Annotated in this window: 438 protein-coding genes, 2 tRNA genes, 1 other RNA gene and 2 riboswitches (2 of these 443 running past the window's edge); of the genes, 174 read left to right on the top strand and 267 right to left on the bottom strand. The window is 65.5% G+C overall.

Going from position 1 to position 448,731, the window contains the following annotated elements:
• The 11 genes from ybeY to ACIGJC_RS02635 form a co-directional block, all read left to right on the top strand.
• Positions 1-408: the 3' portion of an rRNA maturation RNase YbeY gene (gene ybeY / locus ACIGJC_RS02685; RefSeq protein WP_483710485.1), read on the top strand. The gene continues 348 nt to the left of window position 1, outside the view; the window shows 408 of its 756 coding nt (coding positions 349-756); its start codon lies beyond the left edge, outside the window; the stop codon is at positions 406-408.
• Positions 409-538: 130 nt separating this feature from the next.
• Positions 539-1,420: an HlyC/CorC family transporter gene (locus tag ACIGJC_RS02680; protein WP_483710484.1), complete on the top strand. Its 882-nt coding sequence runs from the start codon at positions 539-541 to the stop codon at positions 1,418-1,420.
• Positions 1,417-2,991, top strand: a complete 1,575-nt coding sequence (lnt, locus tag ACIGJC_RS02675; RefSeq protein WP_483710483.1) for an apolipoprotein N-acyltransferase — start codon at positions 1,417-1,419, stop codon at positions 2,989-2,991. The genes ACIGJC_RS02680 and lnt overlap by 4 nt, the downstream gene beginning before the upstream one ends.
• A gap of 511 nt (positions 2,992-3,502) precedes the next feature.
• Positions 3,503-4,459, top strand: coding sequence for a glycine--tRNA ligase subunit alpha (glyQ, locus tag ACIGJC_RS02670; RefSeq protein WP_483710482.1), 957 nt, complete (start codon positions 3,503-3,505; stop codon positions 4,457-4,459).
• Positions 4,456-5,088, top strand: coding sequence for a hypothetical protein (locus tag ACIGJC_RS02665; protein WP_483710481.1), 633 nt, complete (start codon positions 4,456-4,458; stop codon positions 5,086-5,088). Before glyQ ends, ACIGJC_RS02665 begins: the two co-directional genes overlap by 4 nt.
• A gap of 35 nt (positions 5,089-5,123) precedes the next feature.
• On the top strand, positions 5,124-7,256 hold the full coding sequence (glyS, locus tag ACIGJC_RS02660) for a glycine--tRNA ligase subunit beta (protein ID WP_483710480.1): 2,133 nt from the start codon (positions 5,124-5,126) through the stop codon (positions 7,254-7,256).
• Between the two features lie 31 nt (positions 7,257-7,287).
• Positions 7,288-7,866, top strand: a complete 579-nt coding sequence (gmhB, locus tag ACIGJC_RS02655; RefSeq protein WP_483710479.1) for a D-glycero-beta-D-manno-heptose 1,7-bisphosphate 7-phosphatase — start codon at positions 7,288-7,290, stop codon at positions 7,864-7,866.
• Between the two features lie 32 nt (positions 7,867-7,898).
• A complete protein-coding gene (locus ACIGJC_RS02650) occupies positions 7,899-8,651 on the top strand; it encodes a lysophospholipid acyltransferase family protein (RefSeq protein WP_483710478.1) in 753 nt (250 codons plus the stop codon).
• On the top strand, positions 8,648-9,499 hold the full coding sequence (locus ACIGJC_RS02645) for a M48 family metallopeptidase (protein WP_483710477.1): 852 nt from the start codon (positions 8,648-8,650) through the stop codon (positions 9,497-9,499). Before ACIGJC_RS02650 ends, ACIGJC_RS02645 begins: the two co-directional genes overlap by 4 nt.
• 106 nt (positions 9,500-9,605) lie before the next feature.
• On the top strand, positions 9,606-10,013 hold the full coding sequence (gene gloA, locus ACIGJC_RS02640) for a lactoylglutathione lyase (protein ID WP_483710476.1): 408 nt from the start codon (positions 9,606-9,608) through the stop codon (positions 10,011-10,013).
• A 9-nt stretch (positions 10,014-10,022) separates the two neighbouring features.
• On the top strand, positions 10,023-10,928 hold the full coding sequence (locus ACIGJC_RS02635) for a DMT family transporter (protein WP_483710475.1): 906 nt from the start codon (positions 10,023-10,025) through the stop codon (positions 10,926-10,928).
• 75 nt (positions 10,929-11,003) lie between these two features.
• Here ACIGJC_RS02635 and trpS read toward each other — a convergent pair whose 3' ends face one another.
• The 5 genes from trpS to ACIGJC_RS02610 are packed head-to-tail and all read right to left on the bottom strand — an operon-like array spanning position 11,004 to position 17,929.
• Positions 11,004-12,035: a tryptophan--tRNA ligase gene (gene trpS, locus ACIGJC_RS02630; RefSeq protein ID WP_483710474.1), complete on the bottom strand. Its 1,032-nt coding sequence runs from the start codon at positions 12,033-12,035 to the stop codon at positions 11,004-11,006.
• A gap of 43 nt (positions 12,036-12,078) precedes the next feature.
• On the bottom strand, positions 12,079-12,915 hold the full coding sequence (gene rsmA, locus ACIGJC_RS02625; protein WP_483710473.1) for a 16S rRNA (adenine(1518)-N(6)/adenine(1519)-N(6))-dimethyltransferase RsmA: 837 nt from the start codon (positions 12,913-12,915) through the stop codon (positions 12,079-12,081).
• Between the two features lie 14 nt (positions 12,916-12,929).
• Positions 12,930-13,973, bottom strand: coding sequence for a 4-hydroxythreonine-4-phosphate dehydrogenase PdxA (pdxA, locus tag ACIGJC_RS02620; protein WP_483710472.1), 1,044 nt, complete (start codon positions 13,971-13,973; stop codon positions 12,930-12,932).
• 23 nt (positions 13,974-13,996) lie between these two features.
• Positions 13,997-15,487 carry a peptidylprolyl isomerase gene (locus tag ACIGJC_RS02615; RefSeq protein WP_483710471.1) on the bottom strand — a complete coding sequence of 497 codons (1,491 nt, stop codon included), beginning with the start codon at positions 15,485-15,487 and terminating at the stop codon, positions 13,997-13,999.
• Positions 15,488-15,496: 9 nt separating this feature from the next.
• Positions 15,497-17,929, bottom strand: coding sequence for an LPS-assembly protein LptD (locus ACIGJC_RS02610; protein ID WP_483710470.1), 2,433 nt, complete (start codon positions 17,927-17,929; stop codon positions 15,497-15,499).
• A gap of 159 nt (positions 17,930-18,088) precedes the next feature.
• On the opposite strand from ACIGJC_RS02610, the gene ACIGJC_RS02605 reads away from it, so the two are divergent.
• The 17 genes from ACIGJC_RS02605 to ACIGJC_RS02525 all read left to right on the top strand — a co-directional run bounded on the left by ACIGJC_RS02605 (position 18,089) and on the right by ACIGJC_RS02525 (position 33,454).
• Positions 18,089-19,123 (top strand): aminoglycoside phosphotransferase family protein, encoded by a 1,035-nt coding sequence (locus ACIGJC_RS02605; protein WP_483710469.1) that lies wholly within the window; start codon positions 18,089-18,091, stop codon positions 19,121-19,123.
• 98 nt (positions 19,124-19,221) lie between these two features.
• Positions 19,222-19,914: an AzlC family ABC transporter permease gene (locus ACIGJC_RS02600; protein WP_483711454.1), complete on the top strand. Its 693-nt coding sequence runs from the start codon at positions 19,222-19,224 to the stop codon at positions 19,912-19,914.
• Positions 19,911-20,234, top strand: coding sequence for an AzlD domain-containing protein (locus tag ACIGJC_RS02595; RefSeq protein WP_483710468.1), 324 nt, complete (start codon positions 19,911-19,913; stop codon positions 20,232-20,234). Before ACIGJC_RS02600 ends, ACIGJC_RS02595 begins: the two co-directional genes overlap by 4 nt.
• Positions 20,231-20,974: an N-acetylmuramate alpha-1-phosphate uridylyltransferase MurU gene (murU, locus tag ACIGJC_RS02590; RefSeq protein ID WP_483710467.1), complete on the top strand. Its 744-nt coding sequence runs from the start codon at positions 20,231-20,233 to the stop codon at positions 20,972-20,974. Before ACIGJC_RS02595 ends, murU begins: the two co-directional genes overlap by 4 nt.
• A 79-nt stretch (positions 20,975-21,053) precedes the next feature.
• Entirely contained in the window at positions 21,054-22,448 is a 1,395-nt protein-coding gene (locus tag ACIGJC_RS02585) for an aminopeptidase P N-terminal domain-containing protein (RefSeq protein ID WP_483710466.1), read from the top strand.
• Complete coding sequence (locus ACIGJC_RS02580; RefSeq protein ID WP_483710465.1) at positions 22,445-22,921, top strand: hypothetical protein; 477 nt, start codon at positions 22,445-22,447, stop codon at positions 22,919-22,921. The genes ACIGJC_RS02585 and ACIGJC_RS02580 overlap by 4 nt, the downstream gene beginning before the upstream one ends.
• A complete protein-coding gene (locus ACIGJC_RS02575; protein WP_483710464.1) occupies positions 22,902-24,140 on the top strand; it encodes a UbiH/UbiF/VisC/COQ6 family ubiquinone biosynthesis hydroxylase in 1,239 nt (412 codons plus the stop codon). Before ACIGJC_RS02580 ends, ACIGJC_RS02575 begins: the two co-directional genes overlap by 20 nt.
• A 294-nt stretch (positions 24,141-24,434) precedes the next feature.
• Complete coding sequence (dusB, locus tag ACIGJC_RS02570) at positions 24,435-25,505, top strand: tRNA dihydrouridine synthase DusB (protein WP_483710463.1); 1,071 nt, start codon at positions 24,435-24,437, stop codon at positions 25,503-25,505.
• Complete coding sequence (locus tag ACIGJC_RS02565; RefSeq protein WP_211948844.1) at positions 25,502-25,735, top strand: Fis family transcriptional regulator; 234 nt, start codon at positions 25,502-25,504, stop codon at positions 25,733-25,735. Before dusB ends, ACIGJC_RS02565 begins: the two co-directional genes overlap by 4 nt.
• 22 nt (positions 25,736-25,757) lie before the next feature.
• The gene (purH, locus tag ACIGJC_RS02560; protein ID WP_483710462.1) at positions 25,758-27,329 is read left to right on the top strand and encodes a bifunctional phosphoribosylaminoimidazolecarboxamide formyltransferase/IMP cyclohydrolase; all 1,572 of its coding nucleotides are present in this window, start codon (positions 25,758-25,760) and stop codon (positions 27,327-27,329) included.
• 205 nt (positions 27,330-27,534) lie between these two features.
• Positions 27,535-28,080 (top strand): crossover junction endodeoxyribonuclease RuvC, encoded by a 546-nt coding sequence (gene ruvC / locus ACIGJC_RS02555; RefSeq protein ID WP_483710461.1) that lies wholly within the window; start codon positions 27,535-27,537, stop codon positions 28,078-28,080.
• Positions 28,081-28,161: 81 nt separating this feature from the next.
• Complete coding sequence (locus ACIGJC_RS02550) at positions 28,162-29,319, top strand: glycerophosphodiester phosphodiesterase (RefSeq protein ID WP_483710460.1); 1,158 nt, start codon at positions 28,162-28,164, stop codon at positions 29,317-29,319.
• A 117-nt stretch (positions 29,320-29,436) separates the two neighbouring features.
• Complete coding sequence (gene ruvA, locus ACIGJC_RS02545) at positions 29,437-30,018, top strand: Holliday junction branch migration protein RuvA (protein ID WP_483710459.1); 582 nt, start codon at positions 29,437-29,439, stop codon at positions 30,016-30,018.
• Between the two features lie 34 nt (positions 30,019-30,052).
• Entirely contained in the window at positions 30,053-31,105 is a 1,053-nt protein-coding gene (gene ruvB, locus ACIGJC_RS02540) for a Holliday junction branch migration DNA helicase RuvB (protein ID WP_483710458.1), read from the top strand.
• A gap of 219 nt (positions 31,106-31,324) precedes the next feature.
• Positions 31,325-31,918: a hypothetical protein gene (locus tag ACIGJC_RS02535; RefSeq protein ID WP_483710457.1), complete on the top strand. Its 594-nt coding sequence runs from the start codon at positions 31,325-31,327 to the stop codon at positions 31,916-31,918.
• Between the two features lie 44 nt (positions 31,919-31,962).
• Complete coding sequence (locus tag ACIGJC_RS02530) at positions 31,963-32,547, top strand: BPSL1445 family SYLF domain-containing lipoprotein (protein WP_483710456.1); 585 nt, start codon at positions 31,963-31,965, stop codon at positions 32,545-32,547.
• Between the two features lie 169 nt (positions 32,548-32,716).
• A complete protein-coding gene (locus tag ACIGJC_RS02525) occupies positions 32,717-33,454 on the top strand; it encodes a queuosine precursor transporter (protein ID WP_483710455.1) in 738 nt (245 codons plus the stop codon).
• A 27-nt stretch (positions 33,455-33,481) separates the two neighbouring features.
• Here the strand turns inward: ACIGJC_RS02525 and ACIGJC_RS02520 are convergent, their stop codons facing one another.
• From ACIGJC_RS02520 to tyrS, 4 genes are all read right to left on the bottom strand, one after another.
• Complete coding sequence (locus ACIGJC_RS02520) at positions 33,482-34,156, bottom strand: histidine phosphatase family protein (RefSeq protein ID WP_483710454.1); 675 nt, start codon at positions 34,154-34,156, stop codon at positions 33,482-33,484.
• A 49-nt stretch (positions 34,157-34,205) separates the two neighbouring features.
• Complete coding sequence (locus ACIGJC_RS02515; protein WP_483710453.1) at positions 34,206-34,853, bottom strand: YbhB/YbcL family Raf kinase inhibitor-like protein; 648 nt, start codon at positions 34,851-34,853, stop codon at positions 34,206-34,208.
• Positions 34,854-34,941: 88 nt separating this feature from the next.
• Entirely contained in the window at positions 34,942-35,412 is a 471-nt protein-coding gene (dtd, locus tag ACIGJC_RS02510; RefSeq protein ID WP_483710452.1) for a D-aminoacyl-tRNA deacylase, read from the bottom strand.
• Between the two features lie 8 nt (positions 35,413-35,420).
• On the bottom strand, positions 35,421-36,662 hold the full coding sequence (tyrS, locus tag ACIGJC_RS02505; RefSeq protein ID WP_483710451.1) for a tyrosine--tRNA ligase: 1,242 nt from the start codon (positions 36,660-36,662) through the stop codon (positions 35,421-35,423).
• A 242-nt stretch (positions 36,663-36,904) separates the two neighbouring features.
• On the opposite strand from tyrS, the gene ACIGJC_RS02500 reads away from it, so the two are divergent.
• Positions 36,905-38,299, top strand: coding sequence for a peptidoglycan DD-metalloendopeptidase family protein (locus ACIGJC_RS02500; protein WP_483710450.1), 1,395 nt, complete (start codon positions 36,905-36,907; stop codon positions 38,297-38,299).
• 23 nt (positions 38,300-38,322) lie between these two features.
• A complete protein-coding gene (locus tag ACIGJC_RS02495) occupies positions 38,323-39,450 on the top strand; it encodes an anhydro-N-acetylmuramic acid kinase (RefSeq protein ID WP_483710449.1) in 1,128 nt (375 codons plus the stop codon).
• A gap of 21 nt (positions 39,451-39,471) precedes the next feature.
• Here the strand turns inward: ACIGJC_RS02495 and ACIGJC_RS02490 are convergent, their stop codons facing one another.
• Positions 39,472-40,377, bottom strand: a complete 906-nt coding sequence (locus ACIGJC_RS02490; protein ID WP_483710448.1) for a LysR substrate-binding domain-containing protein — start codon at positions 40,375-40,377, stop codon at positions 39,472-39,474.
• 90 nt (positions 40,378-40,467) lie between these two features.
• Between ACIGJC_RS02490 and ACIGJC_RS02485 the strand changes: the two genes are divergently transcribed.
• On the top strand, positions 40,468-41,268 hold the full coding sequence (locus ACIGJC_RS02485; protein WP_483710447.1) for a phytanoyl-CoA dioxygenase family protein: 801 nt from the start codon (positions 40,468-40,470) through the stop codon (positions 41,266-41,268).
• 44 nt (positions 41,269-41,312) lie between these two features.
• Here ACIGJC_RS02485 and erpA read toward each other — a convergent pair whose 3' ends face one another.
• The 4 genes from erpA to rplM form a co-directional block, all read right to left on the bottom strand.
• A complete protein-coding gene (erpA, locus tag ACIGJC_RS02480) occupies positions 41,313-41,681 on the bottom strand; it encodes an iron-sulfur cluster insertion protein ErpA (RefSeq protein ID WP_211948827.1) in 369 nt (122 codons plus the stop codon).
• A 102-nt stretch (positions 41,682-41,783) separates the two neighbouring features.
• Positions 41,784-42,245 (bottom strand): bactofilin family protein, encoded by a 462-nt coding sequence (locus ACIGJC_RS02475; protein ID WP_483710446.1) that lies wholly within the window; start codon positions 42,243-42,245, stop codon positions 41,784-41,786.
• A gap of 223 nt (positions 42,246-42,468) precedes the next feature.
• A complete protein-coding gene (gene rpsI / locus ACIGJC_RS02470; RefSeq protein WP_483710445.1) occupies positions 42,469-42,861 on the bottom strand; it encodes a 30S ribosomal protein S9 in 393 nt (130 codons plus the stop codon).
• A gap of 12 nt (positions 42,862-42,873) precedes the next feature.
• Positions 42,874-43,302: a 50S ribosomal protein L13 gene (rplM, locus tag ACIGJC_RS02465; RefSeq protein ID WP_010813907.1), complete on the bottom strand. Its 429-nt coding sequence runs from the start codon at positions 43,300-43,302 to the stop codon at positions 42,874-42,876.
• A 751-nt stretch (positions 43,303-44,053) separates the two neighbouring features.
• Here rplM and ACIGJC_RS02460 point away from each other — a divergent pair.
• Positions 44,054-44,476: an OsmC family protein gene (locus ACIGJC_RS02460; protein WP_483710444.1), complete on the top strand. Its 423-nt coding sequence runs from the start codon at positions 44,054-44,056 to the stop codon at positions 44,474-44,476.
• Between the two features lie 56 nt (positions 44,477-44,532).
• On the opposite strand, the gene rnpB is transcribed toward ACIGJC_RS02460, so the two are convergent.
• The 5 genes from rnpB to ACIGJC_RS02435 all read right to left on the bottom strand — a co-directional run bounded on the left by rnpB (position 44,533) and on the right by ACIGJC_RS02435 (position 49,227).
• Positions 44,533-44,874, bottom strand: an RNA gene (gene rnpB / locus ACIGJC_RS02455) — RNase P RNA component class A.
• 35 nt (positions 44,875-44,909) lie between these two features.
• Entirely contained in the window at positions 44,910-45,752 is an 843-nt protein-coding gene (locus ACIGJC_RS02450) for a DUF3025 domain-containing protein (RefSeq protein WP_483710443.1), read from the bottom strand.
• A gap of 11 nt (positions 45,753-45,763) precedes the next feature.
• Positions 45,764-46,798: a dihydroorotase gene (gene pyrC / locus ACIGJC_RS02445; RefSeq protein ID WP_483710442.1), complete on the bottom strand. Its 1,035-nt coding sequence runs from the start codon at positions 46,796-46,798 to the stop codon at positions 45,764-45,766.
• 45 nt (positions 46,799-46,843) lie between these two features.
• Positions 46,844-48,154, bottom strand: a complete 1,311-nt coding sequence (locus tag ACIGJC_RS02440) for a glycerate kinase type-2 family protein (RefSeq protein ID WP_483710441.1) — start codon at positions 48,152-48,154, stop codon at positions 46,844-46,846.
• Positions 48,154-49,227: a tartrate dehydrogenase gene (locus ACIGJC_RS02435; RefSeq protein WP_483710440.1), complete on the bottom strand. Its 1,074-nt coding sequence runs from the start codon at positions 49,225-49,227 to the stop codon at positions 48,154-48,156. The genes ACIGJC_RS02440 and ACIGJC_RS02435 overlap by 1 nt, the downstream gene beginning before the upstream one ends.
• A gap of 131 nt (positions 49,228-49,358) precedes the next feature.
• Between ACIGJC_RS02435 and ACIGJC_RS02430 the strand changes: the two genes are divergently transcribed.
• Positions 49,359-50,189, top strand: coding sequence for a class II glutamine amidotransferase (locus ACIGJC_RS02430; protein WP_483710439.1), 831 nt, complete (start codon positions 49,359-49,361; stop codon positions 50,187-50,189).
• An 80-nt stretch (positions 50,190-50,269) separates the two neighbouring features.
• Here the strand turns inward: ACIGJC_RS02430 and ACIGJC_RS02425 are convergent, their stop codons facing one another.
• The 6 genes from ACIGJC_RS02425 to ACIGJC_RS02400 form a co-directional block, all read right to left on the bottom strand.
• Positions 50,270-51,004, bottom strand: coding sequence for an amino acid ABC transporter ATP-binding protein (locus ACIGJC_RS02425; protein ID WP_483710438.1), 735 nt, complete (start codon positions 51,002-51,004; stop codon positions 50,270-50,272).
• Positions 51,001-51,684 carry a glutamate/aspartate ABC transporter permease GltK gene (gltK, locus tag ACIGJC_RS02420; RefSeq protein WP_483710437.1) on the bottom strand — a complete coding sequence of 228 codons (684 nt, stop codon included), beginning with the start codon at positions 51,682-51,684 and terminating at the stop codon, positions 51,001-51,003. The genes ACIGJC_RS02425 and gltK overlap by 4 nt, the downstream gene beginning before the upstream one ends.
• 9 nt (positions 51,685-51,693) lie before the next feature.
• Positions 51,694-52,422: an amino acid ABC transporter permease gene (locus ACIGJC_RS02415; protein WP_483710436.1), complete on the bottom strand. Its 729-nt coding sequence runs from the start codon at positions 52,420-52,422 to the stop codon at positions 51,694-51,696.
• Between the two features lie 63 nt (positions 52,423-52,485).
• Positions 52,486-53,385, bottom strand: a complete 900-nt coding sequence (locus ACIGJC_RS02410) for a glutamate/aspartate ABC transporter substrate-binding protein (RefSeq protein WP_483710435.1) — start codon at positions 53,383-53,385, stop codon at positions 52,486-52,488.
• 252 nt (positions 53,386-53,637) lie between these two features.
• Complete coding sequence (locus ACIGJC_RS02405; RefSeq protein ID WP_483710434.1) at positions 53,638-54,945, bottom strand: Glu/Leu/Phe/Val family dehydrogenase; 1,308 nt, start codon at positions 54,943-54,945, stop codon at positions 53,638-53,640.
• Between the two features lie 190 nt (positions 54,946-55,135).
• A complete protein-coding gene (locus ACIGJC_RS02400) occupies positions 55,136-56,095 on the bottom strand; it encodes a LysR substrate-binding domain-containing protein (RefSeq protein WP_483710433.1) in 960 nt (319 codons plus the stop codon).
• Between the two features lie 209 nt (positions 56,096-56,304).
• Between ACIGJC_RS02400 and ACIGJC_RS02395 the strand changes: the two genes are divergently transcribed.
• Together ACIGJC_RS02395 and ACIGJC_RS02390 are read left to right on the top strand one after the other, a co-directional pair.
• Complete coding sequence (locus tag ACIGJC_RS02395) at positions 56,305-56,862, top strand: cysteine dioxygenase family protein (protein ID WP_483710432.1); 558 nt, start codon at positions 56,305-56,307, stop codon at positions 56,860-56,862.
• A gap of 57 nt (positions 56,863-56,919) precedes the next feature.
• Entirely contained in the window at positions 56,920-57,378 is a 459-nt protein-coding gene (locus ACIGJC_RS02390) for an Lrp/AsnC family transcriptional regulator (RefSeq protein ID WP_211948812.1), read from the top strand.
• Positions 57,379-57,387: 9 nt separating this feature from the next.
• Here the strand turns inward: ACIGJC_RS02390 and ACIGJC_RS02385 are convergent, their stop codons facing one another.
• Complete coding sequence (locus tag ACIGJC_RS02385) at positions 57,388-59,277, bottom strand: ABCB family ABC transporter ATP-binding protein/permease (RefSeq protein WP_483710431.1); 1,890 nt, start codon at positions 59,275-59,277, stop codon at positions 57,388-57,390.
• A 118-nt stretch (positions 59,278-59,395) separates the two neighbouring features.
• Here ACIGJC_RS02385 and ACIGJC_RS02380 point away from each other — a divergent pair, with 118 nt between their 5' ends.
• On the top strand, positions 59,396-59,800 hold the full coding sequence (locus tag ACIGJC_RS02380) for an acyl-CoA thioesterase (protein WP_483710430.1): 405 nt from the start codon (positions 59,396-59,398) through the stop codon (positions 59,798-59,800).
• A 100-nt stretch (positions 59,801-59,900) separates the two neighbouring features.
• Here the strand turns inward: ACIGJC_RS02380 and ACIGJC_RS02375 are convergent, their stop codons facing one another.
• From ACIGJC_RS02375 to clsB, 6 genes are all read right to left on the bottom strand, one after another.
• Positions 59,901-60,677, bottom strand: coding sequence for an enoyl-CoA hydratase (locus tag ACIGJC_RS02375; RefSeq protein ID WP_483710429.1), 777 nt, complete (start codon positions 60,675-60,677; stop codon positions 59,901-59,903).
• A gap of 79 nt (positions 60,678-60,756) precedes the next feature.
• Positions 60,757-61,956 (bottom strand): acetyl-CoA C-acyltransferase, encoded by a 1,200-nt coding sequence (locus tag ACIGJC_RS02370; protein WP_483711453.1) that lies wholly within the window; start codon positions 61,954-61,956, stop codon positions 60,757-60,759.
• A 17-nt stretch (positions 61,957-61,973) separates the two neighbouring features.
• A complete protein-coding gene (locus ACIGJC_RS02365) occupies positions 61,974-64,397 on the bottom strand; it encodes a 3-hydroxyacyl-CoA dehydrogenase/enoyl-CoA hydratase family protein (RefSeq protein WP_483710428.1) in 2,424 nt (807 codons plus the stop codon).
• Positions 64,398-64,481: 84 nt separating this feature from the next.
• Complete coding sequence (locus tag ACIGJC_RS02360) at positions 64,482-66,269, bottom strand: acyl-CoA dehydrogenase C-terminal domain-containing protein (protein WP_483710427.1); 1,788 nt, start codon at positions 66,267-66,269, stop codon at positions 64,482-64,484.
• 85 nt (positions 66,270-66,354) lie between these two features.
• A complete protein-coding gene (locus ACIGJC_RS02355; protein WP_211948946.1) occupies positions 66,355-66,945 on the bottom strand; it encodes a TetR/AcrR family transcriptional regulator in 591 nt (196 codons plus the stop codon).
• Between the two features lie 335 nt (positions 66,946-67,280).
• The gene (gene clsB / locus ACIGJC_RS02350; protein ID WP_483710426.1) at positions 67,281-68,612 is read right to left on the bottom strand and encodes a cardiolipin synthase ClsB; all 1,332 of its coding nucleotides are present in this window, start codon (positions 68,610-68,612) and stop codon (positions 67,281-67,283) included.
• 90 nt (positions 68,613-68,702) lie between these two features.
• Between clsB and mobB the strand changes: the two genes are divergently transcribed.
• Positions 68,703-69,224, top strand: a complete 522-nt coding sequence (mobB, locus tag ACIGJC_RS02345) for a molybdopterin-guanine dinucleotide biosynthesis protein B (protein ID WP_483710425.1) — start codon at positions 68,703-68,705, stop codon at positions 69,222-69,224.
• On the opposite strand, the gene ACIGJC_RS02340 is transcribed toward mobB, so the two are convergent.
• The 17 genes from ACIGJC_RS02340 to ACIGJC_RS02260 all read right to left on the bottom strand — a co-directional run bounded on the left by ACIGJC_RS02340 (position 69,221) and on the right by ACIGJC_RS02260 (position 89,049).
• A complete protein-coding gene (locus tag ACIGJC_RS02340) occupies positions 69,221-69,994 on the bottom strand; it encodes an endonuclease/exonuclease/phosphatase family protein (protein ID WP_483710424.1) in 774 nt (257 codons plus the stop codon). The two genes, mobB and ACIGJC_RS02340, sit on opposite strands and share 4 nt — an antisense overlap.
• Positions 69,994-70,464: a dihydroneopterin triphosphate diphosphatase gene (gene nudB, locus ACIGJC_RS02335; RefSeq protein ID WP_483710423.1), complete on the bottom strand. Its 471-nt coding sequence runs from the start codon at positions 70,462-70,464 to the stop codon at positions 69,994-69,996. Before nudB ends, ACIGJC_RS02340 begins: the two co-directional genes overlap by 1 nt.
• 73 nt (positions 70,465-70,537) lie before the next feature.
• Positions 70,538-71,431 carry a hypothetical protein gene (locus tag ACIGJC_RS02330; RefSeq protein ID WP_483710422.1) on the bottom strand — a complete coding sequence of 298 codons (894 nt, stop codon included), beginning with the start codon at positions 71,429-71,431 and terminating at the stop codon, positions 70,538-70,540.
• Positions 71,432-71,634: 203 nt separating this feature from the next.
• Positions 71,635-73,443: an aspartate--tRNA ligase gene (gene aspS, locus ACIGJC_RS02325; RefSeq protein WP_483710421.1), complete on the bottom strand. Its 1,809-nt coding sequence runs from the start codon at positions 73,441-73,443 to the stop codon at positions 71,635-71,637.
• 45 nt (positions 73,444-73,488) lie between these two features.
• On the bottom strand, positions 73,489-74,226 hold the full coding sequence (locus ACIGJC_RS02320; protein ID WP_483710420.1) for a DUF502 domain-containing protein: 738 nt from the start codon (positions 74,224-74,226) through the stop codon (positions 73,489-73,491).
• A 13-nt stretch (positions 74,227-74,239) separates the two neighbouring features.
• On the bottom strand, positions 74,240-74,578 hold the full coding sequence (locus tag ACIGJC_RS02315; RefSeq protein ID WP_483710419.1) for an FmdB family zinc ribbon protein: 339 nt from the start codon (positions 74,576-74,578) through the stop codon (positions 74,240-74,242).
• Between the two features lie 194 nt (positions 74,579-74,772).
• A complete protein-coding gene (locus tag ACIGJC_RS02310; RefSeq protein WP_483710418.1) occupies positions 74,773-76,209 on the bottom strand; it encodes a high affinity choline transporter 1 in 1,437 nt (478 codons plus the stop codon).
• A 296-nt stretch (positions 76,210-76,505) separates the two neighbouring features.
• Positions 76,506-77,129 carry a methyltransferase domain-containing protein gene (locus ACIGJC_RS02305; protein ID WP_483710417.1) on the bottom strand — a complete coding sequence of 208 codons (624 nt, stop codon included), beginning with the start codon at positions 77,127-77,129 and terminating at the stop codon, positions 76,506-76,508.
• Positions 77,130-77,149: 20 nt separating this feature from the next.
• Positions 77,150-78,724: a ubiquinone biosynthesis regulatory protein kinase UbiB gene (ubiB, locus tag ACIGJC_RS02300; protein ID WP_483710416.1), complete on the bottom strand. Its 1,575-nt coding sequence runs from the start codon at positions 78,722-78,724 to the stop codon at positions 77,150-77,152.
• Positions 78,725-78,799: 75 nt separating this feature from the next.
• Positions 78,800-79,468 (bottom strand): ubiquinone biosynthesis accessory factor UbiJ, encoded by a 669-nt coding sequence (locus ACIGJC_RS02295; RefSeq protein WP_483710415.1) that lies wholly within the window; start codon positions 79,466-79,468, stop codon positions 78,800-78,802.
• A 150-nt stretch (positions 79,469-79,618) separates the two neighbouring features.
• Positions 79,619-80,593 carry a Tim44 domain-containing protein gene (locus ACIGJC_RS02290; RefSeq protein ID WP_483710414.1) on the bottom strand — a complete coding sequence of 325 codons (975 nt, stop codon included), beginning with the start codon at positions 80,591-80,593 and terminating at the stop codon, positions 79,619-79,621.
• Between the two features lie 71 nt (positions 80,594-80,664).
• Complete coding sequence (gene ubiE / locus ACIGJC_RS02285; RefSeq protein WP_483710413.1) at positions 80,665-81,396, bottom strand: bifunctional demethylmenaquinone methyltransferase/2-methoxy-6-polyprenyl-1,4-benzoquinol methylase UbiE; 732 nt, start codon at positions 81,394-81,396, stop codon at positions 80,665-80,667.
• Positions 81,397-81,417: 21 nt separating this feature from the next.
• On the bottom strand, positions 81,418-81,834 hold the full coding sequence (locus ACIGJC_RS02280; RefSeq protein ID WP_483710412.1) for a gamma-butyrobetaine hydroxylase family protein: 417 nt from the start codon (positions 81,832-81,834) through the stop codon (positions 81,418-81,420).
• 72 nt (positions 81,835-81,906) lie between these two features.
• Positions 81,907-83,772, bottom strand: a complete 1,866-nt coding sequence (locus ACIGJC_RS02275) for an ABC transporter ATP-binding protein/permease (RefSeq protein ID WP_483710411.1) — start codon at positions 83,770-83,772, stop codon at positions 81,907-81,909.
• A gap of 133 nt (positions 83,773-83,905) precedes the next feature.
• Positions 83,906-84,283 (bottom strand): HIT family protein, encoded by a 378-nt coding sequence (locus ACIGJC_RS02270; RefSeq protein WP_483711452.1) that lies wholly within the window; start codon positions 84,281-84,283, stop codon positions 83,906-83,908.
• Between the two features lie 53 nt (positions 84,284-84,336).
• Positions 84,337-88,311, bottom strand: coding sequence for a DUF3683 domain-containing protein (locus ACIGJC_RS02265; protein ID WP_483710410.1), 3,975 nt, complete (start codon positions 88,309-88,311; stop codon positions 84,337-84,339).
• A gap of 159 nt (positions 88,312-88,470) precedes the next feature.
• Positions 88,471-89,049, bottom strand: coding sequence for a YqaA family protein (locus ACIGJC_RS02260; protein WP_483710409.1), 579 nt, complete (start codon positions 89,047-89,049; stop codon positions 88,471-88,473).
• 322 nt (positions 89,050-89,371) lie between these two features.
• On the opposite strand from ACIGJC_RS02260, the gene ACIGJC_RS02255 reads away from it, so the two are divergent.
• The 8 genes from ACIGJC_RS02255 to ACIGJC_RS02220 all read left to right on the top strand — a co-directional run bounded on the left by ACIGJC_RS02255 (position 89,372) and on the right by ACIGJC_RS02220 (position 97,617).
• The gene (locus tag ACIGJC_RS02255) at positions 89,372-89,878 is read left to right on the top strand and encodes a (2Fe-2S)-binding protein (RefSeq protein WP_483710408.1); all 507 of its coding nucleotides are present in this window, start codon (positions 89,372-89,374) and stop codon (positions 89,876-89,878) included.
• A 12-nt stretch (positions 89,879-89,890) separates the two neighbouring features.
• Positions 89,891-92,266 (top strand): xanthine dehydrogenase family protein molybdopterin-binding subunit, encoded by a 2,376-nt coding sequence (locus tag ACIGJC_RS02250; RefSeq protein ID WP_483710407.1) that lies wholly within the window; start codon positions 89,891-89,893, stop codon positions 92,264-92,266.
• Between the two features lie 30 nt (positions 92,267-92,296).
• The gene (locus tag ACIGJC_RS02245; protein WP_483710406.1) at positions 92,297-93,097 is read left to right on the top strand and encodes an FAD binding domain-containing protein; all 801 of its coding nucleotides are present in this window, start codon (positions 92,297-92,299) and stop codon (positions 93,095-93,097) included.
• A 190-nt stretch (positions 93,098-93,287) separates the two neighbouring features.
• Entirely contained in the window at positions 93,288-94,184 is an 897-nt protein-coding gene (locus ACIGJC_RS02240) for an AAA family ATPase (RefSeq protein ID WP_483710405.1), read from the top strand.
• A 3-nt stretch (positions 94,185-94,187) separates the two neighbouring features.
• On the top strand, positions 94,188-95,450 hold the full coding sequence (locus tag ACIGJC_RS02235) for a vWA domain-containing protein (RefSeq protein WP_483710404.1): 1,263 nt from the start codon (positions 94,188-94,190) through the stop codon (positions 95,448-95,450).
• Entirely contained in the window at positions 95,441-96,007 is a 567-nt protein-coding gene (locus ACIGJC_RS02230) for an SRPBCC family protein (protein WP_483710403.1), read from the top strand. The genes ACIGJC_RS02235 and ACIGJC_RS02230 overlap by 10 nt, the downstream gene beginning before the upstream one ends.
• Positions 95,980-97,002 carry an XdhC family protein gene (locus tag ACIGJC_RS02225; protein WP_483710402.1) on the top strand — a complete coding sequence of 341 codons (1,023 nt, stop codon included), beginning with the start codon at positions 95,980-95,982 and terminating at the stop codon, positions 97,000-97,002. The genes ACIGJC_RS02230 and ACIGJC_RS02225 overlap by 28 nt, the downstream gene beginning before the upstream one ends.
• Positions 97,003-97,011: 9 nt before the next feature.
• A complete protein-coding gene (locus tag ACIGJC_RS02220; RefSeq protein ID WP_483710401.1) occupies positions 97,012-97,617 on the top strand; it encodes a nucleotidyltransferase family protein in 606 nt (201 codons plus the stop codon).
• Positions 97,618-97,725: 108 nt separating this feature from the next.
• On the opposite strand, the gene ACIGJC_RS02215 is transcribed toward ACIGJC_RS02220, so the two are convergent.
• The 4 genes from ACIGJC_RS02215 to otsB all read right to left on the bottom strand — a co-directional run bounded on the left by ACIGJC_RS02215 (position 97,726) and on the right by otsB (position 102,206).
• Positions 97,726-98,079, bottom strand: coding sequence for a 4a-hydroxytetrahydrobiopterin dehydratase (locus ACIGJC_RS02215; RefSeq protein ID WP_483710400.1), 354 nt, complete (start codon positions 98,077-98,079; stop codon positions 97,726-97,728).
• Positions 98,080-98,110: 31 nt separating this feature from the next.
• On the bottom strand, positions 98,111-99,502 hold the full coding sequence (otsA, locus tag ACIGJC_RS02210; RefSeq protein WP_483710399.1) for an alpha,alpha-trehalose-phosphate synthase (UDP-forming): 1,392 nt from the start codon (positions 99,500-99,502) through the stop codon (positions 98,111-98,113).
• 34 nt (positions 99,503-99,536) lie between these two features.
• Positions 99,537-101,351: a glycoside hydrolase family 15 protein gene (locus ACIGJC_RS02205; RefSeq protein WP_483711451.1), complete on the bottom strand. Its 1,815-nt coding sequence runs from the start codon at positions 101,349-101,351 to the stop codon at positions 99,537-99,539.
• Between the two features lie 72 nt (positions 101,352-101,423).
• A complete protein-coding gene (gene otsB / locus ACIGJC_RS02200; protein ID WP_483711450.1) occupies positions 101,424-102,206 on the bottom strand; it encodes a trehalose-phosphatase in 783 nt (260 codons plus the stop codon).
• 285 nt (positions 102,207-102,491) lie between these two features.
• Between otsB and ilvA the strand changes: the two genes are divergently transcribed.
• Entirely contained in the window at positions 102,492-104,051 is a 1,560-nt protein-coding gene (gene ilvA / locus ACIGJC_RS02195) for a threonine ammonia-lyase, biosynthetic (protein ID WP_483710398.1), read from the top strand.
• Positions 104,048-104,881 carry an NADPH-dependent 7-cyano-7-deazaguanine reductase QueF gene (gene queF / locus ACIGJC_RS02190; RefSeq protein WP_483710397.1) on the top strand — a complete coding sequence of 278 codons (834 nt, stop codon included), beginning with the start codon at positions 104,048-104,050 and terminating at the stop codon, positions 104,879-104,881. The genes ilvA and queF overlap by 4 nt, the downstream gene beginning before the upstream one ends.
• 62 nt (positions 104,882-104,943) lie before the next feature.
• Here queF and ACIGJC_RS02185 read toward each other — a convergent pair whose 3' ends face one another.
• Positions 104,944-106,317, bottom strand: a complete 1,374-nt coding sequence (locus ACIGJC_RS02185) for a carbohydrate porin (RefSeq protein WP_483710396.1) — start codon at positions 106,315-106,317, stop codon at positions 104,944-104,946.
• 215 nt (positions 106,318-106,532) lie between these two features.
• Here ACIGJC_RS02185 and ACIGJC_RS02180 point away from each other — a divergent pair, with 215 nt between their 5' ends.
• From ACIGJC_RS02180 to ACIGJC_RS02160, 5 genes are read left to right on the top strand one after another with little or no spacing between them, the layout of a single operon-like run.
• Positions 106,533-107,231: a TetR/AcrR family transcriptional regulator gene (locus ACIGJC_RS02180; protein ID WP_483710395.1), complete on the top strand. Its 699-nt coding sequence runs from the start codon at positions 106,533-106,535 to the stop codon at positions 107,229-107,231.
• A gap of 28 nt (positions 107,232-107,259) precedes the next feature.
• Positions 107,260-108,249, top strand: coding sequence for an HlyD family secretion protein (locus ACIGJC_RS02175; protein ID WP_483710394.1), 990 nt, complete (start codon positions 107,260-107,262; stop codon positions 108,247-108,249).
• Positions 108,246-109,274, top strand: a complete 1,029-nt coding sequence (locus ACIGJC_RS02170; protein WP_483710393.1) for an ABC transporter ATP-binding protein — start codon at positions 108,246-108,248, stop codon at positions 109,272-109,274. Before ACIGJC_RS02175 ends, ACIGJC_RS02170 begins: the two co-directional genes overlap by 4 nt.
• Entirely contained in the window at positions 109,271-110,419 is a 1,149-nt protein-coding gene (locus ACIGJC_RS02165) for an ABC transporter permease (RefSeq protein ID WP_483710392.1), read from the top strand. Before ACIGJC_RS02170 ends, ACIGJC_RS02165 begins: the two co-directional genes overlap by 4 nt.
• A gap of 13 nt (positions 110,420-110,432) precedes the next feature.
• Positions 110,433-111,935, top strand: coding sequence for an efflux transporter outer membrane subunit (locus ACIGJC_RS02160; RefSeq protein ID WP_483710391.1), 1,503 nt, complete (start codon positions 110,433-110,435; stop codon positions 111,933-111,935).
• Positions 111,936-111,948: 13 nt separating this feature from the next.
• Here the strand turns inward: ACIGJC_RS02160 and ACIGJC_RS02155 are convergent, their stop codons facing one another.
• The 8 genes from ACIGJC_RS02155 to ACIGJC_RS02120 form a co-directional block, all read right to left on the bottom strand.
• Positions 111,949-113,163, bottom strand: coding sequence for a pyridoxal phosphate-dependent aminotransferase (locus tag ACIGJC_RS02155; protein ID WP_483710390.1), 1,215 nt, complete (start codon positions 113,161-113,163; stop codon positions 111,949-111,951).
• Positions 113,164-113,599: 436 nt separating this feature from the next.
• A complete protein-coding gene (locus tag ACIGJC_RS02150) occupies positions 113,600-116,872 on the bottom strand; it encodes a pilus assembly protein (protein WP_483710389.1) in 3,273 nt (1,090 codons plus the stop codon).
• Positions 116,873-116,952: 80 nt separating this feature from the next.
• Positions 116,953-117,498, bottom strand: a complete 546-nt coding sequence (locus tag ACIGJC_RS02145) for a pilus assembly PilX N-terminal domain-containing protein (protein ID WP_483710388.1) — start codon at positions 117,496-117,498, stop codon at positions 116,953-116,955.
• On the bottom strand, positions 117,499-118,542 hold the full coding sequence (locus ACIGJC_RS02140; RefSeq protein WP_483710387.1) for a PilW family protein: 1,044 nt from the start codon (positions 118,540-118,542) through the stop codon (positions 117,499-117,501). It lies immediately after the preceding gene.
• On the bottom strand, positions 118,539-119,138 hold the full coding sequence (pilV, locus tag ACIGJC_RS02135) for a type IV pilus modification protein PilV (protein ID WP_483710386.1): 600 nt from the start codon (positions 119,136-119,138) through the stop codon (positions 118,539-118,541). The genes ACIGJC_RS02140 and pilV overlap by 4 nt, the downstream gene beginning before the upstream one ends.
• Positions 119,135-119,668 (bottom strand): GspH/FimT family pseudopilin, encoded by a 534-nt coding sequence (locus ACIGJC_RS02130; protein WP_483710385.1) that lies wholly within the window; start codon positions 119,666-119,668, stop codon positions 119,135-119,137. Before ACIGJC_RS02130 ends, pilV begins: the two co-directional genes overlap by 4 nt.
• 2 nt (positions 119,669-119,670) lie before the next feature.
• Positions 119,671-120,111: a type IV pilin protein gene (locus ACIGJC_RS02125; protein WP_483710384.1), complete on the bottom strand. Its 441-nt coding sequence runs from the start codon at positions 120,109-120,111 to the stop codon at positions 119,671-119,673.
• 266 nt (positions 120,112-120,377) lie between these two features.
• Complete coding sequence (locus ACIGJC_RS02120; RefSeq protein ID WP_483710383.1) at positions 120,378-121,703, bottom strand: aspartate aminotransferase family protein; 1,326 nt, start codon at positions 121,701-121,703, stop codon at positions 120,378-120,380.
• A gap of 298 nt (positions 121,704-122,001) precedes the next feature.
• Here ACIGJC_RS02120 and ACIGJC_RS02115 point away from each other — a divergent pair, with 298 nt between their 5' ends.
• Complete coding sequence (locus ACIGJC_RS02115) at positions 122,002-122,895, top strand: MurR/RpiR family transcriptional regulator (protein ID WP_483710382.1); 894 nt, start codon at positions 122,002-122,004, stop codon at positions 122,893-122,895.
• Between the two features lie 7 nt (positions 122,896-122,902).
• On the opposite strand, the gene ACIGJC_RS02110 is transcribed toward ACIGJC_RS02115, so the two are convergent.
• The 3 genes from ACIGJC_RS02110 to ACIGJC_RS02100 all read right to left on the bottom strand — a co-directional run bounded on the left by ACIGJC_RS02110 (position 122,903) and on the right by ACIGJC_RS02100 (position 124,847).
• Entirely contained in the window at positions 122,903-123,811 is a 909-nt protein-coding gene (locus tag ACIGJC_RS02110; protein ID WP_483710381.1) for a glutamate/aspartate ABC transporter substrate-binding protein, read from the bottom strand.
• Positions 123,812-123,960: 149 nt separating this feature from the next.
• Entirely contained in the window at positions 123,961-124,305 is a 345-nt protein-coding gene (locus tag ACIGJC_RS02105; protein ID WP_483710380.1) for a hypothetical protein, read from the bottom strand.
• A 59-nt stretch (positions 124,306-124,364) separates the two neighbouring features.
• Entirely contained in the window at positions 124,365-124,847 is a 483-nt protein-coding gene (locus ACIGJC_RS02100; protein WP_483710379.1) for an ion channel, read from the bottom strand.
• Between the two features lie 154 nt (positions 124,848-125,001).
• Here ACIGJC_RS02100 and ACIGJC_RS02095 point away from each other — a divergent pair, with 154 nt between their 5' ends.
• Positions 125,002-125,250, top strand: coding sequence for a hypothetical protein (locus ACIGJC_RS02095; RefSeq protein ID WP_483710378.1), 249 nt, complete (start codon positions 125,002-125,004; stop codon positions 125,248-125,250).
• A gap of 93 nt (positions 125,251-125,343) precedes the next feature.
• On the opposite strand, the gene ACIGJC_RS02090 is transcribed toward ACIGJC_RS02095, so the two are convergent.
• The 19 genes from ACIGJC_RS02090 to ACIGJC_RS02000 form a co-directional block, all read right to left on the bottom strand.
• Complete coding sequence (locus ACIGJC_RS02090) at positions 125,344-125,676, bottom strand: RcnB family protein (RefSeq protein ID WP_483710377.1); 333 nt, start codon at positions 125,674-125,676, stop codon at positions 125,344-125,346.
• Between the two features lie 154 nt (positions 125,677-125,830).
• Positions 125,831-126,592: a DUF4410 domain-containing protein gene (locus ACIGJC_RS02085; RefSeq protein WP_483710376.1), complete on the bottom strand. Its 762-nt coding sequence runs from the start codon at positions 126,590-126,592 to the stop codon at positions 125,831-125,833.
• Between the two features lie 176 nt (positions 126,593-126,768).
• A complete protein-coding gene (locus ACIGJC_RS02080) occupies positions 126,769-128,097 on the bottom strand; it encodes an ATP-binding protein (protein WP_483711449.1) in 1,329 nt (442 codons plus the stop codon).
• Positions 128,097-128,810: a response regulator gene (locus tag ACIGJC_RS02075; protein WP_483710375.1), complete on the bottom strand. Its 714-nt coding sequence runs from the start codon at positions 128,808-128,810 to the stop codon at positions 128,097-128,099. The genes ACIGJC_RS02080 and ACIGJC_RS02075 overlap by 1 nt, the downstream gene beginning before the upstream one ends.
• A 133-nt stretch (positions 128,811-128,943) precedes the next feature.
• Entirely contained in the window at positions 128,944-129,879 is a 936-nt protein-coding gene (locus ACIGJC_RS02070) for a hypothetical protein (RefSeq protein WP_483710374.1), read from the bottom strand.
• Positions 129,880-130,019: 140 nt separating this feature from the next.
• Positions 130,020-131,237 (bottom strand): hypothetical protein, encoded by a 1,218-nt coding sequence (locus ACIGJC_RS02065; protein ID WP_483710373.1) that lies wholly within the window; start codon positions 131,235-131,237, stop codon positions 130,020-130,022.
• A gap of 115 nt (positions 131,238-131,352) precedes the next feature.
• Positions 131,353-131,814, bottom strand: coding sequence for a cupin domain-containing protein (locus ACIGJC_RS02060; RefSeq protein ID WP_483710372.1), 462 nt, complete (start codon positions 131,812-131,814; stop codon positions 131,353-131,355).
• Positions 131,815-132,341: 527 nt separating this feature from the next.
• Positions 132,342-134,003, bottom strand: coding sequence for a cation acetate symporter (locus ACIGJC_RS02055; protein ID WP_483710371.1), 1,662 nt, complete (start codon positions 134,001-134,003; stop codon positions 132,342-132,344).
• Positions 134,000-134,305 carry a DUF485 domain-containing protein gene (locus ACIGJC_RS02050; RefSeq protein ID WP_483710370.1) on the bottom strand — a complete coding sequence of 102 codons (306 nt, stop codon included), beginning with the start codon at positions 134,303-134,305 and terminating at the stop codon, positions 134,000-134,002. Before ACIGJC_RS02050 ends, ACIGJC_RS02055 begins: the two co-directional genes overlap by 4 nt.
• 289 nt (positions 134,306-134,594) lie before the next feature.
• Positions 134,595-135,773 carry a porin gene (locus tag ACIGJC_RS02045; protein ID WP_483710369.1) on the bottom strand — a complete coding sequence of 393 codons (1,179 nt, stop codon included), beginning with the start codon at positions 135,771-135,773 and terminating at the stop codon, positions 134,595-134,597.
• A 40-nt stretch (positions 135,774-135,813) separates the two neighbouring features.
• Positions 135,814-136,779 carry a Bug family tripartite tricarboxylate transporter substrate binding protein gene (locus ACIGJC_RS02040; RefSeq protein WP_483710368.1) on the bottom strand — a complete coding sequence of 322 codons (966 nt, stop codon included), beginning with the start codon at positions 136,777-136,779 and terminating at the stop codon, positions 135,814-135,816.
• Between the two features lie 359 nt (positions 136,780-137,138).
• Complete coding sequence (locus tag ACIGJC_RS02035) at positions 137,139-137,945, bottom strand: TetR/AcrR family transcriptional regulator (RefSeq protein WP_483710367.1); 807 nt, start codon at positions 137,943-137,945, stop codon at positions 137,139-137,141.
• An 85-nt stretch (positions 137,946-138,030) separates the two neighbouring features.
• Complete coding sequence (locus tag ACIGJC_RS02030; RefSeq protein WP_483710366.1) at positions 138,031-139,290, bottom strand: MFS transporter; 1,260 nt, start codon at positions 139,288-139,290, stop codon at positions 138,031-138,033.
• Between the two features lie 77 nt (positions 139,291-139,367).
• Positions 139,368-140,123 carry a maleate cis-trans isomerase family protein gene (locus tag ACIGJC_RS02025; RefSeq protein WP_483710365.1) on the bottom strand — a complete coding sequence of 252 codons (756 nt, stop codon included), beginning with the start codon at positions 140,121-140,123 and terminating at the stop codon, positions 139,368-139,370.
• Between the two features lie 43 nt (positions 140,124-140,166).
• Positions 140,167-140,616: a thioesterase family protein gene (locus tag ACIGJC_RS02020; protein ID WP_483710364.1), complete on the bottom strand. Its 450-nt coding sequence runs from the start codon at positions 140,614-140,616 to the stop codon at positions 140,167-140,169.
• Positions 140,613-141,773 (bottom strand): FAD-dependent monooxygenase, encoded by a 1,161-nt coding sequence (locus ACIGJC_RS02015; RefSeq protein WP_483710363.1) that lies wholly within the window; start codon positions 141,771-141,773, stop codon positions 140,613-140,615. Before ACIGJC_RS02015 ends, ACIGJC_RS02020 begins: the two co-directional genes overlap by 4 nt.
• A complete protein-coding gene (locus ACIGJC_RS02010; RefSeq protein WP_483710362.1) occupies positions 141,770-142,639 on the bottom strand; it encodes a VOC family protein in 870 nt (289 codons plus the stop codon). The genes ACIGJC_RS02015 and ACIGJC_RS02010 overlap by 4 nt, the downstream gene beginning before the upstream one ends.
• 13 nt (positions 142,640-142,652) lie before the next feature.
• Positions 142,653-144,371, bottom strand: a complete 1,719-nt coding sequence (locus ACIGJC_RS02005) for an AMP-binding protein (protein ID WP_483710361.1) — start codon at positions 144,369-144,371, stop codon at positions 142,653-142,655.
• Positions 144,372-144,413: 42 nt separating this feature from the next.
• Positions 144,414-145,667 carry an alpha/beta hydrolase gene (locus ACIGJC_RS02000; protein ID WP_483710360.1) on the bottom strand — a complete coding sequence of 418 codons (1,254 nt, stop codon included), beginning with the start codon at positions 145,665-145,667 and terminating at the stop codon, positions 144,414-144,416.
• A gap of 199 nt (positions 145,668-145,866) precedes the next feature.
• On the opposite strand from ACIGJC_RS02000, the gene ACIGJC_RS01995 reads away from it, so the two are divergent.
• From ACIGJC_RS01995 to arsH, 5 genes are read left to right on the top strand one after another with little or no spacing between them, the layout of a single operon-like run.
• Positions 145,867-146,196 (top strand): ArsR/SmtB family transcription factor, encoded by a 330-nt coding sequence (locus ACIGJC_RS01995; RefSeq protein ID WP_483710359.1) that lies wholly within the window; start codon positions 145,867-145,869, stop codon positions 146,194-146,196.
• A 3-nt stretch (positions 146,197-146,199) separates the two neighbouring features.
• Positions 146,200-146,355, top strand: coding sequence for a hypothetical protein (locus ACIGJC_RS01990; protein ID WP_483710358.1), 156 nt, complete (start codon positions 146,200-146,202; stop codon positions 146,353-146,355).
• Positions 146,348-147,418: an ACR3 family arsenite efflux transporter gene (gene arsB, locus ACIGJC_RS01985; protein WP_483710357.1), complete on the top strand. Its 1,071-nt coding sequence runs from the start codon at positions 146,348-146,350 to the stop codon at positions 147,416-147,418. The genes ACIGJC_RS01990 and arsB overlap by 8 nt, the downstream gene beginning before the upstream one ends.
• A gap of 9 nt (positions 147,419-147,427) precedes the next feature.
• Complete coding sequence (gene arsC, locus ACIGJC_RS01980; RefSeq protein ID WP_483710356.1) at positions 147,428-147,850, top strand: arsenate reductase (glutaredoxin); 423 nt, start codon at positions 147,428-147,430, stop codon at positions 147,848-147,850.
• The gene (arsH, locus tag ACIGJC_RS01975; RefSeq protein ID WP_483710355.1) at positions 147,847-148,611 is read left to right on the top strand and encodes an arsenical resistance protein ArsH; all 765 of its coding nucleotides are present in this window, start codon (positions 147,847-147,849) and stop codon (positions 148,609-148,611) included. The genes arsC and arsH overlap by 4 nt, the downstream gene beginning before the upstream one ends.
• Positions 148,612-148,736: 125 nt before the next feature.
• Here arsH and ACIGJC_RS01970 read toward each other — a convergent pair whose 3' ends face one another.
• Both ACIGJC_RS01970 and ACIGJC_RS01965 read right to left on the bottom strand, forming a co-directional pair.
• Positions 148,737-149,270: a single-stranded DNA-binding protein gene (locus ACIGJC_RS01970; RefSeq protein ID WP_483710354.1), complete on the bottom strand. Its 534-nt coding sequence runs from the start codon at positions 149,268-149,270 to the stop codon at positions 148,737-148,739.
• Positions 149,271-149,538: 268 nt separating this feature from the next.
• Positions 149,539-150,789, bottom strand: a complete 1,251-nt coding sequence (locus ACIGJC_RS01965) for an MFS transporter (RefSeq protein WP_483710353.1) — start codon at positions 150,787-150,789, stop codon at positions 149,539-149,541.
• 411 nt (positions 150,790-151,200) lie between these two features.
• Here ACIGJC_RS01965 and uvrA point away from each other — a divergent pair, with 411 nt between their 5' ends.
• Positions 151,201-154,062, top strand: coding sequence for an excinuclease ABC subunit UvrA (uvrA, locus tag ACIGJC_RS01960; RefSeq protein WP_483710352.1), 2,862 nt, complete (start codon positions 151,201-151,203; stop codon positions 154,060-154,062).
• Positions 154,063-154,293: 231 nt separating this feature from the next.
• Positions 154,294-154,779 (top strand): adenosine-specific kinase, encoded by a 486-nt coding sequence (locus tag ACIGJC_RS01955; protein WP_483710351.1) that lies wholly within the window; start codon positions 154,294-154,296, stop codon positions 154,777-154,779.
• Between the two features lies 1 nt (position 154,780).
• Here ACIGJC_RS01955 and ACIGJC_RS01950 read toward each other — a convergent pair whose 3' ends face one another.
• The 3 genes from ACIGJC_RS01950 to ACIGJC_RS01940 form a co-directional block, all read right to left on the bottom strand.
• Entirely contained in the window at positions 154,781-156,472 is a 1,692-nt protein-coding gene (locus ACIGJC_RS01950; RefSeq protein WP_483710350.1) for a Na/Pi cotransporter family protein, read from the bottom strand.
• Between the two features lie 165 nt (positions 156,473-156,637).
• Positions 156,638-157,249, bottom strand: coding sequence for a LysE family translocator (locus tag ACIGJC_RS01945; RefSeq protein WP_483710349.1), 612 nt, complete (start codon positions 157,247-157,249; stop codon positions 156,638-156,640).
• A gap of 52 nt (positions 157,250-157,301) precedes the next feature.
• The gene (locus ACIGJC_RS01940; protein WP_483710348.1) at positions 157,302-157,874 is read right to left on the bottom strand and encodes an adenine phosphoribosyltransferase; all 573 of its coding nucleotides are present in this window, start codon (positions 157,872-157,874) and stop codon (positions 157,302-157,304) included.
• A gap of 163 nt (positions 157,875-158,037) precedes the next feature.
• Between ACIGJC_RS01940 and ACIGJC_RS01935 the strand changes: the two genes are divergently transcribed.
• Together ACIGJC_RS01935 and ACIGJC_RS01930 are read left to right on the top strand one after the other, a co-directional pair.
• On the top strand, positions 158,038-158,616 hold the full coding sequence (locus ACIGJC_RS01935) for a DJ-1/PfpI family protein (protein ID WP_483710347.1): 579 nt from the start codon (positions 158,038-158,040) through the stop codon (positions 158,614-158,616).
• Positions 158,617-158,674: 58 nt separating this feature from the next.
• On the top strand, positions 158,675-159,058 hold the full coding sequence (locus ACIGJC_RS01930; RefSeq protein ID WP_483710346.1) for a ribbon-helix-helix domain-containing protein: 384 nt from the start codon (positions 158,675-158,677) through the stop codon (positions 159,056-159,058).
• A gap of 28 nt (positions 159,059-159,086) precedes the next feature.
• Here ACIGJC_RS01930 and ACIGJC_RS01925 read toward each other — a convergent pair whose 3' ends face one another.
• The gene (locus ACIGJC_RS01925; RefSeq protein ID WP_483710345.1) at positions 159,087-161,066 is read right to left on the bottom strand and encodes a monovalent cation:proton antiporter family protein; all 1,980 of its coding nucleotides are present in this window, start codon (positions 161,064-161,066) and stop codon (positions 159,087-159,089) included.
• 8 nt (positions 161,067-161,074) lie between these two features.
• Positions 161,075-161,203 carry a hypothetical protein gene (locus ACIGJC_RS01920; RefSeq protein ID WP_483710344.1) on the bottom strand — a complete coding sequence of 43 codons (129 nt, stop codon included), beginning with the start codon at positions 161,201-161,203 and terminating at the stop codon, positions 161,075-161,077.
• On the opposite strand from ACIGJC_RS01920, the gene ACIGJC_RS01915 reads away from it, so the two are divergent.
• The 11 genes from ACIGJC_RS01915 (at position 161,202) to ACIGJC_RS01865 (ending at position 170,579) form a co-directional block, all read left to right on the top strand.
• On the top strand, positions 161,202-162,185 hold the full coding sequence (locus ACIGJC_RS01915) for a KpsF/GutQ family sugar-phosphate isomerase (RefSeq protein WP_483710343.1): 984 nt from the start codon (positions 161,202-161,204) through the stop codon (positions 162,183-162,185). The genes ACIGJC_RS01920 and ACIGJC_RS01915 overlap by 2 nt on opposite strands.
• A 25-nt stretch (positions 162,186-162,210) precedes the next feature.
• Positions 162,211-162,837: an LPS export ABC transporter periplasmic protein LptC gene (lptC, locus tag ACIGJC_RS01910; protein WP_483710342.1), complete on the top strand. Its 627-nt coding sequence runs from the start codon at positions 162,211-162,213 to the stop codon at positions 162,835-162,837.
• Between the two features lie 87 nt (positions 162,838-162,924).
• Positions 162,925-163,566, top strand: a complete 642-nt coding sequence (gene lptA, locus ACIGJC_RS01905) for a lipopolysaccharide transport periplasmic protein LptA (RefSeq protein WP_483710341.1) — start codon at positions 162,925-162,927, stop codon at positions 163,564-163,566.
• Between the two features lie 29 nt (positions 163,567-163,595).
• Positions 163,596-164,396 (top strand): LPS export ABC transporter ATP-binding protein, encoded by an 801-nt coding sequence (gene lptB, locus ACIGJC_RS01900; protein WP_483710340.1) that lies wholly within the window; start codon positions 163,596-163,598, stop codon positions 164,394-164,396.
• 99 nt (positions 164,397-164,495) lie between these two features.
• Positions 164,496-165,974 carry an RNA polymerase factor sigma-54 gene (locus ACIGJC_RS01895; RefSeq protein WP_483711448.1) on the top strand — a complete coding sequence of 493 codons (1,479 nt, stop codon included), beginning with the start codon at positions 164,496-164,498 and terminating at the stop codon, positions 165,972-165,974.
• A 49-nt stretch (positions 165,975-166,023) separates the two neighbouring features.
• Positions 166,024-166,377, top strand: coding sequence for a ribosome hibernation-promoting factor, HPF/YfiA family (hpf, locus tag ACIGJC_RS01890; RefSeq protein ID WP_483710339.1), 354 nt, complete (start codon positions 166,024-166,026; stop codon positions 166,375-166,377).
• Between the two features lie 376 nt (positions 166,378-166,753).
• On the top strand, positions 166,754-167,209 hold the full coding sequence (locus tag ACIGJC_RS01885; protein ID WP_483710338.1) for a PTS sugar transporter subunit IIA: 456 nt from the start codon (positions 166,754-166,756) through the stop codon (positions 167,207-167,209).
• Positions 167,210-167,286: 77 nt separating this feature from the next.
• Positions 167,287-168,258, top strand: a complete 972-nt coding sequence (hprK, locus tag ACIGJC_RS01880) for an HPr(Ser) kinase/phosphatase (protein WP_483710337.1) — start codon at positions 167,287-167,289, stop codon at positions 168,256-168,258.
• Positions 168,259-168,435: 177 nt separating this feature from the next.
• Entirely contained in the window at positions 168,436-168,807 is a 372-nt protein-coding gene (locus tag ACIGJC_RS01875; protein ID WP_483710336.1) for a PsiF family protein, read from the top strand.
• Between the two features lie 105 nt (positions 168,808-168,912).
• Positions 168,913-169,800 carry an RNase adapter RapZ gene (gene rapZ, locus ACIGJC_RS01870; protein ID WP_483710335.1) on the top strand — a complete coding sequence of 296 codons (888 nt, stop codon included), beginning with the start codon at positions 168,913-168,915 and terminating at the stop codon, positions 169,798-169,800.
• Between the two features lie 116 nt (positions 169,801-169,916).
• Positions 169,917-170,579 carry an LON peptidase substrate-binding domain-containing protein gene (locus ACIGJC_RS01865; RefSeq protein ID WP_483710334.1) on the top strand — a complete coding sequence of 221 codons (663 nt, stop codon included), beginning with the start codon at positions 169,917-169,919 and terminating at the stop codon, positions 170,577-170,579.
• Between the two features lie 24 nt (positions 170,580-170,603).
• Here the strand turns inward: ACIGJC_RS01865 and mutY are convergent, their stop codons facing one another.
• The 3 genes from mutY to mutM all read right to left on the bottom strand — a co-directional run bounded on the left by mutY (position 170,604) and on the right by mutM (position 174,926).
• The gene (mutY, locus tag ACIGJC_RS01860; RefSeq protein WP_483711447.1) at positions 170,604-171,791 is read right to left on the bottom strand and encodes an A/G-specific adenine glycosylase; all 1,188 of its coding nucleotides are present in this window, start codon (positions 171,789-171,791) and stop codon (positions 170,604-170,606) included.
• A gap of 103 nt (positions 171,792-171,894) precedes the next feature.
• On the bottom strand, positions 171,895-173,850 hold the full coding sequence (locus ACIGJC_RS01855) for a dynamin family protein (RefSeq protein WP_483710333.1): 1,956 nt from the start codon (positions 173,848-173,850) through the stop codon (positions 171,895-171,897).
• Positions 173,851-174,071: 221 nt separating this feature from the next.
• Positions 174,072-174,926 (bottom strand): bifunctional DNA-formamidopyrimidine glycosylase/DNA-(apurinic or apyrimidinic site) lyase, encoded by an 855-nt coding sequence (gene mutM, locus ACIGJC_RS01850; protein ID WP_483710332.1) that lies wholly within the window; start codon positions 174,924-174,926, stop codon positions 174,072-174,074.
• A 139-nt stretch (positions 174,927-175,065) separates the two neighbouring features.
• Between mutM and ACIGJC_RS01845 the strand changes: the two genes are divergently transcribed.
• The 8 genes from ACIGJC_RS01845 to ACIGJC_RS01810 all read left to right on the top strand — a co-directional run bounded on the left by ACIGJC_RS01845 (position 175,066) and on the right by ACIGJC_RS01810 (position 183,245).
• Positions 175,066-176,931, top strand: a complete 1,866-nt coding sequence (locus ACIGJC_RS01845; protein WP_483710331.1) for a tetratricopeptide repeat protein — start codon at positions 175,066-175,068, stop codon at positions 176,929-176,931.
• An 83-nt stretch (positions 176,932-177,014) separates the two neighbouring features.
• Entirely contained in the window at positions 177,015-177,629 is a 615-nt protein-coding gene (locus ACIGJC_RS01840) for an outer membrane lipoprotein LolB (RefSeq protein ID WP_483710330.1), read from the top strand.
• Positions 177,626-178,504, top strand: coding sequence for a 4-(cytidine 5'-diphospho)-2-C-methyl-D-erythritol kinase (ispE, locus tag ACIGJC_RS01835; protein ID WP_483710329.1), 879 nt, complete (start codon positions 177,626-177,628; stop codon positions 178,502-178,504). The genes ACIGJC_RS01840 and ispE overlap by 4 nt, the downstream gene beginning before the upstream one ends.
• Positions 178,505-178,563: 59 nt before the next feature.
• Positions 178,564-178,640: transfer RNA gene (locus ACIGJC_RS01830), tRNA-Gln, on the top strand.
• Positions 178,641-178,734: 94 nt separating this feature from the next.
• Positions 178,735-179,688, top strand: coding sequence for a ribose-phosphate pyrophosphokinase (locus tag ACIGJC_RS01825; protein WP_483710328.1), 954 nt, complete (start codon positions 178,735-178,737; stop codon positions 179,686-179,688).
• 131 nt (positions 179,689-179,819) lie between these two features.
• The gene (locus ACIGJC_RS01820; RefSeq protein ID WP_483710327.1) at positions 179,820-180,434 is read left to right on the top strand and encodes a 50S ribosomal protein L25/general stress protein Ctc; all 615 of its coding nucleotides are present in this window, start codon (positions 179,820-179,822) and stop codon (positions 180,432-180,434) included.
• A gap of 132 nt (positions 180,435-180,566) precedes the next feature.
• Positions 180,567-181,163 (top strand): aminoacyl-tRNA hydrolase, encoded by a 597-nt coding sequence (gene pth, locus ACIGJC_RS01815; protein ID WP_483710326.1) that lies wholly within the window; start codon positions 180,567-180,569, stop codon positions 181,161-181,163.
• Between the two features lie 225 nt (positions 181,164-181,388).
• Positions 181,389-183,245, top strand: a complete 1,857-nt coding sequence (locus tag ACIGJC_RS01810) for a PhoX family protein (RefSeq protein ID WP_483710325.1) — start codon at positions 181,389-181,391, stop codon at positions 183,243-183,245.
• 116 nt (positions 183,246-183,361) lie between these two features.
• Here the strand turns inward: ACIGJC_RS01810 and ACIGJC_RS01805 are convergent, their stop codons facing one another.
• From ACIGJC_RS01805 to ACIGJC_RS01785, 5 genes are all read right to left on the bottom strand, one after another.
• Entirely contained in the window at positions 183,362-183,622 is a 261-nt protein-coding gene (locus ACIGJC_RS01805; RefSeq protein WP_153949000.1) for a YfhL family 4Fe-4S dicluster ferredoxin, read from the bottom strand.
• Between the two features lie 69 nt (positions 183,623-183,691).
• Complete coding sequence (gene coaD, locus ACIGJC_RS01800) at positions 183,692-184,177, bottom strand: pantetheine-phosphate adenylyltransferase (protein WP_211947085.1); 486 nt, start codon at positions 184,175-184,177, stop codon at positions 183,692-183,694.
• 179 nt (positions 184,178-184,356) lie between these two features.
• Positions 184,357-185,001 carry a 16S rRNA (guanine(966)-N(2))-methyltransferase RsmD gene (rsmD, locus tag ACIGJC_RS01795; protein WP_483710324.1) on the bottom strand — a complete coding sequence of 215 codons (645 nt, stop codon included), beginning with the start codon at positions 184,999-185,001 and terminating at the stop codon, positions 184,357-184,359.
• An 82-nt stretch (positions 185,002-185,083) separates the two neighbouring features.
• A complete protein-coding gene (locus tag ACIGJC_RS01790; protein WP_483711446.1) occupies positions 185,084-186,439 on the bottom strand; it encodes a M16 family metallopeptidase in 1,356 nt (451 codons plus the stop codon).
• Positions 186,440-186,482: 43 nt separating this feature from the next.
• Positions 186,483-188,003: a M16 family metallopeptidase gene (locus tag ACIGJC_RS01785; RefSeq protein WP_483710323.1), complete on the bottom strand. Its 1,521-nt coding sequence runs from the start codon at positions 188,001-188,003 to the stop codon at positions 186,483-186,485.
• A 194-nt stretch (positions 188,004-188,197) separates the two neighbouring features.
• Between ACIGJC_RS01785 and ftsY the strand changes: the two genes are divergently transcribed.
• On the top strand, positions 188,198-189,301 hold the full coding sequence (gene ftsY / locus ACIGJC_RS01780) for a signal recognition particle-docking protein FtsY (protein WP_483710322.1): 1,104 nt from the start codon (positions 188,198-188,200) through the stop codon (positions 189,299-189,301).
• Between the two features lie 67 nt (positions 189,302-189,368).
• Here ftsY and maiA read toward each other — a convergent pair whose 3' ends face one another.
• Together maiA and ACIGJC_RS01770 are read right to left on the bottom strand one after the other, a co-directional pair.
• Positions 189,369-190,016 (bottom strand): maleylacetoacetate isomerase, encoded by a 648-nt coding sequence (gene maiA / locus ACIGJC_RS01775; RefSeq protein WP_483710321.1) that lies wholly within the window; start codon positions 190,014-190,016, stop codon positions 189,369-189,371.
• Between the two features lie 4 nt (positions 190,017-190,020).
• On the bottom strand, positions 190,021-190,722 hold the full coding sequence (locus tag ACIGJC_RS01770) for a fumarylacetoacetate hydrolase family protein (protein ID WP_483710320.1): 702 nt from the start codon (positions 190,720-190,722) through the stop codon (positions 190,021-190,023).
• Positions 190,723-190,939: 217 nt separating this feature from the next.
• On the opposite strand from ACIGJC_RS01770, the gene ACIGJC_RS01765 reads away from it, so the two are divergent.
• The 5 genes from ACIGJC_RS01765 to ybiB all read left to right on the top strand — a co-directional run bounded on the left by ACIGJC_RS01765 (position 190,940) and on the right by ybiB (position 196,153).
• Positions 190,940-191,593, top strand: coding sequence for an ANTAR domain-containing response regulator (locus ACIGJC_RS01765; RefSeq protein WP_483710319.1), 654 nt, complete (start codon positions 190,940-190,942; stop codon positions 191,591-191,593).
• A gap of 356 nt (positions 191,594-191,949) precedes the next feature.
• Complete coding sequence (locus ACIGJC_RS01760; protein WP_483710318.1) at positions 191,950-193,263, top strand: CmpA/NrtA family ABC transporter substrate-binding protein; 1,314 nt, start codon at positions 191,950-191,952, stop codon at positions 193,261-193,263.
• 53 nt (positions 193,264-193,316) lie between these two features.
• Positions 193,317-194,219, top strand: coding sequence for a nitrate ABC transporter permease (gene ntrB / locus ACIGJC_RS01755; RefSeq protein WP_483710317.1), 903 nt, complete (start codon positions 193,317-193,319; stop codon positions 194,217-194,219).
• A 32-nt stretch (positions 194,220-194,251) separates the two neighbouring features.
• Positions 194,252-195,055, top strand: a complete 804-nt coding sequence (locus ACIGJC_RS01750) for an ABC transporter ATP-binding protein (RefSeq protein WP_483710316.1) — start codon at positions 194,252-194,254, stop codon at positions 195,053-195,055.
• A gap of 87 nt (positions 195,056-195,142) precedes the next feature.
• Positions 195,143-196,153 carry a DNA-binding protein YbiB gene (gene ybiB, locus ACIGJC_RS01745; protein ID WP_483710315.1) on the top strand — a complete coding sequence of 337 codons (1,011 nt, stop codon included), beginning with the start codon at positions 195,143-195,145 and terminating at the stop codon, positions 196,151-196,153.
• A 12-nt stretch (positions 196,154-196,165) separates the two neighbouring features.
• Here the strand turns inward: ybiB and ACIGJC_RS01740 are convergent, their stop codons facing one another.
• Positions 196,166-197,041, bottom strand: coding sequence for a pirin family protein (locus ACIGJC_RS01740; protein ID WP_483710314.1), 876 nt, complete (start codon positions 197,039-197,041; stop codon positions 196,166-196,168).
• Positions 197,042-197,387: 346 nt separating this feature from the next.
• Here ACIGJC_RS01740 and rpoH point away from each other — a divergent pair, with 346 nt between their 5' ends.
• The gene (rpoH, locus tag ACIGJC_RS01735) at positions 197,388-198,317 is read left to right on the top strand and encodes an RNA polymerase sigma factor RpoH (protein WP_483710313.1); all 930 of its coding nucleotides are present in this window, start codon (positions 197,388-197,390) and stop codon (positions 198,315-198,317) included.
• 82 nt (positions 198,318-198,399) lie between these two features.
• Here rpoH and ACIGJC_RS01730 read toward each other — a convergent pair whose 3' ends face one another.
• The 5 genes from ACIGJC_RS01730 to ACIGJC_RS01710 all read right to left on the bottom strand — a co-directional run bounded on the left by ACIGJC_RS01730 (position 198,400) and on the right by ACIGJC_RS01710 (position 202,656).
• A complete protein-coding gene (locus tag ACIGJC_RS01730; RefSeq protein WP_483710312.1) occupies positions 198,400-199,020 on the bottom strand; it encodes an SCO family protein in 621 nt (206 codons plus the stop codon).
• A 135-nt stretch (positions 199,021-199,155) separates the two neighbouring features.
• Positions 199,156-200,091: a heme o synthase gene (locus tag ACIGJC_RS01725; protein WP_483710311.1), complete on the bottom strand. Its 936-nt coding sequence runs from the start codon at positions 200,089-200,091 to the stop codon at positions 199,156-199,158.
• Positions 200,088-201,191 (bottom strand): COX15/CtaA family protein, encoded by a 1,104-nt coding sequence (locus tag ACIGJC_RS01720; protein WP_483710310.1) that lies wholly within the window; start codon positions 201,189-201,191, stop codon positions 200,088-200,090. The genes ACIGJC_RS01725 and ACIGJC_RS01720 overlap by 4 nt, the downstream gene beginning before the upstream one ends.
• Positions 201,192-201,204: 13 nt before the next feature.
• A complete protein-coding gene (locus ACIGJC_RS01715; protein ID WP_483710309.1) occupies positions 201,205-201,861 on the bottom strand; it encodes an SCO family protein in 657 nt (218 codons plus the stop codon).
• A gap of 39 nt (positions 201,862-201,900) precedes the next feature.
• The gene (locus tag ACIGJC_RS01710) at positions 201,901-202,656 is read right to left on the bottom strand and encodes an SURF1 family protein (protein ID WP_483710308.1); all 756 of its coding nucleotides are present in this window, start codon (positions 202,654-202,656) and stop codon (positions 201,901-201,903) included.
• Positions 202,657-202,773: 117 nt separating this feature from the next.
• Between ACIGJC_RS01710 and ACIGJC_RS01705 the strand changes: the two genes are divergently transcribed.
• Positions 202,774-202,983 (top strand): twin transmembrane helix small protein, encoded by a 210-nt coding sequence (locus tag ACIGJC_RS01705; RefSeq protein WP_211947067.1) that lies wholly within the window; start codon positions 202,774-202,776, stop codon positions 202,981-202,983.
• A 127-nt stretch (positions 202,984-203,110) separates the two neighbouring features.
• On the opposite strand, the gene ACIGJC_RS01700 is transcribed toward ACIGJC_RS01705, so the two are convergent.
• The 8 genes from ACIGJC_RS01700 to ACIGJC_RS01665 all read right to left on the bottom strand — a co-directional run bounded on the left by ACIGJC_RS01700 (position 203,111) and on the right by ACIGJC_RS01665 (position 209,964).
• The gene (locus tag ACIGJC_RS01700; protein ID WP_483710307.1) at positions 203,111-203,971 is read right to left on the bottom strand and encodes a cytochrome c oxidase subunit 3; all 861 of its coding nucleotides are present in this window, start codon (positions 203,969-203,971) and stop codon (positions 203,111-203,113) included.
• Positions 203,972-204,082: 111 nt separating this feature from the next.
• Positions 204,083-204,307, bottom strand: a complete 225-nt coding sequence (locus ACIGJC_RS01695) for a DUF2970 domain-containing protein (protein WP_483710306.1) — start codon at positions 204,305-204,307, stop codon at positions 204,083-204,085.
• A 16-nt stretch (positions 204,308-204,323) separates the two neighbouring features.
• Positions 204,324-204,950, bottom strand: a complete 627-nt coding sequence (locus ACIGJC_RS01690) for a cytochrome c oxidase assembly protein (protein WP_483710305.1) — start codon at positions 204,948-204,950, stop codon at positions 204,324-204,326.
• A gap of 25 nt (positions 204,951-204,975) precedes the next feature.
• On the bottom strand, positions 204,976-205,107 hold the full coding sequence (locus tag ACIGJC_RS01685; RefSeq protein WP_483711445.1) for a cytochrome oxidase small assembly protein: 132 nt from the start codon (positions 205,105-205,107) through the stop codon (positions 204,976-204,978).
• Positions 205,108-205,178: 71 nt separating this feature from the next.
• The gene (gene ctaD / locus ACIGJC_RS01680) at positions 205,179-206,786 is read right to left on the bottom strand and encodes a cytochrome c oxidase subunit I (protein ID WP_483710304.1); all 1,608 of its coding nucleotides are present in this window, start codon (positions 206,784-206,786) and stop codon (positions 205,179-205,181) included.
• A gap of 38 nt (positions 206,787-206,824) precedes the next feature.
• Positions 206,825-208,090: a cytochrome c oxidase subunit II gene (gene coxB / locus ACIGJC_RS01675; RefSeq protein WP_483710303.1), complete on the bottom strand. Its 1,266-nt coding sequence runs from the start codon at positions 208,088-208,090 to the stop codon at positions 206,825-206,827.
• Between the two features lie 58 nt (positions 208,091-208,148).
• Complete coding sequence (locus ACIGJC_RS01670) at positions 208,149-208,658, bottom strand: DUF2244 domain-containing protein (protein WP_483711444.1); 510 nt, start codon at positions 208,656-208,658, stop codon at positions 208,149-208,151.
• A gap of 304 nt (positions 208,659-208,962) precedes the next feature.
• Positions 208,963-209,964 carry a methyltransferase domain-containing protein gene (locus ACIGJC_RS01665; protein WP_483710302.1) on the bottom strand — a complete coding sequence of 334 codons (1,002 nt, stop codon included), beginning with the start codon at positions 209,962-209,964 and terminating at the stop codon, positions 208,963-208,965.
• On the opposite strand from ACIGJC_RS01665, the gene ACIGJC_RS01660 reads away from it, so the two are divergent.
• A complete protein-coding gene (locus ACIGJC_RS01660; protein WP_483710301.1) occupies positions 209,899-210,723 on the top strand; it encodes a phosphoribosyltransferase family protein in 825 nt (274 codons plus the stop codon). The two genes, ACIGJC_RS01665 and ACIGJC_RS01660, sit on opposite strands and share 66 nt — an antisense overlap.
• Before the next feature lie 87 nt (positions 210,724-210,810).
• Positions 210,811-211,281 (top strand): tRNA (uridine(34)/cytosine(34)/5-carboxymethylaminomethyluridine(34)-2'-O)-methyltransferase TrmL, encoded by a 471-nt coding sequence (gene trmL, locus ACIGJC_RS01655; protein WP_483710300.1) that lies wholly within the window; start codon positions 210,811-210,813, stop codon positions 211,279-211,281.
• A gap of 18 nt (positions 211,282-211,299) precedes the next feature.
• Here the strand turns inward: trmL and ACIGJC_RS01650 are convergent, their stop codons facing one another.
• The 5 genes from ACIGJC_RS01650 to ACIGJC_RS01630 all read right to left on the bottom strand — a co-directional run bounded on the left by ACIGJC_RS01650 (position 211,300) and on the right by ACIGJC_RS01630 (position 214,845).
• Positions 211,300-212,277: a Bug family tripartite tricarboxylate transporter substrate binding protein gene (locus tag ACIGJC_RS01650; protein WP_483710299.1), complete on the bottom strand. Its 978-nt coding sequence runs from the start codon at positions 212,275-212,277 to the stop codon at positions 211,300-211,302.
• A 34-nt stretch (positions 212,278-212,311) separates the two neighbouring features.
• On the bottom strand, positions 212,312-213,328 hold the full coding sequence (locus tag ACIGJC_RS01645) for an NAD(P)H-dependent glycerol-3-phosphate dehydrogenase (protein WP_483710298.1): 1,017 nt from the start codon (positions 213,326-213,328) through the stop codon (positions 212,312-212,314).
• Positions 213,329-213,438: 110 nt separating this feature from the next.
• A complete protein-coding gene (gene secB, locus ACIGJC_RS01640; RefSeq protein ID WP_483710297.1) occupies positions 213,439-213,963 on the bottom strand; it encodes a protein-export chaperone SecB in 525 nt (174 codons plus the stop codon).
• Between the two features lie 119 nt (positions 213,964-214,082).
• Entirely contained in the window at positions 214,083-214,340 is a 258-nt protein-coding gene (gene grxC, locus ACIGJC_RS01635) for a glutaredoxin 3 (protein ID WP_483710296.1), read from the bottom strand.
• A 91-nt stretch (positions 214,341-214,431) separates the two neighbouring features.
• On the bottom strand, positions 214,432-214,845 hold the full coding sequence (locus tag ACIGJC_RS01630; RefSeq protein ID WP_483710295.1) for a rhodanese-like domain-containing protein: 414 nt from the start codon (positions 214,843-214,845) through the stop codon (positions 214,432-214,434).
• A 175-nt stretch (positions 214,846-215,020) separates the two neighbouring features.
• On the opposite strand from ACIGJC_RS01630, the gene gpmA reads away from it, so the two are divergent.
• The 3 genes from gpmA to ACIGJC_RS01615 all read left to right on the top strand — a co-directional run bounded on the left by gpmA (position 215,021) and on the right by ACIGJC_RS01615 (position 218,385).
• The gene (gene gpmA, locus ACIGJC_RS01625) at positions 215,021-215,767 is read left to right on the top strand and encodes a 2,3-diphosphoglycerate-dependent phosphoglycerate mutase (RefSeq protein ID WP_483710294.1); all 747 of its coding nucleotides are present in this window, start codon (positions 215,021-215,023) and stop codon (positions 215,765-215,767) included.
• Between the two features lie 171 nt (positions 215,768-215,938).
• The gene (locus ACIGJC_RS01620; RefSeq protein WP_483710293.1) at positions 215,939-217,540 is read left to right on the top strand and encodes a S41 family peptidase; all 1,602 of its coding nucleotides are present in this window, start codon (positions 215,939-215,941) and stop codon (positions 217,538-217,540) included.
• 95 nt (positions 217,541-217,635) lie between these two features.
• Complete coding sequence (locus ACIGJC_RS01615; protein ID WP_483710292.1) at positions 217,636-218,385, top strand: HesA/MoeB/ThiF family protein; 750 nt, start codon at positions 217,636-217,638, stop codon at positions 218,383-218,385.
• A 17-nt stretch (positions 218,386-218,402) separates the two neighbouring features.
• Here the strand turns inward: ACIGJC_RS01615 and mnmH are convergent, their stop codons facing one another.
• The 12 genes from mnmH to ACIGJC_RS01555 form a co-directional block, all read right to left on the bottom strand.
• Complete coding sequence (gene mnmH / locus ACIGJC_RS01610) at positions 218,403-219,503, bottom strand: tRNA 2-selenouridine(34) synthase MnmH (RefSeq protein WP_483710291.1); 1,101 nt, start codon at positions 219,501-219,503, stop codon at positions 218,403-218,405.
• Positions 219,496-219,645, bottom strand: a complete 150-nt coding sequence (locus ACIGJC_RS01605; protein ID WP_483711586.1) for a hypothetical protein — start codon at positions 219,643-219,645, stop codon at positions 219,496-219,498. The genes mnmH and ACIGJC_RS01605 overlap by 8 nt, the downstream gene beginning before the upstream one ends.
• A 148-nt stretch (positions 219,646-219,793) precedes the next feature.
• Positions 219,794-220,273, bottom strand: a complete 480-nt coding sequence (bfr, locus tag ACIGJC_RS01600; protein WP_483710290.1) for a bacterioferritin — start codon at positions 220,271-220,273, stop codon at positions 219,794-219,796.
• 121 nt (positions 220,274-220,394) lie between these two features.
• Entirely contained in the window at positions 220,395-220,700 is a 306-nt protein-coding gene (locus ACIGJC_RS01595; protein ID WP_483711443.1) for a (2Fe-2S)-binding protein, read from the bottom strand.
• 210 nt (positions 220,701-220,910) lie between these two features.
• Positions 220,911-222,671, bottom strand: a complete 1,761-nt coding sequence (gene ptsP, locus ACIGJC_RS01590) for a phosphoenolpyruvate--protein phosphotransferase (protein WP_483710289.1) — start codon at positions 222,669-222,671, stop codon at positions 220,911-220,913.
• Positions 222,672-222,720: 49 nt separating this feature from the next.
• On the bottom strand, positions 222,721-222,990 hold the full coding sequence (locus tag ACIGJC_RS01585) for an HPr family phosphocarrier protein (RefSeq protein ID WP_483710288.1): 270 nt from the start codon (positions 222,988-222,990) through the stop codon (positions 222,721-222,723).
• Positions 222,959-223,414 carry a PTS sugar transporter subunit IIA gene (locus ACIGJC_RS01580; protein ID WP_483710287.1) on the bottom strand — a complete coding sequence of 152 codons (456 nt, stop codon included), beginning with the start codon at positions 223,412-223,414 and terminating at the stop codon, positions 222,959-222,961. The genes ACIGJC_RS01585 and ACIGJC_RS01580 overlap by 32 nt, the downstream gene beginning before the upstream one ends.
• Positions 223,415-223,524: 110 nt before the next feature.
• On the bottom strand, positions 223,525-224,478 hold the full coding sequence (gene gshB / locus ACIGJC_RS01575) for a glutathione synthase (protein ID WP_483710286.1): 954 nt from the start codon (positions 224,476-224,478) through the stop codon (positions 223,525-223,527).
• A 9-nt stretch (positions 224,479-224,487) separates the two neighbouring features.
• A complete protein-coding gene (gene gshA, locus ACIGJC_RS01570) occupies positions 224,488-225,783 on the bottom strand; it encodes a glutamate--cysteine ligase (protein ID WP_483710285.1) in 1,296 nt (431 codons plus the stop codon).
• A gap of 435 nt (positions 225,784-226,218) precedes the next feature.
• Positions 226,219-227,757 (bottom strand): ammonium transporter, encoded by a 1,539-nt coding sequence (locus tag ACIGJC_RS01565; RefSeq protein WP_483710284.1) that lies wholly within the window; start codon positions 227,755-227,757, stop codon positions 226,219-226,221.
• Positions 227,758-227,783: 26 nt separating this feature from the next.
• Entirely contained in the window at positions 227,784-228,122 is a 339-nt protein-coding gene (locus tag ACIGJC_RS01560; RefSeq protein WP_276099315.1) for a P-II family nitrogen regulator, read from the bottom strand.
• 50 nt (positions 228,123-228,172) lie between these two features.
• A complete protein-coding gene (locus ACIGJC_RS01555; RefSeq protein WP_483710283.1) occupies positions 228,173-228,970 on the bottom strand; it encodes a TorF family putative porin in 798 nt (265 codons plus the stop codon).
• A 377-nt stretch (positions 228,971-229,347) separates the two neighbouring features.
• Between ACIGJC_RS01555 and ACIGJC_RS01550 the strand changes: the two genes are divergently transcribed.
• A complete protein-coding gene (locus tag ACIGJC_RS01550; protein ID WP_483710282.1) occupies positions 229,348-229,626 on the top strand; it encodes an accessory factor UbiK family protein in 279 nt (92 codons plus the stop codon).
• Between the two features lie 115 nt (positions 229,627-229,741).
• Entirely contained in the window at positions 229,742-231,283 is a 1,542-nt protein-coding gene (locus ACIGJC_RS01545; protein WP_483710281.1) for a YifB family Mg chelatase-like AAA ATPase, read from the top strand.
• Positions 231,284-231,550: 267 nt separating this feature from the next.
• Here ACIGJC_RS01545 and ACIGJC_RS01540 read toward each other — a convergent pair whose 3' ends face one another.
• Entirely contained in the window at positions 231,551-232,195 is a 645-nt protein-coding gene (locus ACIGJC_RS01540; RefSeq protein WP_483710280.1) for a LysE family transporter, read from the bottom strand.
• Positions 232,196-232,241: 46 nt separating this feature from the next.
• Positions 232,242-232,838 (bottom strand): hypothetical protein, encoded by a 597-nt coding sequence (locus tag ACIGJC_RS01535; protein WP_483710279.1) that lies wholly within the window; start codon positions 232,836-232,838, stop codon positions 232,242-232,244.
• Positions 232,839-232,968: 130 nt separating this feature from the next.
• Between ACIGJC_RS01535 and ACIGJC_RS01530 the strand changes: the two genes are divergently transcribed.
• The 3 genes from ACIGJC_RS01530 to ACIGJC_RS01520 all read left to right on the top strand — a co-directional run bounded on the left by ACIGJC_RS01530 (position 232,969) and on the right by ACIGJC_RS01520 (position 236,406).
• Complete coding sequence (locus tag ACIGJC_RS01530; protein ID WP_483711442.1) at positions 232,969-233,463, top strand: thioredoxin fold domain-containing protein; 495 nt, start codon at positions 232,969-232,971, stop codon at positions 233,461-233,463.
• 116 nt (positions 233,464-233,579) lie between these two features.
• Positions 233,580-234,116 (top strand): TlpA disulfide reductase family protein, encoded by a 537-nt coding sequence (locus tag ACIGJC_RS01525; RefSeq protein WP_483710278.1) that lies wholly within the window; start codon positions 233,580-233,582, stop codon positions 234,114-234,116.
• 172 nt (positions 234,117-234,288) lie between these two features.
• Complete coding sequence (locus ACIGJC_RS01520; RefSeq protein ID WP_483710277.1) at positions 234,289-236,406, top strand: ATP-dependent helicase; 2,118 nt, start codon at positions 234,289-234,291, stop codon at positions 236,404-236,406.
• Between the two features lie 109 nt (positions 236,407-236,515).
• Here the strand turns inward: ACIGJC_RS01520 and ACIGJC_RS01515 are convergent, their stop codons facing one another.
• From ACIGJC_RS01515 to ACIGJC_RS01495, 5 genes are all read right to left on the bottom strand, one after another.
• Positions 236,516-237,712, bottom strand: coding sequence for a class I SAM-dependent rRNA methyltransferase (locus ACIGJC_RS01515; protein ID WP_483710276.1), 1,197 nt, complete (start codon positions 237,710-237,712; stop codon positions 236,516-236,518).
• 215 nt (positions 237,713-237,927) lie between these two features.
• Entirely contained in the window at positions 237,928-238,233 is a 306-nt protein-coding gene (locus ACIGJC_RS01510; RefSeq protein ID WP_483710275.1) for a YbeD family protein, read from the bottom strand.
• 55 nt (positions 238,234-238,288) lie between these two features.
• Positions 238,289-239,488, bottom strand: a complete 1,200-nt coding sequence (locus ACIGJC_RS01505; protein ID WP_483710274.1) for a D-alanyl-D-alanine carboxypeptidase family protein — start codon at positions 239,486-239,488, stop codon at positions 238,289-238,291.
• An 82-nt stretch (positions 239,489-239,570) separates the two neighbouring features.
• The gene (locus ACIGJC_RS01500) at positions 239,571-240,212 is read right to left on the bottom strand and encodes an alpha/beta hydrolase (RefSeq protein WP_483710273.1); all 642 of its coding nucleotides are present in this window, start codon (positions 240,210-240,212) and stop codon (positions 239,571-239,573) included.
• A 143-nt stretch (positions 240,213-240,355) separates the two neighbouring features.
• Positions 240,356-240,676: a (2Fe-2S) ferredoxin domain-containing protein gene (locus ACIGJC_RS01495; protein WP_483710272.1), complete on the bottom strand. Its 321-nt coding sequence runs from the start codon at positions 240,674-240,676 to the stop codon at positions 240,356-240,358.
• A 412-nt stretch (positions 240,677-241,088) separates the two neighbouring features.
• Between ACIGJC_RS01495 and ACIGJC_RS01490 the strand changes: the two genes are divergently transcribed.
• The 5 genes from ACIGJC_RS01490 (at position 241,089) to ACIGJC_RS01470 (ending at position 248,059) form a co-directional block, all read left to right on the top strand.
• Positions 241,089-242,384, top strand: coding sequence for a dicarboxylate/amino acid:cation symporter (locus ACIGJC_RS01490; protein WP_483710271.1), 1,296 nt, complete (start codon positions 241,089-241,091; stop codon positions 242,382-242,384).
• Positions 242,385-242,466: 82 nt separating this feature from the next.
• On the top strand, positions 242,467-244,446 hold the full coding sequence (locus ACIGJC_RS01485) for a sensor histidine kinase (RefSeq protein WP_483710270.1): 1,980 nt from the start codon (positions 242,467-242,469) through the stop codon (positions 244,444-244,446).
• An 8-nt stretch (positions 244,447-244,454) separates the two neighbouring features.
• Positions 244,455-245,777 (top strand): sigma-54-dependent transcriptional regulator, encoded by a 1,323-nt coding sequence (locus tag ACIGJC_RS01480; protein WP_483710269.1) that lies wholly within the window; start codon positions 244,455-244,457, stop codon positions 245,775-245,777.
• An 833-nt stretch (positions 245,778-246,610) separates the two neighbouring features.
• The gene (locus ACIGJC_RS01475) at positions 246,611-247,588 is read left to right on the top strand and encodes an NAD(P)H-dependent flavin oxidoreductase (RefSeq protein WP_483710268.1); all 978 of its coding nucleotides are present in this window, start codon (positions 246,611-246,613) and stop codon (positions 247,586-247,588) included.
• Positions 247,589-247,690: 102 nt separating this feature from the next.
• Positions 247,691-248,059, top strand: a complete 369-nt coding sequence (locus ACIGJC_RS01470) for a YbaN family protein (RefSeq protein ID WP_483711441.1) — start codon at positions 247,691-247,693, stop codon at positions 248,057-248,059.
• 135 nt (positions 248,060-248,194) lie between these two features.
• Here ACIGJC_RS01470 and ACIGJC_RS01465 read toward each other — a convergent pair whose 3' ends face one another.
• From ACIGJC_RS01465 to ACIGJC_RS01435, 7 genes are all read right to left on the bottom strand, one after another.
• Positions 248,195-249,445, bottom strand: coding sequence for a phenylacetate--CoA ligase family protein (locus ACIGJC_RS01465; RefSeq protein ID WP_483710267.1), 1,251 nt, complete (start codon positions 249,443-249,445; stop codon positions 248,195-248,197).
• Between the two features lie 88 nt (positions 249,446-249,533).
• Entirely contained in the window at positions 249,534-250,349 is an 816-nt protein-coding gene (locus tag ACIGJC_RS01460; RefSeq protein ID WP_483710266.1) for an ABC transporter ATP-binding protein, read from the bottom strand.
• A 107-nt stretch (positions 250,350-250,456) separates the two neighbouring features.
• The gene (locus tag ACIGJC_RS01455; RefSeq protein WP_483710265.1) at positions 250,457-251,794 is read right to left on the bottom strand and encodes an ABC transporter substrate-binding protein; all 1,338 of its coding nucleotides are present in this window, start codon (positions 251,792-251,794) and stop codon (positions 250,457-250,459) included.
• An 83-nt stretch (positions 251,795-251,877) separates the two neighbouring features.
• Positions 251,878-252,954 (bottom strand): branched-chain amino acid ABC transporter permease, encoded by a 1,077-nt coding sequence (locus ACIGJC_RS01450; protein ID WP_483710264.1) that lies wholly within the window; start codon positions 252,952-252,954, stop codon positions 251,878-251,880.
• A gap of 26 nt (positions 252,955-252,980) precedes the next feature.
• A complete protein-coding gene (locus ACIGJC_RS01445; protein WP_483710263.1) occupies positions 252,981-253,895 on the bottom strand; it encodes a branched-chain amino acid ABC transporter permease in 915 nt (304 codons plus the stop codon).
• 46 nt (positions 253,896-253,941) lie between these two features.
• Positions 253,942-254,934, bottom strand: coding sequence for an ABC transporter ATP-binding protein (locus ACIGJC_RS01440; protein ID WP_483710262.1), 993 nt, complete (start codon positions 254,932-254,934; stop codon positions 253,942-253,944).
• A gap of 16 nt (positions 254,935-254,950) precedes the next feature.
• Positions 254,951-256,909, bottom strand: a complete 1,959-nt coding sequence (locus tag ACIGJC_RS01435) for an AMP-dependent synthetase/ligase (RefSeq protein ID WP_483710261.1) — start codon at positions 256,907-256,909, stop codon at positions 254,951-254,953.
• Between the two features lie 237 nt (positions 256,910-257,146).
• On the opposite strand from ACIGJC_RS01435, the gene ACIGJC_RS01430 reads away from it, so the two are divergent.
• Genes ACIGJC_RS01430 through ACIGJC_RS01420 form a run of 3 tightly spaced genes read left to right on the top strand, consistent with a single transcriptional unit; the run spans position 257,147 to position 258,925 of the window.
• Positions 257,147-257,815, top strand: a complete 669-nt coding sequence (locus tag ACIGJC_RS01430; protein WP_483710260.1) for a Crp/Fnr family transcriptional regulator — start codon at positions 257,147-257,149, stop codon at positions 257,813-257,815.
• Positions 257,816-257,819: 4 nt separating this feature from the next.
• Entirely contained in the window at positions 257,820-258,251 is a 432-nt protein-coding gene (locus ACIGJC_RS01425; protein ID WP_483710259.1) for a DUF3293 domain-containing protein, read from the top strand.
• A gap of 2 nt (positions 258,252-258,253) precedes the next feature.
• Positions 258,254-258,925, top strand: a complete 672-nt coding sequence (locus ACIGJC_RS01420) for a DUF2459 domain-containing protein (protein WP_483710258.1) — start codon at positions 258,254-258,256, stop codon at positions 258,923-258,925.
• 15 nt (positions 258,926-258,940) lie between these two features.
• Here ACIGJC_RS01420 and ACIGJC_RS01415 read toward each other — a convergent pair whose 3' ends face one another.
• The 5 genes from ACIGJC_RS01415 to icmF form a co-directional block, all read right to left on the bottom strand.
• Complete coding sequence (locus ACIGJC_RS01415) at positions 258,941-259,096, bottom strand: hypothetical protein (protein WP_483710257.1); 156 nt, start codon at positions 259,094-259,096, stop codon at positions 258,941-258,943.
• 71 nt (positions 259,097-259,167) lie between these two features.
• Complete coding sequence (locus tag ACIGJC_RS01410) at positions 259,168-259,566, bottom strand: hypothetical protein (RefSeq protein WP_483710256.1); 399 nt, start codon at positions 259,564-259,566, stop codon at positions 259,168-259,170.
• Between the two features lie 217 nt (positions 259,567-259,783).
• Positions 259,784-260,638 (bottom strand): 3-hydroxybutyryl-CoA dehydrogenase, encoded by an 855-nt coding sequence (locus ACIGJC_RS01405; protein ID WP_483710255.1) that lies wholly within the window; start codon positions 260,636-260,638, stop codon positions 259,784-259,786.
• A 58-nt stretch (positions 260,639-260,696) separates the two neighbouring features.
• Entirely contained in the window at positions 260,697-261,134 is a 438-nt protein-coding gene (locus ACIGJC_RS01400; RefSeq protein ID WP_483710254.1) for an HIT family protein, read from the bottom strand.
• Between the two features lie 121 nt (positions 261,135-261,255).
• A complete protein-coding gene (gene icmF, locus ACIGJC_RS01395; protein WP_483710253.1) occupies positions 261,256-264,537 on the bottom strand; it encodes a fused isobutyryl-CoA mutase/GTPase IcmF in 3,282 nt (1,093 codons plus the stop codon).
• Between the two features lie 232 nt (positions 264,538-264,769).
• On the opposite strand from icmF, the gene ACIGJC_RS01390 reads away from it, so the two are divergent.
• Both ACIGJC_RS01390 and ACIGJC_RS01385 read left to right on the top strand, forming a co-directional pair.
• Positions 264,770-265,048 carry a type II toxin-antitoxin system RelE/ParE family toxin gene (locus ACIGJC_RS01390; RefSeq protein WP_483710252.1) on the top strand — a complete coding sequence of 93 codons (279 nt, stop codon included), beginning with the start codon at positions 264,770-264,772 and terminating at the stop codon, positions 265,046-265,048.
• Between the two features lie 19 nt (positions 265,049-265,067).
• The gene (locus tag ACIGJC_RS01385; protein WP_483710251.1) at positions 265,068-265,370 is read left to right on the top strand and encodes a HigA family addiction module antitoxin; all 303 of its coding nucleotides are present in this window, start codon (positions 265,068-265,070) and stop codon (positions 265,368-265,370) included.
• Between the two features lie 55 nt (positions 265,371-265,425).
• On the opposite strand, the gene ACIGJC_RS01380 is transcribed toward ACIGJC_RS01385, so the two are convergent.
• Positions 265,426-265,767 (bottom strand): DUF2917 domain-containing protein, encoded by a 342-nt coding sequence (locus ACIGJC_RS01380; protein WP_483710250.1) that lies wholly within the window; start codon positions 265,765-265,767, stop codon positions 265,426-265,428.
• A 151-nt stretch (positions 265,768-265,918) separates the two neighbouring features.
• Between ACIGJC_RS01380 and ACIGJC_RS01375 the strand changes: the two genes are divergently transcribed.
• Complete coding sequence (locus tag ACIGJC_RS01375; RefSeq protein WP_483710249.1) at positions 265,919-267,340, top strand: aminotransferase-like domain-containing protein; 1,422 nt, start codon at positions 265,919-265,921, stop codon at positions 267,338-267,340.
• A gap of 3 nt (positions 267,341-267,343) precedes the next feature.
• Here ACIGJC_RS01375 and bcaP read toward each other — a convergent pair whose 3' ends face one another.
• The 3 genes from bcaP to aptA all read right to left on the bottom strand — a co-directional run bounded on the left by bcaP (position 267,344) and on the right by aptA (position 271,759).
• Positions 267,344-268,741, bottom strand: a complete 1,398-nt coding sequence (gene bcaP / locus ACIGJC_RS01370) for a branched-chain amino acid transporter BcaP (RefSeq protein ID WP_483710248.1) — start codon at positions 268,739-268,741, stop codon at positions 267,344-267,346.
• Positions 268,742-268,895: 154 nt separating this feature from the next.
• Entirely contained in the window at positions 268,896-270,413 is a 1,518-nt protein-coding gene (locus tag ACIGJC_RS01365; RefSeq protein ID WP_483710247.1) for a CoA-acylating methylmalonate-semialdehyde dehydrogenase, read from the bottom strand.
• Positions 270,414-270,427: 14 nt separating this feature from the next.
• Entirely contained in the window at positions 270,428-271,759 is a 1,332-nt protein-coding gene (gene aptA, locus ACIGJC_RS01360) for an omega-aminotransferase AptA (protein WP_483710246.1), read from the bottom strand.
• A 329-nt stretch (positions 271,760-272,088) separates the two neighbouring features.
• Here aptA and ACIGJC_RS01355 point away from each other — a divergent pair, with 329 nt between their 5' ends.
• Entirely contained in the window at positions 272,089-273,537 is a 1,449-nt protein-coding gene (locus ACIGJC_RS01355; RefSeq protein ID WP_483710245.1) for an aminotransferase-like domain-containing protein, read from the top strand.
• Between the two features lie 321 nt (positions 273,538-273,858).
• Entirely contained in the window at positions 273,859-274,884 is a 1,026-nt protein-coding gene (gene dmeF / locus ACIGJC_RS01350) for a CDF family Co(II)/Ni(II) efflux transporter DmeF (RefSeq protein ID WP_483710244.1), read from the top strand.
• 87 nt (positions 274,885-274,971) lie between these two features.
• Here the strand turns inward: dmeF and ACIGJC_RS01345 are convergent, their stop codons facing one another.
• From ACIGJC_RS01345 to bfr (ACIGJC_RS01335), 3 genes are all read right to left on the bottom strand, one after another.
• Entirely contained in the window at positions 274,972-275,415 is a 444-nt protein-coding gene (locus tag ACIGJC_RS01345) for a GNAT family N-acetyltransferase (protein WP_483710243.1), read from the bottom strand.
• A gap of 284 nt (positions 275,416-275,699) precedes the next feature.
• Positions 275,700-275,774: transfer RNA gene (locus ACIGJC_RS01340), tRNA-Cys, on the bottom strand.
• Between the two features lie 89 nt (positions 275,775-275,863).
• A complete protein-coding gene (gene bfr, locus ACIGJC_RS01335) occupies positions 275,864-276,340 on the bottom strand; it encodes a bacterioferritin (RefSeq protein WP_483710242.1) in 477 nt (158 codons plus the stop codon).
• Between the two features lie 354 nt (positions 276,341-276,694).
• Between bfr (ACIGJC_RS01335) and ACIGJC_RS01330 the strand changes: the two genes are divergently transcribed.
• Positions 276,695-277,360 carry a dihydrofolate reductase family protein gene (locus ACIGJC_RS01330; RefSeq protein ID WP_483710241.1) on the top strand — a complete coding sequence of 222 codons (666 nt, stop codon included), beginning with the start codon at positions 276,695-276,697 and terminating at the stop codon, positions 277,358-277,360.
• 218 nt (positions 277,361-277,578) lie between these two features.
• Here ACIGJC_RS01330 and ACIGJC_RS01325 read toward each other — a convergent pair whose 3' ends face one another.
• The 4 genes from ACIGJC_RS01325 to ACIGJC_RS01310 form a co-directional block, all read right to left on the bottom strand.
• The gene (locus tag ACIGJC_RS01325) at positions 277,579-279,834 is read right to left on the bottom strand and encodes a hypothetical protein (protein ID WP_483710240.1); all 2,256 of its coding nucleotides are present in this window, start codon (positions 279,832-279,834) and stop codon (positions 277,579-277,581) included.
• A gap of 199 nt (positions 279,835-280,033) precedes the next feature.
• Positions 280,034-280,816 carry a TnsA endonuclease N-terminal domain-containing protein gene (locus tag ACIGJC_RS01320; protein WP_483710239.1) on the bottom strand — a complete coding sequence of 261 codons (783 nt, stop codon included), beginning with the start codon at positions 280,814-280,816 and terminating at the stop codon, positions 280,034-280,036.
• Positions 280,803-282,146 carry a hypothetical protein gene (locus tag ACIGJC_RS01315; protein WP_483710238.1) on the bottom strand — a complete coding sequence of 448 codons (1,344 nt, stop codon included), beginning with the start codon at positions 282,144-282,146 and terminating at the stop codon, positions 280,803-280,805. Before ACIGJC_RS01315 ends, ACIGJC_RS01320 begins: the two co-directional genes overlap by 14 nt.
• Before the next feature lie 2,130 nt (positions 282,147-284,276).
• Positions 284,277-285,575 (bottom strand): hypothetical protein, encoded by a 1,299-nt coding sequence (locus tag ACIGJC_RS01310; RefSeq protein ID WP_483710237.1) that lies wholly within the window; start codon positions 285,573-285,575, stop codon positions 284,277-284,279.
• 1,457 nt (positions 285,576-287,032) lie between these two features.
• On the opposite strand from ACIGJC_RS01310, the gene ACIGJC_RS01305 reads away from it, so the two are divergent.
• The 4 genes from ACIGJC_RS01305 to ACIGJC_RS01290 all read left to right on the top strand — a co-directional run bounded on the left by ACIGJC_RS01305 (position 287,033) and on the right by ACIGJC_RS01290 (position 290,426).
• Positions 287,033-287,557: a DUF6471 domain-containing protein gene (locus ACIGJC_RS01305; RefSeq protein ID WP_483710236.1), complete on the top strand. Its 525-nt coding sequence runs from the start codon at positions 287,033-287,035 to the stop codon at positions 287,555-287,557.
• Between the two features lie 728 nt (positions 287,558-288,285).
• Positions 288,286-288,657: a hypothetical protein gene (locus ACIGJC_RS01300; protein ID WP_483710235.1), complete on the top strand. Its 372-nt coding sequence runs from the start codon at positions 288,286-288,288 to the stop codon at positions 288,655-288,657.
• Between the two features lie 847 nt (positions 288,658-289,504).
• A complete protein-coding gene (locus tag ACIGJC_RS01295) occupies positions 289,505-289,894 on the top strand; it encodes a helix-turn-helix domain-containing protein (protein WP_483710234.1) in 390 nt (129 codons plus the stop codon).
• On the top strand, positions 289,860-290,426 hold the full coding sequence (locus ACIGJC_RS01290) for a hypothetical protein (protein WP_483710233.1): 567 nt from the start codon (positions 289,860-289,862) through the stop codon (positions 290,424-290,426). Before ACIGJC_RS01295 ends, ACIGJC_RS01290 begins: the two co-directional genes overlap by 35 nt.
• A gap of 2,129 nt (positions 290,427-292,555) precedes the next feature.
• Here the strand turns inward: ACIGJC_RS01290 and ACIGJC_RS01285 are convergent.
• From ACIGJC_RS01285 to ACIGJC_RS01270, 4 genes are all read right to left on the bottom strand, one after another.
• Positions 292,556-292,906: a YHYH domain-containing protein gene (locus ACIGJC_RS01285; RefSeq protein WP_483710232.1), complete on the bottom strand. Its 351-nt coding sequence runs from the start codon at positions 292,904-292,906 to the stop codon at positions 292,556-292,558.
• 267 nt (positions 292,907-293,173) lie between these two features.
• Entirely contained in the window at positions 293,174-293,674 is a 501-nt protein-coding gene (locus tag ACIGJC_RS01280) for a TPM domain-containing protein (protein ID WP_483710231.1), read from the bottom strand.
• Positions 293,674-294,525 (bottom strand): TPM domain-containing protein, encoded by an 852-nt coding sequence (locus ACIGJC_RS01275; protein ID WP_483710230.1) that lies wholly within the window; start codon positions 294,523-294,525, stop codon positions 293,674-293,676. Before ACIGJC_RS01275 ends, ACIGJC_RS01280 begins: the two co-directional genes overlap by 1 nt.
• Positions 294,522-295,142 (bottom strand): LemA family protein, encoded by a 621-nt coding sequence (locus ACIGJC_RS01270; RefSeq protein WP_483710229.1) that lies wholly within the window; start codon positions 295,140-295,142, stop codon positions 294,522-294,524. The genes ACIGJC_RS01275 and ACIGJC_RS01270 overlap by 4 nt, the downstream gene beginning before the upstream one ends.
• 195 nt (positions 295,143-295,337) lie before the next feature.
• Here ACIGJC_RS01270 and ACIGJC_RS01265 point away from each other — a divergent pair, with 195 nt between their 5' ends.
• The 11 genes from ACIGJC_RS01265 (at position 295,338) to ACIGJC_RS01215 (ending at position 308,844) form a co-directional block, all read left to right on the top strand.
• Positions 295,338-296,519, top strand: coding sequence for a methionine adenosyltransferase (locus tag ACIGJC_RS01265; RefSeq protein WP_483710228.1), 1,182 nt, complete (start codon positions 295,338-295,340; stop codon positions 296,517-296,519).
• 178 nt (positions 296,520-296,697) lie between these two features.
• The gene (locus tag ACIGJC_RS01260) at positions 296,698-299,157 is read left to right on the top strand and encodes a heavy metal translocating P-type ATPase (protein WP_483710227.1); all 2,460 of its coding nucleotides are present in this window, start codon (positions 296,698-296,700) and stop codon (positions 299,155-299,157) included.
• Complete coding sequence (locus ACIGJC_RS01255) at positions 299,154-299,375, top strand: hypothetical protein (protein ID WP_140952835.1); 222 nt, start codon at positions 299,154-299,156, stop codon at positions 299,373-299,375. Before ACIGJC_RS01260 ends, ACIGJC_RS01255 begins: the two co-directional genes overlap by 4 nt.
• A gap of 346 nt (positions 299,376-299,721) precedes the next feature.
• Positions 299,722-299,982 carry a DUF2933 domain-containing protein gene (locus ACIGJC_RS01250; protein ID WP_483710226.1) on the top strand — a complete coding sequence of 87 codons (261 nt, stop codon included), beginning with the start codon at positions 299,722-299,724 and terminating at the stop codon, positions 299,980-299,982.
• Positions 299,982-300,647, top strand: coding sequence for a methyltransferase family protein (locus ACIGJC_RS01245; protein WP_483711440.1), 666 nt, complete (start codon positions 299,982-299,984; stop codon positions 300,645-300,647). Before ACIGJC_RS01250 ends, ACIGJC_RS01245 begins: the two co-directional genes overlap by 1 nt.
• Positions 300,648-300,682: 35 nt before the next feature.
• Positions 300,683-300,949, top strand: coding sequence for a DUF5676 family membrane protein (locus tag ACIGJC_RS01240; protein ID WP_071071274.1), 267 nt, complete (start codon positions 300,683-300,685; stop codon positions 300,947-300,949).
• 148 nt (positions 300,950-301,097) lie between these two features.
• Positions 301,098-303,035, top strand: a complete 1,938-nt coding sequence (gene ftsH / locus ACIGJC_RS01235) for an ATP-dependent zinc metalloprotease FtsH (protein ID WP_483710225.1) — start codon at positions 301,098-301,100, stop codon at positions 303,033-303,035.
• Positions 303,016-303,819 carry a polyphosphate kinase 2 gene (gene ppk2, locus ACIGJC_RS01230; protein ID WP_483710224.1) on the top strand — a complete coding sequence of 268 codons (804 nt, stop codon included), beginning with the start codon at positions 303,016-303,018 and terminating at the stop codon, positions 303,817-303,819. Before ftsH ends, ppk2 begins: the two co-directional genes overlap by 20 nt.
• A gap of 43 nt (positions 303,820-303,862) precedes the next feature.
• A complete protein-coding gene (locus tag ACIGJC_RS01225; RefSeq protein ID WP_483710223.1) occupies positions 303,863-306,298 on the top strand; it encodes a heavy metal translocating P-type ATPase in 2,436 nt (811 codons plus the stop codon).
• A 10-nt stretch (positions 306,299-306,308) separates the two neighbouring features.
• On the top strand, positions 306,309-306,977 hold the full coding sequence (locus ACIGJC_RS01220) for a YqaA family protein (protein WP_483710222.1): 669 nt from the start codon (positions 306,309-306,311) through the stop codon (positions 306,975-306,977).
• A 49-nt stretch (positions 306,978-307,026) separates the two neighbouring features.
• Positions 307,027-308,844 (top strand): DUF3141 domain-containing protein, encoded by a 1,818-nt coding sequence (locus ACIGJC_RS01215; protein ID WP_483711439.1) that lies wholly within the window; start codon positions 307,027-307,029, stop codon positions 308,842-308,844.
• Here ACIGJC_RS01215 and ACIGJC_RS01210 read toward each other — a convergent pair.
• Together ACIGJC_RS01210 and ACIGJC_RS01205 are read right to left on the bottom strand one after the other, a co-directional pair.
• Positions 308,831-309,328, bottom strand: a complete 498-nt coding sequence (locus ACIGJC_RS01210; protein WP_483710221.1) for a cupredoxin domain-containing protein — start codon at positions 309,326-309,328, stop codon at positions 308,831-308,833. The genes ACIGJC_RS01215 and ACIGJC_RS01210 overlap by 14 nt on opposite strands.
• Positions 309,329-309,548: 220 nt before the next feature.
• Positions 309,549-310,085, bottom strand: coding sequence for a hypothetical protein (locus ACIGJC_RS01205; protein WP_483710220.1), 537 nt, complete (start codon positions 310,083-310,085; stop codon positions 309,549-309,551).
• Between the two features lie 527 nt (positions 310,086-310,612).
• Between ACIGJC_RS01205 and ACIGJC_RS01200 the strand changes: the two genes are divergently transcribed.
• Positions 310,613-311,257, top strand: coding sequence for a HugZ family pyridoxamine 5'-phosphate oxidase (locus ACIGJC_RS01200; RefSeq protein ID WP_483710219.1), 645 nt, complete (start codon positions 310,613-310,615; stop codon positions 311,255-311,257).
• Positions 311,258-311,351: 94 nt separating this feature from the next.
• Here the strand turns inward: ACIGJC_RS01200 and ACIGJC_RS01195 are convergent, their stop codons facing one another.
• From ACIGJC_RS01195 to glmU, 8 genes are all read right to left on the bottom strand, one after another.
• A complete protein-coding gene (locus ACIGJC_RS01195) occupies positions 311,352-311,777 on the bottom strand; it encodes an NUDIX domain-containing protein (protein ID WP_483710218.1) in 426 nt (141 codons plus the stop codon).
• A gap of 202 nt (positions 311,778-311,979) precedes the next feature.
• Positions 311,980-312,297, bottom strand: coding sequence for an H-NS histone family protein (locus ACIGJC_RS01190; RefSeq protein ID WP_483710217.1), 318 nt, complete (start codon positions 312,295-312,297; stop codon positions 311,980-311,982).
• A 67-nt stretch (positions 312,298-312,364) separates the two neighbouring features.
• Positions 312,365-313,348 carry a hypothetical protein gene (locus ACIGJC_RS01185; RefSeq protein ID WP_483710216.1) on the bottom strand — a complete coding sequence of 328 codons (984 nt, stop codon included), beginning with the start codon at positions 313,346-313,348 and terminating at the stop codon, positions 312,365-312,367.
• 1 nt (position 313,349) lies between these two features.
• A complete protein-coding gene (locus ACIGJC_RS01180; RefSeq protein ID WP_483710215.1) occupies positions 313,350-315,212 on the bottom strand; it encodes an ORC-CDC6 family AAA ATPase in 1,863 nt (620 codons plus the stop codon).
• A gap of 2 nt (positions 315,213-315,214) precedes the next feature.
• Complete coding sequence (locus tag ACIGJC_RS01175; protein WP_483710214.1) at positions 315,215-316,393, bottom strand: metallophosphoesterase family protein; 1,179 nt, start codon at positions 316,391-316,393, stop codon at positions 315,215-315,217.
• 19 nt (positions 316,394-316,412) lie between these two features.
• Complete coding sequence (locus ACIGJC_RS01170; RefSeq protein WP_483710213.1) at positions 316,413-317,222, bottom strand: DNA adenine methylase; 810 nt, start codon at positions 317,220-317,222, stop codon at positions 316,413-316,415.
• Between the two features lie 897 nt (positions 317,223-318,119).
• Positions 318,120-319,958 (bottom strand): glutamine--fructose-6-phosphate transaminase (isomerizing), encoded by a 1,839-nt coding sequence (gene glmS, locus ACIGJC_RS01165; RefSeq protein WP_483710212.1) that lies wholly within the window; start codon positions 319,956-319,958, stop codon positions 318,120-318,122.
• Positions 319,959-320,099: 141 nt separating this feature from the next.
• Positions 320,100-321,464 carry a bifunctional UDP-N-acetylglucosamine diphosphorylase/glucosamine-1-phosphate N-acetyltransferase GlmU gene (glmU, locus tag ACIGJC_RS01160; protein WP_483710211.1) on the bottom strand — a complete coding sequence of 455 codons (1,365 nt, stop codon included), beginning with the start codon at positions 321,462-321,464 and terminating at the stop codon, positions 320,100-320,102.
• A 258-nt stretch (positions 321,465-321,722) separates the two neighbouring features.
• On the opposite strand from glmU, the gene ACIGJC_RS01155 reads away from it, so the two are divergent.
• The gene (locus tag ACIGJC_RS01155; RefSeq protein ID WP_483710210.1) at positions 321,723-322,580 is read left to right on the top strand and encodes a DUF6279 family lipoprotein; all 858 of its coding nucleotides are present in this window, start codon (positions 321,723-321,725) and stop codon (positions 322,578-322,580) included.
• A gap of 78 nt (positions 322,581-322,658) precedes the next feature.
• Here the strand turns inward: ACIGJC_RS01155 and ttcA are convergent, their stop codons facing one another.
• The 3 genes from ttcA to ACIGJC_RS01140 all read right to left on the bottom strand — a co-directional run bounded on the left by ttcA (position 322,659) and on the right by ACIGJC_RS01140 (position 324,954).
• Entirely contained in the window at positions 322,659-323,597 is a 939-nt protein-coding gene (gene ttcA / locus ACIGJC_RS01150; protein WP_483710209.1) for a tRNA 2-thiocytidine(32) synthetase TtcA, read from the bottom strand.
• Positions 323,598-323,676: 79 nt separating this feature from the next.
• Entirely contained in the window at positions 323,677-324,078 is a 402-nt protein-coding gene (locus tag ACIGJC_RS01145) for a dihydroneopterin aldolase (RefSeq protein WP_483710208.1), read from the bottom strand.
• A gap of 75 nt (positions 324,079-324,153) precedes the next feature.
• Complete coding sequence (locus tag ACIGJC_RS01140; RefSeq protein WP_483711438.1) at positions 324,154-324,954, bottom strand: SDR family oxidoreductase; 801 nt, start codon at positions 324,952-324,954, stop codon at positions 324,154-324,156.
• A gap of 54 nt (positions 324,955-325,008) precedes the next feature.
• On the opposite strand from ACIGJC_RS01140, the gene ACIGJC_RS01135 reads away from it, so the two are divergent.
• Positions 325,009-326,211, top strand: coding sequence for a class I SAM-dependent methyltransferase (locus ACIGJC_RS01135; protein WP_483710207.1), 1,203 nt, complete (start codon positions 325,009-325,011; stop codon positions 326,209-326,211).
• Between the two features lie 12 nt (positions 326,212-326,223).
• Positions 326,224-326,418 carry a DUF2905 domain-containing protein gene (locus ACIGJC_RS01130; RefSeq protein WP_483710206.1) on the top strand — a complete coding sequence of 65 codons (195 nt, stop codon included), beginning with the start codon at positions 326,224-326,226 and terminating at the stop codon, positions 326,416-326,418.
• Here the strand turns inward: ACIGJC_RS01130 and ACIGJC_RS01125 are convergent.
• The 4 genes from ACIGJC_RS01125 to ACIGJC_RS01110 form a co-directional block, all read right to left on the bottom strand.
• Positions 326,395-327,642 carry a multifunctional CCA addition/repair protein gene (locus ACIGJC_RS01125; protein ID WP_483710205.1) on the bottom strand — a complete coding sequence of 416 codons (1,248 nt, stop codon included), beginning with the start codon at positions 327,640-327,642 and terminating at the stop codon, positions 326,395-326,397. The two genes, ACIGJC_RS01130 and ACIGJC_RS01125, sit on opposite strands and share 24 nt — an antisense overlap.
• A gap of 37 nt (positions 327,643-327,679) precedes the next feature.
• Complete coding sequence (locus ACIGJC_RS01120; RefSeq protein WP_483710204.1) at positions 327,680-328,369, bottom strand: glutathione S-transferase family protein; 690 nt, start codon at positions 328,367-328,369, stop codon at positions 327,680-327,682.
• A gap of 194 nt (positions 328,370-328,563) precedes the next feature.
• Positions 328,564-329,586 carry a complex I NDUFA9 subunit family protein gene (locus tag ACIGJC_RS01115; RefSeq protein WP_483710203.1) on the bottom strand — a complete coding sequence of 341 codons (1,023 nt, stop codon included), beginning with the start codon at positions 329,584-329,586 and terminating at the stop codon, positions 328,564-328,566.
• An 82-nt stretch (positions 329,587-329,668) separates the two neighbouring features.
• Complete coding sequence (locus ACIGJC_RS01110; RefSeq protein ID WP_483710202.1) at positions 329,669-331,627, bottom strand: lytic transglycosylase domain-containing protein; 1,959 nt, start codon at positions 331,625-331,627, stop codon at positions 329,669-329,671.
• Positions 331,628-331,739: 112 nt separating this feature from the next.
• Here ACIGJC_RS01110 and ACIGJC_RS01105 point away from each other — a divergent pair, with 112 nt between their 5' ends.
• Positions 331,740-332,330: a 5-formyltetrahydrofolate cyclo-ligase gene (locus tag ACIGJC_RS01105; protein WP_483710201.1), complete on the top strand. Its 591-nt coding sequence runs from the start codon at positions 331,740-331,742 to the stop codon at positions 332,328-332,330.
• A gap of 44 nt (positions 332,331-332,374) precedes the next feature.
• Here the strand turns inward: ACIGJC_RS01105 and ACIGJC_RS01100 are convergent, their stop codons facing one another.
• The 5 genes from ACIGJC_RS01100 to ahcY form a co-directional block, all read right to left on the bottom strand.
• Positions 332,375-333,118, bottom strand: a complete 744-nt coding sequence (locus tag ACIGJC_RS01100) for a Mut7-C RNAse domain-containing protein (protein WP_483710200.1) — start codon at positions 333,116-333,118, stop codon at positions 332,375-332,377.
• Positions 333,119-333,155: 37 nt separating this feature from the next.
• The gene (locus ACIGJC_RS01095) at positions 333,156-333,518 is read right to left on the bottom strand and encodes a TfoX/Sxy family protein (RefSeq protein WP_483710199.1); all 363 of its coding nucleotides are present in this window, start codon (positions 333,516-333,518) and stop codon (positions 333,156-333,158) included.
• Positions 333,519-333,520: 2 nt separating this feature from the next.
• Positions 333,521-334,351: a methylenetetrahydrofolate reductase [NAD(P)H] gene (gene metF / locus ACIGJC_RS01090; RefSeq protein WP_483710198.1), complete on the bottom strand. Its 831-nt coding sequence runs from the start codon at positions 334,349-334,351 to the stop codon at positions 333,521-333,523.
• Between the two features lie 61 nt (positions 334,352-334,412).
• Positions 334,413-334,763 (bottom strand): phage holin family protein, encoded by a 351-nt coding sequence (locus ACIGJC_RS01085; RefSeq protein WP_011296404.1) that lies wholly within the window; start codon positions 334,761-334,763, stop codon positions 334,413-334,415.
• A 63-nt stretch (positions 334,764-334,826) separates the two neighbouring features.
• Entirely contained in the window at positions 334,827-336,245 is a 1,419-nt protein-coding gene (gene ahcY, locus ACIGJC_RS01080; protein WP_483710197.1) for an adenosylhomocysteinase, read from the bottom strand.
• 141 nt (positions 336,246-336,386) lie between these two features.
• Positions 336,387-336,468, bottom strand: a riboswitch (S-adenosyl-L-homocysteine riboswitch).
• Between the two features lie 70 nt (positions 336,469-336,538).
• Here ahcY and thiD point away from each other — a divergent pair.
• Positions 336,539-337,375 carry a bifunctional hydroxymethylpyrimidine kinase/phosphomethylpyrimidine kinase gene (gene thiD, locus ACIGJC_RS01075; RefSeq protein ID WP_483710196.1) on the top strand — a complete coding sequence of 279 codons (837 nt, stop codon included), beginning with the start codon at positions 336,539-336,541 and terminating at the stop codon, positions 337,373-337,375.
• An 11-nt stretch (positions 337,376-337,386) separates the two neighbouring features.
• Complete coding sequence (locus ACIGJC_RS01070) at positions 337,387-337,821, top strand: PGDYG domain-containing protein (protein WP_483710195.1); 435 nt, start codon at positions 337,387-337,389, stop codon at positions 337,819-337,821.
• A gap of 1 nt (position 337,822) precedes the next feature.
• Here the strand turns inward: ACIGJC_RS01070 and ACIGJC_RS01065 are convergent, their stop codons facing one another.
• The 7 genes from ACIGJC_RS01065 to thiC form a co-directional block, all read right to left on the bottom strand.
• Positions 337,823-338,269, bottom strand: coding sequence for a PaaI family thioesterase (locus ACIGJC_RS01065; protein WP_483710194.1), 447 nt, complete (start codon positions 338,267-338,269; stop codon positions 337,823-337,825).
• 108 nt (positions 338,270-338,377) lie between these two features.
• The gene (relB, locus tag ACIGJC_RS01060) at positions 338,378-338,623 is read right to left on the bottom strand and encodes a type II toxin-antitoxin system RelB family antitoxin (protein ID WP_483710193.1); all 246 of its coding nucleotides are present in this window, start codon (positions 338,621-338,623) and stop codon (positions 338,378-338,380) included.
• 56 nt (positions 338,624-338,679) lie between these two features.
• Positions 338,680-339,816, bottom strand: a complete 1,137-nt coding sequence (locus ACIGJC_RS01055; protein WP_483710192.1) for a thiamine phosphate synthase — start codon at positions 339,814-339,816, stop codon at positions 338,680-338,682.
• Positions 339,813-340,649 (bottom strand): thiazole synthase, encoded by an 837-nt coding sequence (locus ACIGJC_RS01050; RefSeq protein ID WP_483710191.1) that lies wholly within the window; start codon positions 340,647-340,649, stop codon positions 339,813-339,815. The genes ACIGJC_RS01055 and ACIGJC_RS01050 overlap by 4 nt, the downstream gene beginning before the upstream one ends.
• A gap of 5 nt (positions 340,650-340,654) precedes the next feature.
• Complete coding sequence (gene thiS / locus ACIGJC_RS01045) at positions 340,655-340,852, bottom strand: sulfur carrier protein ThiS (RefSeq protein WP_483710190.1); 198 nt, start codon at positions 340,850-340,852, stop codon at positions 340,655-340,657.
• 10 nt (positions 340,853-340,862) lie between these two features.
• Positions 340,863-342,071, bottom strand: coding sequence for an FAD-dependent oxidoreductase (locus ACIGJC_RS01040; protein ID WP_483710189.1), 1,209 nt, complete (start codon positions 342,069-342,071; stop codon positions 340,863-340,865).
• A 129-nt stretch (positions 342,072-342,200) separates the two neighbouring features.
• Positions 342,201-344,081: a phosphomethylpyrimidine synthase ThiC gene (gene thiC / locus ACIGJC_RS01035; protein ID WP_483710188.1), complete on the bottom strand. Its 1,881-nt coding sequence runs from the start codon at positions 344,079-344,081 to the stop codon at positions 342,201-342,203.
• A gap of 100 nt (positions 344,082-344,181) precedes the next feature.
• Positions 344,182-344,284: riboswitch (TPP riboswitch) on the bottom strand.
• Between the two features lie 199 nt (positions 344,285-344,483).
• Here thiC and ACIGJC_RS01030 point away from each other — a divergent pair.
• On the top strand, positions 344,484-346,145 hold the full coding sequence (locus ACIGJC_RS01030) for an acyl-CoA dehydrogenase family protein (RefSeq protein ID WP_483710187.1): 1,662 nt from the start codon (positions 344,484-344,486) through the stop codon (positions 346,143-346,145).
• A 15-nt stretch (positions 346,146-346,160) separates the two neighbouring features.
• Here the strand turns inward: ACIGJC_RS01030 and ACIGJC_RS01025 are convergent, their stop codons facing one another.
• From ACIGJC_RS01025 to metK, 3 genes are all read right to left on the bottom strand, one after another.
• Positions 346,161-347,840, bottom strand: coding sequence for a GMC family oxidoreductase (locus tag ACIGJC_RS01025; RefSeq protein ID WP_483710186.1), 1,680 nt, complete (start codon positions 347,838-347,840; stop codon positions 346,161-346,163).
• A 154-nt stretch (positions 347,841-347,994) separates the two neighbouring features.
• Positions 347,995-348,903 carry a Kdo hydroxylase KdoO gene (gene kdoO / locus ACIGJC_RS01020; protein WP_483710185.1) on the bottom strand — a complete coding sequence of 303 codons (909 nt, stop codon included), beginning with the start codon at positions 348,901-348,903 and terminating at the stop codon, positions 347,995-347,997.
• Between the two features lie 148 nt (positions 348,904-349,051).
• Complete coding sequence (gene metK / locus ACIGJC_RS01015; RefSeq protein WP_483710184.1) at positions 349,052-350,215, bottom strand: methionine adenosyltransferase; 1,164 nt, start codon at positions 350,213-350,215, stop codon at positions 349,052-349,054.
• 309 nt (positions 350,216-350,524) lie between these two features.
• Between metK and ACIGJC_RS01010 the strand changes: the two genes are divergently transcribed.
• The 4 genes from ACIGJC_RS01010 (at position 350,525) to ACIGJC_RS00995 (ending at position 354,099) form a co-directional block, all read left to right on the top strand.
• Positions 350,525-351,409: a lysophospholipid acyltransferase family protein gene (locus ACIGJC_RS01010; protein ID WP_483710183.1), complete on the top strand. Its 885-nt coding sequence runs from the start codon at positions 350,525-350,527 to the stop codon at positions 351,407-351,409.
• A complete protein-coding gene (locus ACIGJC_RS01005; protein ID WP_483710182.1) occupies positions 351,406-352,299 on the top strand; it encodes a lipid A biosynthesis lauroyl acyltransferase in 894 nt (297 codons plus the stop codon). The genes ACIGJC_RS01010 and ACIGJC_RS01005 overlap by 4 nt, the downstream gene beginning before the upstream one ends.
• Before the next feature lie 43 nt (positions 352,300-352,342).
• Positions 352,343-353,209, top strand: a complete 867-nt coding sequence (gene dapF, locus ACIGJC_RS01000; protein WP_483710181.1) for a diaminopimelate epimerase — start codon at positions 352,343-352,345, stop codon at positions 353,207-353,209.
• A gap of 80 nt (positions 353,210-353,289) precedes the next feature.
• Positions 353,290-354,099, top strand: coding sequence for a polyphosphate kinase 2 family protein (locus tag ACIGJC_RS00995; RefSeq protein WP_483711584.1), 810 nt, complete (start codon positions 353,290-353,292; stop codon positions 354,097-354,099).
• Positions 354,100-354,129: 30 nt separating this feature from the next.
• Here the strand turns inward: ACIGJC_RS00995 and ACIGJC_RS00990 are convergent, their stop codons facing one another.
• Together ACIGJC_RS00990 and pyrE are read right to left on the bottom strand one after the other, a co-directional pair.
• Positions 354,130-355,311 (bottom strand): patatin-like phospholipase family protein, encoded by a 1,182-nt coding sequence (locus tag ACIGJC_RS00990; protein WP_483711583.1) that lies wholly within the window; start codon positions 355,309-355,311, stop codon positions 354,130-354,132.
• A gap of 187 nt (positions 355,312-355,498) precedes the next feature.
• Positions 355,499-356,200, bottom strand: a complete 702-nt coding sequence (gene pyrE / locus ACIGJC_RS00985; protein ID WP_211946943.1) for an orotate phosphoribosyltransferase — start codon at positions 356,198-356,200, stop codon at positions 355,499-355,501.
• Positions 356,201-356,230: 30 nt separating this feature from the next.
• On the opposite strand from pyrE, the gene ACIGJC_RS00980 reads away from it, so the two are divergent.
• On the top strand, positions 356,231-357,007 hold the full coding sequence (locus tag ACIGJC_RS00980) for an exodeoxyribonuclease III (protein WP_483710180.1): 777 nt from the start codon (positions 356,231-356,233) through the stop codon (positions 357,005-357,007).
• 9 nt (positions 357,008-357,016) lie between these two features.
• Here the strand turns inward: ACIGJC_RS00980 and ACIGJC_RS00975 are convergent, their stop codons facing one another.
• Complete coding sequence (locus ACIGJC_RS00975; protein WP_483710179.1) at positions 357,017-357,418, bottom strand: type II TA system antitoxin MqsA family protein; 402 nt, start codon at positions 357,416-357,418, stop codon at positions 357,017-357,019.
• A gap of 31 nt (positions 357,419-357,449) precedes the next feature.
• Entirely contained in the window at positions 357,450-357,746 is a 297-nt protein-coding gene (locus ACIGJC_RS00970; RefSeq protein WP_483710178.1) for a type II toxin-antitoxin system MqsR family toxin, read from the bottom strand.
• A 172-nt stretch (positions 357,747-357,918) separates the two neighbouring features.
• On the opposite strand from ACIGJC_RS00970, the gene argC reads away from it, so the two are divergent.
• Positions 357,919-358,866 (top strand): N-acetyl-gamma-glutamyl-phosphate reductase, encoded by a 948-nt coding sequence (gene argC / locus ACIGJC_RS00965; RefSeq protein ID WP_483710177.1) that lies wholly within the window; start codon positions 357,919-357,921, stop codon positions 358,864-358,866.
• A 61-nt stretch (positions 358,867-358,927) separates the two neighbouring features.
• Here the strand turns inward: argC and ACIGJC_RS00960 are convergent, their stop codons facing one another.
• Complete coding sequence (locus ACIGJC_RS00960) at positions 358,928-359,884, bottom strand: M48 family metallopeptidase (protein WP_483710176.1); 957 nt, start codon at positions 359,882-359,884, stop codon at positions 358,928-358,930.
• Between the two features lie 122 nt (positions 359,885-360,006).
• Here ACIGJC_RS00960 and ACIGJC_RS00955 point away from each other — a divergent pair, with 122 nt between their 5' ends.
• Positions 360,007-361,266, top strand: coding sequence for a muropeptide transporter (locus ACIGJC_RS00955; protein WP_483710175.1), 1,260 nt, complete (start codon positions 360,007-360,009; stop codon positions 361,264-361,266).
• A 19-nt stretch (positions 361,267-361,285) separates the two neighbouring features.
• Here the strand turns inward: ACIGJC_RS00955 and ACIGJC_RS00950 are convergent, their stop codons facing one another.
• From ACIGJC_RS00950 to argB, 6 genes are all read right to left on the bottom strand, one after another.
• The gene (locus ACIGJC_RS00950) at positions 361,286-362,137 is read right to left on the bottom strand and encodes an acyl-CoA thioesterase (RefSeq protein WP_483710174.1); all 852 of its coding nucleotides are present in this window, start codon (positions 362,135-362,137) and stop codon (positions 361,286-361,288) included.
• A gap of 87 nt (positions 362,138-362,224) precedes the next feature.
• Complete coding sequence (gene metW, locus ACIGJC_RS00945) at positions 362,225-362,836, bottom strand: methionine biosynthesis protein MetW (protein WP_483710173.1); 612 nt, start codon at positions 362,834-362,836, stop codon at positions 362,225-362,227.
• Complete coding sequence (metX, locus tag ACIGJC_RS00940) at positions 362,833-364,005, bottom strand: homoserine O-succinyltransferase MetX (RefSeq protein WP_483710172.1); 1,173 nt, start codon at positions 364,003-364,005, stop codon at positions 362,833-362,835. The genes metW and metX overlap by 4 nt, the downstream gene beginning before the upstream one ends.
• Before the next feature lie 275 nt (positions 364,006-364,280).
• A complete protein-coding gene (slmA, locus tag ACIGJC_RS00935) occupies positions 364,281-364,946 on the bottom strand; it encodes a nucleoid occlusion factor SlmA (RefSeq protein WP_483710171.1) in 666 nt (221 codons plus the stop codon).
• Entirely contained in the window at positions 364,943-365,908 is a 966-nt protein-coding gene (locus tag ACIGJC_RS00930; RefSeq protein WP_483710170.1) for a pyrimidine 5'-nucleotidase, read from the bottom strand. Before ACIGJC_RS00930 ends, slmA begins: the two co-directional genes overlap by 4 nt.
• Positions 365,909-365,986: 78 nt before the next feature.
• Complete coding sequence (gene argB / locus ACIGJC_RS00925) at positions 365,987-366,916, bottom strand: acetylglutamate kinase (RefSeq protein ID WP_483710169.1); 930 nt, start codon at positions 366,914-366,916, stop codon at positions 365,987-365,989.
• Positions 366,917-367,153: 237 nt separating this feature from the next.
• On the opposite strand from argB, the gene ACIGJC_RS00920 reads away from it, so the two are divergent.
• The 3 genes from ACIGJC_RS00920 to ACIGJC_RS00910 are packed head-to-tail and all read left to right on the top strand — an operon-like array spanning position 367,154 to position 368,222.
• On the top strand, positions 367,154-367,747 hold the full coding sequence (locus ACIGJC_RS00920; RefSeq protein ID WP_483710168.1) for a sigma-70 family RNA polymerase sigma factor: 594 nt from the start codon (positions 367,154-367,156) through the stop codon (positions 367,745-367,747).
• Positions 367,748-367,776: 29 nt separating this feature from the next.
• On the top strand, positions 367,777-368,007 hold the full coding sequence (locus tag ACIGJC_RS00915; protein ID WP_483710167.1) for a zf-HC2 domain-containing protein: 231 nt from the start codon (positions 367,777-367,779) through the stop codon (positions 368,005-368,007).
• Complete coding sequence (locus tag ACIGJC_RS00910) at positions 368,004-368,222, top strand: cysteine-rich CWC family protein (RefSeq protein ID WP_483710166.1); 219 nt, start codon at positions 368,004-368,006, stop codon at positions 368,220-368,222. The genes ACIGJC_RS00915 and ACIGJC_RS00910 overlap by 4 nt, the downstream gene beginning before the upstream one ends.
• Here ACIGJC_RS00910 and ACIGJC_RS00905 read toward each other — a convergent pair.
• Positions 368,207-368,722, bottom strand: coding sequence for a DMT family transporter (locus ACIGJC_RS00905; RefSeq protein WP_483710165.1), 516 nt, complete (start codon positions 368,720-368,722; stop codon positions 368,207-368,209). The two genes, ACIGJC_RS00910 and ACIGJC_RS00905, sit on opposite strands and share 16 nt — an antisense overlap.
• 94 nt (positions 368,723-368,816) lie before the next feature.
• On the opposite strand from ACIGJC_RS00905, the gene ACIGJC_RS00900 reads away from it, so the two are divergent.
• Positions 368,817-369,752 (top strand): LysR family transcriptional regulator, encoded by a 936-nt coding sequence (locus tag ACIGJC_RS00900; RefSeq protein ID WP_483710164.1) that lies wholly within the window; start codon positions 368,817-368,819, stop codon positions 369,750-369,752.
• Here the strand turns inward: ACIGJC_RS00900 and ACIGJC_RS00895 are convergent.
• Positions 369,716-369,895, bottom strand: coding sequence for a hypothetical protein (locus ACIGJC_RS00895; protein ID WP_483710163.1), 180 nt, complete (start codon positions 369,893-369,895; stop codon positions 369,716-369,718). The two genes, ACIGJC_RS00900 and ACIGJC_RS00895, sit on opposite strands and share 37 nt — an antisense overlap.
• 24 nt (positions 369,896-369,919) lie before the next feature.
• Positions 369,920-370,396 carry a copper chaperone PCu(A)C gene (locus ACIGJC_RS00890; RefSeq protein ID WP_483711582.1) on the bottom strand — a complete coding sequence of 159 codons (477 nt, stop codon included), beginning with the start codon at positions 370,394-370,396 and terminating at the stop codon, positions 369,920-369,922.
• A 173-nt stretch (positions 370,397-370,569) separates the two neighbouring features.
• Between ACIGJC_RS00890 and ACIGJC_RS00885 the strand changes: the two genes are divergently transcribed.
• Positions 370,570-371,925: an ATP-binding protein gene (locus tag ACIGJC_RS00885; RefSeq protein ID WP_483710162.1), complete on the top strand. Its 1,356-nt coding sequence runs from the start codon at positions 370,570-370,572 to the stop codon at positions 371,923-371,925.
• Entirely contained in the window at positions 371,922-372,533 is a 612-nt protein-coding gene (locus tag ACIGJC_RS00880) for a response regulator transcription factor (RefSeq protein ID WP_483710161.1), read from the top strand. Before ACIGJC_RS00885 ends, ACIGJC_RS00880 begins: the two co-directional genes overlap by 4 nt.
• A 35-nt stretch (positions 372,534-372,568) precedes the next feature.
• Here ACIGJC_RS00880 and ACIGJC_RS00875 read toward each other — a convergent pair whose 3' ends face one another.
• Entirely contained in the window at positions 372,569-372,862 is a 294-nt protein-coding gene (locus ACIGJC_RS00875; RefSeq protein WP_483711581.1) for a hypothetical protein, read from the bottom strand.
• A 270-nt stretch (positions 372,863-373,132) separates the two neighbouring features.
• Here ACIGJC_RS00875 and ACIGJC_RS00870 point away from each other — a divergent pair, with 270 nt between their 5' ends.
• Positions 373,133-373,690: a YcnI family copper-binding membrane protein gene (locus tag ACIGJC_RS00870; RefSeq protein ID WP_483710160.1), complete on the top strand. Its 558-nt coding sequence runs from the start codon at positions 373,133-373,135 to the stop codon at positions 373,688-373,690.
• 69 nt (positions 373,691-373,759) lie between these two features.
• Here the strand turns inward: ACIGJC_RS00870 and hslU are convergent, their stop codons facing one another.
• The 3 genes from hslU to ACIGJC_RS00855 form a co-directional block, all read right to left on the bottom strand.
• Entirely contained in the window at positions 373,760-375,091 is a 1,332-nt protein-coding gene (gene hslU / locus ACIGJC_RS00865) for an ATP-dependent protease ATPase subunit HslU (protein WP_483710159.1), read from the bottom strand.
• 50 nt (positions 375,092-375,141) lie between these two features.
• The gene (hslV, locus tag ACIGJC_RS00860; protein WP_483710158.1) at positions 375,142-375,678 is read right to left on the bottom strand and encodes an ATP-dependent protease subunit HslV; all 537 of its coding nucleotides are present in this window, start codon (positions 375,676-375,678) and stop codon (positions 375,142-375,144) included.
• Between the two features lie 243 nt (positions 375,679-375,921).
• The gene (locus ACIGJC_RS00855; RefSeq protein ID WP_483710157.1) at positions 375,922-376,908 is read right to left on the bottom strand and encodes a tripartite tricarboxylate transporter substrate-binding protein; all 987 of its coding nucleotides are present in this window, start codon (positions 376,906-376,908) and stop codon (positions 375,922-375,924) included.
• 319 nt (positions 376,909-377,227) lie between these two features.
• Here ACIGJC_RS00855 and ACIGJC_RS00850 point away from each other — a divergent pair, with 319 nt between their 5' ends.
• The 6 genes from ACIGJC_RS00850 (at position 377,228) to ACIGJC_RS00825 (ending at position 383,897) form a co-directional block, all read left to right on the top strand.
• Entirely contained in the window at positions 377,228-377,746 is a 519-nt protein-coding gene (locus ACIGJC_RS00850; protein WP_483710156.1) for a Fur family transcriptional regulator, read from the top strand.
• A gap of 30 nt (positions 377,747-377,776) precedes the next feature.
• Complete coding sequence (locus tag ACIGJC_RS00845; RefSeq protein WP_483710155.1) at positions 377,777-378,832, top strand: CobW family GTP-binding protein; 1,056 nt, start codon at positions 377,777-377,779, stop codon at positions 378,830-378,832.
• Positions 378,833-379,414: 582 nt separating this feature from the next.
• Positions 379,415-379,834: an RNA polymerase-binding protein DksA gene (gene dksA / locus ACIGJC_RS00840; RefSeq protein WP_211947140.1), complete on the top strand. Its 420-nt coding sequence runs from the start codon at positions 379,415-379,417 to the stop codon at positions 379,832-379,834.
• A 190-nt stretch (positions 379,835-380,024) separates the two neighbouring features.
• Positions 380,025-381,212 (top strand): GTP-binding protein, encoded by a 1,188-nt coding sequence (locus ACIGJC_RS00835; RefSeq protein WP_483711580.1) that lies wholly within the window; start codon positions 380,025-380,027, stop codon positions 381,210-381,212.
• The gene (locus ACIGJC_RS00830; protein WP_483710154.1) at positions 381,202-381,612 is read left to right on the top strand and encodes a hypothetical protein; all 411 of its coding nucleotides are present in this window, start codon (positions 381,202-381,204) and stop codon (positions 381,610-381,612) included. Before ACIGJC_RS00835 ends, ACIGJC_RS00830 begins: the two co-directional genes overlap by 11 nt.
• Positions 381,613-381,767: 155 nt before the next feature.
• The gene (locus ACIGJC_RS00825; protein ID WP_483710153.1) at positions 381,768-383,897 is read left to right on the top strand and encodes a TonB-dependent receptor; all 2,130 of its coding nucleotides are present in this window, start codon (positions 381,768-381,770) and stop codon (positions 383,895-383,897) included.
• A gap of 32 nt (positions 383,898-383,929) precedes the next feature.
• Here ACIGJC_RS00825 and ACIGJC_RS00820 read toward each other — a convergent pair whose 3' ends face one another.
• From ACIGJC_RS00820 to ACIGJC_RS00695, 26 genes are all read right to left on the bottom strand, one after another.
• Positions 383,930-384,859 (bottom strand): MBL fold metallo-hydrolase, encoded by a 930-nt coding sequence (locus ACIGJC_RS00820; protein WP_483710152.1) that lies wholly within the window; start codon positions 384,857-384,859, stop codon positions 383,930-383,932.
• A 12-nt stretch (positions 384,860-384,871) separates the two neighbouring features.
• On the bottom strand, positions 384,872-385,108 hold the full coding sequence (locus tag ACIGJC_RS00815) for a DUF1289 domain-containing protein (RefSeq protein WP_483710151.1): 237 nt from the start codon (positions 385,106-385,108) through the stop codon (positions 384,872-384,874).
• A 4-nt stretch (positions 385,109-385,112) separates the two neighbouring features.
• Positions 385,113-385,541 carry a thioesterase family protein gene (locus tag ACIGJC_RS00810; protein WP_483710150.1) on the bottom strand — a complete coding sequence of 143 codons (429 nt, stop codon included), beginning with the start codon at positions 385,539-385,541 and terminating at the stop codon, positions 385,113-385,115.
• Positions 385,538-386,047 carry a YbaK/EbsC family protein gene (locus tag ACIGJC_RS00805; protein WP_483710149.1) on the bottom strand — a complete coding sequence of 170 codons (510 nt, stop codon included), beginning with the start codon at positions 386,045-386,047 and terminating at the stop codon, positions 385,538-385,540. Before ACIGJC_RS00805 ends, ACIGJC_RS00810 begins: the two co-directional genes overlap by 4 nt.
• A gap of 30 nt (positions 386,048-386,077) precedes the next feature.
• On the bottom strand, positions 386,078-387,013 hold the full coding sequence (locus ACIGJC_RS00800) for a hydroxymethylglutaryl-CoA lyase (RefSeq protein WP_483710148.1): 936 nt from the start codon (positions 387,011-387,013) through the stop codon (positions 386,078-386,080).
• A 42-nt stretch (positions 387,014-387,055) separates the two neighbouring features.
• Positions 387,056-387,997 carry a 2-hydroxyacid dehydrogenase gene (locus ACIGJC_RS00795; RefSeq protein WP_483710147.1) on the bottom strand — a complete coding sequence of 314 codons (942 nt, stop codon included), beginning with the start codon at positions 387,995-387,997 and terminating at the stop codon, positions 387,056-387,058.
• A gap of 100 nt (positions 387,998-388,097) precedes the next feature.
• Positions 388,098-390,122 carry an acetyl/propionyl/methylcrotonyl-CoA carboxylase subunit alpha gene (locus ACIGJC_RS00790; protein WP_483710146.1) on the bottom strand — a complete coding sequence of 675 codons (2,025 nt, stop codon included), beginning with the start codon at positions 390,120-390,122 and terminating at the stop codon, positions 388,098-388,100.
• A gap of 74 nt (positions 390,123-390,196) precedes the next feature.
• A complete protein-coding gene (gene bioB, locus ACIGJC_RS00785) occupies positions 390,197-391,222 on the bottom strand; it encodes a biotin synthase BioB (protein ID WP_483710145.1) in 1,026 nt (341 codons plus the stop codon).
• A gap of 18 nt (positions 391,223-391,240) precedes the next feature.
• Entirely contained in the window at positions 391,241-391,978 is a 738-nt protein-coding gene (bioD, locus tag ACIGJC_RS00780) for a dethiobiotin synthase (RefSeq protein ID WP_483710144.1), read from the bottom strand.
• Positions 391,975-393,201, bottom strand: coding sequence for an 8-amino-7-oxononanoate synthase (gene bioF / locus ACIGJC_RS00775; protein ID WP_483710143.1), 1,227 nt, complete (start codon positions 393,199-393,201; stop codon positions 391,975-391,977). The genes bioD and bioF overlap by 4 nt, the downstream gene beginning before the upstream one ends.
• Positions 393,191-394,600, bottom strand: a complete 1,410-nt coding sequence (gene bioA, locus ACIGJC_RS00770) for an adenosylmethionine--8-amino-7-oxononanoate transaminase (protein WP_483710142.1) — start codon at positions 394,598-394,600, stop codon at positions 393,191-393,193. The genes bioF and bioA overlap by 11 nt, the downstream gene beginning before the upstream one ends.
• A gap of 421 nt (positions 394,601-395,021) precedes the next feature.
• Positions 395,022-395,810: an enoyl-CoA hydratase/isomerase family protein gene (locus tag ACIGJC_RS00765; protein ID WP_483710141.1), complete on the bottom strand. Its 789-nt coding sequence runs from the start codon at positions 395,808-395,810 to the stop codon at positions 395,022-395,024.
• A 57-nt stretch (positions 395,811-395,867) separates the two neighbouring features.
• Positions 395,868-396,773, bottom strand: coding sequence for a dienelactone hydrolase family protein (locus ACIGJC_RS00760; protein WP_483710140.1), 906 nt, complete (start codon positions 396,771-396,773; stop codon positions 395,868-395,870).
• A 33-nt stretch (positions 396,774-396,806) separates the two neighbouring features.
• Positions 396,807-398,414, bottom strand: coding sequence for a carboxyl transferase domain-containing protein (locus tag ACIGJC_RS00755; protein ID WP_483710139.1), 1,608 nt, complete (start codon positions 398,412-398,414; stop codon positions 396,807-396,809).
• A gap of 74 nt (positions 398,415-398,488) precedes the next feature.
• The gene (locus ACIGJC_RS00750; protein ID WP_483710138.1) at positions 398,489-399,175 is read right to left on the bottom strand and encodes a glutathione S-transferase family protein; all 687 of its coding nucleotides are present in this window, start codon (positions 399,173-399,175) and stop codon (positions 398,489-398,491) included.
• Positions 399,172-399,603, bottom strand: coding sequence for a YchJ family protein (locus ACIGJC_RS00745; RefSeq protein WP_483710137.1), 432 nt, complete (start codon positions 399,601-399,603; stop codon positions 399,172-399,174). Before ACIGJC_RS00745 ends, ACIGJC_RS00750 begins: the two co-directional genes overlap by 4 nt.
• Complete coding sequence (locus ACIGJC_RS00740; protein WP_483710136.1) at positions 399,600-400,307, bottom strand: HAD family hydrolase; 708 nt, start codon at positions 400,305-400,307, stop codon at positions 399,600-399,602. Before ACIGJC_RS00740 ends, ACIGJC_RS00745 begins: the two co-directional genes overlap by 4 nt.
• Complete coding sequence (locus ACIGJC_RS00735; protein ID WP_483710135.1) at positions 400,304-400,963, bottom strand: DsbA family protein; 660 nt, start codon at positions 400,961-400,963, stop codon at positions 400,304-400,306. The genes ACIGJC_RS00740 and ACIGJC_RS00735 overlap by 4 nt, the downstream gene beginning before the upstream one ends.
• Positions 400,964-401,069: 106 nt before the next feature.
• Positions 401,070-402,200: an acyl-CoA dehydrogenase family protein gene (locus ACIGJC_RS00730; protein ID WP_483710134.1), complete on the bottom strand. Its 1,131-nt coding sequence runs from the start codon at positions 402,198-402,200 to the stop codon at positions 401,070-401,072.
• Between the two features lie 32 nt (positions 402,201-402,232).
• Positions 402,233-402,913, bottom strand: coding sequence for an SDR family oxidoreductase (locus ACIGJC_RS00725; protein WP_483710133.1), 681 nt, complete (start codon positions 402,911-402,913; stop codon positions 402,233-402,235).
• 81 nt (positions 402,914-402,994) lie between these two features.
• On the bottom strand, positions 402,995-404,176 hold the full coding sequence (locus ACIGJC_RS00720) for an acetyl-CoA C-acetyltransferase (RefSeq protein WP_483710132.1): 1,182 nt from the start codon (positions 404,174-404,176) through the stop codon (positions 402,995-402,997).
• Positions 404,177-404,229: 53 nt separating this feature from the next.
• Positions 404,230-404,901 carry a carbonate dehydratase gene (gene can, locus ACIGJC_RS00715; RefSeq protein ID WP_211946889.1) on the bottom strand — a complete coding sequence of 224 codons (672 nt, stop codon included), beginning with the start codon at positions 404,899-404,901 and terminating at the stop codon, positions 404,230-404,232.
• Complete coding sequence (aceK, locus tag ACIGJC_RS00710; protein WP_483710131.1) at positions 404,898-406,721, bottom strand: bifunctional isocitrate dehydrogenase kinase/phosphatase; 1,824 nt, start codon at positions 406,719-406,721, stop codon at positions 404,898-404,900. Before aceK ends, can begins: the two co-directional genes overlap by 4 nt.
• A 90-nt stretch (positions 406,722-406,811) precedes the next feature.
• A complete protein-coding gene (locus ACIGJC_RS00705) occupies positions 406,812-407,993 on the bottom strand; it encodes an isovaleryl-CoA dehydrogenase (RefSeq protein WP_483710130.1) in 1,182 nt (393 codons plus the stop codon).
• A gap of 43 nt (positions 407,994-408,036) precedes the next feature.
• Positions 408,037-408,513 carry a PaaI family thioesterase gene (locus ACIGJC_RS00700; protein ID WP_483710129.1) on the bottom strand — a complete coding sequence of 159 codons (477 nt, stop codon included), beginning with the start codon at positions 408,511-408,513 and terminating at the stop codon, positions 408,037-408,039.
• Between the two features lie 92 nt (positions 408,514-408,605).
• A complete protein-coding gene (locus ACIGJC_RS00695) occupies positions 408,606-409,061 on the bottom strand; it encodes a MerR family transcriptional regulator (protein WP_483710128.1) in 456 nt (151 codons plus the stop codon).
• A 220-nt stretch (positions 409,062-409,281) separates the two neighbouring features.
• On the opposite strand from ACIGJC_RS00695, the gene ACIGJC_RS00690 reads away from it, so the two are divergent.
• The gene (locus ACIGJC_RS00690; RefSeq protein WP_483710127.1) at positions 409,282-410,358 is read left to right on the top strand and encodes an MBL fold metallo-hydrolase; all 1,077 of its coding nucleotides are present in this window, start codon (positions 409,282-409,284) and stop codon (positions 410,356-410,358) included.
• Between the two features lie 84 nt (positions 410,359-410,442).
• Here ACIGJC_RS00690 and ACIGJC_RS00685 read toward each other — a convergent pair whose 3' ends face one another.
• The 5 genes from ACIGJC_RS00685 to argS all read right to left on the bottom strand — a co-directional run bounded on the left by ACIGJC_RS00685 (position 410,443) and on the right by argS (position 415,549).
• Positions 410,443-411,270 (bottom strand): helical backbone metal receptor, encoded by an 828-nt coding sequence (locus tag ACIGJC_RS00685; protein ID WP_483710126.1) that lies wholly within the window; start codon positions 411,268-411,270, stop codon positions 410,443-410,445.
• A gap of 2 nt (positions 411,271-411,272) precedes the next feature.
• On the bottom strand, positions 411,273-412,070 hold the full coding sequence (locus ACIGJC_RS00680; RefSeq protein ID WP_483710125.1) for an SDR family oxidoreductase: 798 nt from the start codon (positions 412,068-412,070) through the stop codon (positions 411,273-411,275).
• Positions 412,071-412,136: 66 nt separating this feature from the next.
• Positions 412,137-412,772 (bottom strand): thiol:disulfide interchange protein DsbA/DsbL, encoded by a 636-nt coding sequence (locus ACIGJC_RS00675; protein WP_483710124.1) that lies wholly within the window; start codon positions 412,770-412,772, stop codon positions 412,137-412,139.
• A gap of 92 nt (positions 412,773-412,864) precedes the next feature.
• Positions 412,865-413,620 (bottom strand): SPOR domain-containing protein, encoded by a 756-nt coding sequence (locus tag ACIGJC_RS00670; RefSeq protein ID WP_483710123.1) that lies wholly within the window; start codon positions 413,618-413,620, stop codon positions 412,865-412,867.
• Between the two features lie 141 nt (positions 413,621-413,761).
• Complete coding sequence (argS, locus tag ACIGJC_RS00665; RefSeq protein WP_483710122.1) at positions 413,762-415,549, bottom strand: arginine--tRNA ligase; 1,788 nt, start codon at positions 415,547-415,549, stop codon at positions 413,762-413,764.
• 287 nt (positions 415,550-415,836) lie between these two features.
• Here argS and ACIGJC_RS00660 point away from each other — a divergent pair, with 287 nt between their 5' ends.
• Complete coding sequence (locus ACIGJC_RS00660) at positions 415,837-416,154, top strand: DUF1840 domain-containing protein (protein ID WP_483710121.1); 318 nt, start codon at positions 415,837-415,839, stop codon at positions 416,152-416,154.
• A gap of 158 nt (positions 416,155-416,312) precedes the next feature.
• Here the strand turns inward: ACIGJC_RS00660 and ACIGJC_RS00655 are convergent, their stop codons facing one another.
• Together ACIGJC_RS00655 and ACIGJC_RS00650 are read right to left on the bottom strand one after the other, a co-directional pair.
• Complete coding sequence (locus ACIGJC_RS00655) at positions 416,313-416,738, bottom strand: ElaB/YgaM/YqjD family protein (protein ID WP_483710120.1); 426 nt, start codon at positions 416,736-416,738, stop codon at positions 416,313-416,315.
• A 46-nt stretch (positions 416,739-416,784) separates the two neighbouring features.
• Positions 416,785-416,949: a DUF1328 domain-containing protein gene (locus ACIGJC_RS00650; protein WP_211946877.1), complete on the bottom strand. Its 165-nt coding sequence runs from the start codon at positions 416,947-416,949 to the stop codon at positions 416,785-416,787.
• 299 nt (positions 416,950-417,248) lie between these two features.
• Here ACIGJC_RS00650 and ACIGJC_RS00645 point away from each other — a divergent pair, with 299 nt between their 5' ends.
• Positions 417,249-418,655, top strand: coding sequence for a sensor histidine kinase (locus ACIGJC_RS00645; protein ID WP_483710119.1), 1,407 nt, complete (start codon positions 417,249-417,251; stop codon positions 418,653-418,655).
• A 57-nt stretch (positions 418,656-418,712) separates the two neighbouring features.
• Here the strand turns inward: ACIGJC_RS00645 and ACIGJC_RS00640 are convergent, their stop codons facing one another.
• The 5 genes from ACIGJC_RS00640 to ACIGJC_RS00620 all read right to left on the bottom strand — a co-directional run bounded on the left by ACIGJC_RS00640 (position 418,713) and on the right by ACIGJC_RS00620 (position 424,541).
• Positions 418,713-419,123 (bottom strand): response regulator, encoded by a 411-nt coding sequence (locus tag ACIGJC_RS00640; protein ID WP_483710118.1) that lies wholly within the window; start codon positions 419,121-419,123, stop codon positions 418,713-418,715.
• 75 nt (positions 419,124-419,198) lie between these two features.
• Complete coding sequence (locus ACIGJC_RS00635) at positions 419,199-419,831, bottom strand: response regulator (RefSeq protein ID WP_011296311.1); 633 nt, start codon at positions 419,829-419,831, stop codon at positions 419,199-419,201.
• Positions 419,832-420,048: 217 nt separating this feature from the next.
• Positions 420,049-420,459, bottom strand: coding sequence for a hypothetical protein (locus ACIGJC_RS00630; protein WP_483710117.1), 411 nt, complete (start codon positions 420,457-420,459; stop codon positions 420,049-420,051).
• Positions 420,460-420,720: 261 nt separating this feature from the next.
• A complete protein-coding gene (gene metH, locus ACIGJC_RS00625; RefSeq protein ID WP_483710116.1) occupies positions 420,721-423,468 on the bottom strand; it encodes a methionine synthase in 2,748 nt (915 codons plus the stop codon).
• Positions 423,469-423,485: 17 nt separating this feature from the next.
• On the bottom strand, positions 423,486-424,541 hold the full coding sequence (locus ACIGJC_RS00620) for a homocysteine S-methyltransferase family protein (protein WP_483710115.1): 1,056 nt from the start codon (positions 424,539-424,541) through the stop codon (positions 423,486-423,488).
• Between the two features lie 175 nt (positions 424,542-424,716).
• On the opposite strand from ACIGJC_RS00620, the gene ACIGJC_RS00615 reads away from it, so the two are divergent.
• A complete protein-coding gene (locus ACIGJC_RS00615) occupies positions 424,717-425,109 on the top strand; it encodes a rhodanese-like domain-containing protein (RefSeq protein WP_483710114.1) in 393 nt (130 codons plus the stop codon).
• Between the two features lie 87 nt (positions 425,110-425,196).
• Here the strand turns inward: ACIGJC_RS00615 and ACIGJC_RS00610 are convergent, their stop codons facing one another.
• From ACIGJC_RS00610 to ACIGJC_RS00595, 4 genes are all read right to left on the bottom strand, one after another.
• The gene (locus tag ACIGJC_RS00610; RefSeq protein WP_211946871.1) at positions 425,197-425,454 is read right to left on the bottom strand and encodes a BTH_I0359 family protein; all 258 of its coding nucleotides are present in this window, start codon (positions 425,452-425,454) and stop codon (positions 425,197-425,199) included.
• 215 nt (positions 425,455-425,669) lie between these two features.
• Positions 425,670-426,518 (bottom strand): 3-oxoadipate enol-lactonase, encoded by an 849-nt coding sequence (gene pcaD, locus ACIGJC_RS00605; protein ID WP_483710113.1) that lies wholly within the window; start codon positions 426,516-426,518, stop codon positions 425,670-425,672.
• Positions 426,519-426,569: 51 nt separating this feature from the next.
• Entirely contained in the window at positions 426,570-427,559 is a 990-nt protein-coding gene (locus tag ACIGJC_RS00600; protein ID WP_483711579.1) for a DUF3108 domain-containing protein, read from the bottom strand.
• Positions 427,560-427,644: 85 nt separating this feature from the next.
• On the bottom strand, positions 427,645-428,478 hold the full coding sequence (locus ACIGJC_RS00595; RefSeq protein ID WP_483710112.1) for an IclR family transcriptional regulator: 834 nt from the start codon (positions 428,476-428,478) through the stop codon (positions 427,645-427,647).
• A gap of 251 nt (positions 428,479-428,729) precedes the next feature.
• Between ACIGJC_RS00595 and ACIGJC_RS00590 the strand changes: the two genes are divergently transcribed.
• The 8 genes from ACIGJC_RS00590 to rfaE2 all read left to right on the top strand — a co-directional run bounded on the left by ACIGJC_RS00590 (position 428,730) and on the right by rfaE2 (position 437,090).
• Complete coding sequence (locus tag ACIGJC_RS00590) at positions 428,730-429,737, top strand: Bug family tripartite tricarboxylate transporter substrate binding protein (protein WP_483710111.1); 1,008 nt, start codon at positions 428,730-428,732, stop codon at positions 429,735-429,737.
• A gap of 40 nt (positions 429,738-429,777) precedes the next feature.
• Positions 429,778-430,758, top strand: a complete 981-nt coding sequence (locus tag ACIGJC_RS00585) for a fumarylacetoacetate hydrolase family protein (protein WP_483710110.1) — start codon at positions 429,778-429,780, stop codon at positions 430,756-430,758.
• A 118-nt stretch (positions 430,759-430,876) separates the two neighbouring features.
• Positions 430,877-431,710, top strand: a complete 834-nt coding sequence (locus ACIGJC_RS00580; protein ID WP_483710109.1) for an enoyl-CoA hydratase/isomerase family protein — start codon at positions 430,877-430,879, stop codon at positions 431,708-431,710.
• Between the two features lie 73 nt (positions 431,711-431,783).
• The gene (locus ACIGJC_RS00575; RefSeq protein ID WP_483710108.1) at positions 431,784-432,551 is read left to right on the top strand and encodes a PhaM family polyhydroxyalkanoate granule multifunctional regulatory protein; all 768 of its coding nucleotides are present in this window, start codon (positions 431,784-431,786) and stop codon (positions 432,549-432,551) included.
• A 30-nt stretch (positions 432,552-432,581) separates the two neighbouring features.
• Entirely contained in the window at positions 432,582-433,865 is a 1,284-nt protein-coding gene (locus ACIGJC_RS00570; RefSeq protein ID WP_483710107.1) for a patatin-like phospholipase family protein, read from the top strand.
• Between the two features lie 193 nt (positions 433,866-434,058).
• Positions 434,059-434,916: a ferritin family protein gene (locus tag ACIGJC_RS00565; protein ID WP_483710106.1), complete on the top strand. Its 858-nt coding sequence runs from the start codon at positions 434,059-434,061 to the stop codon at positions 434,914-434,916.
• A 660-nt stretch (positions 434,917-435,576) separates the two neighbouring features.
• A complete protein-coding gene (locus ACIGJC_RS00560; protein ID WP_483710105.1) occupies positions 435,577-436,530 on the top strand; it encodes a LysR family transcriptional regulator in 954 nt (317 codons plus the stop codon).
• Positions 436,531-436,595: 65 nt separating this feature from the next.
• A complete protein-coding gene (gene rfaE2 / locus ACIGJC_RS00555; protein ID WP_483710104.1) occupies positions 436,596-437,090 on the top strand; it encodes a D-glycero-beta-D-manno-heptose 1-phosphate adenylyltransferase in 495 nt (164 codons plus the stop codon).
• Positions 437,091-437,145: 55 nt separating this feature from the next.
• On the opposite strand, the gene ACIGJC_RS00550 is transcribed toward rfaE2, so the two are convergent.
• The 3 genes from ACIGJC_RS00550 to ACIGJC_RS00540 all read right to left on the bottom strand — a co-directional run bounded on the left by ACIGJC_RS00550 (position 437,146) and on the right by ACIGJC_RS00540 (position 439,654).
• Positions 437,146-437,895, bottom strand: coding sequence for an SPOR domain-containing protein (locus ACIGJC_RS00550; RefSeq protein ID WP_483710103.1), 750 nt, complete (start codon positions 437,893-437,895; stop codon positions 437,146-437,148).
• Between the two features lie 74 nt (positions 437,896-437,969).
• Positions 437,970-438,797: a type III pantothenate kinase gene (locus tag ACIGJC_RS00545; protein ID WP_483710102.1), complete on the bottom strand. Its 828-nt coding sequence runs from the start codon at positions 438,795-438,797 to the stop codon at positions 437,970-437,972.
• Positions 438,794-439,654: a biotin--[acetyl-CoA-carboxylase] ligase gene (locus ACIGJC_RS00540; RefSeq protein WP_483710101.1), complete on the bottom strand. Its 861-nt coding sequence runs from the start codon at positions 439,652-439,654 to the stop codon at positions 438,794-438,796. The genes ACIGJC_RS00545 and ACIGJC_RS00540 overlap by 4 nt, the downstream gene beginning before the upstream one ends.
• A 183-nt stretch (positions 439,655-439,837) precedes the next feature.
• Here ACIGJC_RS00540 and ACIGJC_RS00535 point away from each other — a divergent pair, with 183 nt between their 5' ends.
• Genes ACIGJC_RS00535 through ACIGJC_RS00515 form a run of 5 tightly spaced genes read left to right on the top strand, consistent with a single transcriptional unit; the run spans position 439,838 to position 444,726 of the window.
• Complete coding sequence (locus ACIGJC_RS00535; RefSeq protein ID WP_483711578.1) at positions 439,838-440,974, top strand: MlaE family ABC transporter permease; 1,137 nt, start codon at positions 439,838-439,840, stop codon at positions 440,972-440,974.
• Complete coding sequence (locus ACIGJC_RS00530) at positions 440,971-441,843, top strand: ABC transporter ATP-binding protein (RefSeq protein WP_483710100.1); 873 nt, start codon at positions 440,971-440,973, stop codon at positions 441,841-441,843. The genes ACIGJC_RS00535 and ACIGJC_RS00530 overlap by 4 nt, the downstream gene beginning before the upstream one ends.
• On the top strand, positions 441,840-442,781 hold the full coding sequence (locus ACIGJC_RS00525; protein WP_483710099.1) for an MlaD family protein: 942 nt from the start codon (positions 441,840-441,842) through the stop codon (positions 442,779-442,781). The genes ACIGJC_RS00530 and ACIGJC_RS00525 overlap by 4 nt, the downstream gene beginning before the upstream one ends.
• Positions 442,782-442,818: 37 nt before the next feature.
• Positions 442,819-443,454, top strand: coding sequence for an ABC-type transport auxiliary lipoprotein family protein (locus ACIGJC_RS00520; protein WP_483710098.1), 636 nt, complete (start codon positions 442,819-442,821; stop codon positions 443,452-443,454).
• 12 nt (positions 443,455-443,466) lie between these two features.
• Positions 443,467-444,726, top strand: coding sequence for a VanZ family protein (locus ACIGJC_RS00515; protein ID WP_483710097.1), 1,260 nt, complete (start codon positions 443,467-443,469; stop codon positions 444,724-444,726).
• A gap of 15 nt (positions 444,727-444,741) precedes the next feature.
• Here the strand turns inward: ACIGJC_RS00515 and ACIGJC_RS00510 are convergent, their stop codons facing one another.
• The 6 genes from ACIGJC_RS00510 to ACIGJC_RS00485 all read right to left on the bottom strand — a co-directional run.
• Positions 444,742-444,972, bottom strand: a complete 231-nt coding sequence (locus tag ACIGJC_RS00510) for a hypothetical protein (protein ID WP_483710096.1) — start codon at positions 444,970-444,972, stop codon at positions 444,742-444,744.
• 61 nt (positions 444,973-445,033) lie between these two features.
• The gene (gene pcp, locus ACIGJC_RS00505; RefSeq protein WP_483710095.1) at positions 445,034-445,684 is read right to left on the bottom strand and encodes a pyroglutamyl-peptidase I; all 651 of its coding nucleotides are present in this window, start codon (positions 445,682-445,684) and stop codon (positions 445,034-445,036) included.
• Between the two features lie 15 nt (positions 445,685-445,699).
• Complete coding sequence (locus ACIGJC_RS00500) at positions 445,700-446,650, bottom strand: DUF979 domain-containing protein (protein WP_483710094.1); 951 nt, start codon at positions 446,648-446,650, stop codon at positions 445,700-445,702.
• A 3-nt stretch (positions 446,651-446,653) separates the two neighbouring features.
• Positions 446,654-447,382, bottom strand: a complete 729-nt coding sequence (locus tag ACIGJC_RS00495) for a DUF969 domain-containing protein (RefSeq protein WP_483710093.1) — start codon at positions 447,380-447,382, stop codon at positions 446,654-446,656.
• A 91-nt stretch (positions 447,383-447,473) separates the two neighbouring features.
• Positions 447,474-448,214: a 5-oxoprolinase subunit PxpA gene (gene pxpA, locus ACIGJC_RS00490; protein WP_483710092.1), complete on the bottom strand. Its 741-nt coding sequence runs from the start codon at positions 448,212-448,214 to the stop codon at positions 447,474-447,476.
• Positions 448,215-448,226: 12 nt separating this feature from the next.
• Positions 448,227-448,731 carry the 3' portion of a 5-oxoprolinase subunit C family protein gene (locus ACIGJC_RS00485; RefSeq protein WP_483710091.1) on the bottom strand. 515 nt of this gene lie beyond the right edge of the window, so only the last 505 of its 1,020 coding nucleotides appear in the window; its start codon lies beyond the right edge, outside the window — the gene reads right to left on this strand; the stop codon is at positions 448,227-448,229.

Here is a 448,731-nt window from a genome sequence, read left to right as displayed (position 1 = left end):
GCGCGCAAGCAGATCGAGACCTGGGTCACGTCGGCGCTGTACGCCGACGCCGCGCTCACCGTCCGCTTCGTCGGCGAAGACGAGGGCCGCGCGCTCAATCGCACCTATCGCGGCAAGGACTACGCCACCAATGTGCTGACTTTTGCCTACGCCGAGAATGAGGACGACCCGGTGAGCGGCGACATCGTGCTGTGCTGCCCCGTGGTTGAAGCCGAGGCGCAGGAGCAGCGCAAGCCGCTGGAAGCGCACTATGCTCACCTGATCGTGCATGGCGTGCTGCACGCGCAAGGATACGAGCACGAGGACGACGCCGAAGCAGAGGAAATGGAAGCGATCGAGACCGAAACGCTGCAGGCCCTGGGCTATGACGATCCTTACCGCGACGACCACAGGCCGGTCGCCCACTGAACGCCGCGCCCCTTCGCACCTGAAGTGAGCCCACCCGCACACAGCCTGCCGCCTTGGCGGGCTGTGTCACGGGGATCGACGGGCTTTTAGTGTATCCTTCAGACGATCTCCACCACGCGCTTGCCGCGAAATGAACGACCCCTATCCCAGTTCGAAGCCTGCCCAATTCAGGCAGTCCGATCGTCCCCGATCGCTACTCGAACGCCTGACCGACCTGATTTCCCCTGAGCCCGAATCCCGCGCGGAGTTGCTTGCCGTGCTGCAGGATGCGCATGAGCGCAACCTGATCGACGCCGATTCGCTGTCCATGATCGAGGGCGTGTTCCAGGTCTCCGAACTGACCGCCCGCGACATCATGGTGCAGCGCTCGCAGATGGATATGGTCAATATCGCGGACGCGCCGCAGACCTTCATCCCGTTCATGCAGCATACGGCGCACTCGCGCTTCCCGGTGTATGAAGGCAGCCGCGACAACATCATCGGCATCCTGCTGGCCAAGGACCTCCTGCGCTACTACACCGACGAGCAGTTCGACCTGCGCGAGACGCTGCGCCCGGCGGTGTTCATCCCGGAATCCAAGCGCCTGAACATCCTGCTGCGCGAGTTCCGCAACAACCGCAACCACATTGCCATCGTCGTCGACGAATACGGCGGCGTGGCCGGGCTGGTCACCATCGAAGACGTGCTGGAACAGATCGTCGGCGACATCGAGGACGAGTTCGACCTCGACGAGGACCAGGACAACATCCTGCCCCTGCCCGATGGTGGCTGGCGCGTGCACGGCCTGACCGAGATCTCGCAGTTCAACGAGGTGTTCGGCACGGCGTTCTCCGACCACGACGTCGATACCGTGGGCGGCTTGCTCTCGAACCATCTCGGCCACGTGCCGCATCGCGGCGAGATCATCACGTTGCCGCCCGTCAGCTTTGAAGTGCTGCGCGCCGACGCGCGCCAGGTCCACCTGCTGCTCGTGCACCGCGAGTCGCCCGCGAACCACCTGGCCGACGCATGAAGCGCCCGGCCCCGGTGCTGGCCGGCACGTCCGGCGCGGCGCGCGAGCGCGTGTCCACCGCGATCCTCACCCGCCTGCTGCTGGCCGGCATGCTCGGCATTGCCCACACCCAGGCCTTCGCCCCGCATGACTGGTGGTGGCTGCAGATCCTGTCGCTGGCCGGCCTGGCCGCGCTGATCGCCGATGCCCCGCGCGCCCGCGTGGCCGCCGCCACCGGCTATGCCTTCGGCCTGGGCTGGTTCCTGTCCGGCATCTGGTGGCTCTACATCAGCATGCATGTCTACGGCGAGATGCCGGCCTGGATGGCAGCGCTTGCCGTGGTGCTGTTCAGCGCCTTCCTGTCGCTCTATCCGGCGCTGGCCGGCGCGGCCTGGCATCGCGTTGCCACGCGCCTGCCGCGGCTGTCGATCTGGAACCCGCTGGCCTTCGGCGCGGCATGGGGACTGTCGGAGTGGCTGCGCGGGGTGATCTTCACCGGCTTCCCGTGGCTGTCGGGCGGTTATGCGCATGCCGATGGTCCGCTGGCCGGCTTCGCCCCGCTGTTCGGCGTGTACGGCATCGGCGCGCTGGCCGCTACCGTGGCCGCGCTGCTGGTGCTGGCCGTCCGTGCATTCGGGCATCGCGACGGCGGCCGCGGCCTTGTGGCCGCCGTGCTCGTGGCGGCGCTGCCGATCGCCGGTGCAGCGCTGGCGCCGATTGCGTGGACCACGCCTGCTGGCAGCCCGATCACGGTCCGGCTGCTGCAGGGCAACGTGCCGCAGGACATCAAGTTCGAGCAGGCCGGCGTGCAGCGCTCGATCGAGCTGTACCGCGACATGATCACCGCCACGCCGGCCGACCTCATCGTGACGCCCGAAACCGCGTTCCCGGTCATCCTGCAGGATCTGCCGGTCGATGTCGCGATGGCCATGCGCGACTTCATGGAGAAGTCCGGCACCGCCGTCCTGTTCGGCGCCGCCGGCGCCGATTCACCGGTCGATTTCACCAACAGCGTATTTGGCATCGGCCCGCTGTCGCGCGGGCTCTACCGCTACAACAAGCACCACCTGGTGCCGTTCGGCGAATTCATCCCGCTCGGTTTCCACTGGTTCGTCGACATGATGAAGATGCCGCTCGGCGACTTCCGGCGCGGCGGGCTGGAACAGGCACCGATGCCGGTGCGCGGCATCCGCGTGGCGCCCAATATCTGCTATGAGGATCTGTTCGGCGAGGAAATCGCCCAGACGCTGCGGCACCAGGCCGCGCCCGCGAACATGATGGCGAACCTGACCAACCTGGCGTGGTTCGGCGACACCATCGCACTGGACCAGCATCTGCAGATTTCACGCATGCGCGCGCTGGAAATGCGTCGCCCGATGTTGCGCGCGACCAATACCGGCATGACCGCCGTGGTGACGCCGGATGGCAAGGTTCAGGCACGCTTGCCGACCTTTACCGTCGATACGCTGACGGCCCGGGTGCAAGGCATGCAGGGGCTGACGCCCTATATCCGCTGGGGAAATGTGCCGGTGCTGGCCTGGTTTGCAGCCGTGCTTGCGTTGGCCGCCTGGCGCGCGCGGGGCGCACGCTGAAACTGACTGCCGGGTCGCAGGCAGCAGGTTTGCCAGGGCGCGTCCGTCACGGGTAGTGCGGTGCGCGTCCAGGCCCGGCATCGCCGCGGTGTGGCCTGGCTATGCCGTCTCCTTCCAGTCGCCGCCGAATCAGGCGAGCAGGCTCGTCACTGCTGCCGCGGCGATCATGACCGCGATGGCGAGCAGATAAGGTTTGCGAGAAAGTAATGCCATGACCGTGTCCCCATCATTTGGTGGTTCTTAGCAACTCTGACAACTGGTTGCTTACTCATACTGTATACAAAAACGTTATCGGCAAGGGCACCCCAAGCCTGAATCCCCCGTCGGTGTTTTCCCCATGCGTTGCGAAAGCCCGACATGCCGCCGCGGCCCGCAAAGGCAGGCCGGCGCCCAAAAACCCGATAGAATTCAGGGTTTGGCACCAACCGTATGCGTCGCCCGCTGCACTTTGACTGCAGCCCGCGCCCTGAATGGCGCGGCATTGCGGCGGGACTCCCGATCTAGTCTTCCTATGCTGACCTTCCAACAAATGATTCTGACCCTGCAGGCCTATTGGGACCGGCAGGGCTGCGCACTCTTGCAACCCATCGATCTGGAGGTCGGCGCGGGGACTTCGCACGTGCACACGTTCCTGCGCGCGATCGGCCCGGAGCCGTGGCGCGCGGCCTATGTGCAGCCGTCGCGCCGCCCCAAGGACGGCCGCTACGGCGAGAATCCGAACCGCCTGCAGCACTACTACCAGTACCAGGTCGTGCTCAAGCCCGCGCCGGAGAACATCCTCGAGCTGTACCTCGGCTCGCTCGAAGCGCTGGGGCTGGACCTGAAGCAGAACGACATCCGGTTCGTCGAGGACGACTGGGAGAACCCCACGCTGGGCGCATGGGGCCTGGGCTGGGAAGTCTGGCTCAATGGCATGGAGGTCACGCAGTTCACCTACTTCCAGCAGGTCGGCGGCATCGACTGCAAGCCGATTACGGGCGAGATCACCTACGGCATCGAGCGCCTGGCCATGTACCTGCAGAAGGTCGAGAACGTCTATGACCTGGTCTGGACCGAGTGGCAGGAGAACGGCGAAACGCGCCGCCTGACCTATGGCGATGTCTACCACCAGAACGAAGTCGAGCAGTCCACGTACAACTTCGAGCACAGCAACACCGAAATCCTGTTCCGCCATTTCGCCGAACATGAGAGCGAGGCCAAGCGTCTGATGGGCAATGGCGGCGAGACAGCCGACAGCGGCACCCAAGCGCAAGCCGGCACCGGCCCTCGCCTGGCGCTGCCCGCCTACGAACAGCTGCTCAAGGCCGCCCACACGTTCAACCTGCTGGACGCGCGCGGCGCGATTTCCGTGACCGAGCGCGCCGCGTATATCGGCCGCATCCGCAATCTTTCGCGCCAGGTCGCGCAGGCCTATTACGATTCGCGCGAAGCGCTGGGCTTCCCGATGTGCGGCGGGGCCAAGGCATGACGTCGCTGACGCGCAGCGCGCTGTGCTGCGCCATGGTCATGGCAGTGCTGGGGCTGACGGGCGGTGCCGCCGCGCGTGCCAAGACCCAGCCCGCGCCGAGCCCGCAGGCGCTGCTGCTGCCGGCCGATCTGTCCAATGTATGCGAAGCCGAACCGCAGGCACTGCAGGTCGCCATGGCGCGCCACTGGCAGCCGTCGCTGAGCTCGCTCGATCAGTGGACACAGCTGGTGCGGTCGTTCGCGTGCGACCTGTCGGGCTCGCGCGATCTTGGCTGGCACCGCGTGCCGCTGCGTGCGTATGAAAGCGCGATTCGCTATCCGCTGACCTGGACCGATACGGAAATCCGCAACGGCAAGCCGCGCCGCGTCATGCGCACCTACTATTCGGCCGCGCAGTTGCCGCCGAAGATCGATTTCTGGGTGGGCGGGCGCATCGACGAGATCCGCTACGACAAGCGCCTGCGCCGTATCGAAGCGCGCTTTCCGGCCGCGGGCAGCCGCGCCGCCGGCAACGGTGCGGCAAGTGCCGTCGCCGTGCCGCAATGCGCGTTCACCACCCTGCAATTCCGGCAACAGAACGGCCTCTGGCTGCTCTCCGGTGTAGAACCTAATCTTGAGCCGCACTGCTGATTGCAGGGCGTGCCACAACTTGTTGGAAACGATTCATGTCGCAACCCATGACCGACTCGCTGCTGATCGAACTGTTCACCGAAGAGCTGCCGCCCAAGGCCCTGTCGCGCCTGGGCGAGGCCTTCGCGCAGGGCCTGTTCGCCGGCCTGCGCGAGCGTGACCTGCTTGACGACGGTGCCGCCGTCACGCCCTATGCCTCGCCGCGCCGCCTGGCCGCGCTGGTATCCGGCGTGCGCCGCAGCGCGCCCGACCGCGAGCAGCGCGAGAAGGTCCTGCCGCTGACGGTGGCGCTAGGCGCCAATGGCGAACCGACCGCGCCGCTGGCCAAGAAGCTCGCCGCGCTGGCGAAGTCCGTCGGTGTGCCGGAAATCGACTGGCAAACGCTGGAGCGCGCCTCCGACGGCAAGGCCGAGGCCTTCTTCTATCGCTACACCGCCCGGGGCGCGGAGCTGGCCGCCGGCCTTCAGGCCGCGCTGGATGACACTATCGGCAAGCTGCCGATCCCGAAGGTGATGAGCTACCAGCGCCCGAGCGGCGACACAGTCCATTTCGTGCGCCCCGCGCACCGCCTGGTGGCCCTGTTCGGCAGCGAGATCGTACCGGTCTCCTTGCTTGGCCTGCAGGCCAGCAACCTGACGCAGGGCCATCGCTTCCTGTCGCAAGGCGTGATCGAGATCCCGCACGCGACGCAGTATGCGGACGCGCTGCTGCAGCAGGGCAAGGTGATCGCGAGCTACGCGCAGCGTCGCGAGTCGATCCGTGACCAGTTGCTGAAGGCTGCCGGCGCAGACCAGGTCGTCATGCCGGATGCGCTGCTCGACGAGGTGAATTCGCTGGTGGAATGGCCGGTGGTCTACGCCTGCCATTTCGAGGAAGCTTTCCTGGCGGTTCCGCAGGAATGCCTGATCCTCACGATGCAGACCAACCAGAAGTATTTCGCGCTGACCGACGCCGACGGCCACCTGCGCAACCGCTTCCTGATCGTTTCCAATCTCGCCACGGAAACGCCGCAGTCGATCATCACGGGCAACGAGCGCGTGGTACGCCCGCGCCTGGCCGATGCCAAGTTCTTCTTCGACCAGGACCGCAAGAAGACGCTGGCTTCGCGCGTGCCGCAGCTGGCGAGCGTGGTCTACCACAACAAGATCGGCACCCAGCTTGATCGCGTGCAGCGCCTGCAGCAGATTGCCGGCCACATTGCCGATGCGCTCAACGCGGCTGGCGTCGCCGTGGACAAGGCCGCTGCCATGCGCGGCGCCGAACTGGCCAAGGCCGACCTGCTGACCGATATGGTCGGCGAGTTCCCCGAGCTGCAAGGCACCATGGGCACCTACTACGCCCGCCACGACGACGAAGCCGAGGACGTGGCGCTGGCGTGCTCCGAGCACTATCGCCCGCGCTTTGCCGGCGACGCGCTGCCCGAAGGCGCCGTCAGCACCGCCGTGGCGCTGGCCGACAAGCTGGAAACGCTGGTCGGCATCTGGGGCATCGGCCTGCAGCCGACTGGCGAGAAGGATCCGTTCGCGCTGCGCCGCCATGCGCTGGGCATCCTGCGCATGCTGATCGAGAAGCCGCTGGCGCTGTCGGTCGACGCGCTGCTCGCGCTGACCCAGCAGGCCTTTGCCGGCGTGACGGCCGTCAAGGCCGCCCCTGAGGCGATTGCCGATTTCCTCTATGACCGTGTGCGCGGGTACCTGAAGGACAAGGGCTACACCACCAATGAAGTCGAAGCCGTGGTCAGCCTGCGCCCACAGCAGCTGCACGACGTGATCGGCCGCATGGAAGCCGTGCGCACGTTCGCCGCGCTGCCGGAAGCCGAAGCGCTGGCCGCCGCCAACAAGCGCATCACCAACATCCTGAAGAAGAACGCGGACGCCGCGCAGGACATCGCCGCCGTCAACCCGGCCCTGTTCCAGGAAGATGCCGAACGCGCGCTGCATGGCGCCATCGAACAGGTGCGCCCGGCCGTGGCAGCGGCCTTCGCCCGCGGCGACTTCACCAGCGCGCTGCGCGACCTGGCCCAGCTGCGCGAGGCCGTCGATGGCTTCTTCGACAACGTGATGGTGATGGCCGAGGACGCGCAGCAGCGCGCCAACCGCCTCGCGCTGCTGGCCTCGCTGCATGCGCTGGCCAACCGCGTGGCCGACATCTCCAAGCTGGCGGCCTGACCCGGGCCGCACGCCACACCGGAAACCAGACATGCCGCAGACACCGCCCAAATTCATCGTCCTCGACCGCGACGGGGTGATCAACCTCGACAGCGACCAGTTCGTGAAATCGGCCGACGAATGGGTGCCGATCGAAGGCAGCCTAGAAGCCATCGCCATGATGAACCAGGCGGGTTACCGCGTGGTGGTCGCCAGCAACCAGTCCGGCATCGGCCGCGGGCTGTTCGAGATGAGCGCGCTCAACGCCATGCACGAGAAGATGTACAAGGCGCTGGCCAACCTTGGCGGGCGGGTCGACGCCGTGTTCTTCTGCCCGCATACCGCGGCCGACGCGTGCGACTGCCGCAAGCCGAAGTCCGGTCTGCTCGAACAGATCAGCGAACGCTTCGGCATCGAACTCAAGGGCGTGCCGATCGTCGGCGACTCGCTGCGCGATCTCGAGGCCGGCGTGGCGGTCGGCTGCACCCCGCACCTCGTACTGACCGGCAAGGGCCAGAAGACCCTGGACAAGGGCGGTCTGCCGCCCGGCACGCGCGTTCACGACGATCTGCGCGCCTTCGCCCGCTGGCTGGCCGGCGGCGACGTCGCGCCGCGCCCGGCTTCTTCCTGAATTCCCTGCTGACCCCATCAAGCGCCCCCTCGATGACCTTTTTGCGTTCCCTTCTGTTTGCGCTGTACCTGCTGGTGCTGACACCACCCTACGCAACCGTCTGCTTTATCGTCTTCCCGTTCATGAATGCCGCGCGGCGCTTCGATTTCGTGCGCGGGTGGACCCGCCTTGCGATCGGCGCGGCGCGTGTGATTTGCGGCATCCGCTACCAGATCGAAGGGCGGGAGCACATGGACACCATGCTCGACAAGCCCGTGGTGCTGCTCTCCAAGCACCAGTCCGCATGGGAAACCATCGCCTATGTGGCGTTGATGCCCAAGCCACTGTGCTTTGTCTTCAAGCGCGAGCTGCTGCTGGTGCCGTTCTTCGGCTGGACCCTCGGTTTGCTGAAGATGGTGCATATCAACCGCAAGGAAGGCATCAAGGCGTTCTCCTCCGCCGCGCGCCAGGGCCGCGAGCGTTTGGCCGAGGGCGCGTGGATCATCATGTTCCCTGAAGGCACGCGCACGCCGTCGGGCCTGGAGAACCCGCGCTACAAGAGCGGCGGCGCCCGCCTCGCCGTGGAAACCGGCGCATGGGTGATTCCGATGGCCGTCAATTCGGGCCGGGTGTGGCCGCGCAACTCGTTCTTCAAGTACCCGGGCATGATCACGATCTCCATCGGGCCGTCGATCCCGTCGGCCAACAAGACGGCCGACCAGCTCAACCAGGAAGTGCGCGACTGGATCGAGCGCGACATGCGCCGCATCGACGCGCCGAGCTACGGCAACGGACAGGCCGCATGAGCTTGCTGCGTCCCGCTCCCGATGCCCCCGGCGCACAGCTGGAACTGCCGCTGGCCGACAGCGCGCAGGACATCGTGGCCGGGATGGCGCCGACTCCACCCGCGGCCGGATGGCCTGCACCCCAACCGGATGGCCGCCGGCTCCAGTTGGGCGAGCACACGCTGCACTACAGCCTCAAGCGTTCGTCGCGCCGGACCATCGGCTTCACGGTCGATGACCGCGGCCTCTCAATCACGGCCCCGCGCTGGGTCACGCTGGCCGATGTCGAGAGCGCCATCCGCGAAAAGCAGCGCTGGATCCTGAACAAGCTCGGCGAATGGCGCCAGCGCGAAACGCGGCGCGTGCTGCCCACGGTGCAATGGCGCGATGGCGCCACGCTGCCGTTCCTTGGGCAGACCATCACGCTCACGCTGGAATCGCCGATCGGCGCGGTGCTGTTCAATGGCGAGACGCTTGTGCTCCACCTGGCCATGCCCGCGCATGCCGACGAGCAGCAGATCAAGGATCGCGTGCAGAGCTGGCTGCAGCAGCAGGCGCGGCGCTTGCTGCCGCAACGGCTCGACCTGTATGCCGAGCGCCTGGGCGTGCGTCATAGCGGCTTCGCCCTGACCTCCGCCGCCACGCGCTGGGGCAGCTGCACCGCCGACGGCAAGATCCGCCTGAACTGGCGGCTGATGCATTTTCCGATGTCGATGATCGACTATGTCGCGGCGCATGAACTGGCGCATCTCAAGGAGATGAACCACGGCCCGCGCTTCTGGGAGACCGTGGAATCGATCTTCCCGGAGTTCCGCGATGCACGGGCACAATTGCGGGCCCATCCGCCCGAACTGCTGCCGACGTTCTGAGCGAACGTCCTGAATGGCGACGGCACGCCTGGCCGCGCCGGTGCGTTTCACGCAAACGCACTAAAATGTCGCATTCCCCTCAAGAACGACCCACAGGGCATCTCAAATGCGACTCCTCCATACCATGCTGCGCGTCGGCGACCTGCAGCGCTCGATCGACTTCTACACCCGCGTGCTCGGCATGCAGCTGCTGCGCGAAAGCGACAACACCGAGTACAAGTACCGCCTGGCGTTCGTCGGCTATGGCCCGGAAAGCGAAACCGCGGTGCTGGAGCTGACCTACAACTACGGCGTCGACAAATACGACCTGGGCACCGCCTACGGCCATATCGCGCTGGAGACCGACAACGCCGCCGCGGCCTGCGACCGCATCCGCGTGGCGGGTGGCAAGGTCACGCGCGAAGCCGGCCCGGTCAAGGGCGGCACTACCGTGATCGCGTTTGTCGAAGACCCGGACGGCTACAAGATCGAACTGATCGAGCGCAATTCGACGCGCGACGCCAGCCGTCCCTGAGCGCGCGGCATGGACGCGCAGACCCTGAGCCGCCGCCCGCTCGATGGCGCCGCCGTCGGCCTGATGGTGGTGCTGTGCGCCGCCTGGGGGCTGCAGCAGGTCGTGATCAAGCTGACCGCGCCGCTGATGGGCGCGGTGCTGCAGGCGGGCGTGCGCTCGGCCATCGCGGCGCTGCTGGTGTTCGGCTTTGCCGCGTGGCGCGGCACGCCGCTCTGGCAGCGCGACGGTACGCTGCGCGCGGGCCTGCTGGCGGGATTGCTGTTCGGCGCCGAATTCTTTTGCATCTTCGTCGGACTCGGCCACACCACGGCATCGCGCATGGCGGTGTTCCTGTACACCGCGCCAATCTTTACCGCGGTCGGACTGCATTTCGCCGTCGCGGGCGAGCGTCTGCGCGCAGCCCAGTGGCTGGGCGTGGTGCTGGCCTTCTGCGGCATGGTGCTGGCCTTTGCGGACGGCATAACCGCCGCCTCCGCGCATGGCGGCACGCTGGCCGGCGATGCGCTGGGCGTGGTGGCGGGGCTGCTGTGGGCGGCGACCACCGTGGTGGTGCGTGCCACGCCGCTGGCCAGTGCTCCGGCCAGCAAGACCCTGCTCTACCAGCTCGCGGTATCGGGCGTGCTGCTGCTGGCCATGGCCCTGATGGGCGGCCAGGCGGACAGTGTCCAGCTCAACGGCGCCGTGCTCGCCAGTCTCTTCTACCAGTCGGTGCTGATCGCGTTTGCCAGCTACCTGGCGTGGTTCTGGCTGTTGCGGCGCTACTTGGCCTCGCGGCTCTCAGTGTTTTCGTTCCTGACGCCGCTGTTCGGCGTCGCCTTCGGCGTAGTGCTGATGCAGGATGCGATCGGGCCGCGCTTTGCGGTCGCGGCACTGCTGGTGCTGGCGGGGATCGTGCTGGTGAATCGCCGCGGTTGAGCGTCGCGGGACGGAAGCAAAAAACGCGCGGAAAGATCCGCGCGTTTTTTGTTGGCCGATCGGCCTGGTAGCGTCTCAGCGGCTGCCGAACGAGAACATGCCCAGCGCCTCTCGCACCTCGTCCAGCGTCTGCTGGGTGATGGCCTTGGCCCGGTTGGTGCCGTCGCGCAGCAGGTCGAACACATAGTCGGGATCCTTGGCGAGCTGCTCGCGGCGCTCGCGGATCGGGCCCAGCAGTTCGTTCAGCACGCTTTCGACGCGGCGCTTGAGCACCATGTCGCCCAGCCCGCCACGGCGGTAATGCGCCTTGAGCTCTTCCACTTCTTCCGTGTTCGGGTCGAAGGCATCGAGGTAGGTGAACACCATATTGCCCTCGACCTTGCCCGGGTCCGAGACCTTCAGGTGATCCGGGTCGGTGTACATGCTGTGCACGGCTGCCTTGATCTGCTCGGGCGCAGCGCCCAGCGCAATGGCGTTGCCCTGCGACTTGCTCATCTTGGCCTTGCCATCGACGCCCGGCAGGCGGCCGAACTTCGGGATCAGCGCCTGGCATTCCTTCAGCACGTCGCGGCCGACCTGGTGGTTGATGCGGCGCACGATCTCGTTGGTCTGCTCGATCAGCGGCGCCTGGTCCTCGCCCACGGGCACGATGTCGGCCTTGAACGCGGTGATGTCCGCGGCCTGCGCCGCCGGGTAGCACATGAAGCCAGCCGGGATATCGCGGCCGAAGCCACGGGCCTGGATCTCTTCCTTGATGGTCGGGTTGCGCTCCAGGCGCGCTACCGTGACGAAGTTCAGGTACATCAGCGTCAGCTCGGCCAGCGCCGGCAGGTACGACTGCACGGTGATGGTCGTCTTCGCCGGATCGATGCCGACGGCCAGGTAGTCCAGCGCCACTTCCAGCACGTTGCGGCGGACCTTGTCGGGATCGTGCGCGTTGTCGGTCATGGCCTGCGTGTCGGCCAGCAGCAGGTATTGCTCATGCGTGTCCTGCAGCTGCACGCGCGTCTTGAGCGAGCCAATGTAGTGGCCGAGGTGCAGCGGGCCGGTGGGACGATCGCCGGTCAGGATGACGGGTCGCTTGTTGGTTTGCGTATTGGCGGTCATGACGGAAATTCGCGGAAAATTCGGGATGGTATCGGTCTGGCAATCAGGCGGCGGGCCGATCGGAAGCGGCACCGCCCAGGCGGCGCGCCAGTTCGACGTACTCGCCGACGGGCACCTCTTCGGCGCGGCGGCTCAGGTCGAAGCCGATGGCCTCGAAATCGACCTGGTCCCGCAGGAACGATAGCGTATTGCGCAGCACCTTGCGCCGCTGCGAGAACGCTGCGGTAACCAGGTCGCCCAGCACGGTGATATCGCAATCCGCATGCGGAGAACGCAGCCGGCCGTCCACCGTGCGCGGCCACGGAATCATGCGCACCACCGCGGAATCGACCTTCGGCGGCGGGTTGAACGAACCCGGTGGCACGTCGAGCACGTGTTCCATGTGGTAGCGCACCTGGAGCATGATCGACAGCCGGCCGAAGGCCTTGCTGCCGGGCTCGGCCACCATGCGGTCGACCACTTCCTTCTGCAGCATGAAGTGCTGGTCGCGCACGTGGTCGGCGTACTCCATCAGGTGGAACAGCAGCGGGCTGGAAATGTTGTACGGCAGGTTGCCGACGATGCGCAGCGGGCGCCCCGCCACCGCCAGGCGGCTGAAGTCGAACGCCAGCGCGTCGCCCGCGTGGACCAGCAGGCGGTCGCCATAGCGGCGGCGCAGCCGTTCGACCAGGTCACGGTCCAGTTCGACCACCTGCATCTGCGGCACGCGCTCGAGCAGCGGATCGGTCAGCGCGCCCAGGCCCGGGCCGATCTCGACGAGCACATCGTCTGCGGTCGGATTGATGGCATTGACGATGCCGTGGATGATCGAATCGTCGACCAGGAAGTTCTGGCCGAATCGCTTGCGGGCCACGTGGCCCTGGTGCATGTTTGAACGCATGGAGGATTACACCACTAGTGCGATGGCCTGGCCGTTGCATGCCTGCCGTTGGCATGCCCGGCCATGGTGACCGCACTGCGGATCGCCTCGATCATGCTGCCGTGCTCGGCCTGGCCGCTGGCGGCCAGGTCGAGCGCGGTGCCGTGGTCGACCGAGGTGCGGATGAAAGGCAGGCCCAGCGTGATATTCACGCCGTGCCCGAACGTGCCGTACTTCAGGGGCGCCAGCCCCTGGTCGTGGTACATCGCCAGCACGCAGTCGGCGTCGCGCAGGTGGCGCGGCTGGAACAGCGTGTCGGCGGGATAGGGGCCGCGCGCATCGATGCCGGCATCGCGCGCCTGCGCCAGCGCCGGTTCGATGATGTCGATCTCCTCGCGGCCCATGTGGCCGCTTTCCCCGGCATGAGGATTGAGACCGGTCACAAGGATGCGCGGCCGCGCAATGCCGAACCAGCGCCGCAGGTCGGCATCGATGATCGACAGTGTCTGCAGCAGCAGCGGTATGGTCAGGGCGTCGGGCACCGCGCGCAGCGGCAGGTGCGTCGTGGCCAGCGCCACGCGCAGCATGGCGTTGGCATGCGCCGGCTGGGGACCGGCCAGCATCATCACCACGCGCGGCACGCCGGCCGCCTCGGCAAGGTATTCGGTATGGCCGGTGAATGGCACGCCGGCATCGTTGATCGTGCTCTTCTGCACGGGTGCCGTGACCATCGCCGCGAAACGCGCGGGGCTGCCATGTTGGGCGCGGCAGCCGGCAATGGCGGCGTCAAGCATCGACAGTACGTAGGGACCGTTGCGCGCATCGAGCCGGCCCGGCTCGCAGGCAACCGCCAGCGGCACGTGATGGACGACTACGTCGCCCTCGCCCAGCAGGCGTTCCCAGGCATGCGCCACGCCGAGCGCGGCGGCGCGCGATGCCAGCAGTTGCGCATCGCCGAGCACATGGTAGCGGCAGTGGCCGTTTTCGCCCGCGAGCCGCAACAGCGCCCCGATGGTGATGTCGGGGCCGATACCGGCGGGTTCGCCGGTCGAAATGGCTAGCGCAAGCGGGTCGGGCATATCGGGATCGTGCGGCGGGGGCCTCAGCGCTGTCGGTTGACGCGGTATTCGACGTACGCCGCCGAACGGAGCTGGCGCACCCAGTCATCATAGGCGGCGCGCAGCTTCTGCTCGCGGATTTCCGCACGCGCGAAGTCGCGCTGCTTCTCGGGCGCCATCTCGGTTTCGCGGCGGTTTTCCACCTGGATCAGGTGCACGCCGAATTGCGTCACCACCGGCTCGGAAATCTCGCCTGGGCGCAGCCGGTTCATGGCCTGCTCGAACTCCGGCACCAGTTCGCCCGGCGATACCCAGCCAAGCTCGCCGCCCGCCTGGGCCGAGCCGTCCTGCGAGAAGCGCTTGGCGGCATCGGCAAAGTCGCCGCCGTGCGTAATGCGGTCGCGCAGCGTGCCGAGCTGGCGGCGCGCCTCCGCTTCCGGCATGTTCGGGCCGGTGCGGATCAGGATGTGGCGGACCTGGGTCTGCGTAATGCGCGAGGCTGCAGCCGGGCTCGAGGCCGCCGCAGCCGGCGCCACGCGCTTGGCGGTCAGCTTCAGGATGTGGAAGCCATTGGCGCTTTCCACCACTTCAGGCGCCACGGCGCCGGGTTGCAGGTCGACTACCGCATTGGCGAAGATGGCCGGCAGGCGGCCGATCTCGCGGAAGCCCATGGAGCCGCCCTGCGCCGCTTCGGGCGCCTGCGAATTCGCCTGCGCCAGCTGCGCGAAATCGGCGCCGCCCTGCGCTTGCTTGAGCAGCCCTTCCGCCTTGGTCTTCAGCGCCTGCTTCTGCGCATCGGAGGCATCTTCGGGCACGCGCACGAGGATCTGCGCGACGTTGAACTCGGTCGGCCCAGTCGCCGCCGCGCCCTGGCCACCACGCGCGGCAAGGTAGTTGTCGATCTCGCCGTCATATACCTGTACCTTCGAGTCCACTTCGCGCTCGCGCAGGCGGATCACCTGCACCTGCTTGCGCAGCTCGTCCCGGTACTTGGTCCAGGTCATGCCGCTGGACTCGACGCGACTGCGCAGTTCCGTTGGGCTCAGGCGGTTCTGCTGCGCCACCGATTCGATGGCACGGTCCAGTTCCTGGTCGGTCACCTTGATGCCGGCATCCTGCGCGGCCTGGGTCTGCACGCGCTCCATCACCAGGCGCTCGAGCACTTCGCCAAGCAGGTCGGCGCGTGCGGGCGCCGGGCGGTTGGCGGCGCGAAGCTGGCTCTCGATCTCGTCGGCGCGGTCAAGCAGTTCACGCCGCGTGATCACGCTGTTATTGACCACCGCGACGACCTCGTCCACCAGCTGCGAACGCTTGCCGCTGCTGCCGGGTTGCGGCACGCCAAGCTGCGGCTGGCTCGACGGGACGGCCACGTCCGAGGACTGCGGCACGAAGATGCCGGTGGTGCGCGGCCCTTGCGAAGGCGCCTTGAGCTGGGCCAGGGCCGGCCCGGCCACGGCGGCCAGCACGGCCGACAGCAGCACGCGGCGCCAGGGCGACGACACCAGGGAAAACACGGCAAATTCTTGACGTTTCATCGTAATCCGTCATTCATAGTGATCGAACTGGGTCGTCGGCACCGGCTTGGCGGTGACGGGTTCGTACCCAGGAACATTCAGGCGCAGGATATCCAGCGGATTCGAGCCGATCTTCGACAGCCCGCGGAACTCCACCTGCAGGAAGATGCGGCCGGTGTAGCCCTGCGAGGTGTTCCGGAAGCGCTGGTAGACCACACGGCCGACCCAGCAATCGGCGGCATATTCCACGCCGGCCAGCGCATCGACCATCTGGTTGGCGTTCCGGTCGAAGGCGAACCGCCCGATGCCATAGGCGCGTTGCGTAATCGGCCACTGACCGGAAATCTCGAACTGGTCGATGGCGGTATTGTCCGTCACCGACGTGGCGCGCCGGTAGCGGTAGCCCACGTTGAGCAGCTTGCGCGCCTCCGGGCGCCAGGCAAATGCCAGGTTGGAGTAATTGACGTGCTCCGAATCCGGATTGTATTGGATCCCCGCGTCGACATAGTAGCCGCGGAACAGCTGGATCGTGGTGGCGGCCAGCAGGTCCGAGCTGCCCGCCTTCGGGTCCTGCAGCGTGCCGTTTATCTGCACGCGCTGGCCGGTGAAGTCGTAGCGCTGCGCAATCGTGCCGCGGAAACGCTCCACGCCGGTATCGGCTTCGATCAGGCGCGTGGTCACGCCGGCGGTCAGCTTGTTGTTGTCGGCGACCCGGTCATAACCGGTGAACGGGTTTTCCGAGAAGATCTGCCCGTAGCCGAAGTCCGACTGCACGGTATCGAACAGCGGGAACTGGCTCTGGTCGACGAACGGCGTGTAGACATAGAACAGCCGCGGTTCGAGCGTCTGCAGGTAGTTGACCCCGAACAGCCGGCTCATCGTCGGCGCAGTGCGCTCGAAGGTCATGCCGGAATCGAGGCTGACGGTCGGCACCGTCCGCGAGAAATTGTTCTGCGCGGTCGGCGTGTTGCTTTGCGCCTCCATCTGGTATTGCGTCGCATTGAAGATGACCTTCGGCGTCACATACCAGCCCGGGCGCACGATCGGATAGCTGATCGTCGGCTGCACGAACATGCGCTCGCCCTGCGGCTGCTGGAAGCCGTTGGACGTCAGCGGAATGCGGAAGCGTGTGTAATCCGTTTCCACCTGCACATCGAAACCGCCCAGGTCATAGCGGATGTACTTGCCGTTGAGCTGCGGCTCGCGCTCGTAGGACGGCCCGCTCGGCAGCAGCGTCTGGAACTTCTGCACGCGCGCCAACACCGTGAAGTCCTGCCAGTTGTAGGTGACGCCGCCTTCCTGGGTGTACTGCCGCAGCGTCGATTGCGACACCGTGCGCGTCAGGTCGTCCGGATACTTGTCGTCCGATACGCGGTTCAGGTTCAGGTAGGCGTTCAGCCCCTTGGCAAGGTTCTGGGTATGCTGGAACGAGTAGGACCAGCGGTTGGTGCCGGTCTGGCGGTCATCCGGCAGGATTTCCGCGCGCAGCCGGCCCGAATAGCCTTGCCCCAGGTACCGGTAATCGCCGCCGAGCATGAAGCCGCGCGACGTCATGATGCGCGGATAAAGCGTCAGGTCGCGGTTCGGCGCGATGTTGAAGTAGTACGGCAGCGTGACATCGAGCCCCGATTTCGAGCCGTAGCCGAACAGGGGCGACAGGAAGCCGCTGCGGCGCTCGTCGGTCAGCGGGAAACTGAACACCGGCGCGCCTGCGATGGGCACGTCGAAGAAATGCAGCACGCCGCCGTAGGCCACGCCGACCTGGCGATCGCTGTCCAGGTCGAGCTGGCGCGCGCTGAAATACCAGTCGGCATTGTCCGGCGAACACGTGGTGTACGTGGCCCGCTTGATCACGCTGCGGTCCTTGTCCACGAAATCGATGCGTTCGGCCTTGCCCGTGCCGCCGGTCTGCTGGAAATAATAGTCGGGCGAGAGCATGTAGCCCTCGTTCGCCTCGATCTTCATGCGCGCCTCGGGGCCCACGGCCAGCGCGCCGCCGCGCGACACGCGGGCATTGCCGTGGGCGAAGGCCTCGTCGGTATCCTGGTCGTAGGTCAGCTTGTCGCCCTTGACCACGGCACCGCCACGGCGCAGCTCGGCGTTGCCTTCGATTTCCACGCCGCGCTCGTTATAGCCGTTCAGCCGGTCGCCGGACACGAATGCCGGCGGATTGTCGCCGGGCTCGCCCGACTTGGACGGCTCGGCCAGGCGCGGCACGAGTTCGCCCGACACCGTCGGCGCGGGCGGCACCTGGGGGGCGACTTCGATAAGGGGCTCGGTCTGGTCTATGTCGGGGATGGCGGAACTCGACATCTGCGCGTGCGCGCCCACCGACAGGCCGGCCATGGCCAGCACCAGCGGCCGCAGGGCGCCGGCAGGCAGCCGGCCAGTGCGGCTGGAAGGGCCGGAAAGCGCAGGCGGCTTGTTGGCTCGGTGGTTCGTTGATCGTCGTTGTTCGGTCATGCGAGCGGGTTTTCAGTCACGTCGTCGGTGGCGGCTTGCCTGCGAGCCGCCAGCGCCGTCGAAACAGGCTGCGGGGCAACCGAAGGCCCCTCCCGGGGGCCGCCCGGCGCCCGGGTCTGGTCGGGTATTATACGGGGCAACCAATACTACCTTTCCGGCATGGCAGCACTTCCTCACGACCCGCGCCTGGACCAGCTCAAATCCTGGGTATCCGGACTCGGTCCGGACTGGTCCGTCGATCCCGATTCCTGCGTACCCGCTTCGGCCGACGCCAGCTTCCGGCGCTACTTCCGCGTCAGCACGGCCAACGCCGCGCATCCAACCGCCATTGTGATGGACGCGCCGCCCGCGCACGAGGACTGCCGGCCGTTCGTCCATGTCGCGGCGCTGTTCGGCGCCGCCGGCGTGACGGTGCCCACGGTCCTGGCACAGGATCTGGAGCAGGGCTTCCTGTTGCTGGCCGATCTGGGCAGCCAGACCTACCTGTCCCGGCTCGACGATTCCTCAGCAACCGGCATGTACGCCGACGCCGCGGTCGCGCTGGTCCGCATCCAGGCCGCTACGCGTGCCGGCGAACTGCCGGCCTACGATCGCGCCCTGCTGCAGCGCGAACTGGACCTGTTCCCCCAGTGGTACATCGCGAAACACCTGGGCGCGACGCTCACGGACGCCCAGCAGGCCGACCTGCGCGAAGTGATGGATGTGCTGCTGGCCAACATCCTGGCGCAGCCGCAGGTCTACGTGCACCGCGACTATCACTCGCGCAACCTGATGGTGCTCCCCGGCGGCGCCAACCCCGGCGTGCTCGATTTCCAGGACGCCGTGATCGGCCCGATCACCTACGACGCGGTCTCGCTGTGGCGCGACGCCTATATCGAGTGGGACGAGGAGCAGCAGCTGGACTGGCTGATCCGCTATTGGGAGCGCGCGCGCAAGGCCGGGCTGCCGGTGAACGCCGATTTCGGCGAGTTCTACCGCGATTTCGAGTGGATGGGCCTGCAACGCCACCTGAAGGTCCTCGGCATCTTCGCGCGCCTGTACCACCGCGACGGCAAGGACGGATACCTCGCCAACCTGCCCCTGGTGCTCAAGTACACGCGCCAGGTCGCGGGCCGCTACACGGAACTGCGCAAGCTGATCCGCCTGCTCGACGCGCTCGAAGGCGCCGCGAGCCCGGCCGGCTATACGTTCTGAGCGGGGCTCGCGCAGTGCCCCCGCCGGACCATCCCGACAATCCCCGCGCCATCACGCGCTCGGGCGAATGGTGGGCGGGCGTACGCGCGCTCGCGCCCATGCTGCTGGGCGTGGTGCCGTTCGGCCTGATCTATGGCGTGCTGGCGGTCGGCGCAGGCATGCCCGCCTGGCTGGCCTGCGCCATGAGCGCCATCGTGTTCGGTGGCGCTTCGCAGATGATCCTGACGCAACTGTGGTCGGCCGGCACGCCGGCCCTGGTGATCGCCGTCACCGTCGCCATGGTGAACCTGCGCCATGCGCTCTACTCCGCCACCATTGCCCCCACGCTGGCCCACCTGCCGCGCCGCTGGAAAGCGCTGATCGCCTACCTGCTGACCGACGAAGCGTTTGCCGCCATGACGCACCGGCTGGCCGACACCGGCCCGCGCGCGCGCTACCGCCACTGGTTCTACTTCGGCGGCGGTTTCGCGCTGTGGGCCAGCTGGCAAGTGTCGACGCTGGCCGGCGTGCTGGTCGGCGCACAGGTGCCGCGTGACTGGCCACTGGACTTTTTCCTGCCGCTGACCTTTATCGGCATCATCGTGCCGGGCCTCAAGCACCGCGCGCAGGTCGCCGCGGCGCTGGTGGCGACCGCCCTTGCGGTGGCGTGCTTCGGCATGCCCCACAAGCTCGGGCTGATGGTGGCCGCACTCGGCGGCATTGCCGCCGGCATGCTGCTGCTCGGCCGTGGCAACGTGTCCGGCGAACGTCCGGCCGGCAAGGACGCCGCGATCGGCAAGGAGCCGGCATGAACTCGCTGACCTTGCTGTGGGTATTCATTGGCGCGGGCCTGGCCACCTTCCTGATCCGCCTGTCGTTCATCGCGGTCGAAGGCCGCGTGCGGCTGCCGGCGTGGTTCCGCACCGCGCTCCAGTTCGTGCCGGCCGCCATGCTGTCCGCGCTGATCGCCCCAGACCTGCTGATGCGCGGCGGCGAACTCTACGTGAGCCCGCTCAACGCGAGGCTGGTTGCCGCCCTGGTCGCGATCGTGATCGCGGCGCGCACGCGCAGCATCGGCTGGACCATCGTCGGCGGCATGGCCGCCCTGCTCGCCATGGAGACCCTGATTTGAAAGCCATGATCTTCGCCGCCGGCCGCGGCGACCGCATGCGTCCGCTGACCGATAGTTGCCCCAAGCCGCTGCTGCCGGTGGGCGGCAAGCCGCTGATCGTCTGGAAGATCGAGGCACTGGTGCGCGCCGGGCTGCGCGACATCGTCGTCAACCATGCCTGGCTCGGCGAGCAGATCGAGGCCGCGCTGGGCGACGGCAGCCGCTTTGGCGCGCGCATCGCCTATTCCGCCGAAGGCAGCGCGCTGGAGACGGCCGGCGGCATCGCCAAGGCGCTGCCGCTGCTGTCGCGGGCGCCTCAGGCGGAGCACGGCGAGATCTTCCTGGCCGTTTCCGGCGATATCTTCTGCGAGTACGACTTCCGCGCCCTGTTGCCGCGTGCCCGCGAGATGGCCGGTGCGCCGGTCCCGCGCATGCATCTGGTGATGGTGCCCAATCCGCCGTTCCACCCGGCCGGCGACTTCTCGCTGTGGCCCGACGGCCGGCTGGCGCTTGACGCGGCGCCGGGAGCCGAGCGCCTGACCTTCGGCAACATCGGCCTGTATGACACGCGCCTGTTCCGCGATATCGCCCCCGGCACCAAGGTGGCGATGACGCCTTGCTATCGCGCCGCCATCGCGGCGGGCGCGGCCAGCGGCGAGCGCTTCGACGGCCGCTGGGAAAACGTCGGCACGCCGGCCCAGCTGGTCGCGCTGAACGACGCCGTCGCCGCGCGCGGCACGGCCACCGCAGGCGGCGCCTGAGTCGCCTGCCTGCGCTGACGGGCCCCGAGGTCCGTCAGCGTTAGAATCTGATGCATTCCCCCATCCAGTTGGCAATCCTATGTCCGCACCCGATACAGCCCTCCTGGCGTCTTGCCGCGATCGTCGCGCGCGCGTGCTGCAGCACTTGCGCGCCGGCGGCGGTGGCGTGGCCATCCTGCCCACGGCGCCGGAAGCCATGCGCAACCGCGACAGCGACTACCCGTACCGGCATGACAGCTATTTCTATTACCTGACCGGCTTCACCGAGCCCGATTCCGTGCTGGTGCTGGTCGCCGGCCAGGGCACCGAAGCCGACCGCAGCATCCTGTTTTGCCGCCCGAAGCATGAAGAGCGCGAGATCTGGGACGGCTTCCGTTACGGCCCCGACGGCGCACGCGCGGCCTTCGGCTTCGATGAAGCCCATTCGGTCGAAGAGATCGACGCCATCCTGCCCGGCCTGCTCGCCAACCGCGCGCAGCTCGCGTATCCGCTGGCCGCGTCGACGCGCACCGACATGCAGGTGCGCCGCTGGCTGGATGCGGTGCGCATGCAGGGCCGCGCCGGTGTCGCGGCGCCATCGGTCGCGGTGGACATCCGTACGCTGCTCGACGAGATGCGGCTGATCAAGGATGCCGGCGAACTGGCTACCATGCGCCGCGCCGGCGAGATCTCCGCGGGCGCCCACGTGCGCGCCATGCAGGCGACCCGCCCCGGCCTGCGCGAGTACCACCTGGAAGCCGAGCTGCTGTACGAATTCCGCCGCCACGGCGCGCAGAGCGTGGCCTACAACTCTATCGTCGCGGCCGGGCCCAACGCCTGCGTGCTGCACTATCGCGCCGGCCCCGCCGAACTGCGAGACGGCGACCTGTGCCTGATCGACGCCGGCTGCGAGCTGGACGGCTACGCGTCGGACATCACCCGCACCTTCCCCGTATCCGGACGCTTTTCGCCGGCCCAGCGCGAGCTGTACGACCTCGTGGTGGCCGCGCAGGAAGCCGCGATTGCCGAGACGCGCGCGGGTGTCCCCTATAACGTGCCGCACGATGCCGCGGTGCGCGTGCTCGCGCAGGGCATGCTCGATACCGGCCTGCTGGATCGCAACAAGGAAGGCACGCTCGACGACGTGCTGGCGAGCGGCAGCTACCGCCGCTTCTATATGCACCGCACCGGCCACTGGCTCGGCATGGACGTGCACGACGTGGGCGAATACCGCGCGGCCGCGCCCGCCGTTGACGGCGAACGCCCGTGGCGGCCGCTGGAGCCGGGCATGGTCGTGACCGTGGAGCCTGGCATCTACGTGCGTCCGGCCGAGGACGTGCCGGAACGCTACTGGCATGTCGGCATCCGCATCGAGGACGATGCCGTGGTCACCGGCGGCGACTGCGAGATCATCACGCGCGGCGTGCCGGTCAAGGCCGACGAGATCGAGGCCCTGATGCGCGAGCGCAATAGCATTACCGGAGGCAAAGCATGATCGGATGGCTGCGACGACTGTTCCCCGGCAGCGCCGGGACGCCGCACAACGTGCCCACGAAACGCCACGTCGATCCGAACGAACCGTTCGTACTCAACCTCTACGACGACCGCGTGGTGGTACACCGCCCCGACGGTCAGCGCGAGGAGGTCATGTGGGATTCGCTCGAACGCGTGGTAGTGCGGGTTTCCAAGGCCGCCCCCTGGGCCGGCAAGGCCTGGCTGATCCTGGTGGGCGCCGCCGACAGCGGCCAGGGCTGCGTCGCGCCGCTGGACGCGGCCAACGCCAGCGCCCTGCTGGAGCGCCTGCAGGCCCTGCCCGGCTTCAACCAGCAGAAACTCGACAACGCCCTGCGCGATGCCGAGGCCGGCAAGTCGCGCTCCGACGCGATCTGCTGGAAACGCGGCGCGCCCGAGCAGGCGCCGGATCTCACTACGGACGGGAGCGCCGGCAATGACCCAGGCCGAGCCTGAAGTCAGGGACATCGCCATCGTCGGCGGCGGGCCGGTAGGCCTGGCGCTGGCCTGCCAGTTGCTGCTGGCGACCGAATGGCGCATCACGCTCATCGATGCGGCCACGCCGGCGCGGGCGGCGCGCGACCCGCGCGCCATCGCGCTGTCGCATGGCAGCCGGCAACTGCTGGAGCAGGTAGGTGCGTGGCCGGTGGCGGGCACGGCGATCGAGCATATCCATGTTTCGCAACGCGGCCATCTCGGCCATGTGAAGCTCCACCATGAAGACTATGGCGTACCGGCGCTGGGCTATGTGGTGCGCTACGGCGAACTGTGCAACGTGCTCGAACGCGCGCTTGGCCGCGCCGTCCAGCAGGCCGGTGCATCTCGGCTGCTGCGCGTCTTCGAGACCCGCATCGACGAGCTGCGGCAGGATCCGCTGATCGGCGGGAACTTCGATGGCCTGGACGCCATGGCCGGCGCCGTGCACCTTGCCGGCACGACGGCCGACGGGCAGGCGGCGCGCTTTGCCGCGCGCATCGCCGTGCAGGCTGAAGGCGGCCTGTTCCACCAGCAGGTCGCGCATGGGGGCCAGGGCGCGCGGCATCGCGATTACGGCCAGACCGCCGTGATCGGGCACGTTGCCTGCTCGCGGTCACGGCCGGGCTGGGCGTGGGAGCGATTCACCACCGAAGGGCCGCTGGCGCTGCTGCCTTACGACGAACATGGCGTCGACGGCTACGCGCTGGTCTGGTGCTGCCCGCCCGAACAGGCGGCGCGCCGGCTGGCGCTGTCCGACGCCGATTTCGCGGCCGAGCTTGGCGAGGCATTCGGCGACCGCCTGGGCCGCTTTACGCTGGCCGGCAAGCGCCACGCTTTCCCGCTCGGGCTCAACGCTGCGCCCGTCACGGTCGACGGCCGCATCGCGGCCGTGGGCAATGCCGCCCAGACCCTGCACCCGGTGGCGGGCCAGGGGCTCAACCTCGGACTTCGCGATGCCTTCGCGCTGGCCGACTCGCTGCGCACGGGCTGCACGCCGCGCGCGCTGAAGGCCTTCGCCTCGCGCCACCGCCTGGACCGGGCGGTGACCATCGGCGTGACCGACCTGTTGCCGCGCGCATTCGGCGTCCACTACCCGATGGCCGCCCATGCGCGCGGGGCTTCGCTGGCGGCGCTGGCCTGCCTGGCGCCGCTCAAGCACGCGCTGGCACGGCACATGATGTTCGGCATGCGCCGCTGAAAAGCCCTGGGAAAGCCGCGCATGCGGCTTTCGCCACTTTTCGCCCAGCCGGGTCCAGCGTTTTCAGACGCCACCTATTGTCTTGATGCTCAATTCTTGGGCAGCGGCAGTCGTTTGGCGTTAGAATCCAGCCCTCGCTCATGCCCGTGAAGATTGCCGACAGCCGTTTCGGCGCGGGCGTGTTTTTCCGTTTCACTCCAGAACCACGCAGCCGGGCCGACCCGATTTGCATTGCGCCATGCGCATGCCGCCGGGAGCCGTGGCCGCCGTAATCACCGGAATCGCCGCCTCAACGTGCAAATCGGACCACACCAGCTTCGCAACAACCTGTTCGTCGCCCCCATGGCGGGCGTGACGGATCGCCCGTTCCGCCAGTTGTGCAAGCAGCTCGGCGCCGGCTATGCGGTGTCGGAAATGGTGGCGTCCAATGCACAGCTCTGGAAAAGCGAAAAGACCATGCGCCGGGCCAACCATGCCGGTGAAGTGGAGCCCATCTCGGTCCAGATCGCCGGCGCCGAGCCGGCCATGATGGCCGAGGCCGCCCGCTACAACGTGGACCGCGGCGCGCAGATCATCGATATCAACATGGGCTGCCCGGCCAAGAAGGTCTGCAACGTGGCCGCGGGCTCCGCGCTGCTGCAGAACGAGCCGCTGGTGGTGCGCATCGTCGAGGCCGTGGTCGGTGCCGTCGGGGATCGCGTCCCGGTCACGCTGAAGATCCGCACCGGCTGGAACCGCGAGAACCGCAACGCCCTGCGCGTCGCGCGCATGGTGGAAGACGCGGGCATCAGCATGCTGACCATCCATGGCCGCACGCGCGCCGACCTGTACCACGGCGACGCCGAGTACGAGACCATCGCCGCGGTCAAGGCCACCATCGGTATTCCGGTGGTCGCCAACGGCGATATCACGACACCGCAGAAGGCAAGGCAGGTGCTGGCGCTGACGGGCGCCGACGCCATCATGATCGGCCGCGCGGCACAGGGCCGGCCGTGGCTGTTCCGCGAGATCGAGCACTTCCTGGCCACCGGCGAATTGCTGCCCCCGCCGGAGGTGGCCGAGATCCGCGCCATCATGAATACGCACCTGGAAGACCACTACGATTTCTATGGCGAGTTCACCGGCGTGCGTACCGCGCGCAAGCATATTGCGTGGTACACGCGCGGGCTGCGTGGCGCGAACGTGTTCCGCCATCGCATGAACACGCTGGAGAGCACAGGCGAACAGCTTGCCGCGGTCAATGCCTTCTTTGACGAGCAGGCGCAGTGGTCCGACCGGCTGGTCTATGTCGATGAAGCCGGTGCGGGCGAGAGGGAAGATGAAACGGACAACAACAACAAAAAAGGGGAGTTGCTTGCCGCATGAGCCGCAACGCTATCGACCAGTGCATCCGGGACAGCCTGGACAGCTACTTTCGGGATCTGGATGGCGAAGAGCCGTCCAATATGTACAACATGGTGCTGGAGGCCGTCGAGCGCCCGTTGCTCGAAGCCGTGATGGTGCGCGCCGAGCGCAACCAGTCGCTGGCCGCCGCCTACCTGGGCATCAATCGCAATACGCTGCGCAAGAAGTTGCAGCTGCACGGTTTAATTTGAATTTGAAGCGTTTCGTACAGCCATGATCAAGCAAGCTCTCCTTTCCGTTTCCGACAAGACCGGCATCGTCGAATTCGCGCGCGAACTGAACGCGCTCGGCGTCACGCTGCTTTCCACCGGCGGTACCGCCAAGCTGCTGGCCGACAGCGGCCTGCCCGTCACGGAAGTGGCCGACTACACCGGCTTCCCCGAGATGCTCGACGGCCGCGTGAAGACGCTGCACCCGAAGGTGCACGGCGGCATCCTGGCGCGCCGCGACCTGCCCGAGCACATGGCCGCGCTGGCCGAGCACAATATCCCGACGATCGACCTGCTGGTAGTGAACCTGTACCCGTTCCAGCAGACCGTCGCCAAGGATGACTGCACGCTGCCGGACGCGATCGAGAATATCGACATCGGCGGCCCGACCATGCTGCGCTCGGCGGCCAAGAACCACCGCGACGTGACCGTGATCGTCGATCCGGTTGACTACGCCGTGGTGCTCGACGAAATGCGCGGCAATGGCAACAAGGTCGGCTACGACACCAATTTCCGCCTGGCCACCAAGGTATTCGCGCACACCGCCCAGTACGATGGCGCGATCACGAACTACCTGACCAGCCTCGGCACCGACAAGTCGCACCAGGGCCGCAGCGCATACCCGCAGACGCTGAACCTGGCCTTCGACAAGGTGCAGGAAATGCGCTACGGCGAGAACCCGCACCAGTCCGCCGCGTTCTACCGGGACCTGAAGGCGGTGGATGGCGCGCTGGCCAACTACGTGCAGCTGCAGGGCAAGGAACTGTCGTACAACAACATCGCCGACGCCGATGCGGCGTGGGAATGCGTGAAGTCCTTCGACGTTGCCACCCCGGCCTGCGTGATCATCAAGCACGCAAACCCGTGTGGTGTGGCTGTCGGCGCGAATGCGCTGGAAGCGTATGACAAGGCTTTCAAGACCGACTCGACCTCGGCCTTCGGCGGCATCATCGCCTTCAACGTGGAACTCGACGAAGCTGCGGCGCAGGCCGTTGCGAAGCAGTTTGTCGAAGTGCTGATCGCGCCGTCATTTAGCGCGGCTGCGCGTGCCGTGTTCGCGCCGAAGCAGAACGTGCGTTTGCTCGAGATCCCGCTGGGCAAGGGGGTCAACCAGTATGACTTCAAGCGCGTGGGCGGCGGTCTGCTGGTGCAGGGCCCGGATGCCAAGAACGTCAAGCCGTCGGAACTGCGCGTGGTGACGCGTCGTCATCCGACCCCCAAGGAAATGGATGACCTGATGTTTGCGTGGCGCGTGGCCAAGTACGTCAAGTCGAACGCCATCGTGTTCTGCGGCGGCGGCATGACGCTCGGCGTCGGCGCCGGGCAGATGAGCCGCGTGGATTCGGCGCGCATCGCCAGCATCAAGGCGCAGAATGCCGGACTGACCCTGGCCGGGTCGGCTGTGGCGTCGGATGCGTTCTTCCCGTTCCGCGACGGGCTGGATGTGGTGGTGGACGCCGGCGCGACTTGCGTGATTCAGCCGGGTGGTTCGATGCGCGATGACGAAGTGATCGCTGCTGCGGATGAACGTGGTATTGCGATGGTGCTGACCGGTACTCGGCATTTCCGTCACTGATTCTGCGGCTTCTTTTGCGAAGGGCTCCGGGTTCGCGGGTGATGTTGCCTGTGGCTCGGGGCTTTTTTGCTTCTGGCTGGTTTTGGGGGAATAAGGGCGGTATCGTGCTTGGCGGGCGCTGCTGCTCCGCCGGCTACGCCGGCGAAACAGCAGCGCATCCAAGTACCAAGAAAACGTCTGTCGCCCCCTCCATCCCCAAAAATAAATGCGCATCTTAGGCATCGACCCCGGCCTCCGCACAACCGGCTTCGGCGTACTGGAAAAGCACGGCAACAAGCTTTCCTACATTGCCTCGGGCACCATCAAGAGCAATGGCGACACTGACCTGCCTGCGCGCCTGAAGACCTTGTTTGACGGCATCAGCGAGGTGGCCCGCACCTACGCACCGGACTGCGCGGCGATCGAGAAGGTGTTCGTCAACGTCAACCCCCAGTCGACCTTGCTGCTGGGCCAGGCCCGCGGCGCGGCGATCTGCGGACTGGTGGGGCAAGGCCTGCCGGTATTCGAATACACCGCCCTGCAACTCAAGGTAGCGGTAGTCGGCTATGGCCGCGCCAACAAGGAACAGGTGCAGGAGATGGTGATGCGGCTGCTGAGCCTGCCGGGGCGTCCGAGCACCGACGCCGCCGATGCGCTCGGCGTGGCCATCTGCCACGCCAATGGCGGCGACACGCTTGGCACGCTGTCCGGCCTGGCCCCCGACCTCGTCCGCAAGGGCATGCGCGTGCGTCGCGGGCGGCTGATCGGCTGACAAATACCGCGGCAAGAGCCCAACACGCCCGTCTCTTACAATCGAGGGCATTTGCCGCGCGGCGGCCACGAACCCTCGACCATGCTCCGCTTCCGATTCTGTCTTCCCGCAACCCTGGCGACAATCGTGCTGGCCGGCTGCGCCACGAAGCTACCCACGCCTTCCGCACCCAAGCCTACCGCCGCAGCCAAAGAAATCCCCGCGCCCGCACCGGCCAGCAAACCGCTGGTCATCGCGCACCGCGGCGCCAGCGCGCTGCGCCCCGAGCACACGTTGGCCGCGTATGCCAAGGCCATCGAGGACGGCGCGGATGTCATTGAGCCCGATCTCGTCATCACGCGCGACGGCGTTCTCGTGGCGCGCCATGAAAACGAAATCGGCGGCACCTCCAACGTGGCCGAAATGCCGCAGTTTGCCGACCGGAAACGCACCAAAGTCATCGACGGCGAACGCCTGAGCGGATGGTTCACCGAGGACTTCACGCTGGCCGAACTCAAGACGCTGCGGGCACGCGAACGCATCCCGAAGCTGCGCCCCGACAATGCCCGCCTCAACGACCAGTTCGAGATCCCGACCTTCGACGAGATCGTGCGGCTCGCCCAACAGGCATCGCTGCGCACCGGCCGGCAGATCGGCCTGTATCCCGAACTGAAGCACCCAAGCTACTTCCGCGGCATCGGCAAGCCGCTTGAAGACAAACTCCTCGAAGCGCTGCGCCGCCAGCCATACCTGCGCGAGGCGCCCGTCTTCGTCCAGTCTTTCGAGGCCGGCAGCCTGCGCGAGGTGCGCAAGGCCCTGGGGCATGGCATGCCCAATGTCAGGCTGGTGCAACTGATCGGCAACCCGAAGCAGACCCCGCCCGACTGGCGGCTGGCCGGCGACACGCGGACCTATGGCGACATGCTGAGCCCGACCGGCCTGCGCGAAGTAGCTGCCTACGCCGACGGCATCGGCCCCGAGAAGAACAGCGTGGTGCCGCGCGATGCGCAAGGCGGCCTGGGCGCGCCTTCCGCCGTCGTGCGCAACGCGCACGCGGCTGGCCTGCTGGTGCATCCCTATACATTCCGGCCCGAGAATGCCTTCCTGCCCAAGGCCTTCCGGACTGGCGGAGATGCCGCCACGCGCAGCCCCGCCGGCATGGTGCGCGAGGTGGAGGCCTTTGTCGCTGCCGGCGTGGACGGTGTCTTCACCGATGACCCGGCGCTCGGCCGGCGTGCCATCGACGCCCGGAACCCGTGAGGCGCGGATGCGCCGCTGGGCTACACTTGCGGCCTTTCGCAGGACCGTAATACCGCAATACCGTTGAACCGACCCCGCTCCTGCCCATACCGCTAACGCTAACGCACACGCAAAACCATGATCGGACGCATCGCCGGCACCCTTATCGAGAAAAATCCTCCGCACCTGCTCGTGGACTGCCACGGCGTCGGCTACGAGATCGATGTGCCGATGAGCACGTTCTACAACCTGCCCGCGACCGGCCAGCCGGTGACGCTGCTGACCCAGCTCATCGTGCGCGAGGACGCGCACCTGCTCTACGGCTTCGGCACGGCGACCGAGCGCAACACGTTCCGCGAGCTGATCAAGATCACCGGCATCGGCGCGCGCATGGCGCTGGCGGTGCTGTCCGGCATGTCCGTGCCGGAACTGGCGCAGGCTATCACGCTGCAGGAAGCCGGGCGCCTCACGCGCGTGCCGGGCATCGGCAAGAAGACCGCCGAACGCCTGCTGCTCGAACTCAAGGGCAAGCTCGGCGCGGAACTCGGCCATGCGCCGGGCGCAACCCCCGTGCATGACAACGCGGTCGATATCCTCAACGCGCTGCTGGCGCTCGGCTACTCGGAAAAGGAAGCCGCCGCGGCCATCAAGCAGGTGCCTGCCGGCACGGGCGTTTCGGATGGCATCAAGCTGGCGCTGAAGGCCCTGTCCAAGGCGTGAAGCGTAAAATAGCGCGACACCTGACGCCGCAGCCATGATTGAAACCGACAAGTTCTCCGCCCCCGACCGCATGATCGCCGCCACGCCCGCTTCCGCGCACGAAGAGGCGTTCGAGCGCGCGTTGCGGCCCAAGCTGCTCGACGAGTACGTCGGCCAGGAGAAGGTGCGCGGACAGCTGGACATCTTCATGCACGCGGCGCGCAACCGCCGCGAGGCGCTGGACCACGTGCTGCTGTTCGGGCCGCCCGGCCTGGGCAAGACCACGCTCGCGCATATCATCGCGCGCGAAATGGGCGTCAACCTGCGCCAGACCTCCGGTCCGGTGCTCGAACGACCGGGCGACCTGGCCGCGCTGCTGACCAACCTCGAAACCAACGACGTGCTGTTCATCGACGAAATCCACCGGCTCTCGCCGGTCGTCGAGGAAATCCTGTACCCCGCGCTCGAGGACTACCAGATCGACATCATGATCGGCGAAGGCCCGGCGGCGCGTTCGGTCAAGCTCGACCTGCAGCCGTTCACGCTGGTCGGCGCCACCACCCGCGCCGGCATGCTGACCAACCCGCTGCGCGACCGCTTCGGCATTGTGGCGCGGCTGGAGTTCTATACGGCCCAGGAGCTCGCACGCATCGTCACGCGCTCGGCCCAGTTGCTGGGCGCCCGGATCGACCCGCAGGGCGCGCTGGAAATCGCCCGCCGCGCGCGCGGCACGCCCCGGATTGCCAACCGGCTGCTGCGCCGCGTGCGCGACTATGCCGAAGTCAAGGGCGATGGCACCATCAGCCGCGAGATCGCCGATGCCGCGCTGGCCATGCTGGACGTGGACGGCGTGGGCTTCGACCTGATGGACCGCAAGCTGCTGGAGGCCGTGCTGCACAAGTTCGGCGGCGGCCCCGTCGGTGTCGACAACCTGGCCGCGGCGATCGGCGAAGAACGCGACACCATCGAGGACGTGCTGGAGCCCTATCTGATCCAGCAGGGGTACCTGCAACGCACGCCGCGCGGCCGCGTCGCCACGGCGGCGGCCTACCTCCACTTCGGCCTTCCCGCGCCCGACCGCGGCGGCACCGGCGAGCTGCCCGCCTGAGGAAAACCGGCTCCCGGCGGTGAATGCTGCACCGCCACAAGCGCTCGCCCGGCGCCTCCCTGTCGTCAATTAAACTTTTTTGTCCCGCATCCCAAATTTTTTCGAAGTGGATTGCTGGCCCCTGCCCGATTGTCCACAATGGCTTCAACGGCACCCCAGCCATGGTGCCCCGGTAGCCGTGCCAATTGGCATGGCCGCTTACCATCGCCAAGGAAAACCATGATCCGTCGTCCGTCCTCCCTGCCAGTCGCAGTGTTAGCGGCTGCCATGCTTATCGCCACCAGCGCCTACGCCCAGCGTCCGCAGGCTCCGGTCGGCGTTGCCGAGGAGGCCGTCGTCAGCGGCAAGATCATCGATATCGATCCGAACACCAAGGCTGTGCTGGTACAAGGCCCGCGCGGCAACGTCGTCGAACTGGTGGGCGGCGACGAAGTGAAGAATTTCGGCCAGATCCACAAGGGCGACATCCTCACCATCGCGCGTGGCGCGGCGCTGGTGGCATCGTTGGAACCGGTGGACAGCAAGTCGTCCGCGCTGGCGGAAACGGTGGACCGTACTTCGCGCGCGGCCGAAGGCAGCAAGCCCGGCATCATGCGCGAGATCACCACGACTGTGACGGCGGAGATCACGAAGGTCGATCCGGCCAAGCATCTGGTCACGTTCCGGGGCCCGCGCGAAACCTTGCGCACAGTCAAGGTGGAAGATCCTGCCATCGATCTCAGCAAGATCCAGCGTGGCCAGATGGCAAAGATCGTCTATCGTGAAGTCGTAGCCATCACGGTCAAAGCCCCGGCTGCATCCGCAGCCAATTGACCCCGAAGCCAGACGCGGTACTTTACCCCACCAGGAGGTTACCTATGAATCGACGCCATTTTGTTACCCGGGTTGCCGGATCGGGGCTGCTCGTCGCCACCGCGTTCACGGTTGGCTGCACGACGACAGGCACCAAGGCCTCGTCCGATCCGGCAGCGAAAAGACAGGAAATCGATGCGGGTGTGGATGGCGCGCTGAACCGCCTGTATTCCTCAACCAACGGCTCTCGCGAACTCGCCAACCGTGCGCAGGGCATCCTGGTGTTCCCGCGCGTCATCTCGGCGGGCCTGGTGGTCGGCGGCGAATACGGCGAAGGAGCCCTGCGCTCGCACGGTTCGACCGTGGGCTACTACAGCACCGCGCAGGCTTCGGTTGGCCTGACCGCAGGTGGCCAGTCCAAGGCCGTCATCATCATGTTCATGACGCCCGAGGCCTACAACAAGTTTGTGGCAAGCAAGGGCTGGACCGCCGGAGCGGATGCGAACGTGGCACTGGCCAAGATCGGCGCGGACGGCCGGCTCGATACGCTGACCAGCCAGCAACCGGTGGTGGGCTTCGTGCAGACCAACGCGGGCCTGATGTTCGATGCGTCGATCAACGGCGCCAAAATCTCCAAACTGGATATCTGATCCCGGAAGCGCCGACCCGCGGCTGGATAGCCGCACGAACCGGTACACTTACCGCACGATCCCGGCTACGGCCGGGATTTTTCTTGCTGCACGGCAAGGCACGTCCCCGGCTGGCATAATCGCCCGAAAAAACGCAGGCGCGCAAAGCGCCGCCAAACCGGGAACCTCGATGTCCGCCCTGCCCACCGCCGCCACAGCCGCCTCCACCCATACCGGGCGCGTCTACCGTTACTACGATCTCGTCATGGTGGCCTTCGTCACCGTGCTGCTGTGCTCCAACCTGATCGGGGCCGCCAAGGCGGCGCAAGTGACAGTCCCACTGCTGGGGCCGGTTACCTTCGGCGCCGGCGTGCTGTTCTTCCCGATCTCGTACATCTTTGGCGACGTGCTGACCGAGGTCTACGGCTATGGCCGCGACCGCCGCGTGGTGTGGGCGGGCTTCGCGGCCCTGGCGTTTGCGACGTTCATGAGCCTGGTGGTGCTGCACATGCCCGTGGCGCCGTTCATGGCCGACTACCAGAAGAGCCTGGAAGATGTGTTCGGCAATACCTGGCGCATCGCGTTAGGTTCGCTGATTGCCTTTTGCTGCGGCAGCTTCGCCAACAGCTATGTGCTGGCCAAGATGAAGCTGTGGACGGGCGGACGCTGGCTGTGGAGCCGCACCATCGGCTCGACGCTCGCCGGCGAGCTGGTCGACTCATCCCTGTTCTACGTGATTGCGTTCTACGGGATCTGGCCGCTGGAGAAGGTGCTCCAGGTCGCGGTGGCGCAGTATGTGCTCAAGACCGGCTGGGAAGTCGTGATGACGCCGGTCACGTACAAGGTCGTGAACTTCCTCAAGCGCGCCGAGAACGAGGACTGGTACGACCGCAACACCAACTTCACGCCGTTCCGCCTGCGCGTCTGAGGCCGGCGGCCTGCCCGTGGCGTCCCGTCAGGGAACGCGCCGGTCCACTTCATCGAGCGCCAGCGCTTCCAGGTGGGTCACGTCGCCCCACTGGGCCAGCGTCAGGTGATGGCTGTCGCTGCGCAGGCGGTTGATGCTGGCGTTCAGCAGTTCATGCTGGCGCGGCGCTTCCAGCGTCATGCCGGTGGCCTCGCGGTAGAGACAATCGAGCACGCCGCCGTGGGCCACCAGCGCGATGCGCTCGCCCGGATGACGACGCGACAACGACAGCGCGATCTCGACCGCGCGATCATGAAACTGCGCCAGCGACTCGCCCTGAGGCGGCGCGTAATCTGGCACGCGCGCCTGCCAGCGGGCGAAGTCCTCGGGCAGTTGCTCGGCAACCTCGGCATAGGTCTTGCCCTGCAAGGTGCCGTAGCTGCGCTCGCGCAGGCGCGGCTCGGAGCGAACCTGCAGGCCGAGCGCGTCGGCCAGGGGCGCAGCGGTCTGCATGGCACGGCCCAGGTCGCTGGAGTAGACCGCGTCGATCGGCTCGCCTGACAGCGCCGCGGCGAGCGCCCGCGCCTGGGCTTCGCCGGTCTCGTTGAGCGGGATGTCGAGCTGGCCCTGCAGCCGGCGCTCGCGGTTCCAGGCCGTCTCGCCATGACGGATCACAATCAGGTGCGTGTAGGCCAGCGAATGCGGCCCGGAGCTTTGCAACATGCCCTTTCCTTGCATTTCCTTGCCCGGCGCGGACGCCGGGCACGCGACCTCAGCCGGCCACCTTGGGGTTGAGCGTGTAAGTGCCGGTCAGGCTTGCCTGCGCCAGCACATGGCCGCGGATGGCTTCCAGCACCTGGGCGCCCGTGAACTTGCCGTCCAGCGGCACCCGCTCCAGGTCCAGCGCGTAAACCGTGAACACGTAGTGGTGCAGCAGCGTGTCGTTCCACGGCGGGCACGGGCCGTCGTAGCCGTAGTAGTCGCCCTTCATGTCGGCGTCATTGGCGAACCAGCCGGTGTAGTCGTTGATGCCGTGGCGCAGGCCGCCGGCGGTGGCCGTGCCGCCGGCCGCTTCGGGTCCCGGCTTGCCGCGCGCGATCACGCCGTCGCTGTGCGAGCCGGCGGCGATCGTGGTCAGGCCCGGCGGAATATCGACCAGCGCCCAGTGGTAGAAGTCCACGCGCGGCAGCGATGCCGGCACTTCGCGGCCTTCCTGGTTGACGTCGTCCCCTTTGCTCGGGACATCGCGGTCATGGCAGATCAGGACGAAGGACCGCGTCTGGGCCGGCGCGTCTTCCCAATGCAGGTCTGGATTGCGGTTGCTCGACAGGGCCACGTGGGCATCGGCGTCGGGCACGCAGAAGGCGAACTCGCCGGGGATCGGCGTGTTGTCGGCGAAGGACTTGCTCCAGAGTTTCATTTGTCTCTCCTGTCTGTGGATGGCCAGCGCGGGCGCGGCCACCGTGGTTTCCTGCTGCCTGTCCGGGTTGCGGCAGCCTGCGGCGGGCTCAGGCGTTGCCGGGCGGCGACACGCGCAGCCAGAACGTCACGGGTCCGTCGTTGGTCAGGCTCACTTGCATCATCGCCCCGAATTCGCCCGTCTGCACGTCCGGGTGCGACGCGCGCGCCCGCTCGACGAAATACTCGTACAGGCGGCGCCCGTCCTCGGGCGACGCCGCCGGCGTGAAGCTGGGCCGGGTACCGCTGTTGGTATCGGCCGCCAGCGTGAACTGGGACACCACCAGCAGCCCGCCCGCCCCGCCGTTGCCGTCCATATTCTGCACCGGCAGGTTCATCTTGCCGTCCGCGTCGGAAAACACGCGATAGGACAGCATCTTGGCCAGCAGGCGGTCGGCCTGCGCCTCGGTATCGCCGCGCTCGGCGCAGACCAGCGCCAGCAGTCCGGCGCCGATCTCCCCGGTGGTGCGGCCGCCGACGGTCACCCGGGCCTGCGCGACGCGCTGGATCAGTGCGATCATCGTCCGGCTCAGGCCAGCGTCACGCGGGCAAAGCGGCGCTTGCCCACCTGGACCACATAGGTGCCCGCTGCCACCTTGACGGCCTTGTCGCTGACCGTGGCACCGTCGATCTTCACGCCGCCCTGCTCGATATTGCGGTTGGCCTCCGACGTGGACGGCACCAGGTTGGCCTGCTTGAGCAGCTGCGCGATGCCCAGCGGCGCACCCGACAGGCTGACGGCCGGGATGTCGTCCGGCACGCCGCCGCGCGCGCGGTGGTTGAAGTCCTCGAGCGCCTTCTCGGCATCGGCCTGGCTGTGGAAGCGCGCCACGATCTCCTGCGCCAGCATCACCTTGCAGTCGCGCGGGTTGCGACCGAGCGCGATTTCCTGCTTCATCAGGTCGATCTCGGCCAGCGGGCGGAACGACAGCAGCGTGTAGTACTGCCACATCAGGTCGTCCGAGATGCTCATCAGCTTGCCGAACATCTCGCTGGGCGCCTCGGTCACGCCGACGTAGTTGCCCTTGGACTTCGACATCTTCTCGACGCCGTCCAGGCCCACCAGCAGCGGCATGGTCAGGATGCACTGCGGCTCCTGGCCGTATTCCTTCTGCAGTTCGCGCCCGACCAGCAGGTTGAACTTCTGGTCGGTGCCGCCGAGCTCCAGGTCGGACTTCAGCGCGACCGAATCGTAGCCCTGCATGAGTGGATAAAGGAACTCATGGACCGAAATGGGAATCCCAGACCGGAAGCGTTTGGTGAAGTCGTCGCGCTCCATCATCCGGGCCACGGTGTACTTGGCGGCCAGCTGGATCATGCCACGGGCGCCGAGCGGGTCACACCACTCGCTGTTGTAGCGGATTTCGGTGCGCGCCGGGTCGAGCACCAGGCTGGCCTGGCGGTAGTAGGTCTGGGCGTTGGTCTCGATCTGCTCGCGCGTGAGCGGCGGCCGGGTGCTGTTGCGGCCCGACGGGTCGCCGATGGTCGAGGTGAAGTCGCCGATCAGGAAGATCACCTGGTGACCCAGGTCCTGGAGCTGGCGCAGCTTGTTCAGGACCACGGTGTGCCCGATGTGGATGTCCGGCGCAGTGGGATCGAGGCCGAGCTTGATGCGCAGGGGAACGCCGGTCGCTTCGCTACGGGCCAGCTTCTGGGCCCATTCGGCTTCAATCAGCAGTTCGTCGCAGCCACGCTTCGAGACCTCAAGCGCGTGCATGACCGACGGCGTGAGGGGATATTTGGCCGCGGGGCCGGAGGATGCTTCAGTCATGACGTAAGTCTTTGAAATACATGAAAATTTGGCGGATGCGCCACTCGGCCCCGGGCCGATTCTTGGTATAATCCGCGCTTCCTGGCGCCAAGCGGTACCAAGCCCGCGCGCCACCCGCCATTCTAGTGCCGACACCAGGTGGCAAATAAATTTGAATAGCACGCGCCGCACCTCGGGGGAGGAAGGCAGACGACAGACATCGTCGCGGCAGCGGTGCCCAGACCAAGGCTGAATTTTACGTGATGTGGTCCAGACTCCGCGAAGTTTTCGCGCGTGAGCTGGTGGTTCTCGTCGACCCGACCAACCCCCAGCACGCGCGACGGCGCAAGCAGCTCACCGCTTCGGTGGGCGCGATTTTCACGCTCGGCATGGCTGCAGCCATGGGCGTGGCGCCCCGCAGCGCCTTCAACGACCCGGATGCGCCGCGCGTCAACGAGACGCTGCGCATGCCCGATGTGCGCGAACAGCTCGCGCAGCTTGTCGATGTCGATTCCGATGCCGTCTACGTGCGCCAGGAGCGCATGCAGCGCGGCGACACCATTGCGTCGCTGCTGCGCCGCCTGGGCGTGGACGATCCCGACGCGCAGGCGTTCATCCTGAAGAACCCGACCGCGCGCGGCCTGTTCAACCTCAACCCAGGCCAGGCCGTGCAGGCGCAGATCGACGACAGCAATATGCTGGTGTCGCTGCAGGCCAACCTGGGCGGCGACGCCGCAACGTCGCGCGAACTCGTGATCGAGCGCGTCGAGCCGGCAAAGGCCAGTGGCACGACGAGCTACAAGGCGCGCGTGCAGAACGTCGATAACGACCTGCGCTACGAGATGGCGTCCGGCTCGATCTCCGCGGGCGGCTTCTTCAAGGCCATGGACGCGGCCAACGTGCCCGATGACATCGTGCAGCAAATGCTGTCGATCTTCTCCGGCGTGATCGATTTCCAGCATGACATCGCCAGTGGCGACCGCTTCCGCATCATCTACGAAGCCGGTTTCCAGGACGGCGCGTTCATCCGCAACGGCCGCGTGGTGGCGATCGAGCTGATCAACCGGAACCAGCTCCACCAGGCGCTCTGGTTCGCGCCCGAAGGCGAGCGCAACGGCGCCTACTACACCTTCGACGGCCGCAGCATGAAGCGCCCGTTCCTGCGTTCACCGGTGGAGTTCTCGCGCGTGTCGTCGGGCTTCGGCGGCCGCGATCATCCGCTGCATCATGAGTGGGTCCAGCACAAGGGCGTGGACTTCGCAGCGCCGACGGGCACCAAGGTGCTGGCCACCGGCGAAGGCACCATCGACTTTGTCGGCCGCCAGAACGGCTACGGCAACATCATCATTCTGAAGCACGCGAACGGTTATTCGACCTACTACGCGCATCTGTCCGGCTTTGCCGGCGTGCAGCAGGGGCAGAAAGTGACGCAGGGCCAGGTGATCGGCTATGTCGGGCAAACCGGCTGGGCCACGGGACCGCACCTGCACTATGAATTCCGCTTCAACGACGTGCCGCAGAACCCGCTGAGCATCGCACTGATGGAAGCGCCCGTGCTGACCGGCAAGGCGCGCCAGGAATTCCTGGGCTATACCAGCACCATGCTCAGCCGCATCAACGCGCTGCGCACCTATAACGTCCTTACCGCGGCCAACTGACGGCCGCTCCGCCCGGAGACTCCATGCGCGCCCACGGCGACCGCTATATCGGCATCATGTCTGGCACCAGCATGGACGGCGCGGACGCCGTGCTGGTGGACTTCAGCGGCGAGCGCCCCGCAGTGCTGGCCGCCGCGCATGAACCCTTCCCCGAGGCGCTGCGCACGGACTTCGGCCAGTTGCAGCAGCCAGGCGACAACGAGATCCATCGCGAGGCGCTGGCCGCCAATGCGCTCGCACGCGTCTACGCTGGCTGTGTGACCTCGCTGCTCGGACAGGCGGGACTGCAGCGGGATGATGTTGCCGCGATCGGTGCGCATGGGCAAACCATCCGTCATCGGCCGGGCCTTTACGACAAGATCGGCTATACGCGGCAAAGCCAGCATCCCGCACTGCTGGCGGAACTGGCCGGCATAGACGTGGTGGCGGATTTCCGCAGCCGCGACGTGGCGGCGGGCGGGCAGGGTGCACCGCTCGTGCCGGCACTGCACCAGGCGCTGTTCGGCGACGGGGCCGAAGCGCGCGTGATCTGCAATATCGGCGGCATCTCCAACATCAGCGTGCTGCCCGGCAACGGCGGCGCCGTGATCGGCTTCGACTGCGGACCGGGCAATGCGCTGCTCGACTACTGGATCGGCGAACAGTTCGGCATGCCGTTCGACAACGACGGCGCGTGGGCCGCAAGCGGACGCGTCGACGACGCGCTGCTGTCCGAATGCCTGGCCGACCCTTATTTCAATGCCGCACCGCCCAAGAGCACGGGCCGCGACCTGTTCCATCCCGCATGGCTGGAAGCGCGCCTCGCGACGCGCGGCAATCCCAAGCCGACGCCGGCCGACGTGCAGGCGACACTGGCCGCGTTGACCGCCGAGGCGATTGCGCGCGATGTCCGTACCCACTCGCCCCAGGCGCGACGCCTGATTGTGTGCGGCGGCGGCGCCCGCAACGGCTACATCATGCGGCGTCTGGCGCAGGCGCTGCCCGGCCTGTCCGTGCAGACCACCGAAGACTTCGGGGTGCCGGTTTCACAGGTGGAGGCCATCGCCTTCGCCTGGCTGGCGCGCCAGTGCCTGCTGCGTCTGCCGGGCAATGTCGCCACCGTCACCGGCGCCGCCGGTCCGCGCGTGCTTGGCGCGATCTACCCGCGCTGATTCACCATTCGGCGGCCGGACTCAGGCCGGCACCGCCGCCCCGCTCTCCACCACCCAGTCGATGAACGCCCGTGCCAGCGGAGACGCGCGCACCGCCTGTGCGCGCGCCAGCACGACACGCTGCGCGCTCACCGGCTCGCGCAACGGCAGGCACGCAATCGGCAGGCCGTCATAGCTGTGGTCGCCGGCCGGTCGCGTGCAGGACAGCGCAACACCGTAGCCATGCGCCACCAGGCCGCGCTGCATCTCGAAGCTCTGTGTGTACTGGTGCAGCGTCGGATGCAGGCCGTGGGACCAGAACAGCGACAGGAAGTACTCACGAGTCTGCGGGATATCCTCGAGGATCAGCCGCTCGGCGGCCAGCTCCGCGAGCCCGATGTCGCGCTGGCCCGCCCGCGCATGGTGCGCCGGCAGCAGCGCGTAAGGCGGCAGGCTTGCCAGCACCCAGCGATCGACGCGCTGGTCGAAGCCGAGGTCATAAGTCAGTGCGAGTTCGGCCTTGCCGGCCTGCAGCGTGCGATGGATGCTGGCCAGGTCCGCTTCGAACAGCGTGATGGAAATGCCCGGGTGGCGCTCGCGGAAGCCCGCCAGCAGGCGCGGTACGAAGTATGGACCCAGATCCTGGAAGCAGGTCATCGACAGCCGGCCGCTTAGCCCTTGCTGTCCCACCTCATCCACGGTGATGCCCGCTGCGAGCGCCAGGATATCGCGCGCCCGGGTAAGCAGCCGCTGGCCCGCGGGCGTGAGCTCCAGGCCGCGGCTGACCTGACGGCGGAACAGCGCCTCGCCCAGCGTGTCTTCCAGTTGCGCGATGGCCGTCGACACCGACGGCTGGGATACGTGGCGCGCCCGCGCAGCGGCGCTGATGCTGCCATGCTCGGCCGCCGCCACGAAGTATTCGAGTTGCCGGAACGAGAAGGGGATCATGATTTCCTATACTACAGCATAGGAAATATATGCTTTTCCTATTGATCAGGGTTGCCGATACTGGGGTCGTCCCCGCACCGGAGCCTTGCCATGGAGATCACCGCAGAACAGATTCGCAGCTACCAGCGTGACGGCGTGCTGGTGTTGCGCGGCGCCTTCACCGATTGGGTGGAGCGCTTGCGCGACGGTTTCGAACAGAACCTGGCGCAGCCCGGCCCGTTCGCGATCGAAAACGTGCGCCACGGCGAACGCGGGCGTTTCTTCGAGGACTACTGCAACTGGCAGCGCATCGAACCGTTCGAGGCGTTCATCCGCCATTCACCGGCCGCCGCCATTGCGGGGCAGATCATGCAATCGCTGACGGCGCAGGTGTTCCACGAGCACATCCTCGTCAAGGAACCCGGCACGGCCAAGCCAACGCCGTGGCATCAGGACCTGCCCTATTACTGCGTGGATGGCCTGCAGACCGCCAGCTATTGGATTCCGCTGGACCCGGTGACGCAAGTTAACACCCTGCGCGTCGTGGCGGGCTCGCACCGCTGGCCACGGCTGGTCCGGCCCAAGCGCTGGGCCAGCAACGAGAACTTCTATGGCGGCGATGACGCCTTCATGGAAATGCCCGATGTGGAAGACGGCAGCCATACCATCCTGCAGCCCGAGCTGGAAGCCGGCGATGCCGTGGTGTTCGATTTCCGCACCGTTCACGGCGCTGCCGGCAATACGGGCACCAGTCGGCGCCGCGCGTTTTCGGCACGCTTCCTGGGCGACGATGTGCGGTTCCTGGAGCGGCCAGGCCGGACATCACCGCCGTTCCCGGGGATTGGCCAGCAAACCGGCGAGCGGATGCGGGAAGACTGGTTTCCGGTGGTCTGGCGAGCGCCGCAGGAATAAAAAAAGCGCACCCGGAGGTGCGCCTTTTTCCGAAACGTCTTGCCTCAGACCGAGAACGAAGAGCCGCAACCACAGGTGGTGGATGCGTTCGGGTTCTTGATCACGAACTGCGCACCGTTGATGTCTTCCTTGTAGTCGATCTCGGCGCCGACCAGGTACTGATAGCTCATCGAGTCGATCAGCAGGGTGACGCCGTTCTTGACCATAGTGGTGTCGTCTTCGTTGACTTCCTCGTCGAACGTGAAGCCATACTGGAAGCCTGAGCAGCCGCCGCCCTGCACGAACACGCGCAGCTTCAGCTCGGCATTGCCCTCTTCCTCGATCAGCTGCTTGACCTTGTCGGCGGCGCTGTCGGTAAAGACGAACGGTGCCGGCACGTCCTCGGTTGCGGGTGCCTCTGCGACTGCGTTCATGGGGTTCTCCTGATTAGATACGCCTGTATTCTAAGCGCTACTGGAAAATCGTGCCGAAACCCTTGGTTTTCAAGGGCTTCTGCGAAAGATCGCACGTGGCGCTCAGGCCGCTTTCCCGGCTTCGGCAACGTCGAGCGCGGCATCGGCGCTTTCAATGTCCTCGTCGGCGCCTTCGGCGGCCAGAAGTTTCGGGACCGTCTTGAGTTCTTCCTGGCCCAGCGGCACTAGCCGCCCTTCCACCAATGCGCCCTGATGCATCTCGAGCGCGGCATAGCGCACCTCGCCCAGCACGCGTGCGTGGGGCTGGAGTTCCAGCAATTCGCCGGCATGGACAGGCCCTTTCACCGTGCCATTCAGGATCAGGTGGCCGACGGCGATCTCGCCTTCCACCATGCCCTTCTCGCTGATGACCAGCATGCTGGGCTTGTCGCCGGCGGCGCGGATATTGCCGCGCACCTTGCCGTCGAGCCTCAGGCCGCCTGCAAATACCAGATCGCCATCGATGGCGGTGCCTTCACCGATCAGCGTATCGATCGAGAGCCCCTTCTTCTTGGAAAACAACATCCCTCGCTCCTTGATGGATTCTAAAGCGCTCTGCCGTCAACATGCGGAGCGCATTGTAATCGGTGAAGCAGTCATTCTCCCCACCAAAGCAGGGGCCGAAATTGTGACTTTTTCCGCAGGCAGGACCTCTCCCGTCCGCCACGGACGAAAAAAAACCGCACGACCAGCGTGCGGTTTTTCTTGTTTCGCGCGATCCGGGCAATGCCGGACCGGCGAACACACATCAGCGCTTCGAGAACTGCTTGCGGCGACGTGCCTTGTGGAAACCGACCTTCTTACGCTCCACTTCACGCGCGTCACGCGTGACGTAGCCAGCCTTCGACAGGGCCGGCTTCAGCGTTGCGTCGTAGTCGATCAGGGCGCGGGTGATGCCGTGACGGACAGCACCGGCCTGGCCGGTTTCACCGCCGCCGGTAACGTTGACCTTGATGTCGAACGTTGCGGCGTGCTCGGTCAGTTCCAGCGGCTGGCGCACGATCATCAGGGAAGTTTCGCGAGCGAAGTATTCCTTGATGGGCTTGCCGTTGACGATGATATCGCCCTTGCCCGACTTGATGAAGACACGTGCCACGGCGCTCTTGCGGCGGCCAGTACCGTAATTCCAGTTACCGATCATGGATTGGCCTCCTTAGATTTCCAGCGCCTTGGGCTGCTGCGCTTCGTGCGGATGCTCGGCTTCGGCGTAAACCTTCAGCTTCTTGATCATCGCGTAGCCCAGCGGCCCCTTCGGCAGCATGCCCTTCACAGCCTTCTCCAGGGCACGGCCCGGGAAGCGCTGCTGCATCTTGCCAAACGTCGTTTCGTAGATACCGCCCGGGTAACCCGAATGGCGATAGTACTTCTTGTCCGTTTCCTTGGTACCCGTGACACGCAGCTTGGCTGCATTGACGATGATGATGTAATCACCCGTGTCGACGTGCGGAGTAAATTCCGGCTTGTGCTTGCCGCGCAGACGGCGTGCCACTTCGCTGGCAACACGGCCGAGGACTTTGTCCGTCGCGTCAATCACGTACCAGTCGCGCTTTACCTCATGAGGCTTGGCGGAAAAGGTCTTCATGATTTTTCCTGACTATTAGAGAACTGCCCGATTACTGACTCGCGAAGGCTTGTACTCGCCCCTGCAAATCTCGTCGGCCGATCCTGTGGACCTGGCCTTCCTGCTTGTCTTCGCAGGCTCTCCCTACTTCTCTTCCCGCGGGCATGGCGGAAAAGCCGTAGATTATACTGTCGAACGTGAGACGGACACAAGCAAAGCCAAGGGATTTCGTCAAGATCGCCATACGCCATATCGCCGCTGACAATGAATGCGACGGGCCGACGCGTTTGATGCACTTGTCCGGTACAGGCGAAAAAAAACCCAAGCCGGTTGAGGCCTGGGTTTGAATCCACCAAAGGAGGAGGGTGGAGGAGACACTGGGAGATCGACGGTGTTTCATGCGGGCGGTGCGGAGGACTTGGCCGATGGCTTCGTTTTCGCACTCTGGCGCGCTGTCTGCGCCGTCGTTCAATGAATGGAATTATACATGGGGTAATCCCTGATGCAAGCGAAATTTGCACTGCGAAATGCAATTCCACATCATGGGATGACGCCCTCCTCACCGGGAATGCGTATTTTTCCTTTAAAATCAGCGTGTTGACATGAAGTTTGCATTGTCATGGGGCTGACACATTAGAAGAAACCCTCGGTTTCAGCAGGGATATCGGCTTCGACCCGCTCGGCTTACGATGTCATAGGCCGGAAAAAGCAAGATTCAAGATCACGCGCTTGTGACCGCAAACGCACGACTCAGATAACAGGAACGAACAAAATGGAATGCAAAGTGACATGGATGGGCGCCGAGGGCATGAGCTTCGTCGCCCAGACCGGCAGCGGGCACATCGTCGCCATGGACGGCGCCCCGGAGGGCGGCGGCCATAACCTGGCGCCGCGTCCGATGGAGATGGTGTTGCTGGGTACCGGCGGCTGCACCGCCTATGACGTGGTGCTGATCCTGAAGCGCGGCCGCCAGGAAGTGAGCGGGTGCAGCGTGAAGCTCGAAGCCGAGCGCGCCAGCGAAGACCCCAAGGTCTTCACCCGCATCAATTTCCACTTCGTGGTGACCGGCAAGAACCTGAACCCGGCCACGGTCGAACGCGCGATCAAGCTCTCGCACGAGAAATACTGCTCGGCGTCGATCATGATCGCCAAGACCGCGGAAATTACGCACACGATGGAAATCGTCGAAGGCTGACGAAGCGCGGAGGCCCGGGCAGTCCGACACTGGCCTGGGCAAACATCGGAAGACAAGTGCAAAGCAGGCCGATAAGCCGGATTCTGTGCACGCCACCGCACCTTGCGGCGGGCGGCGCGTGACAACCATTCCTCTAGGCCGGCTGTTACCAGCCGGCTCCAGCTCCCTACCCGCAGGCTCAGCGGGCCGCCTCGATGCCTGCCTATTTGGGATTGCTCCAGGTGGAGGTTACCGCGTTTCACCCTTCCCGCCAGGAAGACCTGGCGGCAAGACTCGTCTCTGTGGCCCTATTCCGCACGTTGCCGTGGATGGCTGTTAGCCAACACCCTGCCCTGTGGAGTCCGGACTTTCCTCCCCTTGCACCTTGCGATGCAAGCAGCGATTGTCTGGCCTGCTTTGCGGCCCGAAGTCTAACACCATTGCGGGCCGCCGGTCAGTCCACGATCGACTGCCGCCGGCCCGGCCGGAAAACCGTCGTGTCCGCGTAGTACGCCGCATCGGCATTGGCATCGCACCAGCCGGGAATGCCCATGACGGGCAGCGGCGCGAAGCTGCTACCGCCACGGAGTGTGCCGGCGTCGGACGCCGCACGCAATGACACGGCAAGCGCGTCATCGAGCATGGGCGATCCGGCCACTGCCGCCGGCAGCGCCAGCGGCCAGGCATGGGCTGTTACGGCTTTGTACGGAGCCACCAGCTTTTCGAGCAGAGCGTGGCCGAACGGCACCACCACGCAATGGCGGCCCCAGTCTTCCCTGCGCCCGACAAACAACTCCTGCCACCCAAACCCGCGCAGCGCGGCCTCCAGGCCAGCATCCACGCTGAGGAACAGTACGGCGTTCTCGTCGAACAGCGTTGCGGCATCCCGCACGCCGCCACGGCCAGCCTGCACTCCAACGCATTCGATCACCCCGGCCTGGATCGCATTGAGTCGTGCCTTGGCCCGGGGGAAATGCAGCCAGATCAGCGCGTTGAAGAAATCGTGGAGATTATCGCGAGTGGGCACCTCGCCAGTGGCGTGAATATGCGCCTCGTAGGCGATACCGGCCGGCAACGCCTCTTGCGCGACGAACTCGAGCGGGACCCCCTGGCTATTGCATAACCCGGCCCGGGATGCCTGATCGTTCAGGCAACCGTGCAAGGATGCGCCCTGCGTCACGCGCCCGGCCACGCTTGCGCCAATGGCCTCGAACGGCCGGAACCACGGCCGCGCCCAGTCGATCCCTGAAAGAGAAGCGGCGAACGCCAGGTTCGCCGCCGATGTGACTGCCGTCAATGCCTTGTGCTTCAGCGCGCCTTCCAGCGCAGCGTTTCGCCTGCGCGCAGCGGCACCAGCGTGGCGTCCCCATACGGCAGCTCGGCCGGCAGTTCCCAATCTTCACGCTCCAGCGTCAGCGTGCCGGTATTGCGCGGCAGGCCGTAGAACGCCGGGCCGTTGAAGCTGGAGAACGCTTCGAGCTTGTCGAGCGCGCCAGCGGCATCGAACGCCTCGGCATAGAGTTCCATCGCGTGCAGCGCGGTGTAGCAGCCGGCGCAGCCGCAGGCATGCTCCTTCAGGCCGCGCGCGTGCGGGGCGCTGTCGGTGCCCAGGAAGAAGCGCTCGCTGCCGGACGTCGCCGCGGCGACCAGCGCCTCGCGGTGGATCTCGCGCTTGAGCACGGGCAGGCAGTAATAGTGCGGGCGGATGCCGCCGGTGAAGATCGCGTTGCGGTTGTAAAGCAGGTGGTGCGCCGTGATGGTCGCGCCCACCGGGCCGCTGGCATCGCGCACGTACTGGGCCGCATCCTTGGTGGTGATGTGCTCGAACACCACCTTCAGTTCCGGGAAGTCGCGGCGCAGCGGCGTCATGACGCGGTCGATGAAGACGGCTTCGCGGTCGAAGATGTCGATGTCGCCATCGGTCACTTCGCCATGCACCAGCAGCGGCAGGCCCACGCGTTGCATCGCCTCGAGCGCGGCCGAGCAGCGGCGGATGTCGGTTACGCCGGCATCGCTGTTGGTGGTGGCGCCGGCCGGGTACAGCTTGACGCCGTGCACGAAGCCGCTCGCCTTGGCCGCTACGATCTCCTCGGCCGGGGTGTTGTCGGTCAGGTACAGCGTCATCAGCGGCTCGAAGTTCATGCCGGCCGGCAGTGCCGCCAGGATGCGGGCGCGGTAGGCCTGCGCCTGTTCCACCGTGGTCACGGGCGGCTTCAGGTTCGGCATGATGATGGCGCGGCCGAACTGGCGCGCGGTGTCGGGCAGCACGGCTGCGAGCGCCGCGCCGTCGCGCAGGTGCAGGTGCCAGTCGTCCGGGCGGGTAATGGTGAGCTTCTGGGTCATGGCTTGCTGGGCCTGCCGCCGCAAGCGCGGCAGGCGGTCTGGAAGTTAGAGAATCAGGATGGCGCGGTAATCGTTCACATTGGTGCGCGTGGGACCGGTCACGACCAGGTCGCCGATGGCATCGAACAGGCCCCAGGCGTCATGCGCGTCGAGCTGGCGGCGCGCCGGCACGCCAGCCGCCTCGGCACGCGCCAGCGTGGTCGGGTCCGCGAGCGCACCCGCATTGTCCTCCGAACCGTCGATGCCGTCGGTATCGGCCGCGATGGCATGCACGCCTTCCATGCCTGCCAGTTCGATGGCCAGCGACAGCAGGAATTCCGAGCAACGCCCGCCCCTCGCCTTGCCGCTGCCGCCACCGGCGGGCAATGTGACCGTGCATTCACCGCCCGAGATCAGCGCCACGGGCGCGGCAAACGGCGCATTGTACGCGCGAATTTCGCGTACCAGCGCGGCATAGACGCGCGCGACCTCCTGCGCCTCGCCCGTCACCGTATCGCCGAGGATGACCGGGGTGATGCCCTGCTCGCGGAACAGCGCCGCGGCGGCCTGCAAGCTGTCGTGAGCAGTCGCAATCATGCGGTTGTCGACGCGCGCGAACAGCGGATCGCCAGGCTTGGGGGTCTCCGGAACCTCCCCGCGAGCGCCGCGTTCCAGGTGCGACTGCACGCTCCCCGGGACCGTGGCGCCATAGCGCCGCAGGATATCGAGCGCGTCGGCAAACGTGCTCGGGTCCGCCACGGTCGGTCCTGACGCAATCGCGCTGGGATCATCGCCGGCCACGTCGGAGACGATCAGCGTCGTTACCGGCGCCTGGCTGGCTTGCGCAAGCCGCCCGCCCTGGATGCGCGAGATGTGCTTGCGCACGATATTCATCTCGGTGATCGGAGCACCGCAGCGCAGCAGTTCCTTCGTCGTCGCCTTGAGGTCCGCCATCGGAATGCCTTCGGCCGGCAGCGACAGCAGGCTCGAGCCCCCGCCGGACACCAGCACCAGCAGGCGGTCTTGCGGCGTCAGCGCCGACACGCGGGCCAGGATCTCGGCCGCGCCCTGTTCGCCGGACTCATCCGGCACCGGGTGTCCGGCCTCGATCACGCGCACATGGTCGGTCGGGAGCCCATGCGCATAGCGCGTGATCACCAGCCCCTCGATCCGCGTCTTGCCGGCATAGGCCTGCTCCACTGCGAGCGCCATCGACGCCGCGGCCTTGCCCGCGCCCACGACCAGCGTGCGCCCGCCAGCCTGCGGCGGCGGCAGGTGCCCGGCCACGATCTTGAGCGGATCGGCGGCCGCCACCGCGGCCTGGAACGTCTCAAGCAGCAGCGCGCGCGAATCGCCCTTGTAACCGCCCGCCGCCATCACAATGCCTCCGCGATCGCGCGGCCAAGGTCCGCCGTACCGGCCTTGCCGCCGATGTCACGCGTCAGCGGCGCATGTTCGGGCCCTGCGGCCAGCACCTTCTCGATCGCGCCCAGCACCGCCGCGCCGGCCTCATCATGGCCAAGGTGCTCCAGCATCATGGCGCCACACCAGATCTGGCCGATCGGATTGGCCACGCCGCGCCCGGCGATATCCGGCGCGGAGCCGTGCACCGGCTCGAACAGGCTCGGATACGTGCGGTCCGGGTTGATATTGCCCGACGGCGCGATGCCGATGGTGCCGGTACACGCGGGGCCCAAGTCGGACAGGATGTCGCCGAACAGGTTACTCGCCACGACCACGTCGAACCAGTCGGGATGCTGGACGAAGTGCGCGGTCAGGATGTCGATGTGGTACTTGTCGACCTTCACGCCAGGGTAGTTCGCCGCCATCGCCCCCACGCGCTCGTCCCAGTACGGCATCGTGATCGAGATGCCATTGGACTTGGTCGCCGAGGTCAGGTGCCGCTTCGGACGCTTCTGCGCGAGCTCGAACGCGAATTTCAGGATGCGGTCGACGCCGACCCGGCTCATCACCGTTTCCTGCATCACGATCTCGCGCTCGGTATTCGGGAACATGCGGCCGCCGATGCTCGAATACTCGCCCTCGGTGTTCTCGCGCACCACGTAGAAATCGATATCCCCGGGCTTCCGGTCAGCCAGCGGGCTCTTGATGCCAGGCATCAGCCGCACCGGCCGCAGGTTCACGTACTGGTCGAATGAGCGGCGGAACTGCAGCAGCGAGCCCCACAGCGACACGTGGTCGGGCACGGCATCGGGCCAGCCGACGGCGCCAAAGTAGATCGCGTCGTATTTCACAAGCGTGTCGAACCAGTCGTCCGGCAGCATCTTGCCGTGGCGGGCGTAGTAGTCGCAGCTGGAGAAATCGAAGTGGTCGAACTGGAAGTCGATGCCGAACTTGCGCGCGGCGGCATCCATGACGCGAATGCCTTCGGGGATCACTTCCGTGCCGATTCCGTCTCCGGGAATCACGGCAATCTTGTATTGGCTCATAGGTCGGGAGGCGTGTTGCGGGATGGCCGGAGGCACCCTTTAGGCATGCGCTTGGCAGCGGCCCGGGGGCGTTGGATAATGTCTGCATTCTATTGCAAAGCGGCAGCCCCCTGCCGCCCCGGTGCCCCGCCATGTGCCAGCTGCTAGGCATGAATTGCGCCACGCCGACCGACGTGACGTTCTCCTTCACCGGTTTCGCCGCCCGCGGCGGCGTGACCGACCACCATTCCGACGGCTTCGGCGTGGCGTTCTTCGAAGACAAGGCCTGCCGGCTCTTCATCGACAACCAGTCGGCCGGCACATCGCCCGTAGCGGACCTGATCAAGCGCTACCCGATCAAGTCCAAGAACGTCATCTCCCACATCCGCAAGGCCACGCAAGGCACGGTGCTGCTCGAGAACTGCCACCCGTTCATGCGCGAGCTGTGGGGCCGGCACTGGATCTTCGCGCACAACGGCGACCTGCTGAACTTCGCGCCGTTCCTGTCCGGCGTTTACCAGCCCGTGGGCGACACCGACAGCGAACTCGCCTTCTGCACGCTGATGCAGGGGCTGCGCAAGCGCTTCCCGGGCTCGCAGCCGCCGCTGAACGAGCTGTGCCATGCGCTGGCGGACATCACCCGCGAAATCACCACGCACGGCGTCTTCAACTACCTGCTGTGCAACGGGCAGGCCTTGTTCGCGCACTGCTCGACGCGGCTGTACTACATCGTGCGGCAATGGCCGTTCTCGACCGCGCACCTGATCGACGCCGACCTGTCGATCGACTTCGCCCAGGTCACCACGCAGGATGACCGCGTTGCGGTGATCGCCACCCAGCCGCTGACCGACAACGAGACCTGGACGCGCTTCGAGCCGGGCGAGCTGATCATGTTCATCGACGGACGTCCGGAGATGACGCTGTCCGTGCCGATTCCACCCGAAGTGCAGGCGAAGAACGCGGCCAATACGGCCTGCACCTGACACCGGACGGTCCGGCCAACGAGAAAGGGACGCCATGGCGTCCCTTTCTCGTTGCGGCGTGCTACAGGTTCAGTGCGGGCTCAGTGCTGCAGGATCTTCGACAGGAACTGCTTCGCGCGATCCGAGCGCTGCTCGATATTGCCGAAGAACTCTTCCTTGGCGCAGTCCTCGACGATCTTGCCCGCATCCATGAAGATCACGCGGTTGGCCACCTTGCGTGCAAAGCCCATTTCGTGGGTCACGCACATCATGGTCATGCCTTCCTGCGCGAGCTGCACCATCACGTCCAGCACTTCGTTGACCATCTCCGGGTCCAGCGCCGAAGTCGGTTCATCGAACAGCATGCAGATCGGGTCCATCGACAGCGCGCGCGCGATCGCCACGCGCTGCTGCTGGCCGCCCGAGAGCTGGCCCGGATACTTGGCCGCCTGGCTCTTCAGGCCCACGCGCTCCAGGTACTTCAGGCCCTTGGCCGTGGCCTCTTCCTTCGAGCGGCCGAGCACCTTCATCTGCGCGATGGTCAGGTTCTCGGTGATCGACAGGTGCGGGAACAGCTCGAAATTCTGGAACACCATGCCCACGCGCGAACGCAGCTTGGGCAGGTTGGTCTTCGGGTCGCCGACCGAGGTGCCGTCCACCAGGATATCGCCCTTCTGGAACGGTTCCAGCGCGTTGACGGTCTTGATCAGGGTCGACTTGCCCGAGCCCGACGGTCCGCAAACCACCACGACCTCGCCCTTGGCAACCCTGGTGGTGCAGTCGGTCAGCACCTGGAAGGAGCCATACCACTTGGATACATTGTTGATTTCAATCATAGGGCCACCTTTTTCTGGTAACGCTTGACCATCAGCGAAACGGAGTAGCAGATAACAAAATAGACAAGGCCGGCGAACAGCAGCATTTCCACAATGCGGCCATCACGCTCGCCAACGCCGTAGGCCTGGCCAAAGAAGTCCGCCAGCGCGCTCACGTAGACCAGCGACGTATCCTGGAACAGGATGATGCCCTGCGTCAGCAGCAGCGGCACCATGTTGCGGAACGCCTGCGGCAGGATCACCAGCTTCATGGTCTGCCCGTAGGTCATGCCCAGCGCCTGCGCGGCGAACATCTGCCCGCGCGACACGCTCTGGATACCCGCCCGGATGATCTCGGAGTAGTACGCCGCCTCGAACAGCGAGAACGCGATCAGCGCCGACGTCATGCGCAGGTCCGATGCCGGAGACAGGTTGAAGGCGCTTTGCAGGAGTTGCGGAATAATCAGGAAGAACCACAACAGCACCATCACCAGCGGGATGGAGCGGAAGATGGTCACGTACCCCTGCGCAAACCAGTTGAACGCCTTGATGGACGACAGGCGCATCATCGCCAGGATGGTGCCCCAGACAATGCCCACCACGATGGCCGTAACCGTGATCTTGAGCGAGACCAGCATGCCCTCGGCCAGCACATCGAGCGTGGCAGGAGTGATGGAGCTGAAATCGAATTCGTATGCCATGGCGCCCCCTTACTTGCTGCCGATGAAACCGGGCACGCGGCTGCGGGCCTCGACCCAGCGCATGATCAGCATGACGACGATATTGATGACCGCGTACATCACCGTCACCGCGATGAACGACTCATACGGGCGCGCGGTGTAGTCCACCAGTTGCCGCCCCTGCGCCGCCAGTTCGAGCAGGCCGATCGTCGACGCCACGGCCGAGTTCTTGAAGATGTTCAGGAACTCGGACGTCAGCGGCGGCACGATGACGCGGAAGGCCATCGGCAGCAGCACGAAGCGATAGGTCTGCGGCAGCGTGAAACCCATGGCTAGGCCCGCGTTGCGCTGGCCGCGCGGCAGCGAATTGATGCCCGAGCGCACCTGCTCGCAGACCCGGGCCGCGGTGAAGGTGCCCAGGCACAGCATGGCGGCCAGGAACTGCTGGGTGAACGGGTTCATCTGCTTGATGGCCTCGCCGCCGGGCAGCAGCTCGGGGCCGACGAAGTACCAGATGAACAGCTGCACCAGCAGCGGAATGTTGCGGAAGAGCTCGACATAGGCCGCGGCAAGGCCCGACAGCCACTTGTTGGGCACGGTGCGCAGCACACCAAGCACGGAGCCGATGGCGAGCGCGATGACCCAGGACGATAGCCCGAGCGCAACCGTGACCTTCAGGCCGGAAATCATCCAGTCCAGGTAGGTCTCGTTCTGGGCCGCCTGCTCGAGGAATACTCCCCAATGCCAGTTGTAGTTCATGATGCGTCCTCAAAAAGAAACGGAAGGACTCGCCTTCCGTTTCGCACGCCTGATTTCAGCAGGTCAGTCGAGCGCCTTGTCGTTCGGGCTCTTGATGAGCGCCTTCATGTCTTCCGACAGCGGGAAATCGAGATTCAGCCCCTTCGGCGGCACCGGCTGCATGAACCACTTGGTATACAGCGTGTTGATGGAGCCGTCCTTCATCATGCCGGCGATGACGTTGTCGGAAACCTTCTTGAACTGCGGGTCGTCCTTGCGGATCATGCAGCCATAGGCCTCGCGCGATTGCGGCTTGCCGACCACGATCCAGTCGGCCGGGTTCTTGGCCTTGGCGCGCTCGCCATACAGCAGCGCGTCGTCCATCATGAATGCCACCGCGCGGCCCGATTCCAGCGTCAGGAACGACTGGCCATGGTCCTTGGTGCTGATGATGTTCATGCCCAGCTTCTGGTCATCGTTCATCTTGCGCAGCAGGCGCTCGGAGGTGGTGCCGGCCGTGGTCACCACGTTCTTGCCCTTCAGGTCGGCCCAGTCCTTGATGCCGCCATCCTTCTTCACCATGATGCGCGTGCCGATGATGAAGATGGAATCCGTGAAGGAAACCTGCTTCTGGCGCTCCAGGTTGTTGGTGGTCGAGCCGCACTCGATGTCGATGGTGCCGTTCTGCAACAGCGTGATGCGGTTCTGCGAGGTGATCGGGATTTCCTTCACCTGCAGGTTCGGCATCTTGAGCTGGTCCTTGATGGCTTCCACGATCTTCATGTTGATATCGTAGGAATAGCCGACCTGACGGACGCCGCCGAGGTTGTAGTTGAAGGGGATCGACGAATCTCGCACGCCAAGCGTAATCACACCGGTATCTTTGATCTTCTTCAGCGTGCCCGTCAGTTGCTCGGCTGCCTGTGCGGTACCGCACACCAGGCCAGCGGCCAGCATCAGGGAAGCCAACTTGGCAAATTTCATAACATCTCCTTGACCATGAAGAGAGAAAGGCGGGATTCTAATGACGAATGTCCCACAGATGAAACAGTATTGCGCAGCATCCCGCTCAAAACAACTGGGTTTTACTCCTAGAAGTGGAATTCAAGGCATAGGTGCGCACCCGTTGCCGGATACGACAACGCGGCCCTGAGACAAATCCTCGGGCCGCGTCAGGCGGTTATTGCCATGTTGCTGCGTCGCACCAATCAACGTCTCGGCGCAACGGCGTTTGCATCAGGGATACAGGCCGCGCATTTCGCGCGCTTGCAGGATCCGCGAACAGGCCACGATAAACGCGGCCGTGCGCAGCGTTACCTTGTTGTCCTGCGCCACCTGCCAGATCGCGCGGAATGCCTCTTGCATGATCCGTACCAGGCGCTGGTTGATTTCCTCTTCGGTCCAGAAGAAGCTTGAGAAGTCCTGCACCCACTCGAAGTAGGACACGGTCACACCGCCGGCGTTGGCAATCACGTCCGGTGCCACCAGGATATTGCGCTCGCGCAGGATGTCATCAGCCTGCGGCGTGGTGGGGCCGTTTGCACCTTCGATGACCAGCTTTGCCTGGATCTGGGGCGCGTTCTGCGCCGTGATCTGGCCTTCGAGCGCGGCCGGGATCAGGATGTCGCAGTCCAACTGCCAGAACTGTTCCGACGAGATGACTTCGGCCTTGTAGCCGTCGATGGTGCCGCTGTGCGAGGCGTATTCCATCATCGCCGGCACGTCGAGGCCGGCCGGGTTGTACAGCGTGGTGCGGTGGTCCTGCACGGCCACCACCTTGGCGCCGGCTTCCTGGAACAGCTTGGCGGCGACAGCGCCGACGTTGCCGAAGCCCTGCACCGCCACGCGGGCGCCCTTGATCTCCAGGCCGATATTGCGCGCGGCCTCGGAGCCGACCACGAACACGCCGCGGCCAGTCGCCTCATGGCGGCCGAGCGATCCGCCCAGCGAGATCGGCTTGCCGGTCACGACGCCGGTGGACGTGCTGCCGGAGTTCATCGAGTACGTATCCATCATCCACGCCATCACTTGGGCATTGGTGTTGACGTCCGGCGCCGGGATGTCCTTGCTCGGCCCGATGATGATGTTGATTTCGCTGGTGTAACGGCGCGTCAGGCGCTCCAGCTCGGCGTGCGACAGCGTGCGCGGATCCACCCGGATACCGCCCTTGGCGCCGCCGTAGGGCACGTTCACCGCGGCGTTCTTGACCGACATCCACGCCGACAGCGCCATCACTTCCGAAAGCGTCACGTCCTGGTGGAAACGCACGCCGCCCTTGCCCGGGCCGCGCGACAGGTTGTGCTGCACACGATAGCCCTCGTAGTGGGCGATGGTGCCATTGTCCAGCTCGATGGGTACGTCGACGATCAGCGCGCGCTTGGGGCGCTTGAGGGTTTCAACCCAGCGTGCCAGCGAGCCCAGGTAAGGCGTGACACGGTCGACTTGTTGCAGATAGATGCCCCAGGGGCCGAGATTGTCGGCGTTGAGGTAGGACGGCAGTGCGTGCTTTTGGCCAGCAATTTGAGTCGGTGCTGCGGAAGACATCGGGTGGGTTCCGGGGTGGAGAATGCCCGCAAGCTTAGGCGTGGGGCCAGTTCGGAATCCAATGCCGTTTGCTCATCCGCTCATGCAAAATGCGCATAACGTTTTCCAACCAATGATCAATTGAGTGCCGGCCGATGCAAGCCACGAGCGTGCTCCCTCTCCCGCTTGCGCGAGAGGGAGCAAGACAACGCTAAGCCGGCGTCTGCGCCGGCACCAGTGTCGACCACACCTGATCCACCAGCTGCCGCTTCCTCCGTGCCGCCGTGGCCCGCCGGTCATTGCCGTTCTCGCCCGGACGCTCGCGGTACAGCCGGATCTCCATATCGATCGACAGTGGCAGCCCGCGTGCGGACTCTGCCCGCACCAGCCGGCCCTGTGCCACGTCGTCGCGCACCGCGCTCTCGGGCAGGAACGCCATGCCGTGGCCAGACAGCGCCATGACCTTGAGCGCCTCGGCCATGTCCGTTTCGTAGCATTTGTCGAGCTTGAGTTCTTCCGAGGTATCGGCGAGCAGCATGTCGACCATGCGGCCGAGGAAGGCATTGGGCGTGTAGCTCAGGAACGGCACCGGTTTCTTGTCCGTGCCGGGCAGCCGGTACAGCGGCTTGCCGGTGCTGTCGGGCACGCTGTAAGGGGACAGCCGTTCCATGCCGAGCACCAGCATGTCATAGCGTGACGGATCGAGCTGGATCGCCTGCCGCGCGTGGTGGTAGACCATCACCAGGTCGCAGCCGCCCTCCACCAGCATCAGCACCGCGTCGTGCACGTTGAGCGCGCGCAGCCGGCACGGCAGCGTGCCGACCTTGCGCTCCAGCGCCTTGAGCCATTCCGGAAAGAACGTCAGCGACAACGTGTGCGGCACGGCAAATTCCAGCACCTGCGCGTTGGATGAACGCTGGCCGCGCATCAGCGCCCGCGTCTCGCTGACCTGCGCCAGCATCGCCAGTGCCTGCTCGTAGAACACCTTGCCGGCGGCGGTCAGGCTGGTCGGGTAGCTGGAGCGGTCGATCAGTTCCGTACCGACCCACGCCTCCAGCGACTGTATCCGGCGTGAAAACGCCGGCTGGGTGACATGCCGCAGTTCGGCCGAGCGCGAGAAGCTGTGCGTCTCGGCCAGGCTGACGAAGTCTTCAAGCCATTTGATTTCCATGACGCGGATTATCCACCGGCCCGGGCGCCGGTGGCACTGGCATGCAACCTATTTCGTGTAAATGATGTGGAGTGGAATGTCATTCCATCAATTGGTATATTACGAGCATTGGATTGCAAGGTATCACAGCATCCGACGACAGAATGCATGCCTTTGCTCTGCGGCCGCTCCTATGATTTCCCTATACCCAGAACACCACGGAGCCCGCCATGCCACCCAGTCCAGCCGCCGCAGGCGGCACGCCCGCCGTCCACGCCGGCCCGCTGGGCCAGCTTGCGCTCAGCATGGAGGCCACCTTCGCGCACAGCGCCCGCATGGTGGCCAACCATCTCGACAGCTGCCTGCCGGACGCCGATACGCTGCTGGCCTGCCTGCCGCCCGGCGCGCTGCTGGGCAGCCCGCACGCCTACACGCGCCACCTGGTCTATGCCGATCCGCTCGCGCGGTTTTCGGCCATGTTGCTGGTCTGGCGCCCCGGGCAGTCCAGCCCGGTGCACGGGCATCGCACCTGGTGCGCCTACCGCGTGCTGCATGGCACGCTGAGCGAGCGCCACTACCAGTGGAACCCTTCCACCCGCCGCGCCGCGCAGAGCGGCAGCGTCGAGCGCCATGCCGGCGCCACCTTCAGCGTGCCGGCAGGCTTGCAGCACATCCATGCGCTTGGCAATGCCAGCGACAGCGTTGCCGTGTCGCTGCATGTGTACGGCGTGGACCACGACCACATCTCCACCGGCGTCAACCTGCTGGTTGACACCATCGACGCCTGACACGCCGCCCGGTAGCGGCGCCAAGGGCCAAGACTTCAGGGAATACCGCATACACCGATGGACCGCTACGACAAACAGATCCTTGCCATCCTGCAGGAAGACGCCACGGTGCCGGTGGCCGAGATCGGTGAACGCGTCGGGCTGACTTCCACACCGTGCTGGCGCCGCATCCAGAAGCTCGAGGAAGCCGGCCTGATCCGCAAGCGCGTAGCGCTGCTTGATGCCGGCAAGCTGAATGCCGGCGTGACGGTGTTCGTCTCGGTCCGCACGAGCCAGCACAACGTCAAATGGCTCAAGCAGTTCCATGCGCTGGTGGCCTCGATTCCGGAAGTGACCGAGTTCTACCGCATGGCCGGCGACACCGATTACCTGCTGCGCGTGGTGGTGCCGGACATCGCCGCCTATGACCGCGTGTACAAGAAGCTGATCCAGGGATCGGAACTCGCCGACGTGAGTTCCAGCTTTGCGATGGAACAGATCAAGTACACCACGGCGTTGCCGCTTGATTATGCGTAGCGTCGGCGCTCAGGCGTCCTGCGTGGCGTCGCCGACGTCGATCGCCAGTTCGTCCCGTACCGCTTCGCCGCGTGCCGCACTGCGCGCCTGGATTTCCCACATCTCCGCATAGCGGCCGCCTGCGCGCATCAGCTCGGCGTGGGTGCCGCGCTCGACGATGCGCCCATGGTCCATCACCAGGATCTGGTCGGCATGAACCACGGTGGACAAGCGGTGCGCGATCAGGAGCGTGGTGCGGTTCTGCGCGAGCCGCATCAGTTCGGCCTGGATGGCCTGCTCGGTGCGCGAGTCCAGCGCGGAGGTCGCCTCGTCGAACACCAGGATCGGCGGATTCTTCAGCAGCGTCCGGGCGATGGCCACGCGCTGCTTTTCCCCGCCCGACAGCTTGAGGCCGCGTTCGCCGACGGGCGTGTCGTAGCCCTGCGGCAGTTCGCGGATGAACTGGTCGATCTGTGCCGCGCGCGCGGCGGCGATGACTTCGTCATGGGTGGCATCGGGCCGGCCATAGGCGATGTTGTAGAAGATGCTGTCGTTGAACAGCACCGTATCCTGCGGCACGATGCCGATCGACCGGCGCAGGCTGTCCTGCGTGATCTCGCGCATGTCCTGCCCGTCGATCAGGATGGCGCCGTCGCTGACGTCATAGAAGCGGAACAGCAGGCGCGCGAGCGTCGACTTGCCCGAGCCGCTGTGCCCCACCACTGCCGTGGTGGTGCCCGCCGCGATCGTGAAATCGACATCGTCGAGAATCACCCGATTCGATTCATAGCCGAAGCGCACATGGCGGAAGCGCACTTCCGCGCCCTGCACCCTGAGCTGCTGAGCGCCCGCGGTGTCGGCCACCTCCTGGTGCGTGCCCAGCAGCACGAACATGCGGTCCATGTCGGTGGTGGCCTGCTTGATCTCGCGGTAGATCACGCCGAGGAAGTTCAGCGGGATATAGAGCTGGATCATCAGCGTGTTGACCAGCACCAGGTCGCCGAGCGTCAGCTTGCCCGCGACCACGCCCACGGTGGCGCGCCACAGGATCAGGATCAGTCCCGCCGCGATGATGGTCTGCTGGCCGAAATTCAGGAACGACAGCGAGTTCTGCGAACGGATCGCCGCGGTGCGGTAGTGGCGCAGGTTCTCGTCATAGCGCTGCGTCTCGTACTCTTCGTTGCCGAAGTACTTGACCGTCTCGAAGTTCAGCAGCGAATCGATCGCCTTCTGGTTCGCGCGCGAATCGAGCTCGTTCATCTTGCGGCGGAAATGCGTGCGCCATTCGGTCACGACGATGGTGAAGACGATATAGCCCACCAGCGCGCAGCCCGTGATGGCGGCAAACCAGATGTCGTAGTGCAGCACGAAGAAGCCGAGCACCAGCGCCATCTCCACCAGCGTCGGCAGGATGCTGTACAGCGAGTACGAGATCAGCGACTGGATGCCGCGCGTGCCGCGCTCGATATCGCGGCTCATGCCGCCGGTCTGCCGGTCCAGGTGAAAGCGCAGCGACAGCGCGTGCAGATGGCGAAACACCTGCAGCGCGATTTCCCGCACCGCGCTCTGCGTCACCTTGGAAAAGAGGATTTCCCGCAACTCCGTGAACAGCGTGGACGACAGCCGCAACACGCCATAGGCCACGATCAGCCCGACCGGCACCACCAGCAGCGCGCGCGGGTCGCCGGCGGTGATGTTCATGCTGTCGATCAGCCGCTTCATCAGCACCGGCACGCCCAGGTTCGCGACCTTGGCCGCCACCAGGCAGACCAGCGCAAGCATCACGCGCCACTTGTAGTGCCAGACATAGGGCACCAGGTTGCGTACGGTCTGCCAGTCGCTGCGCGGCTGGCGTTGGCCGGGGAAGAGCGTGGCGGGCTTTGCGGGGGGCGGTTCCGCGGTCGTGGAATAGCGGCGCATACGATAGAATTCAGGCTAATGGCCGATTGTCGCAGAGATCGCGCCGGCCGGCAGGGCGCCTCCCGGGTGCGTCCGCTCGGCGCGATTGCCGCCTTCCCTTCCTTTCCGGTTTCCCGCCATGAACTCGCCCCATACCGTCCCAGCCCTGCCAGCCGGCAAGAGCCCCGCACTGCGCGTTGTCCCGATGCCCGCCGATGCCAATGTGCATGGCGACGTGTTCGGCGGCTGGATCATGGCGCAGGTGGACATCGCCGGATCCATTCCCGCGGTCGAACGCGCCCAGGGCCGCGTGGCCACGGTGGCCGTGAATTCCTTCCTGTTCAAGCACCCCGTGTTTGTCGGCGACCTGGTGAGCTTTTATGCCGAGATCGAGAAGACCGGCCGCACCTCGATCACGGTATCGGTCGAGGTCTATGCGCAGCGCATGCGGCACAGCAATGAGATCGTCAAGGTGACGGAAGCCACGCTGACGTATGTGGCGACGGATGAGAGCCGCCAGCCGAGAGTGTTGCCGGCGGAGTAAGGCTGAAGGTCGGCAGAATCATCTTGCCGATTGTTGTTTCCCCTCTTCCCTTGATGGGAGAGGAGAGCAAGCCCACAGTAGAAGAAACGCCCTCAGCCGTTCAGCTGAACTTCGTAAAATCCGGCTTGCGTTTCTCGAAGAACGCCGTGAACGCCTCCTTCGCTTCCGGTGCCACCAGCATGCGCCGGAACACCTCGCCCTCCTCGGCCATCTTCTTCTCGACGGCCGCCACGTCATTGCCCTTCATCAGCCGCTTGGTCTCGCGCAGCGACGAGGCCGGCAGCGCGGCCAGCTTGCGCGCCTGCTGCAGTGCAAAGGCGTGCAGTTCCGCCACCGGCAGCACGCGTGTGACAAGACCAAGCTGGTGCGCTTCCTGCGCGCCGAACGGCTCGCCCAGCATCAGCTTCTCGGCGGCGCGCTGGTAGCCGAGCAACCGCGGCAGCAGCAGGCTGGATGCCGCCTCCGGGCACAGGCCCAGCTGCGTGAACGGCAGCGACAGCTTGGCCGTTTCAGATGCATAGACGAAATCGCAATGCAGCAGCAGCGTGGTGCCGACCCCCACGGCCGCACCGCTGACTGCCGCGACGATGGGCTTGCTCGCGTGGCTGATCTGGTCCAGGAACTGGAACACCGGTGCCGGCTCGGTGCCTTCACTGCCTGTCGGCGGGCGCTGCATGAAATCTTCGAGGTCATTGCCGGCGGTGAAGATCTCGTCCTTGCCGCGAATCAGGATGACGCGCACCGTGCTGTCCGCCTCGGCCGCGCGCAGCGCATCGGCCATGGCCTGGTACATTGCCGCCGTGATGGCGTTCTTCTTCTCTGCACGATCGAATTCGATCGTCAGGATGCCCTGGTCAATGCTGGTGCTGATGCTCATGAATGCCTCTCGTGGTGATACGTGGCTGCAATGACGGGATGGGGCGCCGCCAAGGCAGCCCCCCATCTGGCACGCTGCGTCAGACGCGCTCGAAGATCCCGGCTGCGCCCATGCCCGTGCCCACGCACATGGTCACCATGCCGTACTGCAGGTTGTGGCGACGCAGCGCATGCACCACGGTGGCCGAACGGATCGCACCGGTCGCGCCGAGCGGGTGGCCCAGCGCAATGGCACCGCCCATGCGATTGACCCTGGCCGGATCAAGCTCCAGGTCGCGCATGACTGCCAGCGACTGCGCGGCAAAGGCCTCGTTCAGCTCGATCCAGCCGATCTGGTCTTGCGTCAGGCCTGCAGCCTTCAGCGCCGCGGGAATCGCTTCCTTCGGACCGATCCCCATGATCTGCGGCGGCACGCCGCGCACCGCGAACGACACGAAGCGCGCGAGCGGCACCAGGTTGAACTGCTTCAGGATCCTCTCGGACACCAGGATCAGCGCGCCGGCACCATCGGACGTCTGCGAGCTGTTGCCGGCGGTCACGCTGCCCTTGTTGGCGAACACCGGGCGCAGCTTGCCGAGGCCTTCGAGCGAGGTATCGAGGCGCGGACCTTCGTCCAGCGCGATGGTGCGCGTCTTGACGCTGACCTCGCCGCTGGCCAGGTTCGGGAACTTCTCGACAATCTCGATCGGCGTGATTTCATCGTTGAATTCCCCCGCCTGCTGCGCGGCAATGGCCTTCTGGTGCGAGGCCAGCGAGAACGCATCCTGGTCTTCGCGGCTGACCTGCCATTGCTGCGCGACCTTCTCGGCGGTCAGGCCCATGCCATAGGCAATGCCAACGTTCTCGTCGCGCGTGAAGATGTCGGGCGACATCGACGGCGAGTTGCCCATCATCGGCACCATGCTCATCGATTCCACGCCGGCGGCGATCATCACATCGGATTCACCCACGCGGATGCGGTCCGCGGCCATCGCCACCGCGCTCAGGCCCGAGGCGCAGAAGCGGTTGACGGTGATGCCGCCCACGGTGTTCGGCAGGCCCGACAGCAGCGCGCCGATGCGCGCCACGTTCAGGCCCTGCTGCGCTTCGGGAATCGCACAGCCGACGATGGCGTCTTCGATCAGCGCCGGGTCGAGCGACGGCACCTGCGCCACGGCGGCCTTGAGGATCATCGCCAGCAGGTCGTCCGGGCGCGTATTCTTGAACGCGCCCTTCGGCGCCTTGCCGATCGGCGTGCGGGTCGCGGCAACGATGTAGGCGTCTTGCAGTTGTTTCATGATGTCGGTTCCTCGCTGCCTTAGTTGCGGACGGGCTTGCCGGTCTGCAGCATGCCCATGATGCGTTCCTGCGTCTTGCTGGTGCCGAGCAGGTCGACGAAGGCCTTGCGCTCGAGCGCGAGCAGCCATTGCTCGCTGACGAGCGAGCCGGCCTCGACGTCGCCGCCGCACACCACTTCGGCGATGCGCGCGGCGATCAGGAAATCGTGCGCGGAAATAAAGCCGCCGTCGCGCATATTGACCAGCGAGGCCTTGATGGTCGCAATGCCCGAGCGGCCGGCCACCGGCACCAGTGCCGGCAGCGGCGCGCGATAGCCGGCGTCGGCCAGCGCGCGCACCTGGTTCAGCGCTACATGGAGCAGTTCGTGCACGTTGAAGACGACCTTGTCCAAGTCCCGCAGGTAGCCCATCTGGCGGGCTTCGAGCGCCGATCCGGACACCTTGGCCATCGCCGCGTTCTGGAAGCGGCTGGTCAGGAACTGCAGGTAGTTGGTGCTGCCGGCCGCCTGCGCTGCGCGCGCTGCCGCCAATGCTGCTTCCTTCAAACCGCCGCCGGCGGGCACCAGGCCCACGCCCACTTCCACCAGGCCGATATAGGTTTCCAGCGCCGCCACGCGTGCCGCCGAATGCAGCATCAGTTCGCAGCCGCCGCCCAGCGCAATGCCCGATGCGGCCGATACCACGGGCACCGCCGCATACTTCACGCGCATCATGCCGTCCTGGAATTTCTTCACGAAGGGCTCGATGCCCTTGGCGCCGCCCATCATGAAGGCCGGCATCGCGGCTTCCAGGTTGGCGCCCGCGGAGAACGGGCCGCCCGGCGCGCCAAGCTGCAGCGATGTCGGCTGCCACACGACCAGTCCCTTGTATTCGGCTTCAGCAAGATCGATTGCGCGCGTCAGGCCGTCGATCACGTCCGGCCCGATGGTGTTCATCTTGCTCTTGAACGAGACCACCAGCACATCGTCCTCGCCCTCGGCGACCCAGATGCGCACGGCGTCGTTCTCCTCGACGGTGCGGCCGGCCTTGCGTGGATCCACGGCGGCCGTGCCCGCCAGCGCGGCGCGGAATACCTGGCGCCGATAGACCGGCAGCGTGCTGCGCGCGATGAACTGCTGCGTGGCCGGCGCCCACGAACCCTGCGCCGCATGCACGCCCTGGTTCTCGGCCACGGGTCCTTCGAACACCCACGCGGGCATCGGCGCATTGGACAGCGCCTTGCCTGCGCCGATATCTTCCTTCACCCACTCGGCCACCTGCTTCCAGCCGGCGGCTTGCCAGTCCTCGAACGGACCCGAGTTCCAGCCGAAGCCCCAGCGGATTGCCAGGTCGACATCGGCCGCCGAACCGGCGATCTGTTCGAGGTACACCGCGATGTAGTGGAACACGTCACGGAACACCGACCACAGGAACTGCGCCTGCGGATTGGTCGATTCGCGCAGCAGCTTGATGCGCTCCGCCGGCGCCTTCTTGAGCATGCGCACGACGATCTCGTCGGCCTTCTTGCCCGACTCGACATACTGGCCGGTCTTGGCGTCGAGCACCTTGATCGCCTTGCCTTCCTTCTTGTAGAAGCCGGCACCCGTCTTCTGGCCCAACGCGCCTGCATCGACCAGCCCTTTCAGCACGGCCGGAGTCTTGTAGACCGGCGCGAACGGATCGTCATGCAGGTTGTCTTGCATGGTCTTGATCACGTGAGCCATGGTGTCCAGGCCCACCACGTCGGCGGTGCGGAACGTGGCCGACTTGGCGCGGCCCAGTTTCGAGCCGGTCAGGTCGTCGACGATGTCGAACGGAATGCCGAATTTCTCGGCCTCGGCGAACACTGCCAGGATCGAGAAGATGCCCACGCGGTTGGCGATGAAGTTGGGCGTGTCCTTCGCGCGCACCACGCCCTTGCCCAACGTGGTGGTCAGGAAGGCTTCGAGCTTGTCGAGGATCTCCGGCTGCGTGGTCGCGGTCGGGATCAGCTCGACCAGGTGCATGTAGCGCGGCGGGTTGAAGAAGTGCACCCCGCAGAAGCGCGCCTTCAGGTCGGCGTCGAAGCCATCGGACAGTTCCGTGATCGACAAACCAGAGGTATTGCTCGCGAAGATGGTATTTGCGCCAAGATGCGGCGCGACCTTCTTGTACAGGTCGTGCTTCCAGTCCATGCGCTCGGCGATCGCCTCGATCACCACGTCGCATTCCTCGAGCAGGGCGATATCGTCTTCGTAGTTGGCGGCCTGGATCAGGCCGGCCTCGTCCTTGATGCCCAGCGGCGCGGGCGAGAGCTTCTTCAGGTTCTCGATGGCGCGCAGCGCGATCCCGCTCTTGGGGCCTTCCTTGGCCGGCAGGTCGAACAGCACCACCGGCACGCGCGCGTTGACGAGATGGGCGGCGATCTGCGCCCCCATGACGCCGGCGCCGAGCACGGCGACTTTCTTGACGATGAAATTGGACATGAGCGCTCCTGATGGATGTGAGCGTTTTGATGAAGGGCGACCCCTCCCTCCTGTCATGAGGAGAGAGGGCAGGCAATCAGGCCGTCAGAACAGGTCGGCGTCCAGCGCCATCAGCGTGGCCGAGCCGGCCCGCGCCTTGCGGATCTCGCCGGCCGTCTCCGGCAGCAGCTTGGCAAAGTAGAAACGCGCCGTCGCCAGCTTGGCGGTGTAGAACTTGTCGCCGCCGCCTTCTTTTTCGAGCGCGATCTTGGCCATGCGGGCCCAGAAGTACGAGAACACCAGGTGGCCCACCACACGCAGGTACGGCACCGCGGCGGCGCCCACTTCGTCTGCATTGCCCATGGCCTTCATGCCGATTTCCATGGTCAGCTTCTGCACCTTGTCGCCCAGGTCGGCAAGCGGGTTGATGAACTCCTGCATCGCTTCGTTGGTGCCCTCTTCCTCGACGAACGCCTGCACGATCTTGCCGAAGGCCTTCATCCTGGCGCCCATGTCGCCGAGGATCTTGCGGCCCAGCAGGTCCAGCGCCTGGATGGTGTTGGTGCCCTCGTAGATCATGTTGATGCGGGCGTCGCGCACGTACTGCTCCATGCCCCATTCGGAGATGTAGCCGTGGCCGCCGAACACCTGCATGCCTTCGTTGGTGCTGGTGAATGCGTTGTCGGTCAGGAAGGCCTTGATCACCGGCGTCAGCAGCGCCACCAGGTCGCCGGCCTGCTTGCGCACGGCCTCGTCGGGGTGCGACAGTTCGCGGTCGATCTGCAGCGCGGTCCAGTAGCTGAACGCGCGGCCGCCTTCGGCATAGGCCTTCTGCGTCAGCAGCATGCGACGCACGTCCGGATGCACAATGATCGGGTCGGCCGGCTTGTCCGGCGCCTTCGGGCCGGTCAGCGCACGCATCTGCAGGCGATCCTTGGCGTAGGCCACCGAGTTCTGGTACGCGACTTCGGTCAGGCCCAGGCCCTGCGCGCCGACGCCCAGGCGCGCGGCATTCATCATCACGAACATCGCGTTCAGGCCCTTGTTGGCCTCGCCCACCAGCCAGCCGCGCGCGCCATCGAGGTTCATCACGCAGGTGGCATTGCCGTGGATGCCCATCTTGTGCTCGATCGAGCCGCACTGGATGCCGTTGCGCTGGCCGGGGTTGCCGCTCGCGTCCGGAATGAACTTCGGCACGACGAACAGCGAGATGCCCTTGGTGCCCTGTGGGGCGTCCGGCAGGCGCGCCAGCACCAAATGGATGATGTTCTCGGCGAGGTCGTGCTCACCGGCGGAGATAAAGATCTTGGTGCCGGTCAGCAGGTAGGAACCGTCGGCCTGTGGTTCGGCTTTCGTGCGCAGGATGCCGAGGTCGGTGCCGCAATGCGGCTCGGTCAGGCACATGGTGCCGGTCCACACGCCCGATACCAGCTTGGGCAGGTACGCCTGCTGCAACGCCGGCGTGCCGTGCGCGTGCAGCGCCTCGTAGGCGCCGTGCGACAGGCCCGGGTACATGGTCCACGCCTGGCTGGCCGAGTTCAGCATCTCGTACAGCACGTTGTTAACCACGATCGGCAGGCCCTGCCCCCCGAAGGCCGGGTCGCAAGCCAGCGCCGGCCAGCCGGCTTCCACGTACTGGTCGTAGGCTTCCTTGAAGCCGGTCGGCGCCTTCACCACGCCGTCGCCGACGTAGGTGCAGCCTTCGCGGTCGCCCACCTGGTTGAGCGGGAACACCATGTCCGAGCAGAACTTGCCGGCTTCCTCGATGACCTGGTTGATGGTGTCCGCGTCGATGTCCGCGTGCGGCGGCATCGCCTTGAGTTCGGCTTCGGCGCCGAGCAGTTCATGAAGCACAAACTGCATGTCGCGCAACGGTGCGGTGTACTGGCCCATCAAAAGCTCCTTGGAGTTTCACGATGCCGCCACGCCGCCCGTGCGCCACCCGACAGGCGGGTGACACGGTCCGTACGCGACAGCCTCAGGTACGGTAAGACTGAATCAGTTTGTTGAGCGCGACCATGGCAAGCTCGGCGCTGTCCGGCAGGCGCAGGAAACGTGCGTCGTGATGCAGGCCCAGTTCAAGGCTGTACATCTCGAACAGCATCAGGCGCGGATCGCTGTCCGCGCGCAGGTGCCCCTCTTCCTTGGCCTGGCTGATGGCACGCGTCAGCGCCGATCGCCAGATGCTGACGCTCTTGACCAGCTCGTCACGCACCAGGCTTTCCGCGCGGTCGTCGTACTCGACGGCGCCGCTGATGTAGATGCATCCCGTCGTCACTTCCTGGATGCGTTTCTCCATCCACCGGCGCACCATCGACCACAGCCGAGGCAGCCCGCGCGGCTCATGCAGAGAAGGGTAAAACACCTCCTGCTCGAACCGCCGGTGATACTCGCGCACAACTTCCACCTGCAGGTCTTCGCGCGAACCGAAATGCGCGAAGACGCCGCTCTTGCTCATCTGCATGCGTTCCGCCAACAGCCCGATGGTCAGACCTTCGAGCCCGTCGCGGGACGACAATTCCAGTGCGGCATCCAGAATCGCCACGCGCGTCATCTCCCCCTTGCGCATCGGCGCGGGGGAAGCGGTGGCGGATTCAAGACGAGCTGACTGGTGTCGCATAATTATTTCTCCGTTCTTGTGGCGCCTTCACTGGGCACCACGTATGACCCTGACGTTGCTTATTGCATGCGGCGGCCGCTGAAATGCCGGTTTTCGCCGCGAATGCACGCAGTCTAAGCCAAAAAAGAACGGTCGTTCAGATTATTCTTTCGCGCCCCGTTGCCATCAAGCTTTTAATTAGACCCACGTTTCTAAACAGGCTGCGTTGCAACATCATCGCGCCGCCTGTTGCTTCAAGCCACGCAGACTGCATCGTGCTGCGAAGCAATACGTCGTGCGCCGCCCTAGTAGCGCCCCGTCACGCCGGCGATGACGACGCCAAAGCGCAACACCATGTACGCCGCCCAGTTCGCGACGCGCCTTAGCGAAGAGCGGCGTGCATGGGCTTCGGGCATGACGCGCACGCTGCACTGCGCGATGGCCCGCTCCAGTTCCCCACGCAAGCCGGCGGCGAAGGCCGGATCATAAATGCAGACGTTGGCCTCGCGCGCGAGCAGCAGGCTGAACGGATCCATATTGCTCGACCCGACCGTGGCCCACGACTGATCGACCACGCCGACCTTGGCGTGCAGGAAGCTTTCGGCGTACTCGTAGATCTCGACACCGGCGTCCAGCAAGCTGGCATAGAGCGCATGCGTAGCGAAATGCTGGAGACGGTATTCGACCCTGCCCTGCAACAGCAATCGTACCCGCACGCCGCGGGCGCGGCACGCGAGCAGCGCGCGCCGCATCTTGTGGCCGGGCAGGAAATACGCGTTGGCCAGGATCACGTCGTCACGGGCCACGCCCAGCGCGCGCAGGTATTCGCGCTCGATGGTGCGGCGGTTGCGCAGATTGTCGCGCAGCAGCAGCGCCGCCAGCACGCCGCCCGCGGTGTCCCGCCGTGGCGGCAGGTCGGTGACGAGCGGGTAGCCCGCCGCCGCGCCCGCCAGGCCCACGTCGTGCAATTCGCCGCGCAGCGAGAGCCGCCACCACAGCCGTTCGGCCGTCAGTGCAATGCGGTCCACCAGCGGCCCGCTGACTTCGACGGCGAAGTCGTAGCGGGCCCCCAGCCCTGCCTGCTCGAATGGCCCGTGATTGTAGTCGTCGATGATGTTGATGCCACCCACGAACGCCACGCGCCGGTCAATCACCGCCAGCTTGCGGTGCAGGCGGCGCAGGTGCCGGCGCGCCAGCCGAAAGCCGCTCAGGACGCGGTAGACACGCAGTTGCACGCCGCCGTCCCGCAGGCGCTGCGCGAGCTCCCCGGACATGTCGCCGGCACCGAAACCGTCCACCGTGAGCCGTACCGATACGCCGCGCGCCACCGCACGGACCAGCGCGTCGCTGACGGCGCGGCCGACGTCGTCGTCGGCATAGATATAGGTCTCGACGATGACCTGGAAGGCCGCTGCATCGATGGCCTCGATCAGCGCCGGGAAGAAATCGCCCCCCCCGCTGAGCAGGCGTACCTGATTGCCCCCCACCGGCTTGCTATGCCTACCGGCCCAGCGCAGCAGGCGCCGCCGTCCCGCGGGCGCGGCCGTGGTGCCGGTGTCGCCGTCCCGCGCCGCAACCTGCGCCACGGCGGCGGCACGCGTGGCGGCCAGCTTGTCGGTGTCGGATATCCGTGACATGACGCGATTATGGAACACAAGGCGCCATCTGCACATCGTGCGGCGCATCTCTGCTATCGTCGATGCACTCAGGCACCCAGGGACAGCACTGTGAAGGTATTCGGCATCACCGGCTCGTCGGGCAGCGGCAAGACCACGCTGCTCGACGCGCTGATCCCGCGCTTCGTCGCCACCGGCATGCGGGTCAACGGCATCAAGCACACGCACCACGGCTTCGACCCCGATACACCGGGCAAGGACTCCTGGCGCATGCGCGAGTCCGGCTGCAGCAATGTGGTGCTGGTCGGCGCGCGACACTTGACGCTGATGCGCCATTACCCCGAGGATGTCCCGTCGCCGGAACTCGACGATGCGCTCGCCGTGCTGCCGGCGGATACCGACCTGGTCCTGGTCGAAGGCTACAAACGCAGCGATTTCCCGAAGCTCGAAGTGTTTCGCCCATCGCTGGGGCGTGCGCCCCTATGGGATGAAGTACCTGGTGTGGTCGCCGTGGCCACCGATGCGCCGCAAGCCGTGGCGCAGATGACGTCCCTGCCGGTGCTGGACCTGGGCGATCCCGACGCGATCTTTCAGTTCATCCACAGCCGGCTGGACCAGGCCCAAACCGGCTAGGCGGCCTTCCCGCCGGCCGCGCTGCCGTCATCGGCGTTCTGTGCCAGCTCCGCCACCAGCGGCACGTGGTCCGAGCGCTGCGCCCAGTCGCGCCCGGTCAGGGCATGCGCCCGCTCGATCTCGAAGCCGCGCACGTAGATGCGGTCGAGTTGCCACCACGGCATGTGGCTCGGAAACGTATGCAGGCGCGCGCCGCGTGCGTGAGACGCTTCCACCGCGCCAAGCGTGTTGCAGATCTGCGCGTCGAGCCGGTGGTTCCAGTCGTTGAAATCGCCGGCGATCACCAGCGGCGCCGAGGGCGGCACCACGTTGCGCACGCGCTCGACCAGCGCCTCGGCCTGGCGCGCGCGACTGCGCGCGAACAGGCCGAAATGCACGCAGATCAGGTGGGCTTCCCTGCCGTTCACGTCGGCCACCGCATGCAACAGCCCGCGCTGCTCGAAGCGGTGATCGGAGATATCGAGGTTCTCCGACATCAGGATCGGATGTCGCGACAGGATCGCGTTGCCGTGGTGGCCATGTTCGTAGACAGCGTTGCGCCCATACACGGAGTGCGGGTAAGCATCCGTGGCCAGGTAGTTCAGCTGCGTGTGCTCGGGATCGAACAGCGCCGCGGCGACCAGTCGGTCGTTGCGGTCCTGGACCTCCTGCAGGAACACGATATCGGCGTCCATGGCCTGCAGCCCTGCGCGCACGTTCTGGATTCGGGGGCGGCGCGAAATGCCGGTCACGCCCTTGTGGATGTTGTAGGTGACCACGCGCAGCTTCATCAACCCGCTCCACAGACGGCCGGCCTGCCCGCACCGCGCCAGGCAAGCTGGCGCACCGCCTCCGCGTTGCTGCTGGAGAAGCACTGTTGCGCGGCGGCTTCCCATGGCAGCCAGCGCGACTGCAGGTGCTCGCGTGGCGCAAGCGTCACGGGCAGCGGCCCGGATACGCACAGGCCAAACCAGTGTTCGGTGTTGCGCGTGACGCCGGCCTCATACCGGTGGCGCCACTGCGGATAGATGTCGTACTGGATGGTGTGCTGCCAGTCGGCGAGCTGGTGTTCGCCGGCGATGATGCCGGTCTCCTCGAACACTTCGCGCGCGGCGGTCAGCGCCAGCGGCTCGTCATGGGTGTCCAGGCTGCCGGTCACGGACTGCCAGAAGCCCGGCCGATCGGCGCGCTCCAGCAACAGCACTTGGAGATCTGGCGTGTAGATCACGACCAGCACGGATTCAGGGATCTTGTAGGACATGGAACATGGGTCCGATGGACACCCCCAAGGATAGCGCAGCCGCGCCCGCTTGCGACGCCAATGACCGCCGCGTTCAGGCGGCGTCGCGTTCGGTTTCGGGGTGCATCGGGTCGATGCTCAGCCAGGTGTCGAAGACGTCGGGCGCGTCGCCGTGCCCCCAGGCTTCGCGCAGTTGCTGCATCAGCGGCGCAAGCGCTTCCCGGTAGCGCAGCGCGGCGTCGCGCGCCTGGAATGCCAGGTCGTCGGCACTGCCCTGCGCCTGCTCGCGCAGGATGCCGCGCTGCTGGACGATTTCCTTTTCGCGCTGGCCCAGGGCGTTGTACTTCTGGATCAGGAAGCGCTGGTGATCGCCGGCTTCCTCACGCTGTGCCGAGCGGGCGTTCGCCTGTTCGAAGCGCATCACGATGCTGGCGGTCTCCTGCTCGACGTGGGCCGCCTCGGCCTCGAGCGCACGGAGCGCGTCCTGCCGGCGCAGGGCGTCGCGGCGGCTGTCCTGCACGCGCGCGGCTTCTTCCTCGAAGGTGCGCTGCGCGAACAGGTAGGCCTGCACCACGGGCTGCGGCGCCACCACCAGCAGCGGATCGGCACCGGCGGCACGCTGGCCGCTCAACAGGGCATCGTCGGGAATGCGCAGGTTGCCCAGCTCTTCCAGCCAGCGGCCGCGCGCCATCACGGCGGCCACGGTGTCCAGCGCCACGTGGCGCAGGGCGTCGGCACGCTTCGATTCCACCGGCTCGACCACGGTCCCCCCGCTGGTCGCCTGCGCGGCGGCGTGGGCAATGTCGGGCACACAGGCCGCCACTGTCGTTGCCACCGATTCCGACATGGCCCGCGCCGACTTGCGTACCGCGCGGCGCAGCTCGAAGCGTGCCAGCAGCATCATGACCAGGCCGGCCACCAGCCAGGTCACGAGCGTTTCGGCATGGGCCAGCAGGAACTGGCGGATCAGGTCTGTATCCAGGTTCACGTTATTTTCCTCCCGCGCCGGCCACCTTGAATGCGGGAGCTCGGTCAACGCCTAGATAAAAGAGACACTGCGAGCCCGGGCGATGTTCCGACCAGTAACAAATGGAAACTTTGGCGCGCTGTCCGGCTCCGGAATCACTTCGACCAGAAACGAAAAAACCGCGCCACAAGGCGCGGTTTTTTTGTCGGTCGCAACCGTCAGGCTCAGACCGTGGTCTTCGGCTCGGTGGCGCGCAGGCGGATATGGAGTTCGCGCAGCTGCTTTTCGTCGACCGCGCTCGGCGCCTGCGTCAGCAGGTCCTGGGCGCGCTGGGTTTTCGGGAAGGCGATCACGTCGCGGATCGAATCGGCACCGGCCATCATGGTGACGATACGGTCCAGGCCGAACGCCAGGCCGCCATGCGGAGGTGCGCCATACTGCAGCGCATCAAGCAGGTAGCCGAACTTGGCGCGGGCTTCCTCGTCGCTGATCTTCAGCGCGCGGAACACCTTGCTCTGGATGTCCGAGCGATAGATACGGACCGAACCGCCGCCCATTTCCCAGCCGTTCAGCACCATGTCGTAGGCCTTGGCGATGCACTTGCCCGGGTCGGTTTCCAGGTACTGCAGGTGCTCGTCCTTGGGGCTGGTGAACGGGTGGTGCATGGCGACCCAGCGCGCGTCTTCCTCGTCGTACTCGAACATCGGGAAGTCGATCACCCACAGCGGCTTCCACACGTCTTCGAACAGGCCGTTGGCCTTGCCGAATTCCGAGTGGCCGATCTTCAGGCGCAGCGCGCCGATGGCGTCGTTGACCACCTTGGCCTTGTCGGCGCCGAAGAAGATGATGTCGCCGTCCTGGGCGCCGGTGCGCTTCAGGATCTCGGCAATGGCCGCGTCATGCAGGTTCTTGACGATCGGCGACTGCAGGCCGTCACGGCCCTTGGCGACTTCGTTGACCTTGACCCAGGCCAGGCCCTTGGCGCCGTAGATGCCGACGAACTGGGTGTAGGCGTCGATCTCGCCGCGCGAAATCGCACTGCCACCCGGCACGCGCAGGCCGACCACGCGGCCGTTGTCGCTGTTGGCGGGGCCCGAGAACACCTTGAAGTCGACGTCCTTCATCACGTCGGTCAGATCGGTGAATTCGAGCTTCACGCGCAGGTCCGGCTTGTCCGAGCCGAAGCGGGCCATGGCTTCGCGGAACTCCATCACCGGGAACTTCGCGTCCAGGTCGACGTCGATGGCGTTCTTGAACACCACGCGCATCATGTCCTCGAACAGGTCACGGATTTCCTGTTCGGTAAGGAACGACGTCTCGCAGTCGATCTGCGTGAATTCCGGCTGGCGGTCGGCGCGCAGGTCTTCGTCGCGGAAGCACTTGGTGATCTGGTAGTAGCGGTCGAAGCCCGACACCATCAGCATCTGCTTGAAGATCTGCGGCGATTGCGGCAGCGCGAAGAAGTGGCCCGGGTTCACGCGCGACGGCACCAGGTAGTCGCGCGCGCCTTCCGGCGTGCTCTTGCCGAGCATCGGCGTTTCGATGTCGATAAAGCCTTGCGCATCGAGGAACTTGCGGACTTCCATCGCCACCTTGTAGCGCAGGCGCAGGTTGTACTGCATCTGCGGACGGCGCAGGTCCAGCACGCGGTGCGTCAGGCGGGTGGTTTCCGACAGGTTGTCGTCGTCGAGCTGGAACGGCGGCGTGACCGACGGGTTCAGCACGGTCAGTTCATGGCACAGCACCTCGATCTTGCCCGAGGTCAGGTTGGTGTTCTCGGTGCCGGCCGGGCGCGGACGCACCTTGCCGGTAATGCGGATGCAGAACTCGTTGCGGATCTCTTCCGCGGCCTTGAACATCTCCGGGCGGTCCGGGTCGCACACCACCTGCACCAGGCCTTCGCGGTCGCGCAGGTCGATGAAGATCACGCCGCCATGGTCGCGGCGGCGCTGCACCCAGCCGGTCAGGGCCACTTCCTGGCCCGAAAGTTGTTCGGTCACCAGACCGCAGTAGTGAGTACGCATGGAGGACATAGATGTTTCCCGGTAATACGCGACCGCCCGCCGGGCGGCCCGTGATCAATTGGTATGCGAAGGATCGGCCGTCTCGACCGCTGCCGCGTGGCCGGCATCAGCGCCGGTCGCCCTGGCAGGGCTGACGGGATCCGCCGGGCGGCTCGGGCCGCCGTTTTTGCGGGGCAGGTCCGCCGGTGCCACCACGCCCATCGATACGATGTACTTGAGCGCGGCGTCGACGGTCATGTCGAGTTCGATGGTGTCGGCCTTGGGCATCATCAGGAAGAAGCCCGAGGTCGGATTGGGCGTGGTCGGCACGTAGACGCTGACGTATTCGCCCTGCAGGTGGTTCTGCACATCGCCGCCCGGACGGCCGGTCAGGAAGGCGATGGTCCACGAGCCTTCACGCGGGTACTGCACGAGCAGCGCCTTGCGGAAGGCATTGCCCGACGACGACAGCAGCGTGTCGGAGACCTGCTTGACGCTGGTGTAGATCGGGCCCACCACCGGGATATGGCCCAGCAGCGCTTCCCACCAGCGCACCAGGCGCTGGCCGATGAAATTGTGCGCGAGCAGCCCGACCAGCAGGATGCACAGCAGCGTCAGGATGGCGCCAAGGCCGGTCACGCGCTTGCCGAATAGCAGCTGGTCCGGGCGCCAGGCCTCGGGCAGCAGCGCCAGGCTCTGGTCCATGGTGCCGATGACCAGGCTGAGCACCCACAGCGTGATGCCCAGCGGCACGAGCACCAGCAACCCGGTCAGGAACCAGGTCTTCAGCGCGGAGGTTTTCTTAGCGACCACGGCCGTCCTGCGTTCAGTGGCAGGCGCAGGCGCTGCCGCAACCGCCAGCGGCGGGCGCCGAGGAAGCCGTGGTGCTGGCGGACGATTCGGTCGATGCCGCAGCCGTGCTCTCGGCAGCGGCAGGCGCCGCCGCGCCGGAGGTCGCCGCGGCGCTGGTGCCGCCGCTGCCACCGCGGAAATCGGTCACGTACCAGCCCGAACCCTTGAGCTGGAAACCGGCCGCGGTCAGCTGCTTCTTGAAGCTTCCGGCGGCGCCGCAGGACGGGCAGTCGGTCAGCGGAGCGTCGCTCATCTTCTGCAGCACATCGCGCCCGTGGCCGCAGGCGTCGCAACGGTAGGCATAGATCGGCATGGTATGTCTTTGGCGAAAAATCAGGATCGGAACAACGCAGGCGTCGTCCGCGCGAGCGCGCGCGACGATGCAAAGCCTTGAATTATAAACCCTTACGGGGTTGCCTGACGGGAGGAAATACGGGCACGAAGCAGCACATTCGGCCGCCAGGACCGGCCACGTGCCACCAGGCAGCCGTCCCGCCGAGGTAGCGGTCAGGCGATATGTACTTCCTGGACCGGCGCATGATCCGCAATCCACTGCGGCAGCAGCGATCCGACCACCATGCCGCTGATCGAGAACAGCAGGCCGACCATCTGCGGCGGCATGGTTGCGTCGGCGAACGCGATCTCGCAGGTCAGCCAGGACCCGAGGCCCAGCAGGATGGCCGCCAGGCCGCCCTGGCGCGTGGCGGGCTTCCAGAACATGCCGAAGGCCAGCGGCACGAACGACGACACCAGCGTGACCTTGTAGGCATTTTCGACCATATGGAAGATCGACAGGTGCGAGTTCAGCGCGAACAGGGTCACCAGCCCCGTGAACACCAGCACGACCGTCTGCATCACGCGCAGGAACTTGCGGTCGTCGAGATGCCGGAAATACGGCCGCAGGATGTTCTCGGCGAACGTCACCGAGGGCGCCAGCAGCGTCGCCGAGGCGCAGCTCTTGATGGCCGACAGCAGCGCGCCGAAGAACATCACCTGCGCGAACATCGGCGCGTGCTGCAGGATCAGCTGCGGCAGGATCAGCTGGGAATCCGAGTTGATGTATTTCGCCACCATGCCCGGATCGATCAGCGTGGCCGAATAGGCCAGGAACATCGGGATGAAGGCGAAGAAGAAATACAGCACGCCGCCCAGCACCGACGCGCGCCCGGCAATCTTTTCGGTGCGCGACGACGTCACGCGCTGGAACACGTCCTGCTGCGGAATCGAGCCGAGCATCATGGTGAACAGCGCCGCCGCAAACCCGATGATCTGCACCAGGTCCAGCGAGGGCAGGAACTCGAACTTGCCGGCTGCCGCCGCATGCGACACCACCGCCACCACGCCGCCGGCCTGGCCGCTGACCTCGTAGCCGATGTAGAGCATGCCCACCACGATGATGATCATCTGGAGGAAGTCCGTCACCGCCACCGCCCACATGCCGCCGAACAGCGTGTACACGAGCACGCTGGCCGCGCCGATCATCATGCCGGCGTCCTGCGACAGCGCGCCGTCGGAGACCGTGTAGAACACCAGCCCGAGCGCCTTGATCTGCGCCGCCACCCAGCCCAGGTAGGACACCACGATGCACAGCGTGGTCAGCACCTCGGCCAGCCGCCCGTAGCGGTTGTGGTAGTAGTCGCCGATGGTGAGCAGGTTCATCCGGTACAGCGGCCGCGCGAAGAACAGGCCCACCAGGATCAGGCACAGCGACGAGCCGAACGGGTCCGAGACCACGCCGGACAGGCCTTCTTTCAGGAATACCGCGGGAATGCCCAGCACGGTTTCGGAACCGAACCAGGTGGCGAAGACGGTGGCGGTGACCACGTAGAACGGCAGGCTGCGCCCGGCCACGGCGAAATCGGCGGTGTTGCGCACGCGCAGCGCGGCCCACAAGCCGATGCCGACCGAGATTACCCAGTAGATGATGACGAACCAGATCAGCATGCCGCTGCCCTATGCAGAAAGTGCCCTTGTGGCGAGAAACCGAATGCCGGGGCGCAGGTGCTGGGCTGCCGTCCCGGAGTCCAATTCATCGGTCGGGGCCGCTTGAGGGGCATTGCGACGCCGGTCCCCTGAGCGGGATGGCGCACTTGGCCTGCGGTCGTAGCCGAATCAAAACGCGGATTATAGCGACGCAGAACTTGGCCGGCGAAGAAAAATCCGATGCCGGGCCCGATCGGGCCGGCCGTGCAGCGTAACGGCCACAGCGCAGGCGCCGGACTGTTGCGCCGCCGCCTGCGTCAGGCCCGGCGGCGCCAGACCTGCCAGCGCTCCTGCCCTTCGAAGACCGGCAGCGGTGCGGCGGACGGGCGGTCATCGATCCGTTCGAAGGCGGGCTCCAGCAGGGCATCCAGGTCGGACGCCAGCATCGCAAACGGCGGCCCGCCGCGCTTGTCGCCCAGAAAGAAATAACCGGCCAGCAAGCCACCGGCCGGCAGCAGCGCCGCCACGCGTTCGGCGTAGGCTTCCCGCAGCGTCGGCGGCAGCGCGCAGAGAAAGGCGCGCTCGTAGATCAGTTCGCAGCGCGGCTCCGGCGTATAGGCGAAAAAATCCGCCTCGCGCACGATCGCGGCGGCCGGGCCCAGCGCACGGCGGGCCGAGGCGACCGCCTGCGGCGAAAAGTCGATCGCCGTGACCGGCCAGCCGCGCTCGAACAGCCAGCCCGCTTCCCAGCCGTTGCCGCAGCCGGGTACCAGCGTCGGGCACGGCGTCTTGCCGGTCACGAACTGCTGGAACTCCGCCGGCACGCCTTGCAGGTCCCAGGGCGTGAAGCCTTGTTCGAAGCGCTCGTCCCAGAACGCCGGGTCCGCGGCATTGCGGGTGGTGAAGGACGGCGGGCTGGCTGCCTTGTCGGCCGGGTTCATGTGGTCTCTCCTTCGAGGCGTCAGTAGCCGGACCACGCCAGCAGATGGGTCAGCACGATGCCGGCCAGGAAGCCGCCGACCAGCAGCAGCACGGTGCCGACCAGCCGGTTGGTGCGGCGCTGCTCGGTGACGAGCATGGCCAGCAGCCGCTCCTGCTCGCCATTGGTGTTCAGCGCGCGGCGCTCCAGGAACTGGTGCGCCAGGCGCGGGAAGTCGGGCAGCATCTTGGCCCACAGCGGCGCCTCGACCTGGATCCGTTCCCACGCGCCCTTCCAGCCCACCTGCTCGTGCATCCAGCGTTCAAGGAACGGCTTTGCGGTTTTCCACAGGTCCAGGTCGGGGTCGAGCTGGCGGCCCAGGCCTTCGATATTGAGCAGCGTCTTCTGCAGCAGCACCAGCTGCGGCTGGATCTCGACGTTGAAGCGGCGCGAGGTCTGGAACAGGCGCATCAGCACCATGCCCAGCGAGATTTCCTTGAGCGGCTTGTCGAAGTACGGCTCGCAGCAGGCGCGCACCGCGCTTTCGAGTTCTTCCACGCGAGTGTCGGGCGGCACCCAGCCCGATTCCACGTGCAGCAGCGCCACGCGGTGATAGTCGCGGCGGAAGAAGGCGATGAAATTCTGCGCCAGGTAGTTCTTGTCGAATTCCGACAGCGCGCCGACGATGCCGAAGTCCAGCGCGATATAGCGGCCAAAGGTTTCCGGCTGCACCGATACCAGGATGTTGCCGGGGTGCATGTCGGCATGGAAGAAGCCGTCGCGGAACACCTGCGTGAAGAAGATCTCGACGCCCTCTTCCGCGAGCTGGTGCATGTCGACGCCGGCCGCCTTGAGCGATTCGGTGCGCGAGATCGGGATGCCGTGCATGCGCTCCATCACGAACACCGTGCTGCTGCACCAGTCCCAGAACACTTCGGGCACCAGCAGCAGGTTGGTATCGGCAAAGTTGCGGCGCAGCTGGCTGGCGTTGGCCGCCTCGATCATCAGGTCGAGTTCGTCGTGCAGGTACTTGTCGAACTCGGCCACCACCTCGCGCGGCTTCAGGCGCTTGCCGTCGGCCCAGAAACGCTCGAGCCAGGTGGCCATGTCGCGCATCAGCGCCAGGTCGCTGTCGATCACCGGCAGCATGCCGGGCCGCAGCACCTTGACGGCCACCTCGCGGCCATGGTTCGGGCCGCCCCGCAGCGTGGCGAAGTGCACCTGCGCGATGGACGCGCTGGCCACGGGCTGATGCTCGAACGTCTCGAACAGCTCGTCGAGCGAGCGCCCGAGCGAACGCTCGACGATCCGCACGGCCACCGCCGAGTCGAAAGGCGGCACCTGGTCCTGCAACATCGCCAGCTCGTCGGCGATATCCGGCGGCATCAGGTCGCGGCGCGTGGACAGGACCTGGCCGAACTTGACGAAGATCGGCCCAAGCTTGGTCAGCGCCAGCCGCAGCCGCTCGCCGCGCGGCATGTCCAGCTTGCGCCCGATGGTCATGACGCGGACCAGGAAGCGGATCTTGCGGTTCTGGAAACCGGACAGCACAAGCTCGTCCAGCCCGTAGTACAGGATGACGAAGAGGATCTTGCCGAGGCGCAGAAGGCGGGTCATGCGACGGAGTTCAGGAAACGGTGGCGCTGCGCGAGGCGGGCGGCAGCAGAAATTGGCGTCATGCCGGCGGCGCGATCAGCGATGGGCGGACGGCAGCGCCGTCGACCCGGCGGGACGGGCGCGCTCGAGCCGCTCCAGGCGTTTCTCCAGGCGGGCCAGGTCATCGCGCAGGCGGCCCACGTCGGCGCCAAAGCCGTCCAGCGCCCCATGGCGCACCAGCGTCGGCTTTTCATCCAGCAGGTACTCGGTGACGTTCTCGACCAGCGTGCGCCCGACGCGCGTAGCCTGCTCATGGGCCTGGCGCGCGCCATCGACCATGCGCTGGGCCAGGCTGTCGCTGAGCGGGCCGCCGAGGATCCCGCGAAACGCGCGCGACAAGTCCTCGGCCGCGTCCCAGCGCAGGTTGCGCGCCAGCATCGAAACCGTGTTGGCCAGCTCGGCGTCGCCTTCGATGCGCACATGGCGCATCGCCGCGGCCTGGCCGCCGTCCGCCACGTCGGCGGCAACCAGCGGCCATTGCTGCAGCGGCACCAAAATCGTGACCGCCGGCGCTTCGGCCGCGGGCGCCAGCTCGATGGCACCGTCCTCGGTCACGCGCAGCGACAGCGCGAACGCGGCCGCGTCGAGCCGGACCACGCGGCCGGCAAACGCCGCCAGTTGGCCACGGGCCCAGGGTTCCTGTTCGAGCAGGTGGTTCAGCGCGGCAACGGCGGGCGCGGCCAGGGCGGAAGGCAGAGGGTTCATGGCGATTGGCTTGCTGCGAACGGCTGGACAGGCAGGGCCGGCAAAAGCGCCGGGCGCCGCCTCCAAACGGAAAAGGCCCGCGCTTGCGCACGGGCCCTCCATTCTAAGCTACTCCCCGCTGGCGTCGCCGCCATGGGGCACTGACTGCACTCAGGATTCCTGCTGGATACCGGCCAGCAGCCAGCCGCCCGTTCCGGAAACCGGCTTGGCCAGGTTCCAGACCTCGGCGAACGGCTGCGCCGCTTCGCCGGCGCGCTCGCGGATCATGCCCGAGAAGCGCACGCTGGCCAGGTGCTGGGTCGGCGACGATTCAATGCCCAGCATCTGCGCTTCCAGCGTGACCACGTCCGTCTTGTTGACTTCGGTGCCGCGCTCGGCCAGGTCCATCTTGATCTCGGCAAACATTTCCGGCGTCGTGAATTCGCGGATGTCGTCGAGGTTGCCGGCATCCCACGCCGCCTGCAGGCGCACGAAATGCACCTTGGCATTGCGCAGGAAGGCTTCGGTGTCGAAGTCGGCCGGCACGCCCCACGGCTGCTGGGCCACGGTATCGCCGGCGAGCGGCGCGGCGCTCGCGGCGGGCATCACCGGATTCGCGGCCGGCGTCGGCGTCTGCTGGCGCAGCATCGGCTCGGCGTTGCCGCCCATGCCGCCCACATTGCCGGCACCGGCGTAGGCCGGCTGCTGGCTGCGCTGGCTGCCGCCACGGAACTTGCGGATCAGCCAGATCACCACGAACGCGACCAGGGCAATCAGGATCAGGTTGGCCAGGAAGCTGGCCGCCGCGCCGCCCAGGCCAAAGTGCGACAGCAGCGCCGCAATGCCCAGACCCGCGGCAAGGCCGCCAAGCATGCCCGCCCAGTTGCGCTTGGGCTTTGCCGCGGCTGCGGCTGCGCCGGCAGCCCCGGCGGTGGCCGGCGCAGCCTGCTGCGCAGGTTGCTGGGCCGGCTGTTGCGACGGCGTTTGCTGTGCCGGCGCCTGCTGGCGCTGCTGCGTCACGGTGGACGATTGCTTGCCGATGCTGCGCGAACCGCCCATGCGCTTGGCATTGGCGTCCAGCGCCGCGCCGAGCGCGATCGCGGCAATCAGCGACCCCACCAGGAATTTTCCGCGAATCGAAGACATGTTCAGTGATCCCTTGTCAGTTTCCACTCAAATCCGGTCTGAAATGCCGAATTCAAGCCAGAAATGGCGATTTAGTACTTGCGCCCGACGTGGAGCGCCACGACTCCGGCCGTCAGGTTGAAGTATTCGACCTTCTCCAGCCCAACTTGTTCCATCAAGCGTACAAGTGAAGTCTGGTCCGGATGCATTCTGATCGATTCTGCCAGATAACGATAGCTGGGGGCATCCCCCGCCACCTTCTCCCCGAGCCACGGGAGCACCTTGAACGAATAGATATCGTAGGCCTTCTCCAGCGGTTTCCACACCTTGGAGAACTCCAGCACCATGACTTTGCCGCCGGGCTTCACCACGCGGCGCATTTCGGCCAGCGCGGCGTCCTTGTGCGTCATGTTGCGCAGGCCGAAGGCCACCGTGACCAGGTCGAAGTAGTTGTCCGGGAACGGGATGCGTTCGGCGTCGCACAGCGCCACCGGCGTGACGATGCCCTTGTCGAGCAGGCGGTCGCGACCCACGCGCAGCATCGACTCGTTGATGTCCGTGAGCCAGACCTGGCCGGTCGGGCCGGCCTGCCTGGCGAACGCCTTGGCCAGGTCGCCGGTGCCGCCGGCGATGTCCAGCACCTTCTGGCCGGGCCGCACGTTGGCCTGGGCGATGGTGAACATCTTCCACAGCCGGTGCATGCCGCCCGACATCAGGTCGTTCATCACGTCATACTTGCTGGCGACCGAATGGAACACGCCGGCGACCTTGCCGGCCTTTTCCGATTCGTCGACCTTGTCGAACCCGAAGTGGGTTTCGCTCATATCTCAGACTCCAGGTACAGATCAGTGGTGATGGCCGCAGCCATGGCCGCCGGCGGCCGCCATGGGCGTGTCGCGGTCGGCGCCGGCGGCTTCCAGGCGCTGCAGGTAATCGGCCCACAGCACATCCTGCTGGTCGCCGAGGCGGTACAGCAGTTCCCAGGAATAGATGCCGGTATCGTGGCCGTCGGTAAAGCGGATCTGGATGGCGTAGTTGCCCACCGGCTCGACCGCGGCAATGCCGACCTCGCGCTTGCCGGTCTGCAGCACTTCCTGGCCGGGGCCATGCCCCTGCACCTCGGCCGACGGCGAATACACGCGCAGCAGCTCGAACGGCAGCCGGAAGTCGCGCCCGTTGTCGAAGCCGACTTCAAGCACGCGCGATTGCGTGTGCACCGTCAGCGCGGTGGGATGGGGAGTATCTTTTTCGAGGCCTGCCATAGTGGGTTCGCCGGCGCGGGCGCCTGGTGGGTTGGCGTGATGCGACGTGGTGCTACCTGTTGCGGTACGCGTTCACGCCTCGCATACGACCCGATAGCTTACCGCAGCGCTCTCGCCTTGCCCATCTTGGGTGCCGGCGCCCTCATCCGGCACATAACGCAGGCGGCGGCCATGGAACGCCGCGACCGTGCTGCGGTGGGCAATGCTGATGATGGCGGCGTCGGGCAGTGCGTCGACCACCATCCGGTACATGATGCCCTCAGTCTCCTCGTCGAGGGCGCTGGTCGCCTCGTCCAGGAACAGGTAGCGCGGCTTCTGCAGCAGCGCGCGGGCGAAGGCCAGGCGCTGCTGCTCGCCGGGCGACAGCCGCAGCGACCAGTTGTCGAACACATCGAGCTGGTCCACGAGCTGAGGCAGCCGCGCCTGCCTCAGCACCGCCTGCAGCGCCTCGGCCGCGTGGGCGGTGCCTGCGTCCGGATAGGCAAGCGCGTCGGCCAGCGTGCCGATCGGCAGGTAGCTGCGCTGCGGCAGGAACAGCGTGCGCGCGTCGGACGGCATGGTGATGGTGCCGCTGCCGTATGGCCAGATTCCGGCCAGCGCGCGGAACAGCACGCTCTTGCCGCAGCCCGACGGTCCATTCACGAGCCAGCGCTCGCCCGGCGCGATCGACAGCGAGAACGGCGCCACCAGCGGGCGCTGGCCGACGCTCGCGCCGCGCTGGGCGCGCACCGGCAGCGCCAGGCCCAGGCCGTCGACACGGATCCCGGCCTGCGGCTCGCCGCTATGCTCGACCTCGATATCGCGCACGCCGGTATGCGACTCGTCCTGCCGCTCGGCAACGCGGATCGCTTCCTGGAAATCGATCAACCGGTTGGCCGCGGCCTTCCAGCCCACCAGCGTGGCGTAGCTGTCCACGAACCACGACAGCGCGCCCTGCACCTGGCCGAAGGCGGAGCTGGTCTGCATCAGGCCGCCGAGGGTCATCTTGCCGGCGAAGTAGCGTGGTGCGGCCACAAGGATCGGGAAGATGATGGCGAACTGGGCATAGCCGGAACTCACGAAGGTCAGCCGCCGCGTATAGCGCATCAGCTGGTTCCAGTTCGCGCGGATGCGGTCGAAGCGCGCGCGCAGGCCGGCCTGCTCGGTCGGCTCGCCGCGGTACAGCGCGACGGGTTCGCTGTTCTCGCGCAGGCGCACCAGCGTGAAACGGAAATCGGCTTCGTATTGTTCCTGCTGGAAATTCAGGCCGATCAGCGGCCGTCCGACCACGTGCGCAATCAGCGAACCGATCACCGCGTAGCCCGCCGCAAACCACACCATATAGCCCGGGATCACGATTTCGTTGCCACCCAGCGCCAGGCTGATCGGGCCGGACACCGTCCACAGGATGCCGACGAAGGACAGCAGCGTCACCACCGAATTGAGCAGGCCCAGCGATAGCGTCAGCGCACCGTCGGTGAACTGGCGCAAGTCGTCGGAGATCCGCTGGTCGGGGTTGTCAGTGGTATGCGTCTGCTCGATGCGGTAGTACGCCTGGTGCCCCATCCAGTGGCCCATGAACTGGCTCGTCATCCAGGTACGCCAGCGCATCTGGAGCATCATCGTGTAGTACTGCCGGGAGATGGCAGCCACGATGAAAAACGCCGCGATCCACGAAAAGCGCAGCAGCAGCACCTTGAACGAGGCATAGTCGCGCTGCTCCAGCGCGTTGTAGAACACGCGGTTCCACTCGTTGAGCAGCACGTTGATATAGACGATGCCCAGGTTGAGCGCGACCACCAGCGTCAGCAGGCCAAGGCCGGCCTTGCGGTCTTCGGACTTCCAGTAGGGCCGGATCAGCGCCCAGGTCGCGGCCATGCGCAGCCGGCTCTGGATCTTGAGGGCCCGGGCGGGAACGGCCGGGCCAGGTACGGTAACGGAAGTCGGGGTCGTGGACATAGCGGCAGCGGTTCGCCCGCCGGCGCTTCGGCGGGCTTGTTCTTCTGGAACGAGCAAGGGCCGCGGCGGCCCTTGCCATGACAACACGAGTCAGACGCATCCCGCTCGGCGCGGTTCCGTGCGCCTGCCGGCCTCAGTCGTCGGTGGCGAGCGCCGAAAGTGCCGCACGCAGCGCCGGCAGCCGGCCTTGCAGCTCGGCCACTCGCGCCGCGTCAGCGGCGCGTTGCGGAGCCGCCCAGATTGCCTCGGGGAAATGCGTGTCCCAGCGGTAGCGCGCAATGATATGCCAGTGCAGGTGCGGCACCATATTGCCGAACGCGGCCAGGTTGATCTTGTCGGGCGTCATGACCTCGCGCACCACGCGCTCGACCCGCGCCACCAGCCGCATCAGCCAGGCCTGGTCGCCATCCTCCAGGTCGGTCAGCTCGGCCGCATGATCGTTCCAGACGATGCGGCAGAAGCCGGGGAAGCGATCGTGCTCGACCAGGATCACGCGTGCGCGGTCGCCCATCCAGACGAGTTCGCCGCCGTCGGCCTCACACAGCGGGCAACCCGCTGCGCGTGTCACACCAGCACCCGCTCGATGCCGCCGGCGTTGGCCTTGGCCACGTACTCCGGCATCCAGTTCTCGCCCAGCAGATGCTTCGCCATTTCCACGACGATGTAGTCGGCCTGCACCGACGCATCTTCGTTGTAGCGCGACAGCCCCTGCAGGCACGACGGGCAGCTGGTGAGGATCTTGACGTCACCGGTGAAGCCATCGGTGCGCAGCTTGTCGGCGCCCTTGGTCATCTCCTCTTCCTTGCGGAAGCGGATCTGCGTCGAGACATCCGGACGGGTCACCGCCAGCGTGCCGGATTCCCCGCAGCAGCGCTCGTTCTTCTCGATCTTGCCGGCGCCCGCGTTGCCGCCCATCAGGTCATTGACCAGCTTGGTCGGGTCCATGGTCTTGATCGGCGTGTGGCACGGGTCGTGGTACATGTAGCGCGTACCGGTCACGCCTTCGAGCTTCACGCCCTTTTCCAGCAGGTATTCGTGAATGTCGATGATGCGGCAGCCCGGGAAGATCTTCTCGAACTCATAACCGGCGAGCTGGTCGTAGCACGTGCCGCAGCTGACCACCACGGTCTTGATGTCGAGGTAGTTCAGCGTATTGGCCACGCGGTGGAACAGCACGCGGTTGTCCGTGACCATCTTCTCGGCCTTGTCATACTGGCCGTTGCCGCGCTGCGGATAACCGCAGCACAGGTAGCCCGGCGGCAGCACGGTCTGCACGCCCACGTGCCAGAGCATGGCCTGCGTGGCCAGCCCCACCTGCGAGAACAGCCGCTCCGAGCCGCAGCCCGGGAAATAGAACACCGCTTCGGTCTCGGGCGTGGTCGCCTTCGGGTCGCGGATGATCGGCACGATCTCGTTGTCCTCGATGTCGAGCAGCGCGCGCGCGGTCTTCTTGGGCAGGTTGCCCGGCATCTTCTTGTTGATGAAGTGGATCACCTGCTCGCGCACCGGCGCCTTGCCCACGGTGGCGGGCGGATGCGCGGTCTGCTTCTTCGCGAACTTCTTCAGCACCTCGTTGCCCAGGCGCTGTGCCTTGTAGCCCCAGTCGATCATGACCTTGCGGGTCAGGTTGATGGTCTCGGGGTTGGTGGCGTTCAGGAAGAACATCGACGCGGCCGTTCCGGGGTTGAACTTTTTCTGCCCCATCTTGCGCAGCAGGTTGCGCATGTTCATCGACACATCGCCGAAGTCGATCTTGACCGGGCACGGCGTCGCGCACTTGTGGCACACCGTGCAGTGGTCGGCCACGTCCGAGAACTCGTCCCAGTGCTTGATCGACACGCCGCGGCGGGTCTGCTCTTCATACAGGAAGGCCTCGACCAGCAGCGAGGTCGCCAGGATCTTGTTGCGCGGGCTGTACAGCAGGTTGGCGCGCGGCACGTGCGTGGCGCACACCGGCTTGCACTTGCCGCAGCGCAGGCAGTCCTTGACGCTGTCGGCGATGGCGCCGATGTCGCTCTGCTGCATGATGATGGACTCGTGCCCCATGAGCCCGAACGACGGCGTGTACGCATTGCGCAGGTCCGCGCCCGGCAGCAGCTTGCCCTTGTTGAAGCGGCCCTGCGGATCGACCTTCTGCTTGTAGGTGCGGAAGTCGCCGATCTCTTCCTCGGTCAGGAATTCCAGCTTGGTAATGCCGATGCCGTGCTCGCCGGAAATCACGCCGTCGAGCGAGCGCGCCAGGTCCATGATGCGAGCCACCGCGCGGTGGGCATCCTGGAGCATCTCGTAGTTGTCGGAGTTGACCGGGATGTTGGTGTGCACGTTGCCGTCGCCGGCGTGCATATGCAGCGCCACGAACACGCGCCCGCGCAGCACCTGCTTGTGGATCGCCTGCGCTTCGTCGAGGATCGGCTTGAACTCGCCGCCATTGAAGATCTTGCGCAGCTCGGCGCGCACTTCGGCCTTCCAGGACACGCGGATGGTGCGGTCCTGCAGCAGGTGGAACACCGTGGCATCGGGCTGCTGCACCAGGCGCGCGTCGAAGGCCTGGCCGAGCAGGCCCAGGCCGTGGCCGATCAGCGACGCCTTGGCGGTGGCCAGCGGCACATCGAGGTGGTCCTGCAGGTAGCGCCAGCGCGCGCGGATTTCGCGCAGCAGCGTGAGCGCGTGCTGGACGCGGTCTTCCAGCAGCTCGGCGCTTGGGATCTCGTTGGCGTCGTCGCTGCGGCCCAGCGGCAGGTTGCCGCGCGCGAAGAAGGCCTCCAGCGCGTCGACCAGCGCGAGCTTGTTCTTGATCGACAGCTCGATATTGATGCGCTCGATGCCGTCGGTGTACTCGCCCATGCGCGGCAGCGGGATCACCACGTCTTCATTGATCTTGAAGGCGTTGGTGTGCCTGGCGATGGCGGCGGTGCGCGAACGGTCGAGCCAGAATTTCTTGCGGGCCTCGGGGCTCACGGCGATAAAGCCTTCGCCGCTCTTGCCGTTGGCCATGCGGATGACTTCCGAGGTGGCGCGCGCCACGGCGTCTTCATCGTCGCCGACGATATCGCCGATCAGCACCATCTTCGGGAAGGCGTTGCGCTTGCTCTTGGTGGCATAGCCGACCGCGCGCAGGTAGCGCTCGTCCAGGTGCTCCAGGCCGGCGAGGATGGCGCCGCCCGGGGTCTTCGACTCGGCGTCGAGGAAGTCCTTGATCTCGACGATGCTCGGGATCGCATCGCGCGCCTGGCCGAAGAACTCCAGGCACACGGTGCGGATGAACTTCGGCATGCGGTGCAGGATCCAGCGCGCGCTGGTGATGATGCCGTCGCAGCCTTCCTTCTGCACGCCGGGCAGGCCCGCCAGGAACTTGTCGGTGACGTCCTTGCCCAGGCCTTCCTTGCGGAACTTGCGGCCCTCGATGGCCAGCGTCTTGGTGCGCAGCACCTTCTCGCCTGGCGCACGGTTGCCGTCGGACCACTTCAGTTCGAAAGTGGCGACCGGCACGTCGTGGATCTTGCCGAGGTTGTGGTCCAGGCGCGTGACTTCCAGCCAGTTGCCTTCCGGATCGACCATGCGCCACCAGGCCAGGTTGTCCAGCGCGGTGCCCCACAGCACGGCCTTCTTGCCACCCGCGTTCATGGCGACGTTGCCGCCGATGCAGGAGGCGTCGATCGAGGTCGGGTCCACCGCGAACACCAGGCCGGCCTTGTCGGCGGCGTCGGCCACGCGGCGCGTCACCACGCCGGCGCCGGAGAAGATGGTGGCAACCTTGTGCGGGACGTTCGGCAGCTCGGTCTGCTCGACCGGGCCGAGCTGTTCCAGCTTCTCGGTGTTGATGACCGCGCTCATCGGCGTCAGCGGCACGGCGCCGCCGGTATAGCCGGTGCCGCCCCCGCGCGGGATGATGGTCAGGCCGAGTTCGAAGCAGCCCTTCACCAGGCCGGCGATCTCTTCCTCGGTGTCCGGCGTCAGCACGACGAACGGATATTCCACGCGCCAGTCGGTCGCGTCGGTCACGTGCGAGACGCGCGACAGGCCATCGAACTTGATGTTGTCCTTCTGCGTGACGCGGCCCAGCACGCGCTGCGCGCGCTTGCGCAGGTCGTAGGCGGCGGCAAACTCGTTCTTGAAGTCCTCGATCGCCTGCTTGGCGAACGCGACCAGCTGCTCCACGCGGTGCGAGCGGTCCTCGGCAGCCGGCTCGGCGTGCTCGGCACGGTCGGCGGCGCGGCGCTTCTCGATCTCGCCCAGGCGGTGGTGCAGCGCGCTCACCAGCATCTGGCGGCGCTTGGGGTTCTCGAGCAGGTCGTCCTGCAGGTACGGGTTGCGGCGTACGACCCAGATATCGCCCAGCACTTCGTACAGCATGCGCGCTGACCGGCCGGTACGGCGCTCGCCGCGCAGCTCGTCCAGGATGCGCCAGGCCTCTTCGCCGAGCAGGCGGATGACAATCTCGCGGTCCGAAAAGGACGTGTAGTTATAGGGGATTTCACGCAGGCGCGCAGGGGCGTCCTGCGCGGCCAGCTTGGCGTCGAGCACGAGTGGGGCGTTCATGGGGGACCGCTTCCTGCTGGCGCACTGAAGGTGTGCGCCGATCGTTCATTAAAGCGCGATTGTACTGCATGGCACGGTTTCGCCGCGCCGCAACATGGCACAACCCGTGCCGGAACAAGGGTTTAGCGCCGCCTTGTGTACTGTCTGCCACATGCAGGTTCAGAACCAGGCGCGGAACATTTCAGCAATGTTGTGCCAAAAACTGTCCGGTATCCACAGCAGGCTGGCTGTCATGGCCAGGTAGCGCAGGAATTTGCCGATCGCCATATAAACCAGGCTCGGCCAGAACGGCAGCCGCAGCCAGCCCGCTAAAGTGCACAAAGGATCACCAATTGCCGGCAACCATGATGCCAGCAGCGTGGGCGGCCCCAGCCGCCTCATCCAGTGGAAGTAGCGCGCGTCGAGCTTCGGCTTGGTGGGCTTGCGCACATGTTTGCGATGCTCGAGATGTTCCTGCTCGTGTTCGCGCGCCTGGCGCCGCTTGCGATAGCGCACCAGCGCGAGCTTGGCCGCGTAGCCGAGCCACCAGTCGATGGCGCCGCCCGCCGTATTGCCGAGCGTGGCCACCACCACCGCGGGCCAGAACATATGCGGATTGAGCTTGATATAGCCGAACACCGCCGGTTCCGAGCCGAGCGGCAGCAGCGTGGCCGACACCAGGCTGACGAGGAAAATGGCGGGCAGGCCCACCTTCGGTAAGGCGACGATGTCGAACAGCCAGTCGAAGAAGGCTTCCATGTCGTGGGGCTGGTATCGGGCTAGTGCCGGAGTTGGTGCCGGGTAGTCTCGATCATTCTAGCTGTCCCCCTTTCGGGGCACGCGCAACCCGCATGGCAGTGGCCCGCGATTTGTGATTAACTGTTACAGCCCGTCGCGGCCAAACGTTCGCCGGCCGCCGGGGGGTTCCTCCCGCACGGCAATGGCCGTGGGCAGCACCGGCAGCACCAATATCACGAAATAGCCGTAGCAAACGGCAGTACCGCGTCGTGGCCAGTCCCGCGCTGTTTATTTTGGGATTTCGGGGAATTGGTCATGCGCGTCCACCCACATGGAGACAAGCATGGCGATTCCGATCCGCCTGACGGTCAATGGCAAGCCCGTTGACGCCCAGGTAGAACCCAACACCCTCCTGGTCCAGTTCCTGCGCGAACAGCTTCGCCTTACCGGCACCCATGTCGGCTGCGACACCGCGCAGTGCGGCGCCTGCACGGTCCACCTGGACGGGCGCGCGGTCAAGTCCTGCAATATCCTCGCGGTGCAGGCCGATGGGGCCGAGGTCACCACCATCGAAGGACTGTCCGGCATACGCGTCGGCAACGGGGCGCCGATGCACCCGATGCAGGAAGCCTTCCGCGAATGCCACGGCCTGCAGTGCGGCTTCTGCACGCCGGGCATGGTGATGGCCGCCACCGCGCTGGTGCAGGCCCAGCCCGACGCCGATGCCACCGCCATTCGCCAGCAGCTCGAAGGCAACCTGTGCCGCTGCACCGGCTACCACAACATCGTCAGGGCCGTGCAGCAGGGGCAGGCCGCCATGCGCGGCGCCACCGCCACGAGCGCCGAGTAAGGGAGGCCAGCCATGAACGCACCCGAATCGCAGAAGTTCGTCGGCTCGCCGGTCAAGCGCAAGGAAGACTTCCGCTTCCTGACCGGCAACGGCCAGTACACCGACGACATCGTCCTGCCGCAGCAGAGCTACGGCTATTTCGTGCGCTCGCCGCATGCGCATGCGCGCATCCGGTCGATCGACAAGAGCGCCGCGCTGGCCTCGCCCGGCGTGATCGCCGTGCTGACCGGCGAGGACATGGCCGCCGACAAGGTGGGCGGCCTGCCGTGCGGCTGGCTGATCCACAGCATCGACGGCACGCCGATGAAGGAGCCGCCCCACCCTGTCATCGCACAGGGCAAGGCACGCCATGTCGGCGACCAGGTCGCCCTGGTAGTGGCCGAAACGCTCGCGCAGGCGAAGGACGCCGCCGAGAAGGTCGAGGTCGACTACGAGGAATTGCCAGCCGTCGTCAACGCTGGCGATGCCGCGGCGGCCTCCACGCTCGTGCATGACGACGTGCCGGCCAACACCTGCTACACGTGGGGCCACGGCGACAAGGCCGCGACCGATGCCGCGTTCGCGAAAGCCGCGCACGTGACCACGCTCGATATCGTCAACAACCGGCTGATTCCCAACGCGATCGAACCGCGCGCGGTCAACGCCAGCTACGCGCGCCAGGACGACAGCTACACCGTCTACGTGGCCAACCAGAACCCGCACGTGGAACGCCTGCTGATGGGCGCCTTCGTGCTGGGCCTGCCGGAATCGCGGCTGCGCATCATTGCGCCCGACGTCGGCGGCGGCTTCGGCTCGAAGATCTTCCTGTATCCGGAAGACGTGGCGCTGACCTGGGCCTCGAAGAAGGTCGGCCGGCCGATCAAGTGGACCGCCGAGCGTTCGGAGTCGTTCCTGACCGACGCGCACGGCCGCGACCACGTGACGAAGGCCGAGCTGGCGCTCGACAGCGACGGCAAGTTCCTGGCCATGCGCGTGCACACCACCGCCAACATGGGCGCGTACCTGTCGACCTTCGCCAGTAGCGTGCCCACCATCCTCTATGCGACGCTGCTGGCCGGGCAGTACGCCACGCCGGCCATCTACGCCGAGGTCAAGGCGGTGTTCACCAACACCGCGCCGGTGGACGCCTACCGCGGCGCCGGGCGTCCCGAGGCCACCTATGTGGTCGAACGGCTGGTGGAAGCCGCCGCGCACGAACTGAAGACCGACCCGGCCGAGCTGCGCCGCAAGAACTTCATCCGCCAGTTCCCGTATGCCACGCCGGTCGGCCTGACCTATGACACCGGCGACTACGAGCCCTGCCTCGCGCGCGCGCAGGAACTCGCCGACGTGAAGGGCTTCCCGGCCCGCCGGGACGAGGCAAAGCAGCGCGGCAAGCTGCGCGGCCTTGGCTACTCCTGCTACATCGAAGCATGCGGGCTGGCACCGTCGAACATCGCCGGCGCATTGGGCGCGCGCGCGGGCCTGTTCGAGGTCGGCGAGATCCGCGTGCACCCGACCGGCAGTGTGACGGTGTTCACGGGCTCGCACAGCCACGGTCAGGGCCACGAGACCACCTTCGCGCAGATCGTGGCGGACCGGCTCGGCATTGCGCTGGAGTCGGTCGAGATCGTGCATGGCGATACCGGGCGCGTGCCGTTCGGCATGGGCACCTATGGCTCGCGCTCGCTCGCAGTGGGCGGGTCGGCGATCATGAAGGCGCTGGACAAGATCGAAGCCAAGGCCAAGAAAATCGCCGCGCACTTGCTGGAGGCGTCCGATGCCGACGTCGAGTTCAGCAACGGCGTGTTCCGCGTGGCCGGCACGGACCGCACCAAGACCTTCGGTGAAGTCGCGCTGACCGCGTACGTGCCGCACAACTATCCGCTCGACAAGCTGGAGCCGGGCCTGAACGAGAACGCGTTCTACGACCCGACCAACTTCACGTATCCGTCGGGCGCCTATGTGTGCGAGGTAGAGGTCGATCCGGACACCGGCGAGTCGCAGGTGATGAAGTTCACCGCGGTCGACGACTTCGGCAACATCATCAACCCGATGATCGTCGAAGGCCAGGTACACGGCGGCATCGGCCAGGGCCTGGGCCAGGCCATGCTGGAGCAGTGCATCTACGACAGCGACAGCGGCCAGTTGCTGACCGGTTCCTACATGGACTACGCCATGCCGCGCGCGGGCGACCTGCCAGACTTCACCGTGGAAACCGCCAAGGGCACGCCCTGCACGCACAACCCGCTCGGCGTGAAGGGCTGCGGCGAAGCTGGCGCCATCGGCTCGCCGCCCGCGTTCATCAACGCGCTGGTCGATGCGCTGTCGCCGCTTGGCGTGAAGGACCTGCAGATGCCCGCCACGCCGCACCGCGTGTGGCAGGCCATCCAGGCCGCCCGGCCCTGAGTCCGCCGACGAACCGTAAAGGAAACCGACATGTACGCATTCCAGTTTGAACGCGCGGCGGATGCCAAGGCAGCGGTCGCCAAGCTCCGGGCCGATCCGGACGCCAAGTTCCTGGCCGGAGGCCAGAGCCTGCTGGCGGCAATGAAGCTGCGCCTGTCCGCGCCGTCCACGCTTATCGACGTGGCCCGCATTCCAGGCATGAGCGATATCCGCGTCGAAGGCAACGAGATCGTGATCGGCGCCGCCGCGCGCCATGCCGACGTCGCTGCCAACGCGGAGGTACGCCAGCGCATTCCCGCGCTGGCCGCGCTGGCCGATGGCATCGGCGACCGCCAGGTGCGCGCGATGGGCACCATTGGCGGCTCGCTTGCCAATGACGATCCCGCCGCTTGCTACCCCGCCGCGGTGCTGGGCCTGGGCGCCAGTGTGGTCACCGACCGCCGCATCATTGCGGCCGATGACTTCTTCAAGGGCCTGTATGAAACCGCGCTGGAGCCCGACGAACTGATCACCGCCGTGCGCTTCCCGGTGCCAGAGAAGGCGGCCTACATCAAGTTCCGCAACCCGGCCTCTCGCTTCGCGCTGGTCGGCGTGATGGTCGCGCGCACCGGCGGCAACGTGCGCGTCGCCGTCACCGGGGCGGCCGACAGCGTGTTCCGCTGCCAGCCGCTGGAACAGGCGCTGGCGGCCAACTTCACCGCGGCAGCGGCGAAGGCGGTGAAGGTTGATCCATCGCGGCTCAATGCCGATCTGCATGCGTCGGCGGAGTACCGGGCACATTTGATTCCGGTGCTGGCGGCGCGGGCGGTGGAGGCGGCGCTGAAGGGATAGCCGGCATGCGCCAAGCCTCTGCCTTGCTCCCCTCTCTCCTTGGGGAGAGGGGTTGGGGGTGAGGGCCGGCGTCACACGAAGTGAAGGTGACCGGTACTGCAAGCGCCGGCCCTCACCCCCGGCCCCGCTCCCGCAAGCGGGAGCGGGGAGCAACCAATGCGTTCATCAGCCGCTTCAGTCGCTGCCGCCCATGCTTCCCACCTCCATCGACCAAACCCAGTCGCTCCTCGAATCCCACCAATACTTCGCCGACCGCGAAACCGCGACGGTGCTGTACCTCGCCCTGCGCATGCAGCGCCCGCTGTTCCTTGAAGGCGAACCCGGCGTAGGCAAGACCGCCCTGGCGCAGGCCATGGCCGAAGTCATGGGCACGCGCCTGCTGCGCCTGCAGTGCTACGAAGGCCTCGACGCGGCCAGCGCGCTGTACGAATGGGACTACCCGCGCCAGATCATGGCCCTGCGCGTGGCCGAGGCGCGCGGCGAGCGCCCCGAGGCGCAGTCGCTCTATCACGACGACTACCTGCTGAAACGCCCGCTGCTCGAAGCCCTGCTGCCCGATCCCGCAGCACCGGGCGCGCCGCGCGTGCTGCTGATCGACGAGATCGACCGCGCCGACGAACCGTTCGAAGCGTTCCTGCTCGAGATACTGTCCGAATACCAGGTGTCGATCCCCGAGATCGGCGTGATCCGCGCCGAGCGGCCGCCGCTGATCATCGTCACCTCCAACCGCACGCGCGAGGTCCACGACGCGCTCAAGCGCCGCTGCCTGTACCAGTGGATGGGTTACCCACAGCGCGAGCGCGAACTGCAGATCGTCGCGGCGCGCGCGCCGGAAGCCGCCGCACGGCTGCAGGCGCAGGCCGTCGATTTCATCCACCGGCTGCGCGGCATCGACCTGTTCAAGGCGCCCGGTATCGCCGAGGCCATCGACTGGTGCCGCGCGCTGTCCGCGCTCGGCGTGACCGAACTGGACCCGCAGTCCGTGCGCGACACACTCGGCGTGCTGCTCAAGTACCAGGACGACCTGGCCCGCGCCGATGGGCCGACCGTGGCCGAACTGCTCGCGGGCGCATCCGCCGCGACCTGACCGATGGCCACGCTGCACCCCGCCCGCGCCGGCAAGCCCGGCCCCGCCCTGCCGGTGCTGGCGCGCAACGTGGCGCATTTCATGCGGCTGCTGCACGACGGCGGCTTCGCGCTGTCGCCCGCACATTCGGTCGACGCGCTCGATGCGCTGCAATACGTGGACATCGGCCGGCGCGACGACGTTCGCGCGGCATTGGCCGCGCTGGTGTTGTCCGGCCCCGACCAGCGGCCGCTGTTCGACGCCGCCTTCGACCTGTTCTGGCGCGACCCCGACTGGGAAGGCAAGCTGCGCGCGATGCTGCTGCCGCGCGTCGATGCCGGCGCGCCGCCGCCGCGGCGCAGCAACCGGCTGGCCGATGCATTGGCGGCACGCCAGCCTGACCTGCCCGCCCGGCCGCAGCAGACCGAAGCGGACCGGATCACGGTGCCGCTGACGTTCTCGGACCAGGAGCGACTGGCGCAGCGCGATTTCGAGACGCTGACCGGGCAGGAATGGCGCGCGCTGCAGCACCTGGTGCGCAAGCGCCGCGCCCACCTGGCCATGGAGCGCACGCGCCGGCTGCGTCCGGCCAGCAGCGGCACGCGTGCCGACCTGCGCGCGAGCGCGCGCCTGGCCGTGCGCCAGCATGGCGAATGGCTGCGCTGGAAATACCGCCGCCATGCCGAACGCAAGCCGCCGGTGGTGCTGCTGCTCGACATCTCCGGATCGATGAGCCAGTACTCGCGCGCCGTGCTGTACTTCTGCCATGCGTTGACGCTGTCGCGCGAGCGGCTGTCCGTATTCCTGTTCGGCACGCGGCTCACCAACATCACGCGCGCCTTGCGCGAGCGCGACCCCGACGAAGCTGTAGCCGTCATCACCGGCCAGGTGCGCGACTGGGCCGGCGGCACGCGCATCGGCGAAGCGCTGGCGAGCTTCAACCGCCAGTGGGCACGCCGCACGCTATCGGGACGCGCCACGGTACTGCTCGTCACTGACGGGCTGGACCACGAACATATCGACCTGCTGGACCAGGAGATGGCGCGGCTGCGGCGCTTTGCTCACCGCATCATCTGGCTCAACCCGCTGCTGCGCTACCCCGGCTTCGCGCCGCAGGCGCGTGGCGTGCAGGCCATCCTGCCGCATGTGGATGCGCTGCGTCCGGCGCACAATCTCGACAGCCTGCTCGGCTTGCAGACCTTGCTGTCCGAGCCGGACGCCGGCACGGCTTTCGCTTCGCCTATGAAACCAATCACAAGAGACAAGGAGCGCCCCCCATGGAAATGAACCAGAGCCAGCGCCTGCCGGTGCCTCAGCAAGTGGCATGGGAAGCGCTCAACGACATCGCGCTGCTCAAGCAGTGCATCCCCGGATGTGAGAGCATCCAGCCTGACGGCGAAAATGCCTACCAGCTCGCCTTGACCGCGGCGGTCGGCCCGGTCAAGGCGCGCTTCAAGGGCCGCATGGCGCTGCAGGATATCCAGGCACCGGACAGCTACACCATCCAGTTCGACGGACAAGGCGGTGCGGCCGGTTTCGGCAAAGGGTCCGCACGCGTCACGCTGGAACCCGAGGGCGATGAAACGGTGCTCACGTATGCGGTCAACGCGCAGGTGGGCGGCAAGATCGCGCAGATCGGCTCGCGGCTGGTAGACGCCGCGGCGCGCAAGATGGCGGAGACCTTTTTCACGCGTTTCACCGAGGCACTGGCTGCGCCGGCGCCCGATGATGCCGAACCACAACAAGACGCCGCCCCCGATGGCAGCGATGCGCAACAAACAGAGCAACAATCAGAGGAACCCAAGCGGAAGCGATCATGGACAGCGTGGATCTCGAAGTCCTGAGAAGCAGTGTTCGGTGGCAGCAGGAAGGCCACCGTGTGCTGCTGGTGACGGTAGTCAGGACCTGGGGCTCGTCGCCCCGCCCGGAAGGCGCGATGCTGGCCGTGCGCGATGACGGGCTTGTCGTCGGCTCGGTGTCCGGCGGCTGCATCGAAGACGATCTGATCGACCGCGTGCGCCGGCTCGGCATCACCGCGGATCATCCCGAATCTGTCAAATACGGCATCAGCGCCGAGGAAGCCCACCGCTTCGGCCTGCCGTGCGGCGGCACGATTGAACTGGTGACCGAGCCGCTCGCCCCCGCGAGCGGCATCGCGGAACTGCTCGACGCCGTCGAGAACGGCCGGCTGGTGACGCGCACGCTCGACATGGCGACCGGCAACGCCACGCTGGGGCCGGCGGAGGCCACCGATGGCCTGGCCTTCGACGGCCAGACCTTGCGAACCATTCACGGCCCGCGCTATCGCATGCTCGTGATCGGCGCGGGGCAGTTGTCGAAGTACCTGTGCCAGATTGCCGTGGGCCTGGGCTTCCAGGTCACCGTGTGCGACCCGCGCGAGGAATACACGGAAACGTGGGACATCCCGGGTGTGATCATGGTGCGGACCATGCCCGACGACACCGTGACGGAGATGAACCTCGACGAGCGTTGCGCGGTGATTGCGCTCACGCACGATCCCAAGCTCGACGACCTGGCGCTGATGGAAGCGTTGCGCACGCGCGCGTTTTACGTCGGCGCGCTGGGCTCGCGTCGCAACAACCAGGCACGGCGCGAGCGCCTCAAGGAATTCGACCTGAACGACGTTCAGCTGTCCCGCCTGCACGGCCCGGTCGGCATCTTCATCGGCAGCCGCACGCCGCCGGAGATTGCCATTTCCATCCTGGCCGAAGTGGTGGCCGCCAAGAACCATGTCTCGCTGCCCGACATCCTGCAGGTGGAAGGCGCCAAGGCGGCACGGGAAATGGCGGCCGGCACCGGCAGCAGCTGCAGCACCTGAGGATGCGCCATGACCGCCGCCCGCAATGCTCCCCTGATCAAGACCGACCTGCCGACCGGGGTTCTCCTGGCGGCCGGGTTCGGCCGGCGCTTCGACGCCAATGGCCAGCGCAACAAGCTGCTGGAGACACTGCCTGACGGCCGCACCATCGCGTGGCGCAGTGCGCGGACATTGGCCGCTGCGCTGCCTGACTCGATTGCCGTGATCCGGCCTGGCCATCCGGCGCTCGCCGAGGAATTGCGGCGCGGGGGCTGCCGGGTGGTCGAAGCGGCCGGGGCCGAAGCCGGCATGGGCGCAGCGTTGCGCGCCGCGGTCGCGGCGACGCCCGACGCGCGTGGCTGGGTGGTGGCGCTTGCCGATATGCCGTGGTTGCCGATGGAACTGGTCAGGGCGGTGGCGTTGACCATCACCACGCCTGACACCATTGCCGCGCCGTGGCGCGACGGGCAGCGCGGGCACCCGGTTGGATTCGGGGCAGCCTGGCGGGAGGAATTGCTGAAGCTCGACGGGGACGAGGGAGCGCGGGCGCTGTTGAAGGCGCAACCGGTGACGAGGATCCTGACGGAGGACGACGGGGCGTTCAGGGACGTGGATCTGCCGGGGGATTTGAACTAGCTGCTACGAATGCCGTAGCGCCTGGTTCCTGCCCTCTCCCACGCGTTGGAGAGGGGAGCCACGGCGTCACGAGGCGTTACGCCATCCGCATTTCAAGGCAAGTGATCGCTAACTGCCCTCCCGCAACTGCTCAGCCAGCCCGGAAGTCTTGGCCGCCATGATGAAATCATTCCTGTGCAGTCCCTTGATCTTCTTGGTCCGCCACGACACCGTGGCATGCCCCCATCCAAAGCTGATCTCGGGATGATGCCCTTGCGCTTCCGCCAGTTGTCCCACGCCATTGGCGAATGCCAGCGCCTGCGCGAAGTTGCGGAAGGTGAAGCTTCGCTCGAGCCTGCCGGCGTCATCGGTCAGCGTCCATCCGGGCGTGTCGGCCAGCAGCCCTTCGGCCTCGGCACGCTCCAGCGGCGGAATGCCCCCACGGCACGGCGTGCAGGTCTGCGAATCCAGTCTCTCGGTCATGGCTAGCTCCTTCTGCAGCCGCAACAAGTCCTCAGCCGCCCTCGGTTTCCGACAAGGCACGCAGGTATTCCCGACTCCACCAATGCACATCCTGGCAGCGGACCCGTTCCAGCAGCTTCTCATGCCGCGCCTGCCGCTCGGCCAGCGGCATGTGCAAGGCCTGCTGGATCGCCTGCGCGGTGGAGTACGTGTCGTAGGGGTTCACCAGCAACGCTTCCTTTAGCTGCTCCGCCGCGCCGGCAAAGCGAGACAGCACCAGCACGCCGGGATCTGCAGGATCCTGTGCCGCGATAAATTCCTTGGCGACCAGGTTCATGCCATCGCGCAGCGGCGTCACCAGCGCGACGCGGCTGGCGCGGCACAGGCCCGGTAGCCGCTTGCGCGCCGTGGTGCGGTGGATATAGCGCACTGGCATCCAATCCAGCTCGCCGAATTCGCCATTGATCGCGCCGCTTAAACGTTCCATCTCGCTGCGCAAGTCCGCATACGCATCCACCGATTCGCGCGATGGGGCCGCGATCTGTACCAGCGTCGCGCTCTTGCGATTCTCGGGGTACTCGGCGAGCAGCCGGTAGAAGGCCTTCAGCCGCTGCGGCAGCCCCTTGGAGTAGTCGAGCCGGTCGATGCCGAGCAGCAACCGGCGCTGCGCATACTGCGCGCACATCATCTCGAACGTTTCCTGCGCCTCCGCGCCACGCCCCAGTTCGGCGAACTCGTCCACATCGATGCCGATCGGAAACGCCTCCGCACGCACGGTGCGATGGTACGCACGGTAGCGATGCTCGCCCATCGGTTCGGCGAACGCTTCGTTCTGCACGTAGCGCGAGAAATGCTCGAGGTCGGTGTGGGTCTGGAAGCCGATCAGGTCATACGCAAACAGCGCCCGCATCAGCCAGTCATGCTGCGGGATCGCCGCGAGGATCAGCGGTGGCGGCAACGGGATATGCAGGAAAAAGCCGATGCGCTGGCCACAGCCGATGGCGCGCAGTTCGGCCGCCAGCGGGATCAGGTGATAGTCGTGGATCCAGATGACATCGTCGGGCTTCAGCAGCGGCGCCAGCTTGCGCGCGAAGAGCTGGTTCACGCGGCGGTAGCCGTTGAGGTAGTTCGAGTCGAAGTCGGCCAGGTCCAGGCGGTAGTGGAACGCGGGCCACAGCACGCCGTTGCTGTAGCCGAGATAGTACGAGTCGTGGTCCTCGCGGCACAGGTCCACCGTGGCCAGCGTGACGTTGCCGGCTTGCTGCAAATGCAGCTCGCCTTCGCCCGGCGTGCCGCCCTGGTTAGTTTCCAGCGCCTTGCCGCTCCAGCCGAACCACAGGCCGCCGGTCTGGCGCAGCGCTTCGGACAACGCCACCGCGAGCCCGCCCGCGGCAACATTGCGCGGATCGGCAACGCGGTTGGATACCGCTACTAGTCTGGGCATATAGAGCTGTTCGTGTTAATCATGCCAGCCCCGGTCAGATCACGCTGTCCCACGGCGCCGACAGGCGCATGGCGCCATTGATCAGCCCGACCATCGAATAGGTCTGCGGGAAGTTGCCCCACATCTCGCCGGTGACGGGATGGGTGTCTTCGGACAGCAGGCCCAGCGGATTGCGGGCCGCCAGCATGGCCTCGAAGATCTTCCGCGCCTCGTCGCGCCGGCCGATGCGTGCCAGCGCATCGATACGCCAGAACGTGCAGATGTTGAAGGCGGTCTCGGGCTTGCCGAAATCGTCCGGCGCTTCGTAGCGGCGCATGTAAGGGCCGTCGCACAGGCTCTCTTCGAGTGCCTTGACCGTCGACATGAAGCGCGGATCGCGCGGGTCGATGAAGTTCACCTCGGCCATCAGCAGCACGCTGGCATCCAGCTCCTTGCCGCCGAAGCTTTCGGCAAATGCCTGGCGCGATTCATTCCAGGATTCGGCCAGGATGCGCTCCTTCATGCGTTGCGCATGGCCGTGCCAATACTCCGCGCGCGCCTGCAGTTCCAGCTTTTCCGCCACCTTGGCGAGCCGGTCGCAAGCCGCCCAGCTCATCAGCGCAGACGAGGTATGCACGCGCGCACGCGTGCGCAACTCCCACATGCCGGCATCGGGCGTGCCGAACACTTTCACGGCCTGCTCGCCCACTTCTTCCAGCCGGCGGAATTCGGCCGGGCCGCCACGATGCAGCAGCCGGTGGTCGTGGAAAGCCTGCGCCGCGCCCAGCACGACATTGCCGTAGACATCGTGCTGGAAGTGCTCCTGCGCCTGGTTGCCCAGACGCACCGGACCCATGCCGCGATAGCCAGGCAGGTGGTCAAGGATGCTTTCGGGCAGTTCGCGCTCCAGCCCGATGCCGTACAGCGGCTGGATATGCCCGTCCTGCGACTGCATCACCACGTTCGACAGCCAGCGCAGGTAGTCCTCCAGGGTGCCGACTTCGGACAGGCTGTTGAGCGCGCGCACCACGAAAAACGCGTCGCGCAACCAGCAGTAGCGGTAGTCCCAGTTGCGCCCGCTGCCGGGGGCCTCGGGAATGCTGGTGGTCATGGCCGCGACGATCGCGCCGGTCTCCTCGTACAAGGACATCTTGAGCGTGATCGCGGCGCGGATGACCGCGTCCTGCCATTCGCGCGGCACCGCAAGACGGCGGCTCCACATGCGCCAGTAGGAGGTGGTCTCCTGCTCGAAATCGCGCGCGGTTTCCTCGACGCCGTGATTGAGCGTTTCGTCCGGGCCGAGGATGAAGTTGTGGCTGCGCGTGAGCAGGAACGGCGTGTGCGACAGCACATAGGCCAGCGGCGCATCGGTGGTCATGCGCAGCGTCATGCTGTCGCCGATGTAGCGCACATGGCTGCTGCCGCGCGTGATCTCCGGCACCTTGCGCCCCCAGTCGAAGCGCGGCGACACCACCACGCGCACGCGCGGCGCGCCGCGCACCGGGCGGATGCGGCGCACGAGCGTGATGGGCCGGAAATAGCGGCCCAGCCGGAAGAAACGCGGCGCGAAGTCGGTGATCTCCAGGCTGTTGCCGTGGATATCGGTCAGCCGCGTGCGCAGCACGGCGGTATTCGGTTCGTACCACTGGCTCGACGCGTGGAAGTCCTCGATCTCGATCGAGAAATGCCCGGCGTTCTCGCTCGGGTCGAGCAGCGCGTTGAAGACCGGGTCGCCGTCGAAGCGCGGCATGCACGACCACACGATCCGGCCGCGGCTGTCGGCCAGCGCCGAGAACGCGCAGTTGCCGATCATGCCGAGGGACAGCGACGGCGCCGCATGGCGCTTGCCGCCATCGACGGTCTTGTACACGCCGTCGGACGGCGGCTGGCCCAGCTCCGACGGACTGCTTGGATTGCTTGCGGAAGTCACAGCGAATCCCCCTCAAAGATGTCGTTGTGGATTGGACGCCGGGGGCAGATCGGCCCGACGCGGCGTGCCGTCGAGCGCGTGCGCTGAGCGGTGCAGCCAGCAACGCAGCGCGGCCGGCCCGGTAACGCTGACCGTCGCCATGGTGTCGCGCTGGCCAACCAGCACGCCGAGGCCGCCGAGCTTGCGGATCACGGCAAAGCCTGCCTCGTCCGTCACATCGTCGCCGGCAAAGACCGGGCCGCGCCCAGCAAATGGCGGCATGTTCATGAAGGCGGCAATGGCGTCGCCCTTGTTGATGCCCGCGGGCTTGATCTCCACGACCATCTTGCCGGGCATGCCCTCAAGTCCGTTCGCGTGGCGCAGCGCGTCGGTGACGGCGGCGCGCACCAGCCCCTCGAGTTCGGGGGCTTCGCGATAGTGGATGGCAACCGCCACGGATTTGCGCTCCAGGCGCAGGCCCGGATGGCGGCGCACCAGGGCTTCCAGCGGCGGAATCAGCGGCTCCAGGCCGGGCGCCGGCTTCATCTCGACGCGCGCTCCGCCGCTGCGGAGTTCGGCCCCGTGAATGCCGGCGGCCGGCAGGCACAGCGGCTGCAGGAAGTAGTCGAGTTCGACGATCGGCCGGCCGGATACGATGGCGAGCGCGCCGTCCAGGTGCTCATGGAGTCGGCGCAGCGTTCCGACGAGTTCAGGCTCGACCTGCACCAGCTCGGGGCGGGGTGCGAGGTCGGCCAGGGTGCCGTCGAAGTCGAGAAAGAGCGCCGTATTGGGTTCGATTAGCGGTAACGGGGGCATCGCGTTAAACCGTAGCATGGGGTCCCGGCGAGCGTCCACCGGGCGCTGTCCTACACGGCACAGTTCGTCACATTGACCTGGCCCCGTCCGCCCCACAGTGCGCGCGGAGCCACCCCGGCCGGGATGCCCATTGGCGTCCAAGGCCTTGTGCGGCGTGCCGATCCTTTATCATTGGCGGTTTCCGCCGAAATTTCCGGCCTTTTTTGCGCGCCCTTCTTGCGCCCCATTTTTGCCCTTCCCTGCGCCGTTCCGTCGCGCCGCCAGGGCTCTTCGCCAACCGCAGACATGAACCGCAAGCCCGCCTCCTCCAAACCCGACTATCTCAGGAAGATCCTGACCGCCAAAGTCTATGACGTGGCCCAGGAGACCGAGCTGACCTTCGCGCACAACCTGTCGGCGCGCACCGGCAACTCGGTGTGGTTCAAGCGGGAAGACACCCAGCCCGTGTTCTCGTTCAAGCTGCGCGGCGCGTACAACAAGATGGCGTCGCTCACGCAGGAAGAGATCAAGCGCGGCGTAATCGCGGCGTCGGCCGGCAACCACGCGCAGGGAGTGGCCCTGGCTGCCGCGCGCCTGCAGTGCAAGGCCATCATCGCCATGCCGGTCACGACGCCGCAGGTCAAGATCGATGCCGTGCGCGAGCGCGGCGGCAAGTGGGTGGAGATCGTGCTGCACGGTGATTCGTACAGCGACGCGTACAACCATGCGGCGGTGCTGGAGAAGAAGCACAAGCTGACCTTCATCCATCCGTTCGACGATCCTGAAGTCATCGCCGGCCAGGGCACCATCGCCATGGAGATCCTGCGCCAGCATCCGGGCCCGATCCACGCGATCTTCGTTGCCATCGGCGGCGGCGGGCTGATCTCAGGCATCGCCTCGTACATCAAGGCCGTGCGCCCGGAGATCAAGGTGATCGGCGTGCAGACCGTGGATTCCGATGCGATGAAGCGTTCGGTCGAAGCCGGCAAGCGCATCGAACTGAAGGATGTGGGCCTGTTCTCCGACGGCACCGCGGTCAAGCTGGTCGGCAAGGAGACCTTCCGCATCACGCGCGAACTGGTCGACGAGATCGTGCTGGTGGACACCGATGCGATCTGCGCGGGCCTGAAGGATGTGTTCCAGGATACGCGCAGCATCCTGGAGCCTGCCGGCGCGCTCGCCGTGGCCGGCCTCAAGCTGTACGCCGAGCGCGAAAAGCTCAAGGGCCAGCACCTGGTCGCGATCGCTTGCGGCGCGAACATGAACTTCGACCGCCTGCGCTTCGTCGCCGAGCGCGCGGAAGTGGGCGAGGCACGCGAGGGCGTCTTCGCCGTCACCATCCCCGAAGAGCGTGGCAGCTTCAAGCGCTTCTGCGAACTGGTGGGCACGCGCAGCGTGACCGAGTTCAACTACCGCATCGCCGACAAGCGCATGGCGCACATCTTCGTCGGCGTGCAGATCGCCAGCCGCGCCGAAAACGACAAGATCGCGGCCAATTTCCGCCGCCACGGCTTCGACACGCTGGACCTGTCCAACGACGAACTGGCCAAGCAGCACATCCGCTACATGGTCGGCGGCATCTCGCCGCTGGCGCATGACGAACTGCTCTATCGCTTCGAATTCCCCGAGCGGCCGGGCGCGCTGATGAAGTTCCTGTCGAGCATGAGCCCGAACTGGAATATCAGCCTGTTCCACTATCGCAACCAGGGCGGCGACACCTCGAACATCCTGGTCGGTATCCAGGTGCCGAAGAACGAAAAGCGCGCCTTCCGCGCCTTCCTGTCGACGCTGGGTTACGTACACTGGGATGAGACCGAGAATCCGGTCTACAAGCTGTTCCTCTCCGACCGCGCAGAACAAGCATGAGCCTTCCCGAACACTCGCCGCTGGGCAAGCCCTCGGCCTACAAGACCGAATACGATCCGACGCTGCTTTTCCCGATTCCGCGCCAGCCCAAGCGCACCGAGATCGGCCTGCCCGAAGGCAAGCCCGTGCCGTTCTTCGGGGTGGATATCTGGAATGCGTACGAGGTGTCCTGGCTGAACATGAAAGGCAAGCCGCAGGTGGCGCTGGCTACGTTCATCATCCCCGCCGGCACGCCCAATATCGTCGAGTCGAAGTCGTTCAAGCTGTACCTGAATTCGTTCAACCAGAGCAAGATCGCGTCGCCCGAAGCGTTGCAGCAACTGCTGCACCATGACCTGTCGGAAGCGACGGGCGGGACGGTGCAGGTGCGGCTGGTGACCGAGGCCGACCTGGGCAAGCAGAAGATGGGCGAGCTCGATGGCTTGCTGCTGGACCGGCTCGATATTGAAGTCGACCGCTACGAGCCGGCGCCCGATTTGCTGCACGCGGACCAGGCCGAATCGCCGGTGGAAGAGACGCTGGTGTCGCACCTGCTGAAGTCCAACTGCCTGGTGACCGGGCAGCCCGACTGGGGCAGCGTGCAGATCCGCTATGTCGGCGCGCCGATCAACCAGGAAGGGCTGCTGAAGTATCTGATCTCGTTCCGCAACCACAACGAGTTCCACGAGCAATGCGTGGAGCGGATCTTTATGGACGTGATGCGGGCGTGCAAGCCGGTGAAGCTCGCGGTATATGCGCGCTATACGCGGCGGGGGGGACTGGATATCAATCCGTTCCGGACCAACTTCAACACGCCCTGGCCGGATAATCTCAGGAACGCCCGGCAGTAAGTATTGGGGTCGTGTGCTTGTGCCTGGCGGGCGCTGTCAGAGCGGCAACGCCCGCCTCGCCTTCAGAATTCCGCGTGGAACCGGACTCCGTAGAACTTGGCCGGTCCGCGATCCGCGTTATATCCCGGATTCCTGACATACTGGAAATCCGGACTGATACTCAGGTATTTGAACGGCTGAAAGCTGTAATAGATTTCAAAGACCTGCTCCGGCGCATAGTTGAGCGCCCCATCCCCCAGGAACGCCCCTTGCCCGCCAGCAGCCAGATAAGCGCGATGGTTCGCGCCCAGCATGTTGGCGGCAAAAGCCATCCCGACGGCATCGCGCGCCCGGCCCCATGAACTGCCATTGAGCACGCCGCCGAACGACACCTGCCGCCCGATCTCGGTGAAGGCATAGGTCTCGGTCTTGTCGTCCGACATGCTGGCGCGGAAGAACACCCCCAGCGAATCATTGATCTGCTGCAGCATCGTCAGGCCGACGCCGACCTTGGCGTGCTCCTGCCGCACGTTGGCCACGTCGGGGGCGACGTTGTTGGCCTGCCCGAACTGGATCGCGTCATTGAACGACCCCATGCGCGCCTTGTTGCGGAAGAACAGCAACCGCGCCGTGCCGGGCCGCCCGTGCACCGAGTAGCGCCTTTCGACTTCCAGTACATCGCCGTAATGCTCGAACATCCGCGTGTCGAGCTCCAGCCCGTTCGATTCCAGCGGTTGCAGGAAGCGGCCGATGCGCGCGGACCAGTCGTCGCCAATGTATTCGAGCGCTACGCCCCAGTTGTAGCCGCGCGCGTCGGCGGCGTAGTCGAACGCGCCATGCGTGAGGAACGACCAGTTCATGAACTGGGTGCGTGGATCGGAGCCGTAGTCGTTCTGGTCGAACACGTCCAGCACGCCAAAGTTGCCGGCGGTCAGCACCACGCGGCGCTTGTCCACCGTGCGCGCGAACTGGTTGAAGTCAGCGTCGAGCTTCTCGGTCTCCCCACCAAGCCCCCAGGTCTGCCGGATGAAGGCGCGCGCGCGGTAGACAACGGGATTGGTGCTCGCGCCCTTGGCAAGTTCCCCATTGGAGAGCCCGGCCATGCCATGCAACTGCGAAAACGGCACACCCTGCGCGACTTCGGGATTGAGGTGAAATTCCGCGCCCTGCCACAGGCGCAAACCGAGATCGAGCGTACTCGTGAACGAGTAGCTCTTGGCCCGATCCGTGGTCAGGCTGTTCGGCCCCGAGTAGGCGGCGTTGAAGGCGGGCTTGCGCTGCCAGACATAAGTGGCCTGGCCGTGGAAGGCGAACGGGCTTTCGGTCGCGGCGTCCGTGCCGGCTTCGGGCGCCGCGTCTTGCGACAGAGCCGGCGCACAAGCCCCCGCCGACAGCATGGCGGCAAGGCAGCGGGCAAAAATCTGGCTCGGCAATGCAGCCGGGAATCGAAAACGCATGGGCGGGAGTTGTTCTGATTCGGACCGTGGAACCAGACTATGGGCGGGTCGAAGAATAGCCAAGGCGCTATGACGTGTCTACCGCCCTTGCTGCGACGCAGCATTCTGCCATGAACCCAAAGGTGACTGATCATCAACGTTGTAACAAGTCTTGAATTAATTAACTCAAAAATTAATATCAAGCGGCTGCTCTCGTAATTAGCGATGCCAGCCGCATGCCACCATCAGCCGTCCGGAAGACCGCAAAGCCACGTGCCGAACGCCGAGGTCCGGGCCGCCCGACGGCCGGGAATCCCGGCCAGCGCGACCAGTTGCTCGACGCCGCCACCGAGCTGTTCGCACGCCACGGCGTCGCCGGCACGCCGATCCGCGCGATTGCCGAGCATGCGGGCGTGACACCCGCGCTGGTGCACTACTACTTCCGCGACCGCGACCAGCTGCTCGATGCCATCGTCGAGGAACGCCTGCAGCAACTCGTCGACGCGATCTTTGCGCCCGCGGCGGCCGCCGAAGACCCGGTGGCCATGCTGGTGGGCATTGCCGGCCGGATGATTCGCGTGGCCGCCGCCACGCCATGGTTTCCCGGGCTATGGATTCATGAAGTGGCCGGCGCCGACGGCCTGCTGCGCGAGCGCGTGCTGAACCGCTTCGCGCTGCAGCGCGCAGGCGCATTGAGCGCGCCGCTGGCCGCGGCGATCGCCGGTGGCAAGCTCAATCCCGGCCTGGAGCCGGCACTTGTGATGCCGTCGCTGATCGGACTGACGCTGCTGCCGCTGGCAACCTCGCATATCTGGCAGCGGCTGCCGGGCGCGGAGCATGTCGATACCGAGACGCTGGTCCGCCATGTCAGCACGCTGCTGACCCAAGGCCTCGCCCCCACTGCCAAGGCGCCGTCCGACGGCGCCAACGACTGACCGCACCCACGCCATGCCCCGAGCTGCCATGCAAGCCTCCTCCCCGACCGCCAGCCACGCCACCACACGTCGAACCTCGCGCACGCTGGCCCTGCTGCTACCGCTCGCGATCACGGCATGCAGCCAGGACAAGTCCGCCACGTGGCAGGGTTATGTCGAAGGCGAATTCGTCAGCGTCGCGTCGCCGTTCGCGGGTCGGCTGGACAGCCTTGCGGTCAAGCGCGGCCAGCAGGTGGACAAGGGCACGGCGCTGTTCGTGCTGGAATCCGACGATGAACGCGCCGCACGCCAGCAGGCAGCCGAGCAGGTGCGCGCCGCCGAGGCGCAACTGGCTGACCTGAAGACCGGCAAGCGCCCGGTCGAGGTCGAGGTCAGCCGCGCCCAGCTCGCGCAGGCGCAGGCCACGGCGCAGCGCAGCGCCGCGCAGTTCAGGCGCGACCAGCGGCAGTACGACATCGGCGGCATCTCGCAAGCGCAGCTGGAAGAATCACGCGCCACCGCGGCCAGCGACGCCGCGCGCGTGCGCGAACTGCAGCGCGATATCGACGTCGCGCGCCTGCCGGGCCGCGACGCCCAGCAAGCCGCACAGGCCGCGCAGGTCGAAGCCGCGCGCGCGGCGCTGGCCCAGGCGGAATGGAAACTCTCGCGCAAGGCGGTATCGGCCACGCAGGCCGGGCTGGTCTATGACACGCCCTATCGCCTTGGCGAATGGATCCCCGCGGGCAGCCCCGTCGTGCGCATGCTGCCGCCGGGCAACGTCAAGGTGCGCTTCTACGTGCCGGAGACCGTGGTCGGGGCGCTGCGCAACGGCCAGTCGGTGCAGGTGCATTGCGATGGCTGCCCGGCCCCGGTGGCCGCCACCATCAGCTACGTCTCGAACGAAGCCGAGTACACCCCGCCGGTGATCTACAGCAACGAGACGCGCCGCAAGCTCGTGTTCCTGATCGAAGCGCGCCCCACCGAGGCTGACGCGCCTAAGCTGCGGCCCGGCCAGCCCGTGGAGGTACACCAGCCATGAGCAGCACGCCTGGCGCAAACGGCACCCATCACACGAATGACGCGAATGGCGCGAATGGTGCAAACGGCGGCCTGGCCATCGACGTGCGCGGCCTCAACAAGCACTACGGCGACAAGCATGTCGTCAACGATCTCACCATGCAGGTCGCGCGCGGCGAGATCTTCGGCTTCCTGGGCCCGAACGGCAGTGGCAAGACCACGTCGATCCGCATGATGTGCGGGCTGCTCACGCCCGACTCGGGACAAGGCACCTGCCTCGGCTTCGACATCCTGCGCGAGACCGACGAGATCAAGCGCCGCGTCGGCTACATGACGCAGAAATTTTCCTACTGGGACGACCTGTCGATCCGCGAGAACCTGGACTTCGTCGCGCGCGTCTATGGCATGGCCAACCGGCGCGAGGCCGTTGACCACGCCCTGGAAGGCCTGGGGCTGGCCACGCGCTCCGCGCAGCTCGCCGGCTCGCTCTCGGGCGGCTGGAAGCAACGGCTTGCGCTCGCGGCCTGCCTGCTGCATGAGCCGGAGCTGCTGCTGCTCGACGAACCGACGGCCGGCGTAGACCCGAAGGCCCGCCGCGATTTCTGGGAGCAGCTTCACCTGCTGGCCGCGCGCGGCATCTCGGTGCTGGTCAGCACGCACTACATGGATGAGGCCGAGCGCTGCCACAAGCTCGCCTACATCGCCTACGGCAGGCTGCTTGCGCAAGGCACCGCCGAAGAAGTCGTCGCCAGCCAGAAGCTCGCCACCTGGAGCGTCGAGGGCGCCGACCTGGCCCAGCTCTCCGAGCAGCTGCACGGCGCGCCGGGCGTGGAACAGACCGTCGTCTTCGGCACCGCGCTGCACGTGACCGGCCGCGACGGAGCACTGCTCGGCGAGACCCTGCGGCGCATGGCGGGCCCGGGCCGGCGCGTCGAGGAAACCCAGACCAGCCTCGAAGATGTCTTCATCCACATGATGAGCCGCGCCGAAGACAACATGGGCGCGAACGCCGAGGCGGGCCGCAAGGCGCGCAAGGACCAGCCATGACACGCAACGGTCGATTCGCCTTCTCGTTCGAGCGCTGGTGGAGCATCGTGCTCAAGGAGTTCCTGCAGCTGCGGCGCGACCGCGTCACGTTCGGCATGATCGTGGGGCTGCCGATCATGCAGCTGCTGCTGTTCGGCTTTGCCATCAACACCGACCCGCGTCACCTGCCGACCGCCGTGATTTCCGCCGACCAGAGCGAATTCACGCGATCGTTCATCGCCGGCATGGCGAACTCCACCTACTTCAAGATGGTGGGCACGCTGCCCGATGAGAACGCCGGGCGCGAGGCGCTGATGAAAGGCAGCGTGCAGTTCGTGGTCAGCATCCCGCCCGATTTCACGCGCAAGCTGCTGCGCGGCGAACGGCCCGCGCTGCTGGTCGAAGCCGATGCCACCGATCCGTCCGCAACCGGCGCCGCAATAGCCGCGCTGGCGCAGTTGCCCTTCAGCGTGGCGCGCACCGACCTGAAAGGATCGCTCGCGCCGCTGGCCGGCGGCAAGGCGCCCTTCGACGTGCAGGTGCAGCGGCTCTACAACCCGGAAGGCATCACGCAGTACAACATCATCCCCGGGCTGATGGGCGTGATCCTGACCATGACCATGGTGATGATGACGGGCCTGGCCATGACGCGCGAACGCGAGCGCGGCACCATGGAGAACCTGCTGGCCACGCCCGTAAAGCCGATCGAGGTGATGACCGGCAAGATCGTGCCGTACATCTTCATCGGCCTGATCCAGTCCACCATCGTGCTGATCGCCGCGCGCTGGGTGTTCCAGGTGCCATTCATCGGCTCCGTGCTGGTGTTGTACATGGCGGCGCTGCTGTTCATCGCGGCCAACCTGACCGTGGGCATTACGCTGTCGTCGCTGGCGCAGAACCAGTTGCAGGCGATGCAGCTCACCTTCTTCTACTTCCTGCCAAATATCCTGCTGTCCGGCTTCATGTTCCCGTTCGCGGGCATGCCGGGCTGGGCGCAGGCGATCGGCAACATCCTGCCGATGACGTACTTCCATCGCATCATCCGCGGCATCCTGCTCAAGGGCAACGGCTGGACCGAGCTATGGCCCAATATCTGGCCGATGGCGCTGTTCATCGTGGTGGTGATGACGATCGCGGTGCGCTTCTACCGCCGCACGCTGGACTGACGGAGCCAACGCCATGCGTCCACCTGTTCCGCTTCTTGCCTGCCTGCTGCTCGCGGCGTGCGCGGTTGGCCCCGATTTCCGCACGCCGGCGCCGCCCGCCGACACCGGCTACGTAGCCGGGCCGCAGCCGCAGGCCACGGTTGCCGCCGACATGCCCGGCAATCTGCTACATGGCCAGCCGCAGGCGTTCGCGGCCGGCACCGATGTGCCCGCGCAATGGTGGACACTGTTCCGCAGCCCGGCGCTCGATGCCACCATCCGCGCCGCGCTCGATGACAGCCCCACGCTGGCGCAGGCGCAGGCAAAGCTGCGCGAGGCACAGGAGAACCTGGCCGCACGCACCGGCGCCACGCGCTGGCCGACGGTGGACGCGAACCTCAATACCACGCGCCAGCAGGTCAATTTCCAGTCGCTCGGCATCACGGCAATCCCGAGTCCCGGGCCGTTCACGCTATATGGCGCGACGGTGCAGGTTTCGTACATGCTGGACCTGTTCGGCGGTCAGCGGCGCGAGCTGGAAGGCCTGCAGGCCGCCGTGGATTACCAGCGCTACGAGTTCGAGGCCGCGCGCCTGGCGCTCGCCGCCAACGTCGCCACCGCCGCGATTCGCGAAGCGGGCCTGCGCGCGCAGCTGGCCGAGACCGTGGCGATTGCCGAGGCGCAGCAGCGCGAGGTAGCGATTGCCGAGGACCGGCTGCGCACCGGCGGCATCGCGCGCGTCGACGTGCAGCGCCAGCGCGCGGAATACGCGCAGACACTGGCACTGATCCCGGGGCTCGCGCAGCAGATCGAAGCCACGCGCCACCAGCTTGCGGTCTACACGGGCCAGACGCCCGCCGCGGCGCAGTTGCCCGAGTTCAGGCTGGAGGACCTGCAGCTGCCGGTTACGCTGCCGGTCAGCCTGCCCTCCACGCTTGCGCGCCGCCGCCCGGATATCCGCGCGGCCGAGGCGCTGCTGCACCAGGCCTCGGCCAATATCGGCGTGGCCACGGCCAATCTCTATCCGCAGATCACGCTCAGTGCCAGCGGCGGCTGGCAGTCCACCACGGCGCGCAACGTGTTCGACAGTTTCAATGTCTGGAGCCTGGCGGCCGGACTGGTGCAGCCCGTGTTCCACGGTGGCGAACTGCTGGCGCGCAAGCGCGCCTCCGAAGCCGCCTACGAACAGTCATTGGCGGCCTATCGCCAGGCCGTGCTGCAGGGCCTGCAGAACGTGGCTGACTCACTGCGCGCGCTGGAAGCCGACGCCGCCACGCTGCGCGCGCGCGCCGACAATGCGCGCGAGGCGCGCGCCACGCTGGCCATCGTCTCGGAGCAATACCGGCTGGGCGGTGTCAGCCAGCTCGCGCTGCTAGATGCGGAGCGCCAGTCGCGGCAGGCCTCGCTGGACCTGGCGCAGGCGACTGCAAGCCGGCTCGCGGATTCCGCCGCGTTGCTGCAGGCGCTGGGGGGCGGCTGGTGGGAGGAAGAAGCACAGGCCAGCGCCGCCGCAGCGGCGGCGCCGGCCATGCAATAAGGGCTTGGCTCGCTCAGCGCCCGAGGAACCCGCGCAGGCGCCGCACGCCCTCGTCGAGCCTGGCCGGATCACAGGCATAGCACCAGCGCACGAAGCCCTCGCCTTCGTCGCCAAACGCACTGCCCGGTGCCAGGCCCAGTCCTGCCTCGCGCACGAGCTGCTTGCACAGGGCCAGGCTGTCGGAGGCGCCTGCCAGGCGGAAGAACACATACATCGCGCCATCGGGCGCATGCGCATCCACGCCCGGCAACGCGGACAGTGCGTCCACCAGATGGTCGCGCGCGGTGCGCAGCCGCTGCACCAGGTCGCGCGTGAAGGGCTCGCCGTCGCGCACCGCCGCCACGCCGGCCTCCTGCACGAACGACGGCGCGCACGAGGTGTTGTACTCGATCAGCTTGCCGAGATCGTCGATCATCGATGACGGCAGCACCATCCAGCCAAGCCGCCAGCCGGTCATGAGCCAGGCCTTGGAGAATGAATTGACGCAGATGACGCGCTCCTCGCGCGAGGCGATATCCAGGAACGACGGCGCGGTGCGGCTGGCGCCGCCGCCAGGCTCGTCGCCGTAGTACAGGCGCTCGTAGACCTCGTCGGCGATAATCCAGATGCCATGCCGGCGGCAGTGGTCCAGCACGGTACGCTGTGCCGCGCGCGACATCACCCAGCCGGTCGGGTTGTTGGGCGAGTTGACCATCAGCGCGCGCGTGCCGGGCGTCAGCGCGGCCAGCAGCTTGCCGACGTCGAGCGTCCAGCCGTGCGCGCCATAGTCGAGCGAGACGGTCTCGACCGAGGCGCCGAGGATCTTGGGAATCTCCACCAGGTTCGGCCACAGCGGCGTCACCGCCACGACGCGGTCACCGGGGCCGGCGACCAGTTGCGCGGCCAGCATCAGGCCATTGACGCCCGCACTTGTCACGGCCACGTTGTCGATGCCCGTCGCGCCATGCAGCGCGCCGACATAGTCGGCCAGCGCACTGCGCAGCGGCGCGATGCCGAGATTGTGGGTATAGAACGTGGCGCCACCACCCAGTGCGCGCGCCGCGGCATCGCGCACGAAGTGCGGCGTGGCCTGGTCCGATTCGCCGAACCAGAACGGCAGCACGTCAGGCAGGCCGATGCCGGCATTGGCAACTTCGCGGATGCGTGAGGCGCGCAGGTCGCGGACAGTGGAGCGGGCGACGGGGGAATCGGACGGATCGGACGGGTGGCGGCTTGGGCTGGCGGGCATGGGCATTCCTGCGGTGGGCACAAGATGCCAAGCGTAGCGCAAAGCCGCCAGCGATGCCGGGTATGAAGGCGGCGGCGTTGCGGGCGTTACCTTGAGGGACTGTAAAGGCCCGGCCCGCGCCCGTTGTCTTCCGGGGCCGCTCCGGATGGCCTCAGCTTCAGGCCGAATCCGCTTTGCGCCCGGTCGTCACGGCTGGGACGCAGGGAATACTGGTCGGAACGGGACGGACGCGGCGCCTGAACGGCAGAGGCTGCCGCAGGCGCGCTCGCGCCCCCTCCTCCGGCCGAACGGGCAGGAGACGCCACAACCAGCAACGCCAGGACCGAAATCAGGGATCTGTGGAACACGAGAAACGCCAATGCCTTGCAGCGACGACGAAGCCCATATTGTGACAGGGGCCTGAAGACGTCGCCAGCGACGCCTTCGGGCCGCGACGTTATTGGTCGATCTGCGAATACCAGTAGAGCCGCTTGCGCTTGCCCACACCCGTGGGCACGACCTTCTGTCCGCCCAGCGGCGACGTATTGTTACCACCGCCAGGTCCCGTCTGGTTACCACCACCGATCAGGACGCCGACATTGCTCGTGACACCGGAGCCATCCGTGACCGAGACAATGCCGAACACCGGAGAGGGCGGCAGCCCGCCGCCGTCGAAAGTGACGTAGCGGTTGGCGTTCTGGCCTAGCCCGGTCAGGAACGACACGGAATATCCGCGGGCAATGCCAAGGTCCGGATAGCACGCGCCCGGCGTGGGCACCGACGGCGTATTGGTACCGAAGTACGTATAGCCCGACACCGTCAGCGGTGCGTTGACGATCTTCTCGCCCCGGCCCAGGGTAATGTAGAAGCCCTTGCCACTGGTCGTGTCCACATACTGCGTGGCGGTCGCATTGAACAGGCTCGCTTCCGTCAACGGTGTCCATGTCGCCGGCAAGCCACCCGTGACAACCGTGTCCTTGATTACATAGAACCGGTTGACCACGTTGTAGGCCGTGCCCGGTGTCGTCGACGCGGAATAGAGCGGATGCTCGCGGTCGCCAGTGCCCATCGTGATGGCGTCGTAGGTTCCGGTAGACACCACGTCAGGGGCGTAAAGGAACTTGCGCGCATCATTGGTATTGGTTGCGCCGCCCAGCGCCGCCAGCATGCCCATGGTCCAGTTGGACGGGGCCGAACCCTTGCTGGTCTCGAAATCTATACGCCAGACATTGCCGCCGACGTCGCCGACATAGGCTTTGTCGACATAACCATCGCCATTGCGATCGACTGCGGCCACATCGGAGGGAATCGCACGGCTCAGGCCTGAGGGGCTTGAGCAAACGCTGCTGCCCAGACCACCGCAATTCGCCAGCCATGCCTGCACGACCGTGCCCTTGATGGCATCCAGCACCACCACACCGCGTCCGACCGTGTTCGACCCCGACGACGGGTCGCTGTCTTCGGCGGTGTCGTAGCCCGCGCCCATGACCAGCACCGGATTCGTGCTCCCTTTCACCAGCACCACGCGCGGCTGCGACCAGGTCTGGCCCAGTTCCGGAATCTGTGCATTCGTCACGGACCAGAGGTACTTCGGGTTGACCGGGTCGGTCACATCCATTGCGTACAGCAACGAGCCACCGCGCCGCGCCGTGATGTACAGGATCACGCGCGGACTCTTCGGATCGCGCATGTCCTGGTAGAGCGTCGTGGTGCCGTCAAAGAAATAGTCGCGCGGCGTGCCGTAGGTGGATCCGGGAAGCTTGATGGCGGGGAAATTGGTATAGATCCGGCCGAGCTTGCCATAGAACTCGGGGGGCACGAATCCCCACAGCTCGCCACCGGGCCGCACGCCGTTGATGCCGCTCGACTGGTTGCCGTTGATGGCGCGGAATACACCATCGTTGGCGCCGTAGAACACCACGATACCGGTCGGGCTGCCGTAGTTGACCACCACCGGGCGCGAATGCAACACATCGCCGTGGATCGACGGACGGACCGTAACCAGGCCGCCAGGACCGGCTTCGGCCTCCGACCCTGCCACGATGGTCGTGCTCGAGCCGCTCGAACCCTTGCCATTGCCTGATGAACCGGATGCCGCCGAGAGGGCCGCATAAACGTCCGTTCCGCGCACCCAGTTGATCATGTTGTTGACGTCCGCGGCGGTGGACTTGAGTGCCGTCTGGCCATTGGTGCCGGTCAGCCAGCTGTTGCTGGTGTCGAACGATGCCAGCGCCGTGCCGGCGGCGCATGCCCCGCTGGCGCAGGTCAGAAGACGGCGGCCGCTCTGGTCGGTCAGGTACTGTGCGCGCTGCATTTCGCCGGCGCCACCCTTTTCGACGACTTCGCCGTCCGCCAGGTCCAGCGCTTGCGAGTTGCCGGACGGGCTGTTGACCCAGAAGCCTGTCGATGGCCAGCTTGTGACCCCGGTCTTGCCATAGCCGGCAGTGCTGAACGTAAGTGGCGGCTCGGCACTCCAGTAGCTCTTGGCGTTCGGCGAAATGAAGCCGGTGCCGGCGTTACTGATGGCGCTCTGCTGGTTCGGGCCCGCGGGGCTCGAATCCAGCATCACGAGCTGGTTGTTCGCGTCATAGCCGAGCTTGTACTGCTTCAGGTTGCCGATCCAGCGCGGTGCCGCCGTGGCATCCGGGCGGAACATGCCGATATAGACCTGGTTCAGGTAGGTGCCCTGGCTGTTCACGCTGACTGGCAGGCTGACCGAGGCGAACACATTGTTGACCGCCTGCATTTCGCTGAAGATCTCCAGCAACGCGTTGGTCATGGCATCGATGTCGCCCATCTTGACAACATAGGACTTCCCCCCGCCGTTGCTGGCCATGCTCTTGGTAAAGTCAACATAGTCGGGGTTATTGCCATCAGTCACGGCAATCGTGTACGTGATGACATTCTGGTTGTTCGCCAGGCTCCCGTTCACGTCGGTCTGGTACATGAACCGCGCCCACTCGTCGCCCCAGTTGCTCTGGTATTTGGTGTTGGTTCCAGGAATGGTGATCTGCTGCTGTTGCGCAGCGGTAGCCCCGGCTGCAGCCAGTGTCGCGGCAGACAGCTGGCCGCCGTCCTGTGGCTTGCCATTGTTCATTGCGTTCGCAATGTAGATGACAAAATTACGCTGACATGGATCGGTGATAGGCGACCGGCCCGCGTAATTCGTGCCCGATATGCCCGTCTTTCCAGCAAAGAAGGCCCACGCCTCCTGCATGCCGCCACCCACCTGAGAGCCATTTCCCTTGTCGCCATTGCGGTCAATGGTCTTGAGATAGTTCATGAAGTTGGCGGTGCCGGTTGCGTCCATCAACGGCAGGGCGGGCGCAGGCGGCGGATTGGGCGGGGTCGCCGCCTGGAATTTGAATTGCCCGCCGTAGTTGCTGCCGGTGCCGAACATCATGAGGCCCATGTTCATGTTTCCGGCCATCGCTGGATTCTGCGATAGCGTCGCCACTGCCGCATACAACGCGCACTGCTCCGCGCCGACGTTGCTGGTGTTGTTGGCGGATGCGACATAGCCGGGCGACTTGCAGTTGACGGCAACGTTTGCGTCCCAGGCCGCGGCATTGTCCAGGATGAGCAGGACATTGGGCTTGCCAGTCGTACTGGTCTGCAAGCCGGTGAACAGGTCGATATCTTCGGCCAGTGCGCTGCGGACGCTGGCAAAGCCCAGCAAGGTGAGCGCGCAGACCGCATAGCGGCGGAAACGACGAGCCTGGTTTGACATGCTGGATCCTGGAGCTTGGATGGTGGTACCGGCGACTGCGTCAACGCAGCGCCATGAGGGCAATCGGTGCGTTCCGTTCGTCAAGGGCATACCGCGGGCGCGGGCACGCGTACGCCAATGCCTTGATGAACCGTCACGGCCGCATTGGTCACGCCGGCATCGTTCACCGTGGACGCGACATCCCATTGCGTCGATTCACACAGGGAACTCCCCGCAGTGCTGGTAGAACCGGTGAGGATGCCGGTGTTCTGGCTGCCCGAACCGACGAAGCAGGAAACGTCGTTGGGGTCGTTCAGGTTCAGTTGCGTATTCTTGATCGGCAAGGCCGAGATACATGCCGGCGCGGCGACCTGGGCGGTGTAGTCCGCCTTGCCGTCGGCGTTCACATCGACGGGCACCGCAGCGGCGGCCGATGCCGGGGCGGCCGTAAAGTCCTGGCTGATGACCTGCTCGACGGCTTGCTGCGCGGCATTGCGCGCCTCCACCGTGTGCTGCTGGTTGGCGGCCACCTTGACATTGGTCAGGCCAGAATTGACGACGGCCAGCGTGATCAGCATGAACATCGCCAGGAAAATCAGCGTGACGATCAGCGTCACTCCGGACTGGCTGCGGCGAAAGAATTTCACTTATTGCTCCCGTGCGCCGGCCACATTGACCACCCGCGCAACCGCCGAGTACACGTGGCGCTTGTAGCGGTCATTGAAAGGCCCGCTTGCCGCCGCGCGGCCCAGGTCGTATGTGCGGTTGTCCACCTGACCGTTCGACGCCTGGATATTGCGCGCCAGCACGCTGGTCCGCAGCGTGGTGACATTGGACCAGTTGGTCAGGGCAACACTCCAGTCATAGCCAGGCACACTCGGGCAGGCCGCGGCATTGTTCACCCCCGGATCGTCGACGTAGCAATCCGCGGAGCCGTTGTTGTCGAGGTCCACGCCGTACTGCACGTGCATGTCCTGGATGCCCTGCGCGAGCGACTGGGTCTGGAAGGCGCCGTTGACCAGTTCGGCCATCTTCAGCGTGGGGATACCGTCGCCGCCATTGGCGCACAGGTCGCACGCCGAAAGGTAGAAGATGCGCACCATGGCCTGGCGCAACGGCGCACGCACGGTCGGATCGCAGGTCTTGGTGCGCATGGTGAAGGCCGCGGCACTGGCATCGAACACAAAGGGCGCGCCATCGTCAGGGCAGGAAGACACCTGCATGTACGGCACCCCGACGGCCGCCGCGGCAGCCACCGACGTCGAAACACGGCGCATCACCACAATCTCGGAGGTCGGCGCGAGGTCCGCAATGCAGGGCAAGGCGGTTCCGGGCGCGTACCCCATCACGGGCAGAGGAAACGTGACGGAAGGCGACGTGGAGAAGCCCAGCGCGGCGACAGAGGTTTCGCACGGTGCCGGTTGCGGTTGCGCCGGCGTGGCGCCCTTGGTAATGCCGCCCGTGCCGAAAAAGCCCGCGAGCTCGGCGTCACGACGGATCAGGTCCAGGGCATAGCGCCCGTTCTCGATCTGCTCGCTCGACTTGACCAGTTCGGACCGGTTGACGCTGTTGGCGTAGTAAAGGCCGGCCAGCGCGGTCAGCAGCAGCAGGCCCAGCGTAATGCCGATCATCAACTCGACCAGCGATACGCCTCGCTGGCGCAGCAAGAGACTGCGGCGCACCCCGGTCATGACAACACTCCGATCCTGACTTGCGTGCTGACCGCGCGGCGATTCGCGTCATTGCCATATTGTCCCTGTCCGCAAGGCAAGGACGGCGCAACCGTCTGCGTGAAGCCTTGCCACGCGACCGTGATGCGATAGATCTGGTTGGCCACATCCACGTTCTCGATGCAGCCGCGCGCGCCGATCATGGCGCCGACGGCCTGCGCGCCACTTGCGCCGACCCGCGCTTCGGCGCTGCCAAGCAATGCCGCATTCCAGGCCGCAAGGTCGCCGGTGGCCATGGCCTGTTGCGCCGCCGTGCCCTGCGTGCAAGCCGCGGGGGCGGCAGCGCCAGTGCCCAGGCTCATGCCGGTGGCGCCATTCGAATAGCAGGTGGCGATTTGCCGGTTGGCATTGATCCGCGTGGCCATATCCTGCAGCAGGGCAAGAGCCTGGACGCGCTGGTAGGACTCCATCTCGGACTTGCTGGAGCGCGCGACCAGCCCCGCCGTTCCCATCAGGGCGACGAGCAGGATGACGAGCGCAACCAGGACTTCGATCAGCAGGAAGCCCCGCTGCCGGGCCTTGCGCGCCCTCGATGCCCGCGTGGGGAAACGCCTCATGAACAAGCTCCTGCGGACGATGCGACCCGGCCGGTCTGGCTGATCTGGACGCATACAGTTGAGGCGCTGGTGGCCCCGCTCGAGGGCGCTACCTGGAAGGTCTGCGTGCCGCCGCCCGTTAGGCGGCCATCGTTGCCCACGCTCAGCGTGTTGCCCGCGCTGGCGGCAATGGTGAGCCCGTTGTACGGGCCGAAACTGCGCACGGTCTCGGCGCCGACCGCGACAATCCAGCCGCCGGTCCATGCGGCGCCGGTCGCCGCCATGCTGACGGTGGCGTTGCGCTTGACGGCCTCGCTACGCGCCAGCACCAGCGCAGACGACACATCAAGCGCCGCGCCGCGGACCCGCTGCATCGCGATCATCGACTGAAACGAAGGCGCCGCCATGAACGCGACGATGCCCAGCACGGTGACGACGGCGATCAGCTCGACGAGCGTGAAGCCGCCACGCGCCCGGCGCTGGCGAGCCGCGCGGGAAATGAACGGATTGCACGAAGTGCGCGGCGCCACAGGCGAGACTCCGGCGGACATGGTCACTTCCAGCAGGTGGTGCCACTGCCCGAGGCTGACTTGACGCCGGCATTGGTCAGCGTCAGCGTGCCGCAGGCCGTGTCAGCGCTCAACTGGGCGCCCTGAGGCGCCGCGTCGATGCGGTAACCAGGAGGGGGACCCGCGACGGGGGTGATCGTCACGGTGTACTTGGAAGCGACTTCGGGCGGCAGCGTGGTGTACCCGAGCGTAGTCATGTCAGGCGCATAGGCGCGGTTGTCCAGCAGGAACCGCTCCTGTGCGCCGGAAATTTCGAGCATCAGCGCTGCCGCTGCAGCCCGGTTCGAGCGCACGACGTACTGCGTGTAGGAAGGAATTGCGATCGACGCCAGGATCCCGATGATCGCCACCGTGATCATCAGCTCGATCAGCGTAAACCCGCGTGTCGGCCTGGCGCGGCGCGCGCGCGCGCGCCGGCATGGCATGCCGCCAGCCCCAGACCTGCTTACCCCAATGACCCGAAACGACAGCCCGAAACGCTTGACCCTGCTGTCGTGTCGCACTGCCGGGCTTCTATGTCCCATGCCGCGCTCCGATGCATATTATGTGCTGGATGACCTATTTCCAGCGCTATGGCGCGAAGTGTAAGCCACGCTTTTACACGGGTCAAAGAAATTACTATATCGGGACCGCGGCGTTGCAGCGACAAGACAGAATGCGCAGGCAACCACAACCCCACGATCGACTGGGGTTATGCCGGCAAGACAGCCGCGACCGCGCCGGTAAAGCGTTCGACGATATTGTCGATCTCCTTCGCGGTGCAGATGAATGGCGGTGCGAACAGTACGTGGTCGCCGTGCACGCCGTCGACGGTGCCGCCCATCGGATAGACCAGCAAGCCGTTCCTGACCGCCGCGGCCTTCAGCTTCGCGTGGGTCTTGAGCTGGGGGTCGAGCGTCGCCTTGCTGTCGCGATCGGCGACGAATTCCACACCGACGAACAGGCCGCGCCCGCGGATGTCGCCCACGCGCGGGTGGTTGCCGAACGCCTCGCGCAGGCGCGCGCGCAGCTGCTCGCCGCGCTCGCGCACATTGGCCAGCAGCTTGTCTTCGGCAATGGTGCGCTGGACGGCCAGCGCGGCGGCGCAGGCCGTGGCATGGCCGATATAGGTGTGCCCGTGCTGGAAGAAGCCGCTGCCGGCGACGATGGTGTCGTAGATGCGGCGCGTGGAGATCATCGCGCCGATCGGCTGGTAGCCGCCGCCGAGGCCCTTGGCAATGGTGACGATATCAGGCACCACGCCGTCCTCTTCGCAGGCGTAGAGATAGCCGGTGCGGCCCATGCCCGACATGACCTCGTCCAGGATCAGCAGCACGCCGTACTTGTCGCACACGGCCCGGATGCGCTTCAGGTAGTCCGCCACCGGCGGCACGGCGCCGGCCGTGGCGCCGACCACGGTCTCCGCGACAAAGGCCGCCACGTTCTCGGGCCCGAGCTCCAGGAGCTTGGCTTCTAGTTCGTCGGCCAGCCGTTGCGCGTACTGGACATCGGTCTCGCCGGCCGCCTGGTCGCGATAGGCGTAGCAGGGCGACACATGATGGGCCGGCACCAGCAGCGGCAGGAACGGCTCGCGACGCCAGGCGTTGCCGCCAATGGCCAGCGCGCCGAGCGTGTTGCCGTGGTAGCTCTGGCGCCGCGCAATGAAATGGCGGCGGCTGCCCTGCCCCAGCTCGACAAAGTACTGCCGGGCGAGCTTGAGCGCGGCCTCGACCGCCTCGGAACCGCCCGAGACGAAGTAGACATGATCGAGGTCGCCGGGCGCGGCCTCCGCCAGCGTCTGCGCCAGCGTCTCGGACACCTCGGTGGTGAAGAACGAGGTGTGGGCGTAGGCAATGGTGTCGAGCTGAGACTTGATTGCCGCGATCACGCGCGGATGGCCATGGCCGAGCGACGACACCGCCGCGCCGCCCGACGCGTCGAGGTAGCGCCGGCCTTCGCTGTCAACCAGCTCGATGCCGTGGCCGGCGACCGCGACCGGCAGGGCCTGGCGGGGATTGCGATGAAAGACGTGGGTCATGGCGATCGTTCCTGCAAAAGAGGAATAGGGCAACGGGGATCGGGCAGTGCGCCACCGACTTACAGCTTCCGGACCGGATGGTCGATATACAGCCAGCGGCAACGCAGTGCTCCGAAGTATAAGGAGAAGGCTGCGCGAATTGCAACATATGTTGCATAAATATCGAAATAGAAATCGAATGGATCACGGCGCCGGGACGCCCGTTGCCGCCCAATGCGCAGGCCGCATCACACATCCGGGGGATGCCTTGTCGCGCCCGGCTGTGCAACAATCGTTACAACCTCGATCCGGAGCTTCAATGTCGTCCACCAGCATCACCCCGCCAGAAGACCTGGGCGCCCTGGAAGCCCGGCTGCGGGCGAGTTATCCGACGCTGAGCGTGCAGTTCCAGAGTGGCGCGCGCTACCTGCTGGACCATCCCCAGGATGTGCCGGTGCTGTCGATGCGCAAGATCGCCGTCAGCGCGGGGGTCCAGCCGGCCACGCTGGTGCGGCTGTCGCAGCATCTGGGCTTCGAAGGCTGGCAGGGCCTGCGCGAACTGTTTGTCGACGCCCTGCGCGGCGGCGCGCAGCCCTACGCGCGCCGGGCACGCCAGGTGGTGAAGGACGGCGGCACCAGCCGCATGCTCGGCGAGATGCTCGAAGCCCAGCACAACAACCTCGACCAGATCGGCGCCGGCAACGAGAATGCCCTGCAGACCGCCGCGGAACTGCTGTCGGCCGCGGCCTGCGTGCATGTGGCCGGATTCCGGTCATGCTTCCCGATCGCGTACACCTTCCACTACGTCTACCGGCTGTTCCGCAGCACCGTGCAACTGGTGCGCGGCGATGCGGGCAGCCTGGAGATGGAGCTGCGCGCCTTCGGCCCGCGCGATGCCGTGCTGGTGGTCAGCTTTGCGCCGTATTCGCAGGAGATCATCCGCGTGGCCAGCGCGGCGCGCGAGGCCGGCTGCAAGGTCGTGGCCCTGACCGACAGCTCGGTCGCCCCGATTGCGCTGGCCGCCGATTGCACACTGCTGTTCTCGGTGGAAAGCCCGTCGTTCTTCCCTTCGATCACGGCCGGCATCGCCACGGTCGAAGCGCTGGTCGAGCAACTCCTCGCACGTAAAGGCAAGGGCGCCATCCGTGCGCTGGAACAGGCAGAAGGCGAACTGCACCGCGCCGGCGCCTACGTGCCGGCTGACCGCGGCTGACCACGGGCTACTCGAACGCGTGGTCGTTCGGGTTCGCGTAGGCCTTCTTCACCGGCTCGCTCATCGGGAACTCGAAGTTGATGTTCTTGGGCGGCACGGGCTTGAGGAACCACTTGTCGTAGAGGGTATTGATCTCGCCGCTCTTCATCAGGCCGGTCAGTACGCCGTCGACCAGCTGCTTGAAGCCGGGATCGTCCTTGCGCATCATGAAACCGTAGGCTTCGAACGATTGCGGCGTACCGACCACCACCCAGTCGCCCGGATTCGTCGCGAGCGTGCGGGCGCCGGACAGCAGCACGTCGTCCATCATGAACGCGGCCACCCGTCCCGACTGCAGGATCAGGAACGATTCGCCATAGTCCTTGGCGCTCTGGATCGTGATATTGGCGTGCTTCTCGTCGTTCAGCTTACGCAGGATGCGCTCGGAAGTCGTCCCCGCATTGGTGACCACCGCCTTGCCGGACAGGTCGGAGAAGTCATGCACCGGGCTGCCCTTCTTCACCAGCAGCCGCGTGCCGGCCACGAAGAACGTAGTCGAGAACGCCACCTGCTCCTGCCGCGACTTCAGGTTGGTGGTCACGCCGCACTCCAGGTCCACCGTGCCGTTCTGCACGAGCGAGATGCGGTTCTGCGACGTGACCGGCACCATGCGGACTTGCAGGTTGGCCACGCCGGTCTGCTTCTTCACCTCGTTCACCACGCGGTCGCAGAGATCCTGAGAAAAGCCGATCACCTTCTGGTTGCTGTCGTAGTACGAGAATGGGATCGACGACGTGCGATGGCCGATCGAGATGGTGCCGGACGCCTTGACCTTGCTTAGCGTGGGGCTGCCGGCTACGTCCACGGCCTGCGCGGCGCCGGCGACCAGGGTGCCGGCCATGGCCAGGCTCAGGCAGGCGAGTTTCATGGGGTACATGGTGGCTCCTTTGAAAGGCGATGTTCGGGGCGCCGTCGAGGTGATGGGATGCTAGGCGTTTAGCAACGTATGTTCCATCATGGATTACCATGAAACGCTTGTTCTATTCGACGGGTTTCCCTCCTTCGTCTTTCAGTCAGGGCCAGCCCTCAATCCGTGCACTTGGTCCGATAGGCCTCCTGCAGTTCCTTCTTGGGTCGTTCCCGTTCCAGTTCGGGCACTACCCTGCCCTGGGCGGTTTCAATGGACTGGCCGCCGACCTGGTACTCGCGTTTGGGCGCCCCGGCGATTTGCGCCGCCAGTTCGCGGCATTCGGCGGCGAGCGATTCGCTGCGGGATCCGGGCCGGTACGGCGACGTGCCTTCCTGTACCGCATTCCCGATCGCCTCGGCGGCGGCGTCCTTGCCGTCCTGGCGCTGGGCGTGGGCGCTGCACACGGTGCCCAGCGCCAGGATTGCGGCAAGGCGGAACATCGCTTTGAATCGACTCTGCATGACAGGCTCTCCTTTGTTATGCGTGGCTCGCGGCAGGTAGTATCGCCCAGCCCGGGACGCTATTGCTCCGAACCCGAACGCCTTTCCGCGTGTACCTTTTCATCGAACTGCCAGTCGCGCCGCATCATCACGTAGGTGAATGATGTCGACCAGCCGATCAGGATCAGGCCGACCAGCGGTTCGATACTGGCGATCAGCCGGCTCGCGCCGACCGGGTAGATATCGCCGAGGCTCTGCGTGGTGTAGGTCTCCAGGGCGAAGTAGACATAGATCACCGGCGTGATCTCGCGGCTGCCGGTCAGGCCGCCCAGGCCAAGACCGTGGTCGCATAACCAGAACCCCAGCGCAAAGACCATCGCCTCCAGGCAGTGGACCACGATGATGCCCATGATGAGCACGCCGATATTGACGCGCCCGCTCCAGCGACTGGGGTGCAGCGCCGAGAACAGCCGCAGCGCTTCATAGTGGATGGCCACCACCGTCACGGTCAGGATGGCGGCACACAGCAAGGCCAGGGAGTAGTGCTCGGCGGAGGATTCCATGCGCGATCGGGACGGTCGGGACGATGCCAGCCAGTGCTGGTACCTCGAACATAACACCGGAATGCCTGCCCCGGCACCTTCGCAACAGGATCCCGGGCGCCGCCATCGCGCATCGACTATGCTGGATTTCCCAACCTCATGAACGGGAGGGAACGTGCGCAAGACTCTTTCTGTCCTCGCGGCAATCCTGCTGGCCGGCGCCAGCACCGTTGCCCTGGCCCATAACTGTCCCAACGAGATGAAGGCGATCGACGCCAAGCTCTCGACCAAGCCGGCGCTGTCGCCGGAAGACGCCGCACGCGTGCAGAAGCTGCGCGCCGAGGGCGAGGCCTACCACAAGGCCGGCCAGCATGATGACGCGATGAAGTCGCTGCTCGAGGCGAAGAAGATCCTCGGCATCTGACGCTGCCCGTACCACAAGGAAACGCCGCCCGCGCAGGTCAGCCCGCGCGGGCGGCTTCTTTGTTGCGGGAGGATGAAGCAGACGCGATCCGCGTCAGGTTCCGGCACCCACCTGCTGGATCACGCCATTGGGCGCCACCAGGTAATAGTTCGCACCGACGCCAACCCAGTGCGTGCCCTTGCGCGGCGCCGGCAGGCTGTATTGCTTCCAGTCATCGATCACATACTGACGGTCGCGGAACTCGGTGGGCAGGCGATCGCCCTTCTTCCATTCCTGGACTTGCATATAGGGCGACGTGGCAGCGGCAGAGGCCGGCGCAGCGGGCTCGGCCATCTTCGACTTGCCCTTGTGTTGGGCAAAGCTGGCGGAAGCCGTCAGGACGCCAGCGATCAGCAACAGCGCGGGCAGCGCTCTTTTTATCTTCATGGTGATCTCCTTGCGTACGGAAAACCGAACTGCCGGTGCACCCGGACAGCCACTACCAGCTTAGTCACAAATCGGCGCATACGCTTTCAGCACGTGTCGAAGTGCCTCGCTGGACACCGGTCACGCGGGCCCCCGGCGAGGGGCCGAACCGCACTCAGTTGCCGGCAGCGGCCGAGAGCCAGCCCTCTTCCGTGCTCGCGGCCGTTACCTGCCTGGCGATCGAACCGGCCAATCGCGTGGCGTCGGCGTAGATGCTGTCGCGCTTTGCTTCGGACACGCCGTGCACACCCGTGCCGGCCGCCGCGGCCGTGGCAATGTGGCCAGCCGCCGCCCCGACGCCGCCGGTTTCTGCAACGCCGGGCATATGGCCGCTGTCGGCGGTCGCGACGAAGCTTTGCAGCGGCACCGGCGCACCGTTGGCGGGCTTGTACGAGATCCGCACGGCGACACCGACTTCGCTCTTGCCGGCGCCCAGGCCGATCAGCAGGCGACGGCGGCTGGAGCCTTCATCGATCTTGCTGAAATCGCCGTCGACGATCAGTGCGCTGGCATTGGCGGGGGCCGGGCCATCGGCACGCACGGCATGCAGTCCCTGGGACTGCAACTGGCGCACGATTTCGTCCGCCACGTGTTCGCTGGCTTCCGCGGCCGTGCCGGACTGCGTGCTGGCGGACCCGCCGCCGTTCATCGTCTTCAGCTTCTGCACGAAACCACGGTCCAGCTTCACCTGCCCCGCCTCGGCCTTGAACGCCCGCACATAGATGACGTCCGCATGCACCGGCTGCATCGGGCCGGTTTGCTGGATGCCGGTCACGCCGGCGCTGGCGCAACCAGCGGCAAGCATCGCGCCTGCAGCAACGGCGGCAACGGCCAGGCGCCTGGTGTTCAGGGCGAGGGCTTGGAAGGGGGTATGCATATCAGGTCCTTGATCGGGGGGCGGATGCCATTCAGTGGTCGGGAACGTTGTCGCCGCGAGGTGTTGCGGTGCGTCGCGTCTCGGTAACCAGAGTATGGAAATTCCCCCCGCAAAGCGCCATGCGGCAATTATTTCGCGCGATGTCACGGCGTGGCGCCATGACGTGCTCCGATGCGCTAAACGCCTGGCGTGTGCAACGGCAGCGTCACCACGGCCTCCAGGCCGCCGCCATCGCGCGCGCGGAACTGCAGCGAGCCGCCGTGCAGGCGCGCAATGCGATCGACGATCGCCAGGCCAAGGCCGGTGCCGCCCGAGAGGCTGCGCGCATTGGCGCCGCGGCTGAACGGCGCCTTGAGCTGCTCCAGCTCCGCCGCCGTGATGCCGGTGCCGCGATCGCACACGGCAATGCCGGCGTGTTCGCCGTCGCGCCACGTGCGCACGCCGAGGCCGGTCTTGCCGTAGACGACCGCGTTCTGCATCAGGTTCATCAGCAGGCGCAACAGGCTGACGGGCCGGTACGGAACTGGCGGCAGATCGCCGAGCGAGAGCTCGAACGCATGGCCGAGCCCGGCGAAGTCCGACGCGAGCTGGCCGACCAGCGCATTGAGGTCCCCGGGCTGCGGCAGCTCTTTCTCGCCGCTGCCCGCATAGTCCATGAACTGCTGCAGGATGGTCTCGATGTGATCGAGATAGCCTTCGGCCGATCCCACGAAGTCCTCACCGGCGCCACGCGGGATCGACATGGCCATCGCCAGGCGCAGCTTGGTCAGCGGCGTGCGGATATCGTGCGAGACCCCGGCGAGCATCAGCGCGCGCGTCTGCTCGGCCTGCTGCAGCGCCTGCGTCATCTGGTTGAAGGCGCTGCTGACCTGGGCGATCTCCGTGGGCCCGTCCGTCGGCAGCGGCGGCGGCGATTCCCCCGCGCAGATGTGGCGCGCGGCCTGCGCCAGGTCCCGCAGCGGACGGTTCAGGTGAAGCTGGATCAGGTAGCCGGTCAGGGCGGCCAGCAAGGCCAGCGCGGTGGACAACACCAGCGCCGTGGCGATGCCGCCCGCGCGCGCATCCTCGGTCATCGGCATGGCGACCCAGCGCGGCAGGTCGGCCACATGCAGCCGGATCCATAGCCGCTCGTCATCGCCGGTCTGCCATCGCACCGGCATGTCGGGCGGCAGGTGGCGCTGCAGGGCCGCCAGGAACACGTCGCGCTGGTAAGTGCGGAACAGCAGCAGCACGTTCGGGTCCGCCCGCGGCGGAGCCTGTTCGGGGTCCTGCAATTGCGCGCCGAGCCGCTGCGCCACCGCACCGCCCGTGCCTGCCGGCATGGCGCCGAGCACGCCGTCGAGCATCTTCACGTAGTCGGAAAAAATAATGGCCGCGCGCTCGATGCGGGGCCGCTGCACGAAATGCAGCAGCACGCTCAGCGAACAGGCCTGCGTGATCGCCACCAGCACGACCAGCAGCGCGATATTGCGCGCCAGCAACGAGCGCGGCACCCCGATGCGCATCACGGCTCGACGCCGGCCACCAGCATGTAGCCGACGCCCCACACGGTCTTGATGAAGCGCGGCTTGGACGGATCGTCCTCGACGATCTGGCGCAGCCGCAGGATCTGCACGTCGATGCTGCGATCGAGCGCATCGTGATCGCGTCCGCGCGCGCGCGCGAGCAGGTTGTCGCGGCTCACGGCGCGGTTGGGTGAAGAGCCCAGCGCGTGCAGCAACAGCATCTGCGCGGAATGCACCTCCACCGGCTCGCCGCGCCGCATCAGCGTCTGCTTGCCGACATCGAAGCTGAAATCGCCGAAGCGCAGGGTCTGAGAGGTCACGGTGGGATCGCCGGCGGCCATCTTCTGGCGCCGCAGCAGCGCGCGCACGCGCGCCACCAGTTCATCGGGCACGAAGGGCTTGGCAAGGTAATCGTCGGCGCCGGTTTCCAGGCCCGCCACGCGGTCCATCGGATCGCCCTTGGCGGTCAGCATCAGGATCGGCAGCGTCTGCCCTTCGGCGCGCAGGCGGCGGCAGATGGCGAGGCCGTCTTCGGGCTCCATCATCAGGTCCAGCACGAGCAGGTCATAGGGCTCGCGATGCAGGTGGCGGTCGAGCTGCTTGCCGTCGGCGACCGCGCGCACGCGGAATCCGTGCCCGGTCAGGAAGCGTTGCAGCATATTGCGCAGCTCGGCTTCGTCGTCGAGCACGATAATCCTGTTCACCTGCTCCATGGCGGGTTCTCCGGCCTAGGCATCGCCCCACGGCGTCCTGGAGAAACAATACACAAGACGGGCACTGCCATCATCGTTCTCCGTGGTATGGCCGGCGCGCGCCGTCGAGCAGGACGCTGCGCGGGGGTATCCGTTACACGATGTGCACGGGCACCCACATGCCGCCGGCCCAGTGGCCCGGCACCATGACCGCGGCCCGCGGCGGACGCGCCAAATAAACCGTGCGCGGCGCGACATACACGGTACGCGGGAGGGGAGCAGCACCAACGACGACCGTCGCTGTCGGCAGCGGCGGCACGGCGACCACCACCTTGGCAGGCGGGGGCGCGACATAGATGGCGGCCGGGGCGGGCGGCGGGATATAGACCGTCGCTGGCGGCGGCGGGACGACCACCGGCGGTGTTGCCACGGCCACGACCGCACTGCCGGTCGTCACCGTGCCCATGGCAACGACCGTGCCGCCGTGGACGACGGTGCTGCCGCCGCCCGTGGTCACGACGCCCGGCGCCACGCTGGTCGCGCTGCCGGCGTGCGTCACGGTGCCGCCGTCCGCGCCGGTGACCGTGCCCGAGCGTGCACAGGTCGCGCCGGCGCAGGTCGTCGAGGCCGCATGGCTCACCGTGTTGCCGTTCGCGCCGGTCACGGTGCCCGACGAGGCGTACTGGCCGGCACCTTCTCGCGTCACGGATCCCGCGGTACTGGCGGTTTGCCCGTCCGGCCCGGTCAGGCTGCCGGTGTGCGAGCACGTGCCGCCCGCGCAACTGGTATTGCCGTCGTGCCGCACCGAGCGGCCGTTCGGTCCGATCGCCGTGCCGCTGTTCGAGAATTGCCCCGGCGCGTTGCGGGTCACGGTGCCGGTGTTGGTGGCCAGGCCGCCGTAAGGGCCGGCCACGCCGCCGGCATGCGAGCAGCTGCCGCCACCGCAGGAGCCGAAGTGCGCGCCGTTGTAGGTGCCGCGCGGCGTGTAGGCCGTACCGCGGCCGGACCACCCGGCAAACGCCGGGGTGCTGGCCAGGACGATCAGCGCACCGGTGGCGGCGGCAAGCAGGCGGGGAAAGCGTGAGGTCATGTCAGGTCCTTCAGTTTCGGTTTCGGCCGGCCAGTGCGGCGGCAACGGACCGAACTATAGGAGGACATCCCGCGCCTGTCGCCGTGGAAAAGATGTCGCGGTATTTCACGGCGCGGCGCGCCTGCGCCGGCATCCAGGCGCTATGGCGCGGTCTTCCCCTCTTTTTCATCCTGCGCCGAATAATCATAAAGATGCGTGTTGTCCGGCGTCTCCCCCACCCTGGTACCCAGCGGGCGGAACAGGACGCCGCGCCGGAAATTCCGGCTGTCCGACCTGGCGTTACGCTTGGCAAGCTCGGCGGCATCGGCATAGGCCATCGGGGCTTTCTCTTTCTCGATTTCGAGCCGCAACGTCTGCTCGTCGACGCGCACGCTGTACCGGCCCATGTTATAGAGCAGATACATGGCATAGAGGTTGTCGAAGTCCTTGTAGGCGCCCTGCTCCCGGCGGAAATCCAGCGACAGGACCGACGGAAAGCGATTGGGCAAATCCTTGAAGGCGACCTGGTCTTCCTCCAGCGGGTCCACATAGGTCGATCCGCCATACTTCTTGTACAGCACGACATCCATGGCGTAGCCGCGCGCGCCCCACTCGCGGATGAGCTTCATCGCCATCTCGGTCGGAACGTTGGCGTTGGCGGCGGCGACCACCCGGCGTCCGGACAGGATCCTGGCGCTCGTCACCGCCAGGTCCTTGTAGCCGGCGCCATACCGGAATGCCGCGCCAATGGTCTTGGCGCAGTTCAGGCGCAAGTAGTCATACCGGATCTCGCCCCGGTGATACTCGGTGTTCCGGGCGCGCCCGTGGTAATCGTCATTGATGCGCCGGAAGTAGGCAACCAGCGCGGCCTTGTCGCTCGCGGGCACGCCGTGCACGCGTACGCCGATCACCGAGCGCTTGTAGATCTCGCCGAAGTCCAGGCCGAACGAGGCCGTAGGCGCCACCGAGGAGACCGTCCTGAACAGGTATTCCTGCTTCGGGATGGCGACCATCAGGTCATCGGTGTAATGGCCCGCCGCGTGCCTGGCGTCGCGGTCGGCATAGAAGTTGGCCGAATAGACGACATCATCGCCGGGAACCTGGTCGCGAATGGCCAAGGCAATGTGGCCGGCGGAGCCGCCCTTGGAAGTGCCGAAGCTGATCAACAGCTCGAGGTCATAGGGATCGGCGCGCAGGGCATCGGCGATTTCCACGAGATTGGAAGGTTCGGGGCCGCCCTTGCTGCCGAAGTCCGCGGCGCCCGCTGCCGTCGACAGCAGCACGGCGATCGTCACGGACACTGCCGCCAACCCTGCGTTGCCGGGCAGATTCCCGATCGACGACAGCAGCATCCGCTTGCATGCCAGCACAGGCCACATCGCACCACCCCCGAAGTTTGGCGATGCCGCGATTATTACCGGGGGTGGCGGAACGCGTCGAGCCGGCAAGACCCGAAGGCGGATTCAGTCCGTGCCGGTCGTCATGGCCAGGGGCTCAGGCGTGCGGTGAATCGCCGGCCGCGACCGTCACGCCGCACTCGCTTGCGACCGCGAGCAGCCTGGCGATATCGGGCGGGCCGGGCGGGATCTCTTCGTCGATCCGGGTGAACAGGCGGGAAGCCATGCCACCCTGGCTGGTGACGGAGATCATCTCGCCACCGCCGACACCGAACCTGAAGTGATGCATGGTGCCGGCAGGCACATGCACGAAGGTCCCCGGCGTGGCGGTGATGACCTGGTCGTCGTAGCCGATGTCGATGGTGCCGCGCGTGATGTAGAACGACTCGTCCCAGTCGTGGCAGTGCGGCGGCGGTCCGCTGCCCTCTTCGCCCTGTTGCAGGAAGACCTCATAGCCTTGCGTGGCGGTGTTTGGCGCCAGCACCGTGATCTTCTCTCCAACCACGTTGAGCGCGCGCGCATGCGCGTCGGGAGTCACTGCGAAGGGTTGCGGCTTCATGGTCGGTTGCCTCCGGCAACGCAGGCCCCTGGGGCCTGTGCTGTCTGCAGAAGTGACCACCGGCGTCGTCGGTTGCGCGCGGGGCCAGCGCCCGTATTGGTTGATGCAGCCGACGGCGGGACGTTGCTGATCCTCGAACCAAGATAGCAGACGCCCCGCGCCGCGCACACCTTATGTGCGTGCGGACCGAGCTAGCCCGATCTGTTCCACGGTAGGTGGCACCGTTCATCGCGATCATGCCCTTGGCCGGGCTCAAGGGATTCATTCTCGTGATGGTGCTTGGCATGCGCGCCGTTTCGCTGCGTAGCCGGCGAGTCACTTTGTGTCAGACTCCCGGTCACCCGGGAAACCCTTGTCTCTTGCTAACACTTCCCCTTGCCGGGTGTGTCAGGAACTTTCACCCCCAAGTCAGTGCGTCCTGCCGGGCGTACACCAAGAAAAAGGCCCGCGCATTGAGCCGGCGCGGGCCATGATGAAAGCGTTAGCGGGCAAAGCGCGATCGTCCTCGCCCCGTTAACCCGGCGTTGTCAGTGAGACGCTCCTTCGACTGCGCCAATCCCGGTCTCCGAACGCAGCTCCTGCGCCTCGAAGCCCGCCTTGTCCACGCGAGCGCGTGTGGAACTGTCCGTCAGCGAGAAGATCCAGATGCCGACAAAGCCGATCGTCATCGAGAACAGCGCCGGCGAGGTGTAGGGGAACGGCGCATCCTTGAAGTGGAACACGTCTACCCAGACTGCCTGCGACAGCACGGTCAGCACGACCGCAGACAGCAGCCCGAGGAAGCCGCCGATCGTCGCACCGCGCGTGGTGCAGCCCTTCCACAGCACCGACATGAACAGCACCGGGAAATTCGCCGAGGCCGCGACGGCGAACGCCAGCGACACCATGAACGCGATGTTCTGCTTCTCGAACACGATGCCCAGCACCACCGCAACAATGCCCAGCACGATCGTCGTGATCTTCGACACGCGCAGTTCCTCGGTGCTGGTTGCCTTGCCGTGCTTGAAGACGGTCTGGTACAGGTCGTGCGACACGGCCGACGCGCCGGCGAGCGTCAGCCCGGCCACGACCGCCAGGATCGTCGCAAACGCCACGGCCGAGATAAAGCCGAGGAACACGTTGCCGCCCACCGCGCTGGCCAGGTGCACCGCCGCCATGTTGACGCCGCCAAGCAGCTTGCCGCTGCCGTCCTGGAAGCTCGGGTTGGTCCCGACCAGCACGATCGCGCCGAAGCCGATGATGAACGTGAGGATGTAGAAGTAGCCGATCCACGTGGTCGCCCAGAACACCGACTTGCGCGCTTCCTTGGCGTTGGGCACGGTGAAGAAGCGCATCAGGATGTGCGGCAGGCCGGCGGTGCCGAACATCAGCGCGATGCCGAACGAGATCGCCGAGATCGGGTCCTTGATGAAGTTGCCCGGGCTCATGATCGAGTCCTTCTTGGCATGGACTTCCACCGCCTTGGCGAACAGCGCCTCGGGGCTGAAGTGATACTGGGCCAGCACCATGAAGGCCATGAACGTGGCGCCGCCAAGCAGCAGGCAGGCCTTGATGATCTGCACCCACGTGGTGGCGGTCATGCCGCCGAACAGCACGTACACCATCATCAGCGCGCCGACGATCACCACCGCGACCCAGTACTCCAGGCCGAACAGCAGCTTGATGAGCTGGCCCGCGCCGACCATCTGCGCGATCAGGTAGAACGCCACCACCACCAGCGTGCCCGATGCCGCGAAGGCGCGGATCGGTCCCTGCTTGAAGCGGTACGCGGCGACGTCGGCAAAGGTGAAGCGGCCAAGGTTGCGCAGCCGCTCGGCCATCAGGAACGTGATGACCGGCCAGCCCACCAGGAAGCCAATGGAATAGATCAGGCCATCATAGCCGTTGGCATAGACCGCCGCCGAGATGCCCAGGAACGATGCCGCGGACATGAAGTCCCCGGCAATCGCCAGCCCATTCTGGAAGCCCGTGATGCCGCCGCCGCCCGTGTAGAACGTCGCGGCCGACGTGGTCCGCTTGGCCGCCCACTTGGTGATGAACAACGTGCCGATCACGAACAGCACGAACATGCCGATGGCGGTCCAGTTGGTCGGCTGCTTGACCGCCTGCCCAAGGTCGCCCCCTGCCGCCAGCGCGGCCGTCGAAAGCAGCAGCGTGCCGCTGGCGAGGATTGCGTGGTTCGCTTTCATGCCACCTCCCGCTTGATCTGCTCGGTCAGTTCGTCATAGGCGTGGTTGGCATGGCGAACATAGAGACCGGTGATGACCACGGTGAAGATAATCACGAACAGGCCGATCGGCATGCCCCATGTCATCACGCCCGCGCCTGTCTTCGTGGCGAGCAGGTCCTTGTCGAAGGCGATCAAAAGTACATACCCGTAGTAGATCACGAGCATCACCGCGGTCAGCGCCCAGCCGAGCCGCGAGCGCTTCTGCACAAGCTCGCGATACGTCGGGTTGGCCTTCAGTCTTGCGACCAGTTCTTCGTTCATCTGTGTCTCCTGCCAATCGTGCTACGGCCTTGCCGTGGGCTGACAGTGCATGCGCCAGCAGCGCATGCGCGGTGGTCTCAGCCCCGGTCCGTGACGATAAGGTAAGGCCTGCCCCTTACCTGCTTCTTACACGGGACAGGTCTTCGTACCGGGGAAAACACGTAGATGACGCGCGCGAAGGAGACTGCGACGGCACTGGCAGCGGCGCGCATGCGCGCAAGTGCGGCAACGGACATGCGCGGCAGGCACGCCGCTGACAGCGCGCACCGCTGTCAGCAAGCCGTAAGCATCAGAACTTGTGCCGCATGCCGAGCGCAACGCCGACCATCGACGTGGCGCCGTTGCCGAGCACATAGCTGTTGCCGAGCGCCAGGCTGTTCGCGAACGCGATCGATGCCGAGTCGAGCATCAGGCCGGCGTGCTTCGCATACGCCGCCGACAGATAGACGTCGGTGCGCCTGGAGAGGCTGTAGTCCGCGATCAGGTTGAGCTGCCACGGATTGGCCACACTGGTATTGCCGAACACGTTCCTGACCTTGTCGTAGTCGTACTCGAGCGTCAGCGTAAATGCCGGCGTCACCTGGTAGACGCCACCGATCCAGAAGAAGTCGTCCCGCACGGCGGTGACCCCCGCCGCGGTCTTGTTCTGCCCCCAGCGATAGCCGCCCATGACGCGGCCCCACGGCAGGTTGTAGCTGAGCGCCGCGGTGGCCTTGCGGAAGGTGCCGCTGCTCGTGCTGGCCGGCGTGCTGATGGTCGGGTTGAACTGGTCGTAGGCCAGCGCGGCCCAGAGCGATCCGCCCGTGTACGCCAGCGACGCGCCCCACGCGCTGTCGCGCCGCGCCTGCCCCGGGACTTCGCCGGCGCCGCCGAGCGCGAACCCGGACGGGACCGCCTGCGGCAGTGCCACGCCGGTGCCGAAGGAATAGTGCGCGACACCGCTGAACGCACCGAAGTTGCCGGTGTACTTGATGGTGTTGTCCTCGCGGAAATTGGCGCCGGTGAACAGCGTGATCGGCTCGTATTCCGTGGCGAAATACGCCGGCACGAAATTGACGATGCTGTCGAACAATGACGTGTACTGGCGGCCCAGACTCAGTTGCCCGTACCGCGCGTTCTTGATGCCGACGAAGGCCTGGCGGCCGAACAGGCGGCCAGTCTGCTGCGACGTGCCGGTATCGGCGTTGAAGCCGCTTTCCAATACGAAGACCGCCTGCGTGCCGCCGCCAAGGTCCTCGACGCCGCGAATGCCCCAGCGCGACCCCGACATGCCGCCCGATGTCAGCCGCACCACGTCATGCGCGGGCCCGGGGTTGAACCCGTTGACGGCCGTCGGCACGGCGCCGGCATGGCTCACATACTCGATGCTCGCATCGACCACGCCATAGAGCGTGACGCCTGACTGGGCCCACGCGGGACAGGAACTGGCAAGCGCCACGGCGGCGGCTGCAAATCGATGGAATCTCACTCTGCTTTCTCCTCTGTTGTTGTGATGTGTCGGGCTGCACTCATTCGGGCTTCACGCCGGCGTCAGAGATCACCTTCTCCCAGCGGGCCTTCTCCGCGTCGATGAAACGAGCACCGTCCGCGCGCGACATCGGCATCGGATATGTGCCGAGGTCTTTCAGGCGATCGATGAAGGCTTGCTGAGACAGGCTCTGGTTGACTGCCGCATTGATCCGGTCGAGCACCGGCATGGGCGTGCCCTTCGGCGCGAAGATCGTGAACCAGCCTTTGGCGATCAAGCCCGGTGCGGCCTCTTTGGCCAGCGCAATGCCTTCCAGGCCGCGCAACGGCGCATCGGATGTCACGGCGAGCGCCCTGAGCCGCCCCGCGCGAACGAGCGGCAGCAGCGGCGCGATGCCATCGACGTAGACCGGGATATCGCCTTTCACCACGGCCTGGATTGCCTGTGTCGTGCCACTGAAACTGACCTGGCGGAATTTCGTGTTCTGCAGCTGGCCCATCATCTCGGCCGTCAGGTGCGGCACGGAGCCGCGCGTGGGACTGCCGATCACCACCTCGTCAGGATGCGCCTTGCCGTCGCGCAGCACGTCGGACAGGTTCCTGTACGAAGTGTCCGTGCCCGCCACGAACATCATCGGCGTGTAGGCCACCGTGGCAGCCACGGCGGTATCGCGCTGGATGTCGAACTTCGCCTCCTTGTACATCACCGGCGTCGTCACGGCAGCGGCCGCGTGGAAGAGAACGAGCGTGTAGCCGTCGGCGGGCGCCTGTTTCAATGTGCTCATGGCCACGATGCCGTTGCCGCCCGGCTTGTTCTCCACGATCACCTGCTGCTTCCATGCGCTCGCCAGGCGTTCCGCCACCTGTCGCGCAATGATGTCGGGCGCGCTGCCCGCAATGGAGGGGACGAGGATGCGGACCATCCGGTCCGGATAAGCGTGCGCGTGCGCGATCGGCGCAAGGATGGAACCGGCCAGCAAGGCCAGGGCAAGAAGGGGGCGCTTCATGTTGTCTCCGACATCTGTTGCGCCTGACCCGAATGGCCGGCGCTTTATTTGATATGAACTCAAATAAACATTGTAGTTTTATTGACTGCATCTCAAATAAGTAGATACCACTACCGCCTGGCCCGCTGCGAAAGTCAGTGGGAGGAAATCAGCAAGAGGGAGTGTGGCCGCTTAAGTGGGGCCTGTTTGCCGACAAAGCACGAAGGACCGGCCGGTTGGCTCCCCTCTTCCATTTATGGAGAGGGGTTGGGGTGAGGGCCGGCGTGTCTCGATGCGATGCGCCGTACTTCGTGGAAGCGCCCGCCCTCACCCCGGCCCCTCTCCCGCAAGCGGGAGAGGGGAGAAAACAATCTACCCATCTACGCAGCGCGCGCGCCCTTCTTCTTTGCGGGCTTCGCATTGCGCGGCCAGCCTTCGATGCCGTCGAGCGTAATGCGCAGCCCTTCTTCAAAGGCCGTGTCGGAAGACAGCTTCGAGAATGCCTTGCTGACGAAGCGTGCGCCGGGATACTGCTCCGCCGATACGCCGTCGAGCTTGCTCTGGATAAAGGCCTGGTGATAGGCCGGCAATTGCCGCGACGCCTCGGCCATGCTGGCCGAGACGAGGTATTGCGCCAGCAGGTGATACGCCAGCGCAACCTGCTCCGCCGAAAAATCGCCCTGCATGAAGGCCGACGTCATGCGGTTGAAGAACTCCAGGCCATAGTCGGTTTCACCGGGCTGCACATCCTGGAACAGGCGGTACCGGTTATGCGACGCCACATAGTTGCTCACGCCGGGGTTTTCGATCGCGACCTGGAAGCTGAGCCGCGAGATCCGTTCGACATCGGCGCGCCAGTCGCCCGTCAGCGGCTGCAGGCGCAGTGTCCGCTGGCGGTAGTAGTCATTGAGCACGCCGGTGACGAGCTGGTCGCGGCCACCGAGGTAATAGTGGATCAACCCCGGGGCCACGCCAAAATCCTTGGCGAGCTGCACCATGGAAATCTGGTCCAGCGGCGTGGTCTTGGTCAGCTCGATCGCGTGCTGCAGGATCGTCGCGCGGCTGAGCATCGGCTCGGCGCCGATCGGCGATTCCGTCTTGGGCGGACGTCCGCGCCGGCGCGGTACGGGGCTGGACGGCTGCGGTGCGGCGGCCTTGGCTGCGGGCGATTTGCGTGCGGCGGGCATGATGGAGAGGCGAAGCGGGCCGGCTAGGAATTGGTGGTGTGCCAATTCTATCCGCGTTCGCCGGTTCTGCCACGTCGCCGCCTTGCTACGCGGAGGCCGCCGCCGCGGCTGGCTCGACCCGCTGCGCGATGCGATAGCGGCCGAGCGACAGCACCAGGCCGGATGCCGCCAGCAACATGCAAGGCAACACGAGCAAGGGCACGTCGTAGCTGCCATGCCGGTCGAACCACGCCCCGAGCCCGATCGGCCCGATCACCGCGCCAAGCCCATAGCCCGAGAACGCGATGCCGAACAGAGAACCAAACGAGGTCAGCCCGAAGTAGGAACGCACAAGGTACGAGATCAGGTCGCCCTCCGCGCCAATGGTCAGGCCGATCAGCGTCGTCGCAATCAGCAACGTGCCGTAGTCGTGCGAGCCGCGCAGCAGGAATACGCCAATGGCTCCCCCAACAAAGAACACGCCGGCGACCAGCGGCGCGTGAATGCGGTCGATCAGCAGCCCGGTCATCAGGCGTCCGAACAGCAGGCCGACGCCCATCATCGACGCGCTGCGAGCCGCCATGGCCGCATCGAAGCCGCGGTCCGCGAACAGCGACGGCAGGTGGGGGCCGAGCGACAGCGTGGCGGCCGAACTGAGCACGAAGACCAGCCAGATCGCCCACAGCCGATAGCTGCGCACCGCGGCCGACAGCGGCACGCCGGCCGGCGCGGACGATGCCGGCCGCCCTGCCCGGCTGCCGGCGGGAAAGCGCTCGCGCAGCAGCCCGCACGCTGCCAGCGACAGCACCACCGAGCCCGCGCCGAGGACGAGATAAGCCGTGCGCCAATTGAACATCGTCACGAGGTACTGCGCGGTCATCGGGAGGATCACCGTGCCGGCGCCGAGGCCGCACATCGCGATGCCAAGTGCCAGCCCGAGGCGCCGGTCGAACCACTGCGGCAACACGGCCAGGTAGCCCAGCACCGACGTGGCGGCGCCCGACACCCCAACGACAATCGATAACCCGACCCAGGTCAGCATGCTGCCGTTCTGCAGCGCCATGGCGCACGTGGCAAGCCCGAATACGATGGCCGAACACGCAATCACGCGGCGGATGCCGAAGCGGTCCATCATGGCGCCGACGATCGGGCTGACGATGGCCAGGCCGAACATCGACGCCGCGTAGGACAGCGATGCCTGCGAGCGCCCCCATCCGAACTCGGCGGCAAGCGGCCGGACGAACACGCCAGCCGTGGCGTTGAACAACGGCGCATAGCCGGCCAGCATGCCGAGTGCGGCGCCAAGGATGATGCTGGCATGGATGCGGATAGACACGCGCGGCAGCGCATCGGGGGCGGTGTGCATGGTTTGTCTCCTGGTGGTTGGCGCCGCCATCTGCGGGCGGCTGCCGAATCGGAACGGCGCCGGTCAGCGCAATCCGGTCAGCGCAATCCGGTCTGGCTGCCGAGGTAGGCGCCCGCGCCGGGCGCCGTGGCGGCAAGGCCGAGCCGGCGCAGCATCTGCCGCGCCGTACACACGGCCGTGGAGGTCACGGGAATGCCGAGTGCCTGCTGGGCAAGTTCGATGGCGGACAGCGACGGCATCTGCACGCACGCCGACAGCACCACGGTATCGACGCCACGGACGTCGAGCCGCTTCACGTCCTCCAGCAGTTGCAGCGGATCGCGCTCGCCAACCTCGAGGTTGTCGAGGATCGAGAAGTTGATCGCATCCTTGACCTCGATCCCTTCGTGTTCGATGTACTCGACCACGGACCTGGTCAGCGCGTCGCTATACGGTGCCATCAGCGAGATGCGGCGTGCGCCGAAGTCTTTCAGTTCATCGACCAGCGCGCCCGCGGAAGTCATGATCTGCGGGCGGTACGGTGCCTCCGCCATCGCCTGGCCGAGATCCTCGATCACTTGCCGGTGGTAGCCCATGCCCATGCACATGGTCGCCACCAGGCAGGCCGTGCTCATGACGTCGACACGCGCATCGGCCAGCTCCAATGCGCAGCGGCCCATGTCGCGGTTCATCCTTTCAAGCTCCTCGGCCACCACGCGGTGCATGCGCACACGGCTGGAATGGAAGCTGAACTGCTCCGGCAGCACCTGCATGCGCGCGGCGAAGATGGCCGGGACCTCGCGCTCCATCGTGAGGTTGGAGCTGGGCACGATCTGTCCGATTCGATACTTCATCGTTGAAAATTCCGGGAACGTTCGAGGGGGGTTGAGACTGCGGCTAGAGGGCGGGCGCAAGAAAGCGTTTCAGCTCGTCGCGTAGCGAATCCGGGATCGGCGTGCCTTCGCGGCGGTCCAGGCGCACGCAGATCGGCGAGAACATCGCGTCGAACACCGGCGCGCCGTCGGGCCGGCGCGCCACGCATCGGATGTCGAACGAGCGCGTGCGAATGGCTTCCACCGTGCAGGTGATGTCGATCACGTCATCGGGCCACAGCGTGCCAATGAATTCGAAGCGCATCGCCTTGCATGGCGTGCCGACGCCGTGGACTTCGCCAAGCCTGCCGTCGCCGCCGGCCATATGCGCGGTATAGAGTCCGACCGCGCCCAGCAGGTAGTCCGTGAAGCGCCCGGTGTAGACCACGCCGGCGGGGTCGCAGTCGCCCCAGCGCACGCGCCGCCTGACGACGAACGGGCGCTCGCCGAGCACGTACTCCGTGGCGTTGATCATGGCTGACCCACTGCGGCGTTGCCGGTGACGCCACCGGCGGCAAGCTCCGCCATCAGCGCCGGGAACTGCGCGCGCAGGCGGCCGGCATCCACGCGGCCGGTGCGCGTCATGAAGCGGAACACGAACTCGTGCGGCGTCGGCAGTTCCATCCACTCGCGGATGTGCTCGTACCAGTTGTACGAAGCCTCCGACGCGCTGATCAGCTTGGCTTTCTCTGGCTTGCGCACGGCTTCGTACTGCAGCAGCGCGGCAGGCACATCGGCGGGATGCGCGACGATGGCATCGGCCAGCGCCATGGCGTCTTCCATGGCGATGCGCGTGCCCGAGCCGATCGAGAAATGCGCGCTCGTCAATGCATCGCCGATCAGCACCTGGCGGCCGACATGCCAGTTCGCGTTGAGGATGACCGGAAACTGCCGCCACGCCGAGTTGTTCGACACCAGCGCGTAGCCGTCCAGCTCCGGCGCGAATACGCGCTCGAACAAGGCCTGCCGCGCTTCGGCGCTCATGTCCTCCATGCCGAAGTCGAGCCACGTCTGGTGGTCGCACTCGGCGACGAACGTGCTCATCGAGTCGGAGTACGGGTAGTAGTGCGCGACGAAATAGCCGCCCTCATGCTTGCGGAACACCAGCGCCGGACTGGGGAATGGCTTCTCGACGCCGAACCATGCGAAATGGTTGGTCAGCATGCGGCGCGTGGTGCCGAAGCCGGCCTCGTTGGCCGTGCGCAGTTGCGAGTTGATGCCGTCGGCGCCCACGATCAGGTCCGCGTCGATGGCGTTGAAGTCGGCGATGCGCTTGTTGTAGGTGACATGCACGCCGAGTTCGCGGGCGCGCTGCTGCAGCACCTCCAGCAGGCTGATGCGCGGAATTGCGCCGCCGCCCGCACCGGGCTTCTTCATGACGATCGGCTGCTCGTGGCACACGATCGCATGCTGGTCGTTGAACCGCATGACCCTGGCCAGGCGGTCGACCACGGTCGGCGATGCCGAGCGCAGGTTCGCCAGGCCGGTGTCGGCCAGCACCACGCCGAAGCCGAACGTGGCGTTCTCCGGGTTCTGCTCGAAGACGTCGATCTCGACATCCGACAAGCGCTCCTTGAGCAGGATGGCGAGGAACAGCCCGGACGGCCCGCCGCCGATGATGGTCGCTTTCATTGCGAGACTCCCGGCGCGATCACCAGCGCGTCCATGTCGAACTGGCGGATCTCGCCCGCCAGGCCGCCGGTCAGGGCGCCGTACCACACGGCTGGCTTGAAGCCCAGTTCCTTGCGGCGGAACTGCAGCGTCGGGTTGCCATCGATGCGCACATAGCCATTGCCGAGCGACGTGGTGCGGTAGCCGTCGGTCTTGCGTGCCACGTCGATCAGCGGCGCGAACTCGGGGACGTCGAGCACATAGACGGAGGCCTTGTCCTGGTCGACGCCGTGGCCTTCGATATTGCCGGCCTTGCGCTGCCAGACCGGCTCGATCGACGCGAAGGCCGCGCCATCGTCGCGTGCCCGTTCCAGTTCGATCGCCGCCTCGATGGTGAGCGCCGCATCGCGCTGGTCGGCATCGCTGAACGGGCGCACCTGCCATGTGATCTCGATCGGGTAGCCGTTGGGGTCGTTGAAGTAGATCGATTCGATCACCTCGTGGCGGATCTGGTAGCGCAGCGGAATGCCCACGGCTTCGACGCGCTGGCGCCATTGCAGCAGCTCGGCTTCATCGCGCACGCGCCACGCGGTGTGTGTGGCGCGGTCCTGGTAGTGCTCGCGCACCGTCAGCCAGTCCGGCCGCTCGGTGCCGATGTAGTAGAAGAAGGCGATGGTGCTGCCGTTGCCGCTGTCGAAGAAGAAGTGCAGGAAATCGGCGTGGTTGTCCGGGCCCCAGCCCTTGGCCGAGATCGCGTGAACCAGCGGCAGGCCGAGCAGGTCGCGGTAGAAGTGCACGGTCTCGGCCAGCTTCCAGGTCGGCCGCGCGGTGTGGTGGACGCCGTGCAGCGCGACTGCGGGAATGGCGGCTTGCGTGGATTGGGTCATGTCTCTTCCTTATTCACTGGCTTTGCTGAACGGCATCTTGTTCCGCCATCTTTTCCGTCTCGGCTTGCAGGAGCTGCACGATGCGGTCGCGCAGCAGCACCTTGCTGAGTTTTCCGGAGGCGGTCAGCGGAAACTCGGGAATGATCTCCAGCCGCTCCGGCCACTTGAATTTGGCAAGGCCGGCTTGTTCGAGGAACTGCGCCAGGGCCGGCAGCGTCAGTCCCGCTGCCGCGGCGGCGGGCTCCAGCAGGACGAATGCGCACACGCGTTCGCCGTAGACCTTGTCGGGCATGCCGACCACGGCCGACGCCAGCACCGACGGGTGTTCGTTGATGACGTTCTCGAGTTCCTCGGCATTGATCTTTTCGCCGCCACGGTCGACCACGTCCTTGATTCGGCCGCGGAAGAAGTAGTAGCGCTTGCCCTCCACCATGGCCGACGACATCAGGTCGCCCGAGCGGTAGAAGCCATCGGCGGTGAAACGCGTGGCATCTTCCTTCTCGGACTTGTAGTAGCCGCGGATGGTGTACGGGCCGCGGAACAGTGCCTCGCCAGCCTCGCCTTCGGGCACGTCGTCCTCGGTGCCGGGGTGGACGATTCGCACTTCGTCGGCCGCCGAGACCGGGCGGCCGACCGATTGCTCGCGGATCTCCTGCGGGTCCTCCGGACGCGTGAACATGATCACGCCTTCGGTCATGCCGAAGATGTGGTGCGTCGGCGACCCCGTCAGGCGCGTCAGGTTGGCCGCGTTCTTGGGCACGATGAAGTTGCGCCGCAGCCGTTCAGCCGGCGTGGATCGCAGCAGCACCGGCGCGATGCGATTCAGGATCGGACCGGCGACGCCGAACCAGGTGGGCTCGTAGTCGCGCACCACGGCCTGCAGCGTGTCCTCGGAGAGATCGGGTGCCACGGTCACGGTCGCGCCGCTCAACAGGAACGGCCCGAAGAAACAGCCCATGTTGAGGTTGTGCATGTACGGCGTGGGGAAAAACAGCACGTCGTCGGCGCTGTAGCGGTTCCATTCCGCCACCGCGCGCATGTTGTACAGGTACTCGCTCTGGAAGCGCGGAATGATCTTTGGCACGCCCGTGGTGCCGCCCGACAACTGGAACACCGCGGCCTGGAACGGCTCATGCTTGACCTCGGCCAGGATGCCCTGCGCGCGCTCCAGCGGCATGTCGCGAATCAGGTCTGCCAAAAGCACAGCGCTGCCGCGGCGTGTCCCACGTGCCTGCAGGATGAAGGCAAAGCTCGGCACTTCGGCCTGCATGCCCTCGGCAAACCCCACGTCGTCGAACTTCGGGTCATCGCCCTGCACGAAGTGCAGGCGCGCGTCGCACAGCTTGCCGAGATAGCCGATCTCGAGCTTGCGGAACGCCTGCAGCGAACACAGCGGGATGATGCCGGCCTTCAGGCAGCCAAAGAAGGCCAGCAGCAGTTCATTGCAGTTGCCGCACTGGAAGATCGCGCGGTCAAGCGGCTTCAGCCCCAGTGCCAGAAGCGCGGCGCCGAGCCGGTCGGTCTGCTCGTCGAACGCCTGGTAGGTGAACTTGCCTTCCGGCCCGGCCAGCGCGAGCCGGTCCTTGTGCTCGCGGAACGACTGGCGGAAGGCACCGACCAGCGTCTCGGTGCCCAGGTAGCCGTCCGCCACATACTGGCGCAGCCGGTTTTCGTCGGGATAGCGCACGCCGTCTAGCAGCACTGACGGGCGCACGTGGGTGGGTTGCAGCATGTCTACCTCTGTCGTTTTATGGATTTTTCCGGCGGTGCCGGCTCAGGCCATCGTCTCGCGCAGCCACTCGACGATGTGCCGTCCAGCGATGCTTTGGCCGGACGGTTCCTCACGGCTGAGGGCCATGCCGTGGTGGTTGCCGCGCACGCGGAGGTGCCGCCTGCGGGCCGCGGGAATCTGCGCGTAGATCTCGCGGATATCGGCGGGGAAGGTGCACTGGTCGCCGGTGTATTCGATCAGCAGCGTGGGCTGGTGCAGCGTGCCCAGCGTCTTGTCCAGTGCGGCATTCGACGACAGCCCCGACCATGTGGACAGCCACGACTCCGGCGTGACCGTGCGGCCAAAGCCGACGCTGCCCCAGTTCGACGTGAACGGGTCCCTGCCCCACAGCGAACCGGTCTTCCGGTCCGACGGGTCCAGCGTGATATCCCACGAGCGCAGGTCGGCGTCGGTGCGCCAGACCTGGAAGATCGGCGCATGCGCGCCCATGCGCCGATCGGCCTCCGTGGCGACGCCGGCCTTGAGCGCCGTGCGCGCCTCGTGCTTGGCGCGCAGCATCGCCCTGGCGCGCGCATCGATGCGGGCCACGCGCGCGCTTTGCGCTTCCCGGTAGCGAGCGACGAAGTCGGGGGCGTAGTGGCCCTCTCCGGTTTCGGCGTCAAAACCGTTGGCCTTGGAGAACGGGTCCAGGGTTGGATCGGTCTGCATCGGGTCGTCTTCATCGATGACGGATGGATCCATGCCGCTCATCAGCAACTTGCCCTGTCCCGGATGCGGGGACACGAGGATGAATGCGTCGACCGCCGGCATGTGCAGTTCGCCCAGGTTCGTCGGACGGCCAGCCGGCGTGCGCGCGATGCGCTGCTCGCGCGGCGTCAGTGCCTGCTGGTTGTAGAACGTATAGAGGCCGGCGCCGCCGGAGTTGCCAAGCATCACGATGTTCTCGTAGCCCAGCTCGCGCAGATGGGTCATGCCCGCGGCCACATCGAACAACGCGATCTCATGCTCCAGGCGCAAGTCATTGCCGATCGAGCGCGGACCCTGCACCCAGCAAGCGCAGCCGGCATCGAGCACGAACGGCACGAGGTAGTGCGTAATGGCCATCTCGCGCGGATGCATCAGCGTGACGACTGTCTTCTCCTTCCCGGTCATGGTGAACAGGAAGCCAAGCGTGCGCTGGCCGTCGGCAGTGGTCAACGCATAAGGCACCATCTGGTATGGACGATCCATCAGGCGGGCGTCCCATGAGGCGCCTCGCATGCCGGCCGTCACTTGTGGCTTCCGCTGGTCTGTCACGCTGTCTCCTTCGATAAATGTCACCGTCTCAATAATCTAGGTGTTATTTGAGATGCTGTCAAATAAATATGCGGCGCATCGAGATGTCTGCGGTTCGCAGAAGCCGACGGCATCGAATACACCACCACGTGCACCGGCTGGTCCCGACCGTCACAGACGCACGGTTGCAACGCTTTTACGTTTCGACTATATTCGAAACATGGAAACCGATAACGCCCTTGAAGCGCTTGCTGCGCTCGCCCACGCCATCCGCCTGGCCGTGTTCCGTCTGCTCGTGCAGGCCGGCCCCGACGGCCTGCCGGCTGGCCGCATTGCCGAACTGATGGCGATGCCGGCGTCATCGCTGTCGTTCCATCTAAAGGAGTTGCATCGCGCCGGACTGCTGGCGAGCCGCCAGGAGGGCCGGTCGATCATCTACATGGCTCGCTTCGAGACCATGAATGCCCTGCTCGGCTATCTCACGGAGAACTGCTGTGGTGGCAATCCATGTTCGCCAGTGTCCTCTTGTTCCGTCGCCACGGCGTCCTAAGCCATGCAACGCTTCCACGTCCATGTCGGCGTCACGCCGAAGCCATCCGCCAACACCGCCCGCCGCACGCCCGAATCCGGCTGCTGCCGAGTTTCTCCCGACGCGCCCATGCCAGTCCTGAGGACGCACGCGCTCGCCTTGAACCTGCACCATGTCTGAACTGATCACTCCCGTCTCGGCCGAGGCGCCGCAACCCAGCGCAATTGGCTTCTTCGAGCGCTATTTGACCATCTGGGTGGCGCTCTGCATCGTCGCCGGCATCCTGCTCGGCCAATGGCTGCCGGGCGTCTTTCAGACCATCGGTGCCATGGAAGTCGCACAGGTGAACCTGCCGGTCGGCGTGCTGATCTGGGTCATGATCATCCCGATGCTGATCAAGATCGATTTCGGCGCGATGGGCCAGGTGGCGGGCCACTGGCGAGGCATCGGCGTGACGCTCTTCGTCAACTGGCTCGTCAAGCCGTTCTCGATGGCGTTCCTGGGCTGGATCTTCGTGCGCCATCTGTTCGCAGGCTGGCTGCCAGCCGACCAGCTCGACAGCTACATCGCCGGCCTGATCCTGCTGGCGGCGGCGCCCTGCACGGCGATGGTCTTTGTCTGGTCGCAGCTCTGCAAGGGCGATCCGTACTTCACGCTGTCGCAGGTGGCGCTCAACGACGCCATCATGGTCGTGGCCTTCGCGCCGGTCGTCGCGCTGCTGCTGGGGCTGTCGTCGATCACTGTCCCATGGGACACGCTCATCACGTCGGTCGCGCTCTACATTGTGGTGCCGGTGCTGATCGCGCAGGTCATCCGCAAGACGTTGCTGGCACGGGGCGAAGTCACCTACAAACGCGTGGTCGGTGCCCTCGGTCCCTACTCGATCACCGCCCTGCTGGCGACGCTTGTGCTGCTGTTCGGCTTCCAGGGCAATGCCATCGTCGAACAGCCACTGATCATCCTGCTGCTGGCCGCGCCCATTCTGATCCAGGTCTTGCTGAACTCCGGCCTGGCGTATTTGCTGAACCGCAAGCTCGGCGTGGCTCATTGCGTGGCCGGCCCATCGGCGCTGATTGGCGCGAGCAACTTCTTCGAGTTGGCGGTGGCCACGGCCATCAGCCTGTTCGGCTTCCAATCCGGCGCGGCGCTCGCCACCGTCGTCGGCGTGCTGATCGAAGTCCCCGTGATGCTGTTTGTCGTCGGCGTCGTCAACCGCTCGCAGGACTGGTACGAATCGCACTGAGGAATTCCCATGACCGTCACCATCTATCACAACCCGGCCTGTGGCACGTCGCGCAACACACTGGCCATGATCCGCAATGCGGGCATCGAGCCAACCGTCATCGAGTACCTGACCTTGCCGCCTGACCGGCAGACCTTGCAGGCAATGATCCGCGATGCCGGGCTCACCGTGCGCGAAGCCATTCGCGAGAAGGGCACGCCCTTTGCCGAGCTTGGCCTTAGCGATTCGGCGCTGACCGATGACCAGTTGCTTGATGCGATGCTGGCCCATCCGACCCTGATCAACCGGCCCTTCGTCGTCACCGAACTTGGTGTGCGGCTGTGCAGGCCGTCGGAACTCGTACTCGACATCCTGCCGGCGCCTCAGCAAGGCGCTTTCACCAAGGAAGACGGCGAGGCCGTGGTCGACACGCAAGGCCGGAGGATCCAATGACCGGGGAGCTGCCCAACATTGCTCCTGCGGTATTCGACACGCCGGATCTCCACAAGCTGGAGCCTGCACGCGTCAGCACCCACCCGCCGCGCATCCTTCTGCTTTACGGCTCGCTGCGCGAGACGTCCTATAGTCACCTGCTGGTGCAGGAAGCCGAACGGATTCTCCAGCACTTCGGGGCGGAAACCCGCGTGTTCGATCCGCGCGATCTGCCGATGGCGGACAGCGTCACTGCCGATCATCCGAAGGTGGTGGAGCTGCGCAAGCTCTCCGAGTGGTCGGAGGGCCAGGTCTGGTGCAGCCCGGAACGCCACGGCACCCTGACCGCCGTCTTCAAGAACCAGATCGACTGGCTGCCACTGGAGATTGGCGGCATTCGCCCGACACAGGGCCGCACGTTGGCGTTGATGCAGGTGTGCGGTGGCTCGCAGTCATTCAACGCCGTCAACGCGCTGCGCGTGCTGGGTCGCTGGATGCGCATGGTGACCATTCCTAACCAGTCGTCGGTTGCCAAGGCGTATCAGGAGTTCGACGCCAACGGCCGCATGAAGCCGTCGTCCTACTATGACCGCGTGGTCGACGTCATGGAGGAGCTCTACAAGTTCACGCTGCTGGTGCGTGACCGCAGCGACTACCTGACCGACCGCTACAGCGAGCGCAGGGAGGCAGCGCCTGCCAACGCGACGACGCTGGCTGCAGCCGCCATGAGCCACGAGGGCGAAGCCCGGAACGGAGACACCGATAGCGGTGAAGTGGAATAGATCCAGGTCCGCCTGTGATCCGCTTACGGTGGGACTTGCACCCACAAGAGTGCGCCCGTGCTGGCGCACAAGAAAAACCCCGCTCGAAGGCGGGGTCGATCTTTACACTTTTTGCTTACGGACCATTAGAACGGAATATCGTCGTCCATATCCTCGAAGCCGTTCGACGGTGCCTGTTGCGGACGGCGCGCACCGCCTTGCTGGCCACCGCCGCCCTGACCGCGGCCGCCGCCGTAGCCGCCGCCGCCCGACGCTTCACGGCTGTAGCCACCGCCGCCACCACCACCGCCGTAGCCGCCTTCATCGCCGCCACCACCAGCGCTCTGGCGCCCGCCCAGCATTTGCATCTGGTCGGCGACGATTTCGGTGCTGTACTTGTCCTGGCCACTCTGGTCCTGCCACTTGCGGGTGCGAATGCGGCCTTCGATATAGACCGACGAGCCCTTGCGCAGGTATTGGGCCGCGATTTCGGCCAGCTTGCCGAACATCGAGACACGGTGCCACTCGGTGGCTTCCTTCATTTCGCCGGACTGCTTGTCCTTGTAGCGGTCAGTGGTTGCCAGGCGCAGATTGGTCACGGCGTCGCCGCTGGGCATGTAACGGGTTTCCGGGTCCGCGCCCAGGTTCCCGACGAGAATGACTTTGTTGACCGATGCCATGTGATAGTTCTCCAAAAGCCACGCGCTGTGCTGAAAAGCGTGGCATACGCTCAGTATGTAGATTGAATCGGATTGCTGCAGCTGCGGCGACCACGGGGCCATCCACTGCCAGGATCCCGCAGCCATTGCGACGCTCGTGACGATGTGACGACTGCAAAAGCGACAACGTAAACGAACAACGCGCCCCCGGCCAGATAGTCGGGAGGCGCGGTCATGCTAGGCCATATTCGGCCAGAAACTGTTGCAAAGTGATGCGGCTGACACCGCTTCAGGCTGCCGCCTGTGGACTTGCCTGCCCCCTGGCCGGCGGCGGCTTCATGCTCCAGGCGATTATAAGCCAGACCAGAAGCACCACCGCGCAACCCACGAACACGGCGCTGCGCCCTTCATGCTTGAGCAGCCAGCCGCCCACCACGCCGCCCAGGAACAGGCCCAGCGCCTGCGTGGTGTTGTACACGCCGAGCGCAGCGCCGCGCGAGGCGGCGGCGTAGCGCGACACCAGCGACGGCTGCATGGCCTCCAGCACGTTGAAGGCGACAAAGAAAAACAGCAGGACGACGACAATCGCCCACAGGCCGTGCACCGCGGCGAACAGCAACTGGACCGCGGTCATCAGTCCCACCGCGCTCAGCAGCACCGGCCGCACGCGGCCATAGCGCTCCGCCGCCATCATCGGCCCAAGCATCAGCACGAAGGACACCAGCACCACCGGCAGGTAGACCTTCCAGTGCTGGTCGAGCGGCATGCCCGCGTCGGCCAGCATGGCGGGCACCACCATGAACATGGCAACCTGCGAGGCGTGCAGCGCCAGCACGCCGACGTTCAGGCGCACGAGGTCCGGATTGAGCAGCACCTGGCGGAACGGCAGCCGGACCGGATGCGGCGGCGGCGGGCTCGGCACCACGAACAGCGTCACGATAATAGCCACGGCGCCCAGCACCGACATCAGCCCGAAGATGCCCGGCATGCCGATGGCATGCAGCAGCGGCGAGGCAATCACCAGCGACAGCGCGAAGGTCAGCCCGATGCTGCCGCCCACCATGGCCATGGCCTTGGTGCGGTGGCGTTCGCGCGTCAGGTCGGCGATGCAGGCCGTGATGGCCGCGGAAATCGCGCCGGTGCCCTGCAGCGCCCGGCCCAGCGTAATGCCGAACAGCGTGTGCGAGAACGCGGCCACCAGGCCGCCCGCCACGAACAGCAGCAGGCCCGCCACCATGACCGGCTTGCGGCCTATGCGGTCCGACAGCCAGCCGAGCGGGATGTGCAGGAACGCCTGCATCAGGCCGTAGATGCCCATGGCCAGGCCGACGCGCTGGGCATCATGGCCGTCCGGCAGGCCGCGCGCGTACTCCGCGAAGACCGGCAGGATCAGGAACAGGCCCAGCATGCGCAGCGCGAAGATGCTGGCCAGCGAGAGGCTGGCGCGCAACTCGGTACGCGTCATGCGTTCGCGCTGGGGCTCGGTCTTGGAATCGCCGGCAACGGCGGCATCTGGGGAAGAAGACGGGATCGGCGACATGGCGATCGTGGGAATGGGTCAGGCTGGTTGCCGGCGCTGGCGGCAATGGCTGTTTCGATCGGCATCCGGGGCAGAAGTTGCCATCCCGGTCGACCAGGCAAGCGCGGCATTCAGCCCGGTTCCCACAGGTGCGCGCCTTGTGCAGGCAACCCGGGAAACCGAAGTTCGGTATATTAACAGGTTTGCTTCTTCGCGCTTTCCGGGTCACCTGGGATCGGCGGGCGACCGCCGGCGCGCGCATCGGCAGGCGGATCGCGGTGATCGGAACGACCCGTGGCATCGCTTGCGGATGGCGCATGAAGCACCCGCATTCCAGCAATTCAGTTTCGGATTTCCGTCAGACCGACCTGTCCATGCGCGCCGCGCTGGCCGGCGGCCTGCCCGGCGACGACTTTTCGGCCTTTTGGGCATATGGAAGAAATCAAGATCCGTGGGGCCCGTACCCACAACCTGAAGAACATCGATCTCGACCTGCCGCGCAACCGGCTGATCGTGATTACCGGCCTGTCCGGCTCGGGCAAGTCGTCGCTGGCGTTCGATACCCTGTACGCGGAAGGCCAGCGCCGGTACGTGGAATCGCTCTCGGCCTACGCGCGCCAGTTCCTGCAGCTGATGGAAAAGCCGGACGTGGACCTGATCGAGGGCCTGTCGCCGGCCATCTCGATCGAGCAGAAGGCCACCAGCCACAACCCGCGCTCGACGGTCGGCACGGTGACCGAGATCCACGACTACCTGCGCCTGCTGTACGCGCGCGCCGGCACGCCCTATTGCCCCGACCACAACCTGCCGCTGCAGGCGCAGAGCGTGGCGCAGATGGTGGACGCCGCGCTGGCACTGCCCGAAGACACCAAGCTGATGATCCTGGCGCCGGTCGTGTCCGACCGCAAGGGCGAGCACTCGGACCTGTTCGACACCATGCAGGCGCAGGGCTTCGTGCGCTTTCGCATCCGCTCGGGCGGCGGCACCACGCACGAGGCCGAGGCCAAGGTCTATGAGGTCGACGCGCTGCCCAAGCTGAAGAAGACGGAGAAGCACACCATCGAAGTCGTGGTGGACCGCGTCAAGGTGCGCCCGGACATCAAGCAACGCCTGGCCGAATCGTTCGAGACCGCGCTGCGCCTGGCCGATGGCCGGGCCCTGGCGCTGGAACTCGACACCGGCAAGGTGCACATGTTCAGCTCGCGCTTCGCGTGCCCGATCTGCTCGTACTCGCTGCAGGAACTCGAGCCGCGCCTGTTCTCGTTCAACAACCCGATGGGCGCCTGCCCGAGCTGCGACGGCCTGGGCCAGATCACGTTCTTCGACCCGAAGCGCGTGGTGGCCTTCCCGAACCTGTCGCTGGCCTCCGGCGCGATCAAGGGCTGGGACCGGCGCAACCAGTTCTACTTCCAGATGCTGCAAAGCCTGGCGGCCTTCTACGAGTTCGACACCGATACCGCGTTCGAAGAGCTGCCCGCCAGGGTGCAGCAGGTGGTGCTGCACGGCTCGGGCGAAGAGGAAATCCCGTTCACCTATATGAACGAACGCGGCCGCACCACGGTGCGCGCGCATGTGTTCGAAGGGATCATCCCGAACCTGGAGCGCCGCTACCGCGAGACCGATTCGGTAGCGGTGCGCGAGGAACTGGCCAAGTACCAGAACAACCAGCCCTGCCCGGTCTGCCACGGCACGCGCCTGCGCACCGAGGCCCGCCACGTCAAGGTCGGCGAAGGCGAGCAGGCGCGCGCCATCTTCGAGATCAACGGCTGGCCGCTGCGCGAGACGCTGACTTACTTCCTCACGCTCGACATGCATGGCGCCAAGCGCGAGATCGGTGACAAGATCATCAAGGAAATCACCGCGCGGCTGAACTTCCTGAACAACGTGGGGCTCGACTACCTGTCGCTGGAGCGCAGCGCCGACACGCTGTCCGGCGGCGAGGCTCAGCGCATCCGCCTCGCCTCGCAGATCGGTTCGGGCCTGACGGGCGTGATGTACGTGCTCGACGAGCCGTCGATCGGCCTGCACCAGCGCGACAACGACCGCCTGATCGGCACGCTCAAGCATCTGCGCGACATCGGCAATTCGGTGCTGGTGGTCGAGCATGACGAAGACATGATCCGCGCGAGCGACTACGTGGTCGACATCGGCCCGGGCGCAGGCGTGCACGGCGGCATGATCGTGGCCGAAGGCACGCCGCGCCAGATCGAGGACTCGCCCGCGTCGCTGACGGGGCAGTACCTGTCGGGCCAGCGGCGCATCGAAGTCCCGGCCCAGCGTGCAGCACCTGACGACGAACGCCTGCTGCGCATCGTCAATGCGAGCGGCAACAACCTGCGCAACGTCACGGCGGAGGTGCCGGTCGGGCTGCTGACCTGCATCACGGGCGTGTCGGGCTCGGGCAAGTCCACGCTGATCAACGACACGCTTTACCACGCGGTGGCGCGCCACTTGTACGGCTCCACGGCGGAGCCGGCGCAGCATGACCGCATCGAGGGACTGGAGCATTTCGACAAGGTCATCAACGTCGACCAGAGCCCCATCGGGCGCACGCCGCGCTCGAACCCGGCCACCTATACGGGCCTGTTCACGCCGATCCGCGAACTGTTCGCCGGCGTGCCGTCGGCCAAGGAACGCGGCTACGATCCGGGCCGCTTCTCGTTCAACGTCAAGGGCGGGCGCTGCGAGTCGTGCCAGGGCGACGGCGTGCTCAAGGTCGAGATGCACTTCCTGCCCGATGTCTACGTGCCGTGCGACGTGTGCCACGGCAAGCGCTACAACCGCGAGACGCTGGAAGTCCTGTACAAGGGCAAGAACATCTCCGAGGTGCTGGAGCTGACCGTCGAGCAGTCGGTCGAGTTCTTCAGCGCGGTGCCGGTGGTGCGCCGCAAGTTGCAGACGCTGCTCGACGTGGGCCTCGGCTATATCCGCCTGGGGCAGTCGGCCACCACGCTGTCGGGCGGTGAAGCGCAGCGCGTGAAGCTGTCGCTGGAGCTGTCCAAGCGCGACACGGGCCGCACGCTCTATATTCTCGACGAGCCCACCACGGGCCTGCACTTCCACGATATCGAGCTGCTGCTCAAGGTCATCCACAAGCTGCGCGACCAGGGCAATACCGTGGTGATCATCGAGCACAACCTCGACGTCATCAAGACCGCGGACTGGTTGATCGACATGGGTCCGGAAGGCGGCGCCGGTGGCGGCCAGGTGATTGCGCGCGGCACGCCGGAGGATGTGGCGAAGAGCAAGGCGAGCTTTACGGGGAAGTATTTGAAGCCGTTGCTGGCGCGGTAGGGTTCGTTTGAGGCGCATCAACTTGAGGTGACATTGCTGGCCTCGTGGACGTCAACCGATATCGAGCATCCATTCTTCGTCATCTCTCCCGACGTCGAGATGGAGAAGGCTCCGCCGATCGTGCCCAGGCACCGGGAGAGCGGCACCGCCTTGCATTCGAACCCGCAAGTCCTACCATGAACGGCAAGGACGGCCACGATGGCCGCCACGACCAACATCCGGAGGCCAGCCATGGAACTCCTGTCGGTACCGGTCACCAAGCCGGAAGCGACCAACTTCATCTTCGGCCAGTCGCATTTCATCAAGACGGTGGAAGACCTGCACGAGGCGCTGGTGGGCACCGTGCCCGGCATCCGCTTCGGGCTGGCGTTCTGCGAGGCCTCGGGCAAGCGGCTGGTGCGCTGGTCTGGCAATGACGAGGCACTGATCGACCTCGCCTGCGAGAATGCCCGCACCATCGGCGCGGGGCATGCCTTCTTTATCTTCCTGGGCGACGGGTTCTTCCCCGTCAATGTGCTCGGCGCCGTGCGCGCGGTGCCGGAGGTCTGCCGGATCTACTGCGCGACGGCAAACCCGGCCGAAATCATCATCGCGCAGACCGAAAACGGACGGGCCGTGCTGGGCGTGGTGGACGGCGGATCGCCGCTGGGCATCGAGACCGATGCCGATGTCCGTGAGCGCCGGGACCTGCTGCGCAAGATCGGCTACAAGCTCTAGCCTACTGGCGCGCCGCGGTGCTCAGCTGTTGCATCGGCGGTGCGCCGGGCGCATCGTCTTCCCTCATGCGGCTGCGGTTCAGCACGCCGGCCTGCTCGAGCACCGGGTAGGCCGTGGCGCAGAACAGCGAGTTCAGGCGCTTGAGTTCGCTGATCACGTCCAGGTGCAGCGAACTCGTCTCTATGCTTTCCGCGGTCTGCACAGCCACACGGTGCAAGTGGGTGCGCGCATATTTCTGCTCGAGTTCGCGGAAGTTGGCTTTCTCGGCCATCAGCGTCTGCGCGCTCTTGAGATCGCCATTGAGAAACACCGACAGGCCGATCCGCAGGTTGGCCACTAGCCGCGCATGCATCTCGGCGATTTCCTGCATGCCCGCTTCGGAAAACATCAGGTTGTGGGCGATCTTCTTTTCCTTCGCGTCGACCAGCACGCGCTCGATGATGTCGCCGGCGTGTTCCAGGTTGATGGTCAGCGAGATGATTTCCGTCCAGCGCTGGCCATCGCGTTCATCCAGCGCTTCCAGGCTGATGCGGGTCAGGTAGAGCTTGATGGCGGTATAGAGATCGTCCACCTCGTTGTCGATGCGGCAGGTGGCGGTCGCCAGCTTGGCGTCGTTGGTGCGCAGCACGCGCAGCATGTTGTCGAGCATCTGCTCGATGCGGTCGCCGATGCGCAGCACCTCGCGTGCGGCGTTGGCCAGCGCGAGCGTCGGCGTGGGCAAGGCGGCGGGGTCCAGGTGGCGCGGCGTGACCTGGCTTTCGCCGGTGTTCCGGCCGGGCAGCACCGTTTCGCACAGCCTGGCCAGCGGCGCGGTCGCGCCCAGCAGCAGGATGGCCAGCGCCACGTTGAACAACAAGTGAAAATTGACGATCAGGCGCTGCGGATCATGGTCGATCAGCGCGAGCAGGCGCTCGGCCTCGCCCAGGAATGGCAACGCAACCAGGCAGCCGAGCAGTCGCGAGAGCAGGTTGCCGAGCGTGACGCGCTTGCCGGGCTGGTTGTTGCCCGATGTGGTCAGCAGCGCCGAGATGCCCGACCCGAGGTTCGCGCCCAGCACCAGCGCGAGCGCCACATGGATCGACACCACGCCGGCGGAGGCCAGCGCGCCGCAGAACAGCACCACGGCCAGGCTCGAATAGCACAGGATGGTCAGGAACGCGCCGATCAGCATGTCCAGCGCGGCGTCGCCGGTCAGCGTGCCGAACAGCACCTTGACGCCCGCGGCCTGCACCATGGGGCGCGTGGCGATCGAAATCAGCTCCAGCGCCAGCGTGATCAGACCCAGGCCGATCAATACGCGGCCCACGTGGCCAGGCTTGCTGCCTTTCCAGGACAGGTGGAGGATCACGCCGACGAAGATCAGCAGCGGCGACAGCCACGACAGGTCCAGCGAGAAGACCTGCACCATGATCGCGGTGCCCACGTTGGCGCCGAGCATGATGGCCAGCGCCGGCGCCACGGCAATCAGGCCCTGGCCGACGAAGGAACTGACGATGACGGCGGTGGCGTTGCTGCTCTGGACGAGGCCGGTGACGCCCAGCCCGGCGGCGAAGGCGGTGAACCGGTTGGCGACGCTGGTCGAGAGCACATGCCGGAGATTGGCGCCGTAGACGCGGAGGATCCCGACCTTGACGATGTTCGTGCCCCAGACAAGCAGGGCCACGCCGGAAAGAAGATGCAGAAGTACGCCCATCGTGCGCCCCTGTGTGACCGGTGACGGCTACAGCTCGGAGGCTCCGCCCGGTCATCATGTTGTTGTCAAGGGCTCATTATGCGCGCGACAGGGGGTCGGGGCAACGCCATGGGGCGTGAAGCGCACGCATCCGGCGCGCGCCGGATGCATCGGTAAAGCGTCCGGTCAGGGCAGCGCGACCTTGATGCCCAGGCCGACGAAGATCGCGCCGGTCGCGCGATCGAGCCAGCGTCCCGTGGCCGGACGCCTGCGCAGCCACGCACCGAGCCAGCCCGCGCACAAGCCGAACAGCGAGAACACCACGGCGGTCTGCAGCATGAACACCAGGCCCAGCAGCACGAACTGCAGCGCCGGGTGCGCGGCGTCCGCGCGCACGAACTGCGGCAGGAACACGAGGAAAAATAGCGTGACCTTCGGGTTCATCATGTTGCCCAGCACGCTCTGGCGGAACACCTTGCGCAGCGGCACCGCGGCCACGTCGGCGCCCTGCGAGAGCCCGCCCTTCGCGCGCAGTGCCTGGATGCCGATCCAGATCAGGTAGGCGGCACCCGCATACTTGATCAGCTGGAACGCCAGCGGCGACGAACGCAAGACCGCCGCCAGCCCCACCGCGGCGACCATCGTGTGGAACAGGCAACCGACCGCAAACCCCAGCGCCGCCACCACGCCCGCACGCCGGCCCTGCGCCATGCCGCGCGCCAGTACCTGCAGGTTGTCTGGACCGGGGGCGAGGGTGATGGCGATCGAGGTCACCAGGAACAACAGCAAGTCGGGCATCGGGTCTCCATCGGATTCGATCGGGCGGCGGGCGCATCAGCGCTTGGCCAAATCAGTGGCCGTCGAACCGGCACACCGTGAACAGCGGCAGCCCGCCGCCCTGCAGCAGGCGCGAGCCGCCCAGCTCCGGCAGGTCGACGATCGCGGCGCCCTCCACCACCGTGGCGCCCAGCCGCTCCAGCAGCTTGCGACCGGCCATCATGGTGCCGCCGGTAGCGATCAGGTCGTCGACCAGCAGCACGCGGTCGCCAGGCTTGCAGGCATCGGCGTGGATCTCGACCGTGGCGCTGCCGTATTCGAGTTCGTATTCCTCGGCCACGGTCTGGAACGGCAACTTGCCTTTCTTGCGGATCGGCACGAAACCGAGGTTCAGCTCATACGCGACGATGGCACCCAGGATGAAGCCGCGCGCATCAATGCCCGCGACCAGGTCGAGTTGCGCATCCATGTAGCGGTGCACGAAGACGTCGATCAGCACGCGCAGGGTCTTGGGGTTCTGCAGCAGTGGCGTGATGTCGCGGAACTGCACGCCGGGCAAGGGCCAGTCCGGCACGGTACGGATGCGGTCGCGCAGGTAGCCTGTGACGTCGCCGAGCTCGGGGGACTGGATGATGGAATCTGCCATGGAAATCGAGAAATGTAGGTTGCGCCACGCGCGCCCCGGGATCGCCGGCCGTGGTAACGGGTTACCACCCCGACCGCGCGGGCCGCACGCAAAATGGCCCTGCCGGTGCCATGCCGTGCCAACAAGGCCGGCCGAAACACCCGTAACCATACAGGAGACCGCGATGGCAAAAAAGATTCTGATGCTGGTGGGCGACTTCGCCGAAGACTACGAGACGATGGTGCCGTTCCAGGCGCTGCAGATGGTGGGCCACACCGTGCATGCGGTATGCCCGGACAAGAAGGCCGGCGATCAATGTGCCACCGCCATCCACGATTTCGAAGGCGACCAGACCTACACCGAAAAGCGCGGCCACAACTTCACGCTCAACGCGAGCTTTGCCGAGATCGATCCGGCCACCTATGACGCCCTGGTCATCCCCGGCGGACGCGCTCCGGAATACCTGCGCCTGAACACGCGCGTGCTGGAGATCGTGCAGCACTTTGCCAGCGCCGGCAAACCCATCGCGGCGGTATGCCATGGCGCCCAGTTGCTGGCCGCCGCCGGCGTGCTGGAAGGCCGCACCTGCTCCGCCTACCCCGCTTGCGCGCCGGAAGTGAAGCTGGCCGGCGGCAAGTATGCGGATATCCCGGTCGACCAGGCCCACACCGACGGCAACCTCGTGACAGCGCCTGCATGGCCCGCGCACCCGGCGTGGCTGGCCCAGTTCCTTGCCGTGCTGGGGACGCGGATCGTACATTAGAGGCTTCCGAACATCGCGCGGGCCAGATCTGGCAGGCGCCGCCAGCACGGGAGTTACGATGTGTGAGATCTTCATCCGCGCCAACCCGCAGTCCTATGAATGCCAGGCGCGATCGCTGCGGCTGCATGGCGTCGCCACGAGCATCCGGCTGGAAAACCTGTTCTGGGAAGTGCTCGACGAACTGGCGCAGCGCGACGGCATGACCGTCAACCAGCTCATCACCCGGCTGCACGATGAACTGACGGCGCATCGCGGCGACGAGGCGGTGGCTGGCAATTTCTCGTCATTCCTGCGGGTGTGCTGCCTGCGCTACCTGATGCTGCAAGGCGAGGGGCGCATTCCCGCCGACAAGGGCGTTCCGATCCGCTCGCTGGACGCACGCGCCGTGCTGGACAGCTTGCCACCATCATGGGTCGATGTACCGGCAGGAGCGGCGCACTAGGCGCTTGCACGCGCCACTGTGATTCCGCTCAGTCGCTGAGAATCCGCGACTCCGCTGCCTCAAGTGCCTCGGGCGTACCGCGCAGCACGACGATATCGCCCGCTTCCAGCACGGTGTCCGGCTCCGGATCGAAGGCGCTGATGCCACGGCGGCGCACGGCCGTGACCTCGGCCCCGATCCGCTCGAGTCCCAGCGCGCCGATGCGCCGTCCGACCGACGTCGCGGCCTCCCCGAGCGACACCGAATGCAGGCGCACCGAATCGCGTTCGACCATGTCTTCCTCGTCATCGCGGCCGTGGAAGTATCCGCGCAGCAGGCTGTAGCGCGCATCGCGCGCTTCCTGCACGCCACGCAGCACATGCCGCATGGGCACGCCGAGCAGCACCAGCGCATGCGAGGCCAGCATCAGGCTGCCCTCGATGATCTCCGGCACCACTTCGGTCGCGCCAGCCTTCTGCAGCGTGTCGAGTTCCGAATCGTCGACCGTGCGCACGATCACCGGCAGCGCCGGCGCCAGTTCCTGCACGTGGTGCAGCACCTTGAGCGCGGACGGCGTGTTCGCGTACGTGACGACGATCGCCGCGGCGCGGTGGATACCTGCCGCGATCAGCGCCTCGCGCCGGCCGGCGTCGCCATAGACCACGGTATCGCCGGCCGCCGCGGCTTCGCGCACGCGGTCCGGGTCGAGGTCGAGCGCCACGTAGGTGATGCCCTCCCTCTCGAGCATATGGGCCAGGTTCTGGCCGCTGCGCCCGTAGCCGCAGATGATGGCGTGCTTCTCGGTCTGCAGGCTCTGCGCGGCGATGCGGGTCATGTTCAGCGACTGCATCAGCCATTCGTTCGCGGCAAAGCGCAGCACAATGGCGTCGCTGTACTGGATCAGGAACGGCGCGGCCAGCATCGACAGCAGCATCGACGCCAGGATCACCTGGATCAGCACCGGGTCCACGAGGTTCAGCCCGTCGATCTGGTTGAGCAGCACGAAGCCGAATTCGCCGGCCTGCGCGAGCCCCAGGCCGGTACGGATCGCCACGCCCTGGCGCGAGCCGAACAGTCTTGCCAGGACCGCAATCAGCACCAGCTTGAACAGGATCGGCACCACCAGCAGCAATAGCACCAGCCAGACGTGCTCGAGCACCACCTGGATATTGAGCAGCATGCCGATGGTGACGAAGAACAGCCCGAGCAGCACGTCGCGGAAGGGCTTGATGTCTTCTTCCACCTGATGCCGGTACGGCGTTTCCGAGATCAGCATGCCGGCCATGAACGCACCCAGTGCCATCGACAACCCGAGCCGTTCGGTCAGCGCGGCCATGCCGAGCGTGACTAGCAGCAGGTTCAGCATGAACAGTTCCTGCGACCGCCGCGCCGCCACCACGTGGAACCAGCGGCTCATCAGGCGCTGGCCGAGGAAGAAGATCGCGCCCATCGCCACGGCGATCTTGGCCGTGGCCAGGCCCAGCGCCACCACCAGGTCGCCCGGATCGCGCGACAGCGCCGGGATCACGATCAGCAGCGGCACCACGGCCAGGTCCTGGAACAGCAGCACGCTGATGATGTTGCGCCCATGCTCGCTTTCCAGCTCGACGCGCTCGGACAGCATCTTCGAGACGATGGCCGTGGACGACATCGCCAGCGCGCCGCCAAGCGCCACCGAAGCCTGCCAGGAGAGCGGGAACAACCAGTTGAACAGCCAGCTCGCCGGCACCACGGCCAGCATCGACAGCACCACCTGGGAGCCTCCCAGCCCGAACACGAGCCGTTTCATGGCGCGCAGCTTGCTGAGGCTGAATTCCAGGCCGATCGAGAACATCAGGAAGACCACGCCGAACTCGGCCAGGTACTTGGTCTGCGCCGTGTCGCTGGCCAGGCCCAGTGCGTGCGGGCCGATCAGGATGCCGACCGCCAGGTAACCGAGCATGGGCGGCAGCTGCAGCATGCGGAACGCGACCACGCCGAATACGGCGGCAGCCAGCAGCACCAGGGTCAGTTCCAGCGGAGAATGCATCAAGATGCTCAGGATGAACCGACCGGGCTGGCCGGCCGTGCCCCGGCACGGGCGCCCTGCCGGCGGAACACGGCAAGCGCGGCGCTCGCCGGGACGGCCCGGGCGTCGCCGCATTCGTTGGTATACTTCGTCGCCATGATAGCCAATTTCGATGCGGATCGAGCACTCAGGCTCGCCCGCAGTACCCTCCAGATTGAAGCCGACGCGGTCGCCGCGCTCTCCGGGCGCCTGACCGCCGACTTCGCGCACGCCGTGCAGCTCGTCCTGCAGTGCAGCGGACGTGTCGTGGTGTCGGGCATCGGCAAGTCGGGCCATATCGGCCGCAAGGTGGCGGCCACGCTGGCCTCCACGGGTACGCCCTCGTTCTTCGTGCACCCGGCCGAGGCCAGCCATGGCGACCTCGGCATGGTCACGCGCGAGGACGTGCTGATTGCCTTCTCAAATTCCGGCGAGACCGGCGAGCTGCTGTCGATCATCCCGATCGTAAAGCGCATCGGTGCTCGGCTGATCTCGGTCACCGGCAACCCGGAATCGAACCTGGCCAAGCTGGCCGACGCCCATCTGGATGCCGGCGTGGAAAAGGAAGCTTGCCCGCTGAATCTGGCGCCGACGGCCAGCACCACCGCGGCGCTGGCGCTCGGCGATGCGCTGGCGGTGGCGGTGCTGGATGCGCGCGGCTTCGGCGAAGAAGACTTTGCCCGCTCGCACCCAGGCGGCGCGCTCGGCCGAAAGCTGCTGACCCACGTGCGCGACGTCATGCGCAGCGGCAACGCCGTGCCGGAAGTCCGCGAGAACACGCCACTGGCCCAGGCGCTGATGGAAATCACGCGCAAGGGCATGGCCATGACCGCGGTGGTCGACCCGGACGGCATCGCCATCGGCGTGTTCACCGACGGCGACCTGCGCCGCCTGCTGGAAACGCCGCGCGACTGGAAGACCGTGCCGATCGGCGAAGTGATGCACCGGAATCCGCAAGTGGTCCACGAAGACCAGCTCGCCGTCGAAGCCGTGCAGGTCATGGAAGCCAACCGCATCAACCAGTTGCTGGTGGTGGACCATGACGGGCGCCTGGTGGGCGCGCTGCACATCCACGACCTGACCCGCGCCAAGGTCATCTGAAGCGCGGCGCGAACGCAACGAGACCATGCAGGCACTCCTGTCCTCCCTCACCGGGATCGTACTGCGGCTGCTGCCGCTGCTGCTGATGGCCGTGGTGGCCGGCAGCACGTTCTGGCTGGTGCAAGTCAATACGCAGCAGGAAGGCACCAAGGCGCCGACCGTGCGCAAGCACGAGCCCGACTACTACATGGAGCGTTTCTCCGCCACCGAGCTCGCGCAGGACGGCAGCACCAAGATGCGCTTCACCGGCGACAAGATGGTCCACTTCGACGACGACCAGACCTACGAGTTCACCCGTCCCGCCATGCGCGCCTACCAGCCCGAGCGTCCGCCGGTCACCGCCCGCGCCGATCGCGGCCGCATGAATGCCGAAGGCTCGGTGATCGACCTGTATGGCAACGGCTACATCGAGCGGCAAAAGGGCGCCGATGCCGCGAAGGACCCGCTCATGACGGCCGCGTCGGAGTACTTCCAGGTCCTGGTCAATGACGACATCGTCAAGACCGACAAGGCCGTGAAGCTCACGCGCGGCCCGTCGGTCATGACCGCCAACGGGCTGATCTTCAACAACGTTACCCGCGAAGTACAATTGCTGGGCAACGTACGCGGCACCATCATCACCGGTGCGCCCACCCGGACTCCGGGATCCTGACAACAACAGCCGCCCGCGCCCGACCGGGCGGCACCGCGGACCTGAGCATCGCGCCCGACCTTCCGCTTTCCTGCGACCCTTGCCAACATGATTGCTTCCCTGACGACCCTGTCCCGCCGGCGCGCCGCCCCGCTGCTGCTGGCCGTGGCCACCGCGATTGCCGCGCTGGCGCCGCTGGGCGCCCATGCCGAACGCGCGGACCGGGACAAACCGCTGGTCCTGGAAGCCGACAACGCCAGCTACGACGACGTCAAGCAGATCTACACGCTGACCGGCAACGTGGTCCTGACCAAGGGCACCATGGTGCTGAAGTCGGATGCGGCCGAGATCCGCACCGACCCCCAGGGCTACCAGTACGCGGTGGCCACGGCCAAGGGCGGCAAGCAGGCCTATATCCGCCAGAAGCGTGAAGGCGTGGACGAGTACATGGACGGCTGGGGCGACCGCATCGAATACGACGGCAAGCAGGAACTGTCCAAGCTGATCGGCCACGCGCGCATGGCGCGGCTGCAGGGCGCCAAGCTGGTCGACGAGATCCGCGGCGCGGTCCTGACCTATGACAGCCGCAACGAGTTCTACACCGCCGCCGGCGGCGGCGACAACACGTCGGCCGGCAATCCGTCGGGACGCGTGCGCGCCGTGCTCTCGCCGCGCCAGGAGGCCAGCGGTGCGGCCGCCAGCCCGCCCCTCGACTTGAAGTCGGCACCCGCGCCGTCCAGCAAGCCCTGAATCACGCGCCCGAACGCATCACCGCCACCATGACCGATACCGCAATGCTCGCCCCCACGCCCGCTTCCGCCGCTCCCGACGCCCGTGCCGACAGCAGCACGATGGTCGTGCGCCACCTGAAGAAGCGCTACGGGTCTCGCACGGTGGTGAAGGACGTGTCGCTCGAGGTGAAGAGCGGCGAGGTGGTGGGCCTGCTCGGCCCCAATGGCGCGGGCAAGACCACGTCGTTCTACATGATCGTGGGCCTCGTCGCGCTGGACGAGGGCGATATCGTGCTCGACGGCCAGCACATAAGCGGCCTGGCCATCCACGAGCGCGCGCGCATGGGCCTGTCCTACCTGCCGCAGGAAGCGTCGGTGTTCCGCAAGCTCAATGTGGAAGAGAACATCCGCGCGGTGCTGGAGCTGCAGCTGGTCAACGGCAAGCCGCTGCCGAAGGCCGAGATCGACAGCCGCCTCGATACGCTGCTGGACGACCTGCAGATCGCCCACCTGCGCAACAACCCCGCGCTGTCGCTGTCGGGCGGCGAGCGCCGCCGCGTGGAAATCGCCCGCGCGCTGGCGTCCTCGCCGCGCTTCATCCTGCTTGATGAACCGTTCGCCGGCGTGGATCCGATCGCCGTCGGCGAAATCCAGCGCATCGTCAGCTTCCTGAAGGCACGCAACATCGGCGTGCTGATCACCGACCACAACGTGCGCGAGACGCTTGGCATCTGCGACCACGCGTACATCATCAGCGAAGGCACCGTACTCGCATCGGGCCAGCCCGACGAAATCATCGCCAACGAGTCGGTGCGCCGCGTCTACCTGGGCGAGAACTTCCGCATGTGAAGCCGGGGGCGGCAGGTGGGCTTGGCAGAGACGATCAGGCAGCATCAGCGATAGCAATTTCCGTTCCAACATCGGTTGGATGCGCATAGAATAGGTCGCATGAAACCGTCGCTACAGCTCCGTCTCTCCCAACATCTGGCACTCACGCCGCAACTGCAGCAGTCGATCCGGCTGCTGCAACTTTCTACGCTTGAGCTGCAGCAGGAAGTCGAGCAGGCCTTGACGGAAAACCCGCTGCTGGAGCGCGAAAACGACTGGATCGACAGCCCGCTGCGCGTGGCGGCCGATGGCTCGGTCAACCTGCAGAGCGCACCCGCGCCCGCACCGGCCGAACCGCAGGGCAACAGCGACGCGAACCCCAGCAGCCCGGGCAGCGAGGATGAGAGCTATAGCGACAGCGGTAGCGAGGATTACGGCAGCGACTGGAGCCTGGACGATTTCGCGCGGCGCCCGCAGGGCGAGGACGACGAGAAGACGCCCATGCAGCTGCGCGACGCCGAACCCACCTTGCGCGAACACCTGATGGAGCAGCTCGCGCCGCTGAAGATCTCGACTCGCGACAAGGGCCTGGCGATCTTCCTGATCGAATCGCTCGACGACGATGGCTACCTGAGCGCGTCGCTCGACGAGATCTGCTCTGAGTTGCCCGAGGAACTCGAATTCGAGGTCGACGAACTGCAGGCGATCCTCACGCTGCTGCAAAGCTTCGACCCGCCCGGCGTGGGCGCGCGCAATGCGGCCGAATGCCTGAGCCTGCAGCTGCGCCGGCTGCAGCATCCGCAGCGCGAACTGGCGCTCTCGATCGTCAACCATCACCTCGAACTGCTTGCCGTACGCGATTACACGCGCCTGAAAAAAGCACTGCAGGTGGATGAAGCGGCGCTCAAGGCCGCGCATGAACTGATCCGCTCGCTCGCGCCCTACCCAGGCCACGCATACAGCCGCCCCGAAGCGGACTTCGTGGTGCCTGACGTATTCGTGCGCAAAAGCGGCGGCGGCTGGATCGCGCAGCTCAATCCGGATGTGATGCCGCGCCTGCGCATCAACGACATGTACGCGCAGATCCTGCGCGGCGCCAAGGGTGAATCCGGTGCCGCGGGGCTGCAGCAAAAGCTGCAGGAAGCGCGCTGGCTGATCAAGAATATCCAGCAAAGGTTCGACACGATCCTGCGAGTTTCGCAGGCGATTGTCGAGCGTCAGAAGAACTTCTTCACGCACGGGGAAATCGCGATGCGCCCCTTGGTTTTGCGGGAGATTGCCGATACACTGGGATTACACGAGTCAACCATATCCCGGGTGACGACCAATAAATACATGGCAACGCCGATGGGTACTTTCGAACTGAAGTACTTTTTTGGCAGCCACGTTTCCACCGAAACCGGTGGGGCGGCTTCTTCAACGGCGATCCGCGCCTTGATCAAGCAACTTATAGGAGCCGAAGACCCGAGGAGTCCTCTTTCCGACAGCCGAATTGCCGAATTGCTGGGTGAACAAGGCTTCGTTGTCGCGCGCCGTACCGTCGCCAAGTATCGCGAAGCCCTGAAGATCCCTGCTGTCAATCTCCGCAAGACTTTGTAGCCGAGTTGCACCGCCTGCCTGGTGCAGCTCTTTCAGAAGGAGAAGCGCTATGAACTTCAAGATCAGTGGACACCACCTGGACATCACGCCTCCGCTGCGTGAGTACGTGGAAACGAAGCTGGAGCGTATCGTCAGGCATTTCGATCAAGTCATTGGCGTCAGCGTGCTACTCTCAGTCGACAATCACAAGGAAAAGGACAGGCGTCAGTACGCGGAAATCAATTTGCACCTTCGGGGCAAGGACATTTTTGTGGAAGCCCATCACGAAGACCTGTATGCGGCCATCGACGCACTCGTCGACAAGCTGGACCGCCAGGTGATTCGCTACAAGGATCGCGTGCAAGGCCACGACCGTGAAGCGGTCAAGTACCAGATGGCCGAGGCTCAACTACAGCAGCAATAATCAAGCCTGCCAGTCGCAAGGCTGGGCACTGAAAACAGGACTGATAAAGCAAGCCGCGCCATGTAGCGCGGCTTTTTTGCATCTGTAGCCCTGGCCTTGCGCGTGTCCTGGACACAAGTGTTCGCAACTGGCGCAGCACGGTGTATGCTCTCCAAGACATAGCGCGTAGCGACTCCGGCGCGAGCACCGTACCCAGGTGTGGCGGCGCCAGCACGGACCAGGCCATACAGGGCGCTGCATTGCACAAGAACAGGGGAGACGCTGCTCTATAATGGCCGAACGCTTGGTAAGCCATGGCGTGGCCGCAACCCGGCCCCACTTCGTTTCCGGGCTGAGCAGTCCGATCTGCCTGCTAACTGAAATCCTCGCATCGCCCATGAATCGTTTGGCCAAACTGCTGCCACCCGGCAACATCAATCTCGACGTCAGCGTCACCAGCAAGAAGCGTGTATTCGAGCAAGCCGGGCTCCTATTCGAGAACAACCATGGCGTGGCGCGGGCGACCGTGACCGACAACCTGTTCGCGCGCGAGTCCCTGGGTTCGACCGGTCTGGGCGCGGGCGTGGCCATTCCGCACGGGCGCATCAAGGGGCTGAAGCAACCGCTGGCTGCCTTCATGCGGCTGGCCGAGCCGATCCCGTTCGAATCGCCGGATGGCAAGCCCGTCTCGCTGCTGATCTTCCTGCTGGTGCCGGAACAGGCTACGCAGCAGCATCTCGAGATTCTTTCCGAAATCGCCCAATTGCTGTCGGATCGCGACATGCGCGAAGGCCTGGCAACCCTGGCCACGCCGGACGCGGTCCATGAACTTCTGACGCAGTGGCATCCCTGACCCCTCCCCTGGGCTGGCAACAGACCGGACAATCGTAAAGTCCGGCACAGTCCCCCCCGCCCCGAAAGTCATCACGCATGGAACTCACCGGCGTCACCTCCCAGTCGATCTTCGACGACAACGCAGCCGACATCAAACTCTCGTGGGTGGCTGGCCTGGAGGGTGCGGATCGCGCCTTCGACGTGGAGTTTGCCCGCGAGGCCACCTCGGCCGCGGACCTGGTCGGCCACCTGAACCTGATCCACCCGAACCGGATCCAGGTGCTCGGCAAGCCCGAAATCACCTATTACCAGCGCCTCGACGACGAGACCCGCAAGCGCCAGATGGGCGAGCTGATCCTGCTCGAGCCGCCGTTCCTGGTCGTGGCCGACGGCATGGAGCCGCCGCCGGACCTGGAACTGCGCTGCACGCGCTCGTCCACGCCGCTGTTCACCACGCCGGTTTCCTCGGCGGCGGTCATCGACCACCTGCGGCTGTACCTGTCGCGAATCTCCGCGCCGCGCGTGACCATGCACGGCGTGTTCCTCGACATCCTCGGCATGGGCGTGCTGGTCATGGGCGAGTCTGGCCTGGGCAAGAGCGAACTCGGCCTGGAGCTGATCTCGCGCGGCCACGGCCTGGTGGCCGACGACGCGGTGGATTTCGTGCGCCTGGGACCGGATTTCATTGAAGGCCGCTGTCCGCCGCTGCTGCAGAACCTGCTCGAAGTACGTGGCCTGGGCCTGCTCGACATCAAGACCATCTTCGGCGAGACCGCCGTGCGGCGGAAGATGAAGATGAAGCTGGTGGTCCAGTTGGTGCGCCGCAATGATGGCGAGTTCGAACGGCTGCCGCTCGATTCACAGTACCTCGACGTACTGGGCTTGCCGATCCATATGGTCAAGATCCAGGTGGCGGCCGGCCGAAACCTCGCCGTGCTGGTCGAGGCCGCCGTGCGCAACACCATCCTGCGCCTGCGCGGCATCGATACGCTGCGCGATTTCATGGATCGCCAGCGCGCCGCGATGCAGGCCGATGCGGTCTCGCGCGGGCAAGGCCGCCTGCTCTGAGCGGGCATCGCGACACGTTTTCAATTGCTTACATCGGCGTTGACAAATAAGTCAACGCGGTGGGGATATCTTCCGTTTTGTGCTGTAATGGGCATCGAGCCCAGTCCGGAGCCGCAGCGTTCACTGTGAGGGTGGCGAAAAGCGGCCATGAAGTTTTCCACAGCCAGGAGAGCAAGCATGAAGAAACTGATCGCGATGTGTGTGTTGGTAACGCCGCTGCTGGCCACCGGCGCAATGGCACAGCCCGCCACCCAAACCACGCCTGCAGCGCCCGCCATGCCGGCCGCGCCGGGCCCCGGAGACAAGGCCGTACCGGCATCCGCCGCCAAGGCGCCCACCGCGCAGCAGCAGAAGATGAAGGACTGCAACGATCAGGCCGCCGGCAAGAAAGGCGACGATCGCAAGGCCTTCATGAAGCAGTGCCTCTCGGCCAAGGGCGTGCAGCCGACCAAGACCCAGCAGGAAAAGATGTCGGCCTGCAGCAAGGAAGGCAAGGGCAAGAAGGGCGACGAATACAAGTCCTTCATGAAGGAATGCCTGTCGAAGTAATCGGCTGCCGATCCGGACAAAATGGCGAACCGCGCGGTTCGCCATTTTTGTCAGCGCGGCCCCTGTCATGACGTGGCCACTTCCGGATGCTATGCTTCCGATGCTATGCGCATCATCCTCATCACCGGCATCTCCGGCTCCGGCAAATCCGTCGCACTGAACGTGCTTGAAGATGCAGGCTACTACTGCGTCGATAACCTGCCGGCCCAATTCATCCCCGACCTGGCCCGCTATCTTGCGGCCGAGGGCTATACGCACCTCGGCGTCGCCACCGATATCCGCAGCCGCGAATCGCTGGACCACCTGCCCGACACGGTTCGCCAACTGGCGGAGACCCATCAGGTCGAGGTCGTGTTCCTCACGGCCAGTACCGACGCACTGGTGCAGCGCTATTCGGAAACGCGTCGCCGCCATCCGCTGTCGATTCTGACCAACGGCGCGCCCCGCTCCGAGGAAGAACGGGCGGCGTTCAATGACCGCGGGCTGATGGAAGCCATCGAGATGGAGCGCGAACTGCTCAGCCCCCTGGCCGAGTCCGCGCACCGCATCGACACCAGCAACGTGCGCACCAATACGCTGCGCAGCTGGATCAAGGAACTGATCCGCGAGGACAGCCAGCGTCTGACGCTGCTGTTCGAGTCGTTCGGCTTCAAGCACGGCGTGCCCAGCGACGCCGACATGGTCTTCGACGTGCGCTCGCTGCCCAACCCTTACTACGACCTGGCGCTGCGCCCGCTGACCGGCCGCGATGCCCCGGTGATCGACTTCCTCCAGGCCCAGCCGATGGTGCTGGCCATGGCCGAAGACATCCGCGCCTATGTCGAAAAGTGGCTGCCGAGCTTCATTGCGGATAACCGCAGCTATCTGACCGTCGCCATCGGCTGTACCGGCGGACAGCACCGTTCGGTCTATATTGCGGAAAGGCTCGCCAACTATTTCCGCGCGCATGGTAATGTGCTGGTGAGACACCGGGAACTCGCGCCGGCGGCATAGCGGCCTGCGTGCGTGGTTTTCCCGTGTCGCCAGGTACGTCAAGCCTGGCAGCATGGCGGTCGCCGCGCCCGATCCGGCGGCCGGTTTCCCCGATCCAGTGGAACACCAGCCATCGCATGTCCTCGACAGACCTTCTCCGCCACACCGCCCCCGTCGACGCGACGCCGCCGACGCTGGACAACCTGCCACTCTTTCCGCTGCACACGGTGCTGTTCCCGGATGGCCGCCTGCCGCTGCGCGTATTCGAGAAGCGCTATGTGGACATGGTGCGCAATTGCCTGCGCGACGCGTCGCCGTTCGGCGTATGCCTGATCGCCAGTGGCGAGGAAGTCGCGCGCTCGGGCAAGCCAACCGTGCCGGAATCGATCGGTTGCCTGGCCGAGATCATCGATTGCAATATGGAGCAGCTTGGCGTGCTGCTGATCGAAACGCGCGGACGGCAGCGCTTCCGCGTGCTCGAGCACCATAAGCGCGACGACGGCCTGATCGTGGCCAGCGCCGAGCTGCTGCCCGCGGACATCATCGACTGCAAGCTGGAACTGCTGGGCGAATGCCTGACGGTGCTGCGCCGGATCGTCACGCGGCTGCATGCCGAGCAGCCCGATCGCATGCCGGTTGCCGAGCCCTACCTGTGGGACGACCCAAGCTGGGTCACCAACCGCCTGTGCGAACTGCTGCCGGTGCCGCTCAAGGCCAAGCAGATGCTGATGGAACTGCCCGACGCGGGCATGCGCATCGAGATCGTGCACCGCTACATGCGGCAGCACCACATGGTGTAGCCAGTCCCGTTCGCCGAGCGCGACTCAGAACAGGCCGCCGCGGGCCTGCAGTTCGAGCAGCTTGCGCACCGGTGCCGGCGTGCCGAGCGCGTCGAGATCATCGAGCGAAAGCCATCTCTGGGCCGGCCCCGAATCGGTTTTACGCAGCGACAGCGCGGCCATGTCGACCCGGATCGCTCGGATCTGCAGCCGGAAATGCGTAAAGACATGGACCAGTTCGCCCGCCAGCGCCGCGCGCGCGGGTTGTCCGAAGGCGCGCGCATAGCCCAGCGCATCGTCCTCCGCGAGTTCCGCATCGAACGGCACCGTTGCCACGGGCATTTCGGGGAGGCTCCACAGGCCGCCCCAGACACCGCTGTCCGGGCGAAGCTGCAGCAGCACGTCGCGGCCATGGCGCACCATGACCATCACGGTACTGCGCTCCGGTATCGCCGCGCGCGGCTTGGGTGTTGGCAACGTCCCGGTCAGGCCATCGCGGCGCGCCACGCAGTCCGCCGACAGCGGGCAAGCCGCGGCATCGGCCAGGCATGCCGGCTTGCCGCGCGAACAGACGGTTGCGCCCAGGTCCATCAGGCCTTGCGTGTAGGCCACCATATCGTCCGCCTGGCACGGCCCGGCCGCGGGCAACGCGGCCTCTGCCAGTTCCCACATGCGTTTTTCGATGGCGCGCTCGCCCGGATGGCCGTGAATGCCGAAGACGCGCGCAAAGACGCGCTTGACGTTGCCGTCGAGGATCGGCGATCGCACGCCCGCGCTGAAGGCCGCCACCGCCGCCGCGGTGGAGCGGCCAATGCCGGGCAGCGTGGCCAGCACGGCGGGATCGGTTGGAAACCGGCCACCATGCTCGCTGACGACCTGCATGGCGCAACGGTGCAGGTTGCGCGCGCGCGAGTAGTAGCCCAGCCCTGCCCACAGCGCCATCACCTGGTCCGCAGGCGCGGCGGCCAGCGCCTGCACGGTCGGAAGCTCCGCGATAAAGCGCTGGAAGTAGTCGATGACCGCGCTCACCTGCGTCTGCTGCAGCATGATCTCCGACAGCCAGATCCGGTACGGGTCGCGCGTGTTCTGCCACGGCAGGTCGTGCCGGCCGTGCACGCGCTGCCAGTCGACCACGCGCGCGCCGAAGTCGGCGGGGACATGGATGTCGGACTGCAACGCGGCATTGGCGTTGACGGTGGCGGACGAGACAGCCGGGGCGGACTTGCGGGGCATCGGGACAATCAGGCGCATGAATCGCACGGCAGGCAAACGGGCCGCGCAATAGAAAAAGCGCCGCTCGAAGGCGGCGCCACATGATATACCGCCCGGCCCGGGATCAGGCGACGGCGAGCTGCGCGCCCTTTGTGTCAGTCCCGCCCGGACGGATGATGCGCTGGATATGTGCCTCGATGCGCCCGCTGCGTTCGTCCAGGCCGTTGAGCACTTCTTCCAGGTCGGCGATCCGGCTTTCCAGCGTGTCGGTGGCCTCGTGGATGCGTTCGATCGAATCGACACGGCGGCGCAGCTGCTTCTGATGCTCGCGTACCTGCGCTTCCAGCGGCGTCATCACGGACTTGAGCCAGACTTCGATATCACGGTTCAGGTCACGGAAATTCTCCAGCACGCGGCTGGCCATGGTGTCGAACGCGCCCTGCACCAGGTTTGGCCTCGAGCGCGTCAGCATGCTGACCGCGCCGAAGTGCGACTGCACGAGCTGCAGGATCTCGCCGAGTTCGGCGACATAGCGCGAGGTCACGAACTGCATCGGCGCCGGCAGCGTGAAGCCATGCTCGGCATTGAAGCGCCGGTACATGCTGTCGATGAGCTGGTGCAGCTGGCCGATCTTGTTATCCGCGTCGGTGATCAGCGTGGTCAGCCGCGCGAACAGCGCGTCCATGTCTTCGCGCAGGCCGCGCGAGAAGAAGCGTTCCTTCATCTGCTCGCGCGCGTCGCGCATGGTGCGGCGCACGTCGCGCAGTTGCAGGCTCTTGATGATGTCCGCGCTGTGGCGGCCAAACACCAGCCGCAACGCCTGGAACTTGCTGATGCTCTGCTCGAACTCTTCCTTCTCGCTCTGCACGCGCATCAGCATGTGCTTGACCATCGCGTGGTTCTTGCCACGCAGGCCGCGCAGTTCGAACAGCTGTTCGACGATGTCGCGTCGGCGGCTCTGCAGCAGTTGCTGCGCGCCGCGCGCCATGTCCTGCACCGAGCGATGGACCTGGTCGGCGACGATCTCGCGCCGGCGCGGAATCAGCTGGTCGGACAGCACGTGCTCGAAATTCGGCAGGCCGCTGCGTGCCAGCAGCGTCTGGTCATGCGTGACCTTGGCCACCAGGCCCTTCTGCGCCGACACCGGATAGACGCGCCCCTGCTCGATGCCGAGCACCTGCGCCGTCGAGGTGACCTGGCCCGAGATCTCCTTCGCGATCTCGCCCTGCGACTTCAGCGGGTCCCACAAGCCGTCGATCTTGTTGAGTACGGCCAGGCAGCCGCGGCGATGGCCGGCGCCCACGTGCCCGCGCCAGAGTTCCAGGTCGCTCTTGGTCACGCCGGCGTCCGCGGCCAGCACGAACACCACCACGTGTGCATCCGGGATCAGGCGCAGCGTCAGCTCAGGCTCGGTGCCGATCGCGTTCAGTCCCGGCGTATCGAGGATCACCAGCCCCTGGCGCAGCAGCGGATGCGGGAAATTGATGACCGCGTGGCGCCAGCGCGAGATCTCGACCATGCCTTCGGCATCCACCGCATAGGCGGCGTCCGGGTCTTCCTCGTGGTACAGGCCCAGCGCTTCGGCCTGGGCCGGCGGCACGCGGATGGTCTCGACCACATGCTGGAACGCCGCCAGCATGCCCTCGGGCGATGACGGGTCCAGCGGCACCGAGTGCCAGTGCGAGGCCGATGTGCCAGCCTCCAGGAAATCAGCGGTCGAGGCCTCCTGCAGCCGGGTTTCGATCGGCAACAAGCGGATGCTGGGCGGCTCGTGCTCGTCGTAGCGCAGCTCCGTCGGGCACATGGTGGTGCGTCCGGCCGATGACGGCAGGATGCGGCGCCCGTAGTCGGCGAAGAAGATGGCGTTGATCAGTTCGCTCTTGCCGCGGGAGAACTCGGCAATGAAGGCGACCTTGAGCCGGTCGCTGCGCAGCACGCTCTGGATGCGCTGCACGCGCTCTTCGGCGGTCGCGTCGTAGAGGTCGTGCTGCTGCAGCCACGACTGGAATTCGGTCAGCGACTGGAGTACCCCGGTTCTCCAGGCGCCGTATTGTTCAAATTGTTGTGCGAGCGTGGTCATGGCGGCGGTTCGGCTGGGTTCCTGTCCGGCAATCTGGCGCAAGTGCCGACTTTGCAAGCGTGCGGTGTTTTTGTAACTTTCTATGACTGCGCACAAGATACAGGTTTCCGGGGCGCTTTTGTGGCGCTTTTGTGGAATTCGCGCCCCTTGGCCGCAGAGTGTTGCGCCGAGCCATCGACACCCGGCAGGACGCTCCCCTCGGCCGCCAGGGGCGCCGCGATTCAATGCTGGCAGTGCGTACAGTAGAAAGTCGAACGCTGGCCCTGGACGATCTGCCGCACCGGCGTGCCGCAGATCCGGCAAGGCTCTCCGGCGCGGTCGTAGACAAAGCAGTCGAGCTGGAAATAGCCGCTCGCGCCGTCGCTGCCGACAAAGTCGCGCAGCGTGCTGCCACCGCGTTCGATGGCCTGCGCCAGCGTTTCGCGCACCGCCAGCGCCAGCCGTTCGCAGCGCGCCAGGCTCAGCCGGCCGGCCGGCGTGGTCGGGCGGATGCCCGCGCGGAACAGGCTTTCGGAGGCGTAGATATTGCCCACTCCCACCACGATATTGCCGGCCAGCAGCACGGTCTTGATCGCCGCGGAACGCCCGCGCGTATGGCGGTGCAGCCAGCCGCCGCCGAAATGCGGATCGAACGGCTCAATGCCGAGCCCGCGCAGAAGCGGGTGTCCGGGCAGCATGGCCTCGCTCAGCGGGCTCCAGAGCACGGCGCCGAAACGGCGCGGATCGCGAAAACGCAGCACGATGCGGTTCCCGCCGGCATCGTCCAGCGCCAGGTCCAGGTGGTCGTGGATGCCGGCGGCCGGCGCATCGGGCAGCACGCGCAGCGTCCCGGTCATGCCCAGGTGGACCAGCAACCAGCCGGCATCGCCCGTGGCTTCATCGACGCACTCCAGCAGCAGGTACTTGCCCCGCCGCTCGATACGCTGCACCAGGCGTCCGGCCAGGCGTGCCTCCAGGTCGTCGTCGATCGGCCAGCGCAAGCCGCGATGGCGCACGATCACGTCGGCAATACGCCGCCCCACCACATGCGGCAGCAGGCCGCGCCGGGTCACTTCGACCTCCGGCAATTCAGGCATCGAACCTCTCCGTTGGTTACCGCTCCAAACTCCTGCCGGAAGCGCGCACGCCTTGCTGCGCCGGCAAGCAGCGCATTGTAGCGGCAGGCTACAATGCCCCTATCATTCGAACGCCTGAACGCGCCGGAGCAATCATCACATGTCGGAACTTTTTCCGGATCCCGTTGCGAGACCCGCTGCCATGGACTTCCCCGCGAAGGCCATCACTGTGCGCCCAGGCATGTCCGCTCGGTCGGCGGCCAGTACCGGGCGCCACATCCGGTCCCTGATCGCCGGCGCCTGCCTGGCACTTGGCGCGCTCGGCGCGGTCCAGGCCGCGCCGGCGCAGCCCGACAAGTCGCCCGCCGGCGTCACGCTGCCGAACATATCGCTCACCGGCGACATCATGTACAGCGTGATGGCTGCCGAGATCTCGCTGCAGCGCGGCCTGGTCGGCCCGGCCTATCGGACTTATGTCGAACTGGCCCGCTCCACGCGTGACCCGCGCTTTGCCCAGCGCGCGACGGAGATCGCCTTCAATGCGCGCATCCCGCAGCAGGCGCTCGACGCCGCGCGGCTGTGGAGCGACATCGCGCCCGGCTCGCCGGCGGCGCGCCAGGTGCTCTCGACCCTGCTGGTGCTCAATGGGCGCTGGAGCGACGCACGGCCGCTGCTGGTCCAGCAGTTGGCCGGCGTGCCCGCCAACCATCGTGCCGAGGGCATCCTCCAGCTTCAACAGCAGATGTCGCGCACGAGCGATCCCGCGGGCGCCGCGGCGCTGCTGCAGGAGCTGACCCGTGACGATGCGCGGCTGCCCGAAACGCAGCTTGCCATTGCCCGGGCACAGGAGATCGCGGGCAACATGCCAGCCGCGCTTGCGGCGCTCGATGAAGCGCTGCGGCTGCGCCCCGATTTCGAGCCGGCGGCGCTGATGGCAGCCGAATTGCGCGCCGAGAGCGAGCCCGACAAGGCGATTGCCGGCCTGCGCCGCTTCCTCGACAAGTCGCCGCGCTCGGTCAGCGGCCACATCACGCTGGCGCGCCTGTACCTGATGCGCAATGACATGCCGGCCGCGCGCCAGGAATTCGAGACGCTGCGCAAGGTTGCGCCAAACGACCCGCGCGTGCCGCTCGCACTGGGCCTGACCAGCCTCCAGGCCAAGGAATTTGGCGAAGCCGAGCAATACCTGACGGAGTACCTGCAGCTCGCCGAGAAGGTGCCGACAGCCAATCCGGACATCGCCTTCCAGTACCTGGCGCAGATTGCCGAAGAGCGCAAGGACTACGCGGGTGCGATCCAGTGGCTGGAACGCATCGAGGACAGCCGCCTCGCTCCGGCCGCCGCGGCCAAGCGCGCGCAGTTGCTCGCGCGCATGGGCAAGCTCGACGATGCCCAGGCCATCTTCGGAGACATGCTCAGCGACGCCGAGGACATCCCCGATCCGGCCCAGCGCTCGCAGCGCATGATGGCTATCCGCCAGGCCGAGGTCGCTACGCTGATGGAGACCAAGTCCTACGACCGCGCCCGCAAGGTGCTCGACGAACGCATCACGGCGGAGCCGGACAATGCGGACTGGATCTACGAGCTGGCCATGCTGGACGAGCGCCAGAAGCGCTACGACAGCATGGAGAAGGGGCTGTTGCGCGTGATCGCGCTGCAGCCGGAGCAGAAGCAGGGGTACAACGCGCTCGGCTATTCGCTGGCGGACCGCAATGTGCGCCTGCCCGAAGCGCGCAAGCTGCTCGAGCGCGCCTCTGAACTCGGGCCGGATGATCCGTACATCATGGATAGCCTGGCCTGGGTGAAATTCCGCATGGGCGAGCTGCAGCCGGCGGCGGAGCTGCTCAAGAACGCCTATGCCAAGGCGCCCGAGGCCGAGATCGGCGCGCACCTGGGCGAAGTGCTGTGGCAGCTCGGCGAGCGCGACGAAGCCCGCAAGACATGGACCGAAGCCGCCAAGATCGAGCCGGAAAACGAAATCCTGGTCGATACCCTGCGCCGCTACAACGTCCTGCTGTCCAAGTAAGCCCGGGCCGGTCCATGCGACCGGCCGCGCCATCTGTCGCGGGCCGTCCCACCAGGGCGGCCCCGCTTTCCTGAATGCCGAACATGAACCGATCCCGCCGCCTGGCCCTGCTTTGCCTTGGCGCGCCCATGCTGCTGGCAGCCTGCGCCAGTGTCGCGCCTTCGCGCGGCTTCGATGCCGGCGAAACCGCCGCAAGCCGACACTACACCGGCCGCTTTTCCGCAAACTACGTTCGCTATGGCCGCGACGAAGGGGTGCAGGGCAGCTTCCGCTGGGAGGAACAGGGCCGCAACGTTCGCCTTGACCTGCTCTCGCCGCTGGGCCAGACGCTGGCCGTCGTCACCGCCACGCCTTCGGGCGCGACCCTCGACCTGCCCAACAAGCCGCCGCGCAATGCGCCGGAAGTCGACAGCCTGCTCGAGGACGCGCTCGGCTTTGCGCTGCCGGTGGCCGGCATGCGCGACTGGCTGCACGGGCGCCCTTCGGCCGGACGCCCGGCCAAGGCCACGCGCGATGCCCAGGGGCGCCTCGCCATGCTGGCACAGGACGGCTGGAGCGTGCGCTACGTGGCCTGGCAGGATGCGCCCGACAGCGCGCAGACGACGACGGCGCGACCGCGCCGCATCGACCTGGAGCGCGACGGCGGCCCTACGCCGCTGTCGGTCAAGCTCGTGATCGATCCGGAGGAAACACCTTGACCGGGACCACCAACTTGCCTCCGCCGCAACTGCGCGATTGCCCGGCGCCGGCCAAGCTCAACCTGTTCCTGCACGTCACCGGCCGGCGCCCGGATGGCTACCACACGCTGCAGACGGTGTTCCAGCTCGTGGACTGGTGCGATACGCTGCATTTCCAGCGCCGCGACGACGGTATCGTGACGCGCGCCACGGACATCCCCGGCGTGCCGGCGGAGACCGACCTCGTCGTGCGTGCCGCGCGCGCGCTGCAGCGGGCGACGGGCACGCACTACGGCGCCGACATCGAGATCGACAAGATCCTGCCGATGGGCGGCGGCATCGGCGGCGGCTCCTCCGACGCGGCCACAACGCTGCTGGCGCTGAACCACCTGTGGGGACTTGGCCTGGCGCGCGCGGAGCTGATGCGCATCGGGCTGACGCTGGGTGCGGACGTGCCCGTCTTCGTGTTCGGGCAGAACGCCTTCGCCGAAGGCATCGGCGAAGAACTGACGCCCGTCGAGCTGCCTGACAGCTGGTTCGTCATCATCCATCCGAAACAACATGTGCCGACGTCTGAAATTTTTTCGGACGAGTGCTTGACAAGGGACACCCCCCTCTCCATAATTGCGGTCTTCGCTGCTTGCACAAACAAATTCTCTTTCGGTCGCAACGACCTGGAAGCGATAGCAACGGCGAAGTTCGGCGAAGTTGCCCGAGCCCTTGAATGGCTGAAGCAGTTCAATCAGCATGCAAGGATGACCGGTTCCGGAGCCTGCGTGTTTGCGCGTTTTCCAGACGAGCAGACGGCGCAGCAGGTCCTGAAGCGGTTGCCTCCCGAGTGGGATGGCAGGTGTGTGCGCAGTCTGGCACATCACCCGCTCGCAGCGTTCGCATAGCAAGTTATGGTTCGGCGCGGTACAGCAGTCAGGTATCACGACGAGCAGCAAGGTTGTGTAGGGGAGTCGCCAAGTTGGTCAAGGCACCGGATTTTGATTCCGGCATTCGAAGGTTCGAATCCTTCTTCCCCTGCCATTACATTCCTATAGTGTCCTCACGGACCCTCAGTATCAGTTACCGGCCTTGCCGGTGACTACAAGCTCCCCCAGCAGCAAGACAGGTGCCCCGAATGAGCAGCGAAGGCTTGATGGTATTTACCGGCAACGCCAACCCCAAACTCGCGGAGGCTGTCGTACAGCACCTCGGCATTCCTCTGGGCAAGGCGCTCGTTGGCCGTTTCTCAGACGGCGAAGTTCAGGTTGATATCCAGGAAAACGTTCGCGGCAAGCACGTCATCGTGCTGCAGTCCACCTGCGCGCCGACCAACGACAACCTGATGGAACTGATGGTGATGGTCGACGCGCTCAAGCGCGCCTCGGCACGCAGCATCACCGCGGCCATGCCCTACTTCGGCTATGCCCGCCAGGACCGCCGCCCGCGCTCGGCGCGCGTCGCGATCTCGGCCAAGGTCGTGGCCAACATGCTCGAAGTCGCCGGTGTCGAGCGCGTGCTGACAATGGACCTGCACGCCGACCAGATCCAGGGCTTCTTCGATATCCCCGTCGACAACATCTACGCATCCCCGGTACTGCTGGGCGACCTGCGCGAGAAGAACTACGGTGACCTGCTGGTCGTGTCGCCGGACGTCGGCGGCGTGGTCCGCGCCCGTGCGCTGGCCAAGGAACTGAACTGCGACCTGGCGATCATCGACAAGCGTCGTCCGAAGGCCAACGTGGCCGAGGTGATGAACATCATCGGTGAAGTCGACGGCCGCAACTGCGTGATCATGGACGACATGATCGACACCGGCGGCACGCTTTGCAAGGCGGCCCAGGTGCTGAAGGAGCGAGGCGCGCTGAAGGTTTTCGCCTATTGCACGCACCCCGTGCTGTCCGGCGGCGCGGCTGCCCGCATCGCGGACTCGGCACTGGACGAAGTGGTGGTGTGCGACACCATCCCGCTGTCGGAAGAAGCTGCCAAATGCAGCAAGATCCGCCAGCTGTCGACCGCCCCGCTGCTGGCCGAGACCTTCACGCGTATCGTCAAGGGCGACTCGATCATGTCGCTGTTCGCGGGTTCCTGATAGAATTTTCGGCTTTGCCGCGCTGATTGCGGGTTTTTCGGCAATTAGCGCGTGTGACCGGCGCATCAGTTTCGATTGCGCCACAACAGGGCTGTCTGGTCGCGGACAGCCTTCTTTACTTTGGAGTCATCATGAAAGTAGTCGCTTTCGAGCGTAGCGTACAGGGAACGGGTGCGAGCCGCCGCCTGCGCAATTCGGGCAAGACCCCCGGCATCATCTACGGCGGCGCCGCCGACCCGAAGATGATCGAACTGGATCACAACGCACTGTGGCACGCCCTGAAGAAGGAAGCCTTCCACTCGTCGATCCTGGACCTGGAAGTTGCCGGCAAGTCGGAAAAGGCGCTGCTGCGCGCATTCCAGATGCACCCGTTCAAGCCGATGGTGCTGCACGTCGATTTCCAGCGCGTGTCGGCCAGCGAAAAGATCCACGTCAAGGTGCCCCTGCACTTCATGAACCAGGAAACCGCTCCTGGCGTGAAGCTGGGCCACGGCCTGGTCAACCACATCGTGAACGACCTGGAAGTGTCGTGCCTGCCGGCCGACCTGCCCGAGTTCATCGAAGTGGACGTCGGCACGATGGAGCTGGGCCAGACCCTGCACCTGGCTGACCTGAAGCTGCCGAAGGGCGTGACCGTCGTGACCCACGGCGACGAAAACCCGGCCATCGCCAGCATCTCGCTGCCGGCTGGTGCCGCTTCGGCCGCCGAAGGCGCTGAAGGCGAAGGCGAAACGCCGGCTGCCTAAGCTGCCCACCCGGCATTGCGGCCTGGCCGCAAGACGGAAAAAACCGCCGGTCCTGCCGGCGGTTTTTTTTGGCGTATGCTTGGCGGCTGCGGTTCGACATGAACCCCGCCGCCATCCAATCCAGTTCATCGCATGATCAAGCTCATCGTCGGCCTAGGTAATCCCGGAGCGGAATACGAGGCTACCCGCCACAACGCCGGCTTCTGGCTGGTGGACCAGCTGGCCCGCATGGGCGGCACCACGCTGCGCGTGGAAGGCCGTTTCCACGGCCTGGCCGGACGGGCCCGCCTGTGGGACCAGGACATCTGGCTGCTCAAGCCGTCCACGTTCATGAACCGCTCTGGCCTGGCCGTGGTATCGCTGGCCCGCTTCTACAAGATCCTGCCTGACGAGATCGTGGTCGCGCATGACGAGATGGACCTGCCGCCGGGCGCCGCCAAGCTCAAGCGCGGCGGCGGCGCGGGTGGTCACAACGGCCTGAAGGACATCGCCGCGCATCTGACCACGCAGGAATTCTGGCGCCTGCGCCTGGGCGTGGGGCATCCGCGCAACCTGCCCGGCGGCGCCGGCGCGGGCCGTGAGGATGTCGTCAACTTCGTGCTCAAGCCGCCGCGCAAGGAAGAGCAGCAGGCAATCGACGAAGCCATCGATCGCTGCGTCGACCCGCTCGGCCTGCTGGCCAGGGGAGATGCCGAGCGCGCCATGGCGCAGTTGCATACCGCGCGTTGATCCAGCCGGCGCAGGCATAGCCCTGCGACACCTACGTGAAAACGAATGACAACGGGCCGCCATCAGCGGCCCGTTGTCATTTCGATATCCGTTTCGCATCCGGTCTCTTGTTGCAGACATCTTGTCATCAGAGTTACACGGACAGCACCTACATTGCGGGCTCAGCAAGCGGGCCGGCATTACAGGATGGCGGCCGCACATGACAAACCCCACAGGAGAAAGTCCATGTCGTACCTGACCGACGCAGCGCGCGCCGCCAGCCGTGCCGCCAAGCCCGATGTTGACGTGCCCGGCCAGAGGCTTGAGGACATCGTCGCCGCCAATCCGGCACGCCGCCGGGTGCTGCGCGGCGGCCTCGGCCTGTCGCTTGCTTCCGCCTTTGGCAGCGGCGTGCTGGCCGCGTGCGGCGGCGGCGACGATTCGGTAGCGGCACCTGCAGCGGCACCTGCTCCCGCGCCGGTCGTCACGCCCGACGCTGTCCCAATAAGCTACGAAGTCACCTTTGAACCTGTGGCCAGGTCGATCGCCGATACCGTAGTCGTGCCCAACGGCTACCGCGTCGACGTGCTGTTCTCCGCGGGCGATCCGGTCGAGGCCGGTTCCACGGGCTATGCAGGGGCCTTCCAGTCGTCGGCCGAAACCGAGCGCCAGGCAGGCGGCAATCACGACGGCATGCACTACTTCGCGCTGCCGGGCGTCGATCCGCAGAAAGGCGGCCTGCTGGCGATCAACCACGAGCTGCCCGACTACAACATCCTGTTTGCCGGCGGCATCTACAACGCCAGCACCGCCACGCCCGAGGAAAAGCGCATCGCGCTTTCGGCCGTCGGCATCTCGCTGATCGAGGTGGAGCTGGCCGCAAGCGGCAACTGGCAAGTCAAGCGCGGCTCCGTCTACAACAAGCGCCACACCGGCAACTCGCTGTATCGGGTGAGCGGCCCGGCCGCGTCCGCAGTAGGCTCGACCGTGGTCGGCATGCTCAACAACTGCTCTAGCGGCTACACGCCGTGGGGCACGTACCTGACCTGCGAAGAAAGCACGGACAATTACCTCGACCCGACCCAGGACGAGAAAGGTTACGGATGGGTTGTCGAAATCGATCCGTACGGCACGCTCGGCGCCCCGGCCAAGCGCACCGCCATGGGTCGCTTCGACCATGAGAACGTCGCCTTCCTGGCTGATGCCAGCAACAACGTCGCCTTCTATATGGGCGACGACGGCACGCCAGGCTGCATCTACAAATTCGTGCCGGCCAAGGCGTTCGACCCGGACAACCGCGCCGCCAACGCCAACCTGCTGGACAGCGGCACGCTGTTCGTCGCCAGGTTCAACGCCGATGGCAGCGGCCAGTGGGTGGAGCTGACGCAGGGCAAGAACGGCCTGACCGTCGGCGCCTCCGACCCGGGCAACTGGACCCAGTTCGCCACATCGCCCGCCCCGGCCACGGTCGACTTCACCAGCCAGGCCGACGTGCTGGTCAACACCAAGGCGGCCGCGCGCGTGGCCGGCGGCACGCTGATGGACCGTCCCGAGTGGATCACGGTGGCGCCGGACAAATCCATCTATTGCACGCTGACGAACAACAGCGGACGCAAACAGACCGACGCCGCCAACCCGCGCACAAGCAATCTGCATGGCCACATCATCCAGTGGCGGGAAGCAGGCGGCTCACCGCTGGCCATCACCTTCACCTGGAGCATCCTGCTGCAGGCCGGCGACCCGTCGCTGGCCACGGCCAACCTGAAGGGCAATATCAACGGCGACACGTTCTCGAGCCCGGACGGCCTGCGCGTGGACCCGAAGGGCCGCCTGTGGGTCGAGACCGACTCGAGCACCAGCGCCAGCTACATCAACACCTTCGGCAACAACAGCATGTACTACATTGCGCCGACCGGTCAGTCAAAGCGCTTCCTGACCGGCCCGACCGGCTGCGAGATTACCGGCATTGCGTACACGCCGGACCTCACCACTTGTTTCATCAATATCCAGCATCCCACCGGCAAGTGGCCGGATGCGGCCAAGCCGCCGCGCTCGTCCACCATCGTGGTGCGCCGACCCGACGGCAAGCCGATGGGCGCCTGACCGCGCAGCGTTGTAGGCAGTACCGTAGTAACCGGGGAAAATTAAACCCCCGCCACCTTGCGGTGGCGGGGGCTTTTTTGTGCCGTACCGGCCTGTCGCCCGTAGGGGGCGGCAATTCAGGCCACGTGCTTGGCGGCCGTCAGCAGGCGGTAGCGCTGCATCAGCACCTCATGGGTCTCGATCCGGTTCGGATCCTTGGGGATGCAGGCGACCGGGCAGACCTGCTGGCATTGCGGTTCGTCGAAATGCCCGACGCATTCGGTGCACTTGTTGGGGTCGATTTCATAGATCTCGGGCCCCATCGAAATGGCTTCGTTCGGGCACTCGGGTTCACAAACGTCGCAGTTGATGCAGTCGTCGGTGATCAGTAGCGCCATGGTGTTTCCTTCCAGCTGACGCGCCCGCGCCCGGACTGGCCGCGAATCGACGCGTCTGAAACCGGTATTTTATTCCGGTTTGGCGATTTTCTCTTGCAGCCAGCGCTCCACCGACGGGAACACGAACTTGCTGACATCGCCGCCAAGCACCGCAATCTCGCGCACGAAGGTGCCGGAGATGAACTGGTACTGGTCGGACGGCGTCAGGAACATGGTTTCCACGTCCGGAAGCAGGTAGCGGTTCATGCCCGCCATCTGGAACTCGTACTCGAAATCCGACACGGCGCGCAGGCCGCGCACGATCACGCGTGCGTTGTTCTTGCGGACAAAATCCTTGAGCAGTCCGGCAAAGCCCTCGACACGCACATTGGGATAGTGGCCCAGCACTTCACGAGCGATGCTGATGCGCTCTTCGAGCGAGAAAAACGGGCGCTTGTTGGGGCTGTGCGCCACGCCAACCACCAGCTCGTCGAAAATATTCGACGCACGGCGGACCAGATCCTCGTGCCCCCGGGTCATGGGATCAAACGTGCCGGGGTAGACCGCGATGGCCATACTTCCTCCTTGATCTGCCCGCTGCCGGCCCTTTTCCGGACCGCCCTGACCTACCGGCCGCGCCGGGTGGTTGATGCGTCGCGAGCGTTATAACAGCGGCGTAGTGTAACGCTAATTCCGTGAATTGGAAGTCGTCAACGTGTGCTTTTGCCGCATCGCACCGTGCTCCGCCGCATGCATCAAGCTGCACCGTTCCCGGCGCTGCGGTGCTGTAGCAGGTGGAAATGCACCGCCCCGGCACGGGCCTGGCGGACGATCTCCAGCGATGCGGGGACCGGCGCATCCGCGCCGGTCAGCGAACGGTCCGTTTCGACGTACACGGCGCCGCCGGGCCTCAGGAGCCGCGCCGCATGCTCGAGTGCCGGCCGCAGCCAATCCTCGGCAAAGGGCGGGTCAAGGAAGATCACGTCGAAGCTCGCGTCCGGCATCTGTGCCGCAATGGCGAATGCGTCGCCTTGCATCACCCGCATCTGGGAAGCATCGAGCCGGTACTGGTTGTCCCGGAGCTGCTTGGCCACGCGCGGGTTGAATTCGACCAGCGTGACGCCCTGCGCACCGCGCGATGCCGCTTCGAAACCGAGCGCACCGGAGCCGGCGAACAGGTCCAGGCAATTCAGGCCGGCAAGGTCCTGTCCGAGCCAGTTGAACAGGGTTTCCCGCACGCGGTCAGGCGTGGGCCGCAGCCCTTGCGCTTCGGGCACGGGCAGCATCGTGCGCTTCCAGCGGCCACCGATGATGCGGACCTGGGACGGCGCCTGGCGCGGCGCCGGAGAAGACGATCGCCCGCTCGCGGCGGGCGATGGAGATCGGGAACGCGAATTCATCCCGTGATTGTAGAGCCTGACGGCGCTTCGGCCACCCCTAGACGTTGCGGATCGCGTGCGAGGGGCGCCAGAGGACTATCGGTCACTCCGGACCCCCGACGATCACCGTAGCCATGGCGTCGGGATGGACATGGCGCCCGAACGCCGCCTTCACCTGCTGGCCGGTGACCTTGCCGATCTGCGTCGTCCAGGTGTCCAGATAGTCGAGCGGCAGTCCGTACCAGCCGATATTCGCCACGTTGGTCAGCAGCTTGCGGTTGCTGTCGATGCGCAGCGGGAAGCCGTTGATGAGGTTGTCCTTCGCTGCCTTTAGCTCGGCATCGGTCGGGCCTTCGGCGACGAAGCGGGCCAGCACCTGCCGGACCAGCGCCAGCGCCTCGTTGGTCTGCTCCTTCTTGGTCTGCAGGCTGATGCCGAACGGGCCCGGCTGCTTCGACGGCGCAAAGTAGCTGTCCACACCGTAGGTGAGTCCGCGCTTCTCTCGCACCTCATCGGTCAGGCGCGAGCTGAAGCCGCCGCCGCCCAGCACGTAGTTGCCGACCAGCAGCGCGAAGTAATCCGGATCGCCGCGTGCGATCGACGGCTGGCCAGTCACCACCGCCGCCTGCTGCGCGGGATGCGGCACGCGCTGCTCGCTGGCCGGAATGGTCATCTGCACCTGCGGCATGGCCGGCGGCGCACTGCCCTGCGGCAGGCCGCTGGTCAGCTTCTCGGCGATCACTTCGGCCTGCTTGCGGTCGACCGCGCCGATCAGCGTGACCACCGCGCGCGACGCGCCGTAGTTGTCGCGCCAGAACTTGACGATGTCGTCGCGCGTGATCGACTCGACCGAGGCCGCAGTGGCCGACACGCCGTACGGGTGGTCCGGATACATCGCCTTGGCCAGCGCCTTGTCGGCGATCACGCCCGGCTTGGCGTCGGCCTCGCGGATCGCGCTGACCAGGCGCTGCTTCTCGCGGCCCACCACGGCATCCGGATAAGTGGGCGCCTGGATCAGTTGCATGGCCAGCGCCACGGACTGGTCGAGCTCCGGCTGCGCGGTCAGCGTGCGCATGCCGATGCCGCCGCGGTCACCGCCGGCGGCGCCGCCGAAGACGGCCCCGGTATCGGCAAAGGCGTCGGCAATCTGCGCCTCGTCGCGCGCGGGCTGGCCGTTGCGCGCGGCCGCGCCCTTGTCGAGCAGCGCCGCCGTGAGCGTGGCCAGGCCAGCCTTGCCCGCGGGGTCATAGCGGCTGCCGGCGTCGAAGTCGACATTGACGTCGAGCATCGGGATCGACGGGCTGTGCACATAGAACACCTGGGCCCCGGTCGAGGCGGTCCAGTGTTCGATCGGAATGGCGGCCAGCGCGCCTTGCGCGACCAGCAGCGCGAGCGCGCCCAGCGCCGCGCCTGCCAGCCGGCGCAGCGCGCGCGGCGAAGGAATAGTCGACTCGCTCATCGCGCTCATCTCGCTCATCTCAGATAAGGACATGCGTGGATTCTCAGTGGCGCAGGCCTTCGGGGGCCTTGGCCTTGGGCTTGTTCGGATCAATCGGCTGCGGCAACAACGTGGCTACGGTCAGGTTGTCGTCGTTGAAGTACTTCGCGGCCACGGCCTGCACCTGGGCCGGGGTGACTTCCTTGATCTTGTCGAGGATGCGATCGATATTGCGCCACGAAATGCCGGAGATCTCCGCGACACCGATTTCCATGCCCTGCCCGAACACTGAATCGCGCTTGTAGATCTGACTGGCGACGACCTGCGCCTTGACGCGCTTGAGTTCCTCCGGCGACACGCCGTTCTTGGCGATGCGCTGGATCTCCTCGCGCAGCGCCGCCTCGATCTGGTCGGTGGTATGGCCATCGGCCGGCGTGCCGTCGAGCACGAACAGGGAATTGCCGCGATTGATGCTGTCGTAGCCGACATTGACGTCGTCGGCCAGGCGCTGCTCGCGCACCAGCTCGCGCGTCAGACGGGCATTGTCGTAGCCGTTGAGCACAGCGGCCAGCACCTCCAGCGCGTAGGGGTCGACATCCTTTTCCACGTCGCGCAGGCGCGGCACCTTGTAGGCCATCACCATGTACGGGTTCTCGGCCGGCGCCTTCACCCAGATGCGCTTGATGCCGATCTGCGGCGGATCGGCCTGCTCCTTGCGCAGCGGCAGCGTGCGCGGCTTGAGCTTGCCGTAATAGCGTTCGGCCAAGGCACGCACCTCGGCCGGCTTGACGTCGCCGGTAACGATCACCGTGGCGTTGTTGGGCACGTACCAGCCACGGTACCAGGCCTGGACATCGTCCAGGCGCATGTTGACCAGGTCGTCCATCCAGCCGATGACCGGGTGCCGGTAAGGCGCGGCGACATAGACGGCGGCGAGCAGCTGCTCGTAGACCGTGCCGCGCGCCGAGTCGTCGGTGCGCAGGCGGCGCTCCTCCATCACGACCTTCATCTCGCGCTCGAACTCGCCCTGGTTGAAGATGAGGTTGGCCATGCGGTCGGCCTCCAGCTCCATCATCCTTGGCAGGTATTGCTTGCTGATCTGCTGGTAATAGAGCGTGAAGTCGCGGTTGGTCATGGCGTTCTCGCGCCCGCCGAGCGCCGCGACCTGCTTGGAGAACTCGCCCACGCCGACCTTGGGCGTGCCCTTGAACATCATGTGCTCGAGCATGTGGGCGACGCCGGTGGTGCCGCTGACCTCGTCGACGCCGCCGACGCGGTACCAGATCTGGTGCGCCACCGTGGGCGCGCGATGGTCTTCCTTGACGATCAGGCGCAGGCCGTTGGACAAGCGGTATTCGGTCGTGCCCTGCGACGTGGCGCCGACCGGGGCCGTCTGTCCGGACGGCATGGGCGAGGCGACCGTGCGCTGCGCCTGGGCGCCGGCCGACCACGGCAACGCGGCCAGCAGCAGGACGGGCAGTGCCCGCCTGGCCAGGCGTTGCAGCGACGCCGGGCCCGCGGCACGGGTGGGGAAGGGTTCAGGGCGGGCGGCGCCCGTTCCGGTCAAGACTGTGCAATGGTCCATGCAACCCCGTCTGCTAGAATTTTGCCGATCGATTCATGGTTCCATGAATCAGCTGTGTTACGAACTATACGCAAAAGCAGGCGCGCACCACAACGAGAGGCTGGTGGGGTGCCGGAATAACGCGTAAGGCCTGATTGATTAATGACGCCGCCGGACGGCGGCCGATCCTGACGGGGTATTGACCCCTTTCCCCAATGTTTAGTTTCTGGAAGAAGCGCAAGGCCGAGCCGGCCCCAGCGCCGGCAGAACAGCCCGCCACGCCGGCTTCCGCTCCGGCGCCCTCCCCTGTCGCCAGCCCGGCACAGTCCTTTGCCCCATCCCCCGCGCCCATTGCACCGGTCGAGCCGGTCGCGCTCGAAGAGCTGGAACTGACCCCCGCGCCGGCGCAGACGGCCGAAGCCCGCCGCGGCTGGGTGCAGCGCCTGCGCACCGGCCTGTCCAAGACCAGCCGCAATATCAGCACGCTGTTTGTCGGCATGAAGGTCGACGAAGCCCTGTTCGAGGAACTGGAAACCGCCCTGCTGATGGCCGACGCCGGCGTCGAGGCGACCGAATACCTGCTCGGCGAACTGCGCAAGCGCGTACGCAATGACCGCATCGAGACTGCCGAGGGCGTCAAGGCGGCGCTGCGCGACCTGCTGATCCAGCTGCTGCGTCCGCTCGAAAAAACCATGGCGCTGGGCCGCGAGCAGCCGCTGGTGATGATGATCGCGGGCGTCAACGGTGCCGGCAAGACCACCAGCATCGGCAAGCTGTGCAAGCATTTCCAGCACTACGGCCAATCCGTGCTGCTGGCCGCCGGCGATACCTTCCGCGCCGCCGCGCGCGAACAGCTGACCATCTGGGGCGAGCGCAACAACGTGACCGTGGTGGCGCAGGAAAGCGGCGACCCGGCCGCCGTGATCTTCGATGCCGTCAATGCGGCGCGCGCGCGCGGCATCGACATCGTGATGGCCGACACCGCCGGTCGCCTGCCCACGCAGCTGCACCTGATGGAAGAACTCAAGAAGGTCAAGCGCGTGATCAGCAAGGCCATGCCCACGGCCCCGCACGAGGTGCTGCTGGTGATCGACGCCAACACCGGCCAGAACGCCCTGGCGCAGACGCGCGCCTTCGACGATGCGCTCGGCCTGACCGGCCTGATCGTGACCAAGCTCGACGGCACCGCCAAGGGCGGCATCCTGGCCGCCATTGCGCGCCAGCGTCCGGTGCCGGTCTACTTCATCGGCGTCGGCGAGAAGGTGGAGGACCTGCAGCCGTTCAAGGCCGAGGAGTTTGCCGACGCCCTGCTCGGCTGATGGCTTCGCCAGAATGAGAAAACGCCCCGGCATGCCGGGGCGTTATTCATGGCAGGGATGCAGCCAATCACTCGGCGTCCGGCTGTTCCTTGGGCTGTGCTTTCTGGAAAGCGGCCAGCTCCATGCACGCGTCCTGGATCCGCGCGATGGTCGGGTAGCGGCTCACGTCGATATTGAAGCGCCGCGCGTTGAAGACCTGCGGCACCAGGCAGATATCGGCCAGCGTCGGCGTATCGCCGAAGCAAAAGCGGCCGGCCTTGCCCTGGCGCTCCAGGTTGGCCTCGAACGAGGCAAAGCCCAGTTCGATCCAGTGCCGGTACCACGCGTCCTTGGCCTCGTCGGCAACGCCCAGCGTGCGCTTGATGTACTTCAGCACGCGCAGGTTGTTCAGCGGATGGATCTCGCAGGCAACCTCCAGCGCCAGGCCGCGCACGTAGGCGCGGTCCAGTGCGGTGCCGGGCAGCAGCTTCGGCTCGGGATGGATCTCGTCCAGGTACTCGATCATGGCCACCGACTGCTGCAGCACCTGGCCCTCGTCGAGCACCAGAGCCGGCACCAGGCCGTCCGGATTCACCGCGCGGAACTCGGGCAGCAACTGCTGCCCGCCGTCCTTGAGCAGGTGTACCGGCACATAGTCGTACGGCAGCCCCTTCAGCTCCAGCGCGATACGTACTCGATAGGACGCGGAGCTCCGGAAATAGCTGTAGAGCTTCATCGGATCAGACCACCTTGATGGTAAGGTCGCCCACGCCGCCGACGTGGCACTGCATCACGTCGCCCTTGACCACCGGGCCCACGCCCTCGGGCGTGCCGCTGAAGATCACGTCGCCGGGCTGCAGTTCGAACAGCTTCGACAGGTACGACACCATTTCCGGCACCGACCAGATCAGGTCGGCCAGGTCGCCGCGCTGCTTTTCCACGCCGTTGACGGACAGCGTCACCTCGCCCTTCTCCGGATGGCCGATGGCCGATGCCGGCACGATCGGGCCGATCGGCGCCGAATGGTCGAAGGCCTTGCCGGTCTCCCAGGGGCGGCCCGTCTTCTTCGATTCGTTCTGCAGGTCGCGGCGCGTCATGTCGAGGCCCACGGCGTAGCCGAACACGTGGCTGGCGGCCTGCTCGACCGGGATGTCCTTGCCGCCCTTGCCGATTGCCACGACCATTTCCACTTCATAGTGGACGTTGCTGGTGCCCGGCGGGTACGGGAAGGTGCCCTCGGAACCGTCCGCCACGTAGCTGACCGCGTCCGACGGCTTGCAGAAGAAGAACGGCGGCTCGCGGTCCGGGTCCGAGCCCATTTCGCGGGCATGGGCGGCATAGTTGCGGCCGACGCAGTACACGCGGCGTACCGGGAAGCTAGCGTTGCTGCCTCGCACGGGCACGCCAACGGGTGCGGGCGGGGCAAAAACGAATTCGGTCATGCATCTCTCCAGGCTTGTTCTGATATTCCTGCGCACGAGTGCGCGGCGTCGCCAGCAGACACCCCCGCGCGCAGCAGGGCAACAGCATACACCTTGCCCGCGGGGCTGCGTACGACGGCATACAGTGGATGGGGGAAAGCCCCCGATGTGCCGGCGGGCGTGCCGCAGTGGGTTCCCGGCGCGGATCTTGCGTAACGCGAGGCAACCCAGAATACCCATGACTCGCCACCCTGCGCCCCCTTCGCCAATTCAGTCCAGCGCGTCCTCGCACGGCAGCGCACCGGCCACGCGCACGTTGCGCATCCTGCTGGTGCGCGACCCGCATGACGTCGACCCGCTCAATGTCGAGACCATCCGTGGCGGACTGATCAGCACGGGATTTACGGACATCGAGACGGTGGACGCCGACCTGCGCCTGCCCGATGTCATCGCGGCCAGGCAACCGGACCTGATCATCATTGCTTCCGAGTCCGCCGCGCGCGACACGGTAGAGCACGTGTGCGTTTCCACGCAGCATGCGCCACGTCCGATCGTGCTGTTCACCGACAACGACGACGCCCAGCGTATCAAGGCCGCGCTGTCGGCCGGCATCACGGCCTATATCGTCGACGGCCTGCGCGCCGAGCGCGTCAAGACCGTCCTGGACGTCGCCTACGCCCGCTTCGAACTCGACCAGCAGTTGCGGGCCGAACTCGACGCCACGCGCCTGAAGCTGGCCGAACGCAAGGTGGTGGAACGCGCCAAGGGCCTGCTGATGCAGGCGCGCGGCATCACCGAGGACGAGGCCTACAAGCGCCTGCGCAGCATGGCCATGGAACGCGGCCTGAAGCTCGTGGAGGCGGCGCAGCGCGTGCTCGACGTGATGGGCTGAGCCTGCGCGTGCGGTGCGGCCGCGGCACGCGGCTGGTGCAATGCACAAAACTGGCGCCGACCCATGACCGTGGCGCCCCCCCGACCCGGCTTGCGCGCAGCTGGCGGGCACGCCTCGTCCCCGAACTCCGCTTTTTGCCCCGCTCTCGGCCGTCGGGCCGCCTCCCGGCCACCGCAATGCCCTGGCACAGCCATTGCGTTATCCGCACATCGGCCAACGAGGGTCGATCACAACTCAGGCGGGCACGGCCAACGCGGGCCGCGCTACGCCACGGACAACGGCGTCCTGAACTGCACCCTGTCTTCTGGCGAACACGGGCTGCGGATCGGGATGCCTTTTCTTCTTGGAGCCCAGCAATGCCCTCTCGCCTCAGGATTAGCAAGCCGCAGCACGCCGCGGTCGACGCCACCCTCGCCACTGCCGACGTGGCACCGGCTAGCAGCGGCCGCCGCCGCGCGCTGGCCACCATGGCCGGGGCCAGCGTGATGACGCTGGTCGATCCGCTGGTGCGCGCCGGCGCCTGGGCGGCGGGTTCGGACGCGCCCGAGAAAGCCGAGGTGCGCATCGGCTTTATTCCGCTGACGGATTGCGCCTCGGTGGTCATGGCTTCGACGCTCGGGCTGGACAAGAAGTACGGCATCAGGATCACGCCGACCAAGGAGGCTTCGTGGGCCGGCGTGCGTGACAAGCTGGTCAACGGCGAACTTGACGCGGCTCACGTGCTGTACGGACTGATCTATGGCGTGCAGCTCGGCATCGGCGGCCCGAAGAAGGACATGGCGGTGCTCATGAGCCTGAACCACAACGGTCAGGCCATCACGCTGTCATCCAAGCTGGCCGAGAAAGGCGTGAAGGACGGCGCCAGCCTGAAGGCGCTGATGAGCAAGGAAAAGCGCGACTACACCTTCGCGCAGACCTTCCCGACCGGCACGCATGCGATGTGGCTCTATTACTGGCTGGCCGCGAACGGCATCAACCCGATGCAGGACGCCAAGGCCATCACCGTGCCGCCGCCGCAGATGGTGGCCAATATGCGCGTGGGCAATATGGATGGCTTCTGCGTGGGCGAGCCTTGGGGCGCGCGCGCCATCGCCGACAAGATCGGCTTCACGGTGGAGACCACGCAGGCGATCTGGAAGGACCACCCCGAGAAGACGCTCGGCACCACCGCCGAATTCGTGCAGAAGTACCCGAACACGGCGCGCGCGATGGTCGCGGCCATCCTCGAAGCCTCCAAATTCATCGACGCATCGGCCTCGAACCGCCGCAAGACGGCCGAGACCATTGCCGCGAAGTCCTACGTCAATACCGACATGGACATCATCCTGGACCGCATGCTGGGCCGCTACAGCAATGGCCTGGGCAAGACCTGGGATGACCCGGACTCGATGAAGTTCTACCAGGACGGCCTGGCCAACTTCCCGTTCCTGTCGGACGGCATGTGGTTCCTCACGCAGCACAAGCGCTGGGGCCTGCTCAAGACCCACCCCGACTATCTCGCGGTGGCGAAGCAGGTCAACCGCATCGACGTCTACAAGCAGGCCGCCACGGCGGCGCAGGTGCCGCTGCCCAAGAGCGACTTCCGCACCGCGAAGCTGATCGACGGCGTGGTATGGGATGCCACCAAGGACCCGAAGGCCTACGCCGACGGCTTCAAGATCGATGCCTGACGTGCAGGCCCATCGACATCGTTTCGGATTGCCCGTGAACCAAGGAGCCAGAAGTGAATGCCATCGCCAGACCCGCGCCGGAAGGCGCCCCCGGCTTGCAGGCCGATCCTGATGCGAGCGAACGCGCGCGGCGCCGCGCGCTGGAAATCGAAGCCCAGGCACGGCGCGCCGAACGCCGCGAGGCGCTGCGCGCCGCCCTGCTCGGATGCATGCCGCCGCTGCTGGGCTTCGCGCTGTTCGTGCTGGCCTGGCACGGCATCGCCACGTTGATCCCCGCGCTGCCAACGCCGGGCGCCACCTGGCATGCCGCCGTGCCGCTGTTCGCCGACCCGTTCTACCGCAATGGCCCCAATGACCAGGGCATCGGCTGGAACGTGCTGGCATCGCTCGCGCGCGTGGGGGCTGGCTTCGGGCTGGCAGCACTGATTGGCATTCCGGCCGGCTTCATCCTCGGACGCTTCGCCTTCCTGAATGCGATGGCGTCGCCTGTGATCAGCCTGCTGCGGCCGGTGTCGCCGCTGGCGTGGCTGCCGATCGGGCTGCTGCTGTTCAAGGCGGCCAACCCGGCCGCGATCTGGGCCATCTTCATCTGCTCGATCTGGCCGATGGTGATCAATACCGCCGTGGGCGTCACGCGGGTGCCGCAGGACTACCTGAATGTGGCGCGCGTGCTGGACTTGTCCGAATGGAAGGTGTTCACGCGCGTGCTGTTCCCGGCGGTGCTGCCATACATGCTGACCGGCGTGCGGCTGTCGATCGGCACCGCGTGGCTCGTCATCGTCGCCGCGGAAATGCTGACCGGCGGCACCGGCATCGGCTTCTGGCTGTGGGACGAGTGGAACAACCTGAAGGTCGAGCACATCGTCATCGCCATCTTCGTCATCGGCGTGATCGGGCTGCTGCTGGAACACGCGCTGCTCGCGCTGGCCCGGCGCTTCAGCTACGGCAACCCCTGACTGCGCCGCGCGCAAACCCAACGGAAATCGCCATGAAAAAGTTCGTCAGCATCGAAAACGTCGGGCAGACCTTCAAGACGCGCAAGGGGCCGTTCGTGGCGCTGCGCGACATCGAACTGCAGATCGCGCAGGGTGAGTTCATCACGCTGATCGGCCACTCCGGCTGCGGCAAGTCCACGCTGCTGAACCTGGTCGCGGGCCTGGCCACGCCGACCACCGGGACGCTGATCTGCGCGGGCCGGGAAATCGCCGGCCCCGGGCCCGAGCGCGCGGTGGTATTCCAGAACCACTCGCTGCTGCCGTGGATGACCTGCTTCGACAACGTCCACCTGGGCGTGGAACGCGTGTTCGGCGGCAGCGAGAGCAAGGCGCAGCTCAGGGCGCGTACGCACGACACGCTGGCGCTGGTGGGCCTGGCCCACGCGGAAGGCAAGTTCCCGCACGAGATCTCGGGCGGCATGAAGCAGCGCGTGGGCATTGCGCGCGCGCTCGCCATGGCGCCCAAGGTGTTGCTGATGGACGAGCCGTTCGGCGCGCTCGACGCGCTCACGCGCGCACACCTGCAGGATGCCTTGCTCAAGATCGTGGAGCGGACGCGCAGCACCGTGGTCATGGTCACGCACGACGTGGACGAGGCCGTCCTGCTGGCCGACCGCATCGTGATGATGACCAACGGCCCGGCGGCCACGATCGGCGAAATCCTCAGCGTCGGCCTGCCGCGTCCGCGCGACCGCGTGGCGCTGGCCGAGGACAGGGACTACCACGCCTGCCGCACGGCGGTGCTGGATTTCCTCTATCGCAAGCAGCGCAACCCGGCCCTTCAGGAAGCGGCGTGAACGGCCACCGACGCGCCCGCCGCCATGGGCGTGGCGGCGGCGCTCCGCTATCATGAAGCGAAACACCAAACCCCACGCTGCCCGCCCATGACTGCATCCACCGCCACACCCGCCACGGGCCCGTTTTCAGCGGCCCGCTACATCAAGGAAATCGGTCGCGGCGTGAACGGCGCCCGCGCACTGCCGCGCGAAGACGCGCAAACCCTGTTCGACGCCATGCTGGCCGGGCGCGTATCCGACCTGGAACTGGGTGCCGTGCTGATGGCCTATCGCATCAAGGGCGAAGCCCCGCACGAACTGGCCGGCATGCTCGAGGCCGCGCACGCGCACTGCCAGCCGCTGGCCGCGCCGGGCGATCGACAGGTGGTAGTCATCCCCAGCTACAACGGCGCGCGCAAGCAGCCCAACCTGGTACCCTTGCTGGCCCTGCTGCTGGCTCGCGAGAATATTCCAGTGCTGGTGCACGGTTCGCGCGAATTCCAGGGCCGCGTGACTAGTCTGGCCCTGTTCGAGGCGCTGGGCGTACCGCTGTGCGCCACGACCGACGAGGCCACCGCGCGCCTGCGCGATGGCGATGGGGCGAATGGGCCGCTGGCGGTGGTGCCCGTGGATGTGCTCTCGCCGGGCCTGTCGCAGTTGCTGGACCGGCGCACGGTCATCGGCCTGCGCAATTCGTCGCACACCGTGGCCAAGATGCTGCAGCCGGTCGGCTCGCATTCGCCGGCCGAGGCCCTGCGCCTGTACAGCTACACGCACCCCGAGTACCGCGAAACGCTGACGGACTATTTCTCGCATGAGCCCGCCAATGTGCTGCTCGCCCGCGGCACCGAAGGCGAGGTGGTGGCCGACGCGCGCCGCGGCAGCCGCATCGACTGGCTGCATGACGGGCACCAGCAGACCCTGGTCGACCCGACCAGCGGATCGATTGCCGATGTGCCCGAGCTGCCCCAGGGCAGCGACGTGGCCGAGACGGCGGGCTGGACGCGCCAGGTGCTGGACGGCTCGGTGCCGGTGCCCGCGCCGATCGCAACGCAGGTGCGCGCCATCCAGGAATGCCTGCGCCAGGGCACGCGCGTGGCCTGGGCGAGTCCGCTCTGACCCCCAGGCGCTTCAGGTCTTGCGCGGCGGCAGCGGAATGCGCTCGGTCTCTCCGGGGACATGGGGGAAGCCATCGTCCTCCCAGCGCTGCGAAGCCGCCTCGATCGCTTCCTTGCTGCTGGCCACGAAGTTCCAGAAGATAAAGCGGTGACCGTCGGTGGGATCTCCGCCCAGCAGCATCACGCGCGCCGGCGCGGTGGCCGTCAGGGTGGCCGCCAGGCCGGGCGTCAGCACGACCATATGCTCGGCCGGCAGCGCTTCGCCGTCGAGCGCCACGCTGCCGTCGACCGGGTAGACGCCCCGCTCGGCATGGTCCGGCGGGATCTCCACGCTCGCGCCGGCATCGAGTTCAATCGCGACGTAGAGCGTGCGGCTGAATACCTTGACCGGCGATGTCTTGCCAAAGGCATCTCCGGCAATCACCGTCATGCGTACACCGGGCTGTTCGATTTTCGGCAGCGTGGCACCGGGATGATGGAAGAACGAGGGCGCCACGGTCTCATGGTCCTTCGGCAATGCCACCCAGGTCTGGATGCCATGCAGGCGCGCGCCGGCTTCGCGCACGGTCTCGGGCGAACGCTCCGAATGGACAATGCCGTTGCCCGCGGTCATCCAGTTGACGTCGCCGGGGCGAATGAGCTGCTCGCTGCCAAGGCTGTCGCGGTGCATGATCTCCCCGTCGAACAAGTAGGTCACCGTGGCGAGGCCGATATGCGGATGCGGCCGCACATCGGCACCGTGGCCAGGCGGCAGCGTCACCGGCCCCATATGGTCGAAGAAGATGAACGGGCCGACGGTCTGGGCGGCAGCGGCCGGCAGCAGGCGACGCACGGTGAAATCGCCCAGGTCTCGTACATGGGGCTTGAGCAGGTGTTCGATGGCAGACATAGCTCCTCCGGATCGTGGGGCAGGCTCTTGCACAAGCCGTGACGGGCTCGCGACGGCACTGTCAGTGTAGCGTCTGGCGCAATACTGTATCCCGCCGGCCGGTGCGAACCCCGAACCCTCACGGGCCTCTAACACAGGATATCGGAGCACCGGTATGCCGTCTTAGTACCTTGCCGCGCATAACACTATCCGAATATAGATGACAATCATCAGGAACTATCAAGGCGTTAGGGACTCCAATTAGCACTCACCCGGCTTGAGTGCTAAGATGTGTTGCAATGCTGTGCCGTCCCGTCCGGAGCGGCACACCGGCAACCGAACCGCCGGATGCGAAAGGAGTAATTGAGTGAACGCAGTCTTGCCTGCCGACCAAACCGTGCTGAACAGCCGTCTGCCGACGGCGCCCAAGCTGGCTGGAAGCTTTGCATTGACCTTCCCGGCCACCGTGGGCAACCTGGAAAGCTATATCCAGGCCATCCACCGCATTCCCCTGCTGACCGCCGAGGAAGAGCAGCGTCTCGCGCGCGAACTGCGCGACCATGATTCCGTAGATGCCGCACGCCAGCTGGTGATGTCCCACCTGCGCCTGGTGGTGTCGATCGCACGCCAGTACCTCGGGTATGGCCTGCCGCACGCTGACCTGATCCAGGAAGGCAATATCGGCCTGATGAAGGCCGTGAAGCGCTTCAACCCGGACCAGGGCGTGCGCCTGGTGTCGTACGCGATGCACTGGATCAAGGCCGAGATCCACGAGTACGTGCTGAAGAACTGGCGCATGGTCAAGGTGGCGACCACCAAGGCCCAGCGCAAGCTGTTCTTCAACCTGCGCAGCCACAAGAAGGGTGCCCATACCTTCACGCCGGAGCAGGTCGAAGCCGTTGCGCGCGAGCTCAACGTCAAGCCCGAAGAGGTGATGGAGATGGAAACCCGCCTGTCGGGTGGCGATCTCGCGCTGGAAGGGCAAATCGAAGACGGCGAGGAAGACTTCGCCCCGATCGCCTACCTGGCGGACAACCACAACGAGCCCACGCGGGTGCTGGAAGCCCAGCGTCACGACCGTATGCAGGTCGAGGGCCTGGAAGAAGCGCTGACGCGCCTGGACGACCGCAGCCGCCGCATCATCGAGGCGCGCTGGCTGAACGTCGAGGACGATGGCTCGGGCGGCGCCACGCTGCATGAGCTGGCCGATGAATTCGGCGTGTCGGCCGAACGGATTCGCCAGATCGAGGCGGCGGCCATGAAGAAGATGAAGGGCGCGCTGCAGGCGTTTGCCTGATCGCCGCCGCGCCAGCACAATCGCTGGCGCCATGCAAAAGGCCGGTCCACTGGACCGGCCTTTTTTCATTCCCGCGCCGCGCTCAGGACAGCAGCTGCTTGATATCGTGGGCAATCGGCTCTGGCCCTTGCCCGTGACGGATGAACAGCCGCAGCCGCCCTTCCGGGTCGAACACGTAGCTGCCGGCCGAGTGATCCATGGTGTAGTTGTTCGGCGAAGAACCCGGCACCTTCGCGTAGTACACCTTGAAATCCTTGGCGACCTTCTGCAGCGCCGCCTCGTCGGCCGGCCGCATGCCCAGGAAGCGCGGATCGAACGCCGGCACGTACTGCGCCAGCAGCGCCTGCGTATCGCGCTCCGGATCGACCGTGACGAACAGCACCTGCACCTTGTCGGCGTCCGGGCCGAGCTGCTCCATCACCGCCTTGAGTTCGGCCATGGTGGTCGGGCAGACGTCGGGACAATGCGTGTAGCCGAAGAACATCACCACGACCTTGCCCTTGAAGTCGGCGATCGTGCGCACCTTGCCGTTGTGGTCGGTCAGCGAAAAATCCTTGCCGAAGTCCGCGCCGCCGCTGATGTCGACGTTGCGGAACGAGGCCTTCTGCTGGCCGCAGGCGGCAAGCGCCAGCGCCAGGAAGGCCAGCGCGGCTAAACGGCGGAACGAGGCGAGGAGCCCGGAAGATTGGCTTGGCTTGTTCATGCAAGATTGGAAGTCGGGGCGCCGGCAAGACTGCGGTGGCGCGCGATGGCGAGGGCAGCACACAGTATCGCCCATCCGCGCCGTGCGGCACGGCGGCCGCGACAAGATGCCGCAGGCCGCGAACAAACGTGCCGCTCAGATCTGCGGCACGAACTTGAAGTAGTGATCGACCAGCAAAGCCGCGAACAGGATCGACAGGTACAGGATCGAGAAGCGGAAGGTGCGCTGCGCCAGTTCGTCGGAGTAATTGCGGTACAGCGTCCACGAGTACTTCAGGAACCAGGCGCCCAGCACCAGCGCGCTGACCAGGTAGATATAGCCGCACATGCCGTACACAAAAGGCAGCAGCGTCGCGGCGATCATGACCAGCGTGTACAGCAGGATATTGAGCAGCGTGTACTTTTCGCCGTGCGTAATCGGCAGCATCGGCAGCCCCGACTTGGCGTAGTCGGCACGGCGGTACAAGGCCAGCGCCCAGAAATGCGGCGGGGTCCACGTGAAGATGATCAGCACCAGGAACCAGGCCTCGGCCGGCACGTCGTTGGCCACGGCTGCCCAGCCGAGCGCCGGCGGCATGGCGCCCGACAGGCCGCCGATAACGATGTTCTGCGGCGTGGCCGGCTTGAGCAGGATGGTGTAGACGACGGCATAGCCCAGGAAGGTGGCGAAGGTCAGCCACATCGTCAGGTCGTTCGCGAACACGTGCAGCAGCCACATGCCGGCGCCACCCAGGACGGTCGAGAAGATCAGCGTCTGGGTAGTCGTGATCTCGCCGGTGGCCGACGGGCGCCAGGCTGTGCGGCGCATCAGCGCGTCGATCTTCTGCTCGACCAGGCAATTGATCGCGAACGCGGCCCCGGCCAGCAGCCAGATGCCTGCGCCGCCGCCGATCAGCACGCGCCACGGCACCATGCCCGGCGTGGCCAGGAACATGCCGATGATGGCGCAGAACACCGCGAGCTGCGTCACACGCGGCTTGGTCAGGGCGGCATATTGACGGACCAGGTGACGCACCCGGCCCACGGATTGGGATTGTGTTGCGGTTACCACGGGAGGGAGTTTGTCTTTCATGTGGCGCGAGCGGCAGTCGGCACGCTGGAAGCAGCGCCGGCGCGACGGGTCGCGAGTCCTATATTGTAGTTGAGTCGCACCAGCAGCAGCAGGAGCACCGCCGCGCCGCCATTGTGGGCCACCGCGGCCACCAGCGGCCAGTCCAGCACGATGTTCGAAAGTCCGGTGGCCAGTTGCAGCGCCAGCACGGCCAGCAGCCAGTGCGACGCGCTGCCCAGCCCTTCCAGCCGGCGCGCGCGCAGACCGAACCATGCCAGGTAGGCCAGCACGACCACGGCGAAGCAGCGGTGCACCCAGTGGATCGCCACCAGCGCCGCATGCGGAATGTAGTCGCCGTCAGCCGTCATGCCGAGCTGGCGCCATAGCGTGAAGCCGTGCGTAAAGTCCATCTCCGGCACCAGCCGGCCGTTGCACAGCGGGAAATCGGTGCAGGCCATCACCGCGTAATTGGTGCTGACCCAGCCGCCCAGGAAGATCTGGATCACCAGCAGCAGCAGCGCCAGGCGCGCGGGCCAGCGCAACGCCCCGGCCTGCGGCGCCACGGGATGCGGCGGATCATTGCGGGAACCGAGCCAGATCAGCGCCGCCAGCAGGCTCATGCCGAGCAGCAGGTGCGTCACGACGATGATTGGCTGCAGCTTCATGGTCACCGTGAAGGCGCCGAACGCGCCCTGCACGCACACCAGCAGCAGCACACTGGTGGCGAACCACGGCGACTGCTTCAGTTCCTTGCGCTTGACCCACGCCAGCACCATCAGCGTGATGATCAGCACGCCCACCGCCATGGCGAAATAGCGGTGGATCATCTCGATCCACGCCTTGGCCAGCGTCACCGGGCCGCTGGGCAGCGCGGTCTGGGCGGCGTGGATCGGCTCCATCGCCGCATGCGGGTTGGAATGGCCGTAGCAGCCCGGCCAGTCCGGGCAGCCGAGGCCGGAATCGGTCAGCCGCGTGAAGCTGCCGAACATGATCAGGTCGAGCGTCAGGAACGCGGTGATCCAGACCAGCTTGCGGTACTTGTTGCGGTCGCCGCGGACCAGCACGTAAGAGACCGGGAACAGCGCGATCAGGATGCCGATGATGGCGAGTTGAAGCAGCATGCCAGTCGTTCCCTCAGCCGATGCGCGAGACCCGGAGCAGCTTCTTGAGATCGCCGCTCATCTTCTTGGGGTCGGGGTCCTTCGGGAAGCGCATCATCAGGTTGCCAAGCGGATCGACCAGGAAGATGGTGTCCTCGATGCGGCCGCCCTCGGTCGCGGGTATCCATTGACGCGCCACGTCAGGCGCAATGCGAAGGAAGCGCACGCCGGCGTAGGGCTCGTTGTAGGCCGCGGACAGGCGTTCGTCGACAGCGCCTTCGTCCGTGATCAGCCATACCGGCACGATCCGTTCGCGGTCCTGGCCCTGACCCGCGCGGATCTGGCGGATGGTGAACAGCTTCTTTGCGCACGCTTCGTCGCAGGCCGACCCATCGGCCGTTACCAGCAGCCACTTGCCGCGGAAACTTTCGAGCGGCACGGCTTCGGCGCGCTCGTTGGCGACGCGAACGGCGGGCATCGGACGCTGGGGATCGATCAGCGCGCCATAGTTGGTGGCGCCGCCCGTCGGCTTGAAGACATAGAAGGTCAGGTAGGACGCGATCACCGGCGATGCGCACACCAGCAGCAGCATCAGCATCTGGATGCGGCCGCGGCGGGTGCGGGCGTCGATGCGCGAATCCGGCGCCGGTGCCGTGCCGGCCGGAGCCGGGGCGGAGTCTTGGTGTGGCATGCGTACGTCTGTCGTTCGTTGGTCGTGGCCAGTTGGCCGTCAATTGGGTCCTGCCCCGGCAAGCCGGCGCGCGCGGCGCCAGCCCAGCGCAATCACCAGCACCAGCGTCAGCGCGGCCAGGCCGAACCACTGGAAGGCGTAGCCGTAGTGCCGGTCGGCGCCCAGATCAGCGGGCGCCCAGTCGCGGGCTAGGCCGTCGCCAGTATCGGTGCGCTGCTCGATCACGATCGGCTGCAACGCCACGCCGGTCTCGGCCGCGTAGGCGGCAAGGTCCACGTTCTGCCGAATCCGATGGCCGGCTTCGGCGCTTGCGTCCTGGCCCAGGCTATAGACCCTGGGCACCGCCGCAAGTGCCGTGCCTTCGACGGTGACGTCACCGGCTGGCGTAGCGAATGGCGCAATGCGCGTGCGGTCCTGGACATCGCGCGGCAGCCAGCCACGCAACACCAGCACGCTGCGGGCGGCGGCGCCATCACTCCGGATCTGCAAGGGCGTCAGCACCAGGAAGCCGGCGCGGCTGTCGGAACCATTGCCGTGGGGGCGATTATCCAACAAGACGGTCCGGTCCGCGTCAAAACGTCCGGTGACGCGCACGGTGCGGTCGGCCAGGCCGCCCGGCGCGGGTGCCGTGGTCAACGTCACCGGCGGCTGTGCGGCCAGTGCCTGCAGCCGTTCGGCACGCGCGATCTTCTCGTGCGCGCGGTTGAGCTGCCAGTTGCCGAGCATGCAGGTCGCCGCGATCACCACCGCGGCCGCAACCGTCGGTACCGGACTCAGGGCGCGCCAAAGCTTCATCGGTCCGCTCCCGTGGCATACGGCGACATGCCGGCGGTGCGATAATGGCCCTTTCCGCCCCCGAGCCCGCGGCACGCATCGTACGTATCGTACGTATCGCGGCCAGCCTGCCCCGCCATGCGCTTTGTCATCATCGTCGCCTTTCTCCTGATCATTGGCAGCCTGGCCTCGGCCCTCTTCTTCATGATGCGCGACCGCGGCAGGACGCCGAACATGATGCGCTCGCTGATGCTGCGCGTGGGCTTCTCGGTAGCGCTGTTCCTGTTCATCCTGTTCTCGAACTGGATGGGCTGGATCCACAGCACCGGCATCCGCATGAATCCCTAGACGCCTCGTCTTCCGAAACCGCAAAAAACAAGCGCCGCAGGCTGGGTTTCCCTCCTGCGGCGCTTCTGTTTTGTGGTCCCGCCGCGGAAGGCGCTTCAGGCCTTCCGCCGGTACGACAAATTGCTGCTTACAGCCAGTACACCACGATGTAGAGAAACAGCCACACCACGTCAACGAAGTGCCAGTACCAGGCGGCGCCTTCGAACGCAAAGTGATGCTCGGGCGTGAAATGGCCCTTGAGCACGCGAATCAGCACGACGGTCAGCATGATCGCGCCCATGGTCACGTGGAAGCCGTGGAAGCCGGTCAGCAGGAAGAACGTGGAACCGTACACGCCCGAGGTGAGCTTCAGGTTCAGTTCCGAGTAAGCGTGCATGTACTCGTACGCCTGGAAGCACATGAAGATCGCGCCGAGCAGGATGGTCAGCACCAGCCCCTGGATCAGCTGGCTGCGCTTGCCTGCCAGCAGCGCGTGGTGCGCCCAGGTCAGCGTCACGCCCGACATCAGCAGCAGTGCCGTGTTGATGGTCGGGATCGGCCACGGACCCATGGTCTGGAAGGTCTCGACCACGCCGGCGGGGCCGGTGTTGGGCCATACGGCGGCGAAGTCAGGCCACAGGATCTTGTTGTCGAGGTCGCCCAGCCACGGCATGGCGATGGTGCGGGCATAGAACAGCGCGCCGAAGAAGGCCGCGAAGAACATCACTTCGGAGAAGATGAACCAGCCCATCGACCAGCGGAACGACAGGTCGATGTTCTTGCCGTACATGCCCCCTTCGGATTCACCGATGGCGTCGCCGAACCAGCTCTTGAGCACGAACAGGAACCACAGCAGGCCGAAGCCGCACAGGTACGGCGCCCAGTGCTGTCCGTTCACCCAGCCGGCAGCGCCGGCGCCGGTCATCAGCAGGCCGATGGCTGCCGTGATCGGGTGGCGCGACGGTCCCGGTACGAAGTAGTACGGAGCGTTTGCGCGATTCGCACTCATTCTTTTATCTCCAGCTCAGAGTCTTGGTTCAATCGTTATATCGGCACACCCGGCGGCCTTGTCTCCCTGGCCGCCGGCGGCACTGCTTTTCTGTCTACCCTACCTGCCCTGCTAGGCCGCGGCCGAACTGACCACGACCCGTACGATCGTGACCAGGATCGCGATGAACACAACCGCCGCGATCACCCCGGCAATGACCACATGCACCGGGTTCAGCCTGGCCATGTCGCTCTCGTGCTCCGCGCCCTTGCGCAGGCCGATGAACGACCACAACACCGCACGCATGGTCTGCGCGAACGACATCTTGCGCTTGACCGCGTCTTTCAACTCGTCCACGGCGTTTCCTCCTGCCTCAGCCGCCGCTGCGCGCCGCAGGCGGGCTTTCCAGCGCGCCCTGCGGTGCCTGCGCCACCGGCGTACCCACTTCAAAGAAGGTGTACGACAGCGTGATGTTCTTCACGTCCTTCGGCAGCTTCGGATCGATCACGAATACCACCGGCATCTCGCGTGCTTCCTTGGCCTTGAGCGTCTGCTGCTTGAAGCAGAAGCACTCGAGCTTCTTGAAGTACTCGGTCGCCTGCTTGGGCGCGTAGCTCGGGATCGCCTGCGCCGAGATATCGCGCGACTGCCCGTTGGCCACCTCGTAGACGATCGTCACCATCTCGCCCGGATGCACTTGCATGCTGTTCTTCACCGGACGGAAGGCAAAGGGACCGCGCGCGTTCGAATCGAACTCCACCGTGACGGTGCGGCTCGTGTCGACCTGCGTGTTCTTGAGCGAGCCGCCATACAGCTCGCGCGTGGTCACCACGTTGATCCCGGTGAGGTCGCAGATCTTCTTGTACAGCGGCACCAGCGCGTAGCCAAAGCCGAACATCACGCCAACGATCACGACCAGCCGCAGCATCATGCCGCGGTTGAACCGCTTGTCGGCTTCCCTGCCCTGACCTTGCTGCTGCTCCTGCTGATCGACGCTCATCCCGCTTCCCCGCTACCCCGCAGCTTCAGCCAAGGAACACCATCTTGGCGAAGAACCCCAGAAAGAAAACCACCACGATGGAAAACAGGATCAGTCCCAGGCGCCGGTTGGCGGCTTTCTGGCCTGCTTGCGATGGTTTTTTTTGTGGAGCCTGCATCTTCTGCATCTTGTATTACCTGCCGGCACGGAAGGCGGCTGGCGCCCTCCGTGCCTTGTTGCGTTCAGTGCTTAGCGAACTTGCGGCGGCACTTCAAAGGTGTGGAACGGCGCCGGCGACGGCACGGTCCACTCCAGGCCCTCGGCACCATCCCAGGGCTTGTCCGCGGCCTTCTCGCCGCCACGGTAGGACGGCAGCACCACGAAGAAGAAGAAGTACACCTGCATCAGGCCGAAGCCCAGTGCCCCGATCGACGCGATCGCGTTGAAGTCCGCGAACTGGGTCGGATAATCGGCATAGCGGCGCGGCATGCCGGCCAGGCCCAGGAAGTGCATCGGGAAGAAGGTCACGTTGAAGAAGATCAGCGAACCCCAGAAGTGGATCTGGCCGCGGGTTTCGTTGTACATGAAACCGCTCCACTTCGGACCCCAGTAGTAGAAGCCCGCGAACAGCGCGAACAGCGAGCCGGCCACCAGCACGTAGTGGAAGTGCGCCACGATGAAGTAGGTGTCCTGCAACTGGATGTCGATCGGGGCGACCGCCGGCATCAGGCCGGTGAAGCCGCCGATGGTGAATACGAAGATGAAGCCGATCGCGAACAGCATCGGGGTCTCGAAGGTCATCGAGCCGCGCCACATCGTCGCAATCCAGTTGAAGATCTTCACGGCCGTCGGCACCGCGATCAGCATGGTCGCGTACATGAAGAACAGCTGGCCCGTCACCGGCATGCCGGTCGTGAACATGTGGTGTGCCCACACGATGAACGACAGGATGGCGATCGACGCCGTGGCGTACACCATCGAGCTGTAGCCGAACAGGCGCTTGCGCGCGAAGGCCGGTACCACGTGCGAGATGATGCCGAACGCCGGCAGGATCATGATGTACACCTCGGGATGCCCGAAGAACCAGAAGATATGCTGGTACATCACCGGGTCGCCACCGCCCGCGGCCGAGAAGAAGCTCGTGCCGAAGTGGCGGTCGGTCAGCACCATGGTGATGGCGCCGGCCAGCACGGGCATCACGGCGATCAGCAGGTAGGCGGTGATCAGCCAGGTCCAGCAGAACATCGGCATCCGCATCAGCGTCATGCCCGGGGCGCGCATGTTGAGGATGGTCACGATGATGTTGATCGAGCCCATGATCGACGACGCGCCCATGATGTGCATGGCGAAAATGGCCATGTCCATGCCCGGACCCATCTGCACCGACAGCGGCGCATACAGCGTCCAGCCGGCGGCGGTGGCGCCGCCCGGCGCGAAGAACGAGCCGGCCAGCAGCAGCGCGGCCGGCGGCATCAGCCAGAAGCTGAAGTTGTTCATGCGCGCGAACGCCATGTCGGAGGCGCCGATCTGCAGCGGGATCATCCAGTTGGCGAAGCCGACGAAGGCCGGCATGATCGCGCCGAACACCATGACCAGGCCGTGCATGGTGGTGAACTGGTTGAACAGTTCGGGGCGGAAGAACTGCAGGCCCGGCTCGAACAGCTCCAGGCGGATCAGCAGCGCCAGCACGCCGCCAGACAGCAGCATGGTGAACGAAAACAGCAGGTACAGCGTGCCGATGTCCTTGTGGTTGGTCGCGAACAACCAGCGGCGCCAGCCATGCGGGTGATCGTGCGCGTGATCGTCGTGCGCGTGATCGTGCGGATGGCCGATTGCGTCGTGGGTAGCAGTACTCATCGCAAATGCTCCTCTAATCCTGTCCTGTCTTCAGCCGGTCAGCCCGCGCTGCGGTTGCCCGCGATGCTGGCCTGCTTGCTGCCCTGGTCCTTGGCGGGCTTGGCGTCCGCCTTCGGTGCCTCGCCGCCCGCGGCGCCGCCGCCTTCGGGGAACTTGCCGGCGCGGGCATTCACGAAGTCGCTGGGCTGGATCACTTCGCCGGTCTTGTTGCTCCAGCTGTTGCGCACGTAGGTCATGGCCGCGGCCAGTTCGGTATCGGACAGCTGCTTCCACGACGGCATGGCGTTCTTGCCTTCCAGCATGATGTGCATCTGGCCGGCCTTGGGGCCGTTCACGATCTTGGAGCCGTCCAGCGCCGGGAATGCGCCGCCGCCCTTGCCGTTGGGCTGGTGGCAGACCGCGCAGTTGGCGGTGTAGACCTTCTCGCCGCGGACCTTCATCTCGTCCAGCGTCCAGGTCTTGTTCGGATCATCGGCCTTGGCGGCCATTTCCTTCTTCTTGCCGTCGACCCACTTGGTGTAGTCGGCGTCGGACACGACGCGCACGACGATCGGCATGAAGGCGTGTTCCTTGCCGCAGAGTTCGGCGCACTGGCCGCGGTACACGCCGATCTTCTCGGCCTTGAACCAGGTGTCGCGCACGAAGCCGGGGATCGCATCCTGCTTGACGCCGAAGGCCGGGATCATCCAGGCGTGGATCACGTCATTGGCCGTGGTGACGATGCGCACCTTCTTGTTGACGGGCACCACCAGCTCGTTGTCCACCTCCATCAGGTAGGTGTTGGACTTCGGCGCTTCGTTATTGATCTGTTCACGCGGGGTGGTCAGGGTCGACACGAAGGAAATGCCTTCGCCCTCGCCCTTCAGGTAGTCGTAGCCCCACTTCCACTGGTAGCCGGTGGCCTTGATGGTGACGTCGGAATTGGTGGTGTCCTTCATGGCCACGACGGTCTTCGTCGCCGGCAGGGCCATGGCGATCACGATCAGGAACGGGACGATGGTCCAGACCACTTCGACCGTGATGCTTTCGTGGAAGGAGGCGGACTTGGCACCCTTGGCCTTGCGGTGCGTGAAGATGGAATAGAACATCACGCCGAACACGGCGACGAAGATCACCGTGCAGATGATCAGCATCATCCAGTTCAGCCAGTGAATCTGCTCGGCGATCTTGGTGACCGGCTCGGTCAGGTTCAGCTGACGCACGGCGGGACCGCCGGGCATGTCACTGACCGCCAGGGCCGCCTGGCTGGCAAGCAGGGATGCGCTCGCCAGGCAAACTGCGGATGCCTTCTTCCACATTTTCATTTGTTATCTACCCAATTTACAGATTCAAATCTGCCCCCGCCTCCGCCCCTGCCACCTCTCAGAGGCGGCGCAGGGCCGCTGCGAGCTCCTGGGCGAACTTGCGCCGCCTGTGCAGGTCCAGATAGCACCCCACCTGCACATCGCGCCCGCCCGAGCGCAGCGTTACCAGTGCGCGGGGCGATTCCCCCAGTTCGACCCGCACCCAGTGCGGGTTGAATTCCTCGCGCGTCAACCGCTGCGCGCTGGCTGTCTCCACGACCAGCACGCCATCGTTGATGCTGACACGCTCATAGTCCGTCGCATGACGTGCGTACACAAGCAGAGCAATCCCCAGTCCGAGCAGGTCCAGGCCGGCAAACGGCAGCACGAGCCAGGACCCTTGCACCGCGAAAAACAACGCGATGGCAAGCGAGACAGTGAAGATCGAGAGGTAAAACCAGCCGACCTGGCGTGGGGAAAGCGAGCAATTCCGCTTCATCAGCCAGTCGTGGGGCGCGGGAGGAGGTCCGTCGAGATTTCCGCCGGAGTCACCACTTGCCGTCTGGAATGCGATACCCAAGTCTTGCATCGCCAACCACTCTGCATTTGGATGCACACCCGGGACGATTGCGCCAGGAGTGCACCTTGCGAGTGCAACTCCAGGACGTTCTTGTGCCAGGGGACCACTGCGACAAACTGGCGCATTATAGGGCGCTTCGCATACCCGGACAAGGCCGCACATTGACCAAAGCGCTTGCGCGCCGTAAGGATTTATGCTTAGACGCTATCCATTGGATTACCCGTAAAGCCAATGCCGGCGCGGCTTTGCGGGCGATGGGCACATCGTGCCGCGACACGAAAGTCAATACAGTCGTAACCGCTCGACGCCGCGTTCAGCGACGCGGTCTTGCCCGGCCAATCTTGTCCAGCGGCACCACGGCATGGCCCTGCTCATCGAGCTGCTGCGCACCACGCGAGGGCAGTTTCCACGCGTGGCCATAGACGATCTCGAAGCTCAGCGGGATCACCCCATCGGCGTCGCGCCGGCGCGCCAGGGCCGCGCAGACCGCCTCGTGCCAGCGCCGGCCATGCAGGCCGGCGTGGCGCGCGTCCGGGTGCGCGCGCAAGCCACCGAAGGCCTGGACCTCGCGCAGCAGCGTCTCGGGCGATTCGTAGGTCACGGTCAGCGTTTCCATGTCCATCACCGGCGTGGACCAGCCGCTGTGGACCAGCATGTCGCCGATGTCGTGCATGTCGACAAAGCGCAACGTATGGGGCGCGGCATCGACCTCGGCGAAGGCCGCGCGCAGCTCGCGCAGCGTATCGGGACCGAACAGCGAAAACATCGCCAGGCCTTCGTCCCGCGTCACGCGATGCCATTCGGGAAACACGCGGTGCGGCTCCGGATGCCAGTGCAGCGCCAGGTTGGACCACAGCAGGTCGAAGCTGCCGGGCGCAAAAGGCAATGTGGCAAGATCGCCCTGGACCAGATCGAACAGCGGGCGCTTGCCAAGCAGGCGGCCAACCCAGCCGGGCCTCCGCTGCGGATCGCGTTGCCCCGCTTCGGCCAGCATCGCGCCGGAGATATCGAGGCCGGCGATCTGCGCATCGGGAAAGCGTGCCCGCAGGCCCGCCAGCCCCTGGCCATGCCCGCAGCCAAGATCCAGCGCGCGCTGCGGCGCCAGGCGCACGACTTCCATGCGCTCCTGCATGCGGCGGCCGATCTCGCCGAGCAGGAAGTCGAGCTGGCCGAACGCGGCGCTGCGCCGGTCGAAGGCCAGCCGGGTCAGGCGCGTGGGCGGCAGGAAGGCATCGGGGGAATCGGCGGCATGCAGGGACACGGGAAAACCAGGCAACAGGAAGACGGGGAAGTCGCGGCAGCAGACACCGCGCATGGCGGCCGCGCGCGTTGGCGGGCGGCTGGACGGCAAGTATACGCGCGCATCGCGAAAGCCGCCGGGCATGCGCGCGGGCTGACGCGTGCGCTGTTGCCGTGCGCCTGTGCGCTCTGCGGCGTGGTGCAGGACGAAGTGGTGTGCCGCGACTGCGTCAGCGACCTGCTCTACCCGGTGTCGCGCTGCCCGGTCTGCGCGATGGGCCGGGCGCCCGGCGAGCCGTGCCCGGCCTGCGCCCAGCACCGCCCCGCATTCGACCAGGCCGTCACGCTGGGCGACTACGCGTTCCCTCAGGACTCGCTGGTGTTGGCACTGAAGTACGGCAAGGTGCTGCCACTGGCCAGCTGGCTCGCGACCGCGCTGGCGGAGCGGATGCAGCGCGGGTTACGCACCGGCGCGCTACGGCCGGACGTGATCGCACCGATACCGCTGTCGCCGCAACGGCTGGCCGAACGCGGCTTCAACCAGGCCTGGGAGATCGCCCGGCCGCTCGCGCGCCACCTGGGCGTACCCAGCGACCCCGTGCTGCTCGAGCGACCGCGCGACATCGCCACCCAGCACTTGCTGGATCTGGCGCATCGGCAGTTGAACGTGCGCGGTGCATTCCGCCTGGGCCGCCGGCAGTCGCTGGCGGGCAGGCACATCGGCCTGGTCGATGACGTCATGACCTCGGGCGCTACGCTGGATGAAGCGGCGCGCACGCTCAAAGCGCACGGTGCGGCGCGGGTCAGCGTGATCGTGGCACTGCGCACGCCCTGAGCGGATGACAGCGCGGATGACAGCGCCGCGGTCGCGCGGTAAGCTGCGCACCGTTTTCGATGCCCCCCCTTTGCAAGGAAGTCCCCCATGTTCAACGTCGTCCTGGTCGAACCGGAGATCCCGCCCAATACCGGCAATGTGATCCGCCTGTGCGCCAACACCGGTGCGCAATTGCACCTGGTGAAGCCGCTGGGATTTCCGCTGGAAGACGCCCGCATGCGGCGCGCGGGACTCGATTATCACGAGTACGCGACCATGCGCGTGCATGACAACTGGGACGCGCTGATGGCCAGCGAACAGCCCGACCCGACCCGCATGTTCGCGCTCACCACGCATGGCTCCACGCCGTTCGGGCAAGTGAGTTTCCAGCCTGGCGACTGGTTCGTGTTCGGCTCCGAGACGCGCGGGCTGGCGCCGGAACGGCGCGAAGGGTTTCCGGCGTCGCAGCGCATCCGCCTGCCGATGCGGCCCAATAACCGCAGCCTGAACCTGTCGAACACCGTGGCGGTGGTCGTCTTCGAAGCCTGGCGTCAGAACGGCTTTGCCGGCGGCGCCTGAGCGCGAGCTTTGTGACCGTTATTCGGGCTGCACGCCCGCGGCGCGGATCACCTTGTCCCAGCGCACTTTCTCGCTCGCCATGGTCTGGCGCAGCGATGCCGGGGCCGTGCCGGCCGGCACGAAATACTGCGCGCGCATCTTCTCGCGCACGTCGGCGCTGCCAATGATGGCGACCAGCTCACGGTAGAGCCGGTCGATGATCGCCGGTGGTGTGCCCGCCGGCGCCAGCACCGCCTGCCATGAAATCGCTTCGAATCCCGGATAGCCCGATTCCGCGACGGTCGGCACCGAAGGCAGCACGCCCGTGCGCCCCGTGGTGGTGACCGCCAGGATGCGCAGCTTGCCCGCATTGACCAGCGGCATCGCAATCGCGGGCACCATGAAGCCGGCCTGGATCTGCCCGCCGACCATCGCCGTGGTGACCTGCGGGAAGCCCGGATAGGGCACGTGCTGCAGGTCGATGCCGGCCATGGCCTTGAGCTGCTCCATCGCCAGGTGCGCGGCGCTGCCATTGCCGACCGAGCCGTAGTTCAGCGCGCCGGCCTTCGATTTGGCCAGCGCCACGAATTCGCGCACGTTTTGCACGGGCAGCCTTGCATCGACCACCAGCACATTGGGCGACGTCGCCACCAGCGTGACCGGGGCCAGCTGGCGGAACGGGTCATAGCCGAGGTTGCGCGACAGCGATGGCGCCGTCACCAGCGGCCCGTTGATCGTGAAGAGCAGCGTGTAGCCATCGGGCGAGGCCTTCGCCACCATGCCGGTGCCGATATTGCCGCCGGCGCCGGGACGGTTTTCCACCACCACCGGCTGCCCGAGCGTGGCCGCCAGTTTTTCCGTGAGGATGCGCGCGATCAGGTCCGGCGACGATCCCGCCGGGAACGGCACCACCATGCGCAGCGGCCGCGACGGCCAGGTGTCGGCCCAGGCCGGGGAAACAGCGCTGGCGGCGCAGGCACAGGCAATCGCGATCAGCGTGTGGCGACGGGAAGTCATGCGATGTCGAGGTCGGAAAGAAACTGGAAGGCGGCTATTCGTCGCGCGCGTCGCGCTGCAGCAGTTGTGCCACGGCATCGGCGGCGCTCAGGCCTTCGAACAGCACGGCGCACACGGCACGCGTGATCGGCATCTCGACCTTGTGGACAGCGGCCAGTGCCGCCACGGCCTGCGCGCAACGCACGCCTTCGGCGACGTGGCCGAGACCGGCCAGGATCTGCTCCAGAGTCTGCCCAGCCGCGAGTTGCTGGCCGACCTTGCGGTTGCGCGACAGGTCGCCGGTGGCGGTCAGGATCAGGTCGCCCACTCCGGCCAGGCCCATGAACGTTTCCACGCGCCCGCCGAGCGCCAGGCCCAGGCGAGTCATTTCCGCCAGGCCGCGCGTCACCAGCGCGGCGCGTGCGTTCAGGCCCAGGCCGAGGCCATCGCTGGCGCCGGTGGCAATCGCCAGCACGTTCTTCACGGCGCCGCCAACCTCGACGCCGGTCAGGTCGTCGCTGCCGTAGATGCGCATGGCGTGGTGATGGAAAGCGGCCTGCGCACAGTCGGCAAGTTCAGGGACGCTGCACGCCACCGTCAGCGCGCACGGCAAACCCATTGCCACTTCGCGGGCAAAGCTGGGCCCGGTCAGCACGCCGTAGTCGAAGCCGCTGCTGCGGCCGGCGACATCGAGTTCCTCGCGCACCATCTGGTGCGGCAGCGCGTGCGTGCCGGCTTCGAAGCCCTTGCACAGCCACAGCATGCGGACATGGCCCTCGCCGCGCGTGGCCAGCCTGCGGGTCATCTCGCGCAGGCCCGAGACCGGCGTGGCGACCACCACGAGACCGTCCGGATCGTCGGCGGCATGAGCGACCGCCCGCTCGAAATCGGCCTCGACACGCAGCCGCTCGGAGAGCCGCACACCAGGCAGATAGGCATCGTTGCTGCCGCTGGCCCCGATCGCGGCAAGCTGGGCAGGATCGCGCCCCCACAGGATCACGTCATGGTTGACGGCGGCATGGCTGGCGAGTGCGGTACCCCAGGCACCCGCACCGAGGAAGGTCAGTTTCATGGCGGCTCGAACGGTGGATCGGCGCAATCGATGGTAATCCGGTGTGCGTGCCCCGGAAAGGCAAAACGGGGCCGCGGCCCCGTTTCGTCAGGCAGTGCGGGACTGCGGGATCAGTGGCGAGCCTGGCTGCCGTCGGGCATCACGATGCCGCTGTTGCTGTTGCCGCCGCCGGCGGCCTGGGCTTCTTCCATGGCGGCCTGCAGGCGCTGCTCGTACAGGGCCTGGAAGTTGATTTCCGACAGGTGGATGGCCTGGAAGCCGGCGCGCGTGATCACGTCGGCGATATTGCCGCGCAGGTACGGATACAGGATCGTCGGGCAGGCAATGCCCAGCAGCGGGTCGAGCTGCTCGACCGGCACGTTGCGGATGTCGAAGATGCCGGCCTGGTGCGCTTCCACGAGGAAGGCGACCTTTTCCTGGACCTTGGTCGTCACGGTGCCCGTCACCACCACTTCGAAGATGCCTTCCTGCAGCTGCGAAGCGGCCACGTTGACCTGCACTTCGACCGACGGCGCTTCCGATTCCAGGAAGATGCCCGGCGAATTCGGCTGCTCGAGCGACATGTCCTTGAGGTACACGCGCTGGATGTTGAAGAAGGGTTGGTCTTCCTGCTGGGTGTTTTGCTGGTCGCTCATGAAAGGCTTCCGGGATGGGCGTTGGGCGTGGCGGCCGGTATCGGCACGAGCCTGCGCCCGGTTGGAAAACGCATATGGTACATGACGCGGGTGGCAATATCACCCGCGCCGGAGCGGGCTCAGGCAGCCAGCAGCGGCGACAGGCCGCCCTGGCGGTCCAGCGCTGAGAGATCGTCGAAACCGCCAACATGGGTGTCGTCGATATAGATCTGCGGCACGGTACGGCGGCCGGTGCGCGACATCATTTCTTCGCGCTTGCCGGGTTCGCGGTCGATCAGGATCTTCTCGATCGTCTCTACGCCCTTGGCCTTGAGCAGGCGCTCGGCCATCACGCAATAGGGACACACCACCGTGCTGTACATGACGACGCGGGCCATGCTGAATCTCCTTCGATACTCAAACGCCACGGCCCTGCCAGATGCAGGGTCCGGCGCGATGTGACGGACAGGCCGGCCAGTCGGGCGCGGCTTACTTGATGACCGGAAGACCGGCCTGCTGCCAGGCGGCGAGGCCGCCTTCAAGGGCATAGGTCTCACTGTACCCGGCTTCCTTCAGCGCTGCCTGAGCCTTGCCGAGGCCCTGGCCAGTCTGGGATACCACGATGATGGGGACGGCCTTGTCCTTTGCAAGACCGGCCGCGCGCGTGGCCAACTCGGCCAGCGGGGCGCTCTTGGCCTGCGGCAGGTGGCCCTTGGCATACTCGGAGGCATCACGGATGTCGACCACCACGGCGCCGCGCTTGTTGATCAGCTGGGTGGCGGTCACCGTATTGACGGCTTTTCCGCCGGTGCCGCGGGCAATCGTGGGCCAGGCGAGCAGTCCGCCGGAGACCACGGCAAGTGCGATCAGGGCAAGGTTGTTATAGTCGGCGAAGAAATTCACGTTGGCGTTCCGTTGGGTTGGGTCGGCGGCATTATAAAATACGCGGTTTGGTGTCCGGGCCTCCGCTGTCAGGCACAGCGGCCATTGTCGCCTCATTGTTGCCTGGCTGGCACATGGCGACGCGCATGGGGCGATACCGGCGCACGCAGGTTACCTACACTCTGGAAGCAGCAGCATGTACAAGCTAGTCCTTATCCGCCATGGCGAGTCGACGTGGAATCTCGAAAACCGCTTCACCGGCTGGGTCGACGTCGACCTGACCGAAACCGGCGCCGCCCAGGCCCGCCTGGCCGGCAAGCTGCTCAAGGATGCCGGCTTCGCCTTCGACGTGGCCTACACCTCGGTGCTCAAGCGGGCCATCCGCACGCTGTGGCACGTGCAGGACGAAATGGACCAGATGTGGATTCCGGTGCGCAACGAGTGGCGCCTGAACGAACGCCACTACGGCGCGCTGGCCGGCCTGAACAAGGCGGAAACCGCCGCCAAGTTCGGCGACGAGCAGGTGCTGGTGTGGCGCCGCAGCTACGACACCCCGCCGCCCGCGCTGGAACCTACCGATCCGCGTGCCTCGTACGACGATCCGCGCTACGCGAGCGTTCCGCGCGAACAAATCCCGCTGACCGAATGTCTGAAGGACACCGTGGCCCGCGTGCTGCCGCTATGGAACGAATCCATCGCGCCCGACATCCAATCGGGCAAGCGCGTGGTCATCGCCGCTCACGGCAACAGCATCCGCGCCCTCGTGAAATACCTGGATCAGATCTCGGATGACGATATCGTCGGCCTCAACATCCCCAACGGCACCCCGCTCGTCTATGAGCTGGACGCCAACCTGCGCCCCCTGCGCCACTACTACCTGGGCGACCAGGAAGCCATCGCCGCCTCCCTGGCGGCCGTGGCCAGCCAGGGCAAGGCGCGCTGAAAGCCCGCCGGGCGACCTGCACCAGCCATGGTGCGGCCGCCCACCGACCGCCGGTACGTGACAGGCCTTTTTCTTCACACCCACTTATACTGTCGGACAAACCGCCCCGCGCCCCACGCGTGGCGGCTGCAGCCGGCATAATCCCCCTACGTACACGTTCAGGCAGCCCTCATGCGTAAGACGCTCAAGAACATCAGTCTCGTTTCGGTCGGACTTGTCGCCGGCGTGCTGGCCACGCTGCAGATTTCGGCAACCGCGCAGAATTCTTCCGGCCCGTTGCCGCTGGACCAGCTGCGGCTGATGGCCGACATCTTCGGGCAGATCAAGCGCGAATATGTTGAGCCGGTCGATGACAAGAAGCTGCTGACCGAAGCCATCAAGGGCATGGTCGCCAGCCTCGACCCGCACTCGGCCTACCTGGACGAAAAGGACTTCAAGGAACTGCAGGAAGGCACGCGCGGCCGCTTCGCCGGCCTGGGCATCGAGATCTCGCAGGAAGAAGGACTGGTCAAGGTCATCAACCCGATCGAGGACACGCCCGCGTTCCGCGCCGGCATCCAGCCCGGAGACCTGATCACCCGTATCGATGACAAGCCCGTGCGCGGCCTGCCGCTGGAGCAGGCGGTCAAGCGCATGCGCGGTGAACCGGGCACCAAGGTCACGCTGACGATCTATCGCAAGAGCGAGGAACGGACCTTCCCGGTTTCGATCACCCGCGCCGAAATCCGCGTCCAGTCGGTCAAGACCAAGATGCTGGACAACAACACCATCGGCTGGGTGCGCCTGACCAGCTTCCAGGAACGCACGGTGGCGGACCTGGGACGCAGGCTGAACGAGATGGCGCAGAAGAACCCGGGCCTGAAGGGCATCGTCCTGGACCTGCGCAACAACGGCGGCGGCGTGCTGCAAGGCGCGGTCGGCGTGGCAGCGGCGTTCCTGCCGGAAGACTCTACCGTGGTCTCCACCAACGGCCAGGTTGCCGACGCCAAGCGCGTGTACAAGGCGACCTTCAATAACTACCGCCTGTCGTCGATCGAGGACGATCCGCTCAAGGACCTGCCGGCGCTGTACAAGAAGATCCCGATGGTCGTGCTGACCAACGCCTATTCGGCGTCGGCGTCCGAGATCGTGGCCGGCGCGCTGCAGGATCACCACCGCGCGCTGATCATGGGCAAGACCACGTTCGGCAAGGGTTCGGTGCAGACCGTGCGGCCGCTGACCAATGACACCGGCATCAAGCTGACCATCGCGTACTACTACACGCCGACGGGCAAGTCGATCCAGGCCAAGGGCATCCGCCCGGACATCCCGGTCGACCAGAACGCGGACGGCGATCCGGACGACGCGCTGATCACCCGCGAGATCGACACCGAGCGCCACCTGCACAACAAGCAGGAATCGGAAGAGCCGGAAATGAACGAGCGCGAACAGCGCCGCGTGGAAGAACTGCGCCGCCTGGAAGAGGAAAACGCGAAGAAGACGCCGGAAGAGCGCGAGAAGGATCGCCGCAAGAAGCCGATCGAATTCGGCTCGGCCGACGACTTCATGCTGCAGCAGGCCATCGCCCAGCTCGACGGCCAGCCGGTCAAGCGTTCCAAGTCGAAGCTCGAAACCAACCCGCCCGCCGACAAGCCGGCCAAGGCCGCACCGGCGAAGAAGAGCCCCAGCGCCCCGGCGGCCAAGCCTGCGCCGGCGCCGGCCAAGCAGCCCCCGGCGAGCGCGCCGATGGGCGCGCCGCTGGGCACGCCGACCGGCAAGGCGCCCTCGCCCTGAGCGGCACCCTGACCAGAAGCGGCCCCGCGGGGCCGCTTTTTACATTGCACGCCCGGCCCTAAGTTGCCTCCGGGCCCTGTCCTGAGCCTGATGCCATGAACGACGATCAACTGCTGCGCTACTCGCGCCATATCCTGCTCGATGAACTGGGCATCGAAGGCCAGGAACGCCTGCTGGGCGCCCGCGCGCTGGTGATCGGCGCCGGCGGCCTGGGCGCCGCGGCCCTGCCCTACCTGGCGTCGGCCGGCGTCGGGCGGATCAGCGTGGTCGACAACGACCACGTGGACCTGACCAACCTGCAGCGCCAGATCATCCACACCACGGAAAACGTCGGCCGCCTGAAGGTGGAATCGGCGCGCGAAGGGATGCTGCGCATCAACCCGGGCGTGCAGGTGGAAATCATCGCAACCCGCGTCGGCGATGCGGAGCTGGACCAGCTCGTGGCGCAGGCTGACGTGGTGCTCGATTGCTGCGACAACTTCGCCACACGCCAGGCCGTCAACCGTGCCTGCGTACGGCACCGCGTGCCGCTGGTGTCTGGCGCGGCGCTGCGCTTCGACGGCCAGATCAGTGTGTTCGACCGGCGCCGCGACGACGCGCCGTGCTACGCCTGCCTGTTCCCGCCGTCAGAGCCAGCGCCCGAAGTCGCCTGCGCCACCATGGGCGTGTTCGCGCCGCTGGTGGGCATGGTCGGCACCGTGCAGGCTGCCGAAGCGCTCAAGCTGCTCAGCGGCGTGGGCCAAAGCCTGGCCGGCCGGCTGCTGATGGTCAATGCCATGACGATGGAGTGGACCACGATGCAGCTCGCGCGGACGCCGGACTGCCCGGTCTGCGCGGGACACTAGCGCAACGCCGGCCAAGCTCAACGCGCGGAGCGCTCGCGCAGCCACTCGGTCACCGCGGCGCGGTCGCCGCGGAACACGATGCGCTCCGCTCGGTTCTGCTTCTGGTAGGCGTACATCGGGTCGTAGTAGTCGCGCAACAGCACTTCGATCCAGCAACGATGCAAGCCGGTTTCGCCTTGCTCCGACTGGCGGACCAGCGCCTGCTCGAGCAGCGTCGACAGCCGCGCGTAGCGCTCGCCGCCCAGGCGCGGGGAGATTGCCGCCATGGCATCACGCAGACGCGCCGCATACGCCTCGAAACCGGCCTCCGGACCGAGCTGGTCGATGTGCTCGGCTGCCAGGCCCAGCACATAGTCTCGCAACACGCGTTCGACGCGCTCGTCGAATGGCGCCTCCAGCCACACCAGCGGGCTCGCCTGCATGCGCTGCCACAGCACCTTGGGCAGGTCCCGGCCGCCGATGAAGCGGCCCTCGTCCTCGACCACCAGCGCGCGGTAGCCGGCATCGGCCCGCCGCAGCAGGTCGATGGCCAGCGCATTCTCGAAATCGACCTGCGGCGGTTGCGCCTGCGCGCGGCGGCCAAACGCGGAGCCGCGGTGACGGGCCAGCCCCTCCAGGTCCACGGCCGCCGGCACCTCGTCGATGACGTCGGTCTTGCCGGTCCCGGTCATGCCGCCAAGCACGAGAATATCCCGCGTGGCCGCGGCTTGCTCCGTCACGTCGATCAGGAAGCTGCGCATGGCCTTGTAGCCGCCGGTCACGCGCGGGTATTCGATGCCCGCCTCGTCGCGCAGCCACCGCTGCACGATCTGCGAGCGCAGGCCGCCACGGAAGCAGTACAGGTAGCCGTCCGGATGCGCGCGGGCAAACGCCGCCCATTGCGCTAGCCGCGCGGCCTTGATATCGCCCGACACCAGGCGATGACCCAGTTCGATCGCCGCGTCCTGCCCCGCCTGCGCATAGCAAAGGCCGACCTGATGCCGCTCCTCGTCATCCATCAGCGGCAAGCTGACGGTGCCCGGGAAAGCGCCGCGCGCAAACTCCAGTGGCGCCCGCACATCCATCATCGGCGCGCCGCTCAGAAACAGCTGCCGGAAGTCGCCGGTGTCCTCACGCATCAGACCACCTCCGGCGCACGACGCGTTCAACGACAGTGGCGAGTTCCGCACCGGCGCGGATCACGTCGGGCATATTGGGGAAAATGGTGCAGCCACAGCCGGCCCCGTGGCTGCCCTGCGTCAGGCGAATGGATTTGGCCATGGTCATGGCTCCTGTACGGCGGTCTGGATGAAGAAAAGAATTGGAATGAGAAGGGTTACTGCAGGTGGGCAAACAAGGCGGCGGCGCCCGGATGCGCCACGCGGGGATGCCGGCCACCCGAAAAGGCAGCCCGGCAGGAACTGGCGGCTTACTGCTCGCCCGGCTCCATCTGCGACTGCAGGTAGTTCTGCAGGCCGACCTTGTCGATCAGGTCCAGCTGCGTCTCCAGGTATTCGATGTGCTCCTCGGTGTCGGTGAGGATATCGACCAGGATCTCGCGGCTGACATAGTCGCCAACGGATTCACAGTATGCAATCCCTTCCTTCACGGTGGCATGCGCGCCCTGCTCGAGCTTCAGGTCGCACTTGAGCATCTCCGGCGTGTCTTCGCCGAGCAGCAGCTTGTGCAGGTCCTGCAGGTTGGGCAGGCCGTCGAGCATCAGGATGCGGTCGATCAGCCGGTCGGCGTGCTTCATTTCGCCGATCGATTCCTTGTACTCCACCTCGCCGAGCTTCTTCAGGCCCCAATGGCGATACATGCGCGCGTGCAGGAAATACTGGTTGATCGCGGTCAGCTCGTTCTTGAGCTGGGCATTCAGATGCTGGATGACCTTTTTGTCACCTTTCATGGGTGGCTCCTGTTGCATCGGGCCCGCGCCAAAACACGAACGGCGCCAGAGGCGCCGTTTGCAGTCGAAGCAAGAATGCGCGAAAACGCGCCGTGAACCCCGTTTCAGTTCATGGGCGCGTTCAAGCCACCAACGCCTGACGCTGGTCGTTCGCGACTGCCGGGTCCCGAGTGTCCATTATGGTACATGTGGTGGACACCGAACAGGTAGAAATCTCCACAACCTGGATGCTCCCGATCGTGGCAGCAGTCACGTTTCGCACGGCGGCTACGCCTTCCTGCAGCACCTCGTGGGCGCACTCGCGGCACCGGCCGCAGCAGGTCCCGACGCCAAGCGTCTCGGCCAGTTCGTCGAGGGTCTCGACGCCCAGAAGAGCGGCTCCATGGATTTCGCGATCGGTAATCTGGTTGCAGATGCAGACGTACACAACTCCCTCCTTGGGGGCTGGCGGCACCGGCTTGCCGCTCGAATGAACGTCAGAATACCAAAGATCGAAAATGATAACAATTCCCATTAAGCCACATGTGCAAAGGTGGGATCTGCATCACGTCCGGAAGCGTTGCAAGCCATTTTTGGCGCACATTCATCATGCAAAAGTGACGATTATGCGCAAACTTGCAGAAAAACCCTTTGCGTCCTAGGGCTTAGCGAGTTGCCGCAGCGCGGCTTCCTGCTCCTCGGGTTCGTAGGCGCTGAGCACCTGGTCGACGAGCGGCTCGAGACGGGTGCAATCGGCGTGCAGGACTTCCTGCTTGACCCGCAACAGCTGCGCCGGATGCATCGAGAATTCGCGCAGGCCCATGCCCAGCAGCAGGCGCGTCATGCCGGGATCACCAGCCATCTCGCCGCAGACCGCCACCGGCACGCCGGCCCGGTTGGCTTCGCGGATGGTCCGGGCAATCAGTTGCAGCACGGCCGGGTGCATCGGATCGAACAGGTGTGCCACGGCATTGTCGGCACGGTCGATGGCGAGCGTGTATTGCGTCAGGTCGTTGGTGCCGATCGACAGGAAATCCATGCGCTTCAGGAACAGCGGCAACAGCAGCACCGCGGCCGGGATCTCGATCATGGCGCCGACCTTCAGGCCGGGATCATAGGGCACGCCGCACTCGTCGAGCTGGCGCTTGGCCTGCGCGAGCAATTCGAGGGTCTGGTCGATCTCGCGCGCATGCGACAGCATCGGCACCAGCAGCCGCACCGGCCCGAAGGCCGAGGCGCGCAGCAAGGCACGCAGTTGCGTCAGGAACATGGTCGGCTCCGACAGCGACCAGCGGATCGCACGCAGCCCGAGCGCCGGATTGAGCGCGGTCTCGAAATCGTCGCCGCGTCCGTCCAGCGGCTTGTCGGCACCGACGTCGATGGTACGGATGGTCACCGGCAGGCCATGCATGGCCTCGACCGCGCGACGGTAGGCGGCAAACTGCTCGTCCTCGTCGGGCAACTCGCCGCGCCGGTTCATGAACAGGAATTCCGAGCGGAACAGGCCAACGCCCACGGCGCCCGCCGCCAGCGCGGCGCCGGCGTCCTCGGCCATTTCGATATTGGCCAGCAGGTCGACCTCCTGGCCGTCCAGGGTGACCGCCGGCGTGTGCCGCAAGCGCTGCAGGCGCTTCTTTTCCAGCGCGCGCTCGCTCTGGCGGTGGCGGTATTCCTCGAGAATGATGGCCGAGGGATCGACGATCACCAGCCCGGCGTCACCATCGATGATGATCCAGTCGTCCTGCCGGATCAGCTCGCTGGCGCTCTGCACACCGACCGCCGCGGGGATGTCCAGGCTGCGCGCGACGATGGCCGTGTGCGAGGTGCGGCCGCCCATGTCGGTCACAAAGCCGTGGAAGACGGTGTGGCGGAACTGCAGCATGTCGGCCGGCGCGATATCGTGGGCCACCACGATCACGCCCGGCGCCGGCTCGCCGTCGGCGGCCAGTGCGGGCACAGGCGCGGGCGCCAGCACCGGCGCGCCGGCCAGCGCCTTCAGGATCCGTTCCACCACCTGCTGGATGTCGGCCTTGCGCTCGCGCAGGTATTCGTCTTCGATCTCGTCGAACTGGCGCATCAGCTCTTCAAGCCGCGTGGTCAGCGCCCACTCCGCGTTGTAGCGGCGCCCGCGGATCAGGGCTTCCGGCTCGCGCGACAAGGCCTCGTCATCGAGGATCATCGCGTGCACGTCCAGGAACGCCCCCATTTCCTCGGGGGCTTCGCGCGGCAGGTCGCGCTTGAGTGCGGACAGTTCGGCCCGCACGGCGGCGCGGGCCGAACGCAGGCGCTCGACCTCGTCGTCGAGCCGGTCTTCATCTACCAGGTAGTGCGAGACGTCCAGCGCCGCGGGCGCCAGCAAATGGGCGCGGCCGATGGCGACGCCGCGGGAGACCGGGATGCCGTGCAGGGCAAATGACATGTGCCGCTCCGTCAGGAACGTTCAGGGAAGCATCGTGGCGCGGCGGACCTCACTCGCCCTCGCCAAAGCGATTGGCGATCAGCGCCAGCAGCGCGTCCATCGCCGCCTGCTCGTCCGGCCCGTCGGTCTCGATGGTCACCGTGGACCCGATGCCCGCCGCGAGCATCATCACGCCCATGATGCTCTTGGCATCGACCTGGCGCCCGTTGCGGGACATCTTGACCTGACTGGCAAAGCTGCCGGCCAGCTGGGTCAGCTTGGCCGATGCGCGGGCATGCAGCCCGAGCTTATTGATTATGGTGGTGTCCCTCTGCAGCATATCGGTCGGGATGGTTGGCTGTTTGGTTTTGTACGGTTGTTGTGCCGACCTGCAGCACGCCCTGCGATCCCCCGGCAAGCGCCTTGGCCACCAGCTGGTCGAGCTTTTCCCCGCGATAGCAGATGGCGCGCACCAGCATCGGCAAGTTGACGCCGGCCAGCACCCGGACACGCCCCGGTTCCGCCAGCCGCGCCGCAATATTGGCTGGCGTGGCCCCGAAGATGTCGGTCAGCACCAGCGCGCCGTTTTCGTCGCAGACGGCATCGAGCCGTTGCCGGGCTTCCGCAAGGACGGTGGCGGGATCCGCGTCAGGAAGGACGTCGATGGCCTCCAGCCGCTGCGGCTGGCCACAGTAGACGTGGGTGGCGCAATCGCGCAAGGCCGAAGCCAGTGGGGTGTGCGCGATGATCAGAATTCCTGCCATGTTGTGAATCCGTTGGACTGGCCCGATTGTAGCAGGCGCCTTCCCCGGTTTTTTCGCCCTCCTGGCCGCCTTACGCCCGCTTTCGGACTCCTCCTACCGGCGAGCTTTGCTCAGGCCCCTGGTGCCTCTACCGCATGTTCGAGCGCGTCAATGAACATCGCGGCCACCTGGAACCCGGTCTGCTGGGTGATCTCCTGGAAACAGGTCGGGCTCGTCACATTGACTTCCGTGAGGTAATCGCCGATCACATCGAGCCCCACCAGCAGCAAGCCTTTCTCCCACAGCCCCGGCGCCAGCGCCTCGGCGATCTCGCGGTCGCGCACGCTCAGCTCCTGGGCGCGGCCCGTGCCGCCCGCGGCCAGGTTGCCGCGCACTTCGCCGGCCATCGGCACCCGCGCCAGCGAATACGGCACGGGCACCCCGCCGATCAGCAGGATGCGCTTGTCGCCGTCCTTGATCGCCGGGATATAGCGCTGGATCATCAGCGTGCGGCGGCCGTCCTCGCCCAGCGTCTCGACGATGGCACCGAGGTTCATGCCGTCCGGGCCCACCCGGAACACGCCCATGCCACCCATGCCGTCCAGCGGCTTGATGATGATGTCGCGGTGTTCGGCGTGGAAGTCGCGGATGCGCGCGATGTCGCGCGTCACCAGCGTCGGCGTGATGAATTCCGGAAACTGGTTGATCGCCAGCTTCTCTGAATGGTCGCGGATGGCGGCCGGCTTGTTGAACACGCGCGCGCCCTGGGACTCGGCCAGCTCCAGCAGCCAGGTGCTGGTGACGTACTCCATGTCGAACGGCGGATCCTTGCGCATCAGCACCGCGTCGAAGTCCTTCAGCGACGTGAGCGCCGGCGTGCCTTCGCGGAACCAGTCATGGCTGTCGCCCGTTAGCTGCAGCGGCGTGGCCACGGTCTCGACCTGGTCGCCGAACAGCGACAGCTGCGACTGGAGGCTCCAGAACAGCTGGTGGCCGCGCGCGGCGGCCTCCGTCATCATGGCGTAGGTGGAGTCCTTGTAGGTCTTGAAGGTCTCCAGCGGATCGGTGATGAAGAGGATGCGCATGGCGGCTCGTCAGAGAATCGGATTCGGGTCGGTCTTTTCGAGTTCGAGCGAAGCCGCCAGCAGGGCGAGCCGCGCCACCACGCCGTACATGTAGAAGCGGTTCGGCACCGCCGCGCCCGGCTTGGCGTGGCTGTCCGGGATGCCGTTGGGCGCGAACGCCAGCGGCACGAAGTGCATGCCCGGGGCGTTCAGGTTCTCGTCGTTGCCGCGGCCGGTGTGCACGCGGTAGAAGCCGCCGACCACGTAGCGGTCGATCATGTAGACCACCGGCTCGGCCACGGCCTCGTTGACCTTCTCGAAGGTATGGACGCCTTCCTGGATGATGACGTCGCTGACCTCCAGGCCTTCCTTCACGACGCTCATCTTGTTGCGTTCCTTGCGGTTCAGGCCCTTGACCTCGGACGGGTCGCGCACGGTCATGATGCCCATGCCGTAAGTGCCCGCATCGGCCTTGACCACCACGTAAGGCGTTTCCTTGATGCCGTATTCGCGATACTTCTTGGCCACCTTCTTGAGCACGGCCTCCACCGAGTCGGCCAGCGCTTCCTCGCCGATGCGCTCGTGGAAATTCACGCCCGAACAGCGCGCAAAGTACGGGTTGACCATCCACTGGTCGATGTCGATCAGCTTGGCGAACTTCTTGGCGACCTCGTCATAGGCGGCGAAGTGGTTGGTCTTGCGGCGCGTCGACCAGCCGGCGTGCAACGGCGGCAGCAGGTACTGTTCGTTGATGTTCTCCAGGATCGGCGGAATGCCGGCCGAGAGGTCGTTGTTCAGCAGGATCGAGCAGGGATCGAAATCCTTCAGCCCGAGGCGGCGGTCCTTGGTGCCGAGGCGTGCCAGCGGCTCCACCACCAAGCTCTGTCCGTCGGGCAGTTCGATCGGCGTCGGCTCCGTGATTTCCTCGGACAGCGACCCGAGGCGCACATTGAGGCCCGCCTGGCGCATGATCAGCGACAGCCGCGCCACGTTCTGCAGGTAGAACATGTTGCGGGTATGGCGCTCGGGGATCAGTAGCAGGTTCTTGGCGTCCGGGCAGATCTTCTCGATCGCGGCCATGGCCGCCTGGACCGCCAGCGGCAGCATTTCCGGCGCCAGGTTGTTGAACCCGCCCGGGAACAGGTTGGTGTCGACCGGCGCCAGCTTGAAGCCGGCATTGCGCAGGTCCACCGAACAATAGAACGGAGGCGTATGTTCCTGCCATTCCAGCCTGAACCAGCGCTCGATGGACGGCGTGGCGTCCAGGATTTTCTTCTCCAGTTCGAGCAGCGGACCGTTCAGCGCGGTGATGAGATGCGGGACCATATCCATCCTGTTGATCTATTGGTCGTCTTAATCGTTCGCCCAGATTGTAGAGGAACGGCCAATTGGCTGCTGGCACGCCCTTTATAAGGATATGCCCGGCGCAGCATAAGGGATGTGGATATGGGGACGTCCGCGCAGATGTAAACCCCGGCGGCGGCACAAAAAAAGAAGCGCGGCATTGCCGCGCCTTCAAATGGCCTGACAGATACGGGGAGCGTTCTGCAGGTGGAGGAAACTGCCTCACTGGCAATTTATGTGCGCTACCCCCTAAATACAATTGAAGCTTTTTAAGATCGGATTTAAGCACCCGGCGAAGAACCGCTCTGCCGCGCCAGGCCTGCCCTTGCGGCGCGACAGAAAAAAGCCCGGCACGCGGCCGGGCAAAACTCCTGAGAGTCGATTCCCAATCAGCTCTCCAGCACAACACCTTTACGATCAGACCTCGTAAGCAGTTTCACCGTGCGAGGTGATATCCAGGCCCTCGCGCTCTTCTTCTTCCGGCACCCGCAGGCCGATCAGCATGTCCACCAGCTTGTAGGCCACGAAGGCCACCACGCCGGACCACACGATGGTGGTGAGCACGCCCTGGAACTGAATCCAGACCTGGCCGGCGATCGAGTAGTCGTCCGCCACCTTGTTGGCCACGTAGTCGTAGATGCCGGTGCCGCCGAGGCTCGGCGCGGCAAATACGCCGGTCAGCAGCGCACCCAGGATGCCGCCAACGCCGTGCACGCCGAACACGTCGAGCGAGTCGTCCATGCCCAGCATGCGCTTCAGGCCGGTCACGCCCCACAGGCACAGCAGGCCAGCCAGCAGGCCGATTGCGATCGAACCCATCGGGCCGACGAAGCCGGCTGCCGGGGTGATGGCCACCAGGCCTGCCACAGCACCCGAGGCACCACCCAGCATCGAGGGCTTGCCCTTGCCGATCCACTCGCCGAAGGTCCACGCCAGCACCGCGGCGCAGGTGGCCAGCAGCGTGTTGACGAAGGCCAGCGCGGCCGAGCCGTTGGCTTCCAGCGCCGAGCCGGCGTTGAAGCCGAACCAGCCGAACCACAGCAGCGAGGCACCGACCATGGTGAAGGTCAGGCTATGCGGACGGATCGCCTCGCGGCCGAAGCCGATGCGCTTGCCGAACATGAAGGCACCCACCAGGCCAGCCACGGCGGCGTTGATGTGCACCACGGTGCCGCCGGCGAAGTCGAGCGCACCCTTCTGGAACAGCCAGCCGGACTTGGCCGTTGCTGCCGTACCCGCGGCGGCGTCGGTGAACGAGTCCGGACCCGGCCAGAACCAGACCATGTGGGAGATCGGGATGTACGAGAAGGTGAACCACAGCACCACGAACACCAGCACGGCCGAGAACTTGGCGCGCTCGGCAAAGGCACCGATGATCAGGCCACAGGTGATGCAGGCAAACGCGCACTGGAAGGCGAAGTACGCCAGTTCCGGCACGGCCACACCCTTGCTGAAGGTGGCCGCCACGGCGTCGACCGTGAGCCCCTTCATGAACAGCCGGTCGGTGCCGCCGAAGAAGGCATTGCCCTCGGTGAAGGCGAAGCTGTAGCCATAGACGGCCCACAACAACGCGACCAGCGAGAAGATCACCAGGCACTGCATCAGCACCGACAGCATGTTCTTGGAGCGCACCAGGCCGCCGTAGAACAGTGCCAGTCCAGGCAGCGTCATCAGGATCACGAAGGCCGTGCTGACCAGCAGCCAGGCGGTATCGCCCTTGTTGGGCACGGGCGCGGCCGGCGCGGCAGCCGCTTCGGCCGGGGCAGCGGCGGCGGCGGGGGCGGCCGCTGCTGCCGCAGGCGCCGCGGCTGGCGCGGCGGCGGCGGCGGCCGGCGCGGAGGCCTCTGCCGCCGGCTTGTCCTGCGCGACGGCATGGGTGGAAAGGCCGACGCCGGCCGTGCCGATGGCCAGGGCCATCGCGCCCGCCGTCAGGATTCGCTTGAACCAGGTTTTCATTTGTCTAGCCTCTTGTCGTTGTGCTGTCACAGGGCATCGCTGCCGGTCTCGCCGGTGCGGATGCGGATGACCTGCTCGATCGGCGCCACGAAGATCTTGCCGTCGCCGATCTTCCCGGTGCGGGCCGACTTTTCGACGGCCTCGATAGCACGGTCCACCACATCGTCGGGCACTGCCACCTCGATCTTCACCTTGGGCAGGAAGTCGACGATGTACTCGGCGCCGCGGTACAGCTCGGTGTGGCCCTTCTGGCGGCCAAAGCCCTTGACTTCGGTCACGGTAATGCCCGACACGCCGACGTCGGACAGTGCTTCACGCACCTCGTCTAGCTTGAAGGGCTTGATGACTGCGATGATCAGTTTCATCGATTTCTCCTGTGGGCACGCCGCTGCGGCCTGCCCTGGCTGACGCTCAATTAGAAAGTCTTGGAAAGGGACACCCACCCCGTGTTGTTGCCGACGTTGTGGTTATAGCTGTTGGTGTAGAACGAGTCCTTCGCGTTGGTGCCGATATAGGCCACCGCCACGGAGAAGCCCTTGCCCAGGTCCTTGGTCAGGCCGAGCTTCCAGTCCAGGTAGGAAGCCGCGCTGATGTGCTGGACGTTCTGGTAGCCGACATGCGCGTTCAGCGTCAGGTCCCACACATTGAGCGGGTAATTGAAGCTCAGGTCGATGTAGCTGCTGTACTGGCTGTTGGCGATGCCGAACAGGTTGGTGAGCGCCTGGGAGTACTTCAGGAATACCGGACCGTAGCCGATGCCGGCGTAGAGCTCGGTGGTGTAAGGACGCGGCTGGCTGTAGCCGCCCGGATAGAAGTACTGCAGCACGCCGACGTCATAGTTGAACTCCAGGTCGCTGGCCTTGAAGGTGTTCTTGAAGCCGCCGTAGAAGTCCATCTCGATCGGTGCCGACACCGACTTGTCGGCGTCCGAGATCCAGCTGATGCTGGAGTTCCAGTTGCCGATGTAGAAGCCGCTCTCATGCGCGTAGTCGAAGCCGCCCTGGATGGCCGGACGGCGGTTGGACTGGCTGAGGCCGCGATAGCGGTAGTCCGACACCAGCGCGACGTTCGCCGTGAACGTATGCGGCGACGCGGGCTCCGCGGCAGCGGCGGCCGGGGCTGGCGCCGCAGCATCCGTGGCGCTTTGGGCGAATGCGGTGGCAGCGGAACTACAGAGAACTACCGCGCTGACTGCAAGGGCCAACTTCTTCATGGGTTCCTTCTCCTTTTCCTTTTGGCTCGGATTTCGTTTTTGGGGTTTCGGTGATGCGGGCGAACTCATTACTGCAACTGCCGTGCCAGCTCTGCGGAAACCAGGCATCCGGAAATACCGGAAGGACGAAGGGTGATCAGAACCCGGCTTCAATTTGCCTTGCAGCAAAGCCAGATCGCGTCAAAAGGTGTGAACGGCCGCACGGCGGAGCTTTCATGCACGTGCCTGAAGGGCGATAATCGAAGCCTGAAGATGACCGGCCAGCACGTCGGCGGACGGGCCGCCCGCAATATGGGCGCCCAATTCCTGTGCGAAAGCGAGGCATGCGGCAGGTCATTCCCAGGACTGGCACCACCAAGGTGCGCGAAGGAGAAACCATGAAACCGACCGATCTCTTCAACGACCTGCAGAACAAGGTCAACGAGGCACTGCGCAACTCGCCGGCAAGGGATATCGAAAAGAATGTGCGCAGCATGATGACCCAGGGCTTCGCCAAGCTTGACCTGGTCACGCGCGAGGAATTCGATGTGCAGTCGCAGGTGCTGGCCCGCACGCGCGCGCGCCTGGAGGAACTGGAAGAACGCGTAGCCGAGCTGGAGCGCCGCGCCGGCATTCCGCCCGGACCTGGTGCCGTGGACAGCACCGGGGGCGCATGACGCCCAGGCCGCTGCCTGACCCGTTGCCGAAAGGCCGCCGTTTCACGGCGGCCTTTTTCGTTAACGCTTCCAACAAGCTTCCATCACAACCGCGTCACAACGACGTTCGAGACACATGAGCCTTGCCGTCCTGCACAGCCGCGCGCTCACCGGTATCGAGGCGCCGCCCGTGCGTGTCGAAGCCCACCTGGCCAATGGCCTGCCTGTCTTCACCATCGTCGGCCTGGCTGACACCGGCGTGCGCGAAAGCCGCGAGCGCGTGCGCGCCGCCATCCTGAACAGCGGCTTCGAGTTCCCGAGCCGCCGGATCACCGTCAACCTGGCGCCGGCGGACCTGCCAAAGGAGTCGGGCCGTTTCGACCTGGCCATCGCACTAGGCATCCTGGCGGCCAGCGGGCAGATACCGTCGGCGGAGTTCGACCAATACGAGTTCGCCGCCGAGCTGTCGCTGTCGGGCGACCTGCGGCCGGTGCGCGGCGCGCTGGCGATGGCCATGCGCCTGGCGCGCGAGAACGCCGTGCGGCAGGCCTGCGGCGACACCCCGCGCGCGTTCCTGGTGGCAGCGGGCAACGGTGCCGAGGCGGCACTGATCGAAGACCTGGCCGTCCACGGCGCCGCCACGCTGCGAGAGGTCTGTGGCCACTTCGCGCCGCCGTTCAACCAGCGCATTGCCCGCGCGGTCCCGGCCGCGCTCGCGCTGGTGCCGGAGCCTGGGCCGGACCTGCGCGACGTGCGCGGCCAGGCGCAGGCGCGGCGGGCGCTGGAAGTGGCCGCCGCTGGCCAGCATTCCGCCCTGCTGGTGGGGCCACCCGGCACGGGCAAGTCGATGCTGGCCCAGCGCCTGCCCGGACTGCTGCCGCCGATGTCGCTGGACGAGGCACTGGAATCGGCCGCCGTGCTGAGCCTGACGCCCGGCGGCTTCAAGCCCTCGCGATGGGGCGTGCGGCCGTGCCGGTCGCCTCATCACACCGCGTCCGGGCCGGCCATGGTCGGCGGAGGCGGCAATCCACGCCCCGGAGAAATCTCGCTGGCGCACCATGGCGTTCTGTTCCTGGACGAACTACCCGAGTTCGACCGCAAGGTGCTCGAGGTGTTGCGCGAGCCGCTGGAATCGGGCCGCATCACCATAGCGCGCGCGGCGGGCCATGCCGACTTCCCGGCGTGCTTCCAGTTCGTGGCCGCCATGAACCCGTGCCCCTGCGGCTACCTTGGCCATCCGGAGCGCGCATGCCGCTGCACGCCCGATCAGGTCCGGCGCTACCAGTCGAAGATTTCAGGGCCGCTGCTCGACCGGATCGACCTGCAGATCGAAGTTCCGGCGCAGGATCAGGGCGAGATGCTGGACGGCCCCGCCGGAGAACCCAGCGAGGTCGTGCGCGCCCGCGTGCTGGCCGCGCGCGAGCGCCAGCTGGCGCGGCAGGGCAAGCCCAACAGCGGCCTGGCCGGGCGCGAGATCGAGCACCACTGCCCGCTCGAGCCGACCGCCCAGGCCTTGCTGCGCGGCGCCATGGCACGGCTGGCGTGGTCGGCAAGATCGTACTTCCGGGTGCTCAAGGTAGCGCGCACGATCGCCGACCTCGAGGGCGCGGGGAACCTGACCACGGCGCACATCGGCGAGGCGATCCAGTATCGGCGTGCATTGCGCACACCGGGTTGATACCGCACGATGGATTCAGCGCCGCGGCGGTACGCCTACAGGCGGTTCCACGGGTGGCGGGACCGGATCGTCTTCCGGCGGCAGGGGCAGGTCGGGCGGGACCCCCGGGGGCGTGGGATCGTCGAGGGGCGGGACGGTATGCGCCGGGCGCGCGGTCGTACCGGCGGGCGAAAGGAAAGTCGGCATCAGGGGATCTCCGCGACGAAGGTCTCCCCTCATTGAAGCAAACCGGACCGCTTATCGCCAGCAGCGACCGGCAAGCCGCCCTCAGGCGTGCTGGCGGCGCACGAAGAACAGCGCCGCGCCGACGGCCATCAGCACGCTGCCGAAGAAGCGGTTCTGCCAGCGCACGGCGCGCGCATTGCGGAACAGGCCTTGCATGCGCGAGGCCAGCAGCGCATAGCCATGCATGACGACCAGATCGACGCCGCACATCGTCACCGCGAGGATGGCCAGCTGCGGCCCGAGCGGATGCGCGGGATCGATGAACTGCGGCAGCACCGCGACCATGAAGATGATCCCCTTCGGGTTGGTCACGTTGGTCAGCAGGCCGGTGGCAAAACGCCGGCGCGGGCTCATTGGCGTCACGCGTACGGCATCGCTGCCATTCGCTGCCGTGCCTTCCTCAACCCGCGCCCGCCATTGCTGCAGGCCCAGGTAGATCAGGTACATGGCGCCCACGGTCTTGACCGCGGCGAACGCATGCTCCGACGCCAGCAGCAGCGCCCCCAGCCCGCCACCGGCAATCAGCAGGATGATGACCAGCCCGGCCTGCAGGCCGAAGATGGTGGTCGACGTCCTGCGCACGCCGTACGACAGGCCATGGCTCATCGACAGTACCGCGCCTGAACCGGGCGACACGGCAATGACCCAGCACGCGGCGAAATAGGCCAGCCAGACTTCCCAACGCATCACTTCTCTCCTTCAGACAAACCTTGAGACAAAACGTGGGGGCGGATCAATACGGATGGAACCCGCCCAGGAACTGTTCCACCTGCTCGGCATGGCGCTGGTCGCGCGCGCCCTCGCCCGACTCCAGCACCACCGCCTGGTAAGCGCGTGGGCCCACGGCCACTAGCCGCGCGGTCAGGCGGCGCGGCAACTTGTCCTGCGGAGACACGCCGCTTGCCTCGACTTCGATGCCGTCGAGCGGCCGCGCCGGCTGGTCGGCGGACTGGATCGTCACCGCGCGCGCGCGCACGGGCTCGCCGACATGTACGCCAAGGTTGGCCAGCAGGCCGGATTGCATGGCAGCCAGCGCCTCGCGGCGCAGGGCGGCATCGTCGGCCGGCAGCGTGACGACGCCGACAGCGAACAGCATCTCGTCGACGCGCGCCGCCTCCATGGTCATCGGCAGCTTGTGCCCGGCAATGGCCACGTCGCGCGCGGCGCTGGTCGGCTTGCCCGGATAGAGCGCGGCATAGCCGCCCTCGCCCGACTGGATCGTGCGCCAGTCATAGCGCGGCGAACACGCGCCGAGCCAGGCCACGGCAAGCATGGCCGGCAACACCAGGCGAAGCCGGGAGAACCACTGACAGACCTGAGGAGGGGGCATCGGGGGCGTGGCCGCTACGTTGCGGCGCGGATTGTCGGGGCCGGGACGGCGGCGGGCTGGCGCCTCGCCGCCGGGCGGAAACCGGTATTATCCTGGAAGCCGCCGGCCCGTGCTTGCTGCGCTTTACACCATGCCCCCGCTGATCCCGATCCGTCGACCCTCCGTTCGTCTTGCGGCCGCAGCGCTGCTCGGACTTGCCGCCCTGGCCGGCTCCGCCAGCGCCGGCACGCCACATCTGCCGCGCGCGACTGACCTGGCCGCCCATGCCGCCGAAGCGGCGCGCCGCGGCGAGCCGCTCGTGGTGCTGGTCTCGCTGCCCGATTGCGGCTACTGCGACACCGTGCGCAAGAGCTATCTCGGCCCGCAGGCAGCAGCCGGCGAAATCGCCGTTCGCGAAGTCGACATGACCGCCGACACCCCGTTGCGCGACACCGATGGCTCGATGACCACGGCACGCGCGTGGGCCAAGGCACATCAGGTGCGCGTGGCGCCGACCGTACTGTTCCTCGATCGCGAAGGACGGCAGGCCGCAACCCCGCTGCGCGGCCTCCAGCCCGATTTCTACGGCGCCTACCTGGAACAGGCCCTGGGCCAGGCGCGTGCTGCTGTCGCCACCGCACGCTGACCACCGCCACTGCGGCGGATTGACGCACGCGACGGAATGCAGCAGCGCGCCGCGCCCGGGTTTAGAATGGCCTGTTGCCAGTTGAACGGGGCCGGCCCCTGCCGGACCGCATTGCCATGACAAACGCCGCCTCCGCCACTTCCCGACCCCGCAAGCTTTGGCCCATCGCCGTAGTCGTCGTAGTCCTCGCCGCGCTGGGCTGGTTCGGCTACCGCGCGCTGTCGCCATCGAGCCAGGTGCCCGCCACCACCTTCACGCTGCTCTCGGGCGAGAAAGTCAGCACGGGCGACCTCAAGGGCAAGGTCTACCTGATCAATTTCTGGGCCACGAGTTGCGCCACCTGCGTCAAGGAAATGCCGGACATGGTCCGCACCTATGAGCAGTACAAGGGCAAGGGGCTGGAATTCGTAGCCGTGGCCATGAACTACGATCCCCCGATGTACGTGATGAACTACGCCAAGACGCGCGGCCTGCCGTTCAAGGTCGCGATGGACTCGGACGGCGCCGCGTCCAAGGCCTTCGGCAATGTGCAGCTCACGCCCACCACCTTCGTCGTGGACAGGGACGGCCGCATCCTCAAGCGCTATGTCGGCGAGCCTGAATGGGACGCACTGCACAAGCTGCTCGACGGCGCGCTAGCCAAGGCGGCCTGACGAATTTTCCGGCAACGGCTGCAAAACGGGGATAAAAGGTGCTCATCGGGCACCTTTTTTGTTGGGCTGGTGCCGCGCCCGCTGCGACTGGCTTGCGCCCGGGGCCTGTATGGATATACAGTTTGCGCCAGTCTTCCTACCCGCCCTGACGGCGGCCACACCCGAACCGCCCGTGTCACTGGATCTTGCCCCTCTCGCGGAATTGCCTTCCGCCCTTGCCGAACATGCCACACCGGACGCTGACGTCCCCGCCTACCTGGCGCGGCTCAATCCGGAACAGCGGACGGCGGTCGAGCACACCAGCGAAGGTCCGCTGCTGATCATCGCGGGTGCGGGCTCGGGCAAGACCAATACGCTCGCCCATCGTGTCGCGCACCTGGTGCTCAAGGGCGCCGATCCGCGCCGCATCCTGCTCCTGACGTTTTCACGCCGCGCGGCGGCGGAAATGGGCCGGCGCGTGGAGCGCATCGTCGACCAGGCGCTCGGCATCAGTACCGGCGCCGGCCGGGCCGCGCTGCAGTGGTCGGGCACCTTCCACGCGATCGGCGCACGGCTGCTGCGCGAATACGCGGAAACGCTGGGCTTATCGCCGGCCTTCACCATCTGCGACCGGGGCGACTCCGCCGACCTGATGCACGTGGTGCGGCATGACCTGGGCCTGTCCGAGCAGGCCAGCCGCTTCCCGAAAAAGGAAACCTGCCTGTCGATCTATTCGCGCGTGGTCAACACGCAGGCGCCGCTTGAAGACGTGCTCAAGCGCTGGTTCCCGCGCTACACCATGTGGATCGATGCGCTGCGCGCGCTGTTCGCGGGCTATGTCGAAGCCAAGCAGAAGCAGCAGGTGCTCGACTATGACGACCTGCTGCTGTACTGGGCGCAGGCACTGACCGAGCCCGCCATCGCACAGGACATGGGTGCGCGCTTCGACCATGTGCTGGTCGACGAATACCAGGACACCAACGCGCTGCAGGCGTCGATCCTGCTGGCGCTGCGGCCCGATGGCCACGGCCTCACGGTGGTCGGCGACGACGCGCAGTCGATCTACGCGTTCCGTGGCGCCACCGTGCGCAATATCCTCGATTTCCCCGCGCAGTTCGCGCCGCCCGCGCGGCAGGTCACGCTGTCGCAGAACTACCGTTCGACGCAGCCGATCCTGCAAGCCGCCAACGCGGTGATCGGGCTTGCGTCCGAGCGTTACACCAAGGATCTATGGTCCGAGCGCACCTCGGCCGAGAAGCCGGGCGTGGTCGTGGTCAACGATGAAGCCGACCAGGCCCGCTTCGTGGTCGAGCGCGTGCTGGAGCGGCGCGAGGCAGGCCTGGCGCTGATGGCGCAGGCGGTGCTGTTCCGCGCGGCCGACCACAGCGCGCAACTGGAGATCGAACTGGCCCGGCGCAATATCCCGTTCGTGAAATTCGGCGGCCTCAAGTTCCTCGAATCCACGCACGTGAAGGACGCGATGGCCGTGGTGCGCTGGCTGCAGAATCCGCTCGACCGCATCGCGGGTTTCCGCACGCTGCAGTTGCTGCCCGGCATCGGGCCCAAGACTGCCGCGCGCGTGCTCGACGCACTGGCGGTGGCCACCGAGCCGCTGTTCGCACTGGAATCGTTCGAGGCGCCGCCCGCCGCCGCGCCAGCCTGGAGCGACCTGCTGGCGCTGGCGCGCACGCTGCTCGGACCGGCCTCGCCGTGGCCGTCGGAGTTCGAGCAGGTCATCGCCTGGTACCAGCCGCACCTGGAGCGCATCCACGACGATGCCGCCGCGCGCATGGCGGACTTGCAGCAGCTGGAGCGCATTGCCGCGACCTATGCCTCGCGCGAGCGCTTCCTGACGGAACTGACGCTGGACCCGCCCAGTGCATCGAGCGATGAATCGGGCGTGCCGCTTCGCGACGAGGATTTCCTGATCCTGTCGACGATCCACTCGGCCAAGGGCCAGGAGTGGAAGGCGGTGTACGTGCTCAATGCCGTGGACGGCTGCATGCCGTCGGACCTCGCGACGGGCACGACAGAAGAGATCGAAGAGGAAAGGCGGCTGCTGTACGTGGCGATGACGCGCGCCAAGGACCATCTGGATGTCGTGGTGCCGCAGCGTTTTTATGTGCACCAGCAGCCGGGGTTCGGCGATCGCCATGTCTATGCGTCACGCACGCGTTTCCTGCCGAACCGGGTGATGCCGAATTTCTACAGCCGGTCCTGGCCGCCTCCGCCGATGCCGGGAGAAACGACGTCGAAGGCAACGCTGGCGCCGGTGGATCTGGCCAGCAGGATGCGGAATATGTGGCGGTGAGCCGCGGACGCTGACTCGCCTCAGCAAACCCGCCGGTTTGCTCCCTCCTTCCACGCAGTGGGACAGGGGAGAAACACCGCGGTCGATGGAACGCCGCAGTCAATTCCCCTTACGCAACCTTCTCCAGCAACAAACCCTTCAGATACTCCCCTTCCGGGAAGGCCGACAGCATCGGATGATCCGTGCCCGCCGACAACCGGCGCAGGATGCGCGCATCGGCACGCGCATCGGTCACCGCGCCGGCCACGATCTTCTGGAACAGCTCCATGCTGATCGCACCCGAGCACGAGTACGTGAACAGCAGCCCGCCCGGACGCAGCAGCTGCGTGCCGACGAGGTTGATTTCCTTGTATGCGCGCGCGGCACGATCGATATGCTGCGCCGACGGCGCGAACTTCGGCGGGTCGAGGACGATCAGGTCGAACTGGCGGCCTTCCGCGCGGAATTCGCGCAGCGTCTTGAACACGTCGGCATCGAGCCACGTCGCACGGTTCTCGTCGAAGCCATTGAGCGCAACATTGCCCGCGGCAATCTTCAGCGCCTCGCCCGAGGAATCGATCGAAGTCACCGATGTGGCGCCGCCGCGCAGCGCCACCAGCGAAAAACCACCGGTGTAGCAGAAGCAGTTCAGCACCTCGCGCCCGGCGGCGAGGTCGCCGACCAGCTTGCGGTTGTCGCGCTGGTCGACATAGAAGCCGGTCTTGTGGCCGTTGCGCACGTCAACGTAGTAGCGCACGCCATGCTCGGTCACCGACAGCGCCGGATCGGGCTCGGCGCCGGCCAGCACGCCGGTCACCAGTTCCAGCCCCTCGCGCTGGCGCACGGCGGCGTCGGAGCGCTCGTACACGTTGGGGCATCCGGTCTCCTTGACCAGCGCCTGCACGATGGCGGTCTTCCAGTGTTCCACGCCGGCGGAATTGAACTGGCACACCAGTTGGCCATTCGCGCCGTTGCCGTAGTAATCGACGATCAGGCCCGGCAGGCGGTCGGATTCGCCGAAGATCAGGCGCACCGCATCGCTGTCCTTCACCCACTGGCGGCGATAGGCGATCGCCGCGGCCACGCGGCGCTTGAACAGCGCGTGGTCGACCGGCTCGTTCTCGTCGAAGGTCCACGCGCGCGCGCGGATCTGCGATTCGGGGCTGTAGGCGGCCTTGGCCAGGAAACGGCCATCGGCGGCGCGCACGATGACGGTCGCGCCCGGTTCGCAGCGGCCTTCCGTGGTGGCGATGCCCGTGGCGTAGATCCACGGATGGCGGCGCAGCAGGGACTTTTCCTTGCCGGGCTTGAGGGTGATGGTGTTCATGTTGGTATGGAAATACAGCAGAGTCCGGGGCGTCAAAACCGCGGATATGCAAGCCGAGGGCACCCCTCTCCCGCCTGCGGGAGAGGGGTGGGGGAGAGGGCGGGAGCGTCAACGAAGTGACGGGCGTCGATATCGCCAGCGCCTGCCCTCTCCCCCGGCCCCTCTCCCGCGAGCGGGAGAGGGGGAAAACAAACGGTGTTCTGAGGGTCGATGCCTTACAGCACCACCTTCACCATCGGATGCGCCGTCAGCGCGCGATATAGATCGTCAAGCTGTTCGCGGCTGGTGACCCACACCGTGACCGTCAGGCCCAGATAGTTGCCCTTGCTCGACGGACGCATTTCCATCTTCCCGGCGTGAAAGCCCGGGTCGAACTCCTGCACCAGCGTCACGATGGCTTCGGCAAAGCCGTCCTGCATCGCACCCATCACCTTGATGGGAAAATCACTGGGGTACTCGATCAGCGACTGCTCGGGCGGGATATCGCCAGGCTTGCCGCCGCCATGGTTGTCGGTTGCCATTTCAGTTTCTCCAGCAACCCGGCGCGCGCATGGCGTGCCGGGCCGCTCCATCACATTACTTGCGCTTGAACCACAGGCGGATGGTGTCCCACAAGCGGCCGAAGAAGCCTGCCTCGGGCACTTCTTCCAGCGCCACCACGGGGAACTCCGCCACCTTGGTGGTGCCATCCATCAGCTTCACCGTGCCCACCTGCTGGCCCGCGGCGATCGGGGCGATCATCAGTTCCTGGCGCTCGAGCACCGGCTTCAGGCGACCGCCCGTGCCCTTGGGCACGGTGACGAAGGTCTCGTTCTGCACGCCGATCTTGACCGTGCCGGCCTTGCCCTTGTAGATGTCGGGCGTGGCCAGCACCTGGCCCTTGTCGTACAGGCGCAGCGTGTCGAAGAACTGGAAGCCGTAGTTCAGGATCTTCAGGCTTTCCTGCGTGCGGATCTGCTCGGTGGCCGTGCCGATCACGATCGACACCAGGCGGCGCGAGCCATTCGGCACGTTGGCCAGCGGGCGCTGGGCCGACGAGATCAGGCAGTAGCCGGCGGACTTGGTATGGCCGGTCTTCAGGCCGTCCACGGTCGGGTCGATGTACAGCAGGCGGTTGCGGTTGGGCTGCCTGATCTTGTTATAGGTGAACTCCTTCTGCGAGTACATTCCGTAGTACTCGGGGAAGTCCTTGATCAGGCGCGTGGACAGCGTGGCCAGGTCCACGGCCGTGGTGTAGTGGTTCGGATCGGGCACGCCATCGGTGTTGGTGAAGTGCGTGCCCTTCATGCCCATGCGCTGGGCTTCGCGGTTCATCATCGCGACGAAGCCTTCCTCCGAGCCGCCCACGGCTTCGGCCAGCGCCAGCGAGGCGTCGTTGCCGGACTGCACGATCAGGCCCATCAGCAGGTCGTTCACGCTGACCGGCTTGCCGGCTTCGATGAACATGCGCGATTCATCGCTTTTGACCTTGCGCACGATCTCGGTCGGCGTAATGGTCTGGTCCAGCGTCAGGCGCTTTTCCTTGAGCGCCTCGAACACCAGGTAGGCGGTCATCAGCTTGGTGAGCGAAGCGGGCTCGATGCGCAGATCGGCATTCTGCGACGCCAGGGCCTGGCCGCTGGTCACGTCGTACAGCATCCAGGACTTGGCCGCCACCTGCGGCATCGGCACACCCTGTGCCAGCACGGCGGCGGGCGCGGCGGCCAGCGTGACGGCCGCGACGAGCGCGGCGGGGGCAAAGACGGACGCAAGGCGCGGCGTGGCTCTGTTCAGCATGTTTCAGTTTCCGACAAGATAAGTTTCGCGAAGAACGGTTGCGGGCGCCGGCATGGCACCCGGGACGGCGTGCCGACTGGCCTCACCGGTCCCACGCATTGACGACGAGCTGCTTGATCAGGTGCAGCTTGCGGTGAAAGAAATGATCGGCGCCGGGGATGACAATGACCGGCAGCTCCTGCGGGCGGGCCCAGTCGAACACGCTTTGCAGCGGCACGGTGTCGTCCTGCTCGCCATGGATGACGATGGTATCGGCCGGCACTTCGGCCACCTCCCAGCGGCTCGCGGCGGTACCGACCAGCGCCAGGCGCTGCGCGGGCGTGCCGGCATCGGCCAGGCGCTTCGCGACGTGCGTGGTCACGAAGCTGCCGAACGAGAAGCCGCCCATGGCAAGCGGCAGCGTGGCGGCATCGGGCGACCACGCGGTCTGTTCGCGCATCCACGCGACCACGGCCAGCAGGTCGTCCTGCTCGCCCACGCCGTTGTCATGCACGCCGGCGCTGTTGCCGACGCCGCGGAAGTTCGGGCGCACCGTGGCGTAGCCCAGCTGCACGAAGCAGCGCGCCAGGGTCTGCGCCACCTTGTTGTCCTTGGTGCCGCCGAACAGTGGATGCGGGTGCGCCACCAGCGCCAGGCCGCGCGGCGCCGCTTGCGGCAGGTCGACCGAGAGGTCGATCGCGCCGGCCGGGCCGGCGATGGTCAGTACCTGGGTATGCGCGTTCATGATGGCAATGGACGATGCAAAGCAACTGGGGGCAATGGAAACGCTGCCGCTACGCTCGCGCTGGAGCGGCACTGCTACGGGAACAACCGGAAAACCTGGGGACATCCTCGACACCGGCGCTGCCGCGCCGGCAGGCGTCGCCGTCAGTGGTCCACCATCAGCCGAGTTACCGGCTCGCCGTGCAGCAGATGGCTGTCGATGATCTCGTCGATATCGTGCTCGTCGACGTAGGTGTACCAGACGGCCTCGGGGTAGACCACCAGCACCGGTCCAAGTTCACACCGGTTCAGGCAGCCGGCCTTGTTGATGCGCACGCGGCCTTCCCCGCCGGCGATGCCCAGCTCCTTGCAGCGCTTCTTGGCGTATTCCTGCATGGCCTTGGCGTTGTGCTGGGCGCAGCAGTTCTCGCCGTCCTCGCGCTGGTTGAGGCAGAAAAAAACGTGGTGCTGGTAGTAGCTGCTCATGCGTGCTGGGGGAAAGGCGAAAAACGCGGTGGCACCGGCTCGGGTCCGACGCGTCCGGCATTGATGGAAGCTCGGAATTATACGGTGTGTCGGCGGCCGGACTAAGGCAATCCGGCGCTCCATCGGCATCGCCGGCACGCCCCGCGCGCAAACCGGGCCGCGGATGTGCCATATCGGGCACCCCACGCATCGCCACCGTTCCGGATCCCCGGAGCCGGCGATTCCGGAATTCCGGAATTCCGGAGTGCCGGACCCTGCGCGCGATGCCACGCCTCGTTTCAAATCAATGACTTAGCGTCTTTCCACACGCTGGCATATCGATTGCAATTCCTGAATCCGAGACGCGCTGCATTCCGTGACGGCGTGCGCCCGCCACGCCGGTGGGTATGGTCAAAAAACCGAGGACGACATCATGAGGAAACCCTTCTACAAGATCCTGTACGTGCAGGTGCTGTTCGCCATCTTCGTCGGCATCCTGCTGGGCCATTTCTGGCCCGACACAGGCGTGGCCATGAAGCCGCTGGGCGATGGCTTCATCAAGCTGATCAAGATGATCATCGGCCCGATCATCTTCTGTACCGTGGTGACCGGCATTGCCGGCATGAGCGACATGAAGAAGGTCGGCCGCGTCGGCGGCAAGGCGCTGCTGTACTTCGAGATCGTCTCGACCTTCGCGCTGCTGATCGGCCTGGGCGCCGCGCACCTGCTCAAGCCGGGCGTGGGCTTCAACATCGACCCGTCGACGCTCGACACCGCGTCGATCGCCCAGTATGTGTCCAAGGCGCACGGCCAGAGCACGGTCGAGTTCCTGATGCACATCATCCCGGAAACGGTCTTCAGCGCGTTCGCCAACGGCGACATCCTGCAGATCCTGCTGGTCTCGCTGTTCTTCGGCGCGGCCCTGGCGGCCATTGGCGAGCGCGCGCGTATCGTCGTGCAGCTGATCGACCAGGTGTCGAAGGTGTTCTTCCACATCGTGCACGTCATCACCAAGGTGGCCCCGATCGGCGCGTTCGGCGCGATGGCCTTCACCATCGGCAAGTACGGCCTGGGCTCGCTTGTGCCCCTGCTCAAGCTGATCGGCACGTTCTACTTCACGGCCATCGTTTTCGTGGTGTTCGTGCTTGGCACGATCGCGCGCCTGACCGGCTTCAACATCCTGCGCTTCATCTCGTTCATCAAGGAAGAGCTGCTGATCGTGCTCGGTACCAGTTCGTCTGAAGCCGCGCTGCCGCACCTGATGGAAAAGCTGGAGAAGCTGGGCTGCTCCAAGTCCGTGGTGGGCCTGGTGGTTCCGACCGGCTACTCGTTCAACCTGGACGGCACCAACATCTACATGACCATGGCGGTGATCTTCATCGCGCAGGCCACCGGCATCGAACTGACGCTGATGCAGCAGCTCACCATCCTGGGCGTCGCAATGCTCACGTCCAAGGGTGCCAGCGGCGTGACCGGCGCGGGCTTCATCACGCTGGCGGCGACGCTGGCGGTGGTACCCACCATTCCGGTGGCCGGCATGGTGCTGATCCTCGGCATCGACCGCTTCATGAGCGAGTGCCGCGCGCTGACCAACATCATCGGCAATGGCGTGGCCACCGTGGTGGTCTCGGCCTGGGAGCGCGAGCTTGACCGCGCCAAGCTGCGCCGTGCGCTGAAGCAGAGCACCGACGATGAGGCAGAACTCGCCGACGCCGGCCAGAACGTCTGAGGCCGCGCGCGGTGCTGGCCGGCCCGGTGGGCCGGCCGCGCCGCAGCGGGTATCATCGGCGCGACAGCCTCCGCGCGCGCCGATGCCCCATTCCGACGACTTCCTCGCCGTACATGACCCCGCCGCCATCCAGGCGGCGCACGAGCCCGGCAGCGAGAACCGCCGCTGGTGGGGCTTTGCCGTGGCGCTGGGCGCCGGCCTGGTGCTGCTGTGCGCACTGACCTGGCTGGTATCGGTGCAGCGCGGCCTGGCGGCCTTGCAGGAGTCCACGGCCACGCGCGCCGACCGCTACGCCGCCACGCTCGAAAGCACGCTCGACCGCTACGAATTCCTGCCCGCGCTGGTATCGCTGCACCCGTTCGTGCGCGGCCTGCTGCAGGCCCCCGGCGACCCGGCCCGCGTGGCCGCCGCCAACCACTACCTGGCCGAAGCTAACCGGCGCTCGCACGCCTCGGCCACCTACGTGATCGCCACCAACGGCATCGCGCTGGCCGCCAGCAACGCCGGCGAGCCCGGCAGCTTCGTCGGCACCGACTATCGCTTCCGCCCCTATTTCCAGATTGCCGCACGCGGCGAGATGGGACGCTTCTACGCCATCGGCATCACCAGCGACGAACCTGGCTACTACATCGCCCAGCCCGTGGAGTCGGGCGGCAAGGTGATCGGCGTGACCGTGGTCAAGCTCAACCTGGAGTGGTTCCAGCGCGCCGGCGGCGGCAGCGCCGAGCCGCTCATGGTCAGCGACGCCCACGGGGTGATCTTCCTGTCTTCCGTGCCGGGCTGGCAGTACCGCACGCTGGGCCCGCTGCCCCCCGAACTGCACGAAGAACTCGGCAAGACGCGCCAGTACCACGACCGCGACGTGACGCCGCTGCCGCTGGAGCCGCTGACCTCGCCGGTGACGGCGTGGCTGGCCGCCACCGCGCTGGACCCGGGCGCGCGCCTGGTGCGCGTGCGGGCCAACGACACCAATCCGGACGGCACCGAGCGTGCCGACCGCTACCTCGAACTCGGCCGCAAGGTGGGTCCGGCGAACTGGACCATGCAGGTGATGGCGCCGCTCGACCCCGTGCTGGCCAATGCGCGCAACGCCACCGTGGCCGCGGCGTTGGCCTATGCCTGCATCTGCCTGCTGCTGGTCAACTGGCGCCAGCGCCGCCAGCGCGCGCGCGACATGCAGTACAGCCGCCGCCTGCTCGAAGCTGCCTATGACGAGCTGGAGCGGCGCGTGGAGGCGCGCACCGCCGACCTGATGGCCATCAACGAGAAGCTCGAGGAAGAAGTCGCCGAGCGCACCCGCGCCGAGGGCGAATTGCGCGCGGCGCAGGATGAACTCGTGCAGGCCAGCAAGCTGGCCGCGCTCGGGCAGATGGCCGCGGGCATCACGCATGAGCTGAACCAGCCGCTGGCCGCGCTGCGCACGTTCTCGGACAACACGCGCGTGCTGCTGGAGCGCGGGCAGCTCGGCGCGGCCGAAGGCAACCTCTCGGCGATTGCCGACCTGACCGAACGCATGGGCAAGATCACCGGCCAGCTGAAGCTGTTTGCCGGCAAGGCGCGGCCGCCGCGCCGCTCGGTGCTGGTGCGGGCCGCGCTCGAACACGTGCTGGCCCTGCTGGCGCCGCGGCTGTCCGCCGTGGCCTTGCATGTGGACGGCCTGGACGCGCTGCCCGGCATCGCCGTGCGCGCCGACGAACTCAAGCTCGAGCAGGTGCTGCTCAACCTGATCGGCAACGCGCTCGACGCCATCGCTAGCGCCGCGCCCGTGCAAGGCCGCATCGACGTGTCCGTGCGCGCCGAGGCGGGCGCCGTGACGATCGAGGTGCGTGACAATGGCACCGGCATCCGGCCCGAAGACCTGCCGCGCCTGTTCGAGCCGTTCTTCACGACCAAGGAAACCGGCCAGGGGCTGGGCCTGGGCCTGGCCATCACGTCATCGATCGTGCGCGAATTCGGCGGACAGCTGAGCGCCGCCAATGCCGATGGCGGCGGCGCGGTATTCACCATCGTGCTGACGCGCGCCCGGGCGGAAGCCGGCGCGCCGGTCAGCCAGACACATTGAGGCCCCCGATGCAAGACGGTTTGCGCGTCCTGTTCGTCGAAGATGAACCACTGGTGCGCCAGGCCACGGCACAGAGCCTGGAGCTGGCCGGGTTCTCCGTGCTGGCGCTGCCCTCGGCCGAGGCTGCCCTGCCCCACCTGAGCGCCGACTTCCCCGGTGTGCTGGTCACCGACGTGCGCCTGCCCGGTGCGAGCGGGCTGGACCTGTTGCACCATTGCCGCAACGCCGCGCCCGGCATCCCGGTGATCCTGGTGACCGGGCACGGCGACATCACCATGGCCGTGCAGGCGATGCGCGAAGGCGCCTATGACTTCATCGAAAAGCCCTTTGGTGCCGACCGCCTGACCGACACGGTGCGGCGCGCCATTGAACGGCGCGGCCTTGAGCTGGAAAACCAGGCCTTGCGGCGGGAGCTGGCTGGCTCCGCCGCCGGCACGCGCATCATCGGCCGCTCGCATGCGATCGACCAGGTGCGTGGGCTGGTGGCCAACGTCGCGGCCACCGACGTGCCGGTGATGATCAATGGCGAGACCGGCACCGGCAAGGAGCTGGTGGCGCGCAGCCTGCATGCGCTGTCCAACCGCGCCGACGGGCCTTTCATCGCGCTCAACTGCGGCGCGGTGCCGGAGTCGATCTTCGAAAGCGAGATGTTCGGCCACGAAGCCGGCGCGTTCACTGGAGCCGGCAAGCGGCGCATCGGCAAGCTCGAGCACGCCTCTGGCGGCACACTGTTCCTTGATGAGATCGAAAGCATGCCGCTGGCGCTGCAGGTCAAGCTGCTGCGCGTCTTGCAGGAAGGGATGCTGGAACGGCTCGGGTCCAACGCATCGGTGAAGATCGACGTGCGCATCGTGGCGGCCGCCAAGGGCGACATGGATGCGCTGGTTGCACAGGGCGTGTTCCGGCAGGACCTGTACTACCGCCTCAACGTGGTCACCATTGCGCTGCCGCCGCTGCGCGAGCGGCGCGAGGACATCGTGCCGCTGTTCGAGCATTTCATGCTGATTTCGGCGGTGCGGTACCAGCGGCCTGCGCCGATCCTGTCCGAGTCGCAGCGCCAGGCCCTGGCGCAGCGCCCGTGGCCCGGCAATGTGCGCGAGCTGCGCAATGCCGCGGATCGGCTGGTACTGGGCGTGCCTGAAGGCGGGCAGGCCGGCGCGGCGGCGGCACCCGACGAAACCGCGCCGCTGCGCGAACGGATGGAGCATTTCGAGCGCGCCGTAATTGCCGATGCGCTGGCGCGCACCGGCGGCGCCGTCAGCCAGGCGGCCGACCTGCTGCAGGTGGGAAAAGCGACCTTGTATGACAAGATCAAGCGCTATGGGTTATAGGCGCTTCATTTCGCCTTAGGCAATGCGTGCCCCAGAGTTTTCACTACGCTGCCATGGCAACGTCACAATCGACGACTATATTTCGTGTGCGGTTGCGGCATTGGCAGGTGCCCTGGCTGCTTGCTTCTTTTATCAGTCTTCGTGGTAATTGGTGCCCCGCTTGTGCGGGGCGTTTTTTTTGGCTCTTCGCTGAATTGCAGGGACATAGCTCTTGGGAAGCGCCGCTGTTTCGCCGGCGTAGCCGGCGACTTACTTTCTTGTCCAAGCGACAAGAAAGTAAGCAAAGAAGCGCGTTTACTTGTCCTAGCGGACGAATATTGATCGTAGTGTGCGAAGAATTTCGTACGGGTATGAACTTCAGAGACTGCCCGGCTGCCTGCCGCGGGGAGCGCGTCCGAATGCAGGCTCTCACACAATGATTGAACGAGCCCCGAAACTGTCCGTGGCCCGATACTGCCCGCGATATCGCATCATCGCCTTCGGCTGCTGCGCGGCTCAGTAGTCGGCAGGCGGGACGACATCGACGGCGCGGATTCTGGAGCTTCCGTTTCTTCTCTTCCCTTCCCTTGGTTTTTCAGTGAGTGCGCGCAGCTCAGCCGTAGGCGTCCTACCGATGGCGTGGTTAGGATAAGCCACCAAGTAATCCGGGCTCGCTCATCTGAGGTGTCTGTCCTGATCGTCATTGCCCCCCCGGCCAATGTGACAGGCTCCGACGATTCCCCCAATTGGCGTAGATTGACGCTTCTAGCCTCCCCAATTCGAAACTCCCTATAATCGAACGACCGTTCATTTCAGGGTGCCACCCGGCGCCCTCACGTGGTTCAGGAGACTCCATGCCCGCCGCCCGACAACTGCCTCAGGTACTGCAAAACCTGGCTCTTCCCGTCATCGCCTCGCCGATGTTCATCGTCAGTTATCCGGAACTGGTGCTGGCGCAGTGCAAGGCCGGCATCGTCGGCTCGTTCCCGGCGCTGAATGCCCGCCCGGCGGAACTGCTCGACGAATGGCTGACGCAGATGCAGGAAGAGCTGGCCAGTTTCCAGGCGGCCAATCCCGGCAAGCCGGTCGGCCCGATCGCCGTGAACCAGATCGTGCATGCATCGAACGCACGGCTCGAACACGACATCAAGGTCTGCGTGGACCATAAGGTGCCTATCTTCATCACCTCGCTGCGTGCGCCGATGAAGGAGATGATCGATGCCGTGCACAGCTACGGCGGCATCGTGCTGCACGACGTCATCAGCCTGCGCCATGCCGAAAAGGCGCTGGAAGCCGGCGTGGACGGCCTGATCCTGGTAGCCGCCGGCGCCGGCGGACATGCCGGCATGCTGTCGCCGTTCGCGCTGGTCGGCGAAGTCCGCAAGATTTTCGACGGTCCGATCGCACTGTCGGGTTCGATCGCCACCGGCGATGCGGTGCTGGCCGCCCAGGCCATGGGCGCCGACTTCGCCTACGTGGGCACGCGCTTCATCGCCTCGCAGGAAGCGCACGCGAACGAGTCGTACAAGCAGTCGATCACCGGCTCGGCCGCCGCCGACATCATCTACACCAACCTGTTCACCGGCGTGCACGGCAACTACATCCGCGAGAGCATCGTAGGGGCCGGCCTCGACCCGGAGAACCTGCCCGTGGCCGACAAGAGCAAGATGGATTTTTCCAGCGGCAGCTCCAAGGCCAAGGCCTGGAAGGACATCTGGGGCGCCGGCCAGGGCGTGGGCCAGATCCACGATATCCCGCCCGCCGGCGAGATCATCGCGCGCATGAAGGCGGAGTACGACGCGGCCAAGGCGCGTCTCGGTATTGCGCGCTAAGCACGCCAAGCCCGCTTGCCTCCTTTGACGTCCCTGCACCGCGACACTTCGAAGCCTGCCGTCACGGCCGGACTAAGCCGGCGGCAGCGGCTGCTGCGCGCGATGTGGGTGACATTGGGGGCGATCAGTCTCTTGCTTGGCATCATCGGCATCTTCTTGCCGGTGCTGCCGACCACGCCGTTCGTGCTGCTCGCCGCAGGCTGCTTCGCGCGCGGCTCCGAACGCTTCCACGGCTGGCTGCTCGAACATCCGCGCTTCGGCCCCCTGGTCAGCGACTGGCAGCGCCACCACAGCATTCCGCTGCGCGCCAAGTGCCTGGCCTTGGTGATGATGTGGTCGTCGATGGGTGCGACGGCCTGGTTGATGCGCGAACGGCCGCTGGCGTCCGCCGCGCTGATTGCATGTGCTGCGGCGGTGAGTATTTGGATGCTGCGCCTGCCGACCCGGCCACAGGGTGGGCACGATAGCTAACGGTCGTTCAATTGGCTGCATGCCGGGGCGCGTAGGGCCGCACAGGGTGATGCTATTACGAGCGCCGGCCCTCACCCCGGCCCCTCTTCCGCGAGCGGGAGGGGAGCAAACCGTCGGTCAATTGGATTGCACTGGTTAATCGTAACGACGCGCGTCCTCGATCACCCTGCCGTCCTGCGGCAACGATCCCGACGGCACGAAGGCCACTTCGCCGCGCAGCCGCATCACTTCACGCAGCGACTCCGCCACGGCCAGGCGCAAGCCCTCGTCGCCGTGCGCGGCATCGCAATGCAGCGTCATCACGTCGGCGCCCATGGTGCCGGTCACGACGAGCCGCGCGGCGCGGATCTCCGGATGGCGGCGCAGTACATCGGCCACCTGCCCCGGATGCACGAACATGCCCTTGACCTTGGTGGTCTGGTCCGCACGGCCAAGCCAGCCCTTGAGGCGGATATTGGTGCGCCCGCACGGACTGGCACGGCGCGAGGAATCCGTGACGACGGCCGACAGGTCGCCGGTGCCGAAGCGGATCAGCGGATAGTCGCCGTTGCCGAGCACCGTGACCACCACCTCGCCCGTCTCGCCCTCCGGCATCGGCCGCGTGCCCCCCGGCTCGACGATCTCGACCAGCACGCCCTCGTCCACCACCCAGCCATCGCCGCCTTCGGTCTCATAGGCGATCAGGCCGACATCGGCCGTGCCATACATCTGCCGCACGCGGATCCCGCGCTCCTGGAACCAGCCGCGCAGCGAAGGCGGCAGCGCCTCGCCCGAGACCAGCGCCTTGGTCAGGCTGTGGCACGGCGCCCCCATTTCCTCGCCGCGTTCGAGCAGCAGTTTGAGGAACGACGGCGTGCCCGCGTAGGCGGAAGGCTGCAGGCTCGCCAGCGCCTGGACCTGCGACTCGGTTTGGCCGACACCCGCGGGGAACACGCAACAGCCCAGCTTGTGCGCGCCGGTTTCCATCATCATGCCGGCGGGCGTGAAGTGGTAGGAGAAGGTGTTGTAGACCAGCTCGCCCGAGCGGAATCCCGCTGCGAACATGGCGCGCGCGATGCGCCACCAGTCGGCGCCGTGGCCGTCCGGTTCGTGGATCGGGCCCGGTGACTGGAAGATGTGGCGCAGGCCGCCGACTGGCGTGGCATTGAGCCCGCCCAGCGGTGGCATGGCCTTCTGCCGTGCGCTCAAGTCCGATTTGCGCGTCACCGGCAACGCGGCCAGTGCGTCGCGCGAGGTCAGCGCGGACGGATCTACATCGCGCAGCGTTTCGGTGAAGTAAGGCGCGTGCGCTTTGGCATGGGCGATCTGGCGCGAGAGCGCGGCGAGCAGCGCCTGCTCGCGAACTTCCGGCGCGCGCGTTTCCAGCGAATCGAAGTATTCGGGCATGGTTAATTACGACGAATAAGGTCGTTGAATAGGCAGCGTGTTGCTCTTCCCTCTCCCGCTGAGGGGGAGGGGAAACCATCGGCGTGCGTTACGCCAGCCAGCGCTTTCTTCGCCGGTAGCTCTTTACGTCCCGGAACGACTTGCGCTGCGCGCCGTCGGCATCATTGGCGGCCACGCCGAGGTAGAACTCCTTGACGTCCTCGTTGGTGCGCAGCGACTCGGCGTCGCCATCCATCACCACGCGGCCGTTCTCGAGGATGTAGCCATAGTCGGCATAGCGCAGCGCCACCATGGTGTTCTGCTCGGCCAGCAGGAAGCTGACCTTCTCGCGCGTGTTCAGATCCCGCACGATCTCGAAGATCTCTTCGACGATCTGCGGCGCCAGGCCCATCGACGGTTCGTCGAGCAGGATCATCGCGGGCTTGGCCATCATGGCCCGGCCGATCGCACACATCTGCTGCTCGCCGCCCGAGGTGTAGCCGGCCTGCGACTTGCGGCGCGTCTTCAGGCGCGGGAAGTAGTTGTAGATCTTCTCCAGCTCGTCGCGCGTCTCGCCGCGCGACAGGCCGCGCGTGTAGGCGCCGGTCAGCAGGTTTTCCTCGATGGTGAGGTGGGCAAAGCAGTGCCGGCCCTCCATCACCTGGATCACGCCGCGCCGGACGAGATCGTTCGGCGTGAGCTGGTCGACGCGGTCGCCGCGGTATTCGACCGAGCCCTTGGTGACATCGCCACGCTCCGCGTGCAGCAGATTGGAGATGGCCTTGAGCGTGGTGGTCTTGCCCGCGCCGTTGGCCCCCAGCAGGGCGACGATCTTGCCCTCCGGCACTTCGAGCGACACGCCCTTGAGCACCAGGATCACGTGATCGTAGATGACTTCGATGTTGTTGACGCAGAGAAGGGTCATGGTACGGCTCGTATTGGTGTTGCGATAACTCCGGGCTTCGCGTTCGACCCGGTTGTCTCGCCTCCCCCTCAGGGAAAGGCGAGACAACCGTCAGGACGCGTTCAGCATCACGACTTCATGCACCCCGGCGTGATTCCCTTCTCCTTCGCGTACTGCGCCGCGGTCGCCTTGAACAGCGGGTGGATCAGGTTCTTGTTGCCTTCGATCCAGTCGGACACCACGACCCACTTGGTGCCGTCCCACTGCTGGATCTTCACCTTGCCCGAGCCCTCGTGGTTGTCGCAGCTGGTCTTGATTTCCGGCAGCAGGCCGGTCGCGCCAAGCTGCTGCAGGCGCGCGTTGGTCAGGTTCAGGTTCTCGAAGGCCCAGCGCATCTGGTCGCCGGTCATCGGCTTGCCCTTGCCGAACTTCGCCTGCGCCACGCGGATGGCTTCCACGGTCACCACGGCCGCAGAAACGCCGCGGTTGTAGAGCACCGAGCCAACCTTGTTCTTGTCCTGCATATTGCCCTTGCCCGCGCCGTAGACCACCTTGTCGATGTCGGCGATCAGCGGCACGCCGCGGCCCGCCACGTTCCAGGTGGCGCTCATATAGCCTTTCGCGGCTTCGCCGGCCGGCACGGTGTCCTCTTCCGAGCCTGCCCACCACGAGCCGATCATCTTGTCACGCGAGAAGCCCACCTTCTGCGCGGCCTTCAGCGCGGTCTGGTTCATCACGCCCCAGCCCCAGAAGATCACGTAGTCGGGGTTTTCCTGGCGGATCTTCAGCCACTGCGCGCCCTGCTCGTTGCCCGGGTGCGCTACCGGTATCTCGACCAGGTTGAACTTGCCGAGCTTCGCTTCCGCCTGCAGCGCCACAATCGGCTCCTTGCCATAGGCCGAGTCGTGGTACAGGTAGACGATCTTCTTGCCGGCGAGCGAGCCGCCATTCTTGGTCGCCAGGTATTTCACGATGGCCGAGACCTGCATCTGGTAGGTCGTCACCAGCGGGAAGGCATAGGGGAACACCGAGCCATCGACCGCATCGGTGCGGCCGTAGCCCATCATCACCAGCGGCACCTTGTCGGCGGCGGTCTTGTCGACCAGCGCGTACGAGATGCCCGTCGACATCGAGTGATACGCGGTCCCCCTGGTGGTGGCGTTCTTCGCCTTCAGGCGTTCATAGCACTCCACGCCCTTGGCGTTGTTGTACTCGGTCTCGCACTCTTCCCAGCTCAGCTTGACGCCATTGACGCCACCATCCTTCAGGTTGACGTAGTTCAGGTAGTCGACGAAGCCGCCATACCAGGACTGCCCATTGGCGCCATACGGGCCCACGCGGTAGCTTGGCAGTGCCACGAACTGTTCGTTGGTCTGCGCCAGTGCCGTTGCGGCCGGCACCATCAGCGCCGCTGCGGCGCTCGCGGCCAGCACGGCACGCCGCACATTGCGAATCAGGGTTGTCATGACAGTCTCCTTCACCTTGGCAGGTGCGTTTGTTATGGGGTACCCGTTTGATCGAAAGCTACGTCGGAAAGCGATTGATGCGATTAATGCGGGAACGGCCACAGCCTCAGCTTCTCCTTGGCGATCTGCCACAGCCGCGCAAGGCCGTGCGGCTCGACGATCAGGAAGAAGATGATGAGCCCGCCGAACACCATCAGCTGGATGTGCGATACCGTGGCATTCGTGAACGGCAGGTGCAGCAGCGACGCCAGCGGCGGCAGTACGTTGTCCAGGAAGATCGGCAGCAGCAGGATGAACGCCGCGCCCAGGAACGAGCCCAGGATGCTGCCCACCCCGCCAATGATGATCATGAACAGCACGCGGAACGACAGGTCCAGCGAAAAGCCGTCGGGCTCCACCGACCCCAGGTAGCAGAACGCGTACAGCGCGCCGGCCACGCCGCAGTAGAACGAGCTGACGGCAAAGGCCAGCAGCTTGGTGCGCATCAGCGGAATGCCGATCACCTCGGCCGCCACGTCCATGTCGCGCACCGACATCCACGCGCGGCCCGTGGCCGAGCGCACCAGGTTCTTGGCGATGAACGCCAGCACCGTGACGATGGCCAGCACGAACAGGTACTTCTTCACCGGCGTGTCGATGGCCATGCCGAACAGGTCCAGCCGCTGCGCGGTAATCACGCCCGACGAACTGTTGTTGGAGAACCAGGGGAACTTGGTCAGCGCCCACACCACGAAGAACTGCGCGGCGAGCGTAGCCACCGCCAGGTAGAAGCCCTTGATGCGCAGCGACGGCAGGCCGAACGCCACACCGACCAGTGCCGCGGACAGGCCCGCAAGGATGAACGTCAGCAGCACCGGCAGGCCTTCCACGCGCAGCTGGAAGTTGTAGGCCGCGTAAGCACCCACCGCCATGAACGCCGCCGTGCCCAGCGACAACTGCCCGGCATAGCCGGTGAGGATGTTCAGGCCGAGCGCCGCGAGCGCGAAGATCAGGAACGGGATCAGGATGGCCGAGAACCAGTATTCCGAGCCAATGAACGGAATCACCAGGAAGGCCATCGCCATCAGCACGGCAAAGCCGATGCGGTCCTGGCGGATGGGGAAGATCTGGCTGTCGGCGACGTAGCTCGTCTTGAACTGGCCGGCTTCACGATAGAACATGGAAAGTCTCCTGGAGCGAAGTCGGTTCAGACGCGGTCGATATGCTTCTCGCCGAACAGGCCTTCGGGCCTGACCAGCAGGAACAGCAGCGCGAACACATACGGGAACCAGCCCTCGATGCCACCGAAGTTGCCGCCGAACGCCGACTGGAACACGGGCGGGATGTAGATCTCGGCGAGCTTCTCCGAGGCACCGATGATCAGGCCGCCGACAATGGCGCCCGGCACCGAGGTAAAGCCGCCGAGGATCAGCACCGGCAACGCCTTCAGCGCCGTCAGCGTCAGCGCGAACTGCACGCCATTGCGCGAGCCCCACAGCATGCCGGCCACCAGCGCGACAAAGCCCGCCACGCCCCACACGATGGCCCAGATGTGCTGCAGCGGAATGCCCAGCGACAGCGCGGCCTGGTGGTCGTCGGCCACCGCGCGCAGCGCGCGGCCCACCTTGGTGTACTGGAAGAACAGCGCAAGCGAGCCGACCAGCACGCCGGCAATCGCCGCCGCCGCGATGTCGAACTTGGAAAGGACGATGTTGAAGTTGGTCAGGATCGACTCGATTGGCTCGTCGACGATGCCCAGGTTGATCGGGCGCACTTCGTTGCCGAACAGCAGCGGCCCCAGGCCTTCCAGGAAGAACGACAGGCCGATGGTGGCCATGAACAGCGTGATGGGCGGCTGGTTGACCAGCTTGCGCAGCACGAAGCGCTCGGTGCTCATGCCGACAATGATCATCACGACAAAGGCGCCGATCACGGCGGCCCACATCGGCAGACCCTTGTCCATCAGGCCGACCACGGCCAGCGCGGCGAAGTAGACCATCGCGCCCTGCGCGAAGTTGAACACGCCCGAGGCCTTGTAGATCAGCACGAAGCCCAGCGCTACCAGCGAGTACATCAGGCCCGACAGCAGGCCGCCGAGCAGGATTTCAATGAAGAACGTCATGGCTGCGTTCCGGTGGAATCGGTTGAATGGAGAGCCGTTCGCGGGCTCAGTGCGACGTGCCCAGGTAGGCCTTGATCACATCCGGATTAGCCTTCACCTCATCCGGTGTCCCGTCGCCGATCTTCTTGCCATAGTCCAGCACCACCACGCGGTCCGAGATATCCATCACCACGCCCATGTCGTGCTCGATCAGCACGATGGTGGTGCCGAACTGCCGGTTCACGTCCAGGATGAAGCGGCACATGTCCTGCTTCTCTTCCACGTTCATGCCGGCCATCGGTTCATCGAGCAGCAGCATCGACGGCTCGGCCGCGAGCGCGCGCGCCAGCTCCACCCGCTTCTGCAGGCCGTAGGGAAGGCGCCCCACCGGGGTCTTGCGGATCGACTGGATCTCCAGGAAGTCGATCACCTCCTCGACCTTCTGCCGGTGCCGCATCTCTTCATTGCGCGCGGGCCCCCACCAAAGTGCATGCGCGAGGATGCCGGTGCGGAACTGCGTGTTGCGGCCGGTCATGATGTTGTCGAGCACCGTCATGCCCTTGAACAGCGCGATGTTCTGGAACGTGCGCGCAATACCCTGGCGCGCCGCGTCGGTCGGATGCATCTGGCGGCGCTCTTCGCCGCGGAACACGATGCGACCCTGCTGCGGGTGGTACACGCCGTTGATCACGTTCAGCATCGAACTCTTGCCCGCGCCGTTGGGGCCGATGATGGCGCGGATCTCGTGCTCGCACACATCGAACGAGATATCGGTCAGCGCCTTCACGCCGCCGAACGACAGCGAGATATGCTGCAGGTCCAGGATCACCTCGCCACCGGTACGCGCTTGCTCATGTGTCTGCTGCGAACGCTGCACGCCGGCTTGCAGGCCGATGTCGGCCAGCGGCGCGCCGGGCGCCATCGGGCCGGCCGGCGCGATGGCGCCGCCGCCGGGGATGGCGCCCGATGCATCCGTGCGCGCCATGCCGTTCCATTCCGGTTGTCCGCCGCGCTGCCCTGCGCTCGCGCGGTCCGATCCTTGCCAGGCCACTTGCGTCATGCTCTTGCTCCCCTGCTCACGCCGCGCGTGCCGACGGCGGCAGGCGTTTGGCATCCACCAGCTTCAGCGTGGCCGACACGCTGCCCTCGCGCCCGTCCTCGAACTTCACGCGCGTCTCGATGAACTGCTCGCTCTTGCCGGCGTACAGCCCTTCGATCAGCACCGCGTATTTCTCGGCGATAAAGCCGCGCCGCACCTTGCGCGTGCGGGTCAGCTCGTCGTCGTCCGGGTCCAGTTCCTTGTGCAGGATCAGGAAGCGAGAGATCTGCGACCCGGCCAGCATGGCATCGCTGGCCAGGTCGGCATTCACCTGGTCCACGCATTCGCCGATCATCGCGATCACATCCGGCTGGGCAGCCAGGTCGACGTAGCCGGCATACGGCAGGTGGCGGCGCTCGGCCCAGTTGCCCACCGCATCGAAGTCGATATTGATGAATGCGCAGACCTGGTCGCGGCCAGTGCCGAAGGCCACCGCTTCCTTGATGTACGGGAAGAACTTCAGCTTGTTCTCGATGTACTTGGGCGCGAACATCGAGCCATCGGCCAGCTTTCCCACATCCTTGGCGCGGTCGATGATCTTGAGGTGCCCGTCGGCATCGATTACACCGGCGTCGCCGGTCATGAAATAGCCCTCGTCGTTGATGGCCTCGCGCGTGGCGTCGTCGCGCTTGTAGTAGGACTTGAGCAGGCCCACGCCGCGCACCAGCACCTCGCCGTTGTCGGCGATGCGGATTTCCATGCCCGGTGCCGCCGGGCCGACGGAATCGAACTTGACCTGCCCGTCCGGCTGCAGGCAGACATAGGCGCAGGTTTCGGTCTGGCCATAGAACTGCTTGAGGTTTACGCCGATCGAGCGGTAGAAGCGGAACAGGTCGGGGCCGATCGCCTCGCCCGCGGTATAGCCGACGCGGATGCGGCTCATGCCGAGCACATTGCGCAGCGGACCGTAGACCAGAAACTCGCCGGCGGCATAGCGCATGCGGTCGGCCAGTCCGACGGGCTTGCCGTCGAGGATGTCGGCACCACAGCGGCGCGCGACATCCATGGCCCAGTGGAACAGCTTGCGCTTGATCCAGCCCGCGTCTTCCATGCGGATCATCACTTGCGTGAGCAGGCCTTCATAGATGCGCGGCGGTGCGAAGTAATAGGTCGGCCCGATCTCGCGCAGGTCCGTCATGACGGTCTCGCGCGATTCCGGACAGTTCACGGTGAAGCCCGCCACCATGGCCTGTGCGTAAGAGAAGAGGTTGTCGCCGACCCATGCCATCGGCAGGTAGGACAGTACGTCGTCCTTCTCCGTGAGGCCGTCGAAGCCGCAGCCGTTCTGCGCCGAGCCGATCAGGCCGCGATGCGCGTGGCACACGCCCTTGGGCTTGCCGGTAGTGCCGGACGTATAGAGAATGATCGCCGTATCTTCGGGCTCGCCTGCGGCAATCGCCTCATCGTAGAAGCCCGGATGTGCCTGGTCATATTCGCGGCCGATTTCCTGCAGGCGCGCGTACGACATCAGCGAAGGATGATCGTAGTCGCGCAGCCCGCGCGGGTCTTCGTAGATGACGTGGCGCACGCTGCGGCCAGAGGCAGCCAGTTGCTCTTCGACTTCGAGCAGCTTGTCCACCTGCTCCTGGTCTTCGACGATGGCGAAGTCGATCTCCGCATCGTTGAGGACGTACACCATTTCATTGGCAATGGCGTCCTGGTACAGCGGCACCGGCACGCCTCCCAGCGCCTGGGCTGCGGTCATGGCCCAGTACAGACGCGGACGGTTGTCGCCCACCACCGCCAGGTTCATGCCGCGCGTGAAGCCCAGTGCCGCGAGGCCGCATGCCAGCGCGCGGACTTCGTGCGCGGCCTGTGCCCAGCTGTATGTCTGCCAGATGCCGAGATCCTTTTCGCGATACGCCGGATGCGCAGGCCGTTGCCGGGCGTGCTCCAGCAGCAATCGCGGAAAGGTCGTCGCCGACGATTCCTGCATTGCTGTCTCCTGTCCCTCCGTCGTGGGGATCCACGCGCGGTGTCAAGCGCCGGTCCGGGTCGTTATACTTGGCCTGTTTTGCCCGGCGGCCATCATGCCGCAGCGCATCAAGCCCGTCGTGCCTTGTGTTGTGGCACTTGCCGGCTCCGTAGTGATCGTAAGATAGCCGATGCCTTTCCCCCCGGTTGTCACGCCGGTGACAATTCCGGGTTAATCCCTACAGGACCTTTCCAGGCCATGCTGAACGATTTCGTCGACCGCTGCGTATGGGCCGCGGACCTCAGTCCGGAGCAGCGCGAACGCGTGCGCCGCGCGATGTTCGTGCGCGAGTACACGCAAGGCGACTACGTCTGCCACAAGGGTGAAATCGCCGAGCACTGGCTCGGCGTGCTCGAGGGCATCGTCAAGATCACTACCGTGTCGCCATCAGGAAAGTCGGTCACCTTCACCGGCGTGCCGACCGGCGGCTGGTTTGGCGAAGGCGCGGTGCTCAAGTCGGAGATCCGCAAGTACGACGTGATGGCACTGCGCCGCTCGTCCATCGCCTTCCTGCCGCGCGAGACTTTTCAGTGGCTGCTGGATACCAGCCTGCCGTTCACGCGCTTTCTGCTCACACAGTTCAACGAGCGGCTTGGCCAGTTCATCGCCGCGGTGGAATACGAGCGCCTGCTCGACATCGACTCGCGCGTGGCGCGCGCGGTGTCGTCGCTGTTCAATGAACATCTTTATCCGGGCATCGGCACCACGCTTGAGATCTCGCAGGAAGAGATCGGCCTGCTCGCCGGCATTTCACGCCAGCGCGCCAACCAGGCGCTCAAGGTGCTCGAACAGCAGGGCCTGGTGCGCGTGGATTACGGCGTGATCGAAGTGCTCGACCTGGACGGGCTGCGCCAGTACGGCGAGTGACGGCATGCCGGCGCGCACCGCGATCGACGAGGCCACGCTGCAGGCTTATCGCGAGACCGAATATCGCGTGCATGGCGATGCGCCGCTGATACTGAAGATCGACCAGCCAAGCGCACCGCTGGCCGCCTTGCATGCGCGGCTGCGGGTGGCGTCGAGCGCGTTCATCACGGCAGCGAATCCATTCAGCCAGCAGCCATGCGATCCATTGCGCAACGACGCGCGGCAGCATGCGCTGGCCGACGAACTCGCGCGACTCGGCTTTGCCGTCATCGCCGGCATCGGTCAGCATCCGGACAACGGCTGGCCAGGCGAGCCCAGCTTCCTGGTTCCCGGGATATCGCTCGACACCGCCAGCGCGCTCGGCACGAAGCACGGCCAGAACGCCATCGTCTGGAGCGGGGCCGATGCCGTGCCGCGGCTGATCCTGCTGCGCTGAACGTGCGCCGCGCCTTTTCCTCCCGGCGCCTGCTGGCTGGCGCGGCCGCCTTGGCGGCCGCCGCCTGCGCGCCGCTGCCTCCGGCGCCATCCATCACGCCTGCCGTACCCGCCGCTGCCATGATCGACGTGGTGGTGCGCGGCTGGCACACCGACGTCTGCCTGCGCAGCGAGGATGCGGACCCCGCCGTGCGTAGCCTTGCCGCCGGATTCGAGGAGGTGCGCTACCTCTGCTTCGGCTTCGGCGACCGTTCCTACGTGGTACGGGGCAACCATGGGGTAGTGACCATGCTGCTGGCACTCGTGCCGGCGCGAGGGGTGGTGCTGATGACCGCGCTGCGCGCGCCGCCGGCCGAAGCGTTCGGCGCGGGGAATATCGTTGGCCTGGCGGTCAGCCAGCCCGGATTGGAGGGATTGCGCACCTTCCTGCGCCACGCGGTGCAAAGGGATCCGGACGGCTACCCCATCAGGCTTGGTGCCGGCCCATATGAAGGCGGTGCCTACCTGTCGGCGACTGCTGCCTATAGCTTGCTCTATACGTGCAACACGTGGACGGCAGACGCGCTGCGCCACGCCGGGTTGCCACTGGCCCCCGTCGCAGTGTTCGCGGACGACATCATGATGCAGGTCAGGCGGATCGCCTCGGAACAGTCAGGCGCAGGGCTGGCGCCCTGAAAGCTGCCAGGGCGGCTAATAGCACGGCAACTGTGTACACGTGACCGTGGTGCCGGAGGACGGCCTTGCTGCTGCATTGTTGGCCGGAGGATTGGGGTCGCTGCTGCTGACCGAGATACAGCCGGTCAGCGACAAGGCGAGGAGCAGGACAGCCAGACAGGTTCTTTGCATTGCCGTCTCCGTTGGTGGGCTGGGGCGATTTCAGTTATAGGCGAAATCCAGGCCCTGCCCCCGGAGGCGGGCTACCAGCGGTCGCGGTCGTGGCCACGACCGTGGCCGTGGCCATGGTCACGGTCGTCGTCCCAATCGCGGTCACGATGGCCGCGGTGGCCGTACCACTGCTCGCGTCCCCACCAGCGGCGGCCGTCCCAATAGCGGTCCCCATGCCAGCCCATCACGATGGCCGGAGCAACGACGACCGGCGCCGGGCCATACGCAGCCACCGGCGGCGGGCCGTAGACAACGGGAGGAGGAGGCGCCACATAGACCGGCGGCGGCGGCGCTACATAAACGGGGGCAGGTTCGACGTAAACCGGTGCGGGCACGCCGATGCTGACGCCGACATCGACACGTGCCATCGCCGGGCTGGCTGCCAGCGACAACGCGCCAAGCGTGAAGGCGGCTAGAAGGGGTCGGATCATCTGGTTCCTTTTCTGTCTTGATTCCATGATTCACTCTAACGCGGCGGTCACGTAACGGGTGGCGTGGAATTGTTTCTGCATGTGAAGCTATGTAAGCGTCGTTCGCGGCGCGCGGCGAAGGCTTTGATTCACGTCGAAAGCAAACCGGCCGCCTCAATGGCGGCCGGCGATTACTGCACATGCGTTGCGTCAGTGCAACGCCCGTGAGTTGCAGGGATTACTTGCTATACACGTACACACCACGGCCCGTCTTGCGGCCCAGATAGCCTGCGGCCACCATCTCGCGCATCAGCATGGCGGGGCGGTACTTCGGATCGGCAAACTCCGTGTACAGCACTTCCATCACTGCCAGCATGGTATCCAGGCCGATCATATCGGCCAGCGCCAGCGGGCCGATCGGGTGGTTGCAACCGAGCTTCATGCCTTCGTCGATTTCTTCCGGCGACGCCAGGCCTTCGCCCAGCACGCAGAAGGCCTCATTGATCATCGGGCACAGGATGCGGTTGACCACGAAACCGGGGCTGTTCTTCACCGTGATCGGGTACTTGCCCAGTTCCTTCGCCAGCGCCTCGACGTCGGCGTGCGTAGCGTCGCTGGTCTGCAGGCCGCGGATCAGCTCGACCAGCGCCATCACCGGCACCGGGTTGAAGAAGTGCATGCCGATGAAGCGGTCGGCGCGGCTGGTCACGGCGGCAAGCTTGGTGATCGAGATCGACGAGGTGTTCGACGCGATGATCACTTCCGGGCCGACGATCCCGTCGATCTGCTTGATGATCTTGACCTTCAGGTCGAAGTTCTCGGTGGCGGCCTCGATCACGATGTCGGCCTTCTTCAGGTCTTCATACGCGGTGGAGCCGTGAATGTGCGCGAGCGCGGCGGCCTTGTCGGCTTCGCTGATCTTGTCCTTCTTGATCAGGCGGTCCAGGCTGCCGGCGACGGTGGCAATGCCCTTCTGCACCGCTGCGTCGCTGATATCCACCATCACCACGTCCAGGCCTACTACCGCGCAGGCCTGTGCGATGCCGTTGCCCATGGTGCCGGCACCGACGATGCCCACTGTCCTGATTGCCATCTCTCTGTTCCTCGTTGCTGGTTATGTATTCGTTGTCCGCTAGCGCTCGGGCAGCCGCTCAGGCAGCCTGTTCGCGCAGCGCGGCGATGACGCGCTGCGCGTGGGCCTCGAGCACGTCCGGGGTCTGCGTGTCGCGCGCGTGGCCGCGCAAGGCCTGGTCCGAATAGCGCGGCACGATATGGAAATGCACGTGCGGCACGGTCTGGCCGGCAGCTGCGCCATTGAACTGCCCGATCGACAATCCGTCCGGATTGAAGGCCTGGCGCACCGCGCGCGCGACGCGCTGCGTGGTGCGGATCGCGGCCTCGGCGCCGGCTTCCGACAGGTCGAACAGGTTGACCGCGGCTTCCTTCGGCACTACCAGGGTATGGCCGTCGGATTGCGGCATGATATCCATGAAGGCGATGGTCTCGGCATCTTCATAGACCTTGATGCACGGCAGTTCGCCACGCAGGATCTTCGCAAAAATATTGTTCGTGTCGTACTGGCTGTTCATGGTCGGGGGGCGGCGTGGTTCCGGGGTCCGGCGAGCTGTCGAGTTTAACGCACAGGGGCGGCCATGGCCGTGATAGCCCCCCGCCGCCCCTCGATTTCCGTGCAATTTTCTGCCTTTTATTTCACATATTGCGGCGGTACTGCCCTCCGACCTCGAACAGCGCGTGCGAAATCTGCCCCAGCGAGCACACGCGCACCGCGTCCATCAATACCGCAAACACATTCTGGTTGTCGATCACGGCCTGGCGCAGGCGCTGCAGCATGGCAGGCGCCGCGTCGGCATGCGCCTGCTGGAATGCGGCCAGACGGTCGAGCTGGCTCTGCTTCTCGGCTTCGCTGGAGCGCGCCAGTTCCAGCTTTCGCGGGATCGGGTCGCCGTCCGGATTGCGGAACGTGTTCACGCCGATGATCGGCAGCGTGCCGTCATGCTTGAGCTGTTCATAGTACAGCGACTCCTCCTGGATCTTGCCGCGCTGGTAGCCGGTCTCCATCGCTCCAAGCACGCCGCCGCGCTCGGCAATGCGCTCGAACTCCTGCAGCACGGCCTCTTCGACCAGGTCGGTCAGCGCTTCGATCAGGAAGCTGCCCTGGTTCGGGTTCTCGCACTTGGCCACGCCCCATTCGCGATTGATGATCAGCTGGATCGCCAGCGCGCGGCGCACCGATTCGCCGGTGGGCGTGGTGATGGCCTCGTCATAGGCGTTGGTGTGCAGCGAATTGCAGTTGTCGTAGATCGCGATCAGCGCCTGCAGCGTGGTGCGGATATCGTTGAAGTCGATCTCCTGCGCATGCAGCGAGCGGCCCGAAGTCTGGATGTGGTACTTGAGCTTCTGGCTACGCTCGTTGGCACCATACTTGTCGCGCATCGTCACCGCCCAGATGCGGCGCGCCACGCGGCCGAGCACGCTGTACTCGGGGTCCATGCCGTTCGAGAAGAAGAATGACAAGTTGGGCGCGAAGTCGTCGATGTGCATGCCGCGCGCCAGATACGCCTCGACATAGGTGAAGCCGTTGGCGAGCGTGAAGGCGAGCTGCGAGATCGGGTTCGCGCCGGCCTCGGCGATGTGGTAGCCCGAGATCGACACCGAATAGAAGTTGCGCACCTGGTGGTGCACGAAATACTCGGCAATATCGCCCATCACCTTGAGCGAGAACTCGGTCGAGAAGATGCAGGTGTTCTGGCCCTGGTCTTCCTTGAGGATGTCGGCCTGCACCGTGCCGCGCACGTTCTGCAGCACCCACGCGCGGATCTTGGCCTCTTCGTCGGCGCTCGGCTCGCGGGCGTTGTCGGCGCGGAATTTATCGAGGTTCTGGTCGATGGCGGTGTTCATGAACATCGCCAGGATGGTCGGCGCCGGCCCGTTGATCGTCATCGACACCGACGTGCTCGGGCTGGTCAGGTCAAAGCCGTCATAGAGCACCTTCATGTCGTCGAGCGTGGCGATCGACACGCCGGAATTGCCGACCTTGCCGTAGATGTCCGGACGCACGTGCGGGTCTTCGCCGTACAGCGTGACCGAGTCGAATGCGGTGGAAAGCCGCTTGGCCTCCATGCCTTCCGACACCAGCTTGAAGCGCCGGTTGGTGCGGAAGGCATCGCCCTCGCCGGCAAACATGCGCGTGGGATCTTCGTTCTCGCGCTTGAATGCGAACACGCCGGCGGTGTACGGGAAGCTGCCGGGCACGTTCTCGCGCATCAGCCACTTCAACACTTCGCCATCGTCTTCGAAGCGCGGCAGCACGACCTTGCTTATCTTCGTGCCAGACAGCGTGGTGCTTACGAGCCGCGTACGCAGTTCCTTGTCGCGAATCCTCACCACGTAGTCGTCACCGCTGTAGGCCTGCTGCATTTGCGGCCACATGTCCAGCAGCTTGCGTTCGAGCGCGCCAAGCGCTGCGTCGCGCTGCGCGCAGAGGTTGTCCAGTGCAGCAACGCCTTCGCCCTGCGCTTGCGCGAGCATGCGGCTGGACGCACGCAATTGCTGGCGCTCACGCGCGATGCGGCTCTGCTCCGCCACGCGCCGGTGATAGCCACGCAATGTATCGGCCAGTTCCGCCAGGTAGCGGTTGCGCTGCGGCGGAACGATGACGTTCTGTCCGGTCGAAACGCGGCCGGTCAGCGCCGGCAGCGTGCCCGGCTGCAACTTCAGTCCCTTCGCGGCCAGCGCCTCGCGCAGGCCCTGGTAGAGCATGGTCACGCCGTCGTCATTGAAGCGCGACGCCTGCGTGCCGTACACGGGCATGTCCTCGGGCTTGCCATGCCATTGTTCGCGGTTGCGCTGCACTTGCTTGGCCACATCGCGCCAGGCATCCTGCGCGCCTCTGCGGTCGAACTTGTTGATCGCGACGAAATCGGCGAAGTCGAGCATGTCGATCTTCTCGAGCTGGCTCGCGGCGCCGAACTCCGGCGTCATCACGTAGAGCGAGAGGTCGACGTGCGGGACGATGGCCGCATCTCCCTGGCCAATGCCCGAGGTTTCGACTACGACCAGATCGAACCCGGCCACCTTGCACGCGGCGATGACATCGGGCAGTGCCTGCGATATCTCGCTGCCTGCCTCGCGCGTGGCCAGCGAGCGCATGAAGATGTTCGGATGGTTGATCGCATTCATGCGGATGCGGTCACCGAGCAGCGCGCCGCCGGACTTGCGCCGCGACGGGTCGATCGAGACCATCGCGATGCGCAGCGTGTCCTGCTGGTCCAGACGGATACGGCGGATCAGTTCGTCCGTCAACGACGACTTCCCAGCGCCGCCAGTTCCGGTAATGCCCAGCACTGGCACCGTGGCCTGGTCCGCCTGCGCGCGCAGATCCGCCACCAGCGCCGGATCCGCTTTGCCGTTCTCCAGCGCGGTAATGAGCTGCGCCAGCTCGCGACGGTCGCCTGCGACCACCGCGTCGAGCGTTGTCGGCGCATAGCGGCTCAGGTCGATATCGCAGCGCTGCACCATGTCGGCAATCATGCCGGCCAGGCCCATGCGCTGGCCATCCTCGGGACTGTAGATGCGCGCCACGCCGTAGGACTGCAGTTCGCGGATCTCGTCCGGCACGATCACGCCGCCACCACCGCCGAACACTTGCACATGCTCGCCGCCCTTCTCGCGCAGCAGATCCACCATGTACTTGAAGTACTCGACGTGGCCGCCCTGGTAGCTGGAGATGGCAATGCCCTGCGCGTCTTCCTGCAGCGCTGCGGTCACCACTTCATCGACGGAGCGATTGTGGCCGAGGTGGATCACCTCGCAGCCGTAGGACTGCAGGATGCGCCGCATGATGTTGATCGATGCGTCGTGGCCGTCGAACAGCGAAGCCGCCGTGACGAAACGCACCTTGTTGACGGGGCCGCGCGCCTGCGCCCGGGGCGCGTCGCGACGGGCATCGCGCACATCGGAAAGATCGGTCATGGTCTCCACCGCTGGCTGGATTGGCTCGCGGCCGCCTGCAGCCTGGGGCGCCGGTCTGGTGCCGGCTTGGCCGTGCTTGCGGCGGGCGTGGTCCCCGGCGGCTACGACGGGGGCCAATCGATTATATGGCGTTGACGTTTACGTAACCCAAGTCAGCGATTGTGCGGCGAATCAATCACATCGCTACGCGTAGTAACGTCTTGCGTTATTAACGCCATGCGTTATCATAACCATGATTACGTCGTTCAACTGCCGCGACACCGCGCTGCTTTTCGGTGGTACCCGCGTTGCCCGATTTACCAACATCGAACAAGTCGCCATCCGAAAGCTGCAGCAAATTCATGCGGCGGACAGCCTTGGCTTCCTGCGGGTCCCGCCAAACAACCGCCTGGAAGCACTCAAGGGAGACCGTGACGGGCAATTGAGCATACGGATCAACGACCAGTGGCGCATCTGCTTCCGGTTCGCCGATGGCTACGCAGCCGACGTCGAAATCGTCGACTACCACTAAACACGCAAAGGAGCAGGCAATGTCTCGTGAAGTCCCGCTCGCCCCCCCAGGCGAGATCCTGCAGGCGGATTGGCTCGAGCCGCTAGGCCTGTCCCAGTACGCCCTGGCAAAGGCCATCGACGTGCCGCCGCGCCGCATCAACGAAATCGTCAAGGGTGAACGCGCGATCACCGCAGACACGGCGGTGCGCCTGGCGGCCTTCTTCGGCACCGACGCGCAAAGCTGGATGAATCTGCAGACCTACTACGACACCGAAATGGCGAAAGAAAAGATCGGTGCCGCCAAGCTGGCGGAGATCAAGCGGCATTCGGTCTCCGCCTGAGTGGCGGAATGAAGAGGGCCGCGCATGGCGGCCCTGGCAGCGGCTGACGACGCCATCACCGCACGCCCAACCGCGGGCACTCCCCAAACGCATCCGTCTTCCACTCGCCCCAGCGGTGCGCCAGCACGCGCAGCCAGCCGGCAAGTCGCGCCCACGACAACGGCGCGGATACTGCTGCCAGCGCGATACGCGCCGGGCCGCCCTCGCCCGACAGCCAGAAGCGCTCGCCCTCGGCCAGCGCAAAAACGTCGCCAGGCCGCAGCCAGAAGTCGGCCACGCAGCCTTCCACCGTGACCCATACCCGGCCCTCGATCACCTTCACGCTTTGCCCGTAGCGCGCGCGCAGGCTTACCGGCTGCCCCGGTTCATCCAGTTCAAATACCCTCAGTTCACGCATGTCGCACTCCTTGCCAGCGCGGCGGCACCGATCTCCGCCATGCTTCCATTATTCGCATGCCCGACTAGAATCCCATGTACAGTTGTGAACAGTTTTCCATGAACTGTTCAGTAGTTTTTCCTGACAGTTCGACTGATAGGTCGACGCCACCATGAAGCTGATCATTGACCCCACCACGGGCGTTCCCCTGACCGAGCAGATCATCCAGGGCGTGAAGGCCTGGATCAGCTCCAGCGAGGCGCGCCCCGGCGCACGGCTGCCTTCGATCCGGCAGCTTGCGGCCAACAGTGGCATCAGCCGCTTCCCGGTGATCGAGGCCTACGACCGGCTGGTGTCGCAAGGACTGCTGGATTCGCGCCATGGATCGGGCTTCTATGTGGCGGAGAGCCCGCTGGCCACCCGGTCGGCGCGCGGCTGGTCGGACCCGAGCCTGGCCGAGGACCTGTCCGGCCACATCATGGAGCAGTTCAACCATCCCAGCGGCGCGCTCAAGCTGGCCGGCGGCTTCGTACCCGAGACCTGGCGCGATGTGGAAGGGCTGACCCAGGCCATCCGTGCGGTGTCGCGCAACGACATCGACAGCGTGATTCACTACGCGACACCGCTTGGCCACCCTGAACTGCGCCGGCAGGTGCTGCTGCGCGTGCGCCAGCTCGGCATTGCCGCGGAGCTGCCCCAGGTGCTGATCACCACCGGGGCCAGCCAGGCACTGGACCTGGTGGTGCGCCACCTGCTCAAGCCGGGCGACACGGTGTTTGTCGAAGATCCCGGCTACTACAACCTGTTCGGCCTGCTGCGCCTGCACGGCGTGCAGCTCGTAGGCGTGCCGCACACGCCGTCCGGCCCAGACCCCGAGGCCACCGAGGCACTGCTGCGCGAGCACAAGCCCAAGCTGTTCTTCACCAACAGCGTGCTGCAGAACCCCACGGGCTCGACCCTTGCGCCGCCAGTCGCGTTCCGACTGCTGGAACTGGCGCGCCGCCATGGCTTCCGCTTTGTCGAGGACGATATCTTCTCGGACTTCCAGACGCACTTCACCGACCGGCTCGCCACGCTGGACCAGCTGGAGCACGTGATCTACATCGGCGGCTTCTCGAAGACCGTGTCGGCCTCGCTGCGCACCGGCTACCTGGTGGCGGACAAGGCGCTGGTGAAGGACCTCGTCGATGTGAAAGTGCTCACCAGCGTGGCCGGCTCGCACTTCGCGGAGGCGGTCACCGCCTCGCTGCTGGAACGCGGCGCCTATCGCAAGTACGTGGAACGGCTGCGCCTGCGCGTGCGTGAGTCTTCGGCCAACGCGGTGCGCCAGCTTTCGGCATGCGGCTGGGAAGTGTTCTGCGAGCCCGCGGGCGGCAACTTCCTGTGGGCCCGTCCGCCGGGCATCGAGGACTCGCGCGAGCTGGTCGCGCTGGGCGAAAAATACGGCGTGATGCTCGCGCCCGGCAACTACTTCCGGCCGGGCGGCGAGACCTCGGCGTGGATCCGCGTCAATACCGCGTATGCCAACGAACCGCGCTCGGTGGCGTTCATGCGCGAGGCCGCCGCCATGGGCCAGGAGAGCGCAAGGGGCTGAGCCTCAGCCGCCGTGGTTGTGCAGCACGGCGTTGCGCCGCGCGTAGAGGAAATACACCGCCAGGCCGATCGCCAGCCACACCAGGAATGCGATCCAGGTGAGCGCCTGCAGGTGGGCCATCAGGAACAGGCAGAAGCCCGCGGACAGCAGCGGCACCACCGGCACGCCCGGGCAGCGGAACGCGCGCGGCAGGTCGGGCCGGGTGCGGCGCAACACCAGCACGGCAACCGAGATCAGCGTGAAGGCAGCGAGCGTGCCGATATTGATCAGCTCGGCCAGCACATTGAGCGGCACGAAGCCGGCAATGATGGCGAACACGATGCCCACTGTCCACGTGGCGAAGTACGGCGTGGCATGCACGGGATGCACCGACGAGAGCCGCTCGGGCAGCAGGCCATCGCGCGACATGGCAAAGATGATGCGGGTCTGGCCGTAGGTCATGACCAGGATCACCGTGGTCATGCCCAGAATGGCGCCGAGGTCGACAAAGCCAGCCACCCAGTTCTGTCCGGCGAACTGCAGCGCCAGCGACACGGGATGATCCACGCCCTCGAATTTCGCGAAGGGCACGATGCCGGTCATGATCGCGGCCACCACCACGTACAGCACGGTGCAGACCGCCAGCGAGCCGACAATGCCGACGGGCAGGTCTCGGCTCGGGTTGCGCACCTCCTCCGCGGCCGAGGTCACGGCGTCGAAACCGATGAAGGCAAAGAAAACCAGCGCCGCAGCATTGAACACGCCGGTCATGCCGAACGGCGCGAACGGCTGCCAGTTCGCCGGTTTCACGTGCCACACGCCCACGGCGATGAACAGCAGCACCACGCTGATCTTGATCGCCACCATCACATTGTTCAGCCGCGTCGATTCCTTCACGCCGTACGACACCACCCAGGTGATCGCCAGCATGATCAGCATGGCCGGCAGGTTGACCATGGTCGCCACGCCGGGCACGGCGCCCGGCGCCGCCGTGAGCGCCGCCGGCAGCTTCAGCCCGAAGCCGGCGACGAGCGACTGGAAATAGCCCGACCAGCCCACCGACACCGCCGAGGTGGCCAGGCCGTATTCGAGCAGAAGGTCCCAGCCGATCATCCAGGCGATGATCTCGCCCAGCGTGGCATAGCTGTAGGTATAGATCGATCCCGACACCGGGATGGCGGAAGCAAACTCGGCATAGCAAAGCGCGGCGAAGCCGCAGGCCATGGCCGCGATGACGAAAGACACCGTCAGCGCCGGGCCGGCGGTCAGCGCGCCGGTGCCGGTCAGCACGAAGATGCCGGTGCCGATGATGGCGCCGATGCCCATCATCACGAGGTCGATCGGCCCGAGCACTTTCTTCAGGCCGTCGTGATCGGCCACGGCGAGCATGGCGTCAATATTCTTGGTGCGGAACAGACTCATCAGAATTACCCCCGCGAATGCCGTCTTGTGGATGGCTTCGCCTTTTCCTGGAAAGGACGGGAGTTTACTCTTGTGAGCGTGCGCCAAAAGCCACTAGGCGCCGGGCGGGATGATCCACGTCACGCGTCACGCAGATCATCCCTGCGGGGGGACGCTACTTCGCCACCGGCATCGTGAACTCGGCGCCCTTCGCGATCGAGTCTGGCCAGCGCTGCATCACGCTCTTGTAGCGCGTGTAGAAGCGCACGCCCTCTTCGCCGTAGGCGTGATGGTCGCCGAACAGCGAGCGCTTCCAGCCACCGAACGAATGCCACGCCATCGGCACGGGAATTGGCACGTTGATGCCCACCATGCCAACCTGGATCTGCCGCGCGAACGCGCGCGCAATGCCGCCGTCGCTGGTGTAGCAGGACACACCGTTGCCGTACTCATGCGCGTTGATCAGCGCCACCGCTTCGGCAAAGTCATGCACGCGCACCACCGACAGCACCGGGCCGAAGATCTCTTCCTTGTAGATCGTCATGTCGGGCGTGACGTTGTCGAACAGCGTGCCGCCGACATAGAAGCCGTTCTCGTGGCCCGCGACCTTGTGGCCCCGGCCATCGGTCACGAGCTTTGCGCCTTCCTGCACGCCCTTCTCGATATAGCCTTCGACTTTCGCCTTGTGCGCACCGGTCACGAGCGGCCCCATTTCGGCGTCGGCTTCCATGCCGTTGCGGATCTTCAGCGTCGAGGCGCGATCGGCCAGGCGCGGAACAAGCTTGTCGGCCACATCGCCCACGGCCACCGCGACGGAGATCGCCATGCAACGCTCGCCAGCCGAGCCGTAGGCCGCGCCGACCAGCGCATCGACGGCCTGGTCAAGGTCCGCGTCGGGCATCACCACCAGATGGTTCTTCGCGCCGCCCAGCGCCTGCACGCGCTTGCCTTGCTTCGTGCCTTCGGTGTAGATGTATTCGGCGATCGGCGTCGAGCCGACGAACGACAGCGCCTGCACGTCCGGATGCGCAAGCAGCGCATCGACGGCCGCCTTGTCGCCCTGCACGACGTTGAACACGCCGTCGGGCAAGCCAGCCTGCTTGAGCAGGTCGGCAATCAGCAGGCTCGGCGACGGATCGCGCTCGGATGGCTTGAGCACGAAGGTATTGCCGCACGCGAGCGCCACCGGGAACATCCACATCGGCACCATCACCGGGAAGTTGAACGGCGTGATGCCGGCCACCACGCCCAGCGGCTGGCGCAGGTTCCAGTTGTCGATGCCGCCGCCCACGTTGTCGGTGAAATCGGTCTTGAGCAGGTTCGGAATGCCGCAGGCAAACTCGACCACCTCGATGCCGCGCGTGACTTCGCCCTTGGCGTCGCTGAACACCTTGCCGTGCTCGCGCGTGATCAGCGCGGCCAGGTCGTCATGGTGCTTGTCCAGCAACTCCTTGAACTTGAACAGGATGCGCGCGCGGCGCAGCGGCGGTGTGTCGGCCCACGCCGGGAACGCGGCCTTGGCGGCCGCGACGGCATCGGACACGTCCTGCGCGGTGCCAAGCGTCACGTGCGCGGCCACCTCGCCGGTGGCCGGGTTGAAGACATCGGCAAAGCGCGCGGATGCGCCTTGCCGGACCGTGCCACCGATGTAATGGTGGATTTCGGCGATCTGCCGGTTCTCTGCAATATTCACTTCGGCGTCCCTCGTTACTGCACTTCCCGCAGGGCCTGCTTGACGGTGTCGAACAGTTCGGCGATCTGCGCCTCGCTGATGATCAGCGGCGGCGAAAACGCCAGGATGTCGCCGGTGTAGCGCACCAGCACGCCGCGCTCCAGGCACTTTAGGAAGGCTTCATACGCCCGCGCGCCAGGCTGGCCCGGACGCGGCTCCAACTCGATGCCGGCCACCATGCCAAGGTTGCGGATGTCCTTCACGTGCGGCGCCTCACGTACGCTGTGCACGGCGGCTTCGAACGCGGGCGACAGTTCGGCGGCGCGGCCGAACAGGTTTTCGCGCTGGTACAGGTCCAGCGTGGCGATCGCGGCGGCGGCGGCCAGCGGGTGGCCCGAATAGGTGTAGCCGTGCGCCAGCTCGATCGCACCCGGTGCGGCGGAGTTGACCACCGTGTCGTGCACTTCGCGGCGCACGGCTACGGCGCCCATCGGCACGGCGGCGTTGTTGATGGCCTTGGCCATCGTGATCAGGTCCGGCGTGACCTTGAAGCGCTCCGCCGCGGTGGCGGTGCCCAGGCGGCCGAATGCGGTGATGACCTCGTCGAAGATCAACAGGATGCCGTGCTTGCTGGTGATCGCGCGCAGCTTGTCCAGGTAGCCGACCGGCGGCACCAGCACGCCGGCCGAGCCAGCCAGCGGCTCGACGATGACCGCAGCGATGGTCGACGGATCATGCAGCGCGACAATGCGCTCCAGCTCGTCGGCCAGGTGTGCGCCCCACTGCGGCTGGCCCTTGGAGAACGCCGCTTCGGCGATGTTCAGGGTGGCCGGAAGGTGGTCGGTGCCAGGCATCAGGTTGGCCGAGAACGCCTTGCGGTTCGGCCCGATGCCACCCACTGCCATGCCGCCGAAGCCTACGCCGTGATAGCCGCGCTCGCGGCCGATAAAGCGCGTGCGCTGGCCCTCGCCGCGCGCACGGTGATAGGCCAGGGCAATCTTCAGCGCGGTGTCGACCGACTCCGATCCGGAGTTCGTGAAGAAGATGCGGTCCAGGCCCTGCGGCATGATGGCGGCCACTTTGGTGGCGGCTTCGAAGGACAGCGGATGACCCATCTGGAACGGCGGCGCATAGTCCAGCGTGGCGGCCTGGCGCGCCACGGCCTCGGCAATTTCCTTGCGGCAGTGGCCGGCGGCCACGCACCAGAGGCCCGCGCAACCGTCCAGGATCTGGCGTCCGTCGTGGGTGGTGTAGTACATGCCGCTGGCAGACGCCAGCAGGCGCGGCGCCGCCTTGTACTGGCGGTTCGCGGTAAAGGGCATCCACAGGGCATCGAGATCGGGAATCACGGTCTTGGCGGCGTCCATACGTCCTCCTCTGGCAAGCGGGTTGGCGCGCGCTGTCACGGCGAAGTGCGTGCAGCGGCAGGGATGTCGGCCACTCTACCGGCGGCCCAGGGGCGACAAAATATACAGTCCGGACAACGTCACCTTACCGTACAGTTTAGGCAAGGCAAACCGTACAGGATTGTGCCGCTGCAGCAGCGGCACCGTGTCACGCTAACGGGACCCGCCACGCGGTGCCGGGCGGCGTCACACATTGCAGTGCGTCATTTGCGGCGTGGATACCGGCGCGTTGCCCAGATGCCTTCGTGCTGCCGCTAAACTGTACAGGTTGCTTCCGTCTGAAGTGCCGCATGCTGATCCTTGACCTGACCCGCAGCCGCCGCGGCGGCGAAACTCTGACCGAACAGATCGTGGCCGGCATCGCCGCGCTGGTGGACCGCCGCGCGCTGCGCGCCGGCTCCGCGCTGCCGTCGGTACGCCGCTTTGCACAGCAGCATGGCATTAGCACCTTCACGGTGGCCGAAGCCTACGGCCGGCTCACCGCGCTGGGCTACCTTGCCGCACGCGCAGGTTCCGGCTACACCGTGGCCCACCGCCATGCGCCGGCGGGCGGCGCGCGTGCGCCGCGTTGGGAAGCGCCCGGGCTCAATGCGGCGTGGCTGCTGTCGGATGTGTTCGCCGACCATTCCGTGCCGATCAAGGCCGGCGCCGGCTGGCTGCCCGGGGACTGGCTCAACGAGGAAGGCCTGCACCAGGCCATGCGCGCTGCCGCGCGCGTGCCGGCCGCGCAGGTGTCGGGCTACGGCCAGCCTTACGGCTATGCGCCGCTGCGCGAGCATATCGCCGCCGGTCTCGGCCAGTACGGGATTCCGATGCAGGCGCAGCAGGTGGTGCTGACCCAGGGCGCCACGCAGGCGCTGGACCTGGTGGTGCGTACGCTGCTGCGCACCGGCGATACCGTGCTGGTCGAGGCGCCCTGCTACTGCAACCTGCTGCAGATCCTGCGGCTCGCCGGCCTGCGCGTGGTGGGCGTGCCGCGCACCGCGGCCGGGCTCGATACCGATGCACTGGAAGATGCCATCCGCACGCACGCCCCGCGTGCGCTGTTCGTCAACACCGTGCTGCAGAACCCGACCGGCGCCAGCCTCACCAGCATGAACGCGTTTCGCGTGCTGCAGCTTGCCGAGCAGCACCGGCTGCTGGTGGTGGAAGACGATATCTACCGCGAACTCGCGCCGGCGGGTTCGCCCATGCTGGCCGCGATGGATGGACTGTCGCAGGTGGTCTACGTCAATGGCTTTTCCAAAACCATCACGCCGTCGCTGCGTGTCGGCTATCTCGCCGCCAGCGCGGACCTGGCCAAGGCCTTCGCGCGGACCAAGATGGCAGTCGGGCTGACCTCGTCGGAAGTGACGGAGCGGCTGGTGTATTCGGTCCTGACCAGCGGCCACTACGGCCGCCATGTGGCGGCGCTGGCCGAACGGCTGCGCGCCCAGCAGGACCGCGTGACGGAGAAGATGGAAGCGCACGGCCTGGAGGTGCTGCTGCGCCCGGAAGGCGGGATGTTCGCCTGGGCCCGCGTGCGCGACGCGCTACCCGATGGCCTGCCGATGACCGGCAACCGGCTCGCTACGCTTGCGCTCGAACATGGCATCTGGCTGGCGCCAGGATCCTATTTCGAGCCGGAGGAAACGGATTCGCCATGGATCCGCTTCAATGTGGCGACCGGTGACGCGCCGCCGTTATGGGACTTCCTGGATGGCCTGTCGGACCGGGAGCGCGCCGTGCGCGCTGTCTGAACCGGCCCGCTGCCGGGCTCAGCTCCAGAGGCGCTCGACCACCATGCCAGCGGTCGCGCAGATGCCAATCCAGACCGCCATGCAGACGGCGATAAAACGGTAGCTCATATCGAAATTGACAACAACAATGGGGATGGAATGTGAATATTTCTTGAAATTATACATGCATACGTGAATGTATGTATAAACGAGAGCGCATCACATGCAGCACGCGGCCGCCTGCGCATTCCCGCTCCGGCCACAGGGGCGCCCCGGCTTCGCGCGCGGCGGTCTGCTACCCTACCCGCTCGCTTCCTGCTCCCTCCGACGGATCCGCCCTCCATGCACACCGAAGATCTCTCTACGTGGACCCACAGCCACGTATTCGACACTGGCAACCATGCCGCCGAGCGCAGCACCCGGCTGGTGATGATGATCACGGCCGTCACCATGGTCGTGGAAATTGCTGCCGGCTGGTGGTTCAACTCCATGGCATTGCTGGCCGACGGCTGGCACATGAGTTCGCACGCCCTGGCGATCGGCATGACGGCTTTTGCCTACGCGGCCGCGCGGCGCTACGCGTCGGATGCGCGCTTTGCCTTCGGCACCTGGAAGATCGAAGTGCTCGCCGGCTTCGCCAGCGCCGTGTTCCTGATTGGCGTGGCGGCACTGATGGCGATCGGCTCGGTGGACCGGTTGTTCAGCCCTCAGGCCATCCACTATCGCGAAGCCATGGCCATCACGGCGCTCGGCTTGCTGGTGAACCTCGGTTGCGCGCTGATCCTCGGCGGTGCGCACCATGATCATGACCATCATGGACACGGGCATCACCACGGCCACCACCACGACGATCATGCCCACGCGCACGGGCATGGCCACCATCACGACATCAACCTGCGCTCCGCCTACCTGCATGTGGTGGCCGATGCCGCGACGTCGGTGCTGGCCATCGTCGCGCTGGCCGGCGGCTGGTGGCTCGGCTGGAGCTGGCTGGACCCGGTGATGGGTCTGGTCGGCGCGGTGCTGGTCGGCCGCTGGGCTTTGGGGCTGCTGCGCCAGAGCGGAACCGTGCTGCTGGATCGCGAGATGGACCACCCGGTGGTCGGTGAAGTGCGCGAAGTACTGGCCGGATTCGAACCCGCCGACGACGACCGCGATGCCATACGCGTGACCGACCTCCATGTCTGGCGCGTCGGCAAGCAGCAGTTCGCCTGCATCGTCTGCCTGGTCACGCATGAAACCACCCTGACACCGCAGCGCGTGCGCGAGGCCTTGTCCGTGCATGAGGAGCTCGTGCATGTGACGGTGGAGATCAGCATCTGCCGCGACGAAGACCATCCGGGCGTGCGCGCCGCGCGGCACGCCTGACGGAGCCTGCTGCCTGTTCCCCACCGACTGGAAAGACCCGGTTACTTCCGCTCTCGGGAAAACGTGCCGGCGCTCACGCGCACGGCTTCAGGTCAGTTCGCAGCACATGCACAGCGGCGGCGTGTCGGCATGGCGATGGAATTCACTGGAGGACAGCACCTCGGCCGGCAGGCTCGAGGCAGAGATCAGCGAGAAGCCGTAGCGCGCGAAATAGCTCGGGCAGGTAGGGGTCAGCAGCACGGCGCGCTTGGCCCCGTTGGCACGCGCCCGCATCAGCACCGCGCGTACCACATGGGTGGCGATGCCCTGGTCGCGGTATTCCGGCAACACCGCCACCGAGCGGATCACCACGATCTCGCCAAAACGCTCGCCAGCCCCGCAGCCGACCACCTGCGATTCGTGCACGGCAACGTGGAAGTGCTCCAGCATGCGGAGTACATCGTCGGTTGGCAGGCTGCAGCGTTCCAGCACCGCGCCGACCGCAGGCGCATCCGGAGGTACCGCTGCCCGGATTCGCAGATCTTTAATCATCGGGAGCCTCTTAACCTTGCGTCACTACGGGAACACCACGGAAGCCCTGCATGGTCGTCACGTGCGCAAGCGCCGGATGCACCTGCACGCGACACATTGCCGCGTCAACACACTACCGCAAAGAGCCCCGTTGTTCCAGACGGTAACAACGCGTAAACAACGCTCACGGTACAGCATGAGACCGGCTGGTTCCACGCCCGTACGGGTGATATGCGAAGGGACAAGCAGGGATCGTGCCGCTCAGGGCACCGCAGGCATCCGGCGCCATGCGCGCGGAAGGAAACTGGAGGCGGGGATACGGAATCGAACCGTCGTAAACGGCTTTGCAGGCCGTCGCATCACCACTCTGCCACCCCGCCGTGGACGAAAGATCCGGGGACAAATCGTGTTGCGGGGCGCAGTGTAGCGGTAAATCGGAAAGTTTGCAGGCGCCGTACTCGCGGCGGGGTTATTCGACCCCGCCCATGCCGGACTGGATGTAGTTCTGGATGCCGACCTTGCCGATCAGTTCGATCTGCGACTCGAGCCAGTCGATATGTTCTTCGGTCGCTTCCAGGATGTCGACGACGACTTCGCGCGATACGTAGTCGCCCACCGATTCGAAATACTTGATCGCTTCCTTGCAGCTGGCCTGGGAAATCTGCTCGAGCTTCAAGTCGCAAGCCAGCATTTCACCGGTGTTTTCGCCGAGCAGCAATTTATCGAGGTCCTGCAGATTCGGCAGGCCGTCGAGCAACAGGATACGCTCGATCAGCTTGTCGGCATGCTTCATTTCCTCGATCGATTCCTCGTATTCGTGCTTGCCCAGCGCATTGATGCCCCAATGCCGGTACATGCGCGCATGCAGGAAATACTGGTTGATCGCGGTCAGTTCGTGCTTGAGCTGGGCATTGAGGAGCTGTATGACCTTCTTGTCAGATTTCATGGCATATCCCCTTCCCCCGGGACAGAAAATACTGTTTTTCCTTGTCCGATCCGGTCCGGCTTTTGCGCCGGTCTATTTTCATGGTAGGCCCGATTGGCGCGACATCAAGCGAGACGGCAAAATGCGCGGGAAATCATCGCCTGCTGTGCGCTGGATCGAGAATGCGTATGGTTTTGATTTTCGACGCGATTATCAGTCGCGCGTAAAAATGCCAGGAACGCGGTAGTTGCCCATCCGGAAGGAACAGCTCGGCGCCCATTGCCCGTAAAAAAGGAGTGGGATACCTGCTCTTTCCTATTCTCTGGAGAGCCGATCGCGTGCTGAACCGTTCGACAAAGGAACAGGGAGTGGATCATGAATCTCACGCAGCCAACATCCCGACTCAGGGTGAACTGCTTCTCGCTGTCGCTTGACGGCTACGGTGCCGGCCTGGACCAGAGCCTCGCCAATCCGATGGGAGTCGGCGGCATGTCGCTGCACGAATGGGTGTTCCCCACGCGCCGCTTCCAGGCCATGCTCGGCCGCGAGGGCGGCAGCACCGGGGTCGACAATGACTTTGCCGAACGCGGCTTCGAGAATCTGGGCGCATGGATCCTCGGCCGCAATATGTTCGGCCCCGTGCGTGGGCCGTGGCCCGATGACGACTGGAAAGGCTGGTGGGGCGACAACCCGCCCTATCACGTGCCGGTGTTCGTGCTGACGCACCACGCGCGGCCATCGATCGAGATGGAGGGCGGCACGACCTTCCACTTCGTCACCGATGGCATCCACGCGGCGCTGGCGCGCGCGCGCGAAGCCGCGCGGGGCCGCGATATTCGCGTGGGCGGTGGCGTGGCGACGATCCGCCAGTACCTGCACGCCGGCCTGATCGACGAGATGCACCTCGCCATGGCGCCGACGCTGCTCGGCGGCGGCGAGTCGCTGCTTGCAGGCATTGACCTGCCGGCGCTCGGCTATGCCTGCACCGAACACGCGAGCACGCCCGCCGCGCTGCACGTCGTGCTGACGAAGCGGGCGTAGCGCCGGCACGGCGTGCGGGTGTCCTCCACAAACAGAATCGCATAATAGAAGTTTAGAATAACAAGTGAAACTCGCCTAAGTCATTGTTTTAATTAAGCTTTTATCAGCCAGTCGCCCGCTGGCGACCGCCCCGGGCACGTGCAAATAAAAAAAGCCCGCCAGAAAAATTCTGACGGGCGCTGGACGGGAACACTATCGCATAACGAAGCTGCAGCTCCTTAGCGTCCGTGACTCCTATTGCCAAGAATCTTGGACATGAAGGAACCAAGGACGCTGTCGCCACGCGTGCTGGGCTCCGCGACGATAGCCTCCTCTTCGAAATTGGATTCGTCCGGCTCGTCTTCTCGGCCGTCATGCTTCCTCGGCTCAGGCGGATTTCCGAATTCGCCTTCACCCTTCTGAACTGGGCGAGCTCCGAGACCCAAAATGTCTCGCTCGACCGCTCCACGAGCAGCGGACTCTTCACTGGCCAGTTCTCGCCGCGCCTGGGTCACGGTCGCGCCCGTCTTGTATGTTCCCCCGTTTGACTTCTCAGAAGAGTCCCGCATCAAGCCTGCCTTCCAGTTTGCAAGCTTGTTCCCCGCCGCATTTGTTGCAGCTTGTACACGCCTCTGCGCCCGTCGGAATAGGTTGGACAGTTTGCGGTCAAATCGAAGCGCCCGCCCGAACCGTTCCGTAGTCCGGGCCGTCTCAGCGAGCTCGATGAATGAGCCGTCATCACGCTCCCACAACAGATAGGTAGCATCATCCATCGGAATGCGAATACGGATGCCGGGATTGTCAGGTCGGCGTGGCCGCTGCATTTCCACGTTGTAGAAATCGACAAGCTCCTTACTCGTATAGAAGCCTCGTCCATACTGAACCCGCCCCCGTCGTACCGTTCGAGTATCCGACTCAAGCAAACGCAAGTACAGCTCGCGCTCTGTCCACTCTTTTGATGCTCCGCCCAGTCGCTTTCGCCGGTACCAGCCAAAAACCGAAGCTGGATTAGGTTTCACATCGTCGGTAATCATTGTATCCGTCAGAATATTGTCGACATCCGCCGTCAAGTTGTACTCGTTAATTGCGTAGACAAGGGTTCTTTCGAAGTCCAGAGTCGTCAGTGTCGCTTCCTGCTGAGCCTTGTCCTGGCGCTCCTTGTCCGCCCGCTCTCCGGTTCGCTTGTACGCGCCAGGCAAGTCAGCCGTTCGCCGCTGAAAGATTGCGTTGACCCCCTCAACAACGCCCTTCAAATCAGCGCGTCTCGGCGGAGCGATAGCCTGGTCGAGCTTCAGTTCGTTCACGACGGCCTCCGTGACAGAAATCGATATACCTGGTCCACGGTCAAAATAAACTTCATCACAAGTTCCATGAACGAGGCCTAGAAGTCTCTCTGTAATGCCGAGGCGGGCCAACGTCCGAGCTTTCGATGTGAAGCTGCTGAACAAACAATGCTTGTAGGTATTCCCCGACTCCGAACGTATCGTTACATACCATCCAACGACTGCGCGGCTACGGCGGCAAACGGCGAGAATCACCGTCGGCTTTCCTACAGCATCCAGACGCTTCTTACCAAAGATGAGATACATGTTGTATTCCATCCCATCTAGGTCATACGTATCAATCACTCCAAAGCCGCCATCCGTGGCACTGCCCGTTCTAGCCGCGTACTCCTGGGCCCATGCGACATAGCCGACCCGTGACTCCTTTAGACGCCTCTCTTTGACAATCCGATAACCATGTTCGAGAAAGAGGCGCTCATCCGGACGAAGATGGAATGGGATGTTCCGCAATCGAGGAAGCATGTGGTCGCGAAAGACCTGAGAGACCTCCTTCCCCGCTGGATAGTGGGTCTCCAGCATTATTGCCCACTCCTCACGCATCTCCAGCTGCATGTTTGCGCCGCGGTGAATGGTGTTCGGGTCAAGCACCACGTTTGCGTTGGGCCTACCCAGCTTTTCGTCCGTTGAGTCTAGCCTGCTTACTCCCGGAGCCCCCTGCAACGGACGAAGTGGGTAGAGCGCGCCCCGCCCGCCGCCATACCAAAGATAGCGAGTGAGCACTGTCATCAAGCGTGGGACCGGCACCCCTACCAGCGCAGCGACCGCATTTAGTCGCTCCGTGCGGAACTCCTCGCAGGACAAGTACCGCTCCAAGCCATCCCCAATCAGCAGCGTGACCCATTCAAAGCGAAGCGCCAAGTTGGTCTCGTCCGTGTCGCTGAACCGCCGCGTCTCCTCATCCATGAACGCGTGTCTCACACAGTCGTCGGTCTTCCTGATAGTGAGATTGACCAACGGACCGATGTCGTTCCTCTCCCAGCACACCGGAGCTCTACTGCTTCTGGGAGTTATCTTCGGTTCTACCTGCAGGACCCATAACTGGGTTCCATCTTTACTATGAATCAAATAGCGCCAATACGTAGCCTCTTCGCCAGCCTTAGTCCACTGGAGAAGCGACATTGGCATGAAAGGTAGATATTCAGAGTTCTCCATTACGTCTTCTCCGTGAATGGCGGATTTTCATCAGCAAAGGGGAGTCGATGTTCGCGTCGAAGCCGAGGCACATCCCCCTCTGCCGGGAACTCCAACGTTATCCCTCGTTCAGCAAAAAATTTTGATTCGAGTTCATGCCACCTCACAACGTTCTCATGGAGCGACATAGTCGAACAAGGCAGATTTTTATATTCGTCCATTACATCTTCTCCAGGAACAGTTGCTTGTCCTCACCAAGCGGGAATCGATGGTCAAGTCGAAGCCAACCCATAAGCACTGCGATTCCAAACATTTGATAACATTCAAGCAGAGTCCATTTGCGATTTGCACATTTCAGAAGGTGATTTAACGAGCCCGATGCGCTACTACGATTGACTCGCCCCGCATATTCGCGAGCGTCCTCCATCTGACGCGCAATATTCGCTTCCCTCAGAAATCGCTTCAGCACTTTATAGTTACCGTACTCTGCATCAGAGAAGTCCTGCTCCGTCAGGCACTCCCACGTAATCCCTCGTTCAGCACACCACTTGGCTTCGCGTTCATGCCGCCTCACAACCTTCGCATCGTCGAGCTGTTCTCTTGGCTTGATGGATACACAGTGGTAATGCAGTTGCTGGGTCCGTGGGATACAGAGCGTAAGCATGAAGTCAAACGTGGCAACAGACGTTTTTGGGAACGGACGCCCAGCGCGGTAGTACCTCAGATACTTCTCAGCATCCCAGAATGGATACTGAGAACGAGCTTCTATGACCCATGTGTGAAAATCGAACTTCGCCAGTGCCTTTGCCTCAATCAAAGAGTGCTGGGGGGAGCCGGTCCCGGTCTTTATCCGGACCCAATTTCCGGACAATCCTCTCTTGCCAACTCTCGCCGAGTGCCAGGGCTTGTATCTTCGTCCAGTTGGAATGCCACATATATCCCACTCCGGCAGCTTGCGTCCCCACTCGAGGAGTTGGACCTGTGGAAGTTCAAGCACCTTCATCGATTCCCCTCGACGAAGCAATGCTCATAGGCGACAACGCTTCCAAATCCCGTCGAGTATCGCCACTCTCTATCGACTTCCTGAGTCGCCATCTGAACTCGTGGTGCTGTTGTCTTGTCATGTTTGCGAGTTTCTCTGCGGTAGGGATGAAATGAGCTGCAACCCCAAGCCCACTCGCTTCTTGAACGAGGGCATTCGACGTGCGGATATGCCAGGCCTGCCAGGTCTCCTCTCCAGCCTTCAGCGCTTCCTGCGTTAGGGGGTATCGCGACGCATTCTTCCCGCAAACTAACGTGCCCTGCGGGAAGCCTTCAAGCAAGATGTGCTTGGAGATTCGTCCCGAGAATCCGGATTCTCGCAGTTCAAAAGCCTTTGCTTTAACGTACGCCGCCATCAGCGCATCTCTCGCATCCGAGTTATCGGGTAGACTTGGGGTTCGTACATACAGTTGACTATCCGGTGGCAAGAGCTTTCCACCGTATTCTCGGAGCCATGTGGCGATGTATGGCCCAGCACTATCTATAGTCGGCGTCTCAGTGAATTTGCTTTCACCAGATGTCGGTAACCCGAGACGGTGCAAGTAGTCGCGGGTTACTTCGTCGCGCTCTTCAGGAGTCATCCGACTTCCTCTGCGTCGAATCTTCTCTGACAGTCCTTCACGAGGCTTCGGTTTTCCTACCTCAGCGCTCGTTGTCAACGCCAAGTGTTCGACAGAGCCAAATAGCGCATAGCCGACTGCCAGCGCCGTCGATGCGTCGCCGAACGGCCGCAGTCCGTTTAGCGCAGCCCTGAATTGTTTTGAGGTGCGCGGGTCCGGAAGCGTGTCAAAGGCGCTTTGGCTCAGCTTCGCCCGTAATACGTCCCGGAGACGTCCATAGTGCAAATTGAATTCACCTCGAATGCCGAGGTGCTCAAGCCTGCCACCCACTGCTTCGGCAAAGAGTTCGCCGTTCAAGTCCTCAAGCCCAGTGTAGTTAAGGAACTCAAAGATAAAGGTCGAAAGTCCATGCTCAGCGCACTTATCTCCATGTAAGACCGGCCGCCGTGCAACTAGCGGCTTTCTCTTGCAGATACAGGCTTGAAAACTTGGTGTTGCGAGTTTTGTCGAGCGTCGGACACGACGCGAACAGGTCTCGCAATACTCAAAGATGGGTTCGCTATGCAGCGCGCACAAATTTGATAGCTGAAGAAGATGTTCTCTATGCCATACCGCGGACTGGTACTCTTTGGTGTCATCCTCGATGCAGGCAGCACACAACCCTAATGCCCACGTAATGCCGGAGCGACGGGGGGACAAGGTAAGTTGGTCACCCTTCTTGGCATGGGACATGGTCCGAGTCTCCACTCTTGCTCGGCTAGCACCGTCTCCAACGAGCTTGGACAGCGGAAAGAGAGTGTGGAGCCGTCTCGTTTCGAGGACGGATGGAACAGCATCCCCGAGAAGCTCAACAATCGCGGGAATGTTCCCAGGCACGCACAGATTGATGCGCCTTGTCGGGTCGCCCAACGTGCTGCTCGAAATCTGTAAGGCTGCATTGCTCCACGACAGGTTGCTTATGCGATATGTATATGGGCCAAGTCCTTCATGTTTGGCAATTTTCGGGGTAGCCAAGAATAGCGTCGGGACCTGGGCCGCCGCTGCTGCGGCGAAATCTAGCAATCGGTTACCTATATTTCTCATTCTTCTCACTTTCTGCATCACACATCAGAACGCGTTCAACTGTCCCTTCGCGCAAAATTGCGCCACGCGCCATCTCCCAGACGGCGGTGCAACCAGGCCGACACCGATTGCGGGCCCATGCTAGGCGTTGACGTACGAACTGGTCACGGGACCCTTGCCAAGGCGCAGTCCCGGAGGCCAACCTCCCTGCGATGAACTCGATTTGATACTCGGTCATTCGGGTAGTCTTGCGCAGGCGGTACTTGGACGCCGGTAGTGGACGGCCATCAACACCTCTAATTTCCTTCGCCTTGTTTAGGGCTGTTTCGCTTCTGCTAAGCAGGCTTCCGTAAGCAGTTCTATTGATTCTTCCGCGTCGCCGAATCCTCTTTGGCGAGTGTTCTCTGAGCCAAAGTGGGGCGCCCCTGCGCAGTCTTCCCCATAGTGCGCAATTCGATTTCCTCAATTCCGTCCGGCACATGTTGGGGTTCGCGAGCACGATTGCTTCCCAATGTGCTTTGTCTCTCTCCAGGCCAAGACTGCTTCGTTGTCGCCTCGCCACCCCGATACGCTCGTGGTAGACGGCGCATATCCTCCTGACTGTTGTGACGGATGTATGCAGACGAGTCGCAACATCCTGTGCTGTGGCACCTTGCACCAGAAGGAGGCAGACGTCATCGACCATGAATTCTCGTCGGCTATCGACCGTCACAAGACCGAGGCGTTGAGCCTCAAACGCCAGCGCGCTCGGGTCTGTATGAAGCAGCCGTGCCGCGGCCGCTATAGATGGCGTCGTAATAAGAGCGTTACGAACTTCATCGGTACACGGCCGACGCAATGGCGATTTGGAGACCCGTATCGGGTGCGCTCTTTGCTGACAAGCATTTTCTTCACAGAACCAATGAATCAGACAAGCGGCGACCGGATGAAGGCTTCTATCGTCACGCTGAAGTGCTTGTGCTGCGGACAGGATGAAGTGCTCGTCCGTTGCCAACGTCCGAAGACGAAGGTCAATGAATCGCCCACTGAAGTATTGACAGAAATCAGTGGCAAGCTGTGCCAAGCGCCACCGGCCGGAGGCCGAGATATAGGCAGAGTGGTGCAACTGCTCGCGCAGGCTATCCTTTCGGAACGGCGACTTCGCTACCGTCGTTTCGACACAAATCCTGGTAAGTCTGGCGTACTTGAGCTCATCCCTCCAACATGGCCCACCGGTGCCACTATCGACAAAGCAGTCAGAAGTACACGTTTCGCTTGTTAGTCGTTCACCATGTACGGGACATATGTGCAGAAATGGCGGGACGTGCATCCGATGAACGAAAGTAGTGCCGTATCTAACCACCGCAATCTCTTTACATACTGGGCACGCCGCGCCCGTGTACAGTTCTTCCATGAATGCCACGGGAAGACGGCTTGGCCGGATAGGCCCGTGGGAGTTGCCTAGCACTCTTCGCAGAAACGATTCAGCGGCGTGGGCTGATGCACAGCACGCGTAGTAGTCATACAACAAGTGCTCGTTGACTACGACGTCGACAGAAGGAAAGAGTGGGAGACTGGCGCACAATGAGTCCAGTGCGTACACCACCCCCTCAATCCCTACTCGAGTTCGCCCGGCGACCATCCGAAGGAACTCGCGCAATGGCAATCCCGCAAGATGAGCGCCACGTCTAAGTGCGCTCGGTACAGTCTCTCCGGGGAGCAGTCCGGTCCCCGCAAGTAGTCCACGTTGTCCGACCACTGTATCCATATCGCGCGGCGCCAACGTCATTGTCGTGTCTGAGCGAGATGAGGTCGTCATGCTCATTGCCTTCTGTAAGAAAGTCGGTTTGGCTCGTCTTCGCTCGGCAGAAAGTCAAAGGCACTGAATGGCAGGTAGTCGCCCCATGCATCCCTATCTCGAGGTGCGATAAGCGATGACGTTCCCTCGCGATGTAGCAACCTCACCAATGGCCGGAACGGCATCATTACCTGGCTGCCGATTCTTTCAGCCATCACGAGAGTCGTCGCTGCAGTGACATCGGGTTCTTTGTCTTCAGCATTAATAAGTTCAACGAGGAGTTGCTCCATCACTGCGCGGAGGCATGCAATGTTTCCGTTTGTCGTCCTATGCAGCGTCCACGGCAATTTGGTCGGCATCGACTTAGGTTTCCTCCGGAGGTCATGCGCCCAAAAGAACTGGACCATACGAATCCACTCATCACCATAGGGCATGTTGTCGAACCAAACAGCTCTGGCCACTCCGAGTCGAATTCCTATTTCCCCCAGCTGAGCAAGCCGTGCAGCTATAGGAAATGTGCACGAAATGACAATTGGAATACCGGTGTAGTCCATGAATTCGGCAAGGTACGCAAACAGGTCGTCAGATGCGTCGCATACATTGGATAAGTTGACGCCGTCTACGAAGAGAAGCGCCGGTGAGACCAGAAGCGCAAGCGACTTGGTCGAGGGTGCGAGTTGGGTCCTCTTGAAGTTTCGACATGTTGCTGCATCCAGGAATTTCGTGTCGATGGCTGAGTCGACGAGCCCACGCATTGCGTAATGGAACCCTTCTGGTGTGCCGCAGGAAGGCCAGCGAATGAACAGAACGGCAATTTGATACAGGCCAACGGGAACAGCTACGGTCCCTCGTAGTGGCTCAGCCTTCGTGCCAATGAGTTCAGCCGCCTTGGCCATAAGGGTGCTTCGCCCGTTGCCTGATGCCCCCGCTAGCAGCATCCCTTGAACCTTTCTGTGATGCCGCATTGGACTGGGCGGCAGAGGTCCTGGCTGGCGGCTTTTCAGCATGCTTGCCTGCCTTAGCAGCGATTTGCTGAAGGTGCTGTCATTGATGTTCCGATAGCTCAGTGCAATGCGCCCCTTCCTGATAGCTTCTTGGACAACACGACACGCTACATTGGTCGGTGCGTAGGCTCCATCGAAATCGGCAAGAGCGGCAACTCTTTCCTCTCTCGATGCAGAGCGAATCTGAGTGTCCTGAAGTAGGGTCGTGTTTTCCAACAGTGAAGCAACTTCCTCATCTCCCGGCACGTGACGCACAGCAGTCAGCGCAGGGTTGAGGTCAAATGCCGCCACCTGGTTGTCTAAGATAAATTCCGACATCGCTTGAATGATTTTTTTAGCTCAATGCACCAACGCGTCGCAGCCAACGCAGAAATGGAAACGTAGGGATGGAATGCGAGTCCGCTCAGTGAGGCGTCCGCAAATCCTCTGCATACACAACCGGAGACTTGGCTACCGACGTGGCCAGCTCGCGACAGATGCAGTCGGGGTCTCTTTCGCGTGGTTCAGATAGGCTTGTGCTGCACGAATGCTCGACGGCATCTTTACCGCGGGTTGTTTGTTCCCAAGGCGCGCTAATCAGAGACCCCGGAATTTCATCCCGACGCCACCTATCGTTCCCTCAACGCAATCGGGATTGCCGGTACAAGGGCACTCAGAATTTGAGATGCTTGTCCCGTTATCGACAACTCGAACCCGGCGACATGTTGTCTTTGACACTCGGATTCTCACCGACAGGCCGGTTCGATTCTCGGTCTGGCTGTGGAATTGCATGGTGTTTGCCCCCCTGCTACACGCGGCACAACATTGCTCGCGAGAAGCGCGACGGTTGAATCTCGTTGTTTGCCTGGGTCCACCCTCGTCCTCAGAAAACGCAGCGAACCGTCAGCATCAAAAATTCAATGAGCCTCGAGCTTGGAGACGTCGGCTGCCGTTGGGCAGCTTAGCTGCCCAACGGCAGCCGACGTCTCCAGCAACGCACAAAAAAATTTGACTTGCCCGGCGACGCCAGGTTGACGAGACAAAATGGGGGCAGCCGCGCGCAGGCGCGGTGAGATAGAGGCAGTCACACGACTCTCCTTTAATCAGTGCCCACCCGTAGGGGCGAGCGAAAACACTTGACCGAGAGAGGCGCGTGTGGCAGGATACGCGCGCGTGGCTCAAACACGCGGTCCCTGTAACACGGGGCCACCCCAAGGGCAAGCACCGTTTATCGGTCCTTGCCCTTGTTCTTTGGTGCGTACGTACTGAGTCACCAAATCATCCGGGGCAAGAACCAACACTGCTTGTCGACTGACGCACGAAATGTGCACTGCTGTCAGTCAGGGTCAGCATCGTAAACGGCTAACAAACGAAATTCAAGCGCCTTTCTCCGTTTCTGAATTTCTCCATTTTTACGCAATACTAAATCCAGCGCTGTCTTGCTTTTAAAAAGCGTAAATAGCAATATGCCAATGCGTATAGCGATAATTATCGCAATATGCAACTGGCAACACTCGGCGAAGCGGCCAAAACCCTTACCAGATAAGGCATTTAGACAGATTCTTAAGGGAACAAGACTTCCTTCACTGCAAGCTTAACTCTGAGGGCACCTGGACCCTCATAAGATGGATTCTTGCATCCCTACTGGCGTCCGCCGACCACTTGAGGCAAGCGATATTCCTCGCCACACAGCGCCTTTGGAAGGTAGACTAAATGCCTCATCGCCACAGCGCTGCTTGGCGCAGATTCGTCACCGTGAAGTGCTATTTCGGGCAAGCCCGTCAGGGAATGCAACAGTGAGCTACGTGGAAACGCCATGGACGCGCCTGGCTTCGCGTACCATGCGAAGCCTGCTCGTGCGCAAAGGGGTAACTTGCGAAGCGGCCGCGGCCTGCCTTCGCGAAATCGGCGTGGAGGCGTCGACCAGAAGCGTCGAAGGGAAGGCGACGAGGGGAACGTACTCGTTCGCGTTTTTCCTGCAAGTATTGGAAGCATTGCGCGTGGACCGCCCCAAACAATGGGACGCGCTTCTCAGCGCGCATCCTGGTGCAGAGGAATGTGCTGCGCATATCGTTCACCACGTACTTCGAAAGCACCGCCTGAGGTCCAACAAGGCTGCCGAGCATCTCGCCAGCGTTGGTCCCCCAGTCTCTGTTGATGCATTCACCGCCTTGGTCGAGTCCGGAACCTTCCAGTTCTCGCTCGTCTTGCAACTTAGCAGCCTGGCTCCCATTGAAGGGCTTGAGCGCTACGTCGACCATAGCGATGTTCTTGCCGCTGCTGCTGAGACAAAGCGAGAACCAAGCACAACACTGAGATAGGGCAGACATTTCGACTCCGTTCTTCGGCTTCCGTTGTGTGGAAATTTCCACACCATCAATCTAGCTCACCCTGACAAAAATGCAAGGGAAAATAGGCTGATGTAGGGCCGCGGAGCATATCGGATTGGCACCGTGTGAACTGAGACTAGAATTCAGCCCCGACGCTATTGCCCGCCAGTTCGACTTTCCAGACGCTTGCGGAAGCTCGGAGCTTGCCATCCAAAGACCGCGAGCTAGACTTTCAGTGCGATGTCGACGTTAGCTATTTGCGTCCGCTCAGTCGCGCGGGATACCACAGAGACATCGGCGGCTCATCGTATGCGCAAATAGACTGCGAGAGCGGCACGAGCGGAGACAGTGATGGACCATTTGAACAGTTCCCACCCTGGACCATACAGGCACTTTATGGGCTCACAATGGCGCACTGCTCGGCGGTCACGCATTGCATAACGCGAAGGTCGTATGAAAGCCCGCGTGCGGAGGTTGCAGGCATCCAGAAGCGGCGCAGTGAATGAACGAGCGTCTCGCAGGCATACGAACTATCTGGGAGGCCAGTTTGCTGACGTCGGTGCTAGAACACATGATGTCCGACGGCGTGATTCGTTCCGCGGTGAGCTTCCGGTGGAGCGGTGAAAGACCTGCCCCGCGCGCAGAGGCGCTTGTTGCACATGCAGGCCAGGACGCGCAAGCGCGCAACTAGCGACTGATATGCAAACACTTGGGAGAAGATGATGACTGGGCGCGCAATTCCCGATGATTTCCCAAGAGAGCAATGCGCCGGCGTCGTCTCGGGGTCGCAGCCGAAGCTCCTGCTGCGTGGGATTGACGGACGATTCTACGCTGGTCTCACTGAAGATGAATTGTGGGCGCGTTACGACGTGTGCGAGGACCTTGCTCAACAACTTGCGCTCTACGCATCCAGAAAGATGATTGAAAGCGGCTGGCTGCTGGACGACGTACTAAGCCGAGTTGAAAAAAGCGTGACCAACAAAGTCAGTACGTGCCGTTGGGACCTTTCGCCTGGCGAAATAGCGTGGACGATGAAGCGGATACCCGAGTTACTGACAAGCCCGGCGAGCAGCGACAAGAACCAGCGCTAGTAAAAGAGCCCTATCGGGAAAGATGAGCATCGGAGCACCGCGCGGATACTGGAACTAGCCGTTGGCCAGATATGGTCGGATAGAACCTACTGTGCATGTCGGAGAACGGATGGCAAGCCTGTACGTCCCGACCGGACATTCGACAGTCATTTCTGGCAACGCCAGTCTTCGTTACCTGGCGCTCACGGAGTAGCCGCTCCTGGAAGAGGAGGGTGACGGGCAAGCAAGATGATGGCTTCGGATAGTCCGCACTCCGCCGACAAAGATTTTGCGAGGATTGAGATGATGCGGCGACTGCAGGACATCTTTAACAAGATGTACAAGCCTCCCACGGATGGCACACGTCAAGTGTTTGCGCTATCTCGAGCGGACGCGGAAAGGCTGCCTCAGCTGCCATCGATGGCGGTCATCTCAATCACAGCGCCAGACCGTCCCCCAGCCAACCTGGGTTGCTTCGTTCATGTGCGTTTGAGTTTTGCCGATGTGGACTTCTTGAGCCCCAATTTATCGGTCAGGGCGCAAGGAAAGCTCGGCCACGCATTCACCATTGAGCAAGCGCAGGCCATTCGCCGATTTGTGGAGTCCCTGCCGAGCGACGTAACCACTGTGGCCGTCCACTGCGAGGGGGGCCACTCGAGGTCTTGCGCTGTCGCTCTGGCACTGCATCGCTTGTATGGCTACCACGAAGCCTTGGGCCGGCTCACAGATGCCAACCCTTCGGTCGTTAGCGTATTGATGGGTGATGTACGGCCTCAACGGAAAGCAAGGCGCGGTCAAGTATGAGTTCCGGCTCTCGACCTCCCCTGCAGCGGATTCACTCATGGCAGGCTGAAGCCTAGACCATGCCATGACTCGCAGGCACCTTACACTAGAAGAAATGGAGGCCGAGATAGGAGGCTATCTGAGGACCTACCGCATCCATCGCAACATCGACCAGGCTACCCTCGCAAATCGAGCTGGAATCAGCGTCCGAGCCCTGCGGAATCTTGAAGCTGGAAACGGTTCGTCGCTGCGCACCCTATGCACGGTGCTTAGAGCTTTGGGCCGCGAATCGTGGCTGGACACAATTGCGCCATACCCCACTATCAATCCGTTGATGCTTACAAGGCACGCCAAGCCACGACGGCGGGCGAGCAAGCCTAGGAAGAAGAAGCCGACATTCAAGGAACCGTCGTCAGCAATGCCGGACGTGGGTGAGGACGATGGCTTCCATCGCAATGGCAGCGAGCAGACCTAACGCCCTGGCCGCTTGTGAGATGGTGGCCCGTGGCCTCGGACACTGGGGCAACGCGAATCTCTCGTTACTACTGTTCGTTGAACTCATCATGCTAAAAGTCACTGTAGAAGTTGTCGGCCAGAACGGCTCCGCCAGGGAGATAGCGACCGCTTACATAGGCCGGCTCGAGCGGAGTGCCACTCCCGACTACGTGGTGCAGCTGCGCGAAGACCAGCGCGAGCACAGCGAGAAACGAACCCTGCATGCTTACCCGCGCCACGCATCATCCATCTTTGACCTCGTCGCGCGCGCTCTCGCTGTCGGGTTGACCGGGACCGAGGAGCTCCCACCTCGCCCTGAGCCCCTCCGTGTTCCTATCCACCGTTCAGGTAACACCGACTACGTTCGCCTGGGCGAAATACCCGAGCCTGCAGCGACGCTCTTCCGCAAACGCATTGAGTATTCAGGGTGCCCCGTCATTGAAGAGGACCCCATGCCGATGGACTGTGCTTACGCGTCCGACTGGCAGGACTTTTTGACCGGCCAGAGATAGCGCAAGAAAGCGCTCTCTCCAGTTCCGACGGGCTGCGGAATTGTCCAGAAGTGCGGTATCAGCCATGTCACTCGCTCTTCCATTCCGCTCACGGTTCGCTATACTGGCACTGTATATCCATACAGTATCACGTTGAGGCCATGCTTCCAGAACCAGCGAATTGCCCGTTGTGCGGCGCTGCCGCGGAACGGATACGGTCGTCCCCACTACGTGGGTTCAAGTACACCTGCCCGTCATGCGGCTCGTTCGGCATCGAGTCCGCCGCCTTGGCCAGCCTAGTTGCCCCCGCTTCGACGCGGCAAGACCTCGCACGGCTGAGGGCGTTCGGACATCTGCCGCTCATCCAGCGTGACAAACAAGGGGTACGCGTCGGGCCTGGGCGGGGTTAGGAGACGCACCCGTAGCGAAATCGCGCTGAGGAGAGTCGTCGGTTGCTACGGGGTCTTGGTCTGCCGAGGTAGCGGGATTGAGGAATAGCATCATGGGAAACAGCCATCTGGCTTCGAAGTGCCATCTCAGAGGAGACAGCCTTAACGAGCCGCCAGTGCCCGGAGCAAACGGCATCCTCGCACGCATCCCTGGACAGTACGTTTCTGCCGCCGTGAGCCTGCTGCCGCCCGCGGCATTCGCGCCGGAGCTTCATCAAGAGGTCGAAATGGACGCTGGACCAGCAGGAAGGGTTCGCTTCTTCGTAAAGAGGATGCGAGCCCGGCACCACCGACACTCGCACTACTTCTGGTCGGTGTACCGCGCGGAGCCGGTGAGCGTCGAGAATCCGCTCTGATGAAGCGTTCCCCTTACGACTCGAGACAGGCGCGCCGGAGGGACAAGGTATGCGAGTCTGCGGCGCTGTGACGGAGGGAGCCCCGTTGGATGCCAGGTGCGCAAATAGGTGTCGGCGTCTCAATATCACGCACGGCCTCCATGCTTGTATCACCTTCTGGCGCAACACGGAGGTAGATGTAGCGCGCCACAATGGCAGCCACGACAACGACGACGGCGGCAAGGAATGCTCTGGCGAAGAGCTTTGTCCAAGTGGTCACGCGATGACGGCCATCAATCGTAGAAATCGCGGTACATGTCGCCGCAGTGATGGTCACGGTAGTACCGCCAGACGCCTGCTGCAATACCAACGACAACGAGAACCGGCCATACGGCATTCAATAGTGGAAACGCCGGCTCGCACTTCACCGTCGCTAGCTTACTGACCGGCATGCAAGGAATCGTGTTGAAAGCTTGGGCGCCCAGAAATGCAATGAATGCGAAGAGCCACCACCTGACGATTTCCCAGACAAACCGATACTGTAGCTGCTGAACTGAAGGACGACGGCGACGCCTTGGCATATTTGGACCGGGATTGAGCGGATGTCATCACTCTGCCTCATGCCGTTTCCGCCGGCGCCCCTCAAGAGGGTGATGTTGTGGAAACGAGACTATCCTCGACCGGTGACCTCGTTCACCTGGAAGTCGCGGGACGTTAGAACGATGCGAGAGTTGCTTGGAACCCTGCGACTCCTTGCCGCTGCATCTCTGATGCGCTCCCATCCCTTCATGAAGGAGCCCAGAATTGCATGGTCTCTGTCCTTGGCGGGGAAACTCGCAAGTGCAAGACCGAAATAGTTTTCTAAGGCTTCGCGGCTTACCGCAAAAGTCTGGTTGTACCCGCCGATTAGATACTGAAACTGGACCCCAATGTCGTCATCGATGTCCGCTACCTCAAATCCAACGGGGTAGACCATAGCCTCCTCCGACCGCATATCGATGGAGTTAGAATACACCTGATACTGCAGCTAGTGACGCTTCTGTTCAATGCCGACGTGAGCGAATCCTAACGATGCACAGATTCAACGCCCCCCCCCTTGTTGAAGCGCAACAACTTAGGGCGCGCTGCAGCGATTCTTTGGGTGAAGTCTCAGATGGCCAAGCACAGCATCGCAATAGATGACCTGGTTGCCGCCGGATGCTTTGCCGCTACGACTCCGATTACCAGCCAGACGGTTCGTCCAGTTCGCTTCAGAGACGCCGCGGGCCATAGCTGGGATGGCCACGGCGACCTACCCGAATGGCTTCAGCGCGCGGTCAATGCAGACCACGGACCATTTCAGGATTTCTTGAGTACGGCGGTCAGGCTAGCAGCCACTATAGTTCTTACGGCCGCTCGCTGTAATCGTGTATGTACCTCCACGCGGTCCCGTGTAGCACGTTTGCCCAGAGCCCGTCTTGCGAGGCGCAGCCAAGGCATTCGTCACCTGGCTTGGAGGTGTGCGAGAAGCATCAGGAGCAACGAGATGCGCGCTCCCACCCTCGCGGTGACAGTGGTAGTCACCCGTCTTTCGATTGTTGTGGCACCCATTGGCATCTAGGCCTCCGCCATGGGCGTACACCGCAGTAGAAAACGAGATAGAACATAGAAGGACAGCAACGATGCCGTTGGCGCCGACCTGAAGACAGCGGATATGTGCGGCAGGCAGTGCGCCCATGGACCTTCTCCCGTGGTTGTAATTTTTGTGCTCGGAAGCCGCTCGTCGTTCGCCTTACCGAGAAGGGCTGATTTTCGAATCTCCAGCGTTGTCGAACCATCCCGCCATAGGGGTAGGTGTCGGCCGCTCTTTCGCCTCCATTTCAGAGCGCAGCCAAGAGGAAACTGCCTTGGCAGACATGCAGCCGATTGAAGCTGGAAGGTCATGTGCAGCCAGGATTGTCAGCAGCTTGCCCCAATTTGGCTGCAGCCTGCCCGCTATCGCGACCTACAGAATCACAGGCGTGTTGAGTAATTCGTCCGTTCCGCCAACACCAGCCGGAAAATGTGTTGCCAGAAGGTTTCCAATTGACTCTATGCCTCGAAGCACGCCCTGCTTGAACTCGTTCCGGCGAAAGGCGTCTTCCATTTCTTGGCAAATGGCGTCCCACTCTCCTTGCTGAACCCTCGCATGGATTCCACGGTCAGCGACAATCTCAACGCTGCGGTCTGCCAGCAAGAGATAAATCAGAACGCCATTGTTGTGCTCAGTGTCCCAGACGCGCAGTTGTGAAAACACTTCGATGGCACGGTCACGCGCAGATAGTCCCTTGAGCAGGCCCGTCCAACTCAGTGCCCCCTCGACAACAAAGCAGAGCTGGCCAATATGGCTGGACTCGCTGGCTGAGATGGCTCGCTCAACGACATTAAGTGAATCTTGCGGAAAAGTTCGCCGAATCTGCCAGTGGGTCATCAGCAGATGTCGCGCCATGCGCTGAAGGTTCGCCATCACCATTTTCCCGAGGCACCGCCGCCGCCAAAGCCACCACCGCCCCCGCCGAATCCGCCTCGTCCAGACCCGCCGCCGAAGCCGCCACGACCGCCGATACCCCGCAAGCCCATGTGGGAGCCACCAAACATCGTAAAGAAGAGCGCAATGGCGCCAGCCATTACGCCGATAGCGATTGCTCCGGAAAGTAGCCATCCGATAATGCCGACCACGCCTCCGGTGGCAACGGCACCTGGGCCTCTGCCAAAGAGGGAGCGCAGCAATCCGCCCACCACGAGCGTCAGCACCAGGATGACCGGCAGGAATTGCCGCACCGAGTCATCACCGCGCTCGCCTCTTGTTCGCCTCGGTGGGGGCAACGGCTCGCCGTTGATGACACCGATGATGCGTTCGACGCCAGCCGTGACGCCCCCATAGAAGTCCCCCTGCTTGAAGTGGGGAACGATGTCATCGCTGATGATGCGCTTGCTCATCGCATCGGTGAGGACACCTTCGAGGCCATAACCGACCTCGATACGCATCGTTCGGTCGTCTTTCGCGATGATGAGCAGGGCTCCGTCATCCGCTCCTTTACGCCCAAGTTTCCATTTTTCGACCACGCGGATGGAGTATTGCTCAATGACTTCGGGTTGCGTGGTCGGAACCATCAGCACGCCTATCTGACTTCCCTTCTCGCTCTCGAAGGCTTGCAGCCTTTGTTCGAGAGCAGCCCGTTGTTCGCTTGTCAGCGTGCCGGTCAGGTCAGTCACGCGCGCCGTGAGGGCGGGAACGGCGATGTCCGCCGCAGCGCCCAGAGACACCGAAGCGAGCAAGACCAGGAACAAGCCTTTGGCAACCGCAAGCCATTTCACTTGGCACCCCCAGGCGCGCTGGCGGGAGACCCACCGAAGTCAACATGGGGTGGCTTGGCTATCGCCGTTTCGCTTGCAACCGTAAAGTTCGGCTTCTCCTTGTAGCCAAAGGCTATTGCCGTCAGATTAGAGGGTAGCGAGCGCACCGTCACGTTGTAGGCCTGCACGGACTGGATATATCGATTTCGCGCGACAGCTATCCGATTCTCAGTACCCTCGAGCTGGGACTGCAAATCCCTGAAGCCCGCGTCGGCCTTCAACTGCGGATAGTTTTCGGAAACTGCCAGGAGCCTGGACAACGTTCCGGACAACTGCTGCTGGGCTGCCTGGAACTGCGCGAATGCCTTCGGGTCGTTCAGGGTCTCTGGTGTGACCTGAATGGCGCCGACCCGTGCTCGCGCCTCGGTTACCTGCGTCAGAACCTCACGCTCATGGCTGGCGTAGCCTTTCACGGTGTTCACCAGGTTTGGCACCAAGTCAGCACGGCGTTGGTACTGGTTCACCACCTCCGACCAGCTTGCCTTGACCTGTTCATCCTGAGTTTGAATGGTGTTGTAGCCGCATCCTGTCAGACTTATCAGGAGTATTGCCGCCAGTACCAACCATAGCTTTCGCACGAGACATCTCCTTGCTGCCAGCGCCTGCGCTCCCGTGAGGGTACACCCATCGCAAATCGGGTTTTCATCACACATCCTAGGTCGCGCGACGGGCCGATTGCTTGATTTGCCTCAACAGCGGCGGCGGACGCCGGGGCGACCTTGGGCGTGGCTACATAGAATGGCGATATGGAGCCTTTGTCATTGGGGTGAGTGATGCTGACCGCCGAGAACATTGCGATTTCCGTCTCTAGTGCGCCTTCGAGGTGGATGGACCAGACCGAGATGTGCGAGCACAAAGGCGTCGGGCACCCAGACAGCCTTTGCGACGGTGCCGTCGAGGCTGCAGCCCATGCCCTGTGCCGTGCCTATCTGGACGACTATGGGGCAATCCAGCATTTCAATCTCGACAAGGCGCTCCTCGTCGGCGCTATGAGTGAGCCGAAATTCGGTGGCGGGCAGCTCTTACGACCTATGCGCTTGGTGGTCTCGGGCCCTGTCACCGAACTGCCATCTGTCAGTGCTGAGCAAATCGTTGAGCGGGCCATTCGTGATTACCTCCTGACCTGCTTAGGCCGGGCCGGCAATGAAATTCGGGTAGAGCCCATACTCCGACCTTCGGCCCCAAACCTCCGGCGCGTCACCGGCACATCCGTCCCGCTGTCGAATGACACTTCTTTCGGCGTCGGGTATGCGCCACTTTCAAGCCTCGAAGAGGCCGTTCTGTCAGCCGCGCAGCTACTACGCTCAAGTGAATTTAAGTCCTCTTTTCAGGCAGCCGGACATGATTTCAAAGTCATGGGCAGTCGACTCGATGGGCATCACCGTCTCACCATCGCGCTGGCGTTTGTTGACCGCTATATAAGCGCGGTCGATGAATATTTCACTGTGAAGGGGCAGATTGCGTCATACCTTATGGAACGCATCGAAACGGCGGTTGAGATTGCCATCAATACCCTGGACGACAACGATGCCAGTGATGAAAGTGGAATCTACCTGACCGTCACTGGCCTAAGCGCGGAGCATGGCGATGACGGTCAGGTGGGTCGCGGGAACCGGGTCAACGGCTTGATTACCCCATACCGGCCAATGTCACTGGAGGCCGCAGCGGGAAAGAACCCGGCGGCCCATGTTGGCAAGCTCTATAACGTGCTGGCCCACAGATTGGCTGGACTTATTGCGAAGGACGTTGGCGGCGTCAACGAGGTCGTAGTGCGGCTTCTTTCCGGTATTGGCCGCCCAATCAACCAGCCACAACTGGCAGCCATCGATGTTGTAGCGGAACAGGGGCTCTCGTCGACTCAGCAACAGGAAATCCGTGAGCTACTTCGGCAGCAGCTGGCCAACCTTCCCACGTTGGTCAAGGAGTTGGCGACAGGGACGATTCAGGTGTTCTAAGGCCTTCTCGCCTGCCGACATCCATACACTAAGGCACCATTTTCGAGCATCGCCCACTTTGAGAAGGGTGCGAGCAATTCGCATTCCTTGACTGACATCAATAAGCAAGTTCCCCGAAGGACGAGACTATTAAGGTAAATCCTGCCTTGCAGCCGCCAATCGCCCCCAGGAGGATGGCATGTCGACCAGGTCCGCTACCCCTACGGTTGGAGAAGAATCCACCATCATGGGTGGGCACGCTCCCCAACCGACAAGTCACCTGGATACTGCTCGCCAGCAAAACGTGCGCGACCCTGTTTGTGGCATGGAAGTTTCTCCCGGGGAAGCGGCCGCCAGTGCGGAAGTCGACCACCAACGCTATTGGTTCTGCTCCAGCCACTGCCAACAGGCGTTCCTCGTCAACCCGGCCCGATACATTCGGCCGCCGCTCGCCGAAGATACCCCAGGGGGCGTAAGCATTTCTCCGCCCCCCACGGCCGTACTCCCAGCGACCACCGTCGGTGCCAAGCAAACCGCCAAGGACCCCATTTGCGGAATGATGGTGGACAAGGCGACGGCCCTGTCCGCCGAGCGTGGCAACCGCAAGTACTACTTCTGCAGCGAGAGTTGCCTACGGACTTTCGAGTCGCCAGAAAGCGAGTTGAAGGCCATGAAGACGCGCGTGACGATTGCCCTCACGGGCGTCCTCGCGCTTGCTGTGCTGCGGGCGGGTGCATTCCTGGCCCTGGCAGCCGGCGCCACCCTGCTGACGTGGGCACCGATTCCGGCTCTGCCTTGGTTCACGTGGGGCATGTGGCTGTTCTTGTTGGTCACGCCAGTGCAGTTCATTGGCGGCTGGAGCTTCTACAAGGGCGCGTGGAACGCCATCCGAACCCGCAACATCAACATGGACTTCCTCATCGCATTGGGGACGTCCGTCGCGTACTTCTACAGCGTGGTGGTGCTGTTCTTTCCAACCTGGTTGCCAGTTAAGGTCGAGGAGCGGGACGTCTATTTTGAGGTGTCGGCGGTAATTATTGCCTTCGTGTTGCTGGGCAAGTACATGGAGGAAATCATCAAGAAGAAGTCGTCGGCAGCGGTACGGCGCCTGCTCGACCTTCGTCCGGCCGTGGCGCATGTGTTGCGTGATGGGAAGGAAGTGGAAATCCCGGCCGAAAGCATCATGGTGGGCGAGGCCGTTGTCGTGCGCCCGGGCGAGAAGATTCCCACGGATGGCAAGGTCGTGGAGGGTGAGTCCAGCGTCGACGAGTCAATGTTGACTGGCGAGTCGATGCCCGTTGAGAAGAAGCCTGGTACTGCCGTCATAGGCGGCACCCTGAACCGCAGCGGCGCCTTTACATTCCAGGCGACGAAGATTGGCGCCGATACCGCGCTCGCGCAGATTATCAAGATGGTCGAGGACGCCCAGGCCAGTACCGCCCAGATTCAGCGGCTGGCGGACCAGGTCACTGGTTACTTCGTGCCTGCCGTGGTTTCCGTTGCCATGTTGGCATTGGTGGGTTGGAGCGTCGCGGGGCACTTCCCCCATGGACTGCTCGCGTTTGTGGCAGTTCTGATTATCTCTTGCCCGTGTGCCCTCGGTGTCGCGACCCCGGCCGCCCTCATGGTCGGAGTCGGCAAGGGCGCGGATAACGGCATTCTGATTCGCGGCGGGGAAGTGCTGGAGCGCGCTGAGAAGCTGACGGCGGTGGTCTTCGACAAGACCGGTACGATTACGCGAGGCGAGCCGACCGTCACCGACGTCATCTCATTGTCGAACCATGAGGAATCAACGCTATTGACCTTGGCTGCCGCCGTCGAAAGCGGGTCTGAGCATCCTCTGGGCGAAGCCATCGTGCGGGCTGCCCAACATCGCGGCCTTACCATCCCCAAGGCAACCGGCGTTACCGCCCTGTCTGGCATGGGTATCCAGGGTCAGGTCGACGGGCAACAGACCTGGCTCGGGAATCGGCGGCTGTTTGTGCGCCAGGGAATCCCGACCGGTGACGCTGAGTCGGTGCTGCAAAGGCTCGAGGCCGACGGGAAGACCGCCATGCTGGTAGGCGCTGGCAATACGCTGCTTGGCATAGTCGCAGTGGCCGATACGGTGAAGCCAGAGGCCACCGAGGCTGTCGCCGCCTTGAGGGCACGCAACATCAAAGTGGTGCTGCTCAGCGGAGACAACCGTCGGACGGCGGAGGCCATCGGCCGGCAAGTCGGCATCGACAAAGTGATTGCTGAAGTCATGCCGGAAGACAAGGTCGAAACCATTCAGGCCTTGCAGAAACAGGGCGAAGTCGTGGCGATGGTAGGTGACGGCGTCAATGATGCACCGGCACTCGCAGCGGCGGACATCGGTATTGCCATCGGCTCTGGCTCGGACGTCGCCAAAGAGACGGGAAGCATCATCCTCATCCGCGACGACGTCCGTGATGTGGTGGCATCCATCGAACTCTCGCGCGCCACGATGCGAAAAATCAAACAGAACCTCTTCTGGGCGTTCATCTACAACACCGTCGGGATTCCGGTCGCCGCCTTCGGTCTGTTGAATCCCATCTTTGCGGCTGCAGCCATGGCGCTGTCGTCGTTGAGTGTGGTGGCCAACTCCGCGCTGCTCAAGCGTGTGCGGCTTGGCCAGGCCAGTAGGGAGGTGATATGAAACATACTGTCGCATGGATTTGCGCGGCACTGGCGACGCTCCTTGCCATCGTCGTCGTTTACTGGTTCGGTATATCGCCACTCACGCTACTGGTCGCAATTCTTCTACTCTCCTGCCCGGTCGTCGTAGTGTGGGTCAGCTGGCGGCTTTCCCGTCAGTGCGAATGTGACATTCAACAGGCCGTGGAGCGCGAGCGCAAGGCCAGAGGCAATCCTTGACGAGGAGGCCTTCACATGAACTGGCTCTCGCAGAATCTGACGTGGCTCCTGCCAAGCGGAATTGGCATCGTGGCCTTGATAGCGTGGCAGCGATTCACGAGCCGTCGAACCAATCCAGACGGTGCGCAACGCTACACAACGCAGGAGTACAGCTCCACTGCCCGTGACCCAGTCACCGGCAAAACCGTTGACGTGGCTCACGCTATCACGGCGAACTTCGAAGGTCGGACATTTTTCTTCGAATCCGAAGCGTCGCGCAAGGTATTTCAACAAGACCCCTCAAGATACATTCATCGGCACCACCACCACGGTTGCTGCTAAACGATTTCCCGAGTCGGAGGCAGGTATGAATCACGAACATAGCAGTCACGAGCATCCAGACGATACGGAACGGAAGATTTCCCGCTCCAGGTTGGTCACGATTGGCTTTCTCTTGGTGATTGGCTACTTCCTCTGGACGGAGCACCGGGCGCACGTCATTCAGTTCCTGCCGTTCCTGCTGCTGGCGGCGTGCCCGTTGATGCATCTCTTCATGCATCACGGCCATGGCCCCGGTCACGGCCAGCGCGACGAGCGAAACGACATGGGCCAAAAGGGAGAGCGATGATGGAACACAACGCGCAAAACGGGTACGGCCTGTGGTCGCTGGTGATTATTAACTCGGCGGTCTTCCTCATCTTTGCGTTCAGCTTTACCAAACCGAAGACTGCTCGGGACTGGCGCTCCTTTGGAGCCTTCTCGGCGTTCATCGTGGCGCTCTTCACCGAGATGTATGGGATTCCCCTGACCATCTATCTCCTGTTGCCATGGCTGTCGGCAAAGTTTCCCGGAATCGACTTCCTGTCCCATGACGCCGGCCATCTTCCGGAGATGATTTTCGGCTGGCAGGGCAATCCCCACCTGGGCCCCTTCCACATCGCCAGCGACATCCTGATTTTCGGCGGATTTCTCATGCTGTCTGCGGCGTGGCGAGTCTTGTACAAGGCTCAGCAGGAACACACCTTGGCCACCACTGGGCTCTACGCTCGTATGCGGCATCCGCAGTATGTGGCGTTCATCCTGATTATGTTGGGATTCCTGCTGCAATGGCCCACGATACTCACGTTGGCGATGTTCCCCATCCTGGTCTGGATGTACGTTCGCCTTGCCCTAGCCGAGGAGCGGGACGCACTGGCGGAATTTGGACAGGAATATGAGGCATACCGGCGAAGAACTCCTGGTTTCATCCCGCACTTTGGAGATGGCGAGATGCCTCGGACCAGGCCTCACTGAGGCTTGGCTGGAACCCGTTGCAATTGGAGGCTGCCATGAATCCCTTCAAAACTGGTGTGACGTTGTCAGCCACGGTCGTGCTCTTCTATGCCTTATGCACGCTCGTCTGGATGGCAGCCCCCGAGCCCTTCATGAACTTCATGAACGCGCTTTTTCATGGGCTTGATTTCCGACGCCTGCAGACTGGCGAATCGGTGTCCTGGTGGTCCGTCATCTACCCGGCCATTGTGTTTGCCGTCTGGTTCTTTGCCGCCGGCAGTTTCTTTGCCTGGCTCTTTAACACCCTCAGGAGTGACCGCTGACCCAATGGCATTGACGTAATGGAACTCTCACCAGGGTCTGAACCCTTGGTGTAAAGCTGGCTCGTTGTTGAGGCCGGATGGGCTCGGTGGTCGTGCAGACAGCACTGGTCGCCGAGCTTTTGATTGACCACAAGATGAAAAGGCCCCCATGGAGCCGCGTCAACAGTTTTCCCTTTGGTACATACTCGCGGCGGTCACGGCGATGCTTATCTTTCAGAGCGTCTTCCCTCCCTCTCACGTCGAGACGCTGCCGTACAGTGATTTCAAGGTCTTATTGAAGGCTGGCAAGGTCAGGAATGTCACACTCGGAGAAGGCGCCATCACGGGGACGCTGAACACCGATGGCATCGAGAATCTGCTTCCCAAGCAACAGGTCGACGAAATGCTGCAGCAGGGAAAGGGAGACCACGCATTCTCGGCAGTCCGCGTCAATGACCCCAATCTGGTCCAGGAACTCGAAGCGGCAAAAGTACGCTTCGTGGGCCAAGCAGACAACAAATGGATTGGCGTCCTGCTGTCATGGATTGTCCCCGCGCTGCTGTTCTTTGCCATATGGAGCTTTCTCATCAAACGAGTAGGCGCTGGCGCCGGCGGCATGATGGAAATTGGCAAAAGCAAGGCCAAGGTCTACATGCAGAAAGAAACAGGCGTGACCTTCGCCGACGTTGCAGGCATCGACGAAGCTAAGGAAGAGCTCGCAGAAATCGTCAACTTCCTGAAAGACCCCCAGCGCTACCGGCGCCTGGGCGGCAAGATTCCCAAGGGCGTCCTGCTCCTCGGCGCGCCGGGCACCGGCAAGACACTGCTGGCTAAGGCGGTCGCGGGCGAAGCCGGCGTTCCATTTTTTAGCATGAGCGGTTCGGAGTTCGTGGAGATGTTTGTCGGCGTTGGTGCAGCGCGTGTTCGCGACCTCTTCAACCAGGCCGAAACCAAGGCCCCCTGCATCATCTTCATCGATGAACTGGATGCGCTCGGCAAGACCCGTGCACTCAACGCGGTGTCCGGCAACGACGAACGCGAACAGACGCTGAATCAGTTGCTGGTCCAGATGGACGGCTTTGATACCAACAAGGGCGTCATCATCATGGCGGCCACCAATAGGCCTGAAATCCTGGACCCCGCGCTGTTGCGCCCCGGGCGGTTTGACCGCCACGTCGCGCTGGACCGGCCTGACCTGAAGGGTCGCGAGCAGATTCTCAAGGTACACGTCAAGAATGTCGTCCTCGCGCCAACTGTCGAGCTGACAAAACTGGCAGCCCGCACACCTGGTTTCGCTGGCGCCGACATCGCCAATCTCGTCAATGAGGCCGCGCTTCTTGCCGCCCGCAAGGGCAAGGATGCGGTGGACATGACTGATTTTGATGAGGCACTTGACCGCATCGTGGGTGGACTCGAGAAGAAGAATCGCGTAATGAATCCGCAGGAGAAGGAGACCATCGCCTACCACGAAGCGGGTCACGCCATCGTGGCGGAATCGCGACCACACGCCGACCGCGTGTCGAAGGTCTCCATTATTCCGCGAGGCGTAGCTGCGTTGGGATACACGCAGCAGACACCGACAGAAGACCGCTATCTGCTGAAGCAGAGCGAACTTTATGACCGGCTCGACGTCCTGCTAGGGGGGCGCATTGCCGAGCAAATTGTCTATGGAGACGTCTCAACCGGGGCCCAGAACGACCTCCAACGTGCCACTGACATGGCTCGCCAGATGATTACGCAGTTCGGCATGAGCGAGGAGCTGGGGCTTGCCACATACGAGGATATGCGGAATCCGCTCTTCAACGACGCAGGCATGATGCCCCGTGACCGGAAAGAGTACAGCGAGGAAACCGCCCGGACTATTGATGCGGAGGTCCGAAAGATTCTCGGTGACGCGAGCCAGCGCGTGAAGCAGACGCTGCTGGCGAATCGGCACAAGCTAGACGCGCTGGCGAAGCTACTCCTCGAACAGGAGGTCGTAGACCGGCCTACCCTGGAGCTGCTGCTTTCCGAAAAAGTCACCCCGCTGACCTCTGGGAAGTCCCACCCAGCCGCGACAGAGGCGCCAAATTCTCGGAAGGTGAACCATGAAAACGAAGGCAAGTAGCAAGAGCGCTACTACCGAGATAAGCGCCATCTCCCATGAGACCTACGAGGAGAATCTCCACCTGCTTCAAATCGAACTGGTCAAGCTACAGAAGCACTTCATTTCCTGCAGCGACCGGATTCTGGTGATTTTTGAAGGCAGGGACGCCGCCGGGAAGGACGGCACCATCAAGCGCATTGTGGAACATCTCAGCCCGCGTGAAACCCGCGTTGTCGCGCTTGGGAAGCCCTCCGACCGTGACCGAGGCTCATGGTATTTCCGGCGCTATACGGCCGAACTCCCGGCCGCCGGCGAGTTCACCCTCTTCAATCGCAGTTGGTATAACCGGGCGGGCGTAGAACGCGTGATGGGCTTCTGCACCGACGCCGAGGTTGAGGAGTTCATGGCAAGCGTTCCGGAGTTCGAAGGGATGCTGGTGCGCTCGGGAGTTCGTCTTATCAAGTACTACCTGGACATCAGCAAGCCCGAACAGAAAAAGCGCATCGAGGAGCGCCGCAGAGACCCGCTAAAGCAATGGAAAGTCAGCCCCATTGACGAGCAGGCGGTGTCACTGTGGAAGAAGTACAGCAAGGCTCGCAACGAGATGTTTGCTCGAACCAGCGACATCGTGCCATGGAACGTCGTGCGTGCCGACGACAAGCGCGTCGCGCGCCTCAGTGTCATCAAGGATTTACTGACGCGCCTGCACTATGCGGACAAGGACGAAGAGCTGATTCGCCCTAATCCCGAAGTTGTGTTCCCTTACGCGGAGGAACATCTGCTGAGCGGGGCGATTGCGAAGTGAACCGGTAGCTCAACGAGACCTGTGAACTGCGAGGATGGATGAGATGAAGACCAGCATCATTGAAGTTGGAGGCCTCCTTTCCGTTCTCAGCGCTCACGGGGTGGAGAAGCGGCTCGCCGCCATACCAGGGGTTGTCAGAGCAGACGTCAATTGCGTCTCGGGCAGCACGACGGTCGAGTATGACGATACGGTGACGAGTCTAAGCGCCATCAAGGCGAAACTCGAAGAGTGCGGCCACCATTGCTATGGCGAACTCGTGCCGCAGCACATTTGCACGCCCGAAGACCCGCCGGGCGACCTCGTCGCAAGCGGCATTGCTGGCGAGCACGCGCACACGGCAGCCCGGCTAGCTGCACTTGGCAGACACCCGGACCATGTCCATGCGGCTACACACGGTGCGAAAGGGAAAGCGAAGGACCACACGGCACATGACCACATGGCCCACGACATGGGACACGGGGCTGGCATGGACATGGGAGAGATGGTTCGCGATATGCGCAACCGCTTCTGGATTTGCCTGGTCTTCACAATTCCCATCTTTCTGTACGCCCCGATGGGGATGAAGATTCCCATGCCAGCTCCCCCGTTCGGACTGGAGATGAACCTGTGGCTGTTCCTGCTGGCGAGCGCGGCCATCCTGTACCCGAGTTGGCCCTTCTTCGTGTCCGCGTGGCGCGCCCTCCAAGATGGCACGCTCAACATGGCCACGCTGGTTGTCCTGTCCGTCGGGACGGGCTACCTGTTCAGCGTCGGGGCGACTTTTTTCTTTACCGGGGAGCAGTTCTATGAGGCCTCGGCCGTCCTGCTGGTATTTATCCTGCTGGGACACTGGCTGGAGATGCGAGCCCGTGCCGGTGCATCGGACGCTATCCGTTCACTGATGAACCTGGCTCCGCCCAAGGCTACGGTAGTGCGTGACGGCCGAGAGGTGGAGATTCCGACTGCGGAAGTGAGGCTGGGCGACGTCGTTATCATCCGTCCAGGCAACAAGATTCCCGCTGACGGTGAGGTCATCGACGGCAGTTCCCAAGTGGACGAATCGATGCTGACGGGCGAGTCGCTACCTGTAAGGAAAGGGCCGGGCGACAGCGTCATCGGCGCGACGATTAACAAGAGTGGCAGCTTCCACTATCGGGCGACCCGGGTTGGCAGTGACACCGCTCTGGCACAAATCGTCAAACTGGTGCAGGAGGCGCAAAACTCCAAAGCGCCAGCCCAACTATTGGCCGACCGTGCCTCGCAATGGCTGGTGCTCGCGGCCCTTGCCATCGGCATCACAACGTTCGTTGTGTGGTACTGGTGGTTAGGCCAGACCGTTCTGTTTGCCCTGACGCTCACGATTACTGTCTTCGTCATTGCCTGCCCGGATGCGCTCGGGTTGGCAACCCCAATGGCGGTGATGGTTGGAACCGGCCTCGGTGCCATGAACGGGATTCTGTTCAAGAATGCTTCCGCTTTGGAAGAAGCCACCAAGCTGAATGTCATCGTATTCGACAAGACTGGCACCCTGACCATGGGGGAACCCGAGGTCGTGGACATCTTCGCGCCGCCGGAAGTGGACGCGAACGCCATGCTCGGGCTGGCCGCCTCTGTCGAGCAAGCGTCGGAACACCCACTCGCCCAAGCCATCCTCAAACGTGCCGGTGCACTGGCGAGGCCCGTGGCCACCGGTTTCACGAATGTCGATGGCATGGGGGCCACAGCCGACATCGACGAGAAGCCCGCGCTCCTCGGTAATCGGAAGCTCATGGCTACCCACGGCGTAGACATGAACGGCCTTACTGAGAAGTCTGACCTGATGCAAGGAGCTGGCAGAACGGTCATTCATGTTGCGCATGGCGGCAGACTGATTGGCCTGATTGCCATCGCCGATGCCCCGAGACCGACCTCAGCTGCAGCAATCAAGAAGTTGCGCGAGCGCGGCGTGCAGGTGGCGATGCTAACGGGGGACAACAAGGCCACTGCCGAGCGCATTGCGACTGGCTTGGGCATCGAGCTAGTGCTGTCGGACGTGCTGCCTGGGCAAAAGGCTGAGAAGGTCAAGGAACTGCAGGCGCAGGGCAAGAAGGTTGGTATGGTGGGCGACGGCATCAATGACGCGCCTGCGCTGACCCAGGCCGATGTCGGATTCGCCATTGGCGCTGGCACTGACGTGGCAATGGATAGCGCCGACATTGTTCTGATGAAGAGCGACCCGTTCGACGTGGTGGGAGCCATTGAGCTGTCGCGCGCTACGCTGCGGAAAATGCACCAGAACCTCTGGTGGGCGGTTGCCTACAACCTTATTGCCTTTCCGTTGGCCGCAGGTGTCCTATACCCATTCACCCTGAGTCCGGCGATTGCGGCAATATCCATGTCCGGCAGCTCCGCACTGGTCGCAATCAATGCGCTGTTGCTCAAGCGTACGAAGCTGGCCGGTATCCGCGGCGCGTCGCAGTCGGTATCACCCGCGGATGTACCGGCGCCTGTTGGTGGCTGAGCAGAGTTACATGGCCGAGAATACAGAACGCCACGTGGCCAGGTCATCGGGGAACGGAAGTGCCCGACGTCTGCCGGCGCATGCGAGGCATGCAAAAAAGCTCAGCCGGCTGGTCTTTCCAAGTTTCCTCGAACTTCTGGCGACGCGGGCGGACCAGGCAATTTACCCCTTCGTGGTCGGTGGGCTTGCCTTCGTCGCAACGCTCAGCATGTGTATCCCCATGGTCCCACTGGTAACGACTTCGGTGCTGCTTAGCGCGCGGCGATGGAAGGCCATCGCGTTGTGCGCCGCTGTCGGCAGCGGGGCGGCGGCGCTCGTGCTCTACGTGGTCTTCCACCATCTCGGCTGGGAGAAGTTGCTTGGCTATCTCCCCGAACTCACACGCTCGGCCCGATGGGTGCAGATTGCCGCCTATACCGAGGACTATGGGCTCCTTGCATTGGTGGCAATCGCGGCGTCACCTCTGCCGCAAACACCGGCGCTCGTCTTCGTCGCGCTGGCGGAACTCTCTCCGCTGGCCGTGTTCGGCAGCATTCTTGGTGGAAAACTTGCGAAGTATGGTGTGGTTGCTTGGCTTGCCGCTCGCGCCAGAGACCCACTGCAGGGTGAGATAGTAGAAATGATGACGTCATTGGGAAGGAATAAGGTGCCACATGGCCGAAGACACGATTCAACGTAAGGGACGCCCGGCGCGCTCCTCCTCCGTTGCTGCATCTCCTGACTCGCAGATGACCTCGCCATCCACTGCTGAGACGCCGCATGCGGCAGTTGCGAGGGATATGGTCAACCAGTGGTGGGACTATGCCGCTGACGTTGCTCAGCGTTGGACGCTCTTCGTCGATGTCCTGAGGCAACGCGCCAACAATATGCTGGCGCACGAAGAGGCTGGCCTTCCGCCACTGCTGCACTTCGATTATGAAATGCTGCTCGATGGCAGGACATTTGAGCGACCGGCCAACTATGCCTTGCTCCGCATCACTCGCTGTGGCACGGACCATCTGGAGGAGCGCGTACGCCCTGGCGCAAAGCCAGTCATGGTGATTGACCCTCGCGCCGGTCACGGGCCGGGAATTGGTGGCTTCAAGCGTGATTCCGAAGTCGGCATGGCCCTGTCCGAAGGGCACCCCGTGTACTTCGTCATCTTCTTCCCGATTCCTTGCCCTGGTCAGACACTAGCTGACGTTCTCCATGCTCTGCGAGCGTTTGTTCAGGAAGTGGCCCGGCTGCACGACGGTCAGGAACCCGTCCTCTATGGAAACTGCCAGGCTGGGTGGGAGGTGATACTGCTGTCCGCCCTCTGCTGTGAGCATGTATCTGGCATTTCCGTTCTCAATGGCTCGCCACTGTCGTACTGGTCTGGCGAGCCAGGCGTGAATCCGATGCGCCTCCTCGGCGCGTTCTGTGGCGGTGTCTGGGCTGCGAACTTTCTTGCGGACCTGGGCGATGGCCGCTTCGATGGTGCATGGTTGGTGCAGAACTTCCAGTTCCTCAAGCCGGAGTCGGCGCTATGGGAAAAGTTCTACGCGGTCTTTGCTAACCCCGAGCGGGAGCAGGAGCGATTTCTGGAATTCGAGCGCTGGTGGAACGGATTCTACTTTCTGAGCCGCGAAGAGCTGGTAGCGACCGTCCAAGACCTGTTTGTCGGCAACAAGCTCGAAACGGGCGAGGTTCACGTGGATTGCGACTGCACGGTCGACCTACGGCGCATCGCCAAGCCGATTGTTATTTTTGCGTCCTACGGCGACAACATCACGCCACCACATCAGGCCTTGGGCTGGATACCTGTGGTGTACGCAAGCACCGACGATTTGGTCGCCGCAGGCCAGCGGATTGTCTACCTGACCAATCCGCATGTGGGCCACCTTGGCATTTTCGTATCTGCAAGCGTTGCGCTCCATGAACACCGAGCCATCTTGCAAAGCATGGAAGCGATAGAAGCACTGCCTCCGGGCTTATATGAGATGCGACTGAGCAGCGATACACCGCAGGCCGTTGGAGACACGCAGAAGATTCGTGTCACGTTTGACCCGCGCCGCGTCGAGGATATTCAGTTCACGTATCCGCGCGCCGAGTTTGAGCGCGTCCGTGCGGTTTCGGAATTCAATGAGAAGCTATACGAGCATTTTGTCGGCCCATACGTTCGCGCTGCCGCAACGCCATGGGGCGCGGAGTGGCTGAAGTGGGCACATCCCATGCGCTGGACCTGCTATGCCTGGTCTGAGCGGTTCCAGCCCTGGCTTTCACCAATCGCAGCGATGGCGGACGAAGCAAGGTCGGCCCGCGTGGAATCGACGGAAGTGAACCAGTGGCGTTCTCTTGAGCAGGCCATGAGCACCATAGCGGCGGGTGCATTGCAAGCGAGCCGGTCTATCTGCGATGTCGCCGCCGAGGTAACGTTCCTCTGCCTCTATGGACAGCCGTGGCTGTATGTTCCCACGGAGCGAACTGCTCCTGAAACTTGTGACGGGTCGTGCTGTCAGCCACATGACCGCAGTTTGCGGTCACGAGCGCCGTGTACCCCGACTCAAGGCTTCACTGAACGATAATGGTGCCCTTTTCGCCAGCCTCGTAGTGGCCCGGCAATAGACAGCCAAAGGCTGTCGTGCCGAACTTCGTGAACTCCCAAATTAGCTCGGCTGAATTTCCGGGCCCAACTGTAATGGCGTTGGGACTGTTGAACGCCTTTCCTGGCGCCTGCATCCGGGTGTGATAGAGCTCGGTCAGCTGACTGTCGGTCCCCAGCACCATCTCGTGCGGTACCTTCCCTGAGTTCTTCACAATGAAACGTACCGTCTCGCCTCTTTTCACCGTTATCGTCGATGGTGTGAATGGCGCGCCGTCTGACGCTGTCAGCGTGATGGTGTGGCTGACTTTGGCGGGGTCACCAGGCTTCCCGACAGCGGCGACTCCTCCTCCCCCATGGCCGTGTCCGTGCAACCATTCCGGCTCGTTGCCGGCTGCCAGGGCGGAAGCGGGCAGCGCGAAGGCAATGGCAAGAGCCGTCCATCTGCATGTCTGCCCGAGTTTCATTGGACAACCCCTCTGCTGGACAGAAGGGAGAGCTTCCATGACAGACCCCTCATCGAACGCCACAATCAGGAGCAAGAGAACAACACGCGTGACAAAACGAAACACGGGCAAGCAACAACAACTATCTGGCTGCGGACTACAGTTTATCGAATGTCACGCGGACCTCGAAGTGGCGCATCAGGCCTTCGCCCCGCCAACGGACCGGAGCTGTATGCCTCGGTTACTTGCCCATCATCCCACCCGGGCCCATCCCAGTGCCGGGACCCATGCCGCCGCCCATCATGCCTTGATTGTCCATCATCATTGGCATCACTTCCTGCATAAAGGCCATGTGCTGGCCCATCATGTCGTGACACATTTGCATCTGGGCCGGCGTGGCTTGGCCTTTGCCCTTGCTTGGACCAGCCATTCCCATTCCCATCATGTCCTTTTGCATGATGGACATGGCGTCCTGCATGACTTTGTTGCGTTCGGCCATTAGTGCCTGACGCTCTTCCGATGTATTGGCTCGCGACAGCCGCTCGCGGATAGCACGAAGGTGGGCGACCTGTGCGTCGAGGTCAGCGTTTCCCGTGGCTTGGGGAGCAGCCGCCGGGGCGGCTGCCGGTGCCGGCTTCTTAACCGGCTTTTTGGCTTCCTCCTTCGGATGGTGCTGCTCGTGCTCCGCGTCCGTCGATGGCGAGGCGGAGAAGACCGCAGGCGCCCAGGCAAGAGTGGCGGCGGCGAGGAGGATGGGAAGGCGGCGGATGTGGACCATGCTAAAGCTCCTCATGTCTAAGGAAGACAATTTACTATGGACTATACGCCACGTGTGTGCCACCAAATTGACAGGAATCAACCAAAATCCTGCGTTCGACCGCTGGGCGACCGAGAGTATTTGGGACGACCGAGCTATCTCTTCTTTGGACCGCCAAAAAGCTGGTGGCCTCGCATCGAGCCTCAACTAGCGGGGTTCAAGCGCGGATGCGTCTCCTCACCCACATATAGAGCAAGAGCCCAGACAAGAACATGGCTCCGGCGACGCCTGCCATATTTGGGTTGAAGCCAGCAGCCGAACTGGAGCGGCTGGAGGCAAAAGTGGCCAGCCTCGGGGATTACATTCTCGCGGGCAAGCTGATGGGGAAATAGATGCAGAATGGACAGATTGAGCCAGTGCTCTGTCGGTACTGGGGTAGCCTGCCCAGGCAGACGGATTGCTCGTCGGTACAGTGGTCGCGCTCGATTGTGAATCCTCAGTCCGGTTGCGTTGTTACCATGCTGTGAAGATTGCATTGTGGGCGCGAGATGCTAATCAAACACGTAATCAATCTACTGCACGAAACTTCTTACGGCACTCTTGCCACCAATTCGGCGCTCCTGCCTGGATACCCTTACGCGACCGTGGTGCCGTATGTTCCCGACGAGGCGCACCACCCGATTATCTGCATCAGTGCGCTGGCCGAGTACACCAAGAATCTGCTTGCAGACTCGCGGATAAGCCTGTCAGTACTGCAGCCCGGGGTTATCGACGTTCAATCCGCCCGCAGGCTCACCATAGTTGGAGAAGCGGAACGGTTTGACCCGAGCTCTGCCGTCCTCAGTCGCTACCTGCGCTATGAGCCTGGTGCCGAGCAGCTTCTAGCTCTGGATTTCGCGCTCTTTCGATTGAAGCCAACAAAAATCAGGTTCATCGCCGGAGCGGGTCGAATGGGCTGGGTGGAGAGCTCAGTCCTGGAAACCATGCCGCAAGTCCAGGAGCAAGGGGAATTAAATCTGGTACGCGAAATGTCACGCATTGTCCCAACTGGCATCCGCGTACTCGGCGTCGATTGCTATGGCATTGACTATGAAATCAACGGAAGACGAACACGACAGAGCTTTCCAAATGCGCCATTGGCTGGCGGAGCCTTTGAGAAAGCTTCCTTGAGCATCGCACGTAGTCTTACTTGACACCCGTTCTCCAAGGCTTACAGGCGCGCCCAACAGCAACTGGCCTAGTGGCGCGCCAATTTGGCATATCAGACATGGTCTGGGCCCGGCCAAGTCAAACGTTCGCGGTACCCACGACATTCTGTGCCCACTGCAGAATGGGCCAGAACCGTGTCGGCAAGAGCTCCCGCGCTCTAACCAAGGACACCCATCGAAACTCGTGATGTTCCGGCCGGCCGAGTTCGGCACTGACCGGGAGACTCACATCACCCTGGCTCGACAGCGCGAGATAGAGGCGTGCGACCTTGCCTTTCGAGTATGGCTCGGTCTCGCGATAGTCTTCGCCCCATGGCAATTCCAGTTCAGACAGCCCCGTTTCCTCCGTGGTCTCGCGCAGCGCCGTTTGCAACAGTTCTTCACCAGGCTCGGGCTGCCCTTTCGGGAAGTCCCAGTTTCGATACGCGCGCAGGATGAGACAGCACCACTGGCCGTCAAATTGACGCATCACAACTAGACCAGCTGAACATTTGATTGCTGCCATATTCGGTCGCCTTGCACCCGGGCACTACAAGGCAGAACTGCAAGGAATAGGAGGAAGTGGCCAAGACGAAGCGTGCTGGCCTCGGAGGCTCCGCATTAAGCGGCAAGACTTTGCCCGCTATGACCGATTTTTCCGGCTTTACGGGCAAAGTATTGCCTGTAGATGCAACCGTGTCACGTAGGATGGATGGAGCCCGGCTTCCTTACGCCTCTTCTGCGATGAGGAAGCGCTCCGGTCGTTTGCCGAGCCATGCGGGTGTGCGGCCACGGCCTGACCAGGTCTTGCCGGTCTTGGGGTCACGATACTTGGGCGGCGGAGGCTCTTTGGCTGCCTTAGCCGTACCCCTTCCGGCGGGACGACCGCGGCGGCGCTTGTCAGCAATGTCCTCCGCGGTCAGCCCAAACTCGGCCATCAGGGAACGGATTTTCTCGATAACGCCGGTCACTTCGTTGGCGCGCACATCTGCAAGTTGCGCCTCCAGGGCTTCCTTCTGTGCAAGCAGTTGTTTGTACGTTGCCATACTCTCTCCTGTTGATAGCAATCCAGCCTATTCAACGTGCTCGGTCGCGTTGAACAAGGCCCTCGCATCAACCGCGCGTAGACTCGTAAAAAGGGTCCGCCGCGTCACGGCGAAAATCCACTTTTAGTCCTATGAAATTTCCAGAGGAAACTCTATTCACTGCCTGCTCAAGCGAGTCACTACTAACTCGCCACACACCCACATCTTCGTGCATACACCCTACCAGGAGCACCACAAGAGCAAATAGCTTTGGACCGAACGGTATGAGCACAATATTGAAATTCGTCCGGAGCATATGTACCAATGAATTGATTTCCTGGAACAGCTTAGCGGGCTGACCGACTTCGTAAGGCCTGCACCGCCCATCTGTCTGAATCAGCCTTAGCAACGACTCGTTAGCTTGCTGCAAGCTATCATGATATTCTGGTATTGGACTTACTGGATAAAAGGCCCACGTGGCATTATTAATTTCTAAGTGGTCGACGACACCGATTGCTTTATTGGTCTCATAACCTAAGCCAACTATTGCGGCGGGCGGCTTGTCCGGCCTAGTCGTCCATCCAGAAAATTGAGGAATCACTGGCTCTACAGTAACAATTGGGGCAGCATCTTCGATGGGAGGAGTGTACTCCGCTAGACAGTAGTGAAAGGTGACCGTTGCAGCCTTCACTTCCATGCATCGAACGGCATCAACCAAATGTGCCAATCGGAATCGATTTAAGCATGAGACGTCTATCTCGATTTTAACGTGGTCGAGTTGTTGACTTATCTCATGCAGGATAGCGTCAATGCTTGAGCGAAATGACTCATCCATGGTTTCGACAACATCGAACCCATGAGCCTGAAACCATGACTTGTTTTCCGCGTACCTAAGCACCTGCTGGGTCCCGAATCCGAGAGCGACTTGTCGCGGCGCAGGACTCATACCAAGCTCGCGCATCTTTGCGGCGACGGCAGTGGAACGCCCCTCATAACCACATGCACAAATCACCACGTCTGGTACGGTGGCGCTGGATACATCCGCATCACAGATGGCTTTTATCGTGAGCATGTTAGTCAACGTCCAGTGAAAGCTGCAGAGGCATCGGCTGGGATTGTCTCTTAACGCTCTTCGGCAATAGGTTCGACAACTGCGTTGACTTGCCCTTTCGCAAAAGCAAACCATACTTGGCACCAAGCATAAAACTGAGACGTAGTTTCGCGTTAACCATTTCACCAACAATTGCTTTGGAAGACGACTCGTCAACTAACATAACTGCGCCTCTGTTTACTGCAGCTGCCAGCAACTCCTGAACATGTTTGGGTACGGCCTCATCAACGACGAAAGTGAGGACAGGGTCTGCACTGAAAGCCTTATCCATCAGGTCGGAGTGCAACCTGCTTCCAATCTCATTTAACAGTGAATCAAGTGCCCAAACACTGTCCTGTGGATGACTCCGCTCCACAGGAATAGTCTTCATGAGAGCCAACAGACGGTCAGCTGCAGCCTCGATTTCTCGAGCTTGCTCCGCAGCTGGAATTCGTCGCTGACCGCTTTTCGCAAGAAAATTGATGAGAGGCGAAGTCAAACTAATAAACCACCGTGGATTACCTTCCGTGATTGCAAAGATTGAGTCAACCCCGGCGTACAGTTCAAGAGTTTTTCGCTTTCGAACTGAAACACTTCCCTTCTTAGATTCGTGGAAGTAAAAATCCCTCAGTGCTGCAACGGGAGCGGCCTTTCGCAAGACACTATCGCGCTTGTGCGCCCACAACGTCTCTGCGGCGGATAGGTCAATGCTCTTCGCCTTCAAGTAAGCAGCGAATGTCCGGTCCTTCGTCACCAACGACATAAAGATACGATGCCAAGGCTCTCCAGGACTGTATGGACTCTTCCGCCGAACGCCTCGGTTGTCCTTGGGCTCAAACACTGACCGTCCAAAAGCCTCCTCGGCAGTGATATGCAATCCATGTTTTGCTGTTAGTGAGCGCCAAAGTGCTCGGCAGAATGCCTTCGAGTCCGCACGGTCGAGATACCAAAGGCGTACTTGCTTGTAGTCATGCTCTAGCGCCGGCCCTTCCTGATTGAAGAGCGCGCGATACGCCGTAGCAGAGACAGGGCTAATCGCCAGCTTCAGATAGAGTCGTGGGTACGAAACCCGCAACGCGGAAAACAGATGGCCAATGACCCAGTCCGGCGCCGTTTCCAGTTCATCAAAAAGAAGGGCCCACTTTGCCTCGGGTTCGCCTACCGCCGCATTGAAGCTTTCACAGATGTTCGAACAGATGTCCAGAAAGTCCAGATGAAGGTGAGAGAGGTCTGCCAAACGACGGGAACATTCGTCATGAGGCAGAAGACTGCACGCATTCGCGAGGACACGAATGTCTGACAGCCTATTTCTTAGTGCCTGTCGAACGGACAGGAGACTTGGGACGTCTGGCTTGACCCGTAGAGTTTCTGAGAGCTGACGAGCGAGCGTAGCCTCATCGTCGCTGTTCAAATCCACTCGACGATACTCATGCTTCGAGCCAACTCTCGCTGCCATAGTCTCAAGAACCGCGTGTATGACATGCGTGGTAAAGCAGGCCAAAACCAAGGTGCGGTGATTGTCTTCACGGAGCTTCCCATAGCCTAGTGAATTCAATTGCTTTGACCAACTTATGTCCGAAGCGATGAAGACGCCGCTGTAGCTAATCTGCTTCCGGAAGAGTTCCGCCTTCTGCCCATTCCAAGCGGCCAGTGCTGCTGGTTGCAGCATCTTGAGTAGCGTTGTCTTGCCGCTACCCCTTGGGCCCACGAGGACACTTGGATATTCGCCTGCCAACTCTTCGAAGTGCTCCGAGTACACGAAACCATCTGCCACTTGGTCAGGGCCCAGGTACTTCGCATTGAAGGCTTCGACGCCCAGCGCAAACTCCATTTTTGCGTTACTCATGCTCAGGACCTTTTGCCCAACTCTGATGGCAAGCCATTGTCAGAGCAATTTATATTGATGCTGTGTTCGTCGCGCAGGGCTTGGAGCACTGCATTGAACCTTTTTGGCGTCAGGTAGGCCAGATTCGGCTGCAACTTCAGCATCTCGCTCCACTGCATTAATTGATGATTCCCGAGAGACGTGGCTACTAATCGTGCCAACGTCTTTACGCTGCCGTTGTACCCGAATCCGGCTCGGCTCGGAAAGCTGGAGTTTGCGTTGCCGTAGGCCTCCCACCCGAGGCCGGATACCCATTGCCACGACTCGATGGCCCCACATAGTTCCTTGTCATCGCCGAACAGTTGAGCCTCCACCATATGGAAGTAGTTGCGCGACACCGTGGCGTTTGGCCCTTCGATGCGGCCAGAGAAACTGCCGCATGCAAGCACGACAGGCGCCTGGAAATCTCCCTGCGCCACTTCAATTTTGGGGTGGTGCTTGTGTCCGTGAATTACCAGCCACATGCCGCTATTCGCCAACACGTCTAGCAGCGCTTGGCCGTTCAACATGATGTCGTTTCCTAAGCCCAACTCACTGTGGACATGGGGGTGGTGATGGCAGACTGCGACGTTGATTTCGGCAGGGCCTGTCGCGGCCAAGTCGCGCTTCAGCTTCTCCAGGGAGTATTCCGTAACAGACCCCATTTCCAACTCATCGCGCGATTCATGGAGCCAGCAGGAGTTCAGCACCAAGAAGCGAGCGGAACCGATGCATGTAACGTAGTAGCCATGCGCCCAATAGTGGTCGGCGAGAGTGTCGTCCGCAATTGGAAAGCGTGGCATTAGGCGCATCAGGGCCTCACGCGGAAAGTTGCCAAGCGTCTTGCCGCGCGAATCTACGTCATGATTACCTACGGTTGCGATGACTTCCTTGGCGCCGAGGACATCCTTGAGCGCATGCAACTCTTTCCATACGTACCGAAGCGCCCCCCCATCTGCTCTATTCGTCATATCGCCTGGACATACAACGAAGTCCGCGGTGAGTCCCTTACGCTTGATTAGGTCGTGCAGGGATGACATTGGGTTCTCGTGCGTGCCAAACGAATCCCCATCCGAGTACAAACGGACTTCTGTACCCTTCGGGTCGCTTCCTCGTGGCGCAGCATGAAGGTCGCTCAGGACCGCAAGCTTGATTGACGGCAAGGCCTTAGCTCCCTTGCAATTACGCGTAGTTGCGCAATTGGTATTCGCGCACGGGGCGGCGGGACTCGGAGAACCCGGCAACGCTCCGCCGAACGGGCGCGTAAGTCAGCTGCCAGCCAGGCAGTTCCTTTTTCAAGCTGTGTGCTTGGTTATATGAGATGAGAATGCGTACGCCCCGGTCAGATGCCGCGCGGACCTCCGTAAGCAAGCGCTGGACATCCGTGTCCGAGAAAGCATTCCAGCCGTATTCACCGCGGTTACGGGTCGCACCGTAGTAGTAGGGAGGGTCGAGGTAGACGAAATCGTCTTTGGTTGCACGACGCACCACATCAGCAAAGTCGCCGCAATACAGTTCCACCGACTGTAGACGGCGAGAGAACTCCTGCAAATCCTCCAGACTGGGCAACGTGCCCGACCTATATCCGCCATAAGGAACATTGAACTGGCCAGCGCGGTTCTCTCGATAAACCCCGTTGAAGCAGTAGCGGTTCAAGTAAAGGAAACGGGCGGCATTGAAGGCGACATCGTCCCCTGGCTTCATCGCTCGCAGCTCGAGGTATGTATCCTTGTCTTGCGCCCATGAGCCAAGCTGGTCGGAGATAGCGTCAGGGTCCGACTGTAGGGCCCGGTATGCGGATACCAAGTGGGCGTTAATGTCAGCCAAGAGCGCCTGTGATGGCTCGAGCGCCAAAAACAGACACGCTGAACCGCAAAACGGCTCGATGTAACGCCCGCGGAACTCAGGTGCAAGTCCCGTCAGCTTGGGCAGAATCTGGCGTTTGCTACCCGCCCAACGCAGTACGGGCTTCGCCCTTGCAGTGGTATTCATCAAGTCCGCTGGTGGTCTATGGTCGAACGACCTGAGATTTTAACCACTATGTAGCCCGCATAACTTTCCAAATTGCCCACACTCAAGGGCACACCACAAATATGAGGACGGAAGAAAAGCGAGCACTAACATTGTGATTTCTCGTTATATCAACTGCACGACACACTGCATCCGAAACTGGCGTATCGCCATGCCGGCTCGATGATTCGCGCGAACTGATAAGACGCATGAGACATCTACACCATTCTTTTACGTATACAGATGGTAGCAGTAGGTAAACGGTCACTTTTGTTGTGAAAAATCCAAGCAAATCTCCCTTCTATCAGCCACTTACGTGAGGGAAGACGGGCGTCAAAACTGTTGGCTGCAGTGGATTACAGCGATGCCCGTCGATGAATGGGCTTCCCGGCCCGCGATGTTATGCACCTCCATCCACATGGCGCCGGCGTGCGCTCCACACCAATTTCGCGTGCTTATCCACAGCGTCTGGGGCGGTGCGCTTGCCGAGCGGTAGGGGTTCCATCCAGGACAGGCGAAAGAGTCAAGACCAGAATGCTTGGCTCACGCCGCAGTTGGGCAACTTCTCAAATTTGGCGTGCCCGGCAAAGCACTGGGACTTTTCGTTATTCGAAACTCTTCCCTCTACCGGCCTAGGGCCTACTCTGGAAGAGCGCGCCGTTTAGTGACGTTTGAGATACTTTTTGCAAAAAAAACGGGCCGACCAAGTTGGTCGACCCAGGCTTTTTGCTATGCGCCAACTCGGCGGGAACAGTCTCGAATAATGGCGTCAGGCTGCGGCTCGCGAGGAGTTTCTTGCGCTCGTTATGCGAATCTTCCGCTGGGCGTTATGCGAATCTGTTTGTAGATGACAGCGGGCCGCTAAACGTCCCGGGCGCCCTACTCCACCGTCACCGACTTCGCCAGGTTCCGCGGCTTGTCCACGTCGGTCCCCCGCGCGCACGCCGTGTGATACGCCAGCAATTGCAACGGCACCACGTGCAGGATCGGCGACAGATCGCCATAGTGCTCGGGCATGCGGATCACCTGGATGCCGTCCGTCGACTGGATGTGCGTGTCGCTATCGGCAAACACATACAGGCGTCCGCCACGCGCCCGCACTTCCTGGATGTTGGACTTGAGCTTTTCCAGCAGCGCGTCGTTCGGGGCGACGGTGACCACCGGCATGGCTTCGGTCACGAGCGCGAGCGGGCCGTGCTTGAGTTCGCCGGCCGGATAGGCTTCGGCGTGGATGTACGAGATTTCCTTTAGCTTGAGCGCGCCCTCGAGCGCGATCGGGTAGTGCTTGCCGCGCCCCAGGAACAGCGCGTTCTCGCGGCGTGCGAACTCTTCCGACCAGGCGATGATCTGCGGCTCGAGCGCCAGCACGCCATGCAGCGCGGCGGGCAGGTGGCGCAGGTTGGCCATGTCCTTCGCCTCGGCTTCTTCCGACAGGAAGCCGCGCACCTTGGCCAACGCCAGCGTCAGCATGTACAGCGCGGCGAGCTGCGTGGTGAAGGCCTTGGTCGACGCCACGCCGATCTCGGTGCCGGCGCGCGTGAGGAAGCGCATCTCGGTCTCGCGCACCATGGCGCTGGTGGCCACGTTGCAGATCGACAGCGTGTGGGTATGGCCCAGCGCGCGCGCGTGGCGCAGCGCGGCCATGGTATCGGCGGTCTCGCCGGACTGCGAAATCACCACCACCAGCGCGCGCGGATTCGGCACGGTCTCGCGATAGCGGTACTCGCTGGCCACTTCGACCTGGGTCGGGATCCTGGCAATGCTTTCGAGCCAGTACTTGGCCGTGCAGCCCGAGTAGTAGCTGGTGCCGCAGGCCAGGATCAGCACGCTGTCGATCTCGGGGAAGACCTCGGCCGCGCGCTCGCCAAACAGCTCCGGCGAAATGCCTTCGATGCCTTCAAGCGTGTCGCCAAGCGCGCGCGGCTGCTCGAAGATTTCCTTCTGCATGAAGTGGCGGTACGGACCCAGGTCCACCGTGGCGGCGTGGGCTTCGACCACGCGTGCCTCGCGCTCGACCAGATGATCGTGGCCGTCACGGATGGTCACGCCTTCACGCGTAACTTCCACAACATCGCCCTCTTCCAGGTAAATGATGCGGTTGGCGGTGCCGGCCACGGCCAGCGCGTCGGAGGCCAGGAAAGCCTCGCCGTCGCCGAGCGCCACCACCAGCGGCGAGCCGGCGCGCGCGCCGACCACGCGCTCGGGCTGGTCCTTGGCGAACACGGCGATCGCATAGGCGCCGTGCAGGCGCTTGGTCACGGCGCGCACCGACGCGAACAGGTCGCCGCGCGTGGCGCTGCTCGGGTAGCTGTAGGCCTGGTGGATCAGGTGGGCCACGACTTCGGTGTCGGTCTGCGACTCGAAGCCGTAGCCGGCCGCGCGCAGTTCCTCGCGCAGCGGCTCGTAGTTCTCGATGATGCCGTTGTGCACCAGCGCGATGGTCTCGCCGGACAGGTGCGGGTGGGCATTGACGGTGTCGGGCTTGCCGTGCGTGGCCCAGCGCGTGTGCGCCACGCCGGTGGTGCCGGCCAGGCCCGAAGCCTGGGTCTGGGCGTCCAGATCCGCCACGCGCGATACCGTGCGCGCACGCTCGACGGAAGCATCGCGCACCACGGCTACGCCGCAGGAATCATAGCCACGGTATTCGAGGCGGCGCAGGCCTTCGATCAGGACCGGAACGATATTGCGCGTAGAAACCGCGCCGACGATGCCACACATGCTGGACTCCCGTGGTCGGCGCCGACACCGGCGCCCGTTTTCAATGACGGCAACGGCCATTGTGCCGCGCCGGTACGGCCGCAAGCGCTGCGGCCGCCGTGTTGTGTTGCCCCGTTGGCTACCGCGCGGTAGCCGTACTGCTTACGGCTTTGGCTGCTTGACCGGACGCTGCCAGGCGGCGATGGTCATCTGCTTGGCGCGGGACAGCGTCAGCTGGTCGGCCGGCGCTTCCTTGGTCAGCGTGGTGCCCGCACCGATGGTCGCGCCGCGGCGCACCGTCACCGGCGCCACCAGCTGCGTATCGGAGCCGATGAAGACATCGTCCTCGATCACCGTGCGGAACTTGTTCGCGCCGTCATAGTTGCAGGTGATGGTGCCAGCGCCAATATTCACGCGCGAGCCGACCGTGGCGTCGCCCACATAGGCCAGGTGATTGGCCTTGCTATGCGCCGCGACCTGCGAGTTCTTCACTTCGACGAAGTTGCCGATATGCACATCCTCGCCCAGCTCCGTGCCCGGGCGCAGCCGCGCGTACGGGCCGATGCGGCCCTGCGCGCCGATCTTCGCGCTGTCGATATGGCAGAACGGCTGCACCTGCGCGCCGGCGTCGATGGTGGCATTGCGGATCACGCAGTTGGCGCCGATCTGCACGCCATCGCCCAGATGCACGCGGCCTTCGAACACACAGCCGACATCGATGCTGACATCGCGCCCGCAGGTCAGCGCGCCGCGCACGTCGATGCGCGCCGGGTCGGCCAGCGTCACGCCGGCTTCGAGCAGGCGCTGGGCCTGGTTGCGCTGGTGGATGCGTTCCACTTCGGCAAGCTGGACCTTGCTGTTGACGCCGAGCGTTTCCCACACCGCCGCGGGCTGGGCCGACACGATCTCGACGCCTTCGGCCGCCGCGCGCTCGACGGTATCGGTCAGGTAGTACTCGCCCTGGGCGTTGTCATTGCGCAGCGTGGACAGCCAGCGACGCAGGTGGCCGGTCGGGCACACGATAATGCCGGTATTGATTTCGCGGATCGCGCGGACGGCTTCGCTGGCATCCTTCTGCTCGACGATCCGGACGATGCTGCCCGCGGCATCGCGCACGATGCGGCCATAGCCGCTCGGGTCCGGCATCTCAACCGTCAGGACGCCGAACCGACTCTTGCCGGCGGCTTCGACCAGTGACTTCAACGTCGCCGCGGAGGTCAGCGGCACGTCGCCGTAGAGAACCAATGTGGGCTGGCTGTCGTCCAACTGAGGAAGTGCCTGCGCCACCGCATGCCCGGTGCCCAGCTGCTGGGGCTGCTCCGCAAAGGTGACATCATCGGCGGCCACGGCCGTGCGCACATGTTCGGCACCGTGGCCGACCACGACCACCAGGCGCGAAGGGGACAGCGTACGTGCCGTGTCGATGACATGCGCAAGCAGGGGACGCCCGGCGACGGGGTGCAGCACCTTTGGCAAATCGGAGTGCATCCGCTTGCCCATGCCAGCGGCGAGAATGACGATGTTCACAAGGAGACCCTCTTGGTGCATGGTTCGGGAAAGCTATTCTTTAAGGCACCAGCCGGCAGTTTGGCCGCCGGCTTTCGTGAGCCCTGTGGTAGTGGCATCCGCCGTTCCTGGAGCCAGAACCGTTGCCAGGACTGGGCTTGCGGGCAATCCGGCAACCCTGGCAAGATTCGCGGCGATTTTAACATGACGGTTTCTGCCCAATACGCCACTGTTTCCGATTTTCACAATCGCTGGCTACGCCGAATATTGGCGATATTCGTGGCGGCCGTCCTCTGCGGATGCAGCGCGATGAAGACCGGCTACCAGCAGGGCGACCGCCTGGCTTATTGGTGGATCGACCATTATGTCGACGTCAGCGACGTGCAGGAGCCGCCCACGCGCGAGGCCATTGCGCGCTTCTTCGCGTGGCACCGGCAGTCCCAGCTTCCCGAGATCTCGACTTTGCTGACCCAGGCCCGGGACCAGGTCCGGCAACCGGTCAGCGCCTCGTCCATCGTGCAGTTCCAGGAATCGAGCCAGCGGCTTGCGCGGCAGTCGTTCAACCAGGCCATGCCGGACGTCGCCGACCTGCTGCTTACGCTGACCCCGGCGCAGATCGACCGCATCGAAAAGAAGTTCGATGAGGGCAACACCAAGTACCGCAAGAAGTTCCTGAGCGGCAGTGCCCAGGACCGCGAGTCGGCGCGCTTCGACAAGGTGATGGACTACGCGAAGCTGATCTACGGAAGCTTCTCCGATGAGCAGGAAAAGGCCATCCATGCCGCCATGGGCCCGCTGATGCAGGGCGCCCAGGCGCGCTACGCGGAGCGCCTGCGCCGCCAGGAGGACTGGCTGGCGCTGGCGCGGCAGGTCCAGCAGACGCATCCGCCCAAGGCGCAGGTCATCGAGCTGCTGCGCCGCTACGCTGACCACTGGCAGCACCCGCCCGGCGAAACCCGAGCCGCCAGCCACGATGCCAACAACCAGGCTGGCGTGGCGCTGGTCGCGACCATTGCCAACCTGACCACGCCAGCGCAGAAGGCGCATGCCGTCGAACGCTTCCAGAAATGGATCGACGATACGCGCAGCCTGATGCGCGAGCGCCAGGGCAACACTGCGCAGGCGGCGAACCAGTAGCGATCGCCCGATGCCCCAAGGCAAGACGCCCGCGTGATAACGCGGGTGTCTGATTTTCCCATTTTCCCGGCGGGAGGCTTACTCGGCGCTGGCCTGCGGCACGGCCGCCGGCGCCTGCCCGGGGCGCTCGAAGCGGACGAACTCCATCCGGTTCTCGTCGCTGCTGCCGGCGAACACCAGCGGCTGCTGCGTGAACGTGGTTTCGCCGAACAGCGAAGCTTCATCCACCTTGGCCAGGCCCGTGGCCAGCCCGGTGAACGGGAACAGCTCGGTGTCGGCCAGGTGCGACGGCACCACGTTGCGCAGGGACGCGAAGATATTGTCGATACGGCCGGGGTTTTCGCGCTCCCAGCCTTGCAGCATTTCGCTGACCTTCTTGCGCTGCAGGTTTTCCTGCGAGCCGCACAGGTTGCACGGGATGATCGGGAATTCCATCGCACGCGCATACGCGGCGATGTCCTTTTCCGCGCAGTACGCCAGCGGCCGGATCACGACGTGCGCGCCATCATCCGTAGCCAGCTTCGGCGGCATGGCCTTCATCTTGCCGCCGAAGAACATGTTCAGGAAGAAGGTGTTGACGATGTCGTCGCGGTGGTGGCCCAGCGCGATCTTGTTGGCGCCAAGCTCCTTGGCCGTGCGGTAGATCACGCCGCGGCGCAGGCGCGAGCACAGCGAACAGGTGGTCTTGCCCTCGGGCACCTTCTCCTTGACGATCGAGTAGGTATCGGCCTCGACAATCACATATTCCACGCCGGTTGCCTTCAGGTACTCCGGCAGCACATGCTCGGGAAAACCGGGCTGCTTCTGGTCCAGGTTCATCGCGATCAGCTTGAACTTGATCGGCGCGCGCTTCTGCAGCGCCATCAGGACCGACAGCATGGTGTACGAGTCCTTGCCGCCACTCATGCAGACCAGCACGGTGTCGCCGTCCTCGATCATGCCGAAGTCGCCGATGGCCTTGCCGGTTTGCGATTGGAGCCTCGTCTCGAGGCGGTAGAAGTTATTGGAGTGGGTCATGAGGCATACCGGATCGTTGCGGCCGCCCGGATGAAATGGCCGGACGGCTCGGAAGGGGCGAGATTTTACCCGGGACCGATCAGTCCTGCTTGATGTGGAAGACTTCCACGCCCACCGAATCGCAATCCGGGTAGACGTCCGGCTTCTCGGTGGAGACGCGTACGGCGCGCACCTTCGGGTGCCTGAGCATGGCGCGAGCCACGTCGTCGCACAGCGTTTCCTGCAGGTGCACATGGCCCAGCGCCATGCGCTCGGCCACGGTGTTGCGCATGAAATCGTAGTCGACGACCTCTTCGAGCTTGTCGGCCTGCGGCGTGCTGGCGGCCAGCGGCACGAACAGGTCGATATTGATCAGCACGCGCTGCTCGCCCTTCTTCTCGAATTCGTGCACGCCGATATTGATCTGGACTTCATAGTTGCGCAGGAACATGCGGCGGCAGTCTTGCAGGCTGGGATGGGTAAGGGCGGCGAGCATGGTCATGGCAATCGGGGAAAGGTAATTCGGGAAGGGGTCTGGCGTGCCGCGTCCGGAAGACGGCGCGGCACGCGGGTCACATCATTCGGTCAGGAACATCACGTCGCGCGACAGCGGCATCAGGTGCTGGCCGCCGTCGACGTACAGCGTGGTGCCGGTCACGGCGTTGGCGCGTGCCAGGTAAGCCACGGCCTGCGCAATGTCTTCCGGCGTGGATGACTTGCCCAGCGGCGTGACGCGGTGCGCGCGGCGGAAGCTCTGCTCCGACTGCTCGCCCGACACCAACGTGATGCCGGGTGCGACGCCGACCACCCGCAGCCGCGGCGCAAACGCTTGCGCCAGCTGCACGGTTGCAGTCTGCAGCGCGGCCTTGGACAGCGTGTACGACAGGAAATCCGGGTTCAGGTTATCCAGCTTCTGGTCGAGCAGGTTGATCACCACGCCGCGCGGATCGGCTGCGCCCGTGTCGGCGCTCAGTGCCTTGTACATCTCGCGCGCCAGCAGCAAGGGCGCCGCCACGTTGGTCCGCATATGCGTGTCCAGCGACGCATACGAAAAGCTCGTGGCCACGTCGTACTGGAACAGCGAAGCGTTGTTGACCAGGCAGGTCGGCACGCCAAGCTCGGCCGTGCAGGCGGCGATCAGCGTCGCGGTGGAGGCTTCGTCGGCCAGGTCGGCCTGCAGCACCGCGGCACGGCGGCCGAGGGCGCGAAGGTTCACGGCCAGTGCCTCGGCCTCGTCGCGCGAGCGATGGCAGTGCACGGCCACGTCCCAGCCTTGTCCGGCCAGTTCGAGCGCAATGGCGCGGCCAAGCCGGCGCGCGCCGCCGGTGACGATGGCCACGCCGCGCGCCGCGGCGGCTTGCGTCTGGGCCGGCTGCATCTGCGCCGGCAAGCAGGCAGGTTGATTCGATTCGGGCATTGCTACAATCGAGGCATGCAGAAAGCCGTTAGTTTACCCCTTCCCTCCGCCGATGCGCTGGCCGCCTCCGACTCGCTGGCCACGCTGATCGGCGAAACCCTCGATGCGGCCGGCGGCTGGATCGGCTTCGACCGCTACATGTCGCTCGCGCTGTACGCGCCCGGGCTGGGATACTACAGCGGCGGCGCCGCCAAGTTCGGGCGCGATGTACGCGACGGCAGCGATTTCATCACCGCGCCGGAACTGAGCCCCTTCTTCGCCCGCACGCTGGCGCGCCAGTTCGCGCCGCTGCTGGCGCAAGGCCTGCCGCGCCTGCTCGAATTCGGTGCCGGAACCGGCCGCCTGGCGGCTGACCTGCTGCTGGCGCTGGAACAGGAAGGGCAACTGCCCGAGTCCTACGGCATTGTCGAGCTGTCCGGCGAACTGCGCGCCCGCCAACAGGACACGCTGTCGCAGCGCGCGCCGCACCTGGCCGCGCGCGTGCAGTGGCTGGACACGCTGCCCGAGCGCTTCGAGGGCATCATCGTCGGCAATGAAGTGCTGGACGCCATGCCGGTGCGCCTGTTCGCGCGCACGGGCGGCCGCTGGCATGAACGCGGCGTGGCCCGCTCCGTCCCGGGCGATGACAGCACCGCCGCGCATGCCTTCGCGTTCGAAGACCGCCTGGTTCCGGCCCATGCCGTCCCGGATGCGCTGCACGCCATGCCAGGCGACCATGACATCGTCACCGAGACCCATGCCGAGGCCGACGGCTTCGCGCGCGCGGTCGGCGCCATGCTGGTGCGCGGGGCCGCGTTCTTTATCGACTATGGCTTCCCGTCCGGCGAGTATTACCACCCGCAGCGCAGCGGCGGCACGCTGATGTGCCACTACCGCCATCACGCGCATCCCGATCCGTTCCTGTACCCGGGGCTGCAGGACATCACGGCGCACGTCAACTTCAGCGGCATTGCGCATGCCGCCGTCGATGCCGGCCTGGACGTGTCGGGTTTCACCTCGCAGGCGCGCTTCCTGATGAATGCCGGCATCACGGACCTGCTGATGACGCTGGACCCGTCCGATACGCGCGCTTTCCTGCCCGCCGCCAATGCGGTGCAGAAGCTGCTGTCCGAAGCCGAGATGGGAGAGCTGTTCAAGGTGATCGCGCTGACCCGCGGCCTGGACGGCAGTGAACCGCTCGCCGGCTTTGCGCGCGGCGACCGCTGCCACACGCTCTGAGCCGCTGCCGCCATGCTGCGCTGGACCCTCACCATCTTCCTGTGCGTGGTCGTGCTGTCGGCCGCCCTGCCCTGGCTGCAGAAGCTCGGCATCGGCCGGCTGCCCGGCGACGTGCGCTTCCGCCTGTTCGGGCGCGAGTACATGCTGCCGTTCGCGTCGACGATCCTGCTGTCGTTGCTGGCGCTAGTGATCGGGAAACTGATCTAGGCGAGCCTCAACGGCCTGCACGCGCGCCGCGTGCACACGTTCCCGGATCTGGCTGACGTCATCGGCTGACGCCTTCGCGATAGCACCGGCGTCGACGCCGGCGGCTGCCTCCAGCGCGGCCAGCAAGCGTGCGCGCTGCGGGTAGGCGTCCGACTCGAAGCCCTTGCGGCCGCGCTTGTCCGCCTCGCAGGCGAGCAGCGCATCGGCAAAGCGACCGGGCTTGCGCAGGGCATCGCAGCGCTCCAGCAGCCGTGTCATCGCGGCCGCGCCAAACGCCATGCAGCGATGGATATTGCCATGCTCGCGCGCCACCACCACCGCCAGGTCCCGGCAGTCGTTGGGCACGCGCAGGCGCTTGCAGACGGCTTCGAGCAGCTCCACACTGCGGCCTTCGTGGCCCAGATGGCGCGGCAGCACGTCCTCTGGCGTGGTCCCCTTGCCGAGGTCATGGACCAGCGCGGCGAAGCGCACGGCCAGCGGCGTACGCATGGCGGCGGCGCAGTCGATCACCATCATCACATGGACGCCGGTATCGACTTCGGGATGGTAGTCGGCGCGTTGCGGCACGCCCCACAGCCGGTCCAGCTCCGGCAGCAGGCGCACTAGCGCGCCGCACTGGCGCAACACCTCGAACATGCGCGACGGCCGCGCCTCCATCAGCCCGCGCGCAAGCTCCTGCCAGACGCGCTCGGGCACCAGCGCGTCGACCTCGCCGGCGTCCACCATCCGGCGCATCAGCGCCACAGTCTCGGGCGCGACAGTGAACTCATGGAAGCGCGCGGCAAAACGCGCCACGCGCAGGATGCGCACCGGGTCCTCGGCGAACGCTCCGGAGACATGGCGGAACTGCCGCGCGGCCAGGTCTTGCTGGCCGCCGTGCGGATCGATGACGGGGCCGACCAGGTTGCCGTCGGCGTCGACCGCGCGCGCCATGGCGTTGATGGTCAGGTCGCGCCGCACCAGGTCGTCATCAAGCGTGACATCGGGCTCGCAATAGAACGCAAAACCCTTGTAGCCCATGGCGGTCTTGCGCTCGGTGCGCGCCAGCGCGTATTCCTCTTTTGTGCTCGGATGCAGGAAAACCGGGAAGTCCTTGCCGACCGGCTTGTAGCCGGCGGCTACCATCTCGGCCGGGGTGGCCCCGACCACGACATAGTCGCGGTCCTGGCTGGGCTTGCCCAGCAATTCGTCGCGGATGGCACCGCCGACGGCGTACACCTGCATGGTCTTGTCTCGCTATGGCGCGCCGCCGACGCGGCGCTCAGTGGCCGATGATAATCGCATCGCCCCGGTCGGGCGCGAGGCGATACGGCTCGTCATCCGCCAGGAAATCGCGCTCTTCGCGCGCGCCGGCGATCCATTCCTGCATGGCCGGCAACTCCAGGATGAAGTCCGCATAGGCCTTGGCCGCATCGGGAAGGTGGATGCCGTACGTCGCGAAGCGGCTGACCACCGGCGCGAAATACGCGTCGGCGATCGTAAAGGTCCCGAACAGGAACGGCCCCGCATCGCCATGGCGCGCGCGCAGGTCGGTCCAGATCTGCGCGATCCGGTCCACGTCGCGCTGGACCGCTACGTTCCAGCCGCGGCCAGGGAGCACCGCGGTGGCGTTCATCGGCAACTGGTTGCGCAGGTTGGTGAAGCCGGCATGCATTTCGGCGCAGACCGAGCGGGCATGGGCACGCTCGGCGCGGCCGGCGGGCCATAGCGCCTTTTCGGGGAAGCGCTCGGCCAGGTATTCGGCGATCGACAGCGTGTCCCACACCGAGATGTCGCCGTCCACCAGCACCGGCACCTTGCCGGCCGGGGAATACTGCGCGATCTCGGCGGCGAAGCTGTCAACGAACAGGCGTACGTGCACTTCTTCGAAATCAATGCCGGCATGGCGCATCAGCAGCCACGGGCGCAGCGACCAGGACGAGTAATTCTTGTTGCCGATGACGAGCTTCATCGCGGAATCCTTGGGGGCGGGATGGGGAAAGGTCGCCGGACACAACGCAACATTCCTGCCCGGGGACCCGCGCGCCCGCATGCAGAAGCGTGCGCGCCGAACCCGTCATTCTGCCAGCGCCATGACGGCCCTCAAAGTCAAAAGCGCTCGCAACCGCTGTGAATCCAGGTCACAAGCGCACGGAAAGACGCGGGCTAGCGATGCACGCTTGCCCGCATGACCGTGAGCTGGGCATCGCGGTTGCGGCCGGCCAGGACGTCGGTCATCACGGCTTCCAGTCCGACCGGCTGCAGGCCCAGTTCGCCTGCCATGGGTCCGTGCAACACGTTGTCGAGCTGCATCGAATCGAGGTTGTCGCGCGACAGCAGCGTTTCGCCCGGCATGTGCTCCATCACCGCGGCCTGCACGCGCGCCAGTGCGTCGGGCAGCGCGATCACCGGGCGCGGGTGGCCCGACGCCCGCCCGGCAAAGCGCACCAGTTCTTCCAGCGTGTACACCTGCGGGCCGCCCAGGTCGTAGCCACGCCCGATGGTCGCCGGCGTGACCATGGCGTTGACGATGGCCTGCACCACGTCCTGCACGTAGATCGGCTGGAAGCGCGCATGCGCGCAGGCCAGCGGCACCACGGGGGCCATTTCCTGCATGTGGGCGAACAGGTTGAGGAAGTGATCGTCGGGGCCGAACACCACGGAGGGACGCAGGATGGTCCAGTCCAGGCCGCTGCTGCGCACGATGCGTTCGCCGTCGCCCTTGCTGCGCAGGTACATCGACGGGCCATTGCTGTCGGCGCCAAGCGCGCTGATATGCACCAGGCGCCGGACGCCGGTACTCAGGCACGATGCGACGACTTGCCTGACCATCTCCACGTGGGCCGCGGCAAATTCGGGACCATAGGGATCGCCGCGCTCGCCGTGCAGCACGCCGACCAGGTTGACGACGATGCCGTCCGTGCCGAGCGGGCCGATGGCATCGTCGAGCGCCGCATTGTCGGCCAGCCCCAGTTCCGCGACCTCGACACGCGGCAGCAGCAGCAAGTGCTGCGCATGCTCCACGTTGCGGGCGCCGATCACGATGCGGTCGGGCGCAATGGGGGAATCAGGATTGGAGCCGGGCTCGAGCGGCGCGCCGGAGGCCGAGGCGGCGCCCGCCAGCCGGGAAGCGAGATGACTGCCGATAAATCCGGCGCCGCCGACGATGAGGACATTGCTGGACTGCATGGATGCCTCCGTGCGAATAGAACGGCACGCGGCGGCAGGCCAGTCATGGCATGCGCCCCGCAGAAGCGGGGCGCGCTCCCGGTCAGGGAAGGCTAGTGGTGGTTACCGCCGACGGTGCAACCTGGCCCAGGCGATACTTCAGCGACTGGGGCTGGCCACTCATCAATGCAGCATAGTACGTAGCGTTGGAAAGCACATTCTTCACGTATGTGCGCGTTTCGTTGAACGGAATGGTCTCGGCGAAGATGGCGCCTTCGACCGGGCGCGTCAGCGTGCTGCGCCAGGCCTTGGGCCGTCCCGGCCCGGCGTTGTAGGCCGCCGAGGCCAGCGTCCACGAGCTGTCCAGGTCGGTCAGTACCATGCTCAGGTAGTTGGTGCCGAGCACGATGTTGATGTTGGGATCCCCCATCATCGACGGCGAGAACTCCGCCATGCCGATCTTGCGCGCGACGTACTTGGCCGTGGCCGGCATCACCTGCATCAGGCCATGCGCACCGGCCGACGAGCGCGCGCTCATGATAAAGCGCGATTCCTGGCGGATCAGGCCATAGGCCCACGCCATGTCGAGGCCGACGTCGTCGGTGGCGCGCTGCATGAGCTCACGATACGGCATCGGGAAGCGCAGCGAGAAATCATGCTCGGCGCGCGTGCGGTCCGCGGTATTGACGGTGCGGTCCAGCAGCTCGATCCGGCGCGCATACTCGGCCGCGGCCAGCAGCTCGCGGTCGTTCATGCCACGCAGTTCCCAGTTCCATTCACGGGTGCCCTCGAAGCGCAGGTTCAGGTTGTAGAACTTCTGCGCGCGCTGGAAGCCGGCGCGGCTGCGCATGGCCATGGCTTCGGCATCGGTCACCGTGGTGCGCACCGGCAACGTGATGCGGTTGCCCAGCTCTTCGGTGGCCAGCTGGCCGTAGAAGTTGAACTGGCCTGCGATCTGCTGGAACTGCTGCTGGGCCTCGGCATCGCGACCATCGGCCTTCAGCGAGCGGCCGTACCAGTAGGTCCAGGCCGGATCCTTGGCGCGCAGCTGGGGGCGCATCATTTCGATGGCCTGCCGCACCTGCTTCCAGTCGCCCTGGCGCAGCGCCGCACGCACGCGCCATTCCTGGGTTTCGTCGGACAACCACTGGTTGCCGCCCAGGTCCATCTGGCGGCGGTAGTAGCCGGCGGCGTCCGGCAAAAGCTTCTTGGCGGCGTACTGCCCCACCACGCCCCACGCCGCGCCCTGCTCGTCGCGCGACAGGCTGCCGGCGCTGGCGGTCAGGTAGGCCGCGGCCTGCGACGGGTCATTGCGCGCCATCTTGACGATGGTGGCCAGCATGTCGCTGTCCATGCGCGCATCGGGCACCGTGGCCGCGATCCTGGCGGCCAGCGAAACCAGGTTCTGTTCCAGCGCCTGGCGCGTCTGGAAGGCAACATCGCTGCGCTGGATCTGCTGGCTCTGCACCAGGTAGCTGATCAGGTCGACGCAGCCTTCGCCGTAGTAGCGCACATCGCTCAGCACGTTGCGCGTATCGGCCGCCACGTTCTGGCCCTTGAGCGCGCGCGACAGCAGCGCGTAGCACTCGACCTGCGTGTCGTCCTTGAGCACGAACTGCGGGTACTCCGCGTCGAAGTTGGCCCAGTCGCGCTTCTTGCCGAGCACCAGCAGCCAGTCGTTGCGCATGCGGTCGGCAATGGCTTCGCCCTTGTAGCGCTGCAGGAAGGCGCGCACCTGGTCATCAGGTGCATCGATGCGCGCCAGGCCGCTGCCGTCGAACATTTGCGGCTTGATGCGGAAGTACTCGACGTATGACGGAATCGGATAGTCCACCAGCGTCGCGGAGATCGCATAGGCGCGGTCCGCGTCGTTCTTGCGCGCCGCTTCGCGCAGCGCCGTGAACGCATCATCCGGGTCGGACGGGATGACCGGCGGCTGGGGCGCGCGCACGGCCGGTTGCTGCGGACGCTTCTGCGCCAGCACGGGGGTGGCAAGCAAGGCACACGCCACGGCGACCCATGCGGCCCGGCCGGCACGCCGCAGATATACTCCCTTCAGCATTCTTTGCTTCCTTGTTGTCGACGCGAGGCCGCGCCCGTCATGCCAGGCCTATCGCCACGCATGCGCGCCGCCGCCGTCAGTGTTGGTTTGTTCGCAGACATTATCCCACGCCATGTCAGCCACCCATACGCCTTCGCCGCCACCCGGCAACGGCGCCGAAGAAGATCGCCGCGCGCTGCGCACGCGCCTGCTCGCACAACGCGCGGCGGTGTCCGACCGCGCCAGCGCCGAGGCCAGCATCGCCGCCAGCCTGCTGCCTTTGCTCGAGCGGCTGGCGATCCGCTGCCTCGGTTTTTACTGGCCCATCCAGCAGGAATTCGATGCGCGCGCCGTCGTGACCCGGTGGCTCGCCGCGGACACCAGCCGCCATGCCGCGCTGCCGGCGGTCAGCCGCCCCGGCGTGCCGCTCGACTTCCATCTCTGGACCCCGCAGACCCCGATGGTCAAGGGGCACTACGGCATTCCGGTACCGGACGGCACCGACGCAGCCCAGCCCGATGCCTTGCTGATTCCTTGTGTCGGTTTCAGTGCCGACAAGTTCCGTCTCGGTTACGGCGGCGGCTTCTACGACCGCACGCTGGCCGCCATGCCGACGCCTCCAGTCGCCATCGGCATCGGCTTCGAGGCCTGCCGCATCGCCCTGCAGGCCCGGGAACATGATTTGCCGATGGACTGGATCGTCAGCGAAGCGGGCGTGTTCTGACGCCAGCACTAACCTAACGGTGAAACAGCGCGATGCTTTAGGACTCAGCTGGCTTGCACCAGCTCGTCCACGAGCATGCGCATGCAGCGCCAGTGCGAGCCTTCCCAGAACACGCGGCGGCACTGATCGCAGGTGACGAAGCGCTCATGGCGCTCCAGCACCGCCGGCGGCACGCGCCCCGCCACGGCCTCGCGCGCGACGTGCTGCAGCGGTACGTTGCAATCGAGGCAGAGCGAAAACGGCCGCGCGCTGCGGGCCAGGTCGAGCCGGCTGAAGATCTCGCGCACCTGCGGCGTGGACTTGATCGCGCGCACGTAGCAGCCATGGGTGATGCCGCGGCGCTTGAGCAGCTCGCGATCGCGCGTCAGCACGACACGGCCTTCCTGCGCGGCGATGCGCTCGATTTCGCTGTCTTCGAAGTGATTGTCGTAGAGGGTGTCGAAGCCCATCATGCGCAGCAGGTGCGCCAGGCCGCCCAGATGGGCGTCGGCCACGAAGCGGAGAATCCGCAAGGGGTGCGCGCGTACCCGCAGCAGCGGGGAGACATCGAGGCATTCGAACTTGGGATAGACCGAGACGCGGTCGCCATCGCTCAGGATCCGCTCAAAGCCTGACGACTCACCGTTGACCAGGATGAGTTCGACCTCGGTATGCGGCACGCCCAGTGCCTCGATCATGTGCTTGACCGTGGCGGCGCGCGCGCATGGGCAGGACAGGTCACGCCCGCGCTGGTCCGGCGCAAGGAAGTCGTTCAGTTCCTCGTAGAAGCGGAAGGTGGCGGTGACCATGACACCGAGTATGACACCGATGGCACCGTGTCGGCACTCAGCCCTTCTGGTTCGCCAGGCGCAACGCCGCCTCCACCGCCATCTGCGCCCACGGCGTCATCGCCGTCCGCGATTCCAGGCATTCCGGCGGCAGCGTCAGGTAGTGGCGCAACGTCACCTCGCCCCTTGACGAGACATAGCGGAACGCATGGCTGCCCTGAGCTTGAAAGCGCGCCAGCGTCTTGTCGTCGGCCTTGAGATAGCATTGCCCGTCGCTGACCAGCGCGAACATCAGCCCGTCGTAGAACAGGCCGTGGCCGCCGAACATGCGGCGCGCGGAGATCGCGCCGATGCGCGCCGCCAGCGGCCCCATCAGTTCGAGCAGGTGCTCGATGAAGGGATCGGGCCGGCGCGCGGCCACGCTCAGAGCTTCAGGCGCTGCCAGATCGCCTTGGTGGCGCCGGCGGCGTTGAGCGTATAGAAATGCAGGCCCGGCACGCCGCCCGCCAGCAGCCGTTCGCACAGCGCCGTGACCACGTCCAGTCCGAACGCGCGGATCGACTCGCGGTCGTCGCCGAAGCCTTCGAGCCGCTTGGCCACCCAGCGCGGCACTTCGGAGCCGCACATCTCGGAGAAGCGCATCAGCTGCGAGTAGTTCGTGATCGGCATGATGCCCGGCACGATCGGCACGTCCACGCCCATCGCGCGCGCATCGTCGACGAAGCGGAAGTACGCGTCGGCGTTGAAGAAATATTGCGTGATGGCGGAGTTGGCGCCGGCCTTCACCTTGCGCACGAAGTTCTCCAGGTCATGGCGCGGCGACTTGGCCTGCGGATGGTATTCCGGGTAGGCCGCCACTTCGATCTGGAACCAGTCGCCAGTCTCGGCGCGGATGAACTCGACCAGCTCGTTGGCGTAGCGGAATTCGCCGATCTCGCCCATGCCCGACGGCATGTCGCCGCGCAGCGCGACGATATGGCGGATGCCGCCGTCGCGGTACTGCTGCAGGATCGCGCGGATGCTCTCGCGCGAGGACCCGACGCACGACAGGTGCGGCGCGGCCTCGATGCCTTCGCGCTGGATTTCCAGCACGGTGTCGAGCGTTCCCTGCTGCGTGGTGCCGCCGGCACCGAACGTCACCGAGATGTACTTCGGGTTCAGCGGAGCGAGCTGCGCGCGCGTATTGCGCAGCTTCTCGGCGCCCTCCGCCGTCTTGGGCGGGAAGAATTCAAAACTGTAGTAGCGGTCTTGCATGATAGTGGCGCGCCGCGTTGGCGCGGCGCGCTTGATGGGACCCCGCGGCAGTGCGTGGCCGTCAGGCCGCGCGTTCGCCCAGCAGCAGGCTGGACAGCAGCCACGAGATCACGCTGTACAGGATGGAGCCCAGCAGGGCCGCCCCGAAGCCGCCGACCGAAAAGCCCGACAGCAGGTTGCCGACGAACAGGAACAGCAGCGCGTTGATCACGAAAATGAAGAGCCCGAGCGTCAGCACCGTCACCGGCAGCGTCAGGATCACCAGGATCGGCCGGATCAGCGTATTGACCAGGCCCAGCACCAGCGCGGCCAGCATGGCCGAGCCAAAGCTCTTCAGATGGATCGACGGCAGGATGTACGGCAGCACGAACAGCGACACGGCGTTGATGATCCAGACGATCAGCAGTCTCATGACGGCTCCTTGAAAGCGGTTTTTCCCCTCTCCCGCAAGCGGCAGAGGGGCCTTCACTTCAGATCAATAGCGGTAGTGATCGGCCTTGTACGGGCCTTGCTTCTGCACGCCGATGTAGGCCGCCTGCTGCTCGGTCAGCTCGGTCAGCTGTGCATTCAGCTTCTTCAGCTGCAGGCGTGCCACCTTCTCGTCCAGGTGCTTGGGCAGCGTGTAGACCCCCACCGGGTACTTGCCGCTGTCGCGTTCCTGCCAGAGTTCGATCTGCGCGATGGTCTGGTTGGCGAACGAGCTGCTCATCACGTACGACGGGTGGCCCGTGGCGCAACCCAGGTTCACCAGGCGGCCCTTGGCCAGGATGATCAGCTTCTTGCCGTCGGGGAACTTGACGTGATCGACCTGCGGCTTGATCTCGTCCCATTCGTACTTCTCGATCGAGGCGATGTCGATCTCGTTGTCGAAGTGGCCGATGTTGCAGACGATGGCCTGGTCCTTCATTTTGGCCATGTGGTCATGCGTGATGACGTGGTAGTTGCCAGTGCAGGTGACGAAGATATCGCCGTGCTCGGCGGCGTAGTCCATGGTGACCACGCGGTAGCCTTCCATCGCGGCCTGCAGTGCGCAGATCGGGTCGATTTCGGTGACCCACACCTGTGCCGACAGCGCACGCAGTGCTTGTGCGCTGCCCTTGCCCACGTCGCCGTAGCCTGCGACCACGGCGACCTTGCCGGCGATCATCACGTCGGTGGCGCGCTTGATGCCGTCCACCAGCGATTCACGGCAGCCGTACAGGTTGTCGAACTTGCTCTTGGTGACCGAGTCGTTGACGTTGATGGCCGGGAACTTCAGGTCGCCCTTCTGCGCCATCTGGTACAGGCGGTGCACGCCGGTGGTGGTTTCCTCGGTCACGCCGCGGATGGCGGCGAGGTTGCGGCTGTACCAGCTCGGATCCTGGGCCAGCTTTTCCTTGATCGCGGCGAACAGGAAGGTCTCTTCCTCGCTGCCCGGATTGGCGATCAGCGAAGCGTCCTTCTCGGCCTTGGCGCCCAGGTGCAGCAGCAGCGTGGCATCGCCGCCGTCGTCCAGGATCATGTTCGGGGTGCCGCCGTCGGCCCAGTCGAAAATGCGGTGCGTGAAATCCCAGTATTCCTTCAGCGACTCGCCCTTGAAGGCGAACACGGGGGTGCCACCCGCGGCGATCGCGGCGGCGGCGTGGTCCTGCGTCGAGAAGATGTTGCACGAAGCCCAGCGCACATCGGCGCCCAGTGCCGCCAGCGTTTCGATCAGCACGGCGGTCTGGATCGTCATGTGCAGCGAGCCGGCGATGCGCGCGCCCTTGAGCGGCTGCGCGGCGGCGAATTCGTCGCGGATCGCCATCAGGCCCGGCATTTCGGTTTCGGCGATGGCGATTTCCTTGCGGCCCCAGCCGGCCAGGCCGATGTCGGCCACGAGGTAATCTTGCTTGAGGTCGGTCACAGCGTTCATGTTTCACTCCCGGTGAAGAGTGGACGACGGTGACGGGCGGGAAATCGGGCCGCGCTTCCTGAAGGCACGAAACGCGATGCGTAACGTGCGCAACACCAATGAAGCGGGCGGATAGGTCGACTCGCCACCGTGCGAACCACGGATCAGCGAGCGCCGTTTGAGACAGTCCGAGCCTGGCGGAGGGCATGTTACGCCACGATCCGTTGCAACGCTCCTCGGAGTGGCGGTATTGTAGCCTGCCGGCGTGAACCCGTGCAAAATGCCGCCGGCTTTTTTCCGCTCACCTCTCTGACATGATCCCGACACCACCCCGCACCCTCACCATCGCAGGTTCCGACTCGGGCGGCGGCGCCGGCATCCAGGCCGACCTCAAGACCTTCTCCGCGCTGGGCTGCTTCGGCATGAGCGCCATCACCGCCATCACCGCGCAGAACACACTCGGTGTCAGCGGCGTGCATGCGATTCCCGCCGACATGGTGGCGGCACAGATCGACGCGGTGGCGAGCGATCTCGGCGTCGACGCGGCCAAGACCGGCATGCTGGGCACCGCCGCCATCGTCGAGGCCGTCGCCGCGGCGGCGGACCGCCACGGCATCCGCAAGCTGGTGGTCGACCCCGTGATGATTTCCACCTCCGGCGCGACGCTCTCCGATGACGCCACCAGCCAGGCCATGGTGCGCCTGCTGTTTCCGCGCGCCGTGCTGGTGACGCCTAACCTGCCCGAAGCCTCCTATCTGCTCGGCCGCACCATCACGCGCCGCGCAGAGATGGAGCAGGCCGCCGCCGACCTGATCGCAATGGGCTGTCCCGCGGTGCTGCTCAAGGGCGGCCACCTCGACGATGATGGCCCGGCCAGCACGAACGGCGCACTGGACGACCTGCTGATGCTGCCCGACGGCACCGTGCGCGTATTCACGCACCCTCGCATCGACACGAAGAACCTGCACGGCACCGGCTGCACGCTGGCTGCCGCCATCGCTGCGCAACTGGCGCGTGGCGACACACTGGAAGACGCGGCGGGCAAGGGACTGGACTATGTGGCGCGGGCGATTGCCGCCGGCGCCGGCCTGAGACTGGGCGCGGGCAATGGCCCGCTCAACCACGCCTTCGCACCGCGCGTGCTGGGCTGAACGGAGACGATATGCAGCCACTGAACGACATCGACCTGCGCGAAGACACCGCTGCCGCGCGCTACGTCAAGGAAGAGCAGGTACAGGTGATGTTTGCCGCAAAGGCCGGCGAGCTGGAAAGCCGCGAAGGCCCCAACCGCTACCGCGTCGGCGATGCCATTGTCACCGGCGCGACCGGCGACCGCTGGGTCGTCTCGCGCGAGCGCTTTGATCCGAAGTACGTGGCCCTGGAACCCTCGGCACACGGCGAGGACGGCCCCTACCGCAACAAGCCGGTGCCCGTGCTGGCGCGGCGCATGGAAGAGGCCTTCAGCATCGCCCGCTCCGATGGCGGGGATGTATTGCACGGCAAGCCGGGCGACTGGCTGATGCAATACGCGCCTGGCGACTACGGCATCACCGAGCAGGCGCGATTTGCGGCGGTGTACCGCCGCCTGCCGGACTGAATCAGTTGCCGCCGCTGGACAGCGGCACCAGCTTGAACGCGGCGCGTGCGACGCACACCACCGTGCCCGAGGCGTCCTTGACCTCGCCCTCGCAGAAGGCGATGCGGGCGCCCCGGCGCATGCAGCGGGCTTCGAGCGTCAGCTCGCCGCGCGCCGCTGCCAGGAAATGTGTGGACATATCGATCGTGATCACGCCGGTTTCCGTGGGCGCGTGCGAACGCGCCGCGCCGCTCAGCGTGAAGTCCAGCGTGGCCATCAGCGTCCCGCCGTGCACGTCGCCGCGGCTGTTCACGAGCTGCGGGTGCGCGGGCAGGCGCGTGCGGCAATAGTCCGCTTCGATCAACTCCGGCTGCAGGCCGAAATAGCGCATCAGCGGGACGTCGATGCCGAAGTAGGGCTTTTCAGACGTGCCGGGGGCGGCGGGGACGATTTCGATCGGGCTGGACATGGTGGGAAACGCTGGATGATTGGCCGGGGATGCAGCACGACATAATAGCGGCGGGGTCGGATTCGGCTCCCGTGGCTGGGCGAATGTCGCACAAATCTTGGCCTGACTTCAATTTGCGAGGCCAAGCCGATCCACAAGCTCATCAAGCGTTACTGTGGACTCGCTCCCCGCGCGAACACGGGCAGTATTGTCTGCCCGATGCAGATCTTCGAGATATTTCAAGTGCCGCATGATGGCTTCGCGTGCATGGGACGTCTTCGTGCGACTTGTCCGCTTGGCTAAGGCTTCCAGGCGCTCCTCAATGTCGGCAGGTATCGGATGGCAAGCATGACGGGCTGCAGCTCTGCTACGCAAACATAGCGAGCATGGTATCCCGTCAAAGCTCGGGCTGCCTCGCTACCGTATGAGGCTTAGCCAGTGGGAAACAGGTTGACCAGATGCGCCACGGCTGCCGGAACGTCGTCGGCCTCCGTGATGGCCCGCACGACGGCAGCGCTGCCGACGCCGACCGCTAGCACCTGGCTCATGTTCGAAGCATTAACACCGCCGATTCCCACCAGCGACGGAATCACCGGCTGCATCAGCTTCACATATGCCTGGAAGCGACCCATCCCTTGCGGCGCCGTCGGCATGACCTTGGTGGTAGTCGGGAAGATCGCGCCGAGCGCGAGATAGCTCGGCCGGATCGCCGCGACGCGCACCATCTCCGCATAACCGTGCGTGGACACGCCCAAACGCAGGCCTGAGGCCCGCAGGGCGTCGAGATCGGCCTCGTCCAGGTCTTCCTGGCCAAGGTGGATGCCATAGATACCGCTGTCGCCACCGCTGGCGGCATGCAGTTCAACAGCAATCTGCCAGTGGTCATTGATAAACAACCGCGACTGCGACCCCTTCGCGGCCTGCGCTGCACGCGCGACTTCCGCACGCACAGCGGCAGGATCCTCCGACTTGAAACGCAACTGCACCGTGGGCACGCCCAGCGGCACCAGCTTCTCGATCCATTCGGCGCTAGGCACCACGGCGTAAAGGCCGAGCGCCGGCGGGCACGGCGCAAAAGCCGGCACGGCGGCTTCCGGCGCCACCAGCGCGGCATGGCGCACACGCGGGAAGCGATCGAACTCCGTCGGCCATTCGGCCGAGCCCGGACGCCACGCACGTGCCAGGCACAGCGCGTCATGCGCGGGGAAATGCAGCGACAGGCTGGCCAGCAGCACCGCGACGAATGCCGGCGAGTGCGCATGATCATCATCCGCGCGAGCGGAAAGTACCCACGTGCCCATCGGCGAGCGCACGGTATCGATCCACTGTCCGCCTTCGCGGTCGGTTTCGATCAGCGTGGCGCCAGCCGCGGCCACGCGTGCGATCACGTCGGCATCGGCCTCGCCATCGGACAACAGCACATCGTGCGCCCCCGGGCTGGCAGGCGCGTCAGCGAGCCGCCATGCCTGCCACGGGTGATCGGACACGCCAAACGTTTCGCCGTAGTGTTCCAGCACGGCCTGGCGCAGCGGGCCGTCGCTCGCAGCATGGATCGCGTGGCGGGTCATGCGCGATGCTCCGCGCCCTCGGCGTGCCAGAACGGCATGCCGACCACCGGGGTGCTGGCCTGCGCGACTTCGCGCTCGGGCATCGGCCCCGCCAGGTAGGCGGTGCGGCCCGCTTCCACGGCCTGCGCGAACGCGCGTGCCATGTTGACCGGATAGGCGGCCTGCGCCACGGCGGTATTCAGCAGCACGCCGTCATAGCCCCACTCGAGCACCTGCGCCGCGTGCGACGGCAGGCCCAGGCCCGCGTCGACGATCAGCGGCGTGTCCGGCAGGCGCTCGCGCAGCACGCGCATCGCATGCGGGTTGACGGCGCCGCGGCCGGTGCCGATCGGCGCGGCCCACGGCATCAGCGCCTGGCAACCGACGTCGAGCAGGCGGCGGCACAGCACCAGGTCTTCCGTGCAGTACGGCAGCACCTTGAAGCCTTCCTTGATCAGCGTTTCCGCCACGGCGGGCAGGTTCAGCGTGTCGGGCTGCAGCGTGTAGTCATCGCCGATCAGCTCCAGCTTGATCCAGTCGGTCTCGAACACCTCGCGCGCCATCATGGCGGTGGTGATGACTTCTTGCGGCGCAAAGCAGCCGGCGGTGTTGGGCAGCACGGGCACGCCCAGCGCCTTGAGCATCTGCCAGAAGGCCTGGCCGCCCTCGCCTTCGCCCACGGCGCCCTGGCGGCGCAGCGCCACGGTCACCATGGCCGGGCGCGAGATTTCCACGGCCGCCTGCAGCGTGGCCGGCGACGGATAACGGGCCGTGCCCAGCAGCAGGCGCGAGTCGAAGGACTCGCCATAAAGCACGAACGGGTCGCGCAAGGTTTCTGTCGGTTCGAATGTCATGAGGTTCAGCCTCCCGTCACGGGTTGGACGAGGTCGATGCGGTCGCCGGCCGCGAGGAGCGTGGCCGCGTGCGCCGCGCGCGGCACGAACTGGCCGTTGACCGCCGCGGCGAACGGCGGGGCAATGTTGGCCGCGACCACCGCGTCCGCCAGGGTGGCGGCGTCGGCAACAACGAGGGGGCGGCCATTCAGCAGGATATCCATGGGTTCAGCTTCAGTGCAGCAGGCCGGTGCGGCCCACGGGGGCCTCGGCGAGCGCGGGTGTTTCCGTCACGCCCTCGATCATGCCGGGCCAGCGCAGGGCGGCCGGCACCGCATGCGCGGCCGGGTCATCGTTGAGCAGCGCGTTCACCACCTCGCACGCCGCCTCGGTCACTGCCGGTGCGATCAGGAAACCGTGCCGGTACAGCCCGTTCACGCGCACCACGCGCGCCTGCTGGTCCACGCGGATCACGGGCAAGTGGTCGGGGCGCGTAGGGCGGCACTGCACGTTCAGTTCGAGCACGCGCGCCTCCCCAAATGCCGGATGCAGAGAATGCGCCGCCGACAGCAGCTCGAGCGCGGAACGCACGCTCATCGGCGAATCGTCCTCGCTTTCCAGCTCGGTGGCGCCGATCACATAGAGATCATTGGGCTTGGGTGCGATATAGATCGGGTAGCGTGGATGCAGCAGGCGCACCGGGCGGTGCAGCTTCACGTCGGGCGCATGCACGCGCACGACTTCGCCACGCAGCCCGCGCAGGCCAGGCAACGCGCCTCGACCGTCCTTGCCCGGCTCGGCGGGCCATGCGGCGCGCGCACCAAGGCCGCGGCAGTCGAGCACTACGCGTGCGCGAATGCCAAGCGATGGCAGCATAGCGACGTCTACATCTCCGGCTTCCCACACACAATGCACGCCGTCGCTGACCGCGCACGACAGCAGCGCGCGCAGCGCCCCACGATTGTCGAGCTGGCCTTCGCCGGACAGCAGCAAGCCTTGCGGAAAACGTCCTGCCAGCGCGGGCTCGACCTCGGCCACGCCCTTGCCGTCCAGCACGCGCATGCGCTGCGCCACCAGTTCCGGAGGCGATACGGCACGCACCCTGCTCGTGAACAGGGACATTTCGCCACGGTCGCGTGCATGCCATACCACAAGCGTACCGTCCTCCTGGAAGAACACGGGCTCGCGCAACTGCATGACCCAGGCGCGCCAGAGGCCGACGCTGGCAATGCCGAGGTCGACGATACGGCGCTCCGCGATGGCCGACTCTGCAAGCGGCGCCAGCATGGCGGCCGCAACGTGCGCGGCGGAGCCCGAACCGTCGGGGCTGCCACGCTCGACCAGCGCCACGCGCGCGCCCTGGCGCTCGAGAAGCCAGGCGGCCAGCCGCCCGGCCAGGCCGGCACCAAGGATGGCGACATCAAAGGACTGCACTGCTGTCATGGATGTGTGCCGGCTACCTGCGCAATCGACGCGGCTTCCGGCCTCCTTTTACGGATAGCCCGCCGCGCGGGGCGCTGCGCGACAGGCGGAACGAACGGGGGCACGGTTGCGAACCATGCCCGTACTGCCTTACGAGTAGATCTTGCTGCCCTTCTTCAGGAACTCGATCGACTTCTCTTCCATGCCCTGCTGCGCTTCCTTCGGCAACGAGGCCGCGTAGTCGCGCACTTCCTGCGTGATCTTCATCGAGCAGAACTTCGGCCCGCACATCGAGCAGAAGTGGGCGATCTTGGCGCCTTCGGCCGGCAGCGTGGCGTCGTGGTACGAACGCGCGCGTTCCGGGTCCAGGCCGAGGTTGAACTGGTCTTCCCAGCGGAACTCGAAACGCGCCTTGGACAGCGCGTTGTCGCGCAGCTGCGCGCCGGGCCAGCCCTTGGCGAGGTCGGCGGCGTGGGCGGCGATCTTGTAGGTGATGATGCCCTCGCGCACGTCTTCCTTGTCCGGCAAGCCGAGGTGCTCCTTCGGCGTCACGTAGCACAGCATGGCGGTGCCCATCCAGCCGATATTGGCCGCGCCGATACCGCTGGTGATGTGGTCGTAGCCCGGGGCAATGTCGGTCACGAGCGGTCCGAGCGTGTAGAACGGCGCTTCATAGCAGTGCTTCAGCTCTTCATCCATATTGGCCTGGATGCGCTGCAGCGGCACGTGGCCCGGGCCTTCGATCATGACCTGCACGTCGTGCTTCCATGCCTTGGCGGTCAGCTCGCCGAGCGTGCGCAACTCGCCGAACTGCGCGTCGTCGTTCGAGTCCGCGATGCAGCCCGGACGCAGGCCGTCGCCGAGGCTGAACGACACGTCGTAGGCCTTCATGATTTCGCAGATCTCGTCGAAGTGCGTGTACAGGAAGTTTTCCTTGTGATGCGCCAGGCACCACTTGGCCATGATCGAGCCACCGCGCGAGACGATGCCCGTCACGCGGTCAGCCGTCAGCGGCACGTAGCGCAGCAGCACGCCGGCGTGGATCGTGAAGTAGTCCACGCCCTGCTCGGCCTGCTCGATCAGCGTGTCGCGGAACATCTCCCAGGTCAGGTCCTCTGCGATGCCACCGGTCTTGTCCAGCGCCTGGTAGATCGGCACCGTGCCGATGGGCACCGGCGAGTTGCGCAGGATCCATTCACGCGTTTCGTGGATGTGCTTGCCGGTCGACAGGTCCATGATGGTGTCGGCGCCCCAGCGGATCGACCACACCATCTTTTCCACTTCCTCGGCCAGCGACGAGGTCACCGCGGAGTTGCCCAGGTTGCCGTTGATCTTGACGCGGAAATTGCGCCCGATCGCCATCGGCTCCAGCTCGGTGTGGTTGATGTTGGCGGGAATGATCGCGCGGCCCGTGGCGATTTCGTTGCGCACGAATTCCGGCGTGATGTCTTCCGGACGCAGCGGCAGTCCCGCGCCCAGCGCGTTGCCCGGGTGCTGGCGCAGCAGGGCCTTGTATTCCGGCTTGTCATACAGCGCCTGCAGGTTCAGCGACTCGCGCAGCGCCACGTATTCCATTTCCGGCGTGATGATGCCCTTGCGCGCATAGTGCATCTGCGACACATTGGCGCCGGCCTTGGCGCGGCGCGGGTTGGTCAGCTGGGCAAAGCGCAGGTGCGCGGTGGCGGGGTCGTTGGCGCGGTCGCGGCCGTATTCCGACGAAAGACCCTTGAGAATTTCAGTGTCGCCGCGCTCGTCGATCCACTTCGCGCGCAGCGCCGGCAGGCCGGCCTTCAGGTCGATATGCACGTCCGGGTCGCTGTAGGGGCCCGAAGTGTCGTAGACGGGGATCGGCGGGTTGGGCATATCGCCCTTCTCGGTCCGCGTGGACGTTTGCAGGATGGTACGCAGCGGCACGCGGATATCCGGGCGGCTGCCGGTCAGGTAGGTCTTGCTGGAAGCCGGGTAGGCGAATTTCTGGTCGAGATCGCTTTCGAGCGATTCGAAGGAAGCAGCGGGGGCAGTACGGGCCATGGGTGTCGTCCTCTCTCTTGCGGGGTGGACGAAACCAGGAGCCCTGTGAGCGCCGCCGGGGCCTGAGGCCTGGAGGCGAGTCCCGGAGGGACAAGAGCGTTTGGTCTTGCTAGAAACTTCCCACGCCGGCATTAACCGGATCGGGTTCGAAGGGACTCTCTCAGCTCGCACGGCCCATCCGTACGGCACCCCTGTTTCATCCAACGGGGTGAATTTAAGCACAAGCCCCCGGCCGGCGCCAGTGCCAGTTCCCACTCATTCGTGGTGCCACAGCTGTGCGCAGGAGTATCGAATTGCCGATGTTGCGCCGCAAGAATCGACAACAGGGGCACAACGGCGCACTCTTGTGGCGGCTACGTGCCCTACCATGCAATCAAATGGCCAGCTGACCCAGGAGACATCATGACCGACGCCGCCACGCATCGCGTCTTCAACCAGGTGCCGGATCTCGCGCACTACAACCTCTTTGGCTGCGATCCAATCGTCAGCGACGCGCTGGAGCGCCTTGGCGGCGGCTGGCATGCCGCAGCGCTGGCCGGCTATGGCGCACGCCTGGGCGAGCCCGAGGTGCAGGGCTGGGCCGCCGACGCCAACCGGTACGCGCCCGAACTGCATACGCACAGCCGCACCGGCGAGCGCATCGACCAGGTCACTTTCCACCCGAGCTGGCATGCGCTGCTGTCGCTGCTGCGCACCCAGCAACTGCAGGCGCTGCCGTTTGCCGAACCGCGCGAGGGCGCATGGATAGCGCGCACGGCGGGCTATTTCCTGCAGGCCCAGGTCGAGTCAGGATCGCTGTGCCCGACCACGATGACGTTCGCAAGCATTCCCGTGTTGCGCAAGGAAACCGCGCTGTTCGCCGAGCTCGAACCGCGCCTGTATGCGAAGGACCATGATGCGCGCGACCTGCCCTGGCGCGACAAGACCGCGATCATGATCGGCATGGGCATGACCGAAAAGCAGGGCGGCTCCGACGTGCGCGCCAATTCCACCGTGGCCCGCCCCGTGCGCGGCGAAGGCCGTGGCGCCGAATACCTCCTGACCGGCCACAAGTGGTTCTTCTCGGCGCCGATGTGCGATGCGCACCTTGTGGTCGCGCGCATGGGCGCCGAAGACGGGCCGCTGTCCTGCTTCTTCGTGCCGCGCTTTCGCGACGACGGCAGCAAGAACCCGATCCTGATCCAGCGCCTGAAGGACAAGCTCGGCAACCGCTCCAACAGCAGCAGCGAAGTCGAGTTCCGCGAGGCCACCGGCATCCTGATCGGCGAGGAAGGGCGCGGCATCCCGACCATCATCGAGATGGCGACCAGCACGCGGCTCGACTGCGTGATCGGCAGCGCCGCGATCCTGCGCGCCGCCTATGTCCAGGCCCTGCACCACACGCGCCACCGCAGCGCCTTCGGCCGCCTGCTGGCCGACCAGCCGCTGATGCGCAACGTGCTGGCCGACCTGGCGCTCGAAAGCGAGGCCGCCACGCTCCTGATGATGGAACTGGCCCATGCCTTCGAGCACGCCGACAGCGACCCGCTTGCCGCCGCGTGGAAACGCGTGGTGACGCCCGCAGCCAAGTTCTGGATCTGCAAGCGCGCGATCGAGGCCACGGGCGAAGCCATGGAAGTCTGGGGCGGCAACGGCTATGTCGAGGACGGCCCGATGGCGCGCCTCTATCGCGAAGCGCCGGTGAATTCGATCTGGGAAGGCTCGGGCAACATCATGTGCCTGGACGTGCTGCGCGCGATCCAGCGCACGCCCGATGACGCGGCGCTGCTGCTGCAGGACCTGTCGCGCCGCGCCACGTCCCACCCGGCCGTGCGCGCGGAGCTGGGTTCGCTCCAGGCCATGCTACGCCAGCCGGCGGAACAACTGGAAGCGAATGCCCGCCGCTTTGCACAGGGACTGGTGCTGGCCGCACAGGCCGCCTTGATGCTCGAACATGCCGACGCCGAAAACGCCGAAGCCTTTGTCGCGAGCCGGCTGGGCCGGCAGCATGGGCGCGTGTTCGGCACGCTCGACCTGGAAGCCGAAACCCTGAAGCGGGTGTTCGAGCGCGGCTGGAGCGCCTGAAGCCGGTACCGCGCCTCAGGCTTCCATGGGCTCTCGGATCCGCAGCAGCACGCGCGGCGCGTAGCGGATCAGGTCATGCGCGCGCTCGCCGATCATGATCGCGGGCGCGTTGGTGTTGCCGCCGACCAGCGACGGCATGATCGAGGCGTCGACCACGCGCAGTCCCTCGACCCCACGCACGCGCAGTTGCGGATCGACCACCGCCAGCGCATCCATGCCCATGCGGCACGTGCCCACCGGGTGGTAGATGGTGTCGGCGCGTTCGCGGATCATCTCGCGCACCGCCGCGTCATCGCTGCCGTCCGCCTGCAGATGCGCGGAATACAGTTCGCGGCCGCCAAAGCACGCAAGCTGCGGCTGGGCAAAGATCTGCCGCACGATTTTCACGCCGGCCACCATGTCGTCGAGGTCGCGCGGATCGGAAAGATAGCCGGGGTCGATGCGCGGCGCGCGCCGCATGTCGGACGAAGCAAGCCGCACTTCGCCGCGGCTGCGCGGGCGCAGCACGCACACATGGCAGGAATAGCCGTGGCCAAAGCGGATCGTGCGCATATGGTCGTCGGCCATGCCCACCACGAAATGGAGCTGCAGGTCGGGCTCGGCCAGCTCGGCACGGCTGCGCAGGAAGCCGCCCGCCTCGGCAAAGTTCGAACTCATCATGCCGGCGCGTTCGCGCCGGTAACGCAGCATCTCGGACAGCATGTGCACGGCGCCGCCCAGCGACAGGCCGAACAGCTCCGGCGCGGCGACGCGCTTGTGCAGGATGATGTCGAGGTGGTCCTGCAGGTTGCCGCCCACGCCCGGCAGGTCATGTACCACCGGTATCCCATGCTCGCGCAGGTGAGCGGCGGGCCCGACGCCGGAGGCCATCAGCAGCTGTGGCGAGCCGAAGGTGCCGGCCGACAGGATCACGTCGCGGCGCGCGCGCAGCAGGTGCTGGCGGCCATTGCGCACAGCCAGTACGCCCACCGCATGCCTGCCCTCGAACACAATGCGCAGCACCTGCATGCCGGTGAGCACGTGCAGGCCGGCACGTCCGCCGTTACAGGCCTTGTCGCGTGCGTTGCCGCCATGCAGGTAGGCACGCGCTGCGTTCCAGCGCTCGCCCTCATGCTGCGTGACCTGGTACCAGCCGACACCTTCCTGCTCCTCGCCGTTGAAGTCGTCGTTGCGCACATAGCCGGCCTGCTGCGCGGCGTCGATGAAATGCTGGCCGAATGGATTGGGCGTGCGCAGGTCCGACACATGGAGCGGGCCCGTGCCGCCATGCAGCGGATCGTCGTCGCTGCCCGCCACGCGCGCATTGCACTCGGCGCGGCGGAAATACGGCAGCACGTCGTCCCAGGACCAGCCGTCGCAGCCGGAGGCGGCCCAGGCGTCGTAATCGGCCGGACGGCCGCGCGTGTAGATCATGGCGTTGATCGACGAACTGCCGCCCAGCCCGCGTCCCCGCGGCTGGAAGCCGCGCCTGCCGTTCAGGCCCGGCTGGGGCACCGTCTCGTAGGCGTAGTTGCGCGCGCCGGCGCGCGGCAGCATCGCCGCGGCGCCCGCGGGTGTGCGCACCAGCACATGGTGGTCGTGATGGCCCGCTTCGATCAGCGCGATACTGTCGCTGCCGCTGTCGGCCAGCCGCCCGGCCAGGGCGCATCCGGCCGAACCCGCGCCGACAACGACATAGTCATACGTGGTTTCCATCTGTCTCCCCGCGACCCCGGAGATTGCGGCGGGGCGTACGCCCTCTGCCCGCTCCGGAGGATGGCAAGCCTGAAGACCAGTGTAGGCGCTGGCGCAGCGTGAAGTGAAGGCCGGTGGCCACGCGCCTTGCGACGTCGCAGGGCGCGCGGGACGGTCAGGAAACCAGCATCGGCCGGCTCAGCATGCGCGACAGCACGGCTTCCGGCGAGTGGGTATGGTCCGAGATGGCCTTCGGATCCAGGTAGATGGTCTGCTCCATCATCGCGCGGCCACGCATGGCTGCATGCAGCAACTGGTCGCTGAAGACGATCCAGGTCGATCCGGGCGGAAAGTGGAATTCCTGCTGCGGCACGCTGGCCTGATAGTCCAGATCCGCCTTGGCCAGATCGTGCAGTTGCAGCATGCGATGGTCATATTCCGAACGCGTGCGCTTGGTGATGTGCAGCAGCTTCATCAGCGCCGCCTGCCCGGGCCACATGCCGTGGGTCTTCGGCACAAAGCGCTGCGCAAAATCGGCAAACGGCTCGCCCACGCGCCACACGCGCGGCGCTTCCGGATCGATGTTGTGGAACACGCGCAGCAGGCGCTTCCCGAGCAGCGGATTCGACGGGAAGGAATCGACGTGCAAGCGCGTGTCGTCCTTGCGCCAGCTGACGGCGCGGCCGGCAATCTGGCTCGGGCGCAGCGACGTGCCCGCGCGCGTCATGTGCGGGCCGTACTCCGGGAACAGCGAGAGCACCAGCTTTTCGCTGAATTCGGCATAGCGGTGGATCAGGCGGTACAGGTCGGCGAGGTCCTGCTCGGTGCCTTGTGCCCCGCGCACGGCGGTGTCGGTGGCGCGCAGGTTGATGTTCTTGGACTTGCCATCCGAATAGCGGCTGTCGAGAAAGCGTTCCTCGCCCGGCTCGAAGCGGAAGTGCAGGTCGGGGAAATACAGCACCGCGCCTTGCTCGAGTTGCCGGCGCAAGTCCGCCTGCGTCGCGGCATCCACCGCGGGCGACCAATCGGTGTATGGCTGCGGACGGATCAGGTCGAGTTTTTCGGAAGAGGTAGCGGATGGCATGGGCTTTCTCGGTTTGCCGGATGGGCCGATTTTACCGCGTCATTTTTGCGTGATGACTTGATCACAACCATGCGCCGGCAACTCACCCAATAAAAAACCCCGCTGAGCGGCAGCCAGCGGGGTTTTTACCTCGGTCCAGCGACTTTGCTTACAGGCCGGCTGCCGCGCGCAGCACCGCTGCCTTGTCGGTCGCTTCCCACGAGAATTCCGGCTCTTCGCGGCCAAAATGGCCGTAAGCCGCAGTCTTCTCGTAGATCGGGCGCAGCAGGTCCAGCATCTGCACGATGCCCTTCGGGCGCAGGTCGAAATGCTCCTGCACCAGTTCGGCGATCTTGTCGTCAGGAATCTTGCCGGTACCTTCGGTGTAGATGGTCACGTTGATCGGGCGCGCTACGCCGATGGCGTAGCTCACCTGCACCTGGCACTGGCGCGCCAGGCCGGCGGCGACCACGTTCTTGGCCACGTAGCGGGCGGCGTAGGCGGCCGAGCGGTCGACCTTCGACGGATCCTTGCCCGAGAACGCGCCGCCGCCGTGCGGCGAGGCGCCGCCGTACGTGTCGACGATGATCTTGCGGCCGGTCAGGCCGCAATCGCCATGCGGGCCGCCAATCACGAAGCGCCCGGTCGGGTTCACCAGGTACTTGGTGTTCTTGAGCATCTCGGGCGGCAGCACCGGCTTGATGATCTCTTCGATCACGGCTTCGTGGATCTGGGCCTGGGTGATGTCCGGGGCATGCTGGGTCGACAAGACTACGGTGTCGACGCTGTGCGGACGGCCATCGACATAGCGCACCGTGACCTGCGACTTGGCGTCGGGACGCAGCCAGGGCAGGCGGCCGTCGCGGCGCAGCTGCGACTGGCGTTCGACCAGGCGGTGCGAGTAATAGATCGGGAACGGCATCAGTTCCGGGGTCTCGTCGCAGGCGTAGCCGAACATCAGGCCCTGGTCGCCGGCACCCTGGTTCAGGTAATCGTCGGAGGCGCGGTCCACGCCTTGGGCGATATCGGGCGATTGCTTGTCATAGGCAACCAGCACCGCGCAGCCCTTGTAGTCGATGCCGTACTCGGTGTTGTCGTAACCGATGCGCTTGATGGTGTCGCGTGCGACCTGGATGTAGTCGACGTTGGCCGTGGTGGTGATTTCCCCGGCCAGCACGACCAGCCCGGTGTTGCAGAGCGTCTCGGCAGCCACGCGCGCGTACTTGTCCTGCGCCAGGATGGCGTCCAGGACCGCGTCGGAAATCTGGTCTGCGACCTTGTCGGGATGGCCTTCGGAGACGGACTCCGAAGTGAAAAGGAAGTCGTTTGCCACGAACTTGTTCTCCAGGTTGGCTATTGCGTGCCTGCCTGTCGGATCATGGCGGCGACGCTTTAGCGGTATTTTCAGGCCGCCCGGTTAGAGCGGTATCGCCCCGCAAGTTGTCAGTTAACTCGGCGATACACGCTATTATACGCGCCTGCCGGCACAATGCAGGCAGTGGCTCCGGGGCCACCGGACGCCGGCATGCGCCGGTGCAATCCATGGTTAGCGGCAGGAGTCGCCCGGATCCTGAGCCCTGCATGAATTTTTGAGGCTGCTTCGCAGATCGGCTCCCGCCGGGAGCACCCACCGCCACGTTCGATGACTTTCCTGTTCTGGCTGATTTCCCGCCTTCCGCTGCGCCTGCTCCAGGCGGTCGGCGGTGCGCTCGGACTGCTGGCCGCCCGCCTGCCAGGCCGCTACGGAAGTCGGCTGCGGGAGAATTTCCTGCTTGCCTACCCGGACGCAACGGAATCGATGATCGCCGACGCGGCGCGCTCGGCCGGGTGCATGGCCCTGGAAATGCCCTACTTCTGGAGCCGCAAGACCATTGGCGCCAAGCTGTATGGCTTCGACGATTACCTCTGGCCGGCACTGGAAACGCTGCAGGCGCGCGGCCACGGCCTCATTATCCTCACGCCTCACCTTGGCTGCTTCGAAGTTCTGCCGCAATCGCACGCCTTGTTGCGCCCGGTAACGGCATTGTTCAAGCCGCCTCACCAGGTCTGGCTGCGCGACTGGATCGAGCGCATGCGCACCCGGCCAAACCTGGCGATGGCGCCCGCCACGCCGCGCGGCGTGCGCATGCTGGTCAAGGCGCTCAAGCGCGGGCAGGCCGTCGGCATCCTGCCGGATCAGGTGCCAAGCGGCGGCGAGGGCCACTGGGCACCGTTTTTCGGCAAACCCGCCTACACCATGGCCCTGGTCCATCGCCTGCAGCAACTGACGCGCGCCCCGGTGGCCGCCATCTTCGGCGAACGCCTGCCGCGCGGTGCCGGCTATCGCGGCCATCTTCGCATCATCAACGATGGCGGCATGTTGCCCGAAGATCCGGCTGAAGCCGCCGCCGTCATCAACCGCACCATCGAGGAACTCGTGGCGATTGCGCCCACGCAGTACCTCTGGAGCTACAACCGCTACAAGACCCCGTCCGGCATGGAGCGTCCGCCCCACGCACTGCCGGCCACCGAATCCTCCCACTCATGAGCCGTATCTTTACGTGGCTTGGCATCGGTCTGCTGACCGTGCTGGGCAAGTTGCCTTATCCACTGGTTGCCCGTTTTGGCGAAGGGCTGGGCAGCCTGCTTTACCTCGTCCCCAGCAGCCGGCGCCGCATCGTGCAGGCCAACCTGCGCGCCGCTTTTCCTGACAAAGGCGAGGCCGAGATCGACGCGTTGTCGCGCGAGTCGTTCCGCACCGTGTTCCGCAGCTTTGCCGAGCGCGGCATTTTCTGGACTGGCAGTGAAGCGCAGATGCGCCGCTGGGTGCAGATCGACGACCAGGCCGATCTCGTGGCCATGGACGGCACGCCCCATATCCTCGTCACGCTGCACCTGTCTGGCGTGGAGGCCGGGGCTATCCGCCTGACCATCCACCTGCGCGACAACGTGGGCCGCTCGGGCGCGTCGCTCTACACCACGCAGAAAAACACGCTGTTCGACGGCTTCCTCAAGCATGCGCGCGGCCGCTTCGGCGCGAAGATGATCTCGCGCAGCGACAGCGCGCGCGACATCCTGCGCTGCCTGAAAAAAGGCGAGGCGCTGCAACTAATTGCAGACATGGACTTCGGCGAACGCGATTCGGAATACGTCGAGTTCTTCGGCGTGCAGGCGCTGACGCTGACTTCCGTGTCGCGCCTTGCCCGCATGACCGGGGCCAAGGTGGTGCCCATCTACACGGAGATGCTGCCCGATTACCAGGGCTACGTGCTGCGCATCCTGCCTGCCTGGGAAAACTATCCCGGCGACAGCGTGGCCGAGGACACGCGCCGCATGAACGCCTTCTTCGAGGACTGCATCCGACCCCGCGTTGCCGAGTACTACTGGGTGCACAAGCGCTTCAAGAATCGCCCGCCCGGCGAACCGTCGATCTACTGACCGCGGCCGGCAGGCCCGGCCATGCACGGCTACAATTCGCACCATGAAACTCCAGTTCACCAAGATGCACGGTGCCGGCAACGACTTCGTCGTGTTCGACGGCATCCACCAGCAACTCGACCTGACTACCGGGCAGTGGCGCGCGCTCGCCAGCCGGCATTTCGGCGTGGGCGCCGACCAGATGCTGGTCGTCGAAAAGCCCACGCGCGACGATGCTGACTTCCGTTACCGCATCTTCAATGCCGACGGCAGCGAAGTGGAGCACTGCGGCAATGGCGCGCGCTGCTTCGTGCGCTTCGTGACCGACAAGGGCATGACCGACAAGCGCTCGGTGCGTGTCGAGGTCATGAACGGCATCATCACGCTGACGCTGCAGGATGACGGCCAGGTCACGGTGGACATGGGTGCGCCCGAACTGGAACCGGCCCGCGTGCCGTTCCGCGCCGAAGGCCTGCCCACGCGCGCGCAAGGCGAAGACACGCTCTACGGACTAGAGGTCAACGGCCGCACGGCCTGGATTTCGGCCGTGTCGATGGGCAATCCGCACGCCGTGCAGGTGGTCGACCATGTCGAGGACTTCCCGGTACTCCAGGATGGCCCGATCGTGGAAAACCACCCCACCTTCCCGAACCGCGTAAATGCCGGCTTCCTGGAAGTGGTCGACCGCCACACCGCCCGCCTGCGCGTGTACGAACGCGGCGCCGGCGAAACCCTCGCATGCGGCACCGGCGCCTGCGCGGCGGTCGTCGCCGGCATCCGCCGCGGGCTGCTGGATTCGCCGGTCAAGGTTCATACGCACGGCGGCGACCTGAGCATTGCGTGGGACGGCGCCGCCACGACCGTGCGCATGACCGGACCCGCCACCACGGTATTCGAAGGCACCATTGACCTGTCCGCCCTGCCGGCGTAACCATAGGGGCCTGTGCGCCCCGCTTCGCTTCATCGCTGCGTGACTGCGGGGGGCTTCCGAACGAGACGATGGAGCCCTATATGCCGCTGGACGACTACCGCATCACCTCGGGCAAGCGCCTCAGCCTTGCCAGCTTCGACCCGGGAAGCAAGCCGTTTTCAATCGGCGACAAGCAGGAAGACCAGGCACGCATCGCACAAATCAGCGGCGAACTGGATCTCGAACAGGACATCTTCTACGCCGAGCACCGGCGCAAGGTCCTGGTCGTGTTGCAAGGGATGGACACTAGTGGCAAGGACGGCACCGTGCGTTCGGTGTTCCGCAGCTTCGATCCGCTTGGCATCCGCGTGGTCAGTTTCAAGGCGCCGACCCCGGAAGAGCTTGCGCGCGACTATCTATGGCGCGTTCACCTGCAGGTACCCAGATCCGGCGAGATCGTACTGTTCAACCGCAGCCACTACGAAGACGTGCTGATCACGCGCGTGCATGGCTGGATCGATGACGAGGAATGCGAGCGGCGCTACCGGCAGATCCGCGCGTTCGAGACGCTGCTGACCGAGACCGGCACCACCATCGTCAAATGCTTCCTGCACATCTCGAAGGATGAGCAGAAGTCGCGCCTGGAAGCCCGCCTGGCCGATCCGCAGAAGCAGTGGAAATTCGATCCGACCGACCTGGCCGAGCGCAAGCACTGGAAGGCTTACATGAGCGCCTACGAGTCGGCCATTGCCGCCACCAGCACGCCGGAATGCCCGTGGTACGTCGTGCCGGCGGACTCCAAGACCCACCGCAACCTGATGGTGGCCGAAATCCTGTCCGAGGTGTTCCGCCAGCTCAAGCCGGCTTATCCGCCGCCGCAGCCCGACCTGGACAAGATCAAGATCGAGTAGCGCGAGCGCGGCAGCGGCACCGCTGCCGCGTCACTCGTGGTCGCCGTTGCCGCGATGGACGTCGTGGGTCACGAACGGGTGCTCCCGGCTGGGCATCGCCAGCCATTTTGGATGGCGCAGGGTGTCGCGGATATCGTCGAGCCCGCTGGACCAGTGCTCCTGCATCGCGAGCAAGCCGAACTGGTAGTCCTTGGCGCTGTTCTCGAACGACTTGTCGCGATAGATCAGCTGGATCACGTTGCGGCGCGCATCGCACGCATGCTCGGCCGCGCGGCGATACCAGTCACTGTCGCGCTTGGACGGCGGCACCAGGGCCATCACTTCGCTGAGCATGCGCCGGAAATTCTGCTGCTCGCGCATGTAGTCGGTGATCGTGCGCGTACGGCTGGAATACTGGATGTCCTTCTGCCGCTCGGCCACTTCGCTGAGGTCGTGCGGCAGCTTGCCGCGCGCGCTCCAGAGATCGACCTGGAAGATCAGCGCATCGCGGCGCGGCTGGGCGGTGAGGACTTCGGCCAGCGGCGTGTTGGAGACCAGCCCGCCGTCCCAGTAGTACTCGCCCTCGATTTCCACCGCCGGGAAACCGGGCGGCAGCGCGCCGGAGGCCATGAAATGCTCGGGTAGCAGCGTGTCACGCGTATTGTCGAAATAGGCGAAGTTGCCGGTCCGGACATTGACCGCGCCCACCGACACCCGCATCTCCTTGGGCCGGTTGATCAGGTCGAAGTCGGCAAAGCGCTCGAGCGTGGCCTTGAGCGGCGTGGTGTCGTAGTAGCTGGCGCGCGTCGGGTCGGTATAGCGTGTGACCAGTTCCAGCCAGTTGCGCGGCATGAAGAAGCCGCGCTGGCCTTCGAACATCGCGCGCGCGGCATGCAGGCCGTCGAACCAGACGCGCAGCGGTTCGGGCCAGGACTCCGCATTCTCGAACATGTTCGAATGCGCAAGGCTGGGGAGCCACGGCTGCGCGCAGATGTATTCCCAGAACGCGCGCAACTGCTCCACGCGCCGCTCGGGCGGATTGCCGGCGATGATCGCCGCATTCAGCGCGCCGATGGAGATGCCAGCGACCCAGTTCGGGTAGATGCCGCCTTCAGTCAGGCCCTGGTAGACGCCAGCCTGGTAGGCGCCCAGCGCGCCGCCGCCTTGCAGCACCAGCGCGCGCACGGCGTAGGCCTCATGGGGTGGGCGTCCCGGTTCGGGGCCCTTGGGCAAGTCCTCCGCGGGCCCGCACGGATCTACCTGCGCCTTGCGCTTGCGCGCGGGCTTTGCTCGTGCTCCAGCTTCCTGCGTTTCCTGCCGCTCTTTGCCCGCCACACCATGCTCCTTGCCAAGTGAAGAGTCCTGCCACGGCGCCGCCCGCCCGGGACCGTTCCGGGGTGGCGATGCGCCGGGATTCCGGTCAGACGCCGTAGCGCTGACGGTAAGCAGCCACCGCCTCGCGCGAAGCCGACAGCGACGGATTGTTGGAGGCATCCAGGTAGGCCAGCAGGTCCTTCAGGCTGGCAATTGCGATCACGGGCACGCCGTATTCGCGCTGCACGTCCTGCACGGCCGAATGCGTGCCGATCTGTTCGGCGGTGCCGCTCTTCTCCATGCGGTCCAGCGCGATCAGCACGGCGGCAGGCTCGGCGCCCGCGGCGCGGATCAGCTGCATCGATTCGCGCACCGAGGTGCCCGCGGAGATCACGTCATCGATGATGACGACCTTGCCCTGAAGCTTCGCGCCGACCAGAGTGCCGCCTTCGCCATGGTCTTTGGCTTCCTTGCGGTTGTAGGCAAAGCCGACATCGCGGCCCATGCCCGCCAGCGCCACCGCGGTAGCCGAAGCCAGCGTGATGCCCTTGTAGGCCGGCCCGAACAGCACGTCGAACTGCACGCCCGAGGCCAGCAGGGTTTTCGCATAGAATTGCGCCACCTGGCCCAGCATGGCGCCCTGGTTGAACAAGCCGGCATTGAAGAAGTACGGCGACTTCCGGCCCGCCTTGGTGACGAACTCGCCAAAGGACAGCACGCCGGCATCCAGCGCGAAGCGGATGAAGGTCTGGCTGAGGTCCGGCTGGCCGGCCTGCTGCGCGGTGGAAGGCGTCGTCTGCTGCGTCATCTTTTCTCTCTGAATTCAAAAATTTCCCGCATGTTACGGATTATCAGCGCCAACCTCAACGGCATCCGCTCCGCGTCCAAAAAGGGCTTTTTCGAGTGGATGGGCAAGCAGGACGCGGACATGGTCTGTGTACAGGAGCTCAAGGCGCAGGCCGCCGACATGACTGAAGCGTTCCTGGCGCCACATGGCTACCACGGCTATTTCCACTACGCCGAGAAGAAAGGCTACAGCGGTGTCGGCCTCTACACACGGCACAAGCCCGAGCGCGTAATCACCGGTTTCGGCAATCCGGAATTCGACGGCGAAGGCCGTTACGTGGAAGTGCAGTATCCGCACCTCGCCGTGATCTCCGTCTATGTGCCCTCGGGCTCGAGTTCGGAGGAGCGCCAGCAGGCAAAGTTCCGCTTCATGGAGGCCTTCCTTCCGCACTTGTTGCAACTGAAGGCCAGCGGGCGGGAAATCGTGCTGTGCGGCGATGTGAACATCGCGCACAAGGAAATCGATATCAAGAACTGGAAGGGCAACCTGAAGAACTCTGGATTCCTGCCGGAAGAGCGCGCCTGGATTGGCGCCCTGTTCGATACCCACGGCTATGTGGACGTGTTCCGCCAACTCGATTCGCGGCCCGAGCAGTACACCTGGTGGAGCAACCGCGGCCAGGCCTACGCCAAGAACGTCGGGTGGCGTATTGATTACCACCTGGCCACGCCGAAGATCGCCACCACGGCGCACGTGTGCTCGATCTACAAGGACGAGAAGTTCAGCGACCACGCGCCGCTGTCGATCGATTACGACTACCCGCTCTGAGAGGGGGCTTTACGCCGCCCGGACTTCTGCAAGGAGCTCTGGGTGGCGGTCCAGTAGCTTGAGGAGCTGGATCAGGGCCAGCGGTGGTTTAGTCTTGCCCGTTTCGTAGCGGGAGAACGCGTTGACGCCACCGCCGAAAATGTCTGCGGCTTCCCGCTGGTCAAGGCAAAGTTTCTTGCGGACGGCGGTGATATATGTGGGATCCACGAGTGACGCATTGATCTGTTTATTGAAGGCCAGCATCGACTCGCTAACTCTATCGCCGTCGTTGATGTCCAGTACACCGTCGCCGCATTTGTGACACCACTCCCCCTGCACATCGCAGATTACGGTGGTTTCTCCGCGATACGTATAAGGCATGTCACGCACACCTTTCACCAGTTCCGCACCACCACAAGCAGGACACCTCATCCGCAACTCCTTAGTCGCCCGGATCGTTGGTTTATCGAGGCTTGAACGACACCACGAGCACCTTATCCGTCATTGTCAGCTTTACGTAAAGGCCACCATATCGCGTGACGGGTGGGTAGACGTCCTGCCACACCCGATGATCCTCATAAGCAGTCATACTTTTATGGAAATCCGCCGGCTCAAGGCGCAGCAGGATGTCGCGCACCCCGTGCCAATCCAGTTTCATTCGCGCCGCTCCGGCGTACGCGACGTAGGTCATTTTCATCTGACCTGCCGCCAGCATGTCCTTCACATGCCGCAGCTTGTAATGCGCCGTGCCCTTCTCCATGCAAATTAACCTACTAGGTTAAATCCCGCAAGCCTCGAACCACGCCAGACCGCAATAATCCAATCGGTACAAACCCCTGCGACCGGCCCCCAAGCCCGCTACAATGCAGGTTCGCCCCTGCGCCCGGCAGGAGATGTTTCGCATTCCCCGCATTTCAAAGAGCGAGTCCGCCATGGTTTTCAAAGTGTTCGTCGATGGTCAGGAAGGCACGACCGGTCTCCGGTTGCTTGACTATCTTTCCGGTCGTTCCGATGTGGAGCTGCTGCGCATTGCAGAAGACAAGCGCAAGGATCCGGCTGAGCGAGCACGCTTCCTGAACGCCGCGGATGTCGCCTTCCTGTGCCTGCCGGACGTGGCATCGCGCGAGGCTGTGTCGCTGGTGACCAACCCGAATACCTGCGTGATCGACGCCAGCACGGCGTTCCGTACCGACGACAACTGGGCCTACGGCCTGCCTGAACTGGTGCGTGGCCAGCGCGAGAAGATCCGCGCCAGCAAGCGCATCGCGGTGCCGGGGTGCCACGCCAGCGCCTTCGTGCTGGCGGTGCGCCCGCTGGTGGATGCCGGCGTGCTGCCGCGCGACTATCCGGTCTCGGCGTTTTCGCTGACCGGCTACAGCGGCGGCGGCAAGAAGATGATTGCCGACTTCGAAGCCGGCGGTAACCCGAAGCTGCACAGCCCGCGCCCCTACGCGCTGGGTCTGCAGCACAAGCACCTGCCCGAGATGCGCGTGCAGGGCGACCTGGCGTCGGACCCGATCTTCAACCCGATCGTCGGCAACTTCCTGAAGGGCCTGGCGGTAACGGTGCCGGTGTTCGCGGATCGCCTGGCGCGCAAGGTGAGCCCGGAGCAGATCGTCGACATCTACCGCAAGCACTATGAAGGCGAGCAGTTCGTGCGCGTCATGCCTTACAACGGCGCCGACAACCTCGACGACGGATTCTTCGACGTGCAGGCCAACAACGACACCAACCGGGTCGACCTGTTCGTGTTCGGCACGCCCGAGCGCCTGAACCTGGTCGCGCGCCTGGACAACCTGGGCAAGGGTGCGGCTGGCGCAGCAGTGCAATGCATGAATGTGCATGTGGGCGCCGACGAGGCGACCGGCCTGCAAGGCTGACCGCTCTCACGCTCAAGCAAAAAGCCGGCATTGCCGGCTTTTTTGTTTCGCGCGGGGGCGATCAGCGTTTCAGCGGCCGCTGGCGATCGTCATCGCCGGAATCGACCGGCGCATCGCCGAGGTCGGCCATATTGGCGCGATACGGCGGCAGGCGATCCACTGTGGTGTGGATGGCGCGCGCATACAGCGGCAGCACCTCCGGCATGTGCTTCTCAAGGTCGGCAATACGGCTGCGCCCCGACGGATGCGTAGACAGGAACTCGGAACCCGACTGCGTGACCTTGGCCATCTTCTGCCAGAGCGTCACGGCCGCGCGCGGGTCATAGGCGGCGCGCGCGGCGATGTCCATGCCGATCAGGTCGGCCTCGCTTTCGTCCGCGCGCGAGAAGCGCAGCGTCAGCAGGTGCGCGCCGGTCCCCAGCGCCATATTGCCGAGATTGCCGAAACCGAACAGCTGCGAAACGACATTGGCGCCAAGGTTTGTGATCTCCGACTTGGCGGCGCGCTCGCGCGCATGTTCCCGCAGCGCGTGCGCGATCTCGTGGCCCATGGCCATGGCGATCTCGTCGTCGGTCAGCTTGAGCTGGTCGAGCAGGCCGGTGTAGAAGGCGATCTTGCCGCCCGGCATGCAGAAGGCATTGACCTGCTTCGAGCCGATCAGGTTGATTTCCCACTGCCACTGGCGCGCGCGCTCGTTCCAGCGCACGGTTTCCGGCAGCAGCCGCTTGCCGATGGCACGCAGGCGCTGCAACTGCGGATTGCTGTCGCCGGCCAGCGCACGCTTGGCGATCGCCTCCTGCTTGATCTGCTCGTACTCCTGCACGGCCTGTTGCTCGATGACCTCGACCGGCACGATGTTTCGTACCGCCGAGCCGCCGCGCTGCAAGCGGATGCCGTCTTCCTGGGCGCCGTCCTGCTGGGCCAGCGCCGGCGCCACCGTGATCGCCGCGCCCACGGCCAGCACGCAGGCCATGCGGGACAGCACAGGACGCGAAACACCTGGCAGGTGGCGGGACATGTTCGGTTCCTTGGGGGCGATAGGGAAAGCCGGTGGCAGTCGGACACAAAGCGGGGCAAACGGGTGATGCAATAATACACGGCGTCCACGCAGCCGCGCGGCGCCATCCGCCCACGCCATCCATGACTTTCCAGGACTATCTCGACATCTTCCGCAACCGCCGCATCGGCGCCATGCTGGCGCTTGGCTTCGCTTCCGGGCTGCCGCTGGCGCTGACGTCCGGCACGCTGCAGGCCTGGATGACGGTGGAAGGGCTCGACATCAAGACCATCGGCTTCTTCTCGCTGGTGGGCCAGGCCTATATCTTCAAGTTCCTGTGGGCGCCGCTGATGGACCGCTACACGCCGCCGCTCATGGGCCGGCGCAAGGGCTGGCTGCTGGTCACGCAGCTCGGGCTGGTGGCGGGCATCGCGGCCATGGCGTTCTGCCCCCCGCGCGAAGCGCTCTGGACGCTGGCGGCACTGGCCACGCTGGTGGCCTTCCTGTCGGCGTCGCAGGACATTGTGTTCGACGCCTACAGCACCGACGTGCTGCGGCCGCCCGAACGTGGCGTGGGCGCGGCTGTCAAGGTGCTGGGCTACCGGCTGGCGATGCTGGTCTCGGGCGGGCTCGCGCTGTGGCTGGCGGACCGCGTGATGGGCTGGTCGCAGATGTACCTGCTGATGGCCGCACTGATGGGCATTGGCATCGTCACGCTGCTGTGGGCACCGGAGCCCGACGTGCCGGCACGCGCGCCGCGCTCGCTTGAAGAAGCGATCGTGGGACCGCTGCGCGATTTCTTCTCGCGTCCCGGTGCCTGGTGGCTGCTGCTGCTGATCGTGCTCTACAAGCTTGGCGATGCCTTTGCGGGAAGCCTGTCCACGACCTTCCTGATCCGCGGTGTCGGCTTCTCCGCCGGCGAGGTCGGCATCGTCAACAAGACACTGGGACTGGCCGCGACCATCGTCGGCGCGCTGTTCGGCGGCACGCTGATGGTGCGCCTGGGGCTGTACCGGTCGCTGATGCTGTTCGGCGTGCTGCAGGCGGTGTCCAACCTGGGCTACTGGATCCTGTCGGTGACGCCGCCGCACCTGTGGTCGATGGGCGCCACCATCGCGATCGAGAACCTGTGCGGCGGCATGGGCACGGCAGCGTTCGTGGCGCTGCTGATGACGCTCTGCAACCGCTCGTTCTCGGCCACCCAGTACGCGCTGTTGTCGGCGCTGGCATCGGTTGGCCGCGTCTATGTCGGGCCGACATCCGGCTACATGGTGGAGGCGTGGGGCTGGGCGCCCTTCTACCTCGGCACGGTGCTGGTGGCGCTGCCCGGCGTGCTGCTGCTCTGGGCCATGCGCCGCACCGTCCATCGCTACGAAGCCCAGGCGCGCGAGGCGATCGCCTGAACCGCTTCCTGCGGTCGGGTCACTCCTTGTAGTACACGATCTGATGCGACGTGGCGAGCAACTCGCCACCCGCGCTCCAGACCTGCGCGCTCTGGTCGAAAAAGCCCTGGCGGAACACCTGGGCCCGCGCGCTGCACAACACGTGGCTGTCGCCGAGCGCGGCCAGCGTGGCCGCATCCGCATGGAAATACGTGGTCAGCGACACCGTGCCAGCCGGCACGAAGCCCGCGCGCTTGAGGAAGATGCGCGGGTAGAAGCTGTCGCACCATGCGGCCATGGCAGGGAAGTCCGGCGTGCGCGCTGGCTCGTCGCGCAGCCAGAATTGCGTCAGGCTGTCCGGATGTTCCGTGCCGGGTTCCGTGGTCGGCTTGGCACCGCGGACCGGGCGCATGTCATAGGACTTGAGCCAGCGCACTGGCGCAAACCCGGCCATGGCCGGCACCTCGTCCGCCGAAGGGACCTCGGGCCGCACCGCCTCCGCGCACGACCATGTCTCGCGGCGCAGCGAAAACACCGCGGTGGCCGTGGTGGCCACCGCATCGCCCTGGCGCAGCTCGATCTGCCAGTGCTGGGTCGAACGGTTGGTGCGTGTGGGCCGCGCCTCGATCTCGAATGGCCCTTCGGCGATCGGCCCCGCGAAGTTGACCGTCAACGCGAGCGGATCGCCCAGCCGCTCCGGATGCTGCAGGGCCGCCTGCAACAGCGTGGCGGCCGTGATGCCGCCAAACGGCCCGATCATGTTCCAGTAGGCCGGTGTGGTGCGGCCCAGGAAGCGATGCTCGCCGGCTGGCTCGAGGACGAGCGCGTCGTCAAAGGGGTGAAGCAGCGTGCCGGCGGCAGCGGCGGTAACGGTCCGGGGCGCGGAGGTCATAGCAAAAGCACGGTCGTTCGATACCTGCCTACATTAACCGTAGCCAGGATTCGCGTCAACGCCAATCGCCGTCCCGCAAATTCTCAGTCAAGCGGAGCAGACCCGGTACACCGCCAGGCTGCCGCGCCAGTTCTCGCCCCAGTTCACGGTGATGCCCTCATGCATGACCACGCGGTCAAGCACGCGCAGGCCCACCTTGGGCGCCAGCGCCTCGAAATCGCTAATGGTCAGCACGCGCACGTTCGGCGTGTTGTACCACTGGTACGGCAGCGATTCCGACACCGGCATGCGCCCGCGGAACACCGACAGGCGGTGCGGCCAGTAGCCGAAGTTCGGGAACGAGACAATGCACTCGCGCCCCACGCGCAGCGTGTCGCGCAGGACCTGTGCGGTGTTGTGGATAGTCTGCAGCGTCTGCGACAGGATCACCGTGTCGAAGCTCTTGTCCTCGAACAACGCCAGGCCGCCTTCCAGGTTTTGCTGGATGACATGGACGCCCTTCTGGGCGCAAGCCAGCACGCCTTCGTCGCGGATCTCGATGCCGTAGGCCTGCACTTCCAGTTCGTCCTGCAGGACGCGCAGCAGGCTGCCGTCGCCGCAGCCGAGGTCGAGCACGGTGGATTTGGGCTCGACCCAGCGGGCGATCGCGCGGAAATCGGGCCGCAGCGCCAGGATGTTCGGATTGGCGAGGGCGTTCATGCGCCGATCTCCTCTGCGATGCGCTCGTAGTAGGCGCGCATCAGGTTGTGGTAGCGCGGGTCGTCGAGCAGGAACGCGTCATGGCCGTGCGGCGCGTCGATCTCGGCGTACGAGACCGGGCGCTTGTTGTCGAGCAGCGCCTTGACCAGTTCGCGGCTGCGGTTCGGCGCGAAACGCCAGTCGGTGCTGAAGCTCGCCACGAGAAAGCTCGCCTGCGTCTGCGCCATGGCGCGCGTCAGGTCGCCGCCGTAGGCCAGCGCCGGATCGAAGTAGTCCAGCGCGCGCGTGATCAGCAGGTAAGTGTTGGCGTCGAAGTACTCGGCAAACTTGTCGCCCTGGTAGCGCAGGTAGCTCTCGACCTGGAATTCGACATCGAACGAGAAGCGGATGTCCTCGGACTTCAGCTCGCGGCCGAATTTCTCGGCCATGTCCTCGTCCGACAGGTAGGTGATATGGCCGATCATGCGAGCCACGCGCAGGCCGCGCTTGGGCTTCACGCCATGCGCGTAGTAGTTGCCGCCGTGGAAATCGGGGTCCGACAGGATCGAGCTGCGCGCCACCTCGTTGAACGCGATGTTCTGCGCCGACAGCTTGGGCGTGGACGCGACCACGATGCAGTGGCGCAGGCGCTGCGGATACATCAGGCTCCAGGCCACCGCCTGCATGCCGCCCAGGCTGCCCCCCATGACCGCGGCGAACTGCTCGATGCCGAACACATCGGCCACGCGCGCCTGCGCGTTGACCCAGTCCTCCACCGTCACCACCGGGAACATCGCGCCATAGGGCTCGCCCGTGGCCGGGTTGGTGCTCATCGGCCCCGTGGAACCGAAGCAGGAGCCCAGGTTGTTCACGCCGATGACGAAGAAGCGGTTGGTGTCCAGCGGCTTACCCGGCCCCACCATGTTGTCCCACCAGCCCACATCGCGCGGATTATCAGCGTAGACGCCGGCCACGTGATGCGACGCGTTGAGCGCGTGGCAGACCAGCACGGCATTGGAGCGGTCTGCGTTGAGCGTTCCGTAGGTCTCGACCATCAGGTCGTAGGCGGCGATGGACGAGCCGTTGCGCAGCTTCAGCGGCTCCTGGAAATGCATGCGCTGCGGCGTGACCACGCCGACGGAATCATTCGGCAGCATGAGCGCGGCAGGCGGCAAGGCGACATCTGTCATGGAATCGGCCCGCGTCAAGCAGGCATAAAAAAACCCGACCGGCAGTGCGTATAAAGCGTCGCAGCCAAGTCGGGCATTCGCGGAGTTCCGCGTGCCGGCGTGATTCCCGAACCTGCCTTGGGGGCGCCGACCCAACTTCTTTAGCCGCATTTATATTCGCAGGCGGAGATCCCAGGTTTTCCAGGTCCATCCGGCTGCCGCGCGCCCGCAAGCCAGTCATCAAATCGGCGCGACCGGGCAATTATAGAGCAATTGGCCCAGGGTGATGCCGGGGGCTATCCCAGCAACACGCGCAGCTGCGCCTCCGCGCGCTCGCCCGGCGACTTGCGCAAGCCGCTCTTGGCATAGCGGTGCCACTGGCCCTGAACGTAGGCCATGACCAGCGCGGCGCGCAGCGCAACGTCGGCATCGGCCGGGAACGCGCCCTGCGTCACGGCGATCTTCAGGCACTGGCGCAGCGACGCCTCGATGCGGTCGACCATCTGGTTGATGCGCTCCTGCAGGCGCTCGTGCTCCCCCACGAGCGCCTCGCCCGTCAGCACGCGGGTCATGCCGGGGTTCTTCTCGGCGAACGACAGCAGCATGCGCACGATGGCCTGCACCTGGCGCAGGCCGTGCTCTTCGTTGGCCGTGATCTGGTTGATCAGGCCGAATACGGTCTGCTCGATGAAGGCGATCAGTCCTTCGAACATCTGCGCCTTGCTGGCGAAATGGCGGTACAGCGCCGCTTCCGACACGCTCAGGCGCCCCGCCAGCGCGGCGGTGGTGATTTTTTCCCCGCGCGGATGCTCCAGCATGGCCGCCAGCGTCTGCAGGATCTGGACGCGGCGCTCGCCCGGCCGCGGGCGCTTGCGCGCCGGCGGCGCGCTCTCGCTCGCCGGCGCGTCGTCCTGCCCTTCCGGCAGGACCGCCTCCGGCGGGGTTCCGTTGCTTTCCATCATGACCCGGTTCTCCGCATTCTTCGTTGTAGTTGATGCATGGATTGTACTTTTATGTCCACATAGGCCGGCCGGTTCGGCACGCGCGCCCGCACGCGCGGCGCGTCGGGCTGCGACTGCGGCGACAGCGCGGCGGCCCCGGCAGCGGGCGGCACCTGGGATTCGGCCGCGACCAGCGTCACCGAGCGCTCCTGCGCGGCATGGCTGGCGTGCTGGCGGTCTTCGGCCTCGAGCGTGGAGCGCACCGCGGCATCGCCGCGGCTGCCCGCCGCTTCCGGCGCGGCAACCACGTGCGGGCGCGACGGCGCGATCATGCGCAGGTAGCCCGTTACCCACGCCGTGCGGATACCCATGCCGGCGTAGCGCTTGAGGTGCGACAGCGTGTCTTCCACCAGTACCGCGCGGTGCGGCGCGATGCCGGTCTGCGCCAGCAGGCGGCGCAGCATGCGCCGGTCAGGCTTGGGGCGCAGGTGCCCGTGCACCCACATATGCTCGATCGCCACCACGCGCTCGAAGCAATGGCTGATGCCGGCAATATCGAGCACCGCGCGCGCATAGTCCTGCGGCGCGTTGGTGACGATGATCTTGCGCCCTGGCAGCCGGCGCAGATGCGCGGCCAGCCCGCGCCGCACCCGCACCATGTCGGCCAGTTCCGGGAACTCGTGCGCAGCGCGCAGGAAATCCGCCGGGTCCACGCCGTGGTGGCGGATCATGCCGAGCAGCGTCGCCCCATAGCGTTGCCAGTAGTCCACGCGCACGCGGCTCGCGGTAGCGTCGTCGCAGCCGAGCACGCGCGCGACATACGCTGTCATCAGCCGGTTGATCGCCGGGAAGATCGCGTGCGAGGCGTCGTGCAGCGTGTTGTCCAGGTCGAACAGCCACACCGTGTCGCCGGACTGGTCGCCGGCCGGCCGGCGGCGCAGGCGCACCGGCACGCGGCGCGAAGTGGAATGACTGTATGGCACGCCGGACTGTTGGAATTGCAAAGGAGGAAGGAGGCAGCGGGCAGCGCGCAGATGGGCGCGCCGCCCCGCGGATGCCGCTCAGTGCGAGCGGATCATCGTGCCGAACGCCTGTTCGGTCAGGATTTCCAGCAGCAGCGAATGCTCGATGCGGCCGTCGATGATGTGCACCGAATGCACGCCGCTCTTGGCGGCGTCGAGCGCCGACGAGATCTTGGGCAGCATGCCGCCCGAGATGGTGCCGTCGGCGAACAGCTCCTCGATCTCGCGCGCGGACAGGTCGGTCAGCAGGTTGCCCTTCTTGTCCATCACGCCGGGGATGTTGGTCATCATCACCAGCTTCTCGGCCTTGAGGATCTCGGCCATCTTGCCGGCCACCACGTCGGCGTTGATGTTGTAGGCCTGGCCGTCGTCGGAGAAGCCGATCGGCGAGATCACCGGGATGAAGGCGTCGTCCTGCAGCGCCTTGACCACGGCCGGGTTGATCGCCTCGATATCGCCGACGTAGCCGATGTCGATGAAGGCGCCCGGGTTTTCGCGGTCCGGCATCTGCAGGCGCTTGGCGCGGATCAGGCCGCCGTCCTTGCCGGTCAGGCCCACGGCCTGGCCGCCATACTGGTTGATCAGCATCACGATGTCCTGCTGGACTTCGCCGCCGAGCACCCACTCGACCACTTCCATGGTCTCTTCGTCGGTGACGCGCATGCCCTGCACGAAGGTGCCCACCTTGCCGACCTTCTTGAGCGCCTCATCGATCTGCGGCCCGCCGCCGTGCACCACCACCGGATTCATGCCGACCAGCTTCAGCAGGATCACGTCGCGCGCGAAACCGTGCTTGAGCTTTTCCTCGGTCATGGCATTGCCGCCGTACTTGACCACGATGGTCTTGCCGTGAAACTTGCGGATATAGGGCAGCGCCTCGGCGAGAATCTCGGCTTTGAGGGCGGGGGCAATAGCGGCCACCGCAGTCGCGGCAGCTCCGGGGTGGTCGGCGTTCATGGCTTGGGACATCCGTGAGATTCAACAGGTATGATGGCAAATCGGCCGCAGACCTGGCGGGGAAACTCGCGGGGATCACCCGAAAGTGCACCATAGGGCCACGGCAGGCGCCGATTTTACAAGAATCCGCGAGGAGCGCGGGCAGCCGGCCCCAGAGGCCCGGCACAAGCCGTCCCGATGCGCCGCGTGGCGCACGACACGGCGCGCCGGCGTCATCTTTGCGCAACAGCGTCCGCCCCCGCCGCCCCGATGCCTCACGACACCGCCGACCTGGAGTCCCTGCGCCCCCACTTGCTGCGCTTCGCCCGATTGCAATTGCGCGACGAAGCACTGGCCGAGGACGCGGTGTCCGACACCCTGCTGGCCGTGCTGGAACACCCGGAGCGCTTTACCGGCCAGTCGGCATTGAAGACCTACCTGATCGGCATCCTCAAGCACAAGATCATCGACCTGCTGCGCAGCGGACGACGCGAGGTCCGCCTGGCCCTGGCCACGGACGACGACGGCGCGGCCCAGTCTGAGCAGGATGCCTTCGACGCGCTCTTCACCCGCAACGGCCACTACCAGGACATGCCGTCCGATTGGGGCAACCCCGATCGCACACTGGAGCGGCGCGAGTTCTTCGAGGTGCTGCAGGCCTGCGTCGACCGCCTGCCGGCGAAGACGGCGCGCGTGTTCATGATGCGCGAGTGGCTGGAGCTGGAGACCGAAGAAATCTGTCAGGATCTGCAGCTCAGCGCGACCAATGTCTGGGTGATCCTGTACCGCGCCCGCATGCGCCTGCGCGAATGCCTGGAGCTGAACTGGTTCGGGCTGCCGCCCGGCGCCGGCAAGGCACGCTGACCCGCCCGCAAGGACCCCGACACGAATCCATGTCCGACTCGCCACGCCCTCACCGCCTGCTGCCCGACTGCGAGGAAGTCCACCACCTCACCATGAAGGCCATGGACCGCCCGCTCGGCTGGACCGAGCGCGTGCGCATGCGCGGCCATCTGCTGATCTGCGCGGCCTGCACGCGTTTCGACGCGCAGATGCGGCTGATGCGCTCGGCCATGCACCGCATGGGCCAGGATGGCGACGAACCGCCGCGGAGCCGGCCATGACCGATCCGTCCACTGTCCTTACGGGGCAGTTGCGCCCGGTCGAACACTGCAGCGAATGCGGCGCAGGCTTCGTATGCGGCCATGTGGCTGGCCTGCCCGGGTGCTGGTGCGCCAGCCAGCCGCTGCTGCCCGCGCGCAGGATCGTGCCGGACCAGCATTGTCTGTGCCCCGCTTGCCTGAAAAAGAGGCAGGAGCAACTTCAGGCGCCGGACTGAAGCGGCGGCGCGGCTTGGGGCCGTGCTTGCGCCGAACTCCACTGCATCACCACCATGCCGGCGACGATCAGCGCCGCGCCGGCGAGACGCCCCGGCGTCAGCGCGCGCACTGCGAAGCCAGCCAGCCCGAACTGATCGACCAGCAAGGCCGCTGCCACCTGGCCCGCGACGACCGCGGCGATAAAGCCGCCGGCGCCCAGGCGCGGCGCCATGAGCAGCGCCGCCGTGATATAGAACACGCCTAGCACACCTCCGATCCACATCCATGCCGGCTGGCGAGCCGCAACTGGAAGCGCTGGCAGCGGCACCTTTAGCAGCCACAGCAACGGCACGATGGCGGCAAGGCTGACCAGCAGCGACGCCACGGTGGCCCATAGCGGATGCCCGAGCGCCCGGCCCAGCGTTGCATTGGCGCCGGCCTGGATCGGGATCGCGGCACCGGCCAGCATGGCGGTGGCAAATGGGAGAAGCAGGTTCGCGGGCAGCGTCGTGCCGGACATGGCGCACTCCGTAAGGCAATATTCGGTACCCGACAGTGTGAAATATCGCAGAATGAATTTCCAATTCTGCTTTCATACGTTTAACATTCGCGGAATGAATACCCTACGCGGAATCGACCTGAACCTGCTGGTGGTGCTGGAAGCACTGCTGGCCGAACGCCATATCTCGCGCGCAGCGCTGCGCCTGCACCTGAGCCAGCCCGCCGTCAGCCACGCACTGGGACGCCTGCGCCAGCTGCTCGACGACCCTATCCTGGTACGCGGCAAGGGCGGTCTGGTGCCGAGTGCCCGCGCCCATGAAATCTCCGGACCTCTCGCCGAAGCGCTGGCGCAGGTGCGCATCCTGCTCGGTCCGGGCGGCTTCCAGCCGTCAACGGCGCGCCGCAGCTTCCGCCTGGCCATGTCCGACTACGGCGCGCTGGTGGTGCTGCCGCGGCTGCTGCGCGCGGTGCGCAAGGCCGCGCCGAATATCGACCTGGTGGTAACCCAGGCCAGCCGCGAAGCCATGACGGCGCAAGTGGCCGATGGCGAGATCGACATGGCGCTGGGCGTCTTCTCCCATCAGCCTGAAGACGTGCATGCGGTCGCCCTGTTCGAGGAAAGCTACGCGTGTGCGGTCGACGCGGCCACGGTGCGCGATGCGGGCCGGCTGGATCAGGTTGCCTACCTCGCGCGTTCGCATGTGCTGGTCGCCACGCACAGCGAGCGGGTCGATGCCATCGACGCGGCCGTGGCAAAAATTGGCGGGCGCCGCAAGATCGCCTGCGTGGTGCCGCACTGGAGCGTGGCGCCGGCGCTGATCGCGGGGACCAACCTCGTCCTGACCACCGCACGCCGCAGCCTGGCCGCGCTGGAAGCGGACCCGCGCTACGCGGTCTTCGATCCGCCGTTCGCGCTCGAGAACTTCACCTTCAGCATGATCTGGCACGACCGCACGGACGCCGATCCGGGCCATACCTGGCTGCGCGAACGCGTGCAGGCCGCCGCGGCCGCTCAGGAATCGGACGAACCGATCAGCTTGCGCGGCTGACGCCGCACCGGCGTCTTGCCTGCCGCGTTGCCGGTCTGCGGCGGACCTGGCTTGCGGCCGTCGCGCTTGTCACGCGGCGGCGGCGAGCCAGTGCCGCCGCGGAACACCATCTTCTGCCGGGTGCCGAGCTGCTTGTTGGCCATGGCTGCCCCGCAGTCCAGTCAGATTCAGTGCTTGTGATCGCCGTGGCCAGCCGGGCTGGCGGCACTCGCGGTCATATCGCGCACTTCGGCGTTCACCTTTTGCTCGATGACCTTGCCGCCCTGCTCGATCTTGAGCGTGATGGGCACCGTGTCGCCTTTCTTGAGCTGGCCTTTCAGGTCCATCAGCATCACGTGGTAGCCGCCGGGCTTGAGTTCCACGTCCTGCATCTTCGGCAGGTCCAGCGACTGCAACTGGCGCATGCGCATGACGTTGCCTTCCATCTTCATCTCGTGCAGCTCGGCCACCGCGACCGGCGACGACACGCCGACCAGCTTTGCATTCTCATGTGCGTGCAGGACCATGAAGGCGCCCGACGCCGTTTGGGTCGGCACCGTGCCGCGCACCCAGGCGTTGCTGACATCGACCTGCGCCAGCGCAGCGCCCGAGGCCAGCATGGCGAACGAAGCGGCCAGCGTGGCCGCGTGGAATTTGGCTTGCACGAATTTGGCTTGCATACAGGGCTCCCCGAAAGCAGACATTAGACCACGCCACCGCAGGCTGGTGCCGGCGGCGCGGATAACCCGACAGTCTGGCAGCACCGCCCCCGCGCGACCAATGCGGCAAGGTGTCGCACTGGCCGGCGCCTGCGGGCCGCATTGATACACTCGCGTGCATGCATGCCGTCCCTGCCGTGACCCACCCGCCAGCCCTCACCGCCTCGCCGCCGCTTCCGGCCGGCCCGGCCGCGCGCCCGAGCCTGGTGAGCCTGCGCCGGCTGTTCTGGCTGCGCTGGGCGCTCCTGGCCGGGCAGGCACTGGGCATGATGTCGTGCGAGCCGATTATCGGCGTCGCGCTGCCGACCAGCCCCCTGCTGGTGGTCTTCGCCCTGCAGGCGCTGTTCAACGTGCTGACCGGCCTGCGCCTGCGGCTGCACACCCGCCACGGCACGGCGCCCGGCGAAGCCGAGCTGATGGGCCAGTTCCTCGTCGACCTGACCGCACTGTCCGCGATCCTGTTCTATACGGGCGGCGCCACCAACCCCTTCGTCTCGTTCTACCTGCCGGGCCTGGCCATCGCCGCGGCCATCCTGCCGTGGCGGCAAGTGGTGGCGCTCGCCTGCTACGCGCTGGCCTGCTACACGGTGCTGCTGTTCGAGTACCTGCCGCTGGACCTGCACGATCCCGACAAGGCGGTGAACTACCACCTGGCCGGCATGTGGCTGAATTTCGTGGCCAGCGCGGTGATGATCGCCCTGTTCGTGGCACGGCTTTCCGGCGTGCTGCGACAGCGCGAGGCGCAACTGCACCTGGCCCGCGAACAGCTGCTGCGTGAAGCACGCGTGGAAGACCTCAATGCCCAGGCCGCGGCGGTCGCACATGAGATCGGCACGCCGCTGGCGACGCTGGCGGTCATTGCGGGCGAACTGCGCGGCGACGCCTCGGACCGCGCGCGCGGCGCCACGCCGGTGGCCGATTACCTGCCGGACCTGCTCACCGTGGAGCAGCAACTGGAACTGTGCCGCACGATCCTGGCGCGCCTGCGCGAAGATCCGGCCACGCTGGCGCCGCAGCGCATCGACGCATGGCTGGGCAGCTTCGCGGAGCGCTGGCAGCTGCGCCACCCCAATGCCACGCTGCAAGCCAGCGCCTCGCCTCAGGCTGGCGAACTCGCGATCGAGCCCGCCCGCGTGGGACAGATCCTGACCATCCTGCTCGACAACGCCGCGCGCAGCCAGCAATCGGCCGGGCGCGCGCAGATGCCGCTGCAGCTCGACATTGCGCTCGAGCATGGCGACCTGGCGTTTCGCGTGAGCGACCGCGGCGACGGCATTCCGCCCGCGCTGCACGCGCAGTTGGGCGAAGCGCCCGTCGCCAGCCCGCACGGCGGCCAGGGCATCGGCCTGTACCTGGCGCAAAGCGGCGCGCGGCAAATGGGCGGCGGGCTCGCGTGGCAGGACCGTCCCGGCGGCGGCACCGTCGCGGCGCTGCGCGTGCCGGCCTCTTCCACCCTTGCAGTGAATCCGTCATGACCGTTATCCACCATCCGGTTCCCGAGTCGATGGCGCCGGCAGGCTCGCCCTTCCTGGTCATCGACGACGATGCCGTGTTCTCCGGCACGCTGGCCCGCGCGCTGACACGCCGCGGCTACGCCGTGCAGGTCGCGCACAACACCAGCACGGCGCTTGCGCTGGCCGCGCGCACGGCGTTCGCCTACGTCACGCTGGACCTGCACCTGGGGCCGCCGCCCGAGGCGGGCAGCACGGCCGCGGCCGAATCGGGCCTGCAACTGGTGGGGCCGCTGCGCCAGGCGCTGCCGGACGCGCGCATCCTGATCCTGACCGGCTACGCGAGCATTGCCACGGCAGTCGCCGCGGTGAAGCAGGGGGCGGATGAATATCTGGCCAAACCCGCGAACGTGGATTCGATCCTTACCGCCCTGATGGCGGGCATCTCGGAAGATGCGGCGGAAGCCGCGCTGGAAGAGCCGGTGCCGCTGTCGGTGGCCAGGCTCGAATGGGAGCATATCCAGCGCGTCCTGAACGAACACGCCGGCAATATCTCGGCGACTGCGCGCGCGCTCAACATGCATCGGCGCACCTTGCAACGCAAGCTGGGCAAGCGCCCGGTGTCGCGCTGAGCCAAAGGCGATTCCGCTCAGCCCGCGGCGATCCTTTACAGGCGAAGCTGAACGTAGTCCCACTCGAGCGCGTCGCCCGCGCCATCGGGGCCATCGCCCTGCGCGACGACGCGCAAGGCATCACTCGCGTGGCGGTCCGCCAGCGTGAAAAGCTCTCCGGATTGCAGTGCCAGCGTGGCGGCGACCGCCGCGGCGCCCAGGTTGCCGTGATGGGGGGCATGCGCGGTGGCGTTCGCCGGACGCATGCACAGGAATGCAGTGGCCGCCGCCAGCGTGGCCAGCAGGCCGGCGGTCGCGATCATGACGCGGCTGAATTGTGTCTTCACCAGGTTTTCCTCCTGCCAGTAGGTAGTTTGCAATGCGGTGGCTCCCGCATCTGCCATGGGCTCAAGGTGCGCAAGCGTCTCATTGCGCGATGGGTGTGCGCCAGTGTGCTTACCAATGCTTACCAACCTTACCGACAGGTGGCACCCCGATACGCCCTGACATGAAGCCTTGTCCTAGGAGGGCGCAGCCAAGGTGCGGCACTAAGCCGCATCCGGCGCCAGCGCGCGCCGCAGCGTGCAACGCTAGACTTGCGGCCTGACAAGGAGCTCTTCATGCATTTCCCGCTTTCCCCGCGCCGGCAGGCACGCCAGTGGCTGCTGCCGGCGGCGCTGATGGCGCTGTCCGCCACCGCATCGGGCCACGTCGTCTTCGAGCAGAAACAGGCGGAAGCCGGCAGCTATTACAAGGGCGCGCTGATGGTCGGCCATGGCTGCAACGGCAGCGCCACGCGCGCCATCACCGTCACCATTCCCGAAGGCGTGCAGGGCGCGCATCCGCAGCCCAAGGCCGGCTGGCAACTCGAGGTCAAGCGCGCGCCGCTGGCCAGGCCGGTCCAGTCGCACGGCAAGCTGATGACCGAGGACGTGCGCACGCTGCGCTGGTTCGGCGGCACGCTGGCCGACGCGCATTTCGATGAATTCGTGATGCTGATGAAGCTGCCCGAGCAAGGCGGCAAGCTCTACTTCCCGGTGGTGCAGGAGTGCGAGAACGGCACGGCCGAATGGACACAGGTGCCGGCCGATGGGCAGACCACGCGCGACCTGAAATCGCCCGCCGCGGCACTGGAGGTGCTGGCGCCCGAGGGACACGCGCACGGGCATTCGCACTGATACGTTCGGCGCAGACGCAAAAAAGGGCGCACCAGGTGCGCCCTTCTTGTTGGCGATCCGCCGTCGCGCTTACAGCACGTAGCGCGACAGGTCTTCGTTCACCGCCAGATCGCCGAGCCGCTCGTTGACGTAGACGGCATCGACCGTCACCGTCTCGCCCGACGACTTGGTCGCGTGGAACGACAGGTCTTCCAGCAGCCGCTCCATCACCGTGTACAGCCGGCGCGCGCCGATGTTCTCGACCTTCTCGTTGACCGAGAACGCGATCTCGGCCAGCCGGCGGATGCCGTCCGGCGCGAACTGCAGCTCGACCTCTTCGGTCTTCAGCAGCGCCTGGTACTGCTTGGTCAGGCTCGCGTCGGTCTGCGTCAGGATGGCCTCGAAGTCCTGCACGGACAGCGAGTCGAGCTCGACGCGGATCGGGAAGCGGCCCTGCAGTTCGGGAATCAGGTCGCTCGGCTTGGACAGGTGGAACGCACCCGAGGCGATAAACAGGATGTGGTCGGTCTTGATCATCCCGTACTTGGTGCTCACCGTAGTGCCTTCCACCAGCGGCAGCAGGTCGCGCTGCACGCCCTGGCGCGACACTTCGCCGCCGCCCATTTCGCTGCGGTTGGCGATCTTGTCGATCTCGTCCAGGAACACGATGCCGTTCTGCTCGACGTTGGCAATGGCCTTGTGCTTGAGCTCTTCGTCATTGACGAGCTTGGCGGCCTCTTCGTCGATCAGCAGCTTGAAGGCTTCCTTGACCTTCATCTTGCGGCGATGCTTCTTGCCCTGCCCCATGCCGGCGAACATCGAGCGGATCTGCTCGGTCATTTCCTCCATGCCCGGCGGCCCCATGATGTCCATGCTCGGCAGGCCGGCGGCGACTTCCAGTTCGATGTCCTTGTCGTCGAGCTGGCCTTCGCGCAGCTTCTTGCGGAATACCTGGCGCGTGTTGGAATCCTTCTCTTCGGGCTGCGAGAAGCCGATGTCGCGCGGCGGCGGCAGCAGCACGTCGAGCAGGCGGTCCTCGGCCGCTTCTTCGGCCTTGGTGCGCACCTTCTTCATCTCGGATTCGCGCGTCTGCTTGATCGCCATCTCGGCCAGGTCGCGCACGATGGTGTCCACGTCACGGCCGACGTAGCCGACTTCCGTGAACTTGGTCGCCTCGATCTTGATGAAGGGCGCATCCGCCAGCTTGGCCAGGCGGCGCGCGATCTCGGTCTTGCCGACGCCGGTCGGGCCGATCATCAAAATGTTCTTGGGCGTGATTTCCTGGCGCAGCGGATCGGCCACCTGCTGGCGGCGCCAGCGGTTGCGCAGCGCCACGGCCACGGCCTTCTTGGCCTTGTTCTGGCCGATGATGTGCTTGTCGAGTTCGGAAACGATTTCCGACGGGGTCATGGTATGCGACATGGTATCCGTTCAGTGGGGGCGTGCCGGCCCGTGCGCGGGCCGGGCGGCGCTTATTCCAGCGTTTCGATGACGAAGTTGGTGTTGGTGTAGATGCAGAGCTCGCCGGCGATGGTCAGCGCTTTCTCGACCACGTCCTTCGGCGCCAGCTCGGTGTTCTCCACCAGCGCCTTCGCGGCCGACTGCGCGTACGAGCCGCCCGAGCCAATCGCGGCGATGCCGCCCTCGGGGTCCAGCACGTCGCCGTTGCCGGTGATGACCAGCGTGGTGTCGCGGTCGGCTGTAATTAGCATGGCTTCCAGCCGGCGCAGCGCGCGGTCCGACCGCCAGTCCTTGGCGAGGTCGACCGCGGCGCGGGTCAGGTTGCCCTGGTACTTTTCCAGCTTGGCCTCGAAGCGGTCCAGCAGCGAAAACGCGTCGGCCGTGCTGCCGGCAAACCCAACCAGCACTTTGCCGTTGTAGATGCGGCGCACCTTGCGGGCGGTGCCCTTCATCACGATATTGCCGAGAGTGACCTGACCATCACCGCCGAGCGCGACCTGATTGCCGCGGCGGACGCTGACGATGGTAGTGCCGTGATACTGTTCCATGGTGGCTTCCGTGAATATGTCAGGACGGTAGGTGGCGACGCATCAGGCCGGTTTCAAGGGCCGCCCGGCGCTACGCCATCGGCAGGTGCGCAGTCGCATCCACGCAATCTGACAAATATAGGACGCCGCCGCGCCCGGTACGGTTCGGTCGCCCGCAAAACAAAAAGGCCATGCGCAGTCGCATGGCCTTTTTGCTGGTTCGAGGCAGGCAGCACCAACCGGCACCCCCGCCTCTCGCATCACTCAGTCGGCATAGACGCCGGCCTTCTTGATCACCGGGGTCCACTTGTTGATTTCCGCACTCAGGTAGGTGCGCAGCGAATCCGGCGTGGCGCGCTGTGCCGGCACCGCCTCGGCACCCAGCTCGGCCATCTTGGCGCGGAATACCGGGTCGGTCACGGACTTTTGCAGCGCGGCCGACAGCTTGTCGATCACCGGCTTCGGCGTGCCCTTGGGTGCGTACATGGCGTGCCAGACCTTGACTTCGACGCCCGGCATGCCCTGCTCCTGCGCGGTCGGCACGTCCTTGAACGCTTCCACGCGGCGCGCCTGCATGGCCGCGTACGGCTTGACCGAACCGGCCTTGAGGTGGCCAGCCAGGTTGGTGGTCTGGTCGCACAGCAGGTTGACCTGGCCGCCCAGGATATCGGTCAGCGCCGGTGCGGCACCCTTGTACGGCACCGTGGTCAACTCGGTCTGGATCGCGCTCTGGAACAGCAGGCCGCACAGGTGCGAGGCCGAACCGATGCCGGCATTGGCCAGCGACAGCTTGCTGGCATTGGCCTTGATGTACGGCAGCAGGTCCTTGAAGCTATTCGGCGGCAATTGCTTGTTGCCGACCATGATCATCGGCACGTCCGCAATCTCGCCCACCATCTCGAAGTCCTTGAGCGGATCGAAGCCCAGGTTGCGGTACAGCGCCGGGGCAGTGGCCATGCCGATATGGTGGATCAGCACCGTGTAGCCGTCGTTCTTGGACTGGGCCACCTTCTTGGCGCCGATGGTGCCGCCAGCACCGCCGAGGTTCTCGATCACAACGGTCGTGCCCAGGTGCTTGGACATGATCGCCGTCAGTTCGCGCGCGACCTTGTCGGTCGGACCGCCTGCCGAGAAGGGCACCACGGCCGAAATCGGCTTGCCGCCCGGATAGTCCTGAGCCTGCGCGCCGACAGATGCGCCCATCGCGCCCACTGCCGCGACTGCGGCGACCAATTTTGCAACTCGTTTCATAGTGCTCTCCAATTCTTTCCGTCTGCAAAGCGCCGCCGGTGCCGGATGCCGCGTGTCATGACGCGGTCCGTGCGCAATCAGGCGGGGTAGTCCCGTTGCGCGATCGACCATGGCTGTTGGCAGCGCGGCCCATTCGACTGTATGGCTTGTATGACGGCCGGGCCGGGCGTTGATGTTACCAACTGCAGACATTCAGACGGAATCAGGGCTAACCCGCTGCATCTTGATGCGACAGGCAGCGGGAATATACGGAGCCACTGCGGCCGGCCCACACGCAACTGAATTGCAACAGCGCGGGGCCTATGGTTAAATCTTCCGCATGACCCGTCTGATCCCGAGCCAGCCCGACACCCCACCCGCGCCGGCCGTTTTCGAAGCAGCCCAGGAACGCTTGCGCCGGCTAGGCGCCCGCGTGACGCAGCCGCGGCTGTGCATCCTTGCCTGCCTGATCGCCAGCGACGAGGCCCTGACGCACCAGGCCGTGATCGACCGCCTGCCCGGAGCGGGCGAGGCCATCGACCGCGTCACGGTGTATCGCGTGCTGGACTGGCTGGTGGAGCAAGGCGTGGCGCAGAAGCGCGCCGGCAACGACCGGGTGTTCCGCTTCAGCCTGATCGAGCACGAGGCCGCGCGCGCCGAGGTGCATCGCCAGCACAGCCACTTCCACTGCACGCGCTGCGACCGCACCTTCTGCCTCGACGACGCCAGCGTCCCGGCACAGCCCGCCCCCCCGCGCGTGCCCAGCGGCTTTGCCATCGAACATGTCGAACTGACCGTGAACGGCGTGTGCGCCGACTGCGGCGCGCGCATGCCGCGGCTGCCAGGCTGCCCGTCCTGAGACGTCCCCATTCCCCCGGAGAACCCACCCATGTCCAAACTGATCCCGGTCACGATCCTGACCGGCTTCCTCGGCAGCGGCAAAACCACCCTGCTCAAGCGCATCCTCACCGAGCAGCACGGCATGAAGATCGCCGTGATCGAGAACGAATTCGGCGAAGAAAACATCGACAACGAGATCCTGGTGCAGGACGGCCGCGAGCAGATCGTGCAGATGAGCAACGGCTGCATCTGCTGCACCATCCGGGGCGACCTGGTCCAGGCGCTGTCCGACCTGATGACCAAGCGCGACGCCGGCGAGTTCGACTTCGACCGCGTGGTCATCGAAACCACGGGCGTGGCCAATCCGGGCCCGGTGGCACAGACCTTCTTCATGGACGACGAGATCGCCTCGCGCTACCTGCTGGACGCGGTGATCACGCTGGTCGATGCCAAGCATGCTCACCTGCAGCTCGACAAGCAGGAAGAAGCCCAGCGCCAGGTCGGCTTTGCCGACGCCATCTTCATCACCAAGTCGGACCTGGTCAGCGAAGCCGAAGTGGCCGACCTGCGCCACCGCCTGCTGCACATGAATCCGCGCGCGCCGATCCGCCAGGCCAATTTCGGCGAAGCGCCGATCGACACCATCTTCGACCTGCGCGGCTTCAACCTGAACGCCAAGCTGGAGATCGACCCGGAATTCCTCAGCGCCGACGATCACGACCATGATCACAAGCACGAGCACGGCGAGCACTGCGGCACGGACTGTGGCCATGACCACAGCCACGACCACCACCACCATCACCACCACACCGACCACATCGCGTCGTTCGTCTTCCGCAGCGACAAGCCGTTCCACTATGGCAAGCTGGAGGAATTCCTGTCGGGCATCCTGGCCGTCTACGGTGAAAAACTCTTGCGCTACAAGGGCGTACTATATATGGAGGGTGTGGACCGGAAAGTCGTGTTCCAGGGTGTCCACCAGTTGATGGGCAGCGACGTCGGCGCCAAGTGGGAGGACGAGACTCCCGGCACCAAGATGGTGTTCATCGGCGTGGACCTGCCCCGGGACGCGATTCTGAAAGGCCTGGCCAACTGCCTGGCCTGAGTGCGGCAGCCGCCTCATAGCGGCCCCTCGCTACGTGTCGTCCCCGAGATCTCCCCCATTCGGGGTACCGGGGAAACACCGAAGTTATGGCAAGGCCTTTTCCGTATCTTGGAAAATTTTGTTCAAGTACAATAGGCCGGATTTGATACCGACGGCGCACCTTTTTCCCGCCGCCGGTGTTGCAGGGCGGCGGTTGTCGTCAGCACGAGGCAGGCCGCCGGCAGGTGCGGTCGCAGGGCTTCGTGCGGAGACCGCCCTCCGCTTGGGGATCCCGGCACGCGCCGTTCCATACCGACGCGAGAGAGAGGTGTCCCCATGACAGCCGCAACAAAGACCAAAGAAAGCCGCAGCAAGACAGGTAGTGCCGCGGCAGAGACGCTCAAGGCGCAGTCTGTGAAGGCTGCGCCGGCTCCCCGCGGCGGTACGGCCCACGCCGGCGCGGTCGAGACCAAGGGAGGCCCGCGAAGCAGCAAGACTGCAGCCAGCCAGAGTGAAACGTCCGCCCCGCGCAAGCACGCGGACACAGCACCCGAGCGGACCCAGACGCCGCCGGTCAGATCAACAAGAGAATCAGCAGCAACCATGAGCAGCAACAAACTTCTGACTGAAGCTGAAATCCTGAAGATGAGCGACAAGGATTACATGAACGAAGCGCAGCTCGCCTTCTTCAAGCATCGCCTTGAGCAGCTGCGCGACGAAATCCTGAAGAACGCTGATCAGACCACGGAGCACCTGCGCGAAACGGTCATCGTGCCGGATCCGGCTGACCGCGCCACGATCGAGGAAGAGCACGCCCTGGAACTGCGCACGCGCGACCGCGAGCGCAAGCTGCTCAAGAAGGTCGAGCAGTCGCTGACCCGCATCGAATCCGGCGATTACGGCTGGTGCGAGGAAACCGGCGAGCCGATCGGCGTGCCGCGCCTGCTGGCCCGTCCGACCGCCACGCTGTCGCTCGAAGCCCAGCAGCGCCGCGAACTGCGCCAGAAGCTGTTCGGCGACTGAGCCAGCGCCCGCTTCTGATTGCCCCGACGGCCCGGATCTCCCGGGCCGTTTTACTTTGTCGCGGCGCGTCCACGACATTACTATGGTCTAGGCCTGCCGGCTGTCGGCGGCAGGGCCTTTCTGGTACAGTCGCAACTTTGTTGCAATAACACCGGGTGCGCCGCACGGCGCCCCTTTGCTCGTCCCTACCATGGCCAATCGCCTGCCCGTTACCGTGCTGTCCGGATTCACTGGCGCCGGCAAGTCCAGCTTGCTGCAGCATCTGCTTGCCGCCAGTGCCGGCAAGCGCGTAGGCGTGGCCGGCAATTTGCCGGAGGCCACCGGGCTTGCGAGCAGCGGCAGTTTCGATCACCTGCTGCTTGAGGCCGAGGGAACGGATGACCCCATGGCAATCGCCGAGGCCGTTCTGTTCGAAGACGAGCACGGCGCGGGCACTGCCTTGCGTCTGGACACACTGGTCACCGTGGTGGATGCCTCAGCCTTCCAGCGCGACGTCAACGACGCCGAGTTCCTGCGGGACCGCGTCGCGCCGCAGGCCGATGACAGCGATGAGGATGACCGCACCGTGGTCGACGTGCTGATCGCCCAGGTCGAGTTCGCCGATGTGATCGTGCTGAACAAGGCGGATCTCGTCAGCGCCGATGCGCTGGCGCAGCTCGGCGCCATCCTGCGCGCGTTCAACCCACGCGCGGAAGTCATCCCGGCGAGCTTCGGCAAGGTTCCGGCCGCGAGCGTGCTGGACACAAACCGTTTTGACTTCGAGGAAACCGCCAGCGCACCAGGCTGGCTGGCGCTGCAGCGCGGCGAGTCGTTGCCGGAGTCCCATGGCGTCGGCGGCTTTGTCTACCGCCGCCGCCGGCCGTTTCATCCTGGCCGCTTTGCCGACCTGATCCATACCGAATGGATGCGCGAGCATGGCAACGTGCTGCGTTCCAAGGGCCTGTTCTGGCTCGCCAGCCGCATGGGCATCGCCGGCGACTGGGCCCAGGCCGGCGGCGTATGCCGTCCCGCCGCCGCGGGCGCATGGTGGGCCGCGCTCGATCCGTCCGAATGGCCGACCGATGCGGCGGACCGCGCGGCGTTGGACGCCGACATGCTCGAGGACGGCCAGCCGGCGCCATACGGGGATCGCCGCCAGGAACTGGCGCTGGTCGGCGTGGATCTCGACCGCAACGCGCTGGAAGCCTGCCTCGACACCTGCCTGCTGACCGACGCCGAAATGGCTGCCGGCCCCGATGCCTGGGCCGCATATGCCGACCCGTTCCCCGCCTGGGAAGATGCCTTCGACGACGAGGGCCACGATCACGGCCATGGCCATCATCACGGCCATGACCACACGCACGGCGACTGCGACTGTGGCCACCCGCATGATCACTGAGATCACCCGGTCTCTCGTCCGCCTGCGCGCGCGTGGTCCGGGGCTGTGGCAGTCCCTGTGGCTGGTGCTGTGCCTGCTGGGCGCGCAGCATGCGGGCCTTGTTCACCGTGTGGCCCACGGTGGCCTGATGGGCGCGCCGCTGTCGGTCATGGCCGCCGAAGCGGGCTCCGCGGATCATGGCGACGCCAGTCCGTTCGCGCAGAAGCTGGCGGGCCACTCGTGCGTGCTGTTCGATGGCGCCACCGTCGCCGACAGCCATTTCTGCCACCTGCCGGCGATCACGCCGGCCTTCGGCAAGCCGGTCAAGCCGGCCAACCTGGCCTGGCGCTGGCCCGATCTTCCCTCCGCCTACCCCTTCCGCTCGCGCGCGCCGCCGGCGCACTCGCCCGCCTTCGCCTGATCCGGGCCGCGGCCATGCCGCCTGCCCGCAGTACGAACGCGTGCGTCCATGCCGGCCGGCTTTGCGCCCGTCCCGCACCTGATCGTGCGGAGCGCGCGCACCACCGCCACCGGCACGGCCGTCCGCCCGATTGCCATCGCATCGAATCGCGAGCCATGTCTCATACCCTGCATCACCCCATCCTGCGGCGCACGCCGCCGGCAGCCATTGCTGCCCTGATTGTTTCCACCAGCGCGTTTGCCCAGACCGCAAGCGAACCCGCGACCACCGCCGCGCCCGCTGCCGCCACCCTCAAGGAAGTGGTGGTCACCGCGAACCCGCTTGGCAGCGAGCTGAACGACATGGTCGCGCCGGTCTCAGCACTGAGCGGTGACGCGCTGTCGCTGCGCCAGAACAGCACGCTCGGCGAGACGCTGGACAAGCTGCCTGGCGTGTCGTCGAGCTACTTCGGCCCCAACGCCAGCCGACCCATCATCCGCGGCCTCGATGGCGACCGCATCAAGGTGCTGCAGAACGGCGGCTCCACCGTCGATGCCTCGACGCTGTCCTACGACCACGCGGTGCCGGTCGACCCGCTCGTGGCCGAGCGCATCGAAGTCGTGCGCGGGCCGGCCGCGCTGATGTACGGCGGCAATGCCATCGGCGGTGTGGTCAACGTGATCGACAACCGCATTCCGAAGGAGCCGGTCGAGGGCATCGGCGGCGCGGTCGACGCGAGCGCCACCGCCGGCGGCGATGTCGCGCGCAATGCCAGCGCATTGATCGAGGCCGGCAACGGCAAGTTCGCTGTACACGCCGATGCCTTCGCGCGCAAGACCAGCGACCTGCATATCCCCGGGTTCGCGCGCAGCGCGCCCCTGCGCGCCAGCCAGCCGCTGCCCGACGGCGAGACCGAGGCCAGCGGCCGCCTGCCCAACACCAGCGCGCAGCAGGACGGCGGCTCGCTGGGCGGCTCCTACACCTGGGCCGACGGCTTCATCGGCGCCGATTACAGCGCCTACCGCAACGAATACGGCACGCCGGCCGAGGATGACGTACGGCTGAAGATGCGGCAGGACCGCTTCGCGCTCGAAGGCGAGGCGCGCAACCTGCAAGGCAACACCTCCGGCCTGATCGAATCGGTCAAGGGCAAGTTCAGCTACACGGACTACGAGCACAAGGAAATTGAGGATGGCCAGACCGGCACCATCTTCAAGAACCAGGGCTGGGACGCGCGCTTCGAGGCCAGGCACGCGAAGATTGGCAGGATGGACGGTGTCATCGGCACGCAGTTCGGCCACACGCAATTTTCCGCGCTCGGCGAGGAAGCGTTCGTGCCGAATACCAACACCGACAACGCCGCGCTGTTCGTCTTCGAGGAAATGCCGCTCGACAGCGCCGGCGACTTCAAGCTCAACGTCGGCGGCCGGCTGGACCACAGCAGCATCCGCGCCAGCGCCAATGGCAATGACCGCTTCACCGATGCCAACCGCAGCTTCAATGCCACCAGTGCCTCGGCGGGCCTGCTGTACAAGCTGAACGCGCTGTGGTCGCTCACCAGCAATGTCTCGTACACCGAGCGCGCGCCGACCTTCTACGAGCTGTACGCCAACGGGCCGCACGTCGCCACCGGTGCATGGGAACTCGGCGATCCGAACGCCAACAAGGAGCGCGCCACCTCCGTCGATCTCGGCATGCGCTACAAGTACGGCCCGCACACTGCGAGCGTATCGGGCTACTACAGCCGCTTCGCCAACTACCTCGCGCTGATGTCGACGGGACGCGCGCGCGACGACGCGGGCGATGTCGTCGCCCCCGGCAGCCCCGGCTCGCTGCCCGAGTTCCAGTACCTGGGCGTGCCGGCCACGCTGTACGGCTTCGAGGCAGAAGGCAAGGCGCGGTTGTTCCAGAAGATGCTGACGTCGAGCGATACGCTGGATTTCGAAGCCCGGGCGGATTACGTGCGAGGGGAGGATCGCAATACCGGTGAACCGCTGCCGAGGCTCGCGCCGCTGCGGCTCGGTGGAGCGCTGGTCTATGGCGCGGGTCCTTGGGGCGCGCGCGTGGATGTCACCTACGCGGCAAAGCAAACGCGCGTGCCGGCCAACGACACGCCGACCGACGCCTACACGCTGCTGAGCCTGGCGCTGACGTACAAGTTCAAGACCTCGGGGACGCAGACGCTGGTCTATCTCCGCGGCGACAACCTAACCAATCAGGAGGCGCGCAACGCTTCCTCGATCCTCAGGGATATTGCGCCGATGCCGGGACGGAGTGTGAAAGTGGGGTTCAGGACGATGTTCTGAGGCCCGGGTTGCAGCGGCGAGCGGACGGGACGTCAATCAACGTTCACCACCGCCTCCCCCTCAACCCTTAGCGCCTTCACCCCCGCCAACGCCCGCAGCGCCTGCGACAGAATCTCCTCCATCGACTGCGCGGCCATAAAGCGTTCGCGCATGGTCACCATCAGCGGCGCCTGTTCCATCCACGCCAGCAGTGCATCGCGACGCATCGTCTGCGCTTCCAGCAGCTTGAACTTCACCAGCACCTTGAGCGCGTGGCTCGCATTGCGTTGCGGATCTCCACCGAGGTAAGCGAGCCGGCCGCGCGCCCGTTCGAGGGCGCCGGCTACGTCGGCAAAGGGGCGGCCGTGGCCTGGAATCACTACGCGCACATCGAGTTCCGCAATGCGCTCCAGCACCGCGGCCTGTTCCACGAACCCGCTCTCCCCTTCCAGCTCGGGAAAAATCACCCCGAAGCCGTTTTCCCACAACGCATCGCCGGCAATCAGGATGCGCCGCTGCGGCGCGAACAACATCACTGCGTGCGGATCATGCCCCGGCGCGGCGACCACCTGCCAGTCGATGCCGCCAAGGCGCAGCCTGTCGCGGTCATGCAGCAGCGCATCGAACGTGAAGCGGTCGCATTGCTGGCCCGTGGCCTTGTAGGTCAGTGCATCGACATCCCACGCCGAGACGGCCGCCGCTTCGGCGCCGGGAATCGACGTATGCGGCTGCCAGCGCGCCTGCAGCGCGGCATTGCCGCCGCAATGGTCGGAATGCAGATGGGTATTGATAAGCCGCTTCAGCGAACGCCCCTGTAGCGCCGATTCGACCAGCGCCACGGTCTGCGGCGCGTGCGTGACGTAGCCGCTGTCGACCAGCGCGGTATCGTCGCCGTCGATGAACAGGATGTTGTTGGCCGACAGCCAGCCGCGCTCGAACACGCGCACGGTGGGCGGCAACTGCGGGGGCGTGGTGTCGCTCAAGGCAAGGGTCTCCTATTCGTCCAGCCAGGCGGCGCGCTGCGCCAGTTGCGCCCAGATGCGGCGCTTGTCGTCCTCGGCCATGGCGGACCAGCCGGCAATCTCTTCGATGGTGCGCAGGCAACCTTCGCAATAGCCGCTGTCGGCATCCATTCGACACACGTTGCGGCATGGCGAGGGCACCGGCTGCGCAGCCTGCGCCGATCGTGCGCGGCGTGTGATGTCCCGGATCAGGGCAGCTGTCAGCGCCATGGTCTCAGCCGGCAACCCGGGCTGCCTTGGCGGCGATCTTCCGGTTGAAGCGCTCGGCATCGATCACGTGGCGCTCGTGCACGCCTTCCGTGATCTTGTCCTCGCCGTCCCAGGCGCTGACTTCGAAACGCAGCCTGCGCCCATCCACCTCCACCAGCCGGCCCTTGACCGTGATGGTCATGCCCGGCGGCGTAGCGGCCAGATGCGTAAAGCTGACCAGCGTGCCGAGGGTCTGCTCGCGCGGCCAGTCCAGATATTCGCGCAGGGCCTGCAGGCAGGCGCACTCCATGATGCCGACCATATAGCCGGTGGCCAGTACGTCGGGCATCTCCGTGCACATCGGGATGTCATCGTAGAGCTGCGGTACGGAGGCCTTGCGCGGCACGACGTACTGCCACGAAAACGCCAGGCCGGGACGCAGGTCCGGGCTCATGCCGCCGCTTCCAGCGCGACATCCGCCACTTCCGCGCCGGTCATCTGCTGCAGTTGCTGCGGCGTCAGGTTGAACACCGCGTGCGGATGCCCGGCCGCGGCCCACAGGCTGTCATAGCGGAACAGGTCCTGGTCGAGCAGCATGACCGGAGGCACCGCATGGCCGATCGGGCAGACCCCGCCGATGGCATAGCCGGTCTTCTCGCGCACGAACCTGGCATCGGCCTTGCCCAGCGCGCCGACACGCGCCGCCACCTTGGCTTCATCGACACGGTTGCTGCCGCTGGCGATCACCAGCACCGGCACATCGTCGTCGACGCGACGGAAGATGATCGACTTGGCAATCTCCGCCACGCTGCAGCCCAGCCCCGCGGCGGCTTCGGCCGATGTCTTGCCGGTGGCCGGCAGCATCACCACCGGCCGGTCATGCCCGAGTTCGGCCAGCAGGCCGGCGACGCGCTGCGCGGATTCCGGCAATTCGGCAATCGGATCGGCGGACTGGCTCATTCTTGCTCCTTCGTCATGTCGTTCGTTGCGTCACGCGCACATCGGTGCCGCTTCGCTCGCGGCGGCCCACTTGGCCAGCAGCGCGCGGCCCACGCGCGAATTGTTGGCGCGGCCGATCGCCTGCGAGATGTAATCGCCCGTGCGCACCACGGCTTCCAGGTCGATGCCGGTATGGATGCCCAGCCCGTGCAGCATGTACAGCACGTCCTCGGTCGCCACGTTGCCGGTCGCGCCCTTCGCGTAAGGACAGCCGCCCAGGCCGGCAACCGAGGCATGGAAGATCGAGATGCCCACCTCCAGGCTGGCCAGGATATTCGATAGTGCCTGGCCATAGGTATCGTGGAAATGCCCCGACAGGCGGTCGAGCGCGAACTCCGCCGACACCGCGCGCATCACGTCCTGCACCTTGCCCGGCGTGCCCACGCCGATGGTGTCGGCAATATCGATCTCGTCGCAGCCCAGTGCGCGCATGCGGCGCACCACGTCCACCACGGCGCTGACCGGAACCTCGCCCTGGTACGGGCAGCCCAGCGCGCACGAAATGCTGCCGCGCAGGCGAATGTTCTTTTCCTTGGCGGCCGCAGCCACCGGCTCGAAGCGCGCGATCGATTCGGCGATCGAGCAGTTGATGTTCTTCTGCGAGAACGCCTCGCTGGCGGCGCCGAAGATCACGACCTCATCGGCACCCGCCGCCACCGCGCCCTCCAGCCCCTTCATATTGGGCGTGAGCACCGAATACAGCGTGCCGGGACGGCGCTGGATGCGCGCCATCACGTCGGCGCCATCGGCCATCTGCGGCACCCATTTCGGCGAGACAAAGGAGGCGGCCTCGATATTGACGAATCCGGCCTCGGTCAGCTGGTTGATCAGCGCCACCTTGACGTCGGTCGGCACCATGGCCTTTTCGTTCTGCAAGCCGTCGCGCGGTCCGACCTCGACGATCTTCACGTAGTTGGGCAGGTTCATGGCTATCTCCAATATCTGTTGTTGTCCGCGTGGCGGTGGCGTTCAGTAGCCGCGCTGCAAATCGACCACGCCTGCGATCGGCTGGCCCGCCCGCAGCGCGCGGATCTTGCCGGCGATCTGCGCGATGCTGTCCTCGCGCAGCGTGAGCGCCGAGATATGCGGCGTGATGGTGATGCGCGGCTCCTGCCAGAACGGGTGCGCGGCCGGCAGCGGCTCGGTGCGGAATACATCGAGCGTCGCGCCGGCGATTTGCCCGGCCTGCACCGCAGCAAGCAGGTCATCCTCGGCCAAGTGCTGTCCACGCGCCACGTTGATCACGTAGGCGCCCCTGGCGAGCTTGCCGAACAGTTCGCCGTTCAGGATGTTTTCGGTTTGCGGCGTCAGCGGCAGGACATTGACCAGTACGCGCAGGCCATCCAGGAAAGGGGCGCGGCCCGCATCGCCATGGAATCCCACCACGCCCTCGACGGCGCGCGCGGAGCGGCTCCAGCCGCGCACCGGAAAGCCGAAACCGGCCAGCGTGCTGGCGATATGCGTGCCCAGCGCGCCGACGCCCATCACGCCGATGGTGAACTCCGCGCGGCGGTGTGGCTTCAGGAACTTCCAGTTGCCGGCCTGCTGCTGGGCAGCGTAGTCGTCCAGCCGGCGGAAATAGCGCAGCACGGCATGGGTGACGTACTCGGCCATCTGCGCGGCCATGCCGGCGTCGTCCAGGCGCACGATGGGCACGCCCGCGGGCAACGCGTCGGGGTCGTGGTCACGCAGGCCCAGGATGCCGTCCACGCCGGCCCCCAGGTTGAACACCGCCTTCAGGTCGGTGCGGCCGCGCAGCATCTCCACGGGGGGGCGCCAGACCACGGCGTAGTCCGCGGATTCGCCGCGGCTGTCCTCCCACTTGAGGCACTCGGCTTCGGGCAGCGCCTGCGCAAAACCTTCGATCCAGGGTTCATAGCGGCCGTCAGGCACATACAACTGCAACTTCATGGAGGGACTCCGGGTCTTCCGTGGCGGGATGGATCATTTTGGCAGAGGTTGCGGGACGGCGCCCGCCCGTGGCCGGCAATCGCCCCGCGCCGCCTCCGGTTCAGGCCTCGCCGCTCGCAAACGCCAGCAACTGCGCACCTTCCGCCACCTGCTCGCCCACGCCGTACAGGATTTCGCTGACCACTCCATCGGCCGGCGCGCTGATGGTGTGCTCCATCTTCATGGCCTCCATCACCAGCAGCGGCGTGCCGCGCGTCACCGTGCTGCCCGGTTCGACCATGACGGCGATGACCTTGCCCGGCATCGGCGCGGTCAGCTTGCCGCCCTCGCCCTCGGCTTCGCCCGCGTGCGCGAGCGGGTCGAGCCAGCCGAGCACCGCGTGGCGTCCCGCGTTGAAGACGTGGAAATCATTGCCCTCCACATGGACCTGGCCATGCGCGCGACGCGTGCCAAGGTCCACGCGGATATCGTCGGCCTGGCACGATGCGCGGAACGGCGCCGCCTGATCGGCATAGATCAGCGTGCTGCCGCGCTCGTTCGCGGTCAGCGTGACATCCAGTGTGTGGCTGCCGTAAGCAAAGCGCAGCGCGCGCGTGGCGCCGCCATTTAGCCGCCACGCGCCGCCATGCGTCCACGGCGAGTGCCGGTCGGCCACGTCGAGGCGCCGCTCGCGCGTTTCGCGGTCGAGCAGCGCGGCGGTCGCCAGCGCGATGATCTCCATGCCGACCGGCGCGGGCGCGGGGAACAGCGTGGCCTCGTTGCGCTCGATCAGGCCCGTGTCGAGATCGGCCGTGCGGAACGCTTCGGACTTCAACAGCCGCTGCAGGAATGCCACGTTGGTGGACAGGCCGACCACGTGATAGGCCGCCAGCGCCTGGCGCATGCGTGCAAGCGCCTCATCGCGGTCCTTGCCCCAGACGATCAGCTTGGCGATCATCGGGTCGTAGTAGGGGCTGATGGTGTCGCCTTCGCGCACGCCGGAGTCGATGCGAACACCAGCGGGGCCGTGGGCATCGCCGCCGCGCATGAACTGGACAGCGGGCGGCGTGCGCAGGAAGCGCAGCGTGCCGGTGGACGGCAGGAACTGCTTGTCGGGATTCTCGGCGTAGATGCGTGCTTCCAGCGCGTGGCCGTCAATGCGGAGTTGTTCCTGCTTCAGCGGTAGCGGCTCGCCGGCGGCCACACGCAATTGCCATTCGACCAGGTCCTGCCCGGTGATCATCTCGGTGACCGGATGCTCGACCTGCAGGCGCGTGTTCATCTCCATGAAGTAGAACGAGCCGTCCTGGTTGGCGATGAATTCGACCGTACCGGCGCCGACATAGCCGACGGCCTTGGCGGCGGCCACGGCAGCCTCGCCCATCGCGCGGCGGCGTTCTTCCGTCATGCCCGGCGCGGGCGCTTCTTCCAGCACCTTCTGGTGACGGCGCTGCACCGAGCAGTCGCGCTCGAACAGGTAGACGCAGTTGCCGTGGGTGTCGGCAAAGACCTGGATCTCGATATGGCGAGGGCGGGTCAGGTATTTCTCGACGAGTACCTTGTCGTCGCCGAAGCTGGCCGAGGCCTCGCGCTTGACCGAGGCGAGCGCCGCTTCGAAGGCATCGCCCGACTCCACCACGCGCATGCCCTTGCCGCCACCGCCGGCGCTGGCCTTGAGCAGCACCGGGTAGCCGATGCGGTCGGCCTCGCTGCGCAGCAGGCCGGGATTCTGGTCTTCGCCGTGGTAACCGGGCACCAGCGGCACGGAGGCCTTTTCCATCAGCTGCTTGGCCGCGCTCTTGCTGCCCATCGCGTGGATGGCCGAGGCCGGCGGGCCGATGAAGACGAGCCCCGCCGCGGCGCAGGCCTCGGCAAATGCTTCGTTCTCGGAGAGGAAGCCGTAGCCGGGATGGATCGCCTGCGCCCCGGTCTCCTTCGCCATCTCGATGATGTGGTCGGCGCGCAGGTAGCTGTCGCGCGCGGCGGCGCCGCCGATATGCACGGCCTCGTCGCAGAAGGCGACGTGGCGCGCATCGGCGTCGGCGTCCGAGTACACCGCGACCGTGCGGATGCCCAGCCTCCGGCAAGTGGCGGCGACGCGGCAGGCGATCTCGCCGCGGTTGGCGATCAGGATCTTGCTGAACATGAGCTCCCTCCGTTTTGACCCGGTTATCGGGATCTTACGGCGGGGAGCTCTCCGCGTGGTGATTTCTTAACTATTCAGCCTGCGTGGCCTTCGGCGCGGATGTCCAGGCGGGCCAGCAGCGCGCGATCCCGGTCCGCCTGCGGGTTGCCGGTGGTCAGCAGCTTGTCGCCGTAGAAGATGGAATTGGCGCCGGCCATGAAGCACAGCGCCTGCAGGGCCTCTTCCATCGCCTCGCGCCCCGCGGACAGGCGCACCATCGCGCCCGGCATGGTGATGCGCGCCACGGCAATCGTGCGGACAAACTCGAACGGGTCCAGCGCATCGGTGCCGGCCAGCGGCGTGCCTTCGACCTGCACCAGGTTGTTGATGGGCACCGACTCGGGATACGGGTCCATGTTGGCGAGCTGCGCGATCAGCCCCGCGCGCGCCTCGCGCGCTTCGCCCATGCCGACGATGCCGCCGCAGCAGACGTTGATGCCGGCATCGCGCACGTGGCCGATGGTATCGAGCCGGTCCTGGTAGGTGCGCGTGGTGATGATCTTGCCGTAAAACTCGGGCGAGGTATCGAGATTGTGGTTGTAGTAGTCCAGGCCCGCTTCCTTGAGCTGCTGCGCCTGTTCGGCCTTCAGCATGCCCAGCGTGACGCAGGTCTCCAGGCCCATGGCCTTGACCTCGCGCACCATGTCCATCACCGGCTCCAGGTGGCGGTCCTTCGGGCTGCGCCACGCGGCCCCCATGCAGAAGCGCGTGGCGCCGTTGGCCTTGGCCGTGCGGGCGGCTTCCAGCACTTCATCGAGGGCCATCAACTTCTCGGCCTTGACGCCGGCATCATGGTGCGCGCTTTGCGGACAGTAGCCGCAATCCTCTTCGCAGCCGCCGGTCTTGATCGACAGCAGCGTGGACAGCTGCACGGTATTGGCGTCGAAGTTCTCGCGGTGCACTTGCTGCGCGCGGAACAGCAGGTCGTTGAACGGCAGCGCGAACAGCGCGGCGACGTCGTCGACGCTCCAGCGCGCGTCCTCCGGCAATGCGTGGCTACGCGCGGTCTGGCGCAGCGATTCGGGGGAAATGGTGGCGACGGTCTGAGTGGCTTGGGTCATGATCGGTTCGGTTTTATGTCAGGCAGCGAGGTCTTGGGCCTCGGACTGGTATTGGATGGAGCGCGCGAGCAGCGGCGCAAGGTCGAGGCGCGCGGCGGCATCGGCCGGCGCCACTTGCCACGGCAATTCGCCGAGGCACGGCGCATCGAGCGCGCCATGCAGCGTGGCAATGTTCTCGTCGGCCAGCAGCATGTCCGGGTCGACGCGGTTGGCAATCCAGCCGGCCAGCGTGAGCCCACGCGCGCGAATGGCCTCGGCGGTCAGCACGGCGTGGTTCAGGCAGCCCAGGCGGATGCCCACCACCATGACCACCGGCAGCGCCAGCATCCCGGCAAGGTCCGCCGTGCTCCAGCGCACCGCGCCGGTATCGAGCGGCACATGGAAACCGCCGACGCCTTCGACGACAACGGCATCGGCCTGCTCGCGCAGCGCATCGAACGCCTGGCGGATCGGTGCACGCGTGATGCGCACGCCTTCCTGCGCGGCGGCCAGGTGCGGCGAGCACGGCGTGCGCAGCAGGAACGGACAGGTCTGCGCCAGCGGCACGGTGACCGAGCTGGCGGCGCGCAGCGCCGCGACGTCATCGTTGTGCCAGTGGTCGCCGCGCCATTCGCTGCCGCTGGCCACGGGCTTCATGCCGGCGGCGGCATAGCCCGCCGCATGCAGCGCGTGCAGGAGCGTGGCGCTCGCGTGGGTCTTGCCCACGCCGGTATCGGTCCCGGTGACAAAGCACTGGAACTTCGCGGGCCGGCTCATGCGGCCTCCTGCTTCGCGTCGCGCATCACGGCGTCGGCCAGCACGCCGACCAGCCGCTGCACGTCCGCGGCCGTATGCGAGGCGGACAGCGTGATGCGCAGCCGCGCGGTGCCCTCCGGCACGGTCGGCGGCCGGATCGCGCCGACGCGGATGCCGTCGGCTTCCAGCCGTGCCGACAGCGCCAGCGAGGTGGCGTTGTCGCCGACGATCAGCGGTTGCACGGCCGTCGCACTGTCGCCCAACTGCCAGCCCGCCGCCGCCGCCAGCGGCGCCAAGCCGGCGCGCAGGCCGGCGATCAGCCGGTTCAGGTTGGCGCGGCGTTGCCGGCCCTCCTCGCCCTCGATGATCGCGAGGCTGGCCATCAGCGCGTGCGCCACCGCAGGCGGCGCGGCCGTGGTGTAGATGTAAGGCCGCGCGGTGTTGACGAGGTGTTCGATGATGGTCTCGTGCGCCGCCACGAAGGCGCCAGCCACGCCGGCGGCCTTGCCCAGCGTGCCGATGTAGATGAAGCGCTCCGAGTTCAGCCCGAGCGCCTGCAGCACGCCGTGGCCATCATCACCCAGCACGCCGAAGCCGTGCGCATCGTCGACGATGATCCATGCGTCGTGGCGTTCGGCCAGCGCGAGCAGTTCGGCCAGCGGCGCCACGTCGCCGTCCATGCTGAACACGCTGTCGGTCACGATCAGCTTGAGCGGGCTGGTGCTGGCGCCGAGCAGCGCGTCGAGCGCGGCCGCGTCGCAATGCGGGTAGCGCTGCACGTCGGCGCGCGCAAGCCGGGCGCCGTCGATCAGCGAGGCATGGTTGAGCGACTCGCAGAACAGCGTCGCGCCCGCGGTGCCCAGCGCCGTCAGCACGGCCATGTTGGCCATGTAGCCCGTGCAGAAATACAGCGTGCGGGCTTGCGGGATGTACGGGGCGAACCAGCGCGCCAGTTCCTCTTCGAGGCGCGCGTGCGCCAGCGAATGGCCGCTGACCAGGTGCGAGGCGCCGCTGCCCGCGCCATACAGCTGTGCGCCTTCCGCGAGCGCGGCGGCGACATCAGGGTGGCTGGCCAGGCCCATGTAGTCGTTGCTGCAGAAGGTCAGCAAGGACTGCGGCGCGGGCGTATCGACCGGTCCAACCGACTGGTGCGGCGCGCAGGCCGTATGCGCGATGCGGCGCCGGCGCGTGAGCGCGCGGGCCTGGCGTTCATCGGCTGCGCGGCGCAGTTGTTCAAGCAGCATGGCGGGCCTCCTCGTTGGCGTGGGTAGGGCCGAGCACATCGTCCAGCGTGGCGAGCAGTTGCCCGGCCAGCCAGCGCGCCTGCGCGGCGTCGAAGACATAGGGCGGCATCACATACAGCGTGTTGCCGATCGGCCGCACGAGCAGCTCGCGCGCTTGCGCAGCCCGGTGGAAGCGTCCGGCGAAGCCTTCGCCGGCGACGTCGTCGTGCACATCGACGGCCCAGATCAGGCCGCGCTGGCGCATGCGGTGCAGGCGTGCATCGTCTGAGAACGGCGCCATCGCATCGGCCAGCCACTGCGCGCGATCACGGTTGCGCGCGATCACGTCGTCCTGCGCGAACACGTCGAGCGTGGCCAGCGCGGCGCGGCAGGCCAGCGGGTTGCCGGTATAGGAATGCGAATGCAGGAAGCTGCGCGCGAGATCGTCGGCAACGAAGGCGCGCTGGATCTCCGGGCGCGACAGCACCAGCGACAGCGGCAGGTAGCCGCCGCTGATGCCTTTGGAGAGGCACAGGAAATCGGGCCACGCATGCGCGGGCAGCGGCTGCCCGCCGTCGCGGCATTGCTCCCAGGCGAAGAAAGTGCCGGTGCGCCCGCAGCCGACGGCGATCTCGTCGGCGATCAGGTGGACGCGGTAGCGGTCGCACAAGGCGCGCGCGCCTTCGAGGTAGGACGGGTCATGCATGGCCATGCCGCCGGCACCCTGCACCAGCGGCTCGATGATCAGCGCCGCGATGTGGCCGGCGCGTTCGCGCAGCAGCGTCTCCAGCGCCGCCAGCGCGCGCGTGGCGACGTCGGCGGCGGTCTCGCCCGCTGCGGCCTGGCGAGCGTCGGGCGACATCACGACGTGCGCGCGGCGGATCAGAGGGTCATAGGCATCGCGGAAGACGTCGAGATCGGTCACGCCCAGCGCACCCACGGTTTCGCCGTGGTAGCCATTGGCCAGGCAGACGAACTCGCGCTTGGCCGCCAGGCCGGTGTTGCGCCAGTAGTGGAAACTCATCTTGAGCGCGATCTCCACGGCCGACGCGCCGTCCGATGCGTAGAACGCGTGGCCAAGCGCGCCGCCGGTCAGCGCCGACAGGCGTTCGGCCAGCTCGACAGCGGGTGCATGGGTACAGCCCGCGAGCATGACGTGCTCCAGCGTCTGGAGCTGGTCCGCCAGTGCGGCGCTGATCTTCGGGTTGGCGTGGCCGAACAGGTTGACCCACCAAGAACTGGTGGCATCGAAATAGCGCCGTCCATCGGCATCGTGAAGCCACGGGCCTTCGCCGCGCACCATGGCCAGCGGCGTCGCGTCGTCGTCAGGGCGCAGCCGCGTGCACGGGTGCCAGACCGCGCGCTTGCTGCGCTGGCCAAGCGAATCGCCGGCCGGGTTCTGCAGGGACTGTTGTTGCAAGGGAGTCCTCCTTGGTTGACCCTCCGCGTGGCGCACTGGTAACTGGGCCGGGCGAGCGGGACGGAAGGGTTCGGGAGGGCTATGTTAGGAACGGGCCGAGGGAGTTGGCAATGGCGGCGGCTTTTTTGAATTGGCGGCAAGTTGAGCGGATTTAGACGCCGTTGCAAGGGGGATGCCTTGCTTTTGTCGTTAGCGTGCAGCGATCTCCATGCAAGTTGCGCAGGCACTTTTTGCTGCGCTGGAATTTCACTTGCTGCGGCATGACTCCCTCTCCCATACGGCGGGAGACGGTGGGGAGAGAGGGCCGCAGTCACCACAACGTGCGGTGCATCATGCTTGGCACACGCCTGCCCTCTCCCCCGGCCCCTCTCCCGCAAGCGGGAGAGGGGAGCAAACAGGCGCGTCACCAGACGTCGCAGCCTCAAGCCGGCCGCCACGACGGCGACCGCTTCTCCAGGAACGACCTGACCCCCTCCTTCCCCTCCGCCGATGCACGAATCTTCGCAATCCGGTCCGCCGTGTCAGCCAGCAAGTCGTTGTCGATGATCCGTCCCGCAACCTCCTGCACCAGCCGCTTGCTTTCACGCACGGCATTAGGACTGTTGGCAACCAGCGCCGATGCAATCTCGCCGATCTTGGCATCCAGGGCCTCGGCAGGCACCACGGCATGCACGAATCCGAGCCGAAGCGCTTCCGCCGCATCAAACCGCTCGGCGGTAATGAAGTAACGCCGCGACGCCTGCTCCCCCATGGCGCGAATCACATACGGGCTGATCGTCGCCGGCAGCAGACCAAGCCGCGCTTCGGAGAGGCAGAAATGCGCGTGCTCAGCCGCCACGGCGATATCACATGCAGCAACCAGCCCCACGCCTCCGGCATATGTATCCCCCTGGATCCGAGCAATCACCGGCCGCGGACACGACCAGATGGTATGCAGCATCTGCGCGAGCGTCAGCGCATCGGCGCGGTTCTCGTCTTCCGAGTAGCCGGCCATCTTTTTCATCCAGTTCAGGTCCGCGCCCGCGCAGAATGCCGGCCCGTTGCCGGCGAGCACGATGGCCCGCACCCCGTCCATGTCGCCAAGCGCGCGAAAAGCGCCGGTCAGTTCGGCAATGACGGTTTCATTGAAGGCGTTGCGCACATCGGGCCGGTTCAGCGTGACGGTGGCGATGTGGCTGGCAACGTTGACGGTAAGCGTGGTGAAGTTCATGTTGCGCTCCGGATGGAATGGGGATGCAGGCCCGCGCATGCAAGCGCCGGCGCCGGATCAGGAACCGTTCTCGAACGGCAGGCCAAGCGATCGAAAGAAGGCGCCGACTTGCGGCAGCCAGAGAGGAATGCCTTCGCGTGCGCTGAACAGGCGGTGCGAGTCGCCGGCGAACTCGCCGACGTCGATCATGCGCGCATCGGCGGCGGCCCCTTTCGCGTTGGCCTTGTAGGCGTTGAACATGCGGTCGGGCAGCGGTGCGGGCCAGTAGCTGTCGTTGTCGCCATAGATCCACAGCGATGGATAGCGCGCGTCCTTGCCATAGTCGCCGAACGTCTCGATCAACTTGTCCTCCCAGTCCGGACAGCTCAGGTTGCGCAGGCCGCCCGCGAAATTGACCACGCCGAGCACGCCGGGATAGGAGATGGTGCTGAACGCCATGGTCGTCAGGCCGCCATGCGACTGGCCAATGACCACGATGCGGTCCTTGTCGACGTAAGGCTGGCTGACCATGTAATCCAGCGCGGCGACCACGTCCTCCGCCTGCTGCAGTCCGTTGATCTCGATATTGCAGCTACCGCCGATGTACGGCCCGCCCGAGCGTGCGAAGCCCTGGCGCATCGGCAGCACCACGACGTAGCCGCGGCGCAGGAACTCCACAGTCTGCGCCGGGAAGCGCGCACGCCCCTGGAAGACCGGCTTGCCGGGCGATTTGCCGTGGTTGATGACGACCAGCGGGAACGGCCCTTCGCCAGACGGACGGAACACCGTGGCTTCGAGGTCAACGCGGAACGGCGAAGCCGCCTTGGGCACCAGCACCACCTGCTCCGAAAAACGGACGCGCGTCGCCGGTGCGCTTTGCGCGGTGCCCGGTGGCTGGGCCTGCGCCACGGCCGGCGCATACAGCAGCAGCCCCAGCACTTGCAGTGTGGCGAGACATCGAAGCAAAAAGGCAGGACAACCCATGACAGTGACGTACGGCGCGTATGGCCAGCTCCCTTACATACGGAACACGCCGAACTTCATATCGTCGATCGGCGCGTTCAGGCTGGCGGAGAGCCCCAACCCGAGCACCGTGCGCGTCTGCGCCGGGTCGATCACGCCGTCATCCCACAGGCGCGCGCTCGCGTAGTACGGGTGGCCCTGGTGTTCGTACTGGTCGCGGATCGGCTGCTTGAACGCGTCTTCCTCTTCCTGGCTCCACTGGCCGCCCTTCGCCTCGATGCCATCGCGGCGCACGGTCGCCAGCACGCTCGCGGCCTGCTCGCCGCCCATCACCGAGATGCGCGCGTTCGGCCACATCCACAGGAAGCGCGGCGAATACGCGCGGCCGCACATGCCGTAGTTGCCGGCGCCGAACGAGCCGCCAATGATCACCGTGAATTTGGGAACCTGTGCGGTCGCCACCGCCGTCACCATCTTGGCGCCGTTACGCGCAATGCCTTCGTTCTCGTACTTGCGGCCCACCATGAAGCCCGTGATGTTCTGCAGGAACACCAGCGGAATCTTGCGCTGGCAGCAGAGTTCGATGAAGTGCGCGCCCTTGAGCGCCGCTTCCGAGAACAGGATGCCGTTGTTGGCCACGATGCCGACCGGGTAGCCCCAGATGCGCGCGAAGCCGCATACCAGCGTGGTGCCATAGCGCGCCTTGAATTCGTCGAACTCGGATCCGTCGACGATGCGCGAGATGACCTCGCGCACGTCGAACGGCTTGCGCGTGTCGGTCGGGATCACGCCGTACAGTTCTTCCACCGGATACAGCGGTTCGGCCGGCTCATGCAGGCGGATCTGGTCGGGCTTGCGCCGGTTCAGGTGCCCCACGATATTGCGCGCCAGCGACAGCGCGTGATGATCGTTCTGCGCGAAATAGTCGGCCACGCCCGATAGGCGCGTGTGGACATCGGCACCGCCAAGGTCCTCGGCGCTGACCACCTCACCTGTTGCGGCCTTCACCAGCGGCGGGCCGGCGAGGAAGATGGTGCCCTGGTTCTTGACGATGATCGACTCGTCGCTCATCGCCGGCACGTAGGCGCCGCCGGCCGTGCACGAGCCCATCACCACGGCGATCTGCGGGATGCCCTGCTTCGACAGGTTGGCCTGGTTGTAGAAGATGCGGCCGAAGTGGTCGCGATCGGGGAACACCTCGTCCTGGTTCGGCAGGTTGGCGCCGCCCGAGTCCACCAGGTAGATGCAAGGCAGGTTGTTCGCCTCGGCAATCTCCTGCGCGCGCACATGCTTCTTGACCGTCATCGGGTAGTACGTACCGCCCTTGACCGTCGCGTCGTTGCAGACGATCACGCATTCCTGCCCGGCCACGCGGCCGATGCCGGTGATGATGCCGGCGCCCGGGGCGGCATTGTCGTACATGTCGTATGCCGCTAGCTGCGACAGCTCCAGGAACGGCGTGCCCGGGTCCAGCAGTTGCTGCACGCGGTCGCGCGGCAGCAGCTTGCCGCGCGACAGGTGCTTGTCGCGCGCGGCATCGCCGCCGCCTTCGGCGAGCTTCGCCACCTTGGCCTTGAGGTCGGCCACCAGCGCCTGCATGGCTTCGGCGTTGGCCTTGAACGATTCGGAACGCGCGTTGAGTTTGGTTTCCAGCGTGGGCATGTTGAGGTCTCTTTCCGGTCTCTTGCCGCTTGGTTGCTCGAAATCTTTCGCGTCAGGATCGCCGCCTGCCAGCGTCAGCCGCTGCGCTTGGGCAGCGGATGCCCGGGCATCAGGTCATACGGATGCTTCCACCCCGGCAGCGCACGCATGCGCTCGGTCCACGCGTGGATGTGCGGATACTCCTTGCGCCAGTGCACGCCGATCTCGTCGTCGAAGAACACATAGCCCGCCAGCGAGAAGTCCGCGATGGTCGCATGCTCGCCCGTGACGAAGCTGCGGCCGGCCAACTGCGCGTTCAGCACGCTCCATGCGCCTTCGCAGCGCGTGCGGAAGAACTGCAGCACCGTCTGGTCCGGTGTCGCGGTGAAGGCGCGCAGGAAGCGATAGGTAGCGGTGTACGACGTGAACTTGTGGTTGTCGAACAGCAGCCAGCGCAGGATTTCGGCGCGTTCGGCCTGGTTCGCGGCGCCGTAGGCATCGAGGCGCGATGCCAGCGTTTCGAGGATCACGCCCGACTGGGACAGGCGTTGCCCGCCGAACTCCAGCACCGGCACCTCGCCCATGACATTGATGGCGCGGTACTCCGGCGTGCGCGTCTCGCCGTTGAAGTAATCGACAAAGCGCGGCTGCCACAACGGCCGGTCGCGTTGCGCGCTGACGGTCTCCAGCAGCAGTGCCACCTTGTAGGCATTACCGGACTGGGCAAAGCAGTACAGCAGGTATTCCGGCGTGCTGCCGGATGCCGTCGATTCGATGCTCATGACGCCTCCCCGATCATGTCGCCATCCACATACAGCCACACCGGCGCCTCGCCGGCCGCGCGCGGCTCGCGCACGAACCGGCTGCGCTCATGCAGCCGCCACGCGCGCCCGCCCACCTTGTAGCGTGCCACGAATTCCACCTCGGCATGCGTATCGTCCTGCTGCGAATGGGCCTTGATGGCGAGACCCAGCCAGCGCGTTCCCGTGTCCGGCGCCAGGTCGGCCGGGCAAGTGGACGGGTGCCAGGTCTGCCGCAACCAATCCATATTGCCCATGACATACGCGGTATAGCGCGAGCGCATCAGCGACTCCGCATTGGGCGGCACGGCTTCGCCGCGATGATAGCGGCCGCAGCACGCGGCATAGTCCGCGCCGAGGCCACAGGGGCATGGCGCGGTGGTGGCGCGAGGCGGTCGCTTTGCGCTCATCCCAGCAACTCCGCCAGTTCGCGCATGTCAGTGAACAGATGGTGGGCGCCGGCTTCGCGCATCAGTGCAGGATCGTTGCGCGCCGCATAGCCGAAAACAGTCATGCCCGCCGCCACGCCGGCGGTGATGCCGGTCGGGCTGTCCTCCACCACCGCGCAGCGCGACGGCTCCACGCCCATGGTGCGTGCGGCGAGCAGGTACACATCCGGTGCAGGCTTGCTGCGCTCCACCTCGGTGGCCGAGAAGATATGCTCGCGTTCGTCCTGCTGGAACAACTCCACCAGGCCCGTGCGCGTGAGCTGCAGCTTGACCTTGACGCGGTCCGCGCCCGATGCGACGCACACCGGCATGCCGGTCGCGGCAATCGCGGATACCGCTTCGCGCACGTAGGGCACGCTCTGCACTTCGGCCTCCAGCACCTGGTTGCGTCGCACAAACCATTGCGACAGCCAATTCTCCGGCAACGGCGCGCCGCGCCTGCGCTCGATATTGCCGAGCTCTTCGCGCACGGCACGCCCCAGGAACCACTTGGTCGAATCCTCGAGCGAGATGGCGATGCCAAGCTCGTTGAGCATTTCGTTGAGCAAGCGGTTGACGATCGGCTCGCTGTCGACCAGCACGCCGTCGCAGTCGAAGATCACACAATCAAAACGCGACGATGGGCCGGAGGTTGGACCATTCACGGCCCGGTTTGCTGCAGTCATGCGGGTTTCTTTTCCTTGTTGACGTCCACGCTGCTCACGGCGCGCAGCTCGGTCTGGCGGTCGCGCTTCAGGTGGTCTTCGATCTGGTTGAAACGGTCGAAGCCCCAGAACGGCTCGCCGTCGATGATGACGAATGGCGAGCCGAACACGCCCTTGGCCATGGCGACCTCGATCTCGGCCTTGAGCTGGTCCTTGATCTGGTAGCCGGTCGCGCCGGCATCCATGGCATGCACGTCCACGCCAAGGGGTTCGGCCAGCTTCGAGATCTCGGCCGGCTCGGCGATGTTGATGTCGTCCACGAACAGCGCGTGGTACACCGACCTGGCAAACGCCGTGGCGACATCCGCGCCGTGGTGGTTCTGCAGCCACAGCATGGCACGCGCGGCATGCGTGGTCGGCAGCGGGAAGTGCGTCGGGCGCTTGTATTCGATGCCGTGAAAGCGCGCGCTGCGCTCGAAATCGCGCCAGCAGTATTCGCCCTTGAGCGGGATCTGCGGCAACGGCGAGGAGCCGGTGGTCTTGAACACCACACCGAGCAGGATCGGATGCCAGGCCACGAAGCGACCGTACTTCTGCGCCAGCTCGTCGATTCGCGTACTGGCGAAGTAGCCATACGGCGACGAGAAATCAAAGTAGAAGTCGATCGCAGCGGTCATGGTCGGGGGCCCTTGGTCGTGGTGGATGGTCGGATGGCTCGGGAAGCCTCCAGGACGCCTGGCCGTGCTCCCCCAGCCCCATGGTACGCGTGTCGGCGCGCCGCGGCTACGCCAGGGCGCGCGCGATCAGGATCTTCTGGATGTCGCTGGAGCCTTCGTAGATCTGGCACACGCGCACGTCGCGATAGATGCGCTCGACCGGGAAATCGCTGACGTAGCCATAGCCGCCGAAAACCTGGATCGCATCGGAACAGACCTTCTCCGCGATCTCGCTGGCAAACAGCTTGGCCATGGCCGCCTCTTTCAGGCAGGGCCGGCCGGCGTCCTTGAGCGAGGCCGCGTGCCAGATCATCTGGCGCGCCACGTCGATGCGCGTGGCCATCTCGGCCAGGCGGAACTGCACGGCCTGGTGCTGGAACAGCGGCTGGCCGAAGCTCTCGCGCCCCTTGGAGTAGGCCAGCGCTGCGTCGAACGCCGCGCGCGCCATGCCGATGCTCTGCGAGGCAATACCGATGCGCCCGCCCTCCAGCCCCGATAGCGCCATCTTGTAGCCCGCGCCTTCGTCGCCGAGCAGGTTGGCGGCCGGCACGCGGCAATCCTCGAACAGGATCTGGGCGGTGTCCGACGAATGCTGGCCGAGCTTGTCTTCGATGCGCGCCACCACATAGCCAGGGGTGCTGGTCGGCACCAGGAACGCGCTGATGCCGCGCTTGCCTGCGGCCTTGTCGGTCACGGCCATGACGATGGCCACGTCGGCATTCTGTCCGCTGGTGATGAACTGCTTGACGCCGTTAAGCACGTAGTGATCGCCATCGCGCACGGCGGTGGTACGCAGCGCCGCGGCGTCCGAGCCCACGTGCGGCTCGGTCAGGCAGAACGCGCCGAGCATTTCGCCGCGCGCGAGCGGCACCAGCCACTTCTGCTTCTGCGCTTCATCGGCGAAGGCCATCAGCATGCTGCAGACGGGGCAGTTGTTGACGCTGATGACGGTCGAGGTGCCGCCATCGCCCGCGGCGATTTCCTCCAGGATCAGCGCCAGCGACAGGTAGTCGAGGCCGGCGCCGCCATACTGTTCCGGGACCGCCACGCCGTAGGCGCCCAGCGCCGCGAGTTCGCGATGCACGTCCTTGGGGAAGGTCTTGTCGCGGTCCCACTGCGCGGCCTGAGGCGCGATCACCTCCTGCGCGAACTGTCGCACGGCGTCGCGGATCATTTCCTGTTCGGATGTCAGCAGCATGTCGTTTCTGTATGAGTGAGTCCGGCCCGCGCTTACCAGGGGATGGGGGTGCCGTCGTAGTTGAAGAAGCTGCCGTTATCGCGGCGTTTGGCCCCCGCCAGCAGCTGGCGCATGCCCTTCACGCTCTGCTGCGGCGTGATGTCCGCCGCCTTGCCGCCCATGTCGGTCTGCACCCAGCCCGGATGCAGCGCCACGCAGGTGGCATGGCGCGCGTCGAGCGATACCGACTTCAGCGCCGCGTTGACGCCGGCCTTGCTGACGCGGTAGAGCCAGCTGCCATTGCTGTCCATCGAGCCAAGGCTGCCCATGCGCGATGACAGCACCGCCAGCACGCCGCCATGGCCGCCCTGCCCGGTCTCGACATAGGGCAGCACCAGCGGCAGCGCCATCATCGGGCCGAGCACGTTCACGTGCATCACGCGATCAAAGTCCTCCCGCGTGACCGGCTGCGCGCCTTCGGTGCGCGGTCCCAGCACGCCGGCGTTGTAGATGGCCACGTCGAGCGATTCGCCATCGAGCTTCCAGCCCAGGCCGGCCACGGCACCGGGATCGGCCAGGTCGGCCTGGTGGGCTTCGGCGCCCAACGCCTTGAGCGCGGCGACGCCTTCAGGCGTGCGCGCCGCCGCGATGACGCGCCAGCCGTCGGCACGGTACTGGCGGACGAATTCGAGACCGATGCCGCGCGAGGCACCGAGGATAAGTGCGGTTGGCATGGCTGGGCTCCTGGCAAGGGTTCATCGATTGTCTTTCGGTTCCTCCCTCTCCCATAAATGGGAGAGGGGAGAAGCCGCGCCTCAGACGATCTCGATCCCCACCGCCGTCGCCTCGCCACCACCGATGCACAAACTGGCCACGCCGCGCTTGCCGCCGGTCTTGCGCAGCGCGCCGATCAGCGTGGTCATGATGCGCGCGCCCGAAGCGCCGATCGGGTGGCCCAGCGCACAGGCGCCGCCGTGGATGTTGACCTTCTCGCGCGGGATCTTGAGGTCGTGCATGGCGGCCATCGGCACCACGGCAAAGGCCTCGTTGATCTCGAACAGGTCGACGCTGTCGGTGGTCCAGTCGAGCTTGCGATAGAGCTTGGCCATGGCTTCCACCGGCGCGGTGGTGAACCAGCCCGGCGCCTGCGCGTGCGTGGTGTGGCCCAGCATGCGCGCGATCGGCTGCAGGCCGAGCTTCTTCGCGGTGGATTCGCGCATCATCACCAGCGCCGAGGCGCCGTCGTTGATCGACGACGACGATGCCGCCGTGATGGTGCCGTCCTTGGCGAACGCGGGCTTCAGCGCGGGAATCTTGTCGAGCTTGATGCGGCGCGGGCCTTCGTCGGTATCGATGACGGTGTCGCCGCCCTTGCCCGACACGGTGACCGGGGCGATCTCCCAGCGGAAATCGCCCGACTCGGTAGCCTGTTGCGCGCGGCGCACGCTTTCGATCGCGAAGGCGTCTTGCTGCTCGCGCGTGAAACCGTACTTGGCGACGCAGTCCTCGCCAAAAGTGCCCATGGCGCGGCCCTTGTCGTAGGCATCTTCCAGGCCGTCCAGCATCATGTGGTCATAGATCATGCCGTGGCCGATGCGGTAGCCGCCACGGCCCTTCGGGATCAGGTACGGCGCATTGGTCATGCTTTCCATGCCGCCGGCAATCGCGATGTCGAACGAGCCGGCCACCAGGCCGTCATAAACGTTCATGGCCGCGCGCATGCCCGAGCCGCACATCTTGTTGACCGTGGTACAGCCCACGCCCAGCGGCAGGCCCGCTCCGAGCGCCGCCTGGCGCGCCGGGGCCTGGCCCTGGCCGGCCGGCAGCACGCAGCCAAACACCACTTCCTCGACCTGCTCCGGCTTGATGCCGGCGCGTTCGACCGCTGCGCGAATGGCAACGGCGCCGAGCTGCGGCGCGGTCAGCGACGCGAATTCACCCTGGAATGCCGCCATGGGGGTACGGGCGGCGGAAACGATGACGATGGGGTCTTGCATGTCTGTTCTCCTGGTATCGGTATGCGCGAATCGTGTGGTGTTGGCAGCCGCGATCAGCGGATCGACGCCTGCGGCGGGTCGCCGAACTGGCGATAGGCGGCGGCCAGCTGCTCGTGCAGCTCGTCGTTATTGCTGGCGGCCATGCCGAGGTCACGCAGCAGGCCGTCTGACACGCCGTAGACCCAGCCGTGCACGGTCACGTCCTGACCGCGTGCCCATGCGTCCTGCAGCACGGTGGTCTGGCAAACGTTGTTGACCTGCTCGATCACGTTCAGCTCGCACAGGCGCGTGTGGGCGTCGTCCTCGCGCAGGATGGTGCCGAGGTAGGCCTCATGCTTGTCGGCCACGTCGCGCACATGGCGCAGCCAGTTGTCGGCCAGGCCGATGCGCTCGCGCTTGAGCGCCACCTTCACGCCGCCGCAGCCGTAGTGGCCAACCACCGTGATGTGGCGCACCTTGAGCACTTCCACGGCGAACTGGATCACCGACAGCGCGTTCAGGTCGCTGTGCGCGATCACGTTGGCGATATTGCGATGGACGAACACCTCGCCCGGCGCCAGCCCCAGGATCTGGTTGGCGGGCACGCGCGAGTCGGAGCAACCGATCCACAGGTATTCAGGCGCCTGCTGGTTGGCCAGGCGCATGAAGAAGGTCGGGTCTTCCGCATTGACGCGGTCGACCCAGTCGCGGTTGTTGCGGAACAGCTGGGCGATGGCGTCACTCATGCGACTCTCCTTGCAATGCCGGCGACAGGCGCGCTGCGACCGGAACCATAGCGGTGGATGAAGCGTTCGGAGATGGGATAGGCAAAGAAGTCATGAACTTGTCCGGCCAGCAGCCGGTCCTTGTGGCCCTGCCACATGGCAGGGTCGAATAAATCTTCGTGATGGCGCAGGAATGGCTCGCGCACGCGCGGGTTGCCCAGCAGGAAGGTGCGGAAGGTCTCGGGGAAGATGTCGTGCGGACGCACGGTGTACCAGGGTTCGCCCGACATCTCCTCCTCTTCGTTGCGCGGCTCGGGCACGTGGCGCACGTTGCAGTCGGTGAAGTACTCGATCTCGTCGTAATCGTAGAACACCACGCGGCCATGGCGCGTTACGCCAAAGTTTTTATACAGCATATCGCCAGGGAAGATATTCGCGGCGATCAGTTCCTTGATGGCATTGCCGTACTCGATCACGCCGTGCTCCACCTGCTCGTCCGTGCCTTCCTGCAGCCACAGGTTCAGCGGCGTCATGCGGCGCTCGATATAGACGTGCCGCACCACGATTTCCTCGGCGCCATCCTTGGCGCGCTGATACTCGATCATCGACGGCGCGTGGTGTTCGAGTTCGCGCACCAGCTCGTCATCGAAACGCGACAGCGGGAAGGCCACGTTCGAATACTCCAGCGTATCGGCCATGCGGCCGACGCGGTCATGCTGCTTGACGAGCAGGTACTTGGACTGGACCAGCGCGCGCGTGGTTTCTTTCGGCGCCGGATAAAAGTCCTTGATCACCTTGAACACATACGGGTACGACGGCAGCGTGAATACCAGCATCACCAGCCCCTTGATTCCCGGCGCGCTGATGAACTTGTCGGACGAGTGCTGCAGGTGGTGCAGGAAATCCCGGTAGAACAGGTTCTTGCCCTGCTTCTGCAAACCCAGCGAGGTATAGATCTCCGCGCGCGGCTTGCGCGGCATGATGTCGCGCAGGAAGGTCACATAGGCCGACGGAATTTCCATGTCGACCATGAAGTACGAGTGCGTGAACGAGAACAGGATCATCACCTGGAGCTTCTTCAGCAGCACCGCATCGAGCACCAGCTTGCCCGACGCCCCGTGCACGATAGGGATCGCCAGCGGATAGGTGCGGTCGGCGTTCAGGATGCGCCCGATGATGAAGGCCGTCTTGTTGCGGAAGAACAGCGACGACAACACGTGGATCTGGAAATTCGGCGCGATGCGCGCATCGCCGAAATGCTCCTCGACGGTGCTGACCACGTAGCCGATATCGCGCCGCAGGTCCTCGAACGGCCGCTCGAGCTGGTAGTTGTGCACGATGCGCTCGAAGCAATCCGCCATGCCGTGGCGGCTGCCTGGATAGTAGGCGCGAAACGTCGGCTTGATCGGCGACTCCTCGTTCTCGATGTACTCGGTCGAGATGGCCGGGCGCACGAAAATGAAGTCGTTATTGAAGTACGAGCGGTGCAGCAGGCGCGTGCAGACGGAGTTGAAGAAGGTCTCGGCCAGTTCGGGCTGGTGGTGGTTGGTCAGCAGCCCGATGTAGTGCAGCTTGATCTGCTGCCAGATTTCGTCCTCGATATTCTCGGCGTCGTACTCGTCTTCGAGCAACACGCTGGTCTCGCGCACGCGCTCGTTGTAGAAATCAATGCGGTCGCGCTGGATCTGCTGCAGGCCCAGCCAGTCGCCCGCCTCGAACTTCACCTTGGCCTGGTGGCTGACCTCGCGGAACAGCCGGTAATGCTTGTCGAACCCGTCCAGCATGGTCCGCGCCACGTCGAAGGCAATCTGCGAAGAGAGCAGTTTGGGGAAGTGGGACATGGGACGGGGTGGACAGTAGGGCGGGGGCTGGGAGAATTGTAAATGGGTTTTGAGGCTCGATTTTGGGGCGCGAGACGAGCGCCCCGAAAATCACATCGTCTCGGCAAACAACTCCCGACCGATCAGCATCCGCCTGATCTCCGAAGTCCCCGCACCGATCTCATACAGCTTGGCATCGCGCCACAGGCGACCAGCCGGGTATTCGTTGATGTAGCCATTGCCACCCAGGATCTGCACGGTCTCGCCGGCCATCCACGTGGCCTTTTCAGCCGTATAGAGGATCACCGCCGCGCAATCCTTGCGCACCTGCCGCACGTGATCGACACCGAGCGAATCCAGGTTCTTGCCCACCGTGTACAGATAGCTGCGGGCCGCCTGCAGCGTGGTGTACATATCGGCCACCTTGCCCTGGATCAGCTGGAATTCGCCGATGCTCTGGCCGAACTGCTTGCGGTCGTGGATGTAGGGGGTGACCACGTCCATGCAGGCCTGCATGATGCCGACTGGTCCCCCCGACAGCACGGCGCGCTCGTAGTCGAGGCCGCTCATCAGGACCTTGGCACCGCTGTTCTCGCCGCCGAGGATGTTCTCGACCGGTACTTCCACGTCCTCGAACACCAGCTCGCCGGTATGCGAGCCGCGCATGCCCAGCTTGTCCAGCTTTTGCGCCACCGAGAAACCCTTCATGCCCTTCTCGACGATGAAGGCCGTCATGCCGCGCGCGCCGAGGTCCGGTTCGGTCTTGGCATAGACCACCAGCACGTCGCAATCCGGACCGTTGGTGATCCACATCTTGGTACCGTTGAGCACGAAGCGATCGCCCTTGAAATCAGCGCGCAGCTTCATGCTCACCACGTCCGAGCCGGCATTGGGCTCGCTCATGGCCAGCGCGCCGATCCATTCGCCCGACACCAGCTTCGGCAGGTACTTTGCCTTCTGCGCGGCGCTGCCATTGCGGTGGATCTGGTTCACGCACAGGTTCGAGTGCGCGCCATACGACAGGCCGACTGAAGCCGAAGCCCGGCTGATTTCCTCCATCGCCACCATGTGGGCGAGGTAGCCCATGTTGGCGCCGCCATACTCTTCCGCCACGGTGATGCCGAGCACGCCAAGGTCGCCCATCTTCTTCCAGGCGTCCATGGGGAACTGGTCGGTGCGGTCGATCTCGCCGGCGCGCGGGGCCAGTTCAGCCTGGGCCCAGCCGCGCACGGCGCCGCGCAGCATCTCGATGTCTTCGCCCAGGTCGAATTTCAGGCCAGGGAGTTCGGTCATGATGGTCTCCGGTTGGAATCTTGCTGGCGTCGCAATGTGCGCGTCAGACGTGTTCGAGCGTGCGTACCACGCAAAGGGTCATCAGCATGGTCGCCACGAGCTTGCGGCGGCCCTGCTGCTCGACGAAGACATCGCCCTGCGCCACGATCAGCGTGCGGCCGGGCTTGAGCACGCGCCCCACGGCGATCAGGCGTTCGCCCTGCGCCGGCGACAGCAGGTTGATCTTGTACTCGGCGGTCAGGCCTGCCTCGCCCTCTCCCACCATGGTCAGCGCGGCATAGCCGCATGCGCTGTCGGCCAGCGCACCGACGACGCCGCCATGGAAGAAGCCGTGCTGCTGGGTCACGCCCTCGGACCACGACATGGCGATCTCGACCTCGCCGCGTTCGACGCGGGCCAGGGCGGCGCCAAAGGTGCGCATCAGTCCCTGGCGGGCAAAGCTGCTGGCAATGGTGCCGGCCCGGTCCGCAGACAGTTCGGGCTGGACGGGACTGGCGGCAGCATCAAGGTCCTGCGTCATGGCAACTCCATGGTGAGAGGGTTCGAGGTATTCTATTTACGTTTACGTAAACGTCAACCCGCAGAGTCACCGAGATGAGCGAAAGTGCAGCGTCAGGCAGCTTCGTGCTTGGCCGGTCCACCGGTGCGCGCATGCTGTGCGTCCAATAGCGCCTTGCAATGCTTCTCATGCTGGTCGATCTCGGCCAGTTGCGCCTGCAGGTCTTCAAGCTGGCGTTCCAGTGCGGCCCGGTGGCCGGCCAGCGCACCCAGGAAGCGTTCGAGTTGCGGTGCGCTGTCGCGCGGAGACTCGTAGAGGTCAAGAATCTCGCGGATCTCGTTGAGAGTAAGCCCCAACCTCTTGCCGCGCAGCGTGAGCTTCAGGCGGGTACGTTCGCGCCCGTTGTACACGCGCGTGCGGCCGCCGGGGCCGGCGCGCTCGGGCGCCAGCAGGCCCTGGTCCTCATAGAACCGGATGGCGCGCGGCGTGATATCGAACTCGCGCGCGAGGTCGGTGATCGTATAGGTGGCGGGCCCGGGAGACGATCCGGAAACGTTAGTGGCTGCCATGGTGCGCCCAATGAAAGTGAACGGTCGTTCGTTGCGAAGTCAACTTTTGGCTTAAGATTGAGACGAGTCGCACGGATTGACGTTTACGTTAGCGTCAACCCACGCGACTGGCAACCGGCGTCGTCATGCGCGCTCGCATTGGCTTTGCATGACGGCAAACACGAGAAGGCCCCGCCTGCCCCGGCATGCAAGGCGCAGGGCTTCGACGACGAGACTCCTCATGAACGCACTCGAACACCAGCTCCAATACCCGTTCGCGGACACCATGCCCGAGCCCGGCACCAAGCAGGAAGTGGCGCCCGGCGTCTACTGGCTGCGCATGCCGCTGCCCTTCGCGCTGGACCACATCAACCTGTGGCTGCTGCGCGACCGGATCGACGGCCGGAACGGCTGGACCATCATCGACTGCGGCATCACCAACGACACCATCAAGGCGCACTGGGAAACCATCTTCGCCAACGAACTCGAAGGCCTGCCGGTGCTGCGCGTGCTGGTCACGCACAGCCACCCCGACCACGTTGGCCTGGCGCACTGGCTGTGCAAGCGCTTCGACGTGCGACTGTGGATGAGCCTGGGCGACTACATGAGCGCCCGCGTGATGGGCAGCGGCACCGGCGCGGGCTCCAGCGCCGGCGGCGAACTCGCGGCCGAGCACTTCGCGCTCCATGGCCTGACCGACCCCGACAGCCAGGAGAAGCTGCGCGCCCGCAAGACCTACTATCCGTCGCTGGTGCCGGACCTGCCCACGCGGTACCGCCGCCTGATGGACGGCGACACCGTCGCCATCGGCGCCGAGCCGGCCACCGCCGGCTGGCGCGTGATCACCGGCTTCGGCCATTCACCCGAGCACGTGGCGCTGTACAACGCCGCTACCAACGTGCTGATCTCGGGCGACATGGTGCTGCCGCGCATCTCGACCAATGTCAGCGTGTTCGACATGGAGCCGGAAGCCAATTCGCTGCAGCTCTACCTCGATTCGCTCGGAAAGTACCAGGACCTGCCCGACGACGTGCTGATCCTGCCGTCGCACGGCCGCCCCTTCCGCAACCTGCATACGCGCATCACGCAGCTGCGCGAGCACCATGTGGACCGGCTGGCCGAAACGCTGGACGCCTGCCGCGAAAAACCGTGCAGCGCGCATGACATCGTCGGCGTGATCTTCAAGCGCCAGTTCGATATCCACCAGATGACGTTCGCCATGGGCGAGTCGCTGGCGCACCTGCATGCGCTGTGGCATCGCGGGGAACTGGTGCGGGAACTCGGGGATGATGGGGTGATCCGGTTCCGGGCGGGGTGAGCTTCGGGACACCTTCTGTTTTCTCCCCTCTCCCGCTGCGGGAGAGGCGAGAAAACCAACGCTGAATGACACCTCGCGTATCAGTCAGACGCTACCGGCCAGCCGCGCCAAATAGCGCACCCCTTCGATCGCCCGGCTGCCATACCACGACAGCATCTCCCCATCGACCAGCTGCACCGGCTTGCCGAGCTGCCGCTCCAGCGCATCGGCATGGTCTTCGGTAAAGCGGTAGGGCTCGGTGGACAGCAGCACCTCGTCGAGCCCGCGCACCAGCGCATCGCTCCAGCGGAAGCTCGGATAGCGTTCCCCCGCCGCGTTGGGACGGCTGCAGTCGCCGTCCGCGCAGGCCTGCGGCACGTCTTCCGGCCAGGTCTGCCAGTTCACCAGCGCCAGCATGCGGCTGATATAGGTGTCGCGCGACACCGTCATCCAAGGATCCTGCCAGATGGCGTAGAGCACCTTGCGCGCCGGCCATGCGCGGGCGCGCACAGCGTCCAGTTCCGCCTGCAGCGCGGCACACAGCGCCTGCGCCCGGGGCTGCCGTCCGAAGATGCCACCCAGCAGCCGGTACAGCGCCAGATTGTCTTCCGGCGCGCACGGATGCGTGACGATCACGTTCGGCACGAAGCGGCGGATCTCGTCCACGGTTTCACGCCGGTTCTCGTCGATATTGACCACCACATGCGTCGGCGCAAGCGCGCGCAGGCGGTCGAGCTTCACGTCCTTGGTGCCACCGACCTTGGCCACCGCGCGCACGTCCGGCTCCGGATGGATGCAGAAACCCGTGCGCGCCACCATCTGTCCGCCCAGTTCGAGCGCGAACAGCAGCTCGGTCACCGACGGCACCAGCGAAGCAATGCGGACCTCCCCACTGGCCGCGGCGTGGTGCTGGCCGATGGCGTCGCGCCACATGGTCAGTCTACCGCGCCGCCGCGCGGTTTGCGCGGAGCCTTTGCCGCCAGTGCGTCGTAGAGCCAGCGCGGCATCACGTGCATCAGCGACGCGACCACGCCCATTTGCCACGGAATCACCCGGAAGCGGCTTCCCGCTGCAATCGCGCGCACGGCCTTGCGGGCGAACACGTCGGCATCGGTCAGGAACGGCATGCGGTAAGGGTTGTGGGCTGTCATCGGCGTACGGATATAGCCGGGCGCGATGGTCACCACGCGGATGCCATGGCGCCGCTGCTCCAGCCGCAGGCTTTCCAGCAGCTTGATCACCGCCGACTTGGACGCGCTGTAGGCGCCGCCACCGGGCAGCCCGCGCACGCCCGCCACGCTGGCAATGCCCACCAGCGTGCCGCGCCAGCCGCCGGCGCCCGGTTCGCGGTCTTGCATCGGGTGCAGGAACGGCTGGAATGTGGTCAGCATGCCGAACCAGTTGGTGTCCATGACCATGCGGAAGACCTCCAGGTCCTCTCGCTCGCTAGCCACGGTACCCACCGAAACCCCGGCGTTGGCGATCACGACGTCGGGCACGCCGATGCGGTCCAGGAAATGCTGCGCGGCCCGCGCCATGGCGTCGGCGTCGCGCACGTCGGCGGCATAGACATGGACCGCGCCGGGATTGGGCAGGGTCTGGGCCAGGTCGCGCAAGGCGCCCTCGCGCCGCGCCACCAGTCCCAGGATGGCGCCTTGGCGCGCATACTCGCGTGCCAGCGCGTGGCCCAGGCCGCTGGAGGCGCCGGTAAGAAAGACTTTCAGGGGGCGCATCGGTCTACCGGAGGCTCAAATGAAAAAAGGCCGGTACGCAACCGTACCGGCCTTCGGGAATACCGCTCAGAGCTTCTTGTCGCGGACCTGCGTCACCAGGTAATCCATGGCCTGGATCGCGCCGGTCTTGGTGCCCGCGATGGACGGCGAGGTCTCGTACTTGCCCTGGACCACCACGGTCGGCACGCCATCGACCTTGTAGGCGTCGGCGATCTTGTTGGCGCGTTGCGCGTTGGTGGTCACCGAGAACGAGTTGTAGGCATCCAGGAACGCCTTGCGGTCGATGCCGTTCTTGGCCATGAAGTCGGCGATCTCGTTCGGGTCCAGCATGCGCTTGCGCTCGACGTGGATCGCATTGAAGACCTTGGCGTGCATGGCGTCCAGCTTGCCGAGGGACTCCAGCGCATAGAAGATCTTGGTATGCGGCAGCAGGTCGTCGCGGAAGGCGACCGGCACGCGCTTGAACACGACGTCCTTCCCCTGCTTCTTGACCCAGGCCTCGAGCTCGGGCTCGAAGTCAAAGCAGTGCGGGCAGCCGTACCAGAAAAACTCGGTAACCTCGATCTTGCCTGCCGGCACGGGCTGCGGCGCCTTCAGCACCTGGTATTCCTTGCCTTCGGTGGGCGCCGCCTGGGCAGGGGCGTTCATCAGCAGGCCGCCGACAGCGGCAAACGTGGCAATCAGTGCGGCGAGTTTCTTCATCTTGGAGCAGCCTTCCGGGTTGGGCGATGAGCGTATGACAGCGGCGGCGGCATCCGGTTCAGCGGGCCGCCGGCCCTGGGGGTTACAGCGCGTTACTGCTTGGTGAAGCGGATCACCGAGGCGTCGAAGCCGGCCGACTGCAGCCGGTCGCGCGCCTTGTTCATGTCCTCGATGCGGTTGTACGGGCCGATCCGCACGCGGTACATCTTCACGCCGTTGACATCGCGGTCGGTAATCCTGGCCTCGAAGCCCTGCATGGCGAGATTGGCCTTCTGGCGGTCGGCGTCGTCCGACGAGCGGAACGCACCCACCTGCAGCAGGTAGCCGACCTTGTTGGCATCGGCCTGGGCGATCTCGGCAATCGGATCCGCCACCGGCTTCTCGACCGGCTTGTTCATGGCAAGGGGCTTCTCGGCAGGCTTTTCAGCCGGCTTCTCAGCCGGCTTCTCGGCCGGCTTTTCCGCCGGACGCGCCACGGCTATCGGCGGCTGCCGATCGCCGTTGCTCCGGTCGGGCGCCGCTTGCTGCGACGGCGCCTCGGGCGCGGGCTGGCCGACCGGCTTGGCCGGGGTCTTGCTCCACAGCGGCTTGTTCGGGTCGGTCGGCCCTTCCTGCTGGGACTGGGATTGCGTGGGGCTGGGCAGCGTGCTGGCCACGTTGCCCGGCTCGGCGGCCGGCCGCGGCGCGTTCTTCTGCTGGAACGGCGCCGGGGACTTGGTGATGTACAGGGCGACGACCACGGCGATGGCCAGTCCGACGATCAGCCCGAGCACCAGGCCCAGGAACGTTCCACCGCGCTGCTGGCTGCGGCGGGCACTACGCGCATCGCGCTTGCGTTGCTGTTGCATAAGTCCTCTTAGGTGTTGCCGGGAGATTATAGTGCCAGCGCCGCCCGCGCAGGCACCGGCCGCGGCGCGGGCGGCCCTTGGGCGGCCCGTCCTTCTCCGGCCTGGTCCTGCGGTCGCGTCCTGACCTACATGCTTACATGCTTACATGCGACGAGGCGCCGAGACGCCGATCACCGCCAGGCCATTGCGCAGCACCTGGCGCGTGGCCGCCAGCAGTGCCAGGCGCGCGCGCTTGACCGATTCGTCGTCGACCAGCACGCGGTCGGTGTTGTAGAACGCATGGAAGTCGCCCGCCAGGTCGCGCAGGTAGAACGCGACCGCGTGCGGTGCCAGTTCGCCCGCGGCGGCGGCCAGCATCTCGGGGAACTCGGCCAGGCGCTGGCCCAGTGCCAGTGCCTGCGGGCTGACGTCGGCGCCGGTGACGGCGGCCAGGTCGGTGCCGGCCAGTTCGGCCAGGCGGCCTTCCCACTCGGCGCCCCCCCACGATTCGAAGATCGAGCAGATGCGCGCATGGGCGTACTGCACGTAGTACACCGGGTTCTCGTCGTTCTGCTTGAGCGCCAGGTCGACGTCGAACACGAATTCGGTATCGGCCTTGCGCGACAGCAGGAAGAAACGCACCGCGTCGCGCCCGCGCGTGAAGTGCGCGGGCCAGTCGGCCACGCCGGCGTCCAGGCAGCCGCGGATGGTTTCGTCGCCACCGTTGGACCATTCGATCAGATCGCGCACGGTCACGTAGGAGCCGGCACGCTTGGAGATCTTCACCTCCTCGCCGTTCTTCATCACGGTGACCATCTTGTGCAGCACGTAGTCGGGGTAGCCCTTGGGGATGCCGATGTCCAGGCCCTGCAGCCCGGCGCGCACGCGCGCGATGGTGCCGTGGTGGTCGCTGCCCTGCACGTTGATGACCTTGCCGAAGCCGCGCTCCCACTTGGTGGTGTGGTAGGCCACGTCCGGCACGAAGTAGGTGTAGGTACCGTCGGTCTTCTTCATGACCCGGTCCTTGTCGTCGCCGTCGTCGGTGGTGCGCAGCCACAGCGCACCCTCGCTCTCGTAGGTCTTGCCCTTGGCGACCAGCCCCCGGACCGCGGCTTCCACGCGGCCGTCGGTGTACAGCGACGACTCCAGGTAATAGCGGTCGAACTTGACGCCGAAGGCCTGCAGGTCGATGTCCTGCTCGTTGCGCAGGTAGGTCACCGCGAACTTGCGGATCGAGTCGACATCCTCGGGATTGCCCGATGCGGTCACCGGCTGGCCGTCCGAGGCGCTCACGGTCTTGCCAGCCAGGAAGTCGGCGGCGATGTCGGCAATATAGTCGCCGTTATAGGCGGCTTCCGGCCAGTTGGCGTCGCCGGGCTTGAAGCCGCGCGCACGCGCCTGGACCGACACGGCCAGGTTCTGGATCTGCACGCCGGCATCGTTGTAGTAGAACTCGCGGTGCACGTCGTAGCCCTGCCAGGACAGCAGGTTGGCGAGCGCATCGCCGAGCGCGGCCTGGCGGCCGTGGCCGACGTGCAGCGGGCCGGTCGGGTTGGCCGAGACGAACTCGACCAGCACGTTGCCATGCATGCCACGTTCCTGCGCGCCGTACCGGTCGCCCTGGTTCAGCACCGCGCGCAGCACGTCGGCCTTGGCCGCCGGTGTCAGGCGCAGGTTGATGAAGCCGGGGCCGGCGATCTCCATGGCCGCGACCAGGCCGGCCGCACGCGGATCGGCCTGGACTGCCGCCACGATGCGCTGCGCCAGTTCGCGCGGATTGCTCTTGAGCGCGCGTGCCACCTGCATGGCGATGTTGCACGCCAGGTCGCCGTGGGCGGCGGCCTTGGGCCGCTCGAAAGTCACGGCCGGCAGGGCCGCGTCGGCCGGAGCGAGCGCGCGCACCGCATCGGTGAACGCAGCGGCAAGATTGGAGGTCTGAACAGGCAGCATGGATGTCAAAGCCCTGGTGGGCAGTAAGTCTGGCAGGCGGCGCGACGGCGCCCGGGAGCCCAGCCGGCAATGCCGGCGTAAAGCCACGGGCAAGGCGCCGCGGAGTCGAACGAAGCGGCGCGCAAGTGAACGCCGCGCCGCGTGACCGGCAATGGAATTCGGAAACGCGGAATTTTATCAGGTGCTATGCTGACATCATGCGCGCGGCTCGCAAGAGCCACAATCCGCGCGGCCGCTCCCGCCCCCGGGAGACCGCGTCATGCGTGTCCGTAAAAGGAAACAACATCATGCTGATCACCTTTAAATCCCACGCCGCGCAAGACCTGATCATGATGAGGGATCTGGCCGTAACGCTCCTGGGCATCATCGGCAAGCATCTCGGAGAGCGGGGGGTGATCACCACGGAAGAGATGCCACGCGCGATCCAGAAGCTGGAAGCCGCCGTGAGCGACGCCAAGCGCAATCATCCCGCGGAAACCGCCGTCAACGAAGACAAGCATGACGATGAGGACGAACCGCTGCACCTCGGCCAGCGCGCCTACCCGTTCCTCGACATGCTGCGCGCCTCGCAGAAGGAAGGCGTGGATGTGCTCTGGGGCGTCTGACGGGGATCAGGACCGGGACTCACTGGCAACGGCCGGCGAACAAAAAAACGCCTGGCGCCGCCTCAGCGGGGCCAGGCTTCCGGAACGTGGATGTCTTCCGGACAAGGGGGGAACGTTGCCGCCGGCCGTCGCGCCTGCCCGCGGACGGCCGCAGCGAGCTACTCCCGGTTACTCCCGCTACGCGTTGCCAGCAACAGGCCAATCAGCGCACCGATCGCGGCGGCGAGGCCGACCGCCTTGAGCGGGGACTCGGCCACGCGCTGTTGCGCCTGCACGACCGCACCATCCATGCGCTCGCGAACCTGCGTCACACTGTCGCCGGCCTGCGCGCGCAGGCGATCGGTCATTTCGCTGGCCCGTTCGCGCAGGCGGCGCCCGGCGCTCAGGCTCTGCTCGGATCCTTCGGTGGCCAGCACTTCGATGGTGTGCTGAAGTTGCGCGATCAGGGACTTCACTTCGTTCGAGATCGGGCCGGCGGCATCGCGCGTGTCGCGTGCCGCATGCCGGATCCGGCGAATCGTACTGTCGGCGCTGTCGGCGAGGTGGGTGATTTCCTTCCGGACTTTCGGGTTCTGCGTCAGCATAGGGCTACTCCTAAGTCTCAGGGCACGGTTCGGGACACGTCGCGCGTCACCGCCTGCGGACCAGACCCATCACGGCGGCGACCAGGGCCACGATCAGGAAGATGAAGAACAGGATCTTGGCGATCTCCACGGCGCCGGCAGCAATACCGCCAAAACCGAACACCGCGGCAATCAGCGCGATTACGAAAAAGACGAGTGCATATTGCAGCATGACTGAACTCCCGATGGTGGCGACAGGTGCCCGCCGGACGGGCAGCATCGCCGGTTAGGACTTGCGCGGTGACGTGCAAGCTCATAGCCTCATCGTAGGAAGCCGTCCCCGGCACAGACACCGAAAGCGGGCCGATTCCGCTGTCAGCCAAGTCCTACAGTGCCGTCCGCGACCGTATTTCCGGCTCGCCGAAGGTCCTTCGAGACGTGGCCGGGGACACAGTCGCAGGTTGACCTCGCCGTGAGTATGTGATCCCATGGCCGCTCCCGGCGGCAAGCGCCCCACCGAGGAATTGCCTCATGCTCAAGCAGTTCAAGCAGTCCTTCCTGCCCCATACCCTGCTGCTTGCCGGCGGCATCCTGCTGACCCTGGCGGTGCTGGTCGCCTCTGAAACCGGCAATATCCGCCTGCGCGAGAGCTACAACGATGTCATCCGCTCGCAGCGCCTGCAGACGCATCTGGCCGCGCTCCAGGGAGAACTGGTCAATGCGGAGGCGGGCCAGCGCGGCTTCCTGCTGACCGGCAAGGACACGTATCTGGAGCCTTACTACAAGGCCCTGCCGCGCATCGCCGACCTGACGGCAAGCATCCGCGCGGACTACGCCACCGACGAAGAAGGGCTCAAGCTGTTCGGCGACACGTCCAAGCAGATCAGCAGCAAGCTCAATGAAATGGCACTGACGCTGCTGTACGGCAAGCGCGACCTGATGGTGGCGCTGGACCTGGTGCGTACCGACTACGGCAAGCAGACCATGGACAACGCGCGCCGCGGCCTGGACCAGCTCCAGGCGCGCGAAGCGGAGACCGTCGCCCACAGGCTGGTGGGGGCGGAGCGCGACGTGCAGTTGTCGCGTTACGGCATCGGCCTGCTGACGGCCATCAATATCGTGCTGCTGATCGCGGTGGGGCTGGGCCACGCCAAGCGCCTGACCATGTCCGAAGCCGCGCGCTCGCAGGCGGAAGAAGAAGGTCTGCGGCTCGACCGCAAGGTGCGCGCGCGCACGCGTCAGCTGTCGGCGCTCGCCGGTCACCTGCAGCGCGTGACCGAAGACGAGAAGACGCGCCTGGCGCGCGAACTGCACGACGAACTCGGCGCCATCCTCACCGCCATCAAGCTGGACCTGCACTGGGTCCGCCGGCGCGTGCAGGAGAGCCACCCGGAAGCCGCGGACAAGCTGACGCGCGTGATGCTCCACGTGGACCAGGGCATCCAGATCAAGCGCCGCCTGATCGAAGACCTGCGGCCGACCGTGCTGCTCAACCTGGGGCTGCGGGCGGCGCTGTGCCAGCTGGTCGAGGACGTCGCCGGGCGCAATCACTGGGAGTCCGAAGTCAGCATTCCCGACGATCTCCCGCGCCTGCGCGACGATGCCGCGATTGCGCTCTATCGGATCGCCCAGGAATCGTTCACCAACGCCAGCAAGTATTCGGAGGCGACCCATATCCGCCTGTCGCTGGGCCACACGGAGACGCAGCTCACGCTGACGATCCACGACGATGGCAAGGGCCTGCCGCCCGACTTCGATGCCGGCAGCACGGCCGGACACCATGGCCTGCTTGGCATGGAGCAGCGCGTGACGGCGCTCGGCGGCAGCATGGAGATCGTGTCGTCGCCCAATACCGGCGTCAGCATCCGCGTGGAGGTGCCGCTCACCGCGTCGGTGCTGGCACCGGCGGAGGAGCCGGCCGAGACCCAGCCGGAATAGCCGGTCAGCGCAAGCGGCAAGGCAGGGCGAGGCAGTGCGGGACGCCTGGGAAGCAGGTCAGGCAGCGCCCGCCGCGTGTTCCTCGATCACGCGGAACACCTGCTCGAGTTCGAGCGACTTGTCGAAGAAATAGTCGGCTCCGGCCTCGGCGCACTGGCGCCGGTACATCGAGACCTGCGCGTGGTTGGTGTACACGATGCGCATGCCGGGCAAGCCCTGGCTCTTCATGGCGCTCAGCACATTGATGCCATTGCCCTGGCGCAGCTGCAGGTCGACGATCACCACGTCATACGGCTGGCCGTTGGCCAGCAAGCGCAATGCCATGGCCTCGGTATCGGCCCAGTCGATGCTCTGCACATAGGGAAAGTCGCTCAGGTACTCAAGGAGCATGCCGCGCAGCACTGCCGAGTCTTCGATCAGAAGAACGCGCAGTGCCCGGTATGGGGGGTTCGAAGCCTGCTCCGACATTCGTCAACTACGTCCGGTGGTGGGGTTGCCCCATCGCGCCAGCCAGCCCTGCGCGACGAGATCGCCTGATCCGATCTATTCGACCAGGCCGTTCTTGATGGCGTAGTAGGTCAGATCCGCGTTGGTCTTCATGCCCATTTTCTCCAGAATGCGTGAACGGTAAGTGCTGACGGTCTTCACGCTCAGGAAGAGTTCGTCCGCGATCACCGATACCGACTGGCCGCGCGACAGCTTGCAGAAAATCTGGAACTCGCGCTCGGACAACATCTGGTGCACCGGCTGCTCGGTCGGCTTGTCGAGGCCGCCGATCAGCAGGTCCGCCACGGCCGCGCTGACGTAGCGCCGGCCTTGCGCCACGGTGCGGATGGCCTTGACCAGGTCATCCGGCGCGCTTTCCTTGGTCAGGTAGCCCGACGCCCCGGCGCGAATCAGGTTGATCGCGTACTGGTCTTCGGGATAGGTGGAAAGGATCAGCACCGGCAGGTCGGGCTTGCGCTGGCGAATCAGCTTGAGCACGTCGATGCCATTGCGTTCGGGCATCGAGATGTCGAGCACCAGCACGTCGAATTCGCCATCGCGCAATTGCGCCATGACTTCGTCGCCGCTACCGGCCTCTCCGGTGACCTGGATATCAGGTTCATCAGCAAGGAACTGGCGCAGCCCTGCGCGAACAATCTCGTGATCATCAGCGATCAGGACGCGGATCATCATGGCTCCACTGTTGGGGCTTTCGCCCAAAGACGGGTGCAGGCGGAACCGCTTGCTGTGTAAGCATTGTAGTGCCGCAACGCGCCGCGGACTGTCAGTGTCAGGCTGACATGGCGCCGCGTGACAACCGCACGCACCAAAGCAGAGCGGGACGGCTGGAGGTCCGTCCCGCTCTGCTGCGTTGCATCAAACCGGCTGGGCCGGCCTGCGCTTTGGCTTATTGGGTCTTGGCACCCGCTTCGGCGCCTGCGCTGGCCCCCAGGGAGGCGTCAGACTTGTCTTTCTTGTGCGACTTGGCGCTGTGCTTTGACTTGCCCATGCCGGTATCGGCCTTGGCCGGGTCAGCCGGCTCGGCCGGGGTTGCAGGCGTGGCACGTGTGGAGGATGTGGCCGGTGTGGCCGGCGTGGCGGGTGTGGCCGGCGTGGCGGCATGGCCCTTGTCCAGAGAGGTCGACGCACCCACGCCCGCTTGCGCCCCGCCGGCTGTCGGAGCCGGCGCGTTCACGGCGGCACCGACGTCGGCCCTGACGCCGGGGTTGCCCGTGGTGGTACCGGTGCCTTGCGCCATGGCCAGCGACGAAGCAGCAGCGATCGACAGGGCGGACAGGGAGATCAGCAGTTTCTTCATGGAAAGGCTCCTTTCAGGTGATCCGCAGCGAAACATTCGCCGCGGCATCCACGCTGTTGTTCACGTGAACTTGGAACCAAGTCTAGGGATGCCCCCGCCCGCGGTCTGTGAGCGATTGCAATGCAGTGTAAGGAGATGTGAAGCGGCGCGAACGCCGCCTTCGAATGGCCGATGCTGCGAAGCAAGGCAAATTCCCTGCTGCATCAGCGACCTGCGCGATTCCGGGCACCGCACGTTCGCGGTGCCCACGCGTGCATGCCGTTACAGGTTGGGCGCAAGCGCGCGCGCCACGGCGTTGCGGTCCTCGTGGCGGCGGGCCGCCATGTCGTCGAGCTGGTCCTGGCCGATCTTGCCGATCGTGAAGTAGGTCGAGTCCGGATGCGACAGGTAGAAGCCGCTGACCGAGGCCGCCGGCGTCATCGCCAGCGCCTCGGTAATGCCCATCCCGATCTCCGCGCAGTCGAGGAAGCTGAACATCGGGCCCTTGACGGTGTGCTCCGGGCAGGCCGGGTAGCCGGGCGCCGGGCGGATGCCGCGGTACTTCTCGGCAATCAGGTCGTCGTTGCTCAGGTGCTCGGCGGCGTCGTAGCCCCAAAGGTCCGTGCGCACACGCTGGTGCAGGCATTCGGCAAAGCCTTCTGCGAAGCGGTCGGCCAGTGCCTTCAGCATGATGGCGCTGTAGTCGTCGTGGTCGGCTTCGAACTGGGCTTCCTTCTTGTCGACGCCGATACCGGCCGTCACCGCGAACAGCCCGATGTAGTCCGCCACGCCCGAGGCCTTGGGCGCGATGAAATCAGACAGGCAGCGGTTGGGACGGCGTACGCCATCCACCACGGGACGCTCGCCCTGCTGGCGCACGTTGTGCCACGTGAGGGCAACCTTGCTACGGGTTTCGTCGGTGTAGATCTCGATGTCGTCGTCGTTGACGGTGTTGGCCGGCAGCAGCGCCATCACGCCGTTGGCGGTCAGCCAGCGGCCCTGGATCAGGCGAGACAGCATGGCCTTGCCATCCGAGTAGACCTTGCGCGCGGACTCGCCGACGATCTCGTCGTTGAGGATGTCCGGGAATTTGCCGGCCAGGTCCCAGGTCTGGAAGAACGGGCCCCAGTCGATGAATTTGGCCAGTTCCGCGAGGTCGTAGTTGCGGAACACGCGCCGGCCGATGAACTTAGGCTTCGGCGGCACGTAGCCGCTCCAGTCGATCGGCGTCTTGTTGGCACGGGCCTCGGCCAGCGTCACCATCGGCAATGCCTTCTTGCCGGCGTGCTGCGCGCGGATGCGGTCGTAGTCGGTCTTCAGTTCGTCGAGATACTTCGTAGCGCCTTCGTCCGACAGCAGGCTCGATGCCACGCTGACCGAGCGCGAAGCGTCCGGCACGTACACCACCGGGCCTTCGTAGTTCGGCGCGATCTTCACCGCCGTATGCACGCGCGACGTGGTCGCGCCGCCGATCAGCAGCGGGATCTTCTTCACGCGGAAGTAGTCGTCGCGCTGCATTTCCGACGCCACGTAGGCCATCTCTTCGAGCGACGGCGTGATCAGCCCCGACAGGCCGACGATGTCCGCGCCCTCGACCTTGGCCTTGGCCAGGATCTCGTTGCACGGGACCATCACGCCCATGTTGACCACTTCGAAGTTATTGCACTGGAGCACCACCGACACGATGTTCTTGCCGATGTCGTGCACATCGCCCTTCACGGTGGCGATCACGATCTTGCCGCGCGAGCGCACATCGCCGCCGGCCTCGGCCAGCAGGCGCTTCTCTTCCTCGATGAAAGGCAGCAGGTGGGCCACTGCCTGCTTCATCACGCGCGCGCTCTTGACCACCTGCGGCAGGAACATCTTGCCCGCGCCGAACAGGTCGCCGACGATGTTCATGCCATCCATCAGCGGGCCTTCGATCACCTCGATCGGACGTCCGCCGCGTGCGGCGATCTGCTGGCGGGCTTCCTCGGTATCTTCGACGATGAAGTTGGTGATGCCGTGCACCAGCGCATGCGCCAGGCGCTCGCCTACCGACACCGGGGCTTCCGGCGTGCCGCGCCAGGCGAGATTCTCTTCGCGCTTTGCGCCGCCGCCCTTGAAGCGGTCGGCGATCTCCAGCAGGCGGTCGGTCGCGTCATCGCGGCGGTTCAGCACCACGTCTTCCACGCGCTCGCGCAACTCGGGATCGAGCTGGTCGTACACGCCGAGCTGGCCGGCGTTGACGATGCCCATGTCCATGCCCGCCGCGATGGCGTGGTACAGGAACACGGTGTGGATCGCCTCGCGCACCAGGTCGTTGCCGCGAAACGAGAACGACACGTTCGACACGCCGCCGCTCACCTTGGCATACGGCAGGTTCTGCTTGATCCAGGCCGTGGCCTCGATGAAGTCCACCGCGTAGTTGTTGTGTTCCTCGATACCGGTGGCCACCGCGAAGATGTTCGGGTCGAAGATGATGTCCTCGGGCGGGAAGCCGACTTCGTTCACCAGGAAGTCATAGCTGCGCTTGCAGATCTCGGTCTTGCGCGCGAATGTGTCGGCCTGGCCCTGTTCGTCGAAGGCCATCACCACGGTGGCGGCGCCGTAGCGGCGGATCAGCTCGGCATGGTGGCGGAACTGTTCCTCGCCTTCCTTCAGCGAGATCGAGTTCACCACGGGCTTGCCCTGCACGCACTGCAAGCCGGCCTCGATCACTTCCCACTTGGAGGAGTCGATCATGATCGGCACGCGCGCGATATCGGGCTCGGAAGCAATCAGGTTCAGGAAGCGGACCATGGCCGCTTTCGAATCCAGCATCGCCTCGTCCATATTGATGTCGATGATCTGCGCGCCGTTCTCGACCTGCTGGCGGGCCACCGCCAGCGCCTCGTCGAACTGTCCGTTCAGGATCATGCGGGCGAAGGCTTTGGAGCCCGTGACGTTGGTCCGTTCGCCGACGTTGACGAAGAGCGTGTCGTCGTCGATCGTGAACGGCTCCAGGCCGGACAGGCGCATCGGGCGCGGGGGCAGTTGGTTCGTGCTCATGGGTTCTTCTCGCCGGCTCAGGCGGCTTCGCTGTACTGGCCCGGCCACGTGCGCGGGGTCTTGTTGGCCACGCGCTGGGCGATCGCGGCAATGTGTTCGGGCGTGGTGCCGCAGCAGCCGCCCACCAGGTTCACCAGGCCGGAGGCCGCAAATTCCTCCACCAGCGACGAAGTGACTTCCGGCGTTTCGTCGAAACCGGTGTCGCTCATCGGGTTGGGCAGGCCGGCGTTCGGGTAGCAGGAAATCGCCACGTCGCACACCTTCGCCAGCTCGGCGATATACGGACGCATCAGCGTCGCGCCGAGCGCGCAGTTCAGGCCGAAGGTGACGGGCTTCACGTGGCGCAGGCTGTTCCAGAACGCTTCGACGGTCTGGCCCGAGAGGATGCGGCCGGAGGCATCGGTCACGGTGCCGGAGATCATCACGGGCAGTCGTTCGCCGGTGTCCTCGAACAGCTGGTCGATGGCAAACAGGCAAGCCTTGGCGTTGAGCGTGTCGAAGATCGTTTCGACCAGGAACACATCGGCGCCGCCTTCGAGCAAACCCTTGCCCTGCTCGTAGTAGGACTCGCGCAGTTGCTCGAAGGTGACATTGCGCGCGCCCGGGTCATTCACGTCGGGCGAGATGCTTGCGGTCTTCGGCGTCGGGCCGAACGCGCCGGCGACGAAGCGCGGCTTGTCCGGCGTGCTGTACTTGTCGCAGGCCGCGCGCGCGAGCTTTGCTGCCTCGACGTTCATCTCGTACGCCAGCTCGGCCATCTTGTAGTCTTCCTGCGCCACGCTGGTGGCACCGAAAGTATTGGTCTCGATGATGTCCGCGCCGGCGGCAAGGTACTGCTCGTGGATCTCGCTGATGACCTGCGGGCGCGTGAGCACCAGCAGTTCGTTGTTGCCCTTCACGTCGACCTTGTGTTCCGTGAAGCGCGCGCCGCGGTAGTCGGCCTCGGTGAGCTTGTAGCGCTGGATCATGGTGCCCATGGCGCCGTCCAGGATCAGGATGCGCTCGCGCAGCAGCCGGGGCAGGTTGGCAGCCCGGGTATAGGGACGCACGGAGGGTTGGTCAGGGGCACTCATGGCGGGGACTGTGGAAGGCGGGACAAATCGTCAAGAGGGCGATTTTATCAGGTGTATCAAGGCCTTGCGGGCGCCGGAGGTTGCCTGTGCGCGCGCTGCGGACCTACACTGAGAGGCGTAACAGTCACCATCGGATCCCCATCGCCGGCATTCCTGCCGGCTCCCGCGCCCTGCCATGGAACATCTCAGCCCCGCCGACGCCCAGAAGTTGCTGCTGGAATCCCCCGACACGCTGTTTATCGATTGCCGCAGCGAAATGGAATACCTGTTCGTCGGCCACCCCAAAGGTGCGCACAACGTACCGTGGAACGACGGGCCGGACTGGGAAGTGAATCCGCATTTCGTGCAGGTCGTGAAAAAGCTGGCCGGCCACGTTTCAGCGCGACCCGTGCTGCTGATCTGCCGCAGCGGCAATCGCTCCACGGCGGCGGCGCGCGCGCTGGAGGGGGCGGGCTTCTCCAGCGTCTATAACGTGCTGCACGGATTCGAAGGAGATCTCGATGCGCAGCGGCATCGGAATACGGTTAACGGATGGCGGCATGAAGGGTTGGATTGGGAGCAGTACTGACGTATTGGCCCTTGAAGACGTTTAAAAAAACAAAAACGCCCGCGCATGCGCGGGCGTTACCACCACCAGACGCGATTCGTTCGAGCGTCAGTGCATCACCAGCGGATGCGTCATGACCGTATCGAACTTCCCGAGAAAATCGTCAACTTCTTCGACCGACGGCTCGCTCTCGATCAGCCGCTGCACATCGGCCCTGAAGTTCTCGGCCAGCTTGCCGCCAAGAAAAATCTCGCGCTTCATGTTCTTGTCTACGATTTCATAACCGCCGAATTCGAGAGGCGCTTGCTCGACATCCACACCAAATTCCACGATGCAGTAGTTGTCGCTGTTGTAGATCATTTGCATGGCACACCTCCTCGCGTCATGGTTGGCGGCGGGCCCTTTCATTGTTGCAAATTGAGCGGGGGCGCCGCGTTCTTACCTCCAAGCTAGGGGCGGCCACGCCGATTTCAAGTTTTGCGTGCGAGCCGCCGTACGGATACAACGTTTTCTGCCTCTGTAAGTTGGGCAACGGCAACACCAACAAGTTTCTTGAGAATAGGGCACCACTGCGTTGTGCGTTATGGAACGTCGCATTGGCCGCCGCAGGCAGCGTTGCCAAGGAAGGCGTCAAGAGCGGCGTGAAAGCGCTCAGCCTGCTCGATCGACACCAGATGCGCCGCCGGCAAGACTTCGAGCCGCGAGCCGGGAATCGCCTCGGCGATGGACTGCGCCATCGCCACCGTCGCGCCCTGGTCGTGTTCGCCCGCGACCAGCAGTGTCGGGCAGTGGATGCGGGACAGCGCGCTGCGCACGTCGAACGCCATGATGGCCTGCCCCACGCCGACATAGCCGCGCACCGGCGTGGCCAGCAGCATGGCGCGGATGCGCGCGACCTCGTCCTCGTGCGCCTGGCGGTAGGGCTCGGTCAGCCAGCGCTCCAGCGTGGCATCGACCAGTCCGGACATGCCATGCGCCTCGACCTGCCCGATGCGGTTATGCCACATCGGGTGCGCATCGAGCGGCGTGTGGCTGATGGTGGCCGCGAGCGTCAGCGACAGCAGCCGCTCGGCATGGCGCACGCCCAGCGTCTGGCCGATCATGCCGCCCACCGAGATGCCGCAGAAATGCGCCTGCGGGATCTGCAGCGCATCCATGATGGCCGCGACGTCGTCGGCCAGGCGCATCATGGTGTAGGGGCCGACCGGGGCGTCGCTGGCGCCATGCCCGCGCATGTCCGGTCGCACCACGCGATAGCGCGCGGACAGGTGGCGCGCGGTCGCATCCCAGAGCGTATGGTCGGCACCGAGCGCATGCGCAAGAATTACCCAGGGGCCATCGGCGCCGTCCACGCGAACGTGCAGGCCGACGCCCTCGACCTGGATGCGATGCGACTCGCCGGAGGCAGTGGTGGCGGTGCTGGCGGTCATGGCGGAACTCCTTAAAGGGTTGGCGTGTGAACGCGGGCAGCGCCGCTGCCATCACTGGCCCTCGGTACTGCGGTAGACGAGGTCGATCTGCGTACCGTCCGGCTCGGTCTGGCGCAGCCTGACCGGCATCCAGCCAAGCGCCTGCGCCAGCCAGATTTCCACGCGGCGCTTGTCGCCTGCGTGCCGCTGGAGCCGCACAAAGTGCTTGGCGCGCACCATGCCGCGGCCGGTATCAATCTCTTCCTCTCCAACATACTGCACTTGCATCGGTTGCATGTCGCGCGTATCCGCCACCTGGAATGTTTCGGTGACGCCTGGCGACGCATAGCGCTGCGGGTTGCCGCGTACCCGGCCGACCAGTTGCAGGAAGACGCTGAAGCGGTCCTGCGCGCCCGGCGGCAACGCTGCCTGCGTACCCGGCGAAAACGCCACGGTGCCACCGGCCTGGTCGAAACGCGCGGCCTCGGACTTGCCGCGCCGGTTTTCCTCGTAGCGTTCGGGCAGCAGCCCGTTCTCCGTCATGGCGCCGCTGCTCTGGAAGGCAAAGCGGAACCACAGCACGCGCGTCTCGACCGATAGCCGATAGTGCTTGCCATCCTGCTGCCAGCGGATCAGCCCATCGGGGTTCTGCACGCCGTTGACGAAGCTGGCGTAGTGCATGGTGGCCGACGGCGGCGCGAGGTACTTCTCGCCCTCCTGCGCGGGCGGGCCGGGCGGCGCTGGCGGGGCGGGCATCGGCGCGGCGGCAGGCGCGGCACCGCTGCCGCCGGGGCCGGTCACGGTTTCCTTGATGCCACGGTCGGACGTCGCCACGGCGGGTGCGGGCGGCTCGGGCGGCGTTTCGACGACTTTCGGTGCTGGCTGGGGCGGTGCCGGTTGCGGCGGGGCCGGGCGCGGCTTCGCCGCGGGCTGTGGCATTGGCGGAGGCGGACGTATCGGCTTTGGCGGCGGCAGCAATACCGCCTCGAGCGCCGGTGTCTCGCTGACATCGAGCGGAATCAGCGGCCCGGGCATGCGCAGGAAGCCAATCACGGCGAGCATATGCACGAGCAGCACCAGCAGGATGACGAGGATCCAGCGCCGCCGCCGCCATGCGCGCGGGTCGGCGCCGGCTCTGGCGCGGGAATCAGGAGTGGCCGGTCCGTCCGGCCGTTTGGGCGGCACCAAGATAGCCGAGTTCCGATGAAAGCTGTTGGGCGATCTCACGCACGCGGCGATCGACTGTACCACCCCATTCTGCATCGAATATGCTTTGCGCGCCCAGCACGATCAAACCCATGGCCAGGTGACCATTGGCGTCGAACACCGGCATCGAGAACGCATTGATGCCGGGCAGCACGCCGCCACGCGTGCGGGCCGCGCCATGGGCGCGCACCTCGGCACAGATAGCGTCATAGTCGGCGGGGCTGGCCGGAATATCGGGCACGTCGTCCTGCCCGCGCGCGGCGAGTTCGCGCTCGATCAGTGGCTGGGTCTGCTTGCGCGACAGGTAGGCGCCGTACAGGCGGCCGGTGGCCGAGTTCAGCATCGGCATCACATCGCCGAGCCGCAGGCTGACGGTGACCGGATGGCTCGATTCCTCCCAGTGCACGATGGTTGGCCCGTGGTTGCCCCACACGGCGATGCCGGCGGTCAGGTCGATCTCGTCGCGCAGCTGCGACAGGATCGGCCGCGCCTTCTTGACCGGATCCAGCCGGTTCAGGCCGGCCAGCCCAAGCTGCAGGGCGAACGGCCCCAGGTCATAGCGCCCGCTCACCGGATCCTGCGCCACCGCGCCCAGGCGCAGGAAGCTGACCAGGTAGCGGTGCGCCTTGGCCGGGTTCATCTCGGCGGCGGCGGCGAGGTCGCGCAGCATCATCGCGCGCGGCGAGGCGGCCAGCGCCTGCAGCAGCTTGAAACCCACCTCGATGGACTGGATACCGGAGCGCAGCTTGGCGTCGTCTTCGTCAAGTTCGGTCATGCGCGGCGAGGGTTGGGCACCGTGAGTGAAAAGATTGGGTGAGTCAGCGAACAACAGCAGGATTGTGGGGGATTCGCCGCCGCCAGCACAGGGCCTCCGGTGAAATCCTTACGGAAATTTACTATAGCGAAATCGATTTACCAATTTTTAAACGGTGAGTAGACTTTCGCGACAGACCCGGTGCACCGGCCGGTCCGCCATGGACCACGGTGACGCCAAGCCGGGCTGAGGACCCCAGACGGAGACAACCTGTGACGCCCTTCCGCCCTTCGCGCGCCGCGCTACGCGCCGCCTGCTGCGCCCTTGCCACCTTTGCCGCCTTTGCCGCCACCGCCGGGGCCACCGCCAGTGCGGCGGATGCCTGGCCGTCGCAGCCGATCCGCTGGGTCGTGCCCTATCCTGCCGGCGGCGGCACCGACGTGGTGGCGCGCACGCTGGGCCAAGCCATCTCGCCCGCGCTGGGCAAGCAGGTCGTGGTCGACAACCGGCCTGGCGCGGCGACCATCGTCGGCGCTGACGCGGTCGCCCACGCCAAGCCCGACGGCTACACGGTCCTGACTGCCGACACCGCCACGCTGGCCGCCAACCCGTCGCTGTACAAGAAGCTGCCCTACAACGCCGAGAAGGACTTCGTCCACGTCGGCATGGTGGCGCGTTTCCCGCTGGTGCTGGTGGCCGCGCCGAACTTCCCGGCCAAGACGCTCAAGGAAGCCATCGAGTACGCGCAGCACAACCCCGGCAAGGTCAACTTTGCCTCGCCGGGCGCGGGCAGCCCGCACCATCTGGCCATGGAACTGTTCATGGACCAGGCCCACATCAAGATGACCCACGTGCCCTACAAGGGCGCCGCGCCGGCCGTGCAGGACCTGCTGGCCGGGCAGGTGGACCTGATGTTCGTGGACCTGGCATCGGGCCAGCAGAACATCACCGGCGGCAAGCTGCGGGCGCTCGGCACGGCCACGCCCAAACGCCTGGCCGTGCTGCCCAATGTGCCGACCGTGGCCGAAGGCGGCATCGCCGGCTTCGAGGCCTACGCGTGGCAAGGGGTGGTGGCGCCGGCCGGCACGCCCAAGCCCGTCGTCACCCGGCTCAACGCCGAACTGGTCAAGGCACTGAAGAGCCCCGAGGTGCAGAAGCGCATGGAAGGCGTCGGCGTCGAGCCGGTTTCGAGCACGCCGGAAGAGTTCGCGCAATACGCGCACGCCGAGGCCGAGCGCTGGGGCAAGCTGATCAAGGCAAAAGGCATCACGGTAGACTGACGGTCGACTCATCAAGCCAAGGCTTTTACCTTTACCGACCATGAAACTCGCCACCCTCAAGGATGGCTCGCGCGACGGCCAGCTGGTGGTCGTCTCGCGCGACCTGAAGACCGCCCATTACGCCGCCGATGTCGCCGGCCGCCTGCAAACCGTGCTGGACGACTGGGCCTTCTACGCGCCGCAGCTCCAGGATCTCTCCGACGCCCTCAATGCGGACCGCGCGCGCCACCCGTTCCCGTTCGATCCAAAGCACTGCATGGCGCCGTTGCCGCGCGCCTACCAGTGGGCCGACGGCTCGGCCTACGTCAATCACGTCGAACTCGTGCGCAAGGCGCGCGGCGCCGAGATGCCGCCCGAGTTCTGGACCGATCCGCTGATGTACCAGGGCGGCTCCGACGATTTCCTGGGCCCGTACGACGACATCGTGTGCGCCAGCGAAGCCTTCGGCATCGACTTCGAAGCCGAGGTCGCCGTCATCACCGGCGATGTGAAGATGGGTGCCACGGCCGAGCAGGCCGCCGAGGCCATCCGCCTGGTGCTGCTGGCCAACGATGTGTCGCTGCGCAACCTGATTCCGGCCGAACTTGGCAAGGGCTTCGGCTTCTTCCAGAGCAAGCCGGCCACGGCGTTCTCGCCGGTGGCGGTCACGCCCGATGAACTCGGCGAGGCCTGGCGCGAGCGCAAGGTGCACCTGCCCATGACCGTGCACTGGAACAGCAAGAAGGTGGGCCAGCCCGACTGCGGCACCGACATGGTGTTCGACTTCGGCCAGCTTATCGCGCATATCTGCAAGACGCGCAACGTGCGCGCCGGCAGCATCGTCGGTTCGGGCACCATCTCGAATGTCGACCGCAAGAAGGGCTACTGCTGCATCGCCGAGAAGCGCATGCTGGAAACCATCGAGGACGGCAAGCCGTCGACCGAGTTCATGAAGTTTGGCGACGCGGTGAAGATCGAGATGTTCGACGCCCAGGGCCATTCGGTGTTCGGCGCCATCGACCAGCTCGTGGCCCAACCCTGACGGCAAGACCGCAGGCCAGACAGGGCCGTGCCGGATATGCATATAATTTACCGACCGGCCGGTTGGTGAATTGGTCCATGCACCCGGCACGGCGCTTTTTCCATTGCACAGGCCTGCCATGACGACACCTACACCGGCCCCCACGCCGCCCTCTTCCCGCTACGAACGCTATCGCGCCCTCACGCTGCGCCAGCATGGCCCGATCCTGGAGATCATCATGGGCGCGGCGCAGTCCGCCAACCAGAAGCTGGCCACCGCGGATGCCAATATGCACCGCGAGCTGGCCGAGATCTGGCGCGATGTGTCGGCCGACCCCGACGTGCGCGTGGCGCTGATCCGCGGCGAGGGCAAGGGCTTTTCCGCCGGCGGCGACCTGTCGCTGGTGGAGGCCATGGCCAGGGATTTCGAGACGCGCACGCGTGTCTGGCATGAGGCGCGCGACCTGGTCTACAACGTCATCAACTGCGACAAGCCGGTGGTCTCGGCCATGCACGGCCCGGCGGTCGGCGCGGGCCTGGTGGCCGGGCTGCTGGCCGATATCTCCATCGCGGCAAAGACCGCGCGCATCGTCGACGGGCACACGCGCTTGGGCGTGGCGGCCGGCGACCACGCCGCGATCGTGTGGCCCCTGCTGTGCGGAATGGCCAAGGCCAAGTACTATCTGATGCTGTGCGAGTCGGTCAGCGGCGAGGAAGCCGAGCGGATCGGCCTGGTCTCGCTGGCGGTGGATGAAGACGAACTGGTCGGGCGCGCATTTGACGTCGCCAACCGGCTGGCAGCCGGTTCGCAGACGGCGATCCGCTGGACCAAGTACGCCCTCAACAACTGGCTGCGGATGGCCGGTCCCGCCTTCGATTCCTCGCTGGCGCTCGAATTCATGGGCTTTGCCGGCCCCGACGTGCACGAAGGCATGGCGAGCCTGCGCCAGAAGCGGCCGCCTGAGTTCAAGTAGTCCAACGCGATTGGACGGAGGCAGACCGCGGCGTCCCTTGCCCCCCGGCTGGCTCCATGACGGAGCGCATGACATGTTCGGACAGATTCCCGATTTCACCAACGGCTTCGAATTCATGCGCAAGCTGTGGGGCAGCGGCGCGGGCATGCCCGGCAGCCTGATGCCCGGCCTGCAGGCGGCCATGACGCCGCCCATGAACCTTGAAGACCTCGACAAGCGCATCCACGACCTGAAGGCCGTGGAAAGCTGGCTGCAGCTCAACACCAACCTGCTGCACACCACCATCCAGGGCCTGGAGGTGCAGCGCGCCACGCTGGTGGCGCTACAGACCTTCGGCAACGCGCTGTCGCCGGAGGCCATGCAAAGCGCCATGGAAACCGTGGCGCGCGCCGCCACCGAGCCCTCGCCGCAACGTCCGGCCGCCAGTGAACAGCCCGCCCGGGAAACCGCACCGGAACTCGGCGCGCAGGCCGACGCCTCGGCCGAGACTGGCACCGGCAAGGCTACCGAAGAGGCGCCGCCGCCCAACGCATCGCTGTGGTGGGACATGCTGCAGCAGCAGTTCAACCAGATCGCGAGCGGCGCGGCGGCAGCCAGCATTGCGCCGTTCGGCATGAGCGGCTTCGGCGCCGGTACACCGGCCACGGCGGCAAAGCCTGAAGAAAAGCCGGACGACAGGCCGGCCAAGCCTGCCGCCACGGACAAATCGGCAGCCAGCCCCGCGCGCAACGCCGACACCGCACCGAAGGGGGCCACGAAGGATGCGGCCAGGAGCACGGCCGCGCGCAAGAAGCCGTCGGGCGCTGGCAAGACGGCCAAGCCTGCCAACGGCGACAAGTAACTCCGCTGCCCCCCGCCTGCCCGGCGCCGCATGCATCGAGACAATTTCACCCACCACGCCACCACGCCACGCCATGGACACCATGGCGGCGTGCAACGCAACGCCACCGCGCTGATCATGATGGGCGGCGGCGCGCGCGCGGCCTACCAGGCCGGCGTGCTCAGCGGCGTGGCGCGCATTGCCGCGCAGCATGGGCATGCCCATGAACCGATACCGTTCGGCATCCTCGCCGGCACCTCGGCAGGCGCCATCAACGGTGCCGGGCTGGCGATCCAGGCGGCGGACTTCCAGGCCGCCGCGGACAGCCTCTCGGCACTCTGGCACGGCATCCACACCGACGACGTCTACCGCACCGACGTGCTGCGCGCGGGCGTGTCCGGCGCGCGCTGGCTGTCGGCGCTGGCGTTCGGCTGGGTCACGCAGCGGCGCGCGCCGCGCGCACTGCTCGACAACGCGCCGCTGGGCAGCATGCTGGGCGAACTGTTCGACGGCCAGCGCGTGCAGGCGAGCCTCGATGCCGGCGTGCTGCAGGCGTTCGCGGTCACGGCACTGTCCTACAGCACCGGCCGGCACGTGACGTTCTACCAGTCGCACCGCCGCATCCACCCGTGGCACCGCAGCCAGCGCATTGCGGTGCCCGCGCAGATCACGGTGGACCACCTGCTGGCGTCGTCGTCGATCCCGTTCCTGTTCCCGGCCATGGCGCTGGAACTCGATGGCCATCACGAGTGGTTCGGCGACGGCACCATGCGCCAGATGTCGCCACTGTCACCGGCCATCCACCTGGGCGCCGCGCGCGTGCTGGCCATCGGCTCGGCATCGCGGCAGCGTCCCGGCTGGTTCGACACCGTGCCGTCCGGCGGCTATCCGTCGCTGGCCCAGGTCGGCGGGCAGGCGTTGGCGAGCATATTCCTGGACGGGCTTTCGGCCGACCTGGAGCGCCTGCTCCACATCAACCGCCTGCTGGCGCGCATGCCCGAACTGGCGGGCGATGCCGAAGGCTGGCGCCCCGTGCAGGTCATGACAATCTCGCCGAGCGAGCCCATCGAGGCCATTGCCGCCGAGCACCTGCAGCAGTTGCCGCGCACCGTGCGCGCGCTGCTGAGTCCGCTGGGCGGCACCGAGGCGCGCGGAGCCGCGTTCGCGAGCTACCTGCTGTTCGAGCCCGAGTTCACCCAGGCCCTGATCGCACTCGGCGAACGGGACGCCGCGGCCCAGGCCGATGAACTGGCGGCCTTCCTGTATGGCATCATCCCGGGCACGCCGGCGGGCCACGCAGGCGCCGCGCAGATCACCCATGCACACGTCGTATAAAGACAGGCTCACGGCCGACAAGCGCCGCCATTGGCACATGGCTGCACGAGCGTGTCGCTAATCGCCCAAATATGGCGCTGAATCCGCCCGAACCACTGAGATAGTCGTTGCATTTGCGGCGATCCGCCCTAAAAAAGGGAATAGAGAATAATTCGCATCTGGTAGAATCCGCCCGTAATTTCAAAGGCTTACCATGCTCTACCCCGAACTGTTCAAATCGTTGGAAGCGGTCCGCTGGCACATGGACAAGGACATCCCCTGGGATACGTTCGACGCCAGCCTGCTGACGGACGACCAGGCCAAGACCATCCGCATGAACGCCATCACGGAATGGTCGGCCCTGCCGGCAACCGAGATGTTCCTGCGTGACAACCGCCACGACTCCGACTTTTCGGCCTTCATGAGCATCTGGTTCTTCGAAGAGCAGAAGCATTCGCTGGTGCTGATGGAGTACCTGCGCCGCTTCCGCCCGGACCTGGTGCCGACCGAGGAAGAGCTGCACGCGGTGCGCTTCGAGTTCGACCCCGCCCCGCCGCTGGAAACGCTGATGCTGCATTTCTGCGGCGAGATCCGCCTGAACCACTGGTACCGTCGCGCGGCCGAATGGCATTCGGAACCGGTCATCAAGCATATCTACCGCACGCTGTCGCAGGACGAAGCCCGCCACGGCGGCGCCTACCTGCGCTACATGAAGAAGTACCTGGCACAGTTCGGCGACAACGCGCGTGCCGCGTTCGCCAAGATCGGCGTGCTGATGGCGTCGGCGCGCCGCACCGAGAAGCCGCTGCACCCGACCAACCTGCACGTCAACAAGGCGCTGTTCCCGAACGACACCGTGCAGTCGCGCCTGCCCGATCCCGATTGGCTGGAAACGTGGCTCGACGAGCAGATCCGCTTCGACGAAGGCTGGGAAAAGAAGGTTATCGAGCGGATCCTGCACAATATGTCGCTGCTGTTCGAGCGCACCTTCGAAACGGTGCAGGACCTGAACCGCTATCGCAAGGAACTGAACGCCAGCCTGCAGGCCGGCGGCGGCGAGCAACCGGCCTGAACCCCGGACTGACTCCCGCAGACTGAAAAGCCCCATCGGATCGATGGGGCTTTTTTCTTTGGTGCCCGCCGTTTTAGATGGACGAACGCGCCGCCATAGTGACATCCGCTCGAAACCTCCCTGACACGATCATCGTGTAGCGATGGGGCGGAACAACGCGTCAATGCGCTTAAAATCGCCGCGGCATTCAAAGGGGCCAGGATGCTATCGGCAATATTGCCCGCCCAGGTAGTAACGGGTTACCACATCGCTGGCATCGTCGAACACATCCCCCCGCAGCTAGGCTTGCCGTCTGGGTTTCCGGGTTTTTCACGAAACCATTGAAATCACAAGAAAGAAAAATTAAATCACCATCACGGATTAATGTGGTAACGATTTTTTATTATTAATGTTCGTTTTGCAAAACATTAGAAGATTCAATCTAGCCATTTTGTAAGGATCTGAAATATACGATAATATAATCGCACCTCCTGTTCTGGAGAGGACTTGCTGTAGTGCCCATAGCCCGAATGGGTGAGCCACCCTGCGTTGAAGCGGGATCCCATTCCGACATATCCGGATTTTCCACCAAAGCATGGAAATTCCCGGACAAGACCGGTTATTCGATCGGCTGGCATTTTAATTAGGCACGCGGCAACATAATCGCTGGGGAGTTGAATATTGCGTCACATTGATTTCAAGGCCCTCGATGTCTTTCTCCACGTCATGCGCCACGGCGGCATTACCAGCGCCGCCGTGGCACTGGGCATGCGCGCGCCCACGGTGGTCTACGCCATCCGCAAGCTGCGTGAAGTGACCGGCGACCCGCTCTTCCTCGAACGGCGCGGCAACCTGGTGCCGACCGCGCGGGGGCTGAAGCTCGAGAAAGCGGCCTCCGGCATGCTGCAGAACTGGCACGGCCTGATCGAACACAACCGCCAGGCGCCGCGGCTTGCAGGACCCAGGCAGACGCTGCGCATCGGTCTGTCGATGGCAATCGGCGACCCGGCGCTGACGCAAATCCTGGCACGGCTCTCGGCCGCGCTGCCGGAGCGCCAGATCGTCTCCAGCGTGCTCGACAACGGCCGCCAGGTCGGCCAGGCGCTGCGCAAGGGGCTGATCGATTGCGCGGTGACAGTCGACGGCGTGGTATCGCTCGACGGCGTCGCGAGCGAGCACATGCTCAGGGCCCAGCGCTGCATGATCGGCCTGCCGACGGCGGACACCGGCCCGGGCATCGGCCAGCGCGAGCATTGGACCCTGCTCAGCGACGATGCCGATTCCGACAGCCCGGTGCGGCGCTACCTGGCCGGGGCGGCGGATGGCGTGCGGCTGACCGTGGCGCCGTCCTGGAACGGGCAGCTGGCGTTGTGGCGCTCGCGCGGCGGCCTGACACCGGTGCTGAAGTTCAACGTGCCGTGGATCGATGGCGCCAGCGCGGCCTACGTGACCGACGTGCCGCCGGGCTTCCCGGCCTGGGCCAACCTGAGCCTGTTCTACCTGGCCGGATGCGCCGAAGCGCCGTGGCTCGACACGGTGCGGCGGGAGCTGCTGACGGTGCTGCGCGGGATTGCGGCGGCCACCATGCCGCTACCCGCCAATGACGATGCCCTGCCATGGCGGCGTGCCGGCTGAATCGGCTGCCAGCGGACAAGCCGGCGTGAGGTACCATTCCGGGGATGAAACACCTGGCCCCAGACATGTCCGTACCCGCCTTCGAATCCAAACTGACCCTGCCCGACGATGCCGCGGCGCTGGCCGCGCGCATCGCGGCGCTGCCGCGCCCGCTGGTGTTCACCAACGGCGTCTTCGACATCCTGCACCGGGGCCACGCGACCTACCTGGCGCAGGCGCGCGAACTCGGCGCCAGCCTGGTCGTGGGCGTCAACAGTGACGGCTCGGTGCGGATGCTTGGCAAGGGCGACGACCGCCCGCTGAACCATGAATCCGACCGCATGGCATTGCTGGCCGCGCTCGCTTCGGTGGACCTGGTGGCGATGTTCCGCGAGCAGACCCCGGTGGAGCTGATCCGCCAGGTGCGCCCGGATATCTATGTGAAGGGCGGCGACTACGACATCGAGACGCTCGAGGAAACGCGGCTGGTGCGCAGCTGGGGCGGCAAGGCCATCGCCATCCCGTTCCTCCACGACCGCTCGACCACCAAGCTGCTGACCAAGGTCCGGCAGCATCGTTAAGGCAACGGGCCGGCGCTCCGGTCCGCCGTCCGTTTGCTCCACCGGATCCGGATGCTCAGGTGCCGCCGCAGGTCAGCAGCGTCTCGGCGCCGTAGCGCTGGCGCATCGCTTCCAGCCGTGCGCGCGCCGCTTCGTCGGCACCGCGCACGCGCAGCCACGGGCGCATGAACGGGTGCGGCGCGTCAGCCAGCACGGCGGTGCGCACGCCCTGTCCACGCAGGGTCTCCAGGTAGTGTTCGGCGTGTTCGCGCTCGCGGAACAAGCCTAGCGATACCGTGAACGACTCCGCGTCGGGCGTGCCGCTGGTCAGCACCGCGTAGTCGGTCACGTTGCGGCGGCGCAGCTCGGCCAGCTTGCGTTCGAGATTCTCGCGCGTGGGCTGGGCCGGCAGGTGGATCCACCAGCGCACCTGCTCGCGGCGCTCGAACTGCTCGACCTGCCAGGAACCACCGGAAAGGTCTTCGGCCGCACGGCGAACGGCCTGCGCGCTGAACCCGCCGATTTCCACGCACTGGCTGTTGTCGCTGCCCGCTCCCGCTGCCGCTGCCGCAATGACCTTGCCGGCCGGACCCGCGCTGCGCGGAACCGCCTCGGGCGCCGGAGGCGCTGGGCGGAGCTCCATGCGTTCGGTGCGCACCTGCTGCCGCAGCCGTGCCGGTTCGCGCGGCGTGCCGAGCCAGCCCGACATCGGGTCCGGGCCGAACGCGCCCAGCACGGCCGCGAGCAGGACGACGTTTGCCAGCAGCAACAGCGGCAGCAGGATCGACAGCCAGTGCGGCGGGTCGGGCGGGCCAAGGCGGAACATGGGGCGGGGGAATGTGAAAGGGGCGACGCGTGGACGATTGCCGGGGCGCAGCGATAACGGCGGCGGCGTGGCGCTCAGGCCGTTGCCATCGCGTACAGCCCGAGCAGCACGAGATTATCGTGCATCTCGAACGGCACGGCGAGCGCTCCCGCCAGCGCGTCCCGCGCGCCGCCCGACAGCAGGCAACGGGTGCGGCTGCGCGCGCTCAGCGTGTGCCAGGTCCGTTCGACGGCGCCGGCCTGCGCGGCCAGGCAGCCCGCGGCAATGGCGTCATGGGTGTTGTCAGCCCACGACAGGCGCGTGGCGGCTGCGGTGCCGGCGTCTTCCACATCCAGTGCCGGCAGTTGCGCCGTGTTGCGCGCCAGCGTGCCGAGCATCAACGCCAGGCCCGGCAGGATCAGGCCGCCCTCGAAGCATGCCGGGCCGCCGGGCTGCGCCGTGACGATATCGAGCGTGGTCGCCGTGCCGGCCGTGACGATCAGCAGGGTCTCGCCAGGCAGCCAGCGATGCGCGCCGACGCTGCTGACCCAGCGGTCCACGCCAAGCTGCGTGGGCTCGCGATAGCCGTTGACGAGATCGCCGTGGCTGGCCGCGCTGCGCACCCATTGCACCTCGGGGCATTCGCCGAATGCGGCCACCAGCATGGCGTCGACCTGCGCGGCAATCACCGGTCCCGCGACATTGGTGATCCATACCGTCGGCATCGGCCCCTTGCCGCGCAGGTCGCGCAACGCGCAGGCCAATGCGTCCATGGCGCCGTCTTCGGTGTGCGCAAGGGCGCCGCCGTGCCGCCATGGCGTGGGCAGGTGCCCAGGTTCGGCCACGTGCGTCCGGCCAGCCTCGCACCAGGCCCATTTCAGCCTGGTGTTGCCGATGTCGACCAGCAGCAGCGGCGCGCTCATGCCGCGCCCCCGGCGGGCCGCAACGACAGCTCGCCGCTGTTGATGCGCTCCATGCCCGCTGGCGTTTCCAGCAGCAGCTGACCATCGCCGTCGACGCCCCGCGCCATGCCTTCGGCCAGCACCTTGCCATCGTGCAGCAGCCGGACCGGCTGGTCGCGATATGCATCCAGTGCGGACCATGGCGCCGCCATGGGCGCAAAGCCCTGCGCGAGGAACAGCTCGCGCATCGCACCCAGCCGCGCGAGCACGGCGGCCAGCAGCCCCGTGGCGTCGCGCTGCGCATCAAAGCCCGGCAAGGCCTCCGCCACGCCGGCCAGTTCACGCCCGAGCGCAAGCTCCATCTGCGGATCGCGCACCAGGTTCAGGCCGATGCCGATCACGGCCCATACGCGTTGCGGGCCGGCCGGCACGGCCTCGATCAGGATGCCCGCCAGCTTGCGCCCGTCGATCTGCAGGTCGTTCGGCCATTTCAGGCCAACGCGCGCGCCCAGGCCCGCGTCGACATCGCCAAGCGCCTGCGCGAGCGCCAGCCCGACGGCCAGGCTCAGGCCGCTCAGCTGCGACGGCGCCAGCGCCAGCGGCAACGCTACCGAGAACGTCAGCCCCGCCTGCCCCTGCCATGGACGGCCCTGGCGGCCACGGCCGGCAGTCTGGCGGTAGGCCAGCCGCAGGGTGCCCGCATCCGACCACGGCGCCTGCCGGCAGGCCTGCGTCAGGTCGGCGTTGGTGGAGCCGGTCTCTTCGACCAGTTCCAGCGCCCACCCCTGCAGCGACTGGGGCAATGCCGCGCGCAGGACGGCGGCGTCGATGCGCCAGGATGGCGCGTGGGCGGGCTGCGGATCGGGGGCGGCGGTCATCGGAAAGCGAGGAAAGGACGTGGCAAGGGCGTGGAAAGCTGGTAAGCGGCGCCGGTCCGGCCGGCTCCGGGAATCGCCGCGAAGCAAGCGCCGGTTCCAAGGCCGCATTGTAGCCGCGGGCGCCCTTTGCTCGCGCCGCCCCGGCCTGTGGCTTAGAATCGGGACTAAGCCATCACATTGTCCCTGCCCTTGGAAAGTCAGACGACGCCTGCCTTCAACATCACTCGCGAGGACGGAAACGTCAGCGTGCAGCTGTGCGGTGACTGGACCGCGCTGGCGCTGGCCGGTTGCCATCAGGCGCGCACCATGCGCTCCCGGCTGCATGCACTGGCCGATGCGCCCGACGATGCCCACTGGTCGCTGGCCGGCGTGGACAAGCTCGACCACGTGGGCGGGCAACTGCTGTGGCAGGCGTGGAACGGCAAGCTGCCGGAGCGGCTCGATGCCAGCGACGGCCAGCGCCGCGTGTTCGAGCGCATCGCCAACCTGCATAGCGATGGCTGGAAGAAACATATCGTCGAGCGGTTCAACCCGATCACGGAATTCGGCGGCTCGGTGCTGTCGTTCGGCGCGCAGGCCGCCAATGGCGTCAGCATGCTGGGACAGCTCGCCTTCGACCTGATCCGCTTCGCACGCGTGCCGCAGCGCGGACCGTGGCGCGAGATTTCAGCCAATATCTACAACATCGGCTACAAGGCGCTCGGCATCACCGCACTGGTCGGCTTCCTGATCGGCATCGTGCTGTCGTACCTGTCGGCCAACCAGTTGCGCACCTTCGGCGCCAGCACCTTCATCGTCAACATCCTGGGCATGGCCGTGATCCGCGAGCTGGGCCCGGTGCTGGCCGCGATCCTGGTCGCCGGGCGCTCGGGCTCGGCCATCACCGCGCAGATCGGCGTGATGCGCGTGACCGAAGAACTCGACGCCATGCGCGTCATGGGCATTTCCCACGGCTTCCGCCTGATCATGCCGCGCGTGGTCGCGCTGGCCGTGTGCATGCCGCTGCTGGTGGCGTGGACCGACGTGCTGGCACTGGCCGGCGGCATCATTTCCGCGCGCATGCAGCTCGGCATCAGCCCGACCTTCTTCCTGCGCGCGCTGCCCGACGCCGTGCCCGTGGCCAACCTGTGGCTGGGGCTGGGCAAGGGCGTGGCCTTCGGCATGCTGATCGGGCTGGCCGCCTGCCACTTCGGGCTGCGTATCCGGCCCAATACCCAGAGCCTGGGCGAAGGCACCACGGCCTCGGTGGTTGTGTCGATCACCATCGTGATCATCGCCGATGCCATCTTCGCCGTGATGTTCAAGGACGTGGGAATATGACCACCGCGACCCGCCCAACCCCATCGGCGACCTTGCCCGCCGCCTCCTCCACCTCCCGGCCGCCCGCGCGCGGCGAAGCCGTCATCGAGGTGCGCGACCTGGTCAAGCGCTACGGCAAGGCCGTCGTGCACGACGGCGTGAACCTCGATGTGTACCGCGGCGAAGTCCTGTCCATCGTGGGCGGATCGGGCAGCGGCAAGACCGTACTGCTGCGGCAGATCGTCGGGCTGGAGCGGCCCACGTCAGGGTCGATCCGCGTCTTTGGCGAAGACACGGCCCGCCTGAAGCCCGCACAGCTGCAGGCGCTGCGCAATCGCTGGGGCCTGCAGTTCCAGGGCGGGGCGCTGTTCTCGGCCTTGTCGGTCATCGACAATATTGCGCTGCCGCTGCGTGAACTCCGGGCCCTGCCCGACAATCTCATCTGCCAGGCTGCCCTGCTCAAGCTGCAGATGGTGGGCCTGTCGGCGCGCGATGCCGACAAGATGCCGTCCGACCTGTCCGGCGGCATGATCAAGCGGGTGGCGCTGGCGCGCGCGCTGGCGCTGGAACCGGAACTGCTGTTCCTGGACGAACCCACCGCCGGCCTTGACCCGATGGCGTCCGACGGTTACGTCGAGCTGATTCGCGAGTTGCGCCGCGAACTGGCGCTGACCGTGGTGATGATCACCCACGATCTCGACACGCTGGTGGCGCTGTCCGACCGCGTCGCCGCGCTCGCCGACCACAAGGTGCTGGCTGCGGCGCCGATCGAGGAAGTCGTCAAGGTGGACCACCCGTTCATCCGCGAATACTTCCTGGGCGAACGCGCTCAGCGCGCGATGCAGGCCCTGCAGCCGGCCAAGGGCGGCGCGCAACCTGGAGAAGCATGATGGAAAACAAGTCACACGCCTTCCTTGCCGGCCTGTTCACGATCGGCCTGGCCGTGCTGGTGCTGTTCGCGATTTTCTGGTTCAGCAGCGACCACGCCGTGCGCGTGCCGTACGACCTGATCACGCGCTCCACGGTGAACGGCCTGGGGCCGCAGGCGGACGTGAAGTACCGCGGCCTCGAAGTGGGCAAGGTGGTGTCGATCCGCTTCGACCCGCAAGTGCCGGGCCAGATCATCGTGCGCGTCAACGTGAACCAGGACACGCCGATCACGCGGACCACGTATGCCACGCTGGGCTTCCAGGGCGTGACCGGCATCGCCTACGTGCAGCTGGACGACACCGCCGCGGAAGAAGGCGCGGTCACGTCGCCGCCGCTGCGCACCTCGCCCAAGGCCGTGGCGCGCATCGCCATGCGCCCGGGATTCTTCGAAGAACTGGAAAAGCGCGGCGACTCGCTGCTCACGCAGGTCGAGACCATGATGACCTCGCTCAACGACATGTTCCAGACGAACAACCGTGCCGAGCTGATGGCGGCCATCCGCTCGATCCACAAGACCGCTGATGACTACTCGAAGCTGTCGGCGTCGCTCGCGCCCGCGGCGGCGCGGCTGCCGCAGGTGGCCGAGAACCTCAACGTGACGCTGCAATCGACGCGCCGACTCACGCAGGAACTGGCCAACCCGAACGGCACGGTACTGCGCACGGTCGATACAGTCGGGCGCGACCTGCAGGGCGCGGCCGAATCGATCCAGTCCGCCGCCGGCACGCTCAGCCAGGAAACGCTGCCGCAGATCAACGGCCTGGCACGCGACGCGCGCCAGACCGCGCGCACCTTCGAACGCGCCGCCGGTCAGTTCAGCGACAGCCCGAACAGCCTGCTGTTCGGCTCGCCGACGCCGGTGGCGGGCCCGGGCGAGCCCGGCTTCAGCGCGCCGTGACCCATATGCCAGCCCTGATGAACCAACGAGGCCAATCGTGACATCGACACCAGACCTGCCCACCGCACGCCGCGCCGCCGGGAGCCTGTTCGCCGCACTGGCCATTGTGTCCGCTCTTGCTGGCTGCGCGCTGACCCGCTCGTCGCCGCCCGTCACGACCTATGACCTGGGGCCGCCGCTGGCCGCGGAACATTCTGCCGGGACGCTGCCCAAGCTGCCGAAACTAAGAATCGCCCAGACCGACGGCCCGACCTGGATGGAAAGCAATGCGCTGTTTTACCGCCTGCAGTACGCGCAGGCGCAGCGGATGCAGTCCTATGCCACGCAGCGCTGGGTGATACCGCCCACGCAGCTGTTCGATGGCCGCCTGCGCGAAGCCGTGGCCGCGCGCGGTGCGTTGACGTGGTTTGGCGATACCACTGTGCCCGCGCTCAAGATCGACATGCTCGAGTTCGAGCAGGTGTTCGACAGCGCGACCGAAAGCCGCGGCGTGGTGCGCGTGCGCGCCACGGTGTACCTCCACGGCATGATCGGCCAGCAGACCTTCACCGCGCGCGAGCCCGCGCCCAGCGCCGACGGCGCGGGTGGCGTGAAGGCGCTGGCGGACAGCACCGACAAGGTCATCGCCGACATGCTGGCTTGGGCGGCCACCCTGCCCATGCAGGGCAAGTAGGGCGACAGCACCATGGTGCCGGCCCGCACGCCGCCCGCCATGCCGCCGCAGGCGCCACTGCCTGAGGTGGACGCGCCCCGGCACTCGCCGCTGGCGCGAGTGGGGCTGGTGTGCTTCACGCTGCTGGTGGTCTATGCGAGCCTGTACCCGTTCAGCGGCTGGGTCGACAACGGCATCTCGCCGTTTGCGTTCCTGACGGCGCCCAAGCCGCGCTACATCACCGAGTTCGACCTGCTCACCAACGTGCTCGGCTACTGTCCGTTCGGCGCGCTCGTCGTGCTCGCGCTGCATCCGCGCATGTCCGGTGCGCGCGCCACGCTGATCGCACTGGTGGCGGGTGCGCTGCTCTCCGCCTGCATGGAAGCGCTGCAGACCTGGCTACCGAGCCGCATCTCGTCGAACATCGACCTCATCACCAATGCGCTGGGCGCGCTGCTCGGCGGTGCCGTGGTGGCGCCGTTCACCTCCGCGCTGATCGACCGCGGCACGCTCACACAGCTGCGCAGTGCGTGGTTCGAGCCGCATGCGAGCTTTGCCATCATCCTGCTGATGCTGTGGCCGTTCGCGCAGATATTTCCGCAAGAGCATCTGTTCGGCATGGGCGGCATCGTGCGCGAATGGCTGACCGATCCGGACTCATGGCCGATGCAGGTTTTGCAGATGCTGGTGCCGTCGCTGCCGGCATGGCAGGAAAGCATTGGCCTGCGTCCTGACGACATGCAGAGCCAGCAGTTGCTGGAAACGATGGTGACAGCCAGCAGCTGGCTTGGCACCGGCCTGTTCGCTTCGATCTCGATGCGGCGGCACGCGCCGATGCTGCGCATCCTGGCCGGACTGCTTGCCGCGGCGCTGCTGCTCAAGGCCGCGGTGGCGGAACTGCAGTTCCCCGACGGCAACGCTTTCATCTGGCTGTCCGAAGGCGGCCGCTTCGCGCTGCTAACGAGTTCTCTGGCGCTGGCGCTGTTGCTGTACGTGCCGCGCTGGCTGCGCGCGGTGCTCGCCATGGCTGCGCTGATCACGCTGGTCATGCTCACCAATGTGCTGCCATCGAATCCGTATGCGTGGATTTCCGAGCAGGGCTGGCGGATGGGACGGTTTGTGCATTTCAACAGCCTGGCGCAGTGGCTGGGCTGGTTGTGGCCGTTCCTGGCGTTCTGCTATGTGATGTGGCGGTTTGAACAGGTGAGCCTGATCCGGCATGAGCGTCGCAAGGCGGCTGCGGCGCGGCGGGAAGCGGTCAAGCGGGAGAAGGTGGTGGTGTCGGGAGATTGACGGAGGCGCGCCCCATCAGAACGCCAATCCCATCTGCGCGGCAATGTGGGTGCCGTGGGTACGGAGGTTGTCCGGCTTGCTGACCGGCGTGCCGAGCGTGACCTCATCCGACAGCGCGGCAAGGCTCCCTAGCCGCCATCGTCCACGTGCCCCGATGACCGCGCCCATCAGCGTCTGTCCAACCTGGAACGCCGCCGACGGGCCGCTGACGTGGCCCATGTCGAAGCCTACGAACGGGTCCCTCACCCCCGGCCCCTCTCCCGCGAGCGGGAGAGGGTAGGAACCATCGGTGTCGTAATCCGGGCGCTCAATGCAATTGCCCGCCCTGCTCCCGCACATCGACTTCCGTTGCCAGCGTGGTGGCAACAGCCTGGCGGATGCCGCGGATCATCATCTCCAGCGACATGCTGGGCTGGCCCGGATGGCGCGCGGCCTGCTCGGGCAGATAGGGAATATGAATAAACCCGCCACGCACGCCTGCGCAGCCAGGGGCAGCAAGGCAATGCATCAGGCCATAGAACACGTGGTTGCAGACGAACGTTCCCGCCGTTTGCGATACAGCGGCAGGCACGCCGGCCGCCCGCATGTCGCGCGCGATCGCCTTGATCGGCAGCGTGGAGAAGTACGCAGCGGGACCTTGCGCAGCAATCACCGTGTCGATCGGTTGCGCGCCGGCGTTGTCGGCAATGCGGGCATCGTCGACATTGATCGCCACGCGCTCGACCGACATTTCCATGCGTCCGCCCGCCTGCCCGACCGCGATGGCCACTGCGGGCTTCAGCTCGCGCAGCAGCGCGTCCATGGCATCGATCGCCGCGCCGAACACGCAAGGCAACTGGCGCGCGACGACCACGGCATCGCCGATGCGCTCGCCATCGAGCGCGCGCACCGCTTCCCAGGATGGATTGATCGGCTCGTTCTCGAACGGCTCGAAGCCGGTGAGCAATACGGTGCGCATGACGGGTCTCCGGATTTACATGAGGAAATACAGCAGCGCGATGTTCGCGACGAGAATCGCCAGCGCGGTCGGCACCTGCGCGCGAATCACGGCGTTCTTGTCTTCGAGTTCGAGCAGCGCGGCCGGCACGATGTTGAAGTTCGCCGCCATCGGCGTCATCAGCGTACCGCAATAGCCCGAGAACATGCCGATCGCCGCCATCACCGCCGGGTTGCCGTGGAACATGCCAACCAGGATCGGCACGCCGACACCACCCGTCATGACCGGGAACGCCGCAAAGCCATTGCCCATGATCACGGTGAACAGCGCCATGCCGACGCAGTACACCACCACGGCAACGAGCTTGTAGTCCATGTTGATGTAGGCCGTGGTCAGGTGTGCCACGGCCTTGCCCACGCCGGCATCGGCGAACACCAGGCCCAGCATGGCCAGCATCTGCGGCAGCACCAGCGCCCAGCCGAGCGATTCCGTCAGCCGGCGCGATTCGCGCACGCCTTGCGCAACCGTGTCGCGCGTGAGCCAGCACACTACGCCCAGCGAGATCAGGCAGCCGATGCCGAGCGAAACGAAAGTCACGTTCTTCGGATCGAGCAGGGGAATGCCGGCGATCTTCACATCCTTGAACAGCACGGTGCCGATCACGGTCACCACAGGAATCAGCAGCGCCGGGATGAACAGCTTGTTGCCGAGGCGGCGCGCGCTGGCGCGGCGCTCGTCTTCGGGCAGCGTGTCGTGCTTGCCGTGGCCGACGCCGCCGAAGCCGGCAATCAGCGCCATCACCACGGCGCCAATGCCCACCGCCGCGGGCGGCAGGCGGTCACCGATCAGGAAGACCGCCGCATACAGCAGCCAGAACAGGCCCGTGCTGAAGCGGCGCGGATGCTCGCGGTCGGCAAAGGTCAGCAGCGCGGTAATGGCCAGCACCAGGCCCGCCAGCCAATACAGGTACTCGATGGAAATGATCATGGCTTACTCCCCGCTCTTGGCAGCGACATCGGCAGCGGCGGCCTTGCCGCCAAGCTCGCGCTCGAGCCAGAAGTCCAGGCGCCTCAGGCGGACAGCGTGGATCAGGAACGCGCAGACCGCGGTCGGGATGCCCCACACGGCAATGTGCAGCGGCTCCACGTCGATGTTCGACGACAGCAGGAACGTGTGCATCAGCGCGATAGCGCCGAACGCCACGAAGATGTCCTCGCCAAAGAACAGCCCCACGTTGTCGGTGGCGGCGCAGAACGCCAGTACGCGCTGACGCACCGGCTCCGGCAGGTGGCCGAAGCGGTTCTCCGCGGCGCCTTCCGCCATCGGCGCCAGCAGCGGGCGCACCATCTGCGGGTGGCCGCCGAGGCTGGTCAGGCCGACGGCCGCGGTCAGCTCGCGCACGCCGAGATAGACAATGAGCAAACGGCCGACGGTGGCCGACGCGATGCGCGCGATCCAGGCCTGCGCATGCTCGCGCAGCCCGTGCCGCTCCAGCAGGCCGATCACGGCCAGCGGCAGCAGGATGATCAGCGGCAGGTTGCGCGCCTTGACGAAGGCGGTGCCGATCGCGGAGAAGATCTGCATCACCGGCATCGATGCGGCAATGCCCGTGGCAATGGCCGCAAGGGCCACCACCAGCATGGGATTGAAGCGCAGCACAAAGCCGAGGATGATGACGCCGACCCCGACAAGGGGCCATAGGTTGACTGCCTGTTCCATGTGGGCACCAATAGAAGTGTGATGGAGGCGAGCGACCTTCAGCCGTCAGACTGCACGACAGGGAAAGCCGCGGGAAATGCCGGTTGCCGACCTAGGCTCCGGCGCGGACTGCAATGCCTTCGGCGCCGAGCCGTTCGCGGATGCGGCGCGCAAAGGCCAGTGCATGGGAGCCGTCGCCGTGCAGGCACACGGTCTCGGCGCGGATCGGTACCCAGTTGCCGTCGATGGCGCGCACGCGCTGCTCGCGCACCATGGTCAGCGTCTGGTTCAGGGCGACTTCCTCGTCTTCATGCAGCGCGCCCGGCGTGCCGCGCTTGACGAGCGAGCCGTCGGGGTTGTAGCCGCGGTCGGCAAAGACTTCTTCCTTGACGCGCAGGCCAGCCTGGCGCGCCACGTCGATCATCTTGCTGCCGGCCAGCCCGAAGAAGACCAGATCGGAGTCGAAATCGCGCACGGCACGCACGATGGCCCCGGCCAGCGCCGGGTCGCGCGCGGCCTGGTTGTACAGCGCGCCGTGCGGCTTCACGTGATGCAGCTGGCCGCCCTGTGCGCGCACGATCGCGGCGAGCGCGCCGATCTGGTACAGCACGTCCGCATAGACCGCTTCGGGGTCGCGCTGCATCTCGGTGCGGCCGAAATTCTCGCGGTCGGGGAAGCTCGGGTGCGCGCCGATGGCCACGCCCTTTTCAATGGCCCACTTCACGGTCTGCAGCATGGTGGCGGCATCGCCCGCATGCCAGCCGCACGCAACGTTGGCGGAACTGATCAGCGCGAGCAGCGCCTCGTCATTGCCGCAGCCTTCGCCAAGGTCGGCATTCAAATCGATCTGCATTGCGGTTCTCCCTCAGGCTGCGGCGCGCGTGCGGGTACGGCGGCGCGCGGCTATGGTCATGCCATCGCCCTGCCATTGCAGGGCCTGGTCGATCTGGCGCAGGTAGCGATCCACCGCTGCCTGCGCGGCGGCGGCCTCTTCGAGCGTGACGCGCACGAAACGTACCGGCGCGCCCAGCGGCACCTGCGCCAGGCGCCACAGGTCGGCGCCGATCACGACGCCGATCTTCGGGTAGCCGCCGGTGGTCTGCGCATCGGCCATCAGCGCGATCGGCTGTCCCGCCGGGGGCACCTGGATCACGCCCGGCACCACGCCGTGCGAAAGCAGGTCGGCACTGCATTCGGCCTTGCGCTCCAGTGCCGGCCCCTGCAGGCGCAGGCCCATGCGGTTGCTGTTCGGCGTGATGGTCCACTCGGATTCCCACAGCGCGGCCTGCGCAGCGGGTTCGAAATCGTCGTACTCGGGGCCGGGCAGCATGCGGATCGGCATGACGCCGCCGGCATCGGCACACGGCAGC

The sequence above is a fragment of the Cupriavidus sp. C3SS-1 genome, from assembly GCF_057073755.1.
The sequence above is the reverse complement of the archived record's forward strand: the minus strand, read 5'-3'. Positions and strand labels throughout refer to the sequence as shown.

Bases quoted from the DNA above. Each gene is read 5' to 3' on its own strand.
- ACIGJC_RS00995 (WP_483711584.1), top strand. From the start codon at position 353,290: ATGCCGCTGGACGACTACCGCATCACCTCGGGCAAGCGCCTCAGCCTT.
- ACIGJC_RS01540 (WP_483710280.1), bottom strand. From the start codon at position 232,195: ATGCGTTGGGAAGTCTGGCTGGCCTATTTCGCCGCGTGCTGGGTCATT.
- ACIGJC_RS01720 (WP_483710310.1), bottom strand. From the start codon at position 201,191: ATGCTGCTTCAACTCGCCATCATCGGCATCCTGATCGCGCTGTTCCCG.
- ACIGJC_RS00725 (WP_483710133.1), bottom strand. From the start codon at position 402,913: ATGCCAACCGCACTTATCCTCGGTGCCTCGCGCGGCATCGGTCTCGAA.
- ACIGJC_RS01440 (WP_483710262.1), bottom strand. From the start codon at position 254,934: ATGACGCAAGTGGCCTGGCAAGGATCGGACCGCGCGAGCGCAGGGCAG.
- ACIGJC_RS02180 (WP_483710395.1), top strand. From the start codon at position 106,533: ATGCCACCATCAGCCGTCCGGAAGACCGCAAAGCCACGTGCCGAACGC.
- ACIGJC_RS00845 (WP_483710155.1), top strand. From the start codon at position 377,777: ATGTCCAAACTGATCCCGGTCACGATCCTGACCGGCTTCCTCGGCAGC.
- ACIGJC_RS01385 (WP_483710251.1), top strand. From the start codon at position 265,068: ATGTCTCGTGAAGTCCCGCTCGCCCCCCCAGGCGAGATCCTGCAGGCG.
- ACIGJC_RS02110 (WP_483710381.1), bottom strand. From the start codon at position 123,811: ATGTACCCCATGAAACTCGCCTGCCTGAGCCTGGCCATGGCCGGCACC.
- pcp (WP_483710095.1), bottom strand. From the start codon at position 445,684: ATGCGCACCGTATTGCTCACCGGCTTCGAGCCGTTCGAGAACGAGCCG.
- ACIGJC_RS01055 (WP_483710192.1), bottom strand. From the start codon at position 339,816: ATGACCCGCCACGCGATCCATGCTGCGAGCGACGGCCCGCTGCGCCAG.
- ACIGJC_RS01525 (WP_483710278.1), top strand. From the start codon at position 233,580: ATGACAAACGCCGCCTCCGCCACTTCCCGACCCCGCAAGCTTTGGCCC.
- ACIGJC_RS02580 (WP_483710465.1), top strand. From the start codon at position 22,445: ATGATCGGATGGCTGCGACGACTGTTCCCCGGCAGCGCCGGGACGCCG.
- ACIGJC_RS02125 (WP_483710384.1), bottom strand. From the start codon at position 120,111: ATGCCATGCCGGCGCGCGCGCGCGCGCCGCGCCAGGCCGACACGCGGG.
- ACIGJC_RS01310 (WP_483710237.1), bottom strand. From the start codon at position 285,575: ATGTCGGAATTTATCTTAGACAACCAGGTGGCGGCATTTGACCTCAAC.
- ACIGJC_RS00790 (WP_483710146.1), bottom strand. From the start codon at position 390,122: ATGTTCAGCAAGATCCTGATCGCCAACCGCGGCGAGATCGCCTGCCGC.
- lptB (WP_483710340.1), top strand. From the start codon at position 163,596: ATGACCGATACCGCAATGCTCGCCCCCACGCCCGCTTCCGCCGCTCCC.
- ACIGJC_RS01845 (WP_483710331.1), top strand. From the start codon at position 175,066: ATGTCGGAACTTTTTCCGGATCCCGTTGCGAGACCCGCTGCCATGGAC.
- ACIGJC_RS02005 (WP_483710361.1), bottom strand. From the start codon at position 144,371: ATGCTGCAACCCACCCACGTGCGCCCGTCAGTGCTGCTAGACGGCGTG.
- ACIGJC_RS02525 (WP_483710455.1), top strand. From the start codon at position 32,717: ATGTCCGCCCTGCCCACCGCCGCCACAGCCGCCTCCACCCATACCGGG.
- ACIGJC_RS00530 (WP_483710100.1), top strand. From the start codon at position 440,971: ATGACCACCGCGACCCGCCCAACCCCATCGGCGACCTTGCCCGCCGCC.
- ACIGJC_RS01355 (WP_483710245.1), top strand. From the start codon at position 272,089: ATGCTGATCCTTGACCTGACCCGCAGCCGCCGCGGCGGCGAAACTCTG.
- ACIGJC_RS02610 (WP_483710470.1), bottom strand. From the start codon at position 17,929: ATGACCGAACAACGACGATCAACGAACCACCGAGCCAACAAGCCGCCT.
- ACIGJC_RS01855 (WP_483710333.1), bottom strand. From the start codon at position 173,850: ATGACCACGCTCGCACAACAATTTGAACAATACGGCGCCTGGAGAACC.
- pth (WP_483710326.1), top strand. From the start codon at position 180,567: ATGATCAAGCTCATCGTCGGCCTAGGTAATCCCGGAGCGGAATACGAG.
- ACIGJC_RS00830 (WP_483710154.1), top strand. From the start codon at position 381,202: ATGATCACTGAGATCACCCGGTCTCTCGTCCGCCTGCGCGCGCGTGGT.
- ACIGJC_RS02080 (WP_483711449.1), bottom strand. From the start codon at position 128,097: ATGCGCATCGGGGTGCCGCGCTCGTTGCTGGCGCGCAATATCGCGCTG.
- ACIGJC_RS02050 (WP_483710370.1), bottom strand. From the start codon at position 134,305: ATGAACGAAGAACTGGTCGCAAGACTGAAGGCCAACCCGACGTATCGC.
- ACIGJC_RS01560 (WP_276099315.1), bottom strand. From the start codon at position 228,122: ATGAAACTGATCATCGCAGTCATCAAGCCCTTCAAGCTAGACGAGGTG.
- ACIGJC_RS01140 (WP_483711438.1), bottom strand. From the start codon at position 324,954: ATGCAGCCGGCCCAGACGCAAGCCGCCGCGGCGCGCGGCGTGGCCATC.
- ACIGJC_RS02500 (WP_483710450.1), top strand. From the start codon at position 36,905: ATGTGGTCCAGACTCCGCGAAGTTTTCGCGCGTGAGCTGGTGGTTCTC.
- ACIGJC_RS02040 (WP_483710368.1), bottom strand. From the start codon at position 136,779: ATGAAGCGCCCCCTTCTTGCCCTGGCCTTGCTGGCCGGTTCCATCCTT.
- hpf (WP_483710339.1), top strand. From the start codon at position 166,024: ATGAACTTCAAGATCAGTGGACACCACCTGGACATCACGCCTCCGCTG.
- can (WP_211946889.1), bottom strand. From the start codon at position 404,901: ATGAGTGACGCCATCGCCCAGCTGTTCCGCAACAACCGCGACTGGGTC.
- ACIGJC_RS01940 (WP_483710348.1), bottom strand. From the start codon at position 157,874: ATGGCAGATTCCATCATCCAGTCCCCCGAGCTCGGCGACGTCACAGGC.
- ubiE (WP_483710413.1), bottom strand. From the start codon at position 81,396: ATGAGCGAAACCCACTTCGGGTTCGACAAGGTCGACGAATCGGAAAAG.
- ACIGJC_RS02530 (WP_483710456.1), top strand. From the start codon at position 31,963: ATGAATCGACGCCATTTTGTTACCCGGGTTGCCGGATCGGGGCTGCTC.
- pilV (WP_483710386.1), bottom strand. From the start codon at position 119,138: ATGAGGCGTTTCCCCACGCGGGCATCGAGGGCGCGCAAGGCCCGGCAG.
- trmL (WP_483710300.1), top strand. From the start codon at position 210,811: ATGTTCAACGTCGTCCTGGTCGAACCGGAGATCCCGCCCAATACCGGC.
- ACIGJC_RS01280 (WP_483710231.1), bottom strand. From the start codon at position 293,674: ATGGCGAACCTTCAGCGCATGGCGCGACATCTGCTGATGACCCACTGG.
- ACIGJC_RS01895 (WP_483711448.1), top strand. From the start codon at position 164,496: ATGAAACCGTCGCTACAGCTCCGTCTCTCCCAACATCTGGCACTCACG.
- ruvC (WP_483710461.1), top strand. From the start codon at position 27,535: ATGCGCATCTTAGGCATCGACCCCGGCCTCCGCACAACCGGCTTCGGC.
- ACIGJC_RS02515 (WP_483710453.1), bottom strand. From the start codon at position 34,853: ATGAAACTCTGGAGCAAGTCCTTCGCCGACAACACGCCGATCCCCGGC.
- ACIGJC_RS02105 (WP_483710380.1), bottom strand. From the start codon at position 124,305: ATGCAGAGTCGATTCAAAGCGATGTTCCGCCTTGCCGCAATCCTGGCG.
- ACIGJC_RS02680 (WP_483710484.1), top strand. From the start codon at position 539: ATGAACGACCCCTATCCCAGTTCGAAGCCTGCCCAATTCAGGCAGTCC.
- ACIGJC_RS01760 (WP_483710318.1), top strand. From the start codon at position 191,950: ATGCCCTCTCGCCTCAGGATTAGCAAGCCGCAGCACGCCGCGGTCGAC.
- ACIGJC_RS00815 (WP_483710151.1), bottom strand. From the start codon at position 385,108: ATGGCGCTGACAGCTGCCCTGATCCGGGACATCACACGCCGCGCACGA.
- ACIGJC_RS00695 (WP_483710128.1), bottom strand. From the start codon at position 409,061: ATGGCAGCCACTAACGTTTCCGGATCGTCTCCCGGGCCCGCCACCTAT.
- ACIGJC_RS01190 (WP_483710217.1), bottom strand. From the start codon at position 312,297: ATGGCAACGTACAAACAACTGCTTGCACAGAAGGAAGCCCTGGAGGCG.
- ACIGJC_RS00950 (WP_483710174.1), bottom strand. From the start codon at position 362,137: ATGACCTCCGCGCCCCGGACCGTTACCGCCGCTGCCGCCGGCACGCTG.
- ACIGJC_RS01615 (WP_483710292.1), top strand. From the start codon at position 217,636: ATGAACGACGATCAACTGCTGCGCTACTCGCGCCATATCCTGCTCGAT.
- ACIGJC_RS02405 (WP_483710434.1), bottom strand. From the start codon at position 54,945: ATGTCTTCCGCAGCACCGACTCAAATTGCTGGCCAAAAGCACGCACTG.
- ACIGJC_RS02600 (WP_483711454.1), top strand. From the start codon at position 19,222: ATGCTGCTGGGCGTGGTGCCGTTCGGCCTGATCTATGGCGTGCTGGCG.
- ACIGJC_RS01245 (WP_483711440.1), top strand. From the start codon at position 299,982: ATGGAACACAACGCGCAAAACGGGTACGGCCTGTGGTCGCTGGTGATT.
- ACIGJC_RS01170 (WP_483710213.1), bottom strand. From the start codon at position 317,222: ATGAATACCACTGCAAGGGCGAAGCCCGTACTGCGTTGGGCGGGTAGC.
- ACIGJC_RS01205 (WP_483710220.1), bottom strand. From the start codon at position 310,085: ATGGTCCACATCCGCCGCCTTCCCATCCTCCTCGCCGCCGCCACTCTT.
- ACIGJC_RS02245 (WP_483710406.1), top strand. From the start codon at position 92,297: ATGTACGCATTCCAGTTTGAACGCGCGGCGGATGCCAAGGCAGCGGTC.
- ACIGJC_RS01240 (WP_071071274.1), top strand. From the start codon at position 300,683: ATGAATCCCTTCAAAACTGGTGTGACGTTGTCAGCCACGGTCGTGCTC.
- ACIGJC_RS01925 (WP_483710345.1), bottom strand. From the start codon at position 161,066: ATGCATTCTCCGCTGGAACTGACCCTGGTGCTGCTGGCTGCCGCCGTA.
- ACIGJC_RS00580 (WP_483710109.1), top strand. From the start codon at position 430,877: ATGACGACACCTACACCGGCCCCCACGCCGCCCTCTTCCCGCTACGAA.
- erpA (WP_211948827.1), bottom strand. From the start codon at position 41,681: ATGAACGCAGTCGCAGAGGCACCCGCAACCGAGGACGTGCCGGCACCG.
- lptC (WP_483710342.1), top strand. From the start codon at position 162,211: ATGCAGGCACTCCTGTCCTCCCTCACCGGGATCGTACTGCGGCTGCTG.
- ACIGJC_RS02340 (WP_483710424.1), bottom strand. From the start codon at position 69,994: ATGAAGCTGCGCGTGGTCACCTACAACATCCACAAGGGCGTGACCGGC.
- ACIGJC_RS02170 (WP_483710393.1), top strand. From the start codon at position 108,246: ATGAGCAGCACGCCTGGCGCAAACGGCACCCATCACACGAATGACGCG.
- lnt (WP_483710483.1), top strand. From the start codon at position 1,417: ATGAAGCGCCCGGCCCCGGTGCTGGCCGGCACGTCCGGCGCGGCGCGC.
- ACIGJC_RS00640 (WP_483710118.1), bottom strand. From the start codon at position 419,123: ATGTCGGAGCAGGCTTCGAACCCCCCATACCGGGCACTGCGCGTTCTT.
- ACIGJC_RS01840 (WP_483710330.1), top strand. From the start codon at position 177,015: ATGAACCGATCCCGCCGCCTGGCCCTGCTTTGCCTTGGCGCGCCCATG.
- ACIGJC_RS01955 (WP_483710351.1), top strand. From the start codon at position 154,294: ATGGAACTCCTGTCGGTACCGGTCACCAAGCCGGAAGCGACCAACTTC.
- ACIGJC_RS01250 (WP_483710226.1), top strand. From the start codon at position 299,722: ATGAATCACGAACATAGCAGTCACGAGCATCCAGACGATACGGAACGG.
- ACIGJC_RS02090 (WP_483710377.1), bottom strand. From the start codon at position 125,676: ATGAAGATAAAAAGAGCGCTGCCCGCGCTGTTGCTGATCGCTGGCGTC.
- ACIGJC_RS01180 (WP_483710215.1), bottom strand. From the start codon at position 315,212: ATGAGTAACGCAAAAATGGAGTTTGCGCTGGGCGTCGAAGCCTTCAAT.
- ACIGJC_RS01070 (WP_483710195.1), top strand. From the start codon at position 337,387: ATGCAGCCACTGAACGACATCGACCTGCGCGAAGACACCGCTGCCGCG.
- ACIGJC_RS01660 (WP_483710301.1), top strand. From the start codon at position 209,899: ATGCAGGGACACGGGAAAACCAGGCAACAGGAAGACGGGGAAGTCGCG.
- ACIGJC_RS02315 (WP_483710419.1), bottom strand. From the start codon at position 74,578: ATGCCGATCTATGCCTACCGTTGCGACGCCTGCGGCCACGGGCGCGAT.
- argC (WP_483710177.1), top strand. From the start codon at position 357,919: ATGGTTTTCAAAGTGTTCGTCGATGGTCAGGAAGGCACGACCGGTCTC.
- ACIGJC_RS02490 (WP_483710448.1), bottom strand. From the start codon at position 40,377: ATGATCCCCTTCTCGTTCCGGCAACTCGAATACTTCGTGGCGGCGGCC.
- ACIGJC_RS01210 (WP_483710221.1), bottom strand. From the start codon at position 309,328: ATGAAACTCGGGCAGACATGCAGATGGACGGCTCTTGCCATTGCCTTC.
- ACIGJC_RS00855 (WP_483710157.1), bottom strand. From the start codon at position 376,908: ATGAAACGAGTTGCAAAATTGGTCGCCGCAGTCGCGGCAGTGGGCGCG.
- dksA (WP_211947140.1), top strand. From the start codon at position 379,415: ATGAGCAGCAACAAACTTCTGACTGAAGCTGAAATCCTGAAGATGAGC.
- ACIGJC_RS02430 (WP_483710439.1), top strand. From the start codon at position 49,359: ATGTGCCAGCTGCTAGGCATGAATTGCGCCACGCCGACCGACGTGACG.
- ACIGJC_RS02235 (WP_483710404.1), top strand. From the start codon at position 94,188: ATGGCCACGCTGCACCCCGCCCGCGCCGGCAAGCCCGGCCCCGCCCTG.
- ACIGJC_RS02185 (WP_483710396.1), bottom strand. From the start codon at position 106,317: ATGCGTTTTCGATTCCCGGCTGCATTGCCGAGCCAGATTTTTGCCCGC.
- ACIGJC_RS02150 (WP_483710389.1), bottom strand. From the start codon at position 116,872: ATGTCAAACCAGGCTCGTCGTTTCCGCCGCTATGCGGTCTGCGCGCTC.
- ACIGJC_RS01390 (WP_483710252.1), top strand. From the start codon at position 264,770: ATGATTACGTCGTTCAACTGCCGCGACACCGCGCTGCTTTTCGGTGGT.
- ACIGJC_RS01380 (WP_483710250.1), bottom strand. From the start codon at position 265,767: ATGCGTGAACTGAGGGTATTTGAACTGGATGAACCGGGGCAGCCGGTA.
- ACIGJC_RS01255 (WP_140952835.1), top strand. From the start codon at position 299,154: ATGAAACATACTGTCGCATGGATTTGCGCGGCACTGGCGACGCTCCTT.
- ftsY (WP_483710322.1), top strand. From the start codon at position 188,198: ATGTTTAGTTTCTGGAAGAAGCGCAAGGCCGAGCCGGCCCCAGCGCCG.
- ilvA (WP_483710398.1), top strand. From the start codon at position 102,492: ATGAACCGCAAGCCCGCCTCCTCCAAACCCGACTATCTCAGGAAGATC.
- ACIGJC_RS00745 (WP_483710137.1), bottom strand. From the start codon at position 399,603: ATGAGCGCAAAGCGACCGCCTCGCGCCACCACCGCGCCATGCCCCTGT.
- ACIGJC_RS01555 (WP_483710283.1), bottom strand. From the start codon at position 228,970: ATGAAGAAGTTGGCCCTTGCAGTCAGCGCGGTAGTTCTCTGTAGTTCC.
- ACIGJC_RS01865 (WP_483710334.1), top strand. From the start codon at position 169,917: ATGTCCTCGACAGACCTTCTCCGCCACACCGCCCCCGTCGACGCGACG.
- gltK (WP_483710437.1), bottom strand. From the start codon at position 51,684: ATGGCATACGAATTCGATTTCAGCTCCATCACTCCTGCCACGCTCGAT.
- ACIGJC_RS02255 (WP_483710408.1), top strand. From the start codon at position 89,372: ATGGCGATTCCGATCCGCCTGACGGTCAATGGCAAGCCCGTTGACGCC.
- ftsH (WP_483710225.1), top strand. From the start codon at position 301,098: ATGGAGCCGCGTCAACAGTTTTCCCTTTGGTACATACTCGCGGCGGTC.
- ACIGJC_RS01665 (WP_483710302.1), bottom strand. From the start codon at position 209,964: ATGCGCGGTGTCTGCTGCCGCGACTTCCCCGTCTTCCTGTTGCCTGGT.
- ACIGJC_RS01470 (WP_483711441.1), top strand. From the start codon at position 247,691: ATGTGGGTGACATTGGGGGCGATCAGTCTCTTGCTTGGCATCATCGGC.
- ACIGJC_RS00540 (WP_483710101.1), bottom strand. From the start codon at position 439,654: ATGACCGCCGCCCCCGATCCGCAGCCCGCCCACGCGCCATCCTGGCGC.
- gshB (WP_483710286.1), bottom strand. From the start codon at position 224,478: ATGCGCATCCTCTTCATCACCGATCCGCTGGAGACCTTCAAGACCTAC.
- ACIGJC_RS02310 (WP_483710418.1), bottom strand. From the start codon at position 76,209: ATGCTGATCTGGTTCGTCATCATCTACTGGGTAATCTCGGTCGGCATC.
- aceK (WP_483710131.1), bottom strand. From the start codon at position 406,721: ATGTCCCACTTCCCCAAACTGCTCTCTTCGCAGATTGCCTTCGACGTG.
- ACIGJC_RS00650 (WP_211946877.1), bottom strand. From the start codon at position 416,949: ATGCTGCAATATGCACTCGTCTTTTTCGTAATCGCGCTGATTGCCGCG.
- ACIGJC_RS02065 (WP_483710373.1), bottom strand. From the start codon at position 131,237: ATGTGGCCTGTGCTGGCATGCAAGCGGATGCTGCTGTCGTCGATCGGG.
- pdxA (WP_483710472.1), bottom strand. From the start codon at position 13,973: ATGCCCGACCCGCTTGCGCTAGCCATTTCGACCGGCGAACCCGCCGGT.
- ptsP (WP_483710289.1), bottom strand. From the start codon at position 222,671: ATGTCATTTGCCCTGCACGGCATCCCGGTCTCCCGCGGCGTCGCCATC.
- ACIGJC_RS00655 (WP_483710120.1), bottom strand. From the start codon at position 416,738: ATGCTGACGCAGAACCCGAAAGTCCGGAAGGAAATCACCCACCTCGCC.
- aspS (WP_483710421.1), bottom strand. From the start codon at position 73,443: ATGTCCTCCATGCGTACTCACTACTGCGGTCTGGTGACCGAACAACTT.
- ACIGJC_RS02020 (WP_483710364.1), bottom strand. From the start codon at position 140,616: ATGATCAACGCCACGGAGTACGTGCTCGGCGAGCGCCCGTTCGTCGTC.
- ACIGJC_RS00730 (WP_483710134.1), bottom strand. From the start codon at position 402,200: ATGCTGCTGACATCCGAACAGGAAATGATCCGCGACGCCGTGCGACAG.
- ACIGJC_RS02650 (WP_483710478.1), top strand. From the start codon at position 7,899: ATGACCTTTTTGCGTTCCCTTCTGTTTGCGCTGTACCTGCTGGTGCTG.
- gmhB (WP_483710479.1), top strand. From the start codon at position 7,288: ATGCCGCAGACACCGCCCAAATTCATCGTCCTCGACCGCGACGGGGTG.
- ACIGJC_RS01530 (WP_483711442.1), top strand. From the start codon at position 232,969: ATGCCCCCGCTGATCCCGATCCGTCGACCCTCCGTTCGTCTTGCGGCC.
- ACIGJC_RS01450 (WP_483710264.1), bottom strand. From the start codon at position 252,954: ATGTTCTATCGTGAAGCCGGCCAGTTCAAGACGAGCTACGTCGCCGAC.
- ACIGJC_RS01670 (WP_483711444.1), bottom strand. From the start codon at position 208,658: ATGCAAGACTTGGGTATCGCATTCCAGACGGCAAGTGGTGACTCCGGC.
- ACIGJC_RS01185 (WP_483710216.1), bottom strand. From the start codon at position 313,348: ATGCTCACGATAAAAGCCATCTGTGATGCGGATGTATCCAGCGCCACC.
- ACIGJC_RS02355 (WP_211948946.1), bottom strand. From the start codon at position 66,945: ATGCGCAAGGGGGAGATGACGCGCGTGGCGATTCTGGATGCCGCACTG.
- ACIGJC_RS01620 (WP_483710293.1), top strand. From the start codon at position 215,939: ATGCGTAAGACGCTCAAGAACATCAGTCTCGTTTCGGTCGGACTTGTC.
- ACIGJC_RS00960 (WP_483710176.1), bottom strand. From the start codon at position 359,884: ATGTCCCGCCACCTGCCAGGTGTTTCGCGTCCTGTGCTGTCCCGCATG.
- ACIGJC_RS02585 (WP_483710466.1), top strand. From the start codon at position 21,054: ATGTCCGCACCCGATACAGCCCTCCTGGCGTCTTGCCGCGATCGTCGC.
- ACIGJC_RS02485 (WP_483710447.1), top strand. From the start codon at position 40,468: ATGGAGATCACCGCAGAACAGATTCGCAGCTACCAGCGTGACGGCGTG.
- gloA (WP_483710476.1), top strand. From the start codon at position 9,606: ATGCGACTCCTCCATACCATGCTGCGCGTCGGCGACCTGCAGCGCTCG.
- ACIGJC_RS01685 (WP_483711445.1), bottom strand. From the start codon at position 205,107: ATGCAGGCTCCACAAAAAAAACCATCGCAAGCAGGCCAGAAAGCCGCC.
- ACIGJC_RS01825 (WP_483710328.1), top strand. From the start codon at position 178,735: ATGAGCAGCGAAGGCTTGATGGTATTTACCGGCAACGCCAACCCCAAA.
- ACIGJC_RS01565 (WP_483710284.1), bottom strand. From the start codon at position 227,757: ATGAAAACCTGGTTCAAGCGAATCCTGACGGCGGGCGCGATGGCCCTG.
- ACIGJC_RS01705 (WP_211947067.1), top strand. From the start codon at position 202,774: ATGCGCTTTGTCATCATCGTCGCCTTTCTCCTGATCATTGGCAGCCTG.
- ubiB (WP_483710416.1), bottom strand. From the start codon at position 78,724: ATGACCCGCCTTCTGCGCCTCGGCAAGATCCTCTTCGTCATCCTGTAC.
- ppk2 (WP_483710224.1), top strand. From the start codon at position 303,016: ATGAAAACGAAGGCAAGTAGCAAGAGCGCTACTACCGAGATAAGCGCC.
- ACIGJC_RS02495 (WP_483710449.1), top strand. From the start codon at position 38,323: ATGCGCGCCCACGGCGACCGCTATATCGGCATCATGTCTGGCACCAGC.
- ACIGJC_RS01445 (WP_483710263.1), bottom strand. From the start codon at position 253,895: ATGACGTTCTTCATTGAAATCCTGCTCGGCGGCCTGCTGTCGGGCCTG.
- kdoO (WP_483710185.1), bottom strand. From the start codon at position 348,903: ATGCCATCCGCTACCTCTTCCGAAAAACTCGACCTGATCCGTCCGCAG.
- ACIGJC_RS02055 (WP_483710371.1), bottom strand. From the start codon at position 134,003: ATGAAAGCGAACCACGCAATCCTCGCCAGCGGCACGCTGCTGCTTTCG.
- otsA (WP_483710399.1), bottom strand. From the start codon at position 99,502: ATGCCCAGACTAGTAGCGGTATCCAACCGCGTTGCCGATCCGCGCAAT.
- arsB (WP_483710357.1), top strand. From the start codon at position 146,348: ATGTCTGAACTGATCACTCCCGTCTCGGCCGAGGCGCCGCAACCCAGC.
- ACIGJC_RS01550 (WP_483710282.1), top strand. From the start codon at position 229,348: ATGAAACCGACCGATCTCTTCAACGACCTGCAGAACAAGGTCAACGAG.
- ACIGJC_RS02215 (WP_483710400.1), bottom strand. From the start codon at position 98,079: ATGACCGAGAGACTGGATTCGCAGACCTGCACGCCGTGCCGTGGGGGC.
- ACIGJC_RS01135 (WP_483710207.1), top strand. From the start codon at position 325,009: ATGCAGAAAGCCGTTAGTTTACCCCTTCCCTCCGCCGATGCGCTGGCC.
- ACIGJC_RS02435 (WP_483710440.1), bottom strand. From the start codon at position 49,227: ATGAGCCAATACAAGATTGCCGTGATTCCCGGAGACGGAATCGGCACG.
- ACIGJC_RS00980 (WP_483710180.1), top strand. From the start codon at position 356,231: ATGTTACGGATTATCAGCGCCAACCTCAACGGCATCCGCTCCGCGTCC.
- hslV (WP_483710158.1), bottom strand. From the start codon at position 375,678: ATGGAACAGTATCACGGCACTACCATCGTCAGCGTCCGCCGCGGCAAT.
- ACIGJC_RS00495 (WP_483710093.1), bottom strand. From the start codon at position 447,382: ATGGAACAGGCAGTCAACCTATGGCCCCTTGTCGGGGTCGGCGTCATC.
- ACIGJC_RS00920 (WP_483710168.1), top strand. From the start codon at position 367,154: ATGCCTCACGACACCGCCGACCTGGAGTCCCTGCGCCCCCACTTGCTG.
- rsmA (WP_483710473.1), bottom strand. From the start codon at position 12,915: ATGCGTTCAAACATGCACCAGGGCCACGTGGCCCGCAAGCGATTCGGC.
- rsmD (WP_483710324.1), bottom strand. From the start codon at position 185,001: ATGAATTCGCGTTCCCGATCTCCATCGCCCGCCGCGAGCGGGCGATCG.
- ACIGJC_RS00910 (WP_483710166.1), top strand. From the start codon at position 368,004: ATGACCGATCCGTCCACTGTCCTTACGGGGCAGTTGCGCCCGGTCGAA.
- ACIGJC_RS00810 (WP_483710150.1), bottom strand. From the start codon at position 385,541: ATGAGCCCGGACCTGCGTCCCGGCCTGGCGTTTTCGTGGCAGTACGTC.
- ACIGJC_RS01200 (WP_483710219.1), top strand. From the start codon at position 310,613: ATGCTAATCAAACACGTAATCAATCTACTGCACGAAACTTCTTACGGC.
- ACIGJC_RS02220 (WP_483710401.1), top strand. From the start codon at position 97,012: ATGACCGCCGCCCGCAATGCTCCCCTGATCAAGACCGACCTGCCGACC.
- ACIGJC_RS02595 (WP_483710468.1), top strand. From the start codon at position 19,911: ATGAACTCGCTGACCTTGCTGTGGGTATTCATTGGCGCGGGCCTGGCC.
- ACIGJC_RS02155 (WP_483710390.1), bottom strand. From the start codon at position 113,163: ATGCCCGCCAGCCCAAGCCGCCACCCGTCCGATCCGTCCGATTCCCCC.
- ACIGJC_RS00755 (WP_483710139.1), bottom strand. From the start codon at position 398,414: ATGCCCACGCTGGAAACCAAACTCAACGCGCGTTCCGAATCGTTCAAG.
- ACIGJC_RS00850 (WP_483710156.1), top strand. From the start codon at position 377,228: ATGACCCGTCTGATCCCGAGCCAGCCCGACACCCCACCCGCGCCGGCC.
- ACIGJC_RS01415 (WP_483710257.1), bottom strand. From the start codon at position 259,096: ATGCAAAGAACCTGTCTGGCTGTCCTGCTCCTCGCCTTGTCGCTGACC.
- ACIGJC_RS01005 (WP_483710182.1), top strand. From the start codon at position 351,406: ATGAGCCGTATCTTTACGTGGCTTGGCATCGGTCTGCTGACCGTGCTG.
- purH (WP_483710462.1), top strand. From the start codon at position 25,758: ATGATCAAGCAAGCTCTCCTTTCCGTTTCCGACAAGACCGGCATCGTC.
- ACIGJC_RS02075 (WP_483710375.1), bottom strand. From the start codon at position 128,810: ATGGAGCAGGTGAACAGGATTATCGTGCTCGACGACGAAGCCGAGCTG.
- ACIGJC_RS00645 (WP_483710119.1), top strand. From the start codon at position 417,249: ATGCTCAAGCAGTTCAAGCAGTCCTTCCTGCCCCATACCCTGCTGCTT.
- mutY (WP_483711447.1), bottom strand. From the start codon at position 171,791: ATGCCCCGCAAGTCCGCCCCGGCTGTCTCGTCCGCCACCGTCAACGCC.
- ACIGJC_RS01460 (WP_483710266.1), bottom strand. From the start codon at position 250,349: ATGACCCTTCTCTGCGTCAACAACATCGAAGTCATCTACGATCACGTG.
- grxC (WP_483710296.1), bottom strand. From the start codon at position 214,340: ATGGCCCGCGTCGTCATGTACAGCACGGTGGTGTGTCCCTATTGCGTG.
- ACIGJC_RS01435 (WP_483710261.1), bottom strand. From the start codon at position 256,909: ATGCAGGAATCGTCGGCGACGACCTTTCCGCGATTGCTGCTGGAGCAC.
- glyQ (WP_483710482.1), top strand. From the start codon at position 3,503: ATGCTGACCTTCCAACAAATGATTCTGACCCTGCAGGCCTATTGGGAC.
- metX (WP_483710172.1), bottom strand. From the start codon at position 364,005: ATGACAGATGTCGCCTTGCCGCCTGCCGCGCTCATGCTGCCGAATGAT.
- ACIGJC_RS01480 (WP_483710269.1), top strand. From the start codon at position 244,455: ATGCAAGACGGTTTGCGCGTCCTGTTCGTCGAAGATGAACCACTGGTG.
- ACIGJC_RS01100 (WP_483710200.1), bottom strand. From the start codon at position 333,118: ATGGTCACCGCCACCTTCCGCTTCTACGAGGAACTGAACGACTTCCTT.
- pxpA (WP_483710092.1), bottom strand. From the start codon at position 448,214: ATGCAGATCGATTTGAATGCCGACCTTGGCGAAGGCTGCGGCAATGAC.
- ACIGJC_RS01545 (WP_483710281.1), top strand. From the start codon at position 229,742: ATGAGCCTTGCCGTCCTGCACAGCCGCGCGCTCACCGGTATCGAGGCG.
- ACIGJC_RS01345 (WP_483710243.1), bottom strand. From the start codon at position 275,415: ATGATTAAAGATCTGCGAATCCGGGCAGCGGTACCTCCGGATGCGCCT.
- otsB (WP_483711450.1), bottom strand. From the start codon at position 102,206: ATGCCCCCGTTACCGCTAATCGAACCCAATACGGCGCTCTTTCTCGAC.
- ACIGJC_RS01475 (WP_483710268.1), top strand. From the start codon at position 246,611: ATGCCCGCCGCCCGACAACTGCCTCAGGTACTGCAAAACCTGGCTCTT.
- uvrA (WP_483710352.1), top strand. From the start codon at position 151,201: ATGGAAGAAATCAAGATCCGTGGGGCCCGTACCCACAACCTGAAGAAC.
- ACIGJC_RS01120 (WP_483710204.1), bottom strand. From the start codon at position 328,369: ATGAAGCTCGTCATCGGCAACAAGAATTACTCGTCCTGGTCGCTGCGC.
- bfr (WP_483710242.1), bottom strand. From the start codon at position 276,340: ATGAAATCTGACAAGAAGGTCATACAGCTCCTCAATGCCCAGCTCAAG.
- ACIGJC_RS00900 (WP_483710164.1), top strand. From the start codon at position 368,817: ATGAATACCCTACGCGGAATCGACCTGAACCTGCTGGTGGTGCTGGAA.
- ACIGJC_RS01710 (WP_483710308.1), bottom strand. From the start codon at position 202,656: ATGAAGCTTTGGCGCGCCCTGAGTCCGGTACCGACGGTTGCGGCCGCG.
- ACIGJC_RS02400 (WP_483710433.1), bottom strand. From the start codon at position 56,095: ATGGAAATCAAATGGCTTGAAGACTTCGTCAGCCTGGCCGAGACGCAC.
- ACIGJC_RS00595 (WP_483710112.1), bottom strand. From the start codon at position 428,478: ATGACCGAACTTGACGAAGACGACGCCAAGCTGCGCTCCGGTATCCAG.
- ACIGJC_RS01065 (WP_483710194.1), bottom strand. From the start codon at position 338,269: ATGTCCAGCCCGATCGAAATCGTCCCCGCCGCCCCCGGCACGTCTGAA.
- metW (WP_483710173.1), bottom strand. From the start codon at position 362,836: ATGAACGCCCTCGCCAATCCGAACATCCTGGCGCTGCGGCCCGATTTC.
- ACIGJC_RS00600 (WP_483711579.1), bottom strand. From the start codon at position 427,559: ATGCTCGCCGTGATTGGCTTCCTGCGCATGCCCGGGCCGCTGATTCCG.
- ACIGJC_RS01410 (WP_483710256.1), bottom strand. From the start codon at position 259,566: ATGATCCGACCCCTTCTAGCCGCCTTCACGCTTGGCGCGTTGTCGCTG.
- ACIGJC_RS01945 (WP_483710349.1), bottom strand. From the start codon at position 157,249: ATGCCCGACTTGCTGTTGTTCCTGGTGACCTCGATCGCCATCACCCTC.
- ACIGJC_RS01930 (WP_483710346.1), top strand. From the start codon at position 158,675: ATGTGTGAGATCTTCATCCGCGCCAACCCGCAGTCCTATGAATGCCAG.
- ACIGJC_RS00545 (WP_483710102.1), bottom strand. From the start codon at position 438,797: ATGAGCGCGCCGCTGCTGCTGGTCGACATCGGCAACACCAGGCTGAAA.
- ACIGJC_RS01265 (WP_483710228.1), top strand. From the start codon at position 295,338: ATGCTGACCGCCGAGAACATTGCGATTTCCGTCTCTAGTGCGCCTTCG.
- ACIGJC_RS01725 (WP_483710311.1), bottom strand. From the start codon at position 200,091: ATGAAAGACAAACTCCCTCCCGTGGTAACCGCAACACAATCCCAATCC.
- ACIGJC_RS02160 (WP_483710391.1), top strand. From the start codon at position 110,433: ATGCGTCCACCTGTTCCGCTTCTTGCCTGCCTGCTGCTCGCGGCGTGC.
- secB (WP_483710297.1), bottom strand. From the start codon at position 213,963: ATGAGCGACCAGCAAAACACCCAGCAGGAAGACCAACCCTTCTTCAAC.
- ACIGJC_RS00880 (WP_483710161.1), top strand. From the start codon at position 371,922: ATGACCGTTATCCACCATCCGGTTCCCGAGTCGATGGCGCCGGCAGGC.
- ACIGJC_RS02635 (WP_483710475.1), top strand. From the start codon at position 10,023: ATGGACGCGCAGACCCTGAGCCGCCGCCCGCTCGATGGCGCCGCCGTC.
- ACIGJC_RS02520 (WP_483710454.1), bottom strand. From the start codon at position 34,156: ATGTTGCAAAGCTCCGGGCCGCATTCGCTGGCCTACACGCACCTGATT.
- rfaE2 (WP_483710104.1), top strand. From the start codon at position 436,596: ATGTCCGTACCCGCCTTCGAATCCAAACTGACCCTGCCCGACGATGCC.
- ACIGJC_RS02230 (WP_483710403.1), top strand. From the start codon at position 95,441: ATGGAAATGAACCAGAGCCAGCGCCTGCCGGTGCCTCAGCAAGTGGCA.
- ACIGJC_RS00700 (WP_483710129.1), bottom strand. From the start codon at position 408,513: ATGACGCAGGACCTTGATGCTGCCGCCAGTCCCGTCCAGCCCGAACTG.
- lptA (WP_483710341.1), top strand. From the start codon at position 162,925: ATGATTGCTTCCCTGACGACCCTGTCCCGCCGGCGCGCCGCCCCGCTG.
- ACIGJC_RS01770 (WP_483710320.1), bottom strand. From the start codon at position 190,722: ATGACCGAATTCGTTTTTGCCCCGCCCGCACCCGTTGGCGTGCCCGTG.
- ybiB (WP_483710315.1), top strand. From the start codon at position 195,143: ATGACTGCATCCACCGCCACACCCGCCACGGGCCCGTTTTCAGCGGCC.
- argS (WP_483710122.1), bottom strand. From the start codon at position 415,549: ATGCTGCCTGTTCAGACCTCCAATCTTGCCGCTGCGTTCACCGATGCG.
- ACIGJC_RS02460 (WP_483710444.1), top strand. From the start codon at position 44,054: ATGGAATGCAAAGTGACATGGATGGGCGCCGAGGGCATGAGCTTCGTC.
- ACIGJC_RS00805 (WP_483710149.1), bottom strand. From the start codon at position 386,047: ATGAGCCAGTCCGCCGATCCGATTGCCGAATTGCCGGAATCCGCGCAG.
- ACIGJC_RS02120 (WP_483710383.1), bottom strand. From the start codon at position 121,703: ATGACCCACGTCTTTCATCGCAATCCCCGCCAGGCCCTGCCGGTCGCG.
- rplM (WP_010813907.1), bottom strand. From the start codon at position 43,302: ATGAAGACCTTTTCCGCCAAGCCTCATGAGGTAAAGCGCGACTGGTAC.
- ACIGJC_RS02475 (WP_483710446.1), bottom strand. From the start codon at position 42,245: ATGTTGTTTTCCAAGAAGAAGGGGCTCTCGATCGATACGCTGATCGGT.
- ACIGJC_RS02375 (WP_483710429.1), bottom strand. From the start codon at position 60,677: ATGAGCATCAGCACCAGCATTGACCAGGGCATCCTGACGATCGAATTC.
- tyrS (WP_483710451.1), bottom strand. From the start codon at position 36,662: ATGACTGAAGCATCCTCCGGCCCCGCGGCCAAATATCCCCTCACGCCG.
- ACIGJC_RS00975 (WP_483710179.1), bottom strand. From the start codon at position 357,418: ATGAGGTGTCCTGCTTGTGGTGGTGCGGAACTGGTGAAAGGTGTGCGT.
- argB (WP_483710169.1), bottom strand. From the start codon at position 366,916: ATGTCCCAAGCCATGAACGCCGACCACCCCGGAGCTGCCGCGACTGCG.
- ACIGJC_RS01765 (WP_483710319.1), top strand. From the start codon at position 190,940: ATGACTCGCCACCCTGCGCCCCCTTCGCCAATTCAGTCCAGCGCGTCC.
- ACIGJC_RS01885 (WP_483710338.1), top strand. From the start codon at position 166,754: ATGAATCGTTTGGCCAAACTGCTGCCACCCGGCAACATCAATCTCGAC.
- ACIGJC_RS00750 (WP_483710138.1), bottom strand. From the start codon at position 399,175: ATGAGCATCGAATCGACGGCATCCGGCAGCACGCCGGAATACCTGCTG.
- ACIGJC_RS00525 (WP_483710099.1), top strand. From the start codon at position 441,840: ATGATGGAAAACAAGTCACACGCCTTCCTTGCCGGCCTGTTCACGATC.
- ACIGJC_RS02290 (WP_483710414.1), bottom strand. From the start codon at position 80,593: ATGTCTTCGATTCGCGGAAAATTCCTGGTGGGGTCGCTGATTGCCGCG.
- ACIGJC_RS01950 (WP_483710350.1), bottom strand. From the start codon at position 156,472: ATGGGCGTACTTCTGCATCTTCTTTCCGGCGTGGCCCTGCTTGTCTGG.
- ACIGJC_RS00800 (WP_483710148.1), bottom strand. From the start codon at position 387,013: ATGAACCTGCCCAACTACGTGAAGATCGTCGAGGTCGGACCGCGCGAC.
- ACIGJC_RS02070 (WP_483710374.1), bottom strand. From the start codon at position 129,879: ATGACCTCACGCTTTCCCCGCCTGCTTGCCGCCGCCACCGGTGCGCTG.
- pyrC (WP_483710442.1), bottom strand. From the start codon at position 46,798: ATGACCCAGAAGCTCACCATTACCCGCCCGGACGACTGGCACCTGCAC.
- ACIGJC_RS02425 (WP_483710438.1), bottom strand. From the start codon at position 51,004: ATGATTGAAATCAACAATGTATCCAAGTGGTATGGCTCCTTCCAGGTG.
- ACIGJC_RS01965 (WP_483710353.1), bottom strand. From the start codon at position 150,789: ATGTCGCCGATCCCGTCTTCTTCCCCAGATGCCGCCGTTGCCGGCGAT.
- ACIGJC_RS01225 (WP_483710223.1), top strand. From the start codon at position 303,863: ATGAAGACCAGCATCATTGAAGTTGGAGGCCTCCTTTCCGTTCTCAGC.
- ACIGJC_RS01785 (WP_483710323.1), bottom strand. From the start codon at position 188,003: ATGGACCATTGCACAGTCTTGACCGGAACGGGCGCCGCCCGCCCTGAA.
- ACIGJC_RS02305 (WP_483710417.1), bottom strand. From the start codon at position 77,129: ATGAACCCGGCCGACAAGGCAGCCAGCCCGCCGTCCTTCACCACCCGC.
- ACIGJC_RS01585 (WP_483710288.1), bottom strand. From the start codon at position 222,990: ATGCTGCAGAGGGACACCACCATAATCAATAAGCTCGGGCTGCATGCC.
- ACIGJC_RS02615 (WP_483710471.1), bottom strand. From the start codon at position 15,487: ATGAAACGTCAAGAATTTGCCGTGTTTTCCCTGGTGTCGTCGCCCTGG.
- ACIGJC_RS02010 (WP_483710362.1), bottom strand. From the start codon at position 142,639: ATGACCCAATCCACGCAAGCCGCCATTCCCGCAGTCGCGCTGCACGGC.
- dapF (WP_483710181.1), top strand. From the start codon at position 352,343: ATGAAACTCCAGTTCACCAAGATGCACGGTGCCGGCAACGACTTCGTC.
- ACIGJC_RS01400 (WP_483710254.1), bottom strand. From the start codon at position 261,134: ATGAACAGCCAGTACGACACGAACAATATTTTTGCGAAGATCCTGCGT.
- icmF (WP_483710253.1), bottom strand. From the start codon at position 264,537: ATGACCGATCTTTCCGATGTGCGCGATGCCCGTCGCGACGCGCCCCGG.
- ACIGJC_RS02665 (WP_483710481.1), top strand. From the start codon at position 4,456: ATGACGTCGCTGACGCGCAGCGCGCTGTGCTGCGCCATGGTCATGGCA.
- gpmA (WP_483710294.1), top strand. From the start codon at position 215,021: ATGTACAAGCTAGTCCTTATCCGCCATGGCGAGTCGACGTGGAATCTC.
- ACIGJC_RS02085 (WP_483710376.1), bottom strand. From the start codon at position 126,592: ATGCATACCCCCTTCCAAGCCCTCGCCCTGAACACCAGGCGCCTGGCC.
- ACIGJC_RS02440 (WP_483710441.1), bottom strand. From the start codon at position 48,154: ATGGCGGCGGGCGGTTACAAGGGCGATTCGCGCGCGCTGCTGCTTGAG.
- ACIGJC_RS01990 (WP_483710358.1), top strand. From the start codon at position 146,200: ATGCAACGCTTCCACGTCCATGTCGGCGTCACGCCGAAGCCATCCGCC.
- ACIGJC_RS02605 (WP_483710469.1), top strand. From the start codon at position 18,089: ATGGCAGCACTTCCTCACGACCCGCGCCTGGACCAGCTCAAATCCTGG.
- ACIGJC_RS00705 (WP_483710130.1), bottom strand. From the start codon at position 407,993: ATGACCGAACTCCCTGGCCTGAAATTCGACCTGGGCGAAGACATCGAG.
- ACIGJC_RS01730 (WP_483710312.1), bottom strand. From the start codon at position 199,020: ATGAACAAGCCAAGCCAATCTTCCGGGCTCCTCGCCTCGTTCCGCCGT.
- ACIGJC_RS01935 (WP_483710347.1), top strand. From the start codon at position 158,038: ATGGCAAAAAAGATTCTGATGCTGGTGGGCGACTTCGCCGAAGACTAC.
- thiC (WP_483710188.1), bottom strand. From the start codon at position 344,081: ATGGCCCGTACTGCCCCCGCTGCTTCCTTCGAATCGCTCGAAAGCGAT.
- ACIGJC_RS02565 (WP_211948844.1), top strand. From the start codon at position 25,502: ATGAGCCGCAACGCTATCGACCAGTGCATCCGGGACAGCCTGGACAGC.
- ACIGJC_RS00825 (WP_483710153.1), top strand. From the start codon at position 381,768: ATGTCTCATACCCTGCATCACCCCATCCTGCGGCGCACGCCGCCGGCA.
- ACIGJC_RS01430 (WP_483710260.1), top strand. From the start codon at position 257,147: ATGCTGAACGATTTCGTCGACCGCTGCGTATGGGCCGCGGACCTCAGT.
- dtd (WP_483710452.1), bottom strand. From the start codon at position 35,412: ATGATCGCACTGATCCAGCGCGTCGCGCAGGCCCGGGTGACCGTCGGC.
- ACIGJC_RS00720 (WP_483710132.1), bottom strand. From the start codon at position 404,176: ATGCAAGACCCCATCGTCATCGTTTCCGCCGCCCGTACCCCCATGGCG.
- hslU (WP_483710159.1), bottom strand. From the start codon at position 375,091: ATGTCGCATACCATGACCCCGTCGGAAATCGTTTCCGAACTCGACAAG.
- ACIGJC_RS00675 (WP_483710124.1), bottom strand. From the start codon at position 412,772: ATGAAGAAACTCGCCGCACTGATTGCCACGTTTGCCGCTGTCGGCGGC.
- bioB (WP_483710145.1), bottom strand. From the start codon at position 391,222: ATGACCCAAGCCACTCAGACCGTCGCCACCATTTCCCCCGAATCGCTG.
- ACIGJC_RS02295 (WP_483710415.1), bottom strand. From the start codon at position 79,468: ATGAACCCTCTGCCTTCCGCCCTGGCCGCGCCCGCCGTTGCCGCGCTG.
- queF (WP_483710397.1), top strand. From the start codon at position 104,048: ATGAGCCTTCCCGAACACTCGCCGCTGGGCAAGCCCTCGGCCTACAAG.
- ACIGJC_RS01030 (WP_483710187.1), top strand. From the start codon at position 344,484: ATGACCGACGCCGCCACGCATCGCGTCTTCAACCAGGTGCCGGATCTC.
- ACIGJC_RS02415 (WP_483710436.1), bottom strand. From the start codon at position 52,422: ATGAACTACAACTGGCATTGGGGAGTATTCCTCGAGCAGGCGGCCCAG.
- ACIGJC_RS00565 (WP_483710106.1), top strand. From the start codon at position 434,059: ATGCTCTACCCCGAACTGTTCAAATCGTTGGAAGCGGTCCGCTGGCAC.
- ACIGJC_RS01300 (WP_483710235.1), top strand. From the start codon at position 288,286: ATGATGACTGGGCGCGCAATTCCCGATGATTTCCCAAGAGAGCAATGC.
- ACIGJC_RS01970 (WP_483710354.1), bottom strand. From the start codon at position 149,270: ATGGCATCGGTCAACAAAGTCATTCTCGTCGGGAACCTGGGCGCGGAC.
- ACIGJC_RS01995 (WP_483710359.1), top strand. From the start codon at position 145,867: ATGGAAACCGATAACGCCCTTGAAGCGCTTGCTGCGCTCGCCCACGCC.
- ACIGJC_RS01750 (WP_483710316.1), top strand. From the start codon at position 194,252: ATGAAAAAGTTCGTCAGCATCGAAAACGTCGGGCAGACCTTCAAGACG.
- ACIGJC_RS02550 (WP_483710460.1), top strand. From the start codon at position 28,162: ATGCTCCGCTTCCGATTCTGTCTTCCCGCAACCCTGGCGACAATCGTG.
- mutM (WP_483710332.1), bottom strand. From the start codon at position 174,926: ATGCCTGAATTGCCGGAGGTCGAAGTGACCCGGCGCGGCCTGCTGCCG.
- ACIGJC_RS00740 (WP_483710136.1), bottom strand. From the start codon at position 400,307: ATGACTGCAGCAAACCGGGCCGTGAATGGTCCAACCTCCGGCCCATCG.
- ACIGJC_RS01510 (WP_483710275.1), bottom strand. From the start codon at position 238,233: ATGGCAACCGACAACCATGGCGGCGGCAAGCCTGGCGATATCCCGCCC.
- ACIGJC_RS02395 (WP_483710432.1), top strand. From the start codon at position 56,305: ATGCCACCCAGTCCAGCCGCCGCAGGCGGCACGCCCGCCGTCCACGCC.
- ACIGJC_RS01115 (WP_483710203.1), bottom strand. From the start codon at position 329,586: ATGCAGTCCAGCAATGTCCTCATCGTCGGCGGCGCCGGATTTATCGGC.
- ACIGJC_RS00765 (WP_483710141.1), bottom strand. From the start codon at position 395,810: ATGAACTTCACCACGCTTACCGTCAACGTTGCCAGCCACATCGCCACC.
- ACIGJC_RS02365 (WP_483710428.1), bottom strand. From the start codon at position 64,397: ATGTCCAATTTCATCGTCAAGAAAGTCGCCGTGCTCGGCGCCGGCGTC.
- ACIGJC_RS01110 (WP_483710202.1), bottom strand. From the start codon at position 331,627: ATGCTGAAGGGAGTATATCTGCGGCGTGCCGGCCGGGCCGCATGGGTC.
- ACIGJC_RS01105 (WP_483710201.1), top strand. From the start codon at position 331,740: ATGTCAGCCACCCATACGCCTTCGCCGCCACCCGGCAACGGCGCCGAA.
- ACIGJC_RS02060 (WP_483710372.1), bottom strand. From the start codon at position 131,814: ATGAAGCCGCAACCCTTCGCAGTGACTCCCGACGCGCATGCGCGCGCG.
- ACIGJC_RS01790 (WP_483711446.1), bottom strand. From the start codon at position 186,439: ATGAGCGAGTCGACTATTCCTTCGCCGCGCGCGCTGCGCCGGCTGGCA.
- arsH (WP_483710355.1), top strand. From the start codon at position 147,847: ATGACCGGGGAGCTGCCCAACATTGCTCCTGCGGTATTCGACACGCCG.
- bcaP (WP_483710248.1), bottom strand. From the start codon at position 268,741: ATGAGTCTGTTCCGCACCAAGAATATTGACGCCATGCTCGCCGTGGCC.
- ACIGJC_RS00870 (WP_483710160.1), top strand. From the start codon at position 373,133: ATGCATTTCCCGCTTTCCCCGCGCCGGCAGGCACGCCAGTGGCTGCTG.
- ACIGJC_RS01700 (WP_483710307.1), bottom strand. From the start codon at position 203,971: ATGAGTGCGAATCGCGCAAACGCTCCGTACTACTTCGTACCGGGACCG.
- rapZ (WP_483710335.1), top strand. From the start codon at position 168,913: ATGCGCATCATCCTCATCACCGGCATCTCCGGCTCCGGCAAATCCGTC.
- ACIGJC_RS01500 (WP_483710273.1), bottom strand. From the start codon at position 240,212: ATGAACGCGCATACCCAGGTACTGACCATCGCCGGCCCGGCCGGCGCG.
- ACIGJC_RS02390 (WP_211948812.1), top strand. From the start codon at position 56,920: ATGGACCGCTACGACAAACAGATCCTTGCCATCCTGCAGGAAGACGCC.
- ACIGJC_RS01425 (WP_483710259.1), top strand. From the start codon at position 257,820: ATGCCGGCGCGCACCGCGATCGACGAGGCCACGCTGCAGGCTTATCGC.
- ttcA (WP_483710209.1), bottom strand. From the start codon at position 323,597: ATGACCCACTCCAATAACTTCTACCGCCTCGAGACGAGGCTCCAATCG.
- ACIGJC_RS00905 (WP_483710165.1), bottom strand. From the start codon at position 368,722: ATGTCCGGCACGACGCTGCCCGCGAACCTGCTTCTCCCATTTGCCACC.
- ACIGJC_RS01325 (WP_483710240.1), bottom strand. From the start codon at position 279,834: ATGGAGAACTCTGAATATCTACCTTTCATGCCAATGTCGCTTCTCCAG.
- ACIGJC_RS02380 (WP_483710430.1), top strand. From the start codon at position 59,396: ATGAACTCGCCCCATACCGTCCCAGCCCTGCCAGCCGGCAAGAGCCCC.
- ACIGJC_RS02645 (WP_483710477.1), top strand. From the start codon at position 8,648: ATGAGCTTGCTGCGTCCCGCTCCCGATGCCCCCGGCGCACAGCTGGAA.
- ACIGJC_RS01875 (WP_483710336.1), top strand. From the start codon at position 168,436: ATGAAGAAACTGATCGCGATGTGTGTGTTGGTAACGCCGCTGCTGGCC.
- ACIGJC_RS00690 (WP_483710127.1), top strand. From the start codon at position 409,282: ATGAACGCACTCGAACACCAGCTCCAATACCCGTTCGCGGACACCATG.
- ACIGJC_RS00635 (WP_011296311.1), bottom strand. From the start codon at position 419,831: ATGATCCGCGTCCTGATCGCTGATGATCACGAGATTGTTCGCGCAGGG.
- ACIGJC_RS01505 (WP_483710274.1), bottom strand. From the start codon at position 239,488: ATGCTGAACAGAGCCACGCCGCGCCTTGCGTCCGTCTTTGCCCCCGCC.
- ACIGJC_RS01085 (WP_011296404.1), bottom strand. From the start codon at position 334,763: ATGAGACTGCTGATCGTCTGGATCATCAACGCCGTGTCGCTGTTCGTG.
- glyS (WP_483710480.1), top strand. From the start codon at position 5,124: ATGTCGCAACCCATGACCGACTCGCTGCTGATCGAACTGTTCACCGAA.
- ACIGJC_RS02225 (WP_483710402.1), top strand. From the start codon at position 95,980: ATGGACAGCGTGGATCTCGAAGTCCTGAGAAGCAGTGTTCGGTGGCAG.
- clsB (WP_483710426.1), bottom strand. From the start codon at position 68,612: ATGTCACGGATATCCGACACCGACAAGCTGGCCGCCACGCGTGCCGCC.
- ACIGJC_RS02260 (WP_483710409.1), bottom strand. From the start codon at position 89,049: ATGGAAGCCTTCTTCGACTGGCTGTTCGACATCGTCGCCTTACCGAAG.
- ACIGJC_RS00670 (WP_483710123.1), bottom strand. From the start codon at position 413,620: ATGCAACAGCAACGCAAGCGCGATGCGCGTAGTGCCCGCCGCAGCCAG.
- ACIGJC_RS02385 (WP_483710431.1), bottom strand. From the start codon at position 59,277: ATGCGCCGCTATTCCACGACCGCGGAACCGCCCCCCGCAAAGCCCGCC.
- ACIGJC_RS01515 (WP_483710276.1), bottom strand. From the start codon at position 237,712: ATGAACACCATCACCCTCAAGCCCGGCAAGGAAAAGTCCCTGCTGCGC.
- ACIGJC_RS01495 (WP_483710272.1), bottom strand. From the start codon at position 240,676: ATGAGCAGCTACTACCAGCACCACGTTTTTTTCTGCCTCAACCAGCGC.
- ACIGJC_RS02015 (WP_483710363.1), bottom strand. From the start codon at position 141,773: ATGAAAGCGACCATCATCGGCGGCGGGCCGTCCGGGCTGTTCCTCGCC.
- ACIGJC_RS01805 (WP_153949000.1), bottom strand. From the start codon at position 183,622: ATGGCGCTACTGATCACCGACGACTGCATCAACTGCGACGTTTGTGAA.
- slmA (WP_483710171.1), bottom strand. From the start codon at position 364,946: ATGATGGAAAGCAACGGAACCCCGCCGGAGGCGGTCCTGCCGGAAGGG.
- ACIGJC_RS00570 (WP_483710107.1), top strand. From the start codon at position 432,582: ATGCATCGAGACAATTTCACCCACCACGCCACCACGCCACGCCATGGA.
- mnmH (WP_483710291.1), bottom strand. From the start codon at position 219,503: ATGCGTGAGGACACCGGCGACTTCCGGCAGCTGTTTCTGAGCGGCGCG.
- ACIGJC_RS01330 (WP_483710241.1), top strand. From the start codon at position 276,695: ATGAATCTCACGCAGCCAACATCCCGACTCAGGGTGAACTGCTTCTCG.
- ACIGJC_RS00660 (WP_483710121.1), top strand. From the start codon at position 415,837: ATGCTGATCACCTTTAAATCCCACGCCGCGCAAGACCTGATCATGATG.
- ACIGJC_RS00835 (WP_483711580.1), top strand. From the start codon at position 380,025: ATGGCCAATCGCCTGCCCGTTACCGTGCTGTCCGGATTCACTGGCGCC.
- ACIGJC_RS01145 (WP_483710208.1), bottom strand. From the start codon at position 324,078: ATGACCATGCTCGCCGCCCTTACCCATCCCAGCCTGCAAGACTGCCGC.
- ACIGJC_RS02250 (WP_483710407.1), top strand. From the start codon at position 89,891: ATGAACGCACCCGAATCGCAGAAGTTCGTCGGCTCGCCGGTCAAGCGC.
- ACIGJC_RS02265 (WP_483710410.1), bottom strand. From the start codon at position 88,311: ATGAACGCCCCACTCGTGCTCGACGCCAAGCTGGCCGCGCAGGACGCC.
- ACIGJC_RS00515 (WP_483710097.1), top strand. From the start codon at position 443,467: ATGGTGCCGGCCCGCACGCCGCCCGCCATGCCGCCGCAGGCGCCACTG.
- ACIGJC_RS01810 (WP_483710325.1), top strand. From the start codon at position 181,389: ATGTCGTACCTGACCGACGCAGCGCGCGCCGCCAGCCGTGCCGCCAAG.
- ACIGJC_RS00575 (WP_483710108.1), top strand. From the start codon at position 431,784: ATGTTCGGACAGATTCCCGATTTCACCAACGGCTTCGAATTCATGCGC.
- ACIGJC_RS00885 (WP_483710162.1), top strand. From the start codon at position 370,570: ATGCATGCCGTCCCTGCCGTGACCCACCCGCCAGCCCTCACCGCCTCG.
- ACIGJC_RS01125 (WP_483710205.1), bottom strand. From the start codon at position 327,642: ATGCAGGTGTACGCCGTCGGCGGTGCCATCCGCGACGAATTGCTGGGC.
- ACIGJC_RS02165 (WP_483710392.1), top strand. From the start codon at position 109,271: ATGACACGCAACGGTCGATTCGCCTTCTCGTTCGAGCGCTGGTGGAGC.
- ACIGJC_RS00685 (WP_483710126.1), bottom strand. From the start codon at position 411,270: ATGTGGCGCGACGCCATCGGCCAGCACCACGCCGCGGCCAGTGGGGAG.
- ACIGJC_RS01455 (WP_483710265.1), bottom strand. From the start codon at position 251,794: ATGACAACCCTGATTCGCAATGTGCGGCGTGCCGTGCTGGCCGCGAGC.
- ACIGJC_RS02280 (WP_483710412.1), bottom strand. From the start codon at position 81,834: ATGGCAGGCCTCGAAAAAGATACTCCCCATCCCACCGCGCTGACGGTG.
- rpsI (WP_483710445.1), bottom strand. From the start codon at position 42,861: ATGATCGGTAACTGGAATTACGGTACTGGCCGCCGCAAGAGCGCCGTG.
- glmS (WP_483710212.1), bottom strand. From the start codon at position 319,958: ATGTGTGGCATCGTCGGCGCGGTTTCTACGCGCAATATCGTTCCGGTC.
- ACIGJC_RS01820 (WP_483710327.1), top strand. From the start codon at position 179,820: ATGAAAGTAGTCGCTTTCGAGCGTAGCGTACAGGGAACGGGTGCGAGC.
- ACIGJC_RS02270 (WP_483711452.1), bottom strand. From the start codon at position 84,283: ATGGGCGACCGCGCACGCGTGATCCTGGTCGAGCACGATCGCTTCCCC.
- ACIGJC_RS00970 (WP_483710178.1), bottom strand. From the start codon at position 357,746: ATGGAGAAGGGCACGGCGCATTACAAGCTGCGGCATGTGAAGGACATG.
- ACIGJC_RS01260 (WP_483710227.1), top strand. From the start codon at position 296,698: ATGTCGACCAGGTCCGCTACCCCTACGGTTGGAGAAGAATCCACCATC.
- ACIGJC_RS01375 (WP_483710249.1), top strand. From the start codon at position 265,919: ATGAAGCTGATCATTGACCCCACCACGGGCGTTCCCCTGACCGAGCAG.
- ACIGJC_RS01320 (WP_483710239.1), bottom strand. From the start codon at position 280,816: ATGAAGGTGCTTGAACTTCCACAGGTCCAACTCCTCGAGTGGGGACGC.
- ACIGJC_RS01650 (WP_483710299.1), bottom strand. From the start codon at position 212,277: ATGACTTCCCGTCGCCACACGCTGATCGCGATTGCCTGTGCCTGCGCC.
- ruvB (WP_483710458.1), top strand. From the start codon at position 30,053: ATGATTGAAACCGACAAGTTCTCCGCCCCCGACCGCATGATCGCCGCC.
- ACIGJC_RS00615 (WP_483710114.1), top strand. From the start codon at position 424,717: ATGGAACATCTCAGCCCCGCCGACGCCCAGAAGTTGCTGCTGGAATCC.
- ACIGJC_RS01485 (WP_483710270.1), top strand. From the start codon at position 242,467: ATGCCCCATTCCGACGACTTCCTCGCCGTACATGACCCCGCCGCCATC.
- ACIGJC_RS00610 (WP_211946871.1), bottom strand. From the start codon at position 425,454: ATGCAAATGATCTACAACAGCGACAACTACTGCATCGTGGAATTTGGT.
- ACIGJC_RS01915 (WP_483710343.1), top strand. From the start codon at position 161,202: ATGATAGCCAATTTCGATGCGGATCGAGCACTCAGGCTCGCCCGCAGT.
- pcaD (WP_483710113.1), bottom strand. From the start codon at position 426,518: ATGACCGCCAGCACCGCCACCACTGCCTCCGGCGAGTCGCATCGCATC.
- trpS (WP_483710474.1), bottom strand. From the start codon at position 12,035: ATGACCGCCAATACGCAAACCAACAAGCGACCCGTCATCCTGACCGGC.
- ACIGJC_RS00760 (WP_483710140.1), bottom strand. From the start codon at position 396,773: ATGGGTTGTCCTGCCTTTTTGCTTCGATGTCTCGCCACACTGCAAGTG.
- ACIGJC_RS01195 (WP_483710218.1), bottom strand. From the start codon at position 311,777: ATGGCAGCAATCAAATGTTCAGCTGGTCTAGTTGTGATGCGTCAATTT.
- ACIGJC_RS01290 (WP_483710233.1), top strand. From the start codon at position 289,860: ATGGCTTCCATCGCAATGGCAGCGAGCAGACCTAACGCCCTGGCCGCT.
- ACIGJC_RS02030 (WP_483710366.1), bottom strand. From the start codon at position 139,290: ATGCACACCGCCCCCGATGCGCTGCCGCGCGTGTCTATCCGCATCCAT.
- ACIGJC_RS02115 (WP_483710382.1), top strand. From the start codon at position 122,002: ATGTCGTCCACCAGCATCACCCCGCCAGAAGACCTGGGCGCCCTGGAA.
- ACIGJC_RS01920 (WP_483710344.1), bottom strand. From the start codon at position 161,203: ATGGCGACGAAGTATACCAACGAATGCGGCGACGCCCGGGCCGTCCCG.
- coaD (WP_211947085.1), bottom strand. From the start codon at position 184,177: ATGGCCATCGCGGTCTACCCCGGCACGTTTGATCCCATGACCCGGGGG.
- ACIGJC_RS01050 (WP_483710191.1), bottom strand. From the start codon at position 340,649: ATGACATTCGAACCGACAGAAACCTTGCGCGACCCGTTCGTGCTTTAT.
- ACIGJC_RS00680 (WP_483710125.1), bottom strand. From the start codon at position 412,070: ATGCGCCCCCTGAAAGTCTTTCTTACCGGCGCCTCCAGCGGCCTGGGC.
- ACIGJC_RS02025 (WP_483710365.1), bottom strand. From the start codon at position 140,123: ATGAAGTATCGAATCGGACAGATCGTGCCCAGCTCCAACCTCACGATG.
- ACIGJC_RS02100 (WP_483710379.1), bottom strand. From the start codon at position 124,847: ATGGAATCCTCCGCCGAGCACTACTCCCTGGCCTTGCTGTGTGCCGCC.
- gshA (WP_483710285.1), bottom strand. From the start codon at position 225,783: ATGGTCCCGCATCTCATCACCGCGCTGAACGGTCCGCTGCTCGAACTG.
- ACIGJC_RS01715 (WP_483710309.1), bottom strand. From the start codon at position 201,861: ATGCCACACCAAGACTCCGCCCCGGCTCCGGCCGGCACGGCACCGGCG.
- ahcY (WP_483710197.1), bottom strand. From the start codon at position 336,245: ATGAACGCTGTGACCGACCTCAAGCAAGATTACCTCGTGGCCGACATC.
- coxB (WP_483710303.1), bottom strand. From the start codon at position 208,090: ATGAAAATGTGGAAGAAGGCATCCGCAGTTTGCCTGGCGAGCGCATCC.
- ACIGJC_RS01580 (WP_483710287.1), bottom strand. From the start codon at position 223,414: ATGGCAGGAATTCTGATCATCGCGCACACCCCACTGGCTTCGGCCTTG.
- nudB (WP_483710423.1), bottom strand. From the start codon at position 70,464: ATGTCCTACAAGATCCCTGAATCCGTGCTGGTCGTGATCTACACGCCA.
- ACIGJC_RS01535 (WP_483710279.1), bottom strand. From the start codon at position 232,838: ATGCCCCCTCCTCAGGTCTGTCAGTGGTTCTCCCGGCTTCGCCTGGTG.
- metH (WP_483710116.1), bottom strand. From the start codon at position 423,468: ATGAGCACGAACCAACTGCCCCCGCGCCCGATGCGCCTGTCCGGCCTG.
- pyrE (WP_211946943.1), bottom strand. From the start codon at position 356,200: ATGACGCAGCAGACGACGCCTTCCACCGCGCAGCAGGCCGGCCAGCCG.
- ACIGJC_RS00585 (WP_483710110.1), top strand. From the start codon at position 429,778: ATGAAACTCGCCACCCTCAAGGATGGCTCGCGCGACGGCCAGCTGGTG.
- metF (WP_483710198.1), bottom strand. From the start codon at position 334,351: ATGCAAGACCGCTACTACAGTTTTGAATTCTTCCCGCCCAAGACGGCG.
- ACIGJC_RS00630 (WP_483710117.1), bottom strand. From the start codon at position 420,459: ATGAAGAAACTGCTGATCTCCCTGTCCGCCCTGTCGATCGCTGCTGCT.
- bioD (WP_483710144.1), bottom strand. From the start codon at position 391,978: ATGAGCCGGCCCGCGAAGTTCCAGTGCTTTGTCACCGGGACCGATACC.
- ACIGJC_RS01025 (WP_483710186.1), bottom strand. From the start codon at position 347,840: ATGGAAACCACGTATGACTATGTCGTTGTCGGCGCGGGTTCGGCCGGA.
- ACIGJC_RS01315 (WP_483710238.1), bottom strand. From the start codon at position 282,146: ATGTCCCATGCCAAGAAGGGTGACCAACTTACCTTGTCCCCCCGTCGC.
- ACIGJC_RS01295 (WP_483710234.1), top strand. From the start codon at position 289,505: ATGACTCGCAGGCACCTTACACTAGAAGAAATGGAGGCCGAGATAGGA.
- bioF (WP_483710143.1), bottom strand. From the start codon at position 393,201: ATGCTGCTTGAACAACTGCGCCGCGCAGCCGATGAACGCCAGGCCCGC.
- ACIGJC_RS01215 (WP_483711439.1), top strand. From the start codon at position 307,027: ATGACCTCGCCATCCACTGCTGAGACGCCGCATGCGGCAGTTGCGAGG.
- ACIGJC_RS01220 (WP_483710222.1), top strand. From the start codon at position 306,309: ATGGCCGAGAATACAGAACGCCACGTGGCCAGGTCATCGGGGAACGGA.
- ACIGJC_RS02240 (WP_483710405.1), top strand. From the start codon at position 93,288: ATGCTTCCCACCTCCATCGACCAAACCCAGTCGCTCCTCGAATCCCAC.
- ACIGJC_RS00955 (WP_483710175.1), top strand. From the start codon at position 360,007: ATGACTTTCCAGGACTATCTCGACATCTTCCGCAACCGCCGCATCGGC.
- ACIGJC_RS02410 (WP_483710435.1), bottom strand. From the start codon at position 53,385: ATGAAATTTGCCAAGTTGGCTTCCCTGATGCTGGCCGCTGGCCTGGTG.
- ctaD (WP_483710304.1), bottom strand. From the start codon at position 206,786: ATGAGTACTGCTACCCACGACGCAATCGGCCATCCGCACGATCACGCG.
- ACIGJC_RS01645 (WP_483710298.1), bottom strand. From the start codon at position 213,328: ATGAAACTGACCTTCCTCGGTGCGGGTGCCTGGGGTACCGCACTCGCC.
- ACIGJC_RS01465 (WP_483710267.1), bottom strand. From the start codon at position 249,445: ATGCCCGAATACTTCGATTCGCTGGAAACGCGCGCGCCGGAAGTTCGC.
- ACIGJC_RS02035 (WP_483710367.1), bottom strand. From the start codon at position 137,945: ATGCCCGCCGCACGCAAATCGCCCGCAGCCAAGGCCGCCGCACCGCAG.
- ACIGJC_RS00500 (WP_483710094.1), bottom strand. From the start codon at position 446,650: ATGATCATTTCCATCGAGTACCTGTATTGGCTGGCGGGCCTGGTGCTG.
- ACIGJC_RS02130 (WP_483710385.1), bottom strand. From the start codon at position 119,668: ATGTCCGCCGGAGTCTCGCCTGTGGCGCCGCGCACTTCGTGCAATCCG.
- ACIGJC_RS00550 (WP_483710103.1), bottom strand. From the start codon at position 437,895: ATGTTCCGCCTTGGCCCGCCCGACCCGCCGCACTGGCTGTCGATCCTG.
- ACIGJC_RS00895 (WP_483710163.1), bottom strand. From the start codon at position 369,895: ATGGCCAACAAGCAGCTCGGCACCCGGCAGAAGATGGTGTTCCGCGGC.
- ACIGJC_RS00620 (WP_483710115.1), bottom strand. From the start codon at position 424,541: ATGAGTGCCCCTGACCAACCCTCCGTGCGTCCCTATACCCGGGCTGCC.
- aptA (WP_483710246.1), bottom strand. From the start codon at position 271,759: ATGGACGCCGCCAAGACCGTGATTCCCGATCTCGATGCCCTGTGGATG.
- ACIGJC_RS02360 (WP_483710427.1), bottom strand. From the start codon at position 66,269: ATGGGCCAGTACACCGCACCGTTGCGCGACATGCAGTTTGTGCTTCAT.
- ACIGJC_RS01740 (WP_483710314.1), bottom strand. From the start codon at position 197,041: ATGTCTGCCATCGAACACCTGCTCAAGCCCCATGTACGAGACCTGGGC.
- thiD (WP_483710196.1), top strand. From the start codon at position 336,539: ATGATCCCGACACCACCCCGCACCCTCACCATCGCAGGTTCCGACTCG.
- ACIGJC_RS01490 (WP_483710271.1), top strand. From the start codon at position 241,089: ATGAGGAAACCCTTCTACAAGATCCTGTACGTGCAGGTGCTGTTCGCC.
- ACIGJC_RS01405 (WP_483710255.1), bottom strand. From the start codon at position 260,638: ATGGCAATCAGGACAGTGGGCATCGTCGGTGCCGGCACCATGGGCAAC.
- ACIGJC_RS01690 (WP_483710305.1), bottom strand. From the start codon at position 204,950: ATGAGCGTCGATCAGCAGGAGCAGCAGCAAGGTCAGGGCAGGGAAGCC.
- ACIGJC_RS00915 (WP_483710167.1), top strand. From the start codon at position 367,777: ATGTCCGACTCGCCACGCCCTCACCGCCTGCTGCCCGACTGCGAGGAA.
- ACIGJC_RS01285 (WP_483710232.1), bottom strand. From the start codon at position 292,906: ATGGGCGCACTGCCTGCCGCACATATCCGCTGTCTTCAGGTCGGCGCC.
- ruvA (WP_483710459.1), top strand. From the start codon at position 29,437: ATGATCGGACGCATCGCCGGCACCCTTATCGAGAAAAATCCTCCGCAC.
- ACIGJC_RS02275 (WP_483710411.1), bottom strand. From the start codon at position 83,772: ATGTCCACGACCCCGACTTCCGTTACCGTACCTGGCCCGGCCGTTCCC.
- hprK (WP_483710337.1), top strand. From the start codon at position 167,287: ATGGAACTCACCGGCGTCACCTCCCAGTCGATCTTCGACGACAACGCA.
- arsC (WP_483710356.1), top strand. From the start codon at position 147,428: ATGACCGTCACCATCTATCACAACCCGGCCTGTGGCACGTCGCGCAAC.
- ACIGJC_RS01130 (WP_483710206.1), top strand. From the start codon at position 326,224: ATGCTGCGCTGGACCCTCACCATCTTCCTGTGCGTGGTCGTGCTGTCG.
- dmeF (WP_483710244.1), top strand. From the start codon at position 273,859: ATGCACACCGAAGATCTCTCTACGTGGACCCACAGCCACGTATTCGAC.
- ACIGJC_RS02575 (WP_483710464.1), top strand. From the start codon at position 22,902: ATGACCCAGGCCGAGCCTGAAGTCAGGGACATCGCCATCGTCGGCGGC.
- ACIGJC_RS01010 (WP_483710183.1), top strand. From the start codon at position 350,525: ATGACTTTCCTGTTCTGGCTGATTTCCCGCCTTCCGCTGCGCCTGCTC.
- ACIGJC_RS00795 (WP_483710147.1), bottom strand. From the start codon at position 387,997: ATGAAGTTGCAGTTGTATGTGCCTGACGGCCGCTATGAACCCTGGATC.
- ACIGJC_RS01040 (WP_483710189.1), bottom strand. From the start codon at position 342,071: ATGACAGCAGTGCAGTCCTTTGATGTCGCCATCCTTGGTGCCGGCCTG.
- maiA (WP_483710321.1), bottom strand. From the start codon at position 190,016: ATGAAGCTCTACAGCTATTTCCGGAGCTCCGCGTCCTATCGAGTACGT.
- ACIGJC_RS01605 (WP_483711586.1), bottom strand. From the start codon at position 219,645: ATGGCCAAATCCATTCGCCTGACGCAGGGCAGCCACGGGGCCGGCTGT.
- ACIGJC_RS02535 (WP_483710457.1), top strand. From the start codon at position 31,325: ATGATCCGTCGTCCGTCCTCCCTGCCAGTCGCAGTGTTAGCGGCTGCC.
- ACIGJC_RS02175 (WP_483710394.1), top strand. From the start codon at position 107,260: ATGCAAGCCTCCTCCCCGACCGCCAGCCACGCCACCACACGTCGAACC.
- thiS (WP_483710190.1), bottom strand. From the start codon at position 340,852: ATGGATATCCTGCTGAATGGCCGCCCCCTCGTTGTTGCCGACGCCGCC.
- bfr (WP_483710290.1), bottom strand. From the start codon at position 220,273: ATGAAAGGTGACAAAAAGGTCATCCAGCATCTGAATGCCCAGCTCAAG.
- ACIGJC_RS02140 (WP_483710387.1), bottom strand. From the start codon at position 118,542: ATGACCGGGGTGCGCCGCAGTCTCTTGCTGCGCCAGCGAGGCGTATCG.
- ACIGJC_RS00735 (WP_483710135.1), bottom strand. From the start codon at position 400,963: ATGACCGCTGCGATCGACTTCTACTTTGATTTCTCGTCGCCGTATGGC.